We start from the raw sequence: 370,596 nt of genomic DNA, 5'->3' as shown, positions 1-370,596 counted from the left end.
GGGTGGGAGAGAGCCCGTCCGGCTAGGACGAGCGCGGAGCGCGATACAAGGGGCGCCCCACTCGGAGCTAGGAGTGCCGGGATGCCGGGCAGCCCAGGACAAGTTCGGGCGGGCGGGTGGGAGGGAGGGAGGGAGCCCGTCCGGCGAGGCGCGCGGCGCCGTGGACGCCGGTCAAGGCGCCCCCGCCAGAGTCAGTTCCAGTCGGAGAACGACGTGAACCCACTCTCCGCCAGCTGGTCCGACACTCCCTCCAGGTCCTCGGGGAGGAGGCTCCAGACGATGAGGTCGGTGCGCAGGTCGATCCAGCCGCCGAGGGGGTCGCCGCCGTTTCTGACACGTGCTATCCACGCCCCGCGCAGGACGCCCTCGCTGATGCAGCCGATCTTCTGGGCCACCTGCTGGGCGGCGGTGTTGTCGGCGGCCGTCCGCAGTTCGATGCGCTCGAACTTCTGGTCGTGGAAGAGCCACTGGGCGGTGGCGAGCGCGGCCTCGGAGGCGTAGCCCTCGCCGCGGGCCCAGGGGGCGGTCACATAGCTCAGTTCGCTGGAGCGCACCCGCCAGTCGGTGTGGCGCAGCCGCACGGACCCGACAAGACGCTGGGTGAGGAACTCGGTCACGGCGAGGACGATCCCGCGGCCCTCGGCCCGCTCGGCGGGGGCGACCTCGGTGATGTAGGCGCGGGCGTCGGCCTCGGTGTACGGCTGGGGCGCGGCGGTCCAGGCGGTGACGAGCTCGTCGTTCATCATCTCCGCGTACGCCGTGATGTCCGCTTCGTCGAACGGGCGCAGCACCAACCGCTCCGTGCTGATGGAGATGTCGGGGAACCCCGAGGCTGTAGTCATGCGCCGCTCCGTAAGCTTCATGGGCCTGTCGCTCTGTGAATTCTCGAACCGTCGAGCTGTCGAACCGTCGAATCGTCAAGGACCTCAAGGACCTTCAGGCCTGCCGAAGTGCCCAGCATGCAGCATGGCGGCGCGAGGACGCACCACGGGGTCCGCTCCGGCACGTGGAGCGGACCCCGTGGGTGAGGACCGGGTGGGGGCAGGGCACGGGTGTGCGTCAGCCTCCCGTGACCGGCAGGACCGACCCCTTGTACTTGTCCTCGATGAACTTCTTGACCTCGGGCGAAGTCAGCAGCTCGGCCAGCTTCTTGACCTTCGGGTCGTCCTCGTCGCCCTTCTTGACGGCGAGCACGTTGTTGTACGGGTTGTCCTTCGCGGACTCCAGGAGGACGGCGTCCTTCTTGGGGCTCAGGCCCGCGTCGAGCGCGTAGTTGTTGTTGATGACGGCCGCGTCGACGTCCTTGAGGGAGCGCGGCAGCTGCGCGGGCTCCAGGGCCTTGATGGTGAGCTTCTTGGGGTTGGCCGCGATGTCCTCGGGGGTGGCGTTCGCGCCCGCGCCCTTCTTGAGCTCGATCACGCCCTGGGAGGCGAGCAGCTGGAGCGCCCGGCCCTCGTTGGTGGTGTCGTTGGGCACGGCGACGGTCGCGCCGGAGCGCAACCCCGTCACGTCCTTCAGCTTCTTGCCGCCGTCCGCGTACACGCCCATGGGCGGCAGGTACACGTCGGTCACCGGCACCAGGTCCGTCTTCTTGGACTTGTTGAAGTCGTCGAGGTACGGGGTGTGCTGGTAGAGGTTGGCGTCGAGGGAGCCCTCCTGGAGCGCGGTGTTGGGGGTCACGTAGTCCGTGAACTCCTTCACCTCCAGGTCGAGGCCCGCCTTCTTCGCCAGGTTCTCCTTGATGTACGCGAGGACTTCACCGGCGGGGGTCGGGGTGGCCCCGACGACGAGCTTGTCGCCGTCGGAGCCGGAGCCCGCTCCGCAGGCGGTCAGGCCGCCGAGGGACAGGGCCAGGGCCCCGGCCGCCGCGGCGATGACGGGCCGGCGCATGTCAGAAGGCCGCGACGACGGAACCGTCGTACTTGTCGTCGATGAACTTCTTGACCTCGGGCGAGGTGAGGAGCTTGACGAGCTTCTTCACACGCGGGTCGTTCTCGTCGCCCTTCTTGACGGCGAGGAAGTTGCCGTACGGGTTGCCCTTGGCCTTCTCGGCGACGAGGGCGTCCTTGGCGGGGCTGAGGTCGGCCTCGAGTGCGTAGTTGCCGTTGATCACCGCGGCGTCGACGTCGTCGATGGAGCGCGGCAGCTGGGCCGCCTCCAGCTCCTTGAACTTGAGGTTCAGCGGGTTCGACACCACGTCCTTGGGGGTGGCCGTGAAGCCGACGCCCGCCTTGAGCTTGAGGACGCCGTTGTCGGCGAGGAGCTTGAGGGCGCGGGCCTCGTTCGTGGTGTCGTTCGGGACGGCGACCGTCGCGCCCTTCTTGAGCTCGTCGAGCTTCTTGATCTTCTTGGAGTAGACGCCCAGCGGCTCCAGGTGCACCGTCGCGCCCGGGACGGGGACGATGTCCGTCTTGTTCTTCTTGTTGAAGTCGTCCAGGTACGGCTTGTGCTGGAAGTAGTTCGCGAAGACCTCGCCCTGCTGCACGGCGGTGTTGGGCGTGACGTAGTCGGTGAACTCCTTCACCTCCAGGTCGAGGCCCGCCTTCTTCGCCAGGTTCTTCTTGACGTAGTCGAGGATCGCGCCCTGCGGGGTGGGGGTGGCGGCGACGACCAGCGGGCCGTCCTTGTCGCCCGCGGACCCCTTGTCGGAGCCGCAGGCGGTGAGGCCGAGGGTGAGGGCGCCGGTGGCGAGGACAGCAGCGGTGATCTTGGTGGTGTTACGCACGAAAAGTGCCTTTCTCCATGGGTGGTACACCCCCGCGGTGGTGGTGCGGGGTGGTGCTGGGTGAACTCGGAGGACCGAGAGGTCGGGCGGGCTCAGGAGACCTTGACCGGCTCGCGGTCACGGTCGGGCTCGGCGTCCGGGGCGACCGGCCCGGTGCTCCCCGCCGTCGCCGTGGCGGCCGGGGCCGCCTTGGCGCGCAGGAACTTCAGCCGCGGCGCGGCCCCCGAGCGACCGCCGCGCCGGTGCAGACCGCGCGCCGCGTAGTCGCCGGCGAACTGGATGATCGAGATGACCACGGCGAGGACGCCGACGGTGATCCACATCAGCTCGGTCTCGAAGCGCTGGTAGCCGTAGCGGACCGCGAGGTCGCCGAGACCGCCCGCGCCGACGGTGCCGGTGATCGCCGAGTAGCCGATGAGAGCGACGACGGTCGTGGTGGCGCTGGAGATCAGCGACGGCAGGGACTCGGGCACGAGGACCTTGCGGACCACGGTCCAGGTGTTGCCGCCCATCGACTGCACGGCCTCGACCAGGCCGTGGTCGACCTCGCGGACGGCCGTCTCGACCAGGCGCGCGAAGAACGGGATGGCGCTGATCGCGAGCGGCACGATCGCGGCGTCACGGCCGATGGAGGTGCCGACGATGGAGCGCGTGAAGCCCATCAGGGCGACCATGAGGATGATGAACGGCATCGACCGGCCGATGTTGACGACCTGCCCGATCACCTTGTTCACGATCGTGTTCTGCAGCAGCCCGCCGCGGTCGGTGAGGACCAGCAGGATGCCGAGCGGCAGGCCGACGGCGACGGCGATGAGCGCCGACCAGCCGACCATGTAGAGGGTGTCCCAACAGGCCTGTTCCAGCAGGGGCTGCATCTCCGACCAGGTCACTTGGCACCTTCCTTGACCAGCGTGGCGGCGGGGGCGTCGGCGACGTCGACCTGGAGGCCCTGCTCGCGCAGGAAGCCGATCGGGACGACGTTCTCCTCGAAGCGGCCCGGCAGCTCGATGCGCATCCGGCCGACCTGCTTGCCCGCGACGGTGTCCATCGCGGCGCCGAGGATCGAGATGTCGATGTTGTACGTGCGCGACAGCTGGGAGATGACCGGCTGGGTGGCGGCCTCGCCGTGGAAGGTCACGTCGACGACGGTGCGGTCGATGCCGGTGGCGTCGCCGCTGACCGGGAAGAGCGCGGCGGCGAGCTGGGAGCCCGGGGTGCCGAGGAGTTCGGTGACCGTGCCGGACTCGATGATGCGGCCCCGCTCCATCAGGGCGGCCGAGTCGCAGACCGTCTTCACGACCTCCATCTCGTGCGTGATCAGCAGGACGGTCAGGCCGAGCTGCTGGTTGAGGTCGCGCAGGAGCTGGAGGATGGAGCGGGTGGTCTCCGGGTCGAGGGCGCTGGTGGCCTCGTCGGAGAGCAGCACCTTCGGCTCGCCCGCCAGGGCGCGGGCGATGCCGACGCGCTGCTTCTGGCCGCCGGAGAGCTGCGCCGGGTAGGCCTTGGCCTTGTCGGCGAGGCCGACCAGGTCAAGGAGTTCGAGCGCCTTGCGGGAGCGCTCCTTGCCGGACAGGCCGAGGATCTCGAGCGGCAGCTCGATGTTCGCCTGGACCGTGCGCGAGGACAGCAGGTTGAAGTGCTGGAAGACCATGCCGATGCGGTTGCGGGCGGCGCGCAGTTCCCTGCCGGCGCGCGGGCCGCGGCCCGCGAGCGCGGTGAGGTCCTGGCCGTCCACGGTCACGGTGCCGGAGGTGGGGCGCTCCAGGAGGTTCACGCAGCGGATCAACGAGGATTTACCGGCACCGGACTGGCCGATGACGCCGTACACCTCGCCTTCGCGCACATGGAGATCGACTCCGTCGATGGCGGTTACTTCACGACCGCGTGAGCGGTAGACCTTGGTCAGGCCGGAAGTGGTGATCACTGGGTTTCCGTCACTGTCGAGTGCGCGGCGCGGTGACGCCGGGCACGGGGCATTCGTTCGGAACGCGGCACGGTTCTCGCGGTGGCGATGGAACCGGAGGACGTGTGCGCGGGGCCGGCTCGCGCCCTGCCCGTGTACCTGACTCTTCGAGGTACGTACGGAGTGTGGTGGCGCGGCACAGCGGCTTCGCTTCGGGGCGCGAGGCTCTCAGTGGTGCGGGGGCCCTCAGAAGGCGCACATTCGACACATACAACGAGCACCGGGCGTCGTGATCGCCTCGGTCGCAAGGGTGCGGCTGCTCGTCGTGGTCATGCGGACCAGTAAAACACGCGTGCGGGCGCGCCCCGCCACCGCTGTCCGAATAGCGGACAAACTTTGGTCGACAGGAGAGACGGCCCGCCCCGTCCCGCGCCGCGCTCAGACGCCGGTGACGATCTCCACTCCACCCGCCGTGGCCTGCACGGACACCGCCGACAGGTCCTTGACGACGACGTCGGCGGACAGCTCCGCCACCTGGTGCGTTGTGGTCAACGCCACGGTGGTCATGCCGGCGGCCCGGCCCGCGGTGAGACCCGCGGGGGCGTCCTCGAAGACCACGCAGCGGGCCGGGTCCACGCCGAGCACCCGGGCCGCGAGCAGGAAGGGCTCGGGGTCGGGCTTGCCGCGGGTGATGTCGTCGGCGGCTATCAGCGTCTTGGGGCCGATGCCGACCTCGGCGAGCCGGGCCTCGGCCAGGCGGCGGGTCGCGGAGGTGACCACGGCCCAGCGCTCGGGCGGCAGGGCGGCGAGCAGGTCGAGGGTGCCGGGCAGGGCGAGCACGCCGCCCGCGACGTCGGACACCTCCAGCTCCTCGATCCGGGCCACGGCCGCGGCGACGCGCTCGGCGGGCAGCAGGTCGGCGACGATCTCGACGGCCGGGCGGCCGTGCAGCTCGACCCTGGCGAAGTCCTCGGCGGTGATGCCGTACTCCCCCGCCCACCGCGTCCAGCAGCGGCGGACGGACTCCATCGAGGAGATGAGGGTGCCGTCGTTGTCGAACAGGAGGGCTTCAGCCTGGATCTTCATACGGTCGACCCTACGCGGGGGCCACCTGCGGATCCCGGGCCCCCGGGGCCGAGGACACCGGGTCTTTTGGCCCGTAATAGGGTCTCGGCATGCTTGTTGCCCTGACCGTCGCGACCTCCGTGGCCGCGCTCGCGCTCGCGGCCTGGTGCGGTTTCGCCGCCTACCGGGACCAGCCGACGAAGGACTGGCACTTCATCGGCATGGGTGTGGTCACCCTGCTGACGCTGGTCCAGCTGATCGTCGGCATCGTGCAGCTGGCGCGGGGCGAGGACCCCGAGCAGGGCACGACGATCTTCGTGGCCTATCTGATCGGCTCGTTCGCGTGCGTTCCCGCGGCGGGCTTCATGTCGCTCGCCGAGCGCACCCGCTGGGGCTCGGTGACCGTCGCGGCGGGCGGTGTGGTCCTCGCCGTGCTCGAGGTGCGGCTCTTTGACATCTGGGGAGGCTGAGGTGGCGGTGACGGACGACGAGCCCCGCGCGCAGCAGAACAAGCAGGAGAAGCAGGAGGAGCGGGAGAAGCAGCCGAAGCCGCGGCGGCAGAAGCTGATCACCGGCCCCGGCATCCTGCTGGTGTGGCTGTACGGCGTGATGGTCGTCGGCGCCGTGTCGCGCTCGGCGGTCCAGATCTCGACGGACTTCCACAAGGCCCCGCTCGCGTACACGCTGTCGGCGCTCGCCGGTGTCGTCTACGGCTTCATCACGTACTCGCTCGTACGCGGCGGGGAGACGGCCCGCAAGGCGGCGCTGGTGTGCTGCGCCGCCGAGCTGGCCGGTGTGCTCGCCGTCGGGGCCTGGACCCTCGCGGAGCCGTCCGCGTTCCCCGACGCCACGGTCTGGTCGGACTTCGGCATGGGCTATCTGTTCATTCCCGTGCTGCTGCCGGTGACCGCGGTGTTCTGGCTGCGCAAGTCCCGCGCGCACACCCGCCCCGCCGAGCCCTCCGGGGCCTAGGCGCTCGCCACGTACGCCTCGGCCTGCGCGTCCTTGGAGAGGGTCACCACCGTCAGGCGGTCGTCCACGCGCTGCGTGCTCACCGGCGCGTAGCCGTGCTTGCGGTAGAGCTGGAGGTTGCTCTCGCTGCGGTGGCCGCTGAACAGCTCGAAGCGCTTGGCGACGCCGCCCTCGGCGAGCCGGCGCTCGATGGCCTCCAGGAGGCGGCCGCCCAGGCCGTGCCGCTGCATCCGCGGGTGCACGATGAGCTTGCCGATGCGGGCCGTGGCCGCCGCGTCGACCGTGCCCCGCACGGACGCCACGACCTCGGTGCCGAGCCGCGCCACCAGGACGCTGCCCGCGGCCAGCTCGGCCTTGAGGGAGTCGAGGGTCTGCGTCAGCGGCTCGATGGAGTAGTCGCCGTACAGCTCGGCCTCGCTCTGGTAGCAGAGGTACTGCAGTTTGAGGATCTGCTCGGCGTCCGTGTCGGACGCCTCCGAGATGGTCACGCTCATGCCCATGTGTGCATGCCTCCCGCTCACCTGCTCCGCCGGTTGTCCTTCACTCCTTTCCCCACGGGTCCGGAGTCCCAACCTCCTGCGCGAGCATTCTGCGCAGGCATCCCAGGCATCGGGAACGTTCCGGCCCCAAAGATCCTTGTGACATTCCCAACTCCCCTGCGATTTCGCGGTAAGTCAGGTCCTTCGGCGACAGAAGTGCAGCCATGAGACGGGGGCAGCGTCCGGGCAGTTTCCGGACGGCGGCGTACAGGGTGCGGTGCCGGTCGGCCGTCAGCAGCCGCTGTTCGGGGCCGCCGCGCGGGTCGGCGGGCTCGCCGGCGTAGGGCCGCTCCCGGCGGGCGGCGCTGCGGGTGCGGTGCGCCTCGTCGCGGACGGCGGCGCGCAGCCAGGCAGCGGGGTCGGCGGGCGGTCCCCCGGCGTCCAGATGTTCGAGCAGGCGCAGCCAGACGGCCTGCTCGATGTCGCCGGGGTCGGCGGCGCAGCCGTGCGCCTCGGCCGATGCCTCGGCGGCGAGGAGCGGGCGCAGGGCGGTGACCAGGTCGTACGAGAGCGACGGCCGCGCGGAGGGGGACGGGGCCGACGGGGGCGTAGGGGTCATGCCGACGGGGACGCGACCATTCCGGTTATCGGTTTCCGGAACGGCCGCGCCTCACCCCAACCGGGACTTCACGCACCGTCGTTGACGGGGCCCGTCGGCCGTCGTCCGCCAGTCGCCGTCTGTCGGTCGCCGTCTGCCAGCCGTCGTCCGTCAGTCGTCGTTGAAGTCCGCCGCGGCGAGCAGCGCCGTGTCCGGGTTGTCGGAGAAGATCCCGTCGATGCCGGTGGCGAAGTACCTCTTGAACGCGCCGAAGGCGTCGCCGTAGGCGTTCGGGTCCGTGCCCTTCTTGAAGTCGGCGGGCAGGAAGGTGTTCTCGTTGCGCATCGTGTACGGGTGCAGGACCAGGCCCTTGGCGTGCGCGTCACGGACCAGGGTGGTGGGCTCCAGGAGCCTGCCGTCGGGGCCCTTGGGGATGACCAGGTCCAGGGTCGGGCCGATGCCCTTGGCGTACGAGGAGATCCACTTCAGGCCCTCGGGCTTGATGAGGTCGGCGACGGTGCGCGGGTCGCCCGCCTCGACGAAGTCCCACGGGCGCGAGGAGGCCGTGGAGAGCAGGACCACGCCGGGCGCGTCGACGAGCTTGCGCAGGCGCTGGATGCTGCTGGGCTCGAACGACTGGAGGAAGTTCGGGGAGTGGCGGCGATGGCGGTTGTAGCGGCGAAGGAGCTTGGCGAGCGGCTCCTCCAGGCCGAGGCCCAGCTTGCGGAAGTACGTGGGGTGCTTGGTCTCGATGTGCAGCCAGACGCGCTCGCCGCGCTTGCGGCCCTCCTTCTCCGCCCAGCGGAAGACCTCTTCGAGGGTGGGGACGTCCCAGCGGCCGTCGTAGAGGGTGTTGCGCTGGCGGGTGCCCGGGATGCGCTCCTTGGCGCGCAGCGTCTTCAGCTCGGCGAGCGTGAAGTCCTCGGTGAACCAGCCGGTCAGGCTGACGCCGTCGACGCTCTTGGTCGTCTTGCGGCCCGCGAACTCGGGGTGCGCGGCGACGTCCGTCGTCCCGGTGATGTCGTTCTCGTGACGGCATACGAGATGGCCGTCCTTGGTGGGCACCACGTCCTGCTCGATGACGTGCGCGCCCATGTCCAGGGCGAGTTGGTACGAGCCGATCGTGTGCTCGGGCCGGTAGCCGCTGGTGCCGCGGTGCGCGACCACCGTCGGCACCGGCAGGTCGCGGTAGCCGCCGCCCCCGTGGCCGCCGTGGCCGTGGCGTGCGTCGGCTCTCGCCACACCCGGCGCGCCGACGACGGCCGTGCCCGCCCCGAGCACCGCGGCCCCGAGCACCGCGCGCCGCCCCGGGCTCGTCCCCGTCTCCCGCCGCCCCGATTCCTGCGTCGCCATTGAGCGCTCCCTCCCTGTGTACCGCCGTGTAGCGCTTTGCACCTGACAAAGCGGCACCGATCGTAGGTGGCGTCGCGTGACGGGTGGGAGACCCGGGGCCGAACGGGTGGCTGACGCCGGGTGTCGAGTAGGGCTCGTGCGGTACCCGGCGGGGGCGACCGGCGCGTGCGCCCGGGCTCGCGGGCGCCGGCGGAGTCCAATAAGTGACGGGCGGAGTTCCGGCCGTGAGATGCGTCGCGCGTGAGAAGCACCACTCGGACAAGCCACGCAGTTCGCACAGCGCTACGGTCGTCACAGTGAGGTTGTCGCGGGGGCAACTGCAGGCAAAATCAGGTCAACTCTGCGTATCGGGCACATGAACCCGATGTGCAATCAACGGGGACCCGCGAGTATGGTCCTCACCTGCACAGACTCGTCGTCGACCCGTTGACACCGGAGGACCCGTTGTCCCGTCTAGCGCTCATCAAGGCAGTGCTCGGACCGTTCCTGCGCCTGATGTTCCGCCCACGGGTGGAAGGCGCGGAGAACATCCCCGGGACCGGTCCCGTCATTCTGGCCGGAAACCACCTGACGTTCATCGACTCGATGATCCTGCCCCTGGTGTGCGACCGGCCCGTCTTCTTCATCGGCAAGGACGAGTACGTCACCGGCAAGGGTTTCAAGGGCCGCCTGATGGCCTGGTTCTTCACCGGCGTCGGCATGATCCCGGTGGCGCGTGACGGCGGCCGGGGCGGCGTCGCCGCGCTGATGACGGGCAAGCGCGTCCTGGACGAGGGCAAGATCTTCGGCATCTACCCGGAGGGCACCCGCTCCCCCGACGGCCGCCTCTACCGCGGCCGCACCGGCATCGCGCGGCTGACCCTGATGACGGGCGCCCCGGTGGTGCCGTTCGCGATGATCGGCACGGACAAGCTGCAGCCCGGCGGCAAGGGCCTGCCCCACCCGGGCAAGGTGACCGTCCGCTTCGGCGAGGCGATGGAGTTCTCGCGGTACGACGGCATGGACCGCGACCGCTATGTGCTGCGCGCGGTGACGGACTCCGTGATGACGGAGGTCATGCTGCTGTCCGGGCAGGAGTACGTGGACATGTACGCCACGAAGGCCAAGGCGGCCTGACGGTACGAGACTTGCGCGAAAGGGCCGCACCCCCTCAGTGGGGTGCGGCCCTTTCGACATCCCGTCAGGGCTGACTACGGGTGCTCCAGGCCGTCTTCCAGCTTCTGGCCCTTCAAGAGGAACCACGCCGCCACCGCCGTCGCGAGGAGGACCGCGGCGCCGACGCCCGCGGCGAGGCGCAGGCCGTCCACGAAGGCCGCCTGGGCCGCCGAGATCAGTGGCTCGGCGGTGCGCGCGGGCAGTCCGGCGCCCGCCTCGACCGCGCCGCCCAGGGAGTCGTGCGCGGCCGCCGCGGCGTCGGCCGGGGTGCCCGCCGGGGCTGTGAAGTTCTGGTACACGCCGGTCACGATGGAGCCGAGCAGGGCGATGCCGAGGGCCGCGCCCAGTTCGTACGCCGTCTCCGAGACCGCGGACGCCGAGCCCGCCTGTTCCTTCGGCACGCTGGAGAGGATCACGTCGGCGGTCACGGTGAAGGAGAAGCCCGCGCCGACGCCGACGACCAGGAGTGCCGCGCCGAGCAGCGGATAGCCCGTCTCCTGGCTCAGCACGGTCAGCGCGGCGAGCGCGAGTCCCACCGCCGCGAGCCCGCCCGCGACCACCGCCCGCACCGAGTACCGGCGCGCCACCGTGCCCGCGATCAGACCCGCCGCCACCGCGCCGACGGCCGCGGGCAGTTCGGCGAGACCGGCCTCGAAGGGCTGCCTGCCCTGGACCAGTTGGAGGAACTGGGACAGGAAGAAGACGAGCCCGGACAGGCCGAGGATGGTCAGCAGGTCGGCGAGGACGGCCGCCGAGAAGCCGCGGTTGCGGAACAGCCGCATGTCGAGCAGCGGTGCGGGCAGCGTGAACTGTCGACGTACGAACCAGGTGAGCGCGGCCACGCCGATCACGGCCGCGGCCGCGACGCCCCAGCTCAGGCCGTGTGCCGCCGCCTCCTTGACGGCGTACACCACAGCGATCATGCCGATGAGCGACAGCGCGACGCTGATCAGGTCCCAGGGGCCCGGCGCCGGGTTCTTCGACTCGGGGATCATCTTGACGCCGACCACGACCAGGACCGCCATCACCGGCAGGTTGATCAGGAAGACCGAGCCCCACCAGAAGTGCTCGAGCAGGAAGCCGCCGACGACCGGGCCGACCGCCGCGCCCGCCGACGCCATCGCGCCCCACACGCCGACGGCGATGCTGCGCTCGCGCGGGTCGTGGAAGATGTTCCGGATCAGCGCGAGCGTGGACGGCATCAGGGTCGCGCCCGCGACACCGAGCAGCGCACGGGCCAGGATCATCAACTCGGGCGTGGTGGCGTAGGAGTTGAGCACGGACACCGCGCCGAACGCGACGGCTCCGGTGAGCAGCAGCTTCTTGCGGCCGATGCGGTCGCCGAGGCTGCCCATGGACACCAGCAGGCCCGCGATCACGAACGAATAGACGTCGCCGATCCACAGCAGCTGGTTGCCGGACGGCTTCAGGTCCTCGCTGATGTACGGCGTCGCGAGACCGAGGACGGTCGCGTCCACCGCGACGAGCAGCACGGCCAGCGCGAGCACGGCGAGGGCGAGCCAGCGACCGGGGTGCCGCTCCACCTCCGCGGGCCGTACGCGCTGTTCGGTGCTTGTCATGATTCCACTCTCCGTTGTGCGCCGCCGATCAGCAGTTCGGCGATCATGTATGAGAAGTCCTTGGCCGCGACGCGGCCGTCGAGCACGGCCCAGGCGGCGGAGCCGACGAGGCCGTAGAGGGCGTCGGTGAGCCAGGCCGTGCTCAGGTCGATGCGGAATTCCCCGCTCTCCTGGCCGCGCCGGAACAGCTCCGCCATCCGGTCGTCGATCCGGGACCAGCCCTCGTGCCGGTCCTCGCCCTCGAACAGCTGGTTCTCCGTGACGAGGAACGCGAGCAGGCCGGCGGCGGGTTCGATCTCCTTGATCAGGCGCCGCAGCGCGTCCTGCGCGCTGCCCTCGCCGAGCCGCGCGAGGTCGAGCGCCGTCTCACACTCCTGGAGGCCGAGGTCCTCCAAGGCGCGGATGAGCGCGTCCCGCCCGGCGAAGTGCCGGTGCAGGGTGGCACGGCTGATGCCGGAGGCCCTGGCCACTTCGTCCAGGGTCGAGGAGCCCTTGCGGGTGAGCTGGGCGGCGGCGCTGCGCAGCACCTGGTCACGGTCGACTGACATGAGACAAGCATAGCCCGTGTGAGACAATTTTGTCTCACGAGAGGCGTACGGCGCTCACAGAACGGGGGCTTGGGTGATTCGGGGGAGCTTCAGCCGGGAGCCCGGCGGCGCCTCAGTGCCAGGGCAGTCCGGCCCGCGTGCGCCAGTACGCGGCGGGCTCCTCCACCAGGTCCGCGAGGCGGTCCAGGTGCTCGGCGTCCAGGTCGACGGCCGTCGCGTGCAGGTTCGACACGAGCTGTACGGAGGTGGCGGCGCCGGAGAGGACGACGCCCGCCCAGGGTTGGCGGAGCACCAGGGCGAGGGCCACCGCGTCGCAGCCGAGGCCGGTGGCTTCCGCGGCGGCGCGCAGGGCCTCCGGTGCCTGCGGTCCGGCCAGACGACCGTTGGCCATGCCCTCCTTCACCAGGACGGTCAGGCCCGCGTCGTGGGCCTCGGCGAGCGCGGGTCCGGCCGAGGTCTCCAGGGCGTTGTACGTGGCCTGGACCGTCCGGAACAGCCGCTCGCCGCCGACGGTGACCTCGACGGCGGCGCGGATCGCGGCCGCCTGGTCCGGGCCGCTCACGGAGAGGCCGACGGTGACGCCGCTCGCGGCCAGGTCGGCGAGGCGGGCGTGCAGCTCCGTGTCGGTGAGGGCGGGGCTCTCCGGGGTCACCGAGTGGATCTGGTAGAGGTCGAGGCGGTCGCCGAGGAGGTCGGCGGTCTCGGCGCGCTGCCGGTCGTACGCGGCGACGCTGTGGTCCTTGACCTCGTGCGCGTCGGCGTCGGTGCGCCAGTCGGCGGTGTACGTGTAGCCCCACTTGCTGCCGACGACGACGTCCCGGATGTCGGGGCGGGCGCGCAGCCAGTCGGCGAGGAACTCCTCGGAGCGGCCGTAGGAGCGGGCCACGTCGAGGTAGCGCACGCCGAGGGCGTAGGCGGCGTCGAGGAGTTCGAAGGCACGCTCGCGCAGGGCCTCGACGCTGCGGGCGGGCAGGTCGTCCTCGCGGCCCAGCGTGATGTAGCCGGGCCTGCCGACGGCTGCGAGGCCCAGGCCCAGGTGGGCTGTGGGGGTGGTCGCTGTGGCGAGGCGGGCGAAGGACATCGGGGCTCCACGCTTCCGGGGACGGGTGCGGGGGCGCGCTGGGCTCGCGCCCCCGCACCCAACGTATCCCCGCCGAGGGTGGGGGTGGAGGTCCCCCCTCCGGGCGGGACGGTGTGCCGCCGATCGCGCCGCACGCTCGTCCTCAGGCGCAGGACGGGCTGGAAGGGTGCGCCGGATCAGCTCTTCCGGGCCGTCGCCCACTCCCGCTGCGCCGCCACGTCCGCCTTGATCTCCGCCAGTTGCGCCGCCACCGCCGACGGTGCCGTGCCGCCCCGGCCGTCGCGGGACGCGAGCGCGCCCTTGACGTTCAGGACGGTGCGGACCTCGGGGGTCAGATGGGGGCTGATCTTCGCGAACTGCTCGTCGGTGAGCTGGTCGAGCTCGATGCCCGTCGCCTCGCACTCCTTGACGCACTCGCCCGCGACCTCGTGCGCGACCCGGAACGGCACGCCCTGCTTGACCAGCCACTCGGCGATGTCCGTGGCGAGCGAGAAACCAGCCGGGGCCAGCTCCTCCATCCGCTCGCGGTGGACCGTGAGCGTCGCCATCATGCCGGTGAAGGCGGGCAGCAGGACCTCCAGCTGGTCGCAGGAGTCGAAGACGGGCTCCTTGTCCTCCTGGAGGTCGCGGTTGTACGCGAGCGGGAGCGCCTTCAGGGTCGCGAGGAGGCCGGTCAGGTTGCCGATGAGGCGGCCGGACTTGCCGCGCGCCAGCTCCGCGATGTCCGGGTTCTTCTTCTGCGGCATGATCGACGAGCCGGTCGAGAACGCGTCGTGGAGGGTGACGAAGGAGAACTCCTTCGTGTTCCAGATGATGACCTCCTCGGCGATCCGGGAGAGGTTCACCCCGATCATCGCCGTGATGAAGGCGAACTCGGCCACGAAGTCCCGCGAGGCGGTGCCGTCGATGGAGTTGGCGGCGGAGCCGTGCTCGAAGCCGAGGTCCGCGGCCACGGCCTGCGGGTCGAGGCCGAGCGAGGAACCGGCGAGCGCCCCGGAGCCGTACGGCGAGACGGCCGTCCGCGTGTCCCACTGCCGCAGCCGCTCGGCGTCCCGCGCGAGGGACTGCACGTGCGCGAGCACATGGTGGGCGAAGAGCACCGGCTGGGCGTGCTGGAGGTGGGTGCGGCCCGGCATGGCGACGTCCGGGTGCGCCTCCGCGAGGCCGATCAGGGCCTCCTGGAGCTCGGCGATCAGGCCGCCGATGATCCGGGCGTGGTCGCGCAGGTACATCTTGAAGAGCGTCGCCACCTGATCGTTGCGGGACCGGCCCGCGCGCAGCTTGCCGCCGAGGTCCGGGCCGAGCCGCTCCAGGAGGCCGCGCTCCAGGGCCGTGTGGACGTCCTCGTCGGCGATGGTGCCGGTGAAGGAGCCGTCGGCGACGTCTGCTTCGAGCTGGTCGAGCCCGGCGAGCATGCGCTCCAGCTCGTCGGCCGTGAGCAGGCCCGCCGTGTGCAGCACGCGCGCGTGGGCGCGGGAACCGGCGATGTCGTACGGCGCGAGGCGCCAGTCGAAGTGAACCGAGGCCGAAAGCTGGGCCAGGGCCTCTGCCGGGCCGTCGGCGAACCGCCCGCCCCAGAGCCGGACGTCACCGCTGTTGCTGCTCACTGCACGCGCTCCTAGAAGAAAGGGTGATGTGCGTCCGCCTCCCCGGCGCCGCGCGCTGCGGGGAGGCGGACCTCACGCTACTGCTCGGGGCCTCAGACCAGGTCCCGCTTGGCGGCGATCTTCGACGACAGCGCGAAGATGTCGATGAATCCCTGCGCCTTGGACTGGTCGAACGTGTCGCCCGAGTCGTACGTCGCGAGGTTGAAGTCGTAGAGGGACTCCTCGGACTTCCGGCCCGTGACGACGGCGCGGCCGCCGTGCAGGGTCATCCGGATGTCGCCGGTGACGTGCTGGTTGGCCTCGTTGATGAAGCCGTCGAGGGCCCGCTTGAGGGGGGAGAACCACAGGCCGTCGTAGACCAGCTCGCCCCAGCGCTGCTCGACCTGCCGCTTGTACCGGGCGAGCTCGCGCTCGACCGTGACGTTCTCCAGCTCCTGGTGGGCGGTGATCAGGGCGATGGCGCCCGGGGCCTCGTACACCTCGCGGGACTTGATGCCCACGAGCCGGTCCTCGACCATGTCGATCCGGCCAATGCCCTGGGCGCCCGCCCGCTCGTTGAGCTGCTGGATCGCCTGGAGGACGGTGACCGGCCTGCCGTCGATGGCGACCGGGACGCCCTCCTTGAAGGAGATGACGACCTCGTCGGCCTCGCGGGAGGTCGCGGGGTTCGACGTGTACTCGTACACGTCCTCGATCGGGGCGTTCCAGATGTCCTCCAGGAAGCCCGTCTCGACGGCCCGCCCGAAGACGTTCTGGTCGATGGAGTACGGCGACTTCTTGGTGGTCGCGATCGGCAGGCCCTTGTCCTCGCAGAAGGCGATGGCCTTGTCCCGCGTCATCGCGTAGTCCCGGACGGGCGCGATGCACTTCAGGTCGGGACCGAGGGCCTGGATGCCGGCCTCGAAGCGGACCTGGTCGTTGCCCTTGCCGGTGCAGCCGTGGGCCACGACGCCGGCGCCGTGCTTGTTCGCGGCGGCGACGAGGTGCTTGACGATGGTGGGCCGGGACAGGGCCGAGACCAGCGGATACCGGTCCATGTACAGGGCGTTGGCCTTGATCGCCGGGAGGCAGTAGCCCTCGGCGAACTCGTCCTTGGCGTCGGCGACCTCCGCCTCCACGGCACCGCAGGCGAGCGCGCGCTTGCGGATGACGTCCAGGTCCTCGCCGCCCTGGCCGACGTCCACGGCGACGGCGATGACCTCGGCGCCCGTCTCCTCGGCGATCCAGCCGATGGCGACGGAGGTGTCCAGGCCGCCCGAGTAGGCGAGTACGACGCGCTCGGTCACGGGTTTCTCCTCACAGTGCATTCGCTCGCTCAGTGCAGTGCAGTCACTGACATGCATGAGTATGCATTGCTCTGCATGCTTCGTCAATCCAGCTCCGGAGTGAACCGGAGGGCGCCCGCCCGGCGCGCGGGGCGGCACGCGAAGTAGTTAGACAGGCGAACTAAAGGAGTCCATAATCCTTGGCCATGGGAAAGACCTATGAGCGCATCGACGGCAGGCTCCGCACCTTCATCGAGTCCCAGCCGATCTTCTTCACCGCCACGTCCCCCCTCGCCGGGGACGGCACCATCAACCTCTCCCCCAAGGGCGTCACCGGCTCCTTCGCCGTCCTCGACGACCTGACCCTCGCCTATCTGGACTTCGCGGGCAGCAACGCGGAGACCGTCGCCCACCTGCGCGAGAACGGCCGCATCACGCTCATGTGGTGTGCCTTCCAGGGCCCGCCCAACATCGTCCGCGTGCACGGCCGCGGCGAGCCCGTCTTCCGCGACGACCCACGCTTCCCCGGCCTCCTCGCCCGCTTCCCCGAGGTCGACACCTCGCTGCACGGCCTGCGCGCGATCATCGTCGTGCACGCCGAGCTGATCCGCGACACCTGTGGCTACGCGGTGCCCTTCATGACGTACGACGAGGACCGCGATCTGCACGCCAAGCGGTTCGCGCGCGAGGACGACGCCTCCCTCGACGCGTACTTCACGAAGAAGGAGCACGTGGCGACGAGCATCGACGGGCTGCCGGGGCTGCCGCTGCCGCTGCCCCCGACGCCCGCCTGAGGGGGCTCGCGCGGTGCCAGAATGGTGCTCCGGCCCGGAAGCGCGGCCGGTGGGAGGGACCACATGGCACCGGCGCGCACCGCGCTGCTGATCGGAGTCGGGCACGTGCCCGCGGCGGACGGGCTCCTGGAGCCCCTCGACGACGCGGTCGACGCCGACCTGCGGCTGATGAACTCGGCGCTGCAGGCGGCGCGTTACGACGTCACCGTCCTGCACAACGCCGGGATCAGCCAGATCAGAGCACGGATACACGAGACCGCTCGCGCCGTCCCCGAGGGCGGGACGCTGCTGCTGTACTTCAGCGGGCACGGCGTCCGCGTCGGCGACATCGACTATCTGGTGCCGTTCGACGCCGTGACGCCGCCCGACGGGGACTGGCAGGAGCCGTACCTGGACTCCTTGTTGCCCACCGCCATCAGCCCCTGGCTGAAGTCGTCCAGGGCGGGCACCGTGCTGTGGGCCATCGACGCCTGCCGCACCGAACTGCCCGGCGACGACGTGCCGTTCGGCAACAGCGTCGACAACGGCCCGCCCGGCGGCGGCTTCGCCGTCCTCATGGGCTGCAAGGCGGGCGAGCGCAGCGGCTTCACCGGCGAGGGCAGCTTCTTCACCCGCGGCCTCGCCGAGGCCCTCGGCCCGCTGACGCCCGACCGCTCCGTCAAGGACGTGTTCGCCAACGCCGCCGCCCGCGCCAAGGCGGTGGCGCACCGGCACGGCCTCACGCAGAACGCGCACATCCGCTACGGCACCAACTTCGAGGAGCGGACCAAGGCCACCGAGATCTGCGAGGGGCGGCCGCTCCTGGAGGCCTGGCAGGAAGCCGTGCGGACCACGCCCCTGTGGGAGTGCGCGGAGCCACGCGACGACGACGGCGTCCAGCGCTTCAAGGACTGCCTGAGCGCGTTCGTGGAGCGCAGCGCCCACACGCTGCACCTCGCCCAGAGCCGACTGCCGTTCGAGGACCCGTGGGCCGACGACACCTACCCGGTGCGGCTTCTCTGCGACCGGCTGCCCGCCCTGCTGCCGGACGAGGCGAAGCTGTCCGCGGTGGAGGTGGCCGCGCTCGTGGCGGCGCCGTTCCTGCGGGAGGCGGCCTGGGCGGAGCGGCTGAGCCAGGCGGCCGAGTTCGGCCCCGAGTCCCTTGAGCGCGTGCCCGGCGCGGACGCCCACCGCAGGCACTACGAACAGGTCGGCGACCAGTACGCGCGCGTGGCCCGGAAGATCGCGGAGTGCCGCGCCCGGGACCGGCCCCAGGACGCCGTCGCCGTCACGATGTGGCTGGTGCACCGGTGGGTGGCCGACCGGTTCGAGACGGACGACGAGGCGGTGCCCGCCACGTGCGCGGACGCCCTCGCCACCGCCCTGCTCGGCGGCACCGCGCCCGCCCAGGACCGGGTCGCGGAGCTGTCCGGCCTGATACGGGCGGCCGCCGCGGGCATCGGCCTCGACGAGCCTCTCGACGACTCCGGCGCCCCGCGCGACGTCGAGCGGGGCCCCGCGAAGGTCCTGCTGCCGGGCGGCTACCAGCCCCTGCGGATGCGCCCGCTGGCCGCGCTGCTCCGGCTCGCGGGCGTGCTGTCCCTGGACGTGCGGACCTTCCCCGAGGTCGTGGCCGAGCACCTGGCCGTGTCCGACCCGGTCCTGCCGCAGGAGATCGTCGGCCTCGTCTCGCACCCCGACCTGCTCAGCTGGCAGCCCGAGGGCACCACGCTGCACCTGGACGTGCCCTGCCCGCACCAGGCGGTGCACGCCGCGCTCGTCGACGTGGCGCACCAGGCCGACCAGTTGGCCACGCAGGTCGCCGACCTGGCGGGCACGCTGCCGGAGGCGGAGGCCTGCCTCCTGTCCGCCGTGCCCACGCGGGTGACCGACCGCGACCTGAGGGCGAGCCAGCGCGGCGGCCAGGCCACGTACGAGGTGCCGCTGCTTCGCTTCCACCTGGCGCAGACCGAGGTCCGTGAACTGCTCATGGGCGAGCAGTTGTACGGCGGCGAGCCCCACCTGGCGCTGCGGGAGCTGTACCAGAACGCGATGGACGCCTGCCGGTACCGGCAGATGCGCTGGGACTACCTGGACAGCGCGGGCCCGCAGCCCGCGCCCTGGCGCGGCCGGATCTCGATCACCATGGGCGAGGACGCGCGCGGCCGGTACGTGGAGTGCCGCGACAACGGCGTCGGCATGAGCGCCGAGCAGCTGAAGTACACCTTCACGCGGGCAGGCAGCCGGTTCGAGCAGTCCAAGGCGTTCCGGCGCGAGCAGTCGCGCTGGCTGCGGCACGACCAGAAGCTGCGCCTGTTCCCCAACAGCCGCTTCGGCATCGGCGTGTTCAGCTACTTCATGCTCGCCGACGAGATGACGATCGTGACGCGGCAGGTCAGCCCGGACGGCATCCCGGCCGCGCAGGCGCTCAGCGTCGAGATCCCGAGCAGCGGCAGCCTGTTCCGCATCCAGCGGCACGAGGGCGCGGGCGACGGCCTCCCGGAGGGCGGCACGCGCGTGCGCCTCTACCTGCGGGCGGACGGCACGGCCGATGGTCTCTCGTGTGTGGGCACGCTGCGGCCGCTGGTGCGGGTGAGCGAGTTCGAGCTGGAGGTGCGGGACCTGACGGGGGCCGTGCACGAGTGGCAGCCGGGGGTGCTGCAGTCGAGGGTCGGCCTCGACCTGATCGAACCGCTGGAGGCCGTGCCCGGAGTGCTCTGGTGGGTGGGTGAGAAGGGCGGTGTGCTGTGCGACGGCATCGCCACGGACGTGGCGCCCTACGGCTACGTACTGAATCTGACCGGTCTGCACGCGGGCCAGCTGAGCGTCAGCCGCAAGGAGCTGCAGGCGTACGACCGGACGTGGGAGGAGCACAACTGGCGCGCGGGCGCGGTGCCGCTGGCCCAGTGGCCGGGGCTCTCGATGGAGTGGCTCTGGGAGCTGGAGCGGCAGAACCTGCCGGTGGCGCGGGTGCTGTGGCAGGAGTGGCGGGGCAAGGGCGTCGCTCCGGTGCGGGAGGGGGACGGGCGGCACCGGCTCGACACCGAGGGCTGGTTCCACCCCGACCAGACCATCGCGACCCGCAGGCACCACGGCTCGGACGCCGGGCAACTGGCCCCCTGGCGGGCCGCCGCGCTTCACCTCACGCACAGCTCCCACGCGGCGTCGGCCCCCAGGAGCCTCGTGGGTCATCCCGTGCCCGAACCGGGAGACGCGATGCTGCACGGCTCCAACAGGAACTGGTGGCACGCCGTCGACCAGGCCGCTGCCCTGAACATGCCGGTGGCCGAGGCACTGCTGCGCAAACGGCGTCTGCGCATCGCACACCCCGCCGTGGCCTCTCCGGCGGTGCGGGAGGGGGATCTCGACCGGGTGCCCGACGCCCGGGACAGAATCCTGGCGCAGATCCTGGCGGGCGCCGGCCGGTTCATCGCTGTGGAGGGCGACCACAAGGTCAGTCAAGGTCGCGGCAGCCTGGTCCTGGCGTCCGAGGACGCCGCCGAACCTCTCGGTGACGTCGTCGCCCGCCATGCCCGCTGGGCCCCGCTCCACGGTGAGTCCCTGCCCCCGGTTCCCGCGCACCACCAGCACCACGTGTGCACGCAGGAGGACGTCGAGGTGCTCTTCCTCCGCTCCACCAACGTGTACGGGTACGAGGACAAGCTCAGGCCCGTGACGGACCCGAGGCAGGTCCTCCAAGTGCAGGAGATGACCGGCAGGGGACGGGCGGACATCCTGCGCGTGCTCGCCGACTTCGCCTGGCTCGGCTGGACCGCGCCTGCCGCCGACGTGGTCCGGGCCTGGGCGGAACTGGAGCCGGAACTCCGGCTGATCCTGAGCGAGTTCACTCCCCCGGCCCAGGACGGCGGTCGAACGCTGCGCTGGGGTGCGGCCGTGGCCATGGCCGCACACTGGGAGACCGATCTCGCGGACGCCTCTGAGCGCCTGGCGCGCACCGCCGCGGCGACGGGTCTCTCGTACGAGCGGCGGTACGCGGAGGGCGACGGCCGCGTCGTGCCCTGCCGCGACACGGGCGCGATCGTGCGGGAGCTGAACCGGGTCGGCACCCACCTGGAGGACGGCATCGGGTACGAGGCACTGGGGCGGGCCGCCAAGGGGCTGCAGTACCGGGCGGACATCGTCCAGGTCGCGGCCGACCTGCGGGCCGCCGGGGTGAGCCTGCCCGACCAGGTGTACCTCGTCGCCGAGTGGCCCACGCTGCCGCTGCGCACCCGCTTCGCGCTCTCGGGCAAGGAAGCCGTCTACAACACGGAGGACGACCCGGCAGACGCACTGACCGCCTCCGGCCTCTACTACACCGCGGACTGTCTCCACGAGACCCTGGCCGACATGTGGGAACTCGCCCGGCAAGGCGCCGACCGATTCGGTCTGACGGTGCCGCCCCTGCCCGACGGCCTCGCCTCCCACCGGCCCGGTTCACGTGAGATCTCGGCCCTCGTCGAGCAGAGCCCCGTCGGCTACGTCCACGACATCGACGTCGACACGCAGTACTCGGCCGCCGTCTGGAAACGCCTGACGCCCTCCGCCCTCGCGGAGTACGCCGACAAGCTGGAGATCTCCCCCGCCACCGCCTACGCCGAACTCGCCGCCCTGCGCCCCCTCGGCGCCCTGGTCCCCGAACTCACCGCGGCCGCCGTAGCGGCCCTGCCCACCGCCCCTCTCTCCGCCCGCGACATGGTCGCCCTCGACGGAAACCACTGGCTGTCCCCGACCGGCAAGACCTTCGCCCCCCTCGACCTGGTGAGCATCGCGGGCCGCCTCGGCGAGCCCGTCCCCCGCACCCTCACCCGCGTCGCCCCCTTCCTGCCCCTCCTGCCCGACTGCCCGCCCCTGCCCGCCCCGCCGGACACCGTCCCCCTCTGGCAGGACCTGGCCCTCCTCTCCGTGGGCCTCGACGGCCGGCTCCCCGCCCTCACCGGCAAGGTGGGCGCCCGGCACGTCGCGCGGGCCGCCGACGCCACCGGCGAGTCCGAGGCGTGGGTCACCGAGCGCCTGCGCCTGTACGCCCCCCTGTTCGACCTCGATCTCGACCTGGACGACGCCTCATGACCCAGCCCCCGCCGCCCTCGCACCGGTTCGACACCGCCTACGCGGACGCGGACCTCGGCGAGGTGAGCGACGAGTTCACCGTCGGCCCCTCGCCCGACGGGCACACTCTGGTGCGGGGCCACTGCCCCCGCTGTCTCGGCCGGACGGCCACCGAGTACCGGCACGGCGTGCCCGGGACCGGGGCGGGCGCGGGGACCAAGGGGCCGCCGGCCTCGGACGCCGCGCTGCTCGCCCAGGAGCGGCACTTCTGCGAGTGCGGGCACCCGCATCCGCAGCTCCCGGCGAACGCCGTGTTCGTCGGGTGCGGAGCCAGCTGGCGCGTGCGGGCGCTGGTGACGCCCGCCCAGAGCGGCAACCCGACCGGCACCCCGAACGGCACGCCGTGACCGCCCAGTCCGACCGCCGCTGGGCGGAGCTGGCGCGCGAGCTGGAGTTCACGCAGCTCGACGAGTTGCGGCGGCAGGCCGAGGGCTGGCGCACGGGTCTGACCGGTCTGACGGCACTCCTCGCCGTCCTTGTCGTCCTCAAGGGCCGCGACGACCTCAACGGCCTGCCGGACACGGCACGGCTGGTGGCGTCCGGCCTGGTCGCCCTCGCGTTCCTGCTGCTCGTCGCCGGGTCGGTGCTCGCCGTGCGGGCGGCACACGGGCGGCTCGGCGACCGCACACTGCTCGCCGGGCAGGCGTTGCGGCGCTGGACGGAGGAGGAGGTCCGGCGGGTCGTCACGTCGCTGCGGTGGGCGTCGGTGTGCTGCGTGGCCGGCGTCGTGTGCGCCGCCGGGGCCATCGGGGTCGCCTGGGTCGAGACGGAGTCCCCCAAGGACCATCTGGTGCGGGTGAGCACGACGTCCGGGGAGCGGTGCGGGGAGTTCCTGGGGTCGGGCCGGGACGGGGTGTCGCTGCGGGCCGAGGGCGGGGACGCCGGGGAGGGTGCGAAGGCGAAGCGGGTCACGCTGCCCGCTCGTACCGTCATCTCCGTGACGCCGGTGGGGAGTTGCGGCGCCGCCAAGTGAGGGCGGCGCCCCCGGCTCGTACGCACGAAGACAGGTGTAGCGACCACATATCGAGACGCGGTTGCGTGCCCGGCGCACCGGCACGTTGCATCGCCGGGTGCAGACCGAACCGACACGTCCCGGCCCGACGGCGGCCCCCGGGCCCGTGACCGCCGCCGACCGCGCGGCCCGCCGCGCCGTCACCGTCTTCCCCGTGCTCGTCCTCGCCGCGGGCGCCGTCGGCCTCGCGACGCCCGGCACCTTCGGGGGCTGGAAGGAGAGCGTGCCGTATCTGCTCGGCGTGGTCATGTTCTGCATGGGCCTGACGATGACGCCGCAGGACTTCCAGGGCGTCGCACGCCGCCCCTGGGCCGTGGCGCTCGGCCTGGTAGCGCACTATGTGATCATGCCGGGCCTGGGCTGGCTGATCGCCCACGCGCTCGACCTCTCACCCCAGTTGGCCGCCGGGGTCATCCTCGTCGGGTGCGCGCCGAGCGGCACCGCCTCCAACGTCGTCACCTATCTGGCGCGCGGCGACGTGGCCCTGTCCGTGTCCGTGGCCACCGTGTCGACCGTGCTCGCGCCGCTCGTGACACCGCCGCTCACGCTGCTGCTCGCCGGTGAGTACCTGCCGGTGGACGCAGGCTCGATGGTGACGGACATCCTCAAGACCGTGCTCCTGCCCGTCGTCGGCGGCCTCGCCGTCCGGCTGCTCTTCGGACGGTACGTCGATCGCGTGCTCGGCGCGCTGCCGTGGCTGTCGGCCGTGACCATCGCCGTCATCGTGGCCGTGGTCGTCGCTGGCAGCGCGGCGGCCATCAAGTCGGCGGCGGCGCTCGTGCTCGTCGCGGTCGTCCTGCACAACGGGCTCGGGCTCGCGCTCGGTTACGGCGCGGGGAAGCTGGCCCGGCTCGGCCCGCCCGCGTCCCGCGCGATGGCCTTCGAGGTCGGCATGCAGAACTCCGGGCTCGCCGCGTCCCTCGCGACCGCCCACTTCAGCCCGCTGGCCGCGCTGCCCGCCGCCGTGTTCTCCGTGTGGCACAACGTGTCGGGGGCGGTGGTGGCGGCGTGGATGGCGCACCGGGCGCGGCGGGCGGAGTGAGGCGCTGACGGAGCGGCAGGGCGTCGGGGCGAGGGCGGGCCTCCAGGAGAGCCGGTGCCAAGTCCGCCCGCGCGCCGCCCCGTTCGACATGGGGGTTCCGGCCGTCGTCCTCGCCCGGAAATGCGACGATAAGGCCTCGCACAGGGGGAGAGGGCATGGCACAAGCACGGACGGCGCTGCTCATCGGCGTCGGCGACACTCCGGACGCCGCACACCGCTTCGGCTCGCTCGACGCACCGGTCACCGCCGACCTGCGGGCCCTCGGCGCCGCGCTCAAGGCAGCCGGTTACGAGGTGCGGACGGTGCCGGGGGCCACGCGCGCCCAGATCATCACGACCGTCGACGAGGTGTCGCGGAACGTCCCCGAGGACGGCACCCTCCTGATCCACTTCACCGGCCACGGCATCCGCGTCGGCGACACCGACCACCTGGTCCCTGCCGACGCGCGCGCCCCGCACGCCCCCGACGCCGAGTGGACCCAGCCGTACCTGGACACGCTGGTGCCCGCCGACATCAGCCCGTACCTCACCCACTGCCGGGCGGGCACCGTGCTGTGGCTGATCGACGCGTGCCGGGGCGAGTCGGCCGACGGGGTGTTCGGCAGCAGCGTCCTGAAGGGGCAGCCGTCGGGGCGGTTCGCGCTGATGACGGCCTGCGCGGCCGGGCAGCGCTCCGGGTACTCGGCGGAGGGCAGCTTCTTCACGCTCGGGCTCGCGGAGGCCTTCCGGCCGCTCACACGGGCGCGAACCGTGCAGGAGGTCTTCGACACGGCACGGCAGCACACCCTGCGCGCCGCCCGCCTGCACGGCGCCGCCCCGCAGGAGCCGAGGCTCCACTGCGGCGCGGAGCTGGACGCCGAGGCCCGGGCGGCGGTCGTGTGCGAGGGCCGCCGGCTCCTGGAGGCCTGGCGGGAGGCCGTCGCCGACACCGCCCTGTGGGAGCGGGTCGCCGAGGACGACGCGGGGAGCGTGCCGCGGCTGCGGGACTGCCTGGCGGACCTGGTCGAGACGTGCGCGCAGGTCGTGCACCTGGCCCAGGAGCGGATGCCCGACCCGTGGGCCGACGACGACTTCCTGGTGCGTGTCGTACGCGACCAGTTGCCCCGCCTCGTCCCCAAGACGCAGACGCTTTCGGCCCTGGAGGCCGCCGCGCTGGTCGCCGCGCCGCTGCTGCACGAGGCCGCGTGGGCGCGGCGGCTGAGCCACGCCCGCGACATCAGGCCCTACACCGTCTGGCACCAGAAGGACGGCGACGCGTGGCGCCGCCACTACGAACAGGTCGCCGAGCACCACCCGCACATCAAGAAGAAGCTCTCGGACTGCTGGCGGACGGCCCGCCCCGACGAGGCGCGCGCGGTCGCCCTGTGGCTCGTGCACCGGTGGATCGCGGAGCGGTTCGTGACGGACGAGCAGCCGGTGCCCAAGGCCGATTCGACGGCGCTCGCGGACGCGCTGTGCCCGGGGCCGCGCGCCCGCGAGCTGTCCGCCGCGCTCGCCGCCCTCACCGCGGGCATCACGCTCGGCCCTCCGGCGCAGGACCGCGCCCCGCGCCCCGACCTGGCCTTCCCGCTGCCCGGCGGCGCCCGGCAGCCCCTGCGCGCCGACGAGTTGGCGGGCGTCCTGCACCTGGCCTGCGTGCTCGCCCTCGACGTCCGTACCCTCCCCGACGTCCTCGCCGAGCACCTGGCCGTCCGCGACGCCCTGCTCCCCCAGGACGCCGTCAACGCGGTGCGCGCCGCGGACTGGCACGCCGCCGACGGCGAGCTCCACCTGGACGCGGCCTGCCCGCACCCCGCGCTGCACGCCGCGTTCGCGGGCGTCATCGAGCAGGCCGACGAACTGGCGGGCGCCCTGCGGGACACGGCCCGCAGGCTGCCCGCGCCCCGGGCGGCGCTGCTCGCGGGCCTGCCCGCCCGCGTGACCGACCGCGCCCTGCGCCCGGTCGAGGACGGTGGCCGCAGGGCGTACGACGTGCCGCTGCTGCGCTTCCAGCTCGCCCAGACCGAGGTCCGCGACCTGCTCATGGGCGAGCGGATCTACGACGGCGAGCCGGACCTCGCCCTGCGCGAGCTGTACCAGAACGCGATGGACGCCTGCCGCCACCGCGCGATGCGCCACCGCTACCTGGAGAGCAGGGGCGCCCGTCCGGCGCCCTGGGCGGGCCGCATCACCTTCGTCGAGGGCGAGGACGACCGCGGCCGCTATGTGGAGTGCCGCGACAACGGCGTCGGCATGGGCCTCGACCAGCTCAAGAACACCTTCACCAAGGCGGGCCGCCGCTTCGAGCAGTCCCGCGCCTTCCGCCAGGAACAGGCGACCTGGCACCGCCACGACCCGGCCCTGCGCCTCTACCCCAACAGCCGTTTCGGCATCGGCGTGTTCAGCTACTTCATGCTGGCCGAGGAGATGACGGTGGTGACCCGCCCCGTCGGCACCGACGGCATCCCGGCGCGGTCGGCGCTGCGCGTGGACATCCCGGGCAGCGCGAACCTGTTCCGCGTCCAGGAACACGACGACGCGTGCGCGGAGGACGGCGACGGACTCCTGGAGGGCGGCACCCGGGTGCGGCTGTATCTGCGGGACTCGGCGGCCGTGTCCGCGATCTCGGCGGTGGAGACGCTGGACCGTCTCGTCAAGGTGAGCGAGTTCGCGCTGGAGGTGCGGGACGCGGCGGGCCGGGGGCGGGAGTGGGAGCCCGGGTTGCTGCGCCACGCGCCGACGGACGACGGGCGGCCGAGGTGCGTCGAGGCCGTTCCCGGGGTGCTGTGGTGGGTGAACGGGCAGGGCGCGATCCTGTGCGACGGCATCGGGACCGACAAGAAGCCCTTCGGCTACGTACTCAATCTGACGGGCCCGCAGGCGGGCACGCTCAGTCTCAACCGCAAGAGGCTCCAGTCGTACGACGCGAGCTGGGAGGCCGAGCAGTGGGCGCGGGGCGCGGACGTGCTCGCCGGCTGGCCTGGTCTGACCATGGCGTGGCTGTGGCGTCTTGAGCACGAGAACCTGGCGGCGGCCCGCGCGGTGTGGGGGCGATGGCGCGGCCGTGGGGTGGCGGTGCGCGACACCAGGCCCTGGGGCACGGCCCTGGACCTCGACTCCACGGGCTGGTTCCGCTGGGACGAGTTCGTCGAGGAGCGCAGGGCCCGGGGCAACTTCTCGCGGGACTGGCCGGAGGCCGTGCGTCCGTGGCGGGCCGCGGTGCTCGGCAGCACGCCGCCGTCCCGTGAGGCGCCACCCGCGTCGACCGCCGGGCACCCGGTGCCCGAGCCCGGCTGGGCGGCCGTCGCCCACGGGGTGCCCTCGGGCTGGGACAGCGGAGTCCTGGTCGACCGGAGCCCGCTCGACTGGCGGGTGGCCGTCGCGCTCGCGGGCGAGGCGGACATGACGGTCCGTGAGGTGGTGCGCGCGGCGCGGGCGCTGCGGCTCGTCCACCCGGTCCTGAAGCCGCCCCCGGTCCTGCGGGGCGCCGCCGGCGACGACCTGGACTGGACGCCCGGCCTGCACGACATGAGCATCGTCCGCGGCCTGCTGCCCCGACGCGCGCGCCGGGACTGGGGGCGGACGGCCGAGGAGGAGAGCGACTACGAGCACGCGCCGGACGACCTCGGCGGCCTGGTCCGTGCCTCGCGCACCCTGGGAGAGCCGCTGGGCCGCCTGGCCGAGAGGTGTGCCCGGTTCGCGCCGTTCCTCGCCTCCGCGCCGCCCGTCGCACCCGGCCACCACGCCGACCACGTGTGCGACCGATCGGATCTGTCGCTGCTCTACCGGAAGGGCCCGCGGGGCTGGCGCCGCGTCCAGTGGCCGTGGGACGTCGTCGCCGTCGCGGACACGCAGGGGCTCCCGCCCGAGGAGGTGCGGCAGCGGCTCGCGCGGTTCGCGTGGCTCGGCTGGTCGGTCCCCGACGCGGAGTCCGTGCGGCGGTGGACCGACGTACCCTGGGAGATCTCCGCGGTGCTGCAGAACTACTGCGCGCCGGGCCAGGACGGCCGCCTCGCGCTCCCCTGGGCGGCCACGTTCGAGCTGGCCTCGGAGTGGGAGATCACGCTGCGCAAGGCGGAGAAGGAGATCGCGCGCTGGGCGGACCACCTCGGCATCGCCTGCACCCGGCACCATCGGGAGAAGTCGGCGGCGGGCCGGGTGATCCCGGTCCCGGAGACCGCGAGCGTGCTCGCGTCCGCCCACGCGGAGGGGCTCGTCCTCGAGAACGGTCTGACGCTGCGCGACCTCGCGTTCGCCCGGCCGCACGAGGTGTCCTGGGACGACCTCGCCGTCGTCCTTGAGGACCTGCGGGAGGCCGGGGCGGACGTGCCCGCGGCGAGCGGACTCCTGCGGGCGTGGGAGGAGCTGCCGGTGCCGAGCCGGTACGCGTTCTCCGGCACCAACCCTTCGTGGGACGCCGCCGACTACCCGGTCCTGCCGACGGCCGACATCCTCTTCGCGTCGTGCATCGACCTGAAGACGCCCCTGTCGACCATGTGGAAGACGGCCCGCCGCGAGGCGAAGCGCGTGGGCCTCACCGTGCCCGAACTCCCGGCGGCGCTGGCCGGGTTCCGGCCCGAGCGCGAGGAGAGCCAGGCGCTGCTCGACTGGGGCGACGACGAGCAGTACGAAGAGTGGTTCGAGTCCCCCCGCTGGACCGCGCTGACCGCCGGGCGCCTCGTCGCGTACGCCCGCAGCCACCACATCGGCGCCCGGTCGGCGTACGAACGCCTCTCGCCCCTCCGCGACCTTGGCGCCCTGATCCCCGAGCTGAGCCCGGCCGACCTCGCGGGCCTGCCCGCCGACGCACCCGACGCGTGGGACGCCGTCGCCGTCGGCGCCGACCACCGCGTCTCCGCCCCGGGTGCCCCGCTCTGCCCCCTGGACCTGGTGAGCCTCGCCGGGCGCCTGGGCGAGCCGGTCGCGCGCACCTGGGAGCGCGTCGTCCCGTACCTCCCCCTGGAGGCAGCACCCCCGGTCCTCGACCCGGCGACCGTCCCCGACGAACTCCCGCTCTGGCAGGACCTGATCGTCCTGTCCGTGCACGCGGACGGCGCGCTGCCCGCGCTCGGCGGGCGGGTCACCCCGGACCAGATCCGGTTCGCCGCCGACGCGGTGGGCGAGAGCGCGGAGTGGGTCGGGGACCGCCTCGGGCGCTACGCGGCGCTGTTCGGCCTGGAGCTGCCCGAGGCGGCACGCGGCCCGGAGCCCTCCGAGGAGTCATGAGCAACCGTCCCCCAAGGCTCCGGACGCCAGGAACTAGTGCTCGTTGGACGCCAGCCGCAGCAGATGGTCCGCCAGCGCCTGTCCCCCGCTCGGCTCCCTGCTGATCAGCATCACCGTGTCGTCGCCCGCGATCGTCCCGAGGATGTCGTGGAGCTCGGCCTGGTCGATGGCGGAGGCGAGGAACTGGGCGGCGCCGGGCGGGGTGCGCAGGACGACGAGGTTGGCCGAGGCCTCCGCGGAGATGAGGAGTTCCACGGAGAGGCGCCGCATGCGCTGCTCCTTGGCCGACTCGCCGAGCGGCGCGCGCGGGGTGCGGAAGCCGCCCTCGCTGGGCACGGCGTAGATCAGGTCGCCCTCGGTGTTGCGGATCTTGACGGCGTTCAGCTCGTCGAGGTCCCGGGAGAGGGTGGCCTGGGTGACGGTCAGGCCGTCGTCGGCCAGGAGCTTGGCCAGCTGGCTCTGCGAGCGCACCGGCTGCCGGTTGAGGATGTCCACGATCCGGCGGTGGCGTGCGGTGCGGGTCTGCGGCACGGCGGGTCCCGCGTGCTCGGCCGGCCCGTTGTCCTGCGCGTGACTCATCGTCGTCTCATTCCCCGGATCGTCGGTCCCCGTTGGCCGCGTCGGCTGCGTCGGCCGCGGCTGCCTGGTCGAGGACGCCGGGCAGGGCCCGGAGGAAGGCGTCCACCTCGTCGTCGCGCACGTTCAGCGGCGGCATCAGCCGTACGACATCGGGGGCGGGCGCGTTGACCAGGAAGCCGGCGTCCTGAGCCGCCTGCTGTACCTGGACTGCCAGCGGCTCGGTGAGCACGATACCCAGCAGCAGGCCCGCACCCCTGACATGGTCGACCGTCGCGTGCCCCGCTGACTCGATTCCGTCGCGCAGCTTCTCGCCCGCGCGCTTGGTGTTCTCGAGGAGGCCCTCGGCCATGACGGTGTCGATGACGGCGAGACCGGCGGCGCAGGCGACGGGGTTGCCGCCGAACGTCGTGCCGTGGTGGCCGGGCTTCAGGAGTTCGGCCGTCGGGCCGAACGCCACGGTCGCGCCGAGCGGCAGGCCGCCGCCGAGGCCCTTGGCGAGCGTGACGACGTCCGGGTCGACGCCCTCCTGCGCGAGATGCGCGAACCAGTGGCCGGTACGGCCGATTCCGGTCTGCACCTCGTCGAGGACGAGCAGTGTCCCGGTGGCGCGGGTGATCTCGCGGGCCGCCTTGAGATAGCCGGCGGGCGGGACGACGGCGCCGTTCTCGCCCTGGATCGGCTCGATGATCACGAAGGCGGTGTCCTCGGTGACGGCGGCGCGCAGGGCCTCCACGTCGCCGTACGGGACGTGGGTGACGTCGCCGGGCAGTGGCAGGAACGGCTCCTGCTTGCCGGGCTGGCCGGTGAGGGCGAGGGCGCCCATGGTGCGGCCGTGGAAGCCGCCGTCGGTGGCGACCATGTGCGGGCGGCCCGTCAGCCGGCCGATCTTGAACGCGCCCTCGTTGGCCTCGGCGCCCGAGTTGCAGAAGAACACCCGTCCTTCGCGGCCGAAGAGGTCGAGCAGCCGCTCGGCGAGCGCGACGGGCGGCTCGGCGACGAACAGGTTGGAGACGTGGCCGAGCGCGGCGATCTGCCGGGACACGGCCTCCACGATCGCGGGGTGGCCGTGGCCGAGCGCGTTCACGGCGATGCCGCCGACGAAGTCGGTGTACTCCTTGCCGTCGGCGTCCCACAGCTTGCTGCCCGCGCCGCGCACCAGCGGGATGCGGGGCGTGCCGTAGTTGTCCATCAGCGCGCCCTGCCAGCGCCGGGTCAGCTCCTGATTGGTGGTCATACCGGTCCCCCTCTTATGGCTCGCTCAGTTCGTCCGGCACGACCATCGTGCCGATTCCCTCGTCGGTGAAGATCTCCAGCAGGATGGAGTGCTGGACGCGCCCGTCGATGACGCGCGCGGTGTGCACGCCGTTGCGGACGGCGTGCAGGCAGCCCTGCATCTTCGGCACCATGCCGCTGGACAGCTCGGGGATGAGCTTCTCCAGCTCGGTGGCGGTCAGCCTGCTGATGACGTCGTCGCTGTGGGGCCAGTCCTCGTACAGGCCCTCCACGTCGGTGAGCACCATCAGCGTCTCGGCACCAAGCGCCGCAGCGAGTGCCGCAGCCGCCGTATCAGCATTGACGTTGTAGACATGCCCCTTGCCGCCTTCGTCCTGGGAGCGGGCGATCGAGGAGACGACCGGGATGCGGCCGTCCGCGAGCAGCGCCTCGATGGCGCCGGTGTCGATCTCGGTGACCTCGCCGACCTGGCCGATGTCGACCAGCTCACCCTCGATCAGCGGCCGGTGCCGGGTCGCGGTGATGGTGTGGGCGTCCTCGCCGGTGAGGCCGACGGCGAGGGGGCCGTGTTCGTTGAGCAGCCCCACGAGCTCGCGCTGCACCTGCCCGGCGAGGACCATCCGGACGACGTCCATGGCCTCGGGCGTCGTCACCCGAAGTCCCGCCTTGAACTCGCTGACCAGGCCCTGTTTGTCGAGCTGGGCGCTGATCTGCGGGCCGCCGCCGTGCACGACGACCGGGCGCAGTCCGGCGTGGTGCAGGAACACCACGTCCTGGGCGAACGCGGCCTTGAGGTCCTTGTCCACCATGGCGTTGCCGCCGAACTTGATGACGACGGTCTTGCCGCGGTGACGGGTCAGCCAGGGCAGCGCCTCGATCAGGATCTCGGCCTTGGGCAGTGCGGTGTGCTTGCGGGTGTTCATGGGGCTTTCCAGGTGGGAGGGCGTACCGCGCGAAGGGGAACGGGCGGGCCGCGGGGTACGCGCTAGGAGGAGTACGCGCTGTTCTCGTGGACGTAGTCGGCGGTGAGGTCATTGGCCCAGATGACGGCGGACGCGGACCCGGCGGCGAGGTCGGCGGTGATCCGCACCTCGCGGTAACGCATGTCGACCAGGTCGCGGTCCTCGCCCACCGAGCCGTTCTTGCAGACCCAGACGTCGTTGATGGCGACGTTCAGGCGGTCCGGCTCAAAGGCGGCCGACGTGGTGCCGATCGCGGAGAGCACCCGGCCCCAGTTGGGGTCCTCGCCGTGGATGGCGCACTTGAGGAGGTTGTTGCGGGCGATGGAGCGGCCCACCTCGACGGCGTCGTCCTCGTCGGCCGCGCCGATCACCTCGATGCGGATGTCCTTGCTGGCGCCCTCGGCGTCGCCGATGAGCTGGCGGGCCAGGTCGTCGCAGACCGCGCGGACGGCCTCGGCGAACTCCGCGTACTCCGGGGCCACTCCGGCGGCGCCGGAGGCCAGCAGCAGCACCGTGTCGTTGGTCGACATGCAGCCGTCGGAGTCGACCCGGTCGAAGGTGAGGCGGGTCGCCTCGCGCAGGGCCTTGTCCAGGTCGGGGGCCGGGACGTCGGCGTCGGTGGTGAGCACGACGAGCATCGTGGCGAGGCCGGGGGCGAGCATGCCCGCGCCCTTGGCCATGCCGCCGACCGTCCAGCCCGCGCCCTCGGCCACGGCCGTCTTGTGCACGCTGTCGGTGGTCTTGATGGCGATGGCGGCCTTCTCGCCGCCGTGCGCGGACAGGGCCGCGGCCGCCGTCTCGACGCCCGGCAGGAGCTTGTCCATGGGGAGCGTCACGCCGATGAGTCCGGTGGACGCGACGGCGACCTCGCCCGCGTTCACGCCGAGGGTGGCGGCTACCTTCTCGGCCGTGGCGTGCGTGTCCTGGAAGCCCCGCGGGCCCGTGCAGGCGTTGGCGCCGCCGGAGTTGAGGACGACCGCGGACACCTGCCCGCCCTTGACGACCTGCTCGGACCACAGGACGGGCGCGGCCTTCACGCGGTTGGACGTGAAGACGCCCGCGGCGGCCAGGCGGGGACCGTCGTTGACCACGAGGGCCAGGTCCGGGTTGCCGCTCTCCTTGATCCCGGCGGCGATCCCCGCCGCCCGGAATCCCTTGGCTGCCGTGACACTCACTGCGACTCCTTGTCGGCGGTACTCGGATGCGGCCCGGCGGCCGCGGGCGCGCCGCTCACGGCGCGACCCCGATGGTGGGCAGCCCCAGCTCCTCCGGGAGGCCCAGGGCGATGTTCATGCTCTGCACCGCGCCACCGGCGGTGCCCTTGGTGAGGTTGTCGATGGCGCTGATCACGATCACGCGGCCGGACGCCGGGTCGTGGGCGGCCTGGACGTGCACGACGTTGGAGCCGTAGACCGAGGCGGTGGCGGGCCACTGGCCCTCGGGGAGCAGCTGCACGAACGGTTCGTCGGCGAAGGCCTTCTCGTACGTCGCGCGGACGCTCTCCGCGGTCGCGCCCGGCTTGGCCTTGGCGCTGCACGTGGCGAGGATGCCGCGCGGCATCGGGGCCAGGGTCGGCGTGAAGGACACCGTGACGCGGGTGCCCGCGGCGGCGCTCAGGTTCTGGATCATCTCCGGCGTGTGCCGGTGCGCCCCGCCCACGCCGTACGGCGACATGGAGCCCATGACCTCGGAGCCGAGCAGGTGCGGCTTGGCCGCCTTGCCCGCGCCGGAGGTCCCGGACGCCGCGACGATCACCGCCTCGTCCTCGACGAGCCCGGCGGCGTACGCGGGGAAGAGCGCGAGCGAGACGGCCGTGGGATAGCACCCCGGGACCGCGACGCGCTTGCTGCCCGCGAGGGCGGCGCGGGCGCCGGGCAGCTCGGGCAGGCCGTAGGGCCAGGTGCCCGCGTGGGCGCTGCCGTAGAACTTCTCCCAGTCGGCCGCGTCCTTGAGGCGGAAGTCCGCGCCCATGTCGACGACGAGCACGTCCGGGCCGAGCTGTTCGGCGACGGAGGCGGACTGGCCGTGCGGCAGGGCGAGGAAGACGACGTCGTGTCCGGCCAGGCTCTCGGCGGTGGTCGGCTCCAGGACGCGCTCGGCGAGCGGGGCCAGGTGCGGCTGGAGCGCGCCCAGGCGCTCGCCCGCGTTCGAGTGGGCGGTGAGGGTGCCGATCTCGACCTCGGGGTGCACGGCGAGGAGCCTCAGCAGCTCGCCGCCCGCGTATCCGCTCGCTCCCGCGACCGCTGCGCGTACCGTCATGGATTCCTCCTGCGTGGATGGCATGAATATACATTGCGCCGCACGTTTATACAATGGGGATCCGCGCCGCCCGCTGACACCGGCTGTCGGTGAGGCGCCGCCCGGGCCCGCTCCGCGGGCCGCGTCCCGTCCCCCCGGGTGACCGGCGCCCGCCCATCATGGCACCGGGGCGGCGCGGACCGGCAGGAACGGCTGACAGTTCAGATGCCTGAAGGAACAGTGCGGGCAGGGCATGGCGCCCCCCCGGGACCGGGGCAGACACCACCGGACCCCGGGCCGCCTCACACGCACGACCGCCCCGGTCGGCGGCTGCCGACCGGGGCGGTGCACACGCGGGGCGCCGGGCGCGCGGGGCGCCGGGCGCGTCAGGCGAGCGAGGCGATCGCCTGGTTGAACGTGGCCGACGGGCGCATGACCGCGGAGGCCTTGGCCGGGTCGGGCTGGTAGTAGCCGCCGATGTCGGCCGGCTTGCCCTGGGCGGCGATCAGCTCGTCGACGATCGTCTGCTCCTGCTCGGTCAGCGTCTTGGCGAGCGGGCCGAACGCCTCGGCGAGCTGGGCGTCGTCGGTCTGCTTGGCCAGCTCCTGGGCCCAGTACAGGGACAGGTAGAAGTGGCTGCCGCGGTTGTCGATGCCACCCAGCTTGCGGCTCGGCGACTTGTTCTCCTCCAGGAAGGTCGCCGTCGCGCGGTCCAGGGTGTCCGCGAGGACCTGGGCGCGGGCGTTGCCCGTGGTCTGCGCGAGGTGCTCGAAGGACACCGCGAGCGCGAGGAACTCGCCGAGGCTGTCCCAGCGCAGGTAGTCCTCCTTGACGAGCTGCTGCACGTGCTTGGGCGCGGAGCCGCCGGCGCCGGTCTCGAACAGGCCGCCGCCGTTCATCAGCGGGACCACCGAGAGCATCTTGGCGCTGGTGCCGAGCTCCAGGATCGGGAACAGGTCGGTGAGGTAGTCACGCAGGACGTTGCCGGTGACGGAGATCGTGTTGAGGCCCTCGCGGATGCGCTCCACGGACAGCTTGGTGGCCTCGACCGGGGACAGGACCTTGATGTCCAGGCCCTCGGTGTCGAACTCCGGCAGGTACGCCTCGACCTTGGCGATCAGGTTGGCGTCGTGGGCGCGGGTCGCGTCCAGCCAGAAGACGGCCGGGTCGCCGGTGGCGCGGGCGCGGCTGACGGCCAGCTTCACCCAGTCCTTGATCGGGGCGTCCTTGGTCTGGCAGGCGCGGAAGATGTCGCCCTCGGAGACCGGCTGCTCGATGAGGACGTCGCCCTCGGCGTCGACCAGGCGGACCGTGCCGGTGGTGGCGATCTCGAAGGTCTTGTCGTGGGAGCCGTACTCCTCGGCCTTCTGCGCCATCAGACCGACGTTCGGGACCGAGCCCATCGTGGACGGGTCGTAGGCGCCGTTGGCACGGCAGTCGTCGATGACGACCTGGTAGACGCCCGCGTAGGACGAGTCCGGGATGACCGCGAGGGTGTCGGCCTCGCCGCCGTTCTTGTCCCACATGTGGCCGGAGGTGCGGATCATGGCCGGCATGGAGGCGTCGACGATGACGTCGGACGGCACGTGCAGGTTGGTGATGCCGCGGTCGGAGTCGACCATCGCCAGGTCCGGGCCCTCGCCCAGCTCGGCCTCGAAGGACGCCTTGATCTCGGCGCCGTTCGGGAGCGCCTCCAGGCCCTTGTAGATGCCGCCGAGGCCGTCGTTCGGGGTGAGACCGGCCGCGGCCAGGTCGGCGCCGAAGGCCGCGAACGTCTTCGGGAAGAAGGCGCGTACGACGTGGCCGAAGACGATCGGGTCGGAGACCTTCATCATCGTCGCCTTGAGGTGCACCGAGAACAGCACGCCGTCGGCCTTGGCCTTGGCGACCTGCGCGGTCAGGAACTCGCGCAGGGCGGCGACGCGCATCACGGAGGCGTCGACGACCTCGCCGGCGAGGACCGGCACGGACTCGCGCAGGACCGTGGTGGAGCCGTTGTCGCCGACCAGCTCGATCTTGAGGGCGCCGGCCTTCTCGATCACGACAGACTTCTCCGTCGAGCGGAAGTCGTTCTCCCCCATGGTGGCGACGTTCGTCTTGGAGTCGCCCGTCCAGGCGCCCATGCGGTGCGGGTGCGCCTTGGCGTAGTTCTTGACCGACGCGGGGGCGCGGCGGTCGGAGTTGCCCTCGCGCAGGACCGGGTTGACCGCGGAGCCCTTGACCTTGTCGTAGCGGGCGCGGATGTCGCGCTCCTCGTCGGTCTTCGGGTCGTCCGGGTAGTCCGGGAGCGCGTAGCCCTGCTCCTGCAGCTCGGCGACGGCGGCCTTCAGCTGCGGGATGGACGCCGAGATGTTCGGCAGCTTGATGATGTTCGCCTGCGGCGTCTTGGCCAGCTCACCCAGCTCGGCGAGCGCGTCGTCGATGCGCTGGCCCGCCTCCAGGTGCTCGGGGAAGCTCGCGATGATCCGGCCCGCCAGGGAGATGTCACGGGTCTCGACGCTCACACCGGCGGTGGAGGCGTACGCCTGGATCACCGGCAGGAAGGAATGCGTCGCGAGGGCGGGGGCCTCGTCAGTGTGTGTGTAGATGATGGTCGAGTCAGTCACCGGGTGCTCCGCTCCACGTCTGCAACATTGCTCGACATCAAGATATCTCGTGCGGACGGGGGCGCTGACAGGGCCCTCGTCCGAGTTCCGGTCACGGTGCGGAGCCGCGCCCACGGCGTCCGGTCACCGGGACGGCGTCGGCGCCCACACCCCCGCCGCCGTGCCCTCGCGCACGTGCTTCTCGTACGCGACGACCTTGCCGTGGATGATCTCCAGGCTCGCGCCGAGCTCGGCGATCCGGGCGCGGACGGCCCGCTCGTGGGTCTGGAGCAGGGCGAGCCGTTCGGCCTCGTTCCCCGGGCCCGAGCGGACAAGTCCGGCAAACCGCTTCAGTTCGGCGATCGGCATGCCGGACTCCCGCAGCCGGTTGCAGAGGCCGAGCCACTCCACGTCGGCGGGCTCGTACACGCGCCGCCCGCCGGCGGTCCGGGGAACGGGCCGCAGGAACAGCTCCTCGCGCTCGAAGAAGCGGAGGGCGTGGACGCTGAGGCCGGTGGCGTCGGCGACCTCGCCGATGGAGAGCCCGGCGGGCGCTGCGCCGGGCGCGGAGCCAGGTGGACCGGTGGGCTTGCCCTCGTCCGTGTCGGCCACCCGCACATCCCCTTCCGCACCGAGCTTGATCGCGCATCTCCTTCCGCACCGAGCTTGATCTAGATCGCAGTCTAGGTTCTAGCGTCCCGCCCATGACGAAAAGCACCACCGCCCAGCGCCCCCTCGGCTCCGGCCACGACGCCCGCAGCACCGCCGACGACGTCCTGAGGGGCGTCGACCTGACCGGCAGGACCGCCGTGATCACCGGCGGCTACTCCGGGCTCGGCCTCGAAGCCACCCACGCCCTCGCCCGCGCCGGAGCCCACGTGATCGTCCCGGCGCGCAGGCCGCGGCAGGCGGCGGCCGCCCTCAGCGACACCCCCGGCACGGAGGTCGTCGCCCTCGACCTCGCGGACCTCGACAGCGTCCGCGCCTTCGCCGACGGCGTCCTCGCGAGCGGCCGCACCGTCGACGTCCTGATCACGAACGCGGGCATCATGGCCTGCCCCGAGACCCGCGTCGGCCCCGGCTGGGAGGCCCACTTCGCGGTGAACCACCTCGGCCACTTCGCCCTGGTCAACCGCCTCCTCCCGGCCCTCACGCCGGGCCGTGCCCGGGTCGTCTCGGTCGCGTCCTCCGGCCACTTCCTCTCCGACATCCGCTGGGACGACCCGCACTTCCGCGACTCCCCCTACGACCCGTGGCTCGCCTACGCCCAGTCCAAGACGGCGAACGCCCTGTTCGCCCGGCGCCTGGACGCCCTCGCCGGTGACCGGGGCCCGCGCGCCTTCGCCGTGCACCCGGGCAGCATCCTCACCCCGCTCCAGCGCCACGTCCCGCGCGAGGAGCAGATCGCGCAGGGCTGGATGGACCGCGACGGCAGGCCCGCCGACGGCTTCAAGTCCCCGGCGCAGGGCGCGGCGACGGCCGTGTGGGCGGCCACGTCCCCGCTCCTTGAGGGCCATGGCGGCGCCTACTGCCAGGACTGCGACATCGCGGGGCCCGCCACGAGCGACGACATGCTGATCGGCGGCGTCAAGCCCTGGGCGGTGGACCCGGCCGCTGCGGCCAGGCTGTGGGAGCTGTCCGCGGAACTCACCGGGCTCGACGCCTTCGCGTGAACCCCGCGGGTCAGCCGACGCGCGGAGCCGGGCACTCCCGGTCGCGGTCCGGCAGCTCGCCGCCCCCGAGGTAGTCGTTGACGGCGCGGTCGGCGCACGGCACGGGGGTCAGCCCGTCGACCTCGCGGCCATACACGCCGTGGCCGCGGATGTCGGTGGCCACCAGGCGGGAGCCGCGCAGCGCGCGGTGCATGGCGAGCGCGTCCGCGAAGCGCGTGTGGTCGCGCCTGGCCTGGAGCATCAGGACGGGCACGTCGTTGTCGACGGTCACGGCGGGCTCGCGCGGCGGCTCCGCGAAGAACGGGCACGGTGCCGTGATCCCGTTCACGAACGGGCCGAAGACGGGCTCGGTGGCACGGCTGCGCACGCTGTTGCGCCAGTACGTCTCCGTGGCCATCGGCCAGCCCCCGGCGGGCCAGCCGCCGTCGCCGCACATGAAGAACATGCCGCCGAGCATGCTGTCCGCGGCCTCGGGCGAGTTCAGCATCTTCAGCATCGCGGCGAGTTCGGGTCCCGGTTCGGTCAGTTCGCCGCGGTCGGCGGCGACGAGGTCGCGTACCAGGGAGGCCACCGTCGCGTCGTTCTCCGCCTGCGTCAGCGGCTGCTTGAGGATCATCCGCAGCAGCGGCGCGGTCAGGCGCTGCCCGGCCACGGGGAGCGGCCGCCGCTCGGCGTGGGCGAGGACCTCTTCGACGTGTGCGCGCACACGGTCGGCGGTGCGGCCGAGCCGGTACGTCGTGTGGTGCCGCGCCGTCCAGGCGGCCCACTCGTCCAGGGCCCGCTCGGCGGGCGCCCCCGACCGCTGGAACTGCTCGTACTGCGTCGCGGCCGGGTCGGTGACGGAGTCGACGACGAACCGGTCGACGCGGCCCGGGAACAGCTGCGCGTACGTGGCGCCCAGGTCGGCGCCGTAGGACACGCCGTAGTACGAGAGGGTGCGCTGTCCGAGGGCCGCCCGGATCACGTCCATGTCGCGGGCCACGTCGCGCGACGAGGCGTGCGGCAGGAGGGCGGCGTTGTCGCCGCGCGCGTGGCAGCGGCGCGCGTCCTGGCGGGCGGCGCGCACCGCCGCGTCGAAGTCTGCGCGCGGGCTCGTCGTCGCGGGCGGGGCGGGTGTGCGGGCGGGGTCGCAGGTGATCGGGCTGCTCTCGCCGAGGAAGCGCGGGTCGAAGCCGATCAGGTCGTAGCGGCCCGCGACGTCCTTGAGGGCGGGGCGCAGCGCGAGGGTGTACGCGAGTCCGGTGCCGCCGGGTCCGCCGGGGTTGGAGAGGAGGACACCGCGGCGCTCGGACCGGGGCGCGGTCGCCTTGATCCGGGACACGGCGACGGTGAGGGTGCGGCCGCCGGGGTCGGCGTGGTCGAGCGGGACGGTGACGTCGGCGCAGCGCGCGCCCGCGGCGTTCAGCTCTTTCTGGGAGGCGGGGCAGGGTCCCCACGTCAGGTGCTGGTCGCGGTACTTGGGGAGTGCGGCGGCTCCTGCGGGGCCTGCCTCCGACGGCGCCGATGGTCCGGTCGACGCGGCGCGACCGGCGGGGGCCGGTTGCGGGGGACGCTCCGCCAGGGCCTGCGCGGGCAGGACACCTGTAAGGACAGCGGCGAGGCCGAGCCCGGCGGTGGTCGTGGTTCTGGCGCGCATCGTGCTCCTCGGGGGCGTGCGGGCGGTGCTCGCGGTCCGGTCGGCCGGTCGGCGGCGGTCCGGAGGCGGTCCGCTCACGACGCTACGAACCCGCGCCGCGGACGACCATCCGGCGAGCCGCAGCCCGGCCCCTGGGGACAGCCCCCGTACGCCCGCCACCACCCCCCGAAATCTGTTTGCGCTGAAGCGCACTCCAACTCCTAGGGTCACGCCCAAGCACACCGCTCCACCAGGAGGTACGACATGACCGGCATGCCCACCCGCAGGCTCGGCGCCCTCACGGTCTCCGCCCAGGGACTCGGCTGTATGGGGATGAGCGATGCCTACGGCACCTCGGACGACGCCACGTCGATCGCCACCGTCCACCGCGCGCTCGACCTCGGCGTCACCCTGCTCGACACCTCCGACTACTACGGCAACGGGCACAACGAGGAGCTGCTCGGCCGCGCCCTCGCGGGCCACCGGCGCGAACAGGCCGTCCTCGCCACGAAGTTCGGCTTCGCCAACCGCCTCGGCGAGCCCACGCGGATCCGGGGCGACGCCGCGTACGTACGCGAGGCCTGCGACGCCTCCCTGCGCCGCCTCGGCGTCGACCACATCGACCTCTACTACGTGCACCGCGTCGCCCCGGACGTGCCGATCGAGGAGACCGTCGGCGCGATGGCCGAGCTCGTCGCCGCCGGGAAGGTACGCCACCTCGGTCTCTCGGAGGCGAGCGCGCGCACGATCCGGCGCGCCCACGCCGTGCACCCCATCGCGGCACTGCAGAGCGAGTGGTCGCTGTGGACCCGGGACCTCCAGGACGAGATCGCGCCGGTCTGCCGGGAGCTCGGCATCGGCGTCGTGCCGTTCTCGCCGCTCGGCCGTGGCTTCCTGACCGGTCGCCTGACCTCCGTCGACAGCCTGGAGGAGGGCGACATGCGGCGCACCCAGCCGCGGTTCGCCGACGGCAACCTGAAGCGCAACCTCGCGATCGTCGACGCCCTGAACGACCTCGCGGCCCGGCGCGGAGTCACGGCAGGGCAGCTCGCGCTCGCCTGGGTGCAGCACCGCGGCGACGACGTGGTGCCGATCCCGGGCACGCGCCGCCAGAAGTACCTGGAGGAGAACGTGGCCGCCACCACCCTCGAACTGTCCGCCGACGAGCTGGCCGCGATCGAGGCGGCGGCCCCGGCGGACCGCGTCGCCGGGACCCGCTACGACGAGAACAGCCTGTCGATCGTCGACAAGTAGACCGGGGTAGCCTGCGGGCATGCCTCCTGCCCCCGGCCCCGCCTCCCGGCCCGACGCACCCACGGCGTCCATGGCATACGCGGCGGACACCGAGCACACCGGCACCGCGCAGGCTCCCGTGCACGCGGTGCCGGACGCCCTCGCGTATCTGGCCGGGGCCTGGCGGGTCGAGCGGACGGTGCGGGACTTCGCGCAGGCCGCGACGGGAGCGGCAGGCGGTGCGGGAGCGGACGGGGAGGCGGTGGCGGGCCGGTTCGAGGGCACCACCCTGTTCACACCGCTCACGGACGTGGAGCCCGGGGCCGCGGGCCTGCTCCACCACGAGTCCGGCACCTTCACCTGGCACGGCGTCGCCCGCCCCGCCGAGCGCACGCTCCGCTTCCTGCCGGGCACCCCCGCGGGCACCGCCGTCGTCCACTTCGCCGACGGCCGCTTCTTCCACGACCTGGACCTGCGCTCCGGCCGGCACACCGCCGACCACCCGTGCGCGGCGGACCTGTACCGGGGCGAGTTCGAGGTGTACGACGCGTCGCGCTGGCGGACCCGGTGGCGGGTGGCGGGCCCCTCCAAGGACCTGCTCCTGACGACGGACTACACCCGGCTGCCCTGAGCGCGGCCGCGCCGACCTCGACTACACCGGCGCCCCGATCCGCAGGCTCCAGCGGCGCCCGTCCCCGGCGAGGCCGACCGTCGACAGCGGGCCGACGTCGACGTTCCAGTACGTCGACGGGGGCGCCTTCAGGGCGTACACGAGCGCAGCCCGCACCACCGCGGGCTCGGCCACCGCGACGACGCGGGCGCCGTCCCCGACGGGCCGGGTGTCGAGCCAGCCGCCGACCCGCGTGATGAACGCGAGCAGGGACTCGCCGCCGTGCGGCGCCGACCGCGGATCGCGCAGCCAGGCGTCGACCCCGCCGGGCTCCGCCGCGGTCACCTCGGCCAGCGTGTACCCGCGCCAGCGCCCCATGTCGCAGTCGCTCAGGGCGGGTTGGGCGAGCGGCGCGAACCCCAGGGCGTCGCCGGTGGCGCGGCTGCGCGGGGTCGGCGAGCAGTAGCGCAGCTCGGCCACGCCCAGCGGGAGCAGCGCGGGCGCGGCGCGCCGCACCTCGCGCCAGCCCGCCTCGTCGAGGGGCCGGTCGTCGTCGAACCGCTCGGCCAGCAGTGCGGCGCCGCGCGCGGCCGCTATGAGCGTCACGCCAACGTGCATGCGGTGATCGTGGGGCGCGTGGTGCTCGCGGTCAAGAGGGGGCGGCGGGCCCGCGACGGGACTCCGCCACGACACGCGGCGCCGTCACTGCTCGCCCAGCACCATCCACTGCCGGGGGTTGTCGATCGCCGTGAACCCCACCTTCTCGTACACCCCGTGCGCGTCGCCGGTCGCGAGCAGGATCCTGCGCATCCCGTACGGGGCGAGGTGGTCGCGGACCCCGGCGGCGAGCGCGACGCCGATGCCTTTGCCGCGCACCGAGCGGTCCACGTACACGTCGCAGAGGTAGGCGAACGTCGCGTGGTCGGTCACCACACGCGCGTAGGCGACCTGTCTGCCCGAGGCCTCCTCGTACACGCCGAAGTTGAGCGATCCGGCGATGGCGGCGTCCTGCTTGGCGCGGGGTCTGCCGATGCACCAGTAGGCGTCCGTGGAGAGCCACGCGTGGATGCGGACGAGGTCGAGGCGGGCGGGGTCGGTGGACAGCTGATACCCGTCGGGGAGGGCGTGCTCGCTTCCGTCAGGGGCAACGTACTCGTCGGTCATGACGTGAGACTCGCAGGGACGACGGCTCGCGTCGAGCGTTTTCCCTGCTCGTTCGCCGCTCCCCCACGTGTCGCCCTCTTCTCGCCCCTCTCGTTCGCAACCCGCCCGTGGCCTTCTCAGCGGGCTGCCCCCGTCACACCAGCACCTCGTCGCACGCCTGGCGCAGTCTGCGGACCCCCTCCGTGATCTCTCCCACACCCGCGAGCGCCGCGAAGCTCAGCCGGATGTGGGCGGCGGGCGGCTCCGCCGCGAAGTAGGGCCTGCCGGGCGCGACCGCGACCCCGGCCCGCAACCCCGCCGCCGCGAACGCGAGTTCGTCGGTGCCGTCGGGCAGCCGCAGCCACAGGTGGTAGCCGCCGACCGGGATGTGCGGCAGCGCGACCTCGGGCAGGCGCAGCCGCAGCGCCGCCGTCATCGCGTCCCTGCGGGTCTTCAACTCGACCGCCACCGTGCGCAGATGGCGCGGCCAGGCCGGTGACCCGACGAGTTCGAGCGCGGCCTCCTGGAGGGGGCGGGGCACGAAGAAGTGGTCGACGACCTGGATGGCGCGCAGCCGTTCCAGGACGGGCCCGCGCGCGGCGAGCGCGCTCACGCGGAAACTCGGCGAGGTCGCCTTGGTGAGCGAGCAGACGTGCACGACCACGCCGTCCCGGTCGTCGGACGCGAGGGGCCGGGGCAGCGGTCCCGCGTCCTCGTGCACCAGACGGCGTACGAAGTCGTCCTCCACGACGAACGCGCCCGCCTCCCGCGCGATCCGAAGGACCTCCGGGCGGCGCGCGGCGGACAGCACGGCGCCGGTGGGGTTCTGGAACAGCGGCTGGCACACGAACACCCGCGCCCCGGTGGCCCGGAACGCGGCAGCGAGCAGCTCCGGGCGCACGCCGTCGGTGTCCACGGGCACCGGGACCGGGCGCAGTCCGGCGGCCCGCGCGATGGCGAGCAGGCCCGGGTAGGTGGGCGATTCGAGCAGGACGGGCGCGCCGGGCGGGGCGAGCGCGCGCAGGGCCGTCGTCAGGGCGCTCTGGCCGCCGGAGGTGATCAGGACCTCCGCGGCCGTGATCGCGCCGCCGATGCCGCGCGCGAACCACTCGCGCAGCTCGGGCAGTCCCTCGACCGGGGGCCGGTCCCAGGCGCCGGGGCGGCGGCCCGCCCGGGCGAGCGCGGCGGCCATGGCCCGCTCGGGCTGGAGCGTCGGGTGCAGATAGCCGCTGTTGAACTCGACGACGCCGGGCGGGGGTGCGGCGAGCGTGGCGAGGACACCGGAGGCGTCGACGGACCGCGGCACGACGTCGGTCATGGCGTCCGCGCTGAGCGTCACCTCCTGCCAGGAGGTGTCACCGGCGACGGTCTCGCTCGCGCGGGGCGGCTCGGCCCGGAACGCCCCGGCGCCGGGCCGGGTGACGACGAGCCCCTCCGCGGCGAGCTGTCCGAGGGCCCGTGAAACGGTCACCGGGCTCACCCGGAACCGTTCGACCAGCGCCCGACTCGACGGCAGCTTCTCACCTGGAGAGTAGCGGTTCAGCTCTCCCCGCAGCTTCTGCGCCAACTCACCCACACTGCTACGCTCATGCATGAGAGCACAGGATAGCGCTACTGCCCCGGGACGGATAGCGGTCGATACGCGGGACACCTCCGGCGACGGGCCCGAAGAGGCGGTCGCGCCCCGCACACCGACCGACGCCACCACGGCCGCCGCGGCCGCGGGACCCGCACCCGACCGCCGCCGCGCGGGCACGATCCAGGCCGCCCTCGGCGTCATCGCCTTCTCCCTCACGTTCCCCGCCACCGCCTGGGGCCTGGAGGGCATCGGGCCCTGGAGCCTGGTGGCCCTGCGCTGCGCGCTCAGCGCCGTCGTCGCGGGCGGCTGCCTCCTCGCCCTGCGAGTGCCGCTGCCGGCCAGGGCGCACTGGGCCGGACTCGCGGTCGTCGGCGGCGGCGTCGTGGTCGGCTTCCCCCTCCTGACGTCCCTGGCGCTGCAGACGTCGAGCACCGCGCACGCGGCGGTCGTCGTCGGACTGCTCCCGCTCACCACCGCCGCCCTGTCCGCGCTGCGCACCGGAACGCGGCCCTCGCGCACCTTCTGGGCGGCGGCGGTCGCCGGGGCGCTCGCGGTCGCCGCGTTCACGGTGCAGCAGAGCGGTGGCGCCCTGTCGACCGCCGACCTGTACCTGTTCGGCGCGCTCCTCGTGTGCGCCGCCGGGTACACCGAGGGCGGCCGCCTAGCCCGCCACATGCCGGGCTGGCAGGTCATCGGCTGGGCGCTCGTCCTGTGCCTGCCGCTGAACGTCGTCTGGGCGGTGATCGCGCTGCGCCACGAGCCGTTCCAGCTCACCTGGCACAGCACGGCGGGCCTGCTCTACCTCGCGATCGGCTCCCAGTTCCTCGGCCTGCTCGTCTGGTACCGGGGCATGGCCGCCATCGGCGTCCCCAAGGCCAGCCAGCTCCAACTGGCCCAGCCGCTGCTCACCCTCGTGTGGTCGTTCTTCCTGCTCGGCGAGCACCTGACCCCGGCGGCGCCGCTGACCGCCCTGGCCGTCCTCGTCTGCATCGCCGTCACCCAACGGGCACGCGGGTAGGGCCAGGCGGCCACCACCGGTCGTACACTGACGGCCACGCACCGCCACCACTGTGATCGGGACGAGGAGGGCACTCCCCATGCATGCATCCGTGGGCGACCGGCTGCTGATCCACGGCAGGATCGTCGGACAGCAGGACCGGACGGCGGAGGTCATCGAGATCCTCGGCGAGAACGGCGGCCCGCCCTACCGCGTGCGGTTCGAGGACGGGCACGAGACCCTCATGTCGCCGGGCCCCGACACCGTCGTGCGCCCCTTCGCCGCAGACGACGAGTGAGCCGAGGACCCGGGCCGGCAAGGCCCGGGTCCACCGCTCCGGCCCGGGGCCGACGCGCCGCTCAGCCGCCGGCGCGGTACGTGTAGTGGTCGTCGACGACGCGCTGCATCGCGCCGATCCGGTCGGCGACGACGTGCTTGGCGGAGTAGAAGACGTGCCCGCGCACCCGTGGGAAGTCCTTCGCGTACGTGAGGTGCCGGGACAGCTCGGCCGGGTCCTGCCACGGGGCGGGCTGCGCCGGATCGCCCGCCTTGTACAGGGCCTCCCCCACATAGAGGCGCACGCCGGTGCCGCGCGCCACCTCGTCCCACCAGGGCACCAGCTTCGCGTAGTCGGCGGCGGCCAGGCCGATGTTCCAGTACAGCTGCGGGCAGATGTAGTCGATCCAGCCCTTGCGCACCCAGCCGCGGGTGTCCGCGTACAGGTCGTCGTAGGTCTGCACGCCCGCGCGCGTGTCCGAGCCCGTCGGGTCGGTCGCGATGTTGCGCCACACCCCGAAGGGGCTGATCCCGAACTGGGTACCGGGGCGGATCCGGTGGATCCGGCGGCCCATCTCCCGCACCAGGCGGTCGATGTTGTCGCGCCGCCACGAGGCCCGGTCGGGGAAGCCGCCGCCGTACCGCGCGAACGCGTCGTCGTCGTCGAAGGTCTGGCCCGCGACGGGATAGGGGTAGAAGTAGTCGTCCCAGTGCACCGCGTCCAGGCGGTAGCGGCGGACGGCGTCGAGCATCGCGTCCTGCATGAACCGGCGCACCTCGGGCAGGCCGGGGTTGTAGTAGAGCTTCCCGCCGTACGGCACGACCCACTCGGGGTGCAGTCGCGCCGGATGGGTGGGGACGAGGCGGGTGGGGTCGGTGTGCATGGCGATCCGGAACGGGTTGAACCAGGCGTGCAGCTCAAGGCCCCTGCGGTGCGCCTCGCGCACGGCGGTGCCCAGCGGGTCCCAGCCCGGGTCCTTGCCCTGGGTGCCGGTGAGCCACTCCGACCACGGCTCGTACCGCGAGGGCCAGAACGCGTCGGCCGTCGGGCGCACCTGGAGGACCACCGCGTTCAGCCGTCTGCGGACCGCCTCGTCGAGATAGGCGATCAGTTCGGCGCGCTGGTCCTTGGCGGACAGGCCCGGCTTGGAGGGCCAGTCGATGTTCACGACCGTCGCCACCCACATGCCGCGCATCTCGCGCCCCCGGCGCCCGGCCGACGGCAGCGCCGCCGCGTCCCCCGCCATCGCGAGCCCCGCGGCCACCGAGGCCGCCGCCATCGTGAACGCCCGCCGCGACATCCGACGTGACCCCTGACGTGACCCCTGATGTGACAAGTGCCTCATGAAGCCGCCCCTCGAGTCCGGATTCCACCGACAACCGCTGGTCGTTCGGGGACAGCATGCCCGACCCGGCCCTGATCGCACCGGAGGTTGCGGAGTAACGTTCACCGGCGAGGCAGGCACCGACTCGTACGGGGGACCCTGCCAGTCCGTTGATCAGCGAAAGGCACGAGGTGACCGACTCTATGGCCGACATTGCGCGCGTCGGAGTGGTGGGCTGTGGCCAGATGGGCGCGGGTATCGCGGAGGTCTGCGCCCGCTCCGGCCTGGATGTGAAGGTCGCGGAGACCACCGGCGAGGCCCTGGAGATCGGCCGCACCCGGCTGCACAACTCCCTGTCCAAGGCGGCCGAGCGCGGCAAGATCTCCGAGGCGGAGCGGGACGAGGCCATCGCCCGCCTCAGCTTCACCACCGACCTGGGCGAGTTCGCCGACCGTGACCTCGTCATCGAGGCGGTCGTGGAGAACGAGCAGGTCAAGACCGAGATCTTCCAGGTCCTCGACCAGGTGGTGACACGGCAGGACGCGATCCTCGCCTCCAACACCTCCTCCATCCCGCTGGTGAAGCTGGCCGTGGCGACCTCCCGCCCGGACCAGGTCATCGGCATCCACTTCTTCAACCCGGCCCCCGTGCAGCAGCTCGTCGAGCTGATCCCGGCGCTGACCACGTCGGAGGGCACGATCAGCCGGGCGCAGACCCTGGTGGAGAAGGTGCTCGGCAAGCACGCGATCCGGGCCCAGGACCGCTCGGGCTTCGTGGTGAACGCGCTGCTCATTCCGTATCTGCTCTCCGCGATCCGGATGTTCGAGTCGGGCATCGCCTCGCGCGAGGACATCGACAACGGCATGGAGATGGGCTGCGCCCACCCGATGGGGCCGCTGAAGCTGTCCGACCTGATCGGTCTGGACACCGTGGCCTCGGTGGCGGACAGCATGTACGAGGAGTACAAGGAGCCGCTGTACGCCGCTCCCCCGCTGCTCCAGCGCATGGTCGACGCGGGCCGCCTCGGCCGCAAGACGGGCTCGGGCTTCTACACGTACGCCTGACTCGGGTATGTCGACGCCTGATTCACGCCACCTCCGCACGACCCGCGTCCAGGTACCCGTGATCGCCTTCCGCTTCGCCGCTGGCGAGCCGGGAGCGACTACTCTCCGTACCTGAACTCGAGTCAATTTTCGGCCAGTTCACGGACCCGGCGCTCTTCGAGCGCCGGGTCCGCGCCGTTCACACGCCGTGTGCGCGGGGGGCTCGCATATGCCCTTCGCACACTCTCCCGCCCCGACCACCAGGCGAGTTGACTTTCCGTGCGCACAGGGGGGATGTGACGACTACCGAAAGGAGCGGACTCGTGACCACCGACCCCGAGCGTCCCGTGGTCCCGGAAGAACTCGCAGAGTTACGTCGCAGCCTGGACGTGGGCCTAGCCCGCGTCGACGGACGGCTCGCGTTACTCACCCAGAGCGACACACAGCACACCAAGGACCAGGACGACCTGTCCCTCCGGATCACGGCCCTCGAGCACAACCGGTGGCCACTGCCTGCCCTAGCCGCCCTCACGTCCATCGGGGCACTCGTGGTGGCGGTCTGGCAGGCCCTCGGGCGCTAGCCCAAGGGCAACAGAGGCCTGACAGGCCGGCTAGCGCGCGTCCTGGCCAAGACGCAGATGGTGCAGCATGAGGAGTGCCGCCGCCATGTTGGCGGCCGGGACCTCGCCCCGCGCCACCATGTCGGGGACGAGCTTCAGCGGGACCCACTCACGGCGGTCCGACTCGAAGTCGTCCACGGGGTGGCCGATGTAGGTCCCCTCGTCCGACCAGTAGATGTGGTGCCGGGCGTCGGTGAGACCGTTGGACGGCTCCACGCTCATCAGGTGCCGCAAGGGTCCCGGCCGCCAGCCGGTCTCCTCCTCCATCTCGCGGGCCGCCGCGTAGGCGATGTCCTCGCCGTCCTCGACGACACCGGCGGCCAGCTCCCAGCCCCAGCTGTCGGTGATGAAACGGTGCCGCCACAGGAGCAGCACCTCGTTGGCCTCGTTGACGACCGTGGCGATCGCGACGGGCCGCAGGCGTATCAGGAAGTGATCGAGGTGCCGCCCGTCAGGTAGCTCGACATCTGCGAGATTGACGGTGAACCATCGGTTTCCATACACAGTTTGTTCGCTCTGTTTCGTCCACTGCACGGTTCTGCCACCTTCCGCCGAGTAGATGGCAATATCGCAGCAGGAGGGTGTCCAGAGCACTCCGCGCACGGCAGAGCGAAGTAGCACGTGTCACGGGTGCCTTCGCCCCCGCTCCCCGCGGCGGCACAGAGGTCGCGCGTCGCCGCGCCGCGTTCCTACAGCGGGACCCGCAGTGCGCCGTCGATGAGTTCGGCGGCCTCGGCCGTGCCCGCGCAGTCGCTGCGCACCAGGTGCTCACGCACCGCCCGCAGCCGGTCGCGCAGCCGCTGGGACTCCATCCCGCGCGCCTGTTCGGCCATTTCCACCGCCGTGGCCACCGCCTCGTCGGTGTTGCCCTGGCGCAGTTCGATCTGGCTCAGCATGGCGAGCCGGTGCACCCGGCCCCGGTCGTGCGCCGGGGTGTCCACCGCCGCCGCGGCGTGCTCGTGCGCTCCGGTCAGATCCCCGAGGCTGAGCAGCGCCTCCGCCACCTGTACGTTCACCAGGCCGGGTTGGACATAGCCCGTCTCGTCCGGCTCGCGCCCCCGCCGGATCCGGTCGGCCGCGGCCTCGGCACGCCGGATGCAGGACAGCGCGCTGCTGCCGTCGCCCAGGTGGGCGTACGCCTTGGCCTGCATCGCGTACAGGTCGGACGCGAGCGCCGGGGTGATGTCGCGGCCCGCGGCGCGCAGCGCGGCCTCCGCGAAGGCGACCGCCTGGCGGTACTCCCGCATGAACAGCGACTGGTTGACGAGCAGCGCGATGACGTACGCGCCGAGTCCCCGGTCCCCGCTGGCCTTCGCCAGGCGCAGCGCCTGGTGGAAGTAGCGCTGGGCCAGGCCGTGCGCGTCCGAGTCGTACGCGCAGATGCCCGCGATGGCCACCAGGCCGCCGGTCGCGCGGTGCAGCTGACGGCCCATCGCGTCGGTGTAGCTGCCCCGGAGCAGCGGTGCCGCCTCGGCGTTGAGGAATCCGACTATGCGGGTGCGCATCGCGACGCCGCCCGTCTTGCGGTACATCTGCTCGTAGTGCGTGCGGGCCGCGCGCATCATCTCCACCTCCGCCATGCTGACCGGGTGGCGGCCGCCGCGGGAGACGTCCACGTCCTCGGGCGGGTTCTCCCACTCCCAGACGGGCATCACGGCGGGCGTGCCGGTGACGGCGGGGGCGCCGAGCAGATGCGGGCGCTGCTGTTCGTCCGAGCGCCACAGCGCGGTGGCGCGCTCGACGAACCCAGAGAGCGTGGAGGCCATCGAGCCCTGCCGGGCGGCCGGGATCCCGGGCACGCCGAGGCCGATGTCGTCGAGCGCGACCGTGCGTTGCAGGCGGGCCGCGAGGACTTCGCAGATCAGGTCGGGCACCTGGCCTCGGGGGCGCTGGCCCTTCAACCAGCGGGCCACGGCGGTGTGTTCGTATCTCAGCGAGAGACCTCTGGCCTTTCCCGCCTGGTTCACATGGGCGGCGAGGCCCGCGTGCGAGATGCCCGCTTCGTCGAGGATCGCGTCGAGCAGGGTGTTGGGCTGCATGGATGCCCTCCGGAGGCTCGGTGCTGTCAAGCCTAGTGGAGCTGTCTTCACACGGGGTGTGAACGGAGTGCCCGCATCCGGGGAGCGCGCGCTCTGCCGCGCCGGGCGCGTGGTCGGTTGACTGAGAGCCCTCACCAGGAGGCGGCCGGGCCGCCGGCTCCCCCTCATACAGTGCGGCGGCCCCTCTGTGGCGCCGTCCGATCGGCCGTCGTCTGCCCGGCAGTTCCGCGACGGCCCGGACGGCGCAGGCCGCATCGGGCCGGGCGGTGTTCAGCTCATGGTGCGGGCGCGCCGTCCGGTCTCGGTCGCCTGTGACGGCACCCGCGAGCGGTCGTTGCGCAAGACCAGGAGCGCGGCGTCGTCGGACGTCAGCCGGCCGATGTGGCGCAGGAGTTCGCCGTACACGGTGTGGATGACGCGCTGGGGTGAGACGGGCGGGGTCCTTGCGGCCTCGCTGAGCACGGACCGCAGCGGGAAGAACCGGCCCGCGTTGTCACGGGCGTCCTCCATGCCGTCGGTGTACAGCGCGAGGGCGTCGCCGGGCAACAGCCGTCCGAGGTGCGCGGGCGGCAGTTCGGCCGGGAGCGGGAAGGGCCCGAGCGGCGGCAGCGGGTCGCCGCCCGGCATCGGCTCGGCGCCGCCGCGCAGCCGATAGGGCCACGGATGGCCGCAGTTGAGCGCCATGACGTCGCCGTCCGGGCCGATCTCCACCAGCAGCACGGTCACGAACTCCTCGGCGAGCGGGCTCTCCGGCGGGGCGGCGCCGCTCGCGGGGTGCTCGGCGCGGGAGCGCTCCCGCAGGTGCCGGGCGAGCGCGCGCTCCAGGCGGCGCAGGACCAGCGGCAGTTCGGGCTCCTCGTGGGCGGCCTCGCGGAAGCTGCCGAGGACCGCGGCGGCGGTGCCGATCGCGGCGAGGCCGTGGCCCCGGACGTCCCCCATCACCAGGCGCACGCCGTGGTCGGTGGCCGCGACCTCGTACAGGTCCCCGCCGACGGAGGCGCCGTGTGTGGCCGAGAGCCGTCCGGCGGCGAGCGCGAATCCGTCGACGCGCGGCGGCAGCGGCCGGAGCAGGACGTTCTGCGCGGCGCCCGCGACCTCCCTGAGCTGGCGCAGCTCGCGCAGCAGCGCGTGGCGCACCTGGAGGACCAGGCCGGTGCCGACGGCGAAGAAGACGGCGCTGGTGACGATCCGCGCGCTCAGGCTGTGCTGTTGGGCGAGCGGACAGGTCAGTTTGTACGTGACGGCGACGGCGCCCCAGACCGTGGGCAGGCCGAGCGCGAGCGCGCGGCGCAGCCGACGGGTGCGGGGTCGCTCGAACGACGCGGTGGCTCCGGGGCCCTCTCCCTGGGGAGTTCGTGCCCGAAGTCTCGCCGTGCGGTGGGCCCCGGCGCTGCCACGGGGCGCGCGAGGCTTGATCCGGATCATGCCGACGGCCCCCTAAGGCCCAGTCCAGCGTGCGGGCCGTGTGCGGGACCGGCCCCTACGGCCGAACTGATTCTGTCGACCGCATGGGCGGATCGGGTCAGATCACCGGAAGTTGTCACCCTAACGAGTGAGGGGCGCATCCGTGTCCACGGATACGCCCCTCAACTGCGCCTTCGCGCACCGGCGATGCCTTCGCGCCGCCGTTCGGCCCCGCCGCCGAGGCGCCGGGGCCCGCGGGGATTACGCCCCGCGCAGCACCGCGCCGGTCACCTCGGCCGCGCGTGCCACGGCCGCGTCGCGCGCGGCGGTGGCCTCGTCGACGGTCAGCGTGCGGTCGGCGGCGCGGAAGCGCAGCGCGTACGCGAGCGACTTCTTGCCCGCGCCGACCTGCTCGCCGGTGAACACGTCGAACAGGCGGATGTCCTCGAGGAGTTCACCGGCGCCGTCGCGCAGGAAGGCCTCGACGACGGCCGCGGGCACGTCGGCGTCCACGACGAGCGCGACGTCCTGCGTGGCCACCGGGAACGCGGAGATGCCCGGCGCCTGGAGGGTGCCCTCGCCGGCCTTGGCGAGCACGTCCAGGTTCAGCTCCATCGCGCAGCTGCGGGCGGGCAGGCCGAGCGCCTTGATGACGCGCGGGTGCAGCTCACCGGCGTGTCCGACGGCGACGATCTCGCCCTCGGTGCCGTCCTCGGCCGCGCCGTCGGCGTACTCGATGAACACGTTCAGCTCGGCGCAGCGGCCCGGGTGCCAGGGGCCGTACTGGCCCTGCTGGACGATGAGTTCGACCCCGGCCTCGCGGGCCACGGAGCGCGCCGCCTCGACGGCATCCGCCCAGTCGGCCGGACGGCCCTTGCCCCACCAGCCGGCCTGCTCCCGGGCGCCCGCGAGGACGGCCGCGACGTGCCGGGGCTGGTCGGGCAGCGCCCGGTTCTGCGCCGCGATCTCCTCGTCCGTGGGACGGCGGTCGACGGGCAGCCGGGCCGGGAGCGCGGCCTCGTCGCCGTCGGAGGTCTCACGGGGGTGGAAGACCAGGCCGGTCTCGAACAGCGCCAGGTCGTGGCTGCCGCGCCCGTCGTTGCGGCGCAGCGTGGCCAGCAGGCCCGGAAGCAGCGTCGTACGGAGCGCGGGCTCCTCGTCGGACAGCGGGTTGACGAGCTTGACCACGCGGCGGTTCGGGTCATCCTTGTCGAGGCCGAGCTGGTCGAAGACCTGCTCGCCGACGAACGGGTAGTTCGGCGCCTCGACGAAGCCGTCCCCGGCGAGCGCGCGGCCCACCCGGCGGTGCAGCCGCTGCCGCTCGGTCAGGCCGCGTCCGGCGGGCGGCCGGGGCAGCGTCGAGGGCAGGTTCTCGTACCCCTCGAGCCGGATGACCTCCTCGGCGAGGTCGTTGATCTCGACGAGGTCGGGCCGCCAGGACGGCACGGTGACGGTCAGGGAGTCCTGGCCGTACACGTCGCAGCCGACCTCCTGGAGGCGGCGCACGACGGTCTCGCGGCCGTAGGCCACACCGGCAACGCGGTCCGGGTGGTCGGCCCGCATGGTGATCGTGTGCGGCGCGGAGGGCGCGATGACCTCCGTGACGCCGGCCTCGGCGGTGCCGCCCGCGAGCAGCACGAGGAGGTCGACGGTGCGCTGCGCGGCGGCGGACGCGGCCTGCGGGTCGACGCCGCGCTCGAAGCGCTTGGCCGCCTCGGAGGACAGCTTGTGGCGGCGCGCGGTGCGGGCCACGGAGACCGCGTCGAAGTGCGCGGCCTCGATGACGACGTCGGTGGTGCCCTGCGCCTCGCCGGAGTCGGCGAAGGATGCGGGCGCGGCCACGACGGTGTCGGCGATCTCGGTGTTGGCGCCGCCCATGACGCCCGCGAGGCCGATGGCGCCGCGGTCGTCGGTGATCACCAGGTCCTCGGCGTCGAGCACGCGCTTGGCGCCGTCGAGGGTGGTGAGCTTCTCGCCCTGCTCGGCCCGGCGCACGCCGATGGTGCCCTCGACGCGCGAGCGGTCGTAGGCGTGCAGGGGCTGGCCGAGCTCCAGCATCACGTAGTTGGTGACGTCGACGGCCAGCGAGATCGGGCGCATGCCCGCCTTCTGCAGACGGCGGCGCAGCCAGATCGGCGAGCGGGCGTCGGGGCGCAGGCCGGTGACGGTGCGCGCGGTGAAGCGGTCGCAGCCGGCCGGGTCGCTGACGCGCACCGGGTAGCCGAAGGAGTTCGGCGCCGGGACGTCGAGGAGCGCCGGGTCGCGCAGCGGCAGGCCGTAGGCGGTGGCGGTCTCGCGGGCGACACCGCGCATCGACAGGCAGTAGCCGCGGTCGGGCGTGACGGCGATGTCCAGGACCTCGTCGACGAGTTCGAGCAGCTCGATGGCGTCGGTGCCGACCTCGTGCTCGGGCGGGAGCACGATGATTCCGCCGCTGCCGTCGTCGCCCATGCCCAGCTCGTCACCGGAGCAGATCATGCCGTGCGAGGTCTTGCCGTACGTCTTCCGCGCGGAGATCGCGAAGTCGCCGGGCAGGACGGCGCCGGGCAGGACCACGACGACCTTGTCACCGACGGCGAAGTTCCGGGCGCCGCAGACGATCTCCTGCGGCTCGCCGGTGCCGTTGGCGGTGCCGACGTCGACGGTGCAGAAGCGGATGGGCTTCTTGAAGCCCTCGAGCTCCTCGATGGTGAGGACCTTGCCGACGACGAGGGGGCCCTTGAGGCCCGCGCCGAGCTGCTCGACGGACTCGACCTCGAGTCCGGCGGCGATCAGCTTGGCCTGCACCTCGCGGCCGGTCTCGGTGGCGGGGAGATCGACATACTCCCGCAGCCAGGAAAGCGGGACCCGCATCAGATCTCCATCCCGAACGGCCGGGTGAAGCGCACGTCACCCTCGACCATGTCTCGCATGTCTTCTACGTGGTGGCGGAACATCAGCATCCGCTCGATGCCGAACCCGAAGGCGAACCCGCTGTACTTCTCGGGGTCCACGCCACAGGCGGCGAGCACCTTGGGGTTGACCATGCCGCAGCCGCCGAGCTCGATCCAGCCCTCGGAGGAGCAGGTGCGGCAGGGCTTGTCGGGGTTGCCCACGGACTCGCCCCGGCACACGTAGCAGACCATGTCCATCTCGGCGGACGGCTCGGTGAACGGGAAGAAGTTCGGCCTGAGCCGCGTCTTCATGCCCTCGCCGCCGAAGAGCGCCTGCACCATGTGGTCCAGGGTGCCCTTGAGGTCGGCCATGGTCAGGCCCTCGTCCACGGCGAGCAGCTCGACCTGGTGGAAGACGGGGGTGTGGGTGGCGTCCAGCTCGTCGGTGCGGTACACCCGGCCGGGGCAGATCACGTACACCGGGGGCTCGCGGTCGATGAGCGAGCGGATCTGCACGGGCGAGGTGTGGGTGCGCAGGACGACACCGGACGCGTCGTCGCCGGCCTGGGCGTCGCCGGGGGCCCCCAGGGAGGCGGCGTCGACGAAGAAGGTGTCCTGCTCGCCGCGGGCCGGGTGGTCGGGGCCGATGTTCAGGGCGTCGAAGTTGAACCACTCGGACTCGACCTCGGGGCCCTCGGCGACCGCGTAGCCCATGGCCACGAAGATGTCCTCGATGCGCTCCGACAGCGTGGTCAGCGGGTGCCTGGCACCGGCGGGTACGCGGTCGTGGGGCAGCGAGACGTCCACGGCCTCCTCGACCAGGACGCGCGCGTCGCGCTCGGCCTCGAGCTCGGTCTGGCGGGCGGCGAGCGCCTTGTTCACGGCGCCGCGGGCCATGCCCACGCGCTTGCCCGCGTCGGCCTTGGCCTGCGGGGGCAGCGCGCCGATCTCGCGGTTGGCGAGCGCCAGCGGCGAGGTGCCGCCGGTGTGGGCGGTCTTCGCCTCCTGCAGCTGGTCGAGGTCGGCGGCGGCCGCGAAGGCGGCGAGCGCCTCGTCCCGCATGCGCTCGATCTCTTCAGGTTTCAGTGCCTCGACCTCGACAGGGTCGTACGACTTGTTCGGTGCCGACATCTCTTCCCGTGCTTCCGTTGGCTGGCGGATGGTCCCCGTCGAGTGGGTCGACTCGGTCGACTGGTCGGAGACGACTGGTCCTGAGATCGTCCCGAGAGTGGGGACACAAAGGTGCCAACGACCGAGTCTAACGGGGGTGCGGTGAACGCATGCGCCCGCGGGCGGCAGCGGCGATGATCACTGGAGATACGCCGGGGCCCCCACGGGCAACGTAAATCGGAACCGGGCGCCGCCGCCGACCGCGCGGCCCACGGTGATCGTGCCGCCGTGCGCTTCGACGATGCCCTTCACGATGTACAACCCCAGTCCCGTCCCGCCGCGTTTGCTGCCCCGCCAGAAGCGGGTGAAGACGCGGCCCATGGACTCCTCCGGAATGCCGGAGCCCTCGTCGCTGACGGTGACCGCGGTGTCGGCTGCCCCCCGCACCCGCAGGGAGGGCGAGGGCGCCACATCAATGGTGACCGTTCCCTCACCGTGCCGCACCGCATTTTCCAGCAGGTTGCTCAGTACCTGATCGATCTTGTCCGGATCGGCCCAGAGGTCGGGCAGCGGTTGCTGTATGCGCACCAGGAAGCGGTCCGCCTCCTGCCCGGCGGCGACGTGGGCCTGGATGTGCCGCCCGACGGCCGCGCCGATGTCGACGGGCTGGCGCCGCAGTTCGAGGCGCCCGGAGTCGATCCGGGAGATGTCGAGCAGTTCGGCGATCAGCCGTGTGACGCGGTTGGCGTCGGCGTCGACCGTCTCCAGCATCAGCTTCTTCTGGTCGTCGGTGAACCGCTCCCACTTGGCGAGCAGCGTCGCCGTGAAGCCCTTGACGGACGTCAGCGGGGAGCGCAGTTCGTGGGCGACGGTGGCGATCAGCTCGGCGTGGCTGCGCTCGGTGCGGCGGCGGGCCTCGGTGTCGCGCAGGGTGACGACGAGGCGGCGCAGCGGTCCGGTGGGACGCGTCCGTACGTACCGCGCGGACACGAGGACTTCACGGCCGCCGGGGAGCAGCAGGTTCCGCTCGGGCTGGGCGACCCGCGTGGCGAGGCCGCCGTAGGGGTCGGTGAGCTGCCACCAGCGGCGCCCTTCGAGGTCCTCCAGGGGCAGGGCGCGCTCGATGGGGGCGCCCATGGCGTCGCCGGCGCGGACGGCGGTGATGCGGGCCGCTGCGGCGTTGAAGCAGATCACGCGCCCCGTCTCGTCGGCGACGACAAGGCCGTCGGGCAGGTCGTCCGGGTCGATGCCGAGCTCGCCGGGGCCCGGCGCCGCCTGGCCCGACTGGCCCGCGGGAGGGCACAGGATGTCCCGCACTCCCGGTGGTCTGCTCGTGCCGACAGTCATTCCCCGTATCCCCGCCTCTCGGAACCGGCGCAATGGGCCTGTGAGCCCGACACACTACTAGCCGGGGGTGACGGAGCGGCACCCTCCGGCGGCACGCTGTGCACGGGCGGACGCATAGAGGCATACGGCTGCCGCCGTCGCGAGGTTCAAGCTCTCGGCGCTTCCGTGGATCGGAACGCGCACCACCGCGTCGGCGAGTGCGCGGGTCTCCTCCGGCAGACCCCAGGCCTCGTTGCCGAAGATCCACGCGGTCTCGGTGCCCATGGTGCCCTGGTCCAGCTCGGCGTCCAGGTCGTCGGCCCCGGCCCCGTCGGCGGCGAGCACGCGTACGCCCGCGCCCTTCAGGCCGCGTACGGCCTCCTCGACGGGCACGCCCACGGCCACCGGCAGATGGAAGTGCGAGCCGACCGAGGCGCGCACGGCCTTGGGGTTGTAGAGGTCGACGGAGGCGTCGGTGAGGATCACGGCCTCGGCGCCCGCGGCGTCGGCGCAGCGCAGCACGGTCCCGGCGTTGCCGGGGTCGCGGACGTGGGCGAGCACGGCGACGAGCTTGGGCCGCCCGGCGAGGATCTCCGCGAGGGGCACGTCGAGGAACCGGCACACCCCGACCAGGCCCTGCGGGGTGACGGTGGTGGAGATGTCGGCGATGACGCTCTCGTCGGCCAGGTGCACGTTCGCCCCGGCGTCCCGGGCGGCGCCGACGATGTCCGCGTACCGCTCGGCGGCCTCGACGGTCGCGAACAGCTCCACGAGCGTGGCCCGCCCGTTCCCGCGGTGCCCGGCGGCCTCCCGTACGGCCTGCGGCCCCTCGGCGAGGAACAGCCGTTCCTTGCCGCGGAAGTTCCGCTTGGCGAGCCGCCGCGCGGCGCTGACGCGCGGGGACCGCGGGGAGATCAGTTCGGGACCGTGTGCCATCGGGTCGCTTTCAGGTGTACGTAGGGGCCGGAGGGTGCTGAAGTTCTTGTCCGCCGCGACGGCGCTCAGCCACATGATCGCTCTTCGGCGGTGCCGGACCAACCTCGAACCGAACATGAGTGGACCCGCAGGCACACGGCCTGCGGGTCCACTCACGGCTCAAGCTCAGTGCAACGTCACGCGGCCTTGGGGGCGTTGACGTCGGACGGCAGGGCCTTCTGCGCGACCTCGACCAGCGCGGCGAACGCGTTGGCGTCGTTCACGGCCAGCTCGGCGAGGATCTTGCGGTCCACCTCGATGTTGGCGGCCTTCAGACCCTGGATGAAGCGGTTGTAGGTGATGCCGTTGGCGCGGGCAGCGGCGTTGATGCGCTGGATCCACAGCTGACGGAAGTCGCCCTTGCGCTTCTTGCGGTCGTTGTAGTTGTAGACGAGGGAGTGGGTGACCTGCTCCTTCGCCTTGCGGTACAGGCGCGAACGCTGGCCGCGGTAGCCGCTGGCCGCTTCGAGGATCGCCCGACGCTTCTTGTGGGCGTTGACTGCCCGCTTGACGCGTGCCACTTGTTAACTCCTTGTAGCGGGGCCGTGGTGGTCGTCACACGGCCCGGAAACGAATTGGTCCCGGTCCTTGCCGGAAGCCCCCGTCGCCGGAGGCGCGAGATCGATCAGATGCCCAGCATCTTCTTGATCTTGGCGGTGTCACCCGGGGCCATCTCGGCGTTGCCGCTGAGGCGGCGCGTCAGGCGGGACGACTTGTGCTCGAGCAGGTGGCGCTTGCCGGCGCGCTCGCGGAGCACCTTGCCGGAGCCGGTGACCTTGAAGCGCTTCTTGGCACCGCTGTGCGTCTTGTTCTTCGGCATAGCGCCGTTCTCTCCTCGTCAGTGGCACTCCGATGCCCGGTCGTGAGACCGGGCATCCCGGAGCGTCATGTGTTCGATTGGCGATCCCTGGACTCGCGTCCGGGGATCAGGCCTCGGCGGGAGCCTCGGCCGGGGCCTCGGCGGGGGCTTCGGAAAGCTCCTCCTCGGCGGCGTTCTGCGACTTGCCGGGGTTGGCCTTCGCGTCCGCCTTGCGAGCCGCCTGGGCCTCACGGGCCTCGGCCATCGCCTCGGTCTTCTTCTTGTGCGGACCGAGGACCATGATCATGTTTCGGCCGTCCTGCTTCGGGTTCGACTCGATGAACCCGAGCTCCTGGACGTCCTCCGCGAGCCGCTGCAGCAGCCGGAAGCCGAGCTCCGGACGGGACTGCTCGCGACCACGGAACATGATCGTGATCTTGACCTTGTCGCCCTGCTTGAGGAACCGGACGACGTGACCCTTCTTGGTGTCGTAGTCGTGCGGGTCGATCTTCGGCCGGAGCTTCATCTCCTTGATGACCGTGTGCGCCTGGTTCTTGCGCGCCTCACGGGCCTTCATGGCCGACTCGTACTTGAACTTCCCGTAGTCCATGAGCTTGCACACGGGCGGACGGGCGTTCGCCGCGACCTCGACCAGGTCCAGGTCGTACTCCTGCGCAAGCTCCAGGGCCTTGGCAAGCGGGACAATCCCGACCTGCTCGCCGCTGGGACCGACAAGTCGCACCTCGGGAACGCGAATCCGGTCGTTGATGCGGGGCTCGGCGCTGATGGATCCTCCTCGGTAGCACCACGCGACCGTCTGGCGGACAGCCGCGTTACGTCTGTTTTCTCGACCAACCGCGCCGGAACACAAAAAATGCCCCGACTGATCACAGAAGGGGCTCCAACGAATACCGGAGCACCTCCGTGGTGATCACGGGGCGCATCGGGCGGTGCATCACGCGCTGCGCGGTGTCCGCCTGACCGGTGACCCGCCGCTCCATGGAGCGGCCAGGTGGGAGATCGGAGCCTCCACTTGTGGGCCGGACGCTTGCGTTGGCACGCGGGTGTCCAGCCGGTCGTTACACAAGGTTAGCAGGTCCCGGGGGGTGGGGCTAACCGCCGGGACGCGGCTCTAGGGTGAGGGGCATGAGTGACACGAGTCCCGCGGCGACCCCCGCCCCCCACGACGCACCCCAGAGCCCCGGCTTCGACGCCATGACCCGCGACATCGCGGACGTTCCCGCGGTCGAGGTGATCACGACGGTCGCGGTGCACCTGATGAGCGCGGCGGCGGTGAACCTGGGCCTCGCCGAGGAGGGCGAGGCCCACAAGGACCTGGACGAGGCCCGCAAGCTGATCCAGGCGCTCGCCGGTCTGATGGACGCGAGCGCGACGGAGATCAGCTCCTTCCACGCGGCGCCGCTGCGGGACGGCCTGAAGTCGCTGCAGCTGGCGTTCCGCGAGGCGTCCCTGGTGCCGGACGAGCCCGGTCAGGGTCCCGGCGAGAAGTACACGGGTCCCGTCTTCGGCTGACGCCCGCAGGACCGCGCGCACGTCAGAGCAGGAAGGCACGCACGCGTCAGCGTACGTAGAGCGGCTCGCCCGGTGGCGTCGCCTCGGTCGGCAGGAGTGCCAGGTCGAGGCCGCGCACCAGGCGGGCCCTCAGCGTTTCGTCGGCCGCGAGCGCTTCGGCGACGCGCTGGGCGGCGGCCTGCGGGGCGGTGGGGTCGAGGACCAGGGCGAGGGTGCCGTCGGCCGTGCCGGGGCCGAGGTGGGCGCGGAGCACGGCGGGCTCGGCGGCGACGACGGCCCGCACCGCGTCGACGACGGCCGGGTCCGTGAGCGCGTCGGTGCTGCGGCGGCCCTCGGCGAGGGCGATCAGGGCGGGCCGGTTCAGCTCGTACGGGACGGGGCCCGCGAGGTCGAGCACGATCGTGTCGGCCTTCTCGTGCGCGGCGGCCTGGAGCGCCTGGTGCAGCGGTACGGCGACGGGGCGGGCCTCGGGGTCCCACAGGGCCAGGGCCTCGGTGGAGGTGAAGGCGGGCAGGGCGGTGCGGTGGCCCGCCTTGAGGGTGGGCACGGCCATGTCGCTGGTCTTCTCGCGCCGCAGTCCGTTCTCGTCCTCCTCTACTTCACCGAGCACGGCGACGACAGGCACGAGGAGCCGGGCCTCCGCGAGCGCCGCGAGCACGGGCCCGTGGGCGGTCCGGTCCTCGGCCCAGGCACCGAGCGCCGCCCGCAGCGCGGGGTCGGGCGACCCGTCGTCGTCGGAGAAGGGGGAGTCGGGAATGTTCTTGTTCGCCACGGTCCGACCCTAGCCCGCCGTGGGACGGCGCTCGCGGGCCGCCCTCCCGCGCCACCGGGCTCCCGCACCGGCACACGAGGCCACCCACCGGCACACGAGGCCACCCGCGCCTGACAGCACCCGCCCTACCGGCGTGCCGAAGCCGCCCGCCCCCGCCAGAGCCACACGCCCGCCGCCAGCAGGGCCACTCCGAGGCCTCCGGCCAGGGGGCCGACCCAGCCCGCGGGTCCTTCGTCCGCGGGCGCCTTGTCCGGGCCGGGGCCGAAGTACTTGTCGGTGCGGGCCGTCGTCCGCAGGGACTGGGGCTTGATCCTGTCGGCGCGGGCGAGGGCGGCGACCGGGTCGATGAGGCCGAAGCCGCGGGAGTCGTCGCGGCCGCCGGCCGGGGTGTCGCGTGCGGTGTCCCGCAGGAGCTTCTTGATCTCGGCGGGGCCGAGGCCGGGGTGGGCGGCGCGGATGAGGGCGACGGCGCCGGAGACGAACGCGGCCGCGGCGCTGGTGCCCCAGCCCTCGTAGTACCTGCGGTTGGGGTCGGCGATCACGACGTCGTCGCCGGGCGCGGCGACGGTGGCGTACCAGCGGCGGGTGGAGAAGGGGGCGCGCACGCCGTTGCTGTCGACGGCGGTGGCGGCGATGACGCCGGGGTAGGCGGCGGGGTACGAGATGTGGTCGCCGCGTTCGCCGCCGTTGCCCGCCGAGGCGACGACGACGGCGCCCTTGCGCAGCGCGTACTGGACGGCGGCGTCCTCCGTCGGCTCCGGGTGGGCGGACTTGGAGTCGTCGCCGAGGGAGAGGTTGATGACGTCGGCGCCGTGGTCGGCGGCCCAGCGGATGCCTTCGGCGAGGGCGTTGCCGCGGGTGGAGCGGGCCTTCTTGCGGGCGGGGTCGCCGTCTTCGAGGATCACCCGGACCGGCAGGATCCGGGCTTCGGGGGCGATGCCGAGCACACCGTCGCGGCGGCCCGCGCCGTGCCCGTGACCGGCGACGATCCCGGCCATGGCGGTGCCGTGCCGGGCCCAGGACCTGTCGCCGCGGCGGGCCCCGAAGCCGACCATGTCCTTGCCGGTCAGGACGTTGCCGACGAGGTCGGGGTGGGAGGCGTCCACACCGGTGTCGAGCACGGCGACGGTGACGCCCTCGCCCTTGGTGGTGCGCCAGGCCTCGTCGGTGCGCATCACGTCGAGGGCCCACTGCTGGGCGCGGATGCCGTCGTCGGCGTACGCGGTGCCGGTGGCGGGCAGCAGCACGCAGGTGGTGGCGAGGGCGGTGACCGCCGCAATGCGCAGTACGCGCAGGGTCATGAGGACTTCTCCGTGGCCGCGGTGACGGTCTTGCGCAGGCCTCGCTCGACGCGGTCGGCGATGCCCTTCGCGTCGTTGCCGAGCCCCGCCTGGCCGGGGGCGGAGGTGGCGTCCGCCTTCATGGCCTCGGCGGCGGGTTCCGGGTCGGTGACGGCGCGGCCGTCGGCGAAGCCGGAGACGGCGTAGGCGACGACGGGGGCGTCGGGCAGGACGGACAGGGTCCAGGTGGCGCGCTGGAGGTCGCCGAAGCCGGCGGCCAGGGTGCCCTTGGCCGCGTACGGACGGGGCATCAGGTCCGGCCGGGAGTCGAGGCCTTCCTCGGTGAACCGGGTGCGCAGGGCCCGCATCGCCTCGGCGTCCGCCTTCGTGAACAGCAGGCCGACGGTGGTGACGTGGCTGCGGGTCGCGTCCGCGTACGTGGCGCGCAGCAGGCGCAGGCAGCCCGCAGGGGCGAGGGCCTTGCGGAGCAGGGGGTCGAAGGCGTCCTTGCAGGTGCTGTCGGGGGCGACGGCGACGCGGTTCCAGGTGCGGTCGGCGCCGCCGGGGCCCGCGCCCTCGCCCTTGATCGAGGGCGGGAACAGTTCGTCGACGGGCACGCTGTGCCACAGCTCCCCCGCCTCGACGTACGCGTTCCGCGAGCCGCCCGCCGCGTCCGACTCCCCCGTCAGCCAACTCCCCGTCGCCGCACCGCCGATGAGCCCGAGCCCGAGCACCACACAGGCCGCGGCGGCCGCCGCACGGGGCCGCACCCAGGCGCCGACGGGGCGCAGCCGGGTGGTGGTGTCGTCGTACAGCGCGGGCCGCGCGAGAAACACGAAGGGCCGGCCCGTGTCGGGCCCCGGCGTCAGATCCACGGCCCCGACGGCCCGACGAGCGGCAGCGGTCCGCCGCGCGGCAAAGGCCCGCACGGCCCCCGTTCCGGCGGCGGTGACGCCGGGGGCCCCACCGCTCCGGCCTTCCGTCTCCCCGCCGTCCGGCCCCTGCGGGCCACCATCGCGCGGCGCGGGGATCGACGGCGGGGCGACGCCGGGTCGGGACTGCGGTGCGGCGGGGGCTTGGGGTGCGGCGGGGGTCGCGCTCGTGCGCGCGGGGGGCACGGGGCTGCTCCCGCCCGTCTCGGGCTGGATGCGACCCGCCGAGGCGGAGGGCGGACCCAACGGCGTTGCGGGTGTGGCCAGTTGGCGGGCGGCGGCGGTGGTGCGGGGGTCACTCACGTCCGGGGCAGGAGCGGCGGTGCGCAGGTCCTTCGTGGCCGGGGCCGTGTGGGCAGCGGTACGTCGGCCCTGCGCGCTCGGCGCGGTACCGGCGGCGGCTTCGGCAGGTGGATTGCCCGCACCCGGGGCAGGAGCGGTGGCCGCACCCGGGGCAGAAGCAATGTCCGCGCCCAAGCCCCTCGCACCCAGCGCCGAAGCCGCAGCGTCAGGTCGGTCCTGCGTACCCGGCGACTCGGCGGCACCCCGTTCCCCGGTGTTCGGCACGGAGGCGGGAGGGCTCGACGGGCGCGCGGGCACCCCTGGTGCCGTCGTCGGCATCGCGGGGACGGCGGTGGCCCGGGCCGCCGCTGGGCGTGGACGTGAAGTCGGCACGGCGGGGAGCGGGTTGGGGGTGCTCGGACGGGGCGGCACCGGCGAGGTGCCGCTCGTACCCGCGGTACCCGGGGCAAGGCCCTCGGCGGGCGGCGGCACGGACGGAGGCGCGTCCGGCAGGCGCGCCGAGGCGGGCGGCGGCGGAGACGTGTCCGGCATCCGCTCGGCGGCGGCGTCCTCCCGTGCGGGCTTCGGAGGCCGCACCCGGTCGAACGGCGCCATCAAGTCCGCGACCAGCGAGTCCTGGTCGTCCACCGACGGCTCCTCGTCGAGGTCGCCACCGTCGTCCGCCTCGGACGCACCACCAGCACTGCTCGCGCCACCAGCACCATCACCACCACGACCAGCACCGGCACCGGCACCGGCACCGGCACCGGCACCGGCACCGGCACCAACCGTGCCCGAGGCACCGGACGCGCCCGCACCGCCCCCCGTACCCCGCAGAGACGTATCACCATGGGACGGGCCACGGGTCGCACCACCAGCCGAGCCCTCGCCCGCTCCCCGCGGCACCTCAGCACGAGCCGTCGGCGGGCGGACATCGGGAAAGCGCGCGGTCGCGACCGGAGGCGGCGGCTCCGCCGGGGCGGGCGGAACGGACGGCACGGGCGGAACGGACGGAACACCCGGAGCGAGCGCGCTGCCGAACGCACCCGCGCCCGAGCCGGAAGTCGTGGACGCCGCCCCCGCAGGTTCAGTGGCCGCCCCGGCCGAGCCGGAAGTCGCGGACGCCGCCCCCACGGACTCAGGAGCCGTCCGAGCCGAACCGGAGGCCCTCCCCGCAGGGCCGAATGGAGCAGTCGTCGAACCCGGCGCGGCAGGCTCGGGTGGAGGGTCGGTCACGTCGCGTGCGGGCGGCGGCACCCGTGGTGGGGTGCCGGGACGTGGGGGGACGGGGGGCCGTCGCGCCTCCGTGCTCATGCACCCCCCGTTCCGTCGCGTCGCGCGCTCCCTGCGTGCGCGTCACTCTACGGGCTGACCCGGCGCCCACGGGCACAAGGCCGCGGCCCCGGGTGATCTGCCCGGATCATCCCCTACCCTGCGGTAGCCACGTCTGGCAGGCTGCGTTCATGAGAGGCCGAGCCGCAGACCGGGCCCGTTACGACCGGGCCACCGCGCACCTCGACGCGCCGCTCGCCGTCGTCGACCTGGAGGCGTTCGACGCCAACGCCGACGACTTGGTGCGGCGGGCCGGGGGCAAGCCGATCCGGGTGGCGAGCAAGTCCGTGCGGTGCCGGGCGCTCCTGGAGCGGGTGCTCGCCCGGGACGGGTTCGCGGGCATCATGTCGTACACCCTGGCGGAGTCCCTGTGGCTCGCCCGCTCCGGCTTCGGCGACGTCCTGCTCGCCTACCCCTCCGCCGACCGCGCCGCCTTCGCGGAGCTGACCGGCGACCCCAAGCTCGCCGCAGCCGTCACCGTCATGGTCGACGACCCGGCGCAGCTGCGGCTCATCGACGACGCCCGCGACGGCGGCCGCGAAGAGGTCCGGGTGTGCCTGGAGTTGGACACCGCCCTGAAGCTGCTCGGCGGCCGGGTGCGGATCGGCGCACGGCGCTCGCCGCTGCACGAGCCCGCGCAGGTCGCGGCCCTGGCCCGGGCGATCGTCAGGAGGCCCGGTTTCCGGCTCGTGGGCGTGATGGCGTACGAGGGTCATGTGGCCGGGGTCGGGGACGCCGTCGAGGGGCATCCGGCCAAGTCGCGGGCCGTGCGGATGATGCAGGCCGCCGCCCGCAAGGAGCTGGCGGACCGCCGTGCCGCGACCATCCGCGCGGTCCGGGCCGCGGCGCCGGGCCTGGAGTTCGTGAACGGCGGTGGCACGGGCAGCGTCCAGCACACCGCCGCCGAGGCCGCGGTGACCGAGATCGCCGCGGGGTCGGGGCTCTACGTGCCGCGGCTCTTCGACAACTACACGTCGTTCAGCGGGCGTCCGGCCGCCCTGTTCGCCCAGCCGGTCGTGCGCAGGCCGGGGCCCGGTGTGGTCACCGTGCTCGGCGGCGGCTATCCGGCGTCGGGCGTCGCGGGGGCCGACCGCTCACCGGTGCCGTATCTGCCGGACGGGCTGCGGTACGACCCGCAGGAGGGCGCGGGCGAGGTGCAGACCCCGCTCATCGGGCCGCCCGCGGACGACCTGCGCATCGGCGACAAGGTGTGGTTCCGGCACGCCAAGGCCGGTGAGCTGTGCGAGCGGTTCGAGAAGCTGTACCTGGTGGAGGGCGACCGGGTGACGGGCAGCGTCCCGACGTACCGCGGCGAGGGCCACACCTTCCTCTAGCCCTCCGGCGATACGGCCCCCCTGCCGTCAGCCCCGCCCGTCGGCCCCGCCTCACGGCGTCGGTTCACGGCGTCGGCTCGACGCTGTTCCCCACTCCTCCGCCCGTCTCGCTGTCCCCCACCGGCCTGATGCCCTTGATGACCTTGTCGATGTCGGACAGCGGCGGCGCGCCCTTCGCCGCGTCGATGGTGAAGCGGACGATGACCATCGCCTCGGAGCCGGTGCTGGACGGGAACGCGAGGGACTGGACGTACCCGCCGGGGCCCTTCTCGGTGTGGACGCGCCAGCGCACGAAGTAGCCGCTGCGGCCACCGACCGCGACCGTGCCCGCCTTGACCTGCTGGTGCCCGGTCATGCCGCCGAAGGGTTCGCGGCCGATGGAGTCCTCGTCGTACGCGGCGTCGACCGCGTCCTTGATGTCCTTCTTGGCGAGCTTCTCCGGCGAGCGCTCGTCGGTGCCCGTGGCCGTGCTCGACGTGATCTTTCCCTGGCGGCAGAGGCCGGGGTCGCCGGGGCAGTCGTAGGTGTCGGGGGTCTGCAGGGTGAGTTCGTCCCCGACGGTGTTCTCGGCCTTCTCCCAGCCGGTCGGCACCGGCAGCGTGATGCCGTTGAGCTGGTCGACGATGGTGTCGGGGTCCTCGTCGGGCGCGGACGTCTCCGGCGCCGGGGAGGACTCCGTCGGGCTCGGGTCCGCCACCGCCGACGTCGTGGGCGCGGTGCTGCCCTGCGGGTCGCCGTCGTCGCCCTGGAGCACGACGACGCCGGTGACGATGGAGGCGACGAGGACGGCGCCGGCCGCGCAGATGGCGACGGTCTTGGCACGGTTGCCGCCGCTCCCGCCGCCCGCGGGCACCGGTTGCATCACGGTGGTGGCGAAGCCCGGCTGCGGCTCTGCCGGTTGGTACCCGACAGGCACCGTGGGGGCGGCGGGCGCCCGCCGGTGCTCGGTCCACGCGGAGCCGTCCCACCAGCGCTCGGTGCCGGGCGTCGACGGGTCCGGGTACCAGCCGGGAGGAGGCGTCATGCTCATCCCGGCACTCTAGGACGTGGCCCCGAGCCACCACCAACCAGAGCGGGCCGGGTTCCGCGCGGAACCCGGCCCGTCACCCGCAGTCCGGTCTCAGTACACCTCTCGGCGCACCGAGTCAGTGCACCGAGTCAGTACACCGAGTCGACCTGGTCGGGCACCACGGAGCCGTCGCCGCGCAGCACGGGCGTCCTGCCGCCGTCCGGCGCGTTGTAGGCGGACGTGGAGCACGGGTAGGTGCCGCTCTTCTGCGGCAGCGGCTCGATGAACATGGGGTTCACGACCCAGCGCCCGTCGGCGTTGTCGTACGCCCGGCACATGAACTCGCCCTTGTTGCGGTTCAGCACGAGGTGCGCGCCGGTGGCGTCGCCGACAAACGTCACGTCGGTGTCGGCGTCGCCGCCGCCGATCGCGATGCGCTTGCTCCAGCGCTGCTTGTCCCAGGCCTTCTTGCCCTTGACCCGGTAGATCTCCTGGTTGACGAAGCAGCGCTTGCCGTCGATGTACGGGATGACGTCGCCCTTGTTGACGCCGACGCCGCCGCAGCCCTGGTTCCAGGTGGTGATGCGGCCCTTGCCGTCGAGGACGGAGCGGATGGCGACGGTGTGCGCGCGGTCGATGCCGACGCTCCGCGACCACACCTCGGCGACGGGCTCGGAGCCCGCGGAGACGATGTAGACGTCGAACCCGGCCTTCTTCAGGGTGCGGATCAGATCGCGCTGCTGGTCGTAGTAGCGCACGTACCCCGGCACGGTGTGGCTGCCGATGGTGCGGGTGGTGCCGATCGGCGCGGCGAGGGCCTCCGTGCGGGCCTTCTTCGCGTACGACTCCAGCTGCTTGACGGTGCGTCCGGCGAACAGCTGGGGCACCCAGGCGTACTGCGGAACGGTGCGACGGTGGTTCCACGTGCCCTCGAAGGCGGCGGCGCCGCTCATCGTGGTGCCGTCCTCGCGGATCTGGAGGATCTCGTCGGCGCAGGCACCGTTCGTGGAGGTGGGCAGCGGCTTGCCGACAGCAACCTTGGTGCCGCAGGCCTTGGTCAGGGCGCGGTGGCCCGCGGCCGTCATCCACTTGCTGGAGGACTTCCAGCTCTTGGGGCGCAGGATCTTGTCGTGCCGCAGCGCCCAGCTGATGGTGGCGTCGGTGACATCGTTCTTGGTGATGGTGTTGTCCCAGTCGAAGGCGGCGACCGGGCGCTTGGTGCCGTGACCGAGGTGCGGGTTGGAACAGGTGCCCCGCTCGTCGATGACCTTCTCGAGGCGGGCGCGGTTGTCGCCGTACCAGGAGAGCTTCTTCGACAGCTGGGGACAGTGGGCGCCGGGGTGCGGCGCGGGCGCGGCCGTGGCGGCGGCAGCGGGAAGCGTGACGGGCCCGGCCACCAGGGCGGCGGCCGAGGCCAGCGTCAACGCCAGAACGTTTCTGTTACGCATGTGCGTGGACGGTACAGCAGTCCTACGGGGCGGTTGAACCCCCGTACACGGTGTCCCGTTGGTCCTCTATGACCGTTCCGTCCGAACGGCGCACGGGGCCCTGAGTGCCGTCCCGCTCCGTGTAGCCGGTGGTGGCGCACGGGTAGGGCGCGGACTGCTTGCCCTTGGGCTCGATGAACATGGGGTTGATCAGCCAGCGCCGGTCGCGGTCGTCGTAGGCGCGGCACATCAGCTCGGCCTTGTTGCGGTTCAGGACGAGCCTCAGGCCGGTCGCGTCGCGCAGGAAGGACACGTCGGTGTCGGAGTCGCCCGCGGCGAACACCTGGCGCTTCGCGGCCGGTTGGACCTTCTCGGCGGCCTTGCCGCGCACGCCGAGGATCCGCTCGTTGATGGCGCAGCGCTTGCCGTCGATGTACGTGATCATCGAGTCGGCGCCGTCCTCGACGGAGCCGCAGCCCTTCAGGCGGGCGGTGAGGCGGCCGTCGCGGGTGACGTTGCGGATGCCGAGGGTGTGCCGGGCGTCGAGGCCCACGCCCTGCGCCCAGACCTCGGCGACCGGCTCGGGCGACGCGGAGACGACGTACACGTCGAACCCGGCCTTCTTCAGGGTGCGGATCAGATCGCGCTGCTGGTCGTAGTAGCGCGCCCAGCCGGTGACCTTGCCGGTGCCGACGCGCTGTTCGGCGCCGACGGGCGCGGCGAGGTTCTCGGCGCGGGCGGCGGCCGCGAAGTCCTTGACGCGGGCGGGGCTCCAGCCGCGCAGGAGCTGGGCGAGCCAGGCGTACTGCGGCTCCATGCGGCGGTGGTCGAACCCGGCGAAGGCGGCCTTGCCGGTGGTCGTGGCGCCCTCGCCGTACACGGCGGCGATCTCGTCGGCGCAGGCCGTGTTCGTGCGGGTGGGCAGGGTGCGGCCGGTGGCCGGGCAGGCCCTGGCCAGGGCCTTGGCGGCGGGCGCGGTGAGGTAGCGGCTCGTGGTGCGCCAGTCGCCGCGCTCGGGGGTGCGTATCTTGCCGTTGCGCAGCATCCAGAACATCGTGGCGTCGCCCACGTCGTTCTTGATGACCGTGTTGTCCCAGTCGAAGACGGCGAGGGGCTTGTGGCGCTCGTCGTAGCTGTCCCCGCAGCGGCCGTAGGTGTCGAGGAGGCCCTGGAGGCGGGCCTTGTTGTCGGCGTACCAGCCCTGGGAGACGGTGAGGGCGGGGCACTTCGCGGGGGTGCGGTGCGGGGGCTGCTCGGTCCCGGCGGCCTGGGCGGTGGTGGCGAGGCCGGTCCCTGCCACGGCGAGGGCGGCCGCCGCGGCGGCCAGGCGGCGCTTGATCTTCATGAACACGGTGCCTGTCTACGCAGGTCAGCCGGGCGCCTCACGACGCCCGGCTGACAGGTCGGTTGCCTCTGGGTGAACTACAGGAGAGGTGAACTACAGGCGGGGTGGACTACAGGGGCGTGACGTACGCCCCGGAGATGCCGCCGTCGACCAGGAAGTCCGTGGCGTTCACGAACGACGAGTCGTCGCTGGCGAGGAACGCGACCGCGGCGGCGAGCTCCTCGGCCTCGGCGAAACGGCCCACGGGGATGTGCACGAGGCGGCGGGCGGCGCGCTCGGGGTCCTTGGCGAACAGCTCCTGGAGCAGCGGGGTGTTCACCGGGCCGGGGCACAGCGCGTTCACGCGGATGCCCTCGCGGGCGAACTGCACGCCCAGCTCGCGGGACATGGCGAGGACGCCGCCCTTGGACGCGGTGTAGGAGATCTGCGAGGTGGCCGCGCCCATCCGGGCCACGAACGAGGCCGTGTTGATGATGGAGCCCTTGCCCTGGCGCCGCATGTAGGGGATGGCGGCCTTGCAGCACAGGTAGACGGAGGTGAGGTTGACCTCCTGGACGCGCTTCCAGGCCTCCAGGCCGGTGTCCAGGATGGAGTCGTCGTCGGGCGGCGAGATGCCCGCGTTGTTGAAGGCGACGTCAACGGAGCCATAGGTGTCGTACGCCGTCTTGAACAGCGCCTCGACCTGCTCGGCGTCGGTCACGTCGACCTTCACGAAGGTGCCGCCGACCTCCTCTGCGGCCTTCTTGCCCGCGATCTCGTCGATGTCGCCGCACACCACGTTCGCGCCCTCGGCGGCGAGACGGCGGGCGGTGGCGAGGCCGATGCCACTGCCGGCGCCGGTGATGACGGCGGTGCGGCCGACGAGGCGGCGGCAGATGTTTTCCTGAGCCTGGGTCACTGGGCGGGCCCTTCCGTGCTGATGAAGACGTTCTTGGTTTCGGTGAAGGCGGCGAGGGCGTCCGGGCCGAGCTCACGCCCGAGGCCGGACAGGCCGTAGCCGCCGAAGGGGGTCCAATAGCGCACGCTGGAGTGCGAGTTGACGGACAGGTTCCCGGCCCGCACCGCCTGCGAGACGCGCAGCGCCCGGCCCACGTCCCGCGTCCAGATCGAGCCGGAGAGGCCGTACTCGGTGGCGTTGGCGAGGCGCACCGCGTCGGCCTCGTCATCGAACGGCAGGACCACGGCGACGGGCCCGAAGACCTCCTCGACGGCCACCGCGGAGGTCGGCCCGGCGTCGGTGAGCACGGTCGGCGGGAACCAGAAGCCCGGCCCCTCGGGGGCGCTGCCGCGGATGCCGGTGCCCGCGGGCACGTAGGACCGCACCCGCTCCAGCTGGGCCCGGGAGATCAGCGGCCCCATCTGCGTCTTCTCGTCGGCCGGGTCCCCGACGACGTACGACTCGACGGCGGGCTCCAGGACCTCGACGAAGCGGTCGTACGCGGAGCGCTCGACGAGGATGCGGGTGCGGGCGCAGCAGTCCTGTCCTGAGTTGTCGAGGAAGGAGCCGGGCGCGGCGAGGGCGGCGGCCTCCACGTCGGCGTCGGCGAAGACGATGTTGGGGCTCTTGCCGCCGAGCTCCAGGGTCAGGCGCTTCACGCGGTCCGCGCACTTGGCCATGATCTGCTTGCCGACGCGGGTGGACCCTGTGAACACGATCTTGGCGACGCCCGGGTGCTCGACGAGCGCGTTCCCGGCGACGGCGCCCTCACCGGGCAGGACCTGGAACAGGCCCTCGGGAAGGCCCGCCTCCAGGGCGAGTTCGGCCAGGCGCAGGGCGGTCAGGGGCGTCGTCTCCGCGGGCTTGAGGACGACCGCGTTGCCCGCCGCGAGGGCCGGGGCGGTGCCCCAGGCGGCGATGGGCATCGGGAAGTTCCAGGGCGCGATGACGCCGATGACGCCGAGGGGTTCGAGGATCGTGACGTTCAGGCCGCCGGACACGGGGATCTGGCGCCCGTTGAGGCGCTCGGCGCCGCCGGCCGCGTAGTCGAACAGATCGCGGGCGTTGCCCGCCTCCCAGCGCGCGTTGCCGATGACGTGACCGGCCTCGCGCACCTCCAACCGCGCCAGTTCCTCGACGTGTCCGTCGATGACGGCGGCGAAGCGGCGCAGCAGCCTGGCGCGGTCGGCGGGGGCCGCGGCGGCCCATGCCACCTGCGCCGCGGCGGCGCGCGCCACGGCCGCGTCGACGTCCTCTGCGGTGGCGGCGGGGACGGTCGCGACGACGTCCTCCGTCGCCGGATTCAGTACCTGAAGGGAATCGAGCAAGGAAGTGCCTCACATGCGTTCGAAGGAGCGGCGGAGCTCCCAGTCGGTCACCGCGGCGTCGAAGGCGTCCAGCTCGACCCGCGCCATGTTGCGGTAGTGCGCGACGACCTCGTCGCCGAAGGCGGCCTTGGCGACGGGGCTGTTCTCCCACAGCTCGGCGGCCTCGCGGAGCGTCGTCGGGACGTGTTCGTAGTCGCCGGTGTAGGCGTTGCCGGTGCAGGCCTCGGGCAGTTCCAGCTTCTGCTCGATGCCGTACAGGCCCGCGGCGACCAGGCCGGCGACGGCCAGGTAGGGGTTGACGTCGCCGCCGGGCAGCCGGTTCTCGAAGCGCAGGGACCGGCCGTGGCCGACGACGCGCAGCGCGCAGGTGCGGTTGTCGTAGCCCCAGGCGGCGGCCGTCGGCGCGAAGGAGCCCGGCTGGAAGCGCTTGAAGGAGTTGATGTTGGGCGCGTACAGGAGCGAGAAGTCGCGCAGCGCCGTCAGCTGACCGGCGAGGAAGTGCCGCATCACGTCGGACATGCCCCCGGGCCCGTCCCCGGCCATGGCGTTGTTGCCGTCGGCGTCCTGGAGCGAGAGGTGGATGTGGCAGGAGTTGCCCTCGCGCTCGTTGTACTTCGCCATGAAGGTGAGCGAGACGCCCTCCTGCGAGGCGATCTCCTTGGCGCCCGTCTTGTAGATGGAGTGCTGGTCGCAGGTGACGAGGGCCTCGTCGTAGCGGAACACGATCTCGTGCTGGCCGGGGTTGCACTCGCCCTTGGCGGACTCCACGGTCAGGCCCGCGGCGGCCATGTCGTTGCGGATGCGGCGAAGGAGCGGCTCGATGCGTCCGGTGCCGAGGACGGAGTAGTCGATGTTGTACTGATTGGCGGGCGTCAGGTCCTTGTACCCCGCGTCCCAGGCCTGTTCGTAGGTGTCCTTGAAGACGATGAACTCCAGCTCCGTGCCGACGTGGGCGCTGTAGCCGAGCTCGGCGAGGCGGTCCAGCTGGCGGCGCAGTATCTGGCGCGGGGCGGCCACGACGGGCTCGCCGTCGTTCCAGGCGAGGTCGGCCATAAGCAGGGCCGTGCCCTCGTTCCAGGGGACGCGGCGCAGGGTGGAGACGTCGGCGTGCATGGCGAAGTCGCCGTAGCCGCGGTCCCAGGAGGACATCGCGTATCCGTCGACCGTGTTCATCTCCGTGTCGACGGCGAGAAGGTAGTTGCAGCCCTCCGTGCCGTGCTCGAGGACCTCGTCGAGGAAGAACCGGGCGGCGAACCGCTTGCCCTGGAGCCGCCCTTGCATATCGGGGAAGGCCAGGACGACAGTGTCGATCTCGCCGCTCGCCACGAGAGCACGCAGCTCCTCGATGCCGAGCGGGGGTGTGCGGTCTGCCACGGGAAAAGCCTCCTTGGGTCAGCCGAGTGGCCATAAGGTATTGCCGAGAACCATTGCTTGGGAAGGGGGTACGGGCAGATGTCGCACGCGGAGACGGACGACTCGCACCTGCGGGGTGACGACCGGCTGACGCAGGTCCTGCGTCCGGTCCGGGCGGGCAACGGCTTCGAGGAGGCCCTGGAGCAGATCCTCCAGGTGGTCCGCCTCGGCCTGGTGCCGGGCGGGGAGCGGCTTCCGGCCGAGCGGGAGCTCGCCGACCGGCTCGGGATCAGCCGGGTCACGCTGCGCGAGGTCCTGAAGGTGCTCCAGGACCAGGGGCTCGTGGAGTCGCGCCGGGGGCGCTACGGCGGCACGTTCGTGCGCCCGCGCCCGGAGGCGGCGGGCGAGGACGAGCTGCGCCGGCGCATCGCGGACGTGGACGTGGAGGACGCGCTGCGCTTCCGGGAGGTCCTGGAGGTGGGCGCGGCGGGCCTGTGCGCCGCGCACGGGCTCGACGAAGGACAGGCGGGGCGGCTGCGGGATGCCCTCGCCCGCACCCATGACGCGCCGCTCGCCGAATACCGCCGCCAGGACACCCTGCTGCACCTCACCCTGGCCGAGCTGTCCGGCTCCCCGTCGCTCACCGCGCAGTACGCCGCGGTCCGCGCCACGGTCAACGAGCTCCTGGACTGCATCCCCCTTTTGGTACGGAACCTGGAGCACTCCCAGCGCCAGCACACCGCGCTCGTGGAGGCGGTGCTCGACGGCGACGCGGACGGCGCGCGGGAGATGATGCGCGAGCACTGCGGGGGGACGGCGGCGCTGCTGCGGGGGTTCCTGACCTGAGGCGGAGGCGCGCGGCGGGCGGGGGCGCGGCGGCGCCCGGGAACCGGGCCGGGGAGCGCGGGCGCGCACACCCCCGCTCCCCCGCGGCTCGCTCGATTAACCACGGCGTAACGCAAGGGTCTTGCTTTCTGACCCTCACCACCGCAAAGGTATGGCTCCATTCCATTGAGTGCCGTTGAATGCCGCCGCAGGGAGCCGTGCCCATGAGCCTGGAGTCCACCGAGCCATCGAAGGTCAGCACCACCGGGGAACCCGACGACTACCTGGAACGGCGGGCCCTGCGCCGCGGCAACGCGGGCTGGGTCCTGCTCACCGGCCTCGGCGTCGCCTACGTCGTCTCCGGCGACTTCTCCGGCTGGAACTCCGGCCTCAAGGAGGGCGGCTTCGGCGGCCTCGGCATCGCCATGGCGCTCATGGGCGTCATGTACGCGTGCATGGTCTTCTCGCTCGCCGAGCTGTCGTCCGTGCTGCCCACGGCGGGCGGCGGCTACGGCTTCGCGCGCCGGGCGCTCGGCCCCTGGGGCGGCTTCCTCACCGGCACGGCGATCCTCATCGAGTACATCCTCGCGCCCGCCGCCATCGCCATCTTCATCGGCGACTACGTCGAGTCCCTGAACCTCTTCGGCCTGGAGTCCGGCTGGCCCGTCTATCTGGCCTGCTTCGTGATCTTCATCGGGATCCACCTGTGGGGCGTGGGCGAGGCGCTGCGCTTCAGCTTCGTCGTCACCGGCATCGCGGTGGCCGCGCTCCTCGTCTTCGCCGTCGGCGCGTTCATGGACTTCGACGCCTCCCACCTGAACGACATCGCCGTCGACCACGACGCGTTCGGCTCCAACTCCTGGCTGCCGCTGGGGCTCCTCGGCATCTGGGCGGCCTTCCCGTTCGGCATGTGGTTCTTCCTCGGCGTGGAGGGCGTCCCGCTGGCCGCCGAGGAGACCAAGGACCCCGCGCGCACCCTGCCGCGCGCCATCCGCTGGTCCCTGTGCATCCTGGTCGCCCTCGCCCTGCTCACCTTCTTCGCCTCCGCGGGGGCGCGCGGCTCGGCGGCGATCCAGGACACCGGCAACCCGCTCGTGGACGCGCTCCAGCCGGATGGCGAGGCGACGGCCCTCAGCCGCGTCATCAACTACGCGGGCCTCGCGGGCCTGGTCGCCTCGTTCTTCTCGCTGATCTACGCGGGCTCGCGCCAGCTCTTCGCCCTGTCCCGCGCGGGCTACCTGCCCCGCTTCCTGTCCCTGACCAGCAGCCGCAAGGCCCCCTACCTGGGCCTCATCGTGCCCGGCGCCATCGGCTTCAGCCTGGCGGCGGCCACCGGAGACGGCGCCCGCATGCTGAACGTGGCGGTGTTCGGCGCCACCATCTCGTACGCCCTGATGTCCCTCTCCCACATCGTCCTGCGCCGCCGCGAGCCGCACCTCCCCCGCCCCTACCGCACCCCCGGCGGCATCCTCACCTCCTCCGTCGCCCTCGCCCTGGCCTGCGCGGCCCTGGTCGCCACGTTCCTCGTGGACGTCACGGCGGCGTTTATCGCCCTCGGCGTGTACGTCGTGGCGATCGCCTACTTCGGCCTCTACAGCCGCAAGCATCTGGTGGCACGGGCCCCGGAGGAGGAGTTCGCGGCGCTGGCGGAGGCGGAGGCGGAGCTGGAACGGAAGTAGCGTCGACCGGCCCAGGACGACCACAGGCCCCGGAACGCCCCCGGCACAGCACGACATAACACGGCATGACACGGCATGACACGGCATGACACGGCAACACAGCAACACGGAGAGCGACTTGAGCACGTTGAACACCAAGGACGCGGCGACCAGGCCGCTGATCGGCGTCAGCACCTACCTGGAGACGAAGGCGAGTTGGGGCGTCTGGGAGCTCCCGGCCGCCCTCCTGCCGGCCGGATACCCGCGCCTGGTCCAGGCCGCGGGCGGCCTCGCGTCGATGGTGCCGCCCGACGATCCGCGGTACGCCGCCGACGTCGTCGCCCGCCTCGACGGCGTCGTCATCGCGGGCGGCCCCGACGTGGACCCGTCCCACTACGGCGCGCCGCGCGAGGACCGCACCGGGCCGCCCGCGCACGAACGGGACGCCTGGGAACTCGCCCTGATCCGGGCGGCGCTGGACTCCGGCACGCCCCTGCTCGGCATCTGCCGGGGCATGCAGCTCCTCAACGTCGCCCTCGGCGGCACCCTCGTCCAGCACCTCGACGGCCACGCGGCGGCACCCGGCGTCTTCAGCGCCCACACCGTGAAGCCCGTCCCCGGCACGCGCTACGCCGAGATCGTCCCCGACCCCGCGACCGACGTCCCCACCTACCACCACCAGGCCGTGGACCGCCTCGGCGCCGGCCTGATCCCCTCCGCCCACGCCGACGACGGCACCGTCGAGGCCATCGAACTGCCCGCTCCCGGGTGGGTCCTCGGAGTGCAGTGGCATCCGGAGGCGGGGGTGGACGTACGGGTGATGAGGAGTTTTGTGGGGGCGGCGGGTTCCGGGGCCTGAGCGCGCCCGCACAGTCGGCCGTGCTTCACCCCTCCCACCCTCCCCAGGCCGAGGGCGCGCAGATCGCAGGCCGAGGGCGCGACGCGGTCGACCGGGGACCGCGGGCGGGGCGAAGGCGGGACGCCCACCCTGCGGCCAAGGGCAAACGGGTGGGCGGGTGGGAGAAGCTGCGGGCGCAGCCGCAGGGCGCGACGCGGACGACCGGGGACCGCAGGCGGAGCGAAGGCGAGACGCCCACCCCGCGGCCAAGGGCAAACGGGCGGGCGGGTGGGAGAAACCGCGGGGGCGCAGGCCGGGCTGAGGGTGAGGGTGGCCGGGGCGCAGGCCGACGGAGGGCGCCCCACGCCAAGGGTCACCCGACCCCCCGGGTCAAGCTCAAGAGCTGCCGCACCGGCCCGGCCGGCACGTGCCCCACCGGCCACACGGCCCGAAGCTCCCGCCGCAACCGCACCCCGTCCACGGGAATCCCGACGAGCCGCCGAGCGGCAAGCTCCTCCCCCACGGCCAGCTCACTGAGCACCGCGGGCCCGGCCCCGCTGACGGCGGCGGACTTCACGGCGGTGGTCGAGGACAGTTCGAGCAGGGGCCGCGCGAGCCCCCCGAGCGCGGCGTCCAGGACGGCCCGCGTACCGGACCCCTCCTCCCGCAGGATCAACGGCGAAGCCGCCAGCTCCGCGGCCCCGATCGGCGCCCGCCGCCGCGCCCAGGCGTGCCCGGGCGCGACGACCACGACGAGCCGGTCCTGCGCGACGACGACCCCGTCGAGCCCGGCCGGCACCCCGATCCCCTCGACGAACCCGACGTCGGCCTCCCCGGCGAGCAGCCGCTCGGCCACCACCGCCGAGTTCCCGACGAGCAGCGACACCGCCGTGTCCGGCCACCGCGCGCGCAGCGCGACGAGCCAGCCGGGCAGCAGATACTCCGCGATGGTCATGCTCGCCACGACCCGAAGGCGCGAGTCCCGCCGGTCCCGCAGCGCCTGCGCCCCCGCGTCGAAGGCCTCGGCCGCCTCGACGATCCGCCGCGCCCAGTCGGTGACGAGCGCGCCCGCCCCGGTGAGCCGCGACCCGCGCGGCGAGCGGTCCACGAGGGCCACGCCGAGCAGCCGCTCCATGGACCGGATCCGCCCGCTGGCCGCGGGCTGGGTGATGCCGAGTTCCCGCGCGGCCCTGCCGAGACTGCCGAGGCGCGCCACCGCCAGGAGGAGTTCGAGGGCAGCCAGGTCGGGCACTCGGTGGGCCAAGGGCGCCCCACCCGTCGTACAAGAAGCACCGCCCGACGCGTCGGCGGCACCCGGCACACCGCCCGCACCGGCACCGGACCGCGCCGATGTCCCGCCGCCCTGGCCCTCGCCCTCGCCCGAAGCACTCATAAGCCCAGGTTATGTCCTCATAGCGAAGACATCCCTGGTGGGCCCGGCCGGACGGGCGCACCGTGGAGTCATGGTCACCGTCGCCCCCCTTCCCGCATCGGCCTCGCCCTCCCCGGCCCACCCCGCCCGAGGGCCCCGTGCGGCCGCCGTCCGCCACCTCGGACCGAACTGGTACGCCTCCGTGATGGGCACCGCCATCATCGCCAACGCCGGTGCCGCCCTGCCCGTGGACGTCCCGGGCCTGCGCTCGGCCGTGACCGCGATATGGGCCCTGTCGCTCGTGATGCTGGTGACGCTGCTCGGCGCACGCGCCGTCCACCACGTGCGCCACCGCGACCAGGCCCGCGCCCACCTCGCCGATCCGGCCATGGCCCCGTTCTACGGCTGCCTGGCCATGGCGCTGCTCGCCGTGGGCGCGGGCGCGGTGCTCGTCGGCTCCGACTGGATCGGCACCACGGCCGCGGTCGCCCTCGACACGGTCCTGTTCACCGCCGGTACGGCCATCGGCCTCGCCGCAGCCGTGACCATCCCGTACCTGATGGTGGTCCGCCACCGCGTCCAGGCCGGCAGCGCCTCGCCCGTGTGGCTGCTGCCCGTCGTCGCGCCCATGGTGTCGGCGGCCGTCGGCCCGCTGCTCGTCCCGCACCTGCCCGCGGGTCAGGCCCAGCAGACCCTGCTGTACGGCTGTTTCGCGATGTTCGGCCTGAGCCTGCTCGCCACCCTGGTGATGCTGCCCCTGATCTTCGCCCGCCTGGTGCACGACGGCCCGCTGCCCCTCGCGCTCACCCCCACCCTGTTCCTGGTCCTCGGCCCCCTCGGCCAGTCGACCACCGCCGCCAACAAGTTCGCCGACGTCGCCCCCGGCGTCCTGCCCGCCCCCTACGACCAGGGCTTCGCCGCCTTCGCCGTGCTGTTCGGGGTGCCCGTCATGGGCTTCGCGCTGCTGTGGCTCGCGCTCGCGACCGCGCTGGTGCTGCGCGCCCGGCGGCGCGGCATGGGCTTCGCGATGACCTGGTGGGCCTTCACCTTCCCCGTCGGTACGTGTGTGACGGGCGCCGAGGGCCTGGGCGGACACACCGGCCTCGCGGCGTACGACTGGCTGGCCGTGGCGCTGTTCGTGGTGCTCGTGTCGGCGTGGCTGGTGGCACTGGTGCAGACCCTGCGCGGGGTGGCCAGCGGCAAGCTGCTCGCGGCTCCGCGCTGAGCGGTCCCCGGGGCGGGGTGCGGCCGGGGCGCGGGCGGCTTTCGGGCGTCAGCCCCTCGGGCCGCGTCCGCCGTACGCGGCCCGCAGCGCCTCCCCAAGGACCCCGGGCGCCTCGGCCAACGACGGCCCGTACCACGTGAGATGGCGGCCGCTGACGAGCGCGGCGGGCAGCGCTTCCGGGAACGCCTCCGGCCCGTCGTCCCGTGTGAACCTGTACGGCTCGTCCGGCAGGACCACCAAGTCCAGCCCCGCGTCCCGCAGCTCGTCGATGGCGACCCGGGGATAGCGCTCGGCGTGCCCCGCGTACACGTTGTCGACACCGAGGCGGGCAAGCAGGTCCCCCGCGAACGTGTCCCGCCCGAGGACCATCCAGGGCCTGCGCCAGATCGGCACCGCCGCCCGCAGCCGCCGCCCGCCCGGCCGGGTTGCCTCGGCCGTAGCGGCGGCGCCCCTGAGGTCCGCGATGCCGCCGACGTCCCGCCACGCGGCCTCCGCGTCCACCAGCCACCCCGGCCGCCGCCCGGCGCCGCACGCGGCGAGCACCCGCTCCAGCTCGCGGAACGCCTGGTCGAGGCCCCGCACCTCGGTGACGAGGACCTCGACGCCCGCCGCCCGCAGCGCCGCGATGTCCGGGGCGCGGTTCTCCTCCTCGTTGGCGATCACGAGGTCGGGGGCGAGCGCCACGATCGCCGGGACGTCAGGGTTCTTGGTGCCGCCGATCCGGACGGCGTCGAGGTCCGCCGGGTGCGTGCACCAGTCGGTCGCGCCGACCAGGACGCCGGGCGCGGTCACGGCGACCGCCTCGGTCAGCGACGGCACCAGGGAGACCACCCGCACGGAGGGCATCGCTCAGCGCCGCTCGCCGTCCACGGCCTCGATGTGGTCGCCGACCGCGACGACGAGGACACGGGCGTCGGCGGCCGTGGCGCGCCAGCGGTGCCGCACCCCGCCCGTCAGATACAGGCTGTCGCCGGGCCCGAGGCGGTAGGCCCGCCCCTCGGCCTCGACCTCGACGGCGCCGCCGATGACGTACATCAGCTCGTCGTTGCGGTGCTGGAACTCGCGGCCCTCGTCGTGGTCGCCGACGTACTCGAAGGCGTGCAGCTGGTGGTGGCCGCGGACCAAGTCCCGCACATGCGTCTCGGGAGTGCCGCCCGCGAGGCTCACGTCGTCGTCGGCGCGCACCACGTCGACCGTGCAGGCCGGGTCGGCGGCGGCGAGCAGTTCCACGGCGGTCGTGCCGAGGGCGTCGGCGACCCGCTCCAGGGAGCGCATGCTGGGCCGGGCCCGCTCGTTCTCGACCTGGCTGAGGAAGGGCACCGAAAGGCCGCTGCGTCCGGCGACGACGGCGAGCGTCAGCTCGAGGCGGCGCCGACGACGCCGCACGGCCGCGCCCACCCGGAGGGTCTCCTTGTGCTCGTCCATGGCCCCGGCTCCCTTCTTCCGCTCCCGGCCCCGCTGCCGCGCGCACCGGCCGTCCTGCCCTCGTCGTCACCCCGGCGGGCCGACGCTGTCACCCTGAAGGGTTTTCTGCACCCTACGCATGTTCGCCAAACGGTTTTACCCAGTTGGGCGCTTCGGGCGCCGGTTACGGCCGCCGCGGGCCCCCGCGCGCCCCGTACGGGCCGTGCGCGGACGGTGACCGCACGCGCCAGTAGATCACCTGTCCGGATCCCCCGGGAGCGGCGCCCCCGCGCGGTGTCCGGAAGCCGCCGGGCCCCGGGAACGCCCTGAGGGGTGGGCCCCGCCGTGCGGCGGGGCCCACCCCTCGGGGACGGTGACGGCTGCGGACTACTGCACGGCCGTCATCTTCTCCTCGAAGCCCGGGTTCTTCTTCAGCCAGGCGTCGACGGCCTTGGGCTCGTTGTTCTTGCCCGCCTTGTTGATCTCGTTCTCCAGGCTCGCCAGCTGCTTCTCGCTCATCTTGAAGTTCTTGAGCCACTTCGTGAGCTGCGGGTACTGGCCGGGGAAGTCCTTGCTGGAGAGCGTGCGGATCGTGTTGCCCTTGCCGAATCCGCCCTTGGGGTCCTTCAGCTTGGTGAGGTCGTACTCGCTGTAGGCCCAGTGCGGCGACCAGAGCAGGACCGCGATCGGCTCCTTCTTGGCGTACGCGGACTTCAGCTCGGAGAGCATCGCGGGGGTCGAGCCCGCGGCGATCTCGTACTCGCCCTCCAGGCCGTACCCGGGCAGGACCTTGTCCTTGAGCGCCTGCATCACGCCGGTGCCCGGCTCAATGCCGATGATCTTGCCGTTGAACTTGTCGCCCTTGCCCTTGAGGTCCTCCAGGGACTTCACGTCCTTGACGTAGGACGGGACAGCGACCTCCAGGGACGTCGGGCTGTACCAGGAGCCGAGGTCCTTGAGGTTCGCCTTGTTCTTGTCCCAGTACTGCTTCTGGGCGGTCGGCAGCCAGGCGTCGAGGTTGAGGTCGAGGTCGCCCTGCGCGAGGCCGGTGTAGGCGGGGCCGACGTCGGCCGGGGTCAGCTCCATCTTGTAGCCGCGCTTCTCCAGGACGCGCTTCCACAGCTGGGTGACGGCGATGTTCTCGTCCCAGGCGAAGTACGCGGCCTTCAGCGGGCGCTTGTTCTCGTCGCCGCCGGAGTTCTTCGGCAGCGGCGCGATCTTGTCGAGGACGCCCGGGTTCTTCTTCAGCCAGGTGCGCACGGCCTCCTGCTGCTTGCCCTTGCCCGCCTTGTTGATCTCGGCTTCGAGGCTGGTGAGCTGCTTCTCGCTCATCTTGAAGTTCTTTAGCCACTTGCCGATCTGCGGGTTCTCCTTCGAGAAGCCCTTGCGCGCCAGCGTGTGCACGCCGTCGCCCTTGCCCCAGGCGCCCTTCGGGTCCTTGAGCTTCTTCAGCTTGAAGTCGCTGTAGGCCCAGTGCGGCGACCACAGGGTGGTGACGATCGGCTCCTTCTTGGCGTACGCCGCCTTCAGCTCGGCGAGCATCGCGGGCGTCGAGCCGTCGACGACCTTGTACTCCTTCTTGAGGCCGTACGCGTCCAGGACCTTGTCCTTGAGCAGGCCCATCATTCCGGCGCTCGTCTCGATGCCGGTGATCTTGCCGTCGAAGGTGCCGGCCTTGCCCTTGAGGTCCTCGAGGGAGTTGATGTCCTTCATGTACGCGGGGACGGTCAGCTCCAGGGACGTGGGGCCGAACCAGGAGCCCAGGTCCTCCAGGTCCTTGCCGTACTTCTTCCAGTACGAGGCGTGCGTCGTCGGCAGCCAGGAGTCGGTCTGGAAGTCGATGTCGCCCTGCGCCAGGGAGGTGTACAGCGGGCCGGCCTCGAGCTGGCTGGTGGTCACCTTGAAGCCGCGCTGCTCCAGGGCCTCCTTCCACAGGAAGGTGGAGGCGACGCCCTCGTCCCAGGGGATGTAGCCGATCTTGACTTCCTTGCCCTGGCCCACGTTCTTGGAGTCGGCCACGGCCTCGTCGTCGCTGTCGCCGAAGATGCCCATGCCGCCCGCGACGAGCGCGAGGGCGACGACACCGGCCATCGCGACGACGGGCCGGGGACGGTAGTTCCAGACGTTGAGGCCCTGCGCGGCCCGCAGCTTGGCGAGCGCGCGGCGTCCGAGCGGGGAGACCTGGCCGCCCAGGCCGCTGGTGACGCGGTCCAGGTAGATGGCGAGGATCACGATGGAGATGCCCGCCTCCGCGCCGAGGCCGACGTCGAGCTGGCCGATGGCGGCGTTGACGTCGGCGCCGAGACCCGGCGTTCCGACCATGCCGGTCAGGGCGGCCATGGAGAGGCCGAGCATGATGACCTGGTTGACACCGGCCATGATCGTCGGCAGCGCGAGCGGGAGCTGGACCCGGAAGAGGGTGTTGCGGGGCGTGGTGCCGAACGCGTCGGCGGCCTCGACCAGGTCCTTGTCGACCTGGCGGATGCCGAGCTCCGTCATGCGCACGCCCGGGGCGAGCGCGAAGACGATCGTGGCGACGATGCCCGCGGGGGCGCCCATGCGGAAGAACAGCAGCGCCGGGATGAGGTAGATCATCGCGGGCAGCGTCTGCATCAGGTCGAGGACCGGCCTGACGATGCCGCTGACCGTCTTGGAGCGGGCCGCCCAGATGCCCACGGGCACGGCTATCACCAGCGCCACGAAGGTCGAGACGAGCACCAGGGACAGCGTCATCATCGCGTTGTCCCACAACTCCAGGGACACGATGAACGCGAAGCCCGCGAAGGCGAGCACACCGCCGAGCAGACCGCGCAGCCAGAACGCGACGACGGCGAGGATGCCCGCCATCAGGAGCGGCTCGGGCCCGGAGAGGACGTCGTAGACGCCGTCCCACATGTTCTGGAAGAGGGTCTTGATGAAGTCGAACAGCCAGTCCATATGGGTTCTGGACCACTCGACCGCGTCATTGACCCAGTCGCCGAAGGGAATCCTAGGCACCGCTGCTCACCTTGCCCACGTTCTTGCCGCCGTTGTCCTTGGCCTGCTGTGCCGGAACGACCGCGTCCTGCGGCTCCGACGGGGCGGGCTCTCCGAGCACGGCAAGCAGCCGCGCCCGCGGTACGACACCGACGAGCTTGCCGTCGGCGCCGGTCACGGCGACCGCCACGCCGCTGGTGGAGCAGGGCGTGAACAGCTCGATGATCGGGGTGTCCTCGGTGACCGTCGCGGGGGCGTCGGCCATCACGAAGTCCTTGTCCGGGTCGGCCATGATGGCGCCCGCGGTCAGGACCCGGGACCGGTCGACGTCCTGCGTGAACGCGGCGACGTAGTCGTTGGCCGGGGTGACGAGGATGTCCTCGGACGTGCCGATCTGGACGATGCGGCCGTCGCGCATGACGGCGATCTGGTCGCCCAGGCGCATGGCCTCGTTCAGGTCGTGGGTGATGAAGACGATGGTCTTCTTCAGCCGCTTCTGCAGCTCCAGGAGCTGGTCCTGCATGTCGCGGCGGATCAGCGGGTCGAGCGCGCTGAACGACTCGTCCATGAGCAGCAGGTCGGCGTCCGTGGCGAGCGCGCGGGCCAGGCCCACGCGCTGCTGCATGCCGCCGGACAGCTCGTCGGGCCAGGACTTCTCCCAGCCCTTGAGCCCGGCGAGCTCAAGGGCCTCCAGGGCCCGCTTCTCGCGCTCGGCGCGCGGCAGCCCCTGCACCTCGAGGCCGTACGCGGCGTTCTCGAGGACGCTGCGGTGCGGGAACAGGGCGAAGTGCTGGAAGACCATGCTGATCTTCTTGGAGCGCACCTCGCGCAGCTCGCGCGCGCTGAGCTTGGTCAGGTCCTGCCCGTCGAAGAGCACCTGCCCGGCCGTCGGCTCCGAAAGCCCGTTGAGCATGCGCAGCAACGTGGACTTGCCGGAGCCGGAGAGACCCATGACGACGAAGATCTGGCCCGGTTCGACGGTGAAGGACGCGTCGATCACCGCGGCGGTGGTCCCCTTCGCGCGCAGCTCTTCACGGTCGGTTCCGTGGCGGAGTTTCTCCACCGCGTCATCGGGTCGTCTGCCGAACACCTTGTACAGGTGCTCGGCTTGCAGCCTGGACACATACACCTCTCGGGTTGAACCAAGACGGCCCGCCTCCCCCGCCGGCGGGCCGTGGAGCGACGCGGGTCTGCCCGCTTGCCCGTCAAGAAGTTGAAAACTCGACCGGGTTCGCTCCGCGTGCGCGCCTTCCCACGCTTACAGGACCCAAACTCAAGAGTGGCCCAGGTCACATTCACCACTGTTCTTCGACTGTTCCTGTCAGTGCCGTGCGGCATGATGCGCACGTGACTCAAGCAACGCGGCGGCTGATGCTGCTCGACACGGCGTCCTTGTACTTCCGGGCCTACTTCGGGGTCCCCGAGTCGGTGCGGGCCCCGGACGGCACCCCGGTGAACGCGGTGCGCGGCCTGCTCGAATTCATCACCCGCCTCGTCCAGGACCACGACCCCGACGACCTGGTCGCCTGCATGGACGCGGACTGGCGCCCGCACTGGCGCGTGGAGCTCATCCCCTCGTACAAGGCGCACCGCGTCGCCGAGGAGGCCCCCGCGGGCACCCCGGACCCGGACGCCGAGGAGATCCCCGACACCCTCTCCCCCCAGGTCCCCGTCATCGAGGACGTCCTGGACGCCCTCGGCATCGCCCGCGTGGGCGTGGCGGCGTACGAGGCCGACGACGTGATCGGGACGTACGCGGCGCGGGCCACGGGCTCGGTCGACATCATCACGGGCGACCGCGACCTGTACCAGCTCGTGGACGACGCCCGCGGCATCCGCGTCCTCTACCCCTTGAAGGGAGTGGGCACCCTTCAGGTGACCGACGAGGCGTGGCTGCGCGGGAAGTACGGCGTGGACGGCCCCGGCTATGTGGACCTCGCCCTGTTGCGCGGCGACCCGAGCGACGGCCTCCCCGGGGTGCCGGGCATCGGCGAGAAGACCGCGGCCAAGCTGCTCGACGCGTACGGCGACCTGGCCGGGATCATGGCGGCGGTCGACGACCCCCGGTCCAAGCTCACGCCGTCGCAGCGCAAGCGCCTGGACGAGTCCCGCGCCTATGTGGCCGTGGCCCCGAAGGTGGTCCGGGTCGCGAGCGACGTGCCGCTGCCGGACGTGGACGTCGCGGTGCCGCGCGAGCCGCGCGATCCGGCCGCACTGGAGGATCTCGCGACCCGGTGGGGGCTCGGCGGGGCCGTGCACCGGCTCCTGTCGGTCCTGGCCCGGTGAGCTCGTCGCCCTGCCCGCGCGCTCTCCGCACTGCCCCAATGGCCTATCCGCGCCGCCACGACGAGCTGCTAGGTTAGGCTTACCTAACCAATTTGTGTTTCAGGGGAAGGCCGACGCCATGGCAGAGCGACCCGCACGCAGGACTCCCAAGCCCCACATCGCGCAGGTCGTGCGCACCGAGCAGCTGACACCACACATGCGGCGCGTGGTCGTCGGCGGCGAGGGCCTGGCGGAATTCACGGCCGGGGACTGCACGGACCACTACGTGAAGCTGCTCTTCGCGCCCGCCGGGGTGACGTATCCGGAACCCTTCGACATCCAGCGGATCCGCGAGGAACTGCCGCGCGAGCAGTGGCCCGTGACGCGCACGTACACCGTGCGCTGGTGGGACCCCAAGGCCCGCGAGCTCGCCCTCGACTTCGTCATCCACGGCGACGAGGGCCTCGCCGGGCCCTGGGCGCGCAGCGTCCGCCCCGGCGAGACGGTCCGCATGCTCGGCCCCGGCGGCGCGTACGCCCCCGACCCCACCGCCGACTGGCACCTGATCGCCGGTGACGAGAGCGCGCTGCCCGCCATCGCCGCCGCCCTGGAGTCCCTGCCCGAGGGCGCCGACGTGCGCGCCTTCGTGGAGGTCGAGGGCCCCGACGAGGAGCAGCAGATCGACACGCACGCGGAGGTCGTCTGGCTGCACCGGGGCGAGCGTCCCGTCGGCCAGGCCCTGGTCGAGGCGGTCCGCGCGCTCGACTTCCCCGCCGGTGACGTGCAGGCCTTCGTGCACGGCGAGGCGGGCTTCGTGAAGGAGTTGCGTCGCGTCCTGCGCGTCGAGCACCAGGTCCCGCGCGAACGCCTCTCCGTCTCCGGCTACTGGCGCCTCGGCCACAACGAGGACGGCTGGCAGGCCTCGAAGCCGGAGTGGAACGCGCAGGTGGAGGCGGAGCAGGAGCAGAAAGCGGCGTAGGGGCCGCGTCGGCACCAGGTGCGCCTTCGCGCGTTGTCGGCGCGGTCGGCGTTGTCGGCGTCGTCGGTACGCGGTGCCGGTGCGTCACGCCGCCTGAGGGCGGCCGCCCCGGTCGGGGGTGGCCGCCCTCAGGCGCGCGGGCCACGCACGCGCTGCCTCAACGCGCCGCGCCCGCCCCGTCCCCCTTGATCCGCGCGTGCAGATGCATGTCGTGCCAGCCGTCCTCGTGCAGCACCGCGCTCCGCTTCGTGCCCTCCGGGGCGAAGCCGGTCTTCAGGGCCACCCGGCACGACGCCTCGTTGGCGGTGGCGTGGTAGAGCTCCAGGCGGTGCAGGCCGACCACGTCCAGCGCCCAGTGGGCGAGGGCGGTCACCGCGCGGGGCGCGACACCGCGACCCTGGGCGCGGGGCAGCGTCCAGTAGGCCATCTCCGCCTGGCCGTCGGAGAAGACGATCTCGCGCAGGGCGACCCGGCCCGCCACCTCGTCGGTGGCCGCGTCCACCACCGCCCAGGTCGCGGTCCGCTCCTCGGTCCAGTCCGCGCGCCAGCCCTCGATCCACTCGCGGGCCTCGTCCTCGGAGTCGGCCACGCGCGCGTGCCACCGCTGCAGCACCGGGTCCTGGAACGCCTCGTACACGGCGGGCGCGTCCTTGGGCGCCCAGGGGCGCAGCAGCAGTCCGCCGACGGCGGGAAGGGTCGGTTGCGCCCGGCCCGCGAAGGTACCGGACTCCACCACGTTCGGGATCTTGTAAGGCATGCCGTCATCGTGCAGCGCGGCCGCCGCACAGGACAGCGAGTTTCCGGGCCGGGCACGCGGCCGCCCCGCCGCCACCGCGCCCCGTACGCTTGCCCGGTGTGACCCGCAGACGCCGCACTCCGCCCGCTCCCCTGCCGCAGCGCGACGGCGTCGACCCCGTGCGGGTCCGGCTGCCGGACGACGTGGCGTGGACGACCGTACGGGACCATCTCGTCGACCGGCTCTCGGCGCCGCCCGGCGTGGTCGACGCGATGCTGAGCGAGGGCCGGGTCGTCGGCGCCGACGGCGGGCCCGTGGCACCGGACGCGCCGTACGTCCCGGGCGCCTACCTGTGGTTCCACCGGGACCTGCCGGAGGAGCCCCGGGTGCCGGACAGCATCGACGTCGTGTACCGCGACGAGCACATCGTCGTCGCCGACAAGCCGCACTTCCTCGCCACGATGCCGCGCGGCAGCCACATCGCCGAGACCGCCCTCGCCCGGCTGCGCGACCGGCTCGGCATCCCCGCGCTCGGCGCCGCCCACCGCCTGGACCGACTCACCGCCGGACTCCTCCTGTTCACGGTGCGCCCCGGGGAACGCGGCGCCTACCAGACCCTGTTCAGCGACCGCAGGGTGCACAAGGAGTACGAGGCCGTGGCCGCGTACGACCCCGCGGTGGACCTGCCCCGCACCGTGCGCAGCCACATCGTCAAGGAGCGGGGCGTCCTCGCGGCCTACGAGGTCCCCGGCGCCGAGCCGAACAGCGAGAGCCGCGTCGAACTCGTCGAGCACGACGGCCGTCTGGCGCGCTACCGGCTGCTCCCGCACACCGGCCGCACCCACCAGCTCCGCGTCCACATGAACGCCATCGGCCTGCCCATCCTGGGCGATCCGCTCTACCCCGAGGTGCGCCCGCAGGGGGCGCCGGACGACTTCCGGCGCCCCCTGCAACTCCTCGCCCGGGTCCTGGAGTTCACCGACCCCGTGACGGGCGCCGCGCGCCGCTTCGAGAGCGGGCGCTCGCTGGCAGCCTGGTCCGCGTACGACACGTGGGCCGGGTCGGCGCGCGACGAGTGAGCCGGTGAGCGCACGGGCTCAGTAGCCCCGCCACCACTCCAGGAAGCGCCGCCAGGCGCCCTTGCGCCGGACCGGCGCGGCCGCCGGTTCCGCGGCCGGGGCGGCGGCGGCGACCGGCTGCGGCGCCTCGGCCGGCACCTCGGGCCGCGGCGCCGGGGACGTCACCTCCCAGTGCTTGCGCGGCGTCGGCACGTGCGACATCGGCCGGGCCGTGACGTCCTGCGGCGGCCGCTTGCCGAACTGCACCGGCAGCGCCACCAGATGCCGCGACAGGATCGACGAGCGCCAGCTCAGCTCCCGCTCGTCCACGCGGAGTTCGACGTCGGGCAGCCGCATGAGCAGCGCGTCCACGCCGGTGTCGGCGATGGCGCGCCCGATGTCCTGGCCGGGGCACTCGTGCGGCCCGCCGCTGAACGCGAGGTGGGAGCGGTTGCCCTGCATGTTGGCGGACAGGTCGGGGCGCACGACGGGGTCGACGTTGCCCGGCTGGATGCCGAGCAGCAGTCCGTCGCCCGCCTTGATCTGCTGGCCGCCGAGCTGGGTGTCCTGCTTGGCGAAGTAGCCGACCATGGCGCTGAACGGCGGCTCGTCCCAGAGCGACTGCTCGACCGCCTCGGGCACGGTCATCTGGCCGCCGCTGAGCTGGGCACGGAAGCGCGGGTCGGTGAGGACCATCCGCAGCACGTTCGCGATGAGGTTCGCCGTGGCCTCGTAGGCGGCGATGAGCACCAGGCGCAGATGGGCGGCGACCTCGTCGTCGGTGAGCTGCGCGGGCTGGGCGATGAGGGCGCTGGTGAAGTCCTCCTCGGGCTGGGCGCGGCGGCGCACGACGTGCCGGGTGAGAGCCTCCATCACGTACGCGTTGCTGGCGATGGCCGTCTCGGTGCCCTTGATCATGTCGCGGGCCGCCTGCACCATGCGCTCGCTGTAGTCCTCGGGCATGCCGAGGACGTGCAGCATCACCATCATCGGCAGATGCTCGGCGAACTGGCTGACCAGGTCGGCCTCGCCGGTCTCGCAGATGTCGTTGAGGAGTTTGTTGCTGTAGCGGTTGATGTGGCGGCGGATGCCGCGGTGGTCGAGGCCCGCCATGGCGCCGGTGACCGCGCCGCGCAGCCGCTGGTGTTCGGCGCCCTCGACGAAGGAGGCCATCGGCTGCCAGCTGAACACGGGTGCGAGCGGGTGGTCGGGGCCCGCTGTGCCGTCCCGGACCGCGCTCCACACACGGGAGTCGCGGGTGTACTGGGACGGCGTGCGGACCATGTGCAGGTTCTCGCTGTGGCCGAGCACCGCCCAGACGCGGACGTCGTTGTGGAGCAGCGCCGGGGCCACCGGGCCGTGTTCGGCGCGCAGCTTCTCGTAGACGCCCGCGAGGTCCTGGTCCGCCTCGGGGCCGTACAGGCGGCGCATTCCGTCGCGGCCGAAGCCGGAGGACTGGTGGGCGGGGCAGCCGGGGGGCGGGGCGGCGGCGGGGTCGGTGCCGGGGCTCGATGCGGAGTAGGGGGAGTGCCGGGAGGGAGTCGTCACGGTGGTGGCTCCGGGGTCGTGAAGGTTCCGGGGTGGTGAGAGGTCCGGGTGGTGAGAGGTCCGGGTGGTGAGGTTCCGGGGGTGCGGATGGCGGGGGGGGTGGGCGTGCGGATGGCGGGGGCGGGCTCAGGCCTTGGCCACGGCGAGGGAGTGCAGATAGCGCATGAGCGTCATCAGGGTGTCCCTGCTGGAGGCCCGGTGCCGGGCGTCGCAGTGCACGATCGGCACGCCCTGCTCCAGGTCGAGCGCCCTGCGCAGGGCGTCCATCGGGTGCCGCGGCGCGTCGGGGAAGTCGTTGACGGCGATGATGAACGGCACGCCCTTCTCCTCCAGGCGTCCGATCACGTCGAAGCTGACCTGCAGGCGGCGGGTGTCGATCAGGACGACGGCGCCGAGCGCTCCCTCGAAGAGGCCGTTCCACAGGAACCAGAACCGCTCCTGGCCCGGGGTGCCGAACAGATAGAGCACCAGCTCGTCGGAGATGCTGATCCGGCCGAAGTCCATCGCGACGGTCGTGGCGGTCTTGGTCTCGGAGCCGTAGTTGTCGTCGACGCCGATGCCGGCCTGCGTCATGGTCTCCTCGGTGGTCAGCGGACGGATCTCGCTGACCGAGCCCACCATCGTCGTCTTGCCGACTCCGAACCCGCCCACGATGACGACCTTCACGGCGGCCGTGGCCGTGGCGGGCAGGACGTCCTGCGCGCGGGGGCCTGTGATCGCGCCGGAGGTGAGCGTGTCAGAGCTTTTGAAGTCCATGCATCACCGCTTCGAGAAGGGAACGGTCGGGGAGCGCGGAGCGCACGATGGGGGCGCGCGCCAGCACTAAGTCCGCCGCGAGCATGTCCGTCAGGACCACGGTCACCACGCTGAACGGCAGGGCCATGTAGGCCGACAGCTCCGCGACGGACAGCGGCGTCCGGCACAGCCGCACCACGGCGGACTGTTCGGGCTGTGCCGTCGGGGAGGGATCGCCTTTGGCGACGATCAGCGTGACCAGGTCGAGGGGTGCCCGTTCGGAGTCCTCGCCGGTGAGGATGTACAGCCGCTCGGGGTTCTCGGGGCTGCGGCGTTCACGTCGGACCGGCACGTCCGCCTGGAAGCGGGCATCGGGTTCATCGCCTTGCGGGGGGTGTAGCGGATGAGTCATACGGCCTGCCCGTCTCGCCGCGGCGGGCTCGTGAGGTGCGCGCCGATCCGGACGACCAGGTCCCGCATGCGGTTGCCGATGAGTCCCGCGTCGACGGTCTCCTCGGCGAGCACGGCGAGATAGGCCCCGGCGCCCGCGGCCATCATGTAGAAGTAGCCGCAGTCGACCTCGATGATCACCATCCGCATGGTGCCGTCGCTCTCCGGGATCTCGGTGGCCACGGCGGCGGCGAGGCTCTGCAGCCCCGCGCAGGCCGCCGCGAGCCGGTCGGCGGCGTCCGGGTCGCCGCCGTGGCGCGCGATGCGCAGCCCGTCGGCGGAGAGCACCACGATCTGCCGGGTGCCGTGCACGCCGTCGGCGAGCTCCTTGAGCATCCAGTCGAAGTTGGCCCGCTGCTGGATCACTTCCAGCCCCCCTCATCGGCGTTGTCGGTGCTGCCGTGGTCGTTCTGATTGCGGACCTGTCGCTGGGCCGCAGGGTCGCCGGGGCGGTCGCCCGCGGTCGGGTCCTCGCCGTTGACGCCCTTCATGAAGGCCTCGATCCACAGACCGGGTTCCTTCTCCTCCTTCGGGGCGGGCGGCGGCGGTGGCGGCGGGGCGGCGGCCATGGCCGCCTCGGCGCGGCGCTGGGCCTCGGCCTCCTGCGCGTAGCGCTCGCTGAGCGACATCTTGACGCGACTCCTGCGCTGCGGAAGGCCGTTGGCCGTCCACTCGGTGACTTCGGGGATCTCGTCCTCCATGGACACCGAGAGCGGCATGGAGGGGCGGGGCACCGTGGTGACCTTGCGCGGCTTCTTGCGGCGGATGTCACGGGCCTCTTCGATGATCGTGCCGTCGGCGTTCACGCGCGGCACGGCGGAGGCGCCGATGCCGTGCGCGAGGCCCGGCGCGGCCTCGGTGGTGAGCATGTCGCGCGGCACGATGAGGACGGCGCGCACGCCGCCGTACGCGGACTGCCTGAGCGACACCTGGAGGTTGTACATCTGCGAGAGGCGCCCGACGACGGCCATGCCGAGGCGTGGCGTCTCGCCCAGGTCGTTCAGGTCCATGCCCTGCTGGGCCTTCTCCAGCATCCGCTCGGCCCGGGCGCGGGCCTCCTCGCTGAGGCTGACGCCGCCGTCCTCGATCTCCACGGCGATGCCCGTCTGCACCTCGACCGCGGTGACGTGCACCCGGGTCTGCGGCGGCGAGTAGCGCGTGGCGTTGTCGAGCAGTTCGGCGCAGGCGTGGATCAGGGGCTCCACCTTGGTGCCGTGGATATTGACCTTGGCGATGGAGTGCAGGTCGACGCGCTGGTACTCCAGGATCCTGGACATGGCGCCGCGCAACACGCTGAACAGCGGTACCGGCCTCGGCCACTGACGTCCCGGGCGGGCGCCGCCGAGCACGGTGATGGAGTCGGCGAGGCGGCCGATGAGGGCCGTGCCGTGGTCGATGCGCAGCAGGTCGTCGAAGACCTCGGGGTTGCGCCCGTGGAACTCCTCCATGTCACGCAGTTCCGCGGCCTGCTGGTGGACGATGGACTGCACGCGGCGCGCGATGTTGACGAAGGCGCGCTGCGAGTTCTCCCGCATGGCCTCCTCGCGGTCGAGGACGTCCAGGATGGAGCGGAGCAGGATGCGCTGGGCCTGTGGCAGTCGGCAGTTGGTCGCGTCGCCGTCGATGACGTGCCGGATGACCTCCGAGGGCGCCTCGCCCTGCCGGACCCGGTAGAGGGTCTCCGGCAGCAGGTCGCGGCCGAGCCGGACGGTGTCCTCGTCGTGGGTCTCGATGCGGCGCTGGAGGTGGGCGGTCTGCTTCGCGTGGCTCCGGTGCAGGTCCCGGATGACGCGGCCGCGGCGCGCGGCCTCGGCGCCGACGGCGACGACCACGAGCGTGGCGATGGCACCGCACCAGCCGACCGCGATCCGGGCCGGTTCGGTCACCGCGGCGACGGCGGCTCCCGTCGCCGCTGCCATGACCATGGCGGGCAGCAACAGCACGCGTGCGTAAGGGACTTCTCGGCCACCGGGAGGCGATTGAACACTCACCATGTATGCCCTCTGAACACTCGTCTTGGGGGAGGAAGTTGGGGATGTGTACGGGGGTGACGCTGGTAATGCAGGTGGTGCATGTGATCGATGTGGGGGGTATGAAGGCGTGTGATGTATGGCGCGTCTTCCGCCGGGTTCGGACCCACGCGAGAAAACGAACTTTCGAATATCTGGGAACAAGCGCGCGAATCCGTCGCAACTCGTTCAACTCGCCGCGCTTCGGGCGAGCTTAGTCCGCTCGCATCACGCTGGAGTCATATTCGGCAACCCTCTGCGAGCGCCCGCCGACAGGCATACACTCAGCCCCATTTGCACGCATGGCGACCGGAGCGCTGCACGCAGTGACGATCAGGGGGCACGCGGCGCCCCGGCACAAGCGCGGGCACGAAGAAGGCCCCCGCCGGTTTCACCCGGCAGGGGCCGCCCCAGAGCTGATGTGCGTCAGCCGATGTACGTCAGCCGACGGAGCTGTACGCCACCACACCGCGCAGCAGCTGCTCCACCGCCTTGCGCGCGTTCTTGCCGACCGTGCTGTCCTCGCGCGGCGCCGCCGCCGAGATCTGCCCGAGCACGTCGATGACCTGCTTGCACCAGCGCACGAAGTCACCGGCCGGCATCTCGGCCTCGCGCAGCACCTCGTCGAGGCCCTTGCCGCTCGCCCACATGTACGCCGCCCAGGCGAAGCCGAGGTCGGGCTCGCGCTGCCCCACGCCCTCGGCCTGGCTGATCTTGAACTCCTCCTCGAGGGCGTCGAGCCGCCCCCAGATGCGGACCATCTCGCCGAGCGCCGCCTTGGCCCCGCCGGAGGGCAGCTTGGGTGCGAGCGCGTCGTCGCCGACCCGGGCCTCGTACACCAACGCCGAGACGCACGCCGCCAGTTCGGCGGGACCAAGGCCCTCCCAGACCCGGGCGCGCAGGCATTCGCTGGCCAGCAGGTCCAGTTCGCCGTACAGCCGGGCGAGGCGCTTGCCGTGTTCGGTGACCTCGTCGCCGCGCAGATAGTCCAGCTCGGTGAGCAGGGCGACGATGCGGTCGAAGGTGCGGGCGATGGTGTTGGTGCGGCCCTCGATGCGCCGCTCCAGCTGCTGGGTGTCGCGGCGCAGGCGGTAGTACCGCTCGGCCCAGCGGGCGTGGTCCTCGCGCTCGTCGCAGCCGTGGCACGGGTGCGCGCGCAGCTCGGCGCGCAGCCGGGAGATCTCGCGGTCGTCGGCGGCGGCCGCGCGGCCCTTGCGATGGCGCTCGGGCACCAGGTGCCCGGCCTTGGTGCGGAGCGCGGAGGCGAGGTCGCGGCGCGACTGCGGGGAGCGCGCGTTGAACGACTTCGGGATCCGCATCCGCTCCACGGCCTCGACGGGCACCGGGAAGTCCATCGACGCCAGCCGCTTGACCTGCCGCTCGGCGGTGAGCACCAGCGGGCGCGGCCCGTCCTGGTGCTCGAAGCCGCGGTGGCCGTTGGCGCGGCCCGCGGGCAGCCCCGGGTCGAGCACGAGCGCGAGGCCCGCGTACTTCCCGGTCGGCACATGGATCACGTCGCCCGGCTTCAGCTTCTCCAGGGCGGCAGCGGCGGCGGCACGGCGCTGGTTGGCGCCCTGCTTGGCCAGTTCGTTCTCGCGGTCCTTCAGCTCGCGGCGCAGCCGCGCGTACTCCTCGAAGTCCCCGAGGTGGCAGGTCATCGAGGCGTGATAGCCCTCGAGGCCCTCCTCGTTCTTCTGCACCTGCCGGGAGATCCCGACAACCGACTTGTCGGCCTGGAACTGCGCGAAGGACGTCTCAAGAAGCTCGCGCGAGCGGTGCCGCCCGAACTGCTCGACCAGGTTCACCGCCATGTTGTACGACGGCTTGAAGCTGGAGCGCAGGGGGTAGGTGCGGGTGCCCGCGAGGCCCGCCAGGTGCTCGGGGCTCATGGCGCGCTGCCACAGGACGACCGCATGGCCCTCGACGTCGATGCCGCGGCGGCCCGCGCGGCCGGTCAGCTGGGTGTACTCGCCCGGGGTGATGTCGGCGTGCTGTTCGCCGTTCCACTTCACGAGCTTTTCCAGGACGACGCTGCGCGCGGGCATGTTGATGCCGAGCGCGAGGGTCTCGGTGGCGAACACGGCCTTCACCAGGCCGCGGACGAACAGCTCCTCCACGACCTCCTTGAAGGTCGGCAGCATGCCCGCGTGATGGGCGGCGATGCCGCGCTCCAGGCCCTCCAGCCATTCGTAGTAGCCGAGGACGTGGAGGTCCTCGTTCGGGATGGACTCCGTGCGCTCCTCGACGAGTTCACGCACCCGCAGGCGCGCCTCGTCGTCGTTCAGGCGCAGTCCCGCGTACAGGCACTGCTGCACGGCGGCCTCGCAGCCGGCGCGGCTGAAGATGAACGTGATGGCGGGAAGCAGGCCCTCCGCGTCCAGGCGCTCGATGACCTCGGGGCGGGCCGGGGTCCAGATCCGCGACCGCGACCGGCGCTCCCGCTCGCGGTCGGCCTCGCGGATCATCTTGCCCTTGCGGCGGTCCCGCGGGTTGTACGACCGGCTGGCCTCCTGGCGGGCCATCCGGGTCAGGTCCGGGTTGACCGCCTTGCGCTGGCCCTCGCCCTCCTCGAAGAGGTCGTACATCCGGCGGCCCGCGAGCACGTGCTGGAACAGCGGCACGGGGCGGTGCTCGGAAACGATCACTTCGGTGTCACCGCGGACCGTGTCGAGCCAGTCCCCGAACTCCTCCGCGTTCGACACCGTGGCCGAGAGCGACACCAGCGTGACCGACTCCGGGAGGTGAATGATCACTTCCTCCCAGACGGCGCCGCGGAAGCGGTCGGAGAGGTAGTGCACCTCGTCCATGACCACATAGCCGAGGCCGCGCAGGGACTGGGAGCCCGCGTACAGCATGTTCCGCAGGACCTCGGTGGTCATCACGACCACCGGTGCCTCGGAGTTGACGCTGTTGTCGCCCGTGAGCAAACCCACCTGGTCCGCGCCGTACCGCTTGGCGAGGTCCGCGTACTTCTGGTTGGAGAGCGCCTTGATCGGCGTGGTGTAGAAACACTTCTTGCCCTGCTGGAGGGCGAGGTGCACGGCGAACTCGCCGACGATCGTCTTGCCGGAGCCCGTGGGGGCGGCCACGAGCACGCCCTTGCCGGCTTCGAGCGCCTGGCACGCCTCGATCTGGAAGGGGTCGAGGCCGAATTCGTACATCTCGCGGAAGGACGCGAGCGCGGTGGCCTGCTCGGCGGCACGCTGACGCGCCGCCGCATACCGCTCGGCCGGTGAGAGGTCCTCTGTCATCGTGCTTTCGAGCCTACCGGCCACCACTGACAACGGACGATCATTATCGGGACCGGGGCGAATCCGCAGGTCGCGGGCGTGCGGCGGGTGGGGCACGGGTGCCGGGACCGGCTCACGGCCCCAGGACGCGCACCGCCCCCGGCACACAGGTGGCGGTCAGCGGCAGCTCCCCGAGGCGCTCCCCGTCCGCGTACCCGGTAGTGCCCTGCGCCTCGATCCGCACCGTCGCGGCCCGGTGCACGGTGACCTTCGGGTGGTCCAGATGCGTGCCCTTGTAGACCCGCGGAAAGACCTTCAGGAGCGTGGTGCGGCTGCAGTCCCCGACGACGGTCACGTCGAAGAGCCCGTCGCTCATGTCAGCGTCGGCGCAGATCCGCATGCCACCGCCGTACGAGCTGCCGTTGCCGATCGCCACGAGCGTCGCGTCGACCTCGTGGACGACGCCGTCGTCCAGTGTGACGCGGTACGGCACCGGCTTGAACGCGGCCAGTTCGGCGAGCATCGCGAGGTCGTACTTGAACCGTCCGGTGGGCCAGCGCATGCGGTTGCCGCGGTCGTTGACCCGCGAGTCGAACCCGGAGGCGAGCACCGTCCCGAACCAGGTCGCGCCGACCCGCCCGAGGTCGACGTCCCGGATCCGCTCCTCCTTCAGGGCCGCGGCGACGAGGGCGCCCGCGGCGGCGGGGTCCCGCACGGGCAGGCCGAGGGCGCGCGCGAAGTCGTTGCCGGTGCCGACGGCGATCACCCCGAGCGGCGTGCGGGTCCCGGCGACGGCCTGCAGGGCGAGGCTCGCCATGCCGTCGCCGCCGACGGCTATCAGGGCGCCGGTGCCCCCGTCGACGGCGGTCCTGGCCCGGCGCAGCGCGTCCCCGGCGTCCTCGCCGATGACGGTCCGTACGGAGAATCCGGCGGCGCGCAGCGCGGCGGCGGCCGGCTGCGCGGCGTGCGCGCCCCGGCCGCGGCCCGCGGTGGGATTGACGAAGAGGGTGATCTCGCTGGTCACGGGCGGACCCTACACAGCGGTCCGGCGCCGCAACCAGTCGTGGGGCTCAGTGCCCCGGCGCCCGAGTGGTGTCGTCGTGCCGCTCAGGTGACGTCGTCGTAGCCGTTGTACCGGGACGTGCGGCCCTCGGAGCCGCTGCCGTCGGTCTGCTCGGGGAGCGCCTTGGCGGCGGGGACGGGCTCGTTCCCGTTGACGGGTTCGGGGGTGAGGTCGAGGTCGGACGCCTCGTCGTCGTCGAGTTCCGCGTCCGGGTCGGCGCGTCGGCGGCGTTGGTCGTTCAGGACGGAGAAGCCGACGGCGAGGAAGTACAGGACCACGATGGGTCCGGCGAGCGCGAGCATGCCGACGGGGTCGGTCGTGGGGGTCGCCACCGCGCCGAAGACGAAGACGCCCATGACGACACCGCGCCACCAGCCGAGCATGCGGCGGCCGGTGACCATGCCGGTCATGTTGAGCATGACGAGCAGCAGCGGCAGCTCGAAGGAGGCGCCGAAGACCAGGACCATCCTGACGCTGAAGTCGAGGATCTTGTCCATCGGCAGGATGTTCTCGGAGCCCTCGGGCGTGATGCCGAGCAGCACCCGGATGCTGACGGGCATGATCACGTACGCGAGCCAGGCGCCGCCGAAGAACAGCGGCACGGCCGCGGACACGAAGGCGTAGGTGTACTTGCGCTCGCTCTTGTGCAGTCCGGGCGCGACGAAGGCCCAGAGCTGGTAGAGCCAGATCGGGCTGGCCCCGATGATGCCCGCCATGAGGGACACCTTCACCGTCGTGGTGAAGGGCGAGAGGAGATCCGTGTACGCGACGGTGGCGCACTCACCGCCGGTCGTCGACATGCCCTCCTTGCAGCGGGGCACGGGGTCAGCGAGGAACTCCATGAGTTGCTCGCTGTAGAACGCGGCGACGATCGCGACGATCGTGATCGCCAGCATCCCCTTCGCGAGCCGGTTGCGGAGCTCGCGCAGATGGTCCGCGAGGGGCATCCGCCCCTCGGGGTCCCTCTCCTTCTTGCGGGCAGACTTGAGCAACCCACGTCCTCATCTCGTGCGGCAGGCCGGCGGTGGCAGCCGGCCTTGGATCAGCGCTGCGTCGTGTGGTCGGTCGGCTCGGCGACCGGACGGGAGCTGGTCACGTCGCCGGGGGCCGCCTGGATGGTGCGGGGCTGCTGCTGCGGGGCGCTCTGGTCGGCGGGCGCGGGCGGGTCGGCCGGGGCCTTCTCGTCCTGCTTGCCGTCCGACTTCATGGCCTTGGCCTCGCTCTTGAGGATGCGTGCCGACTTGCCGAGGGACCGGGCCATGTCCGGGAGCTTCTTCGCGCCGAAGAGCAGGACCAGGATGACGAGGATCAGGATGATCTCGGTGGGGCCGAGCCTACCCATAGCTGTCTACCTTCTTCACCGAGGCGTCAGATTTCGGGACCGGGTGTCGGACAGTCGTCCGACCACCGGGCTTGGCAGCGATCGTAACCCCCTGGAGTAAACGCAGGGCAATCCCCGTGCATACTCCCAGTTGCGGCCCGCGCCTCACATTTCGGACCACTTCAGCAGCGTACCTGCCGGGTATGGGGAGTTGACAGGCCGCACCCGGCCCCGTGCGGAGGACCGGCCCAGGCGGGCGGTCAGCGGAGGTCCCGGCCCGAGTGGGCCACGGCGGTCGCGGCCTTCTCCAGATCCTCGGCGGCGCGGTTGATCCGCCGGGTGGTCTCCGACACCTGCCGGCCGAGCCGTTGCGCCTCGATGAAGACCTTGATCGCGAACACACTCAGGACGGCGAGTCCGCAGAACCCCGTGCCCACCGCCAGCATCGCCCAGAACATGTGCCGAGCCTAGACGGTCGAGTGCAGCCGCAGTGTCCGCACCCCGCCCCCGGTGAGCAGCTCGACGATGCGCTCCCCCGCGGGCTTGCGGACGGCGGTGCCGCACTCGGGGCAGGTGAAGGAGTAGAAGGTCGTACGACGGCTGGCGCCGATGGCCAACCGGAGGGCCCCCGCGGACAGTTCGAAGCGGGCGCGGCAGTCCGGGCAGGCGGCCTTGAAGAGAACCGCGGCCACCGACTGGGGCGAAAGGGGCATCAGTGACATACTGCGCATCTCTCCTCGGTTCCGTTCTCCACCCGCGCCACGGTCACGCTCCGGCGACACCGGCCCCGCCCGGGCGCTCCCCCACGTGCCCCTCGGCCTCCTCCTCTTCATAGGCCGCGAGCGCCTCCTGGGCCGCACGCCGTGCGCTGTCCGTCAGGTCCTGCGGCGAGACGATGCGGCCGTCGCGGCCGAGGCGCAGGGCGAGACGGCGCAGCGAGGCCGGGTCGGGGGTGCGCAGGGTGATGCGCAGGCCGCCGTCGGGCAGCTCGTCCGCGCTGTCGTGCGGGTAGTACTCGGCGACCCAGCGGCCGCCGGGGCCGACCTCCACCACGACCTCGGGGTCCTCGGCGGCGGGCTGCACCAGGCCCGCGGAGAGGTCCCGCAGCTCGACCTCGGGCGGTGCGGACGGCTCGTCCAGGATCTTGATCTCGGCGACCCGGTCGAGCCGGAAGGTGCGGCGCGCCTCGGAGCGGCGGCACCACGCCTCCACATAGGTGTGGCCGACGCTGACGAGCCGGATCGGGTCGATCTCGCGCTCGCTGAGCTGGTCGCGGGCCGGGGAGTAGTAGCGGATCCAGAGTCTGCGCCGCTCGGAGATGGCGCGGTCCACGTCGGCGAAGACGCCGCCCTCGGACTCGAAGGTGACCGAGAGCCGGGAGCTGGCCCCGGCCGCCTCACCCGCGGCCTCCTCCAGCTTCGCCGTGGCCCGGAGCAGCGCGAGCCGGTCGCCCTCGCGCAGTCCGGGCAGCGTGGCGACCGCGCGCGCGGCCACGAGCAGTGCCGTGGCCTCGTCGGCGGCGAGCCGCAGCGGCTCGGCCGTGTCCGCGCCGAGGGCACCCGGGTTGCGCCACCAGATGCGGTCGCCGTCGGTGTCGATGTCGAGCAGGTCCCCGCCGCGGAAACTGGTCCCGCACAGCGGAAGCACGTCCAGGTCGGAGATCAGCTCGTCGGGGGTGATGCCGAAGGCACGGGCCACGTCGGCGACGCGGGCGCCCGGGCGCTCGCGCAGATAGGTCACCAGGGACAGCATCCGCCTGGTCTGGTCGATGGCGTTCGTGGCCATTGCTCGCTTTCGTTCCCCTCAGCCCTTGGCCACGGCGCGCAGCCGGTCCACGACGTCCGCCCGCAGCTCGGCGGGCTCCAGGACCACCACGTCGGGCCCGAACTCCACCAGCCAGGCGTCCAGGCCGTGCCCGTACGGAATCTCCAACTCGTCCCAGCCCTCGCCGAGTTCCCTGGCGGCGACGGCCTTGGCGCGCAGCGGATAGCCGGCGCCCTTGCGCAGCCGGATCAGCGCGGTGCCGTCGGCCCGCTCCCCCGCCCAGCTCGCCACGGTCTCGCGCACGGTCACCACGTCGGGCACCTCGGCGCGGAACTTCCCGGCGCGCGAGCGGACCTTTCCGGTGATGCGGGAGAGCCGGAACACGCGCTCGGCCTCCCGGTCGCGGTCCCAGCCCGCGAGATACCAGTGGCCGCGCCAGCACTCCAGGGCCCAGGGCTCGACCTGGCGCTGCTCGGGGCGCGCGGCGGTGGCCTTGCGGTAGTCGAACACGACGGGGCGCCGGTCGCGGCAGGCGAGCATCAACGGCTCGAAGGCCGCCTCGTGCACGGGGATGTGCGGCTCCAGGGCGCCGTGCGACTCGTACGGGTCCACGTCCTCGGGCAGGCCCGCGGCGCGCAGCTTCTGCAGGGCGCCGCTGGCCGCGCCCGCGAGCCGGGCCTGCTGCCAGACCTTCGCGGCGAGGCCGAGGGCGGCGGCCTCCTCGGCGTCGAGCGTGATGGGCGGGAGCCGGTTGCTGTCGCGGCGGGCGAGATAGCCGACCTCGCCGTCCAGGTTCTCCACCGTCTCGATGACCAGGCCGAGTTCGCGGAGGTCGTCCTTGTCGCGCTCGAACATGCGGTTGAAGGAGTCCTCGGACCCGGCGGACGACCCGGAGAGCGCGCTCCGGCCCGGTCCGAAGGCCGCGCCGGGCCCCGGCCCGAAGGCCTCGACGTAGGCCTCGATGGACTCCCGCAGCTCACGCTTGCTGAGCGGACGCCTCGTCCCGAGCAGACACAGCGCCAGATTCATCAGCCGCTCGGCCTTGGCAATGGCCATCGACGCCCTTTCTCTCTCCCGGTCGACGACCGTACCGCCCCGGGGTGTGGTGGCAAAAGCCGAGGGCCCCTGCCGGGGTTGGCAGGGGCCCTCGACGGACACTTCCGGTCGGACGTGGGTCGGACCTGGATCCGACGCGGACACGTCCGGGAGCGGCTCAGGGGCGGCTCAGACCGAGACCAGGTCGCAGACGAAGATCAGCGTCTCGCCCGGGGCGATGCGGCCGCCGCCGGCGCCGCGGTCGCCGTACGCCAGGTGGGCCGGGATGGTCAGCTCGCGCCGGCCGCCGACCTTCATGCCCTGCACGCCCTGGTCCCAGCCGGAGATGACCTGGCCGGCGCCGAGCTGGAACTCCAGCGGGTTGCCGCGGTTCCAGGAGGCGTCGAACTCCTCGCCGGTGGAGAAGGCCACGCCCACGTAGTGGACCTTGACGAAGTCGCCCGCCTTGGCGACGGCGCCGTCACCCTCCCAGATGTCCTTGATCTGCAGCTCGGTGGGGGGCTCACCGACGGGGAAGTCGACCTCGGGCTTGTCGATGCTCACGAAAAACTCCTGCTCATGTGCGTGATGGGCAACCGGGACAGTCTGCCATCCGTCCCAGGGGTGATCACCTCTTGGCGAGGATGTCCACGGAGAAGACCAGCGTGGAGTCCTTCTTGATGGAGCTGCCCTGCGGCGGCTTGTCGCCGTAGCCCTCCTTCGGCGGCACGACCACCAGGACGCGGCTGCCGACCTTCTTGCCCTTCAGGCCCTCACGCCAGCCGGGGATGACCTGCGCCAGCGAGAACTGCGCGAGCTGACCGCTCTTGTACGAGGAGTCGAACTGCTTGCCGTCCGCCCACAGCACGCCCTTGTACTGGCAGAGGAGGGTGTCGCTCTCCTTGACCTCGTCGCCGTCGCCCTCGATGACATAGGCCGACGCGACCTTCTTCGGGGCGTCCGTCTTCGGCACGTCGATGGAGGGGGCCTTGCCGTCGGTGTTCGTCCCGATCTTCGGCAGGTCCTTGTTGTCCTGGGCGACTTCCTTGCCCTTGGCGGAGCTCTTCGTGCTGAACGTGTTCACGATGTCGACGACGAAGACCAGGGTGTCGGTGCCCTTGATGCCCGCCTGCTTGTTGCCCTGCTTGCCGTACCCCAGCTCCGGGGGGATGGCGAGCTCGACGCGGCTGTCGATCTTCTTGCCGACCAGGGCCTGGTCCCAGCCCGGGATGACCTGGCCGACGCCGATCGGGAAGATCGTCGGGGCCTTGCGGTCGTAGGAGTTGTCGAAGACCTTGGCCGTGTCCCAGATCTGGCCCAGGTAGTGGGCCTGGAGGTAGTCGCCCTTGGCGACCGTGGCGCCCTTGCCCGCGATGAGCGTCTTCACCGCGAGGTCGGTCGACGGCTTGCCGGAGCCCTTGGCGACCGTGGGCTTCTCGCCGAACTTGGTGCCCTTGGTCACGGCGGGCACGGGGCCGTCGACGATCTTCGCCTTCGGCGGCGTGGAATTCGACGGGGACGGGCTGTCCTTGGACTTGGCCTTGTCGGACTTGTCGTCGTCGCCGCATCCGGCCAGGGTCAGCAGGCCGGCCGGAACGGCCAGGAGAAGTGAGCGTCGGCGCACGGTGGGGGCCTCGTATCGATCGATCTTGTGGGTTGGCGTGCGCGCAACTCTACGCAGTGAGAAGGGCGCCGTACGAGGAACGTACGGCGCCCCGCGTTGCGTTCCCACAACACCCTGGCGTCTCGTGGGCCACAATCCGGCCACCCACCGACCGCGGGCTCGTCACCCGGCGGTCATGCCCGGCTCACATTCCGGCGATGAGCTTCTCCACCCGGTCGTCGACGGAACGGAACGGGTCCTTGCACAACACGGTGCGCTGCGCCTGGTCGTTGAGCTTGAGGTGCACCCAGTCCACCGTGAAGTCCCTGCGCTGTTCCTGGGCGCGCCGGATGAAGTCGCCGCGCAGCCGGGCCCGGGTGGTCTGCGGCGGCACCGACTTGCCCTCGAAGATCTTCAAGTCGTTGCAGATCCGGGCGGCTTGCCCCTTCTTCTCCAGGAGGTAGTACAGGCCCCGGCGGCGGTGGATGTCGTGGTAGGCGAGGTCTATCTGCGCGACCCGCGGGTGCGACATCGTCATGTTGTTCTTGGCGCGGTACCGCTCGATGAGCTTGTACTTCATCACCCAGTCGATCTCGGTGGCGATGCGGTCCAGGTCCTCGCTCTCGATCGAGTCGAGCGTGCGGCCCCAGAGCTCCAGGACCTGCTCGACCGTGCCGGTGCGGATGCCGCGGCGCTCGACGAAGTCGACCGCCTTCTCGTAGTACTCGCGCTGCACCTCGAGGGCGGAGGCCTCGCGGCCGCTGGCCAGGCGGACCTTGCGGCGGCCCGTGATGTCGTGGCTGACCTCGCGGATGGCCCGGATCGGGTTCTCCAGCGTCAGATCCCGCATCACCGTGCCCGCTTCGATCATCCGCAGGACGAGATCGGTCGCGCCGACCTTCAGGAGCATGGTCGTCTCGGACATGTTCGAGTCGCCGACGATCACATGCAGGCGGCGGTAGCGCTCGGCGTCCGCGTGCGGTTCGTCACGCGTATTGATGATCGGTCGTGAGCGTGTCGTCGCCGACGACACACCCTCCCAGATGTGCTCCGCGCGCTGGCTCACGCAGTACACCGCGCCGCGCGGGGTCTGCAGCACCTTGCCCGCGCCGCACAGCAACTGCCGGGTGACGAGGAACGGAATCAGGATGTCCGCGAGACGCGAGAACTCCCCGTGCCGGGCCACGAGATAGTTCTCATGACAACCATAGGAGTTTCCCGCCGAGTCGGTGTTGTTCTTGAAGAGATAGACGTCGCCCGCGATTCCCTCCTCGTGCAGGCGGCGTTCGGCGTCGACGAGCAGGCCTTCCAGAATGCGCTCGCCTGCCTTGTCGTGCGTGACCAGCTCGGTCACGTTGTCACACTCGGGTGTGGCGTATTCCGGGTGTGAACCCACGTCGAGATACAGGCGGGCGCCGTTCCGCAGAAAGACGTTGCTGCTGCGGCCCCATGACACAACACGGCGGAAGAGGTAGCGCGCCACTTCGTCAGGCGACAGACGGCGCTGTCCCCTGAACGTGCACGTGACGCCGTACTCGTTCTCCAGCCCGAAAATGCGGCGGTCCATGACTGAACATTACGCCCGATGCCCCGCACTGAAACCGGGTTCGGCAGCACCGTTTCGATCATTTTCCGATGAACCCGCAACCACCGGGCCCACACCTGCGGATGCGAACGCCCGCCCCGTGCACACGAGCACCAGCAGTGCCGCCGCACCCGCGAGCCCCGGAACCGCGAACCCCCACCGCGTCCCGGCCCACTCGACCACGGGACCGCCCGCCGCCGTCCCGACCGACGTGCCCACCGTGAACGTCGTCACCAACCACGAGAACGCCTCCGTGACCGTGCCCCGGGGCGCGTGCCGGTCCACGACGATGAACGCGCACGCGAGCGCCGGCGCGAGGAACACCCCGGCGAGCCCCGTCAGCGCCACCATCCCCACCGCGCCCGGCATCAGGACCAGCGGCACGTAGCAGACCGCGAGCAGCGCGACGAGCAGCACCAGGCGCCGTTCCGGGGCGCCGCTCCACTGCCGCGCTCCGTAGACCGTCCCGCCCACCAGCGCCCCGAGGCCGAGGGCCGCCATCATCCAGCCGTACACCGCGTCACCGCCGTGCCCGTCCGCGTACGACACCCCCGCCACCGTGATCGCGCCGAGCGCCGTCCCCACGAACAGGAACGCGCCGAGGAGCGCGAGCAGCCCCGGGGAGCGCAGCGCGCCGAGCCAGTGCGCCTCACGCGGGGCGGACCGCCACGCGCGCGAAGGGCGTGACACCACTACGGAGAGGGCTCCGAGCACACCGATCGCGTTCACCACGAGCAGCGCCGCGCTCGCCGACCACAGCGACACGAGCCCGGTCACCAGGAGCGGCCCGACGGTGAACATGACCTCCTGCGCCACGGCGTCCATCGCGTACGCCGTGTGCACCTGGCTCTCCTTGCGCAGCACGTCCGGCCACAGCGCCCTGAGGCCGCCCTCCAGCGGCGGCGTGAACAGACCGGCGACCACCATCGCGGCGTACGCGGCGAGGAGCGTGTCGGGGCCGGTGAACGCGAAGGCCGCCATGCCGAGGCCCGAGACGACGGCCGCCGGCAGCATGACGCGCGGCTGGCCGTGCAGGTCCACCAGGCGCCCGAGCAGCGGCTGCCCCACGGCCGTCGCCACTCCGTAGACCGCGGCGAGGGCACCGGCCAGGCTGTACGAGCCGCCCTCCGCGCGGACGAACAGCACGATGCCGATCGCCGCCGTCGCGTTCGGCAGGCGGCCCACGAGGGTGCCCGCAAGGAGGCGCGTCGCGTACCGCGCGCGCAGGATCTCGCCGTAACCGGAAGCCATCTGTGAGCCTCTCCTCGCCCGCCCGCGCGCCGAGGCGCCTTTAGTTGTACGTATAACGTCGCGAGGTCATACGTACCATGTGCGCTGTTCACCAGTCCACTGCCCGTGCGCGCCCGCCGTGCGCCGGGCGCCCCGCAGCGACCAGGAGACGTCCGTGGCCGGACCCCAGCGCGACACCGCGGCCCCCCGCCCCACCAGCCGTGACGTCGCCCGCGCCGCCGGGGTCTCGCAGGCCACCGTCTCCCTCGTCCTGGGCGACAAGTGGCAGGGCCGGGTCGCCGAGCGCACCGCCGAGCGCGTCCGCGCCGCCGCCCGCGAGCTCGGCTACCGGCCCAACCTCGCCGCCCGCAACCTCCGCCTGGGCCGCACCCGCACCGCGCTCCTCGTGGTGCCCGCCCTCACCAACGAGTTCTTCGCGCGGGTGCACACCGGCGCCGCCCGCGTCGCCGCCCGGCACGGCTTCGGCGTCGTCCTCTACCCCACGCCGGACCTCACCGCCCCGGCCCGCGACCCCTTCGACTCCGCCCGCGCCTCACTCGACGGCGTCCTCGCCTCCTCCATGGCCTCCGAGGCCCTCGGCGCGATCCGCGGCGACGAGCTCCCCCTCGTCATGCTCGACAGCGACCCCGCCGGGAGCCTCGGCGCGAGCACCGTCAACCTCGACATCGCCGACGGCATGCGTCAGGCCACCGAGCACCTGCTCGCCCTCGGCCACCGCGACCTCCTGCACCTGGCCGCCGACGTCGACTCCTGGACCTTCCACGTCCGCCGCGACGCCCTCGTCGCCGCCGTCCGGGGCAGCGGCGCGACCGTGCGCACCGCCAAGGCGCTCCTCACCGTCGACGACGCCCGCGTCGCCGCCGAGGCCGCGCTCGGCGGACCGGGCCCCCGCCCCACCGCCGTGGTCTGCGACGACGACATCCTCGCCGCGGGCGTCTGCAAGGCGGCCCGTCGCCTCGGCCTGCACGTCCCGGACGACCTCAGCGTCACCGGCTTCGACGATCTGACCCTCGCCACCGCCGTCGAGCCCGAACTCACCACCGTCGCCCTGCCCGCGGAGCGCTTCGGCGAGCAGGGCATGGCCACCCTCATCGCCGTCCTCGACGGCCGCGCCCCCGAACCGGCGGCCCTGCCCGCGCACCTCGTGGTCCGCGGCTCGACAGCACAGAGCCCCGCGTCCCGGCGCTGAACGCCGGGCCACGGGGCCATGTACCACTGATCCGCGGGGCGCGGACCTACTTCTCTGCGGAGCCCGAACCGGAGTCGGAGCCGGAGTCCGAGCCGGTCTCGGAACCGGCGTCCGGCTCCGCGCCGTCCTCCGCGTCCTCCGCCCCGCCCGTCGCTCCGTCCTCGCCGAGCAGCCGCTCCAGCTGTCGGCCGACGATCCGCTTGAACTTCCGCTGCTGCGGCCTCGTACGGTCGAGGACCGCCACCTCCAGGCGCTCCGCGGGGATCTCCCGCTCACTGCCGTTGGTGTCGCGCGACAGCGACTGCACCGCGAGCTTCAGCGCCTCGGCGAGCGTCATCCCGTCCTGGTGGCGCTGGTCGAGATACGTGCTGATCTGCTCGGCGTTGCCGCCGACCGCGACCGAGCCGTGCTCGTCGACGATCGAGCCGTCGTGCGGCAGGCGGTAGATCTGATCGCCGTCCGGCGTCGTGCCGACCTCGGCCACGACCAGCTCGACCTCGTAGGGCTTCTCGGCGTTGCTGGAGAAAATCGTGCCCAGCGTCTGCGCGTACACATTCGCCAGGCCGCGGGCCGTCACATCGTCACGGTCATAGGTGTATCCCCGCAGATCGGCGTAGCGGACGCCGCCGATGCGGAGGTTCTCGTACTCGTTGTACTTACCGGCCGCGGCGAAACCGATCCGGTCATAGATCTCGCTGAACTTGTGCAGCGCACGGGACGGGTTCTCACCGACGAACACAATGCCATCGGCGTACTGCAGCACGACCAGACTGCGACCGCGGGCGATGCCCTTGCGGGCGTATTCCGCCCGGTCGGCCATGGCCTGCTGGGGTGAGACATAGAACGGCGTCGACACCGGCTATCCGTCCCTTTCTGTCAAAAATTCACACAACAACTACGGGCACTCAGAGCAGCGCGGCGCGCGGACCGTCCGGCTGCTCCAGACGACGAGCCAGAATCGAGCGCGCGATCTCGGAGGTCTCCGCCTCCGCCAGCCGCCGGAAGCCCTCTTCGGAGATCACCGTCACAATCGGATAGATCCGCCGGGCGACATCCGGACCGCCCGTCGCCGAGTCGTCGTCCGCGGCGTCGTACAACGCCTGCACGACGAGCGTCGTCGCCTGCTCCTCCGTCAGGTCGTCGCGGTACAGCTTCTTCATGGCGCCGCGCGCGAAGACCGAGCCCGAGCCCGTCGCCGCGAATCCGTGCTCCTCGCTGCGGCCGCCCGTCACGTCGTACGAGAAGATGCGGCCCTTGGCACGGTCCACGTCGTACCCCGCGAAGAGCGGGACGACCGCGAGGCCCTGCATCGCCATGCCCAGGTTGGACCGGATCATCGTGGAGAGCCGGTTGGCCTTGCCCTCCAGGGACAGCGTCGCGCCCTCGACCTTCTCGAAGTGCTCCAGCTCCAGCTGGAACAGCTTCACCATCTCCACGGCGAGACCGGCCGTGCCCGCGATGCCCACCGCCGAGTACTCGTCGGCCGGGAAGACCTTCTCGATGTCGCGCTGCGCGATGACATTGCCCATCGTGGCGCGACGGTCACCGGCGAGCACCACGCCGCCGGGGAACGTCGTCGCCACGATGGTCGTGCCGTGCGGAGCCTCGAGCACCCCTTGCGTGGGCGGCAACTGCCGCTTGCCGGGAAGCATTTCCGGCTGGTGCTCGGAGAGAAAGTCCATGAAGGACGATGAACCAGGGGTCAGGAAGGCAGCCGGCAGACGCCCGGGCTTTCGAGTGTTGGCTTCCACGGGTTTCCTTCCAGGTAACTGATGGCCCGGCGCAAGGTGCCGGGAGCATCTCCCAACTTGCCGATCGCCGAATTGCAGTTGAAGCACAGTACGCCAGGGACCCTACCCGTCCCGCGGCAGTGATCCACATGGGCCGCCGCGCTTTCGCAGCGCACTCGGCAGCCCTGGCCCGCCCTTGGAAACCAAGGGAGAGGCGGCCTACTGGCCACCCTTTTGAACGAAGGAGCGCACGAAGTCCTCTGCGTTCTCCTCGAGGACGTCGTCGATCTCGTCCAGGACGGAGTCCACGTCGTCGCTCAGCTTCTCCTGGCGCTCCTTGAGGTCCTCGGAAGCCTGCGCGTCCTGCGTCTGCTCCTCGACCTCCTCGGTGGAACGCGTCGCCTTCTGCTGTCCGCCGCCGGTGTCCTTGGTCGCCATCTACCTCACCCCGCTCGGTTAGACGTTTCTTGATCAGACCCTACAAGCCGGGTCTGACATCGGCCCCGCACTTCGTACAACGTGCGGGGCCCACCTCTGTGATTCCCCCGCCGCCGGCCTTTCAGCCGCCTTTCAGCCCCCGGAGAGCACCCGGACCAGATCCTCCGCCGTGCGGCAGCGGTCGAGGAGCTCCTTGACGTGATTACGCGTTCCGCGAAGCGGCTCCAGGGTGGGCACGCGCTGGAGCGAGTCCCGTCCGGGCAGGTCGAAGATGACCGAATCCCATGAGGCCGCGGCGACGTCGTCGGCGTACTGCTCCAGACAGCGGCCCCGGAAGTAGGCGCGGGTGTCCTCGGGCGGCTTGGTGCGGGCCCGCTCCACGTCGCCCTCGTCCAGGAGGCGCTTCATCTTGCCGCGGGCCGCGAGGCGGTTGTAGAGGCCCTTCTCGGGGCGTACGTCCGCGTACTGGAGGTCCACCAGGTGCAGGCGCGCGGCGTCCCAGTCGAGGCCGTCACGGCGCCGGTAGCCCTCCATGAGTTCCCGCTTGGCGACCCAGTCGAGCTCTCCGGAGAGGCTCATCGGGTTGTTCTCCAGGCGGTTCAGGACGTCTTCCCAGCGGGACAGGACGTCCTTGGTCTGGTCGTCCGCGTCGGCGCCGTACCGCTCCTCGACGTATTTGCGGGCCAGCTCGAAGTACTCCATCTGGAGCTGCACCGCGGTGAGCGTGCGACCGCTACGGAGCGTGACCAGGTGCTGGAGCGTCGGGTCGTGGGAGATCTGGTGGAGGGTGCGCACGGGCTGGTCGACGGCCAGGTCCACCGCGATGAAGCCGTCCTCGATCATGGCGAGGACCAGCGAGGTGGTGCCGAGCTTGAGGTAGGTGGAGATCTCCGAGAGGTTCGCGTCGCCGATGATCACGTGCAGGCGGCGGTACTTCTCGGCGTCGGCGTGCGGCTCGTCCCGGGTGTTGATGATGGGCCGTTTGAGGGTGGTCTCCAGGCCGACCTCGACCTCGAAGTAGTCGGCGCGCTGGCTGAGCTGGAAGCCGTGCTCGTGGCCGTCCTGGCCGATGCCGACGCGGCCAGCCCCGGCGAAGACCTGGCGGGAGATGAAGAAGGGCGTGAGGTGGCGCACGATGTCCGAGAACGGGGTCTCCCGCTTCATCAGGTAGTTCTCGTGCGTGCCGTAGGAGGCGCCCTTGTTGTCGGTGTTGTTCTTGTAGAGGTGGATCGGCTGGGCGCCGGGGAGCGCGGCGGCCCGTTCGGCGGCCTCGGCCATGATGCGTTCGCCGGCCTTGTCCCAGAGGACGGCGTCGCGGGGGTTGGTGACCTCCGGGGCGCTGTACTCGGGGTGTGCGTGGTCGACGTAGAGGCGGGCCCCGTTGGTGAGGATCACGTTGGCGAGGCCGATGTCCTCGTCGGTGAGCTGGCTGGCGTCGGCGGATTCGCGGGCGAGGTCGAAGCCCCGCGCGTCCCGCAGCGGGTTCTCCTCCTCGAAGTCCCAGCGGGCGCGTCGCGCCCGGTGCATCGCCGCGGCGTAGGCGTTGACGATCTGGGACGAGGTGAGCATGGCATTGGCGTTGGGGTGGCCGGGGACGGAGATGCCGTACTCCGTCTCGATGCCCATTACTCGCCGTACGGTCATGCGGCCCTCCTTGCCCGGCGGCGCCCTCGGTCGGGGGCGCCGCTCAAGTACCGCTGGTTCTCCGGTGCGTGTGCGGTGCCCGTCCCCGCACTGCGCGACTCGGCGGTACGGAAGAGCCTAGAACGCCTCTGCGCTGGTGGGGAGATCATTTCCTGCTTTGCTCTCGCTGGGTTGGTGACGCGGCTGCGAGGCGCCCGCGACCGGCGGAAAACAGTCGGCTGCGGGTACCCGTGGAGGGCACCCGCAGCCGCCCTGCCATCTACAGGTACTGACCGGTGTTGGCCACCGTGTCGATGGAGCGTCCGGTGTCGGCGCCCTGCTTGCCGGTGACGAGCGTGCGGATGTACACGATCCGCTCGCCCTTCTTGCCGGAGATGCGGGCCCAGTCGTCCGGGTTGGTGGTGTTGGGCAGGTCCTCGTTCTCCTTGAACTCGTCGATGCAAGCCTGGAGGAGGTGAGAGACCCTGAGGCCCTTCTGGTTCTGCTCGAGGAAGGCCTTGATGGCCATCTTCTTGGCGCGGCCGACGATGTTCTCGATCATGGCGCCGGAGTTGAAGTCCTTGAAGTAGAGGACTTCCTTGTCGCCGTTGGCGTACGTGACTTCGAGGAAGCGGTTCTCCTCGGACTCCGCGTACATCTGCTCCACGACGGACTGGATCATGCCGTGCACGGTGGCGGCCTTGTCGCTGCTGTGCTCGGCGAGGTCGTCGGAGTGCAGCGGCAGGCGCTCGGTGAGGTACTTGGCGAAGATGTCCTTGGCCGCCTCGGCGTCCGGGCGCTCGATCTTGATCTTCACATCGAGGCGTCCGGGCCGCAGGATGGCCGGGTCGATCATGTCCTCGCGGTTGGAGGCGCCGATGACGATGACGTTCTCCAGGCCTTCCACACCGTCGATCTCGGCGAGCAGCTGGGGGACGATGGTGTTCTCCACGTCCGAGCTGACGCCGCTGCCGCGGGTGCGGAAGAGGGATTCCATCTCGTCGAAGAAGACGATGACGGGGGTGCCCTCGCTCGCCTTCTCGCGTGCGCGCTGGAAGACCAGGCGGATGTGCCGCTCGGTCTCGCCGACGTACTTGTTGAGGAGCTCGGGGCCCTTGATGTTGAGGAAGAAGCTCTTCCCCGCGGGCTGCCCCGTGACCTCGGCGACCTTCTTGGCAAGGGAGTTGGCGACGGCCTTGGCGATCAGTGTCTTGCCGCAGCCGGGCGGGCCGTAGAGCAGGACGCCCTTGGGCGGCCGCAGTTCGTGCTCCTTGAAGAGGTCGGGGTAGAGGTAGGGGAGCTCGACGGCGTCACGGATCATCTCGATCTGACCGCCGAGGCCGCCGATCTTCTCGTAGCTGATGTCCGGGACCTCTTCGAGGACCAGTTCCTCTACTTCGCTCTTCGGTACGACCTCGTAGACATAGCCGGAGCGGGGCTCGAGCAGGAGGGCGTCGCCGGGGCGGATGGTGACGTCCAGGAGCGGCTCGGCGAGCCTCACCACCCGTTCCTCGTCGGTGTGCCCGACCACCAGGGCCCGGTCGCCGTCCTCAAGGATCTCCTTGAGGGTGACGATGTCCCCGACGCTCTCGTACTCCATGGCCTCGACCACGTTGAGCGCTTCGTTGAGCATGACTTCCTGGCCGCGCCTGAGATCGTCGAGTTCGACGCTCGGGCTGACGTTCACACGGAGCTTGCGGCCGCCGGTGAAGATGTCGGCAGTGCCGTCCTCGTTCGCCGTGAGGAAGACTCCGAAGCCGGCCGGCGGCTGTGCGAGCCGGTCGACCTCCTCCTTGAGGGCCACGATCTGGTCGCGGGCCTCGCGGAGCGTGTTGGCGAGCCGTTCGTTCTGCGCGGACACGCCTGCCAGGTTGGTCTGCAGCTCGACGATCCGCTCTTCGAGAATCCTCGTATGACGCGGAGAGTCGGCGAGCTTGCGTCGCAGGACGGCGATTTCCTGCTCGAGATAGGCAACCTGACCGGCTGGGTCCTCAGACCCTCGCCCCGGCCGGATGCCGCGGTTGATGTCGTCGTCGTGGGCTGCCACGGTCCTCACCTCCTCCAAGGGGAGCTGGACGCTTCCTGACCCTACCTGGGTGGGTGCTGATTGAAACCCCTAGATCACAAAGACGGTGGGGGTGTGTCCGATCTTCACCCTTGCGCTCTCCCTCACGCCAGGGGAATACCCACCCAACAACATCGGAAAGCCGCCGGTTGTAGGGTCGAACTGTTCAACACCCGTCAGGGCTGGCCGGACTTGCAGCAAAGTCGGCCCTGCTCGACGCAGTTTCGGCAGGAGAGATGACCGTGCAGCACGAGGCGGAGACCGTCGGCGAGAGCCATGATCTGCTCGAGGTCTGGATCGATCAGGACCTGTGTACCGGCGACGGCATCTGTGCCCAGTACGCGCCGGAGGTCTTCGAGCTGGACATCGATGGCCTGGCCTATGTGAAGGGCGGCGACGACGAGCTGCTGCAGGCGCCGGGAGCGACAACGCCCGTGCCCCTGCCGCTGCTGCGGGACGTCACCGACTCCGCGAAGGAGTGCCCGGGCGACTGTATTCATGTACGTCGGGTTTCGGACAAGGTCGAGGTCTACGGCCCCGACGCAGAGTGACCGAATTGTTTCGCTGCGTGAGCGAAACGGGGCCCGTGGTTACCGTCTGAAGGTAACCACGGGCCCCTCCTCGTGTACGCCGGGTGTCCCCGGGGCCCACGCGCCGTCCACAGCGGCGACGCGTGGGACGCCGGGTGCGTCACACGCCGCGCGTCTCGCCGGGTGTCGAGCGGGTGAACGCGCCGTTCTTCCACTGCCACTTGGCCTCGTCGCGGAGATCGGGGCGGTAGCGGGGCACATCGATCGAGGAGTAGCCGAGGAGCGTCGCGGTCACGGCGCCCCCGCGCACCGCGAGCTTGCTGACGGTGCGGCGCTCCTTGGCGTCGAGGAGGGTCGCGACGACGCGCGGCTTGCCCTCGCGGGGCCGGGTGATGACGTACAGGGCGTGCGGCGGGCTGCCGGAGCCGGCCTGGCAGCGCACGGCGGCGACGGTCTCGGGGCGGCCGTCGCCGTCGAGGTCGCCGGTCGCCTTCTCGGTGACGACGGACTCGGCGGGGCATTCCAGGGGGTAGGTGACGGTGGCCGGGTCGGGCGCGGGCGCAGGTGCCGGGGCGCTCCTGGACTCGGGCTTGGGGTCGGTCGGGGCGGCGGTGGCCGGGTCGGGCTGGAGGAAGCCCGAAGCCGCGACGACGGCGGCGAGCGCGGCGGCGGTGGCCACCCAGTGGATGGGGCGGGTGGCCCACGGCCGGTCCACCGTGTGGGCCAGTTCCGGGACGGCGGGGTGCTGCACGAGGAGTGTCTCCTGTGAGGGCTGTGCCGGTGGAGGTGGGGTGGCCAGCATGCTGTCACACCTCACGGCGCCGGGGAACACCGGGGTCCCGTGCGAGGGCACGCCTCCAACACGGCGGCGCCGCCGTCGAGTTCCCGGGGTCCGGTGGGAACTCGGCGGCGGCGCCGGTGCGTTGTACGGAGTACGCCGGGCGCGCGGGGTGCGCGTCCGGGCGGGCGGTCAGCGGGGGCTGCCGCCGTCGGCGTTCGGGCCGGTGTAGTCCTCGCCGTAGGCGCCCTTGGCGGGGCGGCGGCGCCGCATGGGCGGCTCGACGCCGTCCGCGAGGCGGCGGGCGGTGAGGAGGAAGCCGGTGTGGCCGATCATGCGGTGGTCCGGGCGGACGGCCAGGCCCTCGATGTGCCAGTTGCGGATCATCGATTCCCAGGCCGTCGGCTCGTTGAAGCCGCCGATCTCACGGATCGACTCGACGGTGCGGGCCAGCTGCGTGGTGGTGGCGACGTACGCGCACAGGATGCCGCCGGGCACCAGGGCCTTGGAGACGGCCTCCAGGCACTCCCAGGGAGCCAGCATGTCGAGGATCACGCGGTCGACCTCGGTGTCGGACAGGTTGTCCTGGAGGTCGCCGACGGTGAGCTGCCAGGCGGGGTGCGGGCCGCCGAAGTAGCGCTCCACGTTCTGCTGGGCGATCTCGGCGAAGTCCTCGCGGCGCTCGTAGGAGTGCAGCATGCCGTGGTCGCCGATGGCGCGCAGCAGGAAGGCGCTCAGCGAGCCGGAGCCCACGCCCGCCTCCACGACGCGCGCGCCGGGGAAGATGTCGGCGAAGGCCAGGATCTGCCCCGCGTCCTTGGGGTAGACCACGGCGGCGCCGCGGGGCATGGACAGGACGTAGTCGGGGAGCAGGGGACGCAGCGCGAGGTAGGCGACGTTCCCCGTGGTGCGGACAACACTGCCCTCGGGAGCGCCGATCAGCTCGTCGTGCGGGAAGGAACCCTTGTGGGTGTGGAAGTTCTTCCCGGCCTCGAGCGTGAACGTGTAGTGGCGTCCCTTGGGGTCGGTGAGCTGGACCTGGTCCCCGACCTTGAAGGGCCCGCGTCGGCGGGCGGCACCGGTCGGTTCGGACATGTGACCAGCCTACCGGCCGTGGCGGGGGCCGCCGACCACCGCGGTCGCGCGGCCCGCCCCGGGCGCGGTCAGCTGGGCCGGGCCATGGCGTTGACGAAGGCGCGCTCGACGTCGGCGGCGGACAGGACGCCGTAGATCTCGCCGGAGGTCTCGACGACCAGGTACTCGGTCGCCGGGGTGGCCCGCAGCCGGTCCAGGAGCTCCTCCCCCGAGAGGTCGGCGGGGACACGCATGCCTTCGGTGATGTCCTGGGCGAGGCCGCCGACGGTGACCCAGGGACGGCGGTGTTCCGGTACGCCGACGATGGCGGCCTCCCGGACCACGGACAGCGGGTCGCCGTCGGTGTCCACCACGACCAGGGCGCGGGCACCCGCGGCGTTGGCGCGGCGCAGGGCCTCCGACAGCGGGGTGTCGGTCTCCACGGGGACGGCACGGCGGGTGAGCGCGCGGGCCCGCAGCTCGGGCAGGTGCTCGCGCAGCCGGGCCATGCGCAGGCTGTTGCCCGCCCCGGTCCAGATGATGGCGGCGAGGATCGCGGCGAGCAGGGCGTCGGTGACCGTGTCCATGCCGCCGATGTCCTGGGTCTCGCCGCCGAGGGCGCCGGACTGGTTGAGGAGCGGCAGGCCGATGAGGACGGAGATGGCGAGCGCGCGGCCGACCCAGGCGGCGGCGATCGTGCCGCTCATGGGTTTGCCGGTGATCTTCCAGACGACGGCGCGGAGCATGCGGCCGCCGTCGAGCGGGAGGCCGGGCAGGAGGTTGAACGCGGCGACGATCAGGTTGGAGATCATCAGTCCGGCGAGCAGGACGCCGGGCACGGTGCCGGGTTCCACGGCACGCATGCCCACGTAGAACACACCCGCGAGGACGAGCGAGAGCAGGGGTCCGACGAAGGCGAGGACGAACTCGCGGCCGGGGGTCTCGCTCTCCTTCTCGATCTCGCTGACGCCGCCGAAGAACTGGAGCTGGATGCGGCGCACGGGGAGCTTGAAGCGGAGCGCGGCGACGGTGTGGGCCAGCTCGTGCACGAGTACCGAGGCGTAGAACGCGACGGCGAAGAACAGTGACACGAGATAGCGGGCGTTGCCGAGCTCGGGCAGGACGCGGTCGAGCTGGCCGCCGAACACCCAGGTGATCAGCGCGGCGACGAGGAACCAGCTGGGCGCGACGTAGACGGGTACGCCGAAGGGGCGCCCCATGAGGAGGCCCCCGCCGGGGTTCTTCGGCTCGTCCGCGTCCCCCTTGTCGCCCTTGCCCCGCCCGCCGTCCTTGGCGCCCTTGAGCGGTTCACCGGTGTGGTGCGCGTGGGCCCGTTCGGGGGTCGGCGCGGGGGCCCTGGCCGGGGTGGGCCGGTCGCCGGGGTCGGGCTTGCGGATGGATACGGGGGCGGTGGGGGCCTGAGGTCGGGGCTCGCCGCGGGTGGGAGTGTCGGGGCCGACGGGGGCTGCGGGGTCGGCGGCCGCGGGGTCGGCGGCCGCAGGGCGTGCCGCGCTCGGCGCCGCTTCGGGCTCGCCGTCGGCACGGCCGGGTGCCCCGTCGGGACGGGCGGGTGCGCCGTCGGCACGGGCGGGTGCCCCGTCGGCACGGTCCGGGGTGCTGTCGGGACGGTCCGGGGTGCTGTCGCCATCGGGCCGGACCCGGGCCTGCCCCTCCCCCGCCTGGACGGGCGCGCTCTCCGCCCGCACAGCCGCGCTCGGCACCTCGTCGGACGCGCTCGCCGCGCTGCCGGGCGCGGTCTCCGCCTGGCCGGACGCACTCGCCGCCCCGCCAGGCGCGGTCTCCGCCTGGCCGGACGCGTCTTCCGCCTGGGCGGGCGCGTGCTCGTCGGACTGCGGCCTGCCGCTGCCGCCGCTTTCGTCCACGATGTCCCCTCGTTCGAAGCGTCCCCCGCTCCTGCTGTGGCGCGGTACACACACGATCATGCAGGGCGGGAGGGTCTGTCGTCGATGGTATGCGGCCGTTGTCAGTGGCGGGTCGTAGGGTCTGTTGTCATGGAAACCAGGACCGACGACGTCAGGGTGGCCGCGCGCCCTGCGTCCCTGTCGCCCTCGCGCGCGAGCGACTTCATGCAGTGCCCACTGCTGTATCGCTTCCGGGTGATCGACAAGCTGCCGGAGAAGCCGAGCGAGGCCGCGACGCGGGGCACCCTGGTCCACGCGGTCCTGGAGAGACTCTTCGACGCGCCCGCGACGGAGCGCACCGCGCCCCGGGCCAAGGCGCTCGTCCCCGGCCAGTGGGACCGCCTGCGCGAGGCCAAGCCGGAGCTGGCCGAGCTGTTCGCCGACGACGGCGCGGGCGAGCGCGCGGCCCAGTGGCTGGCCGACGCGGAGAAGCTGGTCGAGCGGTGGTTCACGCTGGAGGATCCCACCCGCCTCGAGCCCGCCGAGCGGGAGCTGTTCGTGGAGGCCGAGCTGGCCTCGGGCCTGAAGCTGCGCGGCATCATCGACCGCGTCGACGTCGCCCCCACCGGCGAGGTCCGCATCGTCGACTACAAGACCGGCAAGGCCCCCCGCCCCGAGTACGCGGAGGGCGCCCTGTTCCAGATGAAGTTCTACGCCCTCGTGGTGTGGCGCCTGAAAGGCCTGATCCCGCGCCGGCTCCAGCTCGTCTATCTGGGCAGCGGCGACGTCATCACGTACGACCCGGTAGCGACGGACCTGGAGCGGGTCGAGCGCAAGCTGCTCGCGCTGTGGGACGCCATCGTGCTGGCGACGGAGACGGGCAACTGGCGACCGCGGCCGACGAAGCTGTGCGGCTGGTGCGACCACCAGGCGGTCTGTCCGGAATTCGGCGGCACGCCGCCGCCGTATCCCCTTCCGGTGAGGCCGCCGGAGTCGCCGGACGCGGAGCAGGGCAGAATGGGCCCGAGCTAGGCGAAGGAGAGTTACGTGGCCATCCGCGTCCTACTGGTCGATGACCAGCCGCTGCTGCGCACGGGTTTCCGGATGATCCTGGAGGCCGAGCAGGACATCGCGGTCGTCGGCGAGGCCGGAGACGGTCTGCAGGCTCTCGACCAGGTCCGGGCGTTGCAGCCCGATGTCGTCCTGATGGACATCCGCATGCCGCGGATGGACGGGGTCGAGGCGACCCGCCAGATCACGGGACCCGGCCGGGACGGTCCGGCGAAGGTCCTCGTCCTGACCACCTTCGACCTCGACGAGTACGTGGTGGAGGCGCTGCGCGCCGGTGCCAGCGGCTTCCTCCTGAAGGACGCGCCGGCGAACGAGCTGGTGCAGGCGATCCGGGTGGTCGCCGCGGGCGAGGCGATGCTCGCGCCGAGCATCACGCGCCGCCTCCTCGACAAGTACGCCGGGCACCTCCCCTCGGGCGACGAGCCGGTCCCGGACACGCTGCACACCCTCACCGACCGCGAGGTCGAGGTCCTGAAGCTGGTGGCGCGCGGTCTTTCCAACGCGGAGATCGCCGCGGACCTGTTCGTCAGCGAGACCACGGTGAAGACGCATGTGGGGCACGTCCTGACGAAGCTCGGCCTGCGCGACCGCGTGCAGGCGGCGGTGTACGCCTACGAGAGCGGCCTCGTCCGGCCGGGAGCGCAGTAGCCCGGCGGCAAGGCGGCGAACGAAGAGCACGAGTGAGGGGGCGCCCGGTGGGCGCCCCCTCACTCGCGCTCGCCTCACCTCAGGCCTCGGCCTGAGCTGCGGCGTCAGTCCTTGCTGAGCTCCCAGAAGCGGAAGACGGTCGACGCGTCCAGGCAGGACTCCACGCCGTAGACGTTCTCCTGCACGACCGCGTACTGCTTGGCCTGCCAGACCGGGAGGACGGGCAGCTCGTCGGCGACGATGTCCTGGAGCTTGGCGTAGTCCGTGTCAGTCGAGTTGCGGTCGCTCTGCGCGGCCGTCGACGGGATGATCTTCCCGGTGATGTCGCTGTTCTCGTAGTGGTTCGACAGGACGTTGCCCTTGCCGAAGAACGGCTGCGTGAAGTTGTCCGGGTCCGGGTAGTCCGGCACCCAGCCCTTGACGTAGACGCCGTACTTCCCGGCCTCGATGTCCTTCTCGTACTGCTCGAACTCGACGGACTTCACATCCGCCTCGAACAGGCCGCTGGCGTTGAGCTGCTTGGCTATCGCGCGCAGCTCCTCGTCGGTGGCCGGGCCGTAACGGGACGGCGTGGACCACAGCGTCAGCTTGGCCTTGCCGTCGACGCCGGCCCCGCGCAGGGCCGCGGCGGCCTTGTCGCGCTGCGGGCGGGCGCCGTAGGTGTCGAAGAAGGCGGTGTTGTGGCCGCCGATGCCGGCCGGGACGATCGAGTACAGCGGCGTCGCCGTGCCCTGGTACACCTGGTCGACCAGCGCTTCGCGGTCGAGGAGGTAGGCGATGGCCTTGCGCACGCCGAGCTTGCCGGCCACCGGGTCCTTCATGTTGAAGACCAGGTGCTGCACTTCGGCGCTGGTGCCCTCGACGACCTCCATGTTGCTGTCGGAGGTGCCCTTCTCCAGGTCGGCTATGTCCCCGGCGGCGAGGCCTCGGTAGGCGACGTCGATGTCGTGGTCGGTGATCGCCTGCTTCAGACCCTTGCGGTCGCCGTGGAAGAAGCGCAGGGTGACGCCGTCGTTGCGGGTCTTGGCGGTGCCCTCGTAGCCGGAGTTGACGGAGAAGACCGCCTCGTCCTTGCCGAACGAGTCGAGCTTGTACGGCCCCGAGCCCACCGCCTCGCCGTCGGCGCGGAGCTTGTCCTTGGGGTACTCGCGGTGGTCGACGATCGAACCGGCACCCGAGGCGATCTTGCTCGGGAAGGTCGCGTCGGGGAACTTCAGCTTGAAGACGACCGTCTTGGCGTCCGGCGTCTCGACCTCGTCGAGCATCGGGAACATGATCGCCGGGCCGGTCTTGTCGTTGATCTCCCGGACGCGGTCGAAGGAGTACTTGACGTCCTTCGACGTCAGGTCGTTGCCGTTGCTGAACTTCAGGCCGTCGCGCAGCGTGCAGGTGAAGACCTTGGTCTGCCGGTCGGTGAAGCGGCACTTGCGCGCGGCTTCCGGCTCCGGCTGGGTGGCGCCGTTGGGGAAGCTCAGCAGTGACTGGAAGACGTTGTTGAACAGCAGCCACGAGCCGGGGTCGTAACCGGAGGCGGGGTCGGTGGCGAGGACGTCGTCGGACATCCCCACCACCACGGAGTCGCTGTCGGCGGCGGAACCGCCCGACTCCGATCCACAGCCGGTCAGCAGGGTGGCGGCCAGGCCGGAGGTGAGGGGCAGGGCCAGCCACTGGTTGCGCATTTTCACTTGCGTGCCTTGTCGTTGTTTCCGTACTCGGTGGGGCGCCGGTCAGTCGCCCACGCCGCGGGCGAGCTCCCACAGCTGCAGGTTCGAGGAGGAGTTGAGAGCCCATTCGACGCCCGTGATGTCGTCACGTGCGGCGATGTACTGCTTGCCCTGCCACAGGGGCAGCACCGGGACGTCATCGGCCACGATGTCCTGGATCTTCTCGATGCTCTTGCTGGCGCTGAGGCGGTCGGCCTCGCGCCGGGAGGTGGGGATCAGTTCGTCGTTGATGGTGCTGTTGCGGTACGGCGAACCGAGGAAGTTGTCCTTGTCGAGGAACGGCGCGAGGAAGTTGTCGGCGTCCGGGAAGTCGGGGAACCAGCCCATGCCGTAGACGTCGTACTTGCCCTCGCGCTCCGCCGGGCGGAAGGTGTTCCAGATCTCGCCCTTGATCTTCACGTCGAAGAGGCCGGTGGAGTTCAGCTGCTGCTGCAGCGTCTCGAACTCCTTCTTCGTGGCCGGGCCGTAGTGGTCCGTGGTGTAGTGCATGGTCAGCTTCACGGGCGTGTCGATGCCCGCTTCGCTGAGCAGTGCCTTGGCCTTCTTCGGGTCCGGCTGCTCGTACTTGTTGAAGAACGAGTTGGAGTGGCCGGTGATGGTGGTCGGCACCAGCGAGTACAGCGGGTCGGCCATGGAGCCGTACACGCTGCTCGCGAGCGCGCCGCGGTCGACGATCTGGGCCATGGCCTGGCGGACGGCCTTGTTCTTGACGGTCGAGGCGTTGGTGTTGAAGGCGAGGTAGCGGATCTCCAGGCCGGGCATCTCGACGAGGTCGATGTCCTTGCCGGGGTTCTCGTCCAGCTTCTTCACCTGCTGCGGCGACATGGTGCGGGTCATCAGGTCGATGTCGCCGCTGTCGAGGGCCTTGCCCATCCCGGCCGCGTTCACGAAGGTGCGCAGCTCGACCTTCTCGTTCTGCTGGCCGAAGGAACCCTTGTAGTGGGGGTTCTTGGTGAAGACGGCCTTGACGAGCTGGTCGCCCTTGACTTCCTGCTTGACGGTGTACGGTCCGGAGCCGTCCACGTCGAAGCCGTCGCGCAGCTTCGTCTTGCTGTAGCGATCAGGGCTGACGATGCCCGCGATCGGCGTGGCGAGCTTGTACGGGAACGTCGCGTCCGGGCTCTTGAGGTGGAAGACGACGCCGCGGTCGCCCTGGACCTCGATGGTCTCGACGTTCGACACGAGGCCGTCGACACCGCTGGAGTTGGCGACCTTCATGTCCCGCACCCGCTCGATGGAGAACTTCACATCGGAGGCGGTCAGCGGCTTGCCGTCGGCGAACTTGAGGTCCTTGCGCAGCGTGCACGCGTACCGCTCGTTGCCGGTGTCGGTGAAGCCGCACTTCTGCGCCGCCTCGGGCTCCGGCTCGCCGCCCCCGCGCGGCATGGCCATGAGCGTCTGCAGGGTCTGCCGCAGGATGTTCCAGGTTCCGGCGTCGTAGGAGTACGCAGGGTCGAAGGGAGCCGGGACTTCCTTCGAGACGGCGAACCGGTCCGTGGTGCCCACCGCGATGGGGTCGTCGCTGTCCCCGCTGCCCGAACCGCCACACGCGGCGAGCGTGGGGGCGAGCAGACCTATCAGGGCCGGCAGCACCAAAGTCTTGCGGTTCATGCTGGACGTTCTCCAGAACTCTTGAATACCCGTGTTTTCCGGCAACGGCGGGGTGGGGTTGATGGGTCACGGGGGGGGTGGGGCGATGTTCTCGCGACGAGATTAGTCCGCACCACCAGAGGCATTGGAGGGGACCGGAGTTGAGCTGCCATCACGCAGTGATACGGGGCGTGGACACACCGATAACCCGACACCGGAAGGTTTCGTGCACGGGCGTCCCAATCAGGACACAAGGTCACGCCCCGCCCGGGGGGTAAGGGCTCTCCGGCACAGGTTCGCGGACCTGTCGACCCTCTTCGACGTGGGAAACGTCACACTTTCAACTGGCCGTGCGCCCCGGGTATTTCAGCCACCCGAGGCTGGTTCACCGGCTGTCATGCCCGTTCGGGCACGCTTCTCGGCGGCTCCTCAGAGGCTCATCAGGCCGTGCAGGAACCGCAGGTCGACCTGTTCCAGGGACGGCACCACGGTGCGGCCCGCGGCCGGGGCGATCGGCGCGACGGACGGTACGGCCACGACACGGCAGCCCGCGGCCTCGGCGGCGGCCACACCGGTCGCGGTGTCCTCGATGACGGCGCAGCGGCCCGGCTCGGCGCCGAGGCCCGCGGCGGCGATCAGATAGGGGTCGGGGTGCGGCTTGGTGCGCTCCACCTCGTCGCCCGCCACGGTCAGGCGGAAGTGGTGGGTGCCGATGGAGCCGAGGATCCGGTCGATGATGCGCCGGTGCGAGGCCGAGACGAGCGCCGTCGGCACGTCGTGGGCGGCGAGTTCGGCGAGGAGTCTGGCGGCACCCGGCATCAGCGGCAGGGCGCGGCTGATGCGGTCCTCGAAGCCGTCGTTGAGCAGCACGGTCAGCTCGGCGAGGGTGATGTCGGCGCCGGTGGCCTCGATGAGGAAACCGGCGCTGCGGGTCATGGGGCCGCCGACGACGATGTCCCGCCAGGACTCGTCGAGGGTGTGCCCGAGTGCCGCGAAGACCTCGACCTCCGCGTCCCACCAGAAGCCCTCGGTGTCGACGAGGGTTCCGTCCATGTCGAGGAGAACGGCCTGCAGAGCGGAGCCTTCGGCCGTTCGGGTACCGAGAGCGGGAACCGTACTGGTCATCGGGCACACCTCCATGAGGGACGAGAAGGCCGGTCCCCCAAGGGGGACCGGCCTGAGAGCTGGACCGACCAGTGTACGTTCCCGGCGCCGAACCCGCGCTGCGATATTCGCCTCGGGGCGGGCGCCGGTCTGGGGGCTGCGCCCCCTTGCCCCCGCTTGTCGGCGCTTCGCGCCTCGTCCTCAAACGCCGGACGGGCTTTATTACCTCGCGTTGAAGTACTTCGCTTCCGGGTGGTGGATCACGATCGCGTCCGTCGACTGTTCGGGGTGGAGTTGGAACTCCTCCGAGAGTTCGACTCCGATGCGCTCCGGCTGGAGGAGTTCGGCGATCTTGGCGCGGTCCTCCAGGTCGGGGCAGGCGCCGTAGCCGAGGGAGAAGCGGGCACCGCGGTACTTGAGCGCGAACATGTCCTCGACGTCCGCCGGGTCCTCGCCGCCGAAGCCCAGCTCGGAACGGACGCGGGCGTGCCAGTACTCGGCCAGGGCCTCGGCCAACTGCACGGACAGGCCGTGCAGTTCCAGGTAGTCGCGGTAGGCGTTGGCCTCGAAGAGCTTGGCGGTCTCCTCGCCGATCCGGGAGCCGACGGTGACGACCTGGAGGCCGACCACGTCCACCTCGCCGGACTCCTCGGGGCGGAAGAAGTCGGCGAGGCACAGCCGGCGGCCCCGGCGCTGGCGCGGGAAGGAGAAGCGGGTGCGTTCGTTGCCCTGCTCGTCCAGGATGATCAGGTCGTCGCCCTTGGAGACGCAGGGGAAGTAGCCGTAGACGACGGCGGCTTCGAGCAGGTTCTTGGTCTGGAGTTCGTCGAGGAGACCGCGCAGGCGCGGGCGGCCCTCGGTCTCCACCAGCTCCTCGTACGTCGGCCCGTCGCCGGCGCGGGCCTGCTTCAGGCCCCACTGGCCCTTGAACAGCGCGCCCTCGTCGAGCCAGGAGGCGTACTCCTTCAGCTGGATGCCCTTGATGACGCGGGTGCCGCGGAACGGGGGCGTGGGCACGGGGTTGTCGGTCGCGACGTCGGAGCGGGCGGGGCCCTCGGGCTCCTTGACCTCGACGGCGGGCGTGTCCCGCTTGGGGACGCGGCGCTGCTTGAGCTCGGGCAGGGTGGCGCCGGGCACGCCGCGCTTGACGGCGATGAGGGCGTCCATCAGGCGCAGGCCCTCGAACGCGTCGCGGGCGTAGCGGACTTCGCCCTCGTAGATCTCGTGCAGGTCCTGTTCGACGTAGGCCCGGGTGAGCGCGGCGCCGCCGAGGATGACCGGGTAGTCGGCGGCCATCTGGCGCTGGTTCAGCTCCTCCAGGTTCTCCTTCATGATCACGGTCGACTTGACCAGGAGGCCTGACATGCCGATGACGTCGGCGCGGTGTTCCTGGGCGGCGTCGAGGATCGCGGCGACGGGCTGCTTGATGCCCAGGTTGACCACGTTGTAGCCGTTGTTGGACAGGATGATGTCGACGAGGTTCTTGCCGATGTCGTGGACGTCGCCGCGCACGGTGGCGAGCACGATGGTGCCCTTGCCCTCGGCGTCGGACTTCTCCATGTGCGGCTCCAGGTGGGCCACCGCCGTCTTCATGACCTCGGCGGACTGGAGCACGAACGGCAGCTGCATCTGGCCGGAGCCGAACAGCTCACCGACGACCTTCATGCCCTCGAGGAGCGTGTCGTTGACGATGTCCAGGGCGGGGCGCTCCAGGAGCGCCTCGTCGAGGTCGGCCTCCAGGCCGTTCTTCTCGCCGTCGATGATGCGGCGCTGGAGGCGCTCGTCCAGCGGCAGGGCGAGGAGTTCCTCGGCCTTGCCCGCCTTCATGGACTTCATGTTGACGCCCTCGAACAGCTCCATGAGCCGCTGCAGGGGGTCGTAGGCGGGCTCGTCGCCCTGCTGGGGGCGGCGGCGGTCGTAGATCAGGTCGAGGGCGACCTTGACCTGCTCCTCCTCCAGGCGGGCGATCGGCAGGATCTTCGAGGCGTGCACGATCGCGGAGTCCAGGCCGGCCTTGACGCACTCGTCGAGGAACACCGAGTTGAGGACCACGCGGGCGGCCGGGTTCAGGCCGAAGGAGATGTTGGAGAGGCCCAGGGTGGTCTGGACGTCGGGGTGGCGCCGCTTCAGCTCGCGGATGGCCTCGATGGTGGCGATGCCGTCGCCCCGGGACTCCTCCTGACCGGTGCAGATGGTGAAGGTCAGGGTGTCGATGAGGATGTCCGACTCGTGGATGCCCCAGTTGGTCGTCAGGTCCTCGATGAGGCGCTCGGCGATGGCGACCTTGTGCTCGACGGTGCGGGCCTGGCCCTCCTCGTCGATGGTGAGGGCGATCAGCGCGGCGCCGTGCTCCTGGGCGAGCGCGGTGACCTTCGCGAACCGGGACTCGGGGCCGTCGCCGTCCTCGTAGTTGACGGAGTTGATGACGGCGCGCCCGCCCAGCTTCTCCAGGCCCGCCTGGATGACGGGCACCTCGGTGGAGTCGAGGACGATGGGCAGCGTGGAGGCGGTGGCGAAGCGCCCGGCCAGTTCCTGCATGTCGGCGACGCCGTCCCGGCCGACGTAGTCGACGCACAGGTCGAGCATGTGCGCGCCCTCGCGGATCTGGTCGCGGGCCATCTCCACGCAGTCGTCCCAGCGGGCGTCCAGCATGGCCTCGCGGAACTTCTTCGAGCCGTTGGCGTTGGTGCGCTCGCCGATCGCCATGTACGAGGTGTCCTGGCGGAACGGCACGGTCTGGTAGAGCGAGGCGGCGCCCGGCTCGGGGCGCGGGTCGCGCACGGTCGGGGTCAGGCCGCGGACGCGCTCGACGACCTGGCGCAGGTGCTCGGGGGTGGTGCCGCAGCAGCCGCCGACCAGGGACAGGCCGTACTCGCGGACGAAGGTCTCCTGGGCGTCGGCCAGCTCGGAGGCCGTCAGGGGGTAGTGCGCGCCGTCCTTGCCGAGGACGGGCAGGCCGGCGTTGGGCATGCAGAGGATCGGGACGCGGGAGTGCCGGGCGAGGTAGCGCAGGTGCTCGCTCATCTCGGCCGGGCCCGTGGCGCAGTTCAGGCCGATCATGTCGATGCCCAGCGGCTCCAGGGCGGTCAGCGCGGCGCCGATCTCGGAGCCGAGCAGCATGGTGCCGGTGGTCTCGACGGTGACGGAGCAGATCAGCGGCACGGTGGCGCCGGTGGCGTCCAGGGCGCGGCGGGCGCCGAGGAGGGCGGCCTTGGTCTGCAGCAGGTCCTGGGTGGTCTCCACGAGGAGGGCGTCGGCGCCGCCCGCGATCATGCCTTCGGCGTTCTGCTGGTAGGCGTCGCGCAGCAGGGTGTACGGGGCGTGGCCGAGGGTGGGCAGCTTGGTGCCGGGGCCCATGGAGCCGAGGACCCAGCGCTGCCGGCCGGTGGAGACGGTGAACTCGTCGGCGACCTCGCGGGCGATGCGGGCGCCGGACTCGGAGAGCTCGAAGACACGCTCGGGGATGTCGTACTCGCCGAGCGCCGCGTAGTTTGCGCCGAAGGTGTTGGTCTCGACGCAGTCGACGCCCGCGGCGAAGTACTCGCGGTGGACGGAGGCCACGATGTCTGGGCGCGTGATGTTCAGGATCTCGTTGCAGCCCTCGAGGTTCTGGAAGTCCTCGAGGCTGGGGTCCTGTGCCTGCAGCATGGTGCCCATCGCTCCGTCGGCGACCACCACGCGGGTCGCCAGTGCTTCGCGGAGGGCGTCGGCCCGGTTCCCGGCGGAGGTGTCCACCGAGGAAGCGGATGAGGGGGTCGGCAACGAGGCCATGAATGAGCTCCCTGGAGTGCGACGGCTGTCGGCTTTGCGGGTTCCTTGGGGACCCGCACCCGGCCAGGGTAGCGGGGACCCCGGTCCCACCGTGAGAGCGTCCCAGCGGGCGGACCCCTTCGCCACGTGGCCGGAACTGTTCGGCCGACCTCGCGTGGCGCAAACGCCGCGCACGCACCCTTAGCCAGAGGTCGGCAACGACCGATAGTGTTCAGCATTGTCGAACGTCAACCGGGGATGGAGGACAGGGCTGCGATGGCACGGAACATCCAGTCGCTCGAGCGGGCCGCCGCGATGCTGCGCCTGCTGGCGGGCGGCGAGCGCCGGCTGGGCCTCTCGGACATCGCCTCCGCCCTCGGACTCGCCAAGGGCACGGCCCACGGCATCCTGCGCACCCTCCAGCAGGAGGGCTTCGTCGAGCAGGACGCGGCATCGGGCCGCTATCAGCTGGGCGCGGAGCTGCTGCGCCTCGGCAACAGCTATCTGGACGTGCACGAGCTGCGCGCCCGCGCCCTGGTGTGGACCGACGACCTGGCCCGCTCCAGCGGCGAGAGCGTGTACCTGGGCGTCCTGCACCAGCAGGGCGTGCTGATCGTGCACCACGTCTTCCGCCCCGACGACAGCCGCCAGGTCCTGGAGGTCGGCGCCATGCAGCCGCTGCACTCCACGGCGCTCGGCAAGGTGCTCGCGGCGTACGACCCGGTGGCGCACAGCGAGGCCCTGGAGGCCGAGCGGGAGTCGTTCACGGCGCACACCGTGAGCGCGCCGGAGGCGTTCGAGGGCGTCCTCGACCTCACGCGCGCGCGGGGGTACGCGGCGGACGTCGAGGAGACCTGGGAGGGCATCGCGTCCGTGGCGGCGCCCATCCACTACCGGCGGCGGATGCCGGTGGGTGCGGTGGGGATCACGGGGGCCGTGGAGCGGGTGTGCCCCTCGGGCGAGCTGCGGCCCGAGCTGATCGCCGCCGTCCGGGACTGCGCCCGGGCCGTCTCCCGCGATCTGGGCGCGAGCCGGTTCTGACCTGGGGCCCGGCGCGCGCCCGCGCGTTTCTGGTTGCGACTCCGGCGATAACCCAGAACGATCAATAACGATCGTGTTTTCAATTACAGAACTCTTGACGCGCTGGTAACCCCACGGCCAGACTCGCGTCCACCGGTCGGCATTGTCGAACACCTAACGGCATTACGCGTTACAGTGGGGCAAGCCAGGGTCGGCAACGCCCTCACCTGAGGGCGCGGACCACCGGAGGGACCCGGGGTTCGCCTTTCCCTGGACGAAGGACAAAGGAGTCGCGGGTGTCCAGCTCCGACATCTTCATCGGCGAGACCATCGGTACCGCCGTGCTCATCCTGCTCGGTGGTGGCGTGTGCGCCGCCGTCACGCTCAAGCGCTCGAAGGCCAAGGACGCGGGCTGGCTCGCGATCACGTTCGGCTGGGGCTTCGCCGTACTGACCGGCGCCTACCTCGCGGGCGGCGTCTCCGGCGCGCACCTCAACCCGGCGGTCACCGTCGGCCTCGCCGTGGACGGCGGCACCAAGTGGAGCGACGTGCCGATCTACCTCGGCTCGCAGTTCCTCGGCGCCATGATCGGTGCGGTGCTCGTGTGGGCCACGTACTACGGCCAGTTCCAGGCCCACCTCACGGACCCGGAGATCGTGAACGCCAAGTCCGGTGACGAGGGCATGGTCGACCTGAAGGCCGCGCCCAAGGCAGGACCCGTGCTCGGCATCTTCTCCACCGGTCCGGAGATCCGGAACGTCGCCCAGAACCTGGTCACCGAGATCATCGCCACGACCGTGCTCGTCCTGGCGATCCTCACCCAGGGCCTCAACGACGGCGGCAACGGCCTCGGCGTCCTCGGCGCCCTGATCACCGCGCTCGTCGTGGTCGGCATCGGCCTCTCGCTCGGCGGCCCCACGGGCTACGCCATCAACCCGGTCCGTGACCTCGGCCCGCGCGTCGTGCACGCGCTGCTCCCGCTCCCCAACAAGGGTGGCTCCGACTGGTCGTACGCGTGGATTCCCGTCGTCGGACCGCTGATCGGCGGCGCTCTCGCCGCGTACATCTTCAAGCTGTTCTGAGCGACCACGCCGACCACGCCGAGAACCCGACGGACTTTCAGGAGCACACCGTGACCGACGCACACACCGCAGGCCCCTTCATCGCCGCGATCGACCAGGGCACCACTTCCAGCCGCTGCATCGTCTTCGACCGCGACGGACGCATCGTCTCCGTCGACCAGAAGGAGCACGAGCAGATCTTCCCGAAGCCGGGCTGGGTCGAGCACAACGCCACCGAGATCTGGACCAACGTCGAGGAAGTCGTCGCCGGGGCCATCTCCAAGGCCGGCATCACCAGCGCCGACATCAAGGCCATCGGCATCACCAACCAGCGTGAGACCACGCTGCTGTGGGACAAGAACACCGGCGAGCCGGTGTACAACGCCATCGTCTGGCAGGACACCCGCACCGACGCCCTCTGCAAGGAGCTCGGCCGCAACGTCGGCCAGGACCGCTTCCGCCGCGAGACGGGCCTGCCGCTCGCCTCCTACTTCGCCGGGCCCAAGGCCCGCTGGCTGCTCGACAACGTCGACGGCCTGCGCGAGCGCGCCGAGGCGGGCGACATCCTCTTCGGCACCATGGACTCCTGGGTCATCTGGAACCTGACGGGCGGGGTGAACGGCGGCAAGCACGTCACCGACGTCACCAACGCCTCGCGCACCATGCTGATGAACCTGCACACCATGGAGTGGGACGAGCGCATCGCCGAGTCCATCGGCGTGCCGACCCAGATCCTCCCCGAGATCCGCTCCTCCGCCGAGGTCTACGGCGAGGTCACCGGCGGCAAGCTCGGCGACATCCTGGGCGGCATCCCGGTCGCCTCCGCCCTCGGCGACCAGCAGGCGGCCCTGTTCGGCCAGACCTGCTTCGAGGAGGGCGAGGCCAAGTCCACGTACGGCACCGGCACCTTCATGCTGATGAACACCGGCGAGAAGGCCATCAACTCGTACTCCGGACTGCTCACCACCGTGGGCTACCAGATCGGCGAGCAGAAGCCGGTCTACGCCCTCGAGGGCTCCATCGCCGTCACCGGCTCGCTCGTGCAGTGGATGCGCGACCAGATGGGCCTGATCAACTCCGCCGCCGAGATCGAGACGCTCGCGTCCTCGGTCGACGACAACGGCGGCGCGTACTTCGTACCGGCCTTCTCGGGCCTGTTCGCCCCGTACTGGCGTTCCGACGCCCGCGGTGTGATCGCCGGTCTGACCCGGTACGTCACCAAGGCGCACATCGCGCGCGCCGTTCTGGAGGCCACCGCCTGGCAGACCCGTGAGATCACCGACGCCATGACGAAGGACTCCGGCGTCGAGCTCGCGGCCCTCAAGGTCGACGGCGGCATGACCTCCAACAACCTGCTGATGCAGACCCTCTCGGACTTCCTGGACGCGCCGGTGGTGCGCCCCATGGTCGCCGAGACGACCTGCCTCGGCGCCGCCTATGCCGCCGGTCTCGCCGTCGGCTTCTGGTCCTCCACCGACGACCTGCGCGCCAACTGGCGCCGGGCCGCGGAGTGGACCCCCCGCATGGACGCGGACATCCGCGACCGTGAGTACAAGAACTGGCTCAAGGCCGTCGAGCGGACCATGGGCTGGCTCGAGGACGACGAGAGCTGAACCGCACTCAGCTCAGCTGACGAGGAGTTAAGCAACCATGACCACCCTGCAGAGCGGCCCCGCCTTTCCGGCTCTCGGCACGCCTCCGGCGGCCGGCAGCGCGCCGAGCCGCGCCGAGACCCGGGAACGTCTGTCCAAGGCGTCCTACGACCTCCTGGTGATCGGCGGCGGAATCCTGGGCATCTCCACCGCCTGGCATGCCGCGCAGTCGGGTCTCAGGGTGGCCCTGGTGGACGCCGGCGACTTCGCCGGCGCCACCTCCTCCGCCTCCTCCAAGCTGCTCCACGGCGGTCTGCGCTACCTGCAGACCGGCGCGGTGAAGCTGGTCGCGGAGAACCACTTCGAGCGGCGTGCGGTGTCACGCCAGGTGGCACCGCACCTCGCCAACCCGCTCACCTTCTACCTGCCGGTCTACAAGGGCGGCCCGCACGGCGCCGCCAAGCTCGGCGCGGGCGTCTTCGCCTACTCGGCGCTCTCCGCGTTCGGCGACGGCGTCGGCCACCTGCTCTCCCCCGCCAAGGCGGCGCAGGACGTGCCGGAGCTGCGCACGGACAACCTGAAGGCCGTGGCCGTGTACGGCGACGACCAGATGAACGACGCGCGCATGGCCCTGATGACGGTCCGCGCCGCCGCCGAGGCCGGCGCCGCCGTCCTCAACCACGCCGAGGTCACCGGCCTGCGCTTCACCGGCGGCCGGGTCACCGGCGCCGACCTCAAGGACCGGATAGACGGCGAGGAGTTCGGCGTCAACGCCCGTCTGGTCCTGAACGCGACCGGCCCCTGGGTCGACCACCTGCGCAAGATGGAGAACCCGGACGCGGCCCCCTCCATCCGCCTGTCCAAGGGCGCGCACCTGGTCCTCAAGCGCACCGCCCCCTGGAAGGCCGCGCTGGCCACGCCGATCGACAAGTACCGCATCACGTTCGCCCTGCCCTGGGAGGACATGCTGCTGCTCGGCACCACCGACGAGGAGTTCGAGGGCGACCCGGCGGACGTGCGCGTCACCGAGTCCGACACCGCGCAGATCCTGGACGAGGCCGCGTTCTCCATCCGCGACCAGCAGCTGTCCCGTGACCTGATCACGTACTCCTTCGCCGGTCTGCGGGTGCTGCCGGGCGGTCCCGGCGACACCTCCAAGGCCAAGCGCGAGACGGTCGTCACCGAGGGCCGCGGCGGCATGCTGTCGGTCGCGGGCGGCAAGTGGACGACGTTCCGCCACATCGGCCGTACGGTCATGAAGAAGCTGGAGTCGCTGCCGGGCCACCCGCTCGGTGACGACTACGAGCCGATCTCCGAGCTGCCGAAGAAGCTGCCGCTGCCCGGTATCGCCAACCCGCGCGCGGTCGCCCACCGCCTCCTGGTCGACGGCCCGGCGCCGGGCCCGCGCATGGCGCCCGACACCGCGCGCCACCTGGCCACGCACTACGGCTCCCTGTCCTTCGACATCGCCCGCCTGGCGAACGAGAACCCGGAGCTGGCCGAGCGCGTGCACCCCGACGCCCCGGAGATCTGGGCGCAGGTCGTCTACGCCCGCGACAACGAGTGGGCCGAGACGGCCGACGACGTGCTGCGTCGCCGTACGACGCTGACGATCCGAGGCCTGGCGACGGACGAGGTCCGTGGCAAGGTCGAGGACCTGCTGGGCAAGAAGGCCTGACACTCACCTCAGGTGTAAGGGGCGGTCGCCCTGGCGGCCGCCCCTTACGCATGCCTCTACGGAGGTGCTCACGCTTCTACGGAGTGCTCATGCCTCTCCAGGGTGTGCCATACCGCCGCCACACCCCCGCAACGTTCGCCCCGCACATTTGAAGCATGAAGTTTCAGGTCCTTTCCCTCATCTCCCACTCGCCCCACCCCCTGACCGGTGAACTCCCCTCCGCCGCCGAGCGGTTCGAGGACGTCGTCGAGGTCGGTGTCGAGACGGAACGGCTCGGGTACGACGCGTACGCGGTGGGCGAGCGGCACGCGGGCGCGTTCCTGTCGTCGAGCCCGACGGTGGTGCTCGGCGCGCTCGCGGCGCGCACGTCCCGCATCCGGCTCCTGACCGGCGTGACGGTGGTCGCGATCCTCGACCCGGTGCGGGTCGCCGAGGACTACGCGACGCTCGACCAGCTCTCGCGCGGGCGCGTGGAGCTGGTGATCGGCAAGGGCGCGGAGGCCGGCCACTTCGACCTGTTCGGGCTCGACGAGGCCCGGCAGTGGGACCTCCAGAAGGAGAAGTACGAACTCCTGCGGCGGCTGTGGCGCGAGGAGAACGTCGACTGAGCGGGCGAGTTCCGGCCCGCCCTGAAGGACGTGACGACCGTGCCGCGCCCGTACGCGGGCCCGCCGCGCGTCTGGCACGGCTCGGCGACCTCCCGCAACTCCCCCGAACTCGCCGCCCTGCACGGCGATCCGCTGTTCACCGCCAACGCCATCCAGCCGCGCGCCGCGTACGCGCAGCTCATCGCGCACTACCGGGAGCGGTTCGAGGCACACGGCCACGATCCGGCGCGCGCCCATGTGGCGGCGGGCTCGGGCGGGTTGCTCATCGCCGACAGCGCGGAGCGGGCGGTGAGCCGCTACCGGGACCTGTACGAGGCGAAGGTGCGCCAGACGTTCAAGCCGCACCTCGAAGGAAAGGCGGGCTACAACACCCCCTTCCGCACCATCGAGGACGCCGTCGCCGACGGGCCGCAGCTCATCGGCTCCCCGCAGCAGATCATCGACAAGATCCTCGGCTACCACGAGGTGTACCGGCACGATCTGCAGTCGGTCTCCGTGGACGGGTTCGGCCTGTCGCGCGGCGAACAGGTGGAGATACTCCAGCGGTTCGCGGAGGAGATCGCGCCGGTGGTGCGGCGCGAGGCACCGTCGACGCTCTGGTCCGAGGTCTGAGCGCTCCCCTTCCCCACGGGCCGACGGCGCGGACCGCCGTCCACGCTGTGGAACCCCTCGTGGCCCCGGAGCGCTCCGGGCTACGATCCGCACAGGCGTCCGGCCCCGCCCCCGTATCACTCACTGCCTTCTGGAGTGACCCATGACTCTCCTCACCACCTGGCCGGAGTCCGGACCCGCTACCGTCGTGCGCCGCACCACCGACCCAGCCGAGATCGCCGCCGCGCTCGCCCCCGTCGGCGTGCGCTACGAACAGTGGCCGGTCCGCGCGGACGTGCCCGCCGACGCGGACAGCGACACCGTGTTCGCCGCGTACCGCGCGGAGATCGACCGGCTGGGCGCCGAAGAGGGCTTCCGGACCGTCGACGTGGTCGCCCTGCATCCGAGCGACGACCCGGGGTGGCCCGACAAGGCCAAGGCGGCCCGGCAGAAGTTCCTCGCCGAGCACACCCACGACGACGATGACGAGGTGCGCTTCTTCGTCGCGGGCGCCGGGATCTTCTATCTGCACGTGGCGGGCGAAGTGCACGCCGTCTACTGCGAGAAGGGCGACCTGCTCGGGGTGCCGCGCGGCACGACGCACTGGTTCGACATGGGGACGGCACCGTCATTCACCGCCATCCGCTTCTTCCACGAGGAGGACGGCTGGGTCGGGAACTTCACCGGCAGCCGCATCGCGGAGCGCTTCCCGGACTTCGACGCCCTCCACGCGGGGTACGCGGAGTCCACCGCGTGAGCGTGCACTTCCCGCCCGGCTCCGTGGACGCCGTGGTGCTCGACATCGAGGGCACCACGAGCGCCACCGGCTTCGTCGTGGACGTCATGTACCCCTACGCCCGCGAGCGGTTCGGCGAGCTCCTGACCCGGCGGGCCGACGAGCCCGTGGTGGCGCGGGCCGTGGCACAGGTCCGCGCGGAGATCGGCGAACCGGACGCGGACGCGGCGCGCGTCGAGAAGGTCCTCGGCGAGTGGGTCGACGCGGACCGCAAGGCGACCCCGCTGAAAGCCCTCCAAGGCGTCCTCTGGGCCGAGGGGTTCGCCCTCAAGGACCTCGTCTCGCACTTCTACGAAGACGTCGTTCCGGTCCTTCGGCGGTGGCACGCCGCCGGGCTGCGCCTGTACGTGTACTCCTCCGGGTCGGTGGCCGCGCAGCGCGCGTGGTTCACGCACTCCGCCGAGGGTGATCTCACCCGGCTCGTCAGCGGTCTGTACGACACCGAGAACGCCGGGCCGAAGCAGGAGGCCGGCTCCTACCGCGCCATCACCGCCGCCGTCGGCGTGCCCGCGGGGCGCACCCTCTTCCTCTCCGACCGGCTCGGGGAGCTGGACGCCGCGCGGGACGCCGGGTGGCGGACCGTGGGCGTACGGCGGGTCGGGGAGCCGTACTTCGCCGCCGGGGTCGGCGGGCATCCGGAGGCGGCCGCCTTCGGTGAGATCGAGTTGCTCTCTGAGCGGAGGACGGGCCTATGAGCGGGACCACCGGCCGTGGGGCCGACGTCGGCCTGGACCTCGACCTCGATCTCGAGGAGGCCGGGGCCGCCCTCGCCGCCGAGGCCGCGCGGTTCGCCTCCTTCGGCTGGATGCGCGGGACCTCCGGGAACCTCTCCGTCGTCGTCTCCCGCGATCCCGTGCGGCTCGCCGTCACCGCCAGCGGGCGCGACAAGGGCGAACTGACCCCCTCCGACGTCGTCCTCACCGACGACCGGGGTGCCGCCATCGGGGCCGGGCGGCCGTCCGCCGAGGCCGCGCTGCACGCGCGGGTCGTGCGGCTCACCGGGGCGGGGGCCGTGGCGCACGTCCACACCGTCGCCTCCGTCGCGCTCGGGCGGCGGCGGCCGGAGGGGATCTCCTTCCGGGACCTGGAGATGCTCAAGGGGCTCGGGCATCCCACCCATGAGGTGGCCGTCACCCTGCCGGTGATCGGCAACAGTCAGGACATGGGGGTGCTCGGTGATCGGCTGGAGGCCGCGTTGTCGCCGGGGATGCCTGCGGTGGTGGTGGCTGGGCACGGGTTGTACGTCTGGGGGGCGGATCCTCGCGAGGCGCGGCATCGGGTCGAGGTGGTGGAGTGGCTGCTGGAGTTGGAGCTGGCGGGGGGTTGAGCCCTCGCGGGTGCGCCCCGGTCCCGCCCCTTCTCCGAAACCGGGGGCTGCCGCCCCCTGGACCCCCGCTGATCGGCGCTCCGCGCCTCGTCCTCAAACGCCGGACGGGCTAAGAGATTTGCCGCACCGGCGCTATCTGGAAGGGGCGGGCCTGGGCCGCACCCGCGAGGCCCCCTGCCCCACCAGCAACTCGCCCGCCCAGAACCTCCCGTACGCCCCGCTCCGTCACCAGCGCCGTCGGCGGCGATGCGGTCGGCCCCGACGACGGCCACGGACGCCGCGCTGTACGTCGTGACCCTCGCCGCCCTGTTCCTGTCCACCGCACGCCGACGCCGCCGCGCCGCGCCCGCCCGCCCGAACCACCGCAGCAACCGAACTCACCGAGACCACCGAAGCCATCCGACCCCCTGGTAGGAGCACCCTGATGACGACATCCGCAGACACCCTGCCCATCTCCGGAGTGCCGCGTTCCGGCCTGCCCCCGTACGCCGTCGTCGTCGGCGACCCCGCGCGCGCCGCGACCGTCGCCGAGCTGCTCGACGACGCCGAGGAGGTGTCGTACCACCGCGAGTACCGCACGTTCACCGGCACCTGGCAGCACCTGCCGGTCGTCGTGTCCTCGCACGGCGTGGGCGCCCCCGGCGCGCTGCTCCTGTTCCAGGAGCTGGCCGAGGCGGGTGTGACGCACTTCATCCGGCTCGGGACGGCGGGTGCGATCCGGCCGGGCGTCGGGGACGGGGACCTGGTCGTCGCGGACGCGGCGGTGCGCGACGACGGCGTGACGCGGCAGCTGATACCGGCCGAGTACCCGGCGTTCGCCGCGCCGGAGGCGGTGCTCGCGCTCCAGCGGGCGGCCCGCGCGGCGCAGGCCCCCTACCACCGGGGCGTGGTGTGGACCCGGGCCGCCTTCCAGCCGGGCTTCCTGCCGCTGCCCGCCGAGGCGTACGAGCGGGCGGGGATCGCCGCGATCGAGATGGAGCTGTCGGCGCTGTACGTGTTCGCGTCGACGCGCGGCCTGACGGCGGGCGGCGCGCTCGTGGTCGACGGCGTCAACGCCGACGATCTTGTCGACGAGGAGGCCACCGGCGGCTACGACCCGCACCGCTCGGTGGTCGCCGACGGTGTCACGCGCGCCGCCCGGATAACCTTGGACGCACTGCGCCTGCTGGCCGCCGAGGACGCCGGGCTGCCCGCGCAGACATCGCCCGCAACGCGGTAGGCCACGCCCGGGCCGGCACGGCCCCGCCCCCACCGTGACCTCCCGGTCTCCCGACACAGCAGCCCCTTCGCACGGAACGGAACTCATGATTCCCATCGATCTCCTCGTCCACGGCGGCGACGTCCTCACCGTCGACGCCTCCGGCACGGTCGTGCCCGACGGCGCGGTCGCCGTGCGCGACGGCGAGATCGTCGAGGTCGGCCCGGCCGCGCGGCTGCGCTCCGCGTACGCGGCGGCCGAGGAGATCGACGCGCGCGGCTGTCTGGTGCTGCCCGGGCTCATCAACACCCATACGCACCTGGCGATGACGCTCCTGCGCGGCACCGCCGACGACGTGACCCTCCAGGGCTTCCTGGAGCGCGTCATCCCGCGCGAGGCGGCGCTGCTCTCGCCGCGGACGGTGGCGGCGGGCATCGGGGCCGCCATCGCGGAGTCGGTACGCGGCGGGGTGACGGCCGCGCTCGACATGTACTGGTTCCACGAGGCGGCCGAAGAGGTCGCGCGCGCGGCCGGGTGGCGCCTGCTCAGCGGGCCGACGTTCATGGACGTGCCGGAGCCGCCGGACGGCCGCCCGTACGCGGAGCGGCTCGGCTGGGCCGAGGCCCACCTGGCCGCCCGCACCCCGGCGCCGGGCACCCGGCCCGTGGTGTTCGCGCACTCCGCGTACACGCTGGTGCCCGACCAGCTCGTCGAGATAGCCGAGCTTGCCCGCGCCCACGGCGCGCTCCTGCACCTGCACGCCGCCGAGAACGCCACCGAGGTGGCGACGGTCACCGCGCAGCACGGCATGCGGCCCGTGGAGCTGCTCGACTCGCTCGGTGTGCTCGGCCCGGACACGCTCCTCGCGCACGCCGTCGACCTCACCGACGCCGAGATCGCGGCCCTCGCCCGCACCGGCACGGCCGTCGCGCACTGCCCGGTGTCCAACCTGAAGCTGGGCTGCGGCATCGCGCGGGTGCCCGACCTGACGGCGGCGGGCGTCACGGTGGGCCTGGGCACGGACGGCGCGGTGAGTTCCAACACCCTCGACGTCCTCGGCGCGGTGCGGGCGGCGGCGCTCGTGCACAAGGCGGGCGGCGACCCGACGGCGGTGGGCGCGGAGCAGGCCGTGCGGATGGCGACGGTCGAGTCCGCTCGGGCCCTCGGCCTCGACGGGCAGCTGGGGTCCCTGGAGCCCGGCAAGCGCGCCGACCTGATCGTCGTCGACCTGGACCGCCCGCACCTCGCGCCCCGGCACGACCCGTACTCGACCCTCGCGTACGCCGCGGGACCCGCCGACGTGCGCGACACCGTCGTCGACGGCCGCATCCTGATGCGCGACCGGACCCTCCTGACCGTCGACGAGCGCCGGGCCGTCGACGCCCTGCGCGAGGCCGCCGCCTCCGTCCCGCTCCCCCACCCCCGCGCGAGCGCCGAACACCTCACCTCCGAGGTGCCCACATGACCGCCGCCGGACCGACCCGCGGCTTCACCGGCCGCGCCCGCGCCGCCGACCGCGACCCGCGCCTGCCCCCGGGGCAGTACGACGCCCGCGACGGCTGGCCCGTCCTCTCCGCCGAGGTGACCCCGCGCCTCGCCGCGGCCGACTGGACGTTCCGCGTCGACGGCCTGGTCGCGCGGCCGCGCACCTGGTCCTGGGACGAGGCGCACGCGCTGCCCGCGTCCGAGTACCGGGGCGACATCCACTGCGTGACGAGCTGGTCCAAGTTCGGCGTGCGCTTCGGCGGCGTGAGCCTGGACGCGTTCCTCGCCGACGCCGGTCCTTCCCCGGCGGCCACGCACGTCGTCGCGTACTCCCACACCGGCTACACCACCAACCTGCCGCTCGCCGACGTGACCGGCGGGCGGGCGTGGATCGCCTGGGAGTACGACGGGGAGCCGCTGCCGCCGGAGCACGGCGGGCCCGCCCGGCTGATCGTCCCGCACCTGTACTTCTGGAAGAGCGCCAAGTGGATCGCGGGCCTCACGCTCCTCGACCACGACGAGCCCGGCTTCTGGGAGCAGAACGGCTATCACCACCGGGGCGACCCGTGGCGCGAGGAACGGTACGCCGGTGACTGACGACTTCGTGACCCCCAGGTCCCCCGCCGCGGCCACAGGCTTCGTGCCGCCGACCGCGTTCGCCGTCCCCGGCCGCATCTCCGTGAGCAGCCGCGCGGCCGCGCTCTGGCAGCAGGCGCTGATCACGGACATCCGCCGGGAGACGCCCGCCGCGTCGACGTTCCGGCTGAAGGTGCCCGACTGGCAGGGCCATCTGCCGGGCCAGCACCTGATGCTGCGGCTCACCGCGCCGGACGGCTATGTCGCGCAGCGCCACTACTCGCTGGCGTCCGCGCCCGACGGCAGCGGCGAGATCGAGCTGACCCTGGACCACGCGCCGGGCGGCGAGGTGTCCGGGCATCTGCACACCGTGGCCCGGGTGGGCGACACCGTGGAGGTCCGCGGCCCGCTGTCCGGCTTCTTCGCCTGGCCCGGCGACCGGCCCGCGCTGCTGCTCGGCGCGGGCTCCGGCGTCGTACCGCTGATGTCGATGATCCGCCACCACCGGCGCGCCGGCCTGACCGTGCCGCTGTGTCTGGTCGTCTCCGCGCGCACCCGCGAGGACCTGATCTACGCCGACGAGTACGGCGACGAGACCACGGCCGTCCTCACCCGCTCCGAAGGCCGCCTGAACGCCGGGCACTTGGCGCCGTATCTCGGCGCCGGGCAGCCCGCGGGCGGCTGGGAGGCGTACATCTGCGGGTCCAACGGCTTCGCCGAGCACGCCTCGCGGCTCCTGGTGGACGGCGGCCAGCCGGTGGACCGGATCAGGATCGAACGCTTCGGCTGAACCCCCTGCTCAGCGGCGGCCGCAGAGGACATAATGAGCCGATACATCGGATGTCTATTTCTGCCTGTCCCCCATCCCATCGGTCCGTACTGGTCCGCACGGTCCGCACACTGAGGCGAGGTCCCCATGGCTGTCACGGACGAGGCCATCGAAAAGATCAAGGGCATGATCGTCTCCGGCGCGCTGCGCCCCGGCGACCGGCTGCCCAAGGAGAGCGAACTGGCCGCGGAGCTCGGGCTCTCCCGCAACTCGCTGCGCGAGGCGGTGCGGGCGCTCTCCCTGATCCGCATCCTGGACGTGCGCCAGGGCGACGGGACCTACGTCACCAGCCTGGACCCGCAGCTGCTCCTGGAGGCGCTGAGCTTCGTCGTGGACTTCCACCGCGACGACACCGTCCTTGAGTTCCTCGCGGTGCGCCGGATCCTGGAGCCCGCCGCCACGGCCATGGCGGCCGCCCGCATCAGCGAGGCCGAACTCGACACGCTCACCGCCCAGTTGGACGCGCTCGGCGCCGCGCCGAGCGTGGAGGAGCTGGTGGCCTGCGACCTGGAGTTCCACCGCGGCATCGTGCAGTCGTCCGGGAACTCGGTGCTGTGCTCCCTCCTCGACGGCCTGTCCGGGCCGACCACACGGGCCCGCGTCTGGCGCGGCCTGACCCAGGAGGACGCGGTCAGCCGCACCCTGCACGAGCACCGCGCGATCCTCGCGGCGCTGCGCGACCGGGACGCCGAGGCGGCCCGGTCCTGGGCGACGGTGCACATCGCCAGCGTGGAGCAGTGGCTTCGCTCCACCCTGTGAGTCATGCGTGAGGGGCGACTGACCTGGGCAGTGATCCGGCACTCGGCGCCGTCGGGGGGCTGCGGAGGGCCCCGCGGGACGCCGTAAGGTTGGGGCGTACTTAGAGGAGAACGTCGGAAGGAGGCCTGGGTGATCGAGCTCGAGGGGGTACCCGAGCTGATCGACCCGGTCATGGTGGCCGCGTTCGAGGGCTGGAACGACGCCGGCGACGCCGCCTCCACCGCGGTCGCGCATCTCGACAAGGAGTGGAAGGGCGAGGTGTTCGCGGCGCTGGACGCCGAGGACTACTACGACTTCCAGGTCAACCGGCCCACGGTGTGGCTGGACGGCGGCGTGCGCAAGATCACGTGGCCGACCACGCGGCTCTCGGTGGTCCGCGTCGGCGGCGACAAGCCGCGCGACCTCGTCCTGGTGCGGGGCATCGAGCCGTCCATGCGCTGGCGTTCGTTCTGCAACGAACTGCTCGGCTTCGCCCACGAGCTGGGCGTGGAGCTGGTCGTGATCATGGGTGCGCTGCTCGGCGACACCCCGCACACCCGCCCGGTCCCGGTCAGCGGCGTCACGTCCGACCCCGACCTGGCGCGCACCATGGACCTGGAGGAGACCAAGTACGAGGGCCCGACGGGCATCGTCGGCATCCTCCAGGAGGCCTGCACGCACGCGGGCGTCCCGGCGGTGAGCCTGTGGGCGGCCGTGCCGCACTACGTCTCGCAGCCGCCGAACCCGAAGGCGACGCTCGCGCTCCTCAACCGCCTGGAGGACCTGATCGACCTCAGGATCCCCCTCGGCGAGCTGACGGAGGACGCGCGCGCCTGGCAGCTGGGCGTGGACCAGCTCGCCGCCGAGGACAGCGAGGTCGCCGAGTACGTCCAGTCCCTGGAGGAGGCGCGGGACACCGCGGAGCTGCCCGAGGCGTCCGGCGAGGCCATCGCGCGGGAGTTCGAGCGGTATCTGCGGCGGCGCGACGGCGGCGGGCCGGGTCCCGTCGCCGGGACCGGGCAGGTCGGCGGGCACGCCACGGACGGCGGGGACGGGGCGGCGTACCTGCGGGACACGCCGAGCGAGCGCACCCGCCCGCCGAAGCCGCAGCCGCGCCCGGGGCCGGAGCCCGCGTCCACGGGGTCCGCCGCCGGTGACCCGCCCGCGGCGGACGCCAAGGACGAACCGGCCGAGTCAAGCCAGGAACCGGGCACCGCCGAATCCGCGAAGTCCGCGGCCTCCGGCGGCGGTACGGCCGACGGCGAGGAGAACGACGGCCGTGGCGACAGGACGGACGGCGCGAAGGAAGACGATTCCCCGTCAGAGGATTCCTCCGAGGACTGAGACGGCCGACAGCGCGTTCCAGGGGCGGCACCCGCGCGGGTGCCGCCCCTTCTCGTTGCCCACGGCCCAGGAAGCCACAGCCGTCACGCACGCATATGGCCGGTATCGGGCGTGACACGAGTTTGTTGATGAAATGCACACGGTTCCCCACTCAACTTCCGTTCAAACGCTGTTGGGTGAAAGAGGTCTGGACGGCCGGGCCCGGCGGTAGCAGGGTGTGCAGCGACCGGAAGGCAGGCGGGGCGCGGTAACCGAAGGGAGCGGTGAAGCGATGACCGACCAGGTGCAGCGGGGCAGCGACCCCGGGGGCAGTGGCCCCGGACCCGATGGAGCGGGGTTCACGTATCGGGCCGCCGAGCAGGAACTGATCGTCGTCGCCCGGCCCGAGGCCCGGCTGCGCGCTCAGGAGCAGGGGGTCCGCTCGGCGTCGGGCTCCGACGTGTCGGCCCTGAACATGTTCCTCAGCGATGAACAGCTCACCCTGGAGCCGCTGTTCGGCAGCGAGGACCGGCTCCGGGCGGCGGCGCCCGACACCCAGGGCGAGGTGCCCGACCTGGCGCTGTTCTACCGGGTCCGCGGGGGCGGCGACCGCGCCCAGGAGTTGCGCGCGCGGATGGCGGCGCTGCCCGGCGTCGACACGGCGTACGTGAAGCCGGGCGCCGTACCGGCCGCGCTCGGGCCCGTCGGACAGCAGGGCGGCGCGGGCGAGCCGGACGAGGCGCGGCGCCGCAAGGAAGGGATGCCGGCGACGGCGGACTTCAGCGGCCGCCAGGGCTATCTGAGGCCTGCGCCCGAGGGCGTCGACGCGTACTGGGCCTGGCAGCGCCTGGGCGGCGGCGGTGACGGGGTGACCGTCATCGACATCGAGGGCGCCTGGCAGCTGAGCCACGAGGACCTGGCGGCGAAGCTCGCGGGCGTGGTGATCGGCACCCCCATCCAGGACCTGGCGTGGCGCAACCACGGCACCGCCGTGATCGGTGTCATCGGCGCCGACCGCAACGCCATCGGCGTCACCGGCATCGTGCCGGACGCCGTGACCGCGGTCGCGTCCTTCACCCCGGCGGGCACGGCGGCGACGATCCACGCCGCGGCGGACCGGCTCTCGCCGGGCGACGTCATCCTCATCGAACTGCACCGCCCGGGGCCGAAGTTCGAGTTCGAGGCGCGCGACGACCAGAAGGGCTACGTCGCCATCGAGTGGTGGCCGGACGACTTCGCCGCGGTCCGGTACGCGACGGCCAAGGGCATCGTCGTCGTCGGCGCGGCGGGCAACGGCGCGGAGTCCCTGGACGACGCGGTGTACGAGCGGCGTCCCGACGAGTTCCCGTCCTGGTGGCGCAACCCCTTCAACCCGTCCAACCCCTCCTCCGACGCCGTCCTGGTCGGCGCGGGCGCGCCCCCGCCCGGCACGCACGGCCGCGACCACGGCCCGGACCGCTCGCGCCTGGCGTTCTCCAACTACGGCGCGCGCCTCGACGCGCAGGGCTGGGGCCGCGAGACCACGACGACCGGCGGCTTCTGGAACCAGCCGGGCGACCTGCAGGGCGGCGTGGACGAGATCGCCTGGTACACGGACACGTTCTCAGGCACCTCGTCGGCGTCCCCGATCGTCGTCGGCGCCGTCGCCGCGCTCCAGGGCGTCCTCAAGGCGGCGGGCCAGCAGCCGATGACCTCCTCCCGCGCCCGTGCCGTGCTGCGCGCCACGGGGTCGCCGCAGCAGGACGGCCCCGGCCGCCCGGCGTCCCAGCGGATCGGCAACCGCCCCGACATCAGGGCGGCGGTCACCAAGCTGCTGCCGGCGGCGGTGGGGTCGGGCCTCGCCGAGCGCTACTGGGACGAGCTGATCCCGTATCCGCCCGAACTCCCGCCGCGCCTCAGGCTCTTCGTGGCCGGGCAGTGGCGCAACCTGAACAACCCCTCCCCCGAGACCCGCCAGGCGGTGCACTCCGCCTTCGCAGGGGGATCACCGGACGTGCGTGTCTGGTTCTCGGACGACGAGGTCGTCGGCCTGGTCGTCACCGGCTGAACCGCGGCACGCGACGAGAAGCACCATCGCACCACATCAACGGACCGACCATTGACGGAAGGTGGCACCCGCATGAGCACCACCCCGCAAATGAGTCAGATCGGCCAGCAGCAGGGCCAGCAGTTCAGCCCGCAGCAGCAGTACGGCCCCGAACAGTTCGGCCAGCAGCAGCCGTTCGGCCAGCAGGGCCAGGGCTACGGCCAGCAGTTCGGCCAGCAGCAGTCCGGCCAGCAGGGCCCGAGCACCGCGCCGCCGCAGCCCGGCCAGATCGGCCAGCAGGGTCAGCCCGGCCAGATCGGTCAGATCGGCCAGCAGCGCCAGTTCGGCCAGCAGATTCCCGGCCAGCAGCAGATCCCGCCCCACCTCCAGCAGCAGATGCCCCAGCAGATGCAGCAGCAGATCCCGCAGCACCTGCGCCAGCAGATGCAGCAGCTCGGCCAGCAGCAGCCGTTCCAGCAACTGCTGCAGCAGCTCGGCCAGGAGCGGGTCCCGCAGGCGCAGGCGCCCGCGATCTCGACCCAGGCCCTCACGGGTGCCGTCGCCCAGAGCTTCTGGGACGTCGTCCAACCGCTCCCGGGCCAGGCGTCCCTGCTGTACCTGCACGTGGACAACGAATGGCGCGTCTACGTGAACCCCGACGACCGCACCCGCGACCAGGTCCAGGAAGCCTTCGCGTACGGGCAGCCGGTGATCGGCTACTACGACACGAACAACCCGGGACTGCTGCTCGCGATCGTGATCACCAGGTGATCCACCCGTGGTGACCCGCACGTGGTGACCCGCACGTGGTGACCGGCACCAGGTGATCCGCACCCGGTGACCGCGGCGCCGGACGGAGGCTTCCCGTCCGGCGTCGCTTCCGTGCGTTCTACAGGGCGACGCCCAGCAGCGCGTCCACCGCGCGGGACACGACGCCCGGGGCGCCCTCGTCGGTGCCGCCCTCGGCATCCTGGCGGGCGGCCCAGCGGTCGACGGCGGCGAGCGCCCTGGGGGCGTCCAGGTCGTCGGCCAGGGCCTCGCGCAGCTCCTCGACCAGGGCGTCGGCGGACGGTCCGTCGGGGCGGGACACCGCGGCGCGCCAGCGGGCGAGCCGTTCGACGGCGTCCTGGAGGACCTGGTCGGTCCACTCCCAGTCGGCGCGGTAGTGGTGGGCGAGCAGGGCGAGGCGGATCGCGGCGGGGTCGACGCCGTCGCGCCGCAGCTTCGAGACGAACACCAGGTTGCCCTTGGACTTGGACATCTTGGCGCCGTCGAGGGCGACCATGCCCGCGTGCACGTACGCCTTGGCGAAGGGGTGCTCGCCGGTCAGCGCCTGGGCGTGCGAGGCGCCCATCTCGTGGTGCGGGAAGGCCAGGTCGGAGCCGCCGCCCTGGATGTCGAAGCCCATGCCGAGGTGGTCGAGGGCGATGGCGACGCACTCGATGTGCCAGCCGGGGCGGCCGGGGCCGAGGGAGCCGCCGTCCCAGCTCGGCTCGCCGTCACGGGCGGCCATCCAGAGCATCGGGTCGAGCGGGTTCTTCTTGCCCGCGCGGTCCGGGTCGCCGCCGCGCTCGGCGGAGAGCAGGCGCATGGCGGCGGCGTCGAGCCCCGACACCTCGCCGAAGTGCGGGTCGGACTCGACGGAGAAGTAGATGTCGCCCTCGAGGTCGTAGGCGGCGCCCAGGTCCCGCAGCCGCTCGACGAGCGGCACGATGCCCGGTATCGACTCGACGGCTCCGATGTAGTGCCGCGGCGGCAGCAGCCGCAGCGCGGTCATGTCCTCGCGGAACAGCGCGGTCTCGCCCTGCGCCAGCTCGACCCAGTCCTTGCCGTCGCGCTTGGCGCGCTCCAGGAGCGGGTCGTCCACGTCGGTCACGTTCTGCACGTAGTGGACCTGCCGCTTGGTGTCGAGCCACACGCGCTGCACGAGGTCGAACGCGTTGTAGGTCGCCGCGTGACCCATGTGGGTCGCGTCGTACGGAGTGATGCCGCAGACGTAGATACGGGCGACGGGACCGGGGTCGAGGGTGACGAGGCCACCGGTCGCGGTGTCGTGGATCCGGAGATCACGGCCCTTGCCGGGCAGGGCGGGAACCTCAGAAGCGGGCCAGGCATACATGTCTTGAGCCTAACCGGACGCCCCTTCCGCATACGACCCAGGGCGACGAGATCTTCGACAGGTTTCACCTGCCCACGGGGCGGGCAGCCCCCGGGGATCTCACACCGGCGGCCACGGAATGGCCGGCCACTCCCCGGACGGCCCCGGGTGCCGCCCCGCGGCGAGCAGCGCGGCGACCCGCTCCCGGACGGCGTCGACCTCCGCGGCGGTCAGCAGTTCCCCGAGCCGCTCGGCGAGGGGCTCCCCCGCCGCCAGGCCGTCCCGCAGGGAGCCCAGCGCGTCCACCGCCTCCTCGGGCAGCTTCTCCCCGGCCCACCCCCACAGCAGCGTCCGCAGCTTGTCCTCGACATTGAACGTGACCCCGTGGTCGATGCCGAAGAGGCGTCCGCCGTCGCCGAGCACCAGGTGCCCGCCCTTGCGGTCGGCGTTGTTGATCACGGCGTCGAGCACGGCGAGCCGCCGCAGCCGGGCGTCGTCCGCGTGCACGAGCAGCGCCGTGCGCCCCTCGCCCACCTGGGCGAACCCGACGGCCTTCCAGCCGTCCCCGGGCTCGTCCCCCTCGACGAGAGCGAGCAGCCCGGCGGCGTCGGCACCCTCGGCGTCGGCATCGGTGCCATCCCCGGAATCCCCGGCATCCCCGGACGCCTCCGCCCCGACCCACAGCTGGACCATGCCCTGCCCATAGGGCCCGTCCCGCAGCACGGTGGGCGGCACGAGGCCCCACCCGAGCGCTTCGGAGACCTCGTACGCGGCGACCTCCCGCTGGGCGAGGGTCCCGTCGGGGAAGTCCCACAGGGGCCGCTCCCCGGCGACGGGCTTGTAGACGCAGGCGGCGGTGTGCTCCTCGTACCCGACCGTGCAGTAGAGCACCGCGTTGGAGGCCTCCCGGATCTGCCCGCGCACGGTCAGCTCACCGCGGGTGAGCAGTTCGGTGGGGGTCACGCGCCCCGCCGGTATCCGTTCTGGCGCGGGCATACGTGTCCTTCCGGATCGAGCGGCAGGCTGCACAGCGGGCACGGCGGACGGCCCGCGTTCACGACGTCGAGGGCGCGCTTGGTGAAGGCACGGGCCTGGGCGCCGGTGAGGCGCACCCGGAGCATCGGGGGGCCGTTCTCCTCGTCCTGCAAGAGCCTTTCCTCGGCCTCCGCGAGGTCCTCCTCGGAGTCCGCGTCCAGCTCGACGAGGGCCTGCGCCTCCACGATCATGCGCTCCTCCTCGCCGTCCCAGGCGAGCGCCATCGTGCCGACCCGGAACTCCTCCTCGACGGGCGAGTCGAGCGGCGCGCTGTCGGTGACCTCAGCGGGTGCGACGGCGGGCACCGCCGCGCTGCCGCCACTGCGCCGCACGACCTCGTCGAGCAACTCCTCCATGCGCTCGGCGAGCGCGGCCACCTGGGTCTTCTCCAGGGCGACGCTGGTCACGCGGACCCCGGCGGAGGCCTGGAGGAAGAAGGTACGCCGACCGGGGAGCCCGACGGTTCCGGCGACGAAGCGTTCCGGCGGGTCATAGAGGAACACCTGACGGGACACGTCCTGTCTCCATTGGAATCGACTGCATGTACTTGGCGCGACCACTGCACCCTACTGCGGGCGACGATCACGGTGCGCCCGCGTCGCCGCCCACCTGTGCGTCGTCGCTCGCGGGTGCCTCGCGCGGCGCGAGCGACCCGAAGTCGCCGGTGTCGCCGAGCCGTACGAGATAGGGCCGCAGCCGGGTGAAGCGGATCGCCGTGACGGAACAGGGCTCCACGGAGATGCGCTGGAACAGGTCCAGGTGCAGCCCGATGGCGTCGGCGACAAGGGACTTGATGATGTCGCCGTGGGAGCACATCAGATAGACGGCGTCGGCGCCGTGGTCGCGCTCCACGCGCGCGTTCCACTCGCGCACGGCCTCCGCGGCCCGCGTCTGCATGGCCCGCAGGGACTCGCCGCCGGGGAAGGCGGCCGCTGCCGGGTGCTGCTGGACGACCTCCATCAGGGGCTCGTCCGCGAGCTCGGCGAGCTTGCGGCCCGACCAGTCGCCGTAGTGGCACTCGCCGATGCGTTCGTCCGTGTGGACGGGCACCCCGGGGCGGGCGGCGAGCAGCGGCGCGAGGGTCTCCTGGCAGCGCTGCAGCGGGCTGGTGACGATCTCGGCGAGGGGCAGCGCGGCGAGCCGCCCGGGCAGCGCGGCGGCCTGCTCCGCGCCGCGCTCGTCGAGTCCGACGCCGGGCGTCCAGCCGGCGAGCAGGCCCGCGGTGTTGGCGGTCGAGCGTCCGTGTCGGACGAGGATCAGCGTGGGCATGCGGGTCAGCCTAAGCCGCCGAGGGGGTGCGGCAGGAGGCGAGCCCCGGAAGAATGCGCAGCGTGATCGTGGACTGCGCCACCTATCGGCACGGGCGCCGCATCAAGGGCCCGGAGGACCTCTCCGACGCCCTGGACGCGGCGCGGGCGCTCGGTGACGCGTTCGTCTGGATCGGCCTGTACGAGCCGACGGAGGACGAGTTCGACCTGGTCGCCAAGGAGTTCTCGCTGCACCCGCTGGCGGTCGAGGACGCCTTGAAGGCCCATCAGCGGCCGAAGCTCGAGGTGTACGACGACTCGGCGTTCGTGGTCCTGAAGCCGGTGGTGTACGAACCGGAGAGCGACGCCGTGTCGTCAGGCGAACTCATGATCTTCATGGGTGACTGCTTCGTGGTGACCGTCCGGCACGGCGAGGGCGCGCCGCTCAGCGCCGTGCGCCAGCAGTTGGAGGCCGAGCACGACGTCCTGGAGCACGGGCCGACGGCGGTGCTCTACTCCATCGCCGACGCCGTGGTCGACCACTACCTGGAGGTCGCGGGCGAGCTGCAGACGGACCTGGAGGTCCTGGAGGCGGAGGTCTTCTCGCCGGACGGGGGCGGCTCGCGGAACACCGCGTCCCGCATCTACCGCTTCAAGCGGCAGATCCTGGAGTTCCGGCGCGCCACGGGCCCGCTGGCGATGCCGCTCGCGCGCCTCGCGGGCATGGGCCCCTACGGCCGCGCGGTGCCGTTCGTGGACGACTCCGCGCAGCCGTATCTGCGGGACGTCAACGACCATCTGCTGCGCGTGAACGAGTCCGTGGAGGGCCTGGACCGCCTGGTGACGGACATCCTGTCGGCGCATCTGGCGCAGATGAGCGTGCGGCAGAACGACGACATGCGGAAGATCTCCGCGTGGGCGGCCATGGCGGCGGTGCCCACGATGATCGCGGGCATCTACGGCATGAACTTCGAGCACATGCCGGAGCTGCGCTGGTGGTGGGCGTACCCGGCGGTGATCCTGCTGATGGCCGCGCTCGAGGTGGGCCTGTTCCGGCTGTTCAAGCGCCGCGGCTGGCTCTAGCGCCCCGTCCCGGAGCCGGGCGTGGTCAGGCGAACTCCGCCGCTGAGGTGGCGGGTCCGCCCAGCGCGTCGCGCCGCTGAGGCATCTTCAGGGACACCATCCGCCGCCAGCCGCCCGCGCGTTCGTACGCGTACATGGCGTGGATGCCCGCCGCGAGCGTTCTGGACTTGACCGGGGACCAGCGCAGGATGCGGCCCATGTGCTCCATGACGGCGAGGCTGACGTCGCGGTAGATGACGATCTCGGCGAGGGCGCTCTCGCGCAGGGTGTTCTGGATGGTGCGCCCGTGCCCGGCATAGGCGAAGCGCAGCAGTTCCTCGTGGCAGTACGCCAGGTGGTTGTCCTCGTCGTTCGAGATCATCTTCACGGCCTTGCCGACCTCGGGGTCGTCCCCGAAGTACTTGCGGAGCATGACCATCTGGTCGGCGGCGCGCTGCTCGGTGACGCGGCTGTGCGAGAGGTACGTGACGATGTCCTGCTCGGTGAGCGGCTGGTCGGCGCGGAGCTTCTCGTGCGCGAGGCCGATGCCGCGGCGCTCCAGGAGCATCGTGTAGTCGGTGGCGGCGGGGACGTCGACGGGTTCGAGGCCGCGCTTGCGCAGCAGCGCGTTGAAGATCCGTCCGTGCTTGTCCTCGTCGGCGCCGTGCCGGGTGATCTTGGGTGCGAGATCGCGCTGGCTGTCGGGGACGAGCGCGGCGATGCGCCCGTTCTCCCAGCCGCCCTGGGACTCTCCGCTCGCCGCGATGGAGCAGAACAGCCGGAACGACTCGTCGTTGTCGAGGATCTCCTGGAAGAGACTCCGGGCCGAAAGCATCGCAGGCACCTCCATGCCGTCACTGACCACACAGACTTCCGCAAAGAACGAGTCAAATGCGCAGCGCGCCATCAGGCAACAGGTGTATGCGACAGCTCAGCCAAACGGAGGACACAGAGGGCCGAATGGGGCGGAGGGGCACCTCGGACGAGGCGGTCGGGCAGGCGGTCGTGCGACAGCCGGACAGACAGCCGGGTACGCGCCCGGATCGCCGGCGACCGGTGGTCTCCGGGGCCGTAACCGGAGGGCTCGTCGCGGCGTTGTGCTCCGTGACGGCCGTGGCGGGGAAGACCCCCGAGCCCCCACCACGGCCGCAGAAATCTCCCGCTACGCGACCCCGGCCCGCTCCAGGGCCTCGGTGCCCGCGCGCAGCGAGGCAAGCCGCTCCTCCACCGTGAAGCCCGCGGGCGCCAGCGTGAGCGTGGTGACACCGGCCTCCGCGTAGGCCCGCATCCGGTCCGCGATCCGGTCCACGGAGCCGAGCAGGGTGGTGGAGTCGATCAGGGAGCGCGGTACGGCGGCGGCCGCGCCCTCCTTGTCGCCGGACAGGTACTTGTCCTGGATCTCGGCGGCCTCCTTCTCGTACCCCATGCGCTGCGCGAGCTGGTTGTAGAAGTTCTGCTTCCGGCTGCCCATGCCGCCGACGTACAGCGCCGTGTAGGGCCGGAACATGTCGGCGAGCGCGTCGATGTCGCCGTCCCCGTCCTTGCCGAGCGCGAGCGGTACCGTCGGCACCACGTCGAAGCCCTCCATGGTCAGGCCCGCCTTCTCGCGCCCGGCCCGCAGATGGCGCAGCGCGGTCTCCTCCAGGTGCTCGGCGGCCGGGAAGATCAGCAGGGCGCCGTCGGCGATCTCACCGGTCTGCTCCAGGTTCTTCGGCCCGATCGCGGCGATGTACAGCGGGATGTGCTCGCGCTGCGGGTGCACGGTCAGCTTGAGCGGCTTGCCGGGGCCGCCGGGCAGCGGCAGCGTCCAGTGCTCGCCCTCGTAGGCGAGGCGCTCGCGGGTCATGGCCCTGCGTACGATCTCGACGTACTCGCGGGTGCGGGCCAGCGGCTTGTCGAACTTGACGCCGTACCAGCCCTCGGAGACCTGCGGCCCGGAGACGCCGAGCCCGAGCCGGAACCGGCCGCCGGACAGCGAGTCGAGGGTGGCCGCCGTCATCGCGGTCATCGCGGGCTGGCGCGCCGGGATCTGGAAGATCGCCGAACCGACGTCGATCCGCTCGGTCTGCGCCGCCACCCACGAGAGCACGGTGGCCGCGTCCGAACCGTAGGCCTCGGCCGCCCAGCAGACCGCGTAGCCCAGCTTGTCGGCCTCCTTCGCGACGACGAGGTTGTCCGCGTCCATCCCCGCGCCCCAGTAGCCGAGGTTGATCCCGAGCTGCATGGCCGAATCCCCTTACCCATGAGTAACGTGCCTGTTCGGGGACTGTAGCGCGCGGGCGGGCGATCCGGCAGGGGCCGGGCGGCGGTCCCGCCGGGGCCCGGTGCGGGGTGCCGGGCCGGGGCGGGCGCTGTTGCCCGAAGGGGTTCATGAGTTGTCCACAGGCACGGCTTTGTCCACACGCACACCCAGCGCTGAGGCATGGCCAGTAATCTCGCCGCCATGGAGCAGAGGCATCTCGGCCGAACAGGTCTGCGCGTGTCCAGGATCGGGCTCGGCACCCTCACATGGGGGCACTCCGACGAGATCGGGGAGAACGACGCCGCGGACCTGCTGAAGGCCTTCTGGGAGGCGGGCGGCACCCTCGTGGACACGGCCGATGTGTACGGCGACGGGGAGGCCGAGTACCTCCTCGGACGACTCGTCGAACGCCTGGTGCCGAGGCGCGATCTGGTCATCGCGACGAAGGCGGGCAGCGTGCCCGACCCCGACCGCCGCTTCGACGGCTCGCGCGGCCATCTCCTGTCCGCGCTCGACGCCTCCCTGGCGCGCCTCGGCACGGATCATGTGGACCTGTGGCAGATCCACGCCTTCGACAGCGACACGCCCCTGGAGGAGACGCTCCAGGCCCTCGACATCGCGGTCAGCAGCGGCCGCGCGCGCTATGCGGGCATCTCCAACTTCAGCGGCTGGCAGCTCGCCAAGGCCGCCACCTGGCAGCTCGCGGCGGCCGGCACCCGCACCCGCATCGCCAGCACGCAGATGGAGTACTCCCTCCTCCAGCGCGGCGTCGAGCGCGAAGTGCTGCCCGCCGCCCTCGACCTCGGCGTCGGTCTGCTGCCCTCGTCACCGCTCGGCCGGGGCGTCCTCACCGGCAAGTACCGCACCGCGACCCCGGCCGACTCGCGCGGCGCCTCCGAGCAGTTCGCCCCGTTCGTCGCGCCGTATCTCGACGACGCGGCGGGGCGGGTCGTGGACGCCGTCGCGATAGCGGCCGACGGTCTCGCCGTCACGCCCCTGCAGGTGGCGCTCGCCTGGGTGCGTGACCGCCCCGGAGTGACCGCCCCGATCGTCGGCGCGCGCAACGCGCAGCAGCTCACGGCCGCATTGTCAGTGGAGACCCTTAGTCTTCCTGACGAGATCTGCCAGGCGCTCGACGATGTGTCAGCGCCCGTGCACCGCTACCCAGACCAGGACTGGAGCACGCTGTGAGTACGGAGTCCGCTGCCGCGGAGGTCGCCGAACCCGAGGCCCCGGAGGCCGGAGCGGGCCCCGACGCCGAGGACACGCCGGAGGCCGGGAGCACGCCGTCCGGCGGGGCCGCGCCGGACGGGGACGCCGAGGAGGACTCGGCCGACCCCGAGGGCGCTGCTCCCGAAAGCACGGGGGACAGCGCCGAGGCCGGTGGCGGCGAGAGCCAGGACGGCAGCGGGGACGGCGGGGACACCGGTGTGTCCGAGGCCGAGGCCGAGCTCGCGGCGCAGCGGGAGCTGCGGGCCCGGATCGAGCAGCGCAAGGCCGACAAGAAGGGGCCCGTGGCGGCGGGCGCGAAGCTCCAGGGCACGGCGGCCGACCTGCTGGCGGCGGTGCGGGCCGTGGAGAGCGGCGAGAAGCCCGTCGCGCCCGTGTTCCGTGAGCCCGCGCCGGTCGCGCCGCGGCGACCCGCCCCCGAGCCCGTGCGACGGCAGGTGGCCGAGGCCCCGGCCGGGGCGGGCGAGCCGACGCCGGAGACGGTCGACGCGGTGGCGGCGGTGCTGGCCGAGGGTGGCGCGCCCGCGGCACTCGCGGCCCGGGCGGCGGCCGCGCTCGGCGAGGGCGCGGACGACGTGCTGCGTGCCGACCCGTGGCAGTTGCTGCGGGTCGCCGGGGTGCGGCCCGAGCAGGCCGACGGGTTCGCGCGGGCGCTGCTCGGCCCGGAATGCGGTCCCGGGGACGAGCGCAGGGGCTGCGCGCTGACGGTGTGGCTGCTCGCACAGGCCGCGCTCGCCGGGCACACGGCCCTCGAATCCTCGGCTCTCACCGCCGCGCTCGGACAGCGCGGAGTCCCCGATCCGGACGAGGCGGTGCAGTCCGCGCTCGCGGAGGGCGACGTCCTGCTCTTCCAGGACCCGCTGGACGAGGCCACCGGGACCGCCCCGGCGCGGCCCGCCCCGACCGCCGACGACCCCGAGGACGCCGAAGCCGAGGTCCCGGTGCGCGTGCTGCTCGGCCTCGAGCGGTACGCCCTCGCGGAGGAGAGCCTGGCCGACGGCCTCGCCCGGGTCATGAACTCGCTGCCGAAGGAGGAGGGTTCGGGCCCGGTGGGCGACGGTTCGCCTCCGGAGGGCGCCGACTCGGCTCCGGAGGACGGCGGCTCCGCTCCCGACGGCTCGGGGCACGGCGGCTCGGGGCACGGCGGTGACGGCTCGGGTCCCTCGGCCGCCGATTGGGAGTCCGCGGCGGCCGCCGCCAAGGGTTCCGCCGCCGACCTGATCCGCGCCGTGGCCGCGCACGGCCTCGTGCTGCACACGGGCGGCGAGGCGGCCCGCACCGAGCCCGCCGCGCTGGTGGCGGCTGCCCGCGCGCTGGGCCTGCGGGTGTACGCGGCGACGCACAGCACGGAGGGACAGCGGAGGCTGGCCGAGGGCCTGGGCGGGGGTGCTGCCGGGGCTGGGGCTCGTGGGAGTGCCGACGGATCCGGGCCGCGCACGGCCGCTCCGGGCGCCCTGGGGGCCAGTCCTGCTGGCTCCTCGGGAGGTCAGATGGACGGGCCCGCCGGTGGGGAGGCCGACGGCGTGCCTTCGGCGAGGCGCACGGGCGAAGGGGCGACCGGTGCGATGGCCGGGCCCGAAGGTGCGGGTGCCGTCCAGGGTGGTGACGCGCGTGCGGAGGCTTCCGGGGGCGGCGGGGCGGCCGGCTCTGCGGAGGGGGAGGGTGCGGCTGACGCGGGGGGTGCGGTCGGCGGGGTCGGTGCGGCCGGTGGCGCCGGTGGCGCCGGTGCTGCCAGCGTGTCAGGCACCTCCCACGCCCCCGGTGCGGCCGGTTCCTCCCCCGCACCCGGTGCGCCCAGTGCTCCCGACGAGGCCTCCCCCGTCGTGACCGTGGCGGGCCTGCTCTCCGGGTGGCAGGGGCCGGGCCGTGACGCGGACGGCGCGCTGGCCCTGGATCTGCTCGTGGTCCTGGACGCCCCGCAGCTGGACGTGGAGACGGCCGCGACGCTCGTGGAGTCGCTTCCCGACGGCGCCCGGCTCGTGCTCAGCGGTGACCCGGGTGTGCTGTGGTCCGCGGGCCCGGGCCGGGTGTTCGCGGACCTGCTCGCGGCCCGCTGCTGCCCGCAGGTCGTCTCGCGCACGCCGGACCCGGGCCCCATCGGCGAGCTGGTCTCCGGCATCGGCATCGGCGAGCTGACCCAGGTCGACGCGCCCGGCAAGGAGGTCGTGATCGTCCCGGTGCGGGACGCGCCCGACGCGATCCACCGCACGGTGCAGCTGGTCGCGGACTCGGTGCCGCGCGCCATCGGCGTACCGTCCGGACAGACGCAGGTGATCACCCCGGGCCACGGCGGCGCGGCGGGGACGCGCGCGCTGAACGCGGCGCTGAAGGAGCGGCTGAACCCGGGCCCCGGCAGGTTCGGCGGCTTCGACCCGGGCGACCGGGTCGCCTACGCCCCGGTGCCGGGCCGCACGGCGCTCGGCCGGGTGGTCGGCGCCGACGCGCAGGGCCTGCGCCTGGAGTGCGAGGGCACCCCCGTCGCCGTACCGAAGGAGCGGGTGGAGCAGTCCGTGCGGCACGCATGGGCGCTCACCGCCCACCAGGCCACGGGCCGCCGCTGGCCCGCCGCCGTGGTGGTCCTGCCCGGCGACGCGGCGGGCGCCCTGACCCGGCCGTGGGTGTACACGGCCTTCAGCCGCGCCGAGCGCCATCTCTCGGTCGTCCAGGGCGTCGCCCAGGCTCTGCCCCAGGCCGTGGCCGAGCGCCCCGCCAAGGAGCGCACGACCCGCCTGCGCACGCTGCTGCGCCCGCAGGCCCCGGCGGCGGGCTAGCCCATGCGTGGAGCGTGGCCCCGACCTCATGGACAGGAGGTCGGGGCCACGCCCGTCCAGCCAAGACCCGAGGCCTGATGGACAGGATCGGCGCGCCGCACGCACTCGGCAAGGAGCCCCGGAGCCGGGCGGAACCCACCTCCGGACAGCCCTCAAAGCCCTCACACCCCTCCCGACGCCCCTCCCGACGCCCCTCCCGACGCCCCTGCCGGCGCCCCCTCCTAGGCGCCGCCCACGCCCTTCCCCCGCTCGACGACCTCCACGTCGTCCACGTCATCCGCCTCATCGACGTCGTCCACCTCATCGCCCTCGTCCGGATCGAAGTCAAGATCCGTATCGAGGTCCGAGTCGAGGTCGGCGTCCAGGTCCCCGTCGATGCCGGTGTGCGCGTCCCTGCTCCGGCGGGCGCCGCCCACACGGCTCGCCGCGGCGTCCAGGTCGTCGTCGAGGTCGTCGTCCGTCTCGTCGTCGAAGACCGCGCTGACGTCGAAGCGGCAGACCACCCGCGGGGAGTCGGGCTGGTCGAACGGGGACTCCAGCCACTCGCCGGGCTCCGCGGGCTCGTCCGCCGCGGTGACCCACAGCGTCGAGTCGCCCTCCTCCAGGCCGAACTCCTTGTGCCGGGAGGCGATCTCGTCCGGCTCGAACTCGCCGAAGAGCAGGCCGAGCGCGCCCGGCACGGTGCCCGCGAGCCGGTCGGACTCCGAGGTGGCGTCGTCGTCCGCGGCCTCGACCCGCGCGGCCTGGGCGAGGAGTCGCTGCGGCTCCGCGACGGCGTAGTCGCGCCGGATCAGCACGCTCAAGGCGTTCGGCTCCGCGGGCCCCTGGTACGGCGGCAGGGTGTCCTCCGCGCCGGGGATCTCGAAGGGGGTGACCTCGTCGTAACGGTCGTAGAGCAGCTCGTCGTACGCCTCGGCCGCGGCGGCCAGCTCGTTGAACGCTTCATAGACGTCGGGATCGTCCTCGCCCGACCTGCGTTCGACCGCCGCAAGGTGGCGGTCGAGCGCGGTCTTGACCGCCTCGGCGGCGGCGCGTACCTCGGCAGCGGTGGGCTGCGCAGCATCAGACATAGTGCAGACGCTATCCGTACCGGGCCTGTGCCCGCACAATAGATGCGATGCCGGAATACGAATTTGTCGACGTGTACGTTCCGCGCGGGGTCTCCCGCAAAGAAGCCACGCGTCTGCTGACCGACCACGCAGAGTACGGACACTGGGAGTTGGACCGCCTCAGCCTGCACGCCGACGGCAGTCGGCGGGTGCGGCTCAGACGGCGCATCATCCGCCAGCTGAGGGCCACTTGGTGAGCCGGGTACGGCCGCCCGGCGCCCGGCGGACGGTGCGAAAACGGAGCGGGCCCCGCGATCGCGGGGCCCGCTCCGTTTTCACCTGATGTCACCTGGCGTCTTTCACCCGACGTCACCTGGCGTCATCTGACTTCATCTGACGTCAGATGACCCGGACGCCCGGCATACGGCCTGATACTGCCTGATTCGGCCTGCATACGCCCTGGCGAGACGGTCACCGAGTCTCAGGCACGTGCCCTGCGGTACAGGACGGTGCCCGCGAGCAGCATGCCCGCGCCGACCGGCAGGGCGACGCCGACCGGCAGGGAGCTGCCCGTCTGCGCGAGCTGGTCCTTGCCCTTGGGCGGCGTGATCATGTGCGCCTCGGGCACGTTCGGACCGGTCGCCGGACCCTTCGGCTTGCTGTGCTGTGCGGGCGAGACGGGCTGGCCCGGCTTTCCGGGCTGCTGGGGGTTGCCCGGCTGGTCCGGCTTGACGCCGTCATCGGGCGACTGCGGCTTGCCGGGCTGGTCGGGCTTGCCCGGGTGGTCCGGCTTCCCCGGGTGGTCCGGCTTCCCCGGGTGGTCCGGCTTCCCCGGGTGATCGGGCTTGCCCGGGTGATCGGGCTTCGTGGGCGGCTTCCCACCGGTGTGGCTGTCGGACTCGTTGCCGCACTCGTTGCCCACGGCCGCGTTGCCCGCGCCGCCGACGTTGACGCTGTTGCCGCAGACGTTGACCGGGACGTCGACCGGGAGCTGCACGCTGTTGCCCGAGCCCACCCCCGGCGAGCCGTGGGCGCCGCCGTCGGCCGTGGCGCCGCCGCCCGAGGGCTTGCCGCCGTGGCCGTCGTCGCCGTAGCCACCGCCGCCGCGCGGGGCGTCGGAGGTGTTGGCGCACTTGTTGCCCGCCGCCGGGTTCAGGCCCCCGATGACGTTCACGGTGTTGCCGCAGACATTGACCGGTACGTCCACGGGAAGCTGAACGGAATTGCCCGACAGCACGCCGGGAGAATTCGAACTGCCGCCCTGGGCATGGGAGTCGGCCTGTGCATGACCACCAGAGACAGCGAGTACGCCAGTGGCGGCCGCCACGGTGATCAGGCCTTTGCGCGTGACCTGTCGCATAGCTTGTTCCTGCCTTGCCTTCCGGAAATGCGCACGGGCCCAGTGCACCGTGCGCCCAATGCCCGTCGGCCCCGGAGTGCGTGACACGCACTCCGGGGCCGACGGACGTCAGACCCTCATGGGGTGAGACCCCTCACGGGGTGAGGCACAGCGGCGTCACTTGTTGACGCAGTAGTTCCCGAAGGCGGGGTTCAGCACGCCGATCACGGAGATCGTGTTGCCGCACGCGTTCACCGGCACGTGCACGGGAACCTGGATGACGTTGCCCGACACGACGCCCGGGGACTTCACGGCGGCACCCTGCGCGCCGGAGTCGGCAGCGGCGACGCCCGCACCCGCGAGCACCAGACCACCGGTGGCCACCGCAGCGGCAACGACCTTCTTGATCATTATTCCTCCTAGTTGGCAAATGCGATCCCAGCCGCGGACCGCACCACCTGTAACGAAGGAGGAAGTTGAGGGCTACGAGGGCAAGGCTGCTTTCACTCTTTTCGGTCAATTGCGCACGCGCTGCCGATTATTGGAGTTTCGTTTCGGCACGCGCCCGCGCAGAGAGAAGGACCTACATGTACCGAAATACACACCGGCACACGCGCCGACACGCACACCGACCACGCCCGGACCTCAGGAACCCAGAAACCCAGGAACCCAGGAGCTCCGAAACTCCGAAACTCAGGAAGCGTCGATGAACCGGTCGAGCACCCGCACCCCGAACTTCAGGCCGTCCACCGGCACCCGCTCGTCCACGCCGTGGAACATGCCCGCGAAGTCCAGCTCCGGCGGCAGCTTGAGCGGCGCGAAGCCGAAGCCGCGGATGCCGAGGTCGTCGAAGGACTTGGCGTCCGTGCCGGCCGAGAGCATGTAGGGCACGGCCCGCGCGATCGGGTCCTCGGCCTGCAGCGCCATCTGCATGGCGTCGACGAGCGCGCCGTCGAAGGTGGTCTCCAGGGCCTTGTCCGCGTGCACGTCCTCACGCTTGACGTTCGGGCCGAGGATGCGGTCGAGGTCGGCCAGGAACTCCTCCTCGTACCCCGGCAGGAAACGGCCGTCGACGTGCGCGGTGGCCTGTCCGGGGATCACGTTCACCTTGTACCCGGCGCCGAGCTGGGTCGGGTTGGCGGTGTTCTGGAGCGAGGCGCCGATCAGCTTGGCGATGCCGCCGAGCTTGGCCAGGGTGTCGTCCATGTTCTCCGGGTCGAGCTCGGTGCCGAGGGCGTCGCCCAGCTCGTCGAGGAAGTGCCGCAGGGTCTTGGTGACCCGCACCGGGAACTTGTGCCGCCCGAGCCGTCCCACGGCCTCGGACAGCTCGGTGATGGCGTTGTCCTTGTGGATCATGGAACCGTGTCCGGCGCTGCCGTCCACGGTCAGCTTCATCCAGTGCATGCCCTTCTGCGCCGTCTCGACGAGATACAGCCGGAGCTTCTCGTTGACGGTGAAGGAGAACCCGCCGACCTCGCTGATCGCCTCGGTCACGCCCTCGAAGAGGTCCGGGTGGTTGTCGACGAGGTACCGCGCCCCGTACGTGCCGCCGGCCTCCTCGTCCGCGAGGAAGGCGAGCACGATGTCCCGCGGCGGCTTGCGGCCGCTGCGCAGCCGGTCGCGTACGACCGCGAGGGTCATCGCGTCCATGTCCTTCATGTCGACGGCGCCCCGGCCCCACAGGCAGCCGTCGGCGATCTCGCCGGAGAAGGGGTGGTGGGTCCAGTCCTGGGCATTGGCGGGTACGACGTCGGTGTGGCCGTGGATGAGCAGCGCGGGCCGCGACGGGTCCTCGCCCTCGATCCGCGCCACGGTGGAGGCGCGCCCCGGGTGCGACTCGAAGATCCGCGGCTCGAGCCCCACCTCCGCGAGCTTCTCCGCGACGTACTCAGCCGCCTTGCGCTCCCCCGGGCCGGAGTGATCGCCGTAGTTGCTGGTGTCCATCCGGATCAGGTCCCGGCACAGGTCGACGACCTCGTCCTCGCCGGAAACGGCCCGCGCCCCGTCCGCCCTGCCGTCCGTGGTCGGCTCGCTCACGCTGTTCCTCCCGCTGTCGCACTCTGGGTCCCTCCCATCCTCCCGCGCCGACCGCCCAGGCCCAAGGGCGGGCGCCCCTCGTCATACGCCGTTCACCCCCGGGACCTGCGTGATCAGGAGCCCCTGAATGTTTGCTATGGTTTTCCACGTCGCCGCGGGAAACCGCGACAGACCACCGGTCCGGGTGGCGGAATGGCAGACGCGCTAGCTTGAGGTGCTAGTGCCCTTTATCGGGCGTGGGGGTTCAAGTCCCCCCTCGGACACCAGCAAGAACAGCCCCTCACGAGGGGCTTTCTTCATGTCTGGGCAGTGGCGTGACCAACGGCCCAGAGAGTTTCCTGGTCAGACCAGGGATGCGAGACCGATCCGGCACGCGCTGGACGCGGCCAGCTTCTTGGCTCCCTCGGTGCGACGCCTGCCGTAGCGCGTCATGGTGTAGCCCGGCGAGGGTGCCGGGCGTCGGCGGAAACCTCTACCGGGTTCTCGTGGTTGTCGAGATCATTTGTGATCTTCGATGCTCGCCAGTCATGCAGCCGGAAGCCGTCCGGCAGCTTCATCCGTGTGCGGGCTGTGCGCCAGCGGGCAGAGACCTTCTCCGGGTCCTGCGGGCCGCCCGCCGCGCGCCCCTTCCGGAGCTTGAAGCCGTCACGGGCGAAGACCAGGCCGTGGTCCACCCACAGAGGGCCAAGGCGTTCCTTCTCGGCTTGCTGACGCTCCCGCTGCCACTTGAGGACGTTCATCCCGGATGATGCTCCGTGCACGGAGCTTGAGACGGTTGGGGCTGTGCTGTGGAGGTGCCGGAGGTGGTGTCGATGGACGTCTACCGCCCGGCACCCGTCCCGGCCTCGGAGCCGCAGCCGGTGAAGCAGCGGCCGGTGCCGGTCGACACTGCCAACCCCTTCCGGGCACTGCTCTAACCAATCGACACAGCAGCCCCGGCCCGTATGGGGCGGGACTGTTGTGTCACTCCTACGTGACCGCTCGAACCAGCAGTGTCCCTACCGTCCGCCCCGGTGGAGGTTCGATCACCTCCGTCTGAACGTCCTTGAAACCGTTGTGTCGCAGCAGGTCAGCCCATTTCTCAGGAGGATGATCGTGTCGCATTGCGGCCTGTCCCGACGCAAGTTGCTGAGTTCCGGGCGGCAGATGGGAGAACGCCAGAGTGCCGCCCGCATCAAGGCGCGCCCGGATCAACGGCAGCAGTACGGCCGGAGCGACGAACCACACGGCACCGAAGATCGAATACACGACGTCGTAGCGGTCGCCAGAATGGGTCAGGTGGTCGGTCGCCTCCGCTGTGCGGAACTCAAGGCCCGGAAGGTGTCCCCAACGCTCCCGCGCTGTCTGCTCACGGCTCGGTGCCACATCTACGCCGACGCAGTGCGCCCCAAGCGTGGCCAGGTGGGCGAGATTGCTACCGGCGCCGGACCCGAGTTCCAGGACCCTTCGGCCTGTCACGTCGCCGAGAACGGATTCGTTCGGCCCGTGGTCCGGGTACTGCGTCCAGTTCAACCACGTCGTTGCTCCCTGCGCGTTCACGGTCCTGCGGGGGGCTCTGCCGTCGGCGAACCGGTCCCATACGTCGGCAAGCGTCATTCCCTGATCCTTTCAAAGCGGAAGGGCCCACCCCCAGGGTTCGAGGGTGGGCCCGGTTCCCGTGCTGGCTCTACTACTTGCCCTTACCGCTGTTCGGTGAGTCCGTGCAACCGGCGTAGCACTGGTTGCAGTCGCCCTTCATGCCCCAGAGTTCCCCGTCGACGGAGAACCCTGCCAACTGAATCGCCTTGATCGTCTGTTCCAGCACCAGCGGCCTACCGCCCTGGCCATCACCAGGCGCGATCTCCGGGACGTGGTGGATGTACCGGCCGAAGTGCCCGTACGTGAACTGGTGGAACGGGATGGTGTCGAGCATGAACGAGTGGACACCCTTGTCCACTTCCTTGGACGGGCCCATGAGGGCGTCGGGGTTCTCTCCCGCCGTCACGAAGTACGCGATCGTCTGGCCGAAGAGCCTTTCCGCCTTGCCCCGGCTGGTCGCCGGGTCTCGCATGATCAGTTTCACTTCCCGCTCCCATACGTCCGTCGATACGAACGTCTTCGGGTCGCGCAGCTTCACGGCTGTACTCATCGTGCCTCTCCTACTGCCGTTGGAGTTGTGCACTGCACTTGCCGACCCGACCGGCCGACTCCGCTTCACGGGGCGTGCGACAGGTCGGGCGTTGTGCCCCGCTCCCCTCGGGGGAGCCACACCAAGCCAGAGGGGAGCGGGAACTCATGGATGCGCTGGGGTGAGCTTTCCGACAGCCGCCATGGCCAGGAGAACGACGCACGTCCCCCAGGTCAGCAGGAGGAAGATTCCACCCCAGAACAGGCCGTCGCGAGTGACCTTCCAGCCCCGTAAGCGGCTCATCTTCCGCCCCTGATGGCCGCAAGGCCGCGTACGTTGCGGTGGTGCCTGGCCAAGGCTTTGAGCTGGTTCTCTTCCCTGTAAGTGGCTGCCCGGACAGCAACGACACGAGTAGCCCAGCGAAGCCCGGACGGTCGTTTCAGGGTCACCAAGGCTCCCCGCTGCTCGTGAACAACGCCAACCAACTGGCTGGCCCTGTCGAACACCGCCGTACCCGGCTCCCACTCCGTTGCCATGTCCGCGCCCCTTCGCCGGTTGACCGCCGCGCTCGCCTGCGGCAACCCCAAGAAAAGCGGAAGGAGTTCGCGCGCTCCACGGCATCAATGCGGCAGTCTTGAGGCAGCTCCGTGCACATGAACGCCGAGGGCCTAGGGCAGAGGAAGGTGCCGTCATGGGACTGGCGGAACGTCGCAAGGCCTTGGGTTACAGTCAGGAGGAATTGGCCGAGCTGCTCGGCGTGGACCGCACAACGGTCGGACGCTGGGAAGGCGGCAAGATCAGTCCTCAGCCGCACCAGCGACGAAGCTTGGCCGCTGCCGTTGAAGTCAGCCTCACCGAGCTGGACACCTTCCTGGCGCCGCCACGAGCCATGGATCAGGAGGCAGCCAAAGCTCAATCCAGTGACCACACAGGCGCGGGAGACCCCGACGAAATGATCCGCCGTGAGTTCCTCCGCATCCTCAGCGTCAGCGGGGTCTTGACTGGCCTGCCCCTCGATGAGGCAGAAGCCCTTGCCGACGGAGTCCGCCGGGGTGCACCAGCCGACTTCGCCCGGATGAACGGCCACCTTTGGCAGGTCTACCAGCTGGCCCGATCCAAGGGTGCCGTCTACCCCATCGTCCGCGACCAGCTCACCGCCCTGAACGAAGCCCTTGCAGCGGGCACCCAGGGCAACTCCCGCCCACTCCTGAATGCGGCGGCCGATCTCTTCCAACTGGCTGGTGAAGTCTCCTTCGACGCCAATCGGTGCACCGACGCAGCCGCCGCGTACTCGCTGGCTGCCTCCGTCGGCAAGGACGCCAGGGCGTATGACCTGTGGGCCTGTGCCCTCGTTCGGCACGCCTACGTGGACATGTCCGAACTCCGTTACCAAGAGGCGGCGCACATCCTCAAAGCGGCTGAACGAGTCGCAGAGCGGGGTGACAGTGGTCTCGCTACCCGGTACTGGGTCGCATCGGTACAGGCCGAAGCGCACGCTGGCGTGGGCGACTTGGCAGCGTGCGAACGGGCGCTGGACCAGGCGGAGAAGGTCCAGGACCTCACCGCAGGCTGCGCGAACGGCGGCTGGCTGCGGTTCGACGGCAACCGGCTCATAGAAGAGCGTGGAGCCCGGTACGTCCAGCTCGGCCGCCTCGACTCGGCGGAAGCGACGCTCAAGCGGGCACTGACGCAGACCGCTCTGGCGACGGGTCTCTCATACCGCCGAAGGGGGGCGGTGCTCACCGACCTCGCGGCTATCGGTGCCAAGCGAAACGACCCCGAACAACTCGTTTCCTACGGCCGGGAGGCTCTCGACCTGGCCCGAGCCTCAGCTTCCGGATACGTCGCCCGTAGACTTCAAGCCTTGTGCACGAAGTTCGGCCCCCTCAGCAGGGATCACCGTGTGGCGGAGTTGAGGGCGGAGATCGCCACGCTGAGCACGCTGTAGCGAGAGAGGTTGGCATGTCGCAGATCGCAGGTGCACGACTGTTCCGGGAATCGTGGATCGCAGGAGTGCACCGGCACTTCCCTGGGCAGCCGAAAGCCGGGTACGTCACCCCTTGGGACGACACGCCTCAGTGGGAGCGCGAGGCCGCAGGCGCCGTGTACGCGCAGGTACGTCAGTTCGTGGAGATCAGCGGGGGTCACGCGTCCAGGCTCTCGCGGGAACAGAAGAGTCGGTTCGTAGCGACGTGCTGGACGGCTCAGATGTTCAAGCACTTCGAGGACCCGAAGCCGGGATACGTCGCTGACTGGCCCGACCTCCCGAAGTGGCAGCAAGAGACCGACGCCGACATCTTCGAGGCCATCGAAGCGAGCCTGGCTAGCTAAGGCTCACACGGGGTTGGCTACGTGACCAACGCATGACCAACAGCGGCCAGGAGCGGGCAGAAACAGCAGGTGAGGGTGACCAACTCTCCATGGTTCTAAGGGGGCCCGGAGGGTGTGTAGTCGCAGGTCAACAAACAAATGAGCTGGTGCCCGAGAGGAGAGTTCAAGTCCCCCCTCGGACACCAATGAAGAAAGCCCCTCTTCGAGGGGCTTTCTTCATGTCCGGTCGGGCCGGGCGAGAGGCATCGGCTTCGGCGCTACGATCCGCCGTTGTTCGTCGGCGGGACCTGGCGCCACGGGGCGAACGCGCTCGCGCCGCGAGGGAGGAGGGCCGCCAGGTCGGGGCAGTGGCGGAGGATCACTGAGTTCATGCCGCCCTTCTGGACCCAGTCGATGCCCAGGGGGGTGTAGATCTCGGGGCGGAAGTCGACGGTGAGGAAGCGGTCGCTCTGGATGCGGCGGGTGGCCATCAGGATGAAGACGCGGAACGCGGTGTCGCTGAAGCCGAAGCCGGTGGGTGGGTTCTCGGCGAACAGGCCGACCATGGTGTCGATCTCGTCGACGGAGCTGTAGACGTCCTTGAGGCGGGCGAGGGTCTCCGGGTTCTCGGTGAGGTCCTCGAAGCTGCGGATGCGCTGTTTGTGCAGGCCCGCGCGGAAGTCGTTGTAGCGGGGCACGCCGCGGCGGCGGGTGCGGGCGAGGTCGACGACGGCCAGGTCGATGAGTTCGCCTTCGCGCTCGAACTTCTGGAGGGCGCGCGGGAAGTTGTGGAGGGTGATCGCGCCGGGGTGGGCGATGCCGAAGGAGTACAGGGTGTTGGCGAGGCCGGTCTTGCGGATGGCGCCCTCGGCCGCGGCGCCGTTGATGTCGGTGAAGCCGACCGTCTCCAGGCGGCGGCCGAAGTGGTGCTCGCGCAGCTCGTAGTCGTCGGGGATGAGCGGGTGCATGCGGTAGACGGTGACGAAGTCCTCGGTGAGGGAGTAGGGGGCGGCGTGGTGGTCGGGGAGGGTCTTGGGGATGCCGGTGAGGGAGTGGGCCTCCAGGAGCCACAGGCCCAGCTTGTTGAGCCAGTTGTCGGGCGGGCCATCCCAGTTGGTGTGCAGGCCGAGGTCGATGGCCTCGGTGGCGAGGATCGCCGGGGTCCACTCCACCGTGTGGATCTTCGCGATGAGGGCGGAGACCACGAGCCGGGCCGTGTGGTAGACGGAGTCCTCGCTCATGGAGGGGTACGTCTGCCGCAGCGCCGCACAGACCGCGTTGTGCTCGCGGGCGAACAGGGTGTGCATCACGCTGAGGCCGAGCCACCAGTTGTCGGTGAAGCCGGACAGCGGGACGCCGTTCTGGCCGATGGGGAGGTGTCCTTCTTCCAGGCGGAGGTCGGCGCCGCCGTCGGGGGCGCGCAGCAGCCTCGCGGTCGCCTCGTCGGCGCCGTACACCTCGGAGCCGTCCCACCAGTGGGACGCGGTGTTGGCGAAGAGCACGGGCGGGCGGCCGTCCGAGACGTGGATGCCCTCGTTCTCGGCGAAGCGCATGACGTTCTCGACGGGCCCGCCCGGGGTGTTCTGCCAGGACGAGCCGGGCGGCAGCGGCACCTCGACGGTCTTGGTGCCCGCGGGGTGGCGGCGGTGGTTGACCCAGTCGTGGACCTGGAACTGGATCCAGGCGGCGGCCAGGACGTTGAGGGTCGTCGCGGGCAGGAAGTTCTCGCGGTACAGGAGCTGGCGGCTGACGGTGACCGGGTTCGGGGTGTCGAAGAGGTCGGGGCGGTAGTCGGGGGCCATGTTGCGCCCGAAGGCCGCGCCCACGGCTCCCATGGCGGGGGCGGACAGGTCGTTGTACGTGCCGTCGTAGGAGCGAGCCGTGCGCAGCCGCTCGTCGGGGGGCAGCGGCACCGGCACAGCCCTCGGGGGCGCCTCCTGCACGTCGGTGTCGATGAGGTTGAAGCGGCGCAGGACCTTGCGGAGGAAGACGAGGTTCAGCAGGCTCAGCTGGAGCGGCAGGCGGTGCCAGGGCACAGCCCGGTTCAGGAGCCGGAAGGCGGCACCCACGGGGACGCCGAGGACCCGGTTGCGCAGGGGCTCCTCGGTCGCGAAGCGCAGGCCCTGGCGGTGCGCGGTGCTCGCTTCGTAGGCGGCCTTGCGGGCGCGGTTGAGGTTGCCGAGGGGGCGGAACTCGTCGGTGGTGTACCAGGGGTTGAACGCCAGTTCCTCCACGCGGCGCGCGGCCGAGCGGGCCTGGGCGGTGTCCAGGTCCTGGGTGGGGATGGTGAGGCGGGCCACGGGCACGGCGGGGCTGACGGCCTCGCGCCACTCCACGGAGCCGTCCTCGACGGGCGTGCGGGTCTCGTCGACGTACCGCTGGAGGCACAGCTCGAAGGCCACGTCGGCGGTGGCGAGGCGGTGGGCCAGCTCGCGGTGCAGGTAGTTGGGGTCGCGGTGGTCCGGGCGCGGGGCGGGGGCGGCGCCGCCGGCCGGGCGCAGCAGGTAGCGGACGGGTCCCGCGGGGCCCCAGAGGGTGGCGCCGCGGCTGAAGTACGTCTCGCCCGCGAGGCTGTTGACGGTGTGGCGGGTGGCGGCCTGGATGTTGCGGCGCATGCGGGTGGCGGTCGCGAAGCCGACGGCGAGCGGCAGCTTGACGAAGAGCCCGAAGGCCTTCCGCAGCGGGCTGCGGGCACCGGCGAGTGCCTTGGCGAAGGCGACGAACTCGCGGGCGTCCTTGGCGTGCGACACCGGCCAGTTGGTGGCGAGCAGGTCGTGGCTCTCCGCCGCGGACACCTCCACGCGCACGGCGGCGCCCCGCAGGTCCGGCGCCCCGTCGGCCTGCCCGATGCCGCTCGCCCCGGAAAGCCTGACCGTCGCGGGGTACTCGGCGCCCGGCTGGGCGTAGCCGCAGCGCAGTTCCTCCGGCAGGTCGTCGCGGAAGCGCAGGCGGGCGTTCTCCACGCCGAGGGAGGACTTGGCGTGCTGGACGCGGGCCGGTGACCCGGCGTTCGCGGCCCTCATGTTGGCCCGCTGCACCGTCATCAGCTCGCGGGCGAGCCGCTCGAAGAGGACGCGCTCCGCTTGCGGGCTGCCGCCCTGGTAGCGCTCGTAACTCTGCTCGTACTGCCCTGAGGGCTGTCCTGAGGGCTGTCCTGAAGACGTCATCGGGCGCTTCCTTCGGACGGAGGAGGAAACGGGCCGCGTGCACGCGAGGTGCGGGCGCGCGCCGCAGGGGCGTAGACGCTACTGGCGGGGCCGGACGGACCGCAGCGGGCGATCCCGCCTATGTGCGCGGGCCCGCCCCGGCCTCGAACTGGCACGCGGGCGGCGGCGTTTGGGCCCGTCAGGGACGCCGTCGGGGGCCCGGCGCCCGGCCGCGGCACGTCCCGTGCGCGTCTCCTTCTCCAGCAACCCCACGCGCGGGGCGCCGGGGTGGCCGGGTCCCGACGGGTCGCGGGCGCGTGCGCGCGAGCGCGTTGACGGTGCGCGCGCTCCGGTGGTGTGCTCTCACGTCCGGTGCCGCCACGGCCTTCTGACGGGGGACGCCATGCGGGACGAGTAGTACGCCGTGGGTCCGCCCGATCCGGACCGCGTGATCCCGCACGCGTGATCCCGCACGCGCCCGCGCCGGTCAGTCGATGAAGTCGCCGTCCACGTACACCCACGCCCCGTCCACCCGCTCGAAGCGGCTGCGCTCGTGCAGGGAGTCCGGGCGGCCGCCGTCGGCGTAGCGGGCGCGGAAGGTGACGGTGCCCGTGGAGTGGAACGCCGTGCCGTCGGCCGTGTCCTCGATGGCGAGCCCGGTCCAGCGCATCGCCGGGTCGAACTCGACGCGCGGCGGCCGGGTCCGGGGGTGCCAGGTGCGCAGCAGATACGCCTCGTCGCGCCGGGCGAAGGCGCTGTAGCGGGACCGCATCAGCTCTTCGGGGTTCGCGGCGGCGGCCTCGCCCCGGTGCAGTCGGCCGCAGCACTTGTCGTACGGCAGGGGGTGCCCGCAGGGGCAGGGCTCGGGGCGCGTGGGGGTGCGTCGGGACATGGCACCCATTGTCCCCTCGGGCCCGGCGGCGGCGCTCACCCGGTGCCGGCGCGCGCCACCGGTGCCTTCGGGCGGGCGAGCCACAGGCCGGCGGCCACCGAGCAGGCCGTCGCCAGGGCGGCGAGGGGGACGGCCCCGTGTCCGGCGAAGCTCGCGGCGAGGACGAGCAGGGCGGTGGCGGGCAGGACCAGTTGCTGGGCGATGCCGGTCTTGAAGTGCCGGGAGTGCACGGCCCAGGTGCTGATCAGGAACAGCGCGGTGGGCACGGTGACGGCGCTGGAGGCCGCGAGTGTGGAGATGTGCGCGTGGTGGGTCGCCTGTTCCACGGCCAGCTCGATGCCCGCGCCGATCGCGGCGGCGGAGCCGAGGATCACATAGTGGCCGAGCCCCCAGACGAACGCCTGCCGGGACGAGACCAGGTAGGTGTGGATGGGGACCGCGAAGTAGATCCAGAACGCCGCGAAGACGATGACGAGGCCGCCGGCGGCGATCGGCAGGAGCTCGTCGAGGGCCGCCGAGTCGTCGAGGGCGGAGCGCACGGCGACCGTGGCGGCGGCGACGGACTCGCCGAGCATGATGATCGTGAACAGGCCGTAGCGCTCGGCGATGTGGTGCGGGTGCCAGGGGCTGCGGCGGCGGTGCTCGGCGAAGGCGGGCACGGCGATCTCGGCGGCGATCAGCGGTCCGACGCCCCAGGCCCAGGCCCCGTGCGGCAGCAGGACGAGGACCACCCAGCCCACCTGCACGAGCACGAACCCGATCGCGTAGCGCAGCGCGGCCGTGCGCCCCGCCCCGCTCTCGCCGCGGGCCGCCCGCAGCCACTGTGCGGCGAGCGCCACCCGCATGATCACGTAGCCGGTGATGGCGACCCCGTAGTCCCCGTCGTCGAAGGCGCGCGGGATCCCGGCCGCGAGGACGAGCACGCCCGCCATCTGCACGAGGGTGGCGAGCCGGTAGGGCACGTCGTCGGTGTCGTACGCGGAGGCGAACCAGGTGAAGTTCACCCACGCCCACCAGATCGCGAAGAACACGAGCAGGTAGCCGGTGATGCCGTGCCCGGTCTCGCCCTCGGCGAGCGCGTGCACGAGGCGGGCCCCGGCCTGGCCCGCGGCCACCACGAAGCACAGGTCGAAGAGCAGTTCCAGCGGGGTGGCGGCGCGGTGCTTCTCGTCGGGGCGGCGCGCCCGCATCCGTACGAGCGGCTTGACGGTCCGGCCGTGGCCTGTGCCCGCGGGGGTGTCCTCGGTCATCTGGGCGTGCCCTTCTCCGGTCCCCCTGCGGTACTCAGGATGGCGCAGGGGGCGGTGGGGCGCAGGTCGGCCGGGGTGCGGCGGGGGTCGGCCGGGGCGGGGCGGCGCGGTGTCCCGGCGTGCCGGAGGTCAGCGTGTGGCGGGCGGCGGTGCCAGGATGTCCAGCTCCTTGAGGGCGCCCTCGGCGATCTCGCGGGTCAGGGCCTCGGCGCGGTCCGCGTCGCCCTCCCGTACCGCCTCGGCCACGCGCACGTGCAGGGTGACGGCCGCCGGGTCGGGGTCCTCGAACATCACGTCGTGGTGGGTGCGGCCCGCGAGGATCTCGGCGACCACGTCGCCGAGCCGGGCGAACATCTCGTTGCCGGAGGCGTCGAGGACGACGCGGTGGAAGGCGACGTCGTGCACGAGGTACTCCTCGAGGCGGCGGCCGCGGGAGGTGGCGACCATGCCGAGGGCGCACTCGGTGAGGGCCGCGCACTGCTCGGCGGTGGCGTTCCGCGCGGCCAGGCCCGCGGCGACCGGCTCGATGGCCGAGCGCAGGACGGTCAGGGAGCGCAGCTGGCGCGGCCGGTCGGCGCCAGCGAGGCGCCAGCGGATGACCTGCGGGTCGTAGACGTTCCACTCCTCGGTGGGCCGCACGGTCACGCCGACGCGGCGCCGGGACGCGACCAGGTGCATGGACTCCAGGACGCGCACCACCTCGCGCATCACCGAGCGTGACACCTCGAAGCGCTGTGCGAGTTCGTCCGTGCGCAGGACGCTGCCGGGTGGGTACTCGCCCGCGGTGATGGCGGGCCCGAGGCTGTCCAGTACGCGAGCGTGCAGCCCCCGGGCCTGTGCGGTCATGACGTCAGCGTACGAGGGGACTCGCGTACTCAAAAAGTCAGACTTTTGCATCACAGCCTCTTGAATTCGTCTGACCTAATGGGTTTCAGTGGCGTGAACCGATCGATGTCGACGAGGACAGCGAGGCAGCACCAGCGATGAGCACCACCCACGTCGTCGTGGTCATGGGCGTAGCGGGCACCGGCAAGACCACCGTCGGTCCCCTGCTCGCGGCCCGGCTCGGCGTCCCCTATGCCGAGGGCGACGACTTCCACCCCGAGGCGAACATCGCCAAGATGTCGGCCGGCACCCCGCTGACCGACGACGACCGCTGGCCGTGGCTGGATGCCATCGGCGAGTGGGCGCACGGCCGTGCCGGGCTCGGCGGCGTGGTCAGCAGCTCGGCCCTGAAGCGGTCCTACCGCGACCGGCTCCGGGCCGCCGCGCCCGGCCTCGTTTTCGTCCACCTCACCGGCGACCGCGCCCTCATCGAGGAACGCATGCGCGGGCGCAAGGGCCACTTCATGCCGACCGCGCTGCTCGACTCGCAGTTCGCCACGCTCCAGCCCTTCGGGGCGGACGAGGCGGGCGTCGACGTCGACGTCGCGGGCACGCCCGCGGAGATCGCCGACCGGGCCGCGCACGCTCTGGCCGCGCTGGACGGCTGAGCGCCCGCCTCCCGCACCGGCCCCTTCCCCGACACCCCCCACGCGTCCACGCACCACCCCCTCACGTCCACGTACAAGGAACCCACCGTGACCAGTCTCAGCGTCGAGATGCTGGCAGCGGACCCCGTCGAACCGATCACCTCGGCGGGCCACGCCCAGCTCGGGATCGCCGTTCTCGCGGGCATCGCCGTCATCGTTCTGCTCATCACGAAGTTCAAGGTCCACGCCTTCCTGGCGCTGACCATCGGCTCGCTGGCGCTCGGCGCCTTCGCGGGCGCGCCGCTCGACAAGGCGATCGCCAGCTTCACCACCGGGCTCGGGTCCACCGTCGCGGGCGTCGGCGTCCTCATCGCGCTCGGCGCGATCCTCGGCAAGCTGCTCGCCGACTCCGGCGGCGCGGACCAGATCGTCGACACGATCCTCGCCAAGGCCGGGAAGTCCGGCGGGCGTGCCATGCCGTGGGCGATGGTGCTCATCGCCTCCGTCATCGGGCTTCCGCTGTTCTTCGAGGTCGGCATCGTGCTGCTGATCCCCGTCGTCCTGATGGTCGCCAAGCGCGGCAACTACTCCCTGATGCGCATCGGCATCCCGGCGCTCGCCGGGCTCTCCGTGATGCACGGGCTCATCCCGCCGCACCCCGGGCCGCTCGTCGCCATCGACGCGGTGAAGGCCAACCTGGGTGTGACGCTCGCGCTCGGCGTGCTCGTCGCCGTTCCCACCGTCATCATCGCGGGGCCGCTGTTCTCGAAGGTCGCCGCTCGGTGGGTGGACGTCGCCCCGCCCGAGAAGATGATTCCGCAGCGGCCCTCCGAGGACCTGGAGAAGCGGCCCGGATTCGGCGTCACCGTCGCCACCGTGCTGCTGCCTGTCGTCATGATGCTGGCCAAGGCGCTTGTCGACATCGTCGTGGATGATCCGGACGCCACCGTTCAGCGCGTGTTCGACGTCGTCGGGTCGCCGTTGATCGCGCTGCTCGCCGCCGTGCTCGTCGGGATGTTCACCCTCGGGCGGGCCGCGGGCTTCACCAAGGAACGGCTCTCCACGACCGTCGAGAAGTCCCTCGCGCCCATCGCGGGTGTGCTGATGATCGTCGGTGCCGGTGGGGGGTTCAAGCAGACCCTCATCGACGTGGGGGTCGGGCAGATGATCCTCGACTTCTCCGAGGACTGGTCCATTCCGGCGCTCCTTCTCGCCTGGCTCATCGCTGTCGCGATTCGGCTTGCGACGGGGTCGGCGACCGTCGCCACGATCTCCGCCGCCGGGCTTGTGGCTCCGCTCGCCGCGGACATGTCCACCTCGCATGCCGCGTTGCTCGTGCTTGCCATCGGGGCCGGGTCGTTGTTCTTCAGTCATGTCAACGATGCGGGGTTCTGGCTGGTGAAGGAGTACTTCGGGCTTGATGTGGGGCAGACCGTCAAGACGTGGTCGGTGATGGAGACGATCATCTCTGTGGTGGCGCTGGGGTTCGTGTTGTTGCTGTCGTTGGTGTTGTAGCGGGGGTGGGGGCCCTGCGGGGCTTTCCCCCATCCCGCCCCTTCCCGAAACTGGGGCTCCGCCCCAGACCCCGTATCGGCGCTCCGCGCCTCGTCCTCAATCGCCGGACGGGCTAGTGATAGCCCCTCCGGCGTTTGAGGAGCGGGGTCTGGGGCGGAGCCCCAGGATCGGGAAGGGGTGGGATTGGGGAGCCCCCGGCAGGGCCCTACCTCCGCCACAGCGGATGCTCCCGCTCCGCCCACCCCGGGTCCACCGACCCGGTCCGCATCCCGCGCCGCGCCTCCGGGTCCCGCAGGGCCAGGCCGATGTGGCCGAGCAGGACGAGCCCGAGCGCGAGGGCCAGCCAGTCGTGGACGAACGTGGAGCTCGTGCGCCAGAGGAGCGGGAAGAGATCCGTCCGCCACATGACGAGCCCCGTGCCGAGCATGACGAGGACCGCCCCGCCGACCCACGCGGCGAACACCTTCTGCCCGGCGTTGAACTTCCCCGCCCAGCGGGTCTTGGCGCGCGGGTCGCGGCGGCGGACGGCGGACAGCCAGCGCCGGTCGTGCGCCCCGTAGCGATTGAGGAGCCGCAGGTCCGCGCGGAAGGCCCGGGAGGCGAGCCCGAGCAGGAAGGGCAGCGGAAGCAGCAGCCCGGACCACTTGTGGACGTCCACCACGAGCGCCCGCCGCCCGACGAGTTCGGCGAGCTGGGGCACGTACAGGCAAGCGGCACTCACCACGCACACGATCATCAGCCAGGCCGTGCCACGGTGCACCCACCGCTCGCCGCGGCTGAAACGCCGCACCCGCCCGGGCTCAGGCGGTCGGGTCATCGCTGCGCCCGTTCGACCGGCCGACCCACGCGTCCACGTCATATCCCCTGCGCTCCCAGTAGCCGGGCTCGACCTTGTCGGTGAGTTCGATGCCGGACAGCCATTTCGCGGATTTGTAGAAGTACATGGGCGCCACGTAGAGGCGGACGGGGCCGCCGTGGGCGTGGTTCAGGTCCTTGTCCTGCATGCGCAGGGCCACCAACACGTCGCTCCTGCGGGCCTGTTCGAGGGTGAGGCTCTCGCTGTACGTCCCGTCGAAGCAGGTGAAGCGGACGGCGCGGGCGGTCGGGCGGACCCCGGCGGCGTCGAGGATGCGGGAGAGCCTGACCCCTTCGAAGGGGGTGTCGGGAACGCGCCAGCCCGTCACGCACTGCACGTCACGGACGAGCCGAGTCTGCGGGCGCGCGCGGAGTTGGGCGAGGGTGTACGTGGCGGGGCGGTCCACGAGGCCGGTGACCGTCAGGCGGTAGGAGGTGGCGCTCTTGCGCGGTACGGAGGCGGCGACCGAGTAGTAGCGGAAGCCGCCTCCGTTGGGCAGGAGCTGGGTGAGGCCGGTCGGGTCCTTGTCGGAGGCGGCGCCCAGGAACCGTTCGAGGCCGCGCTGGAGCGGGGGCGCGGCGGCCACGCCGAGGGCGCCGAGCGCGAGCGTGCCGAGGACGAGACGGCGGCCCACGGGGGTGCCGTCGGCCTCGGGTTGGGCGGCCGGGTCGCGGCTGTCGGCGGGGGAACGCCCGTCGGCCGGGGCGTGCCCTTCGGCCGGGTCCCGTCCGTGCGCCGGGCCCCGCTCGGCGGCGTCCCCGTGTTCGGTGGTCACCCCTCGATTCGAGCACCCGCGGGCACGCGTGGCCAGGGTCCGCGGGTGTCCGTCAGCGCTTCGTCACATCCGCCCGGCGGGGCTCTCAGCCCTAGGGCCTGTCTGACAATTCCCGTCTGCCGAGCGACGCCATGCACGCACTCTCGGCGCACCGGGCGCAGACCCAAGTACGTCCAGTACATGGGTCTGCGCCCGGCGCGCCGAGAGCACGCACCTGACGCCGCCCAGCCGCCCTCCGGGCGACGACGGGAATTGTCAGACAGGCCCTAGCGCCCCGCGTCCCCCGCCGCCTTCTCCAGCTGGAACGCCTCGTTGCCGAGCCCGATGCGCGCGTGCGCCGCCGGGCGGGCCCTCTTCAGGTACGCCCCGTACGCGAGGCCCACGACCGCCGCGACGCCGATGACGCCCGGCAGGGCCCAGCTCAGCGAGGAGTCGGGGCCCGCGCCGACGAGGACGTCGAAGTCCTTGACGGTGTAGCCCGCGATGACGAGCAGCGCGGCCGCGGCGAGGCCGGAGGCCGCGATCCGCCAGGCCTGGGCGGCCGCGGCGCCGCGCCGGACGAAGAAGACGATGACGGCCACGGACGCGGTGGCCATCAGGAGCAGGACGCCGAGGGCGCCCACGTTGCCGCCCCAGGTGAACAGGCGCAGGACGGGCGCGGTCGGGTCGCCAGCAGGGCCGTCGTCGGTGACGGCGAAGGCGATCACGACGACGACGGAGATCACGGTCTGGAGCAGCGAGCCCGTGCCCGGCGCGCCGCTCGCGCTGTTGGTGCGGGCGAAGGCCGCGGGCAGCAGGCCCTCGCGGCCCATGGCGAAGGCGTAGCGGGCGACGACGTTGTGGAAGCTCAGTATGGCCGCGAAGATGCCGGTCACGAACAGGACGTGCAGGACGTCGGTGAAGGTGCCGCCGAGCCGTGGCTCGGTGAGTCCGAACAGCAGCCCCGCGCTCTGCTGCTGTGCGGCGGGCACGATGCCGGAGGGTCCGGCGGCGACGGTGAGGGCCCAGGAGCTGAGGGCGAAGAAGACGGCGACGAAGCCGACGGCGAAGAACATCACGCGCGCGACCACGACGTGCGGGCGGCTGGTCTCCTCGGCGTACACGGGTGCCTGCTCGAAGCCGGTGAACGCCGCTATGCAGAAGCACAGCGAGGTGGCGACGCCCGCGCCGGTGAGGGTGTCGGGGTTGAACGCGTGCAGCGACAGGCCCTCCTTCGCCGGGTCGGCGACGGCGGCGATGTCGAAGATGACGACGAGCGCGACCTCGATGAGCAGCAGGACGCCGAGCACACGCGCGTTGAGGTCGATCTTCAGCCAGCCGAGGGCGCCGACCAGCAGGACGGCGGCGAGCGCGGGGACCCACCAGCCGACGGTGACGTCGGCGTACTTGTCGAGCAGCCCGGACACCTCGAAGCCGAGGATGCCGAACAGGCCCACCTGGAGCACGCTGTAGGCCACGAGCGCGACGACGGAGGCGGCCGCGCCCGCGGTGCCGCCGAGGCCGCGCGAGATGTAGGCGTAGAAGGCACCGGCGTTGTGGACGTGCCGGCTCATCTCCGCGTAGCCGAAGCTGAACAGGGCGAGGACGACGCCGAGTATCAGGAACAGCAGGGGCTGGCCCACCACGCCCATCACGCCGTACGTCGTCGGCATGACGCCCGCGACGACCATCAGCGGCCCGGTGGCGGCGAGCACGGACAGGAGCAGGCCCGCGGTGCCGAGGCGGCCCGCGCGCAGGGCCCGCTCCTGGCCCATGTACGTACTGATGCCGCCGCCCTGCCGCGGGACGGACCTGCCGCGGGATCCCGTGCCGCCGCCGGTGCTGCTTGCGCTGGTGCTCGAACTGCCCGTCGCCATGGCGCGGTCGTCCTCTCCGCCCGCAGGGGGCCGTTGGTCATGCGTCTCGTGTGCCGGGTGGTGCGTGCCACGTGCGGGTGGCGCGTCGCGCGTGCCGGGTGGTGCGGAGTCGCGGTGGTGCGGAGTCGCGGTGGTGCGATGGTGCGGGTCAGGCCGTGCCGAGTGCCGTGCCGCGGGCGGCGAAGTAGGCCTGGTGCGGATCGCGGTCGGGGTAGGACCAGGGGACCTCGGTCGCGTGCCGGCCGATGCGGTGGAAGAGGGCCGCGGACTCGGCCGCCCGGCCCTCGCAGAACCGGGCGTGGGCGAGGAAGTTGAGGTCGACGAAGGCGCGCGGGTGCACCGACTCGTGCGGCATCTCCCACTCCAGCCACCAGTCGAAGGACGCCTTCATCACCTGCCGGGCGCGGCGGCTCGTCCAGTGCCCGGAGGCGACCGGGTCCTTGTTCTCGCTGCCCGCGGTGGCGAGCACGCGGTAGCGCTCGGCGTGCGCGATCACCGGGAGCACGGAGAGCGGCGAGTGGTCGGGGGCCTGTTCGGCGGCCCAGGACGCGAAGTCGTACACCTCGTGCAGCGGGTCCTGGCCCGCCCCGGGCCGCCGCTCGGCGAGCCGCGCGACCATCAGGTGGTGGGCGTGGTGGTGCTCGGGGTGCCGGTGGCGGACCTCGTCGAAGAGGCGTACGACGTCCTCCTCGTGGCCGAGGCTGCGCTCCAGGAGCAGCAGCGCGAGCCAGGGGGTGGGGTCGGCGGGGACGAGCGCTGCGGCCTCGCGGCAGGCGGCGCGGGCCTTCTCGGAGCGCTCCTTGCCGCGCAGCGCCCGGTGCACGCAGGCGAAGGCGAGCAGGGCGACGGCATCGACGCTCTCCGGTTCGGCGAGCCGCCAGTCACGGGCCCAGGCCCCGGTGGCGGACTCGCGCCCGAGGACGTCGAAGCGGTGGCCCCTGCGGTCCCAGTCGTCGCCGGTGGCCGCGAGCAGCGCACGCACCTCGGTCCAGCGCCCCTGGGCCAACGCGGCGCGCGCGGTGACGAGTTCGGTGTCGTCGAGGGCGGCGTCGAAGGTGTGCGCGGCCTTCTTGCGGGAGCGGCCGAGCGGAGGGGGCGGAGGTGGAGACACCGCGGGACGTCCTCCCCGACGCGTTGGGCGAGCGTGTGATCACGCACAGCAAAGCGGTATGCGACACTCCGCGTCAAGGGTCCGTCACTGTCGGGTCCGTACGCGGCCCCTTACCCAACCTCGGTCCCGGCCGCCCGACTTGACGCCTCCCTGCCGACTCGCCCCCGCACGTCCGACTTGCGCGCCGCCCCGGGCTGCCCTCGGCCGACCGCCTTCCTCGCCGCCCCGGGGCGGACCTCAGCCGACCGCCTTCCCCGCCGCACGCCCGGCCGCGCGGCCCGAGAACAGGCAGCCGCCGAGGAACGTCCCCTCCAGGGAGCGGTAGCCGTGCACTCCCCCGCCGCCGAATCCGGCGGCCTCCCCGGCGGCGTACACGCCCGGCAGCGGGTCGCCGCCCTCCTGCAGCACGCGCGAGGCGAGGTCGGTCTCCAGGCCGCCCAGGGACTTGCGGGTGAGGATGTTCAGGCGCACGGCGACGAGCGGGCCCGCCTTCGGGTCGAGGATCGGGTGCGGCGCGACCGTCCTGATGAGCCGGTCGCCGACGAACTTGCGGGCGCCGCGAATGGCGTTGACCTGCAAGTCCTTGGTGAACGGGTTGACGATCTCGCGGTCGCGCGCGGCGAGGGTGCGGTGCAGCGCCGCCTCGTCGATGAGGGGTTCCTTCGTCAGGGCGTTCATGCCCCGCACCAGCGCGCCCAGGTCGCGCTCCACGACGAAGTCCACGCCGTTGTCCATGAACGCCTTGACCGGGCCCGGCACGTCGGCCCGCGCCCGGTCGATGACGCCGCGCACGGACTTGCCCGTCAGGTCGGGGTTCTGCTCGGATCCGGAGAGCGTGAACTCCTTGCCGATGATGCGCTGGTTGAGCACGAACCACGTGTAGTCGTACCCGGTGTGCATGATGTGGTCCAGGGTGCCGAGCGTGTCGAAGCCCGGGAACAGCGGTACGGGCAGGCGGTTGCCGCGGGCGTCCAGCCACAGCGAGGACGGGCCCGGCAGGATGCGGATGCCGTGCCGGTCCCAGATCGGGGCCCAGTTCTCGATGCCCTCCGTGTAGTGCCACATGCGGTCGCGGTTGATCAGGTGCGCGCCCGCGCCCTCGGCGATACCGAGCATCAGGCCGTCCACGTGTGCGGGCACGCCCGAGATCATCTTCTCCGGCGGGTTGCCGAGGCGCTTCGGCCAGTTGGCACGTACGAGGTCGTGGTTGCCGCCGATGCCGCCGGACGTGACGATCACCGCCTGGGCGCGGAACTCGAACGAGCCGGACACCTCGCGGCTGCTGGCCTTGCCGCGCTCGACGCCGGAGGGCGCGAGGATCTCGCCGCTCACGGTGTCGACGACGCCGCCCGTGCGCGCGAGGCCCGTCACGCGGTGACGGAACTTGAACTGCACCAGGCCGCGGGCCGCGCCCTCGTGGACGCGGCGCACGAAGGGGGCGAGGAGGCCGGGGCCCGTGCCCCAGGTGATGTGGAAGCGGGGGACGGAGTTGCCGTGGCCCTGGGCGTCGTAGCCGCCGCGCTCCGCCCAGCCGACCACCGGGAAGAAACGGACGCCCTGGGCGTGCAGCCAGGGGCGCTTCTCGCCTGCCGCGAAGTCGACGTACGCCTCCGCCCACTTGCGGGGCCAGTGGTCCTCCTCGCGGTCGAACGCCGCTGTGCCCAGCCAGTCCTGCAGGGCCAGTTCCCGGTGGTCCTTGATGCGCATGCGGCGCTGTTCCGGTGAGTCCACGAAGAACAGGCCGCCGAAGGACCAGTGGGCCTGGCCGCCGAGGCTCTGTTCCGGTTCCTGGTCGACGAGGATCACCTTGCGGCCCGCGTCGACGAGTTCGGCGGTCGCCGTGAGGCCGGCGAGGCCCGCGCCGATCACGATGACGTCTGCGTCGTAGGCCATGGGGGCTCCTCGGGGGGTCGGCTCGCACGGTTACCGGTGAGTCAGAATCCTCGGTTCAGCGGGGTGCGCAGTCAACTGTCCGGGGGTGGGTTGGTGGGGGCCCTGCGGGGCTCTCCCCAATCCCACCCCTTCCCGGCTGTGACATTGTGCGGCTCCGCCGCGCGGGGGGCTCCGCCCCGGACCCCGCAGGCGGACGTCCCGTGACGGGTGGGACAGTCCTCCCCCGCTATCGGCGCTCCGCGCCTCGTCCTCAAACGCCGGACGGGCTGAAAACCTCACCGAGGCGGGCTGGGAAGCTGCCGTGCGGCGGGCCGGAAGGCGCCGCGGGGCGGGCTGCCATGTGCGGGGGGGGAGCCGGAGAGGCACTGCGGGGTGAGCCGTTTCGGGGCTGAAGGTGCCGGGCTGCTGAACAGCCGAAGCATTGGTGGGGGCGGGCGGGTGGGAGAGAGCCCGTCCGGCGTTTGAGGACGAGGCGCGAAGCGCCGATACGGGGGCGACCCCGGCAGGGCTGAAGGTGCCGGGCTGTCGGACAGGCCGGTGCGAGTTTTGGCGGGCGGGTGGGAGAGAGCCCGTCCGGCGATTGAGGACGAGGCGCGGAGCGCCGATAGGGGGGTGACCCCGGCAGGGCTGAGGGTGCCGGGCTGTTGCTCGGCTGGGTCGAGGTTGCCGGGGGGTGCGGTTGGATGGGGGGATGGAGATGCGTGGGGTCGCCGATCCGGCGGACGAGGTGCTGGATGTCGTCGACCAGGACGACAACGTCGTGGGGACGGCCCGCCGGGGCGAGGTGTACGCCCGCGGCCTACGGCACCGCTGCGTGTTCATCGAGGCCCGCGACGCCGAGGGCCGCGTCTTCGTCCACCGCCGCACCCCGGACAAGCTCGTCTTCCCCTCCCGCTACGACATGTTCGTCGGCGGCGTCGTCGCGGCCGGCGAGTCGTACGACGACGCGGCGCTGCGCGAGGCCCAGGAGGAGCTGGGCGTCAGCGGACTCCCCCGCCCCGTACCCCTGTTCAAGTTCCTGTTCGACGACGGCGCGGGCCGCACCTGGTGGTCGGCCGTGTACGAGGTGCGCTGCACGACCCCGGTCGACCCGCAGCGCGAGGAGGTGGCCTGGCACGACTTCCTCACCGACGAGGAGCTTGCGCGGCGGACCACCGAGTGGGAGTGGGTGCCGGACGGCCTCGACGCGTACGCGCGGCTGCGGGCGTTCCGGGCCGCCGAATAGCCCGGCGAAACAGCCCGGCGCGGCCCACGGCGCCCGGCGGGCGAGCGCCGCACCGGGCGACCTATCGTGCAACGGTGAGCACCTTCGTACAGAGCCTGAGGCTGTGGTTCGCCCCCGAGCGCGCCCGGCAGGAGGGCGAAACCCCCGACTACCGCTTCTCCCTCGCCAACGAACGCACCTTCCTCGCCTGGCTGCGCACCGCCCTCGCGCTGATCGGCGGCGGCTTCGCCGTGGACCAGTTCCTGCCCGACCTGCGTTGGGGCGTGCGCGTCGGCCTCGCCCTCGCGCTGCTCGCCGCCGGGGTGCTGTGCGCGCTGCGCGCCGTGAACCACTGGGTGCGCTGCGAGCAGGCCATGCGGCGCGGCGAGGACCTGCCCGCGTCCCGTTTCCCGGCGCTCCTCGGCGTGGTGGTGGCGGTGGTCGCGGTGGCCATGGTGGTGGTCGTGGTGTTCGGGTGGGAGGGGTGACCGAGGCCGTGGGCCCCGGTGGCGCCGGGGGTACTGGCGGGGCCGGGGACGCCGCCCTCCGGGACCCCGCGCCGCGCGACCCCGGCCTCCAGCCCGAGCGGACCCGCCTCGCGTGGCGGCGTACGACACTGACCTGCACGGTCGCCGCCGTGCTCGGCGCCCGCGCGGCGCTGCACGACGGGGCGTCCGTGGTCGCCGCCGTCGCGTGCGCGCTGTGTCTGCTGCTGTGGCTGGGCTTCCTGGCGGTCGCGCACCGCAGGATGACGGCGCTGACGGCGGCCCGCCCGCACCCGCTCGGCCGCCGCACGGCCACGGCGGCGGCCGTGTGCACGGGTGCGCTCGCGGTGTGCGCGGCGGCGCTGATCCTCTAGCGGGACCTCCGCCGGACCTCAGGGCGTCAGGCCTCAGGACCTCAGGGCCTCAAGGCCTCCGCAGGCGAGACGCACCCCGCCCACCAGGGCCGATCCCACCCCCTACTGCCCACCCTCCTCCGCCCAGTCCACCCGCACCACGATCTTCCCCCGCGTCCGCCCCTCCTCCAGGAGCCGGAACGCGTCCGCCGCCCGTTCCAGGGGGAACGTCTCCTGGACGTGGGCGGTGAGGACGTCCTGTTCGACGAGTTCGGTGAGGCGGGTCAGGTCGGCGGCGTCGGGGCGGACGAAGCAGTACTGGCCGCCGAGGGCGATGACGGAGCCGTCGGCGATGGAGGCGAGGCGGCCGCCGGGGGCGAGGAGGTCCGCGGAGAGCTTCAGGGTGTCGCCGCCGATGGTGTCGAAGGCCGCGTCGACGCCCTCGGGGGCGAGGGCGCGCACCCGCTCGGCGAGGCCGTCGCCGTACACGACCGGTTCCGCGCCGAGGTCGCGCAGGTAGGCGTGGTTGCGTTCGCTCGCGGTGCCGATGACGCGGGCGCCCGCGTGCCGGGCGAGCTGCACGGCGAAGGTGCCGACACCGCCCGCGGCCGCGTGCACGAGCACGACGTCGCCGTCGGTGACGGACAGGGCCTTGGTGATCACCTGGTAGGCGGTGAGCCCGGCCAGGGGCAGCCCCGCGGCCTCCTCGAAGGTGAGGTTGCGCGGCTTGCGCGCGAGGGTGCGCACGGGAGCCGCCACATACTCGGCGAGGGTGCCGCGCGAGAGGAAGTCCTCGCGTACGTATCCGATGACCTCGTCGCCGACGGCGAACTCCGGGGCCGCGGCGCCCGGCTGGACCACCACACCGGCCACGTCCCAGGCGGGGATCACCGGGAAGACGGCGTCGAGGACGGCGTCCAGGTACCCCTCGCGGCACTTGTGGTCGACCGGGTTCAGGGCCGCGGCCCGCACCTTGACCAGGACGGAGTCGGGGCCGACCTTCGGGTCGCGCACATCGCCGTACTCAAGGACGTCGGGCCCGCCGTACGCGCGGTAGCTGATCGCTTTCATCGGGTCGCCTCACGGAGTCATGGAAGTAGTGAAAAGCTTTCACAACGGGATCAAACAGGCATCGAGGACTAGCCTGAGAGAGTCACCCGGCACCGCCGACGGGGACACCTCCCGCACGGAAGGCGTACGTCATGACCACGCTCCACCAGGAACACCCGGCCCACGACCACACCCACAGCCCGGACTGCGGGCACCAGGCGGTGCCGCACGGCGACCACGTCGACTACGCCCACAACGGCCATCTGCACACCCCGCACGACGGCCACTACGACGAGTGCGAGCCGAGCGGGCACGTCACCCACGAGGGCCACGACCACCAGCACGGCGAGAACTGCGGGCACGACGCGGTGCTGCACGGCGACCACGTCGACTACGTCCACGACGGGCACCGGCACGCCGCGCACGACGGCCACTGGGACGACCACTGAGCCCCGGCTCCCCCTGAGCCCTCCTCCCAGGGCGCCCGGTCACCCCTTCCCCGACCGGGCGCCCGCCCCCGCCGGGCTTCGACCCCTCGGCACCCGCGATCCTGATCACGTTCGGGCCGGACCCTCTGGACGACATACCGACTGGTCGGCATCATGAACGGCAGCGCGTTGGCATCACCGACCACCGTCCGCCGCCCGTCGTATCTGATCAGGAGCGCTTCGCCCATGAGCCAAGACCGCCCTCTCGGCCCGCCCGGCCTCGACCTCGACCGGCTGCGCGGCCACCTCGACCGCGAACGGCCGGGCCTGCTCGCCGCGGGCCCGCTCACGGCCCGGCTGATCGAGGGCGGCCGGTCGAACCTCACGTACGCCGTGACGGACGGGACGGCACGCTGGGTGGTGCGGCGCCCGCCCCTCGGGCACGTCCTCGCCACCGCGCACGACATGCGGCGCGAGCACCGGGTGATCAGCGCCCTGCACACGACGGACGTGCCGGTGCCGCGGCCGGTGCTGCTGTGCGAGGACGAGGAGGTGCTCGGGGCCCCGTTCTACGTCATGGAGTTCGTGGCGGGCACGCCCTACCGCACGGCGGAGCAGCTCGCCCCGCTCGGCCCGGAGCGCACCCGCGCCGCTGTGCTCGGCCTCGTCGACACCCTGGTGGACCTGCACGCCGTGGACCCGGAGGCGGTCGGGCTCGGTGACTTCGGGCGGCCCGAGGGCTTCCTGGACCGGCAGCTGCGGCGCTGGGGCAAGCAGTTGGACGCATCGCGCGGCCGCGACCTGCCCGGCATCGAGGAGCTGCACGCGGCCCTCGGCCGGTCCCTTCCCACCTCCCCCGCGCCCACCGTGGTGCACGGCGACTACCGCCTGGACAACGTCCTCCTCGACACCTCGGGCGAGGCCGACCGCATCGCCGCCGTCCTCGACTGGGAGATGTCCACCCTCGGCGACCCGCTCACCGACCTCGGTCTGCTCGTGATGTACAGCGTGCGGCTCGACGTGCCCGAGTCCCCCGTCAGCACCACGGCGGGCGCCCCCGGCCACCCGGACCCGGCCGAGCTGATCGAGCGCTATGCCGCCCGGTCCGGCCGGGACGTCTCCGCCGTCGCCTGGTACACGGCGTTCGCCTGGTTCAAGCTCGCCGTGATCCTGGAGGGCATCCACTACCGCTACACCCTCGGCCAGACGGTCGGCGCGGGCTTCGACCGCATCGGCGACCTCGTGCCCGTCTTCATCGAGCACGGCCTGACCACCTTGTCGCAAGCCTGACCGGTCGGACGCACGACCTGCCGTAGACCTGACGTGTCGTCAAGCCTGAGAGGACCCGGACACCACCATGCACTTCGCATACGACGCCCGCACCGAGGAGCTCCGCGGCCGCCTGCTCGCCTTCATGGACGAGCACGTCCTGCCCGCCGAGCCGGTGGCCGAGGAGCAGCGCGCCGCCCTGGCCTCGCCGTGGGACACGCCCGCCGTCGTCGGCGAGCTGAAGGCCGAGGCCCGTCGCCAGGGCCTGTGGAACCTCTTCCTGCCGGACAGTCAGGACGGCTCGTACGGGGCGGGCCTGACGAACCTCCAGTACGCGCCGCTCGCCGAGATCACCGGCCGCAGCCCGCACCTGGCGCCGACCGCCCTCAACTGCGCGGCGCCGGACACCGGCAACATGGAGGTGCTCGCCCAGTTCGGCACCGACGAGCAGAAGAAGCAGTGGCTGGAGCCGCTGCTCGCGGGCGAGATCCGCTCGGCGTTCGCCATGACGGAGCCCGAGGTGGCCTCGTCGGACGCCACGAACATCACCACGCACATCAAGCGGGACGGCGACTCGTACGTCATCACGGGCCGCAAGTGGTACATCTCCGGGGCGATGAACCCCGACTGCAAGGTCTTCATCGTGATGGGCAAGACCGACCCGGACGGCCCGGACATCCGCCGCCAGCAGTCGATGGTGCTCGTGCCCCGCGACACCCCGGGCGTCGAAGTGCGCCGCGCCATGCGGGTGTACGGGTACGAGGACCACTCCCACGGCGGTCACGCGGAGGTGGTCTTCGACGGCGCCCGGGTCCCCGCGGCCAACCTCGTCGGCGAGGAGGGCGGCGGCTTCGCCATCGCCCAGGCGCGGCTCGGGCCCGGCCGCATCCACCACTGCATGCGCCTCATCGGCATGGCCGAGCGCGCCATCGAGCTGATGTGCCGCCGGGCCGTGGGCCGCACCGCGTTCGGCAAGCCGCTGGCCCGGCAGGGTGTGGTCCAGGAGTGGATCGCGGACGCGCGGGTCGCCGTCGAGCAGGTGCGCCTGCTCGTCCTGAAGACGGCCTGGCTGATGGACACGGTGGGCAACAAGGGCGCGCACACCGAGATCCAGGCCATCAAGATCGCCACGCCCCGGACGGTCGTGGACATCCTCGACCGGGCCGTCCAGCTGCACGGCGCGGGCGGTGTGAGCCAGGACTTCCCGCTGGCGGAGCTGTGGGCGGCGGCGCGCACGCTGCGCCTCGCCGACGGTCCCGACGAGGTGCACCAGCGGTCGCTCGCGCGGCGGGAGTTGAAGCGGTACCTCTGACTCCGGTGCGAGCGGCGCCTCTGGTTCCGGTGTGAGCGGTACCTCTGGTTCCGGTGCGAGCGGCGCCTGTGGTTCCGGTGCGGGGTGGCGGGCGGTCGGCCCGCCGCCCCGCACCCGGTGCGCCCTCGGGCGCTACGGCCTGAGCGCCCGCAGCAGCAGGTCCGCCAGGTGGTCCGCGACCTGCTGCGGCGTCAGGGGTCCGTCGGGGCGGTACCACGTCGACAGATGGTGGACGGAGCCGAAGTGGTAGTCCACGACGAGGTCGGCGGGGGTGGCCGTGGAGAACACCCCGGCCTCCTGGCCCTCCTCGATCAGGGCCCGGAACCGCTCGTGGTAGCGGCGCCGCTCCGCCCGGACCTGCTTGTGCTTCTCGGGGCTGAGGTGGTGCATCGACCGGAAGAAGATCGAGGCGTCGTCGAGGTTCGCGATGGTGGTCACGACGACGTCGGCCGCCGCGTCCCGCAGCCGCCGCTCCACCGGCTCGTCCGCGTCGGCGAACGCGTCGAGCCGCTCCTGCTGCACCCGCAGCATCCGCGCGTACACCTCGTGCAGCAGATCGTCCTTGGACCCGAAGTAGTGGTAGAGCGCGCCCTTGGTGACGCCCGCCGCCTCGACGATCTCCTGCACGGACGTACGGTCGTAGCCGCGGTCGGCGAAGAGCCGGGTGGCGGCGGCGAGCAGCCTCTGCGGGACGGGCGTACCGTCACCGTCCGTCGTTCTGGCCACTGCCGCCACCTGCCTTCCGTTGCATGCTGTTCTGGTCTTCCAGCCGGGCCCGCCGTGATCCACCGCGGGTCCTCGTGGACGGGAACGCGATTCCCGCCGGAGGATCTTCCCATTCGCGGCCGTCGGCGGCTCCTTCAGGACCTCCGCCGCACGGGGTACCAGCGCGCGGGGGCGGCGCGGGGCCGGCTCAGCGCCCGGACGCCTCCCACTTCTGCTGGATGTGGTTCATGCTCGTCAGCCACTTGTCGGGCGTCGCGGCCCGCGCCTGGTAGTAACCGGCGACCTCGGGGTGCGGCAGGATCAGGAAGCGGTCCTCGGCCATGCCGGTGAACAGCGCGTCGGCGACGTCCTCGGGCTCGATCGCGGTGGGCGCGAGGACGAGTTCCCCGGCGGAGCCCGCGGCGGTGAGCATGTCCGTGCGCACGCCCTGAGGGCAGATCGCGTGCACCTTCACACCGCGGTGACGGTAGGTCAGGGACAGCCATTCGGCGAAGGCGTACGCGCCGTGCTTGGTGACGCTGTAGGGCGCGGCGCCGACCATCGTGAGCAGCCCGGCCGCCGACACCGTCGACACGAACCGGCCCTCGCCCCGCTCCAGCCAGCCGGGGACCAGCGCCTGTGCGGCCCGGACGTGCGCCATCACGTTCACGTCCCAGGCGTCGGCCCACACCCGCTCGGCCGCGGCCTCGGTGCCGCCGGACGCGAGCCCGGCGTTGGCGCAGTACACGTCGACGGTGCCGTCGAGCGCGGCGAGGGCGTCGGCGACGACCGCGGAGGCGTCACCGGGCAGGGCGACGCCGCCCACCTCGGCGGCCACCTCCGCCGCCCTGGCCGCGTCCAGGTCGTTGACGACGACGCGGGCTCCGGCGGCGGCGAAGCGGCGGGCCAGCGCGGCCCCGATCCCGCCGCCCGCGCCGGTGACGACGACTCCCTTGCCCTGCAGGCTCTCCACGGGTGGTCTCCTTCGGCCTCGGTCACCCTCGTGCCGGTCGGCTGCCGGTCGGCGCGAGGTGCTGGTCGATCACGCTCTCGGCGACAGACTAACCAGTCGGTATGTCGTGCCGAAAGGGGGTCTCGGGTGCCGGTGCCCCCCGCGCCTCGCTGGTGCGGACCCCACCATCGGACGGGGTGCCTCCGGGATGGTCGCGCCGGTCGCCGCACGGAATCGTGATCTTCGTACAGAACGCGATGCGCAGGAGGAAGAACATGGCACGGACCGCCCCGTCACGGGCCTCTCTGGTGCTGGTCACAGCAGTCGGGACGGGGGCCCTGCTCGCCCCCGTCGCTGCCACGGCCGCCACGGCCGCCCCGCGCCCGGACAGCCCGGTGCACGCCATCGAGAGCGCCGCGCACCCCCTGCGCGCCACGGGCCCCACCGGCTCGACGAAGGACCTGCGGCCGCTCGGCCGGATGGTGGGCGACGCCAAGGTGGTGGGGCTCGGCGAAGCCACCCACGGCACCCACGAGTTCTTCACCATGAAGGACCGCCTCTTCCGCTACCTGGTCCAGGAGAAGGGCTTTCGGACCTTCTCCCTGGAGGTGAGCTGGACCACGGGGCTGCGCTTCGACGCCTATGTGCGCGGCGGCCCGGGCGACGTGCGCGAGCTGGTCCGCCAGGAGCTGTCGAAGGGCCCCTGGTACAACGAGGAGTACATCGAACTGCTCACCTGGATGCGGACGTACAACCAGCGGCACCCGGACCGTCAGCTGCGCTTCATGGGCAACGACCTCAACAACCCGCACATGGGCGTCGAGCTCTACGACGCCGTGACCGACTACGTGCGCCGCCACGCCCCCGACCGGCTCGACCGGGTCAAGGCCCTGTACGCGCCGCTGCGGAAGGTCACCGACGGGGACGCCCATCTGGCGCTGCCCCTGGCCGAGCGCGCCCGGCTCGCGAAGCAGGCGCGGGCGGCGTACGAGCTGGTCAAGGGCATCCGGCCGGAGCACGGCGGCACGAAGTTCACCTGGACCCTCCAGCACGCCCGCTCCGTCATGCAGACCGCGGACATCTACGCCTTCGACACCGACAAGCCCTCCGGGGTCAGCGGGGCGATGCGCTACCGCGACCGGATCATGGCGCGGAACACGGTGTGGTGGCAGCGGCAGACCGGCGGCAAGGTGCTCGTGTCGGCGCACAACGCCCACATCGGGTACGAGTCGCGCGACGCGAACTACCCGAAGATGCAGGGCGCCTTCCTGCGGGACGCGCTCGGGACGAAGTACCGGAGCATCGGGTTCTCCTTCGACCGGGGCTCGTTCCTCGCGACCGGCACCCAGGACACGAAGTGGAAGCGGCGGACCGTGGGCCCCGCGGGGCCCGGCATGAACGAGCACACCCTCGACAAGGTGTCGTACAAGGACTACTACGTGGACATGCGAAAGGCGCCCGCCGCCGCGCGCGCGTGGCTGGACAAGGCCCGCCCGACCCGCAGCATCGGCACCGCCTACCCCGACGGCCCGTACGACATCCGGCTCGGCGCGAACCACGACGTCCTCATCCACCTGCACCGCACCACGGCCGCCCACCGGCCGCAGTAGCGCCGCCGGTGGCCCGGCCGGTCAACGGCTGAGCCACCAGCGTCCGTTGTCCTTCGCCAGGGCGTCCCACAGCAGGTTCAGCGGGTGGTTCGCGTCGTACGACGCGCGGTCGCCGCGCCGGGTGAAGACGCCGACGAGGACCTCGGTGCGCGGCCCGACGTCGCCGACGACGTCGAGGCGGCGCAGGCCCCCGGCCTCGGGGAGGCTGCCGGACTCGGCGGCCTCCGCGATGCCGCGGGTGACCAGCATCGCCCCGCTGACCACGCCGGACCGCAGCAGTTCGAAGCCGTAGTGGGCGGCCTCGATCTCGGCCGCGATGGACATCTCCTTGCGGAAGTCGGCGCCGTACCAGGCGGTGAGGAAGCGGGCGATGAGGCCGCCCGCGGAGACCACCAGGGGCAGGCCCGGCAGCTCGCTCGCGTCGACCGAGTCGCCGGGCAGCTTCTGTGGCGGCAGGTTCGTGAGGATCGACAGGCCGCTGCGCCGCCACTCCACGATCTCGTACGGCTCCAGCTCGGCCTCCTGGCCCTCCGTGACGACGATGCTGCCGCAGACCAGGTCGAGTTCCTTGGACCGCAGCCGGGCGAAGAGGTCGCCGGTGCGGACGTGGGTGACCTTCAGGTCCACGCCACGGCGTTCGTAGGCGTCGCTGACGCGCTCCACGGCGTCCAGGAGGAAGCCGAGGGTGTAGCGGGTCGAGCCGACCGAGAGGGTGCGGCCGAGGCGGCGGCGCGCGTCGTGGATGCCGTCCGACCACGCGGACAGCGTGGAGCGCGCGAGCGCGACCAGATGCTCGCCGGTGGCGGTGAACAGGACGTCCTTGCCGCGGCCCCGCTTGAGCACCAGCGCCTCACCGCACAGCGCGCCGAACGTGCGGTTCATCGTGTCCAGTTGCTTCTGCACGCTGGACTGTTCCCGGCCGAGCTGGCGCGCGGCGGCGAGCGCCGTGCCGGTCTCATGCACGGCGAGCAGCGTACGGAGCTGATCCATCGTGGTGTCCAGCAGTTCCGCGGGGTACTGCGGGGGACCGTTTAAGGCCATGCGAACTTACTCTCTCCAACTCCCTTTGAGTTTTACGGCATTGCAGCATAGCCGCCGCGGAAACTGATCCCTCGATCACCCCAGATTATCTGGGGATTTCTTCCAGAAAATGCTGGCTGTGTTCGTGGTGCCCATGGAATGGTCGAGTCAATCCCACTCGAACCTTCATCTCCCCGAGGAGAGTCGCACCCGTGAGTCAATACCAGGTCGCGCCCGCGCCGGTCGGTCCCCGCCGCGCGGCCCGCGCAAACCGCGCGGTCCGGCGGCCCGGCACCCTGACCACTCTGGTCTGGACCTCTGTCATATCCGCGGTGTCCGCAATCGTCGGCGCGGTACTCGTCTTCGCCGGCGGCAATGACATGGCCGACGAGAACATCCGGGACGTCATCGACGACCATCCGGACGTCGTCGGACTGCCGTCGAATACGACGGCGGCCGACATCAAGTCGCTCTCAGGACCCATCTGGGACGAGCTCGTCAGTGACCGCGCGGGGGCACTCGCGGCCCGTGCCGGATTCGCCATATTCACCGCGGTGTGCCTGCTGGTATTCACGCTCTGCGTCCGCAGGAAGGCGGCGACTTGGGCGCGCGTATTCATTACCATTTCGGGCGTCGTGGCCTTGTTCCCCCATGTCCTCATCTTGGGTGACTACGAACCCGAATCCGTCATGGCGTTCAGCTTCGTGGCGCTGCTCACGGTGCTCGTGGCCATCGTGTGCGCCTGGCTCCCCGCCACCAACCGCTATGCCCGCGACCAGAAGACGCCGCCCCCGCCCCCCGCCGTGCCCTACGGCGCCCCCGCGCACCCCGGCGACCGGATGCCGTACTGACCGAGGCGCCCCGCAGACCCGCGCGGGAGCCGGTGCCGCCGCCCGGGGGACGGCACCGGCTCCCGCGTGTCGGCGTGTGTTCTCGCGTGTTCCCGCGCGACATCTGGCCATGAGCGCCGACCGGCAGGACCATGCGGTCGTGGAGCCCTACTGGGAATTGACCTTCGACGCCGACGGAGACGTCGACGCCGTGCAGCGCGACCGGCTCCTGTCGGGCGCGGAACGCGAACGCGTCACCGACCTGCTGGTGTTCGCGCACGGCTGGAACAACGACCAGCGGATGGCCCGGCAGCTGTACCGGCGCTTCTTCACCCCGTTCGAGCAGCTCGCCGGAGCCGGTGTGCGTCTCGGCTACACCGGTGTGTTCTGGCCCTCGATCCGCTTCCCCGACGAACCGATCCCGGACTTCGAGCCGTCCGCTGCCCCCACCGCGGCCGCACCCGGGCCACCGCCCGCCGCCCCGGCCCCGGCCCCGGCCGACGACCCGGCCCTCGACCGGGCCACCCGCGACCTGCTCGCGCACACCTTCCCCGGGCCCCAGCAGGCGGCCCGGCTCGACCGCATCGCCGGGCTGCTCCAGGAGCGCGCCGAAGTCCGCTCCCGCCTGGACGAGTTCGGGCGGCTCGTCCGCGATCTGGTGGCGGTGCGCGACACCAGCCCGGCGCACGAGTTCGCCGACGACCTCGGCGCGGGCGAGCCCGCGATGCTCACCGACGACGCCGTCGAGGTCTGCGAGATCTTCCTGGCCATGCTGGAGGACGCCCGCGGCGCGCAGTTCCTCGACGGGGTCCGCAAGCGGCTGTGGCGCGGCGCGAAGGAGCTCCTCCGGCAGGGCACGTACTACGCGATGAAGCGCCGGGCCGGCGCCATCGGGCAGTTGGGGCTCGGCCCCGCCCTCGGTCTGCTCGCGGGGGACGTGCCGGGCCTGCGCGTGCATCTGATCGGGCACAGCTTCGGGGCCCGGCTGATCTCGTACGGGCTGCGCGGCATGCCCGCGCGGGCGCGCTGTGTGAAGTCCGCCACGCTGCTCCAAGGCGCCTTCTCGCACTACGCGTTCAGCCCCCGGCTGCCCCACGACCGCTCGCGCGGCGGGGCGCTCGCCGGGGTGGAGCGGCGGGTCGACGGGCCGCTCGTGTGCTGCTTCTCGCGCCACGACGACGCACTCGGCAAGCTCTATCCGCTCGCGTCCAAGCTCGCCGGTGACTCCGCGGGCTTCCTCAATCTGTGGGAGCGCTGGGGCGCCCTCGGGTTCGACGGTTTCAAGGCCGTCGACGGCGCCCGGCGGGTGGCGCTCGGCGGGGCGCTTCCGGCCCGGGGGTGCGTGAGTGTGGACGCGGCGGCCGTGGTGCGGCGGGGCGGCCCGCCCAACGGCGCGCACAGCGACATCTGCCATGCCGAACTGGCTCACGCCGTGTGCGCCGCCGGACGGATCGCCCTCGCCTGACCGGGTGTTCACCCCGTCGGCCGGACAGGGCGGGCCCTGTCCGGCCGGAGCGGTCCCGGACCCGCGCCGGTCACCGGTGCCGGGGGAACTCCACCACCTGCTGGTACGTCGGCCGGTTCTGCCACTGCACGGCGCCGTGCGTGATGCCGCCGACGGCCCGGTGGATCACGGCGTCCGCGCACCACTGCTCGCCCGCCTTGCAGCTCGCGTCACCGGGGTAGACCTCTGACGCCGGTTTCGCGACGGCCCGCTCCAGGCTCTTCAGGAGCGCGTCGCGGCACGCGTCGAGCTTGCCGTCGCCGCAGTACGCCGTCTTCGTCCAGCCCTCGACCGGCTGCCCGAGGACGGTCCGCAGGTCCTTGTCGGCGTATCCCCACCAGCCGTACTGGAAGGCCGACCCGGCGTGCGCCCCGGTCGGGCCGTGCCCGGCCGACGGCGCCTCGTCCACGCCGAGCTGCGAGGTCAGCGCGGCGTAGAGACCGTCACCGAGGCCGGGCTTGAACGCGGCCTCGACGAGCTGCGGCCACCAGGCGTCCATGATGCGTACGGCGTCGGGGTGGGCGTAGACGTGCGAGCCCTGCGCGGTCTCCTTGCGCTGCGAGCCCGCCTTGCGCCAGGCCTCCAGCTGCTGCACGGCCTGGGCCAGGCGCGGGTCGTCGACGGCCTTGCTGCGGATGACCTTCAGGAGTTCGGGAAGGACCTGTTCGCCGCGCAGGTCGGTGACGGCGGCCTCCGCCATCGCCTGGGTGAGGGAGGCCCGGGTGACGCCGCCCTCCTCGGTGAGCTTCTTGACGCGGTCGTCGAGCAGGTCGCCGCGGTGCACGGCGCTGTGGCCGAAGCCGGCCGCGCTGAAGTCCTTGGCCTGTTTGTTGTTCCAGGAGATGTAGTAGTCCTGGTTGACCGAGTTCGGGTGCTCGGCGGCCGGTGTCTGCGCCGAGGTGTTGTTCGTCGGGTCGAAGTCCCGCCATTCATAGGCCTGTTGGGCCTTCACCGGGAAGGACGGGTCGATGCCGTCGGCGCGCTCGGGGTTGGCGCCGCTGTTGTAGTAGGCGATGTCGCGCGAGTCGGCGTAGAACCAGTTGAAGGCGTACGAGATGTGCTGGGCCGCCTTCTGGAAGGTCGCGGCGTCCTTCACGTACGACGGGTCGTTGAGCATCTGGAAGCCGATGATCGAGTCGGCCTCGTGCCGGTAGGTGGAGCGCAGCGAGACGTACGCGACCGGCTTGCCGTCGACCGTCGCGCGGTGCGTGACGACGCCGTAGTGCGTGCGGAAGACCTGCATGCGGTAGGAGCCCGCCGCGGTGGAGTCGGCGACGGTCGGCTTCCAGGCGTTCTTGCGCTCCAGCTTGTCCATCGGGGTGCAGGTGCCGCGGTAGAGGTAGTGGGTCGCGTCCTTGCCGGGGGTGCCGCCGCCGGGCGCGCACAGTTCGACGGCGTACGTGTCCGTGATGTCCTGGCCCGCGGACGTCGCCGACCACGCGTAGTCCTGGCCGCGGCCGAGCTGGACGTACATGCCGACGCCCGCGAAGGAGACGCCGCGCGCGCTGATGCCGGGGCCCTGGAGTTCCTGCTGCATCAGGAGCTGGGGCGCGAAGTAGCCGGTCTGGGGGCCGAAGACGGCGACGGGGTTGCCGCTCGCGGTGTGCTTGCCCGAGACCAGGAGGGCGTTCGACATGCCCTTGCCGTGCGCGGGGTTGCCCGCGGAGCCGAACAGGTCGGCGGGCAGGACGCCCTTGTCGTACACGCCCTGGAGCGGCTTCAGCTTCTTCGGGGCCTTGACCGGGTCCTTCGGGGCCTTCGCCGGGTTCTTCGCGGTGGCCTTGGCGCCGCCCTCACGGTCGTAGACGAGCTGTTCGCGCACCACCGAGCCCGGGTCGGGCATCGCGGTGCCACGCGCCTTGTCGGGCTTGCCCGCGTAGGGGAAGCTGCTGCCGTCGTGGAGGGTCTGGACGGTCTCGGGGTCGTTGCGGGCGCGGAACTTCTCCCAGACCTCGGTGCCCTTCTCGACGCCGTACTTCTGCTGGGCGGCGAGCAGTGAGAGCGCCGACTCGACCTCTCCCCCGCCGCCGTTGCCGAACAGACCGCCCACGACGGAGGCGAGCGCGATCATGTCGGTAATCTTGAAGGGCTGGATCTCGCCGACGTTCGTGATCGCGTCGATCTTGCCGGTGAGGACGTACTCGCCCGGGAAGTAGCGCCCGTCCTTGGCCTTCACGCGGTACGCGTTGAGCCCGTCGACGTACGCCTGCGCGTCCTCCATGGCCCGCTGGCCGCGCTCGCCCTGCGTCTGCCGGATGTAGTCGACCTGCCGCTGGAGGTCGGCTTCCGTGTACGGGGCCTGCGGCCAGAACTGCTGCTCCAGGCCCTGGTTGGCGGGGGCGCCGCCCGCGAACGGGGTCAGCTCGCCGCGCCCGATGTGCCGGAACAGGTCGATGAGCCACAGCCGGTCCTGCCCGGCGGCGAAGCCCGCGCCGAACTCGGTGCCGTAGCGGGTGGTGCCCTGGATGTGCGGAATGCCGTACTTCTTGTCGCGGGTGATCGTCACGTCGTCCCGCGGCTTGGTGACGGACGCCACCTGGTCGGGCTCGACGCCGAACGAGGCGTCGTTGAAGAACTCGGTGAGCTTGCCGTCGGTCAGCGAGGGATAGCCCGCCGCCAGCGCGTCGTAGGGGCCGAGCTGGTCGTCGGCGTGGGCGGGCCGGGTGCCGAGGAGGCGGTGGCTGAGGATCTCGGCGAGGGTCGCGTTGCCGTTCGCGCCGGGCGGCAGGATGTCCGCGCAGTGGTCGCCGCAGTAGTCGGTGACGGGCGGGGGTTCGGCCGCGGCGGCGCCGGGTCCGGGCGCGAGCAGGAGACCGGCCCCGAGGACGAGGGCCGCTGACATGGTGAGGGTTCTGAGCCGTGCGATGCGTCGTCGCATAGGTGCTCCTCCGGAAGGCCGTCGCGGCGGAGGTTACTGTCGGGTTGCCGAACCTGAAAGATGAACAACCGTCGCCTTTTCACAACCGCCACATGGCGCGGGAGCGGCGACTCGTGCGCGACCTGGCCGGATCTTCACAGGCATCTCCGCTGACCTGCGGGGAACGCGCTGATGGGAAGCCATCGAAAATTGGATGGCACCAAAACGGGAGTCGATACGTCTACTCGATGCCCCTCGGGTCCGGGGCGACATCCTCGGCCCGGGGCGACGTCCGAGAACGTGTGACGGAGGTGCAGGGCGATGGCCGGATTCCGGAGTCTCGCGAGACAGGTGCGTGATCCGCAGAGCGATCTGGCACTGCGGCGGTACTCACTGCGCAAGTGCCTGGAGAGATTCGCCCCTTACGGTCACCGGGCGACCTGGGACCACCTGTGTTCCCGCGCCGGGTTCGGCCCCGAGGACCGCTCACCCGACCCGGCGCGGCTCGTGGCCGCGCTCGACGAACTGGAGGCGGCCCGCGCGGTGTGGCTCGCCTACGAAGAGGGCTTCGCGCGCCGCAGGCGCCGGGAGAAGCACGACGGCCTGCGCCGCCCCGGCAGCGTCGACGACTGGCACCGCTGCACCTGGGGCGGCCGTGGGGTCGCCTGGTGCGACGATCCCGGCGTGCACCCGTCCGCGCCGCTCGCCGACGTGCTGCGCAAACTCATCGACGCCCTGGAGCGAGAGCCCGGCGCCGCCTGCCCCGTGTGCGGCGACCCGGCCCTCGAATGGCGCTACGGCCTGGCGCACGAACCGTCGTCGGGCCCCGTCTGCACGAGCTGCGGCATCGTGGTCCCCGCCCCCGTCCTCTCGCCCGAGGCCGAGCGGCACGCCCGGATGCGGCACTCGCGCCCACTTGTCTCCGCGTGAGCGCGACGGAGCACGCACACGGCGGACCCCTCGCGGGCCCGCCGATCCGCTCCTGACCCTCAGGGCCTGGCGACGTCCGTGTGGATGGCCAGCTTGAACTCGGCCAGCATCAGCGGTGCGGCGAGCTTCACGTCGCCGGGGCCGCGCGCGGATATCTTCAGGCCCACCGGGGTCCCGGGGTGCACGAACATCTGCCAGGTGTACGAGCGGTACTGCCCGCCGCGGGTGGGGACGATGTCCGTGGTCGCCGTGGAGTCGTAGCCCGTCGACAGGTTCAGCGGATCGCGCACGAACCGCGCGCGGTACTCCGTCGGCCGGTTGTCCGGCTCCCAGAAGACCATCGCCGACAGCGTGCCCCACCCGTCGTGACTCGGCCATATCAGGCCCGAGCGGGCGTCGGGGAACTTCGACGGAGGGGTGAGGCCGTGCCCCGGGTCGTGCATGCGCCAGGGGTCGTACTGCTCCTCACCGGTCTCGTACGGGAAGCGCACGAGGTGGTACCCGTCGCTGTCGTAGGTGACCTTCTGGCGTCCGCTGCGCGCGGCTTCCCACTTCAACGAACAAATGACGACGCTCATCCTGCTCCCCCGTGCGGTGTTGGTGTGCGGTGCCGACGTGTGCTGTCCGCCGGTCCTGACGGCGTGCTGTGATGGCTCGATGCAGGTATGTCTGAACGGTGCCCGGGGCGCGGACGACGGCGCGGCCGTGCCACTGTCGCCCGGAGCCCTGGCGCGCTCGGCGGCCGATGCGGTCGCCGCCGGCGCACTCGATGTCCATGTACACCCCAAGTCCCCGTGCGGGGAAGACACTTTGTCGCCACGCGCGGTCGCGGCGACCCTGGACGCGCTGCGCGCCGCCGTCGCGGTGTCCGTCGGCGTGACCACCGGCGCCTGGGCCGAACCCGACCCGGCAGCGCGCGCGGCACGGGTGCGGGCGTGGACCGTGCTGCCCGACCACGCGTCCGTGAACTGGCACGAGCCGGGCGCGGAGGACGTGGCGCGGGCGCTCCTCGAACGGGGCGTCGGCGTCGAGGCGGGCATCTGGTCCGGCACCGACGGCGCCGAGCGGTTCGCGGCGTCGCCGCTCGGGCCCCGGGTCCTTCGGGTCCTCGCGGAGGTCACCGACCAGGACGCGGCGACGGCCGAGGCGTCGGCGCGGGCGCTGCTCGCGGCGATCGGCGACGCGCACGGCCGCCCGGTGCTGCTGCACGGCGAGGAGGGCGGCGCCTGGCCGGTGCTCGCGCTCGCGGGGCGGCTCGGGCTCGGGCGGCGGATCGGCCTGGAGGACACGCTGGTGCTGCCGGGCGGGGAACGGGCGGGGTCGAACGCGGAGTTGGTGGCGGCGGCGCTGGGGCGGTGAGCGGGGCGGCCCGGCCGCCGCCGGGCCGGGTCAGGAGCGGCGTTCGCCCATCAGGCGGGAGCCGACGATGCGGTTGCCGAACTCGTCGTCGGGGTTGGACAGGACGCAGTTCTCCAGGGACAGGCAGCCGCAGCCGATGCAGTCGGTGAGGTGGTCCCGCAGCCGCCCCAGCTGCTTGATGCGCTCGTCCAGCTCGGAGCGCCAGGTCTGGGACAGCGCCGCCCAGTCCTCGCGGTTGGGCGTGCGGCCCTCGGGCAGCTCCGCGAGGGCCTCGCCGATCGTGGCCAGCGGGATCCCCACGCGCTGCGCGGCCCGGATGAAGGCGACGCGGCGCAGCGTGTCGCGGTGGTAGCGGCGCTGGTTGCCCGAGGTGCGCCGGCTACTGATGAGTCCCTTGGACTCGTAGAAGTGCAGGGCGGACACTGCGGCGCCACTGCGCGCGGCGAGCTGTCCGACCGTGAGCTCGTGGACCTTCTCTGGGATCTGGGGCACTCCTCGAAGCCTACTTGCCGGTGCGTTGACAGGGGTCGGGGGCACCCCGCATGCTGAGCAAGCGCTTAGTTTACCTACGTCCGGGAGGCCGGGACATGGCAGAGCCGAGGATCTTCACGTCAGCCGATGAGCTGCGCGCCGCGGTCGGCGAGCAGCTCGGGCACAGCGACTGGCTGGCGGTCGACCAGAAGCGGATCGACCTGTTCGCGGACGCCACCGGTGACCACCAGTGGATCCACGTGGACCCGGAGCGGGCCGCGACGGGCCCGTTCGGGACGACGATCGCGCACGGCTATCTGACCCTGTCGCTGCTGCCGGTGCTCGTCCCGCAGGTGCTGCGGGTCGAGGGCATGAAGATGGGCCTCAACTACGGCACGAACAAGGTCCGTTTCCCCTCCCCCGTGCCGGTCGGCTCGCGGGTGCGCGGGACGGCGGTACTCACCTCGGTGGAGGAGACCAAGGACGGCGGGGTGCAGGTGACGGCCGCCGTCACCGTGGAGCGCGAGGACGGCGACAAGCCCGCCTGCGTGGCGGAGTCGGTGTCGCGTTACTACTTCTGAGCCGCCCCGCGGGCTCCCGGGCCGCCCCGCTACCTCTGGGCCGCCCCCACCATCCGCAGCACGAGGTCGGCGTACAGCGCGCCGACCTCGTCCGGCGTCCTGCGCCCCCCGACGTCGAACCAGCGGGCCACGTCGATGCACAGGGACAGCACGGCGAGCGTGGTGCCCGGCACGTCGGGGACGTCGAACTCGCCCGCCCGCACGCCGTCGTTGATGATCTCCCGGACGGCGGCGTCGGAGAGGCGGCGCAGGACCACGATCTCGGCGCGGTGCTCGGCGCTGAGCGCGTCGAGTTCGTACTGCACGACCCGGGCGGTGGTGTGGTGCCCGGCGTGCCAGCGGACGAAGGAGCGGACCGCGGCGGAGAGCCGGTCGGCCGCGGTGCCCTCGCCGTCGGCGGCGGCACGCAGGATGGCGAGCGCCTTGTCGTGGCCGAGCCTGCTGATGCGGTGGAGCAGCTCTTCCTTCGTCTTGTAGTGGATGTAGAGCGCGGCGGGGCTCATGCCGGCGCGGCCGGCGATGTCCCGCGTCGTCGTCGCGTGGTAGCCGCGCTCGGCGAAGGCGTCGACGGCGGCGATCAGCAGCCGCCTCGCCGCGTCGGGACTGACCTCGGCCCACGGCTGTTCCTCGCCGAGGGTCTCCTTCGCCGCACCCATGCGCGCTCCTTCCACCGTTCAGGACAGTCACCCTACCCTGAAGGTGAGCAAGCGCTTAGGCAAGTGCGCGCCGTGATGAACCGGGCGGTCAGAACGCGGACACCCCGGTCAGCGCCCGCCCGATGACCAGCTTCTGGATCTGGCTCGTGCCTTCGTAGAGGGTCATGACGCGGGCGTCGCGGAGCAGCTTGCCGACCGGGTACTCGTCGATGTAGCCGTAGCCGCCGAACACCTGGAGCGCGTTGTTCGCGGCGCGCACCGCGGCCTCCGAAGCGAACAGTTTGGCCTTGGAGGACTCGGTGGCGAACGGCTGCCCCCGGTCGACGAGGTCGGCGACCCGCCAGGTGAGGAGCCGGGCCGCGTCGACGTCCACGGCGATGTCGCTGATCAGCTCCTGCACCAACTGGTGCCGGGCGATGCTCTTGCCGAACTGCTCGCGCTCGCCCGCGTACGCCACGGCCGCGTCGAGCGCCGCCTGGGCGATCCCCACGCACCCCGCCGCCACCGACATCCGCCCCTTGGCCAGGGCCGACATCGCCACCGCGAACCCCTTGCCCTCGGGCGCGAGCATCGCGTCCGCGGGCACCCGCACGTCCTGAAGGACCAGCTCGGCGGTGGCCTGGCCGCGCAGGCCGAGCTTGCCGTGCACGGCGCGGCGGGTCAGGCCGGGGCTGTCGGCGGGCACCAGGAAGGCGGAGACGCCCTTGTGCCCGGGGGTGTCGTTGGTGCGCGCGAAGAGCAGCACGACATCGGCCCAGGTGCCGTTGGTGATGAACATCTTGGAGCCGTTCACGACGTACGCGTCCCCGTCGCGGACCGCCCGCGTGGCCAGATTTCCCGCGTCGGAACCGGTGCCGGGCTCGGTCAGGCCGAAGCACCCGACGTGAGTGCCGGACGTGAGCCCCGGCAGCCAGCGCCGCTTCTGCTCCTCGCTGCCCCAGGCCGCGACGGACTTCGCCACCAGGCCGAGCGACACCGAGACGATCCCGCGCACCGAGGAGTCGCCGCGCCCCAGCTCCTCCGTCACCAGGCAGTACGCCAGGTGGTCGCCGCCCGAGCCGCCGTACTCCTCGTCGATGGTCAGGCCGAGGAAGCCGACCTCGCCGAGCCGCCGCACGATCGACTTGTCGATGCTCTCGGCGCGGTCCCACGCGGTCACGTGCGGGGCGATCTCGCGCTCGACGAAGTCACGGGCGAGCCGCCTCGCGGCGTCCTGCTCGGCACTGAGCTCCAGGTTCATCGCGGCCACCTCACGCTCGGCTCCACCCTTCTCGGCGCTCGCCCACCACCATAAATTAGCAGTGCTAGTTTCTGCGGGCAGCCCTACTATGTGCCGCATGGCCCGACCGCGCAAGCCCCTCCTCAGCCGAGATCGCATCGTCGACGCGGCCCGCGGCCTCGTCGACGCCGAGGGCCTCGCGGCGCTCTCCACCCGCCGCCTCGCGGCCGAGCTGGGCGTCAGCGGCCCCTCCCTCTACAACCACTTCCGCACCAAGGACCAGATCCTGGAGGCGGTCGCGGACTCGGTGAGCGCGCAGGTCGACCTGTCGATGTTCGAGGACGGCAGGGACTGGCGCGCCGCGCTGCACGACTGGGCCGTCTCCTACCGCGCGGCCCTCACCCTGCACCCGAACATCGTCCCCGTCCTGGCCCGCGGCCCCGGGCGGCGCCCGGCGGGACTGCGCCTCGCCGACGCGATGTTCGGCGCGATGGTCGACGCGGGCTGGCCGCCGGCCCAGGCCACCTCGATCGGCGCGCTGATGCGGTACTTCATCATGGGCTCCGCCCTCGGCTCCTTCGCGGGCGGCTTCGTCGACGACGAGACGGCGTACGACCCCGCCGACTACCCGCACCTCGGCCAGGCCCATCTGCTCGCCGAGCACCAGGAGCTGGTGGACGAGCGGGCCTTCGAGGCGGGGCTGCGGGCCCTGCTCGACGGCCTGGAAGTCCAGTACGGCCGCCTGCCGGTGACGCGGACGGGCTGAACCTCCAGGGCCCTCAGAACACCACCAGGGCCCGGCCGCCCTTGCCAGCCACCATGTTCTCGAACGCCGCCGGGATGTCATCGAGGCCGATGCGGTCGGTCACCAGGGCGCCGAGGTCGAGGCGGCCCGCGCGGACGTGCTCGGCGAGGACGGGCAGGTCGACGGCCGGGTCGGAGTTGCCGTAGACGCAGCCGGACAGGGTGCGGCCCCAGTGGAACAGCTCCAGGGCGTTGAAGGTGACCTGCTGGTCCTTGCCGCCGATGCCGACGACCGTGGTGCGCCCGCCGCGCCGCGTCGACTCCCAGGCGGTGCGGATGGTGACGGCGCGGCCCACGCACTCCACGGCCACGTCGACGCCGTTGCCGCCGGTCAGCTTGCGGATGGCGCGGGCGGTGGTGTCGGAGGCGACCACGTAGTCGGTGGCGCCCGCGGCCCGCGCGAGGTCCTCCTTCGCCGGGGAGACGTCGACCGCCACGATCCGCCCGGCCCCGGCGATCCGGGCCGCCTGGAGCGCGGCGAGGCCCACGCCGCCCGCCCCGAAGACCGCGACGGTCTCGCCCTCGCGGACGCGGGCCGCGTGGTGCACGGCGCCGTACCCGGTCAGGACGGCGCAGCCGAGCAGGGCCGCGTCGGTCAGCGGGACGCCGTCGGGCACGGGAAGCACGCAGGCGGCGGCGACCACGGTCTCCTCCGCGAACGCGGCGACGTTCAGGCCGGGGTGCAGGTCGGTGCCGTCGGAACGGCGGGCGTACACCTCGCCCGCGCCGGTGAGCGCGTTGCCGCAGAGCCACACCTCGCCCAGGCCGCAGGCGTGACAACTGCCGCACGCGGGCGCCCAGTTCAGGACGACCCCGTCGCCCGGGGCGACATGCGTGACGCCCTCGCCCACGGACACGACGGTGCCCGCGCCCTCGTGCCCGAGCACGGCGGGCACGGGCACCCGCATCGTGCCGTCGGACAGGGACAGGTCGGAGTGGCACACCCCGGCGGCGGCGAGGCGCACCCGCACCTGGCCGGGCCCCGGTTCGGGCAGGTCGATCCCGGCGATCTCCAGGGGGGAGCCGACGGCGGGCAGGACGGCGGCGCGGACGCGGACCACGATGGCGTACTCCTAGCGGGCGAGGTGACGAGGGCGGCCGGGGTCAGAACTGGAGCGACTTGGTCTGGAGGTACTCGGCGAGGCCGTGGGCGCCGAGTTCGCGGCCGACGCCCGACTCCTTGTAACCGCCGAACGGGGCCAGCGGATTGAAGCTGCCGCCGTTGATGTCGACCTGCCCGGTGTGCAAGCGGCGGGCGAAGGCCACGGCCTCGGCGTCGTCACCGGCCCACACCGCGCCCGCGAGCCCATACACGGTGCCGTTGGCGATGGCCTCGGCGTCCGCCTCGTCCTCGTACCGCAGGATCGAGACGACGGGTCCGAAGATCTCCTCCTGGGCGATCGTCATCTCCGGCGTGACGTCGGCGAAGACCGTCGGGCGTACGTAGTAGCCCCGCTCGCGCGGGGCGTCGGCGCCGCCCGCGACCAGGCGGGCGCCCTCCTTGACGCCCTGCTCGATGTAGCCGCGCACGCGGGCGCGCTGCTTCTCGCTGACGACCGGGCCGATGCGGTCGCCGTACTTCGCGGCGGCGGCCCCGGCGAGCTCCACCGCCTCGTCGTACCGGGAGGTGTGCACCAGCATGCGGGTCCAGGCGCTGCACGTCTGGCCGGAGTTGGCCATGACGTTGGCGACGCCGACGTTCACGGCCTTCGCGAGGTCGGCGCTCGGCAGGATGACGTTGGCGGACTTGCCGCCGAGTTCGAGGGCGACGCGCTTGACGGCGGCGCCCGCGAGGGCGCCGATGCGCTTGCCGACGGCCGTGGACCCGGTGAACGACACCAGGTCGACACCGTCGTGCTCGGCGAGCGCCTGGCCCGCGACCGGGCCGAGGCCGGTGACCAGGTTGAACACGCCCGCGGGCAGGCCCGCTCCGTGCACGATCTCCGCGAAGAGGCGGGCCGTCAGCGGGGTGTCCTCGGCGGGCTTGAGCACCACCGTGCAGCCCGCGGCGAGGGCGGGGGCGACCTTCGCGACGATCTGGTGCAGCGGGTAGTTCCAGGGCGTGATGGCGCCGACCACGCCGACGGGCTCGGCGTACACCGTGGAGTTGCCGACCTTCTCCTCGAAGGCGTACGTGGCCGCGAGGTCCGCGTAGGAACCGGCGACCAGGACGGGGACGGCGGCGTGCACGGCCTCCGAGAAGCGGAGCGGGGCGCCCAGCTCGGCGGTGACCGTCTCCGCGATCTCGGCCTGGCGCGCGGCCAGGCCGTCGCGGATCGCGCCGATCAGCGCCGCGCGCTCCCGGGGCGGCGTGGCCGACCAGGCGGGGAGTGCGGCCCGGGCCGCGCGGACGGCCGCGTCGACGTCCGCGGCGGTGCCCGCGGGGACGTGGGCGATGACCTCTTCGTCGGCCGGGTTCACGACCGGGATCGTGTCCCCCGTCGCGGCGGGGCGCCAGGCGCCCCCGATGTACATCCCGTCGTGGGCCTTCATCCCATGCGGCACCATTCCCACCCATCCTCCCCGACGCGACCTGCGGCTGACGTGCGCAACCCAAACTAGCGCCGTTAGTTTTCCGCCGCCAGGCCCCTCCTCGGGAGGTCCCCCGCCGCCCCGCCGCCGGAACGCTCGGCGGGCTCCGGGGCCGTCAGGCTGCCCAGCAGCGCGAGGGCGTGCGCGGAGGGGCTGCCGGGTTCGGCCTGGTAGACGACCAGCTGCCGGCCCGGTTCGCTGTTCACGGTGAACGACTCGTACGTCAGCGTGAGGTCGCCGACCACCGGGTGGTGGAACCGCTTGGTGTCCCTGGTCTTGCGGCGGATGTCGTGCCGTGCCCACAGCTCGCGGAACGCGGCGCTCTTGAGCGACAACTCCCCCACCAGCGCCGTCAGTTCCGGGTCGTTCAGGTCGGCTCCCGCCCCCTCGCGCAGCGCGGCCACCGTGTTCACGGCGACCCGGTCCCAGTCCGGGTAGAAGTCCGGGGCGCCCGGGTCGAGGAACACGAACCGCACCAGGTCCCCGCTGTAGGTGTGCCCCGCGAACAGGGCCCCGCCGAGCGGATTGTGCGCGAGCACCCGCAGACAGTGGTCCAGGACCACGGCCGGGGTCCCGGCCCAGCTGTCCAGCATCCGCGCGAGCCCCGCCCCCACCTTCCTGCCCCGCCCCGCCCGCCGCCCGCCCGCGCCGGTCCCCGCGAGCCGGTGCAGATGGACGACCGCGTCCCCCTCGAGCAGCAACGCCCCGGCCAGCGCCTCGAGCACCTGCGCGGAGGGATTCCGCTCCCTCCCCTGCTCGAGCCGTACGTAGTAGTCCGTACTCAACCCCGCCAGCATCGCCACCTCCTCCCGCCTGAGCCCCGGCACCCGCCGCCGCAGGCCGCCCGGCATCCCGACGTCCGCGGGCCCCACCCGCGCACGCCGGGCCCGAAGGAACTGCCCGAGGAGGTTGTCGCTGTCCATGGGGCCGACGGTAGCGCCGGGGGCGTGGGGGTGGGTGGGTGCGGGACTCCCAGGCGACGGAGCCTGTCCGACGCTGAAGTGCCGACGACTCCGGCGAAGGCCCGGCGGGGCCACGCCGTCCACGGCGAAGTGCCGACCACTCCGGCCAGGCCGGGAAATGGGCGGGCGGGTGGGAGAAAGCCCGTCCGGCGCTTGAGGACGAGCGCGGAGCGCGATCGGGGGCGCCCCCGTCTCACCGGGCCTGACGGTCCGGTCCAGGAACCCCGGCCGGGCCCACCCCGGGTCCGACCCGAGGCCCAGGCCCCCCGGGCCCACGCCCAGAAGCCCGGCGCAGCCCCAGCACGGCGGCCCCCAGCAACAGCACCCCCAGCATCACAAAGGGCGCCCCCACCCCCGCCACCCCGGCGATCCCCCCGGCCCCGGCGGGCGCGGCCACCTGCCCGAGCCGGTTCCCGGTCAGCCGCAAGGCCAACGCGGTGGACCGCGCCTCCGCGGGCGCGGCCTGGACGACGGTCGTCATCGACAGGGGCTGCCCGACCCCGAGGCAGAACCCGAGCAGCACGAGCATGAGCCCGAGCGCCCACACGGGCACGGGCACGGCGATCCCGGCGCACAGCACCGCGCCGAGCAGACAGGTCACGGCGATGAGCGCCCGCCGCCCGAGGACCCGCAGCAGCGGCGTCATCACGAGCCGGCAGGCGATCGTGGCCCCCGCCCGCAGGCTGAGCAGGATCCCCACGGTCGCGGGAGAGATGCCCCGGTGCTCGCCGACGACCGGCAGATACGCGGTGAGGATGTCCGTCGCGGACAGCACGGCGAGGCTGATGAAGATCCCGGCGGGTACGCCTCGGGTGCGCAGGATGCCGCCCACGGGGACCTTGTCCGGGGGTGGGGTGGGGCGCGGGCGCGTTGTCCCTCGTGGGGCGCCCCAGGCCCGCCCCTTCCCGAACCACGGGGGCTTCGCCCCCTTGGGATCCCCCTTTTCGGCGCTTCGCGCCTCGTCCTCAATCTCCCCCAAGCTCTTAAAGAGCAGGGAGGGACCCCCTCGACGGGCTTGAAGGTGCTCGATGCGCCACAGCGATGCACACGCCGTCACCGCCACCCCCGCCGAAACGACGAGGGCTAGCGCGCTGCTGCTCCCCATGTCACCGCCGATGACCGCGCCCGCGGCGAGCGGTCCGACGAGCTGTCCCAGGGACGCGCCGATCGTGAAGTGGCCGAAGTTCCGGTCCTGTTCGGCGGGCGCCGACTGGCGGGCCACGATCGACTGGGCGCCGATGACGAAGCAGAGGTGGCCGAGCCCCATGACCCCGCTCCACGCGGCGAGCGCGGCGAGGGACGAGGCCGTGCCGCTGAGCGCGCACCCGCCCGCGATGAGCGCGACACCGAAGGGCAGCAGCGGCGCGCAGCGCCCGTCGTCGGTGCGGCGGCCGAGCGGCACGGCGGCGAAGAGCGGGAGCAGCGCGTACACGCCCGCGATGACGCCGATGGCGCGTTCGTCGGCGCCGAGGGACAGGGCCCGGTAGGAGACGGCGGGCCGCGCCATCGACACCGCCCCCTGCGCGAAGGCGAAGGCGATGACGAGGCGCAGCAGCCAGCCCCTGCCGGGCGGCACCGGGCCCGGGCCCGGTGCCTGCGGGCCCTTGCCGCGCGGACGCCCGTACGACCGCATCAGCGGACCCCGTACCGAGGCATCAGATGATGCCGAAGAGGATTCCGGCGCCGAGCACCACCAGCGAGGTCAGCACGGCCCACTTGACGGTGAACCGGGTGTGGTCGCCGAACTCGACCTTCGCCATGCCCACGAGGACGTACACGGCGGGCACCAGCGGGCTCGACATGTGCAGGGCCTGGCCCGCGATGGAGGCGCGGGCGATCTCCAGGTGGGAGACGCCGTGCGCCTGGCCCGCCTCGGCGAGCACGGGAAGGACGCCGAAGTAGAAGCCGTCGTTGGACATGAAGTAGGTGAGCGGGATCGACAACAGGCCGGTGACCAGGCCCATTTGCCCGCCCATGCCGTCGGGGATGGTGGAGACGAGCCAGTCGGCCATGGAGTCGACCATGCCGGTGCCGGTGAGGACGCCGGTGAAGACGGCGGCGGCGAAGACCATGCCGGTCACGTTGAGCACGTTCTCGGCGTGGGCGGCGATGCGGGCCTTCTGGTCGGGCATGTGCGGGAAGTTGACCGTGAGGGCGAGGGCCGCGCCGAGCAGGAACAGGACGGGGATCGGCAGCCACTCCATGATCATGGCGGTGAGGAGCAGGACCGTCAGGCCCGCGTTGAACCAGTAGAGCTTGGGGCGCAGGGTGGGGCGGTCGGGGTCGAGCCCCTGGAAGCCGTCGTCGTCATCGGCGTCGGCGTCCGCGTCGGCCGGACCGGACGCGTCGGCCTTGCCGACGGCGTCGGCACCCGCCCCGCCGCCCAGGGCGACCGCACCGGAGGAGCCCGAACCGGCCCCGGCGGAGCCGCCCTTGTCGAAGCTGACGCGCCCGCCGTCCTCCGCCTCGCCGCCCGCGGCGACGAGCACCGGCTCCCCGGCCCGCGTCTCGCTCTCCAGGACCTCGTCGAGCGAGAGCACCCCGAGCCGCCTGCGCTCCCGCAGGCCGAGAACGTACGACAGGATGAAGACGGCGAGCAATCCGCAGGCGAGTGCCGGGATCATGGGGACGAAGATGTCGGCGGCGTCGACCTTCAGTGCGGTGGCCGCGCGGGCCGTGGGGCCGCCCCAAGGCAGCGTGTTCATCACGCCGTTGGCGGTGGCGGCGACACCCGTCATCACGACGAGGCTCATCTTCAGCCGCTTGTAGAGCGGATACATCGCCGAGACCGTGATCATGAAGGTGGTGGAGCCGTCGCCGTCGAGGGAGACGATCGCGGCGAGCACGGCGGTGCCGACCACGATCCGCATCGGGTCCGCCTTGCAGAAGCGCAGGATCCCGCGGACGATCGGGTCGAACAGGCCCACGTCGATCATGACGCCGAAGTACACGATGGCGAACATGAGCATCGCGGCCGTGGGGGCCAGGTTGCCCACACCGTCGAGGACGTAGTCCCCGAGATGGGCGCCCTTTCCTACGAAGACGCAGAACAGCGCGGGGATGAGCACCAGTGCCGCGATCGGCGACATCTTCTTCATCATGATCAGCACCAGGAAGGTGGCGATCATGACGAATCCGAGGATTGTCAGCATGGGGGCTACCTATCGTTCACCATCGAACTACCACCAGGTCTGGCGGTTCGGATGACCGTAGGACCGGCTCTCCAGCGTTAACAAGACGTTGACATGCGAGCAATAAGCGCAAAACTCCAGGTCAGCGGGTTTCTGCTACGACGGCGTGGCGGGCAGCGGGGCGAGGGTGACCCGGAAGCCGTTGAGCACGGCGGTGCCGGAGAGCGGGTCGAGGAGGGTGCCGTCCAGGAGCTGGTTGACGTTGGCCCCCGGGTCGGCTGCGGCCACGCTCAGCCGGGTGCCGGGCCGGTCGTGGCCCCAGCCGTGCGGCAGGCTCACGACGCCGGGGCGCACCGCGTCGGTGACCTCGACGGGCACGGCGATCTCGCCGCCGGCGGCGGTGACGCGGGCCTGCCCGCCGTCTTCGAGGCCCGCGCGGACGGCGTCGTCGGGATGGACGTGCAGGGTGCAGCGGTTGGTGCCGCCCACGAGGGCGGGGACGTTGTGCATCCAGCTGTTGTTGGAGCGCAGATGGCGGCGACCGACCAGGACGAGTCCGGCCGGGGACCCGTCCGGGGTGCGGGACTCGTCCAGGGCGCGGGCGAGGCGCGGCAGGTCGTCGGCGATCGGCCCCGGAAGGAGTTCGACGCGTCCGCTGCGGGTCTTCAGGACCTCGGGGAGGCGGGGCCGAAGAGGGCCGAGGTCGATGCCGTGGGGGTGGTCGAGGAGGCGCTGGAGGCTGAGGCCTTCCGGGTCGGCGCCGAAGCCGTCGCCGTACGGGCCGAGGCGCAGCATCAGGTCCAGGCGCCGCTCGGGCCCGCTCTCGCCGGTGAGCCGGCCGGCCAGTTCCTTGGGGTCCTGGCCGTGCACGGGTGTGTGCGGATCGGCGACGGCCTTGCCGAGGGTGCGGTCGACGGCGAGGGTGTCGACGGCGGCCGGATCGGCACCATGCATGCCGATCGCGGCGAGCACGAGGCGTGCCAGGATCTCCGACTCCGCCATCCGGCCCGCCTCCAGGGGGACGGCGGCGCGGTTGTAGCGGACCTGGTTGCGCACGGCGAGCGCGTTGAGGGCGAAGTCGAAGTGGGGGCTCTGCGAAGGCGGGGGCGGCGGCAGGACGACGTGCGCGTGGCGTGAGGTCTCGTTCAGGTACGGGTCGACGCTGACCATGAAGTCCAGTGACTCCAGGGCCTTGTCGAGGCGGTCGCCGTCGGGGGCGGAGAGGACGGGGTTGGCGGCGATGCAGATGAGGGCGCGCAGGGGGCTCTCGCCCAGGCCGCCGTCCACGGGACCGCCGCCCGCGCCGCCACCCAGGGAGCCGCCGCCGTCCCGGGCGCCGTCCGCCGAGTCGCGCCCCGCGCCGACCCCGCGCACAGGCGTGTCGATCTCCGCCGCGAGCGCGGCGATCGGCAGCTCCCCCTTCGCCTCCGGGTGCCCGTCCGCGCGGCTGCGCCAGCGCCCCAGCGCGAAGCCCTTGCCGGGTCCGGCCGGGCGCCGGGCCCGGTCCGTGGCGGAGAGCGGGAACATGGCGCCGCCGGGCCGGTCGAGGTTGCCGGTGAGGACGTTCAGGACGTCGACGAGCCAGCAGGTGAGGGTGCCGAGGGCCACAGTGCTCGCGCCGACGCGGCCGTAGACGGCGGCCGTGGGCGCGCCCGCAAGATCGTGGGCGAGGTCCCGGATGGTGGCGGCCGGCACGTCGCAGGCGTCGGCGACGGCTTCGGGCGTGAAGTCCCGTACGGCGTCGGCGACTTGCTCGACCCCCACGACCTGCCCGTCGAGCGCCCCCGGCGCGACCAGGCCGTCCGCGAACAGGACCTGCGCCATCGCGGCGAGCAGCAGCGCGTCCGTGCCGGGCCGGATCGCCACGTGCCGGTCGGCCAGCTTCGCGGTGCGGGTGCGGCGCGGGTCGACCACGGTGAGCCTGCCGCCCCGGGCGCGCAGCGCCTTGAGCCTGCCGGGGAAGTCGGGCGCGGTGCACAGGCTGCCGTTGGAGTCCAGCGGGTTGGCGCCGAGCATCAGGAGGTGGTCCGTGCGGTCCAGGTCGGGCACGGGGATGGCGAGGGCGTCGCCGAAGAGCAGTCCGCTGGAGACGTGCTTGGGCATCTGGTCGAGGGTGCTTGCCGTGAACAGGCTGCGGGTGCCGAGGCCCGCGAGCAGCAGCGGGGGGTAGAGGGCGCCGGCCACGGTGTGCACGTTCGGGTTGCCGAGCACGACGCCGACCGCGTGCGGCCCGTACCGCTCGACCAGCGGCCGGATGCCCGCGGCGACGGCGTCGAAGGCCTCCTCCCAACTCGCCTCCACGAGCTGCCCCTCCCGGCGTACGAGGGGTCGCCGCAGCCGGTCCGGGTCGCTGTCGGCCGCGCCGAAGGAGGCGCCCTTGGGGCAGATGAAGCCGCGACTGAACACGTCGTCCTTGTCCCCGCGCGCGCCGGCCACTTCGGTTCCCTCGATGGTGAGGGTGAGGCCGCAGGTGGCTTCGCAGAGGGGGCAGACGCGCAGGGCGGTGCGGGGCATGGGTCCTCCAGAACGGCCGGGGCTGCGGCCGTGGCGGCTTCGGCGCACGGACGAGGCGAGCATACCGACCGGTATGCATGGTGGCGAGGGTCATGGCCGGGTCCGGCACCCTCACCCGGGCCCAGCACCCCGGCTCACCCCTAGACCTCCGCCGCCCCGCCCGGCCCACGATCCCCGCCGACCCGCCCCGCTCAGTCCAACACCCCCGCCAGATAGGCCCGCAGCAGCGCCCGCGCCTCCCCCACGATCGCCTCGTCCCCGGCCGGGTCCACCCGGAAGGCGAGGCGGATCAGGGCGTCGGCGGTCTCGACGGCGACCAGGAAGGCGCGGCGCAGGGCGGGGTCGGGGGCGCGCCCGATGTGATCGGAGAGCAGCGCCGCGAGGTGGTCGGCGACACGGTGGTTGGGGGCGGCGCCGGGGTCGCCGACGGGGATCTGGGTGCCGAAGTCGACGAGGGCGAAGCCGGGGGCGGTGCGCTTCATGGCGAGGTACTCGTCGAGGAGCGCGTCGAGGGCGGCGCGCCAGTCGCCCTGCGCGACCGGCACCAGGCGCCGGGTGACCCGTTCGGCGTAGCGCTCCAGGTTGCGGTGGGCGAGGGCGTCGACGAGGGCCCGTTTGTTGCCGAAGAAGCGGTAGACGGAGCCGATGGGGACGCCCGCGCGTTCGGCGACGGACCGGGTGGTCAGGGCCTCGTAGCCGGTCTCGTCGAGGAGGTCGGCGCAGGCGTCGAGGATGCGGGTGAGGCGCTCGGCGCTGCGGCGCTGGACGGGGGCGCGGCGCAGGGCGGCGGGGGCGGGCGGGGACTCGGCGGCGGGGGCGGGCGAGGGCTCGAAGGCGCTGCGGTCCTGCATCCCGGGAGAGTAGAGCACTGTTCACATTTCATGGATCCTCTTGCGCTGGGAAATCGCGAATCCTACGGTGTTCCATAGGAATCAGGTCGGGATCACCGGCCGGAAAGCCGAGGGAGCTGTGATGAGCGGGGACGACCCGAGGGACCACGCACGCAAGACCGCCGAGGGGCTGGGCTACCTCAGCGGCTTCGGCAACGAACACAGCTCGGAAGCCGTGCCCGGCGCCCTGCCGCACGGCCGCAACTCGCCCCAGCGCGCCCCCCTCGGCCTGTACGCGGAGCAGCTCAGCGGCACCGCGTTCACCGAGCCGCGCGCCCACAACCGCCGCTCCTGGCTGTACCGCATCCGTCCCTCGGCCGCGCACCCGGCGTTCACGCGCGTCGACAACGGCGCGATTCGCACCGCACCCTTCACGGAGTCCGTCCCCGACCCCAACCGGCTGCGCTGGAACCCGCTGCCGGAGCCCGCGCCCGGCACGGACTGGCTCGCGGGCCTGTGGACCCTCGGCGGCAACGGCGACGCGACGCAGCGCACGGGCATGGCGGTGCACCTGTACCACGCCAACTCCTCCATGACGGACCGGGTGTTCAGCGACGCCGACGGCGAGCTGCTCATCGTCCCCGAGCACGGCGGCCTGCTCCTGCGCACCGAGTTCGGCCTGCTGCACGCCGAGCCCGGCCACGTCGCCCTGATCCCGCGCGGCGTCCGCTTCCGCGTGGAGCTGCTCGACGAGAGCGCCCGCGGGTACGTGTGCGAGAACTACGGAGCGCCCTTCCAGCTCCCCGACCTCGGCCCGATCGGCGCCAACGGCCTCGCGAACGCACGGGACTTCAAGGCCCCGGTCGCGGCGTACGAGGACGCCGACGGCCCCGTCGAGGTGGTCAACAAGTTCTGCGGCAACCTGTGGGCCGCGACCTACGACCACTCCCCCCTCGACGTCGTCGCCTGGCACGGCAACCACGTCCCGTACGTGTACGACCTGCGCCGCTTCAACGTCATCGGCACCATCTCGTACGACCACCCGGACCCGTCGATCTTCACGGTGCTCACCTCCCCGTCGGACACCCCGGGCCTCGCGGGCGTCGACTTCGTGGTGTTCGCGCCGCGCTGGCTGGTCGGCGAGGACACCTTCCGGCCGCCGTACTTCCACCGGAACGTGATGAGCGAGTACATGGGCCTGATCGAGGGCGCGTACGACGCCAAGGCGGAGGGCTTCGTGCCGGGCGGCGGCTCGCTGCACAACATGATGTCCGCGCACGGACCCGACCACGAGACCTTCGAGAAGGCGAGCGCCGCCGAGCTGAAGCCGCAGCGCATCGACGACGGCCTCGCCTTCATGTTCGAGACCCGCTGGCCGGTCACCGCCACCGAGCAGGCGGCGACGGCCGGACACCTGCAGCGCGGCTATGACGACGTGTGGCAGGGTCTGGAGCGTCATTTCCGGCCGTAGTGGCATCACTTCCGGCCGCTGCCCGCGTCGCCACCGGAGTACGGAGTTCCACGTGACCGCTTTCGCCCCGGACTCGATCGTCCTGAACCGAAAGCTTCCGCTCTGGTATCAGGTGTCGCAGTCACTGCGCGCCTCGATACTCGGCCGGGCGCCCGACGCCCCGCTGCGCCTGCCCACCGAGGAGCAGCTCGCGGGGCACTACGGCGTCAGCGTGCTCACCATGCGCCAGGCCCTCAAGGAGCTGGAGGACGAGGGCCTGATCAGCAGGCACCGGCGGCGCGGCACGTTCATCGAGCCCGGGGTGCAGCGCGGTTCGCCGGTGCGGCTCCTCGGCTCGGTGGACGCGATCGTGGCCCAGCAGTCCGGCATGGACACCAAGCTCCTGTCCCAGGGGCAGGAGCCGGTGCCCGCCGAACTCGCCGAGTACTTCCCGGATGTGGACCGCGTCGCCACGTACCACCGCCTGCGCAGCGACACCAAGACCGGCGAGCCGACCAACCACGCCCGCAACCACATCCGCCCCGACCTCGCCGACCGCGTCGACCCCGCCGACCTGGAGCGGTGGCCGATGACGAAGGTCCTGCGGGACGTGGTGGGCGTGGCGATCTCCCGCATCACCGACACCGTGGAGGCCACCCTCGCCGACCCCGAGACGGCCCGCCTCCTCCAAGTGCCGCTGCTCAGCCCGATCCTGCACTACACGGGGATCACGTACGACGACCAGGGGCGGGCCCTGGACGTGGCGCGGATCCACTATCGCGGGGACCGGTTCTCGTTCACGGTCACGCTGGACGCGACCTGAGAGGGGCCGCACGGCCGGACGGCGACGGCTAGCCCGGCGGCGGCAGGCCGCACAGCTCCGTCAGGCGGTCCGGGTCCCGGACCACCAGCCTGCGGTAGCCCGTGCTGAGGACGTCCGCGGCGCGCAACTCCGCGAGCAGGCGTTCCGCCGTGGACACCGCGACGCCCGCCAGGCTGCCCAACGAGCGCTGGCTGAGCGAGATCTCCAGCAGAATCGTCCCGTCGCGCTGCCGTCGTCCGTACTCGGCCACCAGCTCGAAGAGCACCCGGGCCAGGCGGCGGCGCGCGTCGCAGCCGCTGGTCTCGATCCGGCGCCGCGTCGCCGACCGCAGCTTGCGCACCAGGCTGCGCAGCACCTGGAGCTGCGCCGCGGGGTGCGCGTGCAGATAGGCGATGAAGGTGCCCGGGGAGATGCGCAGGGCCGTGACCGGTCCCGCCGCGACGACGTCGGCGGTGCGGCCCTCCCCGTCGAGGACGGCCATCTCACCGACCAGTTCCCCCGCGGGGCGGATCGCGAGCAGCGCCGGTTCGCCGTCCCCGGTCGCGCCGGTGACCACCACGACGCCGTCGATCAGGACGAACACCGCGTCGCCGACGCCGCCCGCGATCATCAACGCGTCCTGGTCCGCGTAGTGGCGCCGGGTGCCGAGGCGCAGCAGCGCGTCGCGGTCGACGGCGTCGAGGGTGTCGAGCAGACTCCCCGCCGCCCACCCGGGCCCCGTGCCCGGCGGGCGCCGCGCCGACCGCGGCTCGCCCGTGGCGCCGCTCACCCCGACCCTGGCCGCGGCCCGGCGCCGAGGCCCACGACGCGCTCGCGTAGCGCACGGGAGCGGCGCCGCACCCCGTCGACCTCCGCCAGCCTGCGCCGGACCACGGGCAGGCGTTCGGCGCGTTCCCTGGCGGTGCCGCGCCGGGTCTCCTGGAGGCGTCGTACGGACTCGGCGAGGACGTCGGCCTGGGCGTTCAACTGGTCCTCCAGGGCGCGGGCGAGCGCCCGTGAGCAGTCCCTGAGCTGCCCGCCGAAGTCCTGGTCCACCTGGCGGCGGCCGGATTCCAGCATGGGGAGGACCCGCTCCCTGAGCCGGGCGACGAGCTGCCGCCCACGCCGGTCCTCCTCCTCGGCCCGCGCCTGCTGCCTGCCGCCGAACCAGCCCGCGATATGGCCGAGCACGCCCCCGATGATCGCGCCCACGGCGGTGCCGATGACCGGCACGACACTGCCGATGGCGGCTCCCGCGAGCAGCCCCATGCCGCCGCCCGCCTCACCGCCGGCCCAGGCCATCCGGGCGCGCCACCAGCCCCGGGTGCCGCCCTGCTCGTCGGCGGTGAGCTCGGCCGCCGAGGTCTTCGGCACGGTGAGGGAGGACCCGGCCACCTGCGCGGTCAGGGGCACCGCCGCCGTCCGGCTGTAGCGCTCGGCGACCTCGGTGACCGCCGACTCCAGGTCCCTGTGGGCGCGTTCGGCGGCCTCGACCAGGGCGAGGGTGGCCCGGCGGACCAGGCTCTCGGGGTCCTTGAGTGCCTCCTCGCTCTCGCAGCCGCGCCGGAAGGCGTCGCGGGCCGCGTCGATGGCGGCGCCGAGCCGCTTGCGCACGGGGCGTGCGCTCTGTTCCAGGTCGTCCTGCAGGTCGCGCCGCCAGCGGCTGCCGCCGGCGCGCAGTGCCGTCAGCGCCTCCTGGGTCTCCTGGATCTCCGTCTCGACGGCGAGCAGCGCCTCGCCGCTCTGCAGCGCCGCCGCCTCGTTGACCAGCGGCGCCGCGTATTCGTCGAGGGCTTCGTCGAGCCGGTCGAGCGCGATGTGCAGCGCGGCGCTCCCGCAGGTGTCGGCGAGCCCGCCCCACAGCGCCTTCTCCAGCTCGGGGAAGCCCGACTCGGCCGCCAGGTCTGGGTCCTCGTCCTCGACCGCGTCCCAGTGCCGCAGCGCCGACACGCCCACCACGACCAGGTCGTCCGGGGGCACCTCGCCGAGGCCCGCGACGCGTTCGCGCGCCCGCGCGACCACCGGGGCCGCGTCGACGACCTTGTCCACCATCGTGATGGCGGTGACGATCACCGGGCAGTTCGCGAGAGCGTGGCGCAGGAAGTCGAGCTCCACGGTGCCGAGCGGCTCGACGGCCGACCCCACGAAGAGAACCGCGTCGGCGCGGGGCAGGAACGCGCGGGTGGCCGCGGTGTGCGCCGGGTTGATGCTGCCGACGCCGGGGGTGTCGACCAGGACGAGCCCGGACTCCAGTGGTCCGAACGGGGCCTCCATCTCGATGCGTTCGACGCCCTTGGCGTTGCGCGGGTTGCCCTGTTCGGTGACGTACCCGCTCACCTCGCCGAGCGGGACCTCGAAGGGTTCGGGGCGCTCGCCGGGCCGCTGCGGGTCGGCCAGCGGCCACACCACCGCGCGCTCGGCCGGGCCCCAGCGCAGCGTGGCGACCACCGCCGTGGTGACGTCGACGTCCACGGGGAACAGCCGGCGGCGGCGCACCAGCGCGTTGAGGAGGCTCGACTTGCCGCGGCGGAACTCGCCGCAGACCACGACGAAGAACTGCTCCGACGCGAGCCGGTCCCGGCTCTCGGCGAGGACGCGGCGCCTGGTGGGGGCGCCCTCGTCGTCGAAGAGGCCGAGCACGGCGGGGAAGAACGCGAGGATGTCCTCGCGCACGCGGTCGAGTTCGGTTCGTACGGTGTCGCCCGGGGTCCCGGGCGCGGCGCCAGAGGTGTTCGACATGGTTGCCTCTCCCCTTTCCTGTCCTCTGCTTTCCTGTCCTCTGCCGCTCAGTTCTTCTTGCCCAGGGCCACGGCGCCGACGACGGCACCGATGAGGCCGAAGAGGACGTACAGACCGTCCGCCGGGTCGCCCGCGCCCACGATCGCGCTGAGCAGCCCGATGCCCACGCCCCCCACGAGGAATCCCACGCAGCCGCCCACAGCGGTCTGCTCCGGCTCGAAGGAGGACAGCCCCGACGACGAGGCGGACGAAGACGGCGTCGGTTCGGGCGACGAGGCCGCGACGTCCGCCGCCGCGTCCCTCACGACGGCCGCCGCCGCCTCGGCCGCCGCGCGCTCGCGCCGCTCCCGTTCCTCGCGTTCGCGGCGGCGCCGCTCGGCCCGCTCCTGCTCCTCGCGCTGCCGCTCGGCCTTCTCGCGGCGCTTGCGCTCCTTCTCGGCACGGCGGGTCGCGGCCTCCTCAAGGAGCTGACCGCGGGCGGCGAGCGCGGCGCCCATGACCACGGCCAGCTCCGGTTCCTCCAGTGTGTGCACGGTGCGCCGCGAACGCCGCGCCAGAAGCGCCCCGACCAGTGGCATCCGGTCCGCGCCGCCGACCGGGATCACCTCGTCGACGTCCGCCCACGACAGGTCGGCGTCCCCCAGGAGTTCCTCGCAGCTGTCCAGGGTCCGCTCCAGGAGCGGGCGCACCGCTTCCTCCAACTCCTCGCGGGCGAGCGTCAGTTCCGTGGGGGGCCGCAGCTCGGTCACCCAGTCCTCGAAGACCCGGTCCACGGACAGCCTGATCTTGACGGTCTCGCACATGTCGAAGAGACCGATGCGGCGGCGCAGTACGTCGCTGCGGTGGGCCGGTCCTTCGAGCAGCTCCGCCACCTGCTCGGGGAACCGCTCCCGCAGCAGCCGCACCACTCCCCGGGTGAGGTCGGCGCCGCCGACGTCGTCGAGCCCCTTGCTGCCCAGGACCGTGAACGAGCCGTCCGGGAGCCTGCGGGCCACGGCGCAGTCGAAGGTGCCGCCGCCGAGGTCGTGCACCAGGAAGGTGCCGGGGCCCTGGACGGCACCGGCCAGCGCGGCGCGGACGGCCGCCTCCGGTTCGGTCTCGAGCCGCACCGTGTCGCGGGCGATTCCCGCCTGTTCCGCGGCCGCCAGCATGTCCTCGTGGCGCGCCGCCTCCCAGGTCACGGGGACGGTGATGACGACGCGCTCGGGCCGTCCCGGTGCGGCGTCCGCGGCGAGGCCGCACAGGAACCGCAGCACCTCCGCGACCAGTTCGAGGGGCGTGCAGGACCGGTCGCCGAGCGGGGACGGCGTCGTCTCGCCCATGTCGCGCTTGAACTCGCTGCGGTAGTCGAACGGCCGCAGCCTCTTGCCGTACTCGGCGGCCGCGCCCACCAGGAGCTGTCCCTCGGGCCCCAGGCAGACGCTCGTCGGTATCGCGGCGACTCCGGACAGCGGGTCGCCGACGCGGACGACGGTGCCGTCGGGCCTGCCCACCATGATGGACGAGTTCGACGTGCCGAGGTCGATGCCGTAGGTCAGTGCGTTGCCGTTCGGCTGTGCCGTTCCGTTCCGCTGTGCGGACATGGCTGTGCCTCCCCCTCCCCGGTCCCCCCGGGGCTTCTGCGGTGGGCGGGCACCCCGTCAGCGCCCGCCCGGTGACGCTTGAGCGGTGGTGGATCAGTGCGGTGCGGTGTCGTCGGTCGGTGCGGTGTCGTTCCTCGGCGCTGTGTCGTTCCTGGGCGCTGCGTCGTTCCTCGGCGCTGCGTCGTTCCTCGGCGCTGTTGCGGTCGGCGGTGGGGCGTCGTCCGTGCCCGGCGTGTGCTCGGCTTCGCCGACGACCTGCTCCCCTACGACCTGCTCCCCGACGGCCTGTTGGGCGATGACCTGTTCGGCGATGACCTGTTGGGGGCGCAGCATGCGGCCGCGGCGGCGGTAGCCCGGGCGGACGGTCTCCACGATCCGGTGCCGCGGGACGCCGGCGCGGGGCTCCGGCTCCGTGGGCCCGCGCAGTTCCAGCACGTCGTGGTGTCCGGCGGCCACCAGACCCGTGTCCGCCACGGGTTCGGTGTCCGTCGCGGCCAGCAGCGCGGCCACGCGCCGGTCGAGCCAGCGCAGCAGCACCGCCGGGTCGGTCTGCCTGCCCACCGCGGTCTCCCGCAGGTCCGTGAGCTGGTCGGCGGTACGTATCAACTCGCCCACCACGGCGGGCGTCCGCTCGGCCGCCCGCTCCAGCGCGTCCACGCGGGCGGCGCGGGTCCGCGCCGCGTCGCGCTCGGCACGCAGTTCGGCGCTCTCCTCGGCGCGCTCGCCCAGCTCCGCCTCCAGCTCGGCGATGCGGGCGTCGCGCAGGGCGATGCTCTCCTCGTTGTCCCGGACCTCGGCGAGCGCGTGGTCCAGGCGCAGTCGGACCAGGGCGACCTCCGCGCGCAGGGCTTCGGTGCGTAGCGCGTCAGTGCGCAGCGCGTCGGCCGGGGTCGGGTCCGTGGACCCCACGTTCGTGGACCCCGGTTCTCCGGGCCTCGGTTCTCCGGGCCTCGGCTCGGTCGGCCCCGGCTCAGTCGGCCCCGGCTCGGTCGGCCCCGTCCCCCTGGGCGTCGCCTCCCTCGGCGCCACTTCGGGCCGTGGGCCGGTGCGGGACCGGCGCCCCACCGGCCAGCGGGACCGGCCCGCCCAGCCCCTCGCGTCCCGCTCACGGCGCCCGCCAGGCTCGCGGCGCTCGTCGCGCTCGCCGTACTCCCCGCGTTCCGTCATCCCTCTCGTACCTCCCGATGCGGTCCAGGTGCGGCCAGGTCCGGGCGGCCCGCGCGGGTGCGGCCCGGGTGGGCACTCCCGTCGTCCCCGGAGGTGCGCAGCCCGTGCAGCAGCCGCTCGCAGCTGCGCCGCACCGCCCGTACCGCCAGGAGGGAGTGCCGGTCCAGCGTCGGGTCCTGCTCCCGCGTCGCCCAGGCGTGCACGGCGGCCAGGGCGGCCGCGTGGAGTTCGGCGTGCGAGGCGGCGTCCGGCAGGCCGAGCCTGCGCGGCAGCGTGGTCCCGTACTCCCCGGTGATCGCGAGGAGCCGACGCGTCTCGTCCGCCGACAGGCGGAGTTCGCCGCGGTAGTGCGCGGACAGGATGTTCAGTTCGGCGAAGCCCGCCGTGCGCGCCCGCAGCCGCTCGAGGTCGGCGGCCACACCGCCCGCGACAGCCCCGGGACGGCGGCCCTCGGCGCCCGCCGCACGGCGCAGCCGCGCGATCTCCTTGTCGGCGGCACGCACCCCGTGGTCCAGCTTGATGAGGGCGGCGCGGTTGCCGAAGTGCCGGACGATCAAGTCCCGCAGCCGCTCCACTCCGCTGGCCGCGAGGAGGCGGGCCCGCAGCTGCTCCTCCGTGGCCCCGTCCCGGAGCGCGCCGCAGGCGAGGTGGACACCCCAGATGCCGAGCCGCTCCACGAGCGCCCGGCGCGCCACGGCCGGCAGCGGGACGCCCTTGAGCTCCCGCGCCCCGGTGAACCGGCCCGCGTCCCGCAACCGCCGGACCAGGACGCGCGGTTCGGCGCCGCGCAGGTCGTCCAGGTAGCCGAGTTCCTCGTCCGTGAGGAGGCGGGCCCCGGCTCCGAGGAGTCCGGAGACGGGCAGCACGGTGAAGAACAGGGAGCGCACCTCGGGCCGCTCCAGGTACCGCTCGGCGATCCGCGCCGACACCTCCATCGGGTCCCAGGTGAGCGGGTCGGGGTCGCCCGGCAGATCACTGCCCGGCGGCCACTGCTGGTCGCAGCGGCTGAGTACCCCGAAGGCGTTGAGCGGGGTGAGACGGCTGCCCGCGTCGCCGAGGAAGTCCCGCACGCCGGCCCGGTCCCGCTCGTGCAGCCCCCGGTCGAAGAGGTACAGGACGGCGTCGGCGCGCTCGATCTCCCGCGCGCTGTCGCGGTGCACGTCCTGCGCGGTGCGGCCCGACGCCGCGAGCGCCTGCCGCAGCGCCACCTGTTCCGCCTCCCCCGCGAAGGCGGAGATGCCCAGGTAGTCCTGGGTCCCGCGGGAGTCGAGGCCGTGCACGCTGCCGAGCCCGGGGGTGTCCGCGAGCCGGAAGGACAGCAGCAGGTGGTTGGGCATGCCGTACTCGACCCGGGTCACGTCGCCGAGCAGGGTCGCCGCGTCGTCGGCGCGGGCGGTCATCCGCCGGAACTCCGCCGCGGGCAGCGCCCGGCTCGTCCCGTCCCGATGGTGGACGGTGACGGACCGCTGTTCGTCGTAGTGCAACTCGCTGACGGTGTAGGTGAGTTCGAGCTGCCCGGTGAGGGCGACCTCCTCCCCCAGGAGCGCGTTGACCAGGGTCGACTTGCCGCGTTTGATCTGGCCCGCCACGGCGAGCCGCAGCGGCGGGGCCAGCCGTCGCGCGGCCCTGCGCAGGGCGCGCGCCAGCGGCGCGGTCTCCTCGTCGCCGCCGTCGGCGGCGACGGCGCAGGTGAGCAACGTTTCGGCCGCCGCGGCCAGTTCGCACTCCGACTCCGCGCCCCCCATCGGACGCACCCCCCCTCGGTCCCGCACCCCTACGGTCCGACGCACCCCCACGGCCCGATGTGACGTGGCCCACAGGGGGGCCTATTGTGCCCGCCATGGCTCCCCCTTGACTGATTTTTGCTGTTTTGCTCGACGACCCTGTGCGCGGGCGCCATCATGTCCGCGACCGGAGGGGGACCCATGGCCGAGCATGAACAGACCTGGGACGAGGGCCTGCTGACCGAGGGCGACGTCATCGAGGCGGCGGACGGCACCGGTTACACCTCGGTGTCCCAGTACGTCGCCGGGGTCGACGGCCACACACCGGACGACCACGCCGCGTACGACACGTACGACACGTACGACCAAGGCCACGACGACCACGGCTCCGCCGACGGCTACGGCGGCACCGCCGGACTCGGCGCCACGGGCGATGACTTGAGCGACCTCGCGGACGACGATGCCGACTTCGACAGCGACCACGGTTCGTACTGAGGGGGGTGCCTGTGCCGCCCGTCCCCGTGCCCCCGTAGGACCGGCCCCGGGGACGGGCGGTCACCGACTCCCCCTCGCGTGGGTACGGGTCGTGCCCACATCCGTGAGCGTAGGCCGTCGTGCGCGGGCGGATTCCCTCAGGAGAGGGAGTCCGCGGCGGGTGCGGCGACAGGTTCCCCTCAAGCCTCCGTCACCCCCGAGGGAGCGGTGCGATGCCCGGACGTGACCGGCTGGTTCCCGGTGTGCGCCGCCTGTGCCTCGTCGTGGACGTCGAGAAGTACAGCGGGCGCCGCAGCCCCGCCGCCGTCGACGTGCAGGACCGGCTGCTGTGGGCGATGCTGCAGACCTGTCGCGTCGCCGAGGTGGACCCGGCCCGCTGCGCGCGCCAGGACAGCGGGGACGGCCAGCTCCTCGTCCTGCCGCCGGGCATCGATGAGGGACACGTGCTGCCGAGCGCGGTACGAGGACTGCGCAGCGCTCTGCACCGCCTCAACGCGCGGCCCGGCGCGGGCGGGCGGATCCGGCTCCGTGCCTCCCTGGCGCAGGGGCTCGTGCACGAGGCGGCCACCGGGTTCGTGGGGGCCGCCGTGGTGCACGCCTGCCGCGTCCTGGACTCCCCGCAGTTGCGGGCGGCGCTCGGCGCGCGCACGGACAGCGATCTCGCGCTCGCCGTCACCGACGACCTGTACCAGGACGTCGTCACCCAGCTCTCCACGGATCCCGCGGCCGAGCAGTTCGCCCCGCTGGAGGTGAGCGTGCCCGGCAAGGGCTTCCGGTCCCGCGGCTGGGTGTACGTCCCCGCTCCGGGGGCGGTCCGCGGCCTGGTCCCCGCCTATCGCGGGCCCGTCTCCCGCGGCGGGCGACCGGAGCATCAGGCGTGCTGGGGAGGGACGTTCGTCGTGGCGGGCGGCGCGGTGGCGGCCGGGGCGGCGGCCTGGGGCACGAAGGAGGCGGTGTCGGCGGCCGAGGGCTGGTTCGACGACCCGGGCCCGCACGACGGGTCCGCCGCCGACCACGGGACGCACGACACCCACGACGACCACGGCACGTACGCGGCGAGCGGCTTCGCGACGGCCCACGACCCGTACGCCATGGACAGCACAGACACCACCGACGCCACCGACACCGACCTGACGACGGGCCCGGACGGCTACGACGGCGGTTTCGCGGACCCCTTCGATGACTCCTGGTCCGACGCCGACGGCGGCGACAGCACGCTGTGACCCCGCCCGTCCCGCGCCCTCCCGCCGCGGCCGGGGCTCCCCTGCCCGTGTCGGCCGTCTTTCCCGGCGTCGTACGATGCCGGGCGTGACGCACGACGAAGCGCCGCCGCTCGCGGATCTCCTGCCGTGGTCCGTCGCGCCGCTCAGGCCCGGGCGCGGGTGGCCGATGGCCCCGGACGCCGCGTCCCTGAAGGCCCGTTGGAACGCCTTCGTCCGCGCCGCGGCCGCCGACCGCGAGAGGCTGCTGCGGCCCACCCGGGCCCGGACCCTGCACACGGCCGTCGCCCAACTGCCCGGCTTCGACGGCGCCACGGTCCGCCTCGCCCGCGCGTCCGGCCCGTGCCCCGAGCCCGTCCGCGTCCTGCACGGCCCCTTCGACGAGCAGTGGCTCATCCCCGACCACCGCCTCATCGACGTGGCCCGGCCGGAGCTGTGGCGCGTCCTCGGCGACGGGCAGCTCTTCCTCACCGAGCAGGGGTACGTGGCCGACGGCGCGGGCCCCGCTGTTCTCGCGTCCGCCGTGCTCCCCGACGGGCGCTCCCCCGCGGGCCGCCCCGGCCGCGTCCGCCCCCTCTTCCGGCGCCCCGGCGGCCTCGAACCCAACCTCGCGCCGGGCCTTTCGGACCATCTGACGCGGGTGTACGGGACCGAGGTCACCGCCCCGGACGTCCTCGCGTGGACGCTGGCCGCGGCCCGGGCCTCGGCGGCGGGCTGCGCGGTGCCGCTGACCTCCGACGCCCGGGTGTGGGCGCGGGGCGTCGCGGCGGGGCGGCGGCTGCTGTGGCTGCACCTGCGGGGCGCGGGCGGCGAGCGCCCCAAACTCCCCGGCGGCAAGCGCCCCTACGTCCGCTCTCCGCTGCCCGCGCGGCCCCAGACCCTCGCCTACGACCCGGACGAGGAAGCCCTCCTGGTCGGCGAGAGCGGCGTCATCTCGCCCGTGCCCGGGGCCGCCTGGGACTTCCGGGTGAGCGGCGTGCGGGTCCTTGAGCTGTGGTTCGACCGGCGCACGGCCGAGGCGGAACCGGGCTCCCTGGAGGCCGTGCGCCCGGCCGCCTGGCCCCAGGAGTGGACGTCCCAGCTCCTCGAACTGGTCACGGTCCTCGCGCTCCTCGCGGCGGAGGAGCCCTTCGACATCGGCGACGCGGGCCGGATCACGGCCGGGGACCTGCGGGCGGCCGGGGTGCTCCCGATGCCCGGGTGGGCGCGGCGGCCCGCTTCGGTGCTCGACCACCATGAGGAGGGGCCCGAGGGGCAGTTCGCGCTGCTGTAGGGGGTGGCCGCCCTCATCCGCGGGAAGCGCGCCCCGCCCCCGGCAGCAGCGCCACCAGGCTGAGGCCCTGGAGCACCACCAGGACGACGACGCCGACGTGGAAGCCGGACTCGCCGCCGCCCCCGATGCCGTACGCGAGCGCGGCGACCGCCGGGCCCACCGCGAACGCCAGCGTGCGGGACGTGTTGCCGACGCCGCCCGCCGTCCCGACGAGGTGCGCGGGGGTCGCGCCGAGGATCCCGGCGTTCACGGGCGTGCCGAAGAGGGCCTGCCCGGCGCCCGCGAGGGCGAGCCGCCAGCCGATGTCCCACAGGCCCGCGTCCGGGCCGAGGGTCACCATGCTGAGGACGCCCGCGCCGCACAGCCCGGCCCCCACCGCCCCCACGAGCCGGGGCGGCAGCCGGTCGGCGAGCGCCCCGCCGAGCGGCGCCGTCAGCGCGACCGCGCCGATGAAGAAGACCATCGCAAGGCCGGTCAGGGACGCCCCGGCGTCCAGGACGTCGGCGACGTAGTACGGCAGCAGGAAGTAGGAGAGCCCCACGAACGTGCCGCTGAGGAAGAGCGAGAGGACGGGCAGGCCCACCTCGCGGCGGCGCAGCAGGTCGAGGACGGGGCGGGCGGTGCCGAGCCGCGCCCAGGTCACGGCGCCGGCGACGGCCACGAGGCCGAACAGGGTCGCGGTGCCGGGCGCGTCCGCCTCGATCCGGCCGAGGGCGAGAAGCAGCGCGGTCACGGCGGCGCCGAGCAGCACGCCGTCGCCGACCAGCGAACGGCCGGGCGCCGCGAGGCCCTTGTCCGTACGCGGGATCAGGCGCGCCCCCAGCCACCACACGACGAGCAGCACGGGGATCTTCAGGAGGAACACCGGCCGCCAGCCGTAGGCGTCGACGACGGCCCCGCCGAGGGACGAGCCGCCCATGGACCCGATCGGCATGACCGTGGCCACGAGCCCCATGGCCCGCCCCCGCTGCTGGGGCCGCACGCTCGCGGCGACCACCGGCAGGTAGAGCGCCCCGACGAGGGCGCCCGCCACGCCCTGCAGGACGCGGGCCGCGAGCAGCACCTCCAGGTTGGGCGCGGCGGCCGCGAGGACGCTGGTCAGGCCGATCGCGGGCACGGCGAGCAGGAACAGGGCGCGCAGGTCGACGTGGTCGCTCCAGCGTCCCGCGGGGATCGCGAGCGCGGCGGTGGGCAGCGTGTACGCGAGGAGGACCCACTGGGCGGACGAGGAGCCGACGCCCAGGTCGTCGCCCATCGCGGGCAGCGTCACCGCCGTCAGGCTGATCTCCAGGGTGACCATGAGCATCGCCAGCGCCATCACGGCGACGGGCGCCCAGCGCGTGGCCGGGGTGCCGTCGGGCGGCGGGGTGCGGGTGGATTCGGGAGTGTGCTGAGTCATGCGGCCGACGCTAGGAACGAGGCAGGGGCGGTCGCCTCTGTCGGATGACTGGGGTGTACCGGACCCGGTCGCCCTGGGCCCGCGGCCCCGGTCCGCGGGAGCCGACCCCAGTCGCCCAGGTCGTCCGACCCCAGTCATCCGACAGAGGCGACCGCGCGCACCGCTCGTCTAGCTTCCTGGGTGCGGGCCCGAGCCGCCCCGCTCACCTCCCACCCTGGAAGGACGTCCCATGCACGCCATCCGCATCCACGCCTTCGGCGGCCCCGAGCAGCTCCGCTACGAGGAGGTGCCCGACCCCGAGCCAGGACCCGGCCAGGTCCGGATCTCCGTACGGGCCGCGGGAGTCCACCTCCTCGACACCGCCCTGCAGCGCGGCGCGGCCGACGAGCTGCCCTTCGCGCTGCCGGAGCCGCCGCTCACGCCGGGCCGCGAGGTCGCCGGGGTCGTCGACAGGCTCGGCGCGGGCGTCGGCGAAGAGTGGCTGGGCCGCCGGGTGGTCACCCACCTCGGCCTGGTCAACGCGGGCTACGCCGAGCTGGCGGTCCGCGAGCCGGAGTCCCTGTTCCCGCTGCCGGACTCCCTGTCGTACGAAGCGGCGATCGCCATGGTCGGCACCGGCCGGATGGCGCTCGGCGTCCTGGACGTGGCCGCGCCCGGACCGGACGACGTGGTCCTCGTGACCGCCGCGGCGGGCGGCATCGGCACGCTCCTCGTGCAGGCGGCGAAGAACGTCGGCGCGACCGTGGTGGCCGCGGCGGGCGGCCCCGACAAGGTGGCGCGGGCACGGGCGCTCGGCGCCGACGTCGCCGTCGACTACTCGCTGCCGGACTGGGCGGACCGGGTGCGGGTGGGGCTCGGCGGCCGTGCGGTGGGCGTGGCCTTCGACAGCGTGGGCGGCGCGGCGGGCCGTACGGCTTTCGAACTCCTCGGGCACGGCGGCCAGTTCGTGATCTACGGCTGGTCGTCCGGCGCGCCGACGGAGTTCACGTCGAAGGACCTGCACGAGAAGGTCCTGACGGCCACGCACGCGCTGGGTCCCCGGATCGTCCGCCTGCCCGGCGGGCTGCGCGGACTCCAGGAGCGGGCGCTCGCCGCGGCGGCGGACGGCACCCTGGTGCCTGCCGTCACCACGTTCCCGCTGCGGGACACGGCCGCAGCCCACACGGCACTGCTCGGCCGCGCGACGGTCGGCAAGGTCGTCCTGACCACCGGCACGACGGAGACGGAGACGGCGTCATGAGGATGAACGCGATGGCCCTGCGGGAGTACGGCGCCGCCGACGTGCTGCGCCCGGTCGAGCTCGACGTGCCCGAACCGGGGCCCGGTCAGGTGCGGGTGCGGGTCCGCGCGGCGGGCGTGATGCCGTTCGACATCGGCATCCGGCAGGGGGTGATGCGGCCGCCGGGCGTGGAGTTCCCGATCGTCCCGGGCAACGAGTTCGCGGGCACGGTGGACGCGGTGGGCGCGGACGTCACGGACTTCGTGCCCGGCCAGGGCGTCCTCGGGTTCTCGCTGCTCGGCGCGTACGCCGAGTACGTCGTCGTCGGCGCCGGCCAACTCGTCGCCAAGCCGGACGCCATGGACTTCACGGTCGCCGGCGGCTTCCCCGGCAACGCGCAGGGCGCGCACATGGCGCTCAGCGCGCTCGGCGTCGGCCCCGGCGACACGGTCCTCATCAACGGCGCGGCGGGCGGCCTCGGCACGCTGTCCGTGCAGCTCGCCAGGGCCTGGGGCGCCACCACCGTCATCGGCACGGCGAGCCCCCGCAACCACGCCCACCTGCGGGATCTCGGCGCGATCCCCGTGGAGTACGGCGACGGCCTGGAGGAGCGGGTGCGTGCCGTCGCCCCCGACGGCGTCGACGCGGCCCTCGACGGCGCGGGCGCACAGGCGCTGCGGGCGTCGGTCGCCGTGGCCAAGGACCGCTCCCGCGTCATGTCGATGGTCGACGACGAGGAGGCCGAGCGCCTGGGCCTCCCCCTGATCCGTGGCACCCGCACCGCCGAGCGCCTCGCCGAGGTCACCGACCTGTACGCCAAGGGCCTGCTGCGGGTCCACGTCCGCGCCACGTTCCCGTTGGCGCAGGCAGCGGCGGCGCAGCGCGAGGTGGAGTCGGGGCACGGGCGGGGGAAGGTGATCCTGACGATGGCGGGGTGAGGCGGGGGCCGCGGCCCGGAGGGGGCGGTCGGCCACCAGGTCCCGCCCTCCCTCCCCTCCCCGCCCCTTCCCCGGGGAATATCCACCGCCCCCGGCGGCTTACTTGAACCATGCTTCAAGGTCGCGCCGCCGAACTGGACCAGCTGACAGCCCTCCTGACCCGGGCCCGGCAGGGCCACAGCTCTGCCCTGGTCCTCCGCGGCGAGGCGGGCATCGGCAAGTCGGCCCTCCTCGCGGAGACGACGGCCCTGGCCGAGGCCGAGGGCTTCAAGGTGCTCCGCACCACGGCCACGGAGACGGAGACCGACCTCCCCTTCGCGGCCCTCCACCTCCTCCTGCACCGGGACACCGACCGGATCGCGGCCCTCCCCGCACCCCAGGCGGCGGCCCTGCGCACGGCGTTGGGGCTGGCACCGGGGGCGGGAGCGGGGCACAGGCCGACGGACGGCGACGGCGCCACGAGCGCGGCCGACCGCTTCCTGACCGGCCTCGCCGTTCTCACGCTCCTCGCCGAACTCGCCGACGGGCAGCCCCTGTTGTGCGTGGTCGACGACGCGCACTGGCTGGACCACGCGTCCGCCGAGGCGCTGCTGTTCGCGGCGCGGCGCCTCGCCGCCGAGGGCGTGGTGCTGCTGTTCGCGGTACGCGAGGGGCACGCGCCCCGGTTCCCGGCCCCCGGCCTGCCGGAGTCGCGGGTCACGGGCATCGACGACCTGGCCGCCGCCGACCTCCTCGCCGAGCACGCGGGTGATCTGCCTCCGTACGTACGCGCCGAGATCCTCAGCGAGGCGCACGGGAATCCGCTGGCGCTGCGGGAACTCCCCGCGGCCCAGCGGGAGGGGCACCTCGGGGCGCTCGCCGGTCCCGCGCACGCGGTGGCGCTCCCTCAGGGCTCCCGCGTCCAGCAGACGTTCGTGGACCGTGTGACCGCGCTGCCGGACGCGACCCGCACGCTGCTCCTCGTGGCGGCGGCGGAGGGCACCGGCGACCTGGAGGCGACGACGGCCGCGGCGGGCGCGCTCGGGGCGGGGGTCGCCGATCTCGAACCGGCCGAGCGCCGACAGCTGATGCGCCTGGAGGGCGGGCGGCTCGTGTTCGGGCACCCGCTGATCCGTACGGCCGCCTATCAGTCGGCCCCGCTCGCCGCCCGGGTCGCCGCGCACCGGGCGCTCGCGGACGCCCTGCCGCGCGTGGGCGGCGCCGACCGCCGCGCCTGGCAGTTGGCGGCGGCATCGACCGCGCCGGACGAGTACGTCGCCGCCGCCCTGGAGGAGACCGCGCGGCAGGCCCGCGCGCGCGGCGGCTACGCGGCCGAGGCGGCGGCGCACGAACGGGCCGCACGGCTCACCCCGGACGGCGCCGACCGGGCCCGGCGCCTCGCGCTCGCCGCCGTCGCCGCGGCGGACGCGGGCCAGAGCGCGCACGCGGCCGACCTCGCCCGGCACGCCGCTCCGCACCTCACCGACCCGGCCGTCCTGGCCCGGCTCGCCCGGGTCCGCGCGGGCGTGGCCCGGGAGCGCGAGGAGTTCGACGCGGCGCACCAGGTGCTCCTGGACACGGCGTCGGCGGTCGCGGACCGGGCGCCGGACACGGCGGCGACGCTCCTGTACGAGGCGATGACGGCGGCCTGGGTGGCGGGGCACCGTCCGTCCATCGACGAGATCACCGACCGTGTGGCGGCCCTCGACCTGGCGCCGCCGTCCGGCGCCCCGCCGTACCTGCCCGCCGTCGACGGCATCGCCCGGCTCGCGGCGGGCGACCCCGGCCGGGCCCTGCCGCCGCTGCGGGACCTGTTCGGGCGGCTGCGCGGCGGGGCGCACGGGCTCGGCCTGCGCGAGCGGGCGTCCATCGCCACGTGGTTCGCGCCGCTCGGCGATCTGGAGGGCGGCATCGAGCTGGCGGCCGAGCTGGAGCGGGAGTGCCGTGAGCAGGGGGCGGTCGGGCCGCTGCCGCTGGTGCTGCTGCTTCGGGCGCGGGCCCGGGTGCTGCTCGGGCGGCACGGGTGCGCGGTCGCCGGGGCGGCCGAGGGGGTGCGGATCGCCGAGGACAGCGGGCAGCGCCACTACGCCGCGCAGCTGACCGGCGTCCTCGCCTATCTGGCCGCGCTCGGCGGCGACGAGGCCCGCGTCAAGGAACTCACGGCCTTCATCGACCCCCGGCAGGCCCCGCCGGGCCGGGTGTGGAGCGCCGCCGCCCAGCCCCTGCTCGACCTGGGCCTCGGCCGCCACGAGGCGGCGCTGCGGGGCTACGAGGACCTGGCGGCGGGCCCGGCGTCCCACACGACCGTCGCCCTGTACTGCGTCCCCGACCACGTCGAGGCCGCCGTCCGCGCCGGAAAACCGGACAGCGTACGGCAGTTGGCGGCGCGGTACGCCGAGTGGGCCGGGCACACGGGTACGTCGTGGGCCCGTGCCGTCGCGGCCCGTTGCCGGGGGCTCCTGGCCGAGACGGACGCGGGCGGGGCGGACGCGGTGCATGCGGCGTACGAGGAGGCCCTGCGGTTGCACGCCGACGACGGCCGTCCCTTCGAGCGGGCCCGTACGCGGCTCCTCTTCGGTCAGTGGCTGCGGCGGGCCGGGCGCAGGAGCGAGGCCCGGGGGCTCCTGCGGGCTGCGCTCGATGTGTTCGAGCAGGTGGAGGCTGCGCCGTGGGCGGGGCGGGCCCGCGCGGAGCTGCGCGCTACCGGGGAGAGCAGGGCCCCTCGGGGGCCGGAGAAACTGACGGCGGCCCGGCTGACCCCCCAGGAACGTCAGGTCGTCCGGCTGGCCGCCACGGGCCTGTCCAACCGCGACATCGGCGCCCAGCTTTTCCTGTCCCCCCGCACCGTCGGCTACCACCTCTACAACGCCTACCCCAAACTGGGCGTGGCGTCCCGAGGCGACCTACCCCACCTGAACCTGCAAGCAGACTGAGACGGCTGCGGGGGCCCTGCGGGGCGCCCCAGTCCCGCCCCTTCCCGGCTGTGACATTGTGCGGCTCCGCCGCGCGGGGGGCTCCGCCCCGGACCCCGCAGTCGGACGTCCCGTGACGGGTGGGACAGCCCTCCCCCGCTATCGGCGCTCCGCGCCTCGTCCTCAAACGCCGGACGGGCTGAAAACTTCCCCGAGCCGGAAAGGCGCCGCAGGGCGGGCCGCAATGCGCGGGGCGGGCCGGAGAGGCACTGCGGGGTGAGCCGTTTCGGGGCTGAAGGTGCCGGGCTGTCGGGCAAGCCGATGCAAGTTCGGGCGGGTGGGCGGGAGAAAGCCCGTCCGGCGCTTGAGGACGAGGCCGCAGGCCGATCTGCGGCACCCAGGCAAAGAGAGGGAGGACGGCGGGACGCCACGGCCCGAGACCAAGGCGCCCACGCCAGAAACTAGTGGCTGCCGAACAGCGAACGCCGCAACCGCCGCAGCGGAGCGAACAGCGACACCCGGCGCACACGTGCGCGCCTGCCACCGCTGCGGTCGTGCGCGACATCACGCGAGGTGAGCTCGCGCATCAGCAGCGTCGCCTCGGCCGCCTCACGCTGCGGGACGGCGGGGCCGCCCAGCACCGAGAGGTGACGGTCGAGACGCGAACTGCTCGCGCCGCTCCCACAAGTGATCGCAGGGACCCTCGCCCTACTGCGCACTGTTATCTGTTCCATGTCACTCCCCACCCGTACGAGGGCACCCGGCCCAGGGCAGGTTAACCCTATCGCCCCGCCATGACACTCGTGTATCCCGGTCGCAGGATTCACCTTCCCCACAAGGACGTTGACGATTACTCTCCGAATCCAACTGATTTCAGGGTGAGTTGGACAACCGGTGCGGTAGTGGGCCGCACCGATCCGCCGTCGGGTTCGACGGTGACAGCGAGTGATCCGGCGCTCCCTTTCAGATCGTCCGCGACGACCGGCGTTTCGCCGTCCAGCAGGCCCAGGGAGCGCGGCGCGGCCCCCGCGCGCATCACCCACAGTTGATGAGACCGGCCGTCGGGCGGCCTGCCGAGCCGGGACGGCGTGACCACGGCCTGTCCCCGCGCGCGGGACGCGACGACGCCGAGGCCGCGCCCGCGGGCGTCCCTGGCGTCGGCCGCACGGGCGTCGGGCGCGGCCAGGACGTGGGCGATCTCACGTGCGGCGGCCCGCTCCTCGTCGAGCCGGTCGTCGGCGCGGCCGAGGGCGAGGGCGAGGATGCCGACGGCGACGAGGGCGAGGACGGCGGCGGACGCGGCGAGCGCCACAAGGACGGGGGCGCGGCCGCGCGCCGGGGCGCCACCGCGCTCCGGCACCACCACCGCGGGCTCCGGAGCCTCCTGCTCGGTGGCGCGCACGGCGGTCAGGATGCGGTCCCGCAGGTCCGGGGGCGCCGGGACGGATGCGGCGCGCGCCAGGCGTACGGTGTCGGCCGCGAGCGCCCGCACCTCGTCGGTGCAGCGCGAGCACCCCTCCAGATGGCGCTCGAAGCGGCGGGTCTCCTGCGGGTCGAGGGCGTCGAGGGCGTACGGCACGGCGAGGGAGTGCACGGTGCGGCCGAGCGGCAGGCCGCCCACGTACAGCCGGATGCGGCCGAACAGGCCGGTGCCCGTCGGTCTCATGCGGCGGCGCCCAGACAGTCGCGCAGCCGCAGGAGGCCGTCCCGCATCCGGGTCTTGACGGTGCCGAGGGGAACGGACAGGCGGCGGGCCACCTCGCGGTAGGTGTAGCCGTCGTAGTAGGCGAGCGTCACGGCCTGGTGCTGGAGGTCGGTGAGGCGCTCCAGGCAGCGGCGCACCCACTCGCGCTCCAGGCTGCCCTCGACCTCCTCGGCGACCTGGTCGAACGCGGGCGTCTCGGCGCGCTGGGCGACGCGCTGCTCGCGGTCGCTCGCGGCCCGTGCGCTGCGTACCCGGTCGACGGCCCTGCGGTGGGCGAGCGTGAGGATCCAGGACAGGGCGGTGCCGCGCGCCGGGTCGTACCGGGCGGCGGTGCGCCACAGTTCGAGGAGCACTTCCTGGACCACCTCCTCCGACTGGGCGGGGTCGCGCAGCACTCTGCGGACCAGGCCGTACACCGGCCCGGACACCAGTCCGTACAGCTCCTCGAACGCCTTCTGGTCGCCGCGGGCCACCAGGGGCAGCAGTGCGTCAGCGTCCACCCGGGTCCCCCCTCTTCTTCGGGCCTCTCCCCGGGGCTCTCGGCGCATGTCGCGGCCGTTCCCCGCTCCCCGGGCGCCCAATTCTGGACGCGGTGGGGGTTCGGTGCGAGACCTCGGGCGGGATTGGTGCCAATCCGCGCGGGGCGCGGCGCCGAATGGCGAGGCAGACGGACCGCGCCCGGCCCACGCGCGCGGCCGTCGGGACGACTCACGAGAGACGCCCGACCACCCACCACCACAGTGAGGACGGACGCGATGACAGCAGTCGCGAGGAGCCGCGCGAGGCTACGGAGCACCCGTGGCATCGCCGGGCTCGTGTGCGGCGTGCTGGCCGCCGGGGGGCTCGCAGCCGCCGGGACCGGCACGCTCGAACCGGAGGCGGCCCATGCCTCCAGCCACCGTGAGGCCCCACTGATCTCGGGGCAGCCGAGTTACGACAACACGGACGTGTACGCGTTCGTCAGCCCCGACAAGCCCGACACCACCACGATCGTCGCGAACTGGCTGCCGTTCTCGGAGCCGGCGGGCGGCCCGAACTTCTACACGTTCGCCGAGGACGCCCGGTACGACGTGCACATCGACAGCGACGGCGACGCGCAGGGCGACCTGCTGTACCGCTGGACCTTCGACACCCGTACGAAGAACGGGGACACGTTCCTCTACAACACCGGCCCCGTCACGTCCCTGGACGACCCGGACCTGAACGTGACGCAGACGTACGACATCGACCTGCTGCGCCTGAAGGACCAGAAGGTCGTCTCGACGAAGAAGGTCGCCGACGACCTGCCGGTCGCGCCGAGCCATGTCGGCAAGGCGTCCATGCCCGACTACGCCAAGCTGCGCGGGCAGGCCGTGCGGAAGCTGTCCGACGGCGGTACCGCGTTCGCCGGGCAGGCCGACGATCCGTTCTTCCTCGACCTGCGCGTGTTCGACCTGCTGTACGGCGGCGATCTGTCGGAGGTCGGGCGGGACACCCTCGCCGGGTACAACGTCAACTCCGTCGCCCTGCAGGTGCCTTCCGCCTCGATCCGCCAGTCGGAGAAGCAGCCGACCGTCGGCGTCTGGTCGACGACGCAGCGCAAGAACGCGTCCGGGAAGTGGACGCAGGTCTCCCGGCTGGGGGCGCCCCTCGTCAACGAGGTCGTCGTCCCCATGAAGGACAAGGACAAGTTCAACGCGTCCTCGCCCTGGAACGACGCCGACTTCCTGCCGTACGTCACCAAGCCGGAACTGCCGCGCCTGATCGAGTCGATCTACAAGATCAAGGCGCCGAAGGAGCCCCGCAACGACCTGGTGTCGGTGTTCCTGACCGGCGTCAAGGACCTCAACCAGCCGCCGGGCGTCCGGCCCGCCGAGGCCCTGCGCCTGAACACCTCCGTCAAGCCCACCGCCGCACCGAAGCGCCTCGGCGTCCTCGACGGCGACAACGCGGGCTACCCCAACGGGCGGCGGCTCGGTGACGACGTCCTGGACATCTCCCTCCAGGTCGTCCAGGGCGAACTCGTCGGCCAGAAGAACGACTTGGGCGACGCCGTCAACGCCAACGACCGCGCCTTCGGACGCTCCTTCCCGTATCTGGCCCTGCCCACGTCGGGCTCCCGCGGGCCCCTCGCCGAGAAGGGCGCACGCTCCGGCTCGGACGACGGCTCCGGGGCCCCGGGCAACGCCATGAACGGCGGCGCACCGGCCACCGCCGCCCGCGACACGGACGACTCCACCGACACCGTCCTCCTGGCCTCCGCCGCAGCCGGTGGCGCCGGGCTGCTGCTCCTGATCCTCGGCCTCGTGTGGTGGCGCGCACGGGTCGACGGCGCGGGTCCGCAGGGGCGCGGGCCCGGGGCCACGGGGGGTTGAGATGGCCGGCCGCCGCATGAAGCGCCTTGGAGGGACGGCCCGGTCGGCCGGGGTGACTCGGTCGGGCAGGGCGGCTCGATCTGCCGGGGTGGGCGAGTCCGCCGGGGTGCCTTTGTCCGCCGGGGTGGGCGGGGCCGCCGGGACGGACTGGACCGCCGAGTCGAGCCGGACCACCGGGCCGGACCGGACCACCGAGCCGGACCGGACCACCGGGCCGGACCGGACCGCCGATTCCAGGCGGTCCGCCGGGTCGGGCCGCTCTGCCGATTCCGCCGGGGTGCCGCTCGACGGCACCCCGGGCGGGGACCGGGCGGAGGGCCTCGGGAGTGCTGTGCGGCGGCTCGGTGACACGTCGGCCGGACGGCCGGTCCGTGCGGGTGGCGCCCGCCGGGCCGGGTGGCGGCTCGGGGCCGTCGCCGCGCTCGCGGTCGTGCTGACCGCGGGTGCGGTGGTCGTCGGCGGGCTGCGGGAGGAGGGGCGGCCGTCCGTGGCGGCCGCCCCGCCGCCCCCGTTCGCGGCGCCGCCCGACGGGCTGCGCGCGGGCGACCTCGACCGCGGGGTCGCCGCGCTGCGGGAGCGGGTGCGGGCACGGCCCGGGGACTTCGTGTCCTGGGCCGCGCTCGGGTCCGCGTACGTCGAGCAGGCGCGCACGCACGCCGACCCCACCCGGTACGCCGAGGCCGAGCGCGCACTCGACCGCGCGCTCGCGCTCCGCCCCGGCCACGACGGGGCCCTCGCCGGGCACGGCGCGCTCGCCGCCGCGCGGCACGACTTCCCCGGCGCGCTGCGGTACGCCGAGCGGGCCCTTGCCGCGAACCCCTACAGCGAGCGGGCGCTCGCCACCCGCATCGACGCGCTCGTCGAACTCGGCTCGTACGAACGGGCGTTGACGGCGGCGCGGGACGCCGACGCGCGGCGGCCCGGCATCCCGGTCTTCACGCGGTACGCGTACGTGCGGGAGCTGCGCGGGGACACCGGCGGGGCACGGCGCGTCCTGGAACGCGCCCTCGCCTCCGCGCGGGCACCCGGCGACGTCGCGTACGTCGCCACGGCGCTGGCCCAACTCGCCTGGCGGCAGGGGCAGTACGCGCAGGCAGCGCGGCGGTGCGCGGTCGCGCTGCGGGCCGATCCGTCGTACGTTCCCGCCCTGGAGACGCGGGGGCGGGTGCGGGCCGCCCGGGGCGAGACGGGGGCGGCCGTCGCCGATCTGCGCGCCGCCGTGGACCGGCAGCCGCTGCCCGGGACGCTGGTGGCGCTCGGTGAACTGTACGAGTCCCGGGGGGAGTCGGCGCGGGCCCGGGAGCAGTACCGGCTGATCCACGCCTGGACGCGGCTGGCCCGTGCGAACGGGGTCAACCCCGATCTGGACACCGCGCTCGCCGCCGTGGACCACGGGGACGCGGAGGCCGCGCTGGCCGCGGCGCGGGCCGAGTGGGGGCGGCGGCGGACCGTGCACACCGCTGACGCGCTGGGGTGGGCGCTGCATGCCGTCGGGCGCGACGGTGAGGCGCTGCGGTTCGCGCGGCGGGCCACGGCCACGGGGTTCCGTGAGGCGTCCTTCTTCTACCACCGCGGGGTGATCGAGCTGCGCGCCGGGTCGCCCGCGGCGGGGCGGCGGTGGCTCGAGCGGGCGCTCGGGCTCAACTCCGGGTTCTCGCCTGTGGGTTCCCGGGATGCTGAGCGGCTTTTGGAGGGGTTGCGATGAGGGTTGTCCTGTGTGCGGGTGGCGTCGGTGGTCGGGCGGGTGCCGCCCGGTGGGGGGCGGTCCTGTCCCGCCGCTTCGCGGCGGATGTCCCCCACCCGCCCACCGGTTACTCCGCACCGGACGGTGAGCCGGGGGCCGACCCCCGCGCGTCGGGACATGTACTCGGCGTCGACGGGGCGACCGGTCGGCGTGGACTCGTTCGGTGGCTCCTGCTGGTCGGGGGCGAACGGGGGTCACGAGGGCCGCGTCCGGGGCGGTGCGGGCGGGCCGGGCGGGCTGGAGTGGCCGGGCGGGCCGCACAGGGACGGCTCCGCGTGCCCATCGCGTCGCGTCCGCCGCGCGAGGCAGGCCGGACCCGGCCCCGGAACCGCGCTGCGACCTGGGCGCGCCGCGCCCTCGTCGCCCTCCAGCTCCCCGACACTCCCGGCACTCCCGACACTCCCGCCAGGCGAGGCAAGTCCGGCGATTCGCTCACACCACCTCCGGCACACCAGCCACATCCCACCCCTCCCCAGTCACACACCACCACCTGGCCCCGCCGCGCCCTCGTCGCCGTCCTCCTCGCCCTCTGCGGCGTCCTCCTCCTACCCGCCGCACCCGCGTCCGCCCACCCCCTCGGCAACTTCACCGTCAACCAGCACGACGCCCTGACCCTGGCCCCGGGGCGGCTCCGGGTCGACCACGTCGAGGATCTGGCCGAGATACCCGGGTCCCAGGCCGAACCCGCCATCAAGCGGTCGGGCAGCGGCCGTTGGGCTGCCGAGCGGTGCCGCAAGGCCGCCGCAGGGACGCGTCTCGCCGTCGGCGGGCGCGCCGTACCCGTCCGGTCCCGCGCCGCCCGCGTCCTCGTGCGCCCCGGCCAGGCCGGGCTCCCCACCGTCCGCGTCGAGTGCCGCTTCGCCGCCCCGCTCCCCGAGGGCAGGAACCTCGCCCTCAGCTACGGCTCCGCCCGCCAACCCACCCCGGGCTGGCGCGAGATCACCGCCCGCGGCGACCGCATGACCCTCACCGCCACCGACGTCCCCGCGACCTCGCCCTCCCGCGCCCTCACCCGCTACCCGAAGCGCCTCACCTCCGGCCCTCCCGACACCACCTCCGCCACCCTGCGCGTCCGCCCCGGCGGCCCCGCACTCGCCGCCGACCCCGCACCGCCCGCGTCCGCCCTCCCCCGCGCCGCCACCGACGCCCTCACCCGGCTCGTCGCCCGCCACGACCTCACCTGGACCTTCGCCGCCGCGGCCCTCGGCACCGCCCTACTCCTGGGCGCCCTGCACGCCCTCGCCCCCGGACACGGCAAGACCCTGATGGCCGCCACCGCCGCCGCCCGCGGCACCGCCTCCCTCCGCGACGTGCTGCCTCTCGCCGCCTCCGTCACCGTCACCCACACCTTGGGCGTCGTGGCGCTCGGGCTCCTCGTCGCGGGCGGTTCCGCCGCCGCCCCCTCCGTCGTCGCCTGGCTCGGCGTCGCCAGCGGCCTCCTCGTCGCCGGCGCGGGCGCCGTCCTGCTCCGCCGCGCCTGGCGCCATCGGCGTCACGCCCACGGCCACTCCCACGCCCACGGCCACTCCCACGGCCACGGTCACTCTCATGGCCACGGGCATACGCATGGGCACGCCCACTCCCACGGGCACGGGCACACACACCCGCCCGCACCCCCCACCCTCCGCGCCACCCTCCTCCTCGGCTTCGCCGGTGGGCTCGTGCCCAGCCCCTCCGCCGTCGTCGTGCTCGTCGGCGCCGCCGCGCTCGGCGAGGCCTGGTTCGGGCTGCTGCTCGTGCTCGCGTACGGCGCGGGGCTCGCGCTGACGCTGACGGCGGCCGGGTTCCTCGTCGTGCGGCTCGGGACGCGGGTCGCCGCGGTGGCGGGGCGGCGGCTTTCACGGAGGCGGCAGGGGCGGGTGCGGCTCGCCGGGCTCACCCGGCGCCTGGCGCCGCTGGGCTCCGCGTGCGTGGTCCTCGCGCTCGGGTGCGGATTGGTGTTCAAAGGGGCCGCAACAGCGCTCGGTTGAGCTACTTTTGTGGAGAATCGCACGGCTGCGAATGGGGGGCTCGTGTCCGACGAAACGCGAGTGATCGCTGGGCGTTACCGCCTCCTGGCGCCGCTGGGCGAGGGGGGCATGGGCACGGTGTGGCGGGCCCGGGACGACGTGCTCGGCCGCGAGGTCGCCGTCAAGGAGGTTCGCGCGCCCGCGGGACTCCCGGCGAGCGAGGTCGAGCGGCTCTACACCCGCCTGGAACGGGAGGCCTGGGCCGCGGCCCGGATTCCGTACCGCAACGTCGTCACGGTGTACGACGTCGCCACCGAGGAGGGGCGGCCGTGGATCGTGATGGAGCTGGTGCCCGGCCTGTCCCTGTCGGACGTCCTGGAGGCCGAGGGCCCGATGACCCCGCAGCGCGCCGCGCGCATCGGCGCGGAGGTCCTCGGCGCGCTGCGCGCCGCGCACGACGCGGGGGTGCTGCACCGCGACGTCAAGCCGGGCAACGTCCTGCTGTCCAACGACGGACGGGTCGTGCTCACCGACTTCGGGATCGCGATGGTGGAGGGCAGTTCGGCCCTCACGATGACCGGCGAGGTCGTCGGTTCGCCCGAATTCCTCGCTCCGGAGCGGGCGTTGGGCCGCCGCCCGGGACCGGAGTCCGACCTGTGGTCGCTCGGCGTGCTTCTGTACGCGGCCGTGGAGGGCGTCTCGCCGTTCCGGCAGGACACGCCGCTGAGCACGCTGCGCGCCGTCGTCGACGAGCAGTTGCCGCCGCCGCGCCACGCGGGACCGCTCGCCCCGGTCATCGAGGGCCTGCTGCGCAAGGACCCGGCGGAGCGCTCGCTCGCGGCGGACACCGAACGGGATCTGCGCCTGGTGGCGGAGGGCCACACGCCGCGCACGGAGTCCTCGGCCTCGTACCAGCCGACGGTCGTCGCCCCCCACCGGACCGGCCCCACTCCCCCGCCACCACCACCGCCCGCCGGTTTCGCCTCGTCCGCGCCGACCGGCACGACCCCCACTCCGGGTCCCGTGTCCGGCACGACGACGACCACGACGCCCGAGCGCCGCTCGCGCCGTACGACCGCCGTGCTCGTCGCGGGCCTCACCGCCGTGGCCCTGGCCATCGGCGGCGTCACGTACGCCCTGGTGAACGACGACTCCGACGGCGGGAACGGCGGCACCGACAGTGGCAGCGGCAACACCGGCGGCTCGGACGGCGGTGGATCCGGCGACGGCGGATCCGACGGCGGCGGCAGCGGGAGCGGCGGGGGTGACGGGGGCGGGTCCGGCAACGGGGGCAACGGGAACGGCGGATCAGGCAGCGGTGGCGGGACCAACGGTGGCAACGGCGGCGGTTCCACCGGCGGCGGCCACGGGGGCACCACCACCCCGGCCCAGTCCGTGCGCGTCAGCGTCACCGCGCACCGCACCTCGTACACGGGCGCCTGCCCGGTACCGGCCGGCGAGGCGCCGTCGTTCGCGGCGACCTTCACCGTGGGGCGGGTGCCGGTGGGCGTGCAGTACCGATGGGTGACCGCCGAGGGCGAGTCGAGCGACCCGGGCTGGAAGACGCTCTCCTTCGCGTCGGGCGGCGGCAAGAGCAAGCAGGTCAACCACGTGGAGGTGCCGGGGTGGACGGATCCCGGCACGCACCGCGGCAGCGTCCGGGTGGAGGTCCGCAGCCCGGTGACCGCGACGTCGAACTCCGTCGCGTACTCCGTGACGTGCGAGGAGGAGCCCCCGACCACCGGTGGAGGCTCCTCCTCGCCCTACGATTCCGCTCCCTACGACCAGTGAGGCCGGTCGGCCGGCCGCGGGGACACCGGACGCGGGGACACCGGACTGTGACGGACCGTCAGGAGGCGGCCCCCCGGAACACCGGGAGGTAGCCGCCGGACTGGCCCGCGGCGGTCGGGTGGTAGGACTCGCCGATGTTGCCCCAGTTCACGCTGTGCAGCCACGAGTCGCCGGAGCAGATCTCGTGGTTGGTGAACGTGGTGGTGACGTCGCCGAAGGTGAAGCCGTGGTCGGCCGCGCGCTTGGCGGTGGCGGTGTTGAGGTGGTCGGCGGCGCCGTTGATGGCGCGCCGCTCGCCCTCGGTGAGACCGGCGAGACAACTGCCGCCGAGTTTGTAGAAGCGTGGGTAGCCGAGCACCACGACGCGGGCGGACGGCGCCTTGCTCCTGATCGCGGAGTAGACCTGGTTCAGCTGGCCCGGCAGCGTCGAATCCACGTACGCCTTGGCCTGGTTGACGCGCGTCACACAGCTTGATTCGGACTGCAGTACGCAGGTCGTCATCACGTCGGCGAAGCCCGCGTCGTTGCCGCCGACCGAGAGGGACACCAGTCCGGTGCCGGAGTTCAGGGGCCCCAGCTGGTTGTTCAGGACGTCACCCGTTCGGGCGCCGGAACAGGCCGTGAAGCTGAAGCTGGAGGGCGAGTTGGCGGCGGCCCACAGCGCCGGGTAGGAGCGGGTGCTGCGCTTGCAGTTCCCGCTGCCGCCGTCATAGCTGCCGGCGCCGACGCCGGAGGAGTAGGAGTCGCCGAGCGCCACATAGGCGGGGGCTGCCGCCCGGTCGTCACCGGAGTCCGCGTGCGCCGTGGCCACCCCGGTGAGGGTGCAGGCGGCGGCGAGGAGGAGCGAGGAAGCGTATGCCGTGAAACGGGACAATCTCATGGAACCTCCCTTAGCAGGATTTCTGCCTCGACAGTGGTAGCACGCACCACCCGTTGCCGATAGTGTCCATGTCAATTAATTCTTCAGTAATTCCCTTGCCCGCCAGGGCAGTTCACCGATCGGACTACAGTCCGACAACGAACATCTGCACACCCCCTCCGCATCTTGACGGGCCGCCGGATACTGAGCGACATTGAAGCCCGGCATCCGGCGCTTCGGGGGGCAAGTCGCCCATGCAGACCATCGGGATCAAGTCAGCGTCTTCCGGCACAGGACGGCCGGAGGAGGACCCTGGCGCAGAGCCGCGCCCAGCGGCGTCCACGGACCTCACACCGCTGTTCGCGGGCGTGGCCGTGACCGCCGGATGCGTCGGGGCGGCGTTCGCGCTGCTCGACCTCTCCTCGCCGCTGCGCGCCCCGTTCGTCCTCTTCTTCCTGCTCGCCGCCCCCGGCTTCGCCCTGTCCCCGTGGCTGCGCGGGCTCGACACCTGGGCCCGCGTGGTGGCCTGCGGCAGCGGGGCGCTCGTGGTCGACCTGGTGGTCGCCCAGTCGATGCTGGCGCTGCACGTGTGGTCGATCCGCGGCGGCGTCGCGGCGGTCGGCGCGCTCAGCGTGCTCGTCTTCCTGTCGGCCCTGGCGCGGCGACGGCGTCACCGCGCCCCGAGATAGACGGACGTGATGACGTGGAGGTCACCGTGCACCGCCCCGGCGAGCTCACCGCAGCCGACCGGGCGGCATGGACGGCCATGCAGTCGAAGGCTCACCTGAACGGGTCGCCCGACCTCTCGAACCCGTTCCTGGCACCGGAGTTCACCCTCGCCATGGCCCGCGTGCGGGGGAACGTGCGGGTGGCCGTCGCCAGAGAGGACGGCGAGCCCGCGGCGTACTTCCCGTTCCAGAGATCCAGAACCGGCGTGGGCCGGGCCGTCGGCCTCGGCGTCTCCGACTGCCAGGGCCTGGTGCACCGGCCCGGCTTCGAGTGGGACGCCCGGGGCCTGCTCCGCGACTGCGGGCTCGCGATGTGGGAGTTCGACCACCTCGCCGCCGGCCAGGACGCGTTCGAGACCGGCGCGTCCGGCCGGTTCGCGTCCCCCGTGATGGATCTCGACGAGGGCTACGAGGGCTATCTCGCCCGGGTCCGGGCCCGCTCCCCCAAGTTCCTCCGCTCCACCCTCGCCAAGGGCCGCAGGCTCAGCCGCGACCACGGCGAGGTGCGCTACGTGCACGACGAGCGCGACCCCGACGTGCTGCGCAGACTGATCGCCTGGAAGTCCGCGCAGTACCGCAGGACGGGCCGCAGCGACCGCTTCGCGCACGACTGGATCACGCACCTGGTGCACCAGCTCTTCCACAGCCGCGGCGACTCCTTCGCCGGCGTCCTCTCCGTCCTGTACGCCGGGGGCGCGCCGATCGCCGCGCACTTCGGCCCGCGCAGCGAGCGCGTGCTGGTGTGCTGGTTCCCGGCGTACGACCCGGACTTCGCCCGGTACTCACCGGGTCTCCTGCTGCACCTGCACATGGCCGAGGCGGCGGCCGCCGACGGCATCGCGCACATCGACCTCGGGCGTGGCCAGAAGCAGTGGAAGGACTCCCTGAAGACACGTGAACTCACGGTGTCGGAAGGGTGGGTGGCGCTGCGCCACCCCATGGCAATCGGACATCGTGTCCACCGGGCACCCGTACGGGCGCTTCGCAATACCGTCGTAGGCCGACCGGAATTGTTCGGGCCTGCAGATCGCCTGCTCAAACGCCTGGGAAAGATCAGAGCCGGGCGTCAGAACGACTAGGAAGCGCGCAGGAACCGCCAAGGAACGCCAGGGGTGATGGGTGATCCGGACACTCAGGTGGTGTCCGAAGGGAACGGTCAATTATCCGAAACCGTGAGACCCCGTTCCAGGTCTTGCCATACGGTCGCAAGCATCAATACCGTCGTACATCCACCCGCATCGGTCCATCGGCAGTCGGTCTAGGGGAGGGCTCAAGACCGCGATGGTTCCGGCGCGGGGCGCGGTAGGGGGGTGCCCGTGTCCGGTGATCGAATTCCTGCCGGATCACGTGCCGCGCAGTCATGCCAGCTCACTCGGCGTGCCCGGAAATCCATTCCGCCATGACCGCAGTGAGAATCCCCCCTTTCGAACCGGATCCACAACCGGACCGCCCGGGGGCGGGTGGTCCACCGGACGAGAGGGATCAGACTCATGAGTTCTGCTGTGCGCCCGGCCGGCCGGGGGCAAGATCCTTTAATCGAACCGTCGTCGAACGCGTCCGAAGGATCGAACGAAAAGACCGGACCAATGGAAGGGACCGCCATAGCGGGATTGCCCGCCATTCCGAGCCAGCATGAATACCGTCCGGTTTCCTCACACCTGGCGATTGCGCCACCGGTGAGCGTCGTGATTCCCGCCATGAACGAGGCGGAGAATCTTCCGTACGTGTTCAAGACGCTGCCCGAGTGGATCCACGAAGTCGTACTGGTGGACGGTAATTCCACCGACGACACCGTCGCCGTGGCCCGGGAGCTGTGGCCGGACGTGAAGGTGGTGCGCCAGCTCGGCAAGGGCAAGGGCGACGCCCTCATCACGGGCTTCGAGGCCTGCACCGGCGACATCATCGTGATGGTCGACGCGGACGGCTCCGCGGACGGCCACGAGATCGTCAGCTACGTCTCCGCCCTCGTCTCGGGCGCCGACTTCGCCAAGGGCTCCCGCTTCGCCAACGGCGGCGGCACCGACGACATGACCTTCATCCGCAAGCTCGGCAACCACGTCCTGTGCTCCGTGGTCAACGCCAAGTTCGGCGCCCGCTACACCGACCTGTGCTACGGCTACAACGCCTTCTGGCGGCACTGCCTCGACAAGATCGAACTCGACTGCACCGGCTTCGAGGTCGAGACGCTGATGAACATCCGCGTCGTCAAGGCGGGGCTCAAGGTGCAGGAGATCCCGAGCCACGAGTATCTGCGCATCCACGGCGTGAGCAACCTCAGCGCCGTGCGCGACGGACTGCGCGTGCTCAAGGTGATCCTGACCGAGCGCTCCAACAAGCGGACGCAGCGCCAGGGTTCGCGCACCACCGCCCAGCCGCGCCACCAGGGAGAGGCTTCTTGATCTCCATCTCGGTGGTCGTGTGCGCGTACACCGAGGACCGCTGGGAGGACATCCTCGCAGCGGTCGCCTCGGTGCGCGCGCAGTCCCACACCGCCCACGAGACCCTGCTCGTGGTCGACCACAACACGCCTCTCCTGGACCGCCTCGCCAAGGAGTTCAAGGAGACACAGGGAGTGCGGGTGCTCGCCAACGCGGGCCCCCGCGGCCTGTCCGCGGGCCGCAACACCGGCATCGCCGAGTCCAGCGGCGAGATCATCGCCTTCCTCGACGACGACGCCGTCGCCGAGCGGGACTGGCTGCGCCACTTCGCCGCCGGGTACGAGGACCCGCGGGTCCTCGCCGTGGGCGGACGCACGCTGCCCGCCTGGGAGTCGGGCCGCCGGCCCCGCTGGTTCCCCGAGGAGTTCGACTGGGTCGTCGGGTGCATGTACCGGGGCCACCCGACGGGCCGCGTCCCGGTACGCAACGTGCTCGGCGGCAACGCCTCCTTCCGGCGCACCGCCTTCGAGATCGCGGGCGGCTTCGCCACCGGCATCGGGCGCGACGGCGACAAGCGCCCGCTGGGCTGCGAGGAGACGGAGCTGTGCATCCGGCTCACCCGCGCCCGCCCCGACGCCGTGCTGCTCATCGACGACCGCGCGGTCATCCACCACCGGGTGCCCGCGGCCCGGGAGCGGTTCGGCTACTTCCGCACCCGCGCCTACGCGGAGGGCCTGTCCAAGGCCCTGGTGTCCCGGAGCGTCGGCGCCGACAAGGGCCTGGAGTCCGAGCGCCGCTACGCCACCCGGGTGCTCCCGGCCGGTGTCGGCCGCGGGCTGCGGGACGCGGTGCTCGCGCGCCCCGGCGGCGCCGGGCGCGCGGGGGCGATCGTCGCGGGCGTGATGGCGGCGGCCGGTGGGTACGTCGTCGGGAGCGTCCGGGCACGGCGTGCGGGGGCGACCTTCGCCGTCGTCGACGTGACCGGCCCGGCCCCCGCCACGCGGGGCACCGAGGGCACCCGGGGCACGGGGACGAGAGGCGGTGAGGGCGGAAGATGAGCACCGGCGGGATACCGATCCTGATGTATCACGCGGTCGCCCCGCACCCGAACGAGGCGACCCACGACCTGTCCGTCTCGCCCGAGGCGTTCGCGGAGCAGATGGAGGTGGTGCGCGCCCTCGGCTGCACCCCGCTCACCACCTCCCAACTGGCCTGGCACTGGCGTCAACCCGGGCGCCCACTGCCGACCCGGCCGGTCCTGATCACCTTCGACGACGGCTACGAGGGCGTGCACCGGCACGCCCTCCCGGCGCTCGCCCGGCACGGCTTCAGCTCGACGCTGTTCGTGGCGACGGGCTGGCTGCCGGGGAAGTACGACACGGGCGGCGGCCTCGACACCATGCTCGCCTGGGACCAGGTGCGCGAACTGGCCGCGGCCGGCACGGAGATCGGGGGGCACAGCCATACGCATCCGCAGCTGGACCAGCTCTCCGACGACGCGCTCTGGTTCGAGCTGGTGCGCTGCCGTGAGATCCTCGCCGATGAACTCGGCACCCCGCCGGTGTCGTTCGCCTACCCCTACGGCTACTCGAGCCGCCGGGTGCGGCGCGCGGTCCGCGGCGCCGGGTTCAGCCAGTCCCTCGCCGTGGGCAACGGCCTGGCGCGGCGCTGCCAGGGCCCGTACGCGCTGCGGCGGGTGACGGTGCGGCGCAGCACCCGGATCGGGGAGTTCGAGCAGCTGCTGCTCGGCCGCTCGATCGCCCGGTCCTTCGCCAGGGACCGGGTGCTCAGCAAGGGATACGCCATAGTCCGCAGAGCCCGACAAGCCCGCCGGAAGGCAGCTCGCCCCCGTGTCTGACACGACCACCGCACAGGCAGCGGTCACCGGGACCGACGCACAGACCGACGGCACACCGCCGGCCGGCAAGTGCCGCAGGGCCCGGAGAATACGGCTGCCCGGGGCGGGGCGGAGCGGCGGCGGGAGCCCGTTGTTCCGCAACGCCTACGCGCTCATGCTCAACACCGGAATCTCCGGTCTGCTCGGCCTCGGTTTCTGGCTGGCCGCCGCCCGCTACTACTCGGAGTCGGCGGTCGGCCAGGGCTCGGCGGCCATCGCGGCGATGAAGCTCCTCGCGGGCATCACCGCCGTGACGCTCATGGGCGCGCTCGCGCGCTTCATCCCCGTGGCGGGCCGCGCCACGGGCAAGCTCATCTTCCGTACGTACGCGATGAGTTCCGTCGTCGTCGCGTGCGCGGCCCTGGCCTTCCTGGCCACGCTGGGGCTGTGGGGTCCTTCGTACCGCTTCCTGCACGGTCCCGTGGCCGGAGTGTGCTTCGTCGGCGCGGTGGTGGCGTGGTCGCTCCTGACGCTCCAGGACGGGGTGCTCACCGGGCTGCGGAACGCGCTGTGGGTGCCGGTCGGCAACACGGTGTTCTCCGTCGTGAAGCTCGGGCTCCTGATCGTCTTCGCGGCGGCCATACCGACGGCCGGGGTGTTCGTGTCGTGGGTGGCCGCCATCGCCTTCTCGGTGGTGCCGCTCGGCTGGCTGGTCTTCCGGCGGCTCGTGCCGCGCCATGTGCGGGCCACCGAGGGCAGGTCCACACCGCCGACGCTGCGCGAGATGGGGCGCTTCCTCGCCGGTGACTACACCGGTTCGCTGTGCTCGCTCGCGGTGGTCTATCTGGTGCCGGTGATCGTGGCCGCGCAGGTCAGCTCCGCCGACAACGCGTACTTCTACATCGCGACGACCATCGGCGGCACCACCAACCTGCTCGCCATCAACATGGGCGCGTCCCTGACCGTCGAGGGCGCGCACGACCCGGCGCGGCTCGCCGCCAACACCCGTGCGGCGCTGCGCCGGATGGCGCGGATCATGATCCCGGTGTGCGGGATCCTCTTCGTGGGGGCGCCGTACATCCTGCACGTGTTCGGCGCGGGCTATTCGGAGGCGGCCACTCCGCTGCTGCGCTGGTTCGCGGTGGGTGCACTCCTTCGGGTGGTCATGGAGACGTACTTCGCCGTCCTGCGCGCGCAGAGCCGGACCTCCGGACTCGCCTGGCTGCAGGGCCTGCTGTGCGTGCTCGTGCTCGGCCTGACGCTGCTGCTGCTCCCCCGGATGGGGCTGACCGGCGCGGGCGTCGCGGAGATCTCCAGCCTCGCGGTGATCGTGGCGATCGCGGCTCCGAAGCTGTACGCCATCACGCGCGCGGCCCCGGCCGCCGAACGCGCCGCACCCGACGGGGACCTGGCGGACCTCGGCACCCGGGACGTGCCCGCGGCGGCCACCGTCGAGCTCACCCCGCAGCGGCCCGCCGACAGACAGCGGCGGCACGGGCCCGCGTGGGCGCTGCGCGAGTCCCTGGACTCCGACACACTTCAACTGGCGGTCCAGATCGACGTGGAGCATCAGGAGCGCCGCCCGGACGTGCGTCCGGGACCGACGGCACGAGGGCCCGTGGGAGCGGGCAAGGGGGACGACATGGAGGGGCACCGGCCCACCTGGGCGGCCCGGTCGGCGCGCACGACGCCCGCCGCCGGGGCGCGCGTGGTGCTGCCGCCGGAGGCGGACGGGACGGAGCGGGGGGCGGGCTCGCAGGGGTCCGCCGCGGAGCGGCCCGCGTCGGACGGGGCAGAGCTGCCGGAGAGCGCGGAGCGGCCCCGGGGGTCGGAGCGGTTCGACGGGTCGGGGAGCTGTGGCTCGTCCGGGTCGGCGTCGGTCGCGGAGTCCATGGGCGGGACGGGCCGGGTCGGCGCGGGGAGCCCCTCGGAGGCGGCGGGTCGCACGGAGGACGCAGCGGGTCGCGCGGAGGCGGAGCGCCGTGCCGAGGCAGGGAGCCATGCCGAGGCAGGGAGCCATGCCGAGGCCGCGAGCCGTCCCGACGTGGAGGACCGTCCCGACCCGGTGAGTTGGCCCGACGCCGTGGGTCACCCCGAGACCGAGATCTGGCCCGACGCCGTGGGTCACCCCGGCACCGAGATCTGGCCCGACGCCGCAGGACACCCCGACACCGAGACCAGCCTCGACCCGATGAGCCTGCCCGTGAAGGAGCCCTGGCCGACCGTGGCCGACCCGAAGGCGCCCCCCGTCGCCGTGCCCCCGCCCACGGCCGGTGCACCCGCCACGCCATCCGCGACACCTCCCGCCACACCGCCCGGCACCGGCCCGGCCGCCACCGGACCGTCCGACCCGCCGTCCCCGGCCGCCGCTCCCCCGGACCGCCCGGCCGCCGCGTCCGCGCCGCCGGCACGCCCGCCCCGGACCACCCGCAAGACCCTCGCACTCGGCCTCCTGCTGCTCGTCGCCCTCGGCCTGTACTGGGTCCCGGCGTTCGGGCTCGACGAGGGTGACCTCGACCGGATGGGCGGGCTCGGGCTCATCTCCGTGCTGCCGCTGCCGACGCTGGTCGGCGCCGCGCTGCTCGTGGGCGTGTTCGCGGCGCTGCTGTGGCTGGAGCGGCAGAACCGCTGGCTGCTCCTGCTGACCCTGGTCGCCACCGTCGTGTCCCTGCACGCGCTGCCCGCCGTCATCGAGACCGAACCGCGGTTCGCGACGGCCTGGCAGCACCTGGGCTTCATCGAGTACATCGACCGGACCGGCACGGCGGTGCCGGACCTGGACGCGCGCTGGAGCTGGCCCGGCTTCTTCGCCGCCGCCACGTTCCTCGCCGAGGCGTGCGGCGTCTCGGACCTGACCGAGGTCATCCGCTGGTGGCCGACGGTCATCCAACTCCTCTATCTGGCCCCGATGCTGCTGCTCACGCGCTCGCTGCGGGCGAGCTGGCGCGCCAAGTGGGCCGGTCTCTGGATCTTCGTCCTGAGCGGCTGGGTCGGCCAGGACTACTTCTCGCCGCAGGGCTTCACGTATCTGCTGTACATCGCGTTCGTGGCGATCCTGCTCGTGTGGTTCCGCGCGCCGCGCGTGATCTGGACGAAGCTGCGGCCGGGCGAGGCCGAGGTCGAGCCCGCCGACCGCCGTCAGCAGGCGGTGCTCCTCGTCGTGCTCCTCGGGCTCTTCGCGGGCACGGTGCCCGCGCACCAGCTCACGCCGTTCGTGATGCTCGGCGTCCTCACCGCCCTGGTCCTGCTGCGCCGCTGCGAGCTGCGTGGCCTTCCGCTGCTGTGCGGCGTCATGGTCGCCGTCTGGCTGGGCTTCTTCGCCGAGCCGTACTGGTCGGGGCACTTCGACGAGCTCTTCGGCGGCGTCGGCGGCGTCGGCGGCAATGTGTCGTCGTCGGTGTCCGGCCGGATCGAGGGCGGCAGCTCGACGCACAAGCTGGTGCTCTACGTCCGGGTGGCGCTCGCCGGTGGCGTGATGGCGCTGGCCTGCTTCGGCTGGCTGCGCAGGCGTCGGCACAAGTACCGCGAGGTGTCGCTGCTCGTCCTCACCTTCGTGCCGTTCCTCGGCTTCGGCATGCAGTCGTACGGCGGCGAGATGGCGCTGCGCGTCTTCATGTTCGCGCTGCCCGGCGCCGCGCTGCTCGCCGCGCTCGCGCTGTTCCCGCGCACCGGTGCCACGCCGAAGGAGCGCGACCGGGACAAGGTGAGCCTCGCGCCCCTCGCCGCGCTGCTCGCGGGTCTCGTCCTGGTGGGCGGCTTCCTGGTGGCGCGCTGGGGCAATGAGCCCTTCGAGCGGATCAGGACCGGCGAGGTCGCCGCCATGGAGTACGTGTACGCCCACGACGACCCCACGGTGCGGCTGCTGTGGATGAGCAACGACACCGTCAACAACGTGACGCCCGCGATCCCCTGGGGCGCGCGGGACGCGGAGAAGGTCGAGTACGTGCCGACGCTCGCGCCGCCCGACCCCGTCCTGGTGTCCGGCCTGGTGAAGGCGCTCAAGGACGCGGGCCCCAACTCGTACCTCATGATCAACCGCAGCCAGACCGTCTACCTCCAGATGGACACCGGCTATCCGGCGAACTGGGACACCCGACTCGCCCGCAACCTCGACAAGCGCCCGGAGCTGAAGAAGGTCTACGGCAACGCCGACGCGAGCCTGTACGCGCTGCGCCAGCAGCCGGAAGGGCCGGTCGCCGCGGCCGACCCGGGCGCCGTGGGCCCGAAGGTGACGTGGACGCCGTGGACGGTGGTGGGCGCCTTCGCGGTGCTCGCGCTGATCGCGCTGCTCGCGGTGCGCGAGGTGGTGCGGGTCGCGGCGGCGCCCGGCGTGGGTCAGCAGCGCTGGCTGCAGAGCAGCTTCTGGTTCTCGCTGCCGCTGCTCGCGGTGTTCGTGGCGTCGCTGCTCCAGCGGTTCCTGACGATGGCGTAGGGCGGGTGCGCGGTGGCGGGATGTGGCGGGGCCGGGTGCGCGGGGCTCACGCGGTGAGGTGGCTGAAGCGGCTCACCGGCTCAGCCACCTCACCTCGTACCCGGCCATGTCGAACCGCTTGCCGTCGACCTTCGCACTGATCTTCCGGTCGAGGGTGTTGACCACGAGCACGGTCTTGTCGTCGGCGAGCACGCGGACGTTCGGCGCGTCGTCCTCGGCGACGTCCACCTTCTCGTAGCGGGTGCCGGGCGGGAAGGCGTCGGAGAAGCGGGCGAGGAGGTCCAGCATGGGCTTCTCGCGGCCGCCGTCGGCGCTCTGTGTGGGGCTCCACAGACAGCCCGCGCAACTGCCCTCGCGCTTCTGCGGGTTCCAGTAGAAGCCGCTGGTCGCGCCGCCGCGGGCCATCGCCATCAGGCCGGAGGCGTGCACGGCAACCCGGCGCTCCTCGGCCCAGTCGTCGCGGTTGTCCTGCCGGTCGCCGGGCTCCACGTAGTACTCGGCCCACCACAGCGGCAGGCCGCCGGTCTGCTCGCGCACCCAGCGGCCGACGGCCGTGAACTTGTCGGTGGCACCGAACTCGTCGGGCAGCAGCTCGTCGTCCTCGGTGTAGCTGGCGCCGTCGACGACCACGAAGTCGGCGCCGTCCTTGTGCTTGTTCCAGTACCTGAAGGCGTCGAGGGACCGCTTGTCGAGGCGGCCCCACGGACCCTCGACGTCGTCCGACCCGCCGTCGGAACCGCGCGGGTCGACGCTGTCGATGACCAGGTAGGGGCCGCCGACCTGGATGTCCTTGTTGACCTGCTTCAGGGCCTTGTAGACGAGGTTGTAGAACTTGGTGTAGCCCTCGTAGTCCCAGCGGGCCTCGGCGGAGTTCCAGAAGCCCTTGAACTCGTTCCAGACGAGGAAGTGCCGCACGTCGGGGTAGCGCTTGGCGACGGTCGCCGCGAGGGCCGCGTAGTCGTCGAAGTGCTCCGGCCGGGGCGCGGTCTCCAGGGAGTCCTGGCTCCAGTCCGTGTTGTCGGAGCCCGACTTGCCGCCCTTCATCCAGTCCGGGGCGCAGCACAGGGTGACCACCGGCGTGCCCTTGGTGGCGCGGATGAAGTCCATCCGGTGGTCCATCGCCTCGAAGTCGTAGCGCCCCTTGACCGGCTCGGGGTTGCCCGCGCCCCAGCCCATGACGTGCTGGATCTGCGGCAGCGGGCGCGGCCGGTCGGCGAGCAGCTTCTGGAGGCGGCCGACGGCCGCGTCGTCTCCTTCGTTGCCGCTGTACTGCGTGTGGGTGAAGCCCCAGCCCACCTCGGGCCGTGCGTCGCCGTTCGTCGGGGCGGGTGTGCCGTACACCTTGTCGCCGTCCGGAGTCGTGCCCGCCGTGCTGCCGCGCTCCCCATCGGGCAGCGTGAGCATGGTCAGGACCAGGGCCAGCGCGGCCATCGCCACGCCGACGAGGGCGGTGAGACGCCACCGCCGTGCATCGCCTTGCCACCCATGACGTCCCATCACGGGCAAGGGTATCGGCGCACCCCCGCGGTGGGGGCGGTTCCGCGCGACAGCCGGCTCCACGGCGCGCGGGGCGGCGCACTGGGGAAACCGCGTGCACGGAAGCGCACCCGTGACGGATCATGGCGGCATGTCTGCGAACCCTCAGGACGCCCTGCCGATCCGGCTCAACGTCGACGACAGCGACTCCCCGTCCGACGTCGTGGACGCGCTGTTCCTCGGCCGCTTCGCGACGGGCGAGCAGCCGTTCTCGCACAGCGCCAACATCGACCGCGTGAAGCCCGGCTCCGAGCTGCTTCCGCCCGGCGCGACGGTGCTGCGGGCCGCCCGCGACGACGACCGCAGCGCCACGCTCGCCGAGGGCGAGGGGTGGACGCTGCTGGTGTCCCGGTGGAACCGCGGCGCGGACGTCACGGTCACGGCCACCTCGGCCGAGCTGGCCGAGCGGGTCCTCAAGGAGGCCACGGACGGGGCGCAGGACGACCCCGAGCCGCAGCCGGAGAACGTCACCATGGGGTTCTGGTACGTCTCGCCGCGGCGCGGGCCGCACCGCACGACCCGGCAGATCTCCGCGGGGACGTGGGACGAGGTGCGGGAGAACTACACCGCGCCGGTCGCCGACGCCATGGACAAGCTGATGAAGACCACGCCGGAGGACATCTCGGGGCGCCTGCTGCTCCTGCACGGGCCGCCCGGCACCGGCAAGACGTCCGCGCTGCGCACGCTCGCGCGGTCCTGGCGCGACTGGTGCCAGGTGGACTGCGTCCTCGACCCGGAGCGGCTGTTCACCGACGTCGGCTATCTGATGGACATCGCCATCGGTGAGGACGACGGCACGGCGAAGGGGCGCTGGCGGCTGCTGCTCCTGGAGGACTGCGACGAGCTGATCCGGGGTGAGGCCAAGCACACGGCGGGGCAGGCCCTGTCCCGGCTCCTCAACCTCACGGACGGGCTGCTCGGCCAGGGGCGCAACGTCCTCGTCGGTGTCACCACCAACGAGGACCTGGAGCGTCTCCACCCGGCCGTGGTGCGGCCCGGGCGCTGCCTCGCCCGCATCGAGGTCGGCCCCCTCACCCTCACCGAGTCCGTCGACTGGCTCGGGACCTCCGAGGGTGTCTCCCGGGAGGGCGCGACCCTCGCCGAGCTGTACGCCCTGCGGCGGGGGCAGTCGCCGACCGCGCTGCCGTCCGCCCGGGACGGGGCCGACGCGGGTCTGTACCTGTAGGCGTCCAGGCGTCACCTGTAGGCGTCGAGGCGTCCGCGGCGGCCCCCGGGTTCAGCCCGCCGAGCCGTACGCCGCGCGCAGCGCGTCCCGGACGGCGGACGCCGCGTCCTCCTCGGCGAGGCCGAGGCGCCGTACCCGCTCCGCGTAGGCCTGCGCGGCGGACGCGGCGGCCTTGGCGGCCGCGTCCCCGGCGGCGGCCACGAACGTCCCGTTGCGGCCCCGGGTCTCGATCACCCCGTCCTCCTCCAGCGCCCGGTAGGCCTTGGCGACGGTGTTCGCGGCGAGCCCGAGCCCCTCGGCGAGCCCTCGCACGGTGGGCAGCTTGTAGCCCACCGGGAGGCTCCCGCTCCGGGCCTGCGCGGCGATCTGCGCGCGTACCTGTTCGTAGGGCGCGGCCGCGGCCCGCCCCTCCGTGCCCTCATCGATCACGATCTTCAGCGTCACGCGGCGATTGTCCCGCACCGCGCGCGGCAAAAAGGAGAGGCGGCTCCCGCGCACCCCGACTACCGTCCGGCCCATGACAGAAGTCCTGGTCCGGGCCCTGCGCCCCGACGATCCCGCGGACACCTCCGCGTTCGCGGCGGTCCGCCGCGTCTGCGTGCCCGCCATGCTGGCCACATCCGCGTCCGTCGCGTTCGACGCGGCGCACGCCCATCCCGACGCGCACTACCTGCAGTTGGTCGCGGAGGTGGACGGCGAGGTGGTCGGCACCGCGCAGACCGGCGTGGCGTACGACAGCCCGGAGCCGGGCCAGAGTTTCGCCAACGTCTATGTCCACCCGGGGCGCAGGGGCGCGGGCGCGGGCTCGCTCCTGGTCCGCACGGCGGAGGAGTACCTGGCGGGCAAGGGTGCGACGACCGTGTACTCCTGGGTCCTCGACAGCGAGGAGAACCGCGCGTTCGCCGCGCGCCGCGGCTACCGCGCGAGCCGGTCCGCGCACTTCCTCCGCCTCGACCTGGTGAACGGCGAGCTGCCTCCCCTCGCGGCGCCGCCGTCCGGCGTGGAGCTGCGCGGCGGCGCCGAGTTCGCCGCCGACCCGCGTCCTCTCTTCGACCTGGACGCGGAGACGGTCGCGGACGAACCGAGCGACGTGGCGGCGGAGTTCACCGACTACGAGCACTGGCTGGCCGAGACCTGGCACCATCCGCTGGTCGACCAGGAGCTGACGACGGTGGCCGTGGTGGACGGGCGGCCGGCGGCGTTCAGCCTGGCCCGCACGGACGACGCCGCGCGGTACGCGAGCGGGATGACGGGCACGGCGCGGGCGCACCGCGGCCGGGGGCTCGCCAAGCTGGCGAAGAACGACTCGCTGCACCGGGCGCGGGCCGCCGGGTTCAGGGAGGCGTTCACCGGCAACGACGCGGGCAACGAGCCGATGCTCGCGATCAACAGGTGGTTCGGCTACGAGATCTGTGACACGGAGGTACGTCATGTCCGCACCCTCGGCTGAGCCGGCGCCCGCCACCGACGTGGAGGTCGTCCTCCGCAAGGCGGGCCGCACGAAGATCCGCTATCCGGCACGGCTCCTGTCGGACGACGGCACCCGCGTCACGGTGCGGGCGCCCTGGGCGGGCGCGGGCGTACGGGACTTCGGCTTCGTCCGCTTCGAGCCCGGCGACGTGTTCGTCGAGCACTTCTGGCGCGACCGCTGGTACGCCGTGAAGGAGGTGTACGCGGCCGACGGGACGCTCAAGGGCTGGTACTGCGACGTGACCCGCCCGGCCGTGCGCGACGGCGCCGTCCTGACGGTGGAGGACCTCGACCTGGACCTCTGGTGCTCGGCGGACGGCACCACGGTCCTCCGCCTGGACGAGGACGAGTTCGCCGCGAGCCCCCTCCCCACCACGGACCCGTCCGCGGCAGCGGCGGCCATGGCGGCCCTGGACGACTTGGAGCAACTGGCCGAGGAGGGCGACAACTTCCCCCGGACCCACCCGTCCTGATACCCCGGGTGCGCCCCTTGGCGCCGCACCCCTGCCGCCGCCGGATCGGCCTCCGGCCTCGTCCTCGATCGCCGGACGGGCTTTCCCCCGCTCACGCCCCCGCTTCCGGCAGCGCCACCAGCTCCACCTCGTACCCCTGCGTGTCCTCCAGATACGCCGCGCACTGCCCCTCTCCCCCGGCGTGCGGATACCGGTCCGCGTACAGCGGGGACCAGCCGTGGCCGGGGGCGAGCGCGACCAGCCGGTCGAGCTCGGCCCGGTCGGCCACGTGGAAGGCCAGGTGGTTCATCCCGGGGGCCCGGCGTTCGTGCGGTCCTTGGCGGAGGTCGGGCGACTCCTCCAGGACGAGGTAGGCGTCGCCGCGCCGCCAGCTCCGGCCCCGCTCCCAGACCTGTTCACGGACGTGCCCCAGCTCGCCGAGCAGCCAGCCCCAGGAGGCCTCCGCGGCCTTCAGGTCGGGCACCCACAGCTCCACGTGGTGCAGGGCGCCCGGGAGCGGCGGGCGCCGGACGTCGCGCGCCGTCGTCCCCACCACCACGTACCTCTCGTCGTCGACCGCCCTCCCCCACAGGCGCGCGTCCCCCGACAGGCGCTCCGTGTGCGTGTGGGGGACCAAGGGGGTCAGGGAGCGTATGAGGGCGGGGGCGGGGATGCCCACGGGGCTGACGGTGCCCCACACGCCCTCGATGAGGACGAGGCGGCCGCCGGGGCGCAGGAGGGTGTGCCAGTGGCGCAGGACGGCGTCCGGGTCCGGGAGCGTCCACAGGACGTGGCGGGCGAGGATCGCGTCGAAGCGGTGGTCGCCGACGGGGGGCCGGGCCGCGTCGCCCACGAGGACGCGGGCGTCGTGGGCGGTGAGCTTCGCGCGGGCGCGGGTGGCCATCTCCGGGGAGAGGTCGACTGCGGTGACGCGGTGTCCCTGTTCGGCGGCGAGGAGTGCGAGGCTGCCGGTGCCGCAGCCCACGTCCAGGACGTCGCCCGGGGTGTCCGGCAGCCAGTCGGTGAGGCGGTCGGCCCAGGCCGCGCGCACCGACGGGTCGCGCAGGCCGTGGTCCGGCTCGTCGTCGAACGCGGCGGCCCGCGCGTCCCAGTCGATGGCGAGACCGTCATCTCCCGCCCGATTGCCCACGTCAAAGCTCATGCGCCGAGCGTGACACACGCCACTGACAATCGGCCCGCGATGAGAAACGCTCCGCGGACTGGTCTACCGCTGTGTCACCGAGCTCTTCGGTGGGTACGGCACGACGAGGTAGGCAGGGAGGCCGTCATGCGCCGAGTGACCGTGCACAAGACCGTCGAGAAGTCCGCCGCGCGCCGCGCGAGGGAGAGCCGGGAGGCCCGCGAGGGCGCCCAGGGGCTGCCCCGCGAGCGCCCCGAGGTCCGCAGAGACGTCCTGCGCGTCTGGTGGCCCACCGAGTAGCCCGGGGCGGGCGCCCTCTTCAGTCCGGCTTCAGTCCGTGAGCCGCTTGCGGTAGTGGAAGCGGTCGTAGACGCCCTCGACGCGCCGCTCCACGAAGTCGTATCCGAACCGGGGATAGATCTTCTGGTTCTCCCACATCATCGCGTTGGTGTAGAGCCGGATCTCGGGCAGCCCGAGGCCCCGGGCGTGCGCCTCGACGAATTCGAGGAGGACGCGCCCGAGGCCCTGCCCGGCCGCGTCGGGGTGGACGGCGATGTTGTCCAGGTAGAGGTGGTCCTCGTGGGCGTAGAGGACCACCAGGCCGACCACCGGGTCCCCGGTGACGTGCACCCGCCCCGCCGCCACGTTCGCGGCGTGGTCGGACTCCATGGGGGCGGGCACCCGGCCGATGCGTTCTATGTAGTGGTGGTACGCCGCGTCGGTGACCGCCTTCACGGCGGGCACGTCGGCGGCTTCGGCGAGGCGGAGGGGGTGCGTGGCGGTGCCCTCGGCCGCGTTGGCTCTGTCTGTCATTCCGTCACGTTACGACGGGACTTCAGCAGGCCGCCCGCCAGTTTCCGCAGCAGCGGCCACAGCACGATCAGCGCGACGACGGCGTACACGGACACCGAGAACGGCGTGTCCACCAGACCGCTGACGCTGCCGTCGCTGATCTGCAGGGCGCGGCGCAGCTGTTGTTCGGCGTTGGGTCCGAGGATGACCCCGATGACGGCGGGCAGGACAGGCAGTCCGTAGCGCCGCATGCCGAAGCCGATCAGGCCGATGACGAGCAGGATGACCAGGTCGAGGGCCTCGCCGCCGACCGCGTAGGCGCCGACGGCCGCGAAGAACAGGATGCCCGCGTAGAGGTAGGGCCGCGGGATGCGCAGGAGCTTCGCCCACACCGGGGCCAGCGGCAGGTTCAGGGCGAGGAGCAGGACCATGCCGACGAACAGGGACGCGATCAGGCCCCACACCAGCTCCGACTCGCGTTCGAAGAGCAGCGGTCCGGGCTGGATGCCGTACTGCTGGAAGGCGGCCAGCATGACGGCGGCGACGGCGGTCGTGGGCAGGCCGAGGGTCAGCATCGAGACGAGGGTGCCCGCCGCCGACGCGGAGGACGCGGACTCCGGTCCCGCGACGCCCTCGATGGCGCCCTTGCCCCACTCGTCCTTGTGCTTGGACAGGCGTTTCTCGGTGGCGTAGGAGAGGAAGGTGGGGATCTCGGCGCCGCCCGCGGGGATCGCGCCGAAGGGGAAGCCGATGAGGGGGCCGCGCAGCCAGGACTTCCAGGTGCGCTTGACGTCCTTCTTGCCGAGCCAGGGGCGGCCGACGGGGATGGCGTGCCCGCTGGTGCGGCGCAGGTGTGCGGCCACCCACAGGGCCTCGCCGATCGCGAAGAGCCCCACGGCCACGATCACCACGTCGATGCCGTCGGCGAGTTGGAGGGAGCCGAAGGTGAGGCGCTGCTGGCCGGTCATCTGGTCGAGGCCGACCAGGCCGAGGGTGAGGCCGATCAGCAGGGATGCCAGCCCCCGGATACGGGAAGAGCCGAGCACCGAGGTCACGGCGATGAACGCGAGGACCATGATGGCGAAGTAGTCGGGCGCGCCGATGTCGACGGCGAGGTCGGCGACCTTCGGGGCGAGCGCGACGAGCAGGACAGTGCCGATCATGCCGCCGGCGAAATGGCCGATGGCGGCCGCGGCGAGGGCCTGGGCGCCGCGCCCGGACTTGGCCATGGGGTTGCCCTCGATGGCGGCGACGACGGCGGCGCTCTCGCCCGGTGTGTTCAGCAGGATCGAGGTCGTGGAACCGCCGAACATGGCGCCGTAGTAGATGCCCGCGAACATGATGAACGCGCCGGTGGGTTCGAGCCCGTAGGTGACGGGGAGCAGCAGCGCCACGGCCATGGCGGGGCCGATGCCGGGCAGCACGCCGATGGCCGTGCCGAGGAGCACGCCGACGGCGGCCCACAGGAGGTTGATGGGGGTGAGGGCGGTGCCGAAGCCGTCCATCAGGGAGCTGAAGGCGTTCATGTCACAGCACTCCCATCAGGGGGCCGCCGGGCAGCGGCACTCCGAGCAGATTGTTGAAGACGGCGTACGTGACCAGGGAGAGCCCGGCGGCGATGAGCGGGTCGCGGTGGAAGGCGCGGCTGCCGAGGGCGTAGGCCGCGCCCCAGAAGAGGAGTGCTCCGGCGACGGGGAAGCCGACGGGTTCGATGAGGACGGCGGTGGCGAGGAAGACCCCGGCGAGCAGCAGGACGGTGCGCCAGTCGGCGGGCTCGGACAGGTCGATGTCCTCGCCGCCCTCGGCCTCCCCGCGGCCGCCGCGCAGCACGTCGACGGCGAGCAGGACGGCGACGACGAGCAGGCCGGTGCCGACGGCGACGGGGACGGTCCTCGGGCCGACGGGGCCGCGCTGGGTGAGGGCGACGTCCATGGTGAGGGCGTCGGTGAGGACGACGGCGCCGAGGGCGAGCAGCATGACGCAGACGCCGAGTTCGGAGTGTTCCCGCAGCCAGGCGCGGCGGGTGGAGGCCTGCGCGGCGGGGGGTTCGATGGGTGGTTCGGTGGTGGTCACAGTCCCAGCTCCTTGAGGACGGACACGACGCGCTTGTCCTGGGCGTCGAGGAAGTCGCCGAACTTGTCGCCAGTGAGGAAGGCGTCGTCCCAGCCGTTCTTCGCCAGGGACGCGCGCCACTCCTTGGAGCCGTGCAGCTTGCGGACGAGCGCGGTGAGCTTGTCGCGTTCGGCGTCGGAGAGGCCGGGCGGGGCGACGATGCCGCGCCAGTTGGTGAAGTTCACGTCGTAGCCGGACTCCTTGAGGGTCGGCCCGTCGAGGCCCTTGACCCGCTTGGGTCCGGTGACGGCGAGCAGCCGCAGCTCACCGGACTTGATCTGGTCCAGGTACTCCCCCACGCCCGAGACGCCGAAGGCGACCTTGCTGCCGAGGATGGAGGCGAGGAGTTCACCGCCGCCGTCGAACGGGATGTAGTTGACGTCCTTGGGCGGGATCCCGGCGGCGCGGGCCATGAGCATGGGGGCGATGTGGTCGGGCCCGCCGGGCGCGGAGCCGCCGCCGACGGGCATCTTCCCGGGCTTCTTCTTCCAGGCTTCGACGAGCTGCCCGATGGTCTTGTACGGGGAGTTCTTGGAGACCACGACGACGTCCTGTTCCTCGGTGAGGCGGGCGATCGGGGTGGTGTCGGCGAGGGTCTTGGGGGCGTGGTTGGAGCGGGCCGCGCCGACGACGCCGAGGCCCATGGACATCGCGAGCTTGCCGTTGCCGTGCTCGCCCACCAGGCGGCTGAGGCCGACGGTGCCGCCGGCGCCGGGCAGGTTGAACACCTCGATGTTGTGGGTGAGTCCGGCGTCCTCGGCGTTCTTGGCGGCGGTGCGGGCGGTGATGTCGTAGCCGCCGCCGGGGGTGTTGGGGACCATGAGGCGCAGGCCGGGGATCTTCGTGCCGGTGTCGTCGCCGCTGCCCGTGGTGAGCAGCGGCGGGCCCACGAGGACGAGCAGCGCGGACCCGAGCAGGGCGAGGGGGACGCGTAGTCGCCTGGGGGTGCGGAGTCGCACGGGGTGCCACCACCTGTCTGACCGGATACTTGTGTGAAGTGGCCCACATGTTGCCCACGCGTTAAGAAGCTGTCTCTCTTCCGGAATCAACGGACGTTGTGGTCCTTGTGGTCGCGCTCGTAACCTGCGGCGACGACGAGGGGCGAGGGGGCCTGGCGATGACGAGGGTGCTGGTCGTCGACGACGACTTCATGGTCGCCAAGCTGCACGGCCGGTACGTCGCCACGGTGGCCGGATTCGCGGTGGTGGGAGTGGCGCACAGCGGCGCGCAGGCGCTGGCGGCGGCGGAGCGGCTGCGGCCCGACCTGATCCTGCTCGACGTGTATCTGCCGGACATGGACGGCATCGCGGTGCTGCGGGAGCTGCGGGCGGCGGAGGAGCGGGACCCCGGGCGCGCGCCGGTGGACGTCCTGTTCATCACGGCCGCGCGGGACGCGGAGGTGGTCCGGGCCGCGCTGCGCGCCGGGGCCCTGCACTATCTGATCAAGCCCTTCAACCAGGCGGCCCTGCAGGAGCAGCTGCGGCACGTCGCGGCCCTGCGCGCCCGCCTCGACGGCCTCGCCGAGGCCCGGCAGGAGGACGTCGACCAGATCTTCGGCCCCCGCCCGCCCGGCTCCCGTGAACTCCCCAAGGGCCTCGCCCCGCACACCGCGGACCTGGTGGAGCACACCCTGCGCGCGCACCCCGCGGGACTGTCCGCCACGGAGTGCGCCGAGGCGGGCTCCCTCTCCCGCGTCAGCGCCCGCCGCTATCTGGAGTACTTCGCGGACACGGGCCGCGCGGAGGTGACCCTCAAGTACGGCGGGGCGGGGCGGCCGGAGCGGCGGTACCGGTGGGTGGGGTGACCTGACCTGAGGGCAGGCTGAGGGGGTCCTTAACGCGAGCATAAGGATCGCCTCCAGCCGGCCCCAGCAGGCGAATTCGGGGATCCGGGCGGCTAGCTTGCTGATCGCCGCGAGGTTCGCGCCCCGCCCGCCGCGGGGCCCGTGCCCCGTCCGCCCCCACCTGTTCGCCGCCCTAGGAGAGATCCCCCCATGACCGCTGCTCGCAAGGTCGCCGCCATCGCCACCGCGGGTGTCGCCCCGCTCGCCCTGACCGTGTTCGCCGCGGCGCCCGCCGCCGCGCACGGGTCGATGACGGACCCGGTGAGCCGGGTGTCCGCCTGCTTCCAGGAGGGGCCGGAGGCGCCGAAGTCGGCCGCGTGCAAGGCGCTGGTGGCGGCCGGCGGGACGCAGGCCCTGTACGACTGGAACGGCGTCAACATCGCCAACGCCGCGGGCAAGTCGAAGGAGATCATCCCGGACGGGAAGCTGTGCAGCGCCGGGAACGACAAGTACAAGGGGCTCGACCTGCCGCGCGCCGACTGGCCGTCGTCCAGGCTCACCGCCGGCACCCACACCTTCAAGTACCGGGCCACCGCCCCGCACCGGGGCTCCTTCGAGCTGTACGTCACCAAGGACTCGTACGACCCGAAGAAGCCCCTGAAGTGGTCGGACCTGGAGGCGCGGCCCTTCGCGAAGGTCACCGACCCGAAGCTGGTGAACGGCAGTTACGTCTTCCAGGGGAAGGTGCCCGCCAAGTCCGGCCGCCACCTGGTCTACTCGATCTGGCAGCGCTCGGACTCCCCCGAGGCCTTCTACACCTGCTCCGACGTGGTGTTCGGCGGCAAGAGCGGCGGCGGATCGGGCACGGGGGCCGCGGCGCCCGTCGCCTCCGCGCCCTCCGAGAAGGACATAGCCGACGGCGCGGACAAGTCGTCCGTGGAGCACCGCGGCCACGGCGACAGCGACGCGAAGACCGGGCCGAAGGTCACGGAGGCGGAGCCCGCCGAGGACGCCGGGAACAGCGGGGACGACGCGGCTGCCGAGCCCGGCGGGTCCGGGAACCAGCCGGAGGTGAAGGGTGCCGCGGGCAAGCCCGTCGCGGCCGACGAGAACCTCGCCGAGACCGGCGGCGACAGCACCACCCCGTACCTCGCGATCGGCGGCGCCGCGGTGCTCGCGGTCGGCGCGGCCACGATGTTCGCGACGACTCGCCGCCGCGCGGCCACCGGCGGCCGTCACAGCCGCTGACCTGGTCCTCCCGGCCGTGTGGAGGTCATTCCGCGGCCAGGGAGAGGTGAGGGCCGCCGCCACCCCGGACGCGGGGTGGCGGCGGCCCTTCGCGCGACCGCTCCTACGACAGGCAGGTGGTCGGTTTCGCGTGGGCCGGGTCGAGGGCGTTCGCCACCTCGTGGTGGGCGACCCGGTCCAGGATGCCCACCGCCACGTGCTCGGAGAGGTCCACCGCGCAGAGGTCCTGTACGACGACGTTGCGCACGTCGGGGCCGTTCAGGAACTGGGAGCGGTACGGGGTGACGACCTCGTCGTACTTCGTGGCGATGACGGTGTAGCGCACGCCGGGGACGGTGTCGCCGCCCGCGTTGAGCTTGGTGAGGAACTTCGATCCGGCGATCTGGTCGGCGAGCGCCGGGGTGGCCGCCGAAAGCAGGTCCTCCGCGCCCGGGAAGAAGGGCAGCAGCTTGGTCAGGCCGAGCAGGGTCGTGCCGTGGTTGTCGGGCGCGAGGCCGATCAGGGCGTTCACCTTCTCGGCGCCGCCGAGGAACTTCAGGTAGTGGCGGGGCATCATGCCGCCCTGCGAGTGCCCGACGATGTCGACCTCCCTGGCGCCGGTCGCCTTCAGCACCTTGTCGACGTAGGTGTCGAGCTGTCCGGCCGACTTGTCGATCGGGCCGAGGCCGTGGAAGAAGGGCACGCCGGGCAGTTGGCCGTAGTCCAGCGAGAAGACGCAGTAGCCGCGCTTGACCAGGTAGGGCGCGAGGACGAGCCAGTTGTCCACGGAGTTGCCGAAGGTGCCGTGGGCGAGGACGACCGGGCGGGGGTGGGCGGCGGACGGCTTGCAGCCGTAGTCGTTCCAGCCGCTCGACACGGCGGCGGTGCGCGAGGAAGCGGATTCGGCGGCCGTGGCGGTGGGGGTGAGCGTGGCGGCGCCCGCGACGATCAGGGCGGCGGTGAGCGCGCGCAGCGCTCGTCTCCAGGGCAGCATCGGGTGATCTCCTTGCGGCTCAGGGGAGTGCGAGGACTGGGTAACGATCGCCCTGTGACCCGGGACACGAGGTTGACGTGGTCACGCTAAATTACGAGCCGGTAGTGCAAGTGTGAAGTTACGCGCGGGTAAAAATCGCGGCGAAATCCAGCGATCACTGGCACGGTCACGGCACGGCCGCCCACACCGACGCCGCGTGACGGCGCGCGGCCCCGCTCAGGCGTCCGCCACCCGCAGACCGGCCAGGTCCGCCAACGCCGGTGCCAGCTCCAGGAGTTGGATGCCGCTGATGGTCGCCCCGCGCAGCCCGTCGAGGCCCGATGCGATGCCGAGGGCCGCCGCCCCGCTCAGGTCGGCCCGGTCCACGGTGACGTTGTCGAAGCGGACGCGCTCCAGCGTCGTACCGGGAAAGGAGACCCCGCCCAGGCGCGCGCCGCCGAAGTCGACATCGCGCAGCAGGCAGTCCACGAAGGCGACGTCGCGCAGCTCGGCCGCGCGCAGGTTGACCGAGTCGAACTTGCAACGGTGGAAGATCACTCTGCGCAGCCGGGCGCCGTACAGCTCCACCCCGGCGAGCAGCCCCGCGCCCGCCTCGCAGTCCGTCCACTGGGTCTCGGCGAGGTCGGTGCCCACCCAGCGGGTCTGCCACGTCCAGACGTCGGTGAAGCGGACCCGGCGATACCGCCCGCCCTCGACGGCCACCGAGGAGAAGGCGCACTCCAGGAAGACGCTGCCGCCACCGTCAAGATCGACGAAGTCGCCCCCGTCGAAGTGCACGGACTCATGATCCCCGTCCCGCCCGAGCTCCCCGCCGAACACCTCGAGGCGGTGGGCGAACGGAAGGTCGGCGAGGCTCCGGGGCGCGGGGACGGGAGGAGGGGTGGCGGGGCGCGGGGTCGCGGGCATGACAGATCCTCTCCGAGGGGCGGAGTCGAGGGTGGGGACGAGGGGCGGAATGCCGTTCGTTGTATCGCGCCCGGGCGGCGGCGACCCAATCGCGCGGCGCGGAACCCCTGTCGCCGTCGCCCGAGCCGTCGCGGCGAGACGCCTTCAGGGAAGGCGGCGAAATCACCATAAACCACCCATTCGAAATGTGAGGTACGTCACCAGGCAAGGGGTGCGACGGAAGCCCGGACACCCTCAACTCGCATACGAGACAGGGGAGTTGACGGCTTCGAGGTGCCCTCACCCGACCTCCGCCCCGGTTCCCTCAAACGGATCCTGCGCCGTACCGCCCGGCAGACGACGAGCGGCCTCTCGCGGCGTTTCGCGCTCCGGCCCGATGGGAGCGGCGATGCGCCGCCGCTCGCCGCCGGACACACCGGCCCGCCCCGGCGAGAAAATTCACCCAGGGCGTACTCGGAGGGCGATCCCCTTACAGGCAAAGCGGGTTGGTCCCGTGGGGCGGACGGGGGCCCAGGGGCGCCGGTGAACTCGTCTTGCAATATTCGAACTGTTGTCCGATGCTCGAATCATGGCGTCAGCAGTACCGGTCCCCAGCAGGGACGATGCGCGAAACGGCGCCGGGTTTCCGGTGGCCTCCGAGCTTGAGTGCCTCCTGCCCGGCGGCCGGCTGCGCCCCGGCTCGGCCGTGAGCGTGGGCCAGGACCTCCCGCTGCTGCTCGCCCTCGCCGCACCGGCCGCCGCCGAGGCGGGCGCGTGGGCGGTGGTCGGGCTGCCCCAGCTGGGGGTGCTCGCCGCCGATTCGATGGGGTTGAACGTCGGCACCGGACTGTGGGTGGACCACCCCGGCAAACGCTGGCCCGATGTCGTCGCCACGCTCGCGGAGGCCGTGCCGGTGCTGCTGCTCGGTCCGCTCGGCCCAGCTCCCGATCGGCAGGCCCGGCGGCTCGCGGCCGTGCTGCGCCGTACCGGAGCGGTACTGCTCACCACGGGAGCCTGGGCGGGTGCCGAGCTGCGGATGGCGGTGACCGCGTCGCACTGGGAAGGCGTCGGCGCCGGGCACGGGCTGCTGCGGGCCCGGCGCGTGCAGGTCGTGGCCACCGGCCGCGGCGCGGCGGGCGGTGCGCCGCGCACCGCCCGGCTGTGGCTGCCCGGCCCTGACGGACGGGCCTGCCCCTTCGAGAACATCCCTGATGCCGTGGACACCCCGGCCGACGCGCCCGATGCCGCGCCGTCCGGTGAAGCACGCCACGGCGGTCTGCACGTCGTCGGATGAGTGCCATCGAACGAGTCGCCTGTGCCTGGTTGCCCGACTGGCCCATCGTCGCCGACGGCAGCAACCCCGACGGGGCACGGGCGACCGCCGTCGTCGGCGGCGGGAAGATCGTCGCCTGCTCCGCCGCCGCCCGGGCCCTCGGAGTGCGGCGCGGGATGCGGCTGCGGCAGGCGACCGGCCGGGCACCCGGCCTTGAGCTGTCCGAACGGGACGTGGAGGGCGAGATCCGCTGCTTCGAACCGGTCCTGCAGCACCTGGAGCAGCACATCGCCCCCCGTTGGGAGGTGATCCGCCCCGGGCTGCTCGTGCTGCCCGCGCACGGTCCCGCCCGCTACTTCGGCGGCGAGCGAGCGCTCGCCGACCGGATCACCGAAGCGATCTCAGCCGTCGGCTTCACGGTGCGCGTGGGCGCCGCGGACACCGTCTTCGCCGCCGCGCTCGCCGCCCGTCAGGGCCGGCTCGTCCCGGCGGGGCGGACGGCTCGGTTCCTCGCCCCGTACCCGGTGGGAGTGCTCGGCCGCCCTGAGCTCGCGGTGCTCCTCACCCGGATGGGACTGCCCACGCTGGGCGCCTTCGCGGCGCTGCCCGGCGACAGGGTGACCGCCCGCTTCGGCACGGACGGCGCGGCCGCCCATCGCATCGCCCGCGGCCTCGAAGCGCGCGGCCTGAGCACCCGGGCGCCCGGGCAGGACCTCACCGTCGCCCACCAGTTCAAGCCGGCCGTGGCCCTGCTCGAGCCGGTCGCGTTCGCGGCGAAGGAACTCGCACGGCAACTGCACGAACGCCTTGCCGCGGCCGGCGCGGTGTGCGCCCGGATCGAGGTCGCCCTCGAGCTCACCGGCGGGAAGCGGCTGACCCGGCTGTGGCGGCACGAGGGGAAGCTGTCGGAGCTCGCGGTCGCCGAGCGGGTGCGCTGGCAGCTCGCCGCCTGGCAGGAGACCGGCGCCCTGGCCGACGACGGCGGCCCCGCCGCGGGCATCGTCCGGCTGGCGCTGCGCCCGGAGGCGCTGAGCGCGGCGACCGGCCGCCAGCAGCAGCTGTTCGGCGCGTCGGGGATCGCGGAACTGGAGGCCGCCGCCGCCCGTCTGCAGGCGATGCTCGGGCACGACGCCGTGACCCGGGTCGCGCTCGGCGGCGGCCGGGGACCCGCGGAGCGGGCGATACGCGTGGCCTTCGGCGACGTACCGCCCGAGAACCGGCTGCCCGACGGGCCCTGGCCCGGCCAGCTGCCCGCCCCGTACCCCGCTTGGGTGCCCGCGCAGCTGGAGCAGGCCCGGCTGCTGGACGCCCAGGGCGAGCCGGTGGCGATCTCGGCACGCCTGGTCCTGTCCGCGCCACCGGCCCGGCTGATCGTCAAGGGCCACCGGCCCGTCACGGTGCGGGGCTGGGCGGGGCCGTGGCCGGTACTTGAGCAGTGGTGGAACACCGTCCGGGCCCGCCGCCTGGTCCGGATGCAGGTCGTCACCGAGGCGGGCCCGGCCTGGCTGCTCGTGCTTGAGCAGGGCCGATGGTGGGCGGAGGCACACTATGGGTGAGGTGCTGCGGCTGCCCGCCCGGGGCCGCGTCGCGTCACCGGTCCCGGCCGGGTGGGCCGAGCTGCACGTGCACTCCTCGTTCTCGTTCCTGCAGGGCGCGTCGGACCCGGAGGTGCTTGCGGCGGAGGCGGCACGCCTCGGCGTCGAGGTGCTCGCCGTGACCGACCGGGACGGGCTCTACGCCGCGCGCCGACTGGCCTCCGCCGCGCGCAGGCACGGCCTTTCCGCCGTGTACGGAGCGGAGTTGAGCCTGCCCGAGCCGTACGGGCCCGTACTCGTCCTCGCCCGTGACCTGACCGGCTTCACCCAGCTGTCCGCGCTCATCAGCGCCGCCCAGCTCGCCGGCGCCAAGCAGCAGCCGGCGCACGACCCGGCGCGGCTCGCCGGAGCGGTACGGGACGGGCACCTGGCAGTCCTGACCGGCTGCCCCGGGGCCGGTGCGCGCCGCCTCGAAACGCTCCTCGGTCTTCTGGGCCCCGAGCACCTGCACGCCGAGCTGATCGACCACGCCCTGCCCACCGACACCCCGCGCAACGACGCCCTGCACGCCGCCGCCCGACGACTCGGCCTGTCCGTCGTCGCCTCGAACGCCGTGCACTACGCCCGCCCGCGCGACGCCCGGCTCGCCCAGGCCCTGACCGCGCTGCGCCGCCGCGAGGACCTGGACCACGCCGCCGGCCATCTGCCCCCGGCACCCACCGCGCATCTGCGCGCCCCCGACGACATGGCCCGGCGCCTGGCCCGCTACCCCGGCGTACGGGAGGCCACCCTGGAACTCGGCCGCGCCTGCAGCGTCGACCTCGCCGAACTCAGGCCCGAGCTGCCCGGCTTCCCCGCGCCGCCCGGCCACACCGAGATGTCGTACCTGCGCGAGCTCGCCGTCCAGGCCGCCGAGCGCCGCTACGGTCCGCGCGCCGGCGCGCACACGGCCTGGATCCAGCTGGAGCACGAGCTCACGGTCATCGACCGCCTCGAGATGGCCGGCTACTTCCTGATCGTGTGGGACATCGTGCGCTGGTCCATGGACCACGGCATCTGGTGCCAGGGCCGGGGCTCCGCCGCCAACTCCGTCGTCTGCTACGTCCTCGGCATCACCGCCGTGGACCCGGTCAAGCACCAGCTGCTCTTCGAGCGGTTCCTCTCCCTGGAGCGGGCCGAGACCCCGGACATCGACATCGACTTCGAGAACGCCCACCGCGAGAAGGCCATCCAGTACGTCTACGAACGCTGGGGCCGCAGCCATGCCGCCCAGGTCGCCAATATCATCACGTACCGCCCCCGGCTCGCCGTCCGCGACGCCGCCCGCGGGCTCGGCTACCCCCTCGGCCGGATCGACGAGATGACCCGGCACATCCAGCATCACGAACCCCCGGGCGAGGACGCCGACATACCCGACGACGTACGCGAACTGGCAGCGGAACTCACCGGGTTGCCCCGCCATCTCGGTGTGCACTCCGGCGGCATGGTGCTGACCCGGCGCCCGATCGGCGAGGTGATGCCCGTCGAGTGGGCCACCGCCGAGGGCCGCAGTGTGCTGCAGGGCGACAAGGAGGACGTGGAGGAGGCGGGCCTGGTCAAGATCGACCTGCTCGGTCTCGGCATGCTGTCCGCCCTGCACACGACCTGCGACCTGATCGCCGAACACCACCACGTCCGCTACGACCTGGCGTCCATACCGGCCGACGACCCCGGCGTCTTCGAGATGATCTCGCGTGCGGACACCGTGGGTCTCTTCCAGGTCGAATCACGAGCGCAGATGTCGACGCTGCCGCGCCTGAGACCCCGTGACTTCCAGGACCTCGTGGTCGCCGTCTCGCTGATCCGCCCCGGACCGATCCAGGGCGGGTCCGTCCATCCGTATCTGCGCCGAAGAGCCGGCAGCGAGCCGGTGAGCTACCCCCACCCACTCGCCGAGCGGGCCCTGAAGCGCACTCTCGGAGTCCCGCTCTACCAGGAGCAGATGATGCTCCTCGCGATGGACTGCGCGGGCCTCGGCCCCGGCGAGGCCGACACCCTGCGCAAGGCGCTCACCGCCAAGCACGCCCCCGAGCGGGTCGCGGAGCTGCGCAGACGGCTGCTCGCCGGGATGGCCGAGCGCGGCATTCCGGAGCAGGCCGCCGAGGAGCTCTACACGATGATCCAGGCGTTCTCGGGCTACGGCTTCCCCGAGTCGCACTCCCAGTCGCTCGCGCACATCGTGTACGCCTCGGCCTGGCTGAAGCTGCACTACCCGGCCGCGTTCATCGCCGGTGTGCTCGCCAACCAGCCCATGGGCTTCTACTCGCCGCTCACCCTGATCGGCGACGCCCGCCGCCGCGGCGTCCGGGTCCACGGTGTGGATGTGACCCGCTCGGGTCCGCGGGCCGGGCTCGAGGCCGACGGGGACTCCCAGGGCGGCCGGGCCATCCGGCTCGGCCTCGGCGGGGTACGGGGGATGTCGGACGCGGCGGCGGCGGAGGTCGTCGCCGGACGGCCGTACCGGGACCTCGAGGACTTCGCCCGGCGCACCCGGCTGTCCGCAAGGGTCCTGGAGAACCTCGCCACCGCGGGCGCACTCGCCGCGTTCGGCGTGGACCGGCGTGAAGCGCTGTGGGCGGCCGGGGCGTTGGCCGGTGTCGACGACAGCTTCCTACCCGGGGCGACCACCCCGCCCACGGCCCCGGACCTGCCCGCCATGACCGCGGTGGAGCAGACCTTCGCCGACCTGTGGGCCACCGGGTCGAGCCCCGACAGCCACCCCGTGCAGCACCTCCGCGCCCACCTGGAGGCGGGCGGTGTGGTGACCGCGGCCGAGGTGCGGCGGCTGCCGGGCGGCACCCCGGTCACCATCGGCGGCCTCGTCACGCACCGCCAGCGCCCGCCCACCGCGAAGGGCACCTGCTTCCTCAACATCGAGGACGAGACCGGCATGACGAACGTGATCGTGCCCCCGCCGGTCTGGGACGCCCATATGAAGCTCGCCGTCGACAACGCCGGCCTCTTGGTCCACGGCCGCATCGAACGGGCCGACGGCGCGGTCAACCTGGTGGCCCGCCGCCTTGAACCGCTGGTCCTCACCCACCCCGGCTCGACGGGCAGGTCATCGCGGTCATGGTGACGCCGGCAGGACGCGGCGGGGCACCGCGCCTTTCGGGAGCCGGGCCCCGCACCGGCCCGTAGTGCGCAGGCACCAGGGCGGGTCCGGGCTGGTCCGGGCGCACCAGGGGAAGACGGCGGCGGGGGACGATGCCCGGCCGGGGGGCCGGAGGCGAGTGTGGGAGACGCGCGCATCCCGCAGGTGAGCGCGCTCGCCCGCACCCCACGACGAACGGGACACCCATGTCCGTAACTGTCCTTCCCCCGGCCCGCGTCGGGAGGTTCTCGATCGCGGCCCTCGGCATCCTGGCGCTCGCCCTCGGCACCCTGCAGTCCGTGGTGGAGCCCGCGCTCCCCCAGCTGCAGAGCGAGTTGGGGGTCAGCCCCGCCGAAGGGGCCCTCATCGGCAACACGTTACTGATCACCGGTGCGGTCGTCGCACCCGTCGCGGGCAAGCTCGGCGACCGCTACGGCGGCAAACGCGTCCTCGTCCTGCTGATGGCCGTGGTCTCGGCCGGCGGCTCGCTGGCCGCCCTGGCGCCGAACCTGCCGGTGCTCCTGGTCGGCCAGGTGCTGCAGGGCGTCATGGTCGGCGCGCTGCCCCTCTCCTTCATCCTCGTACGCAAACACCTCTCGCCGGCTGCGTCACGGCTGGCGATCGGCCTGGTCATGGCGCTGTTCACGGGCGGCGGCATGGTGGGGACGCTGAGCGCGGGGCCGATCTCCGACGGGCTCTCCTGGCACTGGATGTTCGCGCTGCCGACCGTCGCGATCGTCGTGACGACGGCGGCCGTGGCGCGGCTGCTGCCGCACGATCCGCCGGTCCGGGCGGACACCGGGATCGACTGGCCCGGCGTGGTGCTCCTGAGCGGCACGCTGCTCGTGTTCATGCTCGGGCTCGTGAAGGTGACGGGCTCCGGCCTGCCGCCCCTCGCGGTCGGTGCCCTCGCGCTGGTCGTGGTCGCCCTCGCGACGGGCTGGGTCGTCGTCGAGCGCCGGGCGGCCTCGCCGATGGTCGATCTGCGCATGCTGGCCCGGCCCGCCATCTGGCATTCGTGCGTGCTCACCTTCGTCGTCACCGCCGCCTTCGGGATGGTGGCCTTCCTGCTCCCGCAGCTGTTCGCGCTGGAGGCCGACGGGTACGGCTTCGGGCTCGGCACCACCGAGATCGGCCTGCTCCTGCTGCCCGGAGCCGTCGCCGGGGCGGTCAGCGACTCCGTCGGCGGGGTCGCGGCGCGGCGCCTCGGTCTGCGTACCGTGCTCGTCGCGGGCGCCGTCGTCACGACGGCCACGACGCTCGCCCTGGCGTCGCTGCACACCGCTCAGTGGCAGCTCGCCCTCGCGAAGGTGCTGACCGCGATCGCCGCGGGCGTCGCGTCCACGGCGCTGCTCACCCGCGCCGCCACCGCCGTCGAGACCGAGGACACCGGCATCGCCACCGGCCTGCTCGTGGTGACCCGGGTGATCGGCGTCGCCATCGGCGGCCAGGTCGGCGGCGCGATCCTCGACGCCGGGGCCGACCGGACGGGTCTGCCGGCCGAATCGGCCTTCGCCACCGGCTTCGTCGTCGCCGGTCTCGTCGCCGCCCTGGCACTGCTCGTCGTCCGCGTCACCAAGAAGGGAACCCAGGCATGACCTCTGTCGATCTGTCGATGAACACGAGGACGGCGGCCGCGCGGCGCACCGTCCTGATCTCGGGCGCCAGCATCGCCGGGCCCGCCCTGGCGTACTGGCTGCGCCGCTCCGGACACACGGTCACGGTGGTGGAGAAGGCGGGGGCGCTGCGCGGCGGCGGCTACCCGGTCGACATCCGCGGCACCGCGACGGAGGTGGTCCGGCGGATGGGGATCCTGCCGCGGCTGCGGGACGCGCACATCGACCTGCGCCGCTTCACCTTCCTCGACGCCGACGGCTCGACCGTGGCCTCGGTCGACGGGCGCGCCGCCGCCGGCGCCGAGGGACAGGACCTGGAGGTACGTCGCGGGGATCTGGCCGAGGTCCTGCACGCGCTGGTCCGCGACGACGTGGAGTTCCTCTTCCGCGACTCCATCGACACCCTCGACCAGTCCGGGCACGGGGTCGACGTGACGTTCCGCAGCGGGCGGCAGCGCACGTTCGACCTGGTCGTCGGCGCCGACGGCATGCACTCGGCCACCCGGAACTCCCTGTTCGGCCCCGAGGAGCGCTTCCACCGCCACCTCGGTCAGTGCTTCGCCGTCTTCACCATGCCGAACGCCTTCGGGCTCTCCCGCGAGCTCATGATGTGGAACACCCCGGGCAGGGCCGCGGCCCTCTACGCCACCGGGGGCGACGAGCTGCACGCCTTCCTGACCTTCCACCGGCCGCGACCGCCGCTCGCCGCCCGCAGGGACCCGGACGCCCAACGGGACCTGGTCGCCGCGGTGTTCGCCGACGCCGGATGGGAGGTCCCGGCCATGGTCGAGGCCCTGCGCGGCGCGGACGACCTGTTCTTCGACACGGCGGGACAGATCCGCATGCCCCACTGGTCGAGCGGCCGCGTCGTCCTCGTCGGCGACGCCGCGTACGCCCCCTCGTTCCTGACCGGCCAGGGGTCGAGCCTCGCGCTCGTCGGCGCCTACGTGCTCGCCCACTCCCTGGCCGCGCACCGGGACCCCGCCGCGGCCCTCACCGCGTACGAGCACGGTGTCCGCGATTTCGTGACCCTGAACCAGGCCCTGGTCGACAACGGCGGGGCCACGCTCTTCCCCACGACGGCCGAGGCCCTGGAGCGACGCAACACCATGCTGCGCGGCCTCGACGCCATGCCGTCGGCGACGGCACGACCGGCCCACTCGGCCCTGACGCTGCCCGAGTTCGCCCCGGCGCCGTGAGCCAGGGCCTGTCCGACGGGCCGGCGCGGCGCCGTGCCGGCCCATCGGACAGGCCCTAGTCGCCGGTCGCCCGGGCCAGGCCCGTCCGGTAGGCGATGACGACGAGCTGGGCCCGGTCGCGGGCCTCCAGCTTCGTCATGGCGCGCTGGACGTGGGCGCGGACGGTGAAGGGGCTGAGGAACATCTGCTCGGCGATCTCCTGGTTGGACAGGCCGGTCGCGACCAGGGCCACCATCTCGCGCTCGCGCGGGGTGAGTACGGCGAGCTGCTCGGGGCGGCGCGTCGGGGCCTCGTCGGGCGTGGCCAGGAACCGGGTCACCAGGGAGCGGGTCGCGGCCGGGGACAGCAGGGTGTCGCCGTCGGCGATCGTCCGCACGGCCGCCAGCAGGTCCTCGGCCCCGATGCCCTTGCCGATGAAGCCTCCGGCCCCCGCGCGCAGCGCCTGCGCGACGTACTCGTCGGTCTCGTACGTGGTGAGGATCAGGATGCGGCTGCCCCGCAGTTCGGGGTCCGCGCAGATCTGCGAGGTGGCGGTGAGGCCGTCCACCTCGGGCATCCGGATGTCCATGATCACCACGTCCGGGCGCAGCTGCCGGGTGAGCCGCACCGCCTCCCTGCCGTCGGCGGCCTCGCCGACCACGGTGATGTCGTCGGCGGAGTCGAGGAGCAGCCGGAAGGCCCCGCGCAGCAGGGCCTGGTCGTCGGCGAGCAGCACGCGCAGGGTCATGGCGCGCCTCCGGCCTCGCGCTCGCCCGTACTCCCGTCGTCCTTCGCTGTGTCCGGCATGTGTCCCTCGATGGTCGTGGCTCCGTCGGTCGTGCGCGTGGTGTCCTTGGCGGGCGGCAGGGGCAGTTGGGCACGGACGAGGAAGCCGCCCTCCGGGCGTCTGCCCGCGGAGAGCCGGCCGCCGATCGCGGTGGCACGTTCGCGCATCCCGATCAGACCGTAGCCGGGCGGGCGGTCCGTCGTCGTGCCCGCACCCGGTCCGGTGGCCGCGGTCGGCGCTGTACGCCCGCCCCTTCCGTCGTCGGCGACGGTGACGGTCACGCGGTCGCGGCTCCAGGCGAGGTGCACCCGGGCGCTGCCGGTGCCGGCGTGCTTGGTGACGTTGGTGAGGGCTTCCTGGACGATGCGGTAGGCGGTGAGGTCCGCTCCCGGTGGCAGCGGCCTCGCCGTGCCGTCCTGGTGCACCGACACGTCAAGGCCCGCGCGGCGGAAGGACTCCAGGAGCGTGGGCAGCCGGGACAGGCCGGGCGCGGGTTCGGCGGGCGCGGCCGGGTCCCCGGACTCCGTGTCCCCGGTCTGGCGCAGCAGGCCGACCGTGGCCCGCAGGTCGTCCAGCGCGTCGCTGGTGGTCTCGACGAGTTCCTTGAGGCTCTTGCGGGTCTGCTCCGGGCGGGTGTCGAAGAGGTGGGCGGCGACCGTGGCCTGCGCGTTGGCCAGGGTGATCTGATGGGCCACCAGGTCGTGCAACTCCCGGGCGATGCGCACCCGTTCCTCGGCCACGCGTCGGCGCGCCTCGCTGTCCCGGCTCTCCTCGGCCCGCAGGGCCCGCTCCTCCACGGCCGCCAGATAGGCCCGCCGGTTCTGCACCGAGCGCCCGAACACCCCGGCCACCAGCGGGAACGCCGCCACCGCCGCCACCCTGCTCGCGTCCTTCCAGGAGAGCGCGCCGAACAGGGGGGTGGCGGCGAGCAGGAGTGCCGCGGAGATGAGCAGGACCGCGCCCGCCGCGCGCCGTTCGTTGCGCACGGTGCGGGCGTAGGAGTAGGCGGTGATCACGGCGGGGGCCACGGTGAGCGGGCTCAGCAGGAGGCCGAGGGGCGGCACCAGCATGGCGCTCGCGCTGGTGACCGCCATGACGGCCAGGGGTGCCCGGTGCCGCAGCGGCAGCACGGCACTGGACACCACGGCGATGAAGTAGGCGGCGACGGACGGCGGTGACAGGGGTCCGTCGTCGTCCCGCAGCACACCGCCGAGGAGGCAGAGCGCGAACGCCGTCGCCGTGACCACTGCCTCCCGCCACCACGCGCCGCGCGGTCGCGGGCCACCGCCGTCCGTGTGCGTCATGGCCGGCTCAGTACCGGTGCCGGCCGACGGGGAGCGGCTGCGCCGCCGCGTCCGGGGCGGTCGCGGGGGCGGGGACGTGCCTGCTCAGCTTCTCGCCCTCGATGTCCACGTTCGGCAGCACACGGCTCAGGATACGGGGCAGCCACCAGGCCCGGTGGCCGAGCAGCGCGAGGACCGCGGGCACGATCGCCATGCGGACCACGAAGGCGTCGAAGGCGACGGCGGCGGCGAGGCCGACGCCCATCGTCTGGATGGTGGGGCTGCTCATCCCGATGAACCCGGCGAACACGCTGACCATGATGATCGCCGCCGCGGCCACCACCCGTCCGCTGTGCCGGAATCCGGTCACGACGGCCTCGCCGGGCGACGCGCCGTGGACGTACGCCTCCCGCATCCGGGTGAGCAGGAAGACCTCGTAGTCCATGGCGAGGCCGAACACGATCCCGATGACGAGGATCGGCATCAGCGACATCACGGGGCCGGTCTGTTCGATGCCAAGGAGGTCCGCGCCCCAGCCCCACTGGAAGACGGCGACGAGGACGCCGAAGGCGGCACCCACCGAGAGCAGGAAGCCGAGCGCGGCCTTGACCGGGACCAGGAGCGAGCGGAACACCACCATCAGGAGCAGCACCGCGAGGCCGATGACCACGGCCAGATAGGGCACGAGGGCGTCGGACATGGCCTCGGAGATGTCGATGTTCATCGCGGTGTTGCCGGTCACCAGGACTCCGGCGCCCGTGGCGGCCTCGACGCCCGAGACCGCGCCCCGGATCTCGTTCACGAGGTCCTTGGTGTCGCCGCTGTTGGGCGCGGTCTTCGGTACGGCGGTGAGGACGGCCGTGTCCTTGGTCTTGCTGAGCACCGGGGCACCGACCGAGGCGATCCCGTCCATGTCCCGCACGGTCTTGACGACCTGGTCCGTGGCGGCCCGTGTGTCCGCCGCGTCCGAGGCGTCCACGACGACGGTCAGGGGTCCGTTGAAGCCGGGCCCGAAGCCGTCCGACAGCAGGTCGTAGGCGCGGCGCTGGGTGGTCTCCACCGACTTGGACTCGTCCCCGGGCAGCCCGAGTTCGAGGCTCAGCGCCGGGGTCGCGACGGCGCCGAGGCCGAGGCCCGCGACCATCAGGACGGCCACGGGGCGGCGCAGCACGAACCGCGCCCAGCGGGTGCCGAGCCCGGGGCGGCCGTTCTCGGCGGACGCCGGGTGCGCGCTTCCCGGCCGGTCGGCCCTGCGCGCGGTGCGGGACAGCACGCGGCGGCCGAAGAAGCCGAACAGCGCGGGGACCAGGGTCAGTGCGACGAGTACGGCGAGGGCCACGGCGCCCGCGCCGCCCAGGCCCATCTTGGTGAGTTCGGGGATGCCGACGACGCCGAGGCCGACCAGGGCGATGAAGACGGTCGCCCCGGCGAAAACGACGGCGGACCCGGCCGTGCCCGCCGCCCGGCCCGCGGCCTCTTCCGGGTCGCTGCCGCGGGCGCGTTCGTCGCGGTAGCGGGAGGTGATGAAGAGGGCGTAGTCGATGCCGACCGCGAGGCCCAGCATCAGCGACAGGATGGCGACGGTGTCCGTCAGGCCGAGGGGCACGGCGAGCGCGGAGACGAGGCCGAAGGAGATGGCCACGCCGACGAAGGCGGTGAGCAGCGAGAGGCCTGCCGCGACCAGCGATCCGAGGGTGAGGACGAGGACGACGGCCGCCACCGCGACGCCGATGATCTCCGTCGTGCCGCCCGGTGCCTCTTCCGCCTCCAGGGCCGAGCCGCCGATCTCCACGGTGAGCCCGGTGTCCCTGGCCTTGCTCGCGGCGTCCTCCAGGGCGCTCTTGGTCTCCGCGGTCAGGTCACGGGCGTCCGCGCTGTAGGTGATCGTGGAGTAGGCGATGGTGCCGTCCTTGCTGACGGCTCCGGTCCTGTACGGGTCGGTGGTCGACGCGACCTGGTCGCCTCCGTCCAGCGATCCGAGGGTGTTCTCGACGGCGGCCTTGTTCTCCCTGGCCGTCACCCGCTGTCCGTCCGGAGCCTGGAACACCAACCGGGCCTCGGCTCCCTGGGCGTTGCTCTCGGGGAAGCGCTCGTCGAGGAGGTCGAAGGCCTCCTGCGACTCGGTGCCGGGCATGGAGAGGTCCTCTTCCTCCGCGGCCGGCGCCACGGCGGCGGCCACCACGGCGAGGAGCAGGGCCCCCAGCCACAGACCGCCCACGAGACGGCGCCGCCGGAAGGCCCACCGTCCGATCCGGTACAGAAAAGTCGCCACCTGTAACTCACTCCAGACGCCGCTAGACAAGTGCGTGCAAGCGCGGGATTCGCGCGCTTCCCACCGTTGCCTCCGGCGCCCCTGCCGGGCATCGTCACCTGCCGCCGTCTTGCCCTGGTGCCCCCGGACCAGCCGCTGCGGTGTCCTGGTGCGCACGCACTAGGACCTGTCCGACGGGTCGGCCCCGTCATCCATTCGGCCCACCCCGCCTGCGTGACCCCCGGGCGCCTCGGAGCGTGGGGGCATGACCTTCGCCGACGAGTTGAAGAGCGCCGTCACCCCGCGAGCAGCCCTGCTGGTCGTCGGTGTGCTGGCCCTCCAGCTGCTGTTCATCGCCTCCTACGTGGGCGCGCTGCACCATCCGAAGCCGCGGGACGTGGCCTTCGGGGTCGTCGCGCCCGGCGACGCGGCCGCGCAGACCAGGGACAAGCTGGCGAAGCTGCCCGGCGAGCCACTGGACCCGCGCGTGGTCAAGGACGAGGCGGAGGCGCGTCGGCAGATCATCGACCGGAAGATCGACGGCGCCCTGATCGTCGACCCCCGGGGCACCACCGACACCCTCCTGGTCGCCTCCGGCGGCGGCAAGGCCCTCGCCAACGCCCTGGAGATGATCGCCGTCAAGGCCGACGGCGCCGAGAAGCGCTCGGTGCGGCCCGTCGACGTCGCCGCGGCCTCGCCCCAGGACTTCAACGGCCTGTCGTCGTTCTACCTGGTCGTCGGCTGGTGCGTGGGCGGCTATCTGTGCGCCTCGATCATGTCGATCAGCGCGGGCTCGAAGGTCGCGAACCCCCAGCGTGCGGCGATCCGGCTCGGCGCCATGGCCCTGCTGGCCCTCGCGGGCGGGCTCGGCGGCGCGGTCATCATCGGCCCGATCCTGGGCGCCCTGCCCGGCTCGATCATGGCCCTGTGGGGCCTGGGCGCCCTGGTCACCTTCGCGGTCGGCGCGTTCACGCTGGCCCTGGAGGCGATCACGGGCGTCGTCGGCATCGGCCTGGCCGTCCTCGTCATCGTGGTGGCGGGCAACCCCAGCGCGGGCGGCGCCTTCCCACTGCCGATGCTGCCCCCGTTCTGGGAGGCGATCGGCCCGGCCCTGCCACCGGGCGCGGGCACCTGGGTGGCCCGCTCGATCGCGTACTTCCAGGGCAACGCGGTGACGGGCCCGCTCCTGGTGCTTTCGGCGTGGGCGGTGGCGGGAACGGCGGTGACACTGCTGGTGGCGACGCGCAGACGAACAGCTGCCAGCCAGGCACCTGTCAGCCCGTCCGGCGTTTGAGGACGAGGCGCGAAGCGCCGAAAAGGGGGGCCAGGGGCGCAGCCCCGTGTGACTGTCAGACCCACCTGCAACCCTGAAGACCATGATCCGCACACTCGCCGTCGAAAACTACCGCTCCCTGCGCAAACTGATCGTCCCCCTGGACCGCCTGAACGTCATCACAGGCGCCAACGGCACGGGCAAGTCCAGCCTGTACAGAGCCCTTCGCCTGCTGGCGGACTCCGCGAGCGGGGGCGCCGTCGCCGCCCTGGCCAGAGAGGGCGGCCTCCCCTCCGCCCTGTGGGCAGGACAGGCCAAGGCGGAGGCGACGAGCATGCGCCTGGGCTTCGCGGGCGACGAGTTCGGCTACGCGGTCGACTTCGGGCACCCCGTCCCCACGTCGGGAGAGGGCGCGACCCCGTCCCTGTTCAACCTGGACCCGGAGATCAAACGGGAGTGCACCTGGGCGGGCCCGGTGCTCCGCCCCGCCGCACTGCTCTGCGACCGCGCGGGCCCGGCGGTGCGCACGCGGACGGCGGACGGCGGCTGGCACCGCACGCAGGGCCTGCGGCCGTACGACAGCATGCTGAGCGAGCTGGCGGACCCGCAGCTCGCGCCCGACCTGCTCCGGCTGCGCGAGCTGATCCGCTCCTGGCGGTTCTACGACCACGTCCGCACCGACGCCGACGCGCCCGCCCGCGCCGCCCGCGTCGGCACCCGCACGCCGGTGCTCGGCCACGACGGCGCCGACCTGGCGGCGGCCCTGCAGACCATCCGCGAGATCGGCGACACGGGGGCGCTCGACGCGGCTGTGGACGACGCGTTCCCGGGCACGCGGGTGCGGGTCGAGGACAACGGCGGGCGGTTCGAGGTGCGGCTGCACCAGCGGGGGCTGAACCGCCCCCTCGGCGCGGCCGAGCTGTCCGACGGGACGCTGCGCTATCTGCTGTGGGCGGCCGCGCTGCTCACGCCCCGGCCGCCCTCGCTCCTGGTCCTGAACGAGCCGGAGACCAGCCTCCACCCGGACCTGCTGCGCCCCCTCGCGGACCTGATCCTGCACGCGGCCAAGGACACCCAGATCGTCCTGGTCACCCACGCCGACCCGCTGGCGGAGGCGGTGGCGAAGGGCGCCCGCCGCCACCGCGTGGACGTCAACTCCGTAGAACTGGTCAAGGAGTCGGGCGAGACGAAGGTCGCGGGCCGCGAGAGCCTTCTGGACGAGCCGCTCTGGTACTGGCCCAAGCGGTAGCTGCTCCGTCCGCGGGTCGTGGGGGCTGGTCGCGCAGTTCCCCGCGGCCCGTCAGGGGCGCGGGGAACTGCGCGCTCAACCCCCAACCCCCGCAGGGGACAACGAACCTCAGACCGCACCCTCCACCCCGTAAAACGCCCGCCGCATCAACTGCTCCATCTCGGAGAGAACCGGCATCCGCGGATTGGCAGGCGCGCACTGATCCGCGTAAGCGTTCCTCACCTGCTGAGGCAGCGCATCGATGAAGGCGACCTCGTCCACCCCCGCCTCCCGGAAGGAGGCAGGAATCCCGCACCGAGCCCGCAGCTCCTCGACGGCCCGGGCGTAGGACTCGACCCCCTCCTCCGGCGTGGCCGCCGCAAGGCCCAGCATCCGGGCGATCTCCTGGAACCGCTCCGGCGCCCGGTACACCTCGGCCTTGGGCCAGGGCGTGGCCTTGCCGGTCACGGTGCCGTTGTGCCGGATGACATGCGGCAGCAGCACCGCGTTGGTGCGGCCGTGCGGAACGTGGAACGTGTTGCCGAGCGTGTGCGCCATCGCGTGCACGAGGCCGAGGAAGGCATTGGCGAAGGCCATGCCCGCGACGGTCGAGGCGTTGTGCATCTTCTCGCGGGCCTCGGGGTCGTCCGCCCCGTTCACCACGCACCGCTCCAGGTTCTCGAAGATCAGCTTGATGGCCTGGAGGCAGAGCCCGTCGGTGTAGTCGTTGGCGTACACGGAGACGTACGCCTCGGTGGCGTGGGTCAGGGCGTCGAAGCCGGAGTCGGCGGTGACGGCCGGGGGCAGCCTGAGCGGCAGGACCGGGTCGACGATGGCGACGCTCGGGGTGAGGGCGTAGTCGGCGAGCGGGTACTTCTGCGCGGCCTCGGGGTCGGAGATGACGGCGAAGGGGGTCACCTCCGAGCCGGTGCCCGAGGTCGTTGGAATGGCGACCATCCGCGCCTTCTCCCCCAGGCCAGGGAAGCGGAAAGCCCGCTTCCTGATGTCGAAGAACTTCTCCTTGGTGTCGGCGAACTCGACCTCGGGGTGCTCGTACATCAGCCACATGACCTTGGCCGCGTCCATCGGCGAACCACCGCCGAGGCCGATGATCGTGTCCGGCCTGAAGTCCCGCATGCGGGCGGCGCCCGCGCGCACGGTGGCGAGTTCCGGGTTGGGCTCGACGTCGTCGATGACCTGCACGGTGACCGGCTCCGGGCGGGCGCCCAGGATGTCGGTGACCTTCCGTACGAAGCCGAGGTCGGACATCGTCCGGTCGGTCACGATCGAGACGCGCTCGACGCCCTCCATCTCGCCGAGGTGGCGCAGCGCATTGCGCTCGAAGTAGATCTTCGGCGGGACCTTGAACCACTGCATGTTGGTGTTCCGCCGTCCGATCCGCTTGACGTTGACGAGGTTGACCGCGGAGACGTTGTTCGACACCGAGTTGTGTCCGTAACTGCCGCAGCCGAGGGTGAGCGAGGGCAGGAAGGCGTTGTAGACGTCGCCGATGCCGCCGAAGGTCGAGGGCGCGTTGACGATGACGCGGACCGCCTTGACGCGCCTGCCGAACTCCTCCGCGAGCGCCTCGTCCTCGGTGTGGATGGCGGCGCTGTGCCCGAGGCCGTGGAACTGGACCATCCGCGCGGCGAGTTCGAGCCCCCGCTCGGTCGACTCCGCCTTCAGCACGGCCAGGACGGGCGACAGCTTCTCGCGGGTCAGCGGCTCGCCCTCGCCGACCTCCGCGCACTCGGCGAGCAGGATCTGGGTGCTCTCCGGCACCTCGAACCCGGCCTGTTCGGCGATCCAGTGCGCGGACTTCCCGACGACGTCCGCGTTCAGCCTCGCGCCCGCGCAGTTCGCGGCGAACGCCGTGGTGCCGAAGACGAACTCCTCCAGCTTGGTCTTCTCGGCCGCCGACACCACGTACGCGCCGAGCCGCTGGAATTCGGCGATCCCCGCGTCGTACACCTCCCGGTCGAGAATGACCGCCTGCTCGGAGGCGCAGATCATGCCGTTGTCGAAGGCCTTGGAGAGCACGACGTCGTGCACGGCGCGGTTCAGCTTGGCGCCGCGAGTGATGTACGCGGGTACGTTGCCCGCGCCGACGCCGAGTGCGGGCTTGCCGCAGGAGTAGGCGGCGCGGACCATCGCGTTGCCGCCGGTGGCGAGGATGGTGGAGACGCCCTCGTGGCGCATGAGGAGGCCGGTGGCCGCCATCGACGGGGCCTCGATCCACTGCACGCAGTCCTCGGGCGCCCCGGCCGCGACCGCGGCGTCGCGCACGATGCGGGCGGCCTCGGCGGAGCACTTCTGGGCGCTCGGGTGGAAGGCGAAGACGATCGGGTTGCGGGTCTTCAGGGCGATGAGGGCCTTGAAGACGGTGGTGGAGGTGGGGTTGGTGACCGGGGTCATCGCGCAGACCACGCCGACCGGTTCGGCGATCTCGGTGATGCCGTTCAGCTCGTCGCGGGAGATCACCCCCGCGGTCCTCAGGCCGCGCATCGAGTTCACGACGTGCTCGCACGCGAAGAGGTTCTTCACGGCCTTGTCCTCGAAGAGGCCGCGCCCGGTCTCCTCGACCGCCAGCCGGGCCAGCTCCCCGTGCGCGTTCAGCGCCGCCAGGGAGGCCTTCGTGACGATGTGGTCGACCTGTTCCTGGTCGTAGGACTCGAAGCGGGCGAGCGCGGCGACCGCCCTGCGGACAAGACCGTCGACCATCTCCTCGGCCTCCTCGGCGCGCACGTCCTCGGCGCGCACCTCCTCGGCACGCACCTCCTCGGCGCGCGCGTCCTCGGCCTGCGTCTCCTTCGTCTCCATGGCAGGTACTCCCTCTTCAGACCCCTGTGGTGACCTCTCCATTCGACCTCCGCGACACCGCCCGGAGATCAAGAAAAAGCCCTGACCCGAGAGGGAGAAAGTCCTTCCCGCAGCACGAAATTCCGCAGAAAACGATCTCTCACCTGCGTGAACGCCGAAGGGCCAAAGGCCCTTGCGGGCTTGTGAATGCATTCACAAAATCTCGTCCGCACTCCTGATCCGGCCATTCCCGCCGCACCGAAAGGACCCGGGCGGGGTGACGCACTCCACTTCCGCGCCCCACAGCCCCGCATTCCGGCTATCGGGGAAACTTCCCCCGATTCCCCCCTTCCCGCCGGTCACGCGTGGTGCACCAGACCTCAACCGACCGTGAAGGATCATCACTTCACGCCACTACACACAGTTCTCAACCAACGACTGAAAGTCAGCGGCCGATGTGCTTTCGCTGTCGCCTTCGGCAAGACTCCGGTCCGATCCGTTCGTTATTCGCAACAACAAGCAAGGGAGTGTTCGAAATGCGGTACATCTCTGGGGGGATCGCGCTGGGCGCCGCTCTCGCGCTCGGCGGCCTGGCCACCGCGGCCACCGCCGCTCCGGCGCCCGCGGCCACCGCTGCGCCCGCCGCCGCGAGTGGCTTCGCGCCCTCCGAGCTGGTGCTCACCGTCGGCTACGGCGCCAACGCCGCCGACGCCTCGATCCAGCGGGCCGTGACCCTCGGCTGTTCCTCCACCGGCGTCGGCAGCCACCCCGACGCGCCCGGAGCCTGCGCCCAACTGCACGCGGTCGGCGGCAAGTTCGACAAGGTGACCAAGGCCGCGACGAACGCCGTCTGCACCAAGGAGTGGAACCCGATCGTGGTGACGGCGCAGGGCGTCTGGGAGGGCCGCCGGGTCTCCTACGAGCACACCTTCGCCAACCCCTGCGCGATGACGGCGGGCCAGGGCAAGGTCTTCAACTTCTGAGACCGCGAAGACCGCACGGGCCCTAGGGGCCCGTGAGCCAGCCCCGCAACGCGGCCTGGGCGCCGGCCTGGAAACGGGTGTCGGCGCCCAGTTCGTCGAGCAGTCGGCTGATGCGGCGGCGCGCGGTGTGCACATGGACGCCGAGGCGGCGCGCGATCGCCTCGTCCTTGAAGCCGCCCGCCAGCAGGCCGAGCAGATCCCGGTGCTCGTCGGAGAGGCGCGGCCCGCCGCCGCCGAGCGGTAACGCCCGCTCCCACAACGCCTCGAAGAGCGGCCGGAAGACGTGCTGGAGCAGCGTGTCCCGTACGACGACGGCCGTGCGGGTCGGATCGGCGCCGGCCGCGGGCGGCAGCAGCGCGTCCCTGCCGTCCACCGCGATCAGCTTGGTGGGCACGTCGGCCGCGACCCGCACCGCGAGCCCCCGGTCGACCAGCGGCCCGAGCAGCCTGGTCCGGCCGGGGAGCGCGAGCCCCTCACGGGCGAGCACCACCCGCACGCCGACCCCGCGTTCGAGCAGGGCCGCGATGCCGGTGCCGGGGTCGGCGCCCGCGACCGCCCACGGGTTGAGGTAGGGCGGCCGGTCGAGGATCAGGACCTCTTTCTCGGCGCGGGCCAGCAGCTGGTCCACGTGCCGCACGATGGCGCCGGGACCGCTCACCGCCTCCACGGCCGCGACCGCGCCGGGCGCGAGGGCCACGGCGGGTTCGAGACGCTCGGCGATCTCGTCGGCCTGGCGCCGCAGCCGCTCCAACTCCGCCGCCTGGGCGTGCAGTTCCGCCTGTCTTCGATGGATCAGGGCCCGTACGGCGGGCGCGGGCGGCACCGGACGCGGCAGCACGGCCCGGTCGAAGGCCTCACCCGCGCCCCGACCCTCGTCCGGATCCGCGTACGGCACCGTGAACCCGTGCTCCCGCAGCCGGGACAGCGAAAGCTCCAACTGCCCTCGCGTGAGCCCCAGTTCCCGCCGCAGCTGCTCCGCGTCGCGGGGCGCCGGGGCCCGCTGCCGCAGCAGCGCCCCGTACACCCGCTCGTCCGCCTCCCCCAGGCCCAGGTCGCGCAGCGCGCTCCCCTTGCCGCTCCCCATGGTCATGTCGGGCAGTCTCACCCCGCCCCACGACGCACACAAGTGTGCGGCCCCACTTGTGACCAGTCGTTATTCCTTGATCAACATACGGGCAACGACTTGCATGAGTACGGCACGTACACGGCACGTCCATGGTGCGCTCTTTTCTGCGCGTGGAGGGGAACTTGAGAAGCTCACGCAGACGGACACGAATAACGGGGAGCGCGGCGCTGCTCGGCGCCGCGGCACTGCTCGCCTCCGGAGTCCCGGCGGCCCAGGCCGCCCCGGCGGCTCCCGAAGGACCGGCCACCGAGGTCGTCCCCGGCAAGGGCACGGCGACCCCGGCCCTGGTCGACGGGATCGCGGAGGCGGCCAAGGACTCGGGCAGCCCGGCCGACGCGGCCCGCGGCCACCTCGCGGCCAAGAAGGGCCGCTACGGAATCCCGGACCCGCGCCGGGACCTGAGCACCGAGTCGACGCTGCGCCACGGCGCCGGCGAGACCGTGCGGTTCCAGCAGAAGCACCGGGGCGTGCCGGTCCTCGGCGGCCAGTATCTGGTGCGGATGGAGAAGAAGGACGGCGAGCGGGTCGTCACCGGCACCTCCGGCAAGTACTTCACGGGCCTGAAGGTGGGCACGAAGGCCGAGGTCGCGGAGCGGACGGCCGTCGAGCGCGCCGTGGCCGCGACCGCCGCGGGGGACGGCCGCACGGGCAGCCTGACCAAGCTGTCCCCCGCGTCCCGCAAGGCCGACAACAAGGCCAAGTCCCGCGGCGGCTCCGGGCAGCGCGGCCCCGCCCTCTCCGGCAGCTCCCACGGCCTCGTCGTCCTGCCCCAGGGCGAGGGCCTCCTGACGTACCGCGTCACCGTCACCGGCAGCGACCCGGCGACCGGCGCCCCGGTGAAGCAGGAGGTGTACGTCGACGCGGCGTCCGGCTTCCCGGTGCTCCAGTACTCGGCGATCCAGACGATCGACGGCGACGGCCCCGGCTCCGGCTCCGGCTCCGGCTCCGGCTCCAGCTCCGGCTCCGGCTCCGGCTCCAGCCAGGACGACGGCTTCCCCGGCACCAAGGGCAGCGGCGTCAAGCTCGACGGCAAGAAGGTCGGCCTCGACGTCGCGCACGACGCCGCGTCGGACACGTACAAACTGCGCGACCTCCGCCACCAGTGGGACGGCAGCAAGAACCCCCTGGCCACCTGGGACGCGCGTGGGGTCGACGCCAATGACGCGTCGGGCCGCTGGCCGCAGGGGATCACCGAATTCGGCTCCAAGACCAAGGAGTTCGGCAAGGAGGCCACCGACTCGGGTGCGATCGACGCGCACTGGGCGGCCGGCCAGGTCCACGAGTACTACAAGAAGAAGCACGGCCGCGACAGCCTCGACGGCAAGGGCATGGCCATCAACTCCCTGGTGGGCGTGACCGACGGCGGCTTCCCGTACGTCAACGCCTTCTGGGACGGCCAGAAGATGGTGTACGGCGGCGGCGACGAGGAGTTCAAGCCGCTGTCCGCCGATCTGGACGTGGTCGGGCACGAGATGACGCACGGCGTCGTCGAGCACACCGCGGGCCTGGTCTACGTCGGCCAGTCCGGCGCCCTGAACGAGGCCATCGCCGACTACTTCGGCAACGCCATCGACGTGAACGCGTCGAAGACACCGATGGACGACCCGAAGGCCGGGCTGATCGGCGAGGACCTGTGCCGCACCAAGGCCCCCGCCGACTGCGCCCTGCGCGACCTCAACGACGGCCGCACCACCGCGAAGGACTTCCTCGGCGTCACCATCGGCACCGACAGCGGCGGCGTGCACCTGAACTCGACGATCGTCTCCGGCGCGCTGTGGGACATCCGTGAGGACCTGGGCGCCACCCTCGCCGACAGGATCGTCTACAAGGCCCTGTCGGAGTACCTGACCCCGCTCGACGGCTACACCGACGCCCGCAACGCGGTCGTCGCCGCGGCCAAGGACCTCGGGGCGAAGGGCGCGAAACTGCGCACCGTGCACCGCTCGTTCGACGCGCACGGCATCACCAAGGGCTGGGAGAAGGCGATCGGCGCCGACTCCGAGAAGCTCCTCGGCGACCTCAACGCCACCCGGGTCGGCGGCAGGCTGCCGAACACCGGCGCGGGCGCGGGCGGCGGCTGGTGGGCCGCGTCGAAGTCCGACGACGAGGGCCAGGAGGCCTTCTCCGTGTACGCGGGCCGCACCGACGGCTCCGGCACGCCGAAGCTGCTCAGCCCCAACGACGGGCGGTACCACGTCTACCCGGACACCGACGGCAAGCGCGCGGTGTGGGTGGCGTACGGGCCGACCAGCGTGGAGATCCTGTCCCGGCCGCTGGCCGGCGGCCCGGTGAAGAAGCTGTGGTCGGCGGGCACCACCGTCGCCAACGTGCGGATCTCCAGCGGCAACGTCACCTGGCAGGAGTCCAGCCCGCACGGCCAGCAGCGGGTGGCCTATCTGCGCCCCGGTGACCGGGAGCCGGTGTTCGTCGACGGCGGCCGCTACGACGTGGTGACCGCGCTGCCGACGATCCACGGCGACAAGCTCGGCTACGCCAAGGTGTACACCGACAAGGACGGGTACCAGCAGGTCTCCACGGAGATCACGGACGTGCGCACCGGCAAGCAGACGCTGGTCCCGGCCAAGGGCGGCCACCTCGGCATCGCCACCCCGGCGATCAACGGCACGTACCTGTACTGGCTGGTCGACGACATCGCCGACGACAACCGCATGGCCCTGCGGCGCGCCAAGCTCGACGGCACCGGCCTGACCGACATCGTCCCCGAGGACTCCAAGGACTCCTACTTCTGGAACGTGGACGCCTCCGAGTCGGCGCTCACGCTCACCCAGTGGCAGCCCCGGCAGGGCTGGAGCAACGAGAACCTCACCAAGCTGGTGCAGACCGACCTGGACGGCAAGGGCCTGAAGCGGGTGTCCTGCAACCGGGGCGAGCAGACCGGCCACGCCGCCGACACCGGCAAGCGCGTGGTGTGGATCGACGGCACCACCGGCCACACGGACCTGGTGACCCGGGCCCGCCCGGCCGGAACCTGCTGATCCGCGACACTCGGACCCGCTGATCCGGAACACACGAACGACGGTGCCCCGTCCACCTGCGTCAGGTGGGCGGGGCACCGCCTTGGGGAGCCCGGTCCGCCGCCCCGCCCCCTCCGTCGGGGCGGTGGACCGGGGTGGCTCAGACCATCGCGGCGAGCAGGTCGCGGGTGTACGCGGCGCCGGGCCGCTCGAAGACCTCGTCGCGGGTCCCGGTCTCGACGATCTCGCCGTGGCGCATGACGGCGACGCGGTCGCAGAAGTGCCGTACGACGGCCAGGTCGTGGGAGACGAAGAGCAGCGAGAGGCCGAGTTCGTCGCGCAGGTCCATCAGCAGGTTCAGGACCTGGGCCTGTACGGACACGTCGAGGGCGGACACCGGTTCGTCGGCGATGATCAGCCGGGGGCGAAGGGCGAGCGCGCGGGCGATGCCGACGCGCTGGCGCTGGCCGCCGGAGAACTCGTGCGGATAGCGGTCCAGGTCGGCGGCGGACAGGCCGACCTGCTCCAGGAGTCCGGCCGCGCGCTCCCGGCGCTCGGCCGCGTCGGCCTCGGTGTGCACCCGCAGCGGTGTCGTGACGATCTGCTCGACGGTACGACGCGGGTTCAGCGAGGCGTAGGGGTCCTGGAAGACCAGCTGCACCTCGCGGCTCAGCTCCCGGCGCAGCGCGGTGTCCCCGGCGGCGCCGGAGATGTCCCGTCCCTCGAAGCGGACCTCGCCCGCCGTGGGCCGCTGGAGCCCGGCGAGCACCCGGGCGGTGGTCGACTTGCCCGACCCGGACTCGCCGACCAGGCCGAGGGTCTCGCCCTCGCGCACGTGCAGGCTGACGCCGCGCACGGCCCGGGCGGGCTCGCGGCGGCGGCCGAGCAGGGTGCGGCCGCCGCCGAACTCCACGTGCAGGCCCGTGATCTCGGCGAGGAGGCGGCCGGTCGCGGTGACCGGTGCGCGGGCCGCGGTGCGCGGCTTCGGCTCGGGTTCGTCGACCGTCGGCAGGCGGGTGCCGGGTTCGCTGGTGAGGGTGGGGGCGGCGCCGATCAGGGCGCGGGTGTAGGGGTGTTCGGGCGTGGTGAGGACCCGCCGGGTCGGCCCTTCTTCCAGGAGGTGGCCGCCGCGCATGACGAGCACGCGGTCGGTGGCGTGCGCGACGACGCCCACGTCATGGGTGACCAGGACGACGGCGGTGCCGTGCTCGTGCCGCAACTCGTCGAGCAGGTCGAGCACCTGGCGCTGGACGCGGGCGTCGAGCGCGGTGGTGGGCTCGTCGGCGACGAGCACGTCCGGGCTGTTGATCAGCGCCATGGCGATCATCACGCGCTGTCGCATGCCGCCGGAGAACTGGTGCGGGAAGTCCCGGGCGCGGGCGGCGGGGATGCCGACCCGCTCCAGCATGTCGGCGGCGCGGTCGCGGGCCTCGGCGCGCGATGCGGACCGGTGGTGGATCCGGTAGGCCTCGGCGAGCTGTGCGCCGACCCCGTGGAAGGGGGACAGCGCGGCGAGGGCGTCCTGGAAGACCATCGCGACCCGGTTGCCGCGCAGCGGCCGCAGCGTGTCCTCGGCCGCCCCGACGATCTCGGTGCCGCCGATCTCGATGCTGCCGGTGACCTGGGTCCGCGCCGGGTCGTGCAGCCCGAGCGCGGCGAGCCCGACGGTGGACTTGCCGGAGCCCGACTCCCCCACCAGGCCGACGACTTCGCCGCGCGCCAGGTCGAAGGTGACGCCCTCGACGGCCATGACGGTGCCGCGCGTCCCCGTGAAGGTGACGCCGATGTCGCGTACCCGCAGGACGGGCCGTTCCTTGCCGGAGCCGCTCACGCGAGCCTCACTCTCGGATCGAGCCAGGCCACCACGAGGTCGGCCAGGGCGACGAAGACCACCACGAAGAACGCGGCGAGGAGCACGGTGCCGACGACGGTCGGCAGGTCGTTCTGGACGACGGCGTCCACCGCGAGCTTGCCGACGCCGCTGAGCCCGAACACGGTCTCGGTGATGAAGGCGCCGCCGAGCAGCGCGCCCACCTCCAGGCCGAGGAGCTGCACCAGCGGCGCGGCGGCCCCGCGCGAGGTGTACTTCAGGTGGGCGCGCAGCGGGCTGAGCCCCTTGCCGCGCGCCGTGCGCACGTACCCCTCGTGCATGACCTCCAGCATCTGGGCGCGGGAGAGCCGGGCGAACACGGCGGCGTTGACGAAGCCGAGGACCAGGCACGGCAGGAGCAGTCCCGCGACCCAGGCGCCGATGTCGTCGCCGGGCGAGGTGTAGCCGGGCAGCGCGAACCAGCCCGTCCGGTACACCAGGAGGTACTGGAGCGCGTAGCCGAGGAAGTAGATCTGCACGCTGGCGCCGACCAGCGTGAAACCGGACAGGAGCCGGTCGGTGAGCCGGCCGCGGCGCAGCGCGGACAGGAAGCCCGCGCCGATCCCGAAGACCACGATCACCGCGAGCGCGCCGCCCGCGAGCGACAGGGTGACGGGGAAGCGGCTGGTGATGGCGGCGCGCACCGGTTCGTGCAGCGCGTAGGAGTAGCCGAGGCAGGGCGCGTCGCAGGCGATCGGGGTGCCGTCGACGTCGTTGATGGTGCGGCCCGCGAACAGGCCGCGCACGTAGTCGGCGTACTGCGCGAGGATCGGCTGGTCCAGACCCATGGAGTCGCGTACGGCCGCGATCTGGGAGGCGTCGCACTTGGGTCCGCAGGCGATGACGGCCGGGTCGGAGGGGGCGGCGTAGAAGAGCGCGAAGGCGGTCGCGGAGATCGCGAGGAGCACCACGACCGCCTGCAGCGCCCTCCTGAGGAGGTAGAGGGGCATGGGTCAGGACTTCTTCAGGTACAGCCAGGCCGGGCTGATGGTGCCGTAGATCGGGTGGATGAAGGCGCCGCCGACGTCGGCGCCGCGCACCTGCTGGACGCGCTGGTGCAGGAACGGCACCAGCGGCACGTCCTTCATGATCGTGTCCTTCTCCAGGGCGATGAGCGCCTTGGCCTTCTTCGTCGCGTCGCCGATCCGCGCGATGCGGTCGAGTTCCCTGTCGACGGCCGGGTTCTTGTACCGCGGGTCGTTGTCGAGGGTGTCGCGGCGGCTGTCGAAGCGGTACGGGACGCCGGTGGCCGGGGTCGGCCAGTCCACGGACGAGGTGGACATCCACAGGTCGTACTTCGGGTCGGTGCCGCGCAGGACCTCGTTGGTGTAAGCAGGCAGCGGCAGCGGCTTGGTGACGAGCTCGATGCCTGCCTTGGCGAAGGCGTCCACGAGGACCTGGGCCAGGCGGTCGTTGACGGCGTTGGACTCGTAGGCGTACGTGAGCCGCTCGACCGGTTTCCCGGCCTTGGCCAGGTGCTGCTTGGCCTTCTTGATGTCGCCGGTCGGCGCCACGGGGTTGGTGTCGTACGTCCGCCAGCCGACGATGGCGGGCGAGGAGTAGGTGGTGGCGATGTCGCCGACGCGTGGGCCGCCGAGGGCCTGGCGGGCCTGCTGGCGCGGGAAGAGGTAGTGGATGGCCTTGCGGACCTCCGGGTCGGCGACCCGGTCGTTCCGGATCACCAGGTGCGAGCTGAAGGCGCCGCGGCGGCCGTCGACGACCAGGTCCTTCTTCTTCGGGTCGCGGTTGGCCTCGCCGATCAGCTCGGGCGGGAACTCGTTCTTGGTGGTGACGGTGGCCGCGCCGTCGCCGCGCCCGTTGAGGATCTCCTGGGCGGTGTTGAGCTCCTTCTTCTCGAAGGTGAACTCGAACGTGTCGGCGTACTGGTGGCGGATCGGGTCGGTGTCCGCCTTCCAGTGCGGGTTCTTCTCCAGGGTCAGGGACTGGTTCTGCCGGTGGGAGACGATCCGGTAGGGCCCGCTGGCGAAGGGCCTCAGGTCGTAGGCGGCCCCGGTGTCCTTGTCGGGGCGCACCGGTGACGAGGAGGACTGCGCGGCCATGAACGGCACGTCGGACTGCGTCTTGTGGAAGCGGAAGACGACGGTCTTGTCGTCGGGCGTCTCGATGCGGTCGAAGTCGCCGTCCTTCTTCGGGCCGCCGTACACCTTGCGGGCCTGCGCGAGGTCGGGCTTGCCGGTCAGCCACTGCGGCCAGTAGGACGGGCCGACCTCGAAGCCGGGCGCGAAGGTGCGCTCGATGCCGTACTTGACGTGCCGGGAGGTGATCGGCTTGCCGTCCTCCCACTTGATGCCGTCCTTGAGCCTGTACGTCCAGGTGCGGCCGCCGTCGGAGGGCTTGCCGGTGTCCGTGGCGAGGTCGCCGACGAGCTTCGGCTTGCCGTCGACGACCTGGTACTGGGTGAGCTGGCGGCCCCACAGGAGCGAGGTGTTGTAGGCCTCGCCCGCGTAGATCTTCTGCGGGTCCAGGTGGGCGTAGTCGCGCAGGTTGGCGACGCGGATGGTGCCGCCGTCGCGGGCGCCCGCGACGGCCGGGGCGGGGCCCGCGCTGTCCTTCGCGCTGCCGACCCCGGCGATCAGGTCGCCCTCCTCGCGGGGACTCGCCGTGTCCGACCCGGATCCGGCCCCGGCGGAGCAGGAGCACAGCACGAGCATGGCGGAGGCGGCGGCGACGAAGGGCACCGCGGTGCGCGAACTGATCCTGGGCATGGTGAACTCCGTTACGGGTGGGACGGATGAGACAGAGAGGGCGGCCGGTGCGGTCCGCCTCGGGTCGGCGCGGGGTCAGCGCCGGGTACGCGGGTCGAGCGCGTCGCGCACGCTGTCGCCGAGCAGGTTGAAGGCGAGGACGAAGAGCAGGATCGTCACGCCGGGGAAGACCATGTAGGTCGGGTCGTCGTAGAAAACCTCGGAGCCGCGGGCGATCATCCGCCCCCAGTCGGGGATGGGCTCGCTGATGCCGACGCCGAGGAAGGAGAGCGCGGCTTCGGCAGTGACGATGCCGGGCAGGGCGACGGTGATGTGCACGAGCACCGGCGCCCACACGTTTGGCAGCAGTTCACGCAGGACGATGTGGCGGCGGGACGCGCCCATGGCCCGGGCGGCCTCCACGAACTCCCGTGTCCGCAGGGACCGGACGGTGGTGCGGAGCACCATCGCGAGCGGCACCCAGCCGAACGCCGCGAAGATCACCACGAGCACGGTGAACTGCATCCAGGCGGGTTCGTTCTCGCCCGGGTCCACGAAGCGGGTCTGCACGATCGGGCTGAGCGCGAGGAAGAGCAGCAGCGTGGGGAAGGCGAGGAGCACGTCGCAGACGAAGGTGAAGACGCGGTCGGCGAGCCCGCTCAGATAGCCGACGGTCACACCGAGCACGACGCCGAGGACGGCGATCACGACGACGGAGGCGCCCGCCACCAGCAGAGAGGTGCGGATGCCGTACAGGAGCTGGGTGAACACGTCCCGGCCGAGGCCCGGTTCGAGGCCGAACCAGAACTCCCCGGACATGCCGCCGCCCGGCAGCACCGGCAGGCCCTCCGGGCTGAGCAGCCCGGGTTCGTTCTGGCCGTAGTGCTCGGTGGGGTTCTTGCCGTACGCGGCGGCGACGAGCGGCGCGGCGAGGGCGAGCAGCGCGAACAGGGCGACCACACACAGCGCGGCGAGGCCGAGCCGGTCCCTGCGGAAGGCGCCGACGGCCGCGGCGAGCGGGCTGCGGGGGCCTGGGTGTGGCGCGTCGGCCATGCTGCCCAACTCCTGATGACGTGCGGACGCGGAGGTTTCCCGCGTCGGGGTGCGCATCATTAGAGCCAGCGGGACGGAGCCTTTGCAAATCCCCCGCAGAAAGCATTTCGGGAATGCTGCGGAGATTTACAGCGGCGCAACATTACGGGCCCCCACACGGGGGCAAACAGGGACATCTCACCGCACTGAGATCTGTACCACACACCCTGCCCACGGAAGGTGACGGCGACTCATGACCTTGCTTAGGAAGGTCATCTACGCACTTCACTGGCGGATCGCCAGGGTATCTACGCGCGTCACCCCTTGGGAATTCTGGCATCCGCAATTCTTCAATGCATCTTCTTAATTCCCCAGGAAAATACCGGTGGCCCCCGGAAACCGAAAGGTTTCCGGGGGCCACCGGGTCGTCCTCGAACCAGGCGTCAGCCGATTTCCGCCCCGAAGGCCTCAAGGGCCTCGGGCACCGGCTGGAAGAACGTCTCGCCGCCGGAGGAGCAGTCACCGCTGCCGCCGGAGGTCAGGCCGAGCGCCGTGTCGCCCGCGAACAGCGCGCCGCCGCTGTCGCCGGGCTCCGCGCACACGTCGGTCTGGATGAGGCCGTTCACGATGTCGCCGTTGCCGTAGTTCACGGTGGCGTCCAGGCCCGTGACCTTGCCGTCGTGCAGCTGCGTGGTGGAGCCGCTGCGCTGCACCTCCTGGCCGACGGTCGCGGCCCCGGCCTTGGTGATCTTCTGCGTGGAGCCGTTGTAGAGGTTCACCTCGCTCGGGTGCGCGGTGTCGCCGGAGTACTTGACGATGCCGTAGTCGTTGTCGGGGAAGCTGGAGCCCGCGTTCTCACCGATGGCCGGGCCGCCCTGCTCCTCGGACCAGCTGGTGACGGACTCCGTGCAGTGACCCGCCGTCAGGAAGTGCGGGGCACCGTCCTTGACCACGTTGAAGCCGAGCGAGCAGCGGCTGCTGCCACCGAAGATGGCGTCGCCACCGGCGATGAAGGGCTTGAACTCTCCCTTGGAGTGCTTCAGTTCGGCTTTCTCGCCGAGACCGTCGACGACCGACGTCAGCTTCTTCAGGTCGGCGCCCTTGACCGTGCGGTCCACGGTCACGACGACCTTGTTGGTGGCCGGGTCGGTGGCCCAGGAGCTGCCGGGGACCGAGGCCTTGTCGGTGAGCGTGGTGCGGGCGCCCTTGAGGTCGGCGAGGGAGTTCTCGACGAGTCTGGCCTTGGCGCCGGCGGACTCGACGGCGTCCTTGGCGTTGTCGTCGAGGACGTTCACGACGAGGTTCTTGGCCTGCGCGTCGTAGTACGTCCCCGCGGCGTCGGCGCCCAGCTCCTTGTCGAGCGAGGAGGCGAGCTTTCCGGCCTTCGCGATGGAGAGCGTGTCCGGCTTGGGGGTGGGGGTGTCCTCACTCGCGTTCGCAGTCTGGAAGGTGACGGCCGCGCCGATCAGAGCGACGACACCCGCGCCTGCCATGGCGGCACGGCGCTTGGGTATGCGGCGGTGCTTCAACTCGCGTCCTCCTGTGGGGGGATCGGTCCGCTCCGGTGTGGGGACCTCGGCGGCCGAGAGGCGTACGCGCATGGCGGGCTGACGATGGGAAAGCCGCGTCCATGCCAATAGGACGCGGCCCACTATTCCCAGCGGGCGAGGCCGCACACAAGGTCTACTTCCGGACGCACGCCTTCCAACGCCCCTGCGGCCCGGCCCTGTTGACCGTCCGTGGTCTCACCACGTCGGTTCCCGCTGCAAACACCGCGTGCGAGCGGCGGTCGGCAGCGGGTGAGGACTAGTCCTGTCCGGTTCTCGACGTTCGGTGGCCGTGCGCGGGCGGCGCGGGGACAGCGGAGAGCCCCCGCCCAGGAGTGGGGCGGGGGCTCGATGGCCGCTGACTGTGCGGGGTACGGAGGTGGGCGTCAGTACACGCTCACGTTGTACGCGCGCAGGGCCTCGGTGACCGGCTGGAAGAACGTCGTACCGCCGGAGGAGCAGTTGCCGCTGCCGCCGGAGGTCAGGCCGAGCGCCGTGGAACCGGCGTAGAGCGGGCCGCCGCTGTCGCCGGGCTCGGCGCAGACGGTCGTCCTGATCATGCCGTACACGATGTCGCCGTTGCCGTAGTTCACCGTGGCGTTCAGGCCCGTGACGCGGCCGGAGTGGGTGCCGGTGGTGGAGCCGCGGCGCGTCACGCTCTGGTTGACGGTCGGGTCGGCGGCGCGGGTGATGTCCTGGCTGCCCACGGTGCCGGACTTGGTGATGGAGCTGTTCGTGTACCTGACGATGCCGTAGTCGTTCGTCGGGAAGCTGGAGCCGTGCGTGGTGCCGAGCACGGTGGTCTTCGCCGAGTTGGCCCACCAGGTGCCCGCGCCGTCCGTGCAGTGCCCGGCGGTCAGGAAGTAGTAGGTGGAGCCGCTGCGGACGTTGAAGCCGAGCGAGCAGCGCCAGCTGGAGGCGTACGTGGCGTCGCCGCCGGAGATGTACTTCTGGAACTTGCCGGGCGTCCGCTCGATCTTCAGGGCGCCGGCCTTGTCGCCCGCCGCCTGCTTCAGCTTGGCGATCTCGGCCTTGGAGACCGTGCTGTCGGCGGTGACCACGACCTGCTTGGTCTTGGGGTCGACGTTCCAGGCGGTGCCCGCGACGTCCGCTTCGAGGACGGCGTCACTGGCGGCCGTCAGGTCGGCGGCGCTGTAGGTGCGGGCCTCGTCGGCGCTGGCGGCGGGTACGGCGAGTGCGGCCGCGGCCACGAGCCCGGTCGCGATGGCGACCGTGCGGGAGTGTCTCGCTATACCGCTGCGGGGGGTGGTGCGCTTGATCCTCACTGCTGGTTCCTCCCGAGGGAAGTCAGGGGGCCCATGTGGGTTGGGGGCCCGTGAGGCGCGGTCGAAGGACCGGTGGATTCCGGTTACACCGTGTCCCTGACAAGCGCTGCTCGGGAGTATTGGGGCCGCCGTGACACCGCACAAGGGGTGCCTTTCGGCCGGGGCGGCCGATACACGACGACCGGCCCCGGCAGCGGCGCGTCTCCGCCACCACCGGGGCTCTGGGTCATCGGCGTCCTGTCAGACGTGCCGGCGGGAGGAAAGGTTCCGTTCCCCGGCGGCGATCTCGGCGGTGAGGGTGTTGCCGGGGGGCGGGAAGGGGCAGATGAAGTGGTCGGCGAACGCGCACGGCGGCAGCAGCGACCGGTTGAAGTCGACGCGCGTGCGGCCCTGTTCGTCGGGCGCGGCGGGCCGCAGGAACCGGAAGCGGTAGCTGGAGGCCCCGCTGGTCCCGTCCGCGAACACCGCCCACAGCGATCCTTCGCGCTCGACGCTCACCTGCAGCGTGTGCTCCTTCCCGGCCAGCGGGAAGGCGAGCTCGCCGCCGAGCCCGAGCCCCCGCTCCACCCCGTCCGCGTTCCCGACCCGCACGGTGCGGTCCTGCTCGTACGGCGTGAAGCGCCCCTCGACCGCGAAGGCCGGGTCGTACGTGCTGACGTCGATGCCGATGAAGTCGCCCCGCGCGGCCGCGTCCGGGTCGAAGTCCCGCACCGCCCACAGCCCTTCGCGGCGCAGCACCACAAGGCGCCGCTCACCGACTCCGAGCCGGGCAGCGGTGACGGGTCCGGGGTCGGGGGTGAGACGGGCCGTACCGGTGAAGGGCCGTCCGTCCAGGGCGATGCCGTCGTCGGCCGCCGCCGTCAGGACGAGTTCGTCACCGTCGTCCGACCAGTGGCCAGGCAGTCCTGGCAGCGTTCCGTCGGGGTGGTCGGCGAGCCAGTGCGTGCCGGTGAGGGCCAGCGGGCCGTACGGCGCGGAGACGGTGGCCGTGCGCAGCTCGTGCCACTCCTTGAAGTCCCGCAGCGTGTCTTCGGTCGTGCTCATGGTGATCAACCCTTCCATACGGGCTCGGGCAGCCCGAGGTGTGAGCGCAGGGTCGCGCCCCGGTATTCCGTGCGGTACGCGCCGCGCTCCTGGAGCAGCGGCACCACCCGTTCGACGAACTCGTCGAGCCCGCCCGGCGTCAGATGCGGGACGAGGATGAAGCCGTCGGCGGCGTCGGTCCTGACGAACTCCTCCAGCTGCTCGGCGACGGCCGCGGGCGTGCCGATGAAGGACTGCCGGGACGTCGTCTCGATGACGGTCTGGTGCAGGGACAGGCCTTTGGCGCGGGAGAGGGCGCGCCACTTCTCGGCGACAGCGAAGGGGTCGCCGACCTTCACCCGGCCCTGCACGAGCGTGGATCGCGGGTCCGGGTCGATGTCGGGCAGCGGCCCTTCGGGGTCGTACGACGACAGGTCGACTCCCCACACCTGTTCCGCGGCGAGCAGGGCGTTCTGCGGCGACACCTGCTGTCGGCGGATCTCGATGGCGCGCTCCTGGGCCTCGGCGGCGGTGTCCCCGAGGACGAAGGTGACGCCGGGCATGATCTTCAGGTCGTCCGGGGCGCGCCCGTACGCGGCGAGTCGTCCCTTCACGTCGGCGTAGAAGGCGCGACCCGCCTCCAGGGTGCCGTGCCGGGTGAAGACGACGTCGGCGGACGAGGCCGCGAACTCCCGGCCCTCGGGCGAGTCCCCGGCCTGGATCACGACGGGGTGGCCCTGCGGCGGGCGCGGCAGGCCGAACTCCCCGGCGATGTCGAAGTGCTGCCCGCGGTGCGCGAACGGCCGTGGCTCGCCGCCGGACCCGTCGGCGCCGTCGGGGGTCCAGGAGTCCCACAGCTCCCGCGCCGTCGCGACGAACTCGGCGGCGCGGGTGTACCGGTCGGCGTGGTCGAGGAAGCCGCCGCGGCGGAAGTTCTCGCCGGTGAAGGCGTCGGAGGAGGTGACGACGTTCCAGGCGGCGCGGCCGCCGCTCAGATGGTCCAGGGAGGCCAGGCGCCGGGCCAGTTCATAGGGCTCGTTGAAGGTGGCGTTGACGGTGGCGGCGAGGCCGAGGTGTTCGGTGACGGCGGCGAGCGCGTTCAGGACGGTGAGGGACTCGGGCCGCCCGACCACGTCCAGGTCGTGCACGCGCCCCTTGTGCTCGCGCAGCCGCAGCCCCTCCGCCAGGAAGAAGAAGTCGAAGAGCCCGCGTTCGGCGGTGCGCGCCAGATGCTCGAAGGAGGAGAACTCGATCTGGGAACGGGAGCGGGGATCGGCCCACACGGTGGTGTTGTTGACGCCGGGGAAGTGGGCGGCGAGGTGGATCTGCTTCGGTGCCTTACGAGGCGTGGCGGTCTGTTCCGGTGCCGTACGAGGTGTGGCGGCCTGCTGCGGTGTCGTACGAGGTGTCATGACGGGTCCCCCGCGCGTGCGGCGTAGCGGTTGGCGGGCCGGGCCAGGCCGAGGTGCTCCCGGAGCGTCGCACCCGGGTAGAACGTGCGGAACACACCGCGGTGCTGGAGCAGCGCCACGGTGCCGTTGACCAGCCGCTCCAGGTCGCGGCGCGGCTCGACGGGGGTGAGGTGGAAGCCGTCGACGGCGCCCGCGTCGTGCCAGGCGGCGATGAGGTCGGCGAGGTCGACGGGGCCGCCGCGGTACAGCGGGCCCTCGGCGGTGGGCAGCGGGCCGCCGCCGTGCCCGGGCTGCGCCGCGTGCTCGCCGCCGCCGAGGTCGACGACCAGCGCCGCGAGCACCCGCAACTGCCCAGGTGGACGGCCGAGTTCGGCGGCGCGGCGGTGCAGCGCGGCGCGGGCGGCGCCCGCCTGCGCGGGGCTCGCGGCCCGCACCAGGGCGACGTCGGCGTGCCGTGCGGCCGTCTCGCGGGCGTGGCCCTCGGTCGCGTCGACGACGACCACCGGGTTCCCCTGCGGCGGCCGCGGCACGATCGAGGGGCCGCGCACGGAGAAGGTGCCGCCCTCGAAGTCGACGTAGTGCAGCTTGTCGCGGTCGATGAAGCGTCCGGTCGCCACGTCCCTGATCTCGGCGTCGTCCTCCCAGCTGTCCCACAACCGCCGTGCCACGTCCGCGACTTCACCCGCCTCCCGCCACAGCGCGTCGGCGGGCGCGGCCCGGCGCCGTCCGAAGAGCCGCGCCTCGGCCTCGGTGGCCGACACGTCGACGGCCCAGCCGGCCCGGCCGTGGCTCACCCAGTCGAGGGTCGCCACAGCGGCCTGCACGTGGAAGGGCTCGGTGTGCGTGGTCGTCACGGTCGGCACCAGGCCGACGCGTCCGGTGGCCGGGGCGATGCGGGAGAGCACGGCGAGCGCGTCGGGCCCGTGCCGGGCGAAGGAGTCCCCGAGCGTGACGAAGTCGAGGGCGCCGCGCTCGGCGAGCAGCGCGAGTTCGGTGTGCGGGGCTGCGGCGTAGGCGCCGGTCTTGTCGATGGCGGCGGCGAGGTGCAGGGGGCCGCGGCAGGCTGCGGGTGCGGTCATGCGGAGCGAACCTCTCTCGACGGGTGCCGGCCGGAAGGGGGCCGGCGGAAGGACGGACAGGCGCGGTCGGGTACGCGGGGCGGCACCGGGCCGCTCATCGCGCCGGGTCCGCGAGGAAGGCGAGGACGGCGCGCGCGGTGGCGTCGTTCTGCCGGAACGAGGGGCTGTTGGTGCGGGGCCGGGTGAAGGCGCCCGCGCCCCGGGCGTCGGTGTGCGGGCCGAGCGCGAAGCGGCGCGGGTGCGGGGTGCCGGAGCGGTCGCGGACGCGGCCGTCGGCGGGGTCGACGGCAAGGAGTCCGTCGGGGGTCTCGGCGACGCCCTCCGCGTGCAGGGCGCGCAGGAGCGGGTCGCGGGTGCGGGCGAGCGTCGGCTGCGGCAGCCGCGCCTCGACCAGGGCGCGGGCCGCCACGGACGCCCCGGGCACGGTCGCGCCGCACGCCCGGAACACTCCCCCGCCCGCGGCCACCGTCATCCCGGCGCCGAGGAACCGCACCACCCCGGCCCGCGACAGCGCGAGCAGTTGCCGCAGCCTCGGCCCGGGAGGCCCCGAGGCGAGATAGCTGAAGTAGCCGTGCCACCACGGACCGATGTCGCCGAGCCGCACCAACTGCCCGTACACGGAGAGCAGTCCGAGGAAGACAGCCAGGTCCGGGCTGTGCGCGGGGTCGTGGCGGCGGTCGAGGTCGGCGGTGATGTAGGCCCGGATGCCGTCCTGGAGTCCGTCGTACGAGGGATGGCGGACGCCGTCCAGGGGGTGGTCGACGGCGCGCAGGTCGAGGCGGTCGGCCGGGTCGGGCACGGCGGCGGAGACGAGGGCGGCCAGCTCGGGGCTGCCGGGCGGGCAGACCGCGTACTTCTCGTCGAAGTCCGGCCAGGCCATGGCGGTGCGCTCGGCGTGGGCGGTGAACAGTCGGTGGTAGTGGGCGAAGCCCAGTTCCTTCTCGATGAGCGGCCACACGTCGCGGGCGAAGTCGTAGCCGTCGGGGCGGGCGAGGAGTTCGTCGATCTGGGCCGGGCCCAAGTAGCGCGGCAGCGGCGGCCGTTCGCCGTCGTCCCAGGTGTAGCCGAGCTTGGCGTGGTAGGGCACGCCGCGCCGCGACCCGACGTACAGGACGGGCTCGCGCCCCGACGGCACATAGGTGTCGCCCTCGTGGCGGCCGCCGCGCCCCTCGGTCAGGAGCACCATCAGGTCGATGAAGGCCAGGCCGAAGCCCCGGACCAGGACGGGCTCGCCCGCCCGCAGGGCGCTCAGGTCGGTGTCGGCGGTGAAGTCGGGCGGCAGGTGGACCAGGCCGTGGCGGCGGGCGTAGCGGGACAGGCGCTGCTGTTCGTGGTCGAGGTCGGCGTCGAGGTGGCCCTGGGCGAGGATCACCAGGTCGGCGGGCAGGGGGTGTTCGGCGCCTTCGAGCCACACCTCCTGGCGGCCGTCCGGTGGTCCTGTGAGGCGCAGGGCGCGGCGGGCGTGGTGGTGGACGGTGATGCCGGGCGGCAGGGCGGCCACCGCCTTCTCGTACACCCAGCGCAGATAGGCGCCCTGGGTGCGGCGGTCGGCGAAGGCCTGTCCGTCGGTGCCCGCCCACTCGTGCAGGGCGGGTCCGGGGAGCACGGGCCCGGCCGTCTCGACCGTGTCGTCGGTGAACATCGTGACGTCCTGGGCGTGCGAGTTCATCCAGAGCAGCGGCGACTGCTCCGCGCGCCAGATCCGTCCTGGGCCCGGCGGGTAGGGGTCGACGAGGTGGATGTCGAGGCGTGAACTCGGGTACAGATCGGGCGCGTTGGCGGCGACGCGCTCGATGACGCCGGTGGCGCGGGGGCCCGCGCCGACGATGACGAGGGCGGGGGTACCGGCCGCCGGGGCCGTCGGGGGGTCGGCGGGGTCGGCGACACCGGCGAGGTCGGTGGGGTCGGCGGGGCTCATCGGGTCCGCTCCGAGCCGCGTGCGTAGTGCCGCTCCACGTAGTACTGGCCGACGCTGAGCAGCGAGGTCACGACGACGTACCAGAGGGTGGCGACGAGCAGGAGCGGGATGACCTGGTAGGTGCGGTGGTAGACCAGCTGCACGGAGTAGAGCAGGTCCTGCACGGCGATGACGCTGACGATCGATGTGCCCTTGAGCGTGCCGATCAGCATGTTCCCGGCCGGGGGCACGATGGAGCGCATGGCCTGCGGAAGGACGACGCGCCTCAGCCGCCGCCACCGCCCGAGCCCGAGCGACTGCGCGGCCTCCACCTGCCCCCGGTCCACGGAGAGGATGCCGCCCCGCACGACCTCGGCGGCGTACGCGGCCTCGTGCAGCGTGAGCCCGATGACGGCGATGGTGACGGGCCCGAGCAGGTCCACGGTCTTGACGCCGAACAGCGTCGGGTAGAGGGCGCCGATGTTGAACCAGAACAGCAGCTGCACCAGGATCGGCATGGACCTGAAGAGCCAGACGTAGCCCCAACTGATCGATCTCAGAACGGGGTTGGCGGACAGCCGGCCGAGGGCGAGCAGGGTGCCGAGCGCGAAGCCGAGCGCCATCACGGCCCCGGTCAGCCACAGCGTGAGCCACAGCCCGCGCAGCACGGACGCGGAGGTGAAGTAGTCGCCGACGACGTCCCACTGGAAGGCGTCGTTGCGGGCGACGGACCGGGCGACGAGCGCGAGGGCGATCAGGACGACGGCGGCGGCGATCCACTGGCCGACGCGGGGCCGCGCCACGACGGGCAGGTCGGCGGGGTCGCCCGTGGGCGGGTCCGGCGGGCGGACGTCGACTGTGGCGAGGGTCTCGGATGACATGCGAAGGCTCCGTCAGGACGGGTGGCGCCTTCACATGGGCCGCGCGGACCGAGCCCCTCAGCACGGGTCCGCCTCTTGAGACTACGGGGCGCTTCGCGCGTGTTGTCAAGGCCGTTCAGAGGCGATCCGGATCCCTGTCCAGAATATGAGCCGTACGTCTCAGGGCAGTTGACGCGGAAACGGATGCCTGTTCCACTTGGGCTCATGCATCCACAGCAGTGGCTGGTCAAGCGCTCCCACATCGACTTCGGTCGCGTGTGGTCCGCTTCGTGTTGATGCACGCCTGAGCCGACCTGTCACGCCGCACATCCGGGCCTTTTCGCCCTGTACGTCACCCCTGCGCGGCACTCACATGTTCCAACACGCGGACAGTCGTCTCACTCTCTCCGAACTCTGGTGCGCCCGAGCGCCGTTGCCCTGCCTTCACATGCGTACGCGTACGCACCCCTCCCCTCGCACGACCATCGCCGCACCCCGCTCTGCCCTGCCCGGGCAGCGCCGCACCGGAGCCGGAGACCACCACGTCATGCGCACACCCCTGCCCTCCCGCCGCCTCACCACGGCCTTCGCCCTGCTCACCGCCGCCACCCTGACGCTCACGGCGTGCGGCTCCGGCGACTCCACGACCGCGGGCGGCGCCGCTCCCGCGGGCAAGAGCGGCAAGCTCCCGACGACGGACGTGGTGTCGTCCGTCGCCAAGGACGACAAGGCGGCTCGGCTGCTCCCGGCGGACGTACGCGACCGCGGCACCCTCAGGATCGCCACCAGCGTCGGCGGCACCCCGCCGGGCTCGGCCCATCTGCCGGACGGCAGGACCGTCGTGGGCCAGGACATCGACTTCGCGAACGCCGTCGCCAAGGTCCTCGGCCTGCGCCTGAAACGCGAGACCGCGAGCTTCGAGGCGATCCTGCCGTCCCTGGACAGCGGCAAGTACGACCTCGGGACGGGCAACTTCGGCGTCACCGACGAACGCCGCAGGACCATCGACTTCGTCACGTACGTCAACGACGGCCAGGGCTTCGCCGTGCGCGCCGACAGCGAGCTGAAGAAGATCACGGACTTCGCCCAGCTGTGCGGCCTGAACGTGGCCACGGGCGCGGGCACCACCTTCGAGGTGACCCTGGAGGACAACAAGCACGTCTGCTCCGACGCGGGCAAGAAGCCGTACAGCGTGAAGACCTACACCGAGCCCGGCGCGATCTGGCCCTCGCTCCAGCAGGGGCGCAGCGACGTGGTGATGTCGACGATCAACGGCCTGCGGTACGCGGTGCGGCAGCAGGAGGGCCTGAGGTTCCTGGGCGAGTTCCACCGCCTGGACGTGGGCTTCGCCTTCAAGAAGGGCACGAAGCTGGCGCCCGCGTTCCAGGCGGCGGTCAACCGGCTCATCGAGGACGGGACGTACGACCGCATCCTGAAGAAGTGGGGCACGCGGGCGTCGGCGATCGAGAAGTCCCGGATCTCACCGCCGGAGATCAAGGACTGACGGTACGTCACCGGCAGGCCCCGCCTCAGTCACAGCACGAGCAGCAGTCACAGCAATCGCAGTCGCAGTCCCGGCAGGCGCCCTCGCGCTTCTTGCGGGACCACGGGCCCTCGTACTCCTTGGCGCAGCACAGCCGGCAGGTGCAGCACAGCCCGATCGCGACGGCGCACCCGGCCCAGAACCCGCGCCGCGGCTTCGGCGGCTCGCCGCCGGACCAGTCGCCGCTCCCGCCGTGGTTGCCACCGCCGTAGTTGCCGCTCCCGTGGTCCCCGCCGCCGTACGCGTCGCCCCGGTGGTTCCCGGCCCCGTGGTTCGCCCCGCCCCCGTAGGAACCCGAGCCGCCGGACCCGTACGCCCCCGAGCCGTGGGACCCGTCGTAGGCCGTCACCTCGTGCCCGGACGCCCCGCTCACCTCGTGCGGCGCGTGCCCGCACGAGGTGGTGCCGAACGCCCGGGCCACCGAGCGCTCCAGTTCGTGCACGAGCAGGAAGTGGGCGAGCTTGGCGTCGGTGAAGCGCACCTCGGCGAGGGCGAGCCTGATGCCGTGCAGCGCGTCGTCGGCGAGCCGCCGGGCCTCGGCGCGGGAGGTGCCGAGGGCCGTGATCGGGTTCCAGGCGCCCGCCTCGGCGTCCGCCACCCGGTCCTCGACGGCGTCCAGGAGGTGCGCGAGCCTGCCGAAGAGGCGTCCTGCCTCGGCCAGCGGCTCCGCGTTGCCCGGGCGTCCGGCGAGGACGGCGGTGTGCGCGAAGGCGGCGGCGGTCGCGGTCTCGGTCGGCTCGGTGACCGTGAGCAGGGAGGTGCCGGGGCCCGCCAAGGCCTCGATGCCCTCCTGCCGTTCGACGGCGTCGAGCAGGACGGCGGTGTCGAAGCCCACGTCGGCGCCGGTGCTCGCGCCCTCACGGCCCCACTTGCCGGCGACGCGCCGGGCCGCGGCGGCCACCGGCCTGCGCGCCAACAGGCCATCGCCGTCGACGACGTGGTCGCGGACCTTCGCCGAGGCCAGCACGAGCGAGACGGCCGCGGCGAGCCGGGCGCCCTCGCCCTGGGCGACGGACGCGGTGCGCATGCCGCGCAGCGGACAGGGGCCCGCGGTGCGCCGCCAGGCGACGGACCGCTCGGCCTGAGCCTCCGTCAGAACCGAGATGATGAGCCCGTCGTAGTTGGTCACGACGCGTGCGAACTGCCCGTGGTCACCGCGCAGCGCGAGGCAGAGCCCGCACAGATGCGCCATCCACTGGGTCTTGAGCCCCTCCCCGAGGCGGTGGCTGCAGGGCCTGACGATTCCGAACAAGGCGACTCCCCCGTGAGCCCGATGATCCCGATGAGCCCGGTGGATCCGCTGGACACGCTGGATCCGCCGGACACGCGAACTCCGGCATCGTATCGACCCGTCCGCCCACCCGCCCCGTTCACCCGTACGCACCGCGCGTCACCCATACGCCGCGAAGAATCATATTTCACTCACTGTCAGCAGCCGTGCACGGCAAGACCCTTGAAGAATCCCGCGCGTCGCCGTATTGACTGTGTGCCAGTACCGTCACGAAAACCCCGCGCGGCGACTATCCCCTTGGCGCACCATCCGCATCATGGACGACCATAGGGGTGCGGAACGCAAGCAGACCGCTGCGAGAGGAGGCGTCCATGGGATCGGTGCGCAAGGCGAGTGCCTGGCTTGGCCTCGTCGACGACAACAACGACGAGCGTTACTACGACGGATACGAAGACGACGGGGCCGACGGCCCCGAGGCGGCCGAGGCCTGGGTCACGGACCCGCGGGTCAAGGTCGCGTCGGACGTGGCCGAGGACAAGGGCCACAGGATCGGCACGGTCACGCCGGACAGCTTCCGCGACGCCCGCGCCATCGGTGAGATGTTCCGGGACGGCACGCCGGTCATCGTGAACCTCACGTCGATGGAGCCCGGCGACGCCAAGCGTGTCGTCGACTTCGCGGCCGGGCTCATCTTCGGCCTGCGCGGCTCCATCGACCGGGTCGCGCACCGGGTCTTCCTGCTGACCCCCGCCAACACGGAGATCGTCAGCGGCGAGGCCACGGCCCAGCGGACCGACGGCTTCTTCAACCAGAGCTGAGGCAAGGCCGCTCGCCGTGCCCGTGCCCCGCCGCCGCGCGCCCCGCGCGCTCAGCGGAAGGCGTCGAGCCCGGTGAGCGCCTTGCCGAGGACCAGCTGGTGCATCTCGACGGTGCCCTCGTAGGTGAGCACCGACTCGAGGTTCGTGGCGTGCCGCATCACGGGGTACTCGAGCGAGATGCCGTTGGCGCCGAGGATCGTGCGCGACGTGCGGCAGATCTCGATCGCCTCTCGTACGTTGTTGAGCTTGCCGAAGCTGACCTGCTCGGGCCGCAGCCGCCCGGCGTCCATGCGGCGCCCGAGGTGGTGCGCCAGCAGGATGCCCTTGTGCAGCTCGACCGCCATGTCGGCGAGCTTGGCCTGGGTGAGCTGGAAGCCGCCGATCGGCCTGCCGAACTGCTCCCGCGTCTTCGCGTACTCCACGGCCGCCTCGAAGCAGGCACGCGCCGCGCCCATCGCGCCCCAGACGATGCCGTAGCGCGCGTGCGACAGACAACTGAGCGGGCCCTTCAGGCCGGTGACACCGGGCAGCACCGCGTCCGCCGGAAGCCGCACCTCGTCCAGGACCAGCTCGCTGGTGACGCTGGCGCGCAGCGACCACTTGTGCCTGATCTCCGGTGCGGTGAAGCCCGGGGTGTCCGTGGGGACGGCGAAGCCCTTGATCCCGTCGTCCGTCTGTGCCCAGACCACGGCGACGCCCGCGACCGATCCGTTCGTGATCCACATCTTGCGCCCGGTCAGGACCCAGTCCGTCCCGTCCCGCTTCGCGTACGTCCGCATGGCCGCCGGGTCCGAGCCGTGGTCGGGCTCGGTGAGGCCGAAGCAGCCGATGGTCTCGCCCGCCGCCATGCCCGGCAGCCAGCGCTCCTTCTGCTCCTGGGAGCCGAACTTCCAGATCGCGTACATCGCGAGGGAGCCCTGCACCGACACCAGCGACCTGATCCCCGAGTCCGCCGCCTCCAGCTCCAGGCAGGCGAGGCCGTACTGCACGGCGCTCGCGCCCGCGCAGCCGTAGCCCGTCAGCGACATGCCGAGCGCCCCGATCGACCCCAGCTCCCTGGCCAGCTCCCTGATCGCCGGCAGCTCGCCGCTCTCGTACCACTCCGCGATGTGCGGGAGGACGCGGTCCGCCGCCCACGACCTGACGGTGTCGCGCACCGCCAGGTCCTCCGGGGCAAGCAGGTCGTCGAGGCCGAGGGGGTCGGTCGGGTCGAAGGGGGGCAGGTTGCTGCTGCTTGCGGGCGACATGGTGCCTCCGGCGGGATTAACTAGCGCTGGTAGTCAGGTGGGGCTCGCGCTGACGCTACGGTGTGGCCTCGCGGACGTCCAGCGTGGGCGGGGGCCCTGCCGGGGGCTCCCCAACCCCGCCCCTTCCCGAACCCGGGGGCTGCGCCCCCGGACCCCCGCTATCGGCGCTCCGCGCCTCGTCCTCAAACGCCGGACGGGCTAGAAACTTCCCCGGGGCGGGCTAAAACCTTGCCGCAGCGGCGCAATATCTAGCCCCTCCGGCGTTTGAGGAGCGGGGTCTGGGGCGGAGCCCCAGTTCGGGAAGGGGCGGGACTGGGGCGCCCCGCGAAGGCCCCCGACCTCAGCGCAACGACTCCACCGGCACCCCCGCGCCCTCGCGAGGAACAGGTATCCCCGCATCCCCCTCCCCACCAGGGGCCCCACACTCCATACCCCGAGGCAGCCGCAGGGCTGCGAGGGCCCCGAGAAGCAACAGCCCCGCGCTGACGAGCAGAGTCACATGGAGCCCGTGCACGAAGGAGTCCCGGGCGGCCACCCGCAGGGCCTCGCCCTGCGCCCCACCGAGCCGATCGGCGACGTCATAGGCCTCACCGAGGGAATGACTCGCCGCCGCACTGTCCGCCGCCGGAACACCCCGCACGGAGGAGAGCCCGGGCGCGTACGCGGCGTTCATGACGCTGCCGAGGAGCGCGATGCCGATCCCGGCACCGAGCTGGTAAGAGGTCTCACCGATGGCCGCGGCCCCGCCGGCCTGGGTCTGCGGGGCTTCGCTGAGCATGGATTCGTAGGCGCCGAAGAGCGTGGTCTCCAGGCCGAAGCCGAGCAGGACGAAGCCGGTGAGGAGCAGCGGGGCGTTGTCGTCGGTGCCCATGGCGGTGAGGGCGGCGACGGCGAGGGCGGTGAGCGCGAAGCCGGAGGCGACCATGGCGCGGGGCCCGAAGCGCAGGAGCATCCGGGACCCGGCGAGCCCCGCGGCCATGGCGGCGATGGTGAGGGGAAGCAGCCGGAGTCCGGTCTCCAGGGGGGAGAGCCCGAGGACGAGCTGGAGGTACTGCGCGGCGATGAGCTCCAGCCCGACGAGGGCGAGCATCGCGAGGACGATGCACCCCACGGACGTACTGAACGCGGGCCGCGTGAACATGGCGAGGTCGACGAGCGGATACCGCCGACGCCGCTGCCGGCGGACGAAGGAGACGAGGAGCCCGCCGCCGACGAGGAGCGCGAGCAGGGTGGTGGCACCGAACGGCGACTCCCCGCTGCCGAGCCTCTTGACGCCGAGCACGAGGCCGAAGAGGCCACCGGCGGCCATGAGGGCGCCGACAACATCCCAGGGGCCGTTGCGGGCACCGGTCGACTCGGGCAGGAGCCAGCGTCCGACGGGCAGGCTGACGAGCATCAGCGGGATGTTGATGAGGAAGACCGAGCCCCACCAGAAGTGTTCGAGGAGGAAGCCGCCGAGCAGCGGGCCGCAGGCGGCGCCGACTGCGGCGACGGCGCTCCAGATGCCGATCGCGAGGGCGCGCTCGCGCCGGTCGGGGAAGACCTGGCGCAGGATCGAGAGCGTCGCGGGCATGATCATCGCGCCGCCGACGCCGAGCAGCGCGCGGGCCGCGATGAGGACGTTCGGGGTGTCGGCGAGCGCGGCGATCGCGGAGGCCACGCCGAAGAGGCCGTAGCCGAGGAGCAGCACGCGCCGGCGGCCCACGCGGTCGCCGAGGGTGCCGAAGAGGATCAGGAGCGAGGCGCAGACCAGCGGATAGATGTCGACGATCCACAGAAGCTCGATCGCGCCGGGCTTGAGGTCCTCGGTGACGGCGGGCACGGCGACGTGCAGGACGGTGGCGTCGACGGCGACGAGCAGCAGGCTGACGCAGAGGACGACGAGCACGACCCAGCGGTTGGCGCCCGCGCCGGGGGGCCGACGGCCGGATGGAGCGGCGGCCGTGGTCGTCCCGGACATGTGCGTACCTCCCAGTGATTCCTCGCGAGTGCGGCCAGTGGGGGGCCGGCGGGACCCTACGGGATCCGGTCGTCCGGCTGTGGCGGCTGTGAACGGCGAGTGGCCGTCAGCGTACGCGAGTCCCCGGCCGGCTCGCGTGGCGGACCTCTCATGGTTGCCGTGCGGGGGTGTGGTGTGCGCCACGTTCGCCCGTGCCGGTGATGTTCGGCTGCCCTCGTGCCGTCACGAGCATGCGGGCGCGGAGCCGATAATCGAGCCCGTGACCGATCTTGATCAGCGCCCCGCCACGGGGCACCGGACCGCCGCCGCGCTGCGTCGGGCGGCGCCCGCGCTCTTTGTGTACGCCGGAGTGCGCGCACTGGGGCTCGCGGTGCTCGCCGTGTGGGGCGCCGTGGCGGGCAAGAGTCCGCACACCTTGCTGTCCGCCCGCTGGGACTCGCTCTGGTACACCCGCGTCGCCGACTTCGGCTACGGCTGGGAGGTGCGGCTGCCGGACGGCAGCGTCCACTCGAACCTGGCGTTCTTCCCGCTGCTTCCCTGGCTGGAGCGGGCCGGGTCGGTGTTCGGCCTGTCGTACGCGGACGCGGGCCTGGTGGTGAGCGCGCTCGCCTCGCTGTGTGCGGCGGGCGGGATCTTCGCGGTCGCGGAGCATGTGTACGGCCGCCGGGCCGGGGTGTGCGCGGTGGCGCTGTGGGCGGTGCTGCCGGTCGGCATCGTGCAGTCGATGGCGTACAGCGAGTCGCTGTTCACGGCGCTCGCAGCCTGGGCGCTCTACGCGGTCCTGACGGGGCGCTGGGTGACGGCGGGCCTGCTCGCCTCGCTGGCCGGGCTCACCCGCCCGGTGGGGGCGGCGGTGGTCGCCGCGGTGTGGGCGACGGCGGCCCTGGCGGCGTACCGCAGGAGGCGGGCCGGTGAGCGGGCGCTGGTGGCCGGGCGGGACTGGCGGATGCTGCTCGGCGTGCTCCTGGCGCCGCTCGGCGCGGCGGGCTACGTCCTGTGGGTGGGGCACCACACGGGCGACGGCCTGTTCGGCTACCTCGACGTGCAGAAGCAGTGGGGCAACGGCTTCGACGGGGGCTACGCCTTCGCGCGCTTCATCGGCGAGAAGTTCACGTCCCCGGCGGGGGCGCTCGCCGGGATCGGTCTGATCGTCGGGGTGGCCGGTCTGGTCTGGCTGTACGTGAAGGGGGTGCGGCAGCACCAGCCGCCCGCCCTGCTCGTCTACTGCGGGATCGTGGTCGTGCTCGCGGTGTGCGCGTCCGGCTACTTCGGCTCCAAACCGCGCCTGCTGATGCCCGCCTTCCCGCTGCTGCTGCCGCTCGCGGTGGCGCTCGCGCGGCTGCGCACGAGCAGGGCGGCCCTGGTCGTGGGCTCGGTGGCCCTGGTCAGCGCGGTGTACGGAGCCTTCTGGCTGCACGGCTCGGGGCCGCCGTGAGCCCGTCCCCGGTCCGTCGGCGCCCTCCGCTTCCCGCCAAGATCGCCCGCTCATGATCGTTCCCGGACACGGGCGGTGAGCATCCGGTGATCGGACGGAGAATTCCGTGCCAGGTCCCGGTGAACGAATTCATAAGGCGCCTAAAACCGCGAGCGTAATGATCAACGGATTGGGTAAAGCAGGCATCATTGAATAGGGATTCCGGCCGGAATAAACCGGAGCCTGAGATCAATGCCACATCACATCGTCATCACAAACGCTCTGATTCGACCTAGTAGGGCACTCACTCGCTGTAACGTCGATTGGGTGCGTACCGAACGAAACCTGACCCGTCTGGACCGGCTCTTCGCCCGGCTAGACCGTGAGCCGGAACGACCGGCCCACCTCGATGAGCCGCGGATGAGCCCGCACCGGGTCGTGCTCTTCAGCGCGACGCTGGCCTTCTACGTGGCCATCGTCGTCGCCGTCGTGGCCACGTCCTGGCTCGTGCGGTTCGACTGGCAGGTCATGTTCTTCCGGCCCTACCAGCAGTGGCCCGAGATCCACGGCTTCCTCGACTACTGGGTCGTCCTCGGCCAGCGCGGCCCCACCGCCGTGATGGTCGCGGCCTGGCTGGGCTGGCGCTCCTGGCGGCAGCACACGCTGCGCCCGCTCCTGATGTTCGGCGCGGCACTGCTCCTGCTCAACGCCACGGTGGGCGCCGCCAAGATCGGCATGGGTCGCCTCGGCCCGCACTACGCCACCGTCATCGGCTCGAACGAGATGTGGCAGGGCGGCGATATATTTCCTTCGGGCCACACCGCCAACGCCGTCGTGACCTGGGGAATCCTGGCCTATCTGGCCTCCACCCCGCGCACCCGCCGCTATCTGTCGGCGCTCTCCGCCGTGGTCTCTCTCAGCGTCGGCCTCACCACCGTCTACCTGGGCACGCACTGGCTCAGCGACGTCCTGCTCGGCTGGGCCGCCGGCCTGCTCATCCTGCTCGCGCTGCCCTGGGTGGAGCCGCTCATCACCCGCGTCGAGGCCTGGATCCTCGGCATCAGGGACGCCTGGGCGCGCCGCGGCGGCCGCCCCGCCACGCCCCCGGTGCCCACCCCGGCCCTGGTCCCGCAGCGCACCGCAGGCGGTCCCGGTGGCCCCGGCGCCCCCGGCGACGAGCAGCCCGCCCGCGAGCCCGTCGCGACCGCCCGCCCCCGCACCCCCGCCTACCTCGCCCCGGGCCCGCACACCGCCCGCTGCGAGCGCACGCCGGTCACCCCGCAGGGCCCCCGCCGCCCGCCGCACCCCGAGCGGGTGCGCGGCACCTCGGCGCGGCCCCTCGCGGGCGGCTGAGCACCCCACCGACCGCGGGAACGGTACGCACAGCTGGATCCCGCACGACGAAGGCCCCGGACACCGCACAGGCGTCCGGGGCCTTCGTCCGTCGCGCGGCGGCTCAGCCCTTCCAGCAGCGCGTCACCGCGCCGTCCGCGACCTCGAAGTTCAGCCGCCCCGCGAGGTACTCCATGGTGATGAACGTGCCCGGCGGCAGCGACCTGACGGTGGACCAGCCGCGGGCGCGGGCCCGGCGCTCGGCGTCCTCGGCGGCGAGGCCGACGTAGGAGTCCGGGCTGTCCTGGGGCTCGGCGGCGGGTGTCGGTATGGGTGCCATGACCGTCACGGTAGGCGGCCGGTGCGCCGCGGGGAAGTCCGGTAGCCGTGCACCATGCGTCACCGGTGCCCCTCTGGTCACGCTTCTGTCACAGGATCACGACGCGTGTTTCGCCCGGACTTCGTCACACGTACGAGCGGTTCATCGCTCTCGAAGGCTGAATTCGGCCCGAACTCCGGGGCGCTCAGGAGCCCATGGAGAGATCGCCGGAAAACCTCTCGGAACACTGTCGGAAGATCCTCCCCGGCACCCGGCAATGCCTCCGGAAATCCTTTACCGATCCTCCGCATTTCCGATTACCGGGAGCTTCCGGTGAGGTGACGCGGCATGAGGAATTCACGGTTCCAGGAGTCGGGGCGGGGGACGCCCCCTGTCGGATCCGGGTGCGCGGCGACATCATGTCGTGTGCTTCGAGCAAGCCCGGGACGCGACGGCGAAGGGGCAAGCGATGGGGACGCAGACGGTGCGGGCGCAGGCGGGGCCGGCGCGGGAGCGGACGCCGGGGCGGATCGTCGTCGACTGGCTGACCACCACCGACCACAAGAAGATCGGGCACCTCTACCTGATCACGTCGTTCGCGTTCTTCCTGATCGCGGGTCTGATGGCCCTGATGATGCGGGCCGAACTCGCCCGCCCCGGCCTGCAGCTGATGTCCAACGAAGAGTTCAACCAGATGTTCACCATGCACGGCACGATCATGCTCCTGCTCTTCGCGACGCCGACGTTCGCGGGCTTCGCCAACGAGATCATGCCGCTGCAGATCGGCTCGCCGGACGTGGCCTTCCCGCGCCTGAACATGCTCTCGTACTGGCTGTTCCTCTTCGGCGGCCTGATGGTGCTCGGCTCGCTCCTCGTGCCGGGCGGGCCCGCGGCCTTCGGCTGGTTCGCGTACGCGCCCCTGAACAGTCTGGAGCGCTCCCCCGGCATCGGCGCCGACCTGTGGATCATGGGGCTCGCGCTGTCCGGCTTCGGCACGATCCTCGGCGCGGTGAACTTCCTGACCACCATCATCGGGATGCGCGCGCCCGGGATGACGATGTTCCGGATGCCCATCTTCACCTGGAACGTGCTCTTCACGTCGATCCTGGTGCTGCTCGCGTTCCCGGTGCTCGCGGCCGCCCTGCTCGTCCTCGAGGCCGACCGGCGCTTCCACTCGGTCGTCTTCGACGCCCAGTTCGGGGGTGCGCTGCTGTGGCAGCACCTCTTCTGGTTCTTCGGGCATCCGGAGGTCTACATCATCGCGCTGCCGTTCTTCGGCATCATCACGGAGATCATCCCGGTGTTCAGCAGGAAGCCGGTGTTCGGCTACGTCCCGCTGGTCGGCGCGACGATGGCCATCACCGGGCTCTCGGTGGTCGTGTGGGCGCACCACATGTTCGCGACGGGCGCGGTGCTGCTCCCGTTCTTCTCGTTCATGTCGTTCCTGATCGCGGTGCCGACCGGGGTGAAGTTCTTCAACTGGACGGGGACGATGCTCAAGGGGTCCCTGTCGTTCGAGACGCCGATGCTGTGGTCCGTCGGCTTCCTGGTGTCGTTCCTGTTCGGCGGCCTGACGGGCGTCATCCTGGCCTCGCCGCCGCTGGACTTCCACGTCACCGACTCGTACTTCGTCGTGGCGCACTTCCACTACGTGGTCTTCGGCACCGTCGCGTTCGCGACCTTCGCGGGCTTCTACTTCTGGTGGCCGAAACTCACCGGCAAGATGCTCGACGAACGCCTCGGGAAGATCCACTTCTGGACGCTGTTCGTGGGCTTCCACACGACGTTCCTCGTGCAGCACTGGCTGGGCGCGGAGGGCATGCCGCGGCGGTACGCGGACTATCTGGCGGCCGACGGCTTCACGGTGCTCAACACTGTGTCGTCCATCGGCGCCTTCCTGCTCGGCCTGTCCACGCTGCCGTTCCTCTACAACCTCTGGAAGACCGCCAAGTACGGCCAGAAGGTCGAGGTCGACGACCCCTGGGGGTTCGGCCGCTCCCTGGAGTGGGCGACCTCCTGCCCGCCGCCGCGGCACAACTTCGTCACGCTGCCCCGGATCCGCTCGGAGTCCCCGGCGTTCGATCTGCACCATCCCGAGTTCGGGGCGCTGCGGGCGCCGGACGACCAGGCCGGTCACCCCGGTCCGGGGCCCGGCTGAGCCCGGCCCTCACCGGGCCCGTCCGCGGGCGGATCCGACCAGGGGGGCCGCGCCCCCTCTCCCCCGGACCGGCCCTTCGGGCCGCGCCTTCACGCGCCCGACGTGCCGACAGCCGTCGCCGACACCCGTACCGCCAGATCGTTGTCGTTCGTGTAGTACGGGCCCACCTCCACCTGGCCGCCCACGCAGTCCACCCGTGTCGCCGGGTAGGTGAAGATCGGCTTCTTGTCGGCCACGTCGTCCAGGAGGCGGGCCAAGCGGATGCGGGGGCCTTCGTCGCCTGCCGGGTGGAGCCACAGGTCCCAGACGCCCTCGGCGTCGGCCAGTTCGGCGTAGGGCAGGGCGAAGCCGAAGTCCGCGGTGCCCGCGGGGGTCACCTCGGCGCGCAGGACCCGGGAGACGTCGCCGCGCAGGACGGCCTCGATGCGGGCGGCGCCGGTCAGCGCGGTGCCGTAGACCCTGCCGTGACCGGTCAGGCCCGTACCGTCGATGCGCAGCTCGCCGACCTCGGTGTGCGGGGCGCGCAGCCAGGCGCGCACCGACAGGTTGCCCTGCTTGGTGGCGTACGGGATGCGGACCGCGACATGGCCGCGGCTGCCGCTGGGGGCGCGGTCGACCAGCGAGCGCAGGTCGTTCACGCCCGGCACGAGGCGGCGCGGCTCGCCGCCCTCGACCTGCGCGTACGCGTTCCAGCGGCCCTCGGCCAGCTCGACGCTGCTGGGCAGCGCGGCGCGCAGGCTGCCGTCGGCGGCCGGGGCGAGCGGCAGGCGTACCTCGACGGGCGGGTCCGACTCGCGCAGGCGGAGGAGCAGATGGGCGGCGCCCGCCTCACCGGGGTCGGTGACGTCGAAGGTCAGCCCGCCCGCGGAGTCCGCGATGCAGTCGGCGCGCGGCGCGATCGGCTGCGGCTCGCCCGTCGTGGCCTCCTCCGCGCCGTCCAGCGTGCCCCGTGTGAACACGGCCGTCATGCCAAGCGCCCCTTCGTCGGTACCGTCCGGCGGGCGTCCCGCACGGCGTAAGCGCCGCCGAGCAGGGCCCCTCTCGCGCGGTGCATCGAGCCGCGCATCCGGCCGCCCAGCGAGCCGCCCCGCGTGAGCATGCCGTGGAACATGTCCTCGTAGCGCTCGGCTATGCGGGCCGGGTCGAAGCGCTCGGAGTCCTCGAGCGCGGCGCCCGCCATGCGCTGCCGCAGCGCGTCGTCGTTGATGAGTTCGAGCAGTCCGCCCGCGATCGCGTCGGCGTTGCCGACCTCGACGAGGCGGCCGTCGACGCCGTTGTCGATGATCTCGCCGGGACCGTGCGGGCAGTCCGTGGCGACCACCGGGAGCCCGCAGCGCATGGCCTCCACGATGGTCATGCCGAACGACTCCAGGCTGGAGGTGACCGCCGCGATGGAGCCCTTGGCCCACTCCGGCTCGATGGGGTGCGCCGGGCCCATGAGGAACACGTGGTTGTACAGGCCGAGGTCGTCGATCAGCTTGCGGAGCTTGTCCTTCTGCTTGCCGCCGCCGTAGATGCGAAGGCGCCAGTCGGGGCGCTCGCGGCGCACCTTGTCGAAGGCGCGGATCAGCAGGTCGTACCGCTTGACGGGGGCGAGCCTGCCGGCCGCGACGACCCACTTGTGGGAGCCGTCGGCGGGCTCGATGCCGGGCGCGGGCACCGGGTTCGGCACCGCCTGCACCTGCACGCCGGGCAGTCGCATCCGCTGGCGGTAGGCGTGCGCGTCGGCCTCGGTCGTCGTGGTCAGGACGTCCAGGCGCGGGTACACGCTGCGCAGTTGCAGGCGCAGTTCCTTGGGGTGGCTGTCGAGGGTGAGGTGCTCCTGGCCGACGCGCAGCACGCCGCGCCGGGCCTGGCGTGCGATGTGCACGTTCAGGCCGGGCCGGGTGCCGATGACGACGTCGGACCTCAGGGCGGACAGGTGGGCCGCGATGCGCTCGTCGGTGAGGGCGCTGTACTGGGCGTAGCGGCCCTCGGCGCTGGGGAAGACCTTGGCCGGGGTCCGGTAGGCCTCCAAGTCGCCGTCGTAGCCGGGGCTGCCCTTCCTGATGTCGACGAGGTGGCTCAGCCTGATCCGCGCGTCGGGGGTGAAGACCGGCTCGTCGCGGTGGCGCAGCACCGACACGATGTCGACGTCATGGTGCTCGGCGAGTGTGTTCGCCAAGTTGTACGTCGTCCGGATCGTCCCTCCGATCCCGTACGCGTTGTGAATCAGGAAAGAGATATGCATACGTCCCCGTATTCCGCGCTTCCCTGCGGACAGTCCGTCTCGTCCGCCTACCGAAGGGTTAGACGGGAATCTCAGGCCAGGGGTTGGGTCGAAAATCCGTCTTGTTCTGAAACGGACACCTGAACGTGAGCCGGAAGCGGGAACTCCGTGACTGGTACACCCATCAGGGCTGGTAGGAGAGCTGTGGTACGTCGAAGCAGGTGCGGTTCATGTCGCCTTGTGTGACCCAGCCCTCATCGTCCTGCCAGCGGGCCACGGACACGCAGGTCTCGCGTTTCTTCGGCGGCTCGGACCGCCGTTCGTACGTCACGGGAAGCAGCAGGCCGTCCGCGTCGTAGGGCTCGCCGCGGCTCATGAAGCGGTCGACGCAGGCGCGCGTGACGTCGCCCGCGGACGCCAGACAGGACTTCGCCGCGTCCGTGAACCACATCGCGGCGGCCCAGCCCTCCAACTGCCACTGGGAGTGCGTCTTCGCGCCCTTCGTGGCGTCGCGGAACGCCCGCACCGCCGGATGGTCCGTGTCCTCGTAGTTGCGGCTCGCGCCGGTGGCCCACAGGGCGTTGCGGCAGCGCGGCGCGTCCTTGTAGTCCTCGGCCGCCGAGGACGACCAGTTCTGGACGTTGGTCACCTTCGCGGTGATGTCGGCGCCGACGTCGTCCATCGCCTTGCACAGCTGCGCGTTGCCGTGGGTGTCCATCGCGTCGAAGACGAGGTCGACGCCCCGGTCCTTGAGGTCGGCGGCGACGGCGCGGAAGTTGGGCAGCGCGAAGTCGACCTGTTCGGTGACGACGTCGTAGCCCTCGGCCGCCAGACCGCGCTTCACCAGGCGGGCGTACGCGGCCGACGCGGCCTGGTTGTAGGAGACGACGGCGGCGGTGCGGGCGCCCTGTTCGCGCTTGAAGTAGCGGTAGACCTCGGTGCCGCCGTACAGCTTGCCGTCCCAGCCCGGCTTGCCGGTGCGCGGGGCGAGGCTGCCGTAGATGCCGTACAGGTGCGGGTAGGTGTCGTAGGCGGAGCCGATGGGCTGGCCGCCGATGTCGGGCACGCCCGCCTTCGACACGCGCGGGGCGCCCGCGTAGTCGAGGGAGGCGGTGGCGACGAGGGCGACGACCTTCTTCTCGTCGAGCAGCTTGTGCACGCACTCGTTGTTGCCGACGCCGCTGCCGCCGTCGTCGCAGGTGTGCACCTCGACCTTCCTGCCACCCACGCCGCCGCGGTCGTTGAGGCGCTCGAAGTAGGCCTCGGCGCCGTCGCGCGGGCCGGTGAAGGCGGAGCCGCCGACCGGGCTGGTGGCGCTCGCGATGATGCCGACCCGCAGCGGCGGCCCGTCCTGGGTGCCGCGCGGCGCGGGCGGGCGCTCCTCGAAGTCGCTCTCGGGGAGGCGGCTGCCGCAGGCCGCACTGGCCAGGAGCGCGGCGGCCGCGAGCACGGCGAGGACGCCGGAGCGCCGGCGGCGCCGGGCACGCGGGCCCGGCGCCCCGGCCGTCCGCGCCCGACGGCTGCTCAAGGCCTCAGCAGCCGGGGCCGGGCGACGCGTTGTCGCTCAGCTTCACCAGGGCGCACAGCGTCTTCACGGACACCTTCCAGGTGTCGTCCTGGTTCACGGCCGTCCCGCTGGCGGTGGGCAGCGCGGTGGCGCCCTTCAGCGTCAGGGCGTACGTCACGTCGGCCTCGGTCGCCGAGGTGAACTCGACCTTGCCGACCTTCGCGCCGACCTGCTTGCCGCGCTCGTCCCCGCTGAAGCCCTGGAGGACCGCGCGCATCTTCGGGCCGTTCTCCAGGACGGCCTCCTTGTCCCGCAGGGACGTGGCCGGATCGAAGAACTTCTCGAAGTTCGTCCGCACCTGTTTCTCGGCCGCCGCCGGGTCGGCGGGCTTCTCGCCGTCGGCCGGCGCGCTGGGCGTCGGCGACTCCTCGGGAGTCTTCTCCGACGGCGCCTTCTCCGACTTCTCCACCGAGGGCTTCGGCGGCGCCTTGTCGTCGCCGCCACCGCTGTCGTCACCGCAGGCCGCGGCGGCCGGAACGATCAGCAGGACCGCGGCTGCCGCCAGCGCCGCGCTCCGCACCCTTCCCCGCCGAAGATCGCTCCCCCGCCTGGGGCTTGTCCCGAGAACCATCTGGCTCACCACCGGGTGTCGGTCCGGGCGAAGAGCACCCGGTGCTTTCAGGGTCAGCTTCCAGAAGGCATAGTGCAAGCCATTGGCCGACATGAACAGACCTGTCAGTAACAGACCTGTCTGACTTACGACGTCTCCCAGGGGGGCCTCGATGCGGGCGGCACGAACGGACCGGCGATCTCCCACGGCGTCCTCGGCTGCCTCCCGCGCGGCCCGGCTGCGCGCGGTGCACCCGATGCTGTGGGCGGCGTTCGCGGCCCTCGCGACCGGGGCGGTGCTCTGCGTGATCGGCTGGTACGGCATCTCCGGCGAGCGCTTCGCCGAGCGCCAGCTGCCCTACATCGCCTCGTGCACGGTGCCCGGCGCCGCGCTGATCGTGGCGGGCGCCGTGCTCCTCGCGCACGGCCGCGGGGCGCTCGCGGCGGCGCGGGTCGAGGAGTTGTACGGGCTGCTCGTGGCCGTGGAGGGGCAGGATCCGCTCGGCGCGCGCGCCGAGCGGGCGGCGGCGCCCGTCGCGACCAGCGACGACCTTCTGCTCGTGCCCGGCGGCAGGCTGCTGCACCGCGCGGACTGCCCGCTGGTGGCGGGGAAGCCGGACGCGGTGACACCGGACGCGGACGTCCTCGCCGCCGGCGCGACGGACCCCTGCCCGATCTGCGCGCCCCCGACGGACGCGGCCCGCGCGGAGGCCTGACCCGGTGGCCTCCCTGAGCTACGACCTCACGCTGGCCGGGCTCTCCGTCGGCAGCGCCGCCGCCCTCACCGGCATCGGCCTGATCGTCACCCACCGCGCGACGGGCGTGCTCAACTTCGCGCACGGCGCCATCGCGATGGTGTGCGCGTATCTGTTGCGCCACCTCACCGTCGAGTGGGACTGGCCGCTCTGGCTCGCCGCGGCGGTCACCCTCCTCGTGGTGGCGCCCGCGATCGGCCTGGTCCTCGAACGCGTCGTCTTCCGGCCGCTCGCCGTGCTCGGCGGCGACCCGGCGCAGACCCTGGTCGCCTCGATCGGGGTCTTCGTGCTCCTGGTCGGCGGGGCGGCGCTGATCTGGGGGCAGGGCGCACGCGCGGACGTGCCGACGCTCGTGTCGGCGGACCCCTGGGGGCAGTTGGCGGCGGCCGTGGTCCTCGCGCTCGCCGTGTGGGGCGGCACGCGCTTCACCCGCTTCGGCGGTGAGCTGCGGGCGGTGGTCGACGACCGGCGGCTCGCGGTCCTCGCCGGGATCGACGCGGACCGGGTCGCGGCGGCGGGCTGGGCGTTCGGCTCGTTCACGGCGGGCCTCACCGGCGTGCTGCTCGCGCCCTACGTCCGTCTCGACCCGTACGGCATGCCGCTGCTCGTCATGGAGGTCGTGGCCGTCGCCGTGGCCGCCCGGATGCGGAACCTGCCGGTGGCGGTCGTCGTGGCGCTCGGCATCGGCGTGGCCCAGAGCCAGCTGACCCGCCTGCACCCGTCCGGCTGGGGCGAGCCGCTGCTCCAGGCGGTCGGCGCGAACCTGTTCGTGGTGGCGCTCCTGATCGCCGCGCTCGTGCTGCCGGGCATCGGCACCGGGGACGCCCTGCCGCGCACCGCCACGGCCCGCGTCCCCACCCCGCCCGGCGCGTGGATAGTGGCCGTCGTCCTGTTCTTCCTGCCCCTCGGCTTCGCGGGCTCGGACCTCACCACGTCCGTGCAGGTGCCCGCGCTCGGCGTCATCCTGCTGTCCCTGGTGGTCGTCACGGGCCGGGGCGGGCAGATCTCGCTGGGGCAGGCGGCGTACGCGGGCCTCGGCGCCCTGTTCACCGCGCTGCTCGCGGCGGGCCGCTTCCCCGGCCTGCCGGAGCTGCCGACGCTGGCCGCCCTCGCCGTGGCGGTGCTGCTGGTCGCGCCGCTCGGCCTGCTCACGGGCTGGCCCGCGATCAGTCGCCACGGCCTGGCGCTCGCCCTCGCCACCTTCGCGGTCGGCGTCGGCGTCAGCCGCTTCGTGTTCGCGCAGCCGTACGCCACGTCGGGCCTCACCCTCGGCCGCCCGGCCGGCTTCGACGGCGACCGCGCGTACTACCTCCTCGAACTCGCCCTGCTCGGGGGCGCGCTGCTGCTCGTGGCGGCGCTGCGACGCGGCCGCACGGGGCGGGCGCTCGCGGCGATGCGGGACCACGAGGCGGGGGCCGCGGCGGCCGGGGTGCCCGTGCGGACGCTGAAGCTCGGCGCGTTCGTGACGGGCGCGGCGCTCGCGGCGCTCGGCGGCGGCATGCTCGGCATGGGCTTCCAGGCCTTCGACCCCGCCGCGTACGACCCCGTGCGGGGCCTGCTGTGGTTCGCGGCCGTGGTCGTCCTCGGCGCGGACAGCCTGCTGGGCGCGCTGCTCGCGGCGGCGCTCCTGGTGGGCCTCGACGCGGGCGCACGCGGCGGGGTCGCGGCGGCCGTCATCGGCGTCCTCGCCGTCCTGATCGGCCGCTTCCCCGGCGGCCCCTACGAGGCCCTGCGCGCGGCGACCCACCGCCTCCACCGCCACCCCCATCTCACCCCCCTCGGCCGCGCGGTCCGCACGGCCCTGCTCGGCCCCCCGTCCGAGCCCACGCCCCCGGCGCGCACACCACACCCACCCGCACCACTCGCCCCCACGGCCCACCACACCGGCACCCCGGCGTCCCGGACGCCCCCCGGCCACATGGACGCTCCCCACCCCACCAGCAAGGCCGCACCCCCCGGACCGCAGCCACCTGAACGGCGACAGCCGCCAGAACCCCCAGCACCGACGGAACCACCCCACCAACCGGCCTCGTTCGAACTACCGGCCCCCTCCGGCCCTCCGGAACCACACGCTCTGCCGACACCGCACGCCCCGCCGACACCACCCAAGCCACCGGACCAGGCCGCCCCACCGGCACCACACGAACCGCTCACCCCACCGGCACCACGCACCCCCCAGGAATCAGTCGGCCCACCCCGCCCCACCTCCCTGGAAGCCCACGGCCTGTACCTCTCGTACGACGGGTTCACCGCCCTCCACGACGTCTCCCTCACCGTGCCGCCCGCCAGGGTGACCGCGCTCGTCGGGCCCAACGGGGCGGGCAAGAGCAGCCTGTTCCACTGTCTGGCCGGGGCGCTGCGGCCGGATCGGGGGCGGGTCGTGTTCGGGGGGCGGGACATCACGCGGGTGCCGGCGCACGCGCGGACGCGGATCGGGGTGGCGCGTACGTTTCAGCAGCTCGCCGTGTTTCCGACGCTGACGGTCGCCGAGAACGTACGGGTGGGGGCCGAGCGGGGCCGGGTGCGCGACCCGGCCGCGTCCGACCGGGCGCTGCGCCTGTTCGAGCTGGACTCCGTGCGGGACCGGCCCGCCGAGGGGCTGCCCACCGGCACCCTGCGCCGCGTCGAACTGGCCCGGGCCCTCGCGGGCGACCCGCACGTGCTGCTCCTGGACGAGCCCGCCGCGGGCCTGGACACCGCCGAAGTGGCCGCTCTGGCGCGGATCCTGCGGGCGCTCGCCGCGGACGGCACCGCCCTGCTCGTGGTCGAGCACGACCTGGACCTGGTGGCGGGCCTCGCCGACCGCGTGTACGTGCTCACGGCGGGCCGCGTCGTCGCCTCCGGCCCCGCGGACCAGGTGCTCGACCCGCGCCCCGCCCCCGAAGGCGGCCCGCCATGAGCCACGCCCTGGAACTTTGCGCGGCCCGCGTGCGCTACGGCCCCCTGGAAGCCCTGCACGGCGTGAGCCTCATCGCCCCCGCCCCCGGCCTGACGGTCCTCCTCGGCCGCAACGGCTCCGGCCGTACGACCGCCCTGCGCGCCCTCGCCGGGACCGTCCCGTTGTCCGGGGGCGCCGTCGTCTGGGGCGGCGCGGACATCACCCGGCTGCCCGCCCACGAGCGCGCCCGTCGCGGCCTGTGCTTCGTGCCGGACCGGCAGGCCGTCTTCGGCTCGCTCACCGTCGCCGAGAACCTGGAGCTGGCGCACGCCCGCGGCGACCGCACCACCGCGCTGGCCGCGTACCCGGAGCTGCGCCCCCTGCTCGCCCGGCGCGCGGGCACCCTCTCCGGCGGCGAGCAGCGCATGCTGGCCGTCTCCCGCGCCCTGCTCGCCGCAGGCGAGGGTGCCCGCGCGGTCCTCGTCGACGAGCCCACCCAGGGCATGTCCCCGGCCGTCGCGTCCCGTACGTACGGCCTGCTTGAGGACCTGGACGCGGGCGTGGTCGTCGCCGAGCAGCGCCTGCCGCCCGGACTGCGCGGGCGCGCGGGCCGGGCGGTGGTGGTGTACGAACTGCGCCGCGGGGAGGTCGTGTTCGCCGGGGAGGCCGCGGAGGTGCCTGCGGATCGCCCCGGCGCGGCGGGGTGAGGTCGCCCTACTTGTCCGGGACGACCAGCACGGTCCCGGGGGTGAGCCGGTCCGGGCTCGGGCCGACCGTCTTGCGGTTGGCCTTGTAGAGGGACTTCCAACCGCCCTTGAGGTGGTGGCGCCGGGCGATGGAGCTCAGCGTCTCACCGCGCTCGACCACGTGCGTGATCCGCACCGGAAGCAGCGCGTACCCGTCGAGCCCCGCCGCCTTGACCTTCTTGGAGCAGACCGGCCAGGCCTTCCAGCCCTGGTTGCGCAGCACCTTCTGGGCGATCCTGATCTGCTGCTCGCGGGTGGCGAGGTCGGCGCGCGGCGCGTAGGCGAGGCCGCCGTGCTCCACCCAGGTGGGCTGGTAGAACTGCAGGCCGCCGTAGTAGTTGTTCCCCGTGTTGGCGTTCCAGCGGCCGCTGGACTCGCAGTGGGCCAGGCAGGCCCAGGGCCCCTCGGCGCGGGAGCACTCGTAGGCGTACCGGGTGGCCTCAGCGCCCGGCCGCGGCGGCGTGGGCGACGCGGCGGCCGACGGCGCCAGGAGCGAGAGGGCCGCCGTGGCGAGCAGAGTCACGGACCGGCACCGAAGACGCGTGTTCGACAGCGGGTGCATCGGGTCACGCTAAGCAGATCATCAGTCCGGTACGGGGCTCGCCGCGCCGCCGCCCCGGCGGGCCCACCCGGTCGGACGACGGGGCGCGGCCGCCCCGCGTCGACGCGGGGCGAGAGCCACTGACGCCGCGACCGGTCGGGCCCGGTCGCGGCGTCAGAGCTGTCGAGTTGTCAGGGCAGCTCAGCCACAGAACCGCAGAGCGGCCTCGCGTCAGACCACGAGCCGCTGCCCCGGCACGATCACGTTCGGATCGCCGCCGATGACCCCCTGGTTGGCCGCGAAGATCCGCTGCCAGCTGGTGCCGTGCGCCGCCGCGATGCGGCTGAGCGTGTCGCCGGACCGCACCGTGTAGTTGCCCGAGCCGCCGGGCGCCCGGTACGCGGTGCCCCGGTCGCTGCGGGGGGCGCGGTACGTCGGAGCGGGCTGCTCCGGTGCCGCCTTCGGCGCGGTGGACCTGGGCGCCGCGGGCTTCGGGGCGGCGGGCGCGGACCCGCCGGGCGCGGAGCCATGCGCTCCGGCGCGTGCCGAGCAGGACGGCCAGGCCCCCCAGCCCTGGGCGCGCTGGACCTTGGCCGCGACGGCTATCTGCTGCGCCTTGGACGCCTGCGCGGCCGTCGGCGCGTACGCCGTGCCGCCGTACGCCCGCCAGGTCCCGGCGGAGAACTGGAGCCCTCCGGAGTAGCCGTTGCCTGTGTTGATCTGCCAGTTCCCGCCGCTCTCGCAGCGGGCGATCCGGTCCCACACTCCGCTGTCCGCGGCGGCCTGGCCGCTCGCGGCGAGCAGTGCGAGGGGCGCGAGGAGCGCGGCCCCGCCGAGCACTGCCGTCCTGCGAATGTACTGGGGACGAACGGACATGAATTTCCCTCTCCAAGGACCCGGGCTCCCCCGGGCTCCGCAGGGCCCCGTGCGTATCCGACGCCGGGATCCCGCCGAGCCCCGCCCGCCGGCCGGGCGGCGCGCCGCCGTCCCGCCGCCGGGACCCGTCCGGATCCGTGGCGGTCGATGAGGCTGCGCGGCGCCCTGCCGCACCGTGGCGCCGGAAGTCCGGCCGGTGCGATCGGCGGTCGTACCCGAGCGGTGCTCACTGCACACGGCGGTGGAATCTAGGAGCGCTCTCGCCCCGCCATCAACCGGATCCTCGTCATTCCAGGCCAGTCGACTGTTACCGGGAGTATCGTCGAGTTCCGGACACCCACTTAATTGCCTGATTACGGGATATACCACCCCGCGTCCGAATCGATCTGTGACTCACTTCACCGCTCCAACTCCCTTGCCCTCAGCAGACGTTGACATGGAGTGACTGATTCCGCCCATCAACTCACGCTCCGCTCAGGACAGTTCAATTCCGTTCGCCCCCGTGCGTGACTTGCACCACTGATCGCCCGTTGTCTCCTTCATGAGCCGGGCACCACCCGGACACCCCACGCATCGATTCCGAGGAGCCACCCGTGCCGCGCATGCTCGACCTCAGCGACGAGGTACGCGCCGAGATCGGCGATGAAGAAGCCGACCGCCTGCTCGCCGGGCAGAACGCCCCGGGCGCCTACGACTGCACCTCCTGTCGCACCCCCGGCGACTCGGACCGCGAGCGCACCAGCACCGTCCTGTTCGTCGGCGACGAGACCGCCGTGCTCGCCTTCGCCCACGCCTCCTGCCTGCCGTCCCAGATCGTCGAGGTGGCCGAGGAGCAGCTCCAGGGCGCCGTCCGCTCGATCACCGGCGAGGCCGCCGACGCCGGTGTCGCCCCCGACTCCGCGGTGGCCCTCGGCGGCCGCCCCGAGCAGGCCGTGCTCGGCGTCACCAGCGGCCTCGTCCTCATCGAGGGCGAGCTGCGGCCCGCGCTCGTCGTGGAGCCGACCGGGCCGATCGCCCGCCCCGGTGCCGCGCCCGGGGGCGGCGACGACTTCCTGCCGCTCCTGATCGAGCAGGGCTTCCTGCCGGTGACGTCCCTGGACGGGGTGCCGCCGACGCTGCACGGCTGGTCGGTGCTGCTCGCCGTGGGCCAGCTGCACGCCATCCTCCAGCCCAACGCCGCGGGCGGCCCGCAGGTCGCCTGGTGGCAGGCGCACCAGCCGCTCCAGGTCACCGAGGGCTGGCGGGCCGCGGCCAACAAGCTGCAGTCGGTGCTGCTGTTCGCCGCGCCCGCCGGTGCCATCGGCCGCCAGCCCCGCGAGGACCTGCTGCGCGACGCCCTGGACCGGGCCGCGGGCCGCGGCCAACTGGTCGCGTGCGGGATGCCGTTGGCCGGTACGTGAGCCTGGCCCACCGGCCGTCCGCGCGCCGGGCACCCGGCGCGCGGACGGCAGCCCCGCGGCCACTGCCGCCTACCAGGCGAATGGGGCGCTTTCCCCCGCATCCGTCCGGCCCCGGGGTCGTTGGCCCGGACGTGCACGCATACGATCCCTCACCCCACCGGCCGTACCAGAGCCCCATCCCGTCCATGCGCACGGCGCAGGACGCCTCGGGCGCCCACTCGGCCACGCCGATCTACGACGCGCTGTACTCGGAGTACATGAGGGCCTTCCGCGCCCTGCCCGGCGACAGGACCGGCGAGGAGGAGCTGAGGTTCAACGCGTTCGGCACCGCGCCCTACGGCGCCCAGCACGGCGGCATGCGGCACGACCCGCGGTACGAGCAGCGCCACCCGGCCCGGCACGACCCGCGCTACGACCCGAGGCACGACCCCCGGCACAGCCCCTTCCACGTCGCCCGCTACGGCCAGCCGAGCCAGGCCGACCACACCGGCTACGGCCAGCTCTTCCCGGCCGCGCTGCCGCCGGGCCCGCGCCGCGAGCGCTGACCCCACCGTCCAGGGGCCCCGCCCCCCACAAGCCGATGCCCGGCCTTCCCCGTGGAAGGCCGGGCATCGTCGCGTGCGCCCGCGGGCCGGGGCGCCGTCCGCCCCGTACCGCCGCTACTTCTTCTTGCTCTGGGTCTTCTGGCCGCGCTTCTCGCGCACCCGCACCGAGATGTGGATCGGGGTGCCCTCGAAGCCGAACTCCTCGCGGAGCCTGCGCTCCACGAAGCGGCGGTAGCCGTGCTCGATGAAGCCCGACGCGAACAGCACGAACCGCGGCGGCTTCGTGCCCGCCTGCGTGCCGAACAGGATGCGCGGCTGCTTGCCGCCGCGGACCGGGTGCGGGTGGGCGGCGATCAGCTCGCCGAGGAAGGCGTTCAGACGCCCCGTCGGCACGCGCGTCTCCCAGCCCGCCAGGGCCGTCTCGATCGCCGGGACCAGCTTCTCCATGTGCCGGCCCGTGCGCGCCGAGACGTTCACCCGCGGCGCCCAGGCGACCTGCGCGAGCTCCGTCTCGATCTCCCGCTCCAGGTAGTAGCGGCGCTCCTCGTCGAGGGTGTCCCACTTGTTGTACGCGAGGACGACGGCGCGGCCCGCCTCCACCGCCATGGTGACGATGCGCTGGTCCTGCACGCTGATCGACTCACTGGCGTCGATCAGGATGACGGCGACCTCGGCCTTCTCGACGGCGGCGGCGGTGCGCAGCGAGGCGTAGTAGTCGGCGCCCTGCTGCAGGTGCACGCGCTTGCGGATACCGGCGGTGTCGACGAACTTCCAGGTGACGCCGCCGAGTTCGATCAGCTCGTCGACCGGGTCGCGGGTGGTGCCCGCCAGCTCGTTCACGACGACGCGCTCCTCGTTCGCGACCTTGTTCAGGAGCGAGGACTTGCCGACGTTCGGGCGGCCGATGAGCGCGATGCGGCGCGGGCCGCCGATGGCGGTGCCGAAGCTCTGCTCGGGCGCCTCCGGCAGCGCTTCGAGGACGGCGTCCAGCATGTCGCCGGTGCCGCGGCCGTGCAGCGCGGAGACCGGGTGCGGCTCGCCGAGGCCGAGGGACCACAGCATCGCCGCGTCCGCCTCGGCGGAGGGGCCGTCGACCTTGTTGGCGCACAGCACGACGGGCTTGCCCGCCTTGCGCAGCAGGCGCACGACGGCCTCGTCGGTGTCCGTCGCGCCGACCGTGGCGTCCACGACGAAGACGACGGCGTCGGCCGCCTCGATCGCGTACTCCGCCTGGGCGGCCACGGACGCGTCGATGCCGAGGACGTCCTGCTCCCAGCCGCCGGTGTCGACGACCTTGAAGCGGCGGCCCGCCCACTCGGCCTCATAGGTGACGCGGTCGCGGGTGACGCCCGGCTTGTCCTCGACGACGGCCTCGCGGCGGCCGATGATGCGGTTCACGAGTGTCGACTTGCCGACATTGGGGCGGCCGACGACGGCGAGCACCGGCAGCGGGCCGTGCCCGGCCGCCTCGATGGCGCCCTCGACGTCCTCGATGTCGAAGCCCTCTTCGGCGGCGAGCTCCATGAACGCTGCATACTCGGCGTCGCCAAGCGCACCGTGGTCGTGCTCGGCGTGCTGGGCCGAGCCCTCGCCCTCGGGCTGGATCTGGTCGTTCATGAAGTCCGTACCTCGTCGTTCATCGTGGTGATCGGTGGTCCGGCGCGCGCCGGGCCACTACTGAAAGTCTTACTCAGCGCCCGGTGAGGCGCCTGGCGTTCTCCAGGTGGGCGGTGAGCTGTCCCTGGATGCGCACGGTCGCCTCGTCCAGCGCCTTGCGCGTACGCCGCCCGCTGCCGTCACCCGCGTCGAACGGGTCGCCGAAGACGACGTCGACGCGGCTGCGCAGCGGCGGCAACTGCTTGACCAGCCGTCCGCGCCGCTCCGTGCTGCCGAGGACGGCGACGGGCACGATCGGCGCCCCGGAGCGCACCGCGAAGTACGCGAGGCCCGCGCGCAGCGAGGCGAAGTCGCCGTCGCCCCGGGTGCCCTCGGGGAAGATCCCGAGAACCCCGCCCTGGTCGAGGACGGCCAGCGCGTCCGTGATGGCCGTGCGGTCGGCGGTGGTCCGGTCGACCTGGAGCTGGCCGATGCCCCGCAGGAACGGTCCGAGCGGCCCGACGAACGCTTCCTTCTTGATCAGGAAGTGCGTCGGCCGGGGCGCCACGCCCATGACCATGGGGCCGTCGACGTTGTGCGAGTGGTTCACGGCGAGGATCACCGGGCCGGTCGCGGGGACCCGCCAGGAGCCCAGGACGCGGGGCTTCCACAGGCCGTACATGAGGCCCACGCCGATGCGGCGGCCGACGTCGGCGCCGCGCTCGGAGGGGGTGACGCGCGGGGCGGGCGCCCCGGGCGTCGATGCGGCCGGACTCACTTCCCGGCCCGCTTCTCCTCGACGAGCGTGACGACGCACTCGATGACCTGCTGCAGCGTGAGCTCGGTGGTGTCCACCTCGACGGCGTCGGCCGCCTTGGCGAGCGGCGAGGTCTTGCGGCTGGAGTCGGCGGCGTCCCGCTTGATGAGGGCCTCGCGGGTGGTGGCGACGTCGGCGCCCTTCAGCTCGCCGGAGCGGCGGGCGGCGCGGGCCTCCGGGGACGCCGTCAGGAAGATCTTGAGGTCGGCGTCGGGCAGCACGGTGGTGCCGATGTCCCGGCCCTCGACGACGATGCCGAGCTCGGCCGCGGCGGCGATCGAGCGCTGCAGCTCGGTGATCCGGGTGCGGACCTCGGGCACGGCGCTGACCGCGCTCACCTTGGAGGTGACCTCGGGGGTACGGATCGGGCCCGCGACGTCCGTGCCGTCGACGGTGATGGTCGGGGCCGACGGGTCGGTGCCCGAGACGATCTCCGGCTTGCCGGCCGCGGCGGCGATCGCGGACGGGTCCGTGAGGTCGATGCCGCCCGCCACCATCCACCACGTGATCGCCCGGTACTGGGCGCCGGTGTCCAGGTAGCTCAGGCCGAGCTGGGCCGCGACGGCCTTGGACGTGCTGGACTTCCCCGTGCCGGAGGGCCCGTCGATGGCGACGATCACGGGGGCCGGGCCTGCGGCGGCGGTCTTTTCCACGGATTCCACGGGGAGCGGACACCTTTCTCGGTGCGGGGGACGGGGTGGGCCGCCTGCTCGGCGCCCCGCACAAGGTTACTGGCTCCGGAGTGGGCCCCTTCCCGGTGCCGGGCGAAGGCCGCCCGCCGTCCCTTCCCGGCGCCGGGCCGAGGCCGCCCGCCGCCCCCGCTCTCGGCGCACCGCTCCCCCGGCCCGCCGCCTCAGCTCACTGCCGCAGCGACCAGCCGCGCTCCCGCAGCCCCGCCGCGAGCCCCGGCGCCGCCTGCGGCTCGACCATGAGCTGGACGAGGCCCGCCTGCTGGCCGGTGGCGTGCTCGATGCGGACGTCCTCGACGTTCACTCCGGCCCGCTCCGCGTCGGCGAAGATCCGGGCGAGCTGGCCGGGCTGGTCGTCGATGAGGACGGCCACGATCTCGTACACGGCGGGTGCGGAGCCGTGCTTGCCGGGGACGCGGGCCTGGCCCGCGTTGCCGCGCCGCAGCACTCCCTCGACGCCGGTGACGCCGCCCTGCCGCTTGGACTCGTCGGCGGACTGCAGGCCGCGCAGCGCGGTCACCGCCTCGTCGAGGTCGGTGGCGAGCTCCGCGAGCAGGTCGGCCACCGGTCCCGGGTTCGCGGACAGGATGTCGATCCACATCCGCGGGTCGGAGGCCGCGATGCGGGTGACGTCACGGATGCCCTGGCCGCAGAGGCGTACCGCCGCCTCCTCCGCGTTCTCCAGACGGGCCGCGACCATGCTGGCGACGAGGTGCGGCATGTGCGAGACGAGCGCGACCGCCCGGTCGTGGGCGTCGGCGTCCATGACGACGGGCACGGCCCGGCAGAGGGCGACCAGTTCCAGGGCGAGGTTCAGGACCTCGGTGTCGGTGTCCCGCGTCGGCGTCAGGACCCACGGCCGCCCCTCGAAGAGGTCGGCGGAGGCCGCGAGGGGCCCGCTGCGCTCCCGGCCCGACATCGGGTGCGTGCCGATGTACGGCGCGAGGTCGAGGCCGAGGGACTCCAGCTCGCGGCGCGGGCCGCCCTTGACGCTGGCCACGTCGAGGTAGCCACGGGCGGATCCGCGCCGCATCTCCTCGGCGAGGGTGGCGGCGACGTGTGCGGGCGGCACGGCGACCACGCACAGGTCGACGGGTCCGGCCGGCGGCTCGCTGGTGCCCGCCCCGAGCGCGGCCGCGGTGCGCGCCTGCTCGGGGTCGTGGTCGGCGAGGTGGACGGTGACGCCGCGGCGGGCCAGGGCCTGGGCGGCGGAGGTGCCGATGAGGCCGGTGCCGATGACGAGGGCGCTTCTCACTGGGCGATGTCCTTGCGGAGTGCGGCGGCCGCGCCGAGGTAGACGTGCGCGATCTCGGACCTCGGCCGGTCGGATTCGACGTGGGCGAGGATCCGCACGACGCGCGGCATGGCCCCGTCGATGTCGAGTTCCTGGGCGCAGATCAGCGGCACGTCGGCGAGGCCGAGCTCGCGGGCCGCGGCGGCCGGGAAGTCGCTGTGCAGGTCGGTGGTGGCCGTGAACCAGATGGAGATCAGGTCGTCGACGGTCAGGCCGTTCCGCTCAAGGACGGTGGTGAGCAGCGCGCCGACCTGCTCACTCATGTGGTCGGCCGCGTCCCGCTCCAGTTGGACGGCGCCCCGCACCGCTCGTACCGCCACCGTGCTGCTCCTCGCTCGCGTACATCCGTCGTGCTGTCCCGCTGTCTGCGTGACCAGGGTAGTCAGCGCCCAGGGCACGCGTGCGCGGCGCCCGCCTGCCGAGACGGTCGCCGCGCGCCGCCGGACCGCGGCGGGGCCGCGCCGACGGACCGCGTCAGAGGTTCTGCTGCCGGATGATGTCCTCCAGGGACTCGGACGGCACCTGGCCGTTCGGCGTCAGCTTGTCGACGGCCCCCGGAAGGACCTGGGCGATCTGGTCCGCGGCCTGCTCGGGCGAGACGCCCGCCTGCTCGGCGGCCTGCCGGAGCGCGTCGTCGGGCACCGCCTGGCGCACCTGGTCGCCGGTCACCGGCTGGTTCTCGCCGGGGCCCACCCACGACTGGGTCTGGTCGGTGAGCCCGGCCTTGGTCAGGCCCTCCAGGAGCCCGCCCAGCGGGTTGCTTCCGCCGCCGCCCTTGCTCATCAACGCGCCGAGCAGCGCGCCGAGGATATTGGCGCCGCCTCCGGACGCGGCCCCGCCCTGCTGGCCGCCGCCGAGGAGGCCGCCGAGAAGACCGCCCAGATCGTTACCCGCCATGGTCGTACTGCCTTTCGGTTCGTGGCCGGGCCCCGCCCGCGGGGGCAGGGGCCCCGGACCCTGCCAATGTCACCCGGGGCGACGTCCTCCGCCACTTGGCGCAACCGGCGCGAGCCCCACCCGCACCACGGGCGCACAGCCTCCGTGCGCCTCTGGACGCCGGGGTGCGGGTCGGCTTGCATGGAGGGTCAGGCCACGCGCCTCGGGGGGCACGTATGAAGCGCTCAGGACCCTTGTTCACGCTGCTCGCGGGGCTGGTGCTCGCCCTGTTCATGCTGTCGGTCAACGCGACGTCGGGGACGGGCAGTTCTTCGTACTCGGACACCTCGTCCGACGCCTCCGAGCCCACCGCGTCACCCACCACGAGCGCCCCGGGCGACCGCCCGAGCCCCACCCGCACCACCACCCCCACGCCCTCGGCCACCCCCGCCAAGAGGCCCCCGTCCGACGCCCGGTACGCGGGCCGCACCGACGACGACTCGGCCTCGGTCGCCATCACGCTCCGTGACGGCGAGGCGGTCGCGTACTTCTGCGACGGCCGCGCCACCGAGTCCTGGCTCAAGGGCGACGTCGAGGACGACGGGTCGATGCGTCTGACCGGCAAGCACGGCGCGAAGCTGGACGGCAGGATCGTCGGCGACAAGGTCCGCGGCACCGTCGAGATCCGCAAGCGGACCTGGGCGTTCACCGCCCCGAAGACCGGCAAGCCCGCGGGGGTGTACCGGGCCACGACCGAGGTGCGCGGCGAGAAGCTCGACGGCGGCTGGATCGTCCAGGCCGACGGCAGCCAGGTCGGCATCCTCACCCGCGACGGCGAGCCCGCGCAGGCCCCCCGCCTCGACCCGGACACCGGCGCCGTCGCCCTCGCCGACGGCGGCCGCCTCACCGCACGCCCCGTGGTGCCCTGACCCCGCCCGCACCCTCCGACCGCCGCCCCCCGCGCCCGCACGCGACCCCGCGTCCCCAGGGAGCCCTCATGAGCGTCGACCCGAACGCCCCCACCCAGGGCGGCTTCCCCGTGCCTCCCGGCGCGGGCGGCCCGCCCCGCGCGCACCCCGCCCGCTATCTGGTGCCCGCCCTGGTCGCCGCCGCGGTCGCGGTGGGCCTCGGGGCGTACGGCAAGGTCCACGACCCGGAGGGCACCGCCTTCAACCTGGCGGGGTTCAGCAGCACGGGCGCCGTGAAGTCCTGGCTCGCGACGACGGCCCTCGGCTTCGCGGTGCTCCAGGTCGTGTCGGCCCTGATGGTGTACGGCAAGCTGCCGGGGCCGTCCTGGTCGGCGGGGGTGCACCGGTGGTCGGGCCGGATCGCGTTCCTGGTGGCGGTGCCGGTCGCGGTGCACTGCCTCTACGCCTTCGGCTATCAGACGACGACCCCGCGTGTCCTGTGGCACTCCGCCCTCGGCTGCTTCTTCTTCGGGGCGTTCAGCGCCAAGATGCTGCTGCTCCGCGTCGAGCGCCTGCCCGGCTGGCTGCTCCCGGTGGTGGGCGGGCTGGTCTTCGCGGTGCTCACGGTGGTGTGGTGGACGTCGGCGCTGTGGTTCTTCCGTACGTTCGGGGTGAGCACGTGAGCGGCGAGGGGCGCCCCACCCGGCGCACGGCCCTGGCGGCGGGCGCCCTTGCCGCCGCCGCGGCCACGGGGTGCTCGAAGTACGGCGACGAGGGCGCCGACCCGGAGCCGCCGAGCAGCCCGGCCGCGTCCCGCTCCGGTGGCTCGCCGGGCAAGGACGGCGGGGCGCCGCCCAAGGGGCCCGTGCTCGCGAAGACGTCCGACATACCGGTCGGCGGCGGCAAGGTCTTCAAGGACGAGAAGGTCGTGGTCACCCAGCCCGCCGAGGGCGACTTCAAAGCCTTCTCGGCGGTCTGCACGCACTCGGGGTGCACGGTCCGCGACGTCGACGACGGCACGGTCAACTGTCCCTGCCACGGCAGCCGGTTCCGGGTCGCGGACGGGTCGGTCGCGGGCGGCCCCGCGCCGCGCCCGCTGCCGCCGCGCGGCATCGACGTCACCGGAAATTCCATCAGGCTGACCTGACCGAGACCGTACCCTCCGGGCATGAACCCGGCGCCGCTCCCCCAGGTCTCCAACGTCCCCCAGGACCCCCTCGACCCGCACGACCTGGTGCGCGACCACACGGTGTACGCCTGCGTCATGGGCTCGCGCGCCTTCGGCCTGGCCACGGAAGGCAGCGACACGGACCGGCGCGGGGTGTTCCTCGCGCCGACCCCGCTGTTCTGGCGCTTCGAGAAGCCGCCGACGCACGTGGAAGGACCCGCCGACGAGCAGTTCGGCTGGGAGCTGGAACGGTTCTGCGAGCTGGCCCTGCGTGCCAACCCGAACGTCCTGGAGTGCCTGCACTCCCCGCTCGTCGAGCACGTCACCGACACCGGCCGCGAACTCCTCGCCCTGCGCGCGGCCTTCCTGTCCCGCCAGGCCCACGCGACCTTCGCCCGGTACGCCCTCGGCCAGCGCAAGAAGCTCGACGCCGACGTCCGCACGCACGGCGCCCCGCGCTGGAAGCACGCCATGCACCTGCTGCGCCTCCTGATGAGCTGCCGCGACCTGCTCCTGACGGGTGAGCTGACCATCGACGTCGGCAACCGGCGCGAGCCGCTGCTCGCGGTCAAGCGCGGCGAGGTCGGCTGGCCGGAGGTGGAGGCGTGGATGGCCCGGCTCGCGGCGGAGGCGGACGCGGCGGCGGACCGCACCCCGCTGCCCCCCGAGCCGGACCGGCGGCGCGTCGAGGACTTCCTGTTCCGCGCTCGCCGGGCCTCAGCCCTGGAGGCGGGCCCGTACGACGAGGTCGTGCAGCGCGTCGTACGCGACGGGGGCGTCCGGCAGGTCTGAGGCCTCCTGGGCCTCGTCCAGGGCGGTGTGCAGGCGCTCGACGTCGGCCGCCACGCGCGCGTGGTCGACGTCGGCGCCACCGTGCTCGGCCTCGCGCTTCGCCGCGATCAGCTCGGGCAGATAGCCGGGGGCGCCCGCCTCGTCGAGCAGCGTGGGCAGGTGGGCCTGGACCTCGCCGGTGCGCATCAGGTGGATGCCGGTGAGCAGCACCCGGAACGTGTACAGGAGCGGCTTCAGCTCGCCGGTCCTGCCGAACAGCTTCCACTGGGTGGCCGCGAAGCCCCGGTAGTGGTGCGCGTGGTGGGAGGTGAGCACGCCGGGCGCGAGCGCCGCCAGCTCCTCGTGCAGCGCGCCCGTATGCACCACGAGCGGCGAGAGCAGCTGCTCGAGGACGTAGCCGTTGCGCCGCAGCAGCAGTCGTACGAACTTCCTGAGGTCGTGCGTGACGAGGTCCGTCTCGACGCCGTCGCGCACCTCCATCCGCGACCGCGTCTCCTCCGGCTCCCGCAGCCCCACCAGGTCCCGCACCGGCAGCAGATGGACACCGCGCAGGTCCACGTCGGAGTCCTGGGACGGGAACCCGTACAGATGCGCCCCCGAGACCGTGGCGAAGACCAGCGGATCGGGCTGTTCCGCGACGACGGAGCCCAGGTCGGCCGCGCTGATTTCGATCATCCGCACAGCATCCCAGACGGCCGGACGCGGCAGCCGGGCGCCCACCCGGGAACGACGGCGGCCGCCCGCACCCGATCCGGGGGCGAGCGGCCGACGACGTACGCACAAAGACCTGAGGCAGGTCTACAGGTCGACTTCCTTCATCAGCATGCCGACCTCGGTGTTGGACAGGCGGCGCAGCCAGCCCGACTTCTGGTCGCCGAGGGTGATCGGGCCGAAGGCGACGCGCACCAGCTTGTCGACGGGGAACCCGGCCTCGGCGAGCATGCGGCGCACGATGTGCTTGCGGCCCTCGTGCAGGGTCACCTCGACCAGGTAGTTCTTGCCGGTCTGCTCGACGACGCGGAAGTGGTCCGCGCGGGCGTAGCCGTCCTCCAGCTGGATGCCGTCCTTGAGCTGCTTGCCCAGGTCGCGCGGGATGGGGCCGACGATGTGCGCGAGGTAGACCTTCTTCACGCCGTACTTCGGGTGGGTCAGGCGGTGCGCCAGCTCACCGTGGTTGGTGAGCAGGATGACGCCCTCGGTCTCGGTGTCGAGCCGGCCGACGTGGAACAGCCGCGTCTCGCGGTTGTTCGTGTAGTCGCCGAGGCACTGGCGTCCTTCGTTGTCCTCCATGGTGGAGACGACACCGGCGGGCTTGTTCAGGGCGAAGAACTGGTACGACTGCGTGGCCACGGTGAGGCCGTCGACCTTGATCTCGTCCTTGTCCGGGTCGACGCGCAGGCCCTGCTCCATGACGATCTCGCCGTTGACCTCGACGCGGGCCTCGTCGACCAGCTCCTCGCAGGCGCGCCGCGAGCCGTAGCCCGCGCGGGCGAGGATCTTCTGCAGCCGCTCGCCCTCCTGCTCGGCGCCCGGGAAGGTCTTGGGCGTGCTCACCTTGGGCTTGCCCGCGTACCGCTCGCGGTTGCGCTCCTCGGCCCGGGTCTCGTACTCGCGCGAGTACGCCGGGGCCGGACGGCCGCGACCGCCGCCGCGCTGGTCCTGGCCTCGCTTGGGGCCGCCCTTGGCACCGCCGCGCGCCGAGGCGCCGCGACCCGACTTCGGGCCGTCCTGGGTGCCGCCGGGGCCCACGTCGTAGCGCCGCTCCTCGGGGCGGGGCTTGCTGGGGCGGCCCGAGCCCTGCCGGTCGTCGCGACCGCCACCGGCACCCCGGAAGTCGCCGCGGCCGCCGCCACCGCTGTTCCCGCGACCGCCACCGCCGGGGCGACCGCCGCTGTTGCCGCGGCCGCCGCTGTTGCCACCACGGCTCCCGCCGTTGTTTCCGCTGCTGTTCCTGCCGCTGCTGCTTCGCATCAAATGTCCGTCTTAGTCGTCTGCGTCCTCGTAACCCGGCGCATCGGGTGCGTCCGGGTCGAACGACGGGACCCCTTCCTGGGTGTCCGCCTCGATCGCGTCCGCCTCGGGGAGGAAGGGCGCGAGCTCGGGGAGCTCGTCCAGGCCGCGCAGGCCCATCCGCTCCAGGAAGTAGTTCGTCGTCCTGTACAGGATCGCACCTGTTTCGGGTTCCGCGCCCGCCTCCTCCACCAGACCCCGCTGGAGGAGGGTCCGCATGACCCCGTCACAGTTGACTCCGCGCACCGCGGAGACCCGCGAGCGGCTGACCGGCTGGCGGTAGGCGACGACGGCGAGGGTCTCCAGGGCCGCCTGGGTGAGCCGGGCGTGCTGCCCGTCCAGGACGAAGCCCTCGACGGCGGGGGCGTACGCGGGCCGGGTGTAGAAGCGCCAGCCGCCCGCCACGAGCCGCAGCTCGAAGCCGCGGCCCTGCACGGTGTACTCGTCGGCCAGCTCCCGCAGCGCGTCGGCGACGGCCCGCCGGGGGCGCTCCAGGACCTTGGCCAGGTGCTCCTCGGTCGCGGGCTCGTCCACGACCATCAGGACGGCCTCAAGGGCGGGCTTGAGGTCGAGCTCGGCGACGGCGGCCCGCAGGTCTCCCGCGGGGCTCTCGGCGCTCCCAGCGCTCCCAGCGCTCCCCTGCTGCACTGCGCTCACGGCTTCCTCTCCTCGTCCGGCTCGGGGACCCGGTCGAACTCGTCGGTCACGGTCGGCTCCGCCGCGCCGTCCCCGCCGGTCCAGCGCACCGTCAGCTCGCCGAGGGCGTCCTCCTGCTCCAGGGCGACGGCCTTCTCGCGGTACAGCTCCAGGAGGGCGAGGAAGCGGGCGACGACGGTGAGGGTGTCGTCGGGGCCCAGCTCCTCGATCAGGGCGCGGAAGCTCGCCTCGCCCCGCTCCTTGAGCCGCGCCACGACCACGGCGGCCTGCTCGCGCACGCTCACCAGCGGGGCGTGGATGTGGTCGATGTAGACCTGCGGCTTCGCCTTGGGCTGCATCGCCTTCACGGCGAGCTTGGCGAACCCCTCGGCGCCGATGCTGATGACGACCTCGGGCAGCAGCTCGGCGTGGTGCGGCTCCAGGCCGACGGTGCGCGGATAGCGCCGCGCCTCCTCGTCGAGCCGCCCGCTGAAGATGTCCGCGATTCTCTTGTACGCGCGGTACTGCAGCAGCCGCGCGAACAGCAGGTCCCGCGCCTCAAGCAGGGCCAGGTCGGCCTCGTCCTCGACCTCGGCGGCGGGCAGCAGCCGCGCCGCCTTCAGGTCGAGCAGCGTCGCCGCGACCACCAGGAACTCGGTCGTCTGATCGAGGTCCCAGTCCGGCCCCATGCTCCGGATGTGCGCCATGAACTCATCGGTCACCTTGGACAGCGCGACCTCGGTGACATCCATCTTGTGCTTGGAGATGAGCTGGAGCAGCAGATCGAAGGGCCCCTCGAAGTTCGCGAGCCGGACCTTGAACCGCCCGTCGTCAGGCTCGTCGGGCTCAGCGGGCTCTTCCTCGACGGCCGGAGCCTCCGCCGTGGCGACGGCGTCGGACTGTTCCGGCACCCCACCCGGGGGCTCCGGGGGCAGACCGCCGGTCTCGGGAAGGGGCGGGCTCGGGGAAGAAACCGCCCCACCACGCCCCAGCACCCGCCGCGGACGACGGGACTCAGCGGGTACGGCGTCGGTCGGCATTCACGGTCCAAGGGAACGGCAACGGCAGGGCATTACGCGGAAAGGTACCGCTACCGCCCACGCAGCCGTCGTACGAGAATGCTCGCGTCCCCCCGCGATTCGAGGTCGGCGAGCACCACGGCCACCGCCTCACGCACGATCCGCCCCCGGTCCACGGCGAGCCCGTGCTCCCCGCGCAGCACGAGCCGCGCGTGCTCGAGGTCCATCAGCTCCTCGGCGGAGACGTACACGGTGATCTTCTCGTCGTGCCGCTCACGCCCGCTGGGCCGCCGGTTGGCGGCCCGGGCCCGGCGCCGCGCCTGCGCGGGCGTGTCGCCGGACGCGTTCGCGGACTTGCCGCCCGCGGCGGCGCTGGCAGAACCTTCCTGCGCCGGGCGCCGCCCGGAGCCCTTCCCGGCGTCCGTGCCGGACGCCGAGCGGCTGCGCGACGGCGCGCCGGACTCCGCGTCCGCCGCGGAGTGTTCGGCGCTGTCGGTGTGGTCGGGGGAGCCCGCGTCCTCCCGCGGAGCGTGGGACTCCTCGGCGGCCGCCTCGTCACTCTCGCCCGCGGGAGCGGGCACCCTCGCCTCGCCGTTCGCCTGGCGCCGCGGGGTGGACGCCTGCAGCGCCATCCCCCCGGTCGTGCGGAACAGTTCGTCGGCCCCCGGCAGACTCACTCGGCGTGACACCGGGCGAGCACCTCCCTGGCGAGCTGGCGATAGGCGGCCGCGCCGACCGAGTTCGAGGCGTACGTCGTGATCGGCTCACCGGCGACCGTGGTCTCCGGGAAGCGCACGGTCCGTCCGATCACCGTGTGGTAAACGTGATCGTCGAAGGCCTCGACCACGCGCGCGAGGACCTCGCGGCTGTGCACCGTGCGCGAGTCGTACATCGTCGCGAGGATGCCGTCGAGCTCCAGGTCGGGGTTGAGCCGCTCCTGGACCTTCTCGATGGTCTCGGTGAGCAGGGCCACACCGCGCAGCGCGAAGAACTCGCACTCCAGCGGCACGATCACCTTGTGCGCGGCGGTGAGCGCGTTGACGGTGAGCAGGCCGAGCGAGGGCTGACAGTCGATCACGATGTAGTCGTAGTCGGCCATCAGCGGCTTGAGCGCGCGCTGCAGCGTGGACTCGCGCGCGACCTCGCTGACCAACTGCACCTCGGCGGCGGAGAGGTCGATGTTGCTGGGCAGCAGGTCCATGTTGGGAACCGCCGTCTTCAGCAGGACCTCGTCCGCCGACATGCCCCGCTCCATGAGCAGGTTGTAGACGGTGAGGTCGAGCTCCATCGGGTTCACACCGAGACCGACCGAGAGCGCGCCCTGCGGATCGAAGTCGACGAGCAGCACCCGGCGCCCGTACTCCGCGAGCGCGGCACCCAGGTTGATGGTCGACGTGGTCTTGCCGACGCCGCCCTTCTGGTTGCACATCGCGATGATCTTCGCGGGGCCGTGGTCGGTCAACGGCCCCGGGATCGGGAAGTACGGCAGCGGCCGTCCCGTGGGGCCGATGCGCTCGCGGCGCTGACGGGCAGCGTCGGGCGCGAGCGTGGCCGCGTACTCGGGATCGGGCTCGTACTCCGCGTCGGGGTCGTAGAAGTGACCCTGGGGCAGTTCCTCGTAGTCGGCGAGGGGGGTGGGGGTGGTGTTCTCGCCACTCCGGTCGCCGGCCATGGCGTTCACGTGATGGCCATCCATGCTCTGGGGTGCTGACTGTGTCGGCTGCGGACTCTGGCGGGCTTCGAAGGTGCGGACAGCGACGGAGCCGACAGCCTGAAGCCCGACGGGGCCTTGGCCTCGTCCAGTCATTCCTGGTTGACCACCCCCGGGAGCAAATGTCGACTCATTCACAAGTCGTCTTACCTCCTTGGTGACCAGGAAATTTCTAGATAGGTCAGCGTGGCACCATGCCGACGGTTGGCGACTCTATGGCGTGTCACCACTCCGCAGCAACACAATCCGCCGGACCCGGCCCGATGTGTCGGCAATGGAACATCCGGATGTCAAGGGCGCACTGCATGACATCGCCGCGTTTGCGTGGTGGACGAATCGCCCAAATGTTTACGTACAAGGCGAGTTGAGCGAGTGTACGCCCAACCGCCCGCGGCCGGACCCCTCACAAGGTCCGGTCGCGGGCGTGAGATTGACGACTTCCGTTGACCCGAGCCGACGGAAAAGCCGTGGTCGGCGTGGCGGTCAGCCGAGCAGCGACTCGATCTCGAGGTGCTCGAGACCGTGCGCCTCGGCGACCTCCTTGTAAACGACCTTGCCGTCATGGGTGTTGAGACCCAGGGCGAGCGCGGGGTCGCGGCGCAGGGCCTCGACCCAGCCGCGGTTCGCCAGCTCGACGATGTACGGCATCGTCGCGTTGGTCAGGGCGTACGTGGAGGTGTTGGGCACCGCGCCGGGCATGTTGGCGACGCAGTAGAAGACCGAGTTGTGGACCGGGAAGGTCGGCTCGGCGTGCGTGGTGGGACGCGAGTCCTCGAAGCAGCCGCCCTGGTCGATCGCGATGTCGACAAGGACACTTCCGGGCTTCATGCGGGACACCAGCTCGTTGGTGACGAGCTTGGGGGCCTTGGCGCCCGGGATGAGCACCGCGCCGATGACGAGGTCGGCGTCCAGGCAGGCCTTCTCCAGCTCGAAGGCGTTGGAGACGACGGTCTGGATCTTCGTGCCGAAGATCTTGTCGGCTTCCTTGAGCTTGTTGATGTCGCGGTCGAGCAGGGTCACGTGGAAGCCCATGCCGATGGCGATCTGCGCGGCGTTCCAGCCGGAGACGCCGCCGCCGATGACGACGGCCTTGCCCGCGGCCACACCGGGGACGCCGCCGGGCAGCACGCCGCGGCCGCCGTTGGCGCGCATCAGGTGGTAGGCGCCGACCTGCGGGGCCAGGCGGCCCGCGACCTCGGACATCGGGGCGAGCAGCGGCAGGGCGCGGCTGGGCAGCTCCACCGTCTCGTAGGCGATGGCGGTGGTGCCGGACTCCAGGAGGGCGTCCGTGCACTCCTTGGAGGCGGCCAGGTGCAGGTAGGTGAAGAGCGTCTGGTCCTTGCGGAGGCGGTGGTACTCCTCGGCGATCGGCTCCTTGACCTTCAGGAGCAGGTCGGCGGTGGCCCACACCTCGTCGGCGGTCTCCAGGATCTCGGCGCCGGCGGCGATGTACTCGCCGTCCGTGATCGAGGAGCCGACACCGGCGTTGCGCTCGATGACGACCTGGTGGCCGTGGCGCACCAGCTCGTGCACGCCGGCGGGGGTGATGGCCACCCGGAACTCGTTGTTCTTGACCTCGCGGGGGATGCCGACCTTCACGTCGATCACGGTCCTTGGCTCTGGGGGGTTCGGACAATGGAGTACAAACCGGTACGCAAACGAGCGCATCGGAAGACACCACGAAGCACGCGGCGGAGCCAGTCTAATGAAGGATTTCCCGCTGTCCAGCCTTTCAAAGCTTCAATCTTTGCCGGATGTACTACGGATTTCGTAGGCTGAGGCCGCTGGTCCATCTTCGTTGTGATGTTCTTCCCGATGCTGCGGCGCAGGCCCTGCGACCTCGGGAAACTCCCCTCCCAGCATGCGCTCGGCGGCCGCGCGGTGCAGCCCGGCGGCGGTCGGGTCCCCGAGCCGCTCCAGGGTGTCCGCGAGCCGCACCTGCAGTGCCGCCTGGAGGCGTACGTCCGCCGCCTCGCGCGCCCATTCGGCCGCTTCCTGGCAGGTGCGCAGGGACTCCTCGGGCCGCCCCGCGTACTCCTGGACGCGCGCCATCTCGCTCAGCGCCCGGGCCCGGCCCGCCACGTCGCCGGTCTTGCGCAGGCCCGCGACGGCCGAGCGCCAGTTGCGCAGGGCCTCGCCGTAGCGGCCCGCGTAGGTGTGGGTGGTGGCGATGCGGCCGTGCAGGCGGGCGGCGTCGGCGCGCTCGTCGCGGGCCAGGCGCTGGGCGAGGGCCCTGCCGTACCAGTCGGCGGCGCGCGCCCAGTCCCCCAGCTCCTGGTAGGCGCCGCCTACGGATTCCATCGCGCGGCCGGTCGCGTACGGGTCCCCGGCGGCCCGGCCGCGGTCGAGTGCGGCGCGGTAGCGGGCCAGGGCCTCGTGCGTCCGCCCCGTCTGCGCGTCCAGGTCGGCGAGGTTCAGGAGCGCGGCGGCCTGCTCCCGCGGCAGGTCCCTGCGCTCGGCGACGTCGAGGACGAGCTGGTGGATCGCGTACAGCTCGGGCGCCGCGTCCCGCGTGCCCCGGTGCGCGACCAGGGCGCGGGCGAGGGCGGCCATCAGACGGCGGGCGAGGGTGTCGAGATCGCCGTCCGCGACCGCGAGCCGGGCCGCGGCGAGCAGCGCGGGCTGGCGGATCCGCAGCCACTCGGCGGCGGCGCGCGGGGTCGGGAAACGCAGCGCCCGGGGCAGTCCGGCGAGTCTCTTGCGCGCCGTCGAGCCGTCGGGCTCGGTGACCGCCCGGCAGGACTGGAGCAGCCGCACGGTCCGCTCCAGCATCCGGGCCCGCGCCAACTGCACCTCCCCCGGCCGGTCCTGAGCCTCCGTCAACTCCCGCAGGAGCGGCACCAGACACCCCGGTACCTCGTACTGCGGAAGCGGCGACGCCACCGCCCGCAGCAGGCCGAGCGCGACGAAGTCGTCGAGCGTGGCGCAGGCCGCGGACACCGAACAGCCCGCGAGCGCCGACGCGGTGTGCGGGTCGACGTACCCGGCGGGGGCGAGGGAGAGCAGACGCAGTATCCGGGCGGCGGGCGCGGGCAGGGCGGCATAGGTGTGCTGGAAGACCCGGGCGAGGCCGGAGTCCGCGGCGCCCTCCTCCGGGCAGTCCCTGACCTGCTTGGCGAGGTCGGCGACGGCGGCCTTGGGGCGGGCGGCGAGCCAGCCGCCCGCGATGACGAGCGCGGCCGGATTCCCGCCGCACGCCTCGACCAGGCTCTCCGCGGAGCGCGGGTCGACGGTGATGCGCACCGAACCCGCGCTGCGGGCGAGCAGGTCGAGGGCGGCCTTGGTGTCCAGGCCGCCCAGGGTGCAGGGGCGGACGTCGGGGATGCCGGTGAGCGGGCCCGCGGACACGGCGACGACCAGGCATTCGGGGGTGTCCGGGAGCAGCGGGTCGACCTGCGCGCCGCCCTCGCCGTCGGTGACGTCGTCGAGGAGGAGCAGGGCGCGGCGGCCGTCGAGGGCGGCGCGCAGGGATCCGGCCAGGTCGTCCTCGTCGGCCCCCGCGGGCGCGGGCGCGCCGAGCGCGTCGAGCAGTTCGCGGGCGGTGCGCTCGGTGGGGACGGCGGCGCCGTCGGGGTCGGTGAGGCGGGCGCGCAGGACGCCGTCGGGGTAGGCGTCGGCGAGCTGCCGGGCGAGCTCCTCGGCGAGGGCGGTGCGGCCGGAGCCGGGGCGGCCCGCGACGAGCAGGACGCGGGCGCGGGGCGCCTTGCGGCCGGAGAGGGTGTCGAGTCCCGCGCGGTCGATGTCGGCGCGGAGTTCCTTCAACTCCCGGTGGCGGCCGACGAATCGGCTGCCGTCCGCGGTGGCGACCGCGCCGCCTGGCGTCGGTGCGCCACTCGCCGAACCGTCCGTGTCGACCGCCTGATCCGTCACGGGTAACGCTCCCGTCCGCCTGCGCACGAACCCGCCGGGACTCCGGTCGGGACGCTTTCAGAGCCTAGTTCAGGCCCTGCCGCGTTCCGGGCCGCACGGGGCCCACAAGTCGCCCGATCGGATCAGGAGATCGTCAGACCGCGCGCCGCCGGACGGGCGACCCGGGGCCGCGGGGGGCGTTCGCCGCTCAGGCCTCGAACGGTCGTGCGGGCCACGGCGCGTCGGCCGGGCGCAGGGAGTCCACGCCGTCGCCCTGGAGGACCGCGGTGAGCGACAGGGCACCCACGACGAGGCAGTTGTTGTGCAGCTCACCGGCGAGCACACCGCGCACCAGGTCCGCGAGGGGCACCCGGGCCAGCTCCATGTCGGACTCCTCCTCGGAGACCTCGAAGCGCTCGCCCTCGGCCTCGGAGAGGTCACGGGCGAGGAACACGCGCACGGCCTCGTCGCAGCCGCCGGGCGTGGTGTAGACGTCGGTGAGCACCCGCCAGTCCTCGGCCTTGACGTGTGCCTCCTCGTACAGCTCGCGCTGCGCGGCGTGCAGCGGGTTCTCGCCGGGGACGTCGAGCAGCCCCGCGGGGATCTCCCAGAGCTTGTGGCGCACCGGGTGGCGGTACTGACGGAGCACCAGGACGCGGTTCTCGTCGTCGAGGGCGAGCACGGCCACCGAGCCGGGGTGGACCTGGTAGTCGCGGCGGACGACCGTGCCGTCCGGCATGACGACGTCGTCGGTGCGCACCGAGGTCTTGTTGCCGACGAACGGGGTCTGGCTCGCCGTGACCTGCCACTCCTCGGCGGTGTCCTTGATCGTCATGTCGCGCTGTCCTCCCACGTGCAAAAACAGAAACCGGGGTGCGCGCCCGCAAGGCGCGTACCCCGGCAACCGTATCCCGCCGCTACTTGCCCGCGGCCTGCTGGCGCTGGACGGCGGCCTTCACCAGGCCCGCGAAGAGCGGGTGCGGCCGGGTCGGGCGCGACCGCAGCTCCGGGTGGGCCTGGGTCGCGACCAGGTAGGGGTGGACCTCGCGCGGGTACTCGACGTACTCGACGAGCTTGCCGTCGGGCGAGGTGCCGGAGAAGAGGATGCCGGCCTGCTTCTCCAGATCCGCGCGGTAGGCGTTGTTCACCTCGTAGCGGTGGCGGTGGCGCTCCTCGACGTACTCCTTGCCGTCGTACACCTCGCGCACGATGGAGCCCTCGGCGAGCTTGGCCGGGTACATGCCGAGCCGCATGGTGCCGCCCATGTCGCCCTCGCCCGCGACGATGTCGAGCTGCTCGGCCATGGTGGAGATGACCGGGTGGGAGGTGGCGGAGTCGAACTCGGTGGAGTTGGCGTCGGGGATGTCCGCGAGGTTGCGGGCCGCCTCGATCACGATGCACTGCAGGCCGAGGCAGAGGCCGAGCAGCGGGATCTTGTTCTCGCGGGCGAACTGGATCGCGCCGACCTTGCCGGACACGCCGCGGTCGCCGAAGCCGCCGGGGATGCAGATCGCGTCGACGTCGCCGAGCTGCTTGGCGGCGCCCGCCGGGGTCTTGCAGTCGTCGGAGGTGACCCACTTGATCTTGACGCGGGCCTTGTTGGCGAAGCCGCCGGCGCGCAGCGCCTCGGTCACCGAGAGGTAGGCGTCGGGCAGGTCGATGTACTTGCCGACCAGCGCGATGGCGACCTCGTGGTCGGGGTTGTGGACCCGGTCGAGCAGGTCCTCCCACTGGGTCCAGTTCACATCGCGGAAGGGCAGGTCCAGCTTGCGGACGACGTAGGCGTCCAGGCCCTCGGTGTGCAGGACCTTCGGGATGTCATAGATGGACTTGGCGTCGATGGCGGCGACGACCGCGGCCTCGTCGACGTCGCACATCAGCGAGATCTTGCGCTTGATGGCGGTCGGGACCTCGCGGTCGGCGCGCAGCACGATCGCGTCGGGCTGGATGCCGATGTTGCGCAGGGCGGCGACGGAGTGCTGGGTCGGCTTGGTCTTCAGCTCGCCGGAGGGGCCGATGTACGGGAGCAGCGAGATGTGTACGACGAAGACGTTGTCGCGGCCGACCTCGTGGCGGACCTGGCGGACGGTCTCCAGGAACGGCAGCGACTCGATGTCGCCGACGGTGCCGCCGACCTCGGTGATCACGACGTCCACCTCGTCCGTCGCCATGCGGCGGATGCGGTGCTTGATCTCGTTGGTGATGTGCGGGATGACCTGCACGGTGTCGCCCAGGTACTCACCGCGGCGCTCCTTGGCGATCACCTGGGAGTAGACCTGGCCGGTGGTGACGTTGGCCGAGCCGTCGAGGTCGACGTCGAGGAAGCGCTCGTAGTGGCCGATGTCCAGGTCGGTCTCGGCGCCGTCGTTGGTGACGAACACCTCGCCGTGCTGGAAGGGGTTCATCGTGCCGGGGTCGACGTTCAGGTACGGGTCGAGCTTCTGCATCGTGACGCGCAGGCCCCGGGCCTTCAGGAGCGCACCCAGGCTGGAGGCAGTCAGACCCTTGCCGAGGGAGGAGGCGACACCCCCGGTGACGAAGATGTGCTTGGTCGTCGTGGATGTGGGCTGCATGGCCAAAGGGGGGCTCCCGTGCGTCGCGGTCTGGAGGTGCGTACCGGCGTCCGCTCCTTTGGTCGGAGGGAGGTGCCGTCGCTGCGGTTCGGGGGTTCTAGGACCACCGGCTCACGGGCTACCAGGGTATCAGCGACAGACGGGGGCTGCTTCCGGCCACGTCTTGACACGCGCTTTCACATCGCGTACATGATCTTCACTGCTCGAACACGCGGCGGGTGCCGGACGGGCACGGCTTTCACCCGGAACACGTTCGGCGTAGTCACGTTGGCGGGACGAGCGGGCAGATATCCGGGGCGTCGATGTATGTTGCTCGGACACTCGCTGCCGAGCCGTGCGCACGGGCTGAACCATCCCCCGTCGGCACTTCTGGACATCACTGGAAACCTTCGGGCCCGGCAGTTCGTTTTACAGCGAACCCTTGACCGTAGAACGAGCGCCCCGTGAGCGGGCGAACGTGGCCGTTTGAATGGGGATGCACGTGGCCGGGCGCATCGAGGATTACGCACTGATCGGGGACATGCAGACCGCCGCGCTGGTCTGCCGGGACGGCACGGTCGACTGGCTGTGTCTGCCCCGCTTCGACTCCCACGCCGTCTTCGCCGGCCTCCTCGGCACGGAGGAGCACGGCTTCTGGCGGCTGGGCCCCGCCCACGGTCCGGGCACACCGCCCGCGCCGTCGACCCGGCGGACGTACCGCGGCGACTCCCTGATCCTGGAGTCCGAGTGGGACACCCCGCGCGGCACGGTCCGGGTCACGGACTTCATGCCGCCGCGCGACTCCGACGCCCCGCAGCTGGTGCGGATCGTGGAGGGCGTCAGCGGCCGGGTGCCGATGCGCTCCGCCCTGCGGATGCGTTTCAGCTACGGCCGCGTGGTGCCGTGGGTGCACAAGGTCGACGGGCGCACGGTGGCCGTCGCCGGACCCGACTCGGTGTGGCTCGACACCACCGCCGAGACCTTCGGCAAGGACCTCACGACGTACTCGGACTTCACCGTCGCCCCCGGCGACCGGATCGCCTTCACCATCTCCTGGCAGCCCTCGCACAAGGAGCAGCCCGCCCACCCGGAGCCGGAGGCGGCGCTCACGGCGACGGAGGAGTTCTGGCGCGACTGGGTCGCCCAGTGCACGTACCACGGGCCCTACCGCGAGGCCGTGGTCCGCTCCCTGATCACCCTCAAGGCCCTGACGTACGCCCCCACGGGCGGCATCGTCGCCGCGCCCACCACCTCCCTGCCGGAGGACATCGGCGGCTCCCGCAACTGGGACTACCGCTTCACCTGGCTGCGCGACGCCGCCATCACCCTCTCCTCCCTCCTGCGCACCGGCTATCGCGAGGAGGCCCGCGCCTGGCGCGAGTGGCTGCTCCGCGCGGTCGCGGGCGACCCCGAGAACCTCCAGATCATGTACGGCATCGCGGGCGAGCGCGAGCTCGGCGAGGCGGAACTGGACTGGCTTCCGGGGTACGAGAACTCGGCGCCCGTCCGCGCGGGCAACGGCGCCGCCCACCAACTCCAGCTCGATGTCTACGGAGAGGTCACCGAGGCCCTGCACCTGGCCCACATGACCGGCCTCGCCCGCAACGACTACGCCTCGCTGCTCCAGCTCAAGCTGATCCGCTATCTGGAGACGCACTGGGACCAGCCCGACGAGGGCATCTGGGAGGTGCGCGGACCGCGCCGCCACTTCGTGCACTCCAAGGTGATGGCCTGGGTCGCCGTCGACCGCACCATCAAGCTCATCGAGTCCGGCGACGCCGACGGCCCGCTCGAGCGCTGGCGCGACATGCGCGACGACATCCACCGGGACGTCTGCGAGCGGGGCTACGACAAGGAGCGCAACACCTTCACGCAGTCGTACGGCTCCAAGGAGCTGGACGCCTCGCTGCTCCTGATCCCGCAGGTGGGCTTCCTGCCGCCGGACGACAAGCGCGTCATCGGCACCATCGAGGCCATCCAGCGCGAGCTGTCCACGCCGGACGGCTTCATCCTGCGCTATCCGACCTCCGGCGACGACGCGGGCGTGGACGGTCTGGAGGGCGACGAGGGCGCGTTCCTCGCCTGCTCGTTCTGGATGGCCGACGACCTCGCGATGATCGGCCGCGTCGACGAGGCCCGCAAGCTCTTCGAGCGCCTGCTCGACCTGCGCAACGACCTCGGCCTGCTCGCCGAGGAGTGGGACCCGCGCCTGCAGCGCCAGGTCGGCAACTTCCCGCAGGCGTTCAGCCATGTGCCGCTCATCGACACGGCACTGCGGCTGACGGCTTCGGGGGCGTACGGGGGCTAGGGCCTGTCCGACGGGCCGGTACGAGGGCGGCGCCGGTCCTGCGGGGCGGCGCCGCCGAGTCCCGGCGGCCAGGACACCCGCCCGGCACACCCCGGCCCGCTCCCGCCCTGGTCAGGTAGCGTCCGCCTCATGGACAGTCAGGACACTCAGGGCGGCATCACCGTACAGCGGGCACTGGAACTCCCCGGTCTGCGCGGCGGCCTCCCGGAGATCGTCGCGGGCGCCGACCGGCTCGGCCGCACGGTGCGCTGGGTGCACGCGGGCGAGGTCCCGAACATCGCCTCGCTCCTCAAGGGCGGCGAACTCCTCCTGACCACCGGGCTCGGCCTCGGCTCCCGCCCGGCCGACCAGCGCGCCTTCGTCCGCGACCTCGCCGAACGCGGCATCGCCGCCCTGGTCGTCGAGCTCGGCCCGCGCTTCACGCGCCTGCCCGCCGCGCTCGTCGACACGGCCCGCGCGGCCGGCCTCCCCCTGGTCCAGCTGCACCGCGAGGTGCCCTTCGTGACGGTCACCGAAGAGGTGCACACGGAGATCGTCAACGGCCACTACGCGCTCCTGCGCCGCGCCGAGGAGGTGCACCGCCGCTGCACCGGGGCCCTGCTCTCCGGCGGCGGCATCCCCCAAGTGCTCTCCGTCCTCGCCGAGTTCAGCGGCAACCCGGTGTTCCTGGAGACCGCCGAAGGACAGCTCCTGTACGCCGCCGGGGCAGGCAGCGCGTGCGCCGACCCGCTCCAGGTCTGGGAGGGGCTTCGGGGCCGCCCCGAGGACCGGGCCGAGCCCCCCGCGGGCGCCGTCCTCGTGGACGTACCCGGCGGCGGCCCCGGCGCCGGATCGGTGCGGGCCCGCCTGGTCCTGCTCGCCGTGGAGTCCACGCTGCTCCCCGTCCACCGGATCGCCGCCGAGCGCGCCGCGGGCAGCCTCGCGGTGGTCCTGATGCAGGCGCGGCAGGAGGAGGAACTGGCCGCCCGCGGCCGCGGCGACTTCCTCACCGACCTCGCCGAGGGCCGCATCACCCCCGAGGACGCGCCCGCCCAGGCCCGCGTCCTCGGCTTCAAGCCGGGGTCGAGCCCGCTGCTCCCCGTGGTCATGCGGATCCCCGACGGCCTGCCGACCGGCGGCGGTTGGGCGGTCCTCGCCCGCGCGGTCGCGGAGGAGCTGGCGTCGGTGGGCGTGCCGGTGCTGCTCGGCGTACGCCCCGTGGAAGGCAGGGTTCCGCTCCTGCTCGGGCTGCGCGCGGAGCCCGAGCGGACGACGGTCGCGGACCGGGTCGCGGCGGCGCTGCGGGCCGGGGTCGAGCGGGCGGGCATGCGGCGGGCCGGGGCGCAGCCGCCGCTCGTGGTGGTCGGCGTGGCGGGCGGCTGGGCGGCGGCCGCTTCGGGGCTGCGGCACGCGGCGGAGACGGCGACGGCGGCGCAGGGGCTGCCGGACAGGCCCTGGTACGACGCGCGGCGCCTGGACATCGACCTGCTCCTGTGGCGCCTGCACCAGCACGACGGGACCGCGCTCGCCGCGTTCGTGGACCGCGCGATCGGCCCCCTGCGCGACCACGACCAGCGCTCCAAGCCGCCCCTGCTCCCCACCCTCCAGACCTATCTGGCGCACGCGGGCCGCAAGGCGGAGACAGCCCGCGAACTGCACCTCAACCGCCAGACCCTCTACAACCGCCTCGCCCGCATCGGCGAACTCCTCGGCACGGACCTGGACGACCCCCAGACGGTCCTCGCCCTCAGCCTGGCGCTGCGGGCCCGCAGACACGTGCCGTGACGCGACCGGCCAGTACGTACCGACGCCACCGCTCAGTACGAACTGACGCGACCGATCAGTACGAACTGATCGGCTGGGTCAACTCGTCGTAGACACTCAATACTTGAGTGACCGTTTCGTCCTCCGTGGGCCAGGTGGCGGCTTGGGCGGTGCCCAGGTCCTTCAGCTCCCGGCGGCGCGCGTCGTCGGCCAGAAGCCGGGTGACGGCGTCGGAGAGGGCCCGGGCGTCCCCGTACGGGACGAGTTCGGCGGCGTCGCCGACGAGTTCGGGGATGCCGCCGACGGCGGTGGCGACGAGCGGCACGCGCGCGTGCAGGGCCTCCTGGGCGAGCAGGGAGCGGGACTCCCACTCGCTGGGCAGCACCACGAGGTCGGCGGCGGCGAGGAGTTCCGGTACGTCATCGCGGCGCCCGATGAGCCGCGCGGGCAGGCCTTCGGCGTCGATGCGGTCCTGGAGGGCGGCGCGCGCGGATCCCTCGCCCGCGACGACGAGCAGCGGCAGCGGGGCGAGCCCGGCCCAGGCGCGTGCGGCGTCAAGGAGGACGTCGTAGCCGCGGTGGGCCTCCAGGGAGCCGACGGCGAGGAGCAGGGGGCGGTCGACGGCGCCGAGTTCGGCACGGATCTTGTGGCGGGGCCCGGTGGGTTCGTCGTCCGTGCGCTCGGCGCGGCGGGGGGTGGGCAGGGCGACGGGCGCGAGGCGGGCGTCCCGTGCGCCCCGGCCGCGGGCCCGGACGACGAGGTCGGACGAGGTGCCGAGGACGACGGCGGCGGCCCGGGCGACGCGCCGCTCGAGGACGCGCAGGACGTGGGCGCGCGCGCCCGAGGCCTGGGCGCGGGTGTGCCAGGTGACGACGAGCGGGATGCGGCGGCCGGTGAGGGCGATGGCGGCGCGCAGGGCGGCGTGCAGTCCGTGCGCGTGCACCAGGTCGGCGTCGGCGCAGGCGCTCCGCAGGGCGGCGACGGACGCGGGGTCGCTGCGGCGCGGCACGGGGACGTGGCGGGCGCCGGTGCCCGCGAAGTCGTACGCCTCGTCGGCCTCGGTGGGGGCGCACACGGTGACGCGCACGCCGCGCGCCGCGAGCCCTGTCGCCAGGGACCTGACGTGCGCGCTGCTTCCCGCGCTGCCGCCGCCGAGGACCTGCACGGTGTGCAGCGGCGGCTGGCCTTGCGGTGCGGGGGTGCTCACGTGGCTCACGTGGCCGGGGCTCCTGGGTCGGGTCGGCGGCTGGGCGGCGCGCCGAGGGATGGGCGGGCGCCGGCGCTACGGGCGGTCGGTGGCCCGCCCACGGACAGCGCCAAGAATGCCAGTACGTACGGTCGTTCCGGCACTGCTGAAAGGTCCCTTCCGCGTCGGGCCGGACAACTTCACACACTGGATCACCCACTCGGGTGAGCACGGGCGCGGGGCCCGGGGCGAGGTCCGCGACCGATCGCCCCTCGGGCCGACGGCCCGTCGACCCCCGCATCTTCGCAAGCCCGACGCCACGACGGAAAGCCTTTGCCGAAGTTGGACTCGGCAGAGGGGGTGGGTCCGGCTCACCGGGCGGCCCGCACCTCCTCGTCCCCCTCCCCCTTGGGCGCGAGCCCGGTCCGAGCCAGCCTGCTCACCGTGTCCCCGCACACCGCCGCGGCGACCAGCCCCGCGGCGTGAGCGGCGAGGCCGACGCGATGGTTGCCCGCGACGATGGCGGCGCCCAGGGCCGCGCCGAGGGCGTGCGCCCCCGTGTCGCCGATCATCGTGCGCTGCGCGATGTCGTCGGGCAGGACGGCGGCGGCCGCGCCCATCGACGCGGCGGCGAGCGTGGCGCCCGGGCCCGCGCGCAGCAGGCCGGGCGCGCCGAGGGCGAGCACCGCGGCGGCGGCGCGGCCGGGCCGTACGTCCACGAGGTTCACGAAGTGAGCGGTACCGGCGATGACGACACCCGCGAGCACCTTGTCGACGGGACGTTGCTTGAGCAGGGCGCCGGCGGCGAGTGCGGCGGCCGAGACGCCGAACAACTTCACGGCCCCGCTGGTCACTTCGCCCGCGCGCAACGCCGTCAGGTGCGCCCGGAACCCGCGCCGGGGGTCCTCCGCGCCCACCACGTCGTCGTACGCCCCACAAGCCCCCGCCGCCAGCACGGCGAGGCCCGCTGCCGCGCGCGACCGGGGGGCGAGCACCGCCGCCCCGAGCACGGCTCCGGCGGCGGCCGCGGGACCCGCGTGCAACGCGACGGTCCGCCCGGCGAAGTTCGTCCGCTGCCAGCGGGCGGGGTCGCCGGGCGACCGGGTGCGCAGCGCGGTGAGGGCGGCGCGGGTGGCCGTGGTGGCGAGGAGGAAGGCGGTGCGGCGGTGGCTCCCCAACCCCGCCCCTTCCCGAAACCGGGGGCTGCGCCCCCGGACCCCCGCTTTGTCGGCGCTTCGCGCCTCGTCCTCAAACGCCGGACGGGCTAGAACCTTGCCGCAGCGGCGAGATATATAGCCCCTCCGGCGATTGAGGAGCGGGGTCTGGGGCGGAGCCCCAGTTTCGGTGAAGGGGCGGGACCGGGGCGCACCGCGAGGCCCCCCACCCCTCACCCGTCCCCCCGAGCCGCAGCCAACAATTCCTCCGCGTGCGCCCGAGCCGTCTCGGAGTCCTCCTGCCCGGCCAGCATCCGGGACAGCTCCCGTACCCGGTCCTCCCCTTCGAGGACCTGCACCCCGGACCGCGTCACGGACCCGTCGTTCGTCTTCTCGACCAGAAGCTGCCGATCGGCGAACGCCGCCACCTGCGGAAGGTGGGTGACGACGACGACCTGCGCGGACTTGGCGAGCCGGGCCAGCCGCCGCCCGATCTCGACGGCGGCCTTCCCCCCGACCCCCGCGTCGACCTCGTCGAAGAGATACGTGGGCACGGGATCCGTACCGGCGAAGACGACTTCGACGGCGAGCATGACGCGGGACAGCTCACCGCCGGAGGCGCCCTTGGCGATGGGCCGTGGCGGCGCGCCGGGGTGCGGGGCGAGCAGCAGCTCGACCTCGTCGACGCCGGCGGGCCCGTAGGCGACGGTACGGCCGTCGATCTCGACCCCGTCGGGGTCATCGGTCTGGCGGACGTCGATGGTGACGCGCGCGTGGGGCATGGCGAGCGAGGCCAGCTCCTCGGTGACGGCGGCGGCGAACCGCGACGCGGCCTCGACGCGGGCCTCGGTGAGGGCCCGGGCGAGCCCGGACAGCTCGGCGCTCAGCGCGTCCCGCTCGGCGGTGAGCCCGGCGAGCCGGTCGTCGTCGCCCTCCAGCTCGACGAGCCGCGCGGAGCCGTCCTCGGCCCAGGCGAGCACGGCCCCGACGTCCTCGCCGTACTTACGGGTGAGCTGGGTCAGGGCGGCCCGCCGCTCCTCTACGGCGGCGAGCCGCAGCGGATCGGCGTCGAGGTCGTCGGCGTACCCGGCGAGTTCGCCCGCGACGTCCGACAGGAGGATGCCGATCTCGCCGATGCGCCCGGCGAGGACGGCGAGGGCGGGGTCGTGGGAGCGGACGGCTTCGAGGGCGCGGTGGGCGCCGGCGACGAGGGTGGTGGCGTCCACGCCCTCGGGGTCCTCGGGGTTCCCGGCGAGGGCGGCGTGGGCGAGCGTCGCGGCGGAGGCGAGCGCTTCGGCGTGCCCCAGGCGCTCGGCCTCGGCGGCGAGTTCGGTGTCCTCGCCCGCGCGGGGTTCGACGGCGGCGATCTCCTCCAGGCCGAAGCGGAGCATGTCGGCTTCCTGGGCGCGCTCGCGGGCGCGGGTGGTGATCTCGTCGAGTTCGGTGGCGACGGCCCGCAGTCTGCGGTACGCGGCAGCGTACTTGTCGAGGGGCACGGCGACGGCCTCGCCCGCGTACCGGTCGAGCGCGCCGCGCTGCCGGGCGGGCTTGAGCAGGCCCTGCTGGTCGCTCTGCCCGTGCACGGCGATGAGGTCGTCGGCCAGTTCGGACAGCACGCCGACCGGCACCGAGCGCCCGCCGAGGTGGGCGCGGGAGCGGCCCTCGGCGGAGATCGTCCGGCTGACGAGCAGCGCCCCGTCGTCGAGTTCGGCCCCGGCCTCCTCGGCGCGCACGGCCGCGGCGGCGTCCGAGGGCACGGTGATGCGCCCCTCCACGACCGCCGACTTGGCTCCGATCCGCACCAGGGCGGGGTCGGCGCGCCCGCCGAGCAGCAGGCCGAGGCTCGTGACGACCATCGTCTTGCCCGCTCCGGTCTCACCGGTCACGGCGGTGAAGCCGGGCGACAGCTCGACCACCGCGTCGTCGATGACTCCGAGCGACCGTATCCGCATCTCCTCCAACACGCACACGACCTTACGAGGTCAGGGGTCCGCCGTGCGACGTGCCCTGGCGTCCTTGTGGGAACGCGCAGGTGGCGAAGGCCCCGAAAACGTCACCTGTCACCCGCCGGGGTGGGGTTTTCCCCAGTCGGATTCTGCGGCGGCCTTCATGGTGGGAGGCCACCCCGCCGCAGGATCATGATCGATATGAGTACGGGACTGGCACGGGCGGCGCTGCGCGCGCACCGCCCGGCATTCATCGGCACGGCCGTCGCTGCGCTGTTCGCGGCGACGGTCGTGAGCGCGTCGACGATGGTGTTGCGCACGACGAGCACGGACGGGCTTTCGCGCGGGGCCCGCGCGCGGCTCACGGAGAACGCCGTGGGCGACACGGCTGCCGTGCTGCTGATCGGCTCCATCTACATGTCGATATTCGTGGTCGCGTCGACCATGGGCACGGCCGTCGTGCAGCAGCACCGCGAGCTGGCCCTGGTCCGCTCCATCGGCGCCAGGCCCCGCCAGGTCCGCCGCGCGGTGGCCGTCCAGTCCCTGGCCGCGTCCGTGCCCGCGGCCCTGGTGGGTTTCGCGCTCGGCGGTGTGCTGGCCCGCGTGTGGTTCCGGGGGATGGTCACGCACGGCCTGGTCCCGGCCGAGGTGCCCTTCCGCTTCAGCTGGCTCGCGCTGCCCGTGTGTCTGGGCGTCGCCGTGGTCACGTCGGCGCTGGCGGCCGTGCTGTCCTCGCTGCGCTTCTCCTTGCTGCGGCCCGCGCGTGCGCTGCACGAGGCGGCGGCGGGGCGGCGCGGTCTCGGGCTGCTGCGGGCGCCGCTCGGGCTGCTGGCGGTCGCGGGCGGTGCCGCCCTCTCGGTGCTGCTCTCGCGGCAGCCCGCGGACGAGGCGGGCGAGGGGGCGTTCCTGGTCCTCATCCTGTTCTGCGTGGGCGCGGGGCTGCTCGGCCCGCGGCTCGTCGGGCCCGCGGCCTGGCTGGTGTCGGCGGCCGTGGGCCGTCTGGGCGGCGGCGCGGCACGCCTGGCGATGCTCAACGTCCGCTCTCAGCCGCGCCGTTTCTCCGCGGCGGTGGTGCCGCTGCTGCTCGTAGTCGGCTTCGGCCTCACGAAGATCGCGATGCACACGACGGCCCAGCACCACACCGGCTCCGCGGGCAGCACGGGCGAGGTCTGGATGGACTACATGGGCACGTCGTTGTACGCGGGCTTCGCCGCCATAGCCTCGGCCAACACCCTGGCGATGATCTCCTTCGAGCGCCGCCGCGACCTGGCCCTGCTGCGGGTCGTGGGCTCCCAGCGCCGCCAGGTCCGGGCGATGGCGGCCTGGGAGGCGGTGGTCGTCGCCGGGACGGCGCTGCTGCTCGGCACCGTGATCGCCCTGGCGACCCTGGCCCCGATGCTGAGCACCGCCTTCGGCTCGGCCGTCCCACACCTGCCCTGGGCGGTACCGACGGCCATAGCCACCGGCACGCTGCTCCTGGCCCTCGGCGCCACAGGCTTCCCGGTGACGGCGGTACTGCGACGCCGTGCCATCACCGTGGTCAACGCGACCTGACCCTGCCCGCCTCGGAACAGCTCTGGCGAGTCCAGCCCGCCCCCGCCCCGCAAGGGCCACGGGGAACCGCACACGACCCCGCCCCGCAAGGGGCGCGGGGAACTGCGCGCCCAGCCCCCACAGCCCCGCAGGAATCAACACAACCGCCCCGCAGGAAAGCACAGCCGACCCGCAGGATCACCCCGCCCATCCAGCGAAGCGCTACTGCGGGGCCCCCCGCCACCCCGAGACCGGCAGAGCGAACTTGGCCACGAGCCGATCGGTGAACGACGCATGGTGCAACCGCGCGAGCCGCACCGGCACCGCCCCCCGTCGCACCTCGACACGCGCCCCGGCGGGCAGCTCGACGGTCCGCCGCCCGTCGCACCACAGCACCCCGTGCGGCGTGTGCGGCTGGACCTCCACGGCGAGGACGGACTCCGGCGAGGTCACCAGCGGCTTGGCGAAGAGGGCGTGCGCGCTGATCGGCACCATGAGCAGCGCCTCGACCTCGGGCCACACGACGGGCCCGCCCGCCGAGAAGGCGTACGCGGTCGAGCCGGTCGGCGTGGCGCAGACGATGCCGTCGCAGCCGAAGCCGGTCACGGGGCGGCCGTCGATCTCCAGGACGACCTCGAGCATCCGCTCGGCCGACATCTTCTGCACGGCGGCTTCATTGAGGGCCCAGTCGCGGTGGACGACGTCGCCGTTGCTGTGCACGACGACGTCGACGGTCATGCGCTCCTCGACCTCGTAGGCCTTGGTGACGACGCGGTCGACGACCTTGTCCAGGTCGTCCCGCTCGGCCTCGGCGAGGAAGCCGACGCGGCCGAGGTTCACGCCGAGCATCGGCACGCCGGAGGCGCGGGCGAACTCCGCGCCGCGCAGCAGCGTCCCGTCACCGCCGAGCACGATGAGGAGTTCGCAGGCGTCGAGGCACGCGGGTGTCGCCTCCTTGACCAGCTCCACCTCGTCGGGCAGCGGCAGGTCCGCCGCCTCCGCCTCCAACACCCGCACGCCGAGGCCGCTGCGCAGCAGCCCCTGCACGACGAGTTCGGCGCTGCGGATGGCCGCGGGCCTGCCGGTGTGCGCAAGGAGAAAAACAGTACGAGCTCGGGTCTGACTCAACGGGGCCCCTCCGCCACGGCACGGTCGACGTCCGCCGGGTCGAGTTCCGGCGCCCCGGCGCGCAGCCACAGAAAGTACTCGACATTCCCGGAGGGCCCGGGCAGCGGGCTCGCGGTCACGCCGCGCACCCCGAGGCCGAGCCCCCACGCCTGCCGTGCCACGGTCCGCACGGCCTCGGCCCGCAGTTCCTCGCTGCGCACCACACCGCCGCTGCCCAGGCGCTCCTTGCCGACCTCGAACTGCGGCTTCACCATCAGGACGAGGTCCGCGTCGGGCGCCGCGCAGCGCGCCAGGGCGGGCAGCACGAGCCCGAGGGGGATGAAGGACAGGTCACCGACGACCAGGTCGACGGGCTCGCCGTCGATGAGGTCGAGCGTCAACTCGCGTACGTTCGTACGGTCCTTGACGGTGACCCGGTCGTCGCTCTGCAGCGACCAGGCGAGCTGGCCGTAGCCGACGTCGACGGCGACGACGTGCGCGACGCCCGCGCGCAGCAGCACATCGGTGAAGCCGCCGGTGGAGGCGCCCGCGTCGAGGGCGCGCCGGCCTTCGACGGCGAGCCCGTGCGGGACGAAGGCCTGCAGGGCGCCGGCGAGCTTGTGGCCGCCGCGCGAGACGTAGTCGGGATCGTCGTCGTCCTGGGTGACGACGATCGCGGCGGCCGTCTCCACCTGCGTGGCCGGTTTGGTCGCGAGGGTCTTGCCGACGCTCACCCGGCCGGCGGCGATCAGCTGACTCGCGTGCTCGCGCGAGCGCGCGAGTTTCCTGCGGACCAGCTCGGCGTCGAGGCGGCGGCGTGCCACTCCTGCCACGTTCGGTTCAGCTCCTGTCGTACGACGGTGTGGGCGCTCCTGCGAGCGCCGGTGGGCCGGGGCGTGCGTCCAGCGCGGTCAGCGCGTCACGCAGGCCCCGGTGCACATCCTCGTACACCTCGATGTGGCCGTCGGTGGCGAGGTGGTCGGCGTCGCCGAGACGCTGGAGCTGGGCGTCCACCTCGGCGTTCCCGGTGGGGGTGCGGACGACTTCCAGCGGGGCGGGCTCGGAAGGGGCGGCGTCGGCCCCCGAGTGCACCGGAGCATCAGCCTCCGGATTCACCGGAACATCGGCGCCCGCCGCCACCGGAATCTCGGACTCCGCCTCTGTGGGCTCGGGCTCGCGGCCCGGCGTCCAGTCGCTCATGCCACGACGCTACATCGAAGCTCTGCGGTACCGTCGATCACGATGGCGACCATGGCGGAGTGCCGCAGCGCACTCGACAAACTCTCGGACAACCTCGCGGCCGCGGACGGCGACGTACGCAGTGCCGCGGCGCTCGACCGCTCCCTGAGCTGCCACCTCAGAGATCTCGACGTCACCCTCACCGGCCGCCTCCAGAACGGCCGGATCGAGGTCCTCGACGAGCACCCCGGCCCACCCCACGAGAAGGCCCAGATCCGCCTGGCCATGACAGGCGACGACCTGGTGGCGATGGTCAACGGCAACCTGAACTTCGCCAAGGCGTGGACATCCGGCCGTGTAAAGCTGGAAGCAGGCCTACGGGACCTCCTACACCTACGCAAGCTCCTCTAAGACCCGCCCGGCACTAGAGGACGAGCCCATCAAAGCCCGTCCGGCGTTTGAGGACGAGCCGCGAAGCGGCAAAAAAAGGGGGGAACGGGGGCGAAGCCCCCATAAGCCCGCCACCAACGCGCCCCCGCGAGCCTACGCGCCCACGCGAGCCTTACGAGCCGCAGGCACCACCAACGGCGTCCCCGTCTCAGGATCATCAATCACCTGACACTTGATCCCGAAGGTCTCCGCCACCAACTCAGCGGTGACGATCTCCCCGGGAGCCCCCTCGGCCAACACCTTCCCGTCACGCAACGCGATCAGATGCGTGGCGTACCGCGCGGCGTGGTTCAGGTCGTGCAGCACGGCGACCAACGTCCGCCCCTGCTCCTCGTGCAGATCGGCGCACAGGTCGAGGACGTCGATCTGGTGCTGGATGTCGAGGAACGTGGTCGGCTCGTCGAGCAGCAACAGCGGCGTCTGCTGGGCGAGCGCCATGGCGATCCACACGCGCTGGCGCTGGCCGCCGGAGAGCTCGTCGACGTACCGGTCCCCCAGCTCGGCGACACCGGTCGACTCCATGGACTCGCGCACGATCCGCTCGTCCTCCTTGGACCACTGCCGCAGCAGCCCCTGGTGCGGGTAGCGGCCGCGCGCCACCAGGTCGCCGACCGTGATGCCGTCGGGGGCGATGGACGACTGCGGCAGCAGGCCGAGCGTCCGCGCGACCTGCTTGGCGGGCAGCGACTGGATGGTCTGGCCGTCGAGGAGCACCCGCCCGGCGGAGGGCTTGAGCATCCGGGACAGGGCGCGCAGCAGCGTCGACTTGCCGCAGGCGTTCGGACCGACGATCACCGTGAAGGAGTTGTCGGGGATCTCCACGGACAGCTTCTCCGCGATGACACGCTGGTCGTAGCCGATGGTCACATCGTCCGCGATGAGCCGGTTCACGGGGGCACGCTCCTGGTCGTGGGGTTCTTCGTACGAGGTCCGGGTCCGCGGCTTCACGCGCGCCACCGCCGGGCGGGGCGGGCGCTCGGGCAGGCACTCATATGCGCCCCGCCCTGCGCTCGGTGACGAGCAGCCACAGCAGATACACGCCGCCGAGGACGCCGGTGACGACGCCGACGGGCAGCTGGTCGGCACCGAAGGCCCGCTGCGAGGCCCAGTCGGCGACGATCAGCAGGGTCGCGCCCATGCACATGGCGGGCACCAGGTTCGGGCCCGGCGAGCGGGTCAGGCGGCGGGCCAGCTGCGGCGCGGTGAGAGCGACGAAGCTGACGGGCCCGGCGGCGGCGGTCGCGGCCGCGGTGAGCAGCACGGCGGCGCCCATGAGGACGACGCGGGTCCGTTCGACGGGCGCCCCGAGGGAGTACGCCGTGTCGTCGCCCATCTCCAGCATCCGCAGCGGCCGCGCGTGCATGACGACCGCCGGAAGCAGTACGGCGCACAGCGTGAGCAGCGGCCAGACCTGGTCCCAGTCGCGGCCGTTGAGCGAGCCCGTCATCCACACGACCGCGCGGGCCGCGTCGACGAAGTCGGCCTTGGTCATCAGATAGCCGTTGATGGCGACGGCGAGGGCGTTCATGCCGATGCCGACGAGGACGAGCCGGTAGCCGTGCACGCCTCCGCGCCAGGAGAGCAGGTACATCGCGGCGCCGGTGACCAGGCCGCCGACCAGCGCGGCGCCCGCGACCTGGTTCGCGCTGCCGCTGAAGACCACGATCATGAGGAGCGCGCCGGCGGTCGAGCCCTGCCCGATGCCGAGGACGTCCGGACTGCCCAGCGGGTTGCGGGAGATGGACTGGAACAGCGCGCCCGCGAGGCCGAGGGACGCGCCCACCAGAAGCCCGACCACGACCCGCGGCAGGCGCAGGTCGTTGATGATGAACTCCTGGCCGGGGTCGCCGTTGCCGAGGAGGGTGCGGATGACGTCGGCGGTCGGGATGTCGAAGTCGCCGGTGCCGATGAGCACGACGCTCGCGACGAGCGCGGCGAGGACGAGGGTCACGACCACGACGGCCGTGCGGACGTCGAGGCGGACCGAGACCCCGCCGCGGGTGCGTATCGCCTTCACAGCTGGGCCGTCCTCCGCCGTCGTACGAGCAGGATGAACACCGGGGCGCCGATGGCCGCGGTGACGACGCCGACCTGGAGCTCGGCGGGGCGCGAGACGACCCGGCCGAGCACGTCGGCGCCGAGCAGCAGGACGGGCGAGAGGACGGCGGCGTAGGGGAAGATCCAGCGCATGTCGGGTCCGGTGAAGGAGCGCACCATGTGCGGCACCATCAGGCCGACGAACGCGATGGGCCCGCAGGCGGCGGTCGCGGCGCCGCACAGCATCGTCGCGGAGGCCATGGACAGGGCGCGGGTGCGGGTCAGCCGGGCGCCGAGGGCGCGGGCGGTGTCGTCGCCCATCGCCACGGCGTTGAGCGGCCGGGCGAGGCCGAGGGCGAGCACGGCCCCGACGGCGAGGAACGGCAGGACCTGCTGGATGGTCTCCATCTTGGCGGAGGCCAGGGAGCCGACCGTCCAGAAGCGCATCTTGTCGAGCGCGGCGTTGTCCGTAATCATCACGGCCTGGAGGTAGCCGGTGAGCGCGGCGGTCAGCGCGGTTCCCGCGAGCGCGAGCCGCACGGGAGTCGCGCTGCGGGTGCCGCCGAGCGCGTACACCAGGACTCCGACGATCGCCGCGCCCGCGAAGGCGAACCACACATAGCCGCTCAGCGAGGTGACGCCGAAGAAGCTGATGGCGGTGACCACGGCGGCCGACGCGCCCATGTTGATGCCGAGCAGGCCGGGGTCGGCCAGCGGATTGCGGGTCAGGGCCTGCAGGACCGCGCCGGAAAGACCGAGGCCGAGGCCCGCGAGGACCCCGAGCAGCGTGCGCGAGACCCGCTCGCCGACCACGACGTCGGCGTACGTCCCCGAGTCCTCGAACAGCCCGTGCCAGACCTGGTCCATGGAGAGCTGTTTGGCGCCCACGGAGATGCTGACGGCCATCAGGGCCAGCAGCAGGACGACGGCGAGGACGAGCCCGGCACCGCGGAGCGCGCGGCGGCCGGGCGGCGCGGGAGCGGTTTCCGCGCGGGGTTCAGGGGGACTGTCGACCAACACGTGGTTAGGTTAGCCTACCCTCCCATTGCTCTTCGACGAGAGAAGCAGCACGTATGCCCCGGTCACGCCCCTCTCCTCGGTCACCCCGCACACACCCGTCTCTCTTTGCCCCCTTTGCCCCCTTGTCGCGCATGTCGCCGGTGTCACGGCGTGCGCTCCTCGGCGCGGGCACGGCGCTCGGCGCCGGCGGGCTGCTCACGGCGTGCGGCGACGACAAGGGCGACGGCGGCGGCAACTCCTCGAAGCGGAGCGGCCCCTGGGCGTTCAAGGACGATCGCGGCAAGACGGCGAAGGCCGACAGCAGGCCGCGCCGCATCGTCGCCTACATCGGCGCGGCCGCCGCCCTGCACGACTTCGGCATCGAGTGCACCGGCGTCTTCGGCCCCACCAAGCTCAAGAACGGCGATCCTGACGTGCAGGCGGCGGGTGTCGATGTCGACAAGGTGACCGTCATCGGCAACGCCTGGGGCCAGTTCAGCATCGAGAAGTACGTGGGCCTGCGCCCCGAACTCCTCGTCAGCACCATGAATGTCTCCCCGACCCTCTGGTACGTCCCCGAGGAGTCCGCCGACAAGATCCTGCCGATCGCGCCCAGCGTCGGCATCCTCACCGGCAAGACGACCCTGACCAAGGCCATCGGCCGCTTCGCCGAACTCGCCGAGTCCCTGGGCGCCGACCTGCGGGCCGCGCGGGTGACCGCGGCGAAGAAGCGTTTCGAGGACGCCTCCGAGCGGCTCCGCAAGGCCGCCAAGGCCGCGAAGTCCCGCGGCGGCATCCGGGTCCTCGCGATGGCCGCCCAGGCCGACCACATGTACGTGGGCGACCCGCGCGACTTCACCGACCTGCGCCACTACAGCGACCTCGGCGTCGAGTTCGTCACGCCCACCAGCACCGCGAAGGGCGGCTTCTTCCAGGACCTGAGCTGGGAGAACGCCGACCGGTACGAAGCCGACCTGATCCTTGTCGACAAACGGACCGGAAACCTCCAACCCGCCGAGCTCAGGAAGTCCAAACCCACGTGGGCCCGTCTGCCCGCCGCCGAAGCCGACCAGGTCATCCCCTGGTTCAACGAAGCCCAGTTCAGCCACGCCGGATACGCGCCCCTCATCGAGCGGCTCGCCAAGGCGATAGAAGACTCGAAGAAGGTCGCCTGATGCGCGCGCTCCGCCCCTCCCGTACCCTCACCGCCGCCCGTGCCTCCGGCGGTGTCAGCCGCCGCGGCCTGCTCACCGGCGGCGCCGCCCTCGGCCTCGGCGCGGTGCTCACCGCCTGCGGCAGCGAGGACTCCGACAAGGACAAGAAGTCGGGCTCGGGCTCCGACGACAAGGCCTGGAGCTTCAAGGACGACCGCGGCAAGACCGCGCGCTCCGACTCGACCCCGAAGAACATCGTCGCGTTCATCAGCACGGCCGCGGCCCTGCACGACTACGGCGTCGAGGTCACCGGCGTCTTCGGCCCGTCCAAGCCCGTGGGCGGCAAGCCCAACCCGCAGGCCGGCGATCTCGATGTCGACAAACTGACCAGCCTCGGCGAGACCTGGGGCCAGTTCAACATCGAGAAGTACGCGGCCCTCAAGCCCGAGCTGCTCATCAGCAACATGTTCCCGCCGCCCAACCTCTGGTTCGTCCCCGAGGAGAGCAGCAAGAAGATCGCCGCCCTCGCCCCGACGGTCGGCATCAACGGCGCCCGCGCCTCCCTCCTCGAACCTCTCAAGCGCTACACCGACCTCGCCGCCTCACTCGGCGCGGACCTGGAGTCCCAGAAGGTCAGGGCCGCCAAGTCCCGCTTCGAGAAGGCCGAGCGGACCCTGCGCAAGGCCGCGAAGGCAAACGGCGGCCTGAAGGTCATGGCGATGACGGGCGACGCCCAGCAGATGTACGTCGCCGTCCCCGACTCCTACTGCGACCTGAACTACTTCAAGGACCTCGGCGTCGAGTTCGTCGAGGGCAAGAAGAGCGACGAGTGGGGCTTCTGGGAGTTCCTCAGCTGGGAGAACGCCGACAAGTACCACGCCGACCTGATCATGGTCGACAACCGCTCGTCGGCGCTGACCGAGGACCAGCTCGCGAAGAAGCCCACCTGGACCAAGCTGCCCGCCGTCAAGGCCGGCCAGACCGTCCCGTGGTCCATGGAGGAGCGCTACAGCTACGCCGGTTACGCCCCCGTGCTCGAACAGCTCGCGGCGGCGATCGAGAAGTCGAAGAAGCTCAAGCGCTAGCGGCCCCGACCGGGGCGACAGCCACCCCCGCCACCGCGCGCACAGGAGAAAGGCTCACCCATGACCGACGCCCCGTTCCGGTTCTTCGACGCCCAGGTCCTGCGCACGGAACGTCTGACGCCGTCGATGGTCCGCGTGGCCTTCGGCGGCTCCGACGTGGCCGAGATGGCCTCGGGCGGGCGCGATCAGCGCGTGAAGGTGTTCCTGCCGCAGCCGGGCCAGAGCGCGCCGGTCATGCCCGACACGGACTCCCCCGACTGGTACGCGGCCTGGCGGGACCTGGATCCCGGCGTGCGCGGCATCATGCGCACGTACACCATCCGTGAACTGCGCCGCGACCCGCACGAGTTGATCGTCGACTTCGCCGTGCACGCGCCCGCCCCGGACGCCCCGTCCACCGAGGGCCCCGCGTCGCGCTGGGCCCGCACGGCCCGCCCCGGCACCCGCGTCGGCGTCCTCGCCCCGGTCGAGGAGGAGAACGCCGCGTACGACTTCAGGCCGCCCGCCGACACCGACTGGATCCTCCTGACCGGCGACGAGTCCGCGCTCCCCGCGGTCGCGGGCATCCTCGAAGCACTCCCGCCCTCGACCCGGGCCCTGGTCTTCCTGGAGCTCCACGACCCGGCGGACCGCCAGGAACTCCTCACCAAGGCGGACGCCGACATCACCTGGCTCACGGGCGAGGGCACGACGACGGCCGCCATCCGCGCCGCCGACCTGCCCACCGGCGCCCCCTACGCCTGGATCGCCGGCGAGTCCGCGACGGTCAAGGCAGTACGCCGCCACCTGGTCACCGACCGCGGCTTCGACCGCAAACGCATCAAGTTCACGGGCTACTGGCGCAAGGGCGCGACGGAGGACCAACTCCTGTCACGCGGCGAGGAGGCATAGCCCCGAGCGCCGCCTCGAACAGACCCTAGAGCCCCAGCCGGGCCAACGCCTTCCCCCCATCCAGCGCGCACACCCCGTCGCCCGCCGCCGTCCACGCCACCGCGCACAACGCCCGCAGCCCGTCCAGAGCCTCACCCTCCCCCTCGATCACCAGCGCGTCCCCCCGCGCGGCGGCGACCCACCCCCCGCACGCGAACCCCTCGTCCACCGGCGCCACCTCGGGCTGCCCGGTCAGCATCCCGCGCAGATCGGCGTCCACATACGTGGGCCGGTGCTCAGGCCGAGCGGCCAGCAACTGCGCCCCGTCCGTGACCCCCGTCAGGACGAGCAGCGAGTCCACACCCCCGTTGAACGCCCCCTCGATGTCCGTGTCGAGCCGGTCCCCGACGACCAGCGCCCGCTCGGCCCCGGTCCGCAGAATCGTCTCCCGGTGCATCGGGGGCAACGGCTTCCCCGCCACCTGCGGCTCCGCCCCGGTCGCGATGCGCACGACCTCCACGGCGGCCCCGTTCCCCGGCGCGATCCCCCGCCCGCTCGGGATGGTCAGATCGGTGTTGGACGCGAACCAGGGCACACCCCGGGCGATGGCGTAGCAGGCCTCCGCGAACCGCCCCCACGCCAACTCCGGCCCCCCGTACCCCTGCACGACGGCCACCGGATCGTCGTCGGCGGACTCCACCGGCTCAAGCCCACGCTCACGCAACGCGACCCGCAGCCCCTCCCCGCCGACCACCAACACCCGTGCCCCCACGGGCACTTGCTCACTCACGAGCCGCGCGACGGCCTGCGCCGACGTGATCACGTCCGACGGTCCTGTGGGAATGCCGAGCTCCGTCAGATGGCCGGCCACCGCGTCCGGCGTACGCAGCGCGTTGTTCGTCACGTACGCGAGATGCATGCCTCCGGACCGGGCCGTCGCCAGGGACTCGACGGCGTGCGCGATGGCCTTCCCACCCGCGTACACGACCCCGTCGAGGTCGAGCAGCGCCGTGTCGTAGCTCTCGCTCAGCGCCCGCTCACTGCCCGCGGGACGCGTCCGCGGGCGCTGATTCCCACCCGGGTTGCCGGTCTGGCTCATTACGCATCTCTCCTCGCTAATTCCACTCCCCCGATCATCGCTCATGCCACTGACACACTTACGATGCACTAATGAACACAGCGGGTCACACGGACGTCCACGGCCTCGACCTGATCCCGTTCCGGGGGGTGCGGTACGACTCCGAACGGGTCGGCTCCCTCGCCGCCGTGACCTCACCGCCGTACGACGTGGTCGTGCGGCCGGACGGGCTCCTCGAACTGGAGTCGTCCGACCCGCACAACATCGTCCGTCTGATCCTGCCGCAGGCGACCACCCCGGAGGACCGCAACCGCCAGGCAGCGGACACCCTCCACGACTGGCTCGCCGAGGGCATCCTGGCCCCCGACCCCATCCCCGGCCTGTACGTGTACGAGCAGCGGGGCGACGGCATACTCCAGCGCGGCATCATCGGCGCCCTGCGCCTGTCCGAGCCCGCGGACGGCATCGTCCTTCCGCACGAGGACGTCATGCCGCACGTCGTCGAGGACCGCGCCGCCCTGATGCGCGCGACGGCCGCGAACCTGGAGCCGCTGCTCCTCACCTACCCCGGCGGCGCGTCGACGGGCGGCGCGGCGGCCGCCATAGAGCGTGCGACGCACCACAAGCCGCTGCTCTCCACGACCACCGAGGACGGCTTCAGCCATCGTCTGTGGGCGGTGACCGACCCCGCCGAGATCGCTGAAATCCAGTCAGATCTCGCCCACCACCAGGCCCTCATCGCCGACGGCCACCACCGCTGGGCCACGAACCTCCGGCTGCGTGCCGAGCACGCCTCGCCGAGCCCGTGGGACTTCGGTCTGGTCCTGCTGGTCGACACGGCCCGCTATCCGCTGCGGGTCCGCGCGATCCACCGCTATCTGCACCGGCTCCCGGTCGCCGAGGCCCTGGCCGCGCTCGCGGACTCGTTCCGGGTACGCACCCTGGAGTGCTCCTTGTCCGAGGCGAGGGCGGCCCTCGGCGACGCCGTGTCCGAGAGCAACGCGTTCCTTCTGGCGGGCGACGGCTCGTACCATCTCGTGGACCGCCCCGACCCCGCCCTGCTGGCCCGCACGATCCCCCTCGGCCGCCCGGAGGCCTGGCGCACCCTGGACGCGACGGTCCTGCACGCCACGCTCCTCGACCACGTGTGGCGCATCCCGGACGACACGGAGCACATCGCGTACATCCACCACACGGAGGCGACGGTCGAGAAGGCCGAGCGCGAGGGCGGCACGGCGGTGCTGATGCACCCGGTCCGTGAGGAGGTCGTCCGCGACCTGGCCCGCCAGGGCGTCACGATGCCCCGCAAGTCTACGTCGTTCGGCCCGAAGCCCGCGACGGGCCTGGTCCTGCGCGACCTGGCCTTCTGACGGCAGTCGGTACGGCGACAGACCGTACGTACGACAAAGGGGCGGGCCTCCGACCGGAGGCCCGCCCCTCTTTCACCTTCGGACGCCGCCACGACCCGCACGGCCGCGGCGGCTACCGCCGTCAGTCCTTGTCGCGCTCGACAGCCTCGCCGTCATCGCCGACAACCACGTCGTCGTCGGCGACATCGGCGTCGACGTCATCCGCCACATCGGCGTCGACAGCCTCGGGAGCCGCAGACTCCGCCTGCTGCGGCTTCTCCGGCTCGGCGTCCGCGGACTCCGTCACCTCGGTCCCGGCTTCCGCCTCGTCGCCCTGGAGCGCGTCGACGAACTCGACGCCGTCCAGCTCGGCGAGCCGGTCGGAAGCGTCGGTGCTGCCGTCCTTGTCGGCCTCGATGGCCTTGGCGAACCACTCGCGGGCCTCGTCCTCACGGCCGGCCGCGAGCAGCGCGTCCCCGTAGGCGTACCGCAGGCGGGCGGTCCACGGCTGCACGGAGCTGGAGGCCAGCTCGGGGCTCTGCAGCGTCACGATGGCGGCGTCGAGCTGCCCCATGTCGCGCCGGGCGCCGGCGGCGACGAGCCGCATCTCCACCTGTCCGGCCTTGTCGAGCTTGTGCACCTCGGGCGCACCGGCCATGTCGAGCGCCTTCTCGGGCCGCCCGAGCCCACGCTCGCAGTCCGCCATGACGGGCCACAGCTCCACGCCACCGGTCATGCGCCGGGCGGCCCGGAACTCGGCGAGCGCCTCGCTGTACTTCTGGTTCGCGTATGCGGCGAAGCCCGCGGCCTCGCGTACGGCGGCGACGCGCGAGGCGAGCCGCAGTGCGACCTTGGAGTAGCCGTAGGCCTGCTCGGGGTCCTCGTCGATGAGCTTGGCGACCATCACCAGGTTCCTGGCGACGTCCTCGGCGAGCCCCTTCGGCAGGCTCTGCAGCTCCTGCCGTACGTCCTGGTCGATCTCGTCGCCCGTGACGTCGTCCGGGATCGGCAGCCGCTTGATCGGCTCACGGTCCCGCTCGCGGTCGTCGCGCCGGAACCCACCGCGGTCACCGCGGTCGTCCCGCACACGGAACCCGCCGGGCCGCCCACGGCTGTCGTCACGACGGGGGCCACGCCCGCGGTCGTCACGGCCGCCACGGTCGTCGCGGCCGCGGTAGCCGCCGCCACGGTTGTCGTCGCGCCGGAAGCCACCGCGGTCACGGTCATCTCGCCGGTCGTCACGACGGTCGTCCCGTCGGTCGTCCCGTCGGTCATCGCGGCGGAAGGCCGGACGGTCGCCATCACGACGGAACCCACCCCGGTCACGGTCGTCGCGCCGGTCGTCACGACGGAAAGCCGGACGGTCACCGTCACGACGGTCATCACGGCGATCGTCGCGGCGGTCGTCACGGCGGAATCCGCCCCGGTCACCGCGGTCGCCGCGGTCGTTGCGGTCGCGGTCGTCGCGCCGGAAGCCGGGGCGGTCGCCGCCACGGTTGTCGTCGCGGCGGAACCCACCGCGGTCACCACGGTCACGGTCGTCCCGACGGTCGTCTCGGCGGAAGCCACCGCGGTCGTTCCCGCCACGGTCGTCGCGGCGGAACCCGCCCCGGTCACGGTCGTCGCGCCGGTCGTCACGACGGAAAGCCGGACGGTCACCGTCACGACGGTCGTCCCGTCGGTCGTCACGGCGGTCATCGCGGCGGAAGGCCGGGCGGTCCCCGTCGCGGCGGAATGCGGGGCGGTCGCCGTCGCGGCGGAAGCCGCCCCGGTCGCCACCACGGTCACGGTCGTTGCCCCCGCGGTCGTCACGCCGGTCATCGCGGCGGAACCCGCCGGGCCGGTCATCGCGACGGAAGGAGGGGCGTCCGCCGTCGCGGTCGTCACGTCCGCGGTAGCCGCCTCCGCCACGGTTGTCGTCACGGCGGAAGCTGGGACGGTCCCCGTCGCGGCGGTCGTCACGGCGGAATCCGCCCCGGTCACCGCGGTCACCGCGGTCGTTGCGGTCGCGGTCGTCGCGCCGGAATCCGGGGCGGTCGCCGCCACGGTTGTCGTCGCGGCGCGGGCCGCGGTCGTTGTCGCGACGTGGCCCACCGCGGTATCCACCCCGGTCGCCACCATCCCGGCGGCGCTGGTCGCGCTCCGGTCGCTCGTCGGGAGAGTTGGTGGACATGGGTGACTCCTAGTCTTCGGTACCGCAGTCATTCTGACGCAGCCGCGTAGCGGGCGCTCTTCGAGCAAAAACAAAAAGGACCCTTGGTCCCAGCGTGAACGCTGGGACCAAGGGTCCTCCAAAGATTGTTCGGCGGCGTCCTACTCTCCCACAGGGTCCCCCCTGCAGTACCATCGGCGCTGTGAGGCTTAGCTTCCGGGTTCGGAATGTAACCGGGCGTTTCCCTCACGCTATGACCACCGAAACCCTATGAAATATCCCGCCGCAGAAGCGGGATCTCAAACAGGGCAGCGAACAAGCACACTCTTCAATTGAAGTAGAGCTGTTCAGCCGACACAACTGTTCGTTGTTTCAGAACCAACACAGTGGACGCGAGCAACTGAGGACAAGCCCTCGGCCTATTAGTACCAGTCAACTCCACCCCTTACAGGGCTTCCATATCTGGCC

311 protein-coding genes, 1 tRNA gene, 1 rRNA gene and 2 pseudogenes are annotated in these 370,596 nt (G+C 72.6%); 122 read left to right on the top strand and 193 right to left on the bottom strand.

The window, feature by feature from the left end:
* Positions 1-191 precede the first annotated feature (191 nt).
* The 6 genes from OO63_RS01580 to OO63_RS01555 form a co-directional block, all read right to left on the bottom strand.
* Positions 192-842, bottom strand: coding sequence for a GNAT family N-acetyltransferase (locus OO63_RS01580; protein ID WP_030356338.1), 651 nt, complete (start codon positions 840-842; stop codon positions 192-194).
* A 217-nt stretch (positions 843-1,059) separates the two neighbouring features.
* Positions 1,060-1,890, bottom strand: a complete 831-nt coding sequence (locus tag OO63_RS01575) for a MetQ/NlpA family ABC transporter substrate-binding protein (protein WP_030356337.1) — start codon at positions 1,888-1,890, stop codon at positions 1,060-1,062.
* A 1-nt stretch (position 1,891) separates the two neighbouring features.
* The gene (locus tag OO63_RS01570; protein ID WP_030356336.1) at positions 1,892-2,725 is read right to left on the bottom strand and encodes a MetQ/NlpA family ABC transporter substrate-binding protein; all 834 of its coding nucleotides are present in this window, start codon (positions 2,723-2,725) and stop codon (positions 1,892-1,894) included.
* Positions 2,726-2,817: 92 nt separating this feature from the next.
* Positions 2,818-3,615, bottom strand: a complete 798-nt coding sequence (locus OO63_RS01565; protein WP_030356335.1) for a methionine ABC transporter permease — start codon at positions 3,613-3,615, stop codon at positions 2,818-2,820.
* On the bottom strand, positions 3,612-4,649 hold the full coding sequence (locus OO63_RS01560) for a methionine ABC transporter ATP-binding protein (RefSeq protein WP_030356334.1): 1,038 nt from the start codon (positions 4,647-4,649) through the stop codon (positions 3,612-3,614). The genes OO63_RS01565 and OO63_RS01560 overlap by 4 nt, the downstream gene beginning before the upstream one ends.
* Positions 4,650-5,066: 417 nt before the next feature.
* Positions 5,067-5,714 (bottom strand): HAD family hydrolase, encoded by a 648-nt coding sequence (locus OO63_RS01555; protein ID WP_030356333.1) that lies wholly within the window; start codon positions 5,712-5,714, stop codon positions 5,067-5,069.
* An 89-nt stretch (positions 5,715-5,803) separates the two neighbouring features.
* Here OO63_RS01555 and OO63_RS01550 point away from each other — a divergent pair, with 89 nt between their 5' ends.
* Both OO63_RS01550 and OO63_RS01545 read left to right on the top strand, forming a co-directional pair.
* A complete protein-coding gene (locus OO63_RS01550; RefSeq protein WP_030356332.1) occupies positions 5,804-6,163 on the top strand; it encodes a hypothetical protein in 360 nt (119 codons plus the stop codon).
* Between the two features lie 94 nt (positions 6,164-6,257).
* Complete coding sequence (locus tag OO63_RS01545; protein WP_051810424.1) at positions 6,258-6,665, top strand: hypothetical protein; 408 nt, start codon at positions 6,258-6,260, stop codon at positions 6,663-6,665.
* Here OO63_RS01545 and OO63_RS01540 read toward each other — a convergent pair.
* The 3 genes from OO63_RS01540 to OO63_RS01530 form a co-directional block, all read right to left on the bottom strand.
* Positions 6,662-7,165: a GNAT family N-acetyltransferase gene (locus tag OO63_RS01540; RefSeq protein ID WP_030356330.1), complete on the bottom strand. Its 504-nt coding sequence runs from the start codon at positions 7,163-7,165 to the stop codon at positions 6,662-6,664. The genes OO63_RS01545 and OO63_RS01540 overlap by 4 nt on opposite strands.
* A gap of 40 nt (positions 7,166-7,205) precedes the next feature.
* Entirely contained in the window at positions 7,206-7,763 is a 558-nt protein-coding gene (locus OO63_RS01535) for an RNA polymerase sigma factor (RefSeq protein ID WP_051810405.1), read from the bottom strand.
* 150 nt (positions 7,764-7,913) lie between these two features.
* Complete coding sequence (locus tag OO63_RS01530; protein ID WP_030356328.1) at positions 7,914-9,095, bottom strand: glycerophosphodiester phosphodiesterase; 1,182 nt, start codon at positions 9,093-9,095, stop codon at positions 7,914-7,916.
* A 444-nt stretch (positions 9,096-9,539) separates the two neighbouring features.
* On the opposite strand from OO63_RS01530, the gene OO63_RS01525 reads away from it, so the two are divergent.
* The gene (locus tag OO63_RS01525; protein ID WP_234310970.1) at positions 9,540-10,211 is read left to right on the top strand and encodes a lysophospholipid acyltransferase family protein; all 672 of its coding nucleotides are present in this window, start codon (positions 9,540-9,542) and stop codon (positions 10,209-10,211) included.
* A 74-nt stretch (positions 10,212-10,285) separates the two neighbouring features.
* On the opposite strand, the gene OO63_RS01520 is transcribed toward OO63_RS01525, so the two are convergent.
* The 5 genes from OO63_RS01520 to OO63_RS01500 all read right to left on the bottom strand — a co-directional run bounded on the left by OO63_RS01520 (position 10,286) and on the right by OO63_RS01500 (position 16,352).
* The gene (locus OO63_RS01520) at positions 10,286-11,830 is read right to left on the bottom strand and encodes an MFS transporter (protein WP_030356326.1); all 1,545 of its coding nucleotides are present in this window, start codon (positions 11,828-11,830) and stop codon (positions 10,286-10,288) included.
* Positions 11,827-12,378 carry a TetR/AcrR family transcriptional regulator gene (locus tag OO63_RS01515; RefSeq protein WP_030356325.1) on the bottom strand — a complete coding sequence of 184 codons (552 nt, stop codon included), beginning with the start codon at positions 12,376-12,378 and terminating at the stop codon, positions 11,827-11,829. The genes OO63_RS01520 and OO63_RS01515 overlap by 4 nt, the downstream gene beginning before the upstream one ends.
* A gap of 112 nt (positions 12,379-12,490) precedes the next feature.
* Positions 12,491-13,459 (bottom strand): aldo/keto reductase, encoded by a 969-nt coding sequence (locus tag OO63_RS01510; protein WP_030356324.1) that lies wholly within the window; start codon positions 13,457-13,459, stop codon positions 12,491-12,493.
* Between the two features lie 176 nt (positions 13,460-13,635).
* The gene (gene argH / locus OO63_RS01505) at positions 13,636-15,066 is read right to left on the bottom strand and encodes an argininosuccinate lyase (protein WP_030356323.1); all 1,431 of its coding nucleotides are present in this window, start codon (positions 15,064-15,066) and stop codon (positions 13,636-13,638) included.
* A gap of 92 nt (positions 15,067-15,158) precedes the next feature.
* Complete coding sequence (locus tag OO63_RS01500) at positions 15,159-16,352, bottom strand: argininosuccinate synthase (protein ID WP_030356322.1); 1,194 nt, start codon at positions 16,350-16,352, stop codon at positions 15,159-15,161.
* 185 nt (positions 16,353-16,537) lie between these two features.
* Between OO63_RS01500 and OO63_RS01495 the strand changes: the two genes are divergently transcribed.
* The 6 genes from OO63_RS01495 (at position 16,538) to OO63_RS01470 (ending at position 29,471) form a co-directional block, all read left to right on the top strand.
* Positions 16,538-17,125: a pyridoxamine 5'-phosphate oxidase family protein gene (locus OO63_RS01495; protein WP_030356321.1), complete on the top strand. Its 588-nt coding sequence runs from the start codon at positions 16,538-16,540 to the stop codon at positions 17,123-17,125.
* Between the two features lie 63 nt (positions 17,126-17,188).
* The gene (locus tag OO63_RS01490) at positions 17,189-22,174 is read left to right on the top strand and encodes an HD domain-containing protein (RefSeq protein WP_030356320.1); all 4,986 of its coding nucleotides are present in this window, start codon (positions 17,189-17,191) and stop codon (positions 22,172-22,174) included.
* Entirely contained in the window at positions 22,171-22,560 is a 390-nt protein-coding gene (locus tag OO63_RS01485; RefSeq protein WP_030356319.1) for a hypothetical protein, read from the top strand. The genes OO63_RS01490 and OO63_RS01485 overlap by 4 nt, the downstream gene beginning before the upstream one ends.
* A complete protein-coding gene (locus OO63_RS01480) occupies positions 22,557-23,186 on the top strand; it encodes a hypothetical protein (RefSeq protein WP_030356318.1) in 630 nt (209 codons plus the stop codon). Before OO63_RS01485 ends, OO63_RS01480 begins: the two co-directional genes overlap by 4 nt.
* Before the next feature lie 97 nt (positions 23,187-23,283).
* Positions 23,284-24,267 carry a bile acid:sodium symporter family protein gene (locus tag OO63_RS01475; protein WP_030356317.1) on the top strand — a complete coding sequence of 328 codons (984 nt, stop codon included), beginning with the start codon at positions 23,284-23,286 and terminating at the stop codon, positions 24,265-24,267.
* 155 nt (positions 24,268-24,422) lie between these two features.
* On the top strand, positions 24,423-29,471 hold the full coding sequence (locus OO63_RS01470) for an HD domain-containing protein (protein WP_051810404.1): 5,049 nt from the start codon (positions 24,423-24,425) through the stop codon (positions 29,469-29,471).
* A 33-nt stretch (positions 29,472-29,504) separates the two neighbouring features.
* Here OO63_RS01470 and OO63_RS01465 read toward each other — a convergent pair whose 3' ends face one another.
* The 7 genes from OO63_RS01465 to OO63_RS01435 form a co-directional block, all read right to left on the bottom strand.
* A complete protein-coding gene (locus tag OO63_RS01465; RefSeq protein WP_030356315.1) occupies positions 29,505-30,050 on the bottom strand; it encodes an arginine repressor in 546 nt (181 codons plus the stop codon).
* 7 nt (positions 30,051-30,057) lie between these two features.
* Entirely contained in the window at positions 30,058-31,284 is a 1,227-nt protein-coding gene (locus OO63_RS01460; protein WP_030356314.1) for an acetylornithine transaminase, read from the bottom strand.
* 13 nt (positions 31,285-31,297) lie between these two features.
* On the bottom strand, positions 31,298-32,206 hold the full coding sequence (gene argB / locus OO63_RS01455) for an acetylglutamate kinase (RefSeq protein ID WP_030356313.1): 909 nt from the start codon (positions 32,204-32,206) through the stop codon (positions 31,298-31,300).
* Between the two features lie 62 nt (positions 32,207-32,268).
* A complete protein-coding gene (gene argJ, locus OO63_RS01450) occupies positions 32,269-33,420 on the bottom strand; it encodes a bifunctional glutamate N-acetyltransferase/amino-acid acetyltransferase ArgJ (RefSeq protein WP_030356312.1) in 1,152 nt (383 codons plus the stop codon).
* A 55-nt stretch (positions 33,421-33,475) separates the two neighbouring features.
* Entirely contained in the window at positions 33,476-34,504 is a 1,029-nt protein-coding gene (gene argC, locus OO63_RS01445; protein ID WP_030356311.1) for an N-acetyl-gamma-glutamyl-phosphate reductase, read from the bottom strand.
* A gap of 365 nt (positions 34,505-34,869) precedes the next feature.
* On the bottom strand, positions 34,870-37,089 hold the full coding sequence (locus OO63_RS01440; protein WP_030356310.1) for an NADP-dependent isocitrate dehydrogenase: 2,220 nt from the start codon (positions 37,087-37,089) through the stop codon (positions 34,870-34,872).
* Between the two features lie 123 nt (positions 37,090-37,212).
* Positions 37,213-37,605: a MerR family transcriptional regulator gene (locus OO63_RS01435; protein WP_030356309.1), complete on the bottom strand. Its 393-nt coding sequence runs from the start codon at positions 37,603-37,605 to the stop codon at positions 37,213-37,215.
* A gap of 167 nt (positions 37,606-37,772) precedes the next feature.
* Between OO63_RS01435 and OO63_RS01430 the strand changes: the two genes are divergently transcribed.
* Positions 37,773-38,741, top strand: coding sequence for an SDR family NAD(P)-dependent oxidoreductase (locus OO63_RS01430; RefSeq protein WP_030356308.1), 969 nt, complete (start codon positions 37,773-37,775; stop codon positions 38,739-38,741).
* Positions 38,742-38,751: 10 nt separating this feature from the next.
* Here OO63_RS01430 and OO63_RS01425 read toward each other — a convergent pair whose 3' ends face one another.
* Positions 38,752-40,377, bottom strand: a complete 1,626-nt coding sequence (locus OO63_RS01425; RefSeq protein WP_030356307.1) for an alpha/beta fold hydrolase — start codon at positions 40,375-40,377, stop codon at positions 38,752-38,754.
* Between the two features lie 243 nt (positions 40,378-40,620).
* Here OO63_RS01425 and OO63_RS01420 point away from each other — a divergent pair, with 243 nt between their 5' ends.
* The gene (locus tag OO63_RS01420) at positions 40,621-41,610 is read left to right on the top strand and encodes an aldo/keto reductase (RefSeq protein ID WP_030356306.1); all 990 of its coding nucleotides are present in this window, start codon (positions 40,621-40,623) and stop codon (positions 41,608-41,610) included.
* Positions 41,611-41,680: 70 nt separating this feature from the next.
* A complete protein-coding gene (locus OO63_RS01415; RefSeq protein ID WP_051810403.1) occupies positions 41,681-42,220 on the top strand; it encodes a DUF6314 family protein in 540 nt (179 codons plus the stop codon).
* Between the two features lie 21 nt (positions 42,221-42,241).
* On the opposite strand, the gene OO63_RS01410 is transcribed toward OO63_RS01415, so the two are convergent.
* The 3 genes from OO63_RS01410 to OO63_RS01400 form a co-directional block, all read right to left on the bottom strand.
* Positions 42,242-42,817: a histidine phosphatase family protein gene (locus OO63_RS01410; protein WP_030356304.1), complete on the bottom strand. Its 576-nt coding sequence runs from the start codon at positions 42,815-42,817 to the stop codon at positions 42,242-42,244.
* A gap of 84 nt (positions 42,818-42,901) precedes the next feature.
* On the bottom strand, positions 42,902-43,363 hold the full coding sequence (locus OO63_RS01405) for a GNAT family N-acetyltransferase (protein WP_030356303.1): 462 nt from the start codon (positions 43,361-43,363) through the stop codon (positions 42,902-42,904).
* Between the two features lie 133 nt (positions 43,364-43,496).
* A complete protein-coding gene (locus OO63_RS01400) occupies positions 43,497-44,936 on the bottom strand; it encodes an aminotransferase-like domain-containing protein (protein WP_030356302.1) in 1,440 nt (479 codons plus the stop codon).
* Here OO63_RS01400 and OO63_RS01395 point away from each other — a divergent pair.
* Both OO63_RS01395 and OO63_RS01390 read left to right on the top strand, forming a co-directional pair.
* Positions 44,935-45,939 carry a DMT family transporter gene (locus OO63_RS01395; RefSeq protein ID WP_030356301.1) on the top strand — a complete coding sequence of 335 codons (1,005 nt, stop codon included), beginning with the start codon at positions 44,935-44,937 and terminating at the stop codon, positions 45,937-45,939. The genes OO63_RS01400 and OO63_RS01395 overlap by 2 nt on opposite strands.
* Before the next feature lie 79 nt (positions 45,940-46,018).
* Complete coding sequence (locus tag OO63_RS01390; protein WP_030356300.1) at positions 46,019-46,216, top strand: DUF1918 domain-containing protein; 198 nt, start codon at positions 46,019-46,021, stop codon at positions 46,214-46,216.
* A gap of 61 nt (positions 46,217-46,277) precedes the next feature.
* Here the strand turns inward: OO63_RS01390 and OO63_RS01385 are convergent, their stop codons facing one another.
* On the bottom strand, positions 46,278-47,441 hold the full coding sequence (locus OO63_RS01385) for a glycoside hydrolase family 10-like protein (RefSeq protein ID WP_445954598.1): 1,164 nt from the start codon (positions 47,439-47,441) through the stop codon (positions 46,278-46,280).
* A gap of 281 nt (positions 47,442-47,722) precedes the next feature.
* On the opposite strand from OO63_RS01385, the gene OO63_RS01380 reads away from it, so the two are divergent.
* The gene (locus tag OO63_RS01380; protein WP_030356298.1) at positions 47,723-48,583 is read left to right on the top strand and encodes a 3-hydroxybutyryl-CoA dehydrogenase; all 861 of its coding nucleotides are present in this window, start codon (positions 47,723-47,725) and stop codon (positions 48,581-48,583) included.
* Between the two features lie 302 nt (positions 48,584-48,885).
* A complete protein-coding gene (locus tag OO63_RS01375) occupies positions 48,886-49,143 on the top strand; it encodes a hypothetical protein (RefSeq protein WP_030356297.1) in 258 nt (85 codons plus the stop codon).
* Between the two features lie 30 nt (positions 49,144-49,173).
* On the opposite strand, the gene OO63_RS01370 is transcribed toward OO63_RS01375, so the two are convergent.
* From OO63_RS01370 to infC, 10 genes are all read right to left on the bottom strand, one after another.
* Positions 49,174-49,716: an NUDIX hydrolase gene (locus OO63_RS01370; RefSeq protein ID WP_030356296.1), complete on the bottom strand. Its 543-nt coding sequence runs from the start codon at positions 49,714-49,716 to the stop codon at positions 49,174-49,176.
* 155 nt (positions 49,717-49,871) lie between these two features.
* Positions 49,872-51,221 (bottom strand): NsdA family TPR-like regulatory protein, encoded by a 1,350-nt coding sequence (locus OO63_RS01365; protein ID WP_030356295.1) that lies wholly within the window; start codon positions 51,219-51,221, stop codon positions 49,872-49,874.
* 270 nt (positions 51,222-51,491) lie between these two features.
* A complete protein-coding gene (locus OO63_RS01360; protein WP_078618744.1) occupies positions 51,492-52,646 on the bottom strand; it encodes a PP2C family protein-serine/threonine phosphatase in 1,155 nt (384 codons plus the stop codon).
* A gap of 240 nt (positions 52,647-52,886) precedes the next feature.
* Positions 52,887-55,478 carry a phenylalanine--tRNA ligase subunit beta gene (gene pheT / locus OO63_RS01355; RefSeq protein WP_030356293.1) on the bottom strand — a complete coding sequence of 864 codons (2,592 nt, stop codon included), beginning with the start codon at positions 55,476-55,478 and terminating at the stop codon, positions 52,887-52,889.
* Positions 55,478-56,629, bottom strand: a complete 1,152-nt coding sequence (gene pheS / locus OO63_RS01350) for a phenylalanine--tRNA ligase subunit alpha (protein WP_030356292.1) — start codon at positions 56,627-56,629, stop codon at positions 55,478-55,480. Before pheS ends, pheT begins: the two co-directional genes overlap by 1 nt.
* Positions 56,630-56,806: 177 nt before the next feature.
* Positions 56,807-57,955: a sensor histidine kinase gene (locus OO63_RS01345; protein WP_030356291.1), complete on the bottom strand. Its 1,149-nt coding sequence runs from the start codon at positions 57,953-57,955 to the stop codon at positions 56,807-56,809.
* 57 nt (positions 57,956-58,012) lie between these two features.
* Positions 58,013-58,870, bottom strand: a complete 858-nt coding sequence (locus OO63_RS01340) for a TrmH family RNA methyltransferase (RefSeq protein ID WP_030356290.1) — start codon at positions 58,868-58,870, stop codon at positions 58,013-58,015.
* Positions 58,871-59,046: 176 nt separating this feature from the next.
* A complete protein-coding gene (gene rplT / locus OO63_RS01335) occupies positions 59,047-59,430 on the bottom strand; it encodes a 50S ribosomal protein L20 (protein WP_030356289.1) in 384 nt (127 codons plus the stop codon).
* A gap of 104 nt (positions 59,431-59,534) precedes the next feature.
* Positions 59,535-59,729, bottom strand: coding sequence for a 50S ribosomal protein L35 (gene rpmI / locus OO63_RS01330; RefSeq protein WP_030356288.1), 195 nt, complete (start codon positions 59,727-59,729; stop codon positions 59,535-59,537).
* A 106-nt stretch (positions 59,730-59,835) separates the two neighbouring features.
* Entirely contained in the window at positions 59,836-60,495 is a 660-nt protein-coding gene (infC, locus tag OO63_RS01325) for a translation initiation factor IF-3 (RefSeq protein ID WP_169786589.1), read from the bottom strand.
* Between the two features lie 359 nt (positions 60,496-60,854).
* Here infC and OO63_RS01320 point away from each other — a divergent pair, with 359 nt between their 5' ends.
* Complete coding sequence (locus OO63_RS01320; RefSeq protein WP_030356286.1) at positions 60,855-61,241, top strand: DUF1844 domain-containing protein; 387 nt, start codon at positions 60,855-60,857, stop codon at positions 61,239-61,241.
* A gap of 46 nt (positions 61,242-61,287) precedes the next feature.
* Here OO63_RS01320 and OO63_RS01315 read toward each other — a convergent pair whose 3' ends face one another.
* The 3 genes from OO63_RS01315 to OO63_RS01305 all read right to left on the bottom strand — a co-directional run bounded on the left by OO63_RS01315 (position 61,288) and on the right by OO63_RS01305 (position 64,168).
* Positions 61,288-62,013, bottom strand: coding sequence for an SseB family protein (locus tag OO63_RS01315; protein WP_030356285.1), 726 nt, complete (start codon positions 62,011-62,013; stop codon positions 61,288-61,290).
* 125 nt (positions 62,014-62,138) lie between these two features.
* The gene (gene mycP / locus OO63_RS01310) at positions 62,139-63,314 is read right to left on the bottom strand and encodes a type VII secretion-associated serine protease mycosin (RefSeq protein ID WP_030356284.1); all 1,176 of its coding nucleotides are present in this window, start codon (positions 63,312-63,314) and stop codon (positions 62,139-62,141) included.
* A complete protein-coding gene (locus tag OO63_RS01305) occupies positions 63,311-64,168 on the bottom strand; it encodes a hypothetical protein (RefSeq protein ID WP_100112249.1) in 858 nt (285 codons plus the stop codon). The genes mycP and OO63_RS01305 overlap by 4 nt, the downstream gene beginning before the upstream one ends.
* A gap of 1,802 nt (positions 64,169-65,970) precedes the next feature.
* On the opposite strand from OO63_RS01305, the gene OO63_RS01300 reads away from it, so the two are divergent.
* Positions 65,971-67,173, top strand: a complete 1,203-nt coding sequence (locus OO63_RS01300; protein WP_030356282.1) for an amino acid deaminase/aldolase — start codon at positions 65,971-65,973, stop codon at positions 67,171-67,173.
* Positions 67,174-67,237: 64 nt separating this feature from the next.
* Here the strand turns inward: OO63_RS01300 and OO63_RS01295 are convergent, their stop codons facing one another.
* The 6 genes from OO63_RS01295 to OO63_RS01270 all read right to left on the bottom strand — a co-directional run bounded on the left by OO63_RS01295 (position 67,238) and on the right by OO63_RS01270 (position 74,593).
* Positions 67,238-68,203, bottom strand: coding sequence for a DUF2510 domain-containing protein (locus OO63_RS01295; protein ID WP_030356281.1), 966 nt, complete (start codon positions 68,201-68,203; stop codon positions 67,238-67,240).
* A 128-nt stretch (positions 68,204-68,331) separates the two neighbouring features.
* Complete coding sequence (locus tag OO63_RS01290) at positions 68,332-69,630, bottom strand: HAD family hydrolase (protein WP_030356280.1); 1,299 nt, start codon at positions 69,628-69,630, stop codon at positions 68,332-68,334.
* A gap of 22 nt (positions 69,631-69,652) precedes the next feature.
* On the bottom strand, positions 69,653-70,954 hold the full coding sequence (locus tag OO63_RS01285; RefSeq protein WP_030356279.1) for an HAD family hydrolase: 1,302 nt from the start codon (positions 70,952-70,954) through the stop codon (positions 69,653-69,655).
* Between the two features lie 109 nt (positions 70,955-71,063).
* Positions 71,064-71,852, bottom strand: a complete 789-nt coding sequence (locus OO63_RS01280; RefSeq protein WP_030356278.1) for a 3-oxoacyl-ACP reductase — start codon at positions 71,850-71,852, stop codon at positions 71,064-71,066.
* Positions 71,849-73,219 (bottom strand): aldehyde dehydrogenase family protein, encoded by a 1,371-nt coding sequence (locus OO63_RS01275; protein WP_030356277.1) that lies wholly within the window; start codon positions 73,217-73,219, stop codon positions 71,849-71,851. Before OO63_RS01275 ends, OO63_RS01280 begins: the two co-directional genes overlap by 4 nt.
* Before the next feature lie 9 nt (positions 73,220-73,228).
* Positions 73,229-74,593 carry a glutamine synthetase family protein gene (locus tag OO63_RS01270; RefSeq protein WP_030356276.1) on the bottom strand — a complete coding sequence of 455 codons (1,365 nt, stop codon included), beginning with the start codon at positions 74,591-74,593 and terminating at the stop codon, positions 73,229-73,231.
* Between the two features lie 78 nt (positions 74,594-74,671).
* Between OO63_RS01270 and OO63_RS01265 the strand changes: the two genes are divergently transcribed.
* The 3 genes from OO63_RS01265 (at position 74,672) to OO63_RS01255 (ending at position 77,914) form a co-directional block, all read left to right on the top strand.
* Entirely contained in the window at positions 74,672-75,418 is a 747-nt protein-coding gene (locus OO63_RS01265) for a FadR/GntR family transcriptional regulator (protein WP_051810402.1), read from the top strand.
* A gap of 203 nt (positions 75,419-75,621) precedes the next feature.
* Positions 75,622-77,076: an ethanolamine permease gene (eat, locus tag OO63_RS01260; protein ID WP_030356274.1), complete on the top strand. Its 1,455-nt coding sequence runs from the start codon at positions 75,622-75,624 to the stop codon at positions 77,074-77,076.
* Positions 77,077-77,194: 118 nt separating this feature from the next.
* The gene (locus OO63_RS01255; RefSeq protein ID WP_234310968.1) at positions 77,195-77,914 is read left to right on the top strand and encodes a gamma-glutamyl-gamma-aminobutyrate hydrolase family protein; all 720 of its coding nucleotides are present in this window, start codon (positions 77,195-77,197) and stop codon (positions 77,912-77,914) included.
* A gap of 352 nt (positions 77,915-78,266) precedes the next feature.
* Here the strand turns inward: OO63_RS01255 and OO63_RS01250 are convergent, their stop codons facing one another.
* The gene (locus OO63_RS01250; RefSeq protein ID WP_030356272.1) at positions 78,267-79,286 is read right to left on the bottom strand and encodes a LysR family transcriptional regulator; all 1,020 of its coding nucleotides are present in this window, start codon (positions 79,284-79,286) and stop codon (positions 78,267-78,269) included.
* A 70-nt stretch (positions 79,287-79,356) separates the two neighbouring features.
* On the opposite strand from OO63_RS01250, the gene OO63_RS01245 reads away from it, so the two are divergent.
* On the top strand, positions 79,357-80,490 hold the full coding sequence (locus tag OO63_RS01245; RefSeq protein ID WP_030356271.1) for a TDT family transporter: 1,134 nt from the start codon (positions 79,357-79,359) through the stop codon (positions 80,488-80,490).
* A 48-nt stretch (positions 80,491-80,538) separates the two neighbouring features.
* Here the strand turns inward: OO63_RS01245 and OO63_RS01240 are convergent, their stop codons facing one another.
* From OO63_RS01240 to OO63_RS01225, 4 genes are all read right to left on the bottom strand, one after another.
* Positions 80,539-81,336, bottom strand: a complete 798-nt coding sequence (locus tag OO63_RS01240; protein WP_030356270.1) for a helical backbone metal receptor — start codon at positions 81,334-81,336, stop codon at positions 80,539-80,541.
* 3 nt (positions 81,337-81,339) lie between these two features.
* A complete protein-coding gene (locus OO63_RS01235) occupies positions 81,340-81,915 on the bottom strand; it encodes a helix-turn-helix domain-containing protein (RefSeq protein WP_030356269.1) in 576 nt (191 codons plus the stop codon).
* 366 nt (positions 81,916-82,281) lie between these two features.
* The gene (locus OO63_RS01230) at positions 82,282-84,891 is read right to left on the bottom strand and encodes an ABC transporter permease/substrate binding protein (protein ID WP_030356268.1); all 2,610 of its coding nucleotides are present in this window, start codon (positions 84,889-84,891) and stop codon (positions 82,282-82,284) included.
* Complete coding sequence (locus OO63_RS01225) at positions 84,884-85,993, bottom strand: quaternary amine ABC transporter ATP-binding protein (protein ID WP_033263691.1); 1,110 nt, start codon at positions 85,991-85,993, stop codon at positions 84,884-84,886. Before OO63_RS01225 ends, OO63_RS01230 begins: the two co-directional genes overlap by 8 nt.
* Positions 85,994-86,241: 248 nt before the next feature.
* Between OO63_RS01225 and OO63_RS01220 the strand changes: the two genes are divergently transcribed.
* Positions 86,242-87,156 carry a 5'-3' exonuclease gene (locus OO63_RS01220; protein WP_030356266.1) on the top strand — a complete coding sequence of 305 codons (915 nt, stop codon included), beginning with the start codon at positions 86,242-86,244 and terminating at the stop codon, positions 87,154-87,156.
* A gap of 118 nt (positions 87,157-87,274) precedes the next feature.
* On the top strand, positions 87,275-88,114 hold the full coding sequence (locus tag OO63_RS01215) for a siderophore-interacting protein (RefSeq protein ID WP_030356265.1): 840 nt from the start codon (positions 87,275-87,277) through the stop codon (positions 88,112-88,114).
* Between the two features lie 157 nt (positions 88,115-88,271).
* Here OO63_RS01215 and OO63_RS01210 read toward each other — a convergent pair whose 3' ends face one another.
* The gene (locus OO63_RS01210; RefSeq protein ID WP_030356264.1) at positions 88,272-88,871 is read right to left on the bottom strand and encodes a GNAT family N-acetyltransferase; all 600 of its coding nucleotides are present in this window, start codon (positions 88,869-88,871) and stop codon (positions 88,272-88,274) included.
* Positions 88,872-88,969: 98 nt separating this feature from the next.
* Here OO63_RS01210 and OO63_RS01205 point away from each other — a divergent pair, with 98 nt between their 5' ends.
* On the top strand, positions 88,970-89,929 hold the full coding sequence (locus tag OO63_RS01205) for an RluA family pseudouridine synthase (RefSeq protein ID WP_030356263.1): 960 nt from the start codon (positions 88,970-88,972) through the stop codon (positions 89,927-89,929).
* A gap of 18 nt (positions 89,930-89,947) precedes the next feature.
* Here OO63_RS01205 and OO63_RS01200 read toward each other — a convergent pair whose 3' ends face one another.
* The 17 genes from OO63_RS01200 to OO63_RS01120 all read right to left on the bottom strand — a co-directional run bounded on the left by OO63_RS01200 (position 89,948) and on the right by OO63_RS01120 (position 107,502).
* Positions 89,948-91,456 (bottom strand): cytochrome P450, encoded by a 1,509-nt coding sequence (locus OO63_RS01200; RefSeq protein ID WP_033263665.1) that lies wholly within the window; start codon positions 91,454-91,456, stop codon positions 89,948-89,950.
* A gap of 126 nt (positions 91,457-91,582) precedes the next feature.
* Positions 91,583-92,212, bottom strand: a complete 630-nt coding sequence (locus tag OO63_RS01195) for a GTP-binding protein (RefSeq protein ID WP_030356261.1) — start codon at positions 92,210-92,212, stop codon at positions 91,583-91,585.
* Positions 92,193-92,603: a DUF742 domain-containing protein gene (locus OO63_RS01190; RefSeq protein ID WP_078618736.1), complete on the bottom strand. Its 411-nt coding sequence runs from the start codon at positions 92,601-92,603 to the stop codon at positions 92,193-92,195. Before OO63_RS01190 ends, OO63_RS01195 begins: the two co-directional genes overlap by 20 nt.
* Positions 92,600-93,007 carry a roadblock/LC7 domain-containing protein gene (locus tag OO63_RS01185; RefSeq protein ID WP_030356259.1) on the bottom strand — a complete coding sequence of 136 codons (408 nt, stop codon included), beginning with the start codon at positions 93,005-93,007 and terminating at the stop codon, positions 92,600-92,602. Before OO63_RS01185 ends, OO63_RS01190 begins: the two co-directional genes overlap by 4 nt.
* Positions 93,004-94,635, bottom strand: coding sequence for an ATP-binding protein (locus OO63_RS01180; protein WP_030356258.1), 1,632 nt, complete (start codon positions 94,633-94,635; stop codon positions 93,004-93,006). The genes OO63_RS01185 and OO63_RS01180 overlap by 4 nt, the downstream gene beginning before the upstream one ends.
* Before the next feature lie 455 nt (positions 94,636-95,090).
* Positions 95,091-97,901, bottom strand: a complete 2,811-nt coding sequence (locus OO63_RS01175; RefSeq protein ID WP_030356257.1) for a DEAD/DEAH box helicase — start codon at positions 97,899-97,901, stop codon at positions 95,091-95,093.
* A 112-nt stretch (positions 97,902-98,013) separates the two neighbouring features.
* Positions 98,014-98,904, bottom strand: coding sequence for a diacylglycerol kinase (locus OO63_RS01170; RefSeq protein WP_030356256.1), 891 nt, complete (start codon positions 98,902-98,904; stop codon positions 98,014-98,016).
* 83 nt (positions 98,905-98,987) lie between these two features.
* Positions 98,988-99,935 (bottom strand): twin-arginine translocase subunit TatC, encoded by a 948-nt coding sequence (gene tatC, locus OO63_RS01165; protein WP_030356255.1) that lies wholly within the window; start codon positions 99,933-99,935, stop codon positions 98,988-98,990.
* Positions 99,936-99,985: 50 nt separating this feature from the next.
* Positions 99,986-100,285, bottom strand: coding sequence for a Sec-independent protein translocase subunit TatA (tatA, locus tag OO63_RS01160; RefSeq protein ID WP_030356254.1), 300 nt, complete (start codon positions 100,283-100,285; stop codon positions 99,986-99,988).
* Positions 100,286-100,524: 239 nt separating this feature from the next.
* On the bottom strand, positions 100,525-100,722 hold the full coding sequence (locus tag OO63_RS01155; RefSeq protein WP_030356253.1) for a hypothetical protein: 198 nt from the start codon (positions 100,720-100,722) through the stop codon (positions 100,525-100,527).
* 9 nt (positions 100,723-100,731) lie between these two features.
* Complete coding sequence (locus tag OO63_RS01150) at positions 100,732-100,995, bottom strand: hypothetical protein (RefSeq protein ID WP_030356252.1); 264 nt, start codon at positions 100,993-100,995, stop codon at positions 100,732-100,734.
* A 34-nt stretch (positions 100,996-101,029) separates the two neighbouring features.
* On the bottom strand, positions 101,030-102,049 hold the full coding sequence (locus OO63_RS01145; RefSeq protein WP_033263662.1) for a helix-turn-helix transcriptional regulator: 1,020 nt from the start codon (positions 102,047-102,049) through the stop codon (positions 101,030-101,032).
* Between the two features lie 18 nt (positions 102,050-102,067).
* Complete coding sequence (locus OO63_RS01140) at positions 102,068-103,084, bottom strand: helix-turn-helix transcriptional regulator (RefSeq protein WP_030356250.1); 1,017 nt, start codon at positions 103,082-103,084, stop codon at positions 102,068-102,070.
* A gap of 168 nt (positions 103,085-103,252) precedes the next feature.
* Entirely contained in the window at positions 103,253-103,627 is a 375-nt protein-coding gene (locus tag OO63_RS01135) for an FKBP-type peptidyl-prolyl cis-trans isomerase (RefSeq protein WP_030356249.1), read from the bottom strand.
* 64 nt (positions 103,628-103,691) lie between these two features.
* Entirely contained in the window at positions 103,692-104,687 is a 996-nt protein-coding gene (locus OO63_RS01130; protein ID WP_030356248.1) for an FKBP-type peptidyl-prolyl cis-trans isomerase, read from the bottom strand.
* A 184-nt stretch (positions 104,688-104,871) separates the two neighbouring features.
* On the bottom strand, positions 104,872-106,233 hold the full coding sequence (gene pafA / locus OO63_RS01125; RefSeq protein WP_030356247.1) for a Pup--protein ligase: 1,362 nt from the start codon (positions 106,231-106,233) through the stop codon (positions 104,872-104,874).
* Between the two features lie 9 nt (positions 106,234-106,242).
* Positions 106,243-107,502 (bottom strand): MFS transporter, encoded by a 1,260-nt coding sequence (locus OO63_RS01120; RefSeq protein ID WP_030356246.1) that lies wholly within the window; start codon positions 107,500-107,502, stop codon positions 106,243-106,245.
* Between the two features lie 154 nt (positions 107,503-107,656).
* Here OO63_RS01120 and OO63_RS01115 point away from each other — a divergent pair, with 154 nt between their 5' ends.
* Positions 107,657-108,691, top strand: coding sequence for a LacI family DNA-binding transcriptional regulator (locus tag OO63_RS01115; protein WP_030356245.1), 1,035 nt, complete (start codon positions 107,657-107,659; stop codon positions 108,689-108,691).
* Positions 108,692-108,737: 46 nt separating this feature from the next.
* Here the strand turns inward: OO63_RS01115 and prcA are convergent, their stop codons facing one another.
* The 6 genes from prcA to arc all read right to left on the bottom strand — a co-directional run bounded on the left by prcA (position 108,738) and on the right by arc (position 114,529).
* Complete coding sequence (gene prcA / locus OO63_RS01110) at positions 108,738-109,547, bottom strand: proteasome subunit alpha (RefSeq protein ID WP_030356244.1); 810 nt, start codon at positions 109,545-109,547, stop codon at positions 108,738-108,740.
* 49 nt (positions 109,548-109,596) lie between these two features.
* Positions 109,597-110,442: a proteasome subunit beta gene (gene prcB / locus OO63_RS01105; RefSeq protein ID WP_030356243.1), complete on the bottom strand. Its 846-nt coding sequence runs from the start codon at positions 110,440-110,442 to the stop codon at positions 109,597-109,599.
* The gene (locus OO63_RS43060) at positions 110,394-110,597 is read right to left on the bottom strand and encodes an endonuclease VII domain-containing protein (protein WP_257791642.1); all 204 of its coding nucleotides are present in this window, start codon (positions 110,595-110,597) and stop codon (positions 110,394-110,396) included. Before OO63_RS43060 ends, prcB begins: the two co-directional genes overlap by 49 nt.
* A 43-nt stretch (positions 110,598-110,640) precedes the next feature.
* The gene (locus OO63_RS01095; protein WP_030356241.1) at positions 110,641-110,859 is read right to left on the bottom strand and encodes a ubiquitin-like protein Pup; all 219 of its coding nucleotides are present in this window, start codon (positions 110,857-110,859) and stop codon (positions 110,641-110,643) included.
* A gap of 132 nt (positions 110,860-110,991) precedes the next feature.
* Complete coding sequence (gene dop, locus OO63_RS01090) at positions 110,992-112,503, bottom strand: depupylase/deamidase Dop (protein ID WP_338106312.1); 1,512 nt, start codon at positions 112,501-112,503, stop codon at positions 110,992-110,994.
* A 259-nt stretch (positions 112,504-112,762) separates the two neighbouring features.
* A complete protein-coding gene (gene arc / locus OO63_RS01085; protein WP_030356239.1) occupies positions 112,763-114,529 on the bottom strand; it encodes a proteasome ATPase in 1,767 nt (588 codons plus the stop codon).
* A 254-nt stretch (positions 114,530-114,783) separates the two neighbouring features.
* Here arc and OO63_RS01080 point away from each other — a divergent pair, with 254 nt between their 5' ends.
* Complete coding sequence (locus OO63_RS01080; protein WP_030356238.1) at positions 114,784-115,098, top strand: ferredoxin; 315 nt, start codon at positions 114,784-114,786, stop codon at positions 115,096-115,098.
* A gap of 139 nt (positions 115,099-115,237) precedes the next feature.
* On the opposite strand, the gene OO63_RS01075 is transcribed toward OO63_RS01080, so the two are convergent.
* The 3 genes from OO63_RS01075 to OO63_RS01065 all read right to left on the bottom strand — a co-directional run bounded on the left by OO63_RS01075 (position 115,238) and on the right by OO63_RS01065 (position 118,812).
* Positions 115,238-115,828, bottom strand: a complete 591-nt coding sequence (locus tag OO63_RS01075) for a hypothetical protein (protein ID WP_030356237.1) — start codon at positions 115,826-115,828, stop codon at positions 115,238-115,240.
* Between the two features lie 219 nt (positions 115,829-116,047).
* On the bottom strand, positions 116,048-116,950 hold the full coding sequence (locus OO63_RS01070) for a tRNA (adenine-N1)-methyltransferase (protein ID WP_016639459.1): 903 nt from the start codon (positions 116,948-116,950) through the stop codon (positions 116,048-116,050).
* 68 nt (positions 116,951-117,018) lie between these two features.
* A complete protein-coding gene (locus tag OO63_RS01065) occupies positions 117,019-118,812 on the bottom strand; it encodes a site-2 protease family protein (RefSeq protein ID WP_030356236.1) in 1,794 nt (597 codons plus the stop codon).
* Between the two features lie 129 nt (positions 118,813-118,941).
* Between OO63_RS01065 and OO63_RS01060 the strand changes: the two genes are divergently transcribed.
* Both OO63_RS01060 and OO63_RS01055 read left to right on the top strand, forming a co-directional pair.
* Positions 118,942-119,823: a RecB family exonuclease gene (locus tag OO63_RS01060; RefSeq protein ID WP_030356235.1), complete on the top strand. Its 882-nt coding sequence runs from the start codon at positions 118,942-118,944 to the stop codon at positions 119,821-119,823.
* 15 nt (positions 119,824-119,838) lie between these two features.
* Positions 119,839-120,510 carry a response regulator gene (locus OO63_RS01055; RefSeq protein WP_030356234.1) on the top strand — a complete coding sequence of 224 codons (672 nt, stop codon included), beginning with the start codon at positions 119,839-119,841 and terminating at the stop codon, positions 120,508-120,510.
* Positions 120,511-120,614: 104 nt separating this feature from the next.
* Here the strand turns inward: OO63_RS01055 and OO63_RS01050 are convergent, their stop codons facing one another.
* The 4 genes from OO63_RS01050 to metH all read right to left on the bottom strand — a co-directional run bounded on the left by OO63_RS01050 (position 120,615) and on the right by metH (position 128,699).
* The gene (locus tag OO63_RS01050; RefSeq protein ID WP_030356233.1) at positions 120,615-122,195 is read right to left on the bottom strand and encodes an ABC transporter substrate-binding protein; all 1,581 of its coding nucleotides are present in this window, start codon (positions 122,193-122,195) and stop codon (positions 120,615-120,617) included.
* A gap of 42 nt (positions 122,196-122,237) precedes the next feature.
* Positions 122,238-123,845, bottom strand: a complete 1,608-nt coding sequence (locus OO63_RS01045) for an ABC transporter substrate-binding protein (RefSeq protein WP_030356232.1) — start codon at positions 123,843-123,845, stop codon at positions 122,238-122,240.
* A 408-nt stretch (positions 123,846-124,253) separates the two neighbouring features.
* The gene (locus tag OO63_RS01040) at positions 124,254-124,949 is read right to left on the bottom strand and encodes an HAD family hydrolase (RefSeq protein ID WP_030356231.1); all 696 of its coding nucleotides are present in this window, start codon (positions 124,947-124,949) and stop codon (positions 124,254-124,256) included.
* Positions 124,950-125,150: 201 nt separating this feature from the next.
* On the bottom strand, positions 125,151-128,699 hold the full coding sequence (gene metH / locus OO63_RS01035; RefSeq protein ID WP_030356230.1) for a methionine synthase: 3,549 nt from the start codon (positions 128,697-128,699) through the stop codon (positions 125,151-125,153).
* Between the two features lie 255 nt (positions 128,700-128,954).
* On the opposite strand from metH, the gene OO63_RS01030 reads away from it, so the two are divergent.
* The 15 genes and pseudogenes from OO63_RS01030 (at position 128,955) to OO63_RS00960 (ending at position 145,547) form a co-directional block, all read left to right on the top strand.
* Positions 128,955-129,719, top strand: a complete 765-nt coding sequence (locus tag OO63_RS01030) for an IclR family transcriptional regulator (RefSeq protein WP_033263661.1) — start codon at positions 128,955-128,957, stop codon at positions 129,717-129,719.
* A gap of 275 nt (positions 129,720-129,994) precedes the next feature.
* On the top strand, positions 129,995-130,780 hold the full coding sequence (locus tag OO63_RS01025; protein ID WP_030356228.1) for an MIP/aquaporin family protein: 786 nt from the start codon (positions 129,995-129,997) through the stop codon (positions 130,778-130,780).
* 50 nt (positions 130,781-130,830) lie between these two features.
* A complete protein-coding gene (gene glpK, locus OO63_RS01020; RefSeq protein ID WP_030356227.1) occupies positions 130,831-132,372 on the top strand; it encodes a glycerol kinase GlpK in 1,542 nt (513 codons plus the stop codon).
* A 37-nt stretch (positions 132,373-132,409) separates the two neighbouring features.
* Positions 132,410-134,029: a glycerol-3-phosphate dehydrogenase/oxidase gene (locus tag OO63_RS01015; RefSeq protein WP_030356226.1), complete on the top strand. Its 1,620-nt coding sequence runs from the start codon at positions 132,410-132,412 to the stop codon at positions 134,027-134,029.
* Positions 134,030-134,184: 155 nt separating this feature from the next.
* Positions 134,185-135,249: pseudogene (locus OO63_RS41220) on the top strand (LLM class flavin-dependent oxidoreductase).
* A gap of 142 nt (positions 135,250-135,391) precedes the next feature.
* Entirely contained in the window at positions 135,392-135,985 is a 594-nt protein-coding gene (locus OO63_RS01005) for a 1,2-dihydroxy-3-keto-5-methylthiopentene dioxygenase (RefSeq protein ID WP_030356225.1), read from the top strand.
* On the top strand, positions 135,982-136,719 hold the full coding sequence (gene mtnC / locus OO63_RS01000) for an acireductone synthase (RefSeq protein ID WP_030356224.1): 738 nt from the start codon (positions 135,982-135,984) through the stop codon (positions 136,717-136,719). Before OO63_RS01005 ends, mtnC begins: the two co-directional genes overlap by 4 nt.
* A complete protein-coding gene (gene mtnB / locus OO63_RS00995) occupies positions 136,716-137,351 on the top strand; it encodes a methylthioribulose 1-phosphate dehydratase (protein ID WP_051810400.1) in 636 nt (211 codons plus the stop codon). Before mtnC ends, mtnB begins: the two co-directional genes overlap by 4 nt.
* Before the next feature lie 424 nt (positions 137,352-137,775).
* Entirely contained in the window at positions 137,776-138,570 is a 795-nt protein-coding gene (locus OO63_RS00990) for a nucleoside phosphorylase (protein ID WP_030356222.1), read from the top strand.
* 85 nt (positions 138,571-138,655) lie between these two features.
* A complete protein-coding gene (locus OO63_RS00985; protein ID WP_030356221.1) occupies positions 138,656-140,014 on the top strand; it encodes an amidohydrolase in 1,359 nt (452 codons plus the stop codon).
* Positions 140,011-140,631, top strand: coding sequence for a sulfite oxidase-like oxidoreductase (locus OO63_RS00980; protein WP_030356220.1), 621 nt, complete (start codon positions 140,011-140,013; stop codon positions 140,629-140,631). The genes OO63_RS00985 and OO63_RS00980 overlap by 4 nt, the downstream gene beginning before the upstream one ends.
* Positions 140,624-141,400 carry a ferredoxin reductase gene (locus tag OO63_RS00975; RefSeq protein ID WP_234310966.1) on the top strand — a complete coding sequence of 259 codons (777 nt, stop codon included), beginning with the start codon at positions 140,624-140,626 and terminating at the stop codon, positions 141,398-141,400. The genes OO63_RS00980 and OO63_RS00975 overlap by 8 nt, the downstream gene beginning before the upstream one ends.
* Before the next feature lie 126 nt (positions 141,401-141,526).
* Positions 141,527-142,198, top strand: coding sequence for a FadR/GntR family transcriptional regulator (locus tag OO63_RS00970; RefSeq protein ID WP_030356218.1), 672 nt, complete (start codon positions 141,527-141,529; stop codon positions 142,196-142,198).
* 129 nt (positions 142,199-142,327) lie between these two features.
* Complete coding sequence (locus OO63_RS00965) at positions 142,328-143,521, top strand: PAC2 family protein (RefSeq protein WP_078618733.1); 1,194 nt, start codon at positions 142,328-142,330, stop codon at positions 143,519-143,521.
* A gap of 271 nt (positions 143,522-143,792) precedes the next feature.
* Positions 143,793-145,547 (top strand): S8 family peptidase, encoded by a 1,755-nt coding sequence (locus OO63_RS00960; protein WP_030356216.1) that lies wholly within the window; start codon positions 143,793-143,795, stop codon positions 145,545-145,547.
* A gap of 36 nt (positions 145,548-145,583) precedes the next feature.
* Here the strand turns inward: OO63_RS00960 and OO63_RS46505 are convergent, their stop codons facing one another.
* Positions 145,584-145,958: a hypothetical protein gene (locus OO63_RS46505; RefSeq protein WP_234310965.1), complete on the bottom strand. Its 375-nt coding sequence runs from the start codon at positions 145,956-145,958 to the stop codon at positions 145,584-145,586.
* Here OO63_RS46505 and OO63_RS46500 point away from each other — a divergent pair.
* The gene (locus tag OO63_RS46500; protein ID WP_234310964.1) at positions 145,935-146,297 is read left to right on the top strand and encodes a hypothetical protein; all 363 of its coding nucleotides are present in this window, start codon (positions 145,935-145,937) and stop codon (positions 146,295-146,297) included. The genes OO63_RS46505 and OO63_RS46500 overlap by 24 nt on opposite strands.
* Before the next feature lie 118 nt (positions 146,298-146,415).
* Here OO63_RS46500 and mshC read toward each other — a convergent pair whose 3' ends face one another.
* The 4 genes from mshC to OO63_RS00935 form a co-directional block, all read right to left on the bottom strand.
* Positions 146,416-147,645, bottom strand: coding sequence for a cysteine--1-D-myo-inosityl 2-amino-2-deoxy-alpha-D-glucopyranoside ligase (gene mshC / locus OO63_RS00950; RefSeq protein WP_030356214.1), 1,230 nt, complete (start codon positions 147,643-147,645; stop codon positions 146,416-146,418).
* A 99-nt stretch (positions 147,646-147,744) separates the two neighbouring features.
* A complete protein-coding gene (locus tag OO63_RS00945) occupies positions 147,745-148,620 on the bottom strand; it encodes an SCO1664 family protein (protein WP_030356213.1) in 876 nt (291 codons plus the stop codon).
* Positions 148,584-149,174, bottom strand: a complete 591-nt coding sequence (locus OO63_RS00940) for a DUF3090 domain-containing protein (protein WP_030356212.1) — start codon at positions 149,172-149,174, stop codon at positions 148,584-148,586. Before OO63_RS00940 ends, OO63_RS00945 begins: the two co-directional genes overlap by 37 nt.
* Positions 149,175-149,241: 67 nt before the next feature.
* Positions 149,242-149,928 (bottom strand): histidine phosphatase family protein, encoded by a 687-nt coding sequence (locus tag OO63_RS00935; protein WP_030356211.1) that lies wholly within the window; start codon positions 149,926-149,928, stop codon positions 149,242-149,244.
* Positions 149,929-149,990: 62 nt separating this feature from the next.
* Here OO63_RS00935 and corA point away from each other — a divergent pair, with 62 nt between their 5' ends.
* Positions 149,991-150,989: a magnesium/cobalt transporter CorA gene (corA, locus tag OO63_RS00930; RefSeq protein ID WP_033263689.1), complete on the top strand. Its 999-nt coding sequence runs from the start codon at positions 149,991-149,993 to the stop codon at positions 150,987-150,989.
* Positions 150,990-151,014: 25 nt separating this feature from the next.
* Here corA and OO63_RS00925 read toward each other — a convergent pair whose 3' ends face one another.
* Positions 151,015-151,803 carry a ferritin-like domain-containing protein gene (locus tag OO63_RS00925; protein WP_030356209.1) on the bottom strand — a complete coding sequence of 263 codons (789 nt, stop codon included), beginning with the start codon at positions 151,801-151,803 and terminating at the stop codon, positions 151,015-151,017.
* A gap of 327 nt (positions 151,804-152,130) precedes the next feature.
* Positions 152,131-153,192: an LLM class F420-dependent oxidoreductase gene (locus OO63_RS00920; RefSeq protein WP_030356208.1), complete on the bottom strand. Its 1,062-nt coding sequence runs from the start codon at positions 153,190-153,192 to the stop codon at positions 152,131-152,133.
* 219 nt (positions 153,193-153,411) lie between these two features.
* On the opposite strand from OO63_RS00920, the gene OO63_RS00915 reads away from it, so the two are divergent.
* Both OO63_RS00915 and OO63_RS46495 read left to right on the top strand, forming a co-directional pair.
* Positions 153,412-154,401 carry an aldo/keto reductase gene (locus tag OO63_RS00915; RefSeq protein WP_030356207.1) on the top strand — a complete coding sequence of 330 codons (990 nt, stop codon included), beginning with the start codon at positions 153,412-153,414 and terminating at the stop codon, positions 154,399-154,401.
* On the top strand, positions 154,398-157,211 hold the full coding sequence (locus OO63_RS46495; RefSeq protein WP_051810399.1) for a helix-hairpin-helix domain-containing protein: 2,814 nt from the start codon (positions 154,398-154,400) through the stop codon (positions 157,209-157,211). The genes OO63_RS00915 and OO63_RS46495 overlap by 4 nt, the downstream gene beginning before the upstream one ends.
* A 221-nt stretch (positions 157,212-157,432) precedes the next feature.
* Here the strand turns inward: OO63_RS46495 and OO63_RS00905 are convergent, their stop codons facing one another.
* Positions 157,433-158,281, bottom strand: coding sequence for a hypothetical protein (locus OO63_RS00905; protein ID WP_030356205.1), 849 nt, complete (start codon positions 158,279-158,281; stop codon positions 157,433-157,435).
* A 47-nt stretch (positions 158,282-158,328) separates the two neighbouring features.
* On the opposite strand from OO63_RS00905, the gene OO63_RS00900 reads away from it, so the two are divergent.
* Positions 158,329-158,517, top strand: a complete 189-nt coding sequence (locus OO63_RS00900; protein ID WP_030356204.1) for a DUF5703 family protein — start codon at positions 158,329-158,331, stop codon at positions 158,515-158,517.
* Positions 158,518-158,741: 224 nt separating this feature from the next.
* Here the strand turns inward: OO63_RS00900 and OO63_RS00895 are convergent, their stop codons facing one another.
* From OO63_RS00895 to OO63_RS00885, 3 genes are all read right to left on the bottom strand, one after another.
* Positions 158,742-159,620, bottom strand: a complete 879-nt coding sequence (locus OO63_RS00895; protein ID WP_030356203.1) for a chaplin — start codon at positions 159,618-159,620, stop codon at positions 158,742-158,744.
* A gap of 156 nt (positions 159,621-159,776) precedes the next feature.
* Entirely contained in the window at positions 159,777-160,010 is a 234-nt protein-coding gene (chpH, locus tag OO63_RS00890) for a chaplin ChpH (RefSeq protein WP_030356202.1), read from the bottom strand.
* Between the two features lie 282 nt (positions 160,011-160,292).
* The gene (locus OO63_RS00885) at positions 160,293-161,636 is read right to left on the bottom strand and encodes a M20/M25/M40 family metallo-hydrolase (RefSeq protein ID WP_030356201.1); all 1,344 of its coding nucleotides are present in this window, start codon (positions 161,634-161,636) and stop codon (positions 160,293-160,295) included.
* Between the two features lie 178 nt (positions 161,637-161,814).
* Between OO63_RS00885 and OO63_RS00880 the strand changes: the two genes are divergently transcribed.
* Positions 161,815-161,902 (top strand) — tRNA-Leu (locus OO63_RS00880).
* Positions 161,903-162,064: 162 nt separating this feature from the next.
* Here OO63_RS00880 and OO63_RS00875 read toward each other — a convergent pair.
* The 3 genes from OO63_RS00875 to OO63_RS00865 all read right to left on the bottom strand — a co-directional run bounded on the left by OO63_RS00875 (position 162,065) and on the right by OO63_RS00865 (position 163,764).
* Entirely contained in the window at positions 162,065-162,376 is a 312-nt protein-coding gene (locus OO63_RS00875) for a hypothetical protein (RefSeq protein ID WP_030356200.1), read from the bottom strand.
* A gap of 229 nt (positions 162,377-162,605) precedes the next feature.
* On the bottom strand, positions 162,606-163,232 hold the full coding sequence (locus OO63_RS00870) for a class I SAM-dependent methyltransferase (protein ID WP_030356199.1): 627 nt from the start codon (positions 163,230-163,232) through the stop codon (positions 162,606-162,608).
* A gap of 73 nt (positions 163,233-163,305) precedes the next feature.
* Entirely contained in the window at positions 163,306-163,764 is a 459-nt protein-coding gene (locus tag OO63_RS00865; RefSeq protein ID WP_030356198.1) for a glycine-rich domain-containing protein, read from the bottom strand.
* A gap of 670 nt (positions 163,765-164,434) precedes the next feature.
* On the opposite strand from OO63_RS00865, the gene OO63_RS00860 reads away from it, so the two are divergent.
* Positions 164,435-165,691: a helix-turn-helix transcriptional regulator gene (locus OO63_RS00860; protein WP_030356197.1), complete on the top strand. Its 1,257-nt coding sequence runs from the start codon at positions 164,435-164,437 to the stop codon at positions 165,689-165,691.
* A gap of 14 nt (positions 165,692-165,705) precedes the next feature.
* The gene (locus OO63_RS00855) at positions 165,706-166,074 is read left to right on the top strand and encodes a hypothetical protein (RefSeq protein ID WP_030356196.1); all 369 of its coding nucleotides are present in this window, start codon (positions 165,706-165,708) and stop codon (positions 166,072-166,074) included.
* Between the two features lie 257 nt (positions 166,075-166,331).
* Here the strand turns inward: OO63_RS00855 and OO63_RS43045 are convergent, their stop codons facing one another.
* The 4 genes from OO63_RS43045 to OO63_RS00835 form a co-directional block, all read right to left on the bottom strand.
* Positions 166,332-169,220 (bottom strand): peroxidase family protein, encoded by a 2,889-nt coding sequence (locus tag OO63_RS43045; protein ID WP_030356195.1) that lies wholly within the window; start codon positions 169,218-169,220, stop codon positions 166,332-166,334.
* 466 nt (positions 169,221-169,686) lie between these two features.
* Positions 169,687-170,091: a YchJ family protein gene (locus tag OO63_RS00845; RefSeq protein ID WP_030356194.1), complete on the bottom strand. Its 405-nt coding sequence runs from the start codon at positions 170,089-170,091 to the stop codon at positions 169,687-169,689.
* A gap of 35 nt (positions 170,092-170,126) precedes the next feature.
* Positions 170,127-171,341: a low temperature requirement protein A gene (locus tag OO63_RS00840; RefSeq protein WP_051810398.1), complete on the bottom strand. Its 1,215-nt coding sequence runs from the start codon at positions 171,339-171,341 to the stop codon at positions 170,127-170,129.
* Positions 171,342-171,470: 129 nt separating this feature from the next.
* A complete protein-coding gene (locus tag OO63_RS00835) occupies positions 171,471-172,187 on the bottom strand; it encodes a FadR/GntR family transcriptional regulator (protein ID WP_030356192.1) in 717 nt (238 codons plus the stop codon).
* A gap of 137 nt (positions 172,188-172,324) precedes the next feature.
* On the opposite strand from OO63_RS00835, the gene OO63_RS00830 reads away from it, so the two are divergent.
* The gene (locus OO63_RS00830) at positions 172,325-172,834 is read left to right on the top strand and encodes a gluconokinase (protein ID WP_030356191.1); all 510 of its coding nucleotides are present in this window, start codon (positions 172,325-172,327) and stop codon (positions 172,832-172,834) included.
* Between the two features lie 87 nt (positions 172,835-172,921).
* Complete coding sequence (locus OO63_RS00825; RefSeq protein WP_030356190.1) at positions 172,922-174,328, top strand: GntT/GntP/DsdX family permease; 1,407 nt, start codon at positions 172,922-172,924, stop codon at positions 174,326-174,328.
* Between the two features lie 205 nt (positions 174,329-174,533).
* Here the strand turns inward: OO63_RS00825 and OO63_RS00820 are convergent, their stop codons facing one another.
* From OO63_RS00820 to OO63_RS00800, 5 genes are all read right to left on the bottom strand, one after another.
* The gene (locus tag OO63_RS00820; protein ID WP_030356189.1) at positions 174,534-175,145 is read right to left on the bottom strand and encodes a cytochrome b/b6 domain-containing protein; all 612 of its coding nucleotides are present in this window, start codon (positions 175,143-175,145) and stop codon (positions 174,534-174,536) included.
* A complete protein-coding gene (locus tag OO63_RS00815) occupies positions 175,129-175,818 on the bottom strand; it encodes a molybdopterin-dependent oxidoreductase (RefSeq protein WP_051810420.1) in 690 nt (229 codons plus the stop codon). The genes OO63_RS00820 and OO63_RS00815 overlap by 17 nt, the downstream gene beginning before the upstream one ends.
* Positions 175,819-176,225: 407 nt before the next feature.
* A complete protein-coding gene (locus OO63_RS00810) occupies positions 176,226-177,815 on the bottom strand; it encodes an APC family permease (RefSeq protein ID WP_030356187.1) in 1,590 nt (529 codons plus the stop codon).
* Positions 177,816-177,963: 148 nt separating this feature from the next.
* Positions 177,964-178,926: a hypothetical protein gene (locus OO63_RS00805; protein WP_030356186.1), complete on the bottom strand. Its 963-nt coding sequence runs from the start codon at positions 178,924-178,926 to the stop codon at positions 177,964-177,966.
* Between the two features lie 237 nt (positions 178,927-179,163).
* The gene (locus tag OO63_RS00800; RefSeq protein ID WP_030356185.1) at positions 179,164-180,819 is read right to left on the bottom strand and encodes an FAD-binding dehydrogenase; all 1,656 of its coding nucleotides are present in this window, start codon (positions 180,817-180,819) and stop codon (positions 179,164-179,166) included.
* Between the two features lie 691 nt (positions 180,820-181,510).
* Between OO63_RS00800 and OO63_RS00795 the strand changes: the two genes are divergently transcribed.
* The 3 genes from OO63_RS00795 to OO63_RS00785 all read left to right on the top strand — a co-directional run bounded on the left by OO63_RS00795 (position 181,511) and on the right by OO63_RS00785 (position 182,882).
* Complete coding sequence (locus OO63_RS00795) at positions 181,511-182,044, top strand: NUDIX hydrolase (protein WP_030356184.1); 534 nt, start codon at positions 181,511-181,513, stop codon at positions 182,042-182,044.
* Positions 182,045-182,118: 74 nt separating this feature from the next.
* Entirely contained in the window at positions 182,119-182,511 is a 393-nt protein-coding gene (locus tag OO63_RS00790; protein WP_030356183.1) for a YidH family protein, read from the top strand.
* A gap of 8 nt (positions 182,512-182,519) precedes the next feature.
* Positions 182,520-182,882, top strand: a complete 363-nt coding sequence (locus OO63_RS00785) for a DUF202 domain-containing protein (RefSeq protein WP_051810419.1) — start codon at positions 182,520-182,522, stop codon at positions 182,880-182,882.
* Between the two features lie 102 nt (positions 182,883-182,984).
* On the opposite strand, the gene OO63_RS00780 is transcribed toward OO63_RS00785, so the two are convergent.
* The gene (locus OO63_RS00780) at positions 182,985-183,932 is read right to left on the bottom strand and encodes an NADP-dependent oxidoreductase (RefSeq protein ID WP_030356181.1); all 948 of its coding nucleotides are present in this window, start codon (positions 183,930-183,932) and stop codon (positions 182,985-182,987) included.
* A 131-nt stretch (positions 183,933-184,063) separates the two neighbouring features.
* Here OO63_RS00780 and OO63_RS00775 point away from each other — a divergent pair, with 131 nt between their 5' ends.
* The 3 genes from OO63_RS00775 to OO63_RS00765 all read left to right on the top strand — a co-directional run bounded on the left by OO63_RS00775 (position 184,064) and on the right by OO63_RS00765 (position 186,920).
* Positions 184,064-184,360 carry a hypothetical protein gene (locus OO63_RS00775; RefSeq protein WP_030356180.1) on the top strand — a complete coding sequence of 99 codons (297 nt, stop codon included), beginning with the start codon at positions 184,064-184,066 and terminating at the stop codon, positions 184,358-184,360.
* 225 nt (positions 184,361-184,585) lie between these two features.
* Positions 184,586-185,629 carry a phosphotransferase family protein gene (locus tag OO63_RS00770; protein ID WP_030356179.1) on the top strand — a complete coding sequence of 348 codons (1,044 nt, stop codon included), beginning with the start codon at positions 184,586-184,588 and terminating at the stop codon, positions 185,627-185,629.
* 67 nt (positions 185,630-185,696) lie between these two features.
* Entirely contained in the window at positions 185,697-186,920 is a 1,224-nt protein-coding gene (locus tag OO63_RS00765; RefSeq protein ID WP_030356178.1) for an acyl-CoA dehydrogenase family protein, read from the top strand.
* A 132-nt stretch (positions 186,921-187,052) separates the two neighbouring features.
* Here the strand turns inward: OO63_RS00765 and OO63_RS00760 are convergent, their stop codons facing one another.
* Both OO63_RS00760 and OO63_RS00755 read right to left on the bottom strand, forming a co-directional pair.
* On the bottom strand, positions 187,053-187,646 hold the full coding sequence (locus OO63_RS00760; protein ID WP_030356177.1) for a TetR/AcrR family transcriptional regulator: 594 nt from the start codon (positions 187,644-187,646) through the stop codon (positions 187,053-187,055).
* Positions 187,647-187,833: 187 nt separating this feature from the next.
* Positions 187,834-188,598 carry an SDR family oxidoreductase gene (locus OO63_RS00755; protein ID WP_030356176.1) on the bottom strand — a complete coding sequence of 255 codons (765 nt, stop codon included), beginning with the start codon at positions 188,596-188,598 and terminating at the stop codon, positions 187,834-187,836.
* Positions 188,599-188,852: 254 nt separating this feature from the next.
* Here OO63_RS00755 and OO63_RS00750 point away from each other — a divergent pair, with 254 nt between their 5' ends.
* On the top strand, positions 188,853-190,187 hold the full coding sequence (locus OO63_RS00750; RefSeq protein ID WP_033263660.1) for an erythromycin esterase family protein: 1,335 nt from the start codon (positions 188,853-188,855) through the stop codon (positions 190,185-190,187).
* A 21-nt stretch (positions 190,188-190,208) separates the two neighbouring features.
* Here the strand turns inward: OO63_RS00750 and OO63_RS00745 are convergent, their stop codons facing one another.
* The gene (locus OO63_RS00745; protein WP_030356174.1) at positions 190,209-191,228 is read right to left on the bottom strand and encodes a LysR family transcriptional regulator; all 1,020 of its coding nucleotides are present in this window, start codon (positions 191,226-191,228) and stop codon (positions 190,209-190,211) included.
* A gap of 311 nt (positions 191,229-191,539) precedes the next feature.
* Here OO63_RS00745 and OO63_RS00740 point away from each other — a divergent pair, with 311 nt between their 5' ends.
* Positions 191,540-192,058 (top strand): hypothetical protein, encoded by a 519-nt coding sequence (locus OO63_RS00740; protein WP_051810418.1) that lies wholly within the window; start codon positions 191,540-191,542, stop codon positions 192,056-192,058.
* A gap of 109 nt (positions 192,059-192,167) precedes the next feature.
* Positions 192,168-193,502 (top strand): hypothetical protein, encoded by a 1,335-nt coding sequence (locus tag OO63_RS00735; RefSeq protein ID WP_030356172.1) that lies wholly within the window; start codon positions 192,168-192,170, stop codon positions 193,500-193,502.
* A 70-nt stretch (positions 193,503-193,572) separates the two neighbouring features.
* Here OO63_RS00735 and OO63_RS00730 read toward each other — a convergent pair whose 3' ends face one another.
* Complete coding sequence (locus OO63_RS00730; protein WP_030356171.1) at positions 193,573-196,419, bottom strand: penicillin acylase family protein; 2,847 nt, start codon at positions 196,417-196,419, stop codon at positions 193,573-193,575.
* A gap of 300 nt (positions 196,420-196,719) precedes the next feature.
* Between OO63_RS00730 and OO63_RS00725 the strand changes: the two genes are divergently transcribed.
* Positions 196,720-197,328, top strand: coding sequence for a hypothetical protein (locus tag OO63_RS00725; RefSeq protein WP_030356170.1), 609 nt, complete (start codon positions 196,720-196,722; stop codon positions 197,326-197,328).
* 59 nt (positions 197,329-197,387) lie between these two features.
* Here the strand turns inward: OO63_RS00725 and OO63_RS00720 are convergent, their stop codons facing one another.
* Positions 197,388-197,906, bottom strand: coding sequence for a hypothetical protein (locus OO63_RS00720; RefSeq protein ID WP_030356169.1), 519 nt, complete (start codon positions 197,904-197,906; stop codon positions 197,388-197,390).
* A 79-nt stretch (positions 197,907-197,985) separates the two neighbouring features.
* Here OO63_RS00720 and OO63_RS00715 point away from each other — a divergent pair, with 79 nt between their 5' ends.
* A complete protein-coding gene (locus tag OO63_RS00715; RefSeq protein ID WP_030356168.1) occupies positions 197,986-198,687 on the top strand; it encodes a 3-keto-5-aminohexanoate cleavage protein in 702 nt (233 codons plus the stop codon).
* Between the two features lie 30 nt (positions 198,688-198,717).
* On the opposite strand, the gene soxR is transcribed toward OO63_RS00715, so the two are convergent.
* Positions 198,718-199,179: a redox-sensitive transcriptional activator SoxR gene (gene soxR, locus OO63_RS00710; RefSeq protein ID WP_030356167.1), complete on the bottom strand. Its 462-nt coding sequence runs from the start codon at positions 199,177-199,179 to the stop codon at positions 198,718-198,720.
* 95 nt (positions 199,180-199,274) lie between these two features.
* Between soxR and OO63_RS00705 the strand changes: the two genes are divergently transcribed.
* Positions 199,275-199,739 carry a MaoC family dehydratase gene (locus OO63_RS00705; RefSeq protein WP_030356166.1) on the top strand — a complete coding sequence of 155 codons (465 nt, stop codon included), beginning with the start codon at positions 199,275-199,277 and terminating at the stop codon, positions 199,737-199,739.
* Positions 199,740-199,768: 29 nt separating this feature from the next.
* Here the strand turns inward: OO63_RS00705 and OO63_RS00700 are convergent, their stop codons facing one another.
* Entirely contained in the window at positions 199,769-200,395 is a 627-nt protein-coding gene (locus OO63_RS00700) for a TetR/AcrR family transcriptional regulator (RefSeq protein ID WP_030356165.1), read from the bottom strand.
* Positions 200,396-200,483: 88 nt separating this feature from the next.
* Entirely contained in the window at positions 200,484-201,635 is a 1,152-nt protein-coding gene (locus tag OO63_RS00695; RefSeq protein WP_030356164.1) for an acyl-CoA dehydrogenase family protein, read from the bottom strand.
* 97 nt (positions 201,636-201,732) lie between these two features.
* Between OO63_RS00695 and OO63_RS00690 the strand changes: the two genes are divergently transcribed.
* On the top strand, positions 201,733-202,380 hold the full coding sequence (locus OO63_RS00690) for a TetR/AcrR family transcriptional regulator C-terminal domain-containing protein (RefSeq protein WP_030356163.1): 648 nt from the start codon (positions 201,733-201,735) through the stop codon (positions 202,378-202,380).
* 13 nt (positions 202,381-202,393) lie between these two features.
* Here the strand turns inward: OO63_RS00690 and OO63_RS00685 are convergent, their stop codons facing one another.
* The 7 genes from OO63_RS00685 to OO63_RS00655 all read right to left on the bottom strand — a co-directional run bounded on the left by OO63_RS00685 (position 202,394) and on the right by OO63_RS00655 (position 212,408).
* On the bottom strand, positions 202,394-203,479 hold the full coding sequence (locus OO63_RS00685) for a Zn-dependent alcohol dehydrogenase (RefSeq protein ID WP_030356162.1): 1,086 nt from the start codon (positions 203,477-203,479) through the stop codon (positions 202,394-202,396).
* A 43-nt stretch (positions 203,480-203,522) separates the two neighbouring features.
* The gene (locus tag OO63_RS00680; protein ID WP_030356161.1) at positions 203,523-204,911 is read right to left on the bottom strand and encodes an aldehyde dehydrogenase family protein; all 1,389 of its coding nucleotides are present in this window, start codon (positions 204,909-204,911) and stop codon (positions 203,523-203,525) included.
* A 74-nt stretch (positions 204,912-204,985) separates the two neighbouring features.
* Positions 204,986-205,873: a helix-turn-helix domain-containing protein gene (locus OO63_RS00675; protein WP_030356160.1), complete on the bottom strand. Its 888-nt coding sequence runs from the start codon at positions 205,871-205,873 to the stop codon at positions 204,986-204,988.
* Between the two features lie 232 nt (positions 205,874-206,105).
* On the bottom strand, positions 206,106-207,545 hold the full coding sequence (locus tag OO63_RS41215) for an MFS transporter (protein WP_078618726.1): 1,440 nt from the start codon (positions 207,543-207,545) through the stop codon (positions 206,106-206,108).
* Positions 207,546-207,567: 22 nt separating this feature from the next.
* On the bottom strand, positions 207,568-209,064 hold the full coding sequence (locus tag OO63_RS00665; protein ID WP_030356159.1) for a CitMHS family transporter: 1,497 nt from the start codon (positions 209,062-209,064) through the stop codon (positions 207,568-207,570).
* Between the two features lie 135 nt (positions 209,065-209,199).
* The gene (locus tag OO63_RS00660; protein ID WP_030356158.1) at positions 209,200-211,557 is read right to left on the bottom strand and encodes a molybdopterin oxidoreductase family protein; all 2,358 of its coding nucleotides are present in this window, start codon (positions 211,555-211,557) and stop codon (positions 209,200-209,202) included.
* Between the two features lie 191 nt (positions 211,558-211,748).
* Positions 211,749-212,408: a TetR/AcrR family transcriptional regulator gene (locus OO63_RS00655; RefSeq protein WP_078618724.1), complete on the bottom strand. Its 660-nt coding sequence runs from the start codon at positions 212,406-212,408 to the stop codon at positions 211,749-211,751.
* Between the two features lie 121 nt (positions 212,409-212,529).
* Between OO63_RS00655 and hmgA the strand changes: the two genes are divergently transcribed.
* Positions 212,530-213,858, top strand: coding sequence for a homogentisate 1,2-dioxygenase (gene hmgA, locus OO63_RS00650; protein WP_030356156.1), 1,329 nt, complete (start codon positions 212,530-212,532; stop codon positions 213,856-213,858).
* Positions 213,859-213,910: 52 nt separating this feature from the next.
* Complete coding sequence (locus OO63_RS00645; RefSeq protein WP_030356155.1) at positions 213,911-214,660, top strand: GntR family transcriptional regulator; 750 nt, start codon at positions 213,911-213,913, stop codon at positions 214,658-214,660.
* A gap of 28 nt (positions 214,661-214,688) precedes the next feature.
* On the opposite strand, the gene OO63_RS00640 is transcribed toward OO63_RS00645, so the two are convergent.
* The 5 genes from OO63_RS00640 to OO63_RS00620 all read right to left on the bottom strand — a co-directional run bounded on the left by OO63_RS00640 (position 214,689) and on the right by OO63_RS00620 (position 221,873).
* Positions 214,689-215,429 carry a Crp/Fnr family transcriptional regulator gene (locus OO63_RS00640; protein ID WP_051810397.1) on the bottom strand — a complete coding sequence of 247 codons (741 nt, stop codon included), beginning with the start codon at positions 215,427-215,429 and terminating at the stop codon, positions 214,689-214,691.
* Entirely contained in the window at positions 215,426-217,378 is a 1,953-nt protein-coding gene (locus OO63_RS41935; protein ID WP_030356153.1) for a dynamin family protein, read from the bottom strand. The genes OO63_RS00640 and OO63_RS41935 overlap by 4 nt, the downstream gene beginning before the upstream one ends.
* A 47-nt stretch (positions 217,379-217,425) precedes the next feature.
* Positions 217,426-218,961 (bottom strand): Hsp70 family protein, encoded by a 1,536-nt coding sequence (locus OO63_RS00630; RefSeq protein ID WP_030356152.1) that lies wholly within the window; start codon positions 218,959-218,961, stop codon positions 217,426-217,428.
* Between the two features lie 93 nt (positions 218,962-219,054).
* Positions 219,055-219,870, bottom strand: a complete 816-nt coding sequence (locus tag OO63_RS00625) for a hypothetical protein (protein ID WP_030356151.1) — start codon at positions 219,868-219,870, stop codon at positions 219,055-219,057.
* A 254-nt stretch (positions 219,871-220,124) separates the two neighbouring features.
* Entirely contained in the window at positions 220,125-221,873 is a 1,749-nt protein-coding gene (locus OO63_RS00620; protein WP_030356150.1) for a dynamin family protein, read from the bottom strand.
* Positions 221,874-222,053: 180 nt separating this feature from the next.
* On the opposite strand from OO63_RS00620, the gene OO63_RS00615 reads away from it, so the two are divergent.
* The 3 genes from OO63_RS00615 (at position 222,054) to OO63_RS00605 (ending at position 224,840) form a co-directional block, all read left to right on the top strand.
* Complete coding sequence (locus OO63_RS00615; RefSeq protein WP_030356149.1) at positions 222,054-222,347, top strand: hypothetical protein; 294 nt, start codon at positions 222,054-222,056, stop codon at positions 222,345-222,347.
* Positions 222,348-222,559: 212 nt separating this feature from the next.
* The gene (locus tag OO63_RS41930) at positions 222,560-223,570 is read left to right on the top strand and encodes a hypothetical protein (protein ID WP_051810396.1); all 1,011 of its coding nucleotides are present in this window, start codon (positions 222,560-222,562) and stop codon (positions 223,568-223,570) included.
* A gap of 76 nt (positions 223,571-223,646) precedes the next feature.
* Positions 223,647-224,840 carry a type ISP restriction/modification enzyme gene (locus OO63_RS00605; protein WP_030356147.1) on the top strand — a complete coding sequence of 398 codons (1,194 nt, stop codon included), beginning with the start codon at positions 223,647-223,649 and terminating at the stop codon, positions 224,838-224,840.
* Positions 224,841-224,853: 13 nt separating this feature from the next.
* Here OO63_RS00605 and OO63_RS00600 read toward each other — a convergent pair whose 3' ends face one another.
* Positions 224,854-226,239 carry an MFS transporter gene (locus OO63_RS00600; protein WP_051810395.1) on the bottom strand — a complete coding sequence of 462 codons (1,386 nt, stop codon included), beginning with the start codon at positions 226,237-226,239 and terminating at the stop codon, positions 224,854-224,856.
* 229 nt (positions 226,240-226,468) lie between these two features.
* Here OO63_RS00600 and OO63_RS00595 point away from each other — a divergent pair, with 229 nt between their 5' ends.
* The 3 genes from OO63_RS00595 (at position 226,469) to OO63_RS00585 (ending at position 231,308) form a co-directional block, all read left to right on the top strand.
* Positions 226,469-227,479: a zinc-binding dehydrogenase gene (locus tag OO63_RS00595; RefSeq protein ID WP_051810394.1), complete on the top strand. Its 1,011-nt coding sequence runs from the start codon at positions 226,469-226,471 to the stop codon at positions 227,477-227,479.
* Positions 227,476-228,396, top strand: coding sequence for an NADP-dependent oxidoreductase (locus OO63_RS00590; protein WP_234310961.1), 921 nt, complete (start codon positions 227,476-227,478; stop codon positions 228,394-228,396). The genes OO63_RS00595 and OO63_RS00590 overlap by 4 nt, the downstream gene beginning before the upstream one ends.
* A 110-nt stretch (positions 228,397-228,506) precedes the next feature.
* Positions 228,507-231,308 (top strand): helix-turn-helix transcriptional regulator, encoded by a 2,802-nt coding sequence (locus OO63_RS00585; protein WP_030356143.1) that lies wholly within the window; start codon positions 228,507-228,509, stop codon positions 231,306-231,308.
* Positions 231,309-231,748: 440 nt separating this feature from the next.
* Here the strand turns inward: OO63_RS00585 and OO63_RS00580 are convergent, their stop codons facing one another.
* The 3 genes from OO63_RS00580 to OO63_RS00570 all read right to left on the bottom strand — a co-directional run bounded on the left by OO63_RS00580 (position 231,749) and on the right by OO63_RS00570 (position 233,540).
* Positions 231,749-232,021 (bottom strand): hypothetical protein, encoded by a 273-nt coding sequence (locus OO63_RS00580; protein ID WP_030356142.1) that lies wholly within the window; start codon positions 232,019-232,021, stop codon positions 231,749-231,751.
* 116 nt (positions 232,022-232,137) lie between these two features.
* On the bottom strand, positions 232,138-232,953 hold the full coding sequence (locus tag OO63_RS00575) for an anti-sigma factor (protein WP_078618720.1): 816 nt from the start codon (positions 232,951-232,953) through the stop codon (positions 232,138-232,140).
* Positions 232,950-233,540: a sigma-70 family RNA polymerase sigma factor gene (locus OO63_RS00570; RefSeq protein ID WP_087883448.1), complete on the bottom strand. Its 591-nt coding sequence runs from the start codon at positions 233,538-233,540 to the stop codon at positions 232,950-232,952. Before OO63_RS00570 ends, OO63_RS00575 begins: the two co-directional genes overlap by 4 nt.
* A 207-nt stretch (positions 233,541-233,747) precedes the next feature.
* On the opposite strand from OO63_RS00570, the gene OO63_RS00565 reads away from it, so the two are divergent.
* From OO63_RS00565 to OO63_RS00550, 4 genes are all read left to right on the top strand, one after another.
* A complete protein-coding gene (locus OO63_RS00565; protein WP_051810393.1) occupies positions 233,748-235,346 on the top strand; it encodes a DUF4331 domain-containing protein in 1,599 nt (532 codons plus the stop codon).
* Between the two features lie 106 nt (positions 235,347-235,452).
* Positions 235,453-237,051 (top strand): tetratricopeptide repeat protein, encoded by a 1,599-nt coding sequence (locus OO63_RS00560; protein ID WP_234310959.1) that lies wholly within the window; start codon positions 235,453-235,455, stop codon positions 237,049-237,051.
* 314 nt (positions 237,052-237,365) lie between these two features.
* On the top strand, positions 237,366-239,060 hold the full coding sequence (locus tag OO63_RS00555) for a nickel transporter (RefSeq protein WP_234310956.1): 1,695 nt from the start codon (positions 237,366-237,368) through the stop codon (positions 239,058-239,060).
* Positions 239,061-239,102: 42 nt separating this feature from the next.
* Positions 239,103-240,830, top strand: a complete 1,728-nt coding sequence (locus OO63_RS00550) for a serine/threonine-protein kinase (protein ID WP_030356136.1) — start codon at positions 239,103-239,105, stop codon at positions 240,828-240,830.
* 58 nt (positions 240,831-240,888) lie between these two features.
* On the opposite strand, the gene OO63_RS00545 is transcribed toward OO63_RS00550, so the two are convergent.
* A complete protein-coding gene (locus OO63_RS00545) occupies positions 240,889-241,710 on the bottom strand; it encodes an SGNH/GDSL hydrolase family protein (RefSeq protein ID WP_030356135.1) in 822 nt (273 codons plus the stop codon).
* A gap of 233 nt (positions 241,711-241,943) precedes the next feature.
* On the opposite strand from OO63_RS00545, the gene OO63_RS00540 reads away from it, so the two are divergent.
* The 6 genes from OO63_RS00540 to OO63_RS00515 all read left to right on the top strand — a co-directional run bounded on the left by OO63_RS00540 (position 241,944) and on the right by OO63_RS00515 (position 251,064).
* Positions 241,944-242,378, top strand: a complete 435-nt coding sequence (locus OO63_RS00540; protein WP_030356134.1) for a hypothetical protein — start codon at positions 241,944-241,946, stop codon at positions 242,376-242,378.
* A 14-nt stretch (positions 242,379-242,392) separates the two neighbouring features.
* Positions 242,393-243,496: a GNAT family N-acetyltransferase gene (locus tag OO63_RS00535; RefSeq protein WP_030356133.1), complete on the top strand. Its 1,104-nt coding sequence runs from the start codon at positions 242,393-242,395 to the stop codon at positions 243,494-243,496.
* Positions 243,497-243,907: 411 nt separating this feature from the next.
* The gene (locus tag OO63_RS00530) at positions 243,908-244,816 is read left to right on the top strand and encodes a glycosyltransferase family 2 protein (protein WP_380836082.1); all 909 of its coding nucleotides are present in this window, start codon (positions 243,908-243,910) and stop codon (positions 244,814-244,816) included.
* Positions 244,813-245,853, top strand: coding sequence for a glycosyltransferase family 2 protein (locus OO63_RS00525; protein WP_234310954.1), 1,041 nt, complete (start codon positions 244,813-244,815; stop codon positions 245,851-245,853). The genes OO63_RS00530 and OO63_RS00525 overlap by 4 nt, the downstream gene beginning before the upstream one ends.
* On the top strand, positions 245,850-246,653 hold the full coding sequence (locus OO63_RS00520; protein ID WP_030356130.1) for a polysaccharide deacetylase family protein: 804 nt from the start codon (positions 245,850-245,852) through the stop codon (positions 246,651-246,653). Before OO63_RS00525 ends, OO63_RS00520 begins: the two co-directional genes overlap by 4 nt.
* On the top strand, positions 246,646-251,064 hold the full coding sequence (locus OO63_RS00515) for a lipopolysaccharide biosynthesis protein (RefSeq protein ID WP_397622244.1): 4,419 nt from the start codon (positions 246,646-246,648) through the stop codon (positions 251,062-251,064). Before OO63_RS00520 ends, OO63_RS00515 begins: the two co-directional genes overlap by 8 nt.
* Before the next feature lie 72 nt (positions 251,065-251,136).
* Here OO63_RS00515 and OO63_RS00510 read toward each other — a convergent pair whose 3' ends face one another.
* Positions 251,137-252,561, bottom strand: coding sequence for a GH39 family glycosyl hydrolase (locus OO63_RS00510; protein ID WP_030356128.1), 1,425 nt, complete (start codon positions 252,559-252,561; stop codon positions 251,137-251,139).
* A gap of 130 nt (positions 252,562-252,691) precedes the next feature.
* On the opposite strand from OO63_RS00510, the gene OO63_RS00505 reads away from it, so the two are divergent.
* A complete protein-coding gene (locus OO63_RS00505; protein ID WP_030356127.1) occupies positions 252,692-253,786 on the top strand; it encodes a DUF5925 domain-containing protein in 1,095 nt (364 codons plus the stop codon).
* A 51-nt stretch (positions 253,787-253,837) separates the two neighbouring features.
* Here the strand turns inward: OO63_RS00505 and OO63_RS00500 are convergent, their stop codons facing one another.
* Positions 253,838-254,230, bottom strand: coding sequence for a GntR family transcriptional regulator (locus tag OO63_RS00500; RefSeq protein WP_030356126.1), 393 nt, complete (start codon positions 254,228-254,230; stop codon positions 253,838-253,840).
* Positions 254,231-254,303: 73 nt separating this feature from the next.
* Here OO63_RS00500 and OO63_RS00495 point away from each other — a divergent pair, with 73 nt between their 5' ends.
* Together OO63_RS00495 and OO63_RS00490 are read left to right on the top strand one after the other, a co-directional pair.
* Entirely contained in the window at positions 254,304-255,236 is a 933-nt protein-coding gene (locus OO63_RS00495; RefSeq protein ID WP_030356125.1) for a GNAT family N-acetyltransferase, read from the top strand.
* Entirely contained in the window at positions 255,217-255,729 is a 513-nt protein-coding gene (locus OO63_RS00490; RefSeq protein WP_030356124.1) for a ribonuclease FAU-1 family protein, read from the top strand. Before OO63_RS00495 ends, OO63_RS00490 begins: the two co-directional genes overlap by 20 nt.
* A gap of 91 nt (positions 255,730-255,820) precedes the next feature.
* On the opposite strand, the gene OO63_RS43035 is transcribed toward OO63_RS00490, so the two are convergent.
* On the bottom strand, positions 255,821-256,870 hold the full coding sequence (locus OO63_RS43035; protein WP_078618716.1) for a methyltransferase domain-containing protein: 1,050 nt from the start codon (positions 256,868-256,870) through the stop codon (positions 255,821-255,823).
* Positions 256,871-256,996: 126 nt separating this feature from the next.
* On the opposite strand from OO63_RS43035, the gene OO63_RS45820 reads away from it, so the two are divergent.
* Entirely contained in the window at positions 256,997-257,149 is a 153-nt protein-coding gene (locus OO63_RS45820; protein ID WP_087883460.1) for a hypothetical protein, read from the top strand.
* A gap of 30 nt (positions 257,150-257,179) precedes the next feature.
* Here OO63_RS45820 and OO63_RS00480 read toward each other — a convergent pair whose 3' ends face one another.
* The 4 genes from OO63_RS00480 to OO63_RS00465 are packed head-to-tail and all read right to left on the bottom strand — an operon-like array spanning position 257,180 to position 260,712.
* Positions 257,180-257,662 carry a GNAT family N-acetyltransferase gene (locus OO63_RS00480; RefSeq protein WP_030356122.1) on the bottom strand — a complete coding sequence of 161 codons (483 nt, stop codon included), beginning with the start codon at positions 257,660-257,662 and terminating at the stop codon, positions 257,180-257,182.
* Positions 257,659-259,167: a tripartite tricarboxylate transporter permease gene (locus OO63_RS00475; RefSeq protein ID WP_030356121.1), complete on the bottom strand. Its 1,509-nt coding sequence runs from the start codon at positions 259,165-259,167 to the stop codon at positions 257,659-257,661. Before OO63_RS00475 ends, OO63_RS00480 begins: the two co-directional genes overlap by 4 nt.
* Before the next feature lies 1 nt (position 259,168).
* Positions 259,169-259,714, bottom strand: coding sequence for a tripartite tricarboxylate transporter TctB family protein (locus OO63_RS00470; protein ID WP_051810392.1), 546 nt, complete (start codon positions 259,712-259,714; stop codon positions 259,169-259,171).
* Entirely contained in the window at positions 259,711-260,712 is a 1,002-nt protein-coding gene (locus OO63_RS00465) for a Bug family tripartite tricarboxylate transporter substrate binding protein (protein WP_030356119.1), read from the bottom strand. The genes OO63_RS00470 and OO63_RS00465 overlap by 4 nt, the downstream gene beginning before the upstream one ends.
* Positions 260,713-260,870: 158 nt before the next feature.
* Here OO63_RS00465 and OO63_RS00460 point away from each other — a divergent pair, with 158 nt between their 5' ends.
* Both OO63_RS00460 and OO63_RS00455 read left to right on the top strand, forming a co-directional pair.
* Positions 260,871-261,557 carry a response regulator gene (locus tag OO63_RS00460; RefSeq protein WP_030356118.1) on the top strand — a complete coding sequence of 229 codons (687 nt, stop codon included), beginning with the start codon at positions 260,871-260,873 and terminating at the stop codon, positions 261,555-261,557.
* Positions 261,558-261,746: 189 nt separating this feature from the next.
* Positions 261,747-262,784 carry a lytic polysaccharide monooxygenase auxiliary activity family 9 protein gene (locus OO63_RS00455; RefSeq protein WP_030356117.1) on the top strand — a complete coding sequence of 346 codons (1,038 nt, stop codon included), beginning with the start codon at positions 261,747-261,749 and terminating at the stop codon, positions 262,782-262,784.
* A 103-nt stretch (positions 262,785-262,887) separates the two neighbouring features.
* Here the strand turns inward: OO63_RS00455 and OO63_RS00450 are convergent, their stop codons facing one another.
* Complete coding sequence (locus tag OO63_RS00450) at positions 262,888-263,757, bottom strand: esterase/lipase family protein (protein ID WP_030356116.1); 870 nt, start codon at positions 263,755-263,757, stop codon at positions 262,888-262,890.
* 216 nt (positions 263,758-263,973) lie between these two features.
* Positions 263,974-264,663, bottom strand: coding sequence for a pentapeptide repeat-containing protein (locus tag OO63_RS00445; protein ID WP_051810391.1), 690 nt, complete (start codon positions 264,661-264,663; stop codon positions 263,974-263,976).
* Between the two features lie 568 nt (positions 264,664-265,231).
* Here OO63_RS00445 and OO63_RS00440 point away from each other — a divergent pair.
* From OO63_RS00440 to OO63_RS00420, 5 genes are all read left to right on the top strand, one after another.
* Positions 265,232-265,936, top strand: a complete 705-nt coding sequence (locus tag OO63_RS00440) for a hypothetical protein (RefSeq protein ID WP_157853924.1) — start codon at positions 265,232-265,234, stop codon at positions 265,934-265,936.
* Complete coding sequence (locus tag OO63_RS00435) at positions 265,933-267,471, top strand: DNA polymerase Y family protein (protein ID WP_030356113.1); 1,539 nt, start codon at positions 265,933-265,935, stop codon at positions 267,469-267,471. Before OO63_RS00440 ends, OO63_RS00435 begins: the two co-directional genes overlap by 4 nt.
* A complete protein-coding gene (locus OO63_RS00430; protein WP_030356112.1) occupies positions 267,464-270,568 on the top strand; it encodes an error-prone DNA polymerase in 3,105 nt (1,034 codons plus the stop codon). Before OO63_RS00435 ends, OO63_RS00430 begins: the two co-directional genes overlap by 8 nt.
* A 221-nt stretch (positions 270,569-270,789) precedes the next feature.
* Positions 270,790-272,181, top strand: a complete 1,392-nt coding sequence (locus OO63_RS00425; RefSeq protein ID WP_030356111.1) for an MFS transporter — start codon at positions 270,790-270,792, stop codon at positions 272,179-272,181.
* A complete protein-coding gene (locus tag OO63_RS00420) occupies positions 272,178-273,398 on the top strand; it encodes an FAD-dependent monooxygenase (protein ID WP_030356110.1) in 1,221 nt (406 codons plus the stop codon). The genes OO63_RS00425 and OO63_RS00420 overlap by 4 nt, the downstream gene beginning before the upstream one ends.
* Positions 273,399-273,453: 55 nt before the next feature.
* Here OO63_RS00420 and OO63_RS00415 read toward each other — a convergent pair whose 3' ends face one another.
* Genes OO63_RS00415 through OO63_RS00405 form a run of 3 tightly spaced genes read right to left on the bottom strand, consistent with a single transcriptional unit; the run spans position 273,454 to position 277,719 of the window.
* On the bottom strand, positions 273,454-274,125 hold the full coding sequence (locus OO63_RS00415; protein WP_030356109.1) for a response regulator transcription factor: 672 nt from the start codon (positions 274,123-274,125) through the stop codon (positions 273,454-273,456).
* Entirely contained in the window at positions 274,122-275,468 is a 1,347-nt protein-coding gene (locus tag OO63_RS00410; protein WP_030356108.1) for a sensor histidine kinase, read from the bottom strand. The genes OO63_RS00415 and OO63_RS00410 overlap by 4 nt, the downstream gene beginning before the upstream one ends.
* Positions 275,469-275,475: 7 nt before the next feature.
* On the bottom strand, positions 275,476-277,719 hold the full coding sequence (locus OO63_RS00405) for an MMPL family transporter (RefSeq protein WP_030356107.1): 2,244 nt from the start codon (positions 277,717-277,719) through the stop codon (positions 275,476-275,478).
* 244 nt (positions 277,720-277,963) lie between these two features.
* Between OO63_RS00405 and OO63_RS00400 the strand changes: the two genes are divergently transcribed.
* On the top strand, positions 277,964-278,992 hold the full coding sequence (locus OO63_RS00400; protein WP_030356106.1) for an ABC-2 transporter permease: 1,029 nt from the start codon (positions 277,964-277,966) through the stop codon (positions 278,990-278,992).
* Positions 278,993-279,074: 82 nt separating this feature from the next.
* Positions 279,075-280,220: an AAA family ATPase gene (locus OO63_RS00395; RefSeq protein ID WP_030356105.1), complete on the top strand. Its 1,146-nt coding sequence runs from the start codon at positions 279,075-279,077 to the stop codon at positions 280,218-280,220.
* 108 nt (positions 280,221-280,328) lie between these two features.
* Here the strand turns inward: OO63_RS00395 and adhE are convergent, their stop codons facing one another.
* The gene (adhE, locus tag OO63_RS00390; RefSeq protein WP_030356104.1) at positions 280,329-282,920 is read right to left on the bottom strand and encodes a bifunctional acetaldehyde-CoA/alcohol dehydrogenase; all 2,592 of its coding nucleotides are present in this window, start codon (positions 282,918-282,920) and stop codon (positions 280,329-280,331) included.
* 614 nt (positions 282,921-283,534) lie between these two features.
* Between adhE and OO63_RS00385 the strand changes: the two genes are divergently transcribed.
* Complete coding sequence (locus OO63_RS00385) at positions 283,535-283,981, top strand: subtilase-type protease inhibitor (RefSeq protein ID WP_030356103.1); 447 nt, start codon at positions 283,535-283,537, stop codon at positions 283,979-283,981.
* A gap of 22 nt (positions 283,982-284,003) precedes the next feature.
* Here OO63_RS00385 and OO63_RS00380 read toward each other — a convergent pair whose 3' ends face one another.
* Entirely contained in the window at positions 284,004-285,071 is a 1,068-nt protein-coding gene (locus OO63_RS00380; protein WP_346009310.1) for a hypothetical protein, read from the bottom strand.
* 158 nt (positions 285,072-285,229) lie between these two features.
* Between OO63_RS00380 and OO63_RS00375 the strand changes: the two genes are divergently transcribed.
* Positions 285,230-288,103 (top strand): M4 family metallopeptidase, encoded by a 2,874-nt coding sequence (locus OO63_RS00375; protein ID WP_234310953.1) that lies wholly within the window; start codon positions 285,230-285,232, stop codon positions 288,101-288,103.
* 139 nt (positions 288,104-288,242) lie between these two features.
* Here OO63_RS00375 and OO63_RS00370 read toward each other — a convergent pair whose 3' ends face one another.
* The 11 genes from OO63_RS00370 to OO63_RS00320 all read right to left on the bottom strand — a co-directional run bounded on the left by OO63_RS00370 (position 288,243) and on the right by OO63_RS00320 (position 302,814).
* Positions 288,243-289,913, bottom strand: coding sequence for a dipeptide ABC transporter ATP-binding protein (locus OO63_RS00370; RefSeq protein ID WP_234310952.1), 1,671 nt, complete (start codon positions 289,911-289,913; stop codon positions 288,243-288,245).
* The gene (locus tag OO63_RS00365; RefSeq protein ID WP_030356099.1) at positions 289,910-290,902 is read right to left on the bottom strand and encodes an ABC transporter permease; all 993 of its coding nucleotides are present in this window, start codon (positions 290,900-290,902) and stop codon (positions 289,910-289,912) included. The genes OO63_RS00370 and OO63_RS00365 overlap by 4 nt, the downstream gene beginning before the upstream one ends.
* Before the next feature lie 3 nt (positions 290,903-290,905).
* On the bottom strand, positions 290,906-292,678 hold the full coding sequence (locus OO63_RS00360) for an ABC transporter substrate-binding protein (RefSeq protein ID WP_030356098.1): 1,773 nt from the start codon (positions 292,676-292,678) through the stop codon (positions 290,906-290,908).
* A 75-nt stretch (positions 292,679-292,753) separates the two neighbouring features.
* Positions 292,754-293,710: an ABC transporter permease gene (locus OO63_RS00355; RefSeq protein ID WP_030356097.1), complete on the bottom strand. Its 957-nt coding sequence runs from the start codon at positions 293,708-293,710 to the stop codon at positions 292,754-292,756.
* Between the two features lie 422 nt (positions 293,711-294,132).
* Entirely contained in the window at positions 294,133-295,218 is a 1,086-nt protein-coding gene (locus OO63_RS00350) for a S1 family peptidase (RefSeq protein WP_030356096.1), read from the bottom strand.
* A 404-nt stretch (positions 295,219-295,622) separates the two neighbouring features.
* Positions 295,623-296,522 (bottom strand): S1 family peptidase, encoded by a 900-nt coding sequence (locus tag OO63_RS00345; RefSeq protein WP_030356095.1) that lies wholly within the window; start codon positions 296,520-296,522, stop codon positions 295,623-295,625.
* Positions 296,523-296,762: 240 nt separating this feature from the next.
* Positions 296,763-297,566: a DUF1684 domain-containing protein gene (locus OO63_RS00340; protein ID WP_030356094.1), complete on the bottom strand. Its 804-nt coding sequence runs from the start codon at positions 297,564-297,566 to the stop codon at positions 296,763-296,765.
* Positions 297,567-297,571: 5 nt separating this feature from the next.
* Positions 297,572-298,957 (bottom strand): NtaA/DmoA family FMN-dependent monooxygenase, encoded by a 1,386-nt coding sequence (locus OO63_RS00335; protein ID WP_234310951.1) that lies wholly within the window; start codon positions 298,955-298,957, stop codon positions 297,572-297,574.
* Positions 298,954-300,036, bottom strand: coding sequence for an LLM class flavin-dependent oxidoreductase (locus OO63_RS00330; protein ID WP_030356092.1), 1,083 nt, complete (start codon positions 300,034-300,036; stop codon positions 298,954-298,956). The genes OO63_RS00335 and OO63_RS00330 overlap by 4 nt, the downstream gene beginning before the upstream one ends.
* Positions 300,037-300,130: 94 nt before the next feature.
* The gene (locus OO63_RS00325) at positions 300,131-301,954 is read right to left on the bottom strand and encodes an FAD/NAD(P)-binding protein (RefSeq protein ID WP_078618712.1); all 1,824 of its coding nucleotides are present in this window, start codon (positions 301,952-301,954) and stop codon (positions 300,131-300,133) included.
* Positions 301,951-302,814 (bottom strand): amino acid ABC transporter permease, encoded by an 864-nt coding sequence (locus OO63_RS00320; RefSeq protein WP_030356090.1) that lies wholly within the window; start codon positions 302,812-302,814, stop codon positions 301,951-301,953. The genes OO63_RS00325 and OO63_RS00320 overlap by 4 nt, the downstream gene beginning before the upstream one ends.
* A gap of 526 nt (positions 302,815-303,340) precedes the next feature.
* Here OO63_RS00320 and OO63_RS00315 point away from each other — a divergent pair.
* Positions 303,341-304,297, top strand: a complete 957-nt coding sequence (locus OO63_RS00315) for an ABC transporter substrate-binding protein (RefSeq protein WP_030356089.1) — start codon at positions 303,341-303,343, stop codon at positions 304,295-304,297.
* A 25-nt stretch (positions 304,298-304,322) separates the two neighbouring features.
* On the opposite strand, the gene OO63_RS00310 is transcribed toward OO63_RS00315, so the two are convergent.
* Positions 304,323-305,588 (bottom strand): DUF5685 family protein, encoded by a 1,266-nt coding sequence (locus tag OO63_RS00310; RefSeq protein WP_030356088.1) that lies wholly within the window; start codon positions 305,586-305,588, stop codon positions 304,323-304,325.
* Between the two features lie 350 nt (positions 305,589-305,938).
* Here OO63_RS00310 and OO63_RS00305 point away from each other — a divergent pair, with 350 nt between their 5' ends.
* The gene (locus tag OO63_RS00305; RefSeq protein WP_030356087.1) at positions 305,939-306,385 is read left to right on the top strand and encodes a cell division protein SepF; all 447 of its coding nucleotides are present in this window, start codon (positions 305,939-305,941) and stop codon (positions 306,383-306,385) included.
* Between the two features lie 50 nt (positions 306,386-306,435).
* Here OO63_RS00305 and OO63_RS00300 read toward each other — a convergent pair whose 3' ends face one another.
* Both OO63_RS00300 and OO63_RS00295 read right to left on the bottom strand, forming a co-directional pair.
* Positions 306,436-307,632 (bottom strand): acyl-CoA dehydrogenase family protein, encoded by a 1,197-nt coding sequence (locus OO63_RS00300; RefSeq protein WP_030356086.1) that lies wholly within the window; start codon positions 307,630-307,632, stop codon positions 306,436-306,438.
* A 340-nt stretch (positions 307,633-307,972) separates the two neighbouring features.
* Positions 307,973-309,592 (bottom strand): MFS transporter, encoded by a 1,620-nt coding sequence (locus OO63_RS00295; RefSeq protein WP_030356085.1) that lies wholly within the window; start codon positions 309,590-309,592, stop codon positions 307,973-307,975.
* Between the two features lie 259 nt (positions 309,593-309,851).
* Here OO63_RS00295 and OO63_RS00290 point away from each other — a divergent pair, with 259 nt between their 5' ends.
* Entirely contained in the window at positions 309,852-311,027 is a 1,176-nt protein-coding gene (locus OO63_RS00290) for a glycosyltransferase family 39 protein (RefSeq protein WP_030356084.1), read from the top strand.
* A 306-nt stretch (positions 311,028-311,333) separates the two neighbouring features.
* The gene (locus tag OO63_RS00285; protein WP_030356083.1) at positions 311,334-312,359 is read left to right on the top strand and encodes a phosphatase PAP2 family protein; all 1,026 of its coding nucleotides are present in this window, start codon (positions 311,334-311,336) and stop codon (positions 312,357-312,359) included.
* 103 nt (positions 312,360-312,462) lie between these two features.
* Here OO63_RS00285 and OO63_RS00280 read toward each other — a convergent pair whose 3' ends face one another.
* Complete coding sequence (locus tag OO63_RS00280) at positions 312,463-312,678, bottom strand: I78 family peptidase inhibitor (protein ID WP_030356082.1); 216 nt, start codon at positions 312,676-312,678, stop codon at positions 312,463-312,465.
* Positions 312,679-313,126: 448 nt separating this feature from the next.
* Between OO63_RS00280 and ctaD the strand changes: the two genes are divergently transcribed.
* A complete protein-coding gene (ctaD, locus tag OO63_RS00275; RefSeq protein ID WP_030356081.1) occupies positions 313,127-314,815 on the top strand; it encodes an aa3-type cytochrome oxidase subunit I in 1,689 nt (562 codons plus the stop codon).
* An 89-nt stretch (positions 314,816-314,904) separates the two neighbouring features.
* On the opposite strand, the gene OO63_RS00270 is transcribed toward ctaD, so the two are convergent.
* The 4 genes and pseudogenes from OO63_RS00270 to OO63_RS00255 all read right to left on the bottom strand — a co-directional run bounded on the left by OO63_RS00270 (position 314,905) and on the right by OO63_RS00255 (position 319,162).
* Positions 314,905-315,783: a hypothetical protein gene (locus OO63_RS00270; RefSeq protein WP_051810389.1), complete on the bottom strand. Its 879-nt coding sequence runs from the start codon at positions 315,781-315,783 to the stop codon at positions 314,905-314,907.
* A gap of 209 nt (positions 315,784-315,992) precedes the next feature.
* Positions 315,993-317,045: pseudogene (locus OO63_RS00265) on the bottom strand (glycosyltransferase family 4 protein); the annotation flags it as partial.
* A gap of 163 nt (positions 317,046-317,208) precedes the next feature.
* The gene (locus OO63_RS00260; RefSeq protein ID WP_397622245.1) at positions 317,209-318,552 is read right to left on the bottom strand and encodes an ABC transporter substrate-binding protein; all 1,344 of its coding nucleotides are present in this window, start codon (positions 318,550-318,552) and stop codon (positions 317,209-317,211) included.
* Between the two features lie 4 nt (positions 318,553-318,556).
* Positions 318,557-319,162: an MTB12 C-terminal domain-containing protein gene (locus OO63_RS00255; protein WP_030356077.1), complete on the bottom strand. Its 606-nt coding sequence runs from the start codon at positions 319,160-319,162 to the stop codon at positions 318,557-318,559.
* A 151-nt stretch (positions 319,163-319,313) separates the two neighbouring features.
* Between OO63_RS00255 and OO63_RS00250 the strand changes: the two genes are divergently transcribed.
* From OO63_RS00250 to OO63_RS00240, 3 genes are read left to right on the top strand one after another with little or no spacing between them, the layout of a single operon-like run.
* Positions 319,314-319,856, top strand: coding sequence for a hypothetical protein (locus OO63_RS00250; RefSeq protein WP_234310950.1), 543 nt, complete (start codon positions 319,314-319,316; stop codon positions 319,854-319,856).
* 4 nt (positions 319,857-319,860) lie between these two features.
* The gene (locus OO63_RS00245) at positions 319,861-322,794 is read left to right on the top strand and encodes an ABC transporter permease subunit (RefSeq protein WP_030356075.1); all 2,934 of its coding nucleotides are present in this window, start codon (positions 319,861-319,863) and stop codon (positions 322,792-322,794) included.
* Positions 322,791-323,480: an ABC transporter ATP-binding protein gene (locus OO63_RS00240; protein WP_030356074.1), complete on the top strand. Its 690-nt coding sequence runs from the start codon at positions 322,791-322,793 to the stop codon at positions 323,478-323,480. Before OO63_RS00245 ends, OO63_RS00240 begins: the two co-directional genes overlap by 4 nt.
* A 7-nt stretch (positions 323,481-323,487) precedes the next feature.
* On the opposite strand, the gene OO63_RS00235 is transcribed toward OO63_RS00240, so the two are convergent.
* Both OO63_RS00235 and OO63_RS00230 read right to left on the bottom strand, forming a co-directional pair.
* Positions 323,488-324,042 carry a LysM peptidoglycan-binding domain-containing protein gene (locus OO63_RS00235; RefSeq protein WP_078618750.1) on the bottom strand — a complete coding sequence of 185 codons (555 nt, stop codon included), beginning with the start codon at positions 324,040-324,042 and terminating at the stop codon, positions 323,488-323,490.
* A gap of 249 nt (positions 324,043-324,291) precedes the next feature.
* Positions 324,292-324,936, bottom strand: coding sequence for a LysM peptidoglycan-binding domain-containing protein (locus OO63_RS00230; protein ID WP_030356072.1), 645 nt, complete (start codon positions 324,934-324,936; stop codon positions 324,292-324,294).
* A gap of 593 nt (positions 324,937-325,529) precedes the next feature.
* On the opposite strand from OO63_RS00230, the gene OO63_RS00225 reads away from it, so the two are divergent.
* Together OO63_RS00225 and OO63_RS46490 are read left to right on the top strand one after the other, a co-directional pair.
* A complete protein-coding gene (locus OO63_RS00225; protein ID WP_030356071.1) occupies positions 325,530-326,336 on the top strand; it encodes a hypothetical protein in 807 nt (268 codons plus the stop codon).
* Between the two features lie 185 nt (positions 326,337-326,521).
* Positions 326,522-326,881 carry a hypothetical protein gene (locus OO63_RS46490; protein WP_051810388.1) on the top strand — a complete coding sequence of 120 codons (360 nt, stop codon included), beginning with the start codon at positions 326,522-326,524 and terminating at the stop codon, positions 326,879-326,881.
* Between the two features lie 114 nt (positions 326,882-326,995).
* Here OO63_RS46490 and der read toward each other — a convergent pair whose 3' ends face one another.
* The 6 genes from der to OO63_RS00185 all read right to left on the bottom strand — a co-directional run bounded on the left by der (position 326,996) and on the right by OO63_RS00185 (position 332,222).
* The gene (der, locus tag OO63_RS00215; protein ID WP_030356069.1) at positions 326,996-328,498 is read right to left on the bottom strand and encodes a ribosome biogenesis GTPase Der; all 1,503 of its coding nucleotides are present in this window, start codon (positions 328,496-328,498) and stop codon (positions 326,996-326,998) included.
* A 73-nt stretch (positions 328,499-328,571) separates the two neighbouring features.
* A complete protein-coding gene (locus tag OO63_RS00210; RefSeq protein ID WP_030356068.1) occupies positions 328,572-329,294 on the bottom strand; it encodes a lysophospholipid acyltransferase family protein in 723 nt (240 codons plus the stop codon).
* The gene (gene cmk, locus OO63_RS00205; RefSeq protein WP_193560843.1) at positions 329,252-329,956 is read right to left on the bottom strand and encodes a (d)CMP kinase; all 705 of its coding nucleotides are present in this window, start codon (positions 329,954-329,956) and stop codon (positions 329,252-329,254) included. The genes OO63_RS00210 and cmk overlap by 43 nt, the downstream gene beginning before the upstream one ends.
* A gap of 196 nt (positions 329,957-330,152) precedes the next feature.
* A complete protein-coding gene (locus OO63_RS00195; protein WP_030356066.1) occupies positions 330,153-331,238 on the bottom strand; it encodes a prephenate dehydrogenase in 1,086 nt (361 codons plus the stop codon).
* Positions 331,235-331,597 (bottom strand): chorismate mutase, encoded by a 363-nt coding sequence (gene aroH, locus OO63_RS00190; RefSeq protein WP_030356065.1) that lies wholly within the window; start codon positions 331,595-331,597, stop codon positions 331,235-331,237. Before aroH ends, OO63_RS00195 begins: the two co-directional genes overlap by 4 nt.
* A gap of 154 nt (positions 331,598-331,751) precedes the next feature.
* Positions 331,752-332,222, bottom strand: a complete 471-nt coding sequence (locus tag OO63_RS00185) for a YidB family protein (RefSeq protein ID WP_487046637.1) — start codon at positions 332,220-332,222, stop codon at positions 331,752-331,754.
* 167 nt (positions 332,223-332,389) lie between these two features.
* Between OO63_RS00185 and OO63_RS00180 the strand changes: the two genes are divergently transcribed.
* The 4 genes from OO63_RS00180 (at position 332,390) to OO63_RS00165 (ending at position 335,021) form a co-directional block, all read left to right on the top strand.
* Complete coding sequence (locus tag OO63_RS00180; protein ID WP_030356063.1) at positions 332,390-333,082, top strand: hypothetical protein; 693 nt, start codon at positions 332,390-332,392, stop codon at positions 333,080-333,082.
* 68 nt (positions 333,083-333,150) lie between these two features.
* The gene (locus OO63_RS00175; protein WP_030356062.1) at positions 333,151-333,744 is read left to right on the top strand and encodes a DUF6529 family protein; all 594 of its coding nucleotides are present in this window, start codon (positions 333,151-333,153) and stop codon (positions 333,742-333,744) included.
* Positions 333,741-334,208 carry a Rieske (2Fe-2S) protein gene (locus OO63_RS00170; RefSeq protein WP_030356061.1) on the top strand — a complete coding sequence of 156 codons (468 nt, stop codon included), beginning with the start codon at positions 333,741-333,743 and terminating at the stop codon, positions 334,206-334,208. The genes OO63_RS00175 and OO63_RS00170 overlap by 4 nt, the downstream gene beginning before the upstream one ends.
* A 21-nt stretch (positions 334,209-334,229) precedes the next feature.
* The gene (locus OO63_RS00165; RefSeq protein WP_078618708.1) at positions 334,230-335,021 is read left to right on the top strand and encodes a nucleotidyltransferase domain-containing protein; all 792 of its coding nucleotides are present in this window, start codon (positions 334,230-334,232) and stop codon (positions 335,019-335,021) included.
* Here OO63_RS00165 and OO63_RS00160 read toward each other — a convergent pair.
* The 10 genes from OO63_RS00160 to pyrG all read right to left on the bottom strand — a co-directional run bounded on the left by OO63_RS00160 (position 334,947) and on the right by pyrG (position 346,819).
* On the bottom strand, positions 334,947-335,696 hold the full coding sequence (locus OO63_RS00160) for a nucleotidyltransferase domain-containing protein (protein WP_030356059.1): 750 nt from the start codon (positions 335,694-335,696) through the stop codon (positions 334,947-334,949). The two genes, OO63_RS00165 and OO63_RS00160, sit on opposite strands and share 75 nt — an antisense overlap.
* Before the next feature lie 123 nt (positions 335,697-335,819).
* Positions 335,820-336,992: a pseudouridine synthase gene (locus OO63_RS00155; RefSeq protein ID WP_033263656.1), complete on the bottom strand. Its 1,173-nt coding sequence runs from the start codon at positions 336,990-336,992 to the stop codon at positions 335,820-335,822.
* Between the two features lie 12 nt (positions 336,993-337,004).
* Positions 337,005-337,625 (bottom strand): SMC-Scp complex subunit ScpB, encoded by a 621-nt coding sequence (gene scpB, locus OO63_RS00150; protein ID WP_030356057.1) that lies wholly within the window; start codon positions 337,623-337,625, stop codon positions 337,005-337,007.
* A gap of 59 nt (positions 337,626-337,684) precedes the next feature.
* A complete protein-coding gene (locus OO63_RS00145; RefSeq protein WP_106983259.1) occupies positions 337,685-338,707 on the bottom strand; it encodes a segregation and condensation protein A in 1,023 nt (340 codons plus the stop codon).
* A 50-nt stretch (positions 338,708-338,757) separates the two neighbouring features.
* The gene (locus tag OO63_RS00140) at positions 338,758-339,375 is read right to left on the bottom strand and encodes a hypothetical protein (RefSeq protein ID WP_078618706.1); all 618 of its coding nucleotides are present in this window, start codon (positions 339,373-339,375) and stop codon (positions 338,758-338,760) included.
* Positions 339,360-340,493, bottom strand: coding sequence for a ParA family protein (locus OO63_RS00135; protein WP_078618704.1), 1,134 nt, complete (start codon positions 340,491-340,493; stop codon positions 339,360-339,362). The genes OO63_RS00140 and OO63_RS00135 overlap by 16 nt, the downstream gene beginning before the upstream one ends.
* Positions 340,494-340,880: 387 nt before the next feature.
* Positions 340,881-342,005 (bottom strand): alanine dehydrogenase, encoded by a 1,125-nt coding sequence (ald, locus tag OO63_RS00130; RefSeq protein WP_030356054.1) that lies wholly within the window; start codon positions 342,003-342,005, stop codon positions 340,881-340,883.
* 132 nt (positions 342,006-342,137) lie between these two features.
* A complete protein-coding gene (locus tag OO63_RS00125) occupies positions 342,138-344,267 on the bottom strand; it encodes a tetratricopeptide repeat protein (protein WP_030356053.1) in 2,130 nt (709 codons plus the stop codon).
* A 187-nt stretch (positions 344,268-344,454) separates the two neighbouring features.
* The gene (locus tag OO63_RS00120) at positions 344,455-345,081 is read right to left on the bottom strand and encodes an NUDIX domain-containing protein (RefSeq protein WP_030356052.1); all 627 of its coding nucleotides are present in this window, start codon (positions 345,079-345,081) and stop codon (positions 344,455-344,457) included.
* A gap of 82 nt (positions 345,082-345,163) precedes the next feature.
* On the bottom strand, positions 345,164-346,819 hold the full coding sequence (pyrG, locus tag OO63_RS00115; protein ID WP_030356051.1) for a CTP synthase: 1,656 nt from the start codon (positions 346,817-346,819) through the stop codon (positions 345,164-345,166).
* A 475-nt stretch (positions 346,820-347,294) separates the two neighbouring features.
* Between pyrG and OO63_RS00110 the strand changes: the two genes are divergently transcribed.
* Together OO63_RS00110 and OO63_RS00105 are read left to right on the top strand one after the other, a co-directional pair.
* Positions 347,295-349,106: a glycoside hydrolase family 15 protein gene (locus OO63_RS00110; RefSeq protein WP_030356050.1), complete on the top strand. Its 1,812-nt coding sequence runs from the start codon at positions 347,295-347,297 to the stop codon at positions 349,104-349,106.
* A gap of 129 nt (positions 349,107-349,235) precedes the next feature.
* A complete protein-coding gene (locus OO63_RS00105; RefSeq protein ID WP_030356049.1) occupies positions 349,236-350,870 on the top strand; it encodes a PucR family transcriptional regulator in 1,635 nt (544 codons plus the stop codon).
* Positions 350,871-350,925: 55 nt separating this feature from the next.
* Here the strand turns inward: OO63_RS00105 and OO63_RS00100 are convergent, their stop codons facing one another.
* From OO63_RS00100 to recN, 3 genes are all read right to left on the bottom strand, one after another.
* Positions 350,926-352,065: a glycosyltransferase family 4 protein gene (locus OO63_RS00100; RefSeq protein ID WP_030356048.1), complete on the bottom strand. Its 1,140-nt coding sequence runs from the start codon at positions 352,063-352,065 to the stop codon at positions 350,926-350,928.
* A 341-nt stretch (positions 352,066-352,406) separates the two neighbouring features.
* Positions 352,407-353,213: a hypothetical protein gene (locus OO63_RS00095; RefSeq protein ID WP_051810387.1), complete on the bottom strand. Its 807-nt coding sequence runs from the start codon at positions 353,211-353,213 to the stop codon at positions 352,407-352,409.
* Between the two features lie 209 nt (positions 353,214-353,422).
* Complete coding sequence (recN, locus tag OO63_RS00090) at positions 353,423-355,141, bottom strand: DNA repair protein RecN (protein ID WP_030356046.1); 1,719 nt, start codon at positions 355,139-355,141, stop codon at positions 353,423-353,425.
* Between the two features lie 195 nt (positions 355,142-355,336).
* On the opposite strand from recN, the gene OO63_RS00085 reads away from it, so the two are divergent.
* Entirely contained in the window at positions 355,337-356,689 is a 1,353-nt protein-coding gene (locus OO63_RS00085; RefSeq protein WP_234310948.1) for an FtsX-like permease family protein, read from the top strand.
* 201 nt (positions 356,690-356,890) lie between these two features.
* On the opposite strand, the gene OO63_RS00080 is transcribed toward OO63_RS00085, so the two are convergent.
* Genes OO63_RS00080 through OO63_RS00070 form a run of 3 tightly spaced genes read right to left on the bottom strand, consistent with a single transcriptional unit; the run spans position 356,891 to position 358,975 of the window.
* Positions 356,891-357,796: an NAD kinase gene (locus OO63_RS00080; protein WP_030356044.1), complete on the bottom strand. Its 906-nt coding sequence runs from the start codon at positions 357,794-357,796 to the stop codon at positions 356,891-356,893.
* Positions 357,793-358,608, bottom strand: coding sequence for a TlyA family RNA methyltransferase (locus OO63_RS00075; RefSeq protein ID WP_030356043.1), 816 nt, complete (start codon positions 358,606-358,608; stop codon positions 357,793-357,795). The genes OO63_RS00080 and OO63_RS00075 overlap by 4 nt, the downstream gene beginning before the upstream one ends.
* 7 nt (positions 358,609-358,615) lie before the next feature.
* Positions 358,616-358,975 carry a hypothetical protein gene (locus OO63_RS00070; RefSeq protein ID WP_030356042.1) on the bottom strand — a complete coding sequence of 120 codons (360 nt, stop codon included), beginning with the start codon at positions 358,973-358,975 and terminating at the stop codon, positions 358,616-358,618.
* Positions 358,976-359,017: 42 nt separating this feature from the next.
* On the opposite strand from OO63_RS00070, the gene OO63_RS00065 reads away from it, so the two are divergent.
* Positions 359,018-359,365, top strand: coding sequence for an SCP2 sterol-binding domain-containing protein (locus OO63_RS00065; RefSeq protein WP_030356041.1), 348 nt, complete (start codon positions 359,018-359,020; stop codon positions 359,363-359,365).
* Positions 359,366-359,497: 132 nt separating this feature from the next.
* Here OO63_RS00065 and OO63_RS00060 read toward each other — a convergent pair whose 3' ends face one another.
* The 3 genes from OO63_RS00060 to OO63_RS00050 form a co-directional block, all read right to left on the bottom strand.
* Positions 359,498-360,295: an ABC transporter ATP-binding protein gene (locus OO63_RS00060; protein WP_087887464.1), complete on the bottom strand. Its 798-nt coding sequence runs from the start codon at positions 360,293-360,295 to the stop codon at positions 359,498-359,500.
* Positions 360,296-360,392: 97 nt separating this feature from the next.
* The gene (locus OO63_RS00055) at positions 360,393-361,421 is read right to left on the bottom strand and encodes a FecCD family ABC transporter permease (protein ID WP_030356039.1); all 1,029 of its coding nucleotides are present in this window, start codon (positions 361,419-361,421) and stop codon (positions 360,393-360,395) included.
* Complete coding sequence (locus OO63_RS00050; protein ID WP_030356038.1) at positions 361,418-362,461, bottom strand: FecCD family ABC transporter permease; 1,044 nt, start codon at positions 362,459-362,461, stop codon at positions 361,418-361,420. The genes OO63_RS00055 and OO63_RS00050 overlap by 4 nt, the downstream gene beginning before the upstream one ends.
* Before the next feature lie 131 nt (positions 362,462-362,592).
* Between OO63_RS00050 and OO63_RS00045 the strand changes: the two genes are divergently transcribed.
* From OO63_RS00045 to OO63_RS00035, 3 genes are read left to right on the top strand one after another with little or no spacing between them, the layout of a single operon-like run.
* Positions 362,593-363,615, top strand: coding sequence for an ABC transporter substrate-binding protein (locus OO63_RS00045; RefSeq protein WP_030356037.1), 1,023 nt, complete (start codon positions 362,593-362,595; stop codon positions 363,613-363,615).
* Positions 363,615-364,679: an ABC transporter substrate-binding protein gene (locus OO63_RS00040; protein ID WP_030356036.1), complete on the top strand. Its 1,065-nt coding sequence runs from the start codon at positions 363,615-363,617 to the stop codon at positions 364,677-364,679. Before OO63_RS00045 ends, OO63_RS00040 begins: the two co-directional genes overlap by 1 nt.
* A 60-nt stretch (positions 364,680-364,739) precedes the next feature.
* Positions 364,740-365,570: a siderophore-interacting protein gene (locus tag OO63_RS00035; RefSeq protein WP_030356035.1), complete on the top strand. Its 831-nt coding sequence runs from the start codon at positions 364,740-364,742 to the stop codon at positions 365,568-365,570.
* Positions 365,571-365,595: 25 nt separating this feature from the next.
* Here OO63_RS00035 and OO63_RS00030 read toward each other — a convergent pair whose 3' ends face one another.
* The gene (locus OO63_RS00030) at positions 365,596-366,648 is read right to left on the bottom strand and encodes an HAD hydrolase-like protein (protein ID WP_030356034.1); all 1,053 of its coding nucleotides are present in this window, start codon (positions 366,646-366,648) and stop codon (positions 365,596-365,598) included.
* A gap of 71 nt (positions 366,649-366,719) precedes the next feature.
* On the opposite strand from OO63_RS00030, the gene OO63_RS00025 reads away from it, so the two are divergent.
* On the top strand, positions 366,720-367,997 hold the full coding sequence (locus OO63_RS00025; protein WP_030356033.1) for a DUF1015 family protein: 1,278 nt from the start codon (positions 366,720-366,722) through the stop codon (positions 367,995-367,997).
* Between the two features lie 121 nt (positions 367,998-368,118).
* Here the strand turns inward: OO63_RS00025 and OO63_RS00020 are convergent, their stop codons facing one another.
* Positions 368,119-368,988 (bottom strand): tetratricopeptide repeat protein, encoded by an 870-nt coding sequence (locus OO63_RS00020; RefSeq protein WP_199819433.1) that lies wholly within the window; start codon positions 368,986-368,988, stop codon positions 368,119-368,121.
* 1,288 nt (positions 368,989-370,276) lie between these two features.
* Positions 370,277-370,393, bottom strand: a 5S ribosomal RNA gene (gene rrf / locus OO63_RS00010).
* Positions 370,394-370,596: the final 203 nt, after the last annotated feature.

It is taken from the genome of Streptomyces alboflavus (assembly GCF_000716675.1).
GTDB lineage: Bacteria > Actinomycetota > Actinomycetes > Streptomycetales > Streptomycetaceae > Streptomyces > Streptomyces alboflavus.
This window is presented reverse-complemented; position numbering and strand designations above follow the sequence as displayed.

Coding starts and splice junctions, on each gene's coding strand:
- OO63_RS00820 (WP_030356189.1), bottom strand. CDS start 175,145: ATGACCCGACCGCCTGAGCCCGGGCGGGTGCGGCGTTTCAGCCGCGGC.
- OO63_RS00590 (WP_234310961.1), top strand. CDS start 227,476: ATGAGGATGAACGCGATGGCCCTGCGGGAGTACGGCGCCGCCGACGTG.
- OO63_RS01420 (WP_030356306.1), top strand. CDS start 40,621: ATGACCGGCATGCCCACCCGCAGGCTCGGCGCCCTCACGGTCTCCGCC.
- OO63_RS00895 (WP_030356203.1), bottom strand. CDS start 159,620: ATGCGACAGGTCACGCGCAAAGGCCTGATCACCGTGGCGGCCGCCACT.
- OO63_RS00705 (WP_030356166.1), top strand. CDS start 199,275: ATGGCAGAGCCGAGGATCTTCACGTCAGCCGATGAGCTGCGCGCCGCG.
- OO63_RS00030 (WP_030356034.1), bottom strand. CDS start 366,648: ATGAGCCAGACCGGCAACCCGGGTGGGAATCAGCGCCCGCGGACGCGT.
- OO63_RS00165 (WP_078618708.1), top strand. CDS start 334,230: ATGAACCCGGCGCCGCTCCCCCAGGTCTCCAACGTCCCCCAGGACCCC.
- OO63_RS41215 (WP_078618726.1), bottom strand. CDS start 207,545: ATGCGGTCGTACGGGCGTCCGCGCGGCAAGGGCCCGCAGGCACCGGGC.
- OO63_RS01415 (WP_051810403.1), top strand. CDS start 41,681: ATGGCATACGCGGCGGACACCGAGCACACCGGCACCGCGCAGGCTCCC.
- OO63_RS00505 (WP_030356127.1), top strand. CDS start 252,692: ATGTCTGCGAACCCTCAGGACGCCCTGCCGATCCGGCTCAACGTCGAC.
- argC (WP_030356311.1), bottom strand. CDS start 34,504: ATGACGGTACGCGCAGCGGTCGCGGGAGCGAGCGGATACGCGGGCGGC.
- OO63_RS01550 (WP_030356332.1), top strand. CDS start 5,804: ATGCTTGTTGCCCTGACCGTCGCGACCTCCGTGGCCGCGCTCGCGCTC.
- OO63_RS00765 (WP_030356178.1), top strand. CDS start 185,697: ATGCACTTCGCATACGACGCCCGCACCGAGGAGCTCCGCGGCCGCCTG.
- OO63_RS00360 (WP_030356098.1), bottom strand. CDS start 292,678: ATGCCCAGGATCAGTTCGCGCACCGCGGTGCCCTTCGTCGCCGCCGCC.
- OO63_RS00430 (WP_030356112.1), top strand. CDS start 267,464: ATGGGTGAGGTGCTGCGGCTGCCCGCCCGGGGCCGCGTCGCGTCACCG.
- OO63_RS01300 (WP_030356282.1), top strand. CDS start 65,971: ATGAGAGGCCGAGCCGCAGACCGGGCCCGTTACGACCGGGCCACCGCG.
- OO63_RS01405 (WP_030356303.1), bottom strand. CDS start 43,363: ATGACCGACGAGTACGTTGCCCCTGACGGAAGCGAGCACGCCCTCCCC.
- OO63_RS01040 (WP_030356231.1), bottom strand. CDS start 124,949: ATGACCAGTACGGTTCCCGCTCTCGGTACCCGAACGGCCGAAGGCTCC.
- OO63_RS01495 (WP_030356321.1), top strand. CDS start 16,538: ATGGGAAAGACCTATGAGCGCATCGACGGCAGGCTCCGCACCTTCATC.
- OO63_RS01580 (WP_030356338.1), bottom strand. CDS start 842: ATGACTACAGCCTCGGGGTTCCCCGACATCTCCATCAGCACGGAGCGG.
- OO63_RS00160 (WP_030356059.1), bottom strand. CDS start 335,696: ATGATCGAAATCAGCGCGGCCGACCTGGGCTCCGTCGTCGCGGAACAG.
- OO63_RS00305 (WP_030356087.1), top strand. CDS start 305,939: ATGGGATCGGTGCGCAAGGCGAGTGCCTGGCTTGGCCTCGTCGACGAC.
- OO63_RS00665 (WP_030356159.1), bottom strand. CDS start 209,064: ATGCTGACAATCCTCGGATTCGTCATGATCGCCACCTTCCTGGTGCTG.
- OO63_RS00250 (WP_234310950.1), top strand. CDS start 319,314: ATGCGGGCGGCACGAACGGACCGGCGATCTCCCACGGCGTCCTCGGCT.
- rpmI (WP_030356288.1), bottom strand. CDS start 59,729: ATGCCGAAGAACAAGACGCACAGCGGTGCCAAGAAGCGCTTCAAGGTC.
- OO63_RS00495 (WP_030356125.1), top strand. CDS start 254,304: ATGACAGAAGTCCTGGTCCGGGCCCTGCGCCCCGACGATCCCGCGGAC.
- OO63_RS01235 (WP_030356269.1), bottom strand. CDS start 81,915: ATGGACGAGCACAAGGAGACCCTCCGGGTGGGCGCGGCCGTGCGGCGT.
- OO63_RS00865 (WP_030356198.1), bottom strand. CDS start 163,764: ATGAGTACAGCCGTGAAGCTGCGCGACCCGAAGACGTTCGTATCGACG.
- OO63_RS01575 (WP_030356337.1), bottom strand. CDS start 1,890: ATGCGCCGGCCCGTCATCGCCGCGGCGGCCGGGGCCCTGGCCCTGTCC.
- OO63_RS01150 (WP_030356252.1), bottom strand. CDS start 100,995: ATGCGCAGTATGTCACTGATGCCCCTTTCGCCCCAGTCGGTGGCCGCG.
- OO63_RS00730 (WP_030356171.1), bottom strand. CDS start 196,419: ATGCGACGACGCATCGCACGGCTCAGAACCCTCACCATGTCAGCGGCC.
- OO63_RS00450 (WP_030356116.1), bottom strand. CDS start 263,757: ATGCTGCCCTGGAGACGAGCGCTGCGCGCGCTCACCGCCGCCCTGATC.
- OO63_RS00570 (WP_087883448.1), bottom strand. CDS start 233,540: ATGCGCCGAGAGCCCCGGGGAGAGGCCCGAAGAAGAGGGGGGACCCGG.
- OO63_RS01265 (WP_051810402.1), top strand. CDS start 74,672: ATGTCGCACGCGGAGACGGACGACTCGCACCTGCGGGGTGACGACCGG.
- OO63_RS00935 (WP_030356211.1), bottom strand. CDS start 149,928: ATGCCCACGCTGATCCTCGTCCGACACGGACGCTCGACCGCCAACACC.
- OO63_RS01215 (WP_030356265.1), top strand. CDS start 87,275: ATGGCAGAGCGACCCGCACGCAGGACTCCCAAGCCCCACATCGCGCAG.
- OO63_RS00445 (WP_051810391.1), bottom strand. CDS start 264,663: ATGCCCGCGACCCCGCGCCCCGCCACCCCTCCTCCCGTCCCCGCGCCC.
- recN (WP_030356046.1), bottom strand. CDS start 355,141: ATGCGGATACGGTCGCTCGGAGTCATCGACGACGCGGTGGTCGAGCTG.
- OO63_RS00745 (WP_030356174.1), bottom strand. CDS start 191,228: ATGGCCTTAAACGGTCCCCCGCAGTACCCCGCGGAACTGCTGGACACC.
- OO63_RS00035 (WP_030356035.1), top strand. CDS start 364,740: ATGACCGACGCCCCGTTCCGGTTCTTCGACGCCCAGGTCCTGCGCACG.
- OO63_RS01175 (WP_030356257.1), bottom strand. CDS start 97,901: ATGACAGAGGACCTCTCACCGGCCGAGCGGTATGCGGCGGCGCGTCAG.
- OO63_RS00045 (WP_030356037.1), top strand. CDS start 362,593: ATGTCGCCGGTGTCACGGCGTGCGCTCCTCGGCGCGGGCACGGCGCTC.
- OO63_RS00620 (WP_030356150.1), bottom strand. CDS start 221,873: ATGGGGGGCGCGGAGTCGGAGTGCGAACTGGCCGCGGCGGCCGAAACG.
- OO63_RS00270 (WP_051810389.1), bottom strand. CDS start 315,783: ATGACGGCCGTGTTCACACGGGGCACGCTGGACGGCGCGGAGGAGGCC.
- OO63_RS00615 (WP_030356149.1), top strand. CDS start 222,054: ATGGCCGAGCATGAACAGACCTGGGACGAGGGCCTGCTGACCGAGGGC.
- OO63_RS00920 (WP_030356208.1), bottom strand. CDS start 153,192: ATGCAGCTCGGGATCAACCTCGGCTACTGGGGCGCGGGGATGGACGCG.
- OO63_RS00720 (WP_030356169.1), bottom strand. CDS start 197,906: ATGAGCGTCGTCATTTGTTCGTTGAAGTGGGAAGCCGCGCGCAGCGGA.
- OO63_RS01140 (WP_030356250.1), bottom strand. CDS start 103,084: ATGGCCATTGCCAAGGCCGAGCGGCTGATGAATCTGGCGCTGTGTCTG.
- OO63_RS00660 (WP_030356158.1), bottom strand. CDS start 211,557: ATGCCCCGCACCGCCCTGCGCGTCTGCCCCCTCTGCGAAGCCACCTGC.
- OO63_RS00810 (WP_030356187.1), bottom strand. CDS start 177,815: ATGGCGACGGGCAGTTCGAGCACCAGCGCAAGCAGCACCGGCGGCGGC.
- OO63_RS00440 (WP_157853924.1), top strand. CDS start 265,232: ATGGCGTCAGCAGTACCGGTCCCCAGCAGGGACGATGCGCGAAACGGC.
- OO63_RS01290 (WP_030356280.1), bottom strand. CDS start 69,630: ATGCGTAACAGAAACGTTCTGGCGTTGACGCTGGCCTCGGCCGCCGCC.
- OO63_RS01425 (WP_030356307.1), bottom strand. CDS start 40,377: ATGCGCGCCAGAACCACGACCACCGCCGGGCTCGGCCTCGCCGCTGTC.
- pheT (WP_030356293.1), bottom strand. CDS start 55,478: ATGCGGGTCCCGCTTTCCTGGCTGCGGGAGTATGTCGATCTCCCCGCC.
- OO63_RS00395 (WP_030356105.1), top strand. CDS start 279,075: ATGATCCGCACACTCGCCGTCGAAAACTACCGCTCCCTGCGCAAACTG.
- OO63_RS00230 (WP_030356072.1), bottom strand. CDS start 324,936: ATGTCCGTTCGTCCCCAGTACATTCGCAGGACGGCAGTGCTCGGCGGG.
- OO63_RS00970 (WP_030356218.1), top strand. CDS start 141,527: ATGGCTGTCACGGACGAGGCCATCGAAAAGATCAAGGGCATGATCGTC.
- OO63_RS00960 (WP_030356216.1), top strand. CDS start 143,793: ATGACCGACCAGGTGCAGCGGGGCAGCGACCCCGGGGGCAGTGGCCCC.
- OO63_RS01490 (WP_030356320.1), top strand. CDS start 17,189: ATGGCACCGGCGCGCACCGCGCTGCTGATCGGAGTCGGGCACGTGCCC.
- OO63_RS00480 (WP_030356122.1), bottom strand. CDS start 257,662: ATGACAGACAGAGCCAACGCGGCCGAGGGCACCGCCACGCACCCCCTC.
- OO63_RS00690 (WP_030356163.1), top strand. CDS start 201,733: ATGGCCCGACCGCGCAAGCCCCTCCTCAGCCGAGATCGCATCGTCGAC.
- OO63_RS00735 (WP_030356172.1), top strand. CDS start 192,168: ATGAGCGCCGACCGGCAGGACCATGCGGTCGTGGAGCCCTACTGGGAA.
- OO63_RS00335 (WP_234310951.1), bottom strand. CDS start 298,957: ATGACACCTCGTACGACACCGCAGCAGGCCGCCACACCTCGTACGGCA.
- OO63_RS00425 (WP_030356111.1), top strand. CDS start 270,790: ATGTCCGTAACTGTCCTTCCCCCGGCCCGCGTCGGGAGGTTCTCGATC.
- OO63_RS00725 (WP_030356170.1), top strand. CDS start 196,720: ATGGCCGGATTCCGGAGTCTCGCGAGACAGGTGCGTGATCCGCAGAGC.
- OO63_RS00875 (WP_030356200.1), bottom strand. CDS start 162,376: ATGAACGTCCTCAAGTGGCAGCGGGAGCGTCAGCAAGCCGAGAAGGAA.
- OO63_RS00490 (WP_030356124.1), top strand. CDS start 255,217: ATGTCCGCACCCTCGGCTGAGCCGGCGCCCGCCACCGACGTGGAGGTC.
- OO63_RS00545 (WP_030356135.1), bottom strand. CDS start 241,710: ATGAGATTGTCCCGTTTCACGGCATACGCTTCCTCGCTCCTCCTCGCC.
- OO63_RS01060 (WP_030356235.1), top strand. CDS start 118,942: ATGGAAACCAGGACCGACGACGTCAGGGTGGCCGCGCGCCCTGCGTCC.
- OO63_RS00435 (WP_030356113.1), top strand. CDS start 265,933: ATGAGTGCCATCGAACGAGTCGCCTGTGCCTGGTTGCCCGACTGGCCC.
- OO63_RS00900 (WP_030356204.1), top strand. CDS start 158,329: ATGCCGGAATACGAATTTGTCGACGTGTACGTTCCGCGCGGGGTCTCC.
- OO63_RS00595 (WP_051810394.1), top strand. CDS start 226,469: ATGCACGCCATCCGCATCCACGCCTTCGGCGGCCCCGAGCAGCTCCGC.
- OO63_RS00155 (WP_033263656.1), bottom strand. CDS start 336,992: ATGCGAAGCAGCAGCGGCAGGAACAGCAGCGGAAACAACGGCGGGAGC.
- OO63_RS00295 (WP_030356085.1), bottom strand. CDS start 309,592: ATGTCCGGGACGACCACGGCCGCCGCTCCATCCGGCCGTCGGCCCCCC.
- OO63_RS00990 (WP_030356222.1), top strand. CDS start 137,776: ATGACGACATCCGCAGACACCCTGCCCATCTCCGGAGTGCCGCGTTCC.
- OO63_RS00605 (WP_030356147.1), top strand. CDS start 223,647: ATGCCGGGCGTGACGCACGACGAAGCGCCGCCGCTCGCGGATCTCCTG.
- OO63_RS00240 (WP_030356074.1), top strand. CDS start 322,791: ATGAGCCACGCCCTGGAACTTTGCGCGGCCCGCGTGCGCTACGGCCCC.
- OO63_RS01155 (WP_030356253.1), bottom strand. CDS start 100,722: ATGTTCTGGGCGATGCTGGCGGTGGGCACGGGGTTCTGCGGACTCGCC.
- OO63_RS01395 (WP_030356301.1), top strand. CDS start 44,935: ATGAGAGCACAGGATAGCGCTACTGCCCCGGGACGGATAGCGGTCGAT.
- OO63_RS01095 (WP_030356241.1), bottom strand. CDS start 110,859: ATGGCGACCAAGGACACCGGCGGCGGACAGCAGAAGGCGACGCGTTCC.
- OO63_RS01250 (WP_030356272.1), bottom strand. CDS start 79,286: ATGAGTGCTTCGGGCGAGGGCGAGGGCCAGGGCGGCGGGACATCGGCG.
- OO63_RS00455 (WP_030356117.1), top strand. CDS start 261,747: ATGACCGCTGCTCGCAAGGTCGCCGCCATCGCCACCGCGGGTGTCGCC.
- OO63_RS00365 (WP_030356099.1), bottom strand. CDS start 290,902: ATGCCCCTCTACCTCCTCAGGAGGGCGCTGCAGGCGGTCGTGGTGCTC.
- OO63_RS00585 (WP_030356143.1), top strand. CDS start 228,507: ATGCTTCAAGGTCGCGCCGCCGAACTGGACCAGCTGACAGCCCTCCTG.
- OO63_RS00415 (WP_030356109.1), bottom strand. CDS start 274,125: ATGACCCTGCGCGTGCTGCTCGCCGACGACCAGGCCCTGCTGCGCGGG.
- OO63_RS00855 (WP_030356196.1), top strand. CDS start 165,706: ATGTCGCAGATCGCAGGTGCACGACTGTTCCGGGAATCGTGGATCGCA.
- OO63_RS01460 (WP_030356314.1), bottom strand. CDS start 31,284: ATGACCACCAATCAGGAGCTGACCCGGCGCTGGCAGGGCGCGCTGATG.
- OO63_RS01345 (WP_030356291.1), bottom strand. CDS start 57,955: ATGACTGTCGGCACGAGCAGACCACCGGGAGTGCGGGACATCCTGTGC.
- OO63_RS01045 (WP_030356232.1), bottom strand. CDS start 123,845: ATGAACCGCAAGACTTTGGTGCTGCCGGCCCTGATAGGTCTGCTCGCC.
- OO63_RS01220 (WP_030356266.1), top strand. CDS start 86,242: ATGCTGCTCGACACGGCGTCCTTGTACTTCCGGGCCTACTTCGGGGTC.
- OO63_RS00145 (WP_106983259.1), bottom strand. CDS start 338,707: ATGCCGACCGACGCCGTACCCGCTGAGTCCCGTCGTCCGCGGCGGGTG.
- OO63_RS00300 (WP_030356086.1), bottom strand. CDS start 307,632: ATGTCGCCCGCAAGCAGCAGCAACCTGCCCCCCTTCGACCCGACCGAC.
- mtnB (WP_051810400.1), top strand. CDS start 136,716: ATGAGCGGGACCACCGGCCGTGGGGCCGACGTCGGCCTGGACCTCGAC.
- OO63_RS01530 (WP_030356328.1), bottom strand. CDS start 9,095: ATGGCGACGCAGGAATCGGGGCGGCGGGAGACGGGGACGAGCCCGGGG.
- OO63_RS01380 (WP_030356298.1), top strand. CDS start 47,723: ATGGCCGACATTGCGCGCGTCGGAGTGGTGGGCTGTGGCCAGATGGGC.
- OO63_RS00410 (WP_030356108.1), bottom strand. CDS start 275,468: ATGACGCACACGGACGGCGGTGGCCCGCGACCGCGCGGCGCGTGGTGG.
- OO63_RS41935 (WP_030356153.1), bottom strand. CDS start 217,378: ATGTCGAACACCTCTGGCGCCGCGCCCGGGACCCCGGGCGACACCGTA.
- OO63_RS01245 (WP_030356271.1), top strand. CDS start 79,357: ATGGTCACCGTCGCCCCCCTTCCCGCATCGGCCTCGCCCTCCCCGGCC.
- OO63_RS01030 (WP_033263661.1), top strand. CDS start 128,955: ATGGCACGGAACATCCAGTCGCTCGAGCGGGCCGCCGCGATGCTGCGC.
- OO63_RS00795 (WP_030356184.1), top strand. CDS start 181,511: ATGGAGATGCGTGGGGTCGCCGATCCGGCGGACGAGGTGCTGGATGTC.
- pyrG (WP_030356051.1), bottom strand. CDS start 346,819: ATGCAGCCCACATCCACGACGACCAAGCACATCTTCGTCACCGGGGGT.
- OO63_RS01120 (WP_030356246.1), bottom strand. CDS start 107,502: ATGGCTTCCGGTTACGGCGAGATCCTGCGCGCGCGGTACGCGACGCGC.
- OO63_RS00830 (WP_030356191.1), top strand. CDS start 172,325: ATGAGCACCACCCACGTCGTCGTGGTCATGGGCGTAGCGGGCACCGGC.
- OO63_RS00530 (WP_380836082.1), top strand. CDS start 243,908: ATGAGTTCTGCTGTGCGCCCGGCCGGCCGGGGGCAAGATCCTTTAATC.
- OO63_RS00600 (WP_051810395.1), bottom strand. CDS start 226,239: ATGACTCAGCACACTCCCGAATCCACCCGCACCCCGCCGCCCGACGGC.
- OO63_RS00510 (WP_030356128.1), bottom strand. CDS start 252,561: ATGGGACGTCATGGGTGGCAAGGCGATGCACGGCGGTGGCGTCTCACC.
- OO63_RS01535 (WP_051810405.1), bottom strand. CDS start 7,763: ATGACCCCTACGCCCCCGTCGGCCCCGTCCCCCTCCGCGCGGCCGTCG.
- OO63_RS00380 (WP_346009310.1), bottom strand. CDS start 285,071: ATGACCATGGGGAGCGGCAAGGGGAGCGCGCTGCGCGACCTGGGCCTG.
- OO63_RS00085 (WP_234310948.1), top strand. CDS start 355,337: ATGAGTACGGGACTGGCACGGGCGGCGCTGCGCGCGCACCGCCCGGCA.
- OO63_RS00420 (WP_030356110.1), top strand. CDS start 272,178: ATGACCTCTGTCGATCTGTCGATGAACACGAGGACGGCGGCCGCGCGG.
- OO63_RS00980 (WP_030356220.1), top strand. CDS start 140,011: ATGACCGCCGCCGGACCGACCCGCGGCTTCACCGGCCGCGCCCGCGCC.
- OO63_RS00655 (WP_078618724.1), bottom strand. CDS start 212,408: ATGCAGGACCGCAGCGCCTTCGAGCCCTCGCCCGCCCCCGCCGCCGAG.
- OO63_RS00105 (WP_030356049.1), top strand. CDS start 349,236: ATGGACAGTCAGGACACTCAGGGCGGCATCACCGTACAGCGGGCACTG.
- argB (WP_030356313.1), bottom strand. CDS start 32,206: ATGAACACCCGCAAGCACACCGCACTGCCCAAGGCCGAGATCCTGATC.
- OO63_RS00695 (WP_030356164.1), bottom strand. CDS start 201,635: ATGAACCTGGAGCTCAGTGCCGAGCAGGACGCCGCGAGGCGGCTCGCC.
- OO63_RS01430 (WP_030356308.1), top strand. CDS start 37,773: ATGACGAAAAGCACCACCGCCCAGCGCCCCCTCGGCTCCGGCCACGAC.
- OO63_RS01070 (WP_016639459.1), bottom strand. CDS start 116,950: ATGTCCGAACCGACCGGTGCCGCCCGCCGACGCGGGCCCTTCAAGGTC.
- OO63_RS01520 (WP_030356326.1), bottom strand. CDS start 11,830: ATGACAAGCACCGAACAGCGCGTACGGCCCGCGGAGGTGGAGCGGCAC.
- OO63_RS00575 (WP_078618720.1), bottom strand. CDS start 232,953: ATGAGACCGACGGGCACCGGCCTGTTCGGCCGCATCCGGCTGTACGTG.
- OO63_RS01540 (WP_030356330.1), bottom strand. CDS start 7,165: ATGGGCATGAGCGTGACCATCTCGGAGGCGTCCGACACGGACGCCGAG.
- OO63_RS01510 (WP_030356324.1), bottom strand. CDS start 13,459: ATGTCCTTCGCCCGCCTCGCCACAGCGACCACCCCCACAGCCCACCTG.
- OO63_RS41930 (WP_051810396.1), top strand. CDS start 222,560: ATGCCCGGACGTGACCGGCTGGTTCCCGGTGTGCGCCGCCTGTGCCTC.
- OO63_RS43035 (WP_078618716.1), bottom strand. CDS start 256,870: ATGAGCTTTGACGTGGGCAATCGGGCGGGAGATGACGGTCTCGCCATC.
- chpH (WP_030356202.1), bottom strand. CDS start 160,010: ATGATCAAGAAGGTCGTTGCCGCTGCGGTGGCCACCGGTGGTCTGGTG.
- OO63_RS00925 (WP_030356209.1), bottom strand. CDS start 151,803: ATGCTTTCGGCCCGGAGTCTCTTCCAGGAGATCCTCGACAACGACGAG.
- OO63_RS00315 (WP_030356089.1), top strand. CDS start 303,341: ATGCGCACACCCCTGCCCTCCCGCCGCCTCACCACGGCCTTCGCCCTG.
- OO63_RS01145 (WP_033263662.1), bottom strand. CDS start 102,049: ATGGCCACGAACGCCATCGACCAGACCAGGCGGATGCTGTCCCTGGTG.
- OO63_RS01390 (WP_030356300.1), top strand. CDS start 46,019: ATGCATGCATCCGTGGGCGACCGGCTGCTGATCCACGGCAGGATCGTC.
- OO63_RS01195 (WP_030356261.1), bottom strand. CDS start 92,212: ATGGACTTCAAAAGCTCTGACACGCTCACCTCCGGCGCGATCACAGGC.
- OO63_RS01210 (WP_030356264.1), bottom strand. CDS start 88,871: ATGCCTTACAAGATCCCGAACGTGGTGGAGTCCGGTACCTTCGCGGGC.
- OO63_RS00540 (WP_030356134.1), top strand. CDS start 241,944: ATGCAGACCATCGGGATCAAGTCAGCGTCTTCCGGCACAGGACGGCCG.
- OO63_RS00325 (WP_078618712.1), bottom strand. CDS start 301,954: ATGAGCCCCGCCGACCCCACCGACCTCGCCGGTGTCGCCGACCCCGCC.
- OO63_RS00580 (WP_030356142.1), bottom strand. CDS start 232,021: ATGGAACAGATAACAGTGCGCAGTAGGGCGAGGGTCCCTGCGATCACT.
- OO63_RS01015 (WP_030356226.1), top strand. CDS start 132,410: ATGACCACCCTGCAGAGCGGCCCCGCCTTTCCGGCTCTCGGCACGCCT.
- OO63_RS00110 (WP_030356050.1), top strand. CDS start 347,295: ATGCACGTGGCCGGGCGCATCGAGGATTACGCACTGATCGGGGACATG.
- OO63_RS01400 (WP_030356302.1), bottom strand. CDS start 44,936: ATGCATGAGCGTAGCAGTGTGGGTGAGTTGGCGCAGAAGCTGCGGGGA.
- OO63_RS01385 (WP_445954598.1), bottom strand. CDS start 47,441: ATGGCGGGGGACGCGGCGGCGCTGCCGTCGGCCGGGCGCCGGGGGCGC.
- OO63_RS00775 (WP_030356180.1), top strand. CDS start 184,064: ATGACCACGCTCCACCAGGAACACCCGGCCCACGACCACACCCACAGC.
- OO63_RS00750 (WP_033263660.1), top strand. CDS start 188,853: ATGGCACGGACCGCCCCGTCACGGGCCTCTCTGGTGCTGGTCACAGCA.
- OO63_RS00135 (WP_078618704.1), bottom strand. CDS start 340,493: ATGACTGGACGAGGCCAAGGCCCCGTCGGGCTTCAGGCTGTCGGCTCC.
- OO63_RS01485 (WP_030356319.1), top strand. CDS start 22,171: ATGACCCAGCCCCCGCCGCCCTCGCACCGGTTCGACACCGCCTACGCG.
- OO63_RS01465 (WP_030356315.1), bottom strand. CDS start 30,050: ATGAGTCACGCGCAGGACAACGGGCCGGCCGAGCACGCGGGACCCGCC.
- OO63_RS01295 (WP_030356281.1), bottom strand. CDS start 68,203: ATGAGCATGACGCCTCCTCCCGGCTGGTACCCGGACCCGTCGACGCCC.
- OO63_RS01360 (WP_078618744.1), bottom strand. CDS start 52,646: ATGATCCGGATCAAGCCTCGCGCGCCCCGTGGCAGCGCCGGGGCCCAC.
- OO63_RS00870 (WP_030356199.1), bottom strand. CDS start 163,232: ATGACGCTTGCCGACGTATGGGACCGGTTCGCCGACGGCAGAGCCCCC.
- OO63_RS46500 (WP_234310964.1), top strand. CDS start 145,935: ATGCAGCAGCAGATCCCGCAGCACCTGCGCCAGCAGATGCAGCAGCTC.
- mshC (WP_030356214.1), bottom strand. CDS start 147,645: ATGTATGCCTGGCCCGCTTCTGAGGTTCCCGCCCTGCCCGGCAAGGGC.
- OO63_RS00460 (WP_030356118.1), top strand. CDS start 260,871: ATGACGAGGGTGCTGGTCGTCGACGACGACTTCATGGTCGCCAAGCTG.
- OO63_RS00700 (WP_030356165.1), bottom strand. CDS start 200,395: ATGGGTGCGGCGAAGGAGACCCTCGGCGAGGAACAGCCGTGGGCCGAG.
- OO63_RS01340 (WP_030356290.1), bottom strand. CDS start 58,870: ATGGCACACGGTCCCGAACTGATCTCCCCGCGGTCCCCGCGCGTCAGC.
- OO63_RS01285 (WP_030356279.1), bottom strand. CDS start 70,954: ATGAAGATCAAGCGCCGCCTGGCCGCCGCGGCGGCCGCCCTCGCCGTG.
- dop (WP_338106312.1), bottom strand. CDS start 112,503: ATGACCGTACGGCGAGTAATGGGCATCGAGACGGAGTACGGCATCTCC.
- eat (WP_030356274.1), top strand. CDS start 75,622: ATGAGCCTGGAGTCCACCGAGCCATCGAAGGTCAGCACCACCGGGGAA.
- OO63_RS01180 (WP_030356258.1), bottom strand. CDS start 94,635: ATGGTGAGTGTTCAATCGCCTCCCGGTGGCCGAGAAGTCCCTTACGCA.
- OO63_RS01080 (WP_030356238.1), top strand. CDS start 114,784: ATGACCGTGCAGCACGAGGCGGAGACCGTCGGCGAGAGCCATGATCTG.
- OO63_RS00630 (WP_030356152.1), bottom strand. CDS start 218,961: ATGTCCGCACAGCGGAACGGAACGGCACAGCCGAACGGCAACGCACTG.
- tatA (WP_030356254.1), bottom strand. CDS start 100,285: ATGGGTAGGCTCGGCCCCACCGAGATCATCCTGATCCTCGTCATCCTG.
- OO63_RS01005 (WP_030356225.1), top strand. CDS start 135,392: ATGACTCTCCTCACCACCTGGCCGGAGTCCGGACCCGCTACCGTCGTG.
- OO63_RS00355 (WP_030356097.1), bottom strand. CDS start 293,710: ATGGCCGACGCGCCACACCCAGGCCCCCGCAGCCCGCTCGCCGCGGCC.
- OO63_RS45820 (WP_087883460.1), top strand. CDS start 256,997: ATGCGCCGAGTGACCGTGCACAAGACCGTCGAGAAGTCCGCCGCGCGC.
- ctaD (WP_030356081.1), top strand. CDS start 313,127: ATGGGGACGCAGACGGTGCGGGCGCAGGCGGGGCCGGCGCGGGAGCGG.
- OO63_RS00385 (WP_030356103.1), top strand. CDS start 283,535: ATGCGGTACATCTCTGGGGGGATCGCGCTGGGCGCCGCTCTCGCGCTC.
- OO63_RS00905 (WP_030356205.1), bottom strand. CDS start 158,281: ATGTCTGATGCTGCGCAGCCCACCGCTGCCGAGGTACGCGCCGCCGCC.
- adhE (WP_030356104.1), bottom strand. CDS start 282,920: ATGGTCGACGGTCTTGTCCGCAGGGCGGTCGCCGCGCTCGCCCGCTTC.
- OO63_RS00835 (WP_030356192.1), bottom strand. CDS start 172,187: ATGACCGCACAGGCCCGGGGGCTGCACGCTCGCGTACTGGACAGCCTC.
- OO63_RS00255 (WP_030356077.1), bottom strand. CDS start 319,162: ATGGTTCTCGGGACAAGCCCCAGGCGGGGGAGCGATCTTCGGCGGGGA.
- mycP (WP_030356284.1), bottom strand. CDS start 63,314: ATGACCCTGCGCGTACTGCGCATTGCGGCGGTCACCGCCCTCGCCACC.
- pafA (WP_030356247.1), bottom strand. CDS start 106,233: ATGGACCGCCGCATTTTCGGGCTGGAGAACGAGTACGGCGTCACGTGC.
- OO63_RS00985 (WP_030356221.1), top strand. CDS start 138,656: ATGATTCCCATCGATCTCCTCGTCCACGGCGGCGACGTCCTCACCGTC.
- OO63_RS00840 (WP_051810398.1), bottom strand. CDS start 171,341: ATGACCGAGGACACCCCCGCGGGCACAGGCCACGGCCGGACCGTCAAG.
- der (WP_030356069.1), bottom strand. CDS start 328,498: ATGAACGACCAGATCCAGCCCGAGGGCGAGGGCTCGGCCCAGCACGCC.
- OO63_RS00780 (WP_030356181.1), bottom strand. CDS start 183,932: ATGAAAGCGATCAGCTACCGCGCGTACGGCGGGCCCGACGTCCTTGAG.
- pheS (WP_030356292.1), bottom strand. CDS start 56,629: ATGTCGGCACCGAACAAGTCGTACGACCCTGTCGAGGTCGAGGCACTG.
- OO63_RS00065 (WP_030356041.1), top strand. CDS start 359,018: ATGGCGACCATGGCGGAGTGCCGCAGCGCACTCGACAAACTCTCGGAC.
- OO63_RS00860 (WP_030356197.1), top strand. CDS start 164,435: ATGGGACTGGCGGAACGTCGCAAGGCCTTGGGTTACAGTCAGGAGGAA.
- OO63_RS00945 (WP_030356213.1), bottom strand. CDS start 148,620: ATGCCCGCGCCAGAACGGATACCGGCGGGGCGCGTGACCCCCACCGAA.
- OO63_RS01365 (WP_030356295.1), bottom strand. CDS start 51,221: ATGCAGCCCAACACCCTGCTCGACGCGATCCTCGACGAAGCGGGCATC.
- OO63_RS01240 (WP_030356270.1), bottom strand. CDS start 81,336: ATGCCCTCCGTGCGGGTGGTCTCCCTGGTGCCGTCGCTGACCGAGGCG.
- OO63_RS00680 (WP_030356161.1), bottom strand. CDS start 204,911: ATGAAGGCCCACGACGGGATGTACATCGGGGGCGCCTGGCGCCCCGCC.
- OO63_RS00800 (WP_030356185.1), bottom strand. CDS start 180,819: ATGGCCTACGACGCAGACGTCATCGTGATCGGCGCGGGCCTCGCCGGC.
- OO63_RS00180 (WP_030356063.1), top strand. CDS start 332,390: ATGAAGCGCTCAGGACCCTTGTTCACGCTGCTCGCGGGGCTGGTGCTC.
- OO63_RS01515 (WP_030356325.1), bottom strand. CDS start 12,378: ATGTCAGTCGACCGTGACCAGGTGCTGCGCAGCGCCGCCGCCCAGCTC.
- OO63_RS00715 (WP_030356168.1), top strand. CDS start 197,986: ATGCAGGTATGTCTGAACGGTGCCCGGGGCGCGGACGACGGCGCGGCC.
- OO63_RS00475 (WP_030356121.1), bottom strand. CDS start 259,167: ATGAACGCCTTCAGCTCCCTGATGGACGGCTTCGGCACCGCCCTCACC.
- OO63_RS01555 (WP_030356333.1), bottom strand. CDS start 5,714: ATGAAGATCCAGGCTGAAGCCCTCCTGTTCGACAACGACGGCACCCTC.
- hmgA (WP_030356156.1), top strand. CDS start 212,530: ATGAGCGGGGACGACCCGAGGGACCACGCACGCAAGACCGCCGAGGGG.
- OO63_RS01410 (WP_030356304.1), bottom strand. CDS start 42,817: ATGCACGTTGGCGTGACGCTCATAGCGGCCGCGCGCGGCGCCGCACTG.
- OO63_RS01190 (WP_078618736.1), bottom strand. CDS start 92,603: ATGACTCATCCGCTACACCCCCCGCAAGGCGATGAACCCGATGCCCGC.
- OO63_RS00280 (WP_030356082.1), bottom strand. CDS start 312,678: ATGGCACCCATACCGACACCCGCCGCCGAGCCCCAGGACAGCCCGGAC.
- OO63_RS00040 (WP_030356036.1), top strand. CDS start 363,615: ATGCGCGCGCTCCGCCCCTCCCGTACCCTCACCGCCGCCCGTGCCTCC.
- OO63_RS00025 (WP_030356033.1), top strand. CDS start 366,720: ATGAACACAGCGGGTCACACGGACGTCCACGGCCTCGACCTGATCCCG.
- OO63_RS00845 (WP_030356194.1), bottom strand. CDS start 170,091: ATGTCCCGACGCACCCCCACGCGCCCCGAGCCCTGCCCCTGCGGGCAC.
- OO63_RS00915 (WP_030356207.1), top strand. CDS start 153,412: ATGGAGCAGAGGCATCTCGGCCGAACAGGTCTGCGCGTGTCCAGGATC.
- OO63_RS00320 (WP_030356090.1), bottom strand. CDS start 302,814: ATGTCATCCGAGACCCTCGCCACAGTCGACGTCCGCCCGCCGGACCCG.
- OO63_RS00175 (WP_030356062.1), top strand. CDS start 333,151: ATGAGCGTCGACCCGAACGCCCCCACCCAGGGCGGCTTCCCCGTGCCT.
- OO63_RS00675 (WP_030356160.1), bottom strand. CDS start 205,873: ATGGACAGCGACAACCTCCTCGGGCAGTTCCTTCGGGCCCGGCGTGCG.
- OO63_RS00770 (WP_030356179.1), top strand. CDS start 184,586: ATGAGCCAAGACCGCCCTCTCGGCCCGCCCGGCCTCGACCTCGACCGG.
- OO63_RS00120 (WP_030356052.1), bottom strand. CDS start 345,081: ATGACGATCAAGGACACCGCCGAGGAGTGGCAGGTCACGGCGAGCCAG.
- OO63_RS01470 (WP_051810404.1), top strand. CDS start 24,423: ATGGCACAAGCACGGACGGCGCTGCTCATCGGCGTCGGCGACACTCCG.
- OO63_RS01320 (WP_030356286.1), top strand. CDS start 60,855: ATGAGTGACACGAGTCCCGCGGCGACCCCCGCCCCCCACGACGCACCC.
- metH (WP_030356230.1), bottom strand. CDS start 128,699: ATGGCCTCGTTGCCGACCCCCTCATCCGCTTCCTCGGTGGACACCTCC.
- OO63_RS46490 (WP_051810388.1), top strand. CDS start 326,522: ATGCGCACGGCGCAGGACGCCTCGGGCGCCCACTCGGCCACGCCGATC.
- OO63_RS00070 (WP_030356042.1), bottom strand. CDS start 358,975: ATGAGCGACTGGACGCCGGGCCGCGAGCCCGAGCCCACAGAGGCGGAG.
- OO63_RS00330 (WP_030356092.1), bottom strand. CDS start 300,036: ATGACCGCACCCGCAGCCTGCCGCGGCCCCCTGCACCTCGCCGCCGCC.
- OO63_RS00340 (WP_030356094.1), bottom strand. CDS start 297,566: ATGAGCACGACCGAAGACACGCTGCGGGACTTCAAGGAGTGGCACGAG.
- OO63_RS43045 (WP_030356195.1), bottom strand. CDS start 169,220: ATGACGTCTTCAGGACAGCCCTCAGGACAGCCCTCAGGGCAGTACGAG.
- OO63_RS00520 (WP_030356130.1), top strand. CDS start 245,850: ATGAGCACCGGCGGGATACCGATCCTGATGTATCACGCGGTCGCCCCG.
- OO63_RS00400 (WP_030356106.1), top strand. CDS start 277,964: ATGACCTTCGCCGACGAGTTGAAGAGCGCCGTCACCCCGCGAGCAGCC.
- OO63_RS00565 (WP_051810393.1), top strand. CDS start 233,748: ATGACAGCAGTCGCGAGGAGCCGCGCGAGGCTACGGAGCACCCGTGGC.